Raw genomic sequence first — 455218 nt, 5'->3', positions numbered from 1 at the left:
CCGGTACCCGACCGGACCATCCTGACCGACAACGCCCAGCGCGTGACGTTGCCCCCTGGAACGACTGTCTTCGCACCCGGCTTTGCCGCCGAAAGTTTCCTATTGGTCTTGGACGGAACCGTCCGTGTGCAGCAAACCTCTGCATCGGGCCGAGAAATCGTTCTTTACCGCGTCTCCGGCGGCGAAAGCTGCATCATGACAACCGCCTGTCTGCTTTCCGACGAAATGTATAGCGCCGAGGGGGTGACCGAGTCGGAAGTTCACGCGATCGCCATACCGAAAGGCGCGTTCGAGGATGCCCTCGCCCGGTCGGCAGGATTCCGGCGTATGGTTTTCGGGGAATATTCCCACCGGATTTCCGATGTCATGCATGTGGTGGAGGAAGTGGCCTTCGAACGCCTGGACAAGCGGTTGGCGCAACGTCTCCTCGCCCTGGCCTCGCCCGACGGCACGCTCACAGTGACGCATCAAGACCTCGCCACCGAATTGGGCACGGCACGTGAGGTTGTCGGCCGTCAGTTGAAGGAACTGCACCGGCGCGGCTTCGTATCCCTGGCCCGCGGGTCGATTTCGATCACCGACCGGGACGGGCTCAGCGCGTTGGCTACCCTTTAGGTCAGGGGCGCTGTCTTCCGCCGATCGGGAAAACTATGCGTCATCCTCGATATAGGCGGTGACCTCGACCTCGACTTCGATCAACGGGTCGAAGAAACCGCTAACGCCGACAAAGGAAAGCCCCGGGCGCGTCGCCCCCAGGAACTCCGAATGGGCGCGGCCGGCATCCGCCCATTTCCGCGTATCCAACATCATGATGTTCGTCTTGATAACATCCTTGAAGCTGGCGCCGACCGCCGCCAGCGCGTCTTCAATGATCAGCAGACATTCGCGCGTTTGCTTGTAGACATCCCCAGAATGCAGGATTGATCCATCCGGCGCGCTGGGCGACGTGAGGCCAATTTCCACTATCGGCCCAATCCGGACCGCCCGGGAATATCCGGCCTTGTCCTCCCAAGGACGGCCGCTTGAAATATTCTGACGCGCCATCTGTCTGCCCCCATCATCTATCCAAACAAAACACATAGTCGCCCGGAAGACCGACCGACAGCGCGAAGCCTACCGAACGGCTGGATGTTTATCCATGATAAAGTTATTGCATGAGATGCAAGTTTGCCCGTAGCATTCCACGCATAAGAACGACGCTGCATCCATGAGATGACGGCGCGGCGCACCAGGAGGCGAGATTCAAACGGTTCGGACCGTATAGTCCGACCGTTCCCCAGGTGCCGGAGGAAGCGGGTTTTCGTAGTACCGGAGTCGCTGAACAGGGGAGATCTAAGCATTATGAAACTTTTTCGGAAACTTATCGGCGTTGCGCTGGCGGGTGCACTCGCTATCGGCGTCAGTGCCCAGGCCTCGGCACAAAGTGTCATTGAGGATATTCAAGCGCGCGGCAAACTGGTCGTCGGTCTTTCGACCTTCGTTCCCTGGGCCATGCGGGACAAGAAGGGCGATTTGATCGGGTTCGAAGTCGACGTCGCCCGGCAGCTTGCCGAGGATATGGGCGTGGATGTGGAATTCGTGCCGACCGCCTTCGACGGCATTATCCCGGCCCTGTTGGCCAAGAAGTTCGACGTGATCATCACCGGGATGGTCCAAAAGCCGCAACGTAACCTGACGGTCAATTTCTCCCACCCCTATGCCTATCTCACGGTCGGAATGGCCGCGAACAAGGCGCTGGCTGAGAAAGACGGTCTGGAGACCATGGAAGACTGGAACAGCAGCGATGTCACGCTGACCATCAAGCGCGGCACCGCGCCGGGTGAAACGGCGGCGCGGCTTTTCCCGAAGGCCAAGGTCCGGCAGTTCGACGACGATGCCCAGGCGCTGCAAGACGTTCTGAACGGCAACGCCCACGCCTTCCTGACGTCGGAACCGAAGCCGGCCTATTATGTCATCGACAATCCGGACGTGCTCTACCATCCGTTCGGCGTCGGGCCCTTCGATCCGTCAGCGTCCGCCTTCGCCGTCCGCAAGGGCGACCCGGATGCGCTGAACTTCTTCAACAATTGGATCCAGTACCGGAACCTCGACGGCTGGCTGAAGTCGGCCCACGCGAAATGGTTCCAGAACCGGGACTGGAAGGATCAGGTCGAGTAGGCCTGTTTCCGGCGCGGCCGCCATTCGCCGCCGCGCCGGTTCTTTCCGTGCGATATCGAACGACCTCTGTCCTGCATGAGAGCGAAGCGTGAGCGATTCCGCGACCAATTCCGGCCATCCCGGGCCCGGCGCAACAGCACCGCCAACCACTAAACCGGCGCAGCTATGGTGGAAGTCGACCTGGTTCGACATCGTCCAGTTCGTTGCCTTGGGTGGTCTGCTCGTTTGGCTGACCGGACGGGGCATGGCCGCGATGGATTACCGCTGGCAGTGGTACCGGCTTCCGCGCGCCTTCTACCGGGTCATCGATGGCGAACTGATATGGGGCCCGTTGATCGACGGGTTGCTGGTGACCCTTGAGATCGCGGCATGGGGCATGGTCCTGACACTGGTCATCGGGCTGGTCACCGCGGTATTGCGGCTTTCCGATTCCATCGCCGGGCGGATCCTCGCCAAAGTGTATCTGGAAACGATCCGAAACACGCCGCTGCTGGTTCAAGTCTCGATCTTCTATTTCGTGCTCCAGCCCATTCTGGGCATCAACAATCCGCTTTGGACCGGCATTCTGTGCCTCGCCTTCTTCGAGGGGTCCTTCGCGTCGGAAATCATTCGCGCCGGCATCAATTCCGTCAGCCGCGGTCAGTGGGAAGCATCCGCGACCGTCGGCCTGAACCGCTTGCAGGCCTACCGATATGTCGTCCTGCCGCAGGCCGTGCCGCTGATGTTGCCGCCCCTGACCGGTATTCTGGTCAACCTGATCAAGCATTCCGCCATCCTCAGTTTTGTCGCCGTCTTCGAGCTTACGACCGAAGCCAGGAACCTGATCGCCGATACTTTCCTGAGTTTCGAGGTCTGGTTCGTGGTCGGCGGAATGTATCTGGTGATGACGATTTCGCTGTCCAGCCTGGTCGCTCTTCTGGAACGCCGTATCCGGGCGCGGGGGTAGAGTCATGGTACGAGGATCGAAAAAACCGCGCTTCGGCATTTTGGACGTGATCGTATTGGCGGCGGCCATCGCCGCGGTCGCCTATGTCACCTACCGCGTCGATTCCGTTCTTGTTTATACCTGGGACTGGTCCGCCATTCCGGGCTACCTGTTCCGATATGACGAGGACCTGGGCCACTGGGTGCCGAACCTGCTTATCAAAGGGTTGATCACCACCATCCGGATTTCGATCTGGGCCCTGATCGTGGCGTCCATCATGGGCACGATCCTGGGCGTCATGCGCACCAGTCAGCGCTTGCTGCCGCGCCTGATCGGATGGGCCTATGTGGAGTTTATCCGCAACATTCCGCCGGTGCCCTTCCTGTTCCTGTTCTATTTCTTCATCAGCAGCCAGATCATCCCGCTTCTGAATATCGGCAGCGCGCTGGACCAAGCATCCCCCGCCACCTTGGGCGTCGTGGAATTCCTGTTCGGGCCGGCCAATCTGATCGAAAACTTCCTGTCCGGTTTGATCAGCCTGTCGATGATGTCCGCCGCCTATATCGCCGAAATCGTAAGGGCCGGCATCCTGGCCGTGCCGAAAGGTCAATACGAGGCGGGGTCCAGCATCGGCCTATCGAAACTTGCGATCATGCGCTACATCGTCCTACCGCAAGCGATCCAACGCGTCGTCCCGCCGATCGCGGGTCAGTTCATCACCTTGATCAAGGACTCGTCCTTGGTCGCGCTGATATCGATCCAGGAACTGTCGTTCCTGGCCATGGAAATCGCTATTTCGGAACAGCGCTTCTTCGAAGTCTGGCTTTTTACCGGACTAATGTATTTCACCATCTGCTACGCCTGCGCCCTGGCTTTCGGCCGGCTTGAAAAGCGGATGGGCCGGCATCTGAGGTAACGATGACAGATCACGGACAAGAAAACGCACAGCGCTTCGCGGATGCCGGCCGGCCGGCCATCATCCGGATCGAAGCGGTGAACAAGTGGTTTGATGATTTTCATGTTCTGAAGGATATAGACCTGACCGTCGGCGCCGGGGAAAAGGTCGTCGTCTGCGGGCCATCGGGATCCGGAAAATCGACGCTTATCCGTTGCATCAACCGATTGGAAAGCCACGAGCAAGGCCTGATCGAAGTCGACGGTATCGAGCTGACGGATGACAACAAACGCATTTCCGAAATCCGGTCCGAAGTCGGCATGGTGTTTCAGCAGTTCAATCTGTTTCCCCATTTGACGGTTCTGGAAAACTGCACCCTTGGCCCGATCCGCGCGCGCGGCCTGTCGAAGACAGACGCCAGGGCATTGGCGATGGAGTTTCTGGAGAAGGTCCGGATTCCCGAACAGGCGGACAAATATCCAAGCCAGCTTTCCGGCGGCCAGCAGCAACGTGTCGCCATTGCCCGGTCGCTCTGCATGCGCCCGAAAATCATGCTGTTCGATGAACCGACATCGGCCCTGGACCCGGAAATGATCAATGAGGTGCTGGACGTCATGACCGAGTTGGCCGAAAGCGGCATGACCATGTTGTGCGTCACGCACGAAATGGGATTCGCCCGGCGGGTTGCGGACACGATGGTCTTCATGGATCACGGCGAGATTGTCGAGATGGCGTCCCCCGAAACCTTCTTCAGTACCCCGAAGAGCGACCGCTGCAAGGACTTCCTGGAAAAGATTCTACATCACTGATAACGGCGAGAACGGCCGGGCGCCCCCCTGATGCGCACCGGCCTGGAGGAATAAGACGATGTCGGCCTGGATAAGAATGATAAAGGACGAGGACGCCAATGAAGCGCTGCGGGAGGTCCTGGACCTTGCCCGCACACCGCATGGTACGGTCGACAATGTGATGCGGGTGCACAGCTTGCGCCCCTCATCCATGCGGGGGCATGTCTATCTGTACCGCGCAGCGCTGCATGACGACACCAACACGATCCCCATGTGGTTTCAGGAGGTGATCGCCTCCTACGTATCGATGTTGAACGATTGCGCCTATTCGCTGTCGAACCACTGGGCCAACGCCGCCCACCTGATGGACGACCCGGACAAGGCCGCGCGGGTGGAAAAGGCCTTGAAGGAACGGCGGCCGGAAGATGAATTCTCCGGCGGGCAATTGGCCATGCTGCGCTATGCGGAAAAGCTGACCCTGCAGCCGGGGCGGATTGAGGAAGCCGACGTCGACGCCATGAAATCGGCCGGCGTCGACGATGGTGAAATCCTGGAGGCCAACCAGATCATCGGCTACTTCAATTACGTCAACCGCTGCCTGAACGGATTGGGCGTGACCTTGCAGGGCGATATCGTCGGCTATTATTCCAAGGACGGTGACGCATCATGAATTATGCATCGGCGGACATCGTCCCAATCAACCGTATACCGGTCGTCGACATTTCCGGGCTGCGCGATGGAACAGACAGTGCAGCCGTCGCCAAGGCCCTTATCGCGGCCAGCCAGAACCCCGGTTTCATCTATGTCCGCGGGCACGGCATTCCCGACGATTTGATCGACGCGGCGCGCGCGGCCGCCTTTCGCTTTTTCCGCCAAGACGAAACAGCGAAGGAAGCCGTGCGCGTTTCGAAAAGCCATCGTGGGTGGTTGAGCCAGGGCGGCGCGAAAATGCAGGACGGGGCGAAGCCAGACCTGAAAGAGAGCTTCATCTGGGGATTCGAGGATCAAGCCGGCGAAACGCCCTTGGATCATGAGCTGCGCGGACCGAACCGCTGGCCCGACTCCGTGCCGGAATTGCATGGCCTGGCCATGCGCTATTTCGAGGAAGCGCACACGGTTGCGCGCGACCTGATGCGCGGCTTTGCCAAGGGCTTGGGCTTGTCGGAGGAATTCTTTCTGAAATCCTGCGATGTACCTCTCAGCCGAGCCTCCTTCGTCTGGTATCCGCAACAGGATGCGTCGTTGGGCGAAGACCAGTTCGGCGTCGGCCCACATACCGATTTCGGTGTTCTGACCGTCTTGTGCCAGGACGATGTCGGCGGATTGCAGGTCCAGGACGTCTCAGGCGCGTGGATCGAGGCCCCTCCCATAGAAGGCACACTGGTCGTCAATGTTGGCGACCTTTTGGCCCGCTGGACGAACAATCTGTGCAAATCGACGCCGCATCGGGTCGTGAATCGGTCGAATCGGGAAAGATTGTCGCTGGTATTGGCTTTCGACCCGGACCCGCAGACCATGATCGACCAACGGGCAGTCTTCGGCCCCGACCATGAACCGAGCGCGGAGCCGATAACCTGTGGCGATTATCTGTCATGGCGATTCGCGAAGGCTTTCGATTATCGCAACCGGGAATCGGATCAGAAATCGGATCGGGGCGACGGCAAGACGGGGGATTGATGCATGCCCGGTACTTCAGGAAAGGGAACTGTTGGGCCGGCCATCGGCGCGACGCTGCGTGAGTTGCGTGAGGGACGCGGCATGTCCGCCCGCCAACTCGCCGAGCTGTCGGACCTTTCCGCCGCGATGATCAGCCGGATAGAATCCGGTAGCGTCTCCCCCTCCATCGCGACCTTGGAAGCAATTGCCATCGCATTGGACGTGCCGCTGGTCAGCCTGTTCCGCGACACGGCGATGGGACATGCAAACTATACCCATGTGAAGGCGGGCGAAGGCCTGCCGTCCACCCGCATCAGCGACGATCACGTGCATGAATATCTGGACCTGGCAACACGGATGCGGCGGGATATCCGGTTTCAGGCAAACCTGATCACCCTGTATCGGCAGGATGCAAGGCCGCCGATCTATGTGGGCCATGGTGTCGTCTTCATCCATGTATTGCGGGGCGAGGCCATCTATCTCTACGGCCCGCGAGAGATTGTGCTGGGCCCCGGCGACAGTTTGTGTGTCGATGCCGAACTGCGCCACGGTTTCGGCCGGCTGATCACCGATGAGTTCGTGTTTCTGAATGTCCAGGCGGAAAAGGGCTGACCCGCCATGAGTGATTTGGACATGAGTGAATTGGAAAAGGGAATCAGGAACCTTTTGTTCAACTGCGCCGACGCACGGACGGGACAGCGCCTGCTGATCGTGCGCGAGGACCCGGCGCTAGGCTGGTATGATGCGAAACTCGCGGGCGCAATCGCCGATTTCGCGGAAGATGCCGGCATCATCGTGGAAACCCTGGATGTGGGCGGCCCCCAAAACGACCCAGTACCTGGTATCGCTGAGGCGGCAGACCGAAACGACATCACCCTTTTCCTGGCGCGGATCGGCGACCAGGGCCGGTTTGAGGAACCACCGCAGGGCAAAGTCCGGGTGATGAGCTATGCCCGCGACGTCGCCAGCCTAGCCTCCCCGTTCGGGACGGTGACGCACCAGGCCATGATCGCCGCAAAGGAAGCCGTCAATCGTATCCTTTTGGACGCGGAGGAAATCCACTTCACCTGCCCACAGGGCACCGATATGCGCGGGCGCCTGTCACCGGAAGAACGCCGGTCGGACAAGGATGTCGGCATGCGCCGGTTTCCCTTGGGCGTGCATCAACCCATCCCGGCGCGCGGGTTTTCGGGCCGCGTGGTGCTGACCCTGCCGCTGACGCCGACGGGCTCACGCGTCTACGACCCGCCCTGCCTGTTTCTGAACGACGCCGTCACGGCAGAGGTTCGCCATGGCCGCATCGAAGGGTTCGACGGGTCACCCGACGACGTCGCGAATGTCCAAGCCCATTACGCATCGGTGGAAAAATCCTTGGGCGTCAACCCGACCACGGTTCATTCCTGGCATGCCGGCCTGCATCCGGCAAATGCATGCCGACACAAGATCACGGAGGATGCCGACCGTTGGTCGAACAATATCTTCAACAATCCGCGCTTCCTGCATTTACACACCTGCGGGGAAGACCCGCCGGGCGAAATCGCCTGGATGGTGCTGGATCCCATCGTGGCGGTGGACGGCAAGCCCCTTTGGCAGGCTGGCGCCCTTCTTCCCTGGGACTTCGCGCCGTTGCGGGATTGTCTGACGGAATGGCCCGAACTGGCGCCGGTCTACGACAACCCCACGCAGGAAATCGGCCTTTAAACCGCTTCCTACCCCCTAATCCACGAGCGCCTGATAGCTCAATACCCGCAACTGACGCCGCAGCGTATAGGCGCTGGACGGCGCCAATTGGGTCATCAGGATCACCGTCATCTCCTCTACCGGATCGACCCAGAAGGCCGTCGAGGCCATCCCGCCCCAGGCATACTCACCGGGACTGCCGATGATCTTGGCCTTCGCCGGATCCAGCATGACGGACACGCCCAGGCCGAAACCGATCCCTTCGAATGTGGTTTCCGAGAAATGCGCCTGCCCGCGGCTCGCCAAATCCCCGCCCATATGGTTGGAAACCATGCTGTCGAAGGTTTTCCGTCCCAGCAGCCTGCCGCCATCATAGTTGCCCCGCGCCAGCAGTGTGGAGGCAAAACGTTGGTAATCCGCCATGGTCGACAGCAATCCGCCGCCCCCGCTTTCCAAACTCGCTTGTTCCGGGGTTCGCGGGCCATCCTGCTTCGGCAGTTCCAACGTCCCGCCCTCCGGGGTCGGCGCATACAGTTTTGCGACGCGCGGGTGAAGGTCGGCCGGCAGACCGAATCCGGTTTCCGTCATGCCGAGTGGATCCAAGATGCGGTCTTGGAAGAACTGGCCCAGCGTCTTGCCTGAGATCACCTCGATCAAATGACCGAGGACATCCGTCGAATAGCCGTAAGACCACCGAGCCCCCGGTTGGAAGGCGAGCGGCAGGTCGCAAAGCCGCGCGAGCGAATCGGCCACCGTTTCCCCCTTGTCGAAACGGAACCCGTTCGCCGCCAGCGCCTGTTCCAGGGCATCGCCCATCGCCCCGCCATACAGAAAACCGGACTGATGTGTCATCAGGTCGTGAACCGTCACGGGCCGTTCCAGGGCTTCCACCTCGTCCAGGGCATGGCCCGGACCTTTCCAGACCCCCTTGGACCCGACGGCGGGGATGAAATCCGCGACCGGTTGATCCAACTGGAACGCCCCTTCTTCATACAGCATCAGCGCCGCGACGGTGGTCAGCGGCTTGGTCATGGAATAGATCCGCCAGATCGTGTCATCCTCAACCGGAAGCCCGCCGGCAATGTCGCGCAAGCCGTGCCGGTGGGAATAAGCGATCTCGCCCTTGCGGGCGATCTGAACCGCCAGCCCGGCCAATCGACCGCTTTCCACATGTTCTTCCATCCAGGCATCGATATGCGCCAACCTGTCGGATGAGAAACCAAGGCTGGCCTGGGTTTTCCTGTCGATGCCGGTCATCTGAATTCCTCCACTGGATCTATTGTGCCGCGCATCTTGCGGGTTGAGCGCGACGCGGCCAAGCTGTGGCCATGAAAAATGATGTCACCATAGTGTTTCCGGATGCCAGTCCTGGCACGGAAGCGATTTTCCAAGGTCCTTTGCGCGAACGGATGGAAAAGATCGGCCGGCTGATCATCCATGAAAGCGAACCGGACAGCGATGCGGAGTTCATAGACCGTATCGGCGATGCGGAAGCCGTCATCCTGGGTTGGCGCCTGTCAGCCGATGTGCTGCGCGCCGCGAAGAACTTGAAAGTGGTCGCCTTCACAGGCATCGGGGTGGGGGACAATGTCGATCTGGATCTTGCGCGCAGTCTGGGGATCGCCGTCTGCAATACGCCGGGCTATGCCGATATCACTGTGGCGGAACACACGATCGCCCTGATGCTTGCTGCCGCCCGCCACATTGCAACCTCCGACCGGGAGCTGAAGGAAGGGTTATGGGACCAGTCGCGATCCGGTTTCGACCTGCACGGAAAGAAACTGGGCATCGTCGGCACCGGCGGGATCGGCGCGCGCGTGGCGTCCTTGGCAAAGGCGTTCGGGATGGAGGTATCGGCCTGGACCGCCAATCCGTCCCCGGAGCGCGCCGCGGCCCTGGATTTAACCTATACCGATTTAAACAAGGTCTTCGCGGAAAGCGATGTCGTGTCCCTTCACCTCGCCTTGACGCCTGAGACCGAGGGCATGGTGACGGCGGATCATCTGCGCCGCATGCGGGACGGCGCCCTTTTGGTGAACACCGCGCGCGGCGGTGTGGTCGTTGAGGATGCGTTGATGGCCGAACTGACATCGGGCCGGATTTCCGCGGCACTCGACGTTTTCCACACCGAACCGCTGCCGGACGACCATCCGATCCGGTCCCTCCCGAATGTCACCCTGACACCGCATACAGGTTACAACACGCCGGACGCTTTGCTCGGGATTTATACGTTGGCGGTAACCGCGGTCGAAGGCCATTTCGCCGGCAAACCTGTCAACGTCGTGGCTTGAACGCTTAGCCGTCGATTTCGTGACGATGGGCGAAATCCTGGAAATCGGCGAGGCCGACAATATCACAGAACTCCGCATAAGTGATCTGCGGGGCTATGCCCTGAGGCGTTCCCTGCGCTTTCAAATGGTCCAATGCGGACCGCACGGCCGCCGCCGCAGAGAACAGCGTGGTCACCGCATAAAGCACCATGCTGAATCCCATCTGCTCCAACTCAGTCAATGTCAGATTGGCGGCGTCTGTGCCGTCGACGATTGAAACAATCTTCGGCGCTGACAGACCGGCGGAGATCCCCTCGACCTCCGCCCGTGTTTTCACCCCATCCACGAACAGCAGGTCGACACCGGCATCGCCATAGGCCTTGGCCCGGTCGAGCGCTGAATCCAGCCCTTCAGGTTGAAGCGCATCCGTCCGACCGATGATTACTACATCCGCCCCGGCCTCGGCCCGCGCCTCCGCCGCCGCCTTCAGGCGAAGCACGCCTTCCTGCCGGTCGATCAGACGCACGCCGGAAAGCTGGCCGCAACGCTTCGGGCTGATCTGATCTTCGATATGCATCGCGCCCACGCCCGCCTGGACATATTCGCGGACCGTTCGGCGCATGTTCAGCGGACCGCCATAGCCCGTATCCGCATCCGCGATCACCGGAATTCCGACGGCCCGCACCATGGCGCGGGCATGGTCGGCCATTTCCGTCTGGGTCAGGATGCTCAGGTCCGGCTGCCCGACCCGCACCGCGGTCGCCCCGAGCCCAGTCATGTAGACCGCGCCGAAGCCCGCCTTCTCAACCAGTCGCGCGGTCAGCGCATCCGGCGCGCCGGGGGCAGCGATAATGCCCCCTTCGGCCAGGCGCGCGCGTAACCGGGCGGCAGCGGACATCAAGGGCAGGGCTGGTTTTTCGGTCATGGGATGCGTTCCTCCGGCATTATCGTTTGCCGGGAATGCTAGTCCCTAGCCGTAGACGCGGCAATAATGCTCCCAAGCGCGCTCCAATGGACGGCCCCAACCGTTTACCTTGTTCGATTTCTCGACTTCGCCGGCGCTCAGGAAATCAGGGTCGCCCATGGCCATTGCGTTGGCCTGCAATTCGCCATTGTCGCGCATGCATGCGGAAATAAAGACCGATCGCGGCACCGTTTCCCCCACACAGATCGCGCCATGCCGTTTCAATAGCGCGGTATTGCCCTTGCCCAAGGTCCGCGCCAGGGACGCACCCATTTCCGGGTTGAAGACCAGCATGGACGTATCGCCGAATTCGTCCTGGCTGTCCCAGAACGGGACTTCGGGTCCGATCACCGCGCCCAGGTGATAGATCGGCCGCAGCGGTGTCCCCGTCGCGGCAAACGGCATGATGGACGGTGCGTGGTGATGCACGACCGAACCGACATCCGGCCGCGCCTTATAGATCTCGGAATGAATGAAGCGTTCCAGATAGGGATGCCCCTCGCCCGCGACGACCTTTCCGTCCAGGTCGAACTCCAAGAGTGTTTCGTCGGAGACCTGCGCCGGGCTGGTGGAACGCGACAGGAAAAACCGGTCGGGCCGGTCCGGATGCCGGGCACTGACATGGCCGAAGACGTCCAACACGCCTTCCCCGGCCAAAATATGATTGCCCAGGACAACGTCCCGGCGGATTTCTTCAACCGTGGTCATGATAAACCTCCAAACAGGTAAGGCCTTAAGAAAATGGTGCACAGCCCAGCGATAAACAGCATCAGCCGGATCGGCACGGTAAGCGGCCCTTTCAAATATCCTTCCTGTGCCGCCACCACCATTGAAAGGCCCGTCGCCACGAGAATGAAGGCGGAGGCGATCTCAAAAGGTGTACCCTGCAGGATAAGGGCCGGATCGTGTACGAAGGCGAAAGGCACAAGGAAGGCGCCAATGGCGATGCGAACCGCAAGGGCCGCAATTTTCAAGGGTGGCGCATCGGCAAGCGCGCTCGCCGCATAAGCCGCCACCGCGACCGGCGGGGTAAGCGCCGACATCACGGCGAAATAGAGCAGGAAAAGATGCCCGGCCATCAGGTCGACGCCCAAGTCCTGCATCACCGGCGCGATCAGGACCGCCGCCAGGATATAGGCGCTGGGCGTCGGCATGCCGAGCCCCAGCAGCAGGGTCAGTCCGGCCGCGACCATCAGCGAAACCAGAACACTGTCGCCCGAAATCAAGAAAACGAGGACACCGAATTTGGAAGCGAGCCCCGTCATGGTAATCCCGCCGATAACCAGTCCCGCCGCGGCGCATGCCCCGGTAACGGCAACGGTCTTCACACAGGTATCGGCCAAGATGTCGAAGACCCGGGAAGGCGTCAGTCTTGTGTCCTTCCGCAACATGGAAACGACGACGACCGCCATTGTGCCGTAGATCGCCGCGTAGGTCGGCGTATATCCATTGACCAATGCCCAGGTGATAACCACAAGCGGTACAAGAAACATTCCGCCGCGTTTCAATGTCGCCAACACCGGCGGTATCAGCGAGGGGTCGAGCCCTTCCAGCCCGATCTTACTGGCCCGCAGATGAACCTGTAGATAGATCGGGATGTAGTAGAGCATCGCGGGCAGAATGGCGGCCAGCGCGATGTCGAGGTAATCAATGTTGGTATATTCCGCCATGATGAAGGCGGCCGCCCCCATCACCGGCGGCACCAGGCTTCCCCCGGTGGAGGCCGCGACTTCCACCGCGCCCGCGAAGGTCGAACTGTAGCCCAACCGCTTCATCATCGGGATCGTCACCGACCCGGTCGTTACCACGTCGGAGGTTGGGCTGCCGGAAATTGTCCCATACATGCCGGAAGAAATGACCGCGATTTTTGCCGGACCGCCCTTGGTCCCACCGGTCAGGCTGGCCGCGATGTCGAAGAAGAAATCCGACCCGCCGGTCTTCGCCAAGACGGTGCCGAACATCACGAACAGAAAGGCATAAGTCGCGGCCACGCGCAGCGGCACGCCGAACAACCCGTCGGTCGTGAAAACCATGATGTCCAGGAAATGGGTGTAGGAGATCTCCCCATGTCCCATCGGGCCGCCGAGTAGATCGCCGAACAAATTATAGGCGATGAACAGCAGAACGATGGCCGTCAGGCCCAGCCCGACAGTTCGGCGCATAGCCTCAATCGACAGAAGGATGATGGCCGTGGCGGCGGCGACGTCATAGGTCGACAGCGGTGTCAGCAAGGTGATGCGCACAGCGATGTTTTCGGTCTGGGTCAAAAAATACCCACCGGCGGCAAGCGCCAGCCCCGCCCCGATCCATTCGAACCAGGGCAATTTCGCCGGGTTCGATTTCACCGTCGGGGTGATCAGCAAAAAGGTCAGAACCAGCATCAAGGACAGGAAAGTGATGGTCAGCGACAACACATCGGTCCGGGAGAAACCGGCCGCATAGACCGTCCAGGCCGCAGTCGCGGCGGCAAAAACCTTCACACCTGTTCCGAGTTTACCGGTCAGCTTACGCCGCAACCCGGTATCGAAGGCAATCGATACGAGCGACAATTCAAAATTCCTGCAATAAGAAGTGATAAAAAGGCCGGGGCCGGCGCGGCGCACCGGCCCCTGAAACCCTATACCTGCCGTGCTTAGCGGAGGCCCTTGGCCTTATAGACCTCTTCGGCGGCGGGATGGTACGGCGCGGCAGATGCCGTCGCCATCAATTCCGCATCCAGCGCCTTCATGGCCTTGTGCACACCGCTGACCTTGTCGGCATGGTCGATAAGCGCCGTTGTCACGTCCTTGACCATGGCGGGATCGGCGTCCGCGTTCACGAAGAGCTGGGCGGAGAGCGTGACGGTCATCGTATCGTCCGGCGCCCAGGGATAGGAACCGCCTGGGATCGTGAACGTGCCAATGGTCCATTCATCGGCAACCGTGTCCGCCGTCGCTTTTGTCACCGGCACCAGTTTCAGGTCAATGGCGTTGGCCAGTTCACGGATGGAGCCGTGATTGACGAAAAGCGAGTTGAGGATGACGTCGGCGCGACGGTCCCGCATCAATTCGCCTTGTTCCTTCGATGCGGCATATGTGACGCTGCCGCCCCAGTCATCGATCATTTCCGGAGAGGCACCCGCGGCGGTCAGCATCGAGGCCCCGACGTCGCTGGCCACATTGCCTTTTTTGTTGAGCAGAATGTTTACCGGCACCTTCTTGGCCGCGATGTCTTCCATCGTATTTATGCCGTGCTCGTCCGCGAATTCCTTGTTGAACAGCAACTGCATCGGCGCCCAGGTATACATGACGGCGACGGAACGCATGCTGTCGATCGGCGCGGAGAACGGCGCCTGCCCGGCACGGGCGGCTTTCACTTCCGCATCATGAATGATGGCAAGGTCGCACTTTTTCTGATCGATCTGCATGACATTCGCGAAACCGCCACCGGATGTCTGATATGTCACCGTCGATCCGGGAAAAGATGCTTTCACAGCGGCATCCACGCCTGCGCCCAGCAGCGACCACAAACCGCCCGGGCTGGCACCACACAGGGTCAGATTGTATTCCGCATGGGCAGACTGCAGCGGCATCGCCACGCCCGCCAGAACGGATGCAGCCACAAAGATACTCTTGAGTTTATTGGTCATTTTTTCCTCCCTATACGAAGCACTTGATGTGCCGTTTCGCCTTTTAAGCCGGTATGCCCGACAATTATTCTTAGATGTCTAACAAAGAGAGTACAGCCCTTCCCGAAACACTGTCAAATGAGCATTTGACGGATCGGCGCCGGTTGATCGCTCCCTTTGTCTACGCCCCTATAAATCAGAGGCTGAACGATTCCTGCGTGGATGGATGGAACAGCTCATCCACAGCCACGCGCCGTGTCGACAATCCCTGCCGGTGATGCTGTTCCAGGAAGTAATCCAGGATGTCCCGGTTGGCGCCGACGCCATAAGACCAGAAATCAGGGCCGATCAAGCTGCGCGCCCGGTGCAGCGTGTCCTCAACAAACGGCATGGTCACTTTCGTGGCCGAGGTATCGTCTAGCGCGTCCTGCGAAATGCGTTTCGCTTCCGCGAAGGCCTTCAGCAAGGCGCCCGGAATCCAGGGATGTTCTGCCGTCAGGCTACGGCGCACGCCAAGCAAGTGCATGATCGGAAAGCGTTTGGTGCGCCGATAGTAGTCTTCCGCCACGGTGACCGTATCGTCGAACAGACGGCCGACACGCGTGTCGCCTTCCTGGAAAGAGCGCGGCGCGCGCGGACCGATGAACGCGTCGATACCCCCTTCCGCCAGCATGGCGTTCAGGGTCGCGCCCTCCGGCGCGGGGGTGACGCGCACATCCGGGGGCAAATCTATTTTCAACTTTTCCGGCCGGCCGGGCGTGTCCATGCCGCCGCGAATCCAGTCCACATCCGACGGTGCGACACCGTAATCGTCCTGCAGGATGGCACGGGCCCAGACATTCGCCGTCAATTGATATTCGGCGATGCCGATCTTGCGTCCCTTCAGGTCTTCCGGCTTGGAAATGCCGGCATCCTTGTTGACGTAGATCGAGGTGTGCCGGAAAGCGCGGCTCAGGAAGACGGGTATGGCCACATAATGCGGATCCGGCCTGGTCAGACTAACGACGTAGGAGGAAAACGAAATTTCCGAAACATCGTAGGCGTGGTGGCGAAAGGCGCGGAAGAACATCTCCTCCGGCACTTGAAGCATGCAGGCCGGGTCGATGCCGTCGATCTGAACGCGCCCGTCATAGATCGCGCGTGTCCGGTCGTAATCGCCCATGGCGATTGAAAGGCGTAACTTCGACATGTCTTCTCCCTAACCAATCGTTCTTTTTGCAAATTGTTCCGGTTGATCAGCGCCGAACCGGCACTTGATGCTCGAAGGTGATTTCGCGCCCTTCGCGCGCCGATGTCAGAATGCCGTGGCAGACCTCAAGGCTCGCCGCGCCCCAGCGGGCATCCTGAACGGCGGCCATGTTTTCGCGGACCGCCGCCCACAAGGCGTCGAAGACGCCCCGGCGGGGAACAGGGCCCACCGGTACCTTAATGAATTCCTTGTTGGTATGGCCGTATACCCAGATGCCCAAAGGTGTCAGCCGCAGATCGGCGTGGTCACAACTGACGATCACCGGACCGAAATGCTCGTTCTCGCTGGGCCAAGGCAATGCGCTAGAGGAACCGAAAGTCCGTTCCGCTTTCAACCGCACTTCCGCCGATGGATCGTCCATGCCCATCAACGCGCGGCGGGCCGCGCCGTAATTCCGCGGGTCGACCGTATGACCAAGCTCGCCAGACCATCCGCAATACTCGTTGCTGTCAAAATGGGCGAAGCCGGAATAGGTCAGACTGGCGAAGGCGCCACCTTCAAAGGTCATGTGCGCCGCATAGGCACATTCTGTGGGCCGGTCCGCGTCCCATTGACCTGTCGAGGCCCGCAAGCTTGCGGCCATGCCACCGCCCAGAAGCCGGACGATATCGACCTGGTGCACCCCCTGGCTGAAGACGACGCCGCCCCCCTCGTCGGTGACCAATTCCTCAGGCCGGCGCGGCCGGTACAGGAAATCGGTGAAGTTCAAGGCATGGATCATCCTGACACGGCCATAGGCACCGCTTTCAATCAGCTCCAGGGTTTTCAGCACCGGCAGGTCAAAACTGTGGCTGGGGCCGACGATAACATGCCGACCCGTCTTTTCCGCTGTTTCGGCAATGGCCAGCGCGTCGGCCATGGAAACGCAAAGCGGCTTGTCGACCAGCACATGTTTTCCGGCACGCAAGGCGGCTTCCGCATGCGCACGATGCATCTGGTGCGGGGTGGCGATGTAGATCGCTTCCACCGCCGGGTCGGCACAGAGTTCCTCCACCGTTGCATAGGCCGTGCCGCCGAATTCCTGGACGAACGTGTCGCGCGAATCCTGACGCGGCGCGGCACAGGCCACCAGCGTCACGCGCGGGTCCGCTTTGAAACTCGGCAAGGTCAGGACGAAGGCCCGCCCCAGCCCAGCGACGCCGACACGGATGGGGGAATCAGAGGTCAAGGACAAGCCCCTCTTCATCCGCCCGCGACACACAGATCATGATCTTGTCCGCCTTCTCTTCCGGCATCAAGACTAGGTCGCGATGGTCGACATTGCCGGACAGATATTTGGTCTTGCAGGTACCGCAGGTGCCGCTTTCACAGGAACTGGGCGTTTTGACCCCGGCGCCGCGGAGGGCATCCAGAATGGTCGACCCGACCGGCACGGAAACGGTGGTCCCAGTTTTCGACAAGGTGACATCGAAAGCGACATCGGCGGCGCGGAACATCTCGACCGGTTTGAAGTCTTCGAAATGGACGGCATTGGCGGGCCAATGGCCTGTGACGCCCAGAACCTCCTCCAACAGCGGCTTGGGCCCGCAGCAATAGATATGCGCCTTGGTGGGTGTCTCGAACAGGTCCCAGAAATCATAGACCTTGTCCGGGTCGCCATCGTCGTGATGTATCGTGATCTCTCCCGCGATATCGCCGGATGTCAGCTCATCGCGATAGGCGGTGAGTTCCGGCGACCGGGTGCAATAGATCAATTGGAACGGTTTGCCCTGTGCGGTCAGCGCACGGGCCATGGCCAGGATCGGCGTGATGCCGATGCCGCCCGCGACCAGAATATAGGACGGCGCCTCTTCCAACGGGAAATCATTGGCGGGCTCCAGGGATTTTAACCTGTCGCCTTCCGCCGTCTCCTCAATCATCGACCGCGATCCGCCACGACCCTCGGGCTCCAGTTTCACCCCGATGACATAACGGTCGCGTTCCGACGGGTCGTTCGACAGGGAGTATTGCCGCATTGCGCCGGACGGCGTTTCGATCGGCAAATGACCGCCCGCCGTAAACGCCGGCAGGTCGCTTCCATCGGCGGAAACCAGCTCGAATTCATAAATGCCCTCCGCGAGAATGCGTTTCCCGCGGATCGTCAGATCCAACATTCGCCACCCTATTGTTCTTGAGGCTTCTTAACGTCCGGACGATGAGACTAGACGGCATTCCCAAAACACGCTAGAAGTTTTTGTTAGATATCTAATAATAAAATGGAGGCAAAGATGCTAACACAGGAGGAAAACGAGCTGCTGTGCCGGGTCGAAGGCGAGGCGCCCATGGGCCGGCTGATGCGCCGTCATTGGATTCCTGTCTGCATGTCCGAAGAAGTGGCCGAGCCCGACGGAACCCCCGTGCGGCTTCGCATCCTGGGCGAGGAGCTTGTCGCCTTCCGCGATACGGAAGGGCGCCTGGGCGTATTGGACGGCTATTGTCCCCACCGCCATGCCCTGTTGGCGCTGGGCCGGAACGAAGATTGCGGGCTGCGCTGCCTGTATCATGGGTGGAAAATCGATGTGACCGGTACGGTGACGGAGATGGCGTCCGAACCCCCGGAAAGCACCCTGAAGGAAAAGGTCAAACACCGCAGCTATCCGGTGCGGGAAAGCGGTGGCTTCGTCTGGACCTATCTGGGTGACGAAAAAGACATGCCGGAATTCGACCCGCCGCCCTTCGCGCAGAGCGAAGACGACCAGGTCAGCATCCTGAAGATCGCCATCCCCTGCAATTGGGCGCAGATCCAGGAAGGGCAGATCGACTCCGCGCATTCTTCCTCCCTGCACTTTTCCGACATGAAGCCGGCCAAGGTTTCGGCGGCGGAAGCGGATGACCAAAGCTGGTACCGCCCCTCCACGGACAAGTCGCCGCGCTTGCAGATTGAACGCACCCCGTATGGCTTCCACTACGCAGCCATCCGCCGGCCGATCAAAAACGCCGCGAGCCACGACTATATCCGCGTCACGGAATACATCGCGCCCTTCGTCTCGCTGATCCCGCCCAACAATCTTTACAATGTGGCCTCCGTCATTGTGCCGATGGACGATACCCACAGCTATTTCTACTTCATCGCCTGGGGCAACCCGGAAACCTGCATCAAAACCGATGACTGGCGGCGTTTCTGCGCGGCGGAACCCGGCGTCGACTTGAACCCGGACTGGAGTCCGGTGCGCTGCTTGGAAAACAACTTCCTGCAGGACCGCGCTTTGATGAAAGACGGCAACATGACCGGCATCAAGGGGATTCCGAACCAGGATATCGCCATGTGGGTCGGCATGGGCCCGATCGTCGATCGCAGCCGGGATATTCTGGGCGCATCGGATTTGGCGATTGTGGAATTCCGGCGCCTGATGGTGGATGCGGCGCAAGACATGGAAGCGACGGGCAAGGCGCTGGGCATCGGCGAAGACGTGCCGCCCCGCGTGTCGATTCATTCCTATCAGGAAGTCTTACCCAAAACCGTGGATTGGCGGACGAAGGTGGCCGGGTCTGTGGCGGCGGAATAGCCGCCCCCACCACCCCAAAGCGGGCGTGAAAAGCGCCTGCTAGATGTTCGGCAATCGGGTCGGCGGGACCTTTTGGCCGGCGAGGAGCGCTTGCTCCTCGTCCTTGTCCAGATTGACCGCCATTTTCAGAAGCGCGCCGCGCAGCAATTCTGTTTGCTCCGCCGAGATGCCCGTCATCGCGGTTTCGTTCACTTCCTCGGCCAAGGGCTCCAGGACATTACGGATCGCCCGACCGGTAGGGGTCAGCTGAACGATGCGCTTCTTCCGGTCGCCGTCGGGATGCTCGCGCGTCACATATCCTTTTGCCTCAAGCTTCGCCAACGCGGTATGGGTCGTCGACTGCATAAGCCCGGCGCGGTCGCTCAATTCCCGTTGGGTCAGACCGTCATTGTCCCAGAGGATACGCAGATAGACCCACAATCCGAATTGCAGGTCATGCTCCGCAAGTCGCATTTGAAGCGACCGTGTCAGCCCCCGCGCCACATAACGGATGAGGTGGGCCATGCGATCATCTTCAAGATGCTCCGCGGGCCGTTCGACAATTTGGGAATGGTCTTCCCCCTTTGCCTCATTCGCCTTGTTTTGCGCCACCGGATACTCCGCCTTCTTTACGCCGGAAAGAACCCTAGATGCCCAGTTTGACGGTTACTGACAAGAGTCGGGACAATCAAACGGTCGGGTCGCTTGACCGCAACGGCGATCAGTAGCGCCAGAAATCCCGGTCGAAAGCGACCAAAAGGGCCAAGACTTCCAACCGTCCGGCCAACATCGTGATCGTCAGCAGAACCTTCGCCGGGTCCGTCAGCGAGGCGAAATTCCCAGCCGGTCCGATGACGTTACCAAGCCCGGGCCCGACATTGGTTATCGCCGTGACCGCCGCCGAATAGGCGGTGACGATATCCAGCCCCATGAAACTCAACCCGATCGTGACGACCGCGATGGTGGCTATGAAAACCGCGAAGAAGGCGAGGACGGAAAAGGAGACCTCTTCCGAAACGCTTTTGCCGTTATATGAAAGAGGAACCACCCGATGCGGGCTGATCAGGCGTTTCACATGAGCCCGCACGATGATGTGCAGGATTTGGTAGCGGTAAATCTTGATCGATCCCGAAGTCGACCCCGTGCACCCGCCCATGAACATCAGAACCAGAAACAGGCCGGAGGCGCCGAAACCCCATTGCGTGTAGTCCTCGGTCGCGAACCCCGTGGTCGTCACGACCGAGGTGATATTGAACGCCGTATCCGCGAAAGCTTCCTGGATGGAAATTGCCCGTGTTTCCGCCTGCCAGACGCTGACGGCCAGAATGATCAAGGTCAGCGTCAGAAAGAACACCCTGACCTGGGAATCGTGGAACAACGTCCGGGGCTTGCCCTGTATGGCGCGGATATACAACAGGAACGGCAAGGACCCGAGGAACATGAACACGGTCGCGACCCATTCCAACGCCAAGTCGTCGAAATACCCGAAGGACGCGTCGTGGGTGGAAAACCCGCCGGTGGACAGGGTCGCCATCGCATGGGTCGCCGCATCGAACCCGTTCATGCCGAGCGCGTAGTACAAGACGCCGCACAGAACCGTCAGGCCCAAATAGAGCAGCATCAGCATCCACATGGTGGTGATCGCGTTCGTGACCTTTTCCGACGAAGTGTCCGAACTTTCGATTTTGAACAATTGCATGCCGCCAACCCGCAACATTGGCAGAATCAGGGTCGCCATGGCGATGATGCCGATCCCACCGATCCATTGCAGCAGCGCCCGCCACAACAGCAAGCCCGGCGGCAGAGCGTCGAGCCCCGTCAGGATGGTGGACCCGGTCGTGGTGATGCCGGAAACGGATTCGAAGACCGCATCGACGAATCCGATTTGCACGCCAAGCATCGGTAGCGCACCCAGAATGGAAACGGTGAACCACCCGAAAATCGTCACCAGGAAGGCCTGGCGTAGGTCCAACGACAAGGGTTTGCGCTGCCGGGTCGACAGTACAAGCAGGACGCCAATGAAAAAACTCAGCAGCGAACTGGCGAGAAAAGGTCTCCAATCGGGGTTGCCGACACTGAGGTCGAGCACCGTCGGCAAGGCCAATAGCCCGCCGATCATGGCTGAAATCCAACCCATGATATGGATTACCGGACGAAAATCGATCATCTGACCGCTTGAACCATCCCTCAACTTGCCCCGTCACCGCCCGAATGCCGGCGCGTGGACCATCCCAAATCCGTCCATACGCCCCCGCTCGCCCGATCGCAAGCGGGCGAAAACAGGCAGTTTGCGTAAAACAGGGCAAGATAGCACCAAACCGCGTGAAAAATTGAACGCCCGGAAAAACAGAAGGCGACAACTTCGAAAAGAATTTCCAACGGTAGTATGTTAGGTAAAGCGCCTGCCATTGGGCTCGGCGATAAGACTGCCTATCTCATGGCTACGAATACCCATCCTGGAACGGCGTCCCAATTGGGGATATCGCCGAAGGGACAAGAACGATCATAAGGAGGTGAGAGATGAACCAATCCGCACGCACCACATCAGGCCGCGGCCAAACCTATGAAAGCGTACTGGATACGGTCGGCGACACGCCCGCCATCCGGGTCAATCGGTTGGCCCCGGACCACGTGTCGCTTTATGTGAAGGCTGAGTTCTTCAATCCGGCAGCATCGGTCAAGGACAGGCTGGCGGTCAGCATTATCGAGGAAGCGGAACGCGGCGGCGCCTTGAAGCCGGGCATGACCGTCGTGGAAGCGACCAGCGGCAATACCGGGATCGGCCTTGCCATGGTCTGCGCCGCGAAGGGATATCCCCTGGTCATCACCATGGCGGAGAGCTTTTCCGTTGAGCGCCGTCGTCTGATGCGCTTCCTGGGCGCGAAAGTGGTTCTGACGCCGAAAGCGGAAAAAGGCTTCGGCATGTACAACAAGGCGAAGGAACTCGCTGCGGCCAATGGATGGTTCCTGGCCAGTCAGTTCGAGACCGAGGCGAACGCCAAGATCCACGAGAATACGACGGCACGGGAAATCCTGTCGGATTTCGACGGCAAACGGTTGGACTATTGGGTCAGCGGTTATGGCACCGGCGGAACCGTCACGGGCGTCGGGCGTGTTTTGCGCAAGGAACGGCCGGATACGAAGATCATCCTGTCCGAACCGGCAAACGCGCAATTGATCGGCAGCGGCGATCCACAGGGCCGAAACGACGACCAGTCGCCCGCACACAGCCACCCGGCCTTCGAACCGCATCCCATTCAGGGTTGGACGCCTGATTTCATCCCCTATGTTCTGCAGGAAGCGATCGACAAAGGCTATTACGACGAGTTGATCCCAATCGCCGGGCCTGAGGGCATCGAATGGGCCCGGAAGCTTGCGGCCCAGGAAGGGATCATGACCGGCGTGTCCGGCGGGTCCAGCTTCGCCGTCGCCATGAAGGTCGCGGAAAAGGCGGAACCCGGATCGGTGATTCTGTGCATGTTGCCCGATACCAGCGAGCGGTATCTGTCTTCCCCGCTGTTCGAGGGAATAGAAGAGGTGATGACCGACGAGGAGTTGGCGCTTTCCGAGTCGACGCCCGGCTACCAGATGGGTTGACCCGAACGTCTCGGCGGCCTTCCGTTCCTAGCGGAGGGCCGCCGCTTGTAGCCCCAAAAGGACCGCTTCAACCGTGCGTCTTACGTCATTCCGCTTTCCCTACCGGTTTTTGCATTTCGCCTTGCTGGCTTTTTGCCTATGCGCAGGCGCCCCGTCCCATGCGCAAGTCCATGTGGAACACGCGGCCTATGCCACGCGAGAGGTGGCCGGATTCCACGACCTGATCAGCGGACCGAAGGCCGCCAACCTTGAAATTGTCAGCGATCTATACCTGCCGGCCGGTGTGGAATCGCCCGGTGTGGGTCCGTTTCCGGCCATGGTCATCCTGCATGGCAGCGGCGGGGAATGGGGCGGCCGGGGAAAACGACATGCGGCACTCCTCACCAAAAACGGCATCGCGGCCCTGGTGGTCGACACGTTTAAAGCCCGCAACCTGACCCTCGATACCGGCTATATCGCGCGCTTGAAGCGGGCCAACTTGCCGGATCAGATCGCCGATGCTTTCGCCGCTTTGGCCATGTTGAAGCAGCACCCGAAAATCGACGCGGACCGGATCGGCGTCTTGGGGTATTCCATGGGGGGCGTTTCCGCCCTGCTGGCCGCCCATGCCGTCATCGCCGATCCTCTAACGCAGAACGGCGGTGGGTTTTCACTGCATATAGGTTTCTACCCACCTTGTTTCGCCACCACGGCGGATACGCGAACGACCGGCGCGGAAATCGTCACCCTATGGGGCACGGAAGACAAAAGCACCCATCGACAGGCTTGCGAAACCTATATGGAAACCTTGGAGGCTGGGGGAAGCCCCGTTGAAATCCACTGGATGGAAGGCGCGGTCCATGCCTGGAATTCCCTCTCGCCCGGGACGTTCTTCCCGACGGCGCCGCACGGCTCGCCCTGCAACTATGTCGTCAACGCGAATGGCACGGTGCGGGAAACGGTGACGGCCCAAGCGGCGTCGACTGACCGCCTGTTCATGAACGTCATGGCCGATTGTACCGCTGAAGGATACTCGATCGCGCATAATGGGGACGTGGACGCAGCGGCGAACCGCATTCTGTTGGACGCGATTCGCCGTTACCTGCCTTGACCTGATAAGGGCTAAAACCCGATCGCCAATCCGTCTTTCCGGGGGTCTGATCCGCCGGTGAGCACACCGCGGTCGTGATCGATGAAGATCGCCTGACCGCCGCCGAGCGCACCATTGGCGAGTTTCATCGTATGGCCCATTGCGCTCAACCCCTGCAGCACCGCCGCCGGGACGCTGCGTTCCACATCCACCTGCGCGCCGCGCGCGAAGACACGCGGATTGTCGATGGAGGCCTGCACGTCCAACCCGAAATCGACAACATCGCTGACGACCCGGCACTGGCCGAAGGGTTGATAGTCCCCGCCCATGACGCCGAAGGACATCGCGACCTTGTCGCCCTTGGTCATCATTCCCGGCATGATCGTATGCATTGGCCGCTTTTCCGGCCCGATGCAGTTGGGATGATCGGGGTTGAGGTTGAAGGAACTTCCGCGGTTCTGGAAAACGACGCCCGTCTGCGGGCAAAGATGGCCCGACCCGAAGGAATGATAGACCGAATTAATGAAACTGACCGCATTCAGGTCCTTGTCGACGACGGACAGATAGACCGTGTCGGACGTTTCCAAACCAAGGTCGCCGATATCGGTCATCGCCTTTTCCGGCGAGATTTTTTTGCGCAGCTCGTCGGCCCAGGATTTCGACAACAACTGCTCAAGCGTGACGGTCATGCTGTCCAGATCGGCCAGATATTGGTCGCGCATCAAATAGGCGATGCGGCCCGCTTCGATCTCAAGATGCATCCGCTCAGCGGAAAGCGGATCGAGATCACTGATCCCGAAGCCTTCCAGGATATTCAACATCAGCAGCGCCGTGATGCCTTGGTTGTTCGGCGGCACTTGGTGAACGTCATAGCCCCGGTAATTCGTGCTGGCGGGTGTGACGTAATTGCCTTTGAGTGCGGCGAAATCATTCAGGCTGTGCAACCCGCCCAGCGCCCGCAATGTTTCCACCATCTTCTCAGCCACCGGCCCCTGATAGAAGCCAGCAGCGCCTTTTTCGGCGATGGTCGTCATCGTATCCGCCAGCTTTTCCTGCCGGTGGATATCGCCCTCTTTCGGAAGAGTCCCGCCGGGCATAAAAACCTTGCCGATCGCATCGCGCGACTTCAGGAGCCATTCAATCTCCCGCCAGTCGTTATAGACGCGCGCATGGACCGGATAGCCGTTGCGGGCATAGCCGATAGCATCCTGGAACAGTGCACCGAAATCCTTCGATCCGTAGTCGCCATGCACCTGGGACCACGCTTCAATCGCGCCCGGCACGGTAACGGCATCGACGGAAGTGGCTTCTATTTTCTGAACGCCCAGTTCCTGATAATGCGCAAGCGTCGCCGCCTTCGGGGATCGTCCGGACCCGTTATAGGCTTTCACATCCGAGCTGCCTTTCGAACAGAACAGGATGAAACAATCGCCGCCGATACCGGTCATCTGCGGTTCAACAACCGCCAGCACGGCCGCCGCCGCAATCGACGCATCAATGGCATTGCCGCCATCTTTCAGGATTTGCAGCGCCGTTTGGGATGCAAGCGGATGCGACGTCGCGACCATGCCGTTCTGTGCATGCACCGCGGACCGCCCAGGAAAATGAAAGTCTCTCACCGACAACTCCACGCATTGATTCAGCAGCAGCGAAACTAGGGCGAACGGGGCCGAATGGAAATGCCGCTGCGCATCATAGCTTTATTGCTCATCCCCGTCGAAATAGAGGCGCACGCTACTACGCCCCCTCACACATCTGCGTTTTGTGATACGCGACCAAGGATAAAATTTCGAAAGCGATGACCATGGCGACCTGCGCGGTGATCTGGTTCGGGTTGTCCTTGGTCGGCATCAGGCAGACGACATCCCCACCGATGACGTTGAGCCCCTTCAATCCCTGCAACAGTTTGGTCGCCTGCCGGATCGACAAGCCCCCGAAACCGGGTTCGATATTCGCCACCCCGGGCGCGACCGAAGGGTCCATGGCATCCAGGTCGAAAGTGACATAGACCGGTTTGTCGCCGGCCCTTTCACGGACGATACGGATCGTCTCCTCGACGCCGATATCATCGATTTCCTGCATCGGAATAACGCGGTAGCCCAATTCCGTGCTCTTACCGCCGACCTTTTCGGTATGGATCTTGGCGGACGGATGACCCCGGATGGCAAGCTGGGAACTGGCCTCGGCATCCACCGCGCCTTCCCGGACCGTATAGGCGGCCCAATGTGCCGCGGATTTCCGGGCACCCAACCAATGCTCCATATTCTCATAGCTGTCCGTATGGGCGTCGAAATGAACGAGCGCGCATTTTTCACCTTTGGAAACATTGCTGCCCGCGCCCGCGATGGCTTTCAGGATCGGCCCCGTGATCGCATGGTCCCCGCCGACGGAAACCGGGCATGTCCCGGCCGCGTCCAAGGTCTTGTAGAAGACTTCGATATCCCGGACACAGGCCTCGTTGTTATTCGCCTCTGGCAAGGGCACGTCACCCAGGTCGTGGCAGGTGACCGCCTCGAACGGGGAAAACCCATGAACCCCATGGGCGCGGCGGTAATAGCCTGAAACATGGCGCACCGCGCGCGGCCCCAAATGCTGGTCCCGTTCCGTCGATCCGTTCCCGGTACTATGCGGCACACCGACCAGGGCAATGTCGCAAGCTTCCGGGTCGACATTCCAGGGGCAGCGGAAAAATGTCGGAATCCCCCACCAATACCAAGCTTCCGATTCCTTGCGGCGTTGTTCGATCTCGTCCGTCATTGCTGGTCCCCCTTCAAGTCGCGGCCATTGCGATACCAATAACTGGGTAGCATGGTCCGCACGTGATTTCACCCGATTGCAGCCCAGCGGCAATATCGGTAGCGTCTCGCCTTCTGAATGATCTTTATTCCGGAACATTTCCGGCGGGAGTAAGCGATGAACGTCTCCGAAACGGCGCGGCAATCCTATGGCGGCATGGTTGTCGCCCCGCATCATCTGGCTGCGGAAGCCGGCCGGCGCGTGTTGCGCGACGGTGGCAACGCGGTCGAGGCAATGGTGGCCGCGGCGTCGACCATCGCCGTCGTTTACCCGCATATGAACGCGCTGGGCGGGGACGGGTTCTGGTTGATCCGCCCGAAAGACGGTCCAGTCGTCGGGATCGCGGCAAGCGGGCCGGCGGCAAAGGCGGCGTCATCCGATTTCTATACCGGCCAGGGCCTCACTGAAATTCCCAAACGCGGCCCGCTGGCGGCATTGACCATTGCCGGAACCGTTTCCGGTTGGGCCAAGGCGCTGGAAGTCAGCCAAACCAAACTGGGCGGCGGGATGGCCCTGCCACGCCTAATGGAAGATGCCGCCTTTCATGCCGAAAACGGGTTCCCGGTTCCGGAAACCCTGGCGCGGAACTGCGCTCAGAAATTCCCCGAATTGAAGGACCAGCCCGGATTCGCCCAGCACTTCACCGATCACGGCGCCCCGTTGACCGAGGGAAGGAAATTTTCCCTGCCCGCCCTGGCCGGAACCTTGCGGCGGCTGGGCGAGGAAGGCTTGGACAGTTTCTATCGCGGCGCCTTGGCGCGGGACATCGCCGCAGACCTGCAGGCGGCGGGTAGCCCGGTCACGCTTTCGGACCTGGAGACCTATTCGGCAAAAGTCCTGCCCCCGCTTTCCATCAATCGCAACGGCGCGGTCATCTACAATATGCCGCCACCCACCCAGGGCCTTGCCTCCCTGCTGCTTCTAGCGATTCAAAACCAGCTTCCGAAACCCGCGCCGGAGACATTCGACTATGTCCATGGTCTGGTCGAGGCGACCAAGGCAGCCTTCCGGGTGCGCGACAGCAAGGTCACCGACCCCGCGCATATGGGCGCGGACCCGATGCAATTACTGTCCGAGACGAATATCGAAGCGCTGGCAAAACCGATTTTGATGGATACCGCCGCCCCCTGGCCCGATGCCTCGCCGAAGGGCGATACGGTCTGGCTTGGCGCCGTCGATAAGGACGGGACTGCGGTCAGCTTCATTCAGAGCATCTATTGGGAGTTCGGCTCCGGCGTGGTGCTGCCGCAAACCGGTATCGCCTGGCAGAACCGGGGCGTCAGCTTCAGCCTGGACCCGGCCGCGGTGAACCCGTTGCAACCCGGACGTTACCCGTTCCACACCATTCAGCCGGCAATGGCGGAACTACCCGATGGCCGTGTCTTCCCTTACGGGACGATGGGGGGCGAAGGCCAGCCGCAAACCCAGGCGATGGTCTATACCCGCGTCGTCGACCACGGCATGGACCTTCAAGAAGCGATATCCGCGCCGCGCTGGCTGCTAGGCCGGACCTGGGGCGACACCACGACAAGCCTGCGGATCGAAAACCGTTTCGACCCAACCGTCATCGAGGCCTTGCGCAAGGCGGGACATGCGATCGATCCGGTCGGCCCGTTCGAGGAAGTCATGGGCCATGCCGGTGCGCTGCTGTGGCATCCCACAGGGTTGATCGAAGGGGCCAGCGACCCCCGCTGCGACGGCAGCGCCGCGGGGCTCTAGAGCCGCACTGCAACGGATCAGGGCAGGACAAGATCTGCATCGCAGAGCGCTGCCTTGAAGTCTGCATAGGGGCGCATTCGAAACGTATCCTCCACCAAGGTGACCGACCGCATTCGGTCACATCGGAAGGTGCGGATATCCTGACGAAGATGGTCCCAGCATAGCGCGTACCAGATAGGGTAATTGAGCAGCAGGAAATGCGGTTCAATCCGGCGCCGTGTCCGCTTGCCCTTGTCGTCCCGGTAGTCGATTTCCGCCGCCTTCATCAGCAGGAAGGCCTCGTGAAATCGTTCCATGATTCCAGATTGCGGCGGCGTGTAATTCCCCTGCACGTCGACGGAAGCCATGCGTCCGATCAGGATGCGCGATTTCAGCTTTTGAACACGGTGGCGATCCGTTGGAGAAAAGGATGCCATGACCTTTCGCCGTACCGGCGCCAGGTTCGCCATCAGGATCGGTGATTTCATCTGCTCCACGATGGCGAGGCTGACCAGAAGGTCCACGGCCTCCCGGTAGCTCAACGCCATTCGACCGATACCCCAACGCCAATTCAGACGCACGCCACCGCCGCGGCCGCGATCCGATTCAATCGGCAAGCCCCTTTCCCGCAGGATGGCGATATCGCGGTTCAAGGTGCGGACACTGACGCCCATCTCCTCAGCGATGTCTTTCAGGACCAAGGGTTCGTCCGATTTCAGCCGGGTCGTCAGCAGGTCCAGCCTGTCCAGATGGGAATGGGTCGTGGTGCGGATCATTCAACAAATATGACACATAATGACATATTTAAGAATACAAATCGGGTCAGAATTTAGCCTAGTGTGAAGGAGACATGGAATGGCAAACCCCGTCATCGAGATCGCCAAGATCCGACTCGCCGCCGATGTCAGCGAAGACGAGTTGGTCGCCGCGTCAGACCGGTTTCAAAACGAGTTTCTGTCCAACCAGCCGGGATATCTGAGCCGCGATCTGGTACGGCTGGGCGACCGTGGCTATGCGGACATCATTCGCTGGGAACGGCGGGAGGCTGCGGAGGCGGTCCTGACCAAGCTTTCGCGTTCACCGGCCTGCCGTGATTATTTTTCGATCATGGATGCGGATGAAGGCCATGGTCCGCACCCTATCCTATCAAGCTATGGCGGGTGAGGCCGACAGCATGGAACCGTTCAAGAATTCAATCTCCCCATCGCTGGTAAAACTGCTGTCGGGCCATATCAGGAAAAACTGGCCCGCTTTTGATGAGGGTGTGTTCCTGTCCGAAGCCTTGGACGGGCTGGAAGGTCTGGAGTTGAAGGCGCGGGTAGACCGCGTTGCAGACGGCCTTTTGCGCCATCTACCCCCTGAAATAAAGGCCCGGTCGTCGATATTGCGAGCGGTCCTGCATCCGCAACAGGGCAATTCGCCGGAGCAGACGAGCGATGACACCGGCATGCGCGGCTTCGCCATATGGCCCTTGAGCCTGGTCGCCGGTCGACATGGATTGGACAACTTGGACGTGACCCTGGACCTGTTGAAGGACATGACCAAGCGGTTCTCTTCCGAATTCGGCATTCGCTATCCGCTGATCCACGATCAGGACCGCGTATTGAGCATCATGTCCTGCTGGCTGGACGACCCCGACCCGGCCGTCCGGCGGCTTGTGTCGGAAGGCACACGGCCACGCCTGCCCTGGGCCCAACAACTGCCGCGCCTGATTGCCGACCCCACCCCTGCCCTGCCCTTGCTGCACCGGCTGCGTGACGATCCGTCGGAGTATGTAAGGCGGTCCGTCGCGAACCATCTGAACGATATATCCAAGGACCACCCGGCCCTGGTGGCGGATCTGGCCGCGGATTGGATGAAGGGGGCGGACGACACGCGCCGAAAACTGATCCGTCATGCGTGCCGAAGCCTGATCAAGGCCGGCAACCCGGATGTTCTGACTGTATTCGGCCATGCCCCGCCGGAACTGAGTGTCGAAGATATCGCCGTTTCCCCTCAACGGATCACGCTTGGCGAGAGCATCGAATTGAGCGCGCGGATCGTCTCAACGGCGCAGGTGCCGCAATCCCTGGTCATCGATTACGTCGCACGCTTTCTGCGCGCAAACGGCAGTTTTTCGGAAAAGGTGTTCAAGGGATCGAGCATCGACCTTCCGCCGAACGGCGAAGCTCTGTTCCGAAAGAAAATCCAGGTCCGGCCGATTACCACCAGACGATACTATCCCGGCATCCAACACCTGAACTTACGCATTAACGGGAAAGATTTCGGCGACGCGCTCTTCGACCTTCATATTCCGGACTGAGCGTTTCGCCGTTCCGGCGTCCGTGCGTCCTGCCAAGCGCAAACCCGTCATGCATGTTCAATCCCAGCAGGCAGATATTTACGCTTCCCGCCAGCAACTCGATTCCCTGAACCCCGTAGAACCAACCGTCGATCAGGCCTGCCTCGGCCCTGTAGGCGAGGAACAGAGCCGACGGTATCAACACAAACAGGCCGTTGATGGCAGCGAAACGCATACGCGCGATTTTCGTGGCGATAAGGTCGGTTCGGCGCCCCTCGGCCAGTTTGAAACCACTCCCGCCAGTCATCGCCAAAGCCGGGACCAGCAAAATGAAACCGTAAGGTATCGTCGTTTTTACGGCGATCACCGTGTCCATGGCCAGGAAGGCCTCGGAGGCAATGGTCGCGAGCCAGAAAGTCGATATGACGAGCAGTGCAACAGCGCCGGCCACGGGGTGAATGAATTTGGTCATGGCGAAGCTCCAGTTATTTACATAGTATGCTATATATTATTGCATAGTATGCTATGCAATGCTTATCTGTTGCATGACTTTCGATCGCAAAAACTCGGCGGGATATGTCGTCAATCTGATGGCGCGGCTGTTCGCCCGGCACCTGGAAGCGGGCATCCGGCCCCTGGGCCTCGGCACGGGTGTTTTCCCCGCCTTGCTCATGCTTTGGGAAAAGGACGGCGTGACCCAACGGGACTTGGTCGACGCGCTGGAAATCGAGCAACCGACCATGGCCAACACGCTCTCCCGTATGGAGCGCGACGGGCTGATCACCCGCCGGCGTGACGAAACCGACGGGCGCGTTCAGCGAATATGGCTGACCGACAAGGCCCGCGCCCTGGAAACCAAGGCGACCGGCGCAGCCAACGCGGTAAACGCCAAGGCCCTCGCCGGGCTGTCACCGGGGCAGCAAAAACAGTTCATGGATTTGATGCGGAGAGTTGTAGCTACCCTTGATCATTCTCGATAGCGGTCATGGGCAAGCCAAATACCTGCTTATGCAGAGTCCCTTTTTCAGTGGCGACTTGTGGATAGGCTAAGCTTTAAAACAATTGCCACGATGCCATTCAAGAAAGTGAGGATGTGGCCAGTCTGCCTTGCGCTTAGGCAGAATTGCCTTTCCGTCTTTGTTGATGAATGACTTGACGCTATCCACATCATTTACCTGCCGCGAGATCAATATCTCATGGTCATTGGAAAGGCTGATCAAGCCACGATCAAACATCCAATGCGCGGTTCCAGAAAGAGCTAGTCCGTTCTGAATAGTGTCTGGGCCATTGTGTTCCACCGGCCGGATATGGGCAGCATCAACTTCAGCTCTACCGCCGCCATTAATGAACTTCAATCCGGTGAAAGCGCATTTTTCCTCGTAAGCGCGGAGGACAACGCGGCGGAACGCACGGTCTCTCACGGGCCGGCTCACAAAATGACCAATCCTCTCGCGATCAGACTCAAAGACGAATGGCTCTATTCCGTCGGACAAACCATCCGGCATTGGGGCAAAGTCTATGCGCGGCAAAACCGGATCGAATCGTCCCAATCCTCTCTCGATAATTCTCAGGAAGTCAGCCGATGAGATCGGTCGGACCGCGGCTTGGGCACGCCCTGACAGTTTTCCGTATTCATTGAGTAAACCGCGCTCAACAGGAACGCCTTGCTCGTTGAAGGGAACCGAATTCGCGAATTCTAGGTAGCTGCCGGCTTCTATTTGCGCCAGATACAGTCCCTCTGCTGAACTGTCCGGTGAAATTCCGACGACACGCGCAATCGCGTAGTATCCTCGAGAGTTGGGCACTCTTCGAGGCTCAAGATAAAGAATCCAATCACCGACGGATTCTTGCGCGCGCCCTAAGTATTGCTTTGGAAACTGGTACCTTTCCGCGGGGCTGTCATCGTAGACAGAGTCTGGACGCAGCATAAATACACAATGACCCATCCTTTTACCCACTCCCCAATACACGGCTCAATCACTCGAAGTCCAAGCAACGAGTGGGACCATCTCCGCCTCACCAACCAACACCACTTTAACGCTATGCAGGAACGAAAATCCTACGGGCAATTGCATTAAATCGCACCACACTTTTGCTCCGGGCATTTACTTCTCAGACAACAAAGCCAGAGGAAGTTCATCAGCGAACACCCTGCGCCAATTCAGCTGTGCCTAACCGCCCCCTTGAGAACAGGTCCGCCGAGCGGTATTCCATTTGCGCAACAGGGCACCCGGTCATACCGGAGAGACCCGACGCAATAGAGAGGAAGAGATGGACAAATCAATCGCCAGTCTTTCCGACGCCGTAGCGGAAATCGACGATGGCGCGGTTCTCATGATCGGCGGCTTTGGCGGGTCCGGCGCGCCGATCGAGTTGATCCACGCCTTGATCGACCGTTTCAAGGCAACCGGCCACCCCAAGAGCCTGACCGTCGTCAACAACAATGCCGGTAACGGAAAGATCGGCATCGCGGCGATGATCGATGCCGGGATGGTCGCGAAAATGATCTGTTCCTTCCCACGGTCGTCGGACCCGCGCGCCTTCACCGAAAAATACATGGCCGGTGAGATCGAACTGGAACTGGTGCCGCAGGGCACTCTGGCGGAACGCATCCGGGCGGCCGGGGCCGGGATACCCGCCTTCTATACGCCGACAAGCGTCGGGACCGAACTGGCCGAGGGCAAGCCGGTGGGCGAATTTGACGGCCGCGAATATGTCCAGGAACGCTGGCTGAAAGCGGATGTCGCAATCGTCAAAGCCGAGCTGGGCGACACATACGGTAATCTGACCTATCGCCTTGCGGGACGGAATTTCAATCCGCTGATGTGCATGGCGGCCGAGAAGACCATCGCGCAGGTCTCCCACCTTGTCGAACCGGGCGCGATCGATCCGGAAAACGTCGTGACACCGGGTATTTTCGTGGATGGCGTGGTCGAGGTTTCGAACCCGCAACAGGAAGAAGTCCTTGTCCGCGAGGGGGCGGTTTACGAATGACACAGACTGGCGAGAATTTTCCCAAACTGAACAAGGCGCAGATCGCCTGGCGCGCGGCGCAGGACATCGAAGACGGCGCCTATGTGAATCTGGGCATCGGCTTTCCCGAACTGGTCGCGCAATACCAGGTCGAAGGGCGAGAGGCGATTTACCACACAGAAAACGGCGTGCTCGGCTTCGGCCAGGCGCCAGAGAAGGGCAAGGAGGACTGGGACCTCATCAATGCCGGTAAGAAGGCGATCACCCTGAAACCCGGCGCCAGCTTCTTCCACCATGCCGACAGTTTCGCCATGGTCCGGGGCGGACATTTGGATGTCGCGATCCTGGGGGCGTTCCAAGTCTCCCAGAATGGCGACTTGGCGAATTGGCGCGTCGGGTCCAAGGGCGTTCCCGCCGTCGGCGGCGCGATGGATCTGGTGCACGGCGCGAAACGCGTCGCGGTCCTGACCGAACATGTCACCAAGGACGGCAAGCCGAAGCTGGTGGAAAAGTGCATCTTCCCGCTGACCGGTGTGGGCTGCGTAACCCGCGTTTACACCTCGCTCGCCGTGGTCGACATCAAGGATGGCCGTTTCGTTCTGCATGAAAAACTGCCGGATATCAGCTTCGACGATTTGCAGGCGATGACCGGCGCGGAATTGACGGGCAAGGACACGGCCGGCGACCTGATCACCCCGGACCTTGCCGATTGACGCCTAGAGGCCCGGGGCCGCGTAGGCGCGAATGCTGAAAAGGGGAGACCGGCGTCCCTTGCGCCATTAAAGTCCGGCGCACCTCTTTTTTGCATGGATCCCCGATGACCGCCGCAGATCTTTCCTCACCCAAGGCTGATGCCCATAAATATGGCATCCTGTTCGTGTTCGCCGCCGGGGTCCTTTGGTCGACGGTCGGGCTTGGCATTCGCCTGATCGAAGATGCATTGGTCTGGCAAATCCTGCTCTATCGCTCGATCAGCATGTCGCTGTTCCTTTATGTCCTCATCCGCTTGCGTTCAGGCGAAAGCCCTTTCGCCCAGATCCGACGGATCGGTTTTCCGGCCGTGATCGCGGGGCTGTCGTTGGTGGCAGCCTATTCCGGCGGGATTTACGCCATCCAGACCACGTCGGTCGCGAATGCCATGCTGCTCTTCGCGACGGCGCCGTTCATGACTGCGGTTTTGGGGTGGGTCGTTCTGCGCGAACCCGTCCGCACGGCAACCTGGATCGCGATTGCCGCCGCCATCGCCGGCATCGGCATCATGGCCGCGGACAAATCCGGCAGCGTCGTGCTGGCGGGAAGCCTTGCGGCTATGGGGTCGGCCTTCGGCTTTGCCGCCTTCACCGTGGCCCTGCGCTGGGGCCGGTCCGGGGAAATGTTGCCATCGGTTTTCCTGTCCGGGCTGTTCGCCATCGCCATCACGTCCGGGATTTGCCTGTATCTGGGCGTGCCGATCGCACTCAGCATGCAGGACGGGGCCATCTCGATGGGCATGGGTGTGTTTCAGGTCGGCGCGGGTTTGATCCTCTATACCCTCGGCTCGCGTAGCCTGCCCGCGGCGGAACTCGCCCTGCTGTCCCTCGCGGAAGTGCTGCTCGGTCCATTATGGGTGTGGCTATTCCTGGGTGAAACGACGGCCGTCAATACACTGATCGGCGGCACGGTTCTGCTTGCCGCCATTGTCGGCAATGCCGTTTCCGGAAAACGGCGCAAACCGCCCCCGATCACAACCCCATAGCGGGTGTCACAAAATGCTGCCGGATATCAGCCCCATCGACTTGAAGGTAATGACCGGGGCGAACCCGAACGGGATGTAGCGCACCGGCGATTTGATCGCGCCGGAGATGCCGCGGCTGATGCCATGGCTCCGGAACAAACAATCTGGGAAGGGACCAGTCCGTGGCAATGGTGTCGATGCACCCGCAAGGCGGCTTGCCGTCCAAGCTCATTGGGCCGGGAAACTTCGCGCCTATCGCACTGTCGCCCGAAAGGTAGGCCCCGCACACGCCCCTGGCCGCAATACATGAAATCCTCAGCTGTGCAGCTTCCCGTCCTGGCTGTCTTTGCTGCTATCTTGGGACGCTGTCCATAGAGTGCAGAAAATGCACGAGCATGTCCCGGCTCTTGTTCAAATCACCGATACGGCCTTCAAGGACAGAAACTTCCTGCCGCATCGAAGCCAGTAGATCGGGACAGGGATCAAAGTCCGGTTTATCCCCACTAACGCAGGGGAGAAATCGACGGATAAAATCCAGTTTCAAACCGGCCTCACTGAGGAGACGAATTTTGCGAACCGTGTCTTCATCCGCGGAGTCGTAGTCTCTGTATCCAGAAGCGCGCCGCGCAGGCGCAAGAAGGTTCTCCTCCTCGTAGTAGCGCAGCATGCGCACACTCACGCCGGTCCGTTTGGAAAGCGTTCCGATTTGCATTGGCAACCTCCTTGACTCTAACAGCGCTGTAAGAGTTTAGCCTTTACTTCGACATAAGAGAAGGCAGGAGAAGTTTCATGAAAACAACTGACTACACTATTCTTCGTATATTCCTTTTTCCGGGATATGCGACATGAGCATGTCGAACTCTGTTTTGTCGCCCGTTAGAAGGCTGCTCCTTACCAAAGGGGCGACCCTCGGCATTGCCACTGCTTTCCCCTCGGCCTTTCCCATCTTGGCGAAATCTGCGCTGCTTAATACCCAAACCCTGGAACACGCTACCATGATCGAAAAACAGGAAATGAACTTCACGACCCATGACGGGGCTAGAATCGCCTATCGAAAAGATGGCAAGGGACCCGCGCTGGTGCTGGTCCATGGAACCGGCGGGGACGGAGAGTCCAATTTCGCGGCACTGACCGCCCTACTCTCCGACGACTACACAGTCATCCGGCCGGACTATGCGGGATCCGGCGCCACGGTCGATGACGGCAGGGCTTTGACGGTGAGCTATCTCGCCGACCAAGTCCTCGCGACCATGGATGCCCTGGGGGTGCGGAAGGTGCACTTGTTGGGATTTTCCCTCGGCGCAGCGATTGCGGCTAAAATTGCGGCGGATCATCCCGACCGTGTCGTTTCGCTGATACTGCTGGCCGGCTATGCCTCGCCGGATGCCCGGCTGAAACTGGAATTCGAGCTATGGCGCGATTTGATCGCCCGAGACCGTCATGCCATGGCACGCTTGGTGCTGCTGACCGGGTTCAGCCCGGATGCACTGGCGTCATGGGGGGTAGACGGTGTCGCCTCCGCAGTGGAGGAGACACTTGCAGGGGCTGATTGGGACGGCATGGCACGGCAGGTCGATTTGGATCTGCGGATGGACATTCAAGATATTCTGCCCCGAATCGAAGCGCCTACCTTGGTGACCGGCTGTACGCACGATCACATGGTACCCCCGGCACATGCCAAAGCGCTCGCGGTCGCGATTCGGAATGCGCGCTACGCGGAGCTTCCAACAGGGCATCTAGCGCCGATGGAACAGCCCGATTTGCTTGCCAACCAAGTTCGGGCATTTCTGAGCGGTTCGTCGGATTAATCGCTGGCGACATGGCGTCCCGCCCATGGAGTCGGGCGCGGGCGCAACATACGGAACGTCCATTGGATCGGGAAAATGGCGGAGAGACAGTCCGCCGATAATTCGTCCGATACAATCCAGTCAGTGTAATTTCTCAATTATTTTCTGATAGATACAGCCTACCGGCTTCAATGATGTCCGATCAGGTCCTATATAATTGGGGGACCGAATGGGGGACTGAATAGTCCCAAGCATCACTGGAGAGACGCCATGGCCATCCACAAACTGTCGTCGCGCAAAGTCGAGACAGCCTCACCCGGCAAGTATGAAGATGGTGGCGGGTTGCGATTGGTCGTGAGTGCTTCCGGCGCACGCAAATGGGTTTTCCGGTACACCCTCGCGGGCAAAAGGCGGGAAATGGGGCTTGGGAGTTTCCCGACAGTCGATCTGAGCGATGCCCGGACAATGGCGACGGAATACCGGGGCCTGGCTGCGAAAGGCACCGACCCGATCAAGGCGCGGAAGGTCGAGCCCGCGAAAATACCGAGCTTCACGTCCTGTGCCGCCCAATACGTCCGCGCCCACCGGCGAGGCTGGAGGAACGCCAAGCACGCTCGGCAATGGGTCAGCACCCTGAAAACCTACGCCCGCCCGACAATCGGAACCGCCCAAGTGGACGAAATCGGCACCGAAGACATCCTTAAGATCCTCACCCCGCTCTGGACCACGAAGACCGAAACCGCGAAGCGGATACAGGGACGAATCGAAAACATCCTCGATTTCGCCGCCGCACGGAAATACCGGGACCCGATCAACCCGGCCCGCTGGCGCGGCCATCTGGACAAGCTGCTTCCCAAGCCGTCACGGGTTCGCACGGTCACGCACCACCCGGCAATGCCCTATACGGAACTGCCGGACTTCATGGAAGCTTTGAAGGAAAACGGCAGTCTTTCAGCGCAGGCCCTGCGATTCCTAATCTTGACGGCCACGAGAACGAGTGAGGTGTTGAACGCAACATGGGACGAAATTGACCTCGACGCTCGTGTATGGACCATCCCAGCGGCGCGAATGAAGGCTCGGCGGGAACACAGGGTTCCTCTGAGTGACGAGGCAGCCTCGATCCTTTCGAGCCTACCCCGCGTTGCCGGAAACCCACATCTGTTCCCAGGCTCCCGCCACGGTCGCCCTCTGTCCAACATGGCCCTGCTCCAGTTAATGAGGGGCATGGGATACGGTGTGGACGGCGAGAAAGGCCCCTACGTTCCGCACGGCTTCCGGTCGAGCTTCCGAGATTGGTCGGGCGAAGTGTCCAGCTTCCCACGCGACGTGGCGGAAATGGCTCTGGCCCATGTCATCGAAAACAAGGTCGAAGCAGCCTATCGGCGCGGAGACCTTTTTCAGAAACGGACAAAGATGATGGAGGCGTGGGCTACTTTTCTAATGCTTAGTAGGAACACGTCAAAGATCGTCGCCTTGGCATAACGTTGTCGTAAGCAACGTATAACCCTCTCGCCCTAATCGGGGTTTGGTCGCACTTCGCCCTATTCCAGAGCCGACCTAAATGTCCAGGGGCTCATTGGGATTGGGAAGCGTCTCGTTCGCGGTCTTGAAGAGTTCGAGCAATTCGGAAAGGCTGGCAATGAATAGGTCCATGTTACTCGCCAATGCTAGGATACCTGCCCCAACTCCCAAGCCGAGCGTACTGCCAAGGCCCTTAGCCGCGTTGTCTAAGACCTTCTTGGTGAAAGTATTGGCCCTCGCCCCCTTCAGTTCATCGGTAAGCGTTTCAATCTTCTTTATCAGTGCCTCGTTTTCGGCCTTCACCTGGACTCCGGATGACCGTTCCGCCTCTAGTGCCTTACTGAGTTTCTCGATTGTCGCCTGCTGCTCCCGGATTTTGTCCCGAAGGTTGGAAAGGCCGTTCAATTCATCTTCAATTTGACCGTTTGTTTCCGTGATGGCGCCGGCAATGAGCCAGCGAACTGTCTGTCCTTGATCGAAGGCCTTTGCTGTTTGGGTGAGGACCTTAGGCAGCGAGGCCTGACCAACAGGGTTATGCGCAGGTTCGGGATCTTGTTCCGGCGGGGTAAAGCCTTCCGGCCAGATGGTTGAGGTGTCATATTTCACCCCAATTAGGTTCGCCTCTTGCAGGCTTACCCCTCTCAGATCCGTTCCGGTCAGGTCTGCCGCTCCGAGGTCCGCTCGGATCAACTGTGCCTCTCTGAGATCCGCCCCTCTGAGGTCAGTCTCTCTAAGGTTCGCTTCGGTCAGATCTACCGCTCCGAAGTCCGTCTCGCTCAGGTTCGCCCCTCTCAAGTTCGTTCCGGTCAGGTCCGCCCAACTCAGCGTCGCCCCGATCAGATTCGCCTCTCTTAGGTCCGCCCTGCTCAGATTTACCCCTTTGAGGCCCGTCCCGATCAGGAGAGCCCCGCTCAGATTCGCCCAACTCAGGTCCGCATCGCCCAGGTCCGCCTTAGTTAAGTCCGCCTTGACTAGGGCCGCCCCTCTAAGGTCCGCCCCGCTCAAGTCCGCCTCAGTTAAATCAGGAGTGAAGTCATAGCCGAGACTTTCACGCCACTCATTCCAAGTCTCGACACCCTCTTTAAGCTTTTTCAGATGTTCCGGATTTGCTACTGCCCTGCTCCTTTGCGCTTTAGGGTAGCAACTCGACAAAACTTTCCCAACCAAGATAGTGAAATGCAAAGGCCAAATTTCTCCCCTTTCGATATCCTCCGTCTGATTTGCCGTTAGTTTCGCATACGCCTTCTTCCCCAATTTTTCTGCAGGGAAACCGGGCTCTTACACGTCGTCCAAGAGAATGCCCGCTCAACACCATTGCGTAGGTGAACACCCCAAACTGCCTAGATTGGCCTCATGGCCAATTCCTTCGAATCCACTCGCGTAGCCAAATTTCGCCTTCCGAAAGCGTGATACAACCAATTTCACACAAATCATCTACTACCTGCGCAAAGGTTCCTTCGCTGAGCTCATTCATATTCAAGTTCGCGAGTGCTTTGTTGGTCATCCGCCTAGCTTTGTCTTCTGAGATTCGACGGCTACCATCATGGTTTTCCCACATAGTTAACATCGCTATGGCATGCGGCGGGTCGAGTTTCACTTTACTCGTTGCGTACAAGTCCTTCCAAATGACTAGCGCACCCAGGAAAATGAACCATCCGTTCGCGGTCGCACCGGCTCCAGTCAACACAATGCCTGGAAGGGCTCCCAAGAGTTTGCTCCAATTCAGCGTTATGTTGCCTGGCTTGACGCTTACTCCGCCTCGCCGACCACCGCTTGAAAGAATAATAAACTCCACAGTGTGTTCAGCCTTAGGCGTCTTTGGAGGTTTCACTCGGCAGAATGCTTGTAGCAGGTCATAGCATTGATCTTTTGAGATTGAGTGCGTCCCATCGTTGACGCTCTCGAGCTTATTGATCAGCTTGATCAGCGCGTCCAATCTATTCCCAGACACTTTTTCAGACACTCCCATTGATCCTGCGGCACCATCGAAAACGGCAAGGTCGATGATACGATCCCAAACTCATATGAGACTGGACGTACTGCCCCTCCATCGCCGACTATTGCCTCTCCCGTGCAAATCGTTTTTGCCTACCCGCAACTATAACTAACATTAAATCCCAACCAACCAGCGAAATACGCAAGTGCCGAGGGTCCATTGTACGAAAACGCATTCAACAAGATCGAACGAGACCTTCGGGCTGAAGAAGGCATTGCCAACGAGTTGGACTATGTCGAGCAGACCTCATGGGTGCTGTTCCTGAAGTATCTGCACGACCTGGAAGCCGAACGCCGGGACCGCGCCGAACTGGATGGCGAGGACTATACCCCGATCATCGACGGCGATTTCCGCTGGGACAAATGGGCCGCGCCGAAGAAGGACGGCGCGTTCGATCACAACGCCGCGCGCATCGGCGACGACCTGATCACCTTCGTGGACCGCGAATTGTTCCCCTATCTCGCGTCCTTCCGCCAGTCCGCCACCGGTCCCCAAACGATCAATTACAAGATCGGCGAGGTCTTTACCGAACTGCGGAACAAGTTCCGGTCCGGCTACATCCTGCGCGACGTGCTGGAGCAGGTGGACAGCCTGTCATTCAACACACAGGCCGAGCGTCACGAACTGTCCCAGCTTTATGAAACCCGCATCCGCCGCATGGGCAATGCGGGCCGCAACGGGGGCGAGTACTACACGCCGCGCCCGCTCATCCGGGCCATGATCAAGGTCACCGACCCCAAGATCGGCGAGACGATCTATGACGGCGCGGTCGGGTCGGCGGGCTTCCTGTGTGAAGCCTATGACTATATGCGGACGGACGGCCTCTCGGCCTCCGACTACGAAACCCTGCAAACCAAGACCTTCTATGGGCAGGAAAAGAAGGGCCTCGCCTATATCATCGGCATCATGAACATGGTCCTGCACGGGATCGAAGCCCCGAACCTTGTCCATTCCAACACGCTGAATGAAAACGTGATGGATATTCAGGAGAAGGACCGCCACGACATTATTCTCGCCAACCCCCCTTTCGGCGGCGGCGAGCGGCGGGAGGTGCAACAGAACTTCCCGATCCGCACGGGCGAGACCGCCTATCTGTTCCTGCAACACTTCATCCGAAAGCTGAAGGCAGGCGGGCGCGCCGCCGTGGTGATCAAGAACACCTTCCTCAGCAATACCGACAACGCCTCCATCGCGCTGCGCAAGGAACTGCTGGACGCGGCGGAACTGCACACCATCCTCGATTGCCCGCAAGGCACATTCCAGGGGGCCGGGGTCAAGACCGTGGTACTGTTCTTCGAGAAGGGGGCACCGACCCGGGACATCTGGTTCTATCAGCTCGATCCTGGCCGCAGCATGGGAAAAACCAACCCACTAAACGACGACGATCTGGCGGAATTTGTTGAACTGCAACGCACCCGCGCGAACGGGCCGAAAAGTTGGATCGTGACCCGCGCGGATCTGGACGAAGACACCTACGACCTGTCGGTCAAGAACCCCAATGCGCCCGAGGCCGAGGCGCTGCGCAGCCCCGAAGAGATCATCGCCGACATGCTGGCGCGCGATGCCGAGACGGCTGACATTCTGGAGAATATCCGGGGGATGCTGTGAAGACGGGGTGGAATACAGGTAAGGTCGGAGACTGCTGCTTGGTCACCGACTATGTTGCGAATGGAAGTTTCGCGTCGCTCAAAGAAAACGTCGAATATCTAGATGAACCAGGTTTCGCTATGCTGGTTCGCTATACAGATCATGCAAAAGGTTGGAATGGCCGCCACAAGTATGTCTCAAAAAGTGCTTACGAGTTTCTGAACAAGAGCCAACTTGAACCTGGCGATCTAGTTATGGCCAATGTCGGCGATCCAGGAAAAGCCTTCCTAGTTCCGGATGTTGGAATGCCCATGACACTAGGGCCAAACTCCATTCTTATCCGGGCAGATGAGAAGGCAACTTCCAACGACTTTTTACATTACTTTTTTCAGTCTGATGCAGGCAGAAATCTTATAGACGAAATCTCAACAGGCGCCGCTCAGAAGAAATTCAACAAGACGTCATTCCGCTCACTGGACATTCCCCTCCCCCCACTTGAAGAACAACAGCGAATTGTTGCGGTTCTGGACGAGGCCTTCGAGGGTCTGGCCCGCGCGCGCACCCACGCCGAAGCCAACCTCCAAAACGCGCGGGAGTTGTTTGAAAGCCATCTCTTTGATTTGTTCACACATTCCGACCCCAGTTGGAAGCATGAGCAACTCATAAAATTTTGCGAGAAAATCACAGTTGGGCACGTAGGCCCAATGGCCAAAAGGTACGTGTCAGCCGGGACACCTTTTCTTCGGTCACAGAATATCCGTCCGTTCAAGGTCGACCTAGAAGATGTCAAATATATAGATGAAAAGTTCACCAAAGAACTCGGCAAATCGGAACTGAGGCCAGGTGATGTGGCGATTGTTCGAACGGGATATCCAGGAACGTGCGCGGTTATTCCAGATGATTTGGAAGTCGCCAATTGTGCCGACTTGGTGATCGCGCGCACAGGGCCAAACTTAAACCCCCATTTCCTGGCCCTGCTACTTAACTCTACGTATGGCAAAGAACTGGTTACAGACGCGTCGGTCGGGGCGGCTCAGAAGCACTTCAATGTTGGCGCGGCCAAGAAAGCGCTTTTCCCGTTCCCACCATTGTCAGTTCAAGGGCGATTGGTTGCACAGGCAGATGAATTGAGTGCCGCATGTGATACGCTGGCCGGCAACGCATCGAAAAAGCTCCAAGACCTCAACGACCTTCGCCAATCCCTTTTGCAGAAAGCCTTCGCGGGCGAATTGACCTAGAGAAAGGATAGTTCCAATGGCACGGCAGAAGATGACCAAGAAACGCGCCGAACTGCTGGCCGAATTGGAGCATGTCATCGGGAGCAACTGCTACAACGGAAACATCCAGAATTGGGGACCGGGTGGCGCATACTATGGCGAAGGCCGAACCTTTCGCTACCCTCTGACGACCGTCGACCAGGACGGAGAAAAGCGGAAGTCGTACTCCCCCGCGCGGGGGCTCTCCCCCGAAATCTTGTCCACCGGCTACTACGCCTTCGGTGCAAACCGGCTGCACATCATCACGGCGCTGGACGAAGTGTTGCGCCACCTGGAACAGAAACACGGCTTGAAACTATAGATTTTAGCCCGCAATGATTGTTCCCTGATGAGCATTCACGACGAAACCGAAGCCGATACCCGCGCCGAGCGGATCGACCCTGTCCTTGCAGCAGCAGGATGGGGGCAGAACGGCTCTAAGGTTCGTCGGGAGGTCATCTGTCCAGGCCGCATCCAGGCGGGTGGCACGCGCGGTCGCAGCCTGTCCGCCGACTATGTACTGATCCACAAGGGCCAGAAGCTCGCCGTGCTGGAAGCCAAACGCGCGGGTATCAGCCACCGGAATGGCGTGGGGCAGGCAAAAGACTATGCCACCCGGCTCGGATCGCGCTTCGCCTATGCCTCAAACGGGCTGAACTGGTACCAGATCGACATGGGGACGGGGATCGAAGGCGATATGAGCCTGCCCTTCCCAACACCCGACGAGTTGTGGGACCGCACCTTTACCGACCACAATGACTGGCGCGAGCGTTTCGGGGCCGTGGAGTTCGAGACGGATGGCGGCAAATGGGAACTGCGCTACTACCAGCACAAGGCGATTACAGCGGCCCTGGAGGCCCTGGCGAAAGGCGACAGGCGCATTCTGCTGACATTGGCCACCGGCACCGGCAAGACCTCTATCGCCTTTCAGATCGCCTGGAAACTGTTCCAGGCCAAATGGAACCTTTCCGGCGAGCCGACACGCCGCCCCCGCATCCTGTTTCTTGCCGACCGCAACATCCTGGCCGATCAGGCGTACAACGCCTTTTCCGCTTTCCCAAATGACGCCATCACCAGGATCGATCCCGACACGATCCGCAAGAACGGTGGCCAGCCTCCGAAGAACGCGAGCCTGTTTTTCACGATTTTCCAGACCTTCATGGTTGACGGGGGCATGACCGGCGAAGGCGCGCCGGTCTACACGCAATACCCGCCTGACTTTTTCGATTTCATCGTGATCGACGAATGCCACCGGGGCGGGGCGAAGGACGAGAGCGAATGGCGGCGGCTACTGGAATATTTTGAGCCCGCCGCCCAGCTCGGCCTGACGGCGACGCCCAAGCGCAAGCACAATGCGGACACCTACGCCTATTTCGGCGAACCGGTCTACACCTACGCCCTGCGCGACGGGATCGAGGACGGGTACCTTACGCCCTTCAAGGTGCGCCAAATGGCCAGCACCATCGATGAGTATGTCTATGACGGCAGCGACGAACTGGTCGCAGGCGAGATCGAAGCAGGGGAAGCCTTCAAAGAGGGCGATTTCAACACGCGGATCATCATTGAAGACCGTGAATTGAGCCGGGTGAAGGAGTTCATGGGCCAGATCGATCAGCGCCAGAAGACCTTGGTCTTTTGCGCGACGCAGGACCACGCGGCTTTGGTGCGAGACCTGATCAATCAGGTGAAGGACAGCAAGAACCCGCACTACTGCCACCGCGTCACCGCCGATGACGGGGCCGTGGGGGAACAGCACCTTCGCGACTTCCAGGATAACGACAAGACCATCCCGACGATCCTGACGACCTCCCAGAAGCTCTCTACAGGCGTGGACGCCCGGAACATCCGCCACATCGTGTTGATGCGCCCGATCCGCTCCATGATCGAATTCAAGCAGATCATCGGGCGGGGGACGCGGACCTATGAGGGGAAGGATTTCTTCACGATCTGGGATTTCGTGAAGGCGCATGAGAATTTCAACGACCCGGAATGGGACGGCGAACCGCTTGACCCGGAACCGCCGCGCGGGCCGATCTATCCGCCGGTCGAGCCGGGAGAACCGGGAGGCGTTTCCGATCCGGATGGACCTGGCCCTGAAGAGCCGCCCCGTGAAAAAGCCATCGTGAAACTGTCGGACGGGAAGGCCCGAAGCATCAAATACATCGCGACGACGACTTATTGGAGCCCGGAAGGCAAGCCGATTTCAGCGGCGGAGTTCCTCGAACGTCTCTTCGGTGATCTATCCGGCATCGTCGCTGACGAGGATCAGCTAAGGGCAGTTTGGAGTGACCCGGACAACCGGGAACACTTCCTGGATCAATTGTCGGACCGTGGCTATGACGCGGACCGGCTGAACGACATCCGCAGGCTTGTGGATGCGCCGGACAGCGACCTTTTCGATGTCCTCAGCTACATCCTGTTCACCAATGAACCGAAAACCCGGCATGAGCGCGCCGATCACGTGCGGTCGGGCGGTTTGGCAGAATCCGATGGCGACATGAGGGAATTCCTGTTGGCGATCCTCGCGGCCTACGAGGACCGTGGAGAAAGCGAACTGGCCACAAAGAAGCTCGGAACCTTCCTGACAGCCCGCTATGGCAGTGTCGGCGAGAGCAAGGCAAAGCTCGGTGGGCTGGATGCCGTCCGCCGAGCCTTCCGCACGATGCAGGCGTCGCTCTATTCGGACTGACCAGAATTGTTCGGAAAACTCTGGATCAGTTCGTGTTTCCGGAGATCCTCAATAACGAGCTCCCAGATCTGAACGACATTTAGAAAAGTGGATACAGCTCGATCTTCCGAAATAGGATCGGATCGAGTAGACATAAGGTTTGTCGCGGCAACAACGCGACCATTGGAAAGGTAGAAGTGAATCGGTAGCACTTTCGAGTTCCAGGCATTGAGCCATGCCCAAACCTTCTTCTCATCGACCTGTTCTATCCAGTTGATTTCAGCGATGCTGAGAAAACTTATCACCTGACTTACAGGGGTGTTTTCTTCATCCCGACCGAGGATCGTTGTATCGACAAAGGAAGTTATCCTCGGGATTTTTTTAGTCGGCTCCGGGTCAAACGTTGCATGCGCCCTCAGGTTTTCAGGGTCGTTCCCGACCGCCTGCAACGTCGAGGAAATGCCCAGCCTTTCCTGCAGCAAAGAGGAGATCTTTGCTTCGGTTTTGCTCCCTGAATCTGTGACCGCCAAATGGGAACCTTCCGCCGCCCAAGCGGTAAAACCGCACACAAATAAAGGAATACAAAGGGCCCCTGCCAGCCAATGACGCATGTCGGTAAACCTCAATTTACACCTCAACTTTGTCCGACACCATGGGTCCTTAAGCTGCGCGTTTCAGCCGTCGCTGGCGTGATCTGACGAAACCCAAAACGCCGAGCCCAAGAACGAGTGACCCAATCGATTCAGGCAGATCTACTGTGGAAAGTTGGTCTCCAACCTCAAACGATCCGCTCTCTGACAAGAATGCCAAGTCGTACAAGCTGTTTCCAAACTGCACGAAGAAACTGGCATCTTCGAAAACCTGCCGTTCTACAAAGGCAAATGCAGCGAGTGTGCTCGGATTGAAGTCCAAGATGAAGTCATCAATGGTGAACGCTTGCTCGAAGAGACCGTTGAACAGATCTTGGGTGAGGCCGAAGACAATATCGCCGTTTAGTGCGAGATCACCGGACACAAGCAATCGATCAAACTCGCCAAGCTGCGTCCCTTCCACTTCAAGGAACAGGGTCGCTCCCGTCTCAAGCGCAAAGTCACCATCAACCGCCAACGTTCCAGGCGAATTTCCAGGATTAACCGACGCGCCTTCTCCAACAGTAAGATCGGTGTCTAGCAAACCTGATCCCGTGAGAGTCCCTGCATCAATGTTTACGGAGTTGGCGACAAGAACTCCGTCGACATTGAGGTTGCCTCCGGATTGCACGATGGATGCGTTGCTCCCCTGAACACGGCTGTCATTCGAAACATCGAGAGATCCACTATTCGCAAAGACAACGTTGCTTAAATCCAACCTCGCATTTTCAACCAAGAAAGATCCTGTATTCGCGACTGTCATGCCGGATAGGCTTGCTACGCGACGATTATCCCCATTACCTTCGATACCGATAGAATGGTTGCTGCCGTTCACTAAAGTTGAATTCTCTATCGACGAGCCTTGAACAAAGTGCGATCCAGTTGCGCCCTCGCCCTGCGAAAACACTAAGCGACCACTTCCTTCCAAAGTGGTTTCGATACCTCCAACAGCCCCATCAATCCTAAATGATTGACCAAAGTTGGAGACAATATTCGAGACAAGGTCTCCCTCATTCGTGATCGTCCCAATGAAAGGCGGCGGCGAAAAATCGGAAGTAGGGCTTCCGATGATGTTTATGGTACCGGTTGTCTCTAGGTCTTGAAGTTGGACTCGCTCTATTGTTGCGCCTGTTTCGCCATGCACCGTACCGCCTGCAATGATCTGCGTACTGATGGTGCTATTCCCAACGATGCTAGAATTCTGACCAATGTCAATTCGCCCTTGAACGTTATCAACTTCAACATCAGCCAACCTCAATTCTCCGCCGTTGACGGAAATTAGGTTCTTATTGACAACGCTCAAGCTATTCAGCTGAGCAACCGTTCGGCCCTCACCATTCCCTTCAACGACAAGCGAATGATTGAGTCCATTCACCAATGTAGAATCCTCGATGGACGAGCCTATGATGAGGCTTTGCCCCGTGGCGCCTTCGCTCTGTGAAAACACGAAACGCCCATTACCTTCAAATATTGTCTCGGCACCATTACCATCAATTCTGTAAGACGATGAACCATTCGCGACGACATTCGAAACAAGTTCACCTTCATTGGTGATGGTCCCACGAAAGGCACGTTGGGGACTTGCCGAACTCAGACTGCCTGCAACAATCAACCTTCCTGTCGTCGTCACATCCTCAAGCAGGACTCCACCAAGCTGGGCTCCCACTTCACCATGTATGGCTCCACCTAAGATATTGTCAGAACTTGATACTCCCCGGAGACTGCCGTTCGATCCTATGTTTATTTGACCCGAGCCATTTGAAATGGTGACGTCAGAAAGTCGGAGTTCGCCCTCATTAACTTCCAACACTCCACTGTTCGCGTAGTCCAACAAACTGAGTTGCGCGTCTCCCGAGAAGCCTAGTTTCCCGCCGTTCTTCACCATCTCTGTTTGACTGATTGAGGTGGATGGTCCGGAAAATACCAAACTCCCTTCTAGAACCTCAATTCTGCCGCCGATACTTTGGAAGTTCACGGAAACGTTGGACACTCCCCCGCCACTCGACTTTCTGAAAATATTGTTGTTGATGAATCTCGGGGGAATACCGTCGCCACCTAAATCAAATAGATCGGCGTCATTCCCAAGTTCCCAAATACCCTCGTTTCGAACAGTAACAGCGCTGGTGCTTCGACGCCCAAGTCCAACGTCTTCGTCAAAAGACAGCTCGGTAAACTCGCCAGTAAGTCCGTTCCGCGGACCTATGGTAAGATCCGAAAATCCAGAAAAGCCGCCAAATGGACTATCGACAAACGTGGACCCCGGCAAAGTACCCGTAAATCTTGAGGAGAAACTGCACGGAGTGTCAGGCGTACCACTGCCAGTGAAGATCCTCGTAACTTCCCGAACTGTGAATGTTCCGGGAGTGAACTCGCTGAAGCAAATTTCTGCAGCAGTTGCGCTAGTAAGAGGAAATGTGCCTAGCACCGCTACCATCCCAAGAGCCGAAGAGATCAAAGCAATCATTCCACGCATTTTATGATGCTCCTTCCGAAGAGTTTTTGGCTTGGGCACTATTTGACATTAGCCCGGAGGGCAACACTGATTGTGTCACGTGCTTTTGTGATAAATAACCCCTAAAAAGTGTAAACCTGGAAATTGCAAGTTAACTCTCATTAACAACTATGAAGTCTGTTCGCATAGGTAATGAGGGTTGAAAAGCCTCCATCCAAAGTGGCTAAACATAAAGTGGAGGTGAGATGCGTTTTCATACTACGTCAGAGATCCTCGTGTCCGCGAAACTCGATCTATGACTTAGTTCTCCGAGCAAACTCAGCGAGTAAAGCTGCGGTTCGAACGCCAATCAGGTCAGTGTGAGCCGCCCCGATCTCTTCGATCACACGAAACTGCTCATCGACCGACAATTCCCCATAGGCGTTATACGTCGTCATCGCGTGATCATGCCCCAGGTTCTGGCTGATCGCCTTGAACTCCAGCTGCGAACAGTTCTGCTGCGCCCATTTGACTACCGTTTTCCTGAACAGGTGCGGGTTGTAGTAAGGCAAACCCACGCGCTGGAATGCAGCCTTGAACACCTCCCGGACCGGCTGGGCATTCGCCCAATGATCCCGGGACAGGCCGTTGGCCTCGAAAGCCATCGTTTCCGCGTCGTTCTCAACCAGGGTCTTCGGGAACAGCGGATCGTCCGACTTGAAGCCCAGAACGTCCTGCGCATGGTGCAGCCAGTCCAGAACGATCTCTTCCGCCTCAGGCATGACCTGGCTGATGAACCGCGTATTGATGCCCTTCCGCCGCTTGGTTCGAACATGTTTCGGATCCTGCCAGACGGTCTTCCGCTTGGGGTCGACATCCTTCATTTTGAGGGTCACCAGGGCATCGTCGCGGACGCAGGTGATCACCGTAAAGGCGAATAGCGCACGGTCCCGCCTTTCAATATCCGTACCGGACGGCATTGCGGCCAGAGCCTTCGACAGTTCCTCGAGCGTGGGCGGGGGTTTCTCACGGGACGCGCGCCCGGCCCGGTTCGCGTTGTCGGACAGTCGCAGGTATTGGATCGCCCTTCCGTCCACCTTGCGGATATATTGCGGGTGAACGGTAAGCCATTGGAAGAAGTCCCGTAGGTCGTGAAGCGTGGAACGCATCGTCGCTATACTAAGCCCCTCGCCATTCTTACTCTTCTTTTTCTCCAGCCATGCCTTGAACCCCTTCGCCTGGTCAGCATCGAGCGCCCGGAAATCAGCATATCCCGTGAATTCCTCGAACAGGTTGATGCTGTTCCAGACGGCTTTCACCGTCTTCGGATCGCGGCATTTGCCGTGCAGAAGGGCATCCTCGTACTGCTTCTTCGCGACCTCATTTTTGGGGTTATTTTCAGGCATCACTCTTACCCTCCTCAAGTTTGACAATTACGGGGCCACCCGTCCCCACCACTATGTTCGATGGTGGGATCGTTCCTGTCCGGATACAGAGGATGGGTTTCGGACCAATTCTTGCTGCTGACGACCTTAAATTGGCCTGTGCCGCAGACCCCGCACTTTGCCTTCACGCGGATGGTTCCATTCGGGAGGTCCTCCGCCTGGATGGTGTTATTCGAAGGCCTTCGCGGCACTCGGCACTTGCAGCAATAGATTTCGCCATCGCTAGAGGGTTTCTTGTTTCGCTTATTCAACCGCTCGAGGAACCGGCGCAGATCACCGCTGTGGATGTAGTATTTCTTTGATCCCGGAAGGCGCTTCAGCCCTTCGTCCCGAATCCAGCGGAACACCGTGGCATCGGCGATGCCATATAGCTCTGCCACCTCTCCAACCGAATAGGTATAGTTCCCACGGATCGGGGCCAGCGAGTAACGGTCCCGGCGCGCCACGTCACTGCGCTCCCTTCGCGGCAATCAGGGCCTTGATGTCCTCCACCCGCCAGGCCGTGACCTTCGGCCCCAGCTTAACTGGCTGCGGATAGGTCTTCGCCTTCACACCCGTCCACCATGTGGACTTGCTGACAGGGAATACCTTCAGGATTGTCGGAAGCCGGACGAAGCCGGTTTCGGGGAGAATAGGGTCGTGCATTGCTGTTCACCTTCGGTTGATTGGAACCGTGGCGAACCTATGAAGTCCCGCTTCGAATGAGGCCGAATTCGGTTAAGCGCAAACCGAATTCGGTTTAGCTGGGTTCATCGTCCAGCGATCCAGGCGCTAGGTCTTTGGCTTCCTTCAACCATTTGCGAACGGTGTCGACGTCAAGTTGAATTCCCTTTCGAGCAAGATCATCCGCGATTTCCTGGGGCACCCCTGATCGCTTCGCGCTCGGATCGTATGCGTAGCCAGCCAAGGCCATACCTATGACCAGTTTCAAAAGGGACTCTTTCTCTCGCGTGCGGAGAGGTTTCTCTCCACCCTGTGATTGTAACTCCGCTAATATGCGGTCCTTCTCGGCGATGATCTCGTTGGCGGTTTTTACGTTGTTGTTATTCTTTTCGAGAAGCGCCTGATACATCTCCTGCCAATCGAGCTGCTTCCCAGACCGAGCCTCAACTCTCTCAACGAGCTCTTCAGGTAAAGGGACATCCGTATCCTTCGCCCATTTGATAAATAGCGATGGCATTACGGGATCGAACAATTTCTTCCAGGGAATTGCCCGTTGAGCCAGTTCGAGAGTCTTCTCGTATTCTTTAACGAAAGACGCCGTCGAACCGTGGAATTTTGATAAGCTATTTTTGTTGACGACCTTGGGAGACTTACCGAACGAAAGCGCCACCGCTTCGTCTAAAGTCCAATGCGGCATCTTGGTCCAATAATCGAAATCCGCATCCGCTGAGGGTTGATTGTAGAACCGCTCTTGCTCTTCTTCTGCAATCTTCTTCTTTCGCTCTTCCTCGTATAGGGCGCGAAGCTGATCCTCCGATAATTCATCAAGTTCTTCACGGTAACTTTGAACATCGGCGAGTAGTTTCGCCCATGCCTTTTTAGCATTTACTTTGTCGTTAGCGGGAGACGCCTTCGGTTTGCGGTCGACACTGTTGGTAATAGTGGTTCCGGACGGAATGTAAGGCTTCACATTCACCCGCGATGGCAATTCCCGTTGGTAACCGGGAAACTTCCGTTGGATCAGGAACGCCTTGTAGTCGATGGAAGGGATTCTAACCATGGCATCCTGCCTAGCTAGATTCGCCGCCCCAGCCTATCACTGACGGTTTCAGCTACCGGAAATTTAGATAATTCGGGAACAGGTCAATTGCCATGACTGGGGGACTGATTGGGGGACCAATCACCATTAAAACAAAATATCTAATTGAAATTAATAGAAATATTGACGCGTAATGGCGGAGAGACAGGGATTCGAACCCTGGGTACTATTGCTAGCACAACGGTTTTCGAGACCGCCCCGTTCGACCACTCCGGCACCTCTCCGTCTTGCGTCGGCCGGGCGGGTCCACATTTTCGGATCGTCCGGCGTCTGGCCCCCTTGGTCGAAGGCGCGCGGAAACTAGCCAAAGCCGCCCGGCGCGGCAAGCCCTGTCTTGCATGCCGCGCCGATAAAGAGGCCGCCCGCGCCCGGCCCCGCTTCCTACCAGCGATAAGAAGCGCCGAGGAACAGTTGGAATTGATTGGCCGACCCTTCCCGGTCCACCAACGGCGAGTCGGCGGCATCGTTCAGCAGTCGTGAATACTTCGCCATCGTGATGACCGAGACATTTTCCGTCACCGAATAACCGACCATCGCTGATAGACCCACATCCTTGAACCCGGCCTCCGCATCGAAAGCGGAAAGCCCCGCGCCGGACCGAGCGGCCTGGGTGGCGGAAATACCGAAGGTGTTCTGCATATAGTCATCGCTGGCCCAGGTCGCGTCCGCGGTCAGTCCCACGAAGGCCCGGCGGTCAAGAATTGGCTGCGTCATGCCGAATTCAACAGTGGCGGTCGTGCCGTCCCGGTCCCCGCCAAGGTCGTGGCCCAGTTCCACCCCCGTCTCGAACTGTCCGAATTCATAGGACGCCTTCAAGACCCCGACGGCGCCGACATCCAGATCGCCGAGTCCCCGCAGCGCGTCATTATCGTCTTCGTCTCGTCCGAAGTCATACCGCAGGCCCGTGTCGATCCTGTAATTCTCCCCCAGGAATGGCGTCGCGATCAAACCGGGGCCGCCCTTGGTCGTCAGCGCGATGCGATCCTTCCAGCTGACCTCCAGCACGGGAACCGGTGACGCCTCATAATCGTCCGACCCTTCATAATCCGGCGAGAAAATGACACCCGCGCCCGTTTCAACCCGCCAATCTCCAGCGTCATCACCGGCGTCCTGCGCGACGGCCACCCCGGTTTGAAGCATCGCCGCGAAAGCAGCGAGAAAGAATACGGACCGAAAACCTTTAAAAGTCATTGTGTTCACCCTTGATAAAACTGTGCCTGTGTCGACATTCCAATGAGGTGTCTACGGACCTATGCTGAAGGCAACCTGAACACCTGTTACTAACATCGTTCAGGTTCGGTTCAGGTACGGGCGGCCTTGTTCCGCCGGCGGGACGCGCGAGAAATCTGGGAACACAGTTGATGCGGGTATTGCTGGTTGAGGATGACGGGCTGATCGGCGATGCGATTCGATCCGCATTGCCGCGCCATGGCGTTGCCGTCGATTGGATGCGCAACGGCGAAGGCCTGCTAAACGCATTGACGGATAATAGCTTCGATATACTCGTCCTGGATATCGGCCTGCCCGGCCGTAACGGATTCGACCTTCTGCAAGATGTCCGCAAGGCGAAGAATGCCATCCCCATTCTGATCCTGACCGCGCGGTACGAGTTGGACGAGCGGGTCAAAGGTCTGAACCTGGGCGCCGACGACTATTTGGTAAAACCCTTCGCGATGGAAGAACTGATCGCGCGCTGCCGGGCGCTGACACGCCGGGGCGAATCCGCACGGCGCGTCGAACTGGTCTGCCACGGCTATCGGATTGATCCGGCCGGCATGTCCGTCGAAGGACCGTCAGGAACCATCTCCCTTACCCCGAAGGCATTCAACTTGTTGCAGATCCTGGTTGAGAGTCAGGGGCGGGTGGTGACGCGACGCTTCCTGGAGGAATCGCTCTACGGTTGGGATGGCGATGCGGAAAGCAACACGCTTGAGGCCTTCGTCTCACAGATCCGCCGTAAGTTGGGGGCGAATATCATCAGAACCATTAGGGGGGTCGGTTACATGGTTCCCAAAACGGAGAGCGATGCCGCAGAGTGATTCTAATCTGAAGCAGGGTGATTTGAAGCAGAACAGCCCGCGTGAGAATGACCGGAAGCGCTGCTGGATCGGTGAACCGCGGTGTCCGTCGATCCGTTCTCTGCTCATCAAGCGGCTTGCCTGGGTCCTAACCGGCACCTGGATACTGGCGCTTGGGGTGATCGTTTACGGCGCCACCGACGAGTTCGAGGAATCACTCAGGAGCCGCATCGCGAATACCGCCCCGATCATTCTCGGCATCGTCTCCAATCAGCCGAACCTGGAATTCTTTGGATTTCCTGAATTCGACGAAGATTACGAATACGCGGAAGACTTTGACGACTATCTTATGGTCATAACGCGCAACGGTCGGCTGATGTATTCGTCGGTGGTGGCGGACAAAGCAGAGCTGGTCGCCATTCCCACAAGCGGACATATTGAACTGGCCGACCAGCGGTGGGAGGTCTTTTCCGTCACGGATGACGACACCGGGGCGCGGGTGGTGATCGGCTTCGACGAGACCGAAACATGGAAGTCGGCCCTTCAAATTTCGGGAGTTACAGCGGTTCATTTTTTGCTCGCGACGGTAATGATTGTTGTCGCGATATTCTTCAGCCTTCGGTCTGGCCTATTGCCTCTGGAAAGGTTCGCGGATCAATTGCGGCGGCGGGAGGCCACGGACCTTTCTCCCCTCGACGACACCGACCTGCCGGCAGAGCTCGACTCGATCACCAAAGCGATGAACAGCCATCTTGGCAGGCTGACGACCTTGCTGGACCAGGAGCGGGACTTCGTATCGAACGCGGCCCATGAATTGCGGACCCCCTTGACCGCAATTCAGTCCCAGGTCGAGGCCATCGACCTCAACGCACCGCCAGATCAATTGGCCGAACGGAAAGAACACCTGTTGCAGGCAACCCGGCGGGGCGCCCGGTTGATCTCACAATTACTGGATCACAGCCGTTCCCAATCCATCGCGGTGGAAGCCGCCAGCTTCAAGCAGGTCGACCTTTCCGCGATCCTGCAACAGGTCGTCGCCGACTTGATCCACAAAGCCGACAGTCGGAAAGTGGAGCTGATTCTGGACGCGCCATCGAACGCCACAATCCGATCCGAACCGGACCTTCTCTCCATCGTGCTGCGCAACCTGATCGACAATGCCGTGAAGTATGCCGACCGACCGGGCCGCGTCTCCATCTCTGTCGGGTCGCAAAGCGGCAGGACAAGCATCATCGTTGAGGACGACGGCCCGGGCCTGTCGGATGAAGAATACGGACGCGTGTTTGAGAAGTTCGTGCGATTGGGCCAAAGCGAGGAACCCGGCGCCGGACTGGGCCTGACGATCACCAGCACGCTTTGCGACCGACTTGGCATGACCCTACGCCGTTTGCCGCCGGGGCGTTTGGGCGGCCTGCGCCTGGAACTGCTCATCTGACGATCCGCCCACGTCAGGGCAAGATCAGAAGCGTCGGCGCCAAACCGATTTCCCGGGCAAGTTCCATCAAGCGGAAGAACGGCCAGAACGCGAACAGGCACAGCCCGTCCCGAAGGGTGATCAGCAACAGACTGGGCCGGGTGACCAATTTCCTGTCGTCGCGCCAAATACCAAAATTTGGGATCCAGCGAGGTGTATCCCGGCAATAAGCCCGATAGGCATCCTCGAAATAGTCCGCCAGATGCCGTTCTTCCTGCCGGACAACGCCGCGAAACAATGCGATGGTCGCGAGACTATAGATCGTACCGATCACAACGCTGCCCGACATCAGTCCCACCCCACCGGCAGCCATAAAACTGAACAGGTAGAGCGGGTTTCGGCACAGGCTGTACGGCCCAGCCGTGACCAAACTCTGCTTCTTATGGGCGGAGATATAGAGCGTGCACCAGCATCGTCCCAGAATGGCGCCGAACAGAATGAGGGCACCCAACTGGTCCAGCCGAAGCATGCCGCCCGATTCCGTCCAGAGCGGAGCAATAAGCCCTGCTTGCGGCACAAGAAACCCGGCCACCAGAAACAACATGCGCTTTCGTGTTTTCTGCAGCCGGGAAAGACCGGACGGCCCCGAAGGTTCGGGCGCGGTAAGGACTAGACTTCTCTCCGCGCACAGCGGCTCAATCGGGGAGATTGTCGCGGAATTCGTCATCGTTCTCGGCCTCTGGAATCGTTTGCGAATGATCCGTCATGTAGAGGCTGAAGATGAAACGAAGCTGAATGGGGATCAGGCCTACGGCCCAGTCCGCCGCGTCCAACTGTCCGCATTGACCGCGTGCGGCGGGACCTCCCCCGCGACCAGCGCTGTGACCTGGGCAACGGTGTCGAAGGCCTGATGCTCGATCGCCTCGGGCACCAATCCGCCGATATGCGGGGTCGCGATGACGTTCGGCAAGGCGGCGAGATCGGGGCTGGGCATTTGATCCGGCGCGCGTCCCACATCCATCGCGGCGCCGGCAATGACATTGCCGATCAGGGCCGTATGCAAGGCTGCTTCATCGACCAGATTGCCGCGCGACAGGTTGATGAAAAAGGCATGGTTCTTCATCCGCGCGAAGGCTGCCTCATCCATCAGATTTTCCGTCTCCTCCGTCGCGACGGCGAGGCAGATGACGAAATCCGATTTCCCCAGAAGGTCTTCCAGGGAAACCTGCTTGAACCGCGCATCCTCGACCGAGGCGTAGGGATCGGAAATCAGAACCTCCATCCCCATTGCCGCCAGGATCGGGGCCAGATGCCGGGCGATCGCCCCATACCCGATGATGCCCGCAACGCTGCCCGACAGCTGCCGCCCCATCCCTAATTCGTCCGACATACCGGGACGATAGGTCGAAGACAGCCGGGACACACCGCGCGCCAGATCCACCATGAAGCCGATGGCCAATTCGCTGACCGCCGGGGCAAAACCGGGCGTCGCATGGGTGATCAGCACACCAGCCCGGGACGCCGCCGCGACATCGATGTTTCGAATATCCACTGCGCAGCGCAAGAAAGCCTTCAGGGAGGGAAGCGCATCGAACACCGCCGCCGGCGCCGCCGTCATCCGGTCGGAGACGATGATCTCCACCCCCTCTGCCGCCGCAACCAGCGCCGCCGGGTCCAAGGCTTCCTCTCCCTCGTGCAGGGACACGTCGCCAAGTTTTTCGAGCGCCGCCACCGCGCGGTCGCCATAGTAACCGCGCCGCATTTGCGGCGTATGGGTCAACAAGATCTTCGTCATGTCAGACGATCTCCGCGGCAACGGCGCCCATGCCCTCCAATGTATACCGGATCCGTTCGCCGCCTGTCGGGAAACGCGTCTTCATCGTGCTGCCGGTCATGACGAATTCACCGGCCTTCAGCATTTGCCCGCGCGCGTTCAGATGGTTGGCGATCCAGGCGACCGCTTCGAAGGGGTGGCCCATCGCCTCCCCCGTCGTGGCGGCGGCATCTTCCGCCCCGCTCCATTCCAGATGGGCCGGCACCGCCGTCAGGTCCAAATCGCGCCAGGCTACGGAGAAGTCCCCGACAACGACCCCACCATTCCAGGCATTGTCGGCCGCCAGTCCAACGCCTTCCAGGGACGTGTAGTCAGCGTTCCGGTCATCGACCAGTTCGAAAGCAGGGGCACAGGCATCGACAAGCTCTGCGGTTTCGGCCCGTGTATAGGGCGACGCCTTTGCCGGCATATCCCGGCCCAAGCGCACGGCCAGCTCGAATTCGACCCCCATATGCTGATAATCGCTGAGTTTCACCGTCGTCCCCGAGGAAAAGACGACCCGGTCCAGGACAACGCCGGCCACGGGATGATCGACCCCGACCATTTCCTGCATCGGCTTTGAGGTGAGCGCAATTTTATATCCGGCGACGGAAGCGCCTGTGTCGCGCAACAGCATTTCGACCAGCCGGTCCTGAACGTCATATCCCTGCGCAATGCCGGCAATACCGTCGGTTTGCGCCACGGATACATAAGCCGCCCCTGCCTTATGACCGTCGAAAAGGCGTTTTGCCGCGCTTTGAATTTGCGCTTCCAGGTCTGTACTCATATCCCCTCCCTCAGGGTAAACTGGGTTTAATCCGGCCGTCCTTTTCCGCGGCCTTGTCGAATCGCGCGCTAAGCCCCACATTTCCGCCATTCCGGGCGTTGACTTCGCCCGCCCGCTGCGTATAGTGCGCGCCGGTCCGCGGAGCGTAGGTGTTTCGCGGCAATATGAATGCGCTGCTTGAGGCTTTTGTCCAGGGATACCTGGACCGTAGAGGAAAGTTCGGCGAATGCTTGCGGGAAGGGTTCCCGTCTTGCGACGCCGGCGCCGTAAAGCGCGGAACAAGTGATGAGGGTATCATGTTTGCAGTCGTTAAGACGGGCGGCAAGCAGTATCGCGTCGCGAAAGACGATGTCATTCGTGTCGAGAAACTGACCGCCGAGCCGGGTGAAAAGGTCGCGTTGAGCGACGTTCTGATGATCGATGACGGCGGTACGAAGACCGTCGGCGCGCCGCTGATCGAAGGCGCCGCCGTGGAAGCCGAAGTTGTCGACCAGATGCGTGCCGACAAGATCATCGTCTTCAAGAAGAAGCGCCGGCAGAACTATCGCCGCAAGAACGGCCACCGCCAGCACCTGACTGTCCTGAAGATCACGGACATCAAGGCCTCTGGCGCCAAGAAGGCCGCCGCCAAGAAAGCCACGGCTAAGAAGGCGAGCGCCAAGAAGAAGGAAGAAGCTGCAGGCGAAGCCGCAGCGGAATAAGATTTCAACGCCCCGTGCGGAACACGTGAGGGGCGCGGGCCAAGCAGGGATGCAGGCCCGAAAGGTTAAGGAGATTGAGTTATGGCGCATAAAAAAGCCGGCGGTAGTTCACGTAACGGCCGCGACTCCGAAGGCCGCCGCCTCGGCGTCAAAAAGTACGGTGGCGAAGAGGTCAAGGCTGGCAACATCATCATCCGTCAGCGCGGTACCAAGTGGCACCCCGGCAACAATGTCGGCATGGGCAAGGACCACACGCTGTTCGCGCTGATTCCCGGTCATGTCGGGTACAAGAAGACGCGTGACCGTACGACGGTCTCTGTTTTGCCGCTGCCGGAGGCTGCCGAATAACGGCCGCTCCCGCGGATAAGTTTGAGAAGGGGAACGGTCGCAACCGTTCCCCTTTTTCATTTTCCGGGTCCGGCATACAGCATGGACCCAAGAACAAGGTCAGGATGAACCCATGAAGTTCCTGGATCAGGCCAAGGTCTTCATAAAAAGCGGTGCGGGCGGCGCGGGTTGCGTCTCCTTCCGGCGCGAGAAGTATATCGAATACGGCGGTCCGAACGGCGGCGATGGCGGCCGTGGCGGCGATGTCGTGGTCGAGGCCGTCCAGGGCCTGAACACCTTGATCGATTATCGCTACCAGCAGCACTTCAAGGCCAAGCGCGGCATTCACGGCATGGGTCAGAACCGAACTGGGGCGGATGGCCAGGATTCCGTCCTGCGCCTGCCGGTCGGCACGCAGGTTTTCGAAGACGACAACGAAACCTTGATCGCGGACCTTACCGAAGTGGGCCAACGGGTCGTGCTCGCTCGCGGCGGGCGCGGCGGCATGGGGAACGCGCATTTCAAATCCTCCACGAACCAGGCGCCACGCCATGCCCAACCGGGCGAGGACGCGGTTGAAAAATGGATTTGGCTGCGCCTGAAACTGATCGCCGATGCGGGGCTGGTCGGGCTTCCCAATGCCGGCAAGTCGACCTTCCTATCCGCCACCAGCAGGGCACGGCCGAAGATCGCGGACTACCCCTTCACGACCCTGCACCCGCAATTGGGCGTGGTCGGGATCGACGAGCATGAATTCGTCCTGGCCGACATTCCAGGACTGATCGAAGGGGCGCATGAAGGCCAAGGGCTGGGGGACCGTTTCCTGGGCCATATCGAACGCTGCCGGGTCATTCTGCATCTGATCGACGGCGCGGATATGACGGTCGCCGAGTCTTACAAGACGATCCGCCGCGAATTGGAAGAGTACGGCGCGGGGCTGGACGAAAAGCCCGAGATCATCGCGATCAACAAAACAGACGCCCTGCTGCCCGAATTCGTCGAGGAAATGACCGCCGAATTGCGGGCCGTGACCGACGCGCCGATTTTCGCGATTTCCGGTATTACCGGCAACGGGGTGACCGAGGTTCTCCGCGCCCTGTACCGGATCATCCGGGAAGATCGTGCGCGGGAAGACGCCGAAGCGGCGAAGGCCGAAGCGGCCGACGCGGGCGCTTACCGGGACCGGGATGATGACGCGCACGACGGCCATGACTCGGGCGAAAGCGAAACAGGGGAACGGCCCTGGTCGCCCGAGGTGACATTGTAGCACACTATGAGCACCGTCTTCCGATGAGTAAGATATTCCAGGGCAGCAAGCGCGTCGTCGTCAAGATCGGCTCCGCCCTGTTGGTGGACCAGTCCACCGGCGCCGTCCGGCGCGACTGGCTGGCCGCCTTGTCGAAGGACGTCGCCATGCTGCGGGCCCGGGGCGCGCAGGTTCTGATCGTCTCGTCCGGGTCGATCGCCGCAGGCCGCCGTCATCTAGGCCTGCAGAACCGCAGCCTGAAGCTTGAGGAAAAACAGGCCGCCGCGGCCACCGGTCAGATCACCCTGGCGCATGCTTATCAGGAGAGTTTGGCCGCTGAAGGGTTCACCGCCGCCCAAATTTTGCTGACGCCGGGCGACACCGAGGAACGCCGCCGCCATTTGAATGCGCGCGCGACCATTCTGCAATTGCTCAGCCTGGGCGCGGTTCCGGTCATCAATGAGAACGACACGGTCGCCACCCAGGAAATCCGCTATGGCGACAATGACCGGCTGGCCGCCCGCGTCTCCACCATGGTCAGTGCCGATACGCTTATTCTATTGAGCGATATCGACGGGCTCTATACCGCCGACCCGCGCAGCACCGCAGGGGCGGAACATCTGCCCGTGGTCGATCACCTGTCGCCGGAGATCTTGGCCATGGCCGGCGATGTCGCCGTTTCCGCCGAACGCGGCGGGCTTTCAACCGGCGGCATGGTCACAAAACTGGAGGCGGCAAAGATCGCGCTTGGCGGCGGCTGCCGGATGATCATCGCCCGCGGCAACGACCCGCATCCATTGCAAGCATTGGCTGATGGCGCGCGCTGCACAGTCTTCACCGCGCCGGAAAAGCCGGTTGCCGCGCGGAAGCGTTGGATCGCCGGCCAGTTGAACGCCAGCGGCATCGTTGTCGTGGACAAGGGTGCGGCCACCGCGCTGGCCAACGGCAAGAGTTTGCTGCCCGCCGGTGTGGTCAGGGTCGAGGGAGAATTCGAGCGTGGCGACCCAGTCAGCGTCACCGGCCTGGACGGGAACCGCCTTGCCATCGGCCTTGCCGCCTATTCCCGCGATGACGCGGCCAAGATTGTCGGCAGGCAATCAAAAGAGATCGCCGATATTTTGGGGTTCGAGGGCCGCTCGGCCCTGATCCACCGGGACGATTTGGCGTTGCTGGCCGACGGCCCGGGCACGGGCCGGACCGTCCGGGACGAACGGGCCCAGCCAGTCACTTGACAGGATGGCGCGCGCTGAGTGCCATATCGGTTAACGAAGGGGCGCCACCCAACGGGGGATAAGGCGCGGGAGGATTGAGATGAGTGTCGCATTGGCCGAAAACAGCACCGGCGTCGCTGAACAGGCGCAAAGCCCCGAACAGGTGGAAGAACAGGTCCGGGCTATCGGTGCCCGTGCCCGCGCCGCATCGAAAACCCTCGCCCTGGCCAAAACGGAATCGAAGCGCAGCGCTTTGCACGCCGCCGCCGCCGCCATCCGGGCACGCGAGGCGGACCTGATCGCCGCGAATGAGAAGGACCTCGACTTCGGCAGCAAGAAGGGTCTCAGCAAGGCGATGATGGATCGCCTATTGCTGACGCCGGACCGGATCGAAGGCATGGCCGCCGGCTTGGAAGCGATTGCTGAATTGCCCGACCCCGTGGGTGAGGTCATTGCCGAATGGGACCGTCCCAACGGCCTGCATATCCAGCGCGTCCGCACCCCCTTGGGTGTGATCGGCGTGATCTATGAATCCCGGCCGAACGTTACGGCGGATGCGGGCGGTCTGTGCCTTTCGGCCGGGAATGCCGTCATCCTGCGCGGCGGGTCGGAAAGTCTGAACAGCTCGTCCCTGATCGCCGATTGTCTGCGCATCGGGTTGCGGGAGGCGGGACTGCCCGAAGACGCCATTCAGATGATCCCGACCCGGGACCGCGAAGCGGTCGGCGCATTGCTGCGCATGAACGATTTTGTCGACGTTATCGTGCCCCGCGGTGGCCGCAGCCTGATCGAACGCGTCATGACTGATGCGCGCATGCCGGTCTTCGCGCATCTGGATGGGCTATGCCATGTCTATATCCATGCAGGTGCCGATACGGAAAAGGCCCGCGCCATCGCGCTGAACGCAAAGATGCGGCGAACCGGCATTTGCGGGTCGGCGGAAACCCTGCTGATCGACAAGACCGTTGCGGCGGACCTGCTGCCGACGATCCTCGGTGATCTGTCCGGCGCCGGATGTGAAATTCGCGGCGACGATGCGACCCGCGCCCTGTTCCCCGATGCCAATGAGGCGACGGAAGCGGATTGGCGGACGGAGTATCTGGACAGCATCATTTCAGTCCGCGTCGTCGACGGCTTGGACCAGGCGATCGAACACATAAATACGATGGGGTCCAATCACACCGATTGCATCGTGACCGAAGACGATGGTGCGGCGGATACGTTCCTACGCGAAGTCGACAGCGCCATCGTCATGCACAATGCCTCGACCCAATTTGCCGATGGCGGTGAATTCGGCATGGGTGCGGAAATCGGGATATCGACCGGGCGCATGCATGCTCGCGGCCCTGTGGGTACCGAGCAATTGACCAGTTTTCGCTATGTCGTCCGCGGCAACGGTCAGGTCCGACCCTGACCCCGCCGTGGCCGCTCGCCATTCCCTCACAACAGATCCGGAACCGCTTCTGTGAAAAAAAAGCGCAGCCGACAGGGCAGAAGCCAGCGCCGCCGCTATGTCGGCCTGTTGGGCGGGTCTTTCAACCCGGCCCATGACGGCCATCTGCATATTTCGCGGGAAGCGCTCAAACGGCTGCGTCTGCAAGAAGTGTGGTGGCTGGTTTCGCCCCAGAATCCGTTAAAGGACCGCGAAGGCATGGCCCCGCTGGCCGACCGCATGGCCTCCGCGAAGGCGGTCAGCGCCGGCGACCGGCGGATCCGCCCCACCGATATCGAGGTGAAATTGGGTACGACCTATACCGCCCAAACCTTGGCGAAACTGATCCGCCACTATCCAAATCTGCGGTTCGTTTGGCTGATGGGCTCCGACAACCTTATTCAAATACCGCGATGGCGTGATTGGAACAAAATCTTCATGCTGGTTCCCATTGCGGTTTTCACCCGTCCAACCTATGATTCCAGGGCGTTGTCGGGTAAGGCGGCGCAACGCTATCGCCGGTGCAGATTGCCGTTATATGCGGCCGGCCGGCTGGCGCAGAGCCGTCCCCCGGTATGGTCTTTTGTCAGTTTTCGCCGTCACCCGGCCTCAGCGACCGCCATTCGGAGCGGAGAATCGGGTTAGGCAATGGACATACACGAAAGGGAGATGGGCGCTATAAGGACCCAACAGAAAGCACAGTCAGCCATGGCCGTTTCCGGGCCGGAAGCTGCTGCCTCGTTCAAGGATCTCGTCGTCAATTCTCTGGAAGACGACAAGGCTCAAGCCGTCTCGGTCATCGAACTGGCCGGTAAATCCACCCTCGCAGACTATATGGTGATCGCGTCCGGCACGTCCGCACGCCACCTTTCGGCAATGTCCGACCACCTGGTCGAACGGCTGAAGGCGGGCGGAGCGACGAAAGCCACGGTCGACGGGAAAGACCAAGGGGACTGGGTGCTGATCGATGCCGGAGACGTCATCGTGCATCTGTTCCGCCCGGAAGTTCGGGAATTCTACAATCTTGAAAAATTGTGGAACACCGGATCGACGGCGAGCGCCGCGGTTTTGGAAACACCGGACGAGCCACAGAGCGAGGGCGCGTCCCACTAGCCGAGGACCGTCCCGTGGAGGTTCATCTTATCGCCGTTGGCCGCGCGCGCCGCGGCCCGGAGCTGGCTTTGTTCGAACACTATTCCGGACGCCTGCGCCATCCCTTTAAATTGGTCGAAGTCGAAGAAAAACGCCCCTTGAGCGGCGCCGAACTGCAGGAACGTGAAGCGGCGCTGCTGCTGTCGGCGATTCCGGACGGCGCCGTCGTCATTGCGTTGGACGAACGCGGCAAACATCTTGACAGCCCGGCCTTTGCACAAAGTCTGGACGATTGGCGTGATCGCGGCGCACGGTCTGCGGCGATCCTGATCGGCGGCGCCGACGGCTTGACCGATGCGGTGCGGGCACGCGCCGATCTGGTTCTATGCCTGGGAAAGATGACTTGGCCCCATATGCTGGTCCGCGGCCTGATCGCCGAGCAGCTCTATCGGGCGCAGCAGATCAGCGCCGGTCATCCCTACCATCGTCAGTGACTCCCACCCTGGATGCCCCACCCTGGATGCCCCACCCTGGAAACATTCGACGCTAACGACAGCGGTTGATGAAAACACCGGCCGTTATTTTGCCCCCCCCCGAACCTGCAACCGATCAAAAGTGAAACGACCCCCGAAGGGGCCGTTCCGTCTCGATCGGGTTTGATCCGTCAACTCGCCCGGACTTCGGCGATGAAGCGGTCGACCTCACGGCGCAGCAGATTGGATTGCTCGCCGAGTTCGTTCGCAGCGGCTTTGACCTGAATGGCCGCACTTCCGGTTTCCTGGGTGCCCGTGCTGACCCTGGAAATATTGCTGGACACTTCCTGCGTTCCCGCTCGGGCCTGATCGACGTTGCGGGCGATCTCTTGTGTGGCCGCACCCTGCTCTTCCATGGCGGAAGCAATCGCCGCCGAGATTTCATTGATCTCGTCGATGACCGAACCGATCTGCATGATTGCCGATACGGCCTGTTGTGTCTCGGTTTGGACACTGGCGACCTGCGCGGCGATTTCCTGCGTTGCGTTGCCGGTTTGGGTCGCCAGTGACTTCACTTCGGATGCGACCACGGCAAAGCCTTTGCCCGCATCACCCGCTCGCGCTGCCTCGATGGTCGCATTCAGCGCCAAGAGGTTTGTCTGATCAGCGATGTCGTTGATCAGATTGACCACATCACCAATCTTTTGGACGGCATCGGACAATCCTTGAATGGTAAGTGTTGTCTGCTGGGCCGCGCCGGCAGCCCTACCGGCAACTTGGGAAGCCTGACCGACCTGAAGGTTGATCTCCCGGATGGAACTCGAGAGTTCCTCCGCCGCGGTCGAAACGGTCTGCACATTGCCTGTAGCCTGTTCGGCGGCCGACGCAACGGTGGTCGCCTGATGGCTGGTTTGTTCCGCCGTGCCCTGCATACTCTCGGACGAGCTCTGCATCTCCGCCGCCGCGGAGGAAACGGAATTGACCACCCCGGAAACGGCTGCCTCGAAGGCGTCGGCAAGGCGCAACATTTCCGCCCGCTTCTCCTCCTCAGCCCGGCGCTCGGCTTCCGCGCGTTCGGATTCCAACCGCTTCACTTCAATCGCGTTGTCCTTAAAGACTTGGACCGCACCGGCCATGGAGCCTATCTCGTCTCGCCTTTCCGCGCCGGGAATGTCAACTTCGAGATCGCCTTCCGCCAGCGATTTCATCGCATTTGTCATCGCAACGATAGGATTGGACAGTCCGAAGCCGATCACCCAAGCCGCCGCCACTGCGAATATGAGCGCCACGATGGAGACGCCGATGGCAGTCTTGATGGCCAGTTCTATGGCCGCCGTCGCCGCGGGGCCGAGTGTGTCCTGTTCTTCCTTGATGCTCAGTTTAAGGTCTTCCAAAATGGCCGCGACATTGGGGCCGACCCTGTCCAGGGTGTTTTGGATGATATCGTTCCGCTCATCGATTTTGTCATGCACGGAGCGGACGGTCGTGCGGTAGTTTTCGATCAACGCGATTGAATCCTTGGCAAGTTTCTGCTGCTCCGCGTCCCGCAGTGTGAGCATCATCTTTTCTGCATTTGCAGCAAGGTCTTTGAGCTCCGTATTGACACGCTCATAGGCCGCCTGATCGTTGTTTAATAGGTATTTGGTGACGTAAAGGCGCATCAGCAGCAGGGTGCGTAATGTTTTTGCCGCGTAGTAAGCCGCGTTAACGTCCACAGCCTTATGCGCGCTATCGAGGACACTCGTCAGGTTCCGTTCGATTTGCGGCCCCATCTTGTCAAGGCCGTCCAACACCAAGCGGTTTCGATCCGCCTGCAAGGCCGTGACCTTGTCGAAGGCCGCCAGGTAAGCGGATAAATCTTTTGCCACTACCTTCACCTCAGCATTTCTTGCGGCGTCGTTGATCAAGGCATTCAGTTCGTCGTTCAGGGCTGCGGTCTTTTCCGCCCGCTCCTTGACAGCGGCAATAGATTCCGCCGACCCGTTGATCACAAAGTTTTTGGCCGCCAATCGCGTTTCCAGAAGATTGGCCTGAACACGCCCCGCCTGGTTCGTCTGCAACGCGGTTGATCTGTACCGTTTGAAATCGTCGCCCGCCGACCAAAGGCTGATCGATCCGGTGGCGCTTATGAGGATGAGCAGAAGCAGCAATAGGCCGAATCCGGCGAATACTTTTGTCGTAACCTTCAGGTTCTTCATCTGTCTCTCGCTTTGTTTGGGAATTCCAAACCCGTGCTTGGTCTTCCTCGATTGCGTGTCTTTTCCCAGTTACGGCAAACAGCTCTGATTGCCGTTTTCTCCCCGGAAACCGGCGTTTTCGCCGCTCTGTTCACCCGGAACGTCAGAGTTTTCTTATCCTTGAATGAAACTTTTATATTACTCGATGTTAGTATTATAGTATCAAAGTAATTCTTACGAATTAGTTAATAAGGACTATTTTCAGGATTGGCCTTTTTTGCGAATCGAAGTCGCCGGCGATAGCCGCATAGACCCACGACACGGTTGGCCCATCGCGGTCCGTGAACGGGGCCCTGAAACGAAAAACGGCCCCCGAAGGGGCCGTTTCATCATGCTTGGTATTGTGGAGTTGGACCGGCAGCGAGCCGGTCTAGGCTTTATCCGTTCTGGCGCGCCGCCAGATTCGTCATGAAACTCGACACTTGTTTCTGCAAACCCGAAAGGGCCGTTGAAACCGTGTCCGTCGCCTCCTGCAACGATTGGATACTTGTATTGCTTTGCGTCACCACCGACTGCAACTCGCCCGCATTTCGGGCGACTTCCCCGGAGCTTTCCTGTGACGCGGAAACGTCGCTGGCAATTTCCTGCGTCGCCTCATTCTGATCCGAAACGGATCGGGCAATAGCCGAGGTCGCTTCATTGATGTCGTAAATCGTACTGACGATACCGCCGATCTCTTCACTGGCTTCGTGGGTAGCCGACTGGATCGCGGAAATCTGCTCGCTGATTTCCTCCGTCGCTTTCGCAGTCTGGTTCGCCAGGCTCTTCACTTCGTTCGCGACGACCGCGAAACCTTTGCCGGCATCGCCGGCACGCGCCGCCTCAATCGTGGCGTTGAGCGCCAGAAGGTTCGTCTGTTCGGCAATATCGTTGATCAATTTGATGACTTCGCCAACCCGGTTGCTAGCATCCCGCAGGCTGACGACCTTCGTATTCGCCTGTTCGGCATTCTTGGCCGCGGCGCGCGCGACTTCCGCAGACTGTTCAGCTTGGCGGCCAATTTCGGAAATCGACTGCGAGAGGATTTGTGTGGCGTCCGCGACCCGATTTACCTTCGATGAGGACGACTCGGTGGATGCGGAGACGGTCTGTGCGATTGTCTCCACCTGCTGTGCGTTATTCGCAACTTGCCCGGCCGACCGCTTCGATTGTTCGAACGCCTTGTCCAAGTCGGAAATAACACCGCCGATGCTGCTTTCGAAGTCCTGCACCAGCGAGTTCACCAAACGCTCGCGTTCCGCCTGTTGGCGTTCTTCGTCGGCGCGCTGGCGTTTCGCGATTTCCTGTTTTTCGATCTCGCCTTGTTTGAAGACTTCGAGCGCCTTGGCCATACGGCCGATTTCGTCACCTCGGTCGGTGTAGCCGACTTCCGTATTCAGATCACCGCCCGAAATCCGGCTCATCATCTCGGCGATCGCCACCAACGGTCTGGTCAGCATTTGCGTCAACACGATGGCGATAAGGATACCGAGCAGAATGGCGACGCCACCGGCTATGAGGATGCCCTTGATAATCGAGTTCAGCGTCGAGTCCACGTTGGACTTCAAGACACCGGCATAGAGTATTCCGATAACCTTGCCGCTTTCGCTGAAGATCGGTTCATAAATCGTGTAATAGTCCTTCCCCAGGATCGTGGCTTCGCCATTGAAGGTCTTACCCGCCGTCAGGATAGGATAAACCTTGCCCTTCTGACCCAACGGCGTCCCCACCGCGCGGCTGCCGTCGTCCTTGATGATATTCGTCGTCTTCCGCCAAAAGTCCTTGCTGTCATCTTCCCATTTGAAGACGGTCGCGGTTTCCCCGGTCACGGCGCCGATCTCATCGATCATGTCATGATCGTCGAAAATCGGAATTTCCGGGATCGAAAGCCCCGACACCTTGCCATCATTGCTGATGGAAAACTTTGTTCTTGGATAAGCCTTCCGCAACAAAACCGCCGCGGTCCGCAAACTGGCGTTCTGGCGTTCGACGACCTGCGAGGCGAGGTCACCGGAAAGAATGTAACTTGCGCTAACACCGACGGCGACCGCCGTTGCAACGACCAGCAAGCCTACGACAAGCGTAAGCCGCACCCGAAGCGAGATTTTGTTGAACATGGTTCCCCATCACTTTGATATTTAGGGAACTTAAGAATGTTAGTTTTTAAGATATTATTAATGTCACTAAAACTAATTAGACTGTAATAATTCCACATTTTGTCACAATCATCTGATATTGAACGGAACTTCAAAGTCTAACCGGGATATATTTTTAGAATAGTGAAATGGATGCCTGTCCGCTGCGGTAATCTCTACAAACCTTCGCGTAAAAACAGAAGCGGCGCGACAACAAAGCCGTCGCGCCGCAACCTGAAGGTCGAAACCTTGGATGCTACAGGTAGCCGAACTGTTTCGACTTATCCATGTCCTTGGTGAGCTTTTTGGCAGCCCGGCGCATTAGCCGACCGCCTTCCTTCGAGATCCCCAATTGGTCGGGGAACGGAGGGCCTTTGCTGGTCCGTTCGAGCAGTCCGTAATCCGACAGCAGGATCAACAAGCGCCGGATGGATTCCCGAGAAAGGCCGAGACCGCCGAAAATTTCAAACAGCGCCGACTGGCTCAACAGCGGATAGGTTTTCAGGTTGCCGGCGGTATCGACGCCGAACTTTTTCAGAAGGCCTTGGTGCTTCTTCTGATTCAAACCGGCCGCATCGTATTCGAGCATGAACAGCAAAATCGAATAGGCGGGAAAACTTGCGAGCTGACTAACGTCGCTCGGAGAGCTCTTTGCGGATTTTTCCGCCAGCTTTTCTACTTCTCGCTGAAAGCACTTCATGGCGAGCGCCGCCGATCCCAGGACCGCGAAATCCACGTCGTCGGTTTGTGCCACTGTTTTGTCCCCTCTTCTCTTTTTTAGCAGGTGAAACGCGCATTCGGGTTTTGATTGTCATCCCCCAGGATATGCATTTCCGGTCCGGTGTAAGGAGGCACTCTAGTACAAAGGTAACCCCAAACAGTTTGGATTTAGTTCAACCGAACGAAACTTCACTTGCCGCTTTGTTAATCCGTTATGGGGGTTATTCGCCCCTCCGGTACTTTATTGAGCGCCTCGGCTCCTATATAAACTGGGAAAAGCCATAACATGAAATCAAGGGTATCGGGTTAAAAAATACACGATAATACCCATTTTTCTTTATAAAGCCGCTATTTTTGGCTGAACAGAGTAACGAGACATCCGCATGACTGCGAACACGACCCCCGACGCCCCCGCGCATCGCACGGCCCGGCGACCTGCCGTTCTTTGCATCCTCGATGGGTGGGGCGACAGCCCTGACCGCGAAAACAACGCCATCGCCATGGCCGACACCCCGGTCTTCGATGCATTGCGGGCTGATTGCCCAACAGCGCAATTGGACGCGTCGGAAGGTTTCGTTGGATTGCCGTCGGGGCAAATGGGCAACTCCGAAGTCGGCCATATGAATATCGGCGCGGGCCGCGTGGTGATGCAGGACCTGCCGCGGATCGACGCCGCGATCGCCGACGGGGCCATCACCGCGCTTTCGGAATTGAAACGTTTCGTAGCCGACTTGAAGGAAAGCGGCGGCACGGCACATTTGATTGGATTGATGTCCCCCGGTGGCGTTCATGCCCATCAGGACCATATCGCGGCCCTGGCCAATATATTGAAAGACCAGGGCATTCCCGTCGCCATTCACGCTATCTTGGACGGCAGGGACACCCCGCCGAAAAGCGCGCTGGACTATCTGAAGGCTTTCCATGCGGCAGCGCCCGACGCAACGGTCGCGACCGTTGTCGGACGCTTCTACGCGATGGACCGGGATCAACGCTGGGACCGCGTCGGCTTGGCGCGGGATGCCATCCGCGACGGCAAAGGCGAAACCGCCGCGTCCGACACCGACGCCGTTGCAACCAGTTATGAAGCGGGCAAAGCCGATGAATTCGTCCTGCCGACGGTCATTGCCGACTACCGTGGAATGGTGGATGGCGACGGCATTTTGATGATGAACTTCCGTGCCGACCGTGCCCGGGAAATTCTCCATGCGATGATCGATCCCGATTTCGATGCCCTGCCGGACGAGCACCCGGTTCGGTTCGCCGCTGTCGCCGGGATGGTCGAGTATTCATCCGACCTGGCCGGCATGATGGGCGTTCTGTTCCCGCCGGAAGACCTACCCGCTACGTTGGGTGAGGTCGTCTCCCAAAAGTCTCTAAAGCAATTGCGGATCGCGGAGACGGAAAAGTACGCCCATGTCACCTTTTTCTTCAACGGCGGGCGCGAAGAGGTCTTCGACGGCGAGGACCGCATTCTGGTGCCTTCGCCCAAAGTCGCGACGTATGACTTACAACCGGAAATGTCCGCTGCTGAAGTGACGGACAAACTGGTGCATGCGATCGATAGCGGTGTCTACGACCTGATTGTCGTGAACTACGCCAATACGGACATGGTCGGCCATACAGGGGATGTCGACGCGGCGATAAAGGCGGTGGAAACCGTCGACGGTTGCCTCGGCCGGTTGCGGGACTCCGTTCTCCGCGCCGGCGGCGTCATGTTGATCACAGCCGATCACGGCAACGCAGAAATGATGGTCAACCCGGCGTCAGGCCAGGCACATACGGCACATACCATGAACCGTGTTCCGCTGATCCTGGTTGGTGCGGAAGATATCCCCGCCATCAAGTCAGGACGCCTGGCCGATTTGGCGCCGACATTGCTGGCATTGATGGGGATCGAACAGCCACCCCAGATGACCGGCGTCTCGTTACTCGACCTTCCCCATCCCAGCCGGGCGGCGGCCGAGTAGAGGTGAGCCGCGCAGCCGCCCATCCGCGCGATCCATCGACAACAGGGCGACCATTGTCTCTTCGCGGCAGTGCCATCGCCGCTTTGCTACTTTTCTTCTCCGTTGCGACCGCCGGATCCACGCCCACCTTCGCCCAGCAGGCAAAGGACAGCGTCGAGACGTTGAAGCGTACACAGCAGGAACTGCAAAAGGCGCGTGAGGAGAAGCGTGCCCTGGCGGAACAACGCGAAATCCTGGCGAAGGATCTGCAGCAGCTTCGGCAAAAACTGATCCATGCGGCCCAGGACACCCAGGAACGGGAAGACATCATCACAAATCTGGAAGGTCAGTTGGACCAACTAGCCGCGGAAAAGAAACGCCGCACCGCCGCCCTGCGGGAGCGCGGCCGACAACTCTCAGGCACATTGAGCGCCCTGACCCGCCTGTCTCGCAATCCGCCGCAAAGCGTTCTGTTCCAGCCGGGTGGCCCTCTGCAAGCCGTGCGCGGGTCATTGCTGCTTCGCACCTCGGTTCCCACCTTGCGTGACCAGGCGGACGTCCTGCGCGACGAATTGGGCGCCTTGGACGCGGTCGAAGTGGATATTTTGGACAAGCTGACGGAATTGGGCGACGCAGAACGCGACTTGGCCGGTGATCGCAAGAAATTGAATGCCTTGGTTGCGGAGAAGAAAGCCTTGATGGCGCGCGCGAATGCCGAGGTCCAAGCGGCAAACGACCGGGTCGCGAAACTGGTTAAACAGGCAGCCAGTCTTGAAGATCTGGTGGCCAAACTCTCCAACTTGCCCAAGGGGGACCCGGCTCAACAATCAGCGCCCACCGCATCGGCGGTCACGGCTCCCCGCAAAGCCGCCCCGGCACCCCCCAATCAACCCGGTCCCGGGGCCGAGGAACCCGCTGTTGCCGCATTGACATCGCCGCCGGTGGGGCTACGCCCCTTCCCGGCAAGCGGGACGATCAACCGCCCGGTCAGCGGTAAAGTACTCCGCCGCTATGGCCAAGACACCGGTTTTGGCCATACCAGCAAGGGAATCGTCATTCAGGCGCGGCCGGAGGCGCAGATAACCGCCCCCTTCGACGGCAAGGTCGCCTTTGCCGGGCCGTTCCGGAAATTGGGCCTGATCTTGATAATCGAACATTCCGACGGATATCATTCCGTATTGGCCGGCCTGTCGCGGATCGACGTAGCGGCCGGACAATGGGTGCTGGCGGGAGAACCGGTCGGCGCCATGGGACTAAAAGCCGATGATGGCGCGGCAGACGCGACCCGACCGGAACTGTATGTTGAATTGCGTCGCAACGGCCAACCGGTTAATCCATTACGATGGATATCAGCAAAGGACGGCGAGCTGCCGGCGCAAACGACCGAACTCAAGTCCAAGACGTGAAAACGGACTGCAATCGGACCGCAAACGCACTACATATAGGCACCGACCGAAAGCCCACAAAACGAATGAAGGCCAGGACATGATGCAACGCGTTCGTACCACCCTCTTTGCCATAGGCTTTGGCGCCACCCTCCTCGGCGGCGGCACATTCTTGGGTGCCGGCGGTGCCTGGGCTCAGGACGAAGACAGCAAGCCCGATACATACGAATTGCTGGACTCGTTCGGTGAAGTCTTCGAACGCATCCGCAAAGACTATGTCGAAGAGGTTGAGGACGAGGAACTGCTGGAGGCAGCCATTCAAGGCATGCTGCGCAACCTGGATCCGCATTCAAGCTATTTGAACCAGAAGAATTTCCAGTCGATCCGCCAGCAGACCCGCGGCGAATTTGGCGGCCTCGGCATCGAAGTGACCCTGGATGAAACCGGTTACGTCCGTGTCGTGGCGCCAATCGACGATACGCCGGCCTTCCGGGCCGGCATTCAATCCGGCGACTTGATCACCGAGTTGGACGGTGTCGCCGTGCAGGGTTTGACCCTGGGCGAAGCGGTCGAAAAAATGCGCGGCGAAGTCGGCAGCGATATCGTCCTGACCATCCTTCGCGGCGATCAGGAACCTTTCGAGGCAACGGTGACGCGCGATCGGATCAAGGTTCAATCCGTCCGCCACCGGATTGAGGGCGGGGATATCGGCTATCTTCGCATTTCCAGCTTCACCGGTCAGACCCAATCCGGCCTCGATAAGGCGATCGCATCGATCAAGGAAGAAGCCGGGGAAGACCTGAAAGGGTTCATCCTTGACCTTCGCAGCAATCCGGGGGGATTGCTGGACCAGGCTATTTCCGTCTCCGACACATTCCTGGAGAAGGGCGAAGTCGTCTCCACCCGTGGCCGAGACCCGGAAAACGCCCAGCGCTATCACGCAACGCCCGGCGACCAGATCGACGGTCTGCCGCTGATCGTTTTGATCAATGGCGGATCTGCCAGTGCGTCGGAAATCGTCGCCGGTGCCCTGCAGGACCATGGCCGGGCGATTGTCCTGGGCACGCAATCCTTCGGGAAAGGATCGGTTCAGACGATCATGCAGTTGAGCCGCCCCGGAACCGCCATCAAGTTGACGACACAGCGCTACTACACACCGAGTGGGCGGTCGATCCAGCAGAAGGGAATTTCACCGGACATCTTGGTGGAGCGCGCGCGCGTGGAAGTGCTCGAAAGCGGCAAACTGCGGAGCGAGGCCGACTTGCGCGGCGCCCTTACCAATGACCAGGACGGCGACGGCGCAGATGCCGGAAATGGCGGCACCGAAGACTCCTCAACGGATGCGGACGTGGACGAAACCGTCGAATCCAGCAATCTTCAGGATTATCAGCTCGCCAGGGCGCTGGACTTGATGCACGGGATCGCCTTGTATCGTAATCGGGAAGCGAACTGATCCGACATGGTCCGTTGGATGACGGTTCAGCCGGTCTGCAGAGTGTTGTGATGCTGCAGGGCAAGTGACACTGCCGGGCCATTTGACTAGGCGCGGCAGTGATCCGGCTCCGCTACGGTTGGACGCGATGTCAAAACGAGGGTGAGAGTCACTGAAGATTCCACTGAAGATTCCGCCGTTGAAGCGTCCGTCTCTGCCGACGCCACGCCTTCCCGCGTCTCTGAGGGGCAAGGTGTTCGAGAACCTTCCCTTCTTGCGCAAAAAGCAGGAAGAAGACACCCCGGCCTTCGATCCGGACGATACCAGCTACCTGGAACCCACGGCGTTCCAGAAACGCATGCCCTGGATCGCCGTCATCGCGGCCTATCTCCTCCTCATCGGCTCCATCGGCGGGGTCGCAGCCTATCTGATCACCTCGGAAGATCAGATCCTTGCGGAAATCCGCGAAGACCGCCCTAAGGTTTCCCTGGAAGCGGACAAGATCACGGTTCGGAACCTGAACGAGACTGCCGGCGCCGGCGATCATGGCGGGTCTGCGGCGCCCCCCGGGCACCAGGAAGGCGACGGCCACCAGCAGATCAGCGCAAACGACCAAGCAAGCGGCCAAACCGCAACTGACGCCGCCGCACCCCCCGGTCCCGACGGATTGGGGGAGTTGCTGCAACCGCACCCCGACCCCGGTCTGATAGAAGAAAGCGCCGTTGGCCCGCTCCCCATTATCGGCGCGGACGGGCGCATGCCCTGGCGGGTTTACAGCCGGCCCTACGGCGTTCTGGAAACCCGGCCGCGCATCGCGATCGTGCTGACGGATCTGGGCATCAATTCCCGTCGCACCGAACAGGCCATTCAACTGCCGGGCCCCGTCACCTTGGCGTTCGCACCTTATTCCCGGAATGTGGAAGACTGGATCCAAAAGGCGCGGGACGCGGGTCATGAAGTCTTGCTGACCCTGCCGATGGAACCGCGGGACTTCCCGCGCAGCGATCCCGGCCCCTTCGCCCTGATGAACTCACTGGATGCGGAGCAGAACATCCGCCGCCTGGAATGGATCATGAGCCGGGCGACAGGCTATGTCGGCTTGGTCGGTTATCAAGGCAGCGGCTTCGTCGCCAATCCCCGCTCCGTAAAACCATTGATGGCCGACTTGCGAAGCCGCGGACTTCTTTATCTCGACGGAAAGCAGACCGCCGCCTCGATTGCCCTTCGTTCCGCCGATGCGGTGGGTGTGCCCGCGGCCCAAGCCGATTTGATTCTGGATATCGAACTGGGACGCGCCGCCGTTCTGAAACAATTGAAGCTTGCCGAATCGCTGGCCCGCGCCAATGGATCGGTGATCGCCATCGGCCGCCCCTACCCGGTCACCCTGGACCGGATCCGCATTTGGATGCGTAGCCTTACCGAAAGCGGATTCGCGGTGACACCCCTGTCCGGCATAATCGCCGAGCGAACTGCAAGCTGATACGCCCGTCCTATCTTTTTCCAGACAATCGTCGGCAAGCAACGTTGCCCTTCCCCAAGCTATCGCTTGCCCGCTAACGGCTGATCTGTAGGCTAGGCGGAAAGCGCGCAAACGCCTGAAAAAATGGGGAGACATGATCAATGGCCGGCGGGGGAACCGATGACCGACCGTACCGACCCTGCGTCGGTGTTATGCTGTTGAACACTGCGGGGCAGGTTTTCGTCGGAAACCGCATTGATGTACCCGGTGATCATTGGCAGATGCCGCAAGGGGGTATCGACCACGGAGAGAGCCCGGCCGAGGCAGCTTTCCGTGAAGTCCAGGAGGAAACCGGCATCGCGCCCGAAAAGGTGCGCCTGATCCGAGAGAGCGACCGCTGGCTGCATTACGATCTGCCCGCCGGCCTTTCCCGCCGAATTTGGAAGGGGCGCTACCGCGGGCAAAAACAACGCTGGTTCGCCATGCGGTTTCAGGGCGTCGATTCGGATATCGACCTGGACTTCCATACACCGGAATTCGGGGCCTATCGTTGGGTAGCGATCGCGGATCTTCCCGACCTGATCGTCCCATTCAAACGGGATACCTACGAACAGGTTGTCAGCGAATTTAAGGACGTGGCCTTGCCGGGCGACTAGGCACTGAAGGGCGACTAGAGTCGAGAAATAGCCAAATTTTGCTGAACTACCCCTACGACACTCCCCTGCTACCGTACTTGCGCACCGTTTCTTGACATCAGGACAGGTTTTGTCGTTAAAAATCAGTCTGTGTGAGTAGGCGGGCGAAGAAATCCCCGCAAAAGGGTAGAAACCGCGTCCATGAGTGATCTTGGTGTGCTGGTCCCTATTCTCGCGCCATCCGGGTTCAGCACAAGGCAATCGGCGGCGACCAACACTGTGGAAAACGGTGAACGGTCAACTGTGTCCGCGGTTTCGGCGGCCTCCTCTTCTGCAATAGAACAGTCAGCGGCATCACAGGGCGCCTCCGCCGTCGATCCATTGACCGGATTGGCGCTTGCCGGCCTGACCGGCTTGACCGCAGGTTTGGTATCGCAGCTTCAGGACAGCGACGACCGGCAAGATAGCCCCGCAACCAATACGTCCGGGCGAGCCTCTGCCGAAGGCGGCGGGGAAACCGGGGAAAACGGTGAAGAAGGCGCCAACGAAGGCGCCACTGTAACAGCGCAAGCCGGCAGCGCACTCAGCCCGGACGGATTGACGCCGGAGCAGCAGCAAGTTGTTGCCGAGCTCGAAAGGACCGACGCGGAAATCAAACGGCATGAACAGGCACATGCCGCGGCCGGTGGGCCATACGCCGGGGCGCCCAGTTACGATTACACGCGCGGCCCCAATGGACGCCTTTATGCTATCGGCGGCGATGTTCAGATCGATGCCGCACCCATCCCCGGGAACCCGGAAGCGACCATCCAAAAGATGCAAATCGTCCGGCGCGCCGCGCTGGCCCCAGCGAATCCCAGCCCACAGGATCAACGGGTCGCTGCAATCGCGCAACAGCGGATTACCGAAGCACGGCGTGAGCAGAGTGAGTTGGAATTGGAAGAAAGACAGGCCGCCGCCGAACAACGCCGAGAGGCCCAGCAGCGGGCGGAAGGACTTCAACCCGGTGCTGCGGAAGGGATTCCGGGCAGTCAGCCCGCAGATGCTGCAGCAGCCCCCATTCCTGCCTTGATTCTCGGCGCGACAACCGTGTCCGCACCGGTCACCACGAACGGCGAATTACTCAACGTGATTGCGTGATTTCACGATCCGGTCGGCACGAAATAGCGGTTGAAGGACTCAGCCGGCAGCGGCGCGCCGGCGCAGGAACACCCAGCCCATATTGCCGATGGCCTTGGCCAGATACCCGTTGGACGGGACCCCGACAGCCTTCAGCATCATCGACGCGGCCCGCATGACATGTTCCTTACCGTACTGCCCGAATGCGCGGGTGGTGTAATCGCGGGCATCCCGGACACGATCGTAAGGGACGTCGGGATTGGAATTCGCAACGTAATAGGCATAGGCCAATTCGTCGTCTTCTGTTTCCCCAAGCCGTCCCAGTGCAACGCGCAAACGGCCGAAACGACCCAGGCCCTCGATTTTCTGGTACCGGCGCATGTGATCGTAAAACAGTTTGTAATGCCGGAATTCGTCAGCAGCGATCTTACGGCAAATCTGGGCGAGGACCGGTTCATCCGTACGTTTGGCGATGGCCGTATAATAGGAACTGGTTCCGGTCTCGACAATACAGCGGGCAACGAGCTCGCCGGTCCGCGACCCGCGTTTCGACGCATTGGCGCCGTCCTCGAACGGCCGGTAGCCTTCGACGAAACGGGCGAATGCAGTGTCGAAATTGAATTCGGGATCGGCAAGTTTGGCCCATTTGGCGAGCGCTTTGCCGTGCTGCACTTCCTCGACGCCCCAGCGTCGCACGTCCGGCAGGAATTCTGGATCCCCATCAAAGACCTTGCACAGAAAGTCTGTGTATTCGCTGCCGTTATGTTCGACAAGCGAGGCGGCTTTGACGAGTTTCAGGACTTCGGGATCGACCTTGGCGGGATCAAAACGATCCCATTCGATATCTTCTAGCGACCAGTGCGCCGTCATATACTCACCCCAGTTTCGACCAACCGTTCACGCCGGCGGTCAGTAAACAGGATGGTTTACCGCCTCCAGCTTGCCATTTTCGACCGCAATCGCGGTTTCGAGCGCGGCGCGCTCATGGGCGCTGTCCGCCAAGGACAATTCGTCCCGCAAGTCCTTGATATGCTGTTCGACCGCGGAAGTTTCAATATCTTCCAACGATGTAGCCTGTTCCGCAAGGACTGTGCAACGTTCAGGCATTACCTCGGCAAACCCGCCATCGACGAAAAGACGCTTCACCACCTGCCCGTTTTCGAACACGCAGATTGTGCCCATGCGGATCTGTGTGATGACCGGTGCATGGCCGGGCAACACGCCGATATCGCCTTCAACGCCGGGAAGTACGACCATTTCAACCTCTTCGGAGAGCAGAAGCTTCTCCGGTGAGACTAGATCGAACGCCACCTTTTCGGCCATCGAATGTTACTCCATACCCCGTGTCGAACTACAGCTGCGAAAACCTGAGACCTTAGAGCCTTAGGCCGCTTCCGACGCCATCTTTTGTGCCTTCTCGATCGCTTCCTCGATGGAACCGACCATGTAGAAAGCCGCTTCGGGAAGATCGTCGTGCTCGCCGTCGATGATTTCCTGGAAGCCTTTGATCGTGTCTTCCAGTTCGACGTACTTACCCGGCGAACCGGTGAAGACTTCCGCGACGTGGAACGGCTGCGACAGGAAGCGCTGCAGCTTACGGGCGCGTGCGACCGTCAGCTTATCGTCTTCGGACAGTTCGTCCATGCCGAGAATGGCGATAATTTCCTGCAAGCCCTTGTACTGCTGCAGGGTTTCCTGAACGCGGCGCGCGACGCGGTAATGGGCTTCGCCCACCGTGCCCGGCTCAAGGATGCGCGACGTCGAGTCGAGCGGATCCACCGCCGGATAGATGCCCAGCTCCGCGATCGAACGCGACAAAACGGTCGTTGCATCCAAGTGTGAGAAGGTCGTGGCCGGCGCCGGGTCGGTCAAGTCATCGGCCGGCACGTACACGGCCTGCACCGAGGTGATCGACCCTTTCTTCGTGGAGGTAATTCGCTCCTGCATGGCGCCCATATCGGTGCCCAGGGTCGGCTGATAACCAACCGCCGAAGGAATACGGCCCAGCAGCGCGGACACTTCGGAACCGGCCTGGGTGAAGCGGAAGATGTTATCGACGAAGAACAGCACGTCCTGGCCTTCTTCATCACGGAAATATTCCGCCTGGGTCAGACCGGTCAAAGCGACACGGGCACGGGCGCCCGGGGGTTCGTTCATCTGGCCATAGACCAGCGACACCTTGGAGTCGCCTTCCAGGTTGATAACCCCGGATTCCATCATTTCATGGTACAGATCGTTCCCTTCACGGGTACGTTCACCAACACCGGCGAAAACAGAGTAACCGCCGTGGCCCTTCGCGATGTTGTTGATCAGCTCCATGATCAGAACGGTCTTGCCGACGCCGGCGCCGCCGAACAGGCCGATCTTACCGCCCTTCGGATAGGGCGTGAGCAAATCGACGACCTTAATACCGGTGACCAGCTGTTCCGTTTCCGTCGCCTGGTCGACATAGTCTGGCGCGGCGCGGTGGATCGGGGCGCGCTGCTTCGTCGCAACTTCGCCGCGTTCGTCAACCGGCTCGCCGATGACGTTCATGATACGGCCCAGCGTTTCAGGACCGACGGGAACGGAGATCGGGGCGCCCGTGTCTGTCACTTCCTGGCCGCGAACCAGACCTTCGGTCGTGTCCATAGCGATCGTCCGCACGGTGTTTTCGCCCAGATGCTGCGCGACTTCCAGAACAAGCGGCTGCCCGTTATTCGTGGTTGTCACCGCATTCAAGATCGCCGGCAAGTCGCCGTCAAAATGCGCATCAACGACGGCGCCAAGCACCTGCGTAATCCGACCGACAGTGTTCTTCGCCATAAGTCCGCTCCTAGTTCTCAGCTCTGGGCCCGCTGGTCCATCAGGGCCCGCCCGGATCATCTTCCGGGCTGGTGTTCAGTTTTACAGCGCTTCCGCGCCAGAAATAATTTCGATCAGTTCCTTGGTGATCTGCGCCTGACGCGTCCGGTTATAGGTGATCGACAGACTGTTGATCATGTCACCGGCATTTCGGGTCGCGTTATCCATCGCCGTCATCCGCGCGCCCTGTTCACCCGCGAAGCTTTCCAGCATCGCACGGTAAATCTGGGTGGACAGATTCTTCGGCAGCAGGGCCGCAAGGATCTTTTCTTCTTCCGGTTCGAATTCGTAGATCGCCTGAGCACCGCCCACCGTCGGCTGTTCTTCTTCGCCTTCTGGAACGGCGAAGGGAATCAACTGAAGCGGTGTGACGACTTGCGTCAGCGCCGACACGAACTTGTTGTAATAGACCGTACAAACGTCGAACTCACCGGCCTCGAACATCGTCGTGACCTTGTCCGCAACCGTCGCCGCGCCCTCGAAAGTCGGGATCGGCTTGGCGAGTTCTTCGTATACTTCAACGAACAAATCGCGGAACTCGCGCCGCAGCAGGCCGACGCCCTTGCGGCCGATGATCAGCAATTTGACCGTCTTGCCATCGGCTTGAAGTTCAATGATCCGCCTGCGCACGGCGCGGATGATCGAGCCGTTGAAGCCACCGCACAGACCGCGGTCGGACGTCACGATAACCAGCAGATGGGTGTCGTCCTTACCCGTACCGGTCAGCATGGCCGGCGCCCCGGAAGAGGAAGCCCCAGCAGCCAACGAACCCAGCATACGCTCGATCCGCTCAGCATACGGCCGGGCCGCTTCGGCCATGTCCTGCGCTTTGCGCAGCTTCGCCGCCGCGACCATTTTCATCGCGGAGGTGATGCGCTGCGTGGACTTCACGCTGGAAATCCGCGCTTTTAGTTCCTTCAAGTTGGCCATCTAGCCACCCTTGCCCTTTCGACCGCTACTTTCGACAAATCCGATTTCGAAGACCCCCTTCGCCCGATCAGGCGAAGGTCTTGGTGAACGCTTCCAGCGCGCCCTTGATCTTCTCTTCGGCTTCTTCGGTCAGCTGACCGCTATTGTCGATTTCGTTCATCACGTCGGCATAGTCAGCCCGCATGTGATCCAGCAAAGTCTTTTCGTACCGGCCGACTTCAGCGACCGGAACCTTGTCCAGATAACCTTTGGTACCGGCATAGATGCTGACGACCTGCTCGGACACCTTCAGCGGCTGATACTGCGGCTGCTTCAACAATTCCGTCAGGCGCGCACCACGGGCCAGCAACCGCTGGGTCGAGGCATCGAGGTCCGACGCGAACTGCGCGAAGGCTTCCATTTCACGGTACTGCGCAAGCTCCAGCTTGATCGAGCCGGCGACCTTCTTCATCGCCTTCGTCTGCGCCGCGGAACCCACACGACTGACCGACAGACCGACGTTAATGGCCGGGCGAACACCCTTATAGAACAGCGTCGTTTCCAGGAAGATCTGACCGTCCGTGATCGAAATCACGTTAGTCGGAATATAGGCCGACACGTCGTTCGCTTGGGTTTCGATGACCGGCAACGCGGTCAAGGAACCTGCACCGTTTTCGTCGTTCATCTTCGCGGCGCGTTCCAGCAGACGCGAGTGGATGTAGAACACGTCACCCGGGTAAGCTTCACGGCCCGGCGGACGACGAAGCAGCAGCGACATCTGGCGATAAGCCGTCGCCTGCTTCGACAGATCGTCGTAGAAGATCGCGGCGTGCATGCCGTTGTCACGGAAGTATTCGCCCATGGCACAACCGGTATACGGCGCCAGGAACTGCAGCGGGGCCGGATCGGAGGCCGTCGCCGCGACGACGATCGTGTAATCCAGCGCACCGTTGTCGGCCAAGGTCTTCACAACCTGAGCAACCGACGAACGCTTCTGACCGATGGCGACGTAGATGCAATACAGCTTCTTCGACTCATCGTTGCCTTCATTGATCGGCTTCTGGTTGATGATCGTGTCCAGGATGACGGCGGTCTTCCCGGTCTGACGGTCACCGATGACCAGTTCGCGCTGACCACGGCCGATGGGCACCAAGGCGTCGAGCGCCTTCAGGCCGGTCTGCACCGGTTCATGTACGGACTTGCGCGGGATGATGCCCGGTGCCTTCACTTCGGCGAGGCGGCGTTCGTCACCTTCGATCGGGCCTTTGCCGTCAATCGGGTTGCCGAGGCCATCAACGACGCGTCCAAGCAGGCCTTTGCCGACGGGAACGTCCACGATGTCGCCGGTCCGTTTGACCGTATCGCCTTCCTTAATGTCACGGTCGTCACCGAAGATAACGACACCGACATTGTCGGATTCGAGGTTGAGCGCCATCCCTTTGATGCCGCCCGGGAATTCGACCATTTCACCGGCCTGGACATTATCGAGCCCATAAACGCGCGCGACCCCGTCACCAACGGAAATAACTTGGCCAACTTCGGCCACATCCGCTTCAGTGCCGAAATTCGCGATTTGGTCCTTTAGGATTGCGGAAATTTCCGCGGCCCGGAGTTCCATGCCCTAAGCCCCCTTCATCGCAAGCTTGAGTTTCTGCAATTGCGTCGCCATGGACGAATCCACCATGCGGCTGCCGACCTTTACGATCAGCCCACCGATCAAGGAGGGATCGACCCGATGTTCCACGGCAACTTTGCCGCCGACAACATTATTCAAGGCCTCTTCCACCGCTTCGACCTGCGCGTCGCTTAGCGAACGGGCGGAAACCACTTCCGCCGTCACTTCACCCCGACGCTTGGCCAATTCGGCAAGAAAAGCCTTCGTAATCGCGCCCAACGCGAACAGTCGGCGTTGGGATGCGAGATAACCGATGAATTTGCCGGTCAATTCCGAGGTGCCCGCCTTATCAAGGATGGCGGAGATCGCCTTGCCCTGATCGCCCCGTGAAATCACCGGGCTGCGCACCATGCGACGCAGATCGTCGCTTTCGGAAACCAGCTGCTGAACTGTGCGGAGATCCTCTGCAACCGGATCCAGCGCTTTCTGCTCGTCCGCGAGGTCGAACAGCGCCTTCGCGTAGCGAGCGGCGATTTCGTTCACACCACCTTTGGCAGCCACGATATGGAGACCCCTGTTTTGCTGGTTCGCCCGGACCCGAAAATCCGTCGCGAACTTCCCCAAAAGACTTATTGGCGGGTATTCATCCCGCGCGCGCCGCCGTTTATAGGAACCCAGCCGCCGGACGCAACCTTTTTCGAGCAGGTTCGCCAGCAAAAACCGGAAATTTCCTTATATCCGCACGCACCCGGAACTCTCCGCGCGGCGTGGATGTAGCATAGGGACTTGGCCTGTTCAAGCTAGCGGGGCGGCTTCGGAAACCCTTTATTTTCCAGGCGATTTCACTATTTGGTATTGCCGTCTGGAATTGCCGTCGAAAAAGCGGTTGCGTATTTGCCGATCCGGACGGCCCGGGGCCGTTCAACGCGCGTAGCTGAGGGCGAAAATGCGCATCTTGTGGCTGCGTCCCCGCGGCTCGAACTCGCCCAGATCCTCGACCTCCACGCCGGGGGGCGAGCCGAGGCGATCGATCAATTCTCCAGACGCGATGACATCCTTGCCGAACGTTCGGCAAGCCTGCTCGATCCGCGCCGTCGCATTCACCGCGTCACCGACGAAAACGAATTCTTTTTTTGCTGCCCCCATCTCCCCGATCACCACGGGCCCCAAATGCAGCCCCGCACGGAATGTCGGAAACACGCCATAGGTTTCCTCGTAGTATGACCGCCGGGCTTCCAGTGCCCCGAAAATTTCGCCGACGACCAATATGCAGTTGGCGTTTCGCAACCCGTCCCTCACCGGCCAGGAAGCAACCATTTCATCCCCGACATAGCGATGAATTTCGCCGCGCCGCTGCAGAATAGGGTCCGTCAGGTCGATATAGAAATCGTTCAGCATGGCGTGGAAGGTGATGTCGCCCAGTTCCTCCGTCAGCCTGGTACTGCCAACCATATCCAGAAACAGGAATACGCGCTCCTCCCGCGTCGGCCGATGGTAACGGCCAATCAGATATCGAATCAGGACCTTCGGCCCCAGCAATTCGTGGATCGCGTAAACGAAATTGAACACGAAAGCCGCAATCAACGAGAAGACGACATCGGTTCGGGTTTCCAGCAAGAACGCCAGGAATGGCCCATCCTCGTTGGGTGCGACGAGATGTTGGGAAATCAGCGCCCCCAGAATGATCGAGGTGTAGATGGCCGTGCGCAGGACAAGCGCGAGGGCAAACGGGACGGTCAGGAAGAAACGCTTCCATCGGCCCTTGGCGCCGAAAACCTCAAATACCGCCGCAAGAGAGGCGATCACCGTCCCGACATAGGCCCCGCGCACGGCACCGGTCACATCGACGCCGTAGACGATCTGCGTATACAAGATACCGACAATCGCGCCGAAAACGCCGAAGCTAACGATTCTGTTCATTCCAGCCCTCCCCAGACGGCAAACGGCGTGTCTCAGTCCGAATCGGCGACAGTTCTATAACGAGTCGTCGGAGAAACCTCAGCGTTTCCAAAGACGCTTAACGAGAGGGATCTGGGATACGAGCATTAAGGCAAGCGCGCAGAGGAGTACGAAGGAAATCGGATGGCTGACAATATCCAGGAAGAATTGTCCGACATCGCTTCGGGCCCCGATCATCGCCCGGCGATAGTTCGAATCGATCATCGGTCCCAGAATGACCCCCAGAATGATAGGCCCCACCTGAAAGCCGTATCGCCGGAGCAGATATCCCACCACCCCGAAACCGAGAGCCCAGGTGATATGCGCCGGGTTGTTCTGAATGGCATAGGCCCCGATCGCCGATAGGACCACGATGAGCGGCACCAGGATTGCCTGGGGACATTCGACCACTTTCGCAAAGAACCGTATGCCGCTGAGGCCGAAGACGAGTAGGAACAGGTTCGCCAGGGTAAGATTGCCGACCATGAACCAGAACAAATGCGGCGACTCGCTCAACAGAAGGGGGCCGGGCCGCAGGCCATGGATATACAGCGCGCCGATAATGATGGCCGTGACCGCGTCGCCGGGAATACCCAGCGTCAGCATGGGAACGAAAGCGCCGCCAATCGCCGCGTTGTTCGCCGCTTCGGGCGCGACCAGCCCTTCCTTCGCACCTTCACCGAAGGGAACTTCAGGTGATTTGGTGGTCCGTTTTGCGTGATCGTAGGCCAGCAGCGCCGCGATATCCCCGCCGGTCCCGGGAAGCGCACCAATGACGGTTCCTATCCCCGAGGACTTAAGCATCAAGCGGAAGTAGCGCCGAATGTCCGACCAGGACGGCACAACCCGCGACACTTTCTGCTTGATGCGGGGCGTATCCAGATGCTCGAGCTGCACCAACGCCTCCGACACACCGAAGAACCCGATCATGGCGACCACAAAAGGCACCCCACCCATCAGGTTGATCGAGCCGAAGGTGAAGCGTGCCTCCGCTGTCATGGGGTCCAGACCGATCATGCCGATCATGACGCCAAGCGCCCCGGAAAACGCGCCCTTCGCGAAGCTCTCTCCCGACAAGGTGCCGACAAGAAGAATGCCGATAATCCCGAGCAGCATGTATTCGCGCGAGGTGAACTTGATGGCGAAATCCGCAATCAGGGGCGCGGCGACGGCAAGCGCCAGGATGCCGACGAACCCGCCGAGGACGGACATGACGGTCGTCAGGCCGATGGCCTCGCCGGCGAGGCCCTTCTTGGCGAGAGGATATCCGTCCAAGGCCGTGGCGATGGCGCTTGGCGCGCCTGGGATGTTCAACAGGATCGCGGTGCGCCCACCGCCGTAGACACCACCGACATAGACCCCCGCGATCAGGGCCAGGGCCTCGTTGATGTCCCATTTGAAGGTGAATGAGATCAGGATGGAGGCGGCCATCGTGACCGAAAGACCCGGAATCGCACCGACATAGATTCCAGCGAAGGTCCCAAGCGCCGTCAGGAACAGCAGGGACGGGTCGAACCAGGACGTCGCGAAAAAGCTCAAGGCCTCCATCAGAGCCACACGCTTCCGCTGGGCAGGACAACCTGAAAAACGATCCTGAAAAGAACGTGGATCGCCCCAACCGCCACCACAGTCACGAAGCCGGCGCGGAGAACCCCGGTTTTCCAAAGCCGCCAGATCGCCACGAACAGGAAGACTGCCGACGCCGGCAGGAACCCGATCACAGGGATCGAGATCACGTATCCCAGCACCGCCAGGGCGAACAGAACGACCCGCAAGGGAAATAGGAACGCAGCCAATCCAGCCAGACTTCCGTCCCCGTTCTGGGGCTTCGCCAAGGTACGGGACAGCAGGAAGATGCTTGTGGCCACCATCACGCCGGACGCGAACATCGGCATCACGCCGCCCGTCGTCAGCCCCTTGAATCCCGAAATCTCATAGGATTGCCAGAACACGAGGGCGGCGAAGAGAACCAACAGGAGCGCGAAAAGGCGCTCCCCCGGTCGCAGGGGCGTTGATGTCGATGCGGTCATGCTCGGCGGCCCCGGCCCGCCCTAACGGCAGGCCGGGTATCCCCTATCAGGGACGCGAGATGCCGAGGTCTTCCGGGCTGACCTTGGCCGCCCCGGTATCCTGCAGCGCCCACACGGTTACCTGTTGCCATTTCGCGAGGAAATCGACTGCTTCCTGGCCGCTCATGTTCATCACGACGTTCCCGCGATTCGCCATCAGTTTCAGGAAGGCGTCATCGGTCGCCGCCGTCTTGAAGGCATCGGTCAGTTTCGCCTTCACGTCATCGGGGACGTCGGCTCGAACGAAGACGCCGTAGAACGGACCCCAGGGCAGGAACCGATCCATCGCGGGGATCGTATCGGTGATCGCCGGCACATCGGGCAGCGTGTCCACGGGTTCCGGATTCACGACGGCCAACGCGCGCATCTTGCCTGCCTTCACCTGTTCCGCGGCCGCGGAAATTCCCGACGGCATGAAATCGACCTCGCCACCGAGCATCGCGGTCAGGCCGGGGCCTTCACCATCGAAGGGGATCGCGGTTACGTCGAAATCCACGGCGTTGGAAATGAGGGCGGCGATCGTAGAGGGCAGGCCGCCGGGACCTGTCGATCCCATCTTTACCGCGCCGGGATTGGCTTTGATATCGTCCAGCAGGTCGCTCAGCGTCTTGTATTTCGACTCAGCCGGAACGGCGATGACGGCGACCCCACGGCCCAGGATGTTGATCGGGTACATATCGCCATAGTCGATATCCGACACGCCCATCACGCCGTGAAGCTGCGGGTTTTCCGCGCCGTAGAGAAAAGTGTAGCCATCGGCCGGCGCCGCGTTGACGAAGGCCGTGGAGATCGCACCCGCCCCCCCGGACTTGTTCAGGACAACGATGGGCTTCCCAAGCGCCGCTTCCGCCGCCGGGTTGACCGCCCGGGCGACGGTATCCGTTGCGCCGCCTGCACCCCACATGACAACGCCCAGGACTTCACGTTCCGGATAATCCGCCAGCGCAGGCCCGGCGCAAAGAATCAAGGCAGCAGCTGCCGTTTTAAGAAATTTCATGGCACTTCCTCCCATAAATCCAAGACATCTTCAGATGTCTTCTTTTCAGTTCGGCTGACACACTCTTGAATTTTCCGATGTCGGTCAACTGCCGGCATAGCGGTTCGAAACAAGACCGGCCATGGCCGAAACATCAGAGGAAACTGTAGGGGTCGACATCCACTTGCAGGCGGATAGGGTTGGGTATCTGAACCTTGCCGAGCCAATCGGCCAGGACCTTTTGAACGCTGACCTCCCGGCTGGTCTTCAGCAGCAAACGCCGGCGATAGCGCCCGCGCAGCAAAGCCAAGGGCGCAGGGGCGGGTCCCAGCACGGTCAGCCCTTTGCCGTGCGGCGCGGCCCTTCCGATCGCTTGCGCCACGCGATCGACCAAGCCTTCGTCCTGGCCCGATACGATCAACGCCGCCAGCCGGCCATAGGGCGGAAAGTCGAATTCTTCCCGCATTTTTAACTCCGCTTCCAGGAACCCATCCCGGTCATGCCGGGCCAGTGCCTGCATCACGGGAACGGTTGGGCTGGCGGTTTGCAGCATAACCCGCCCGGGCAGTCCTTCCCGGCCGGCGCGCCCCGCGACCTGATACATCAACTGATAGGTACGCTCGCCCGCGCGAAGATCGCCGCCGTTCAGCCCCAAATCCGCATCGACGACACCAACCAGGGTCAACCGCGGGAAGTGATAGCCCTTGGCGACGATCTGCGTTCCGATGACGACATCGATCTCGCCGTTCTCCATCCGCTCCACGAAGGCGGCGGCCTGCAACGGCCCGCGGATCGTATCCGACGTGACGACCTCTATCCTGGCATCGGGCAGCAGCAGGGTCGCTTCTTCCAGCATCCGCTCGACGCCCGGCCCACAAGCCGCGAAGCTGTCGGTATCGTCGCAGGACGGGCAATGCTTCGGCACACCGGTCGTGAAGCCGCAATGGTGGCACTGCAAGCTGCGCGTAAAGCGATGTTCCACAAGCCAGGCGGAACAGTTCGGGCAGGCCAGCCGATGACCGCAGGTCCGGCACAGGGTGAGCGGCGCATAGCCGCGCCGGTTGAGGAAAAGAAGCGATTGCTCGCCTGCCGCAAGGTTGTCCTCCAGCGCCTTGCGCAGGGTCGGCGTCAGCCATTGCTGACGGCCCGGCTTATCCTTGGTGATATCGATCAGTTCAACTGTCGGCATGGTTGCCCCGGCGTGCCGGTTCGGCAGGTGGAGCAGTTGGTAACGCCCTTCCTTGGCGTTCAACAGACTTTCGAGCGAGGGTGTCGCGGAGACCAGGATCACCGGGATTTCGGCCAACCTGGCCCGCAACACGGCCATGTCCCGTGCGTGATAGGCGACACCGTCTTCCTGTTTGAAGGCGGTTTCGTGTTCTTCATCCACGACGATCAGCCCGAGATTCGGATAGGGAAGATGCAGAGCCGAGCGCGCGCCGACGACAATTCGCGCCCGCCCTTCCGCGATGCCCCGCCAGGTGCGCCGTCGCTGTCCCTGCGTCAGGTCCGAATGCCATTCCGCCGGCGCGGCGCCGAAACGCTGTTCGAACCGCGCCAGCCATTGGGAGGAAAGCGCGATTTCCGGCAGCAGGACCAAGACCTGTTTTCCCGCAGCCAAAGTCGCGGCAATCGCCTCGAAATAAACCTCCGTCTTGCCAGACCCCGTGACCCCGTCGAGCAGCGTGACGGAGAAGCCTTCATTCGCGGCCGCGACAACCTGATCGGCGGCAATCTTTTGATCTCCGGACAGCTCCGGGCCGGGCAGGTTCGGGTCGGGCGGCGTCCAACGCGCCTGATCCGGAACCTGCATCACCTCCAAGGCGCCCGCCTCGGCCAGCCCCTTGATGACCGACGAAGAGACCCCCGCCATCGAGGCAAGTTCGCTCGCCGGGTGTGCGAAGCCGTCGGACGCCACTTCCAGCACCCGTTTGCGTGCGGCTGTGGGCCGGATCTCCAGCGCGTCGAGGGCGATATCCGCGCGCCGATAGGCCGGCCGCGTGGTCGGCGGTTCCAGGGCCGAGGCAACGCTCATCGCCATGCGCAGCACATTGCCCGGCGGGGACAAGTAATAAGCCGCCAACCATTCCACGAAGGCCCGATTCGCTTTCGGCAGGGGCGGCACTTCCAGCAAACCCGAGATTTCCCGCAGCTTGTCTTCCGGCACGTCGCTGTCGGTCGATTCCCCCCAGATCACGCCCGCAACCAGGCGGTTGCCCAGGGGCACGACGACGAAGGACCCGATTTCCGCCACCATATCAATGGGAAGGCGGTAATCGTACGCGCCATCCAACGGTAGCGGGATCAGGACCTTGACGCGCGCGCCCGGTTCGACCATCACCCTATCGCCTGCTGGCTGACTTGCCGGCGGCGTGGCCGAATTGGCAGCGGACGGCGGCATGGGGTAGATTTCTCCTTGCTGACGGTGACCTGAACTTCCAACCGGGTTTGCCCTTATAGACGACTCGCAGGAGTGTCACGTGAAGGGACCCTGAAATTTCAGGTCGGACTATACTCGGAACTATAGTCGGACTGGGCGCGGTGCAAGTCGTGCGCGGAACGCGAGCGAAAGACGAGAGACACAGCCATGAAATTCTTCATCGATACCGCCGACATTGACGAGATTCGCGAATTGGCGGCAACGGGATTGGTCGACGGGGTCACCACCAACCCGTCGCTGATTGCCAAAACCGGCCGGAACTTCCTGGATGTCGTGGCCGAAATCTGCGACGTGGTCGACGGCCCCGTCAGCGCCGAATGCGTCGCGACCGACCATGAAACGATGATGAAGGAAGCCGCCAAATTGTCGGCCATCGCCGACAATGTCGCCATCAAGGTGCCGTTGACGCCGGATGGGTTGAAGACATGCAAGGCGCTGACCGACGCCGGCACCATGGTGAACGTCACGCTCTGCTTCTCCGCCGCCCAGGCGATTCTGGCCGCGAAGGCCGGTGCCACCTTCATCTCGCCCTTCGTCGGGCGGTTGGACGATATCGGCGAAGACGGTATGCAATTGATCGCCGATATCTGCGACGTCTATGCCAATTACGATTTCGCAACCGAGGTTCTGGTCGCGTCCATTCGCGGCCCGCGCCATGTGGTCGTCGCCGGTCAGTTGGGTGCCGGGGTTGCGACCCTGCCGCCGAACGTTCTGCGCCAGATGTTCAAGCATCCGCTGACCGACAAGGGGTTGGATGCCTTCCTGGCGGATTGGGCAAAAACCGGTCAGTCGATTCTATAGGTCCAGGGTTGGTTTTCAAAAGGTCTTCGGGGGCATCTGGACATGGCAAACGGATCTGAACCGGCCAAGGCCGTCAGCACGATCGATAAAGACCAGGTGCTTCGGTTCCTGCACGACAATCCCGGTTTCCTTCAGGAAAACGTCGAGGCGCTGACGGCGCTCGTCATGCCCGAACGGGAATTGGGCGATGGCGTCATCGATCTGCAGCAGGCCTTGATCGGCCGACTGCGGGAAAAGGTGGAGCAGACGGAAGACGTCGCGCGCCTGTTGATCGACAACAGCCGGGACAACCTGTCGACCACGGCCCGCATCCATGAATGCGTGCTGAAATTGCTGGACGCGACGTCCTTCGAACAGTTGATCGAAATCGCCACCGTCGACCTCGCCGTCCTGCTGGATGTGGACGCGGTCATGCTTTGCGTCGAATCGAACGGCTCCTTCGCCGTACCGGTTCGATCCCTGAAGTTATTGCCCGAAGGGGCCGTCGCCAGCGCGTTGCGCGGTCGGCAATCGATTCTGCTGGAGCAGGATATCTCGGCCGATCCGGGTATATTCGGATCGGCGGCGACGCTTATCGCATCGCAAGCGATCGTCAGGCTGCAGATTTCACCCGAAGCACCGCCCGCCCTGCTCGCCTTTGGCAGCCGTGATCGCGCCCGGTTCCACAGCGGTCAGGCAACCGAATTGCTGCAATTCCTGGCCCGCGTGCTTGAGAAACTGATACGGGTTTGGCTGGACCTTCCTGAAGATGACGAGGACGCGTAAGACAGACGGACCGCCGGAAATTCCCCTGGCCATTCCGCCGGGGATACAACCGGTTTTTGCCGCCTTTCTCGATTGGCTCCGTATGGAGCGCCGCGTCTCCCCGAACACAGTCTCGGCCTATTCCCGGGATCTGGGCAATTTCTTCAGCTTTATTGCCGGACATACCGGCGAAGACCTGACGATCGGTGTGCTGGAAGGTTTGAAACCCTTCGATTTCCGCAGCTGGCTGGCCCACCGGGTTCGGGACGGGTTGAGCGCGACAAGCAATGCCCGGGCCTTGTCCACGATACGCACTTTTTACAAATGGTTGGAAAAGACCGGCCGGGGCGAAAACCATGCCGTCCACGCGATCCGCGGGCCGAAAATCCCTTCCGCCGTTCCAAAGGCCCTGTCGCAGGCGGATGCGGAAGTCCTGATCGACGAGATCGATCTGATGGCCTCCGAACCCTGGATCGGTGCCCGCGACTGCGCCCTCGTTTCCCTGCTCTATGGCTGCGGGCTTCGGATCGCCGAAGCCTTGGACATGAATCAGTCCGACATTCCCGAAAAGGGCAAAGGCAGCACCATGCTGCGTGTGATCGGCAAGGGACGGAAGGAACGCCTTACCCCCCTGCTGCCCGTGGTGTGGGACGCCATCGCGGAATACCGAAAACTCTGTCCCTATGGGCCGGGTCCGGACGGGCCCTTGTTCATCGGTGCAAGGGGCAAACGGTTAAACCCGTCCGTCGCCCGCAAGGTCCTGCAAACCGCCCGGCGCGGATTGGGCTTGCCCGAGACGGCGTCGCCCCACGCCCTGCGTCATTCCTTCGCCACCCATCTGCTGGCCGGCGGCGGGGATCTGCGCACGATTCAGGAGCTGCTCGGCCACGCCTCGCTTTCGACCACACAGCGCTACACCCAGGTCGACACCGCCACCTTGATGACCGAATACGCCAAGGCGCATCCGCGGTCGCGATAATCAACGCCTAGAGCCAATCATCCTCGAACGGATAGGTGCTGAGCTGTTTGGCGCCTGATGCGGTGACGTGGACCTGTTCTTCCAGCTTGATGCATTCGCGCCCGCCTTCCGTCCCCACAAGGCTTTCGACGCAGACGGTCATGTTTTCCTGGATCACCCCGTCATAGCCGCCATGCTCCCAGTCCTGAGCGTAGACGACACCTGGATATTCGTCGCAGAGCCCCACGCCGTGAAAGACGACGGAATAGCGATTGGCGACAAATTCGTCCGGCAGTTGGAAGCTTTTCTCAGCAAACTCCTTAAAGGTCATGCCGGGCCGCAGCAGGTCGATGTTAAAGCGGATCTGCTCCCGCGCGACCGCATAGAGCCGCCGTTGTTCGTCAGTTGGTTTACCGCCACCACAGCGCCACGTGCGGGAGATGTCGGAACAATACCCGTTCGGGCCGATCAGGTCTGTGTCGAAGCTGACGATATCGCCTTTCTGGATCACCCGATTGCTGCATTCCTGAAACCAGGGATTGGTGCGCTGGCCTGAGGTCAGCAAACGGGTTTCAATCCACTCTCCGCCCATCTCGATATTCGTCTGATGCAGGATGGACCACAGCTTGTTCTCGGTGATCCCAGGCTCCAACGCCGCGCGCATGCGGCGCATGCCTTCCTGGCAGGCAGCAATGGATTCCTTCATCGCGGCCAGCTCCAGATGGTTCTTCACCTCGCGGGCGATTTCCATGACCTGCTGGCCATCCTGGATATCGATCTGGCGTTCTTCCAGCGCCCAAACACCCAGCGGGTCCAGCTTGTCGACCGCGATGCGGTTATTGGTGCCGCAATGTTGTTTAATCAGCTCCAGCAGTTCGTCGGCCCAGGACTGAACCCGGACAGGCGCCTCTTCCCCTGCGCCGAAATAGAACCATCCGGTTGCCGCACGCACCTCGTCGACGACCTCGATCTGCGCGGACAGGTGCCCGCAACCGTGGAAGTCGAACAGTGTGACGGGGCCTTCCGTCGGAATGAAGGCATAGCGGACGGCGTTATGCAGGGTCCAAACCTGCATGTTCGACGTATCCGTCGCATACCGGATGTTTAGCGGATCGTAGAGCAGGATGCCGCCATAATCGCGGCGGCGAAGCTGTTCCCGGACTCTCCCCAACCGGTAGGCGCGTAGCGCTTTATGATCGACCGCGGTGGCGTGAAACGCGGTCATCGTAGGGACTCTCCGTTACTCAGCCGCGACCGGTGGAGACTCACCGGGCGCGTGGTCGAGGTTTTCGTACTTGGAGGAAGCGAATACCCGGCGGACCATCGGTTCGAAGAACTCGAGCGGCAAGGTGTCGTAATCCGGGTCGAAGGCGTTCTGGTCGTAGTTGTAGCAGAAATACTCGCAGTCGGCGTACCAGGGATGATCCTTATACCGGTCTCGCGCGTCGCGGTCCCCGCCCGTGTGATGGGCGTAGTAGTACATTTGGAAGACGCCATGATGCTTGACGATCCAATGGGTCTTCTCGCTAACATAGGGCCGCAAGACGGCAGCCGCGAAATCGCTGTGGTTCGACGGGGCCAACATATCGCCGATATCGTGGAACAGGGCCGCGACCACCATTTCCTCATCCGCACCGTCGCGATAGGCGAGCGTGGCGGATTGCAGCGAATGCCCCAGCCGCGTGATCTTGTAGCCACCGGTACTGGCGTCGAGCGTCTTCAGATGATCGAGCAATCTGTCCGCAACGCCGTCCCGAAACGGTTTCTCATAGCTTTCGAGAAGATCGTATTCTTCCTTGGTTCCGTCTTCCATTCGGACGAAATCCACCACGCCATCTGTCATTCCCGATCTCCTAAAAAAGTCGTCGCGTATCGACGGAGTTTCCGGCCATGCGGTGCCGGGTGTCAATGAAATCAACTGGGGGAGGGGGCGAGCAGACCTATCCACCCGCGCCCGAACATGCCGACGGCCTGGCGTATGGCCAAGCCGTTGGCAGACAGTCCAGTCCGAATTTTAGATATGGATCGTGCGGTTATCGACGGCGAGCGCCGCTTCCTTCACCACCTCGTTGAGCGTCGGATGTCCATGGCAGGTCCGCGCCACGTCTTCCGCCGAACCACCGAATTCAATGATGGTGACGATTTCATGGATCAGCCCGCCGGCATCCGGTCCGATGATATGGCAACCCAGCACCTTGTCGGTTGTCTTATCCGCCAGGATCTTCACGAAACCATCCGTGGCATTCATCGCGCGCGCCCGTCCGTTCGCCGTGAAAGGGAATTTACCGGAATTATAGGCGATACCCGCGTCCTTCAATTCTTCCTCGGTCTTGCCGACGGAAGCAACTTCCGGCCACGTATAGACGATGCCCGGAATGGCGTCGTAATTGATATGCGGCTTCTGGCCGGCGATCATCTCTGCGACGGCGACGCCTTCGTCTTCCGCCTTATGCGCCAGCATCGCGCCCGGGATGCAGTCGCCGATCGCGTAGACCGTCTGCACATTGGTCCGGTAGTGATCGTCGACCTGGATAACCCCGCGCTTGTCGGTTTCGATCCCCAGATCTTCCAGGCCGAGCCCTTCCGTGTAAGGACGGCGGCCGACCGATAGCAGGACGATATCGGCCTTGATCTCTTCCGCATCGCCGCCCGCGGCCGGTTCGACCGTCAACGTCACGCCGGATTTGGCGGTCTTGGCCGAAGTCACCTTGGAGGAGAGTTTGAACGAGATCCCCTGCTTCTTCAGGATGCGCAGGAAGTTCTTGCTGATTTCGCCGTCATTGGTGGGAAGAATCCGGTCCAGGAATTCAACCACGGTGACTTCCGACCCTAGACGGGCCCAGACCGAGCCCAATTCGAGGCCGATAACCCCGCCGCCGATGACGACCATCTTCTTCGGCACCTTGCCGAGTTCCAGCGCGCCGGTGGAGGTGACAATCTGTTTTTCATCCACGTCGACACCCGAGATCGGCGTCGATTCCGAGCCGGTCGCGATGATGATGTTCTTGGCGGCGACGGTCTTGCCCTTGTCCGGCCCTTCGGTGATTTCCACCTCGGTCCCGGATTTCAGCTTACCTTTGCCCTTGATCCAGTCGATCTTGTTCTTCTTGAACAGGAACTCGATGCCCTTGACGTTGTCGCCGACGACCTTGTCCTTGTGGCCCATCATGCCTTTGAGGTCGAGCTTCACGCCCCCGGTCTTGATACCGAGCGCTTCCAACCCGTGTTCGGCTTCCTCGAACCGTTCGGACGCATGCAGCAAGGCTTTTGAGGGAATGCAGCCGACATTCAGGCAGGTCCCGCCCAGGGTCGTGCGCATTTCCACGCAAGCGGTTTTCAATCCCAATTGCGCGGCGCGGATCGCGGCCACATAGCCGCCCGGTCCACCGCCAACAACGACCACGTCGTATTGGTTTTCGCTCATCGCTGACCCCTCTTCGCAGATCTTCGTCATAGATCTTCGTCATAAGATCTTCCGGACCGCGCAGCCAGGGCGGCCCAAATCGGACCGCACCTTGCCCCAACGCGTCGAAAAGGGAAAGGGTATTAAGGACTTGAACCGTCCGGATGGGAAACCAAGTTTCTAGCGCATAGGCCTTAATTTGGCCCCAATCTTGCGCTATTGGTCAGGCATACTGACAAGGACGGATATTATGAAAAAACTACTGGCGCCCATCGCGGTCAGCCTTTCCCTGTGCCTCGCCGGCGGCCCCGCCCTGGCGCAAGAACGGTCGCCGGAGGAGTTGGCGCGAGAAGGCTTGGCGAAGCTTTTATCGGCGCTGGACCTGTTCATCGGCAGTATCCCGCAATACGAAACACCTGAAATCCTGCCCAATGGCGATATCATCATCCGTCGCATCCATCCGGAAGACGACAAATCGCCCGAAAGTCCAAGAAAACAGGAAGAGGACCGCAAGGATTCGATTTAGCGGCGCTTGCGCCTTCCAAGGGGCCGGCAACGGGGGGTACTAGGGTTTTCGGTCTTCCGACCCCGCATAGACCAACCCTGCAACAAAGACACTGGCGGCGATGAAGCCGAAACCGAGCCGGTAGGACTGCTCAACCGTCAACCCCATCGCCTGCCCCCAGTCGAGCGCAATGCCGAATCCTCCCTGCATCACGGGAATCCCACCGACAGCGGCGACGGTGATGAGCGTTGAAGCGCGCCCGACAAGGTGATCTCCGACCAGGGCCCGGTTATGGGCGTTCAGCGTCAAATAGAAGTTCTGGCAAAGCGTCATTCCCAGCAACAAAACAATTACCGCAACCGGCGGAAGTCCGCCGATGACCGCGACGGCGCCGACACAAACCGCCGAGCCAACCGCCCCGCCGAGGACCACCTTTTTCCGCGTTCCCAAAAGCCGATCCAAGGGGCCGAAGACAAGGCCGCCGATCATCGTCATCAAGAACAATGCGAACAGGACGGAACCGGCTTCCTGCGTGTCGTATCCATGAACCTCCTGAAAATACGGCCCGCCCCACAGCCCCGCGACCGTCGTGATCGGTGCAAAAGCTACGGTCCCCATCGCAAGCAACCTGGGGAAGTTGCGGTTTCCGAAGATTTCCCGAAACCCGTTGAGCATTGAGCGCCACCCTGTTGGCTGAAAAACGGGACGCGGTACATGGGGCGGCGCATTGCGGATGGTGATCGAACCCAGGATGGCGATCGCAAGTGTGAACATCCCCACCGCCATAAGGGCCGGACGCCAGCCGACGACGTCGACGATCGTCGCCAATGGGTAGGTGCCGGTCAGCCCGCCGATCCCGCCGATCGCCACCATGATTCCGGATACTTGCGCGAAACGGTCTTGCGAAAACCAGCGGGAGAAGAGGATATGCGCCGCCGCGGAAGAGGAGGCAAAACCGATTCCGAGCAGGATGCGGCCGGCATAAACCCATTCCAGTTCCACGGCGCGGGAAAAAACGAGGCTGCCGATCCCGGCAATGCCCAACATCAACGGAAGAACCCGGCGGGGGCCAAATCGATCCAGCGCAACACCGGCGGGGATCTGCATCACCATTGTGGCGATAAACATGGCGCCAATGACACTACCCAGCGCCGACGCCGACAGACTTAAGTCTTCCGCCAGGACAGGGGATAGGATGCCGCCCGCCGCACGGTGAAATTGGCCGATGGCAAATACCAATGCACAAAAAACGACGACCCAGGCATACCGCAGCCGGTTCACTTTGAAACCATCTGGTCGAAAAGGCTGACGTCCGTCGATGACAGACGGAGAAATGTGACCGGTCTCCCCGACCGAGTCACGCACAGCAAGCCGAAGGGGACCACAAGACTAGGGGAGGAAACCATACAGCCTCGCCGCGGAAAGAAGAGCAAAGACCGCGACACCCGCGGCGAAGCCTTGGATCTGCGACCTTCCCCGAAGCCACCAGACAAGCAGCGCCGCCGCGAAGGCCGCCAAACGGTCAATCATCGGCGCTTCCGCGGTCACATTCGTCGGGAAAAATATGATCCGCACCATCAACCCGGCGACCATCGCGTAAGCAACCGTGTTCACCCAGTCGAACAGAAGCTTGTGACTGGCCAGCCGGTCGGCCAGCGCCAGGCCCAGCATCCGCCAAACGAAGGTAGCGATCACCGCCAACCCCATCATGCTCCAGGGTACAAGCGCGTCGGGAAGCGTCATTCCGGCGCCCTCCCCGTCTTGTGCGCAATAACGACAGCCACCGTTCCGCCGCCCAGACCGGCAGCCAGGATGCACCAATCGCCAAGCAGCGGGTAGGTCAGCGGCCCCAGGATCGCGCCCAGCAAGACGGCCAAACGGTTGGCCCAGACCCTGGCGCTGGAAACCAGCAGAACGATATAGAGGGGGGTCACATAGACCGCGACACGGATCACCGGGTCCGGCACGATATCGCTGAGGTAATATCCGAAGACGGTCCCCAGATTGGCGGCGACATAGACCACGCTGACAAAACCCAGATAGTACGGCAGCACGCCCATCGGCGGCACTTTGTTCCGTGCCGCGGTGAGTTGCGCCCAGCCTGTGATCGCCAGGAGGTGCGCCGTGACGATATTTCGGAACAAACCCCGCTTGTGGGCCTTCAGATGCATCATCGGCAGGCCGGAGACCGTCATCGGCAACATCCGCATATTGGCGAGCGCGACCGCCGTGAAGATCACCAATCCGCTTGCCCCCGCGGCATAGAGGTCTGCGAAAGCAACCTGCCCAGGCATGCCCCAGACGAACATCGTCGTCGCCACGGTCACATATATATCCAACCCGGCTTCTCGGGCGATCGCGCCGAAGCCGATCATGGTTGTGAACAAGGCGAATGAGGGCACACCGAACCCATCGATGAGCCCGACACGCCGCGCTGCGCGCCATTCCGCATGGTTTAGCGTCACGTCACTCAAGCGTTTTCCTCCGGTGGTTATTTGTCATTGGGGTTTGCGGGATGACGATCCGCCTCGAAGCGATATAGCATCCCCCGGTTGCCCCAATACAGTGGAATGACGTCATGGAACCTATTCTGTTATCTCTTTGGTCCGGTTTGCCGGTCTTGCTTCTGCACGTCGTGACCACGTTGCTGCTGCTGGGCATCGGCCTATGGGTGTACGAAAAGGTCACCCCGTTTAAAGAGTTGGACTTGATCAGAGTCGGAAATGTGACAGCCAGCGTTACATTTGCGGGCGCGATATTGGGGATCGCCATCCCCCTCGCTTTTGCCATGAATGCAAGTTTGGGTCTGTTGGACCTTATTGTCTGGGGTGTCGTGACGGTGGCTCTTCAAGCTATCGCCTATCTGATTTGTGATTTTGTATTGAAGGACATGCAGGCGCGTGTGGAAAACAACGAATTGGCTGCGGGTGTCGTCATCATGGCAGTGAAACTAGCGGTCGGTGCGGTCATCGCAGCGGCAGTCGCAGGCTGAGCCGTGCGGAACACGCGTTTCCTTTGGATTCTGCTGACGGCTGCCTTCATCGTCCTATCCGTCGTGACGGATTTCGACAGCACTGCCCCGCGGCGCCCGGTACCCCCGCCGAGCGGACAAACGGAAACGAGGGAGAATTTCGACGTCCGGCGCGCCGCGACCGGGCCGATCCAACGATGGTTATTGCAAGCCGATACGGACCGCGTGCGGTCCACCGGCACGGCCTTCGCGGTGGCGGACGGGTTGTGGTTAACGGCACGTCATGTGGTCGATCAATGCGACAGCGTCTGGCTGATCAAACCTGGGAAAAAGATCAAACGGGACCAGAAAGCCCAGGGCGTCATGCTTCACCCCAAGGCGGATATCGCGCTGCTGCAACTGCCGCTCCGCGTTCCTCTGATGCAAACCGTCACGACGGCCTATCATCCGGCCAGAAGCGCCAACGGATTCCAATTGGGCTATCCGGGCGGCGATCCGGGCGATGTCTTTTCCCTGTTCATGGGCGATAGCGCGGCGACGATCCGGGGTCGGGGCGCGGCGACATTTCCGATCCAGGTTTGGGCCGCGAAAGAGATCCCGGCAAGGCTAACCTCACTGGGCGGTTTGAGCGGCGGTCCGGCCTTCGACGAAACGGGTCGCGTCATCGGCGTTACGATCGCGGAAAGCCCCAGGCGCGGGCGGGTCGCGACCACGCAGGCAACCCTGTCATCCGAGATGATCGATCTGGCGGGCGCAGCCCAACAATTTGCCATCGACGCGCGCCATGCCGACCCCGTCCCGAACCTGACCCCGTCGACCTATCAGGAAAAAGGCGATGCCTTGCGCGCCGCCCTTTCCGTCGTGCAGGTCTATTGCCATGTTAAGATTCCGGGCCGAAGAAGCCCCCTCGACAGCCTTTGACATCCAGCCCGAACACAACGGAACGATAGCGGCATGAACAATACCAAACCGCTTTGGGTCCTGGTCGCCGTCTGCCTTTTGGGTCTTTGGCTTTACACCGATTTCGATCTGTTGCCGACGCCCTACGAACTTGTCCTGGAACCGGAAAGGGAGATCCGCGTACCAGGCTCCGGCACCGCCTTCAGCGTCGGCGAGGGGCTTTGGATGACGGCCCGCCACGTGGTCGACAAGTGTGACGGGATCGGATTCATCAAGAACGAAAGACTGGTCGGCGTGGCCGACCGCGTTGTCCATCACGACACCGCGGATGCAAGCCTGCTGTATGCGGATTTTTCCGCCCTGCCCTTGCCAATAGCCAGACCGAACATGGACCCACAGCGGCATGACGACGCCTTTCTGATCGGATACCCAGCCGGCAGCCCCCGTGAATTTATCGCCAAACAGGTCGAATACCGTGAGATCGAGCGGTCCGGCGTGCCCGGCGGCGCCTTCCCCGTCATCGTCTGGGCGGAACGGCCGGAGCCACCGGCCGGCACCGACTATGCCGGCATGTCCGGAGGACCGGTGATAAACGGCGAAGGATATGTCATCGGCATTCTGGTCGGGTCAGACGACGCACTGGGGCGGATCGTCGCGAACACACCGACGACATTGAGATCGATGTTGCCTGGCGGTGGATCGAGCGGTGGAGCCCAGCCGGTATCATCGCCCACGGCCGGCGACCTGTCCGAAATCGGCAGGCGTTTGAGGGCTGAGAACCGGGTGATCCAGGTCTATTGTCACGTCGAGTAGTTCCGGAAAAGGAAACGCCCCCGGTTAAGGGGGCGTCGCCTAGACATTTCTTCGTCTGCAAGCGGATCAAACGTCCAGCAGCAGGCGGGCCGGGTCTTCCAGCATTTCTTTCAGGCGCACGAGGTAGGTCACCGCCTCGCGACCGTCGATGATGCGGTGATCGTAGGAATGGGCCACATACATCATGTTACCGACCACGATATTGCCTTCGGCATCGCAGATCGGACGCTTCTGGATTTTGTGCATGCCCAGAATGCCGGACTGCGGCGGGTTGATGATCGGCGTCGACATCAGCGAGCCGAAAACACCGCCATTGGTGATCGTGAAGGTACCGCCCATCATCTCGGCCATGCTGAGCTTGCCGTCACGGGCGCGGCGTCCGAAATCGGCGATCGTTCCCTCGATTTCGGCGAAGCTCTTCTTGTCCGCGTCACGCAGCACAGGGACGACAAGACCCGACGGCGTGCCGACGGCAATGCCGATATCGTAGTAATTCTTATAGATGATCTCATCGCCATAGATCTCCGCATTCACCGCGGGCAGTTCTTGAAGCGCGATCACCGATGCCTTCACGAAGAAACTCATGAAGCCCAGCTTCACATTGTGCTTCTTCTCAAACTTGTCCTTGTAGTCCTTGCGAAGCTCCATCATCGCGGTCATGTCGATTTCGTTGAACGTGGTCAACATAGCCGCTGTGTTCTGAGCTTCCTTCAAACGCGTCGCGATGACCTTGCGCAGCTTCGGCATCCGGACGCGTTCTTCACCACGCGGATCCATGGGCCGATCCGGCAACGGTTCGTAAGTCGCGACCGGCGGCTTCGGTCCACCGACCGGCGCTGCGGCAGGCGCCTTCGCAGCAGGCGCGGCCTTGGCCCCACCACCGCTGAGGAAATTCTGCACGTCTTCCTTGGTCAGGTTGCCCTTCGGACCCGTCGCCGGAATTTTCGACGCATCGAGATCATTTTCCGTGACCATCTTCGCGACAGCCGGTGAAAGCGTGTCATTGCTGGCCGGCGCCGCTGCAGGGGCCGGTGCTGCTTCAGCAGGCTTTTCAGCTGCCGGCTTGGGGGCTTCCTCTTTCGGTGCCTCCGCCTTAGGGGCCTCCTCTTTAGGGGCAGGTGCCGCGGCACCTTCGGCGATTGTGCACAAAAGCGCACCCACCTCGACCTCGGCGCCCTCCTCCGCGGCAATATCCGACAGGGTGCCAGCCACAGGGGATGGGACCTCCACAGTCACTTTGTCGGTTTCCAGCTCGACCAGCGATTCATCGACAGCCACGGCTTCTCCGGGCTTTTTGAACCACCGCATGATACTTGCTTCTGAAACCGACTCACCAAGCGTCGGTACGTGCACTTCCGTCGCCATTTTCCTATCCAAGCTCCATTTAGAATGCCGGACCGCGTAACTCCCCGCGTCCGGTCATTTCCGATTGGTCGTTTAGGGTTACAATTTCCCGCTAACTCTTCGCCTATTTCTTGGCTTTCGCCTTCTTATTAGCCGCCGCTTTCTTAACAGCAGGTTTCTTTGCACCCGCTTTTTTCGCAGCCGCTTTTTTAGCAGGCGCCTTTTTTACGGCCGATTTCTTGGCCGCTGCTTTCTTTGCGGTCGCTTTTTTAGCCCCCGCTTTTTTAGCAGGCGCCTTTTTTACGGCCGATTTCTTGGCCGCTGCTTTCTTTGCGGTCGCTTTTTTAGCCCCCGCCTTTTTTGCAACAGCCTTTTTCGCAGCAGCCTTCTTGGCGCCTGCCTTCTTGGCACCTGCATTCTTCGCAGCGCCCTTCTTTGCAGACGCCTTTGTGCCGACGCCCGCCGCCAGTGTCGCTTTTGCCGCAGCCTTCTTCGGTGCCCGGCTTGGCCCTTCCAGCGTCAACGCCTCGTCGATGAAGCGCTTCAGCTCAGCCAAATGGTCCTTCATCCGGCCCGCGGCAGGCGATGCAGCTTCCTTACGACCGACATAACGGGGTCGCGTGGAGACATTATTGCCAACCGTGTTGAGAACCTTTTCCAGGCGCCGGTCCACGAAGAACCAGGAACCGGCATTCTCCGGCTCTTCCTGACACCAGACGACTTCCGCGTTCGGGAACCGGCCCAGTTCCACTTCAAGGGCCTTCTCCGGCCAAGGGTAGAGCTGCTCCACGCGAAGCAGATAAATGTCGTCGATGCCGCGTTCGTCGCGTTCCTCGAGCAGATCGAAATAGACCTTGCCGGAACAGATCACGACACGGCGAATATCGCTGTCCTTTGCCAAACGTTTTTCCCATTGGGCGTCATCCCACAGCAAGCGGTGGAAGGTCGACCCCTGGGCCATTTCATCCAGCGAAGAGATGCAACGCTTGTGACGCAGCAGCGATTTCGGCGACATCAGGATCAGCGGTTTGCGGAAATTCCGACGAACCTGTCGGCGCAGTGCATGGAAGAAGTTGGACGGGCTGGTGATGTTGCAAACCTGAACGTTGTCTTCCGCGCAAAGTTGCAGATACCGTTCCAACCGCGCGCTGGAATGCTCCGGCCCCTGGCCTTCGTATCCATGCGGCAACAGCATGACCAAGCCGCACATGCGCAGCCATTTCGACTCACCGGATGCGATGAACTGGTCGATGATGACCTGGGCGCCATTGGCGAAATCGCCGAACTGGGCTTCCCAAAGCACCAGGGAATGCGGCTCCGCACTGGCATAGCCGTATTCGTAACCGAGCAGGCCGAATTCGCTGAGCGGGCTGTCGATCACCTCGAACGGTGCTTGGCCCATGCGAATATTGTTGAGGGGGACATATTCCTCCTCCGTCTTCTGGTCGATCAAGACCGAATGCCGGTGGGAAAAAGTACCGCGTTCGGAATCCTCACCCGAGAGGCGGATCGAGGTCGACTCGCAAAGCAGGGTCCCGAAGGCCAACGCCTCGGCGGTACCCCAGTCGATCCCCTTGCCCGTTTCGATCATTTTCCGCTTCTGTTCGAGCTGGCGTTTGATCTTCGAATTCAGGCCGAAGTTCTGCGGCACGGCGGAAATCGCGTAGCCCACTTCCTTCAAAAGGTCGATATCGACACCGGTCTCACCGCGCCGCGCCTCACCGGCGGCGATGCCCAGACCGGCCCATTTACCTTCCAGCCAGTCGGCCTTGTTTGCTTTAAACGAATGGCGGGCTTCGAATTGCGCGTCTAGGTGATTGGTGAATTCCTGAACGATCTTATAGCCTTCCCCTTCAGGAAGCGTGCCTTCGCCTTCCAGCTGATCCGCATAGATCTGCCGGGTCCGCGGATGCTCGCCGATCTTTGTGTACATCTGCGGCTGGGTGAACATCGGCTCATCGCCTTCGTTATGCCCGTGCCGACGGTAACACCACATGTCGACGACGACGTCCTTCTTGAAGCGTTGGCGATATTCAATCGCGATCCGTGCAACGTGGACGCAGGCTTCGGGGTCGTCCCCGTTAACATGGAAGACCGGCGCATCGACCAATTTTGCCATGTCCGAGCAATAGGGCGAGGAACGCGACTTGCTGGGTGCCGTGGTGAAGCCGATCTGATTGTTGATGGCGATATGAATCGTGCCGCCCGTGCGGTAGCCGTCCAATTGGCTAAGCAGGAAAGTTTCCGCAACGATGCCCTGGCCGATGAAGGCGGCATCGCCATGCAGCAGGATGCCCATGACCTTCTCACGGTCTTCGTCGCCGCGTTGCCGCTGCTTGGCGCGAACCTTGCCGAGCACAACCGTGTTCACCGCTTCCAGGTGACTGGGATTGGCGGTCAGCGACAGGTGAACCACGCGCCCGTCGAATTCACGGTCGGCGGAAGTGCCCAAATGATATTTGACGTCGCCGGAGCCCTGCACGTCTTCCGGGCTCGTGCTGATGCCTTCAAACTCCGCGAAGATCGCCTGATAGGGTTTGCGCATGATGTTCGCCAGAACGTTCAGACGTCCGCGGTGGGCCATGCCCAGAACCGCTTCCTGCAAACCCAACTGTGCGCCGCGCTTGAAAATCTGCTCCAGCATCGGGACCAGGGATTCCCCGCCATCCAGGCCGAAACGCTTCGTGCCGCGATACTTTTTGTCCAGATAGGTTTCAAAGATATCGGCCTGCGTCAGCCGCTCCAGGATCGTCCGTTTGCCCAAATCTGTGAATTCGGTCCGGTTGCGGATGCCTTCAATGCGTTCCTGAATCCAGGATTTTTCTTCAGGGTTCTGAATGTGCTGGAACTCGATGCCGATGGAACCGCAATAGGTCTCCTGGCAGATCCGCACGATTTCCCGCATGGAGGCGGATTCAAGACCGAGATAGTAATTGATGAAGATCGGCCGATCCATGTCCACATCCTCGAACCCATAGGTCTTGGGATCGAGTTCCGGCTGATAGGCCGGTTCGTGCAGGTTCAATGGATCGAGATGGGCGACCGCATGCCCGCGCATCCGATAGGCGCGGATGATCATAAGGGCGCGGATCGAGTCCAAGGTTGCTTGCCGGATCTCACCCGCGCTGGCGCCGGGCGTCCCGGCCTTGGCCAGTCGGCGCAGAATTTCGTCGTAGGAAGTGCCTTCATCGGTCAGTTCCGCGAAGGTCTCGGCTTGGTCGTCACCCTTCGGGCCGATGACCGTGGTCGCGCGCGGCGCCCAGCTCGGTCCTCGATACCCTTGCAGGAAATTAAGGTCACCATCCTCCAGGCCCGAAAAAAACTCCGCCCATTGCTGATCGACCGAAGCGGGGTCGCTCAGGAATTTCTGGTACAGTTCGGCCACATACGTTTCGTTGGCTTGAAAAAGCGGCGTCGTGTTCCCGGCATAGGTCATCACGCATCTCCCTTTTCGGTCGACTGCCACCGGACCCGTCCAATCGGTGCGGACGAAACCGGTGCAGTCGTGGACGCCATTCGGACGGCAAGCGTCAGATCAGCGTTACAATCCCGACTGTTTCTCATCGCAGCGTAGCACGTAGACCCCCAGCAGGGTCACAGAAACCGTGCTGTTTCTCTACGTGCCATGATACCGACCAAAACCTTTTTTAATCCAGGTCTAAAGTAGCGGCGCCGGGGATTACCCCGGCGCCGTTTCTACATCAACCCTTCATTGCTTCCAGCATCGTCGTACCAAGCGCCGATGGGCTCTCCGATACGCGGATACCGGCGCTACTCATCGCCTCCATTTTGGAGTCGGCCGTGCCTTGACCACCGGAAATGATGGCGCCCGCATGGCCCATACGCTTGCCCGGAGGCGCCGTACGGCCCGCGATGAAGCCGACCATCGGCTTTTTCACTTTCGAGGATTTGACGAATTCCGCGGCTTCTTCTTCAGCCGTGCCGCCGATTTCCCCGATCATGATGATGCCCTCGGTTTGATCGTCGGCCAGGAACATCTCCAGGCAATCGATGAAGTTCGTACCGTTGACCGGATCACCGCCGATACCGATGCAGGTCGACTGACCAAGGCCGACCGCCGTCGTCTGCGCGACTGCTTCGTAGGTCAGCGTTCCGGAACGGGAAACCACACCGATCTTGCCGGCGCGGTGGATATGGCCCGGCATGATCCCGATCTTGCACTGTTCCGGCGTGATCACACCGGGGCAGTTCGGGCCGATCAACCGGGTCTTCGACCCGCTCAGCGCGCGCTTGACCTTCACCATGTCCATCACCGGAATGCCTTCCGTGATACAGACCGCAAGTTCCAATTCGGCGTCGATCGCCTCCAGGATTGCGTCGGCCGCGAAGGGCGGCGGCACGTAGATCACGGTCGCATTGGCGCCGGTCACATGCTTGGCTTCCGCCACGGTGTTGAAAATCGGCAAGTCCAGATGCGTACCGCCGCCTTTGCCGGGCGTGACACCGCCGACCATCTGCGTGCCGTAGGCAATTGCCTGCTCGGAATGGAAAGTCCCCTGCGCGCCGGTGAAGCCCTGGCAGATGACTTTTGTGTCCTTGTTAACCAGAACGGCCATCAGTTAGCCTCCTTCACAGCAGCCACGACCTTTTCGGCCGCGTCTTCAAGATTGTCGGCAGAGATGATCGGCAGACCCGATTCCGCCATGATCTTCTTGCCCTGCTCCACATTGGTGCCTTCCAGACGTACCACCAGGGGTACGTGCAGGTTCACCTCTCGGGAAGCCGCGACCACCCCTTCGGCGATGACGTCGCACCGCATGATGCCGCCGAAGATGTTGACCAGAATGCCTTCGACATTCGGATCGCTGAGGATGATCTTGAAGGCCTTGGTCACACGTTCCTTGGTGGCGCCGCCGCCGACGTCCAGGAAGTTCGCGGGATCGCCGCCCTTCAACTTGATGATGTCCATCGTCGCCATGGCAAGGCCGGCACCATTGACCATGCAGCCGATCGACCCGGTGAGCTTAATGTAATTCAGCTCGTGCTTGGTCGCTTCCAGCTCCATCGGGTCTTCTTCGGTCTCGTCCCGCATGCCGGCGATGTCCTTGTGACGGAACAGCGCGTTGTCGTCGAAGTTCATCTTCGCATCCAGCGCGATAACCTCACCCGAGCCGGTCACGACCAACGGGTTCACTTCGACCATGCTGGCGTCGAGCTGGGTGAAAGCATTGTACATCGCGGTCAAGAACTGAGTGCAGCTTTTGACCTGGGCCCCTTCGAGGCCCAACGCGAAGGCAATGCGCCGACAATGGAAGCCGGAGATGCCCGTCGCCGGGTCGACCGTGACGCGGATGATTTTATCGGGATGCTCTTCCGCGACTTCCTCGATTTCCATCCCGCCTTCGGTGGAGGCCATGATGGTCACTTGGCTTGTGGCGCGGTCCAGCAGCAGGGAGAGGTATAGTTCCCGTGCGATATCGCAACCGTCTTCGATATAAAGGCGGCTCACTTCCTTGCCTTCCGGCCCGGTCTGCTTGGTGACCAGCGTCGCGCCGAGCATGGCTTTGGCGTTTTCACGCACGTCCTCGACGGACTTGCTGACACGCACGCCGCCCTTGTCGGGATCGCCGTCTTTAAACCGGCCGGCCCCGCGGCCCCCGGCGTGAATTTGGGATTTGACGACCCAGATCGGACCGCCAAGTTCGTTTGCCGCCTGCACCGCTTCATCGACGGTGTAGGCCACCTGCCCGCTAGGCACGGCAACGCCAAACTTCCGTAGAAGCTCTTTGGCCTGATATTCGTGGATGTTCATGTCGCTTAAGACTTCCCCGTGGCTATGATCACGCCCAAACCCCTTCCGGTTGGACTTGGTACCGGAGCGGCACCAGATCCCTGCCCCGAAAGGGGCCGGTAAATCGGCAGAAAGACTGTGGAACGGTCCCCTGGACTACACCTATGGGTATCGCCTTTCCGCCCACCATCCGCGACGTCCGCACACCATCGAGAATAATGGGTTTCCGGGCCCCGCTGAGCGGGCGTAATTTAGCAACCTTTCTACTCAGTGCAACCGGATCGGTCATAATAATCCCTAGCCGTGGCACCAAACATTCCACTTCTCCCGATAGGTTTTTTCGATGGTGCGCGCAAACCGGCCCGCATCAAGAAGCGGTGAGGCCCGCAATCTGTCCCTCAAACGGGCCGAATAATCGCCGCATCGGGCCGCATCCCCGGCAAGTGCCACCGCCGCCGATATATAGGCGGGATGGTCTTCCGCGATCAATTCAGGAAGGCCCAAATGGGTCAGAATGGAGGCCCCGACCCGGGCCGCATGGCGTTCACCGCGCAGCGCAATGACGGGCGTTCCCATCCAAAGGGCATCGAATGTTGTCGTGGTACCGTTATAGGGGAAGGTGTCCAGCGCGATGTCGATGTCATTGTAGAGCGAGAAATGCTCGGCCAGCCCCGGTACGGTGCCGCGCAGCCTGAGTCGCGCCGGGTCGACCCCGCGGGCCAGGAAGGCGTCGGCGCATTGCCACCGCGTCCCCGGATCGTTCAGCGACCGGGCCTTCACCATCAACAATGCGTCTGGGCATTCCTTCAGAATTTCGGCCCAACGATCCAGGACCGTTCCATTTACCTTGGCAAAATTGTTGAAAGACCCGAACACGATGGGCCGACCGCCGAGCGGTGTCTTGGCCACGGGAATGTCGACCGGCGGGCGATAGCACAGAAACCCACTCGGAAGCCGAATCAGTTGTTCAGCTTCCCCTCCATCCGCCTCAACCGGCGGGTCCGCGACCGCATCGGTCAGCCGGTAATCCATTTCACCCAGCCCCGTAATGCCGGGATAACCAAGCCATGTCATCTGAACGGGCGCCACGCGCCGCGCGAAGACCGAAAGCCGATTGCCCGAAGTATGCCCGGCCAAATCGACCAAAATATCGATCCGGTCCGAGGAGATCCTTTCGGCCAGAGCGTCATCGGTCCAACCGGCCGTATCGACCCAATGATCTGCACGCCCCCGTAACGTTTCCGTCATCGCGTCCGGGTGCCCGGCATCGGAATAGCACCAGACATCGACGTGATGCCTATCATGGGCTTCCAGTAAGGGAAGAAAGAAATTGGCGACCGGATGCTGTCGAAAGTCCGGAGAAACATAGCCGACACGCAGGACGCGGTCCGCGCCAGCACCTTTTGCAAATGGCGCGGATTGGGCGACCCGGTCAGCTTGGTTCGTCGACAGGGCTTGCCCCCATGCCCTGTGGGCCGACTGAATCTCATCCGAAGTAAGGCCTTCATTATAGTGCATCGACATTAGCCGATTGTGCTGGCCCTTTCCGAAACCCGGTCGCTGTCTGACCACATGGTCGTGATGGCGAAGCGCATCGTCATGACGGCCCTGGCTTTGCCGGATCACACCTAGGTTCGATTCCACTTCCAAAAGATCTGGATCGGCTTTCAGCGCCTGCTCATAAGCTTCCGCCGCCTCTTCCAAAAGCCCCATGCCGGCAAGAAGGTTTCCCATATTCGTCCAGGCCGGAGCGAAATCGGGACGCAGGCGAACCGCGTCGCGAAAGGGGGCCAATGCCTTCTGTGGGGTTGTTGCAGCCAGAAGCGATCCCAGAGAGAAAGCGATATCCGCATCGTCCGGCGCGGCCACACGCGCTTTCTGCAAACAATCGATCGCGACATCACCCCGTCCGGCCGCGTTCGCACAGAGCGCCATCAGATACAGGCCTTCCGCATGGTCGGGCTGATCGCGCAGCAAACGGTTCAAGGCGGCAAAGGCAGTCCCGCCATCGCCGTTCGCCAGCGCGGTCTTCGCAATCTGCAGATCGTTTTCGCCTTGCACGCGTACCCTCACGCAACACTGTCGCTGTCGGTCAATTGAACAGGATCATCCGCCATGGCGAAGCGGAAAGAAAGAAGCCGCGCCCCCTTTGAAGGAGAGCGCGGCTTCCAAACCTAGACCGAAGAGGTCTTCGGTAACTTAGTCTTTACGACGACGGCGTGCTCGTCGCGGGTGCCGCCGGAGCAACCTTCGCAGCAGCCTTTTTAGCGCGGGCCTTCTTGGCCGATGCCTTCTTCGCTACCGATTTCTTGGCGGAAGATTTCTTGGCGGTCGACTTCTTCGCTGCGGCCTTTTTCGCACCGGCCTTCTTAGCAGAAGACTTCTTCGCGGCCGATTTCTTGCCACCAGCCTTTTTGGCCGCACCCTTCTTCGCGGGCGCTTCCTTGCCGGCATTCTTTTCGATATCGGCGGCAACCTTGCTCAGCGATTGCACCGCGTCGATGGACTTCTGCAGCATCTTCTTTTCGGCCGCGTTGAGGGAGATCTCGACGATCTTCTCAACACCGTTCGCACCGATGATGCAGGGCACACCGACATACATGTTGCGGACGCCGTATTGACCGGTACAGAACGCCGCCGCCGGCAACAGCCGTCGTTTGTCCTTTAAATAGGACTCCGCCATCACGATCGCGGAAGAGGCGGGCGCGTAGAACGCGGAACCCGTCTTAAGCAGGCCGACGATCTCGGCACCGCCATCGCGCGTTCGCTGGACGATATCGGCAATGCGCTTCTTCGTGGACCAACCCATCTTCAGCAGATCCGGCACGGGAATGCCCGCGACGGTCGAATAACGGATGAGCGGAACCATCGTATCGCCATGACCACCGAGCACGAAGGCCGTCACATCTTCGACCGACACCTTGAATTCTTCGGCCAGGAAATAACGGAAACGTGCGGAGTCGAGAACCCCCGCCATACCGACGACCTTATTCGCCGGCAGACCGGAAGCTTTCTGCAAGATGCCGACCATGACATCGAGCGGATTGGTGATGCAGATGACAAAGGCTTTCGGCGCGTTCTTCTTGATGCCTTCGCCGACGGACTTCATCACGCTTGTGTTGATGCCGATCAGATCGTCTCGGCTCATCCCCGGCTTCCGCGCAACGCCGGCGGTTACGATGATGACATCGGCGCCTTTGATCGCGCTGTAGTTTTTCGAGCCAGACATTGCCGCGTCGAAACCTTCGACCGGGGAGGCTTCCGCGAGATCGAGCGCTTTGCCCTGCGGAATCCCATCCATGATGTCGAACAACACGACATCACCCATTTCCTTGAGACCTGCCAACAAGGCGAGCGTGCCGCCAATGTTCCCAGCGCCGATAAGCGCTATCTTGTTACGAGCCATCCCCTTCCTTCCTTATGGTATTAAACCATGCCGGTATGTGTTTCAGAGCCGTGACCTTTAGGACGACGCCATCACCGTGCAATTCGGAAGCAGCGGCCATTGGCGTTCGCACTCGGTGTGGTACAGGAATCGTCTTTGATGAGCAAGGATATTGCCGTTTTCCTGTCAATCCCGAAAGCTTGTATCCGTTGCATTCTATATATCCCACTCCTCCCATACCCTCACGACAGAGTGAAAGCGCGTAACCGCCCAAACCCATTGCCGTTCCACCTGGCAATCCCTACTTAACCCACAACGATGGCCGGCAAAGAACGGCCAAAATTTTTAGTATGGAGTGGGGCAATGAGTTTATTCATTCCCGGCGGGCTTAGAAGCTCGCGTTTGGCAAAGATAAGCATCGCGGCAGGCATGGGCCTTTGGGCCATCTTGGTTGTCGGGTTGACCGTGATACCCCTGGACCGTGGCACGGTCAGTGACGGGGTCTATGCACTAACCGGTACATTGACCCAATACATCACCCCGGACGGCGAGCGCGTTGTTAAGCCCTTGCCGCTGCCTAAGTGACGATTGGATCGAACTGACTGGAAGGCGGGTCGCATTTCAGCGACCCGCTCTCTAGCCAAGTCGACAAGGAAGGAATAGAAGACGAGCCGACAGAAAGACCATATAGCCTGATCGGTTCCCCTATGATCCAAACGCTCTTCAGTCCCCTGCGCCGCCTTTATGATTGGACCATGCGCATGGCGGCGCATCCTTTGGCCGAACGATATCTGGCCTTTGTGTCGTTCATTGAGAGCGTCATTTTCCCCATCCCCCCCGATGTCATGCTGATACCGATGGTATTGGCCAATCGTGATCGCTTCCTGCGCTATGCGACCATATGCACAATCGCCAGTGTTGTGGGGGGTGTCGGGGGTTATCTGATCGGCTATGGGCTGTTCGATGTCATCGGCGAACCGATCGTCAGGTTCTATGGTTACGAACAAGCACTGGAACAGGCGCGCGCCTCTTTCGCCGAATATGGCTGGCTGATCGTGATCGGCGGCGGTTTGACGCCGCTGCCCTTCAAGATCGTGACCATCGCGTCAGGCGCCATGGAACTCAATCTTATGACCTTCGTGCTCGCCTCCATCCTCAGCAGGGGATTACGGTTCTATATCGTATCCATTCTGTTGCGGATGTTCGGTGGGCCGATCCGCACCCTGATCGAAGAGCGGTTCGGCCTGATGACCACCGCCTTTTTCATATTGCTGATCGGCGGCTTCATGGCGATTAAGTGGTTACACTAGCAGTGATCGCAGCCGCATCCGGTTGAAAACGAGAGAAACGGTAATGAACGCCAGATCGCGACTGCCCAGCCTTCAACAGACCCCCGCCTTGGTGATGATCTTCATCGTCGGCGTGTTGGGAACGGCCTATTTCTTCGAACACGTTTTGGACATACATCCCTGCGCCTTGTGCCAGTATCAAAGACTGGCGTGGTGGATTGCGCTCGGCGTGGCCGGCGTCACCTTCTATCTGCGGCGCAAGACCACGTTGCTGCTGACCGGGCTGACCTTGACCATCGTGGTGATCCTGGCCGGCGCCGCGACGGCCGGCTACCATGTGGGTGTGGAACAGAAATGGTGGGAAGGCCCTACTTCCTGCACCAGCGGCGGGCTGAACGACCTGGACATCAATGCGCTAAAAGACGCAATCATGAGCGCACCGGTGATACGGTGCGACGAAGTGGCCTGGAGCCTGTTCGGAATCTCCATGGCAGGTTACAATCTGGTATTGGCGCTTGGCGCAGCCACCGCGATCGGCTTGTTGATCCGCAAGGCCATGCGCTGATCCGCAGTAACGATCGAGAATACGGATTGAGACGGCGATGACCACCGCAACGAACCAGGGCGAGACGAAACCGGGCCGCGGCCCGCGCTATCTGCCAGGCGACCCTCGCCCCACCGACAGTGTCGCGCGGATGATCCGCGTCGACCAGGCAGGCGAGTTTGGCGCCACCCGGATCTATGCCGGGCAGCACGATGTTCTGCGCCGGACCTCTTCCGGCCCCTTGATCAAGCACATGGCTGAGCAGGAACAAGTTCACCTCGATACGTTCAACAAGATGCTGGTCGAACGCCGTGTCCGCCCGACCGCCATGACGCCGATCTGGCATATCGCCGGCTACGCCATGGGCGCCGGTTCCGCCTTGTTGGGTGAACAGGCCGCCATGGCCTGTACTGTCGCGGTCGAGGAAGTGATCGACGAACATTACGCCGCACAGGCGGATAAACTTGGCGAGGATGAGGCTGATCTGAAGGCGACGATCGAGAAATTCCGGCAGGAAGAAATCGAGCATCGCGATATCGGTTACGCCGAAGGGGCCGAACAGGCGCCCGGCTATCCGGTCCTGACCCGCGCGGTGAAGAGCGCGTCGAAGCTGGCGATCTGGCTTTCAGAACGGGTCTGAGCCCCTTCTCGACCCAGAAATCCATTGGCGGTTTTAGCAGAATCATGACCTTCTGTTGTCTGGCGATGATAACCGCCGGAGGGTTCCTATGTCCCTGTCACGGTTCGAAAGCCGCTTCGTAAGGCTTCAAAACGACTATCCGACCGGTATGACGGCAACTGCCGTTCTGCGGCGTGCGCTGGCCATGTTGGCGGATCTTGCCGCCGATACGCTGGAGACAGATGCGGAACAGGCGCGCGGATTGTTGACCGGCGCCGCGCGGCGTATCGAGACCCTGTTTGCGGACTGGCCGGATATCGCCGGCCCCTTGGTCGATTGGCGGCGCATGATCTCTCTTTTCCCGGCCGATGACGGAAAAGCGCTGCGCTGTCACGCAATCCGGGAGGCCGAGCGCATGATGCGGTCGGCGTCCGAGGGAGACCCAGCTGAAAGCGGCGGCGAGGACGCCTACCGTTCCAGTTCCATGTCCCAGTAGAGATAGTCGTTCCAGCTTTCGTGCAGAAAATTCGGCGGGAAGGACCGGCCGTTTTCCTGCAACAGAAAGGTCGTAGGCGGCCGCACCGCCCGACGGAGCGGCATGTTAGCCTGAACCGGCGTCCGTCCCCCCTTGCGCAGATTGCACGGCGAACACGCCGTCACGACGTTTTCCCATGTCGTCCGTCCGCCTTGGCTGCGCGGCACGACATGATCGAAGGTCAGATCCTGTGCATTGAAGCCGGTGCCGCAATACTGGCATGTCAGCTTGTCCCGAAGGAAAACGTTGAACCGGGTAAAAGCCGGTTGCCGGGACGGTCGAATATAGTCCCGCAAAGCAATCACGCTGGGCAACGCCATCGTGAAACTGGGACTGTGAACTTCCGTTTCGTATTCGGAGAGGACCGATACGCGGTCGGATATCACCGCCTTAACCGCGTCCTGCCACGTCCAAGTAGAAAGCGGAAAATAACTAAGCGGTCTGAAGTCCGCGTTCAGAACCAACGCCGGACAGTTATTCAAGGCCGTAGTCACCGCACTGAACTCCCGTTTTTGCGGGGGCCACCCTTGCCAAGGTTGGTTAAAAGCTACACGGATTCTTCAACCGCGTACAAGAAAAGCGGGGCTGAGGGGACAAAATATAACCAATCTGTAAGAAAAGAGCGTTCGATGCGCTTCTTTCCAACATCTTGCCGTCACTCCTTGTCGTGAATACCGACAATATCAGTCCGACAAGATCAATCAGGTCAGGTGTTTCCCCAGAAAGTCGATCGCCCGCTTCAGTCCGGCCGGATCGATTGAATGGGGTACACCAGGGCAAATCAGCGTTTCGACCGTGAACCCCGCATCCTGCAGAGCGCCCGCCGCTGCCGGTGTGGCCTGGACCGGCACGACTTCATCCGCGTCGCCATGGATCAAAAGAACGGGCGGTTTGCTGCGTGCCTCATCCAACAATGCCTCACCCGCCAAAAGCGCGCCGGAAAACCCGACGACCGCCGCGAAAGGGTCGGGCCGGCGCGGCGCCACATGAAGCGACATCATGGTTCCTTGGCTAAACCCGACCAACGCGACCGCACCGGCGTCGAGACCAAACCGCGCCATTTGCTTGTCGATGAACCCGTCCAGGATCGGTGCCGCGATGCGGATTCCGCTCAACATCACCGCCGGGTCGCGATCCTGCAATGAGAACCATTGCCGGCCATAGGGCGCCATATCACAGGGAAAAGGTGCGTCCGGCGCGATAAAATGCGCATCTGGAAGAGCCTGAGCCAGATGCGGCGCAAGCGCGATCAGATCATTGCCATCCGCCCCCAGCCCATGGAGCAGGATCACGAGCTGTTTGGCCGCAGCGCCGGAGGCAGGCGTTTGTTCCGGTCCGTCCAATTCCATCATCATCATCCGATCCCTTACTTACGATGAAAACAGGTTCAAGCGGGCGCGCCGCGGTAGTAGTGCCACAGGAAAACCGACATGGCGCTGCGCCAAGGCGACCAACCAAGGGCCAGTTCCCGCGCCAGTTTCGGCGCCGGTCTGGCATCCAGCCCTTTCAGGCGCTTCATCGCCTCTTGAAGGGCAATATCCTCCCCCGGAAACAAGTCGGGCCGCCCCAAGGAAAACATGCAATAAATCTCCGCGCTCCAAAGGCCAATTCCCTTCAGTCCGGTCAGCGCGGCGATGATCTCGTCATCCGGCATGCCGGGAAAATCTTCAATCGGAACCGTTCCCGACGCGACGGCCTCCGCGATCCCCTTACCGTAGCGGATTTTCGGGCGCGACAAGCCTGCGGCCTGTAAGGCTTCATCCGGCTGGGCCAGGAACGCTTCCGCCGTTGTCCCCGGCATCAGGTTTTCCAACCGGCCCAGGATCGCCCGCGCGGCTTCCTTGGAAATTTGCTGGTTCACGACAATCGACAACAAGGCGGGGAAGCCCCCGGGCGCGGTTCTGGGTTCCGGATAGCCGACCAGCGCCAAGGCATCGGCGACCTGGTGATCGATGCCGGCGACGTCGTCCAATGCCTTGATCAAAGTCTGCTTGTTCACCAGATACGTTTCCAATCCCGAATGCCCGTCGGTAGATTTGACTTAAGATTGCGACGGGCCTAGGCCAGCCATATGAACGACCCGACCGACATGATGCAACCGGCCATGAGCAAACCAAGCGGCGCGCAATGGGGTGACCCTTCAGGGATTCTAAGCCACCTTCCAATGACGACGCGGTTCGCGCCCAGCCCAACCGGCCTGCTGCATCTTGGTACGGTGCATTCCGCGCTATTCGCCTGGAAACAGGCGCGCGACGCCGGCGGCCGGTTCATCCTGCGCATCGAGGATATCGATACAGGCCGCTGCCTGCCGGAATTTGAAACGCAGATCCTGCGGGATCTGGAATGGCTTGGCTTGGACTGGGATGGACCGGTGCTGCGCCAATCCGAACGAATGGAAGTCTACAACGAATTCCTCCATGTGCTGGAGGAAGGCAATCTGGTCTATCCCTGCTTCTGCACCAGGAAGGAAATCCAGGCCGAAATCGCCGCCGCCCCATCAGCGCCGCACGGGCCAGACGGGCCGCTCTATCCCGGCACGTGCAAGCACCTGCCCTGGCAGGAAGCAAAACGCCGGATGGAAGAAGGTGAACCTTATGCCCTGCGTCTGCATATGGACCGCGCCGTCGGCATGACCGGGCCGCTGACCTTCAACGACGCGCGTTTCGGCGAAGTGACAGTGGACGGTCTTTCCTGCGGCGATATCGTTCTGTGCCGGAAGGACACACCCAGCAGCTATCACCTGTCCGTCACGGTCGATGATGCGATGCAATTCGTCACCCATGTGACCCGGGGCGAAGACCTGCTCCACGCAACCAGCATCCACCGCATCCTACAGACGCTCTTCGCCCTGCCCGCCCCAAATTACCATCACCATGGATTATTGCTGGACGAGGACGGCCAGCGCCTGTCGAAACGGGAAAAGTCCATGGCCATCGCCGCCCTGCGGGAAGACGGTTTGTCGCCGGCAGAGATCCGCGCCTTGGCTGGGTTTCCAGACGAGGAATAATCGAGGAATAATCCTAACTGGCGGCGTGTCCTTTACGCATACCTTCGCAAAGCTCGGTGTAGTCTGGCTCGTCATCCGGCGTCAGCAAGCCGTGGCGGATGAAAAAGTCGATCAGCACAAGGTTGCAGTTGAACTTGAATTCCTCCGTGGTGCGGATGATTTCCATCACCTCGCCCGCCGGCAGCAGATAAAAGCCCGCAAGTTCGCCATCCGTATTCACCGGTGTGAAGTTTTCCGGCATTTCCAGGTCGTAGCAGAACATCACGTCTGGTTTAATACGGCCCTTCTCTTCCCGGACATAGGTGATGCAGCCGACCGGAACGGCCTGTGCCGCCATAGCCGGCGTGATTGAGGCTTCCTCCCCACATTCCTTGATCAGGTTTTCTCTCAGCGTCAGATTAAAGGGCTGGCCGCCGGCGACCGTATTGTCCAGCAGGTCCGGATAGGTGGACTTGCCGGATGCTCGACGCCCGATCCACAAATGCAGGCCATCGGCTTTGCGGACATATCCGTTCAAGTGAATGCCCCATGCCCGCAAGCCGAAGGGCGGCACTGCGACCCGGTCGATCAAGAACCGCGGTTCCTCCCCCCAATTGCGCATGGCCGGGAACAGTTCATCCCGCAACCCATCGACGACACCCAGCCGCGACAGCTCAGCCGCGACATCCGCCATCAGGGCTGACCGCTCTTCCACCGTGTTAGCTGCGCCGGTGAGAACAATGGCATCAGCTTCCCTGCTGAAGCAGTCGAACTGCATCAGCAGGGTTTCAGCGATTTCAGGGCCGACCCAACCGATATTTTCACCGGCCACGCAGAAGCGTGTCTGGACCGAGAGATCCCCGTTATTGCAGGCTCTGATATGGTCCAGGAAGCTCATCGGCCGATACTCCTCGATGGGTTCAGATGCATTGCGCCTTGGACGAGACGAGGACCAGTTCAACACCGATCACCTGGCGCAGTCCCGCACCGATCCGACCGGCCAGATCCTGATCCATATCGCCAACTTGAATATCCACAAGCAAGCGGTCTTCCGGGTCGGTATCCGCGTGCACGCGGGACGGTATCAGCCCCCGCTTGGCGAAAGGTTCAAGAAGACGGTGTAGAAGGTTCGGGTCGGCAACGCCGACCACGCTGAAACAAGCGGTCTGTGAAGTCGCCTCAACGCGACTATGAAGGAAGGACATGACAGTCGCCCCTGATTTCCATGAAAATTGATGCAGCGAATAGAGCAGCGCTCTAGGCCCGGTTCCCCTCGGGGACCGGGTTCGTAATTCGCGCAATCAAACGCATCCGCGCCGAAGCGGCCGGGGAAACGTCGATTTCATGGAACGAACGAAACATCATGGCGGCGTTATAGACGGTGGAATCGCAACCGCCAACCGCCTTTGACCATGAACATCAGGACAAGCCAGCTAAAAACTCAGCAAGCGGTTGCCCTATGGCGGCACCCAACGCCGCGGCGGTCTTGTTGACGGCGGAAATCCGGCCGGTCGTCAGTGCGGAAGCGGCACTTCCGATCAGACAGGTATTGCAGTCCAAGGTAACGGCGGCGATGTCGCGCTGGTCTAGCGCCGGCAAACGGGACAGGCCGATATCGTTCTTGCCCCGACCCGCATCGGAATAGCTGACGAAAAAAGCCTCCGCCTTGCAGGCCCGCGCTGGATCCCCGCCAATCAACCCGCCGTGTGAGCCCGTCACGATGATACGGCCCGCATCCTCCGGCTTGATCAGGGAAGCGGAGTCGACGCAGAGCACTTGATGCGCGCCAACCTTCTCGTCCCAGCGGGCCTCCGGGATCGCGTCCATCATCCCGGACGGCTCCGGTGCATTGGCGAGCCTTTCCAGCGCTTCTGCGACGGTTTGCCCCACCGCGACGTCAAAGCCCGCCGCCATTTCGTTCGCGAACGAGATCATCCCGTTCTCTGCCATATCCACGGCGGAGCCGATTTCGGCTGTCATGCAATCCACCGCGCAAGCCGCCATGCCGACATCGCTTAGCGCCTTAACCCCGGCGATCCCGGCATCGTCCAAGCCCCGCCCCGCATCGTTCAGCACAACCGCGCGCAAGCCCGCGCGCGACGCTACCGCGGCTGCGTAAAGCCCGCCATGGGAGCCGGAAACGGCGATCCGCCCTGGCGCGGTGCCGTCCGCATCGGTGATCGAGTTCAGTAACAGGTGGTCCTTTTGCATGAGGATATTGGTATTGCGTTTGACTCGTTTGGACAACTGGTTCTTATTATCGGCACAATAGTTCCGAATAACGGAACAGTTCAGGAGGAAGTCACGTGCCGTCAGCAACGCCGGTAGGGTCGATCGCGCGCGCCAGCCGCGTCTTATCCGCCTTGAGCGAGGCGCCATTGGGCGCCAGCCTGACGGAAATCATGGCGCGCACCGAATTCACAAAAACCACCACACACCGCGTGCTGACCTCGCTTCTGGACGTGCACTACGTCTATCAGGACCCCGATAACCGGCGGTATCATCTGGGCAGCGTATTGGCGAAAATCGCCCGCACCGCCAGCCGATCGGACTTGGCGGCCTTGGCAAAGCGCAGCATGCGGCGCCTGGCGGATGCCAGCGGCGATACGATTTTCCTGTCAGCCCCGGAAGGCGCGGTGTCTATCTGCGTGCGCCGGGAATTGGGCGCCTTCCCGATCCGGACCCTGACCATCGATGCCGGCGACCGCGTGCCGCTGGGCGCCGGGGCGACGGCCCAGGCACTGTATGCATCCATGCCCGAATCCAAACGCAAAGCGGCCGCCCAGGCGAATAAGAGCTGGATGGCCGATTTCAACGTCACCCCCGAACTGGCCGAGGAATGCTGCGCGGATTTTCATCGCCGCGGCTATGCCTTGAACCCATCGATCGTGATCCCGGGCATGAGCGCCGTGGCGCTGCCGATCATCACCCGGTCCGGCAGGCTGATCGCCGCCATCGGGATAGGTGCGATTAACGACAGGATGGCTATCGAACGCATCGAGAGCGAATTGGTCCCGCTGTTGCGGGAGGAAGCTGCGGTGCTGTCCGAAAAGACGAGCATTCTTGAACAAGAGGAGTTGTTCTGACCGTGCGTAATTTTGACGTCGAACGAGGGTTGGCCCGACTGACCCTGATGGAGCGCATACGCGCTTTCGAAGAAACCGCCCGCCATGCGGCGGTGGAAGAAGAATTGGTTCTAGGCGCGATACATCTTTCAATCGGCCAGGAAGCGGTCGCCGTGGGCGTGACCGAGTCCCTTCGCAAAGACGATTACATCACATCGACGCATCGCGGGCACGGCCACACCCTGGCCAAAGGCGCTGACGCTACGGCGATGATGAAGGAACTTCTCGGCCGCGAAGGCGGATGCTGCGGCGGCAAGGGCGGGTCCATGCATATCGCCGATTTCGGTGTCGGCATGTTGGGCGCGAATGGTGTCGTCTCCGCCAATATCACCATCGCCGCCGGTGCGGCCCACGGGGTGAAGCTTCTGGGCGGCGACCAGGTCACTGTCTGTTTCTTCGGCGACGGCGCGGCCAATCGCGGGCCCTTCCTGGAAGGCATCAACTGGGCGGGGGTTTTTGAACTACCGATCCTGTTCGTTTGCGAAGACAACCAGTATTCGGCATCCACCAAGACATCCGATATGACATCCGGCAATGTCGCCGACCGCGCCCGGGCCATCGGCCTGCCGGTGACCGAGATCGACGGCAACGATGTCGAGGAAATCGCGACGAAATCGGCCGAAATCATCGCCCGCATCCGCGCGACCGGAAAGCCGGAATTCATGCTTGCGAAGACCTATCGGCTGGATGGTCACACCTATTTCGACCCGGCTACCTATCGCCCCGAAGGGGAAGCCGACCGCATGCGCCGCGAAAGCGACCCGGTCTCACGACAGCGCGAATTGCTTCAGGAAGCCGGTGTGTCCGAAACGGACCTGGACGCCGTCCGCACGACGGCCACCGCTGAAATGCAGGCGGCGCTGGACGCAGCGAAAGCCGCGCCCTGGCCGGCCGACGATACCGTATTCAACGATGTGCAGGACGTGGGTTCGCCCGCGCAGGAGGCGTTCTGATGACCGTGATGACTTATGCGGAAGCGGCGCGCCTCGCCGTGGCGGAAGCAATGCGCGCGGATGACCGCGTTTGGTGCGTCGGCGAAGACTTGGGACGCGGTGGCGTGTTCAAGCAATATGCCGGCCTGCCCGAGGAATTCGGACCGAAACGCATTTCCGATGCCCCCATTTCTGAAGCCTGCATCATGGGCGCCGCCTTCGGCGCGGCCTTGGTGGGCACGCGTCCCATCGTGGAGATGCGCTTCGCCGACTTCGCGCTTTGCGCCACCGACGAGTTGGTGAACCAGATCGCCAAGGCTCGGTTCATGTTCGGTGGGCAAAGCCGCGCGCCGATGGTGATCCGCAAGCCGATGGGCATGTGGCGGTCCTCCGCGGCGCAGCACAGTCAAAGTCTGGAGAGTTGGTACGCCCATATCCCGGGTCTTGTCGTCTGCTGCCCGGCCACGCCGCAGGACAATTATTCCATGATGCGGGCCGCGATCGAATGCGACGACCCGGTCGTGTATCTGGAACACAAGAACATCTGGATGATGGAAGGTGAGGTCGATACCAGCCTGAAGGCCGAATTCGGCAAGGCGCAAATCCGCCGCACCGGAAGCGACGTCACCCTGGTGTCCTGGTCGCACACGGCCAATCTTTGTGTCGAAGCTGCCGAGACCTTGGCGGGAAAAGGCATCTCTGCGGAGGTCATAGACCTCGTCAGCCTTTGGCCCTGGGATAAAGCCGCCGTGCTGGAAAGCGTCAACAAGACCGGGCGGTTGATCGTCGCCCATGAATCCGTCGCGGTCGGCGGTTTCGGGGCCGAGGTCGTGGCGACCATGGCCCAGTCGACAACGTTCAAGTCACCGCCGCAGCGCCTGGGTTCCCCCCGGTCGCTGATCGCCTATGCCCCCAATTTGGAAGACAAGCTGCGCGTTACCGCCGATATGATCGCCGGTGCCGCGACCAAGAGTATGGAGAGTGTTGCCTGATGAGCCAGACCAATGAAATGACCGGTGGTGAAGCCCTTGTACGCATGCTGAAGGCGCACAATGCAGGGCCGATGTTCGGCATGGGCGGATTTCAATTGCTGCCGTTCTATGACGCGGCGCGCCGCCTGGGCCTGAACCACAACCTGATCAACGACGAACGCTGCGCGGTTTTCGCCGCGGATGCCTATGCCAAGGTTTCCGGCCGGGTCGGCCTGGTCGACGCGACGCTTGGACCGGGCGCGACCAATCTGGTTACCGGACTTGTCGAAGCCTTGAATGCCGGGTCGCCCATCGTCGCCATCGTCGGCGACGCCCAGCGCGACCATGCGGGCAAGAACATGACGCAGGAAACCGACCAGGTTTCGATCCTGCGCCCTGCCTGCAAAGAACTGCTACGCGTTGAAGCCATCCACCGTATCCCGGAAATCATGCGCCGGGCCTTCGCCGTCGCCACAAGCGGTCGGCCGGGCCCCGTCATCGTCGACGTGCCGGAAGACATTGCGCATGGTCTGTATGGATTTGAGGAAGGCGATTTCGAGGTCGACCCCGCCAATGAAGCAGCGCCGTCCCTGCGCTGCCGACCCGATGCGGGATCCGTCGCCAAGGCCGCGGAAATGATCGCAAAGGCCGAACGCCCTATCCTGCTTTGCGGCGGCGGTATTCATATTTCCGGCGCAACCGAGGCGGTCACCCGCTTCGCCGAAAAAAACGGCATTCCCGTCGCCCACACCATGTCGGGCAAGGGCGCCATCGCCTGCACCTCGCCGCTCAGTGCCGGCCTGTTCGGTCGTTATGACCGGATTGCCAACGACCTGATCGCCGCCAGCGACTGCATCGTCGTGGCGGGCTGTAAATTGGGCGAAATCGCAACCAAGCGTTTCACCATTCCCAAAAAGGGGCAAAATGTCATTCACCTGGACATTGTCGCCGAGGAGATGGGACGGACCTATGAACCGGCGATGAAGCTGTGGGGCGATGCGCGGGATGGTTTGAACGACCTTTCCGACGCGCTTGAAGCCTCTTCTGCGGATCAGCGCGCACGCCGCGAAGCCTATCTGGCCGAAATCCCTGCGAAAATGCAGAAGTGGCATGATGAGGTGGCCGCCGAACGCCTCTATTCCGACGAAACGCCGGTGAACATGGCGCGTTTGATCACGGAGTTGAACAATCACCTGCCAGAGAACGGCTATCTGATCGCCGATGGCGGCTTCGCCGCGCATTGGGGCGGCTTGCTGTTCAATTCGAAATCCGCGCGGCGCAGCTTTGTGCCCGATCGCGGTTTCGCCTCCATCGGCTACGGCTTGCCGGGCGCCATGGGAACGCAGTTGGCGGACCCGGAAGCCACTGTCGTCGGCTTGACTGGCGATGGCGGGTTCAACATGGTCCTCGGCGAATTGGAGACGGCGCGCCGCATGAATCTGGGCCTGACCGTGATTGTCGTGAACAACGCCGCGTCTGGTTACGTCAAGGCGCTGCAGCATCTGATGTACGGCGAAGGCAACTACCAGAGTTCCGAACTTGCCGAAACGAACTACGCGAAAGTGGCGGACGCCATGGGCTGCCATGGCATTCGTGTCGAGGACCCGTCCGAGCTTGAAGCCGCGCTGAAAGCGGCCTTTGCCGAGAAATCCCGGCCGAGCGTCATCGACGTCATGGTTACACGAGATCCGGCCCGGATGCTTCCGGCCGTCGATAACAGGACCGTGCAAGTCAAGAAAGGCGACCGCGTGGCCTGAACCACACTACCAACCTGGGAGGAGTGCCAATGAAGACCAAGTTCCTTATCGCCGCTTGCGCGGCGGCAATGGTGTCAACGGCCGCAAGCGCCAAAGACATCGAAATGCAGGCGATTTTTCCGCAAACGCTACCGCTGCTCGGGAAGCCCGCCTGGGACATCGCTGAAAAGGTCGACACTTTGACGGCCGGCGGTATCAAATTCGACGTGAAGAACCCGGGCGAAATCGTCGCGACGGGTGAAGTTTGGGACGCCGTTTCCACCGGCGCTGTCGAAGCGTCCTGGTATTCCATCGGCTTCGCCGAGGGGATCGTGCCCTCCGCGCCGCTTTTCACGACCTTCCCGTTCGGACCCGACATCAAGGAATACGCAGCCTGGTGGTACTATGGCGGCGGCAACGAGATGTGGACCGAAATCTCCGAGGAAGCCTACAACATCAAGACCTTGCATTGCTCGACGCTGGTGCCTGAAGCGTCCGGCTGGTTCCGGGAAGAGGTCAAGACCGTCGACGACCTGAAGGGCAAGAAGATGCGCTTCTTCGGCCTGGGTGCGTCGGTCATGGCGAAGCTGGGCGTCGAAGCCCAGTCGATGGGTCTGGCGGATACGATGTCGGCACTGAATACCGGTGCGATCGACAGCGCGGAGCTGGGCTTCCCCTTCCTGGACAACATGGTCGGCATGTACGAGCACGCGAAGCATTACTACTTCCCGGGCTGGCACCAGCAGACCAGTTTCCTGAGCCTGATCATCAACCTGGATACCTGGAACGACCTGAGCGATCAGGAGCGGGCGATCATCGAAACCGCCTGCGAGGCCCAGGTCCTGAAGACGATGGCCGAGGGCGAAGCCGTTCAGCTTGAGCCGCTGGCCAAGATGCAGAAGGAAAACGGCGTTCAGGTCCACCAATGGCCGCCGGAAATCCTGGCCGCGTATGAAAAGGCCTGGAAAGAAGTCGCAGCTGAGAAATCGGCACAGGACGCGGACTTCAAACGCGCCTGGGAAAGCATCGCGACCTTCCGCGAGAACTATTCCGAATGGAAGTCGATCGGTTACCTGAACTGATCAGTTTGATTTGCTCCGGGGACGCGGCATCGCGTCCCCGGACGCAACTTTGAAACGGAGACGCGAATGGAAACGAGTTTGAGACTGGCGGATTTTCTGACGCGGGTCTGCGACTGGGCTGCGCGGATCGCGGCAGCGGTCATGATCCTGCTCGTCTTCGTCATCATCTACGATGTGATCGGGCGGAAGTTCTTTGCCACCGGATCCTTCATTTTACAGGACTTGGAATGGCACCTGCACGGTGTCGTCGCCGTCTTCGCCTTCGGTTATGCCTATACCCGGAACGCCCATGTGCGCATCGACGTCTTTGCGCATAAGGTGAGCGACCGGTTCCGCTTGTGGCTCGAATTCTTCGTCGTCCTTTTTCTGGTTATTCCCTTTTTCGCCTTCATCGCCTGGTACGGCTATGAACTGGCTGAGCGCGCCTTCCTTCGCGGCGAAGGCGCCAATGGCGGTCGGGGTCTGCCCTACCGCTGGATCATCAAATCCGCGATTCCGATTTCCGCGGTACTGACCATCGCCGGCTGCCTGGCGGTTGCGCTTCGCATCCTGGCGGTATTGAAGCGCCCCGATCTTCTTACAGACCCCTTTATAGAGCGTGGCTTATGGAAACGCTGACCGAATACCTGCCTGCCCTGATGTTCTTGAGCCTCATTCTGGGGCTCTTCACGGCATTGCCGGTCCCCATCGTGCTGACCGCGGTGACGCTGATCTTCGCGATAATCGCCATGGGATTGGGCGAGATGCGCTTTGTGCACGTCTCGCTTATTCCCACGCGGATATTTGGATCGGTGGTCGACAACGCGGTCCTTGTCGCCGCCCCTATGTTTATTTTCATGGGTGTGGTGATGGAAAAGACCCGGATCGCCGAGGATCTGCTACTGACCTTGCAGACCCTTTTGGCGCGCGTGCCGGGCGGGCTGGCGCTTGCCGTGGTGCTGATGGGAACGATCCTTGCCGCCGCGACCGGCATTATCGGCGCGTCGGTCGTGATGCTGACCGTGATGGCGCTGCCCACCATGCTGCGCGCAGGCTATGCCGCGCCCCTCGCAACCGGCGCGGTCGCCAGCGCCGGCACGCTGGGTATCCTAATCCCACCGTCGGTCATGCTGGTCTTCATGTCGGACCTGCTTTCCCTCAACCTGGCCAAGGTTTTCGTCGCGGCCTTCCTGCCGGGCTTGTTTCTGGCGGGCGTTTATCTGGTCTATGTGGTCGTGCGGTCGATCGTCCGGCCGAACGAGACCCCTGTTCCCGCCGCCATCGCCCCGGAGGAAAAGAAAGGCCTGATCAAGGACACCATCGTTTCGGTCTCCTTCCCCTTGATCCTGATCATCGCGGTGCTTGGGTCGATCATCGGTGGGATTGCGAGCCCGACGGAAGCATCCGGCGTCGGCGCCTTCGCCGCCTTGCTACTGGGTTTGGCGCGTGGCCGGCTAAGCCGCGAAATCCTTGGAGATGCGACCGACAGCTCCCTTCGCACGATCGGGCTTCTGTTCTTTATTTTCGCGGCGGCAACCGCCTTTTCCTATGTCTTCCGGAAGATCGGTGGGGACGATTTCATCATCGACCTCGCGCAAAGCCTGAATTTGGGCGACTGGGCCCTTTTGTTCACCATGATGGCCATGGTTTTTGTCATGGGTTTCTTCTTCGACTGGATCGAAATCACCCTGATCCTGCTGCCGATTTTCTCACCCATTGTCGGGTTGATGGATCTTGGTGACTTCATTCCCAAGGAAGACCTTGTCTATTGGTTCACCATCCTGGTGGCCGTGAACCTGCAAACGTCGTTTCTGACGCCGCCCTTCGGTTTCGCGCTGTTCTATATGAAAGGAGCAGCGGGCGACATGGTCTCGATGGCCGATATCTATCGTGGGATCGTTCCCTTCGTATTGCTGCAGGTCGCCGTCCTTTTCATTCTTATCTGGCAGCCGAACATCGTCATGTGGCTACCCAATCAGGTGTTGAGCCCATGACCTTGGAAACGGGAACCAGACTGGCCGGCAAACGCGCGGCGATCATCGGGGCTGGCTCCGTCGGAGATGGCTGGGGCAACGGCAAGGCGACCGCGGTGCTGTTCGCACGCCAGGGGGCCAAGGTCCTTTGCGTCGACCGTAACGAGGAAGCGGCGGCTAAGACCGCCGAGGTTATTCGCAGCGAAGGCGGCAGCGCCGAGGTTCTCGCCACCGAAGTCACTGATCCACAGTCGGGCAGCGCGGTCCTGGACAGGATGGAAACGCTGTGGGGCGGCCTCGACATCCTCGACTACAATGTGGGCATAAGCCAACAGGGTGGTGTTTTCGATACCACCGATGAGGATTGGGAGCGGGTCTTCGAGATCAACCTGACCGGCGCGATGCGCATGTCCCGGGCTATCCTGCCCGCGATGCGCGCGCAGGGCAGCGGTTCGTTGATCTACGTATCTTCTGTCGCGGCGGTCTATTCCGGCCCCTACAGTTATGCGTCCTACGAAGTGTCGAAAATGGCGCTGGTCCGCCTCGCCAAATCTGTCGCGCGGGAAAACGCCGCTTATCAGGTTCGCGCCAACGCTCTGCTGCCAGGGGTGATCGACACCCCCCATGTCAGCGCCTTCGTCGACAGCAAGACCGCCCCCAAGGAACTGGCGGCGAAACGCGCCGCAACCGTGCCTATGGGGCGCCAGGGAACGGCTTGGGACATTGCCAATGCGGCCCTGTTCCTAGCCTCTGACGAAGCAGCCTATGTCTCGGGCGTGGAGCTGCGGGTCGACGGTGCGCTGACCGCCTGATACCGCGGCCGGTCAATCTATCCCGAAAAGATAAAGCACGACCGGCAGCGAAAAGATCGAAAAGGCGGTCGATAGAAAGATCGTCGTCGAGGCAAGCGCCTGGGCCGTGCCATAGCGCTGGGCGAACAGGTAGACATTAACGCCCGTCGGCTGAGCCGCCAGCAGGACCGCCGCCAAGGCCCAGCTTTGCTCCAGGTGAAAAACATATGTCGCCAACACATAGACCAATGCCGGCAGCAGCAGGCATTTCAAACCGACCGAAAAGATCGACTGCCCCAGGCGCCCCTTGAACCCGTATTCGGCCAAGGTAGACCCCATGGCGAACAGCGCGCAGGGCAGGACCGCGCCCTGCATGATGCGCAGAAAATCATCCGCCATTTTCGGAATATGCAGACCAGCCAGATTGTAGCAGAGCCCCACGGCCAGACCGACGATAAGCGGGTTGGTCAGCATGCCCTTCAGAACCTTAAGGGGCAGGTCTTTCAACGCCGACCCCGCATTGCGCCCCGCTTCCAACAGAATTGTCGTTCCGGTCATCAGGATCAGGCCGTGAACGGAGAGAATAAGGAACATCGGGACCGCGCCCTCGTCGCCAAAAGCCCGCAGACCCAACGCCAGCCCCAACAGCACCGTATTGCCGAAGGCGCAGCCCATTCCGGTCAATGTCGCGCCCATCAAGTCCCGGCCGAAAACCACCTTGCCGACCGTGATGCCCAGCCCGTAAACGGCAAAAACGGCCAAATAGAAGCTAAAAAACAGTCCCCATGGGATGGAATCCGGCAATTCGTTGGTCGCGAAGGTGCGGAACAGGAAAAGCGGAATCACGAAGTTGAACACGAACTTCGCCAAGCCGGCCGCGCTTTCCTCCTTGAAAAGATGAAGTTTCCGCGCGCCATAGCCCATCAACAGGATGGCAAAGACGGGAATAACGATCTCTAAGACGATTTCCATGGTGGAAAACAGGCTCCGGAAGGGGCGGAATGGCGGCGCGGGGCCCCAGCGTTGAGAATCGCTTCCCGCATAAGGCAAGGCATCGAAAATCGAGTCTTTACCTTAGTATCTGATTTTAGCAAGTTTTCCCGCTTCTCTTGCGAAGAGCCGCCTTCCATGCCACATGTTAGACAGTGATTTTGAGAAGGGAGATCACCCATGTCCAACGTCTGGACTTACGGTAGACGTCCCTCAAGCGTCGTGCGTTACCGGCATGGCGGCTACAACGCGATTTACCCCCTGGCCCATGGTGAAACGTTCAATGGCGTTGCGGAAACGCAACGGCTGGAGCGGCTTGCAGCCGAAGGCGGCTTGGATGTAATCGCGGTGGAGGCACCTACCGTCACAGTCAGTGGAGAAAGCAACGTGCTGCGGTTCCCTAACCGCCGCAAACGCAACGATTCCACAGGCAGGGCGACGACCCGAAAGACGGTGCCGCCGAAAGGGCGCGACTAGCCTCACTCGAAAAAGCACCAGCGGCGAGCACAAAGTTCCTCGCATGCTGCGCAGCCCGGCCTGACAAAGCCTTGCAAGCGCCATCGTCACCGGTTTCGGCAATTGGCCGAGCCCAAACACATGCCGATTGGCGTCTTCAGACCCCGGATTTCCAGAACCGAACCGGTTTCGACCGGTGTGCCGGGTGTAGAGATTTGAAAAAGGGAGAGATTTTATGAGCATGAAAAAAGCCTATGAACACGAACTGAAAGCCCGTCTTCTCGAATACGAGGCGGAGATTGAGCGCTTCAAAGCGAAGGCCGAAAAAGCCGGTGACGATATGCGGCAACGGTATCAGGCCGAAATCGCGGATCTTGAAGAGCGCCGGCAAAGAATGTCGGCCAAATTCGACGAAATGCGGGATGCAGGAGAAGGCGCCTGGGACGACTTGAAGGTCGGAATCGACGCCGCCTGGGAAGATCTGTCGCGCGCCATGAAATCGGCGGCTGGCCGATTCTGATCACCGACCCCGCCTGCCTATCCGCGGGAGGTCGCGGAGTTGCCTGTGCAGGGCGGGTTCTGCGGCGGAATGTCCCGTGCAGAATATTGTGAGTGGTTTTGCCCGTCACCCGGGGCTATACCGGCGCTTATGGCAGTATTCGCAATAATCCTGATGGTTATCGGCATGGTCGCGACACTCGCGATCCTGGCGACCGGCATTTATTCCATGGTACGCGGCGGGGAGTTCAACGATCGTTGGGGCAACCGGCTGATGCGTTACCGGATCGTCGCGCAAGGCTTCGCTTTGGCGATGTTCGCCCTTGGACTGATGCTGCTGCGCAACGGCAGCTAACCCACCTTCAGGCAACGATCTCTGGTTTTTGAACAGCGGCGCGGCAACACGCCGCTTCGTTGCGTTGCGCGCCTGCAGCCGCTGGCTGAAACAGTCCTGGACACAGGCCGAACCAAGGCTATCTTTGCCCGCATGGTTAAACTGACAAAAATTTATACGCGCGGCGGCGACGGCGGGGAAACCTCGTTGGGCGACGGGTCCCGGCGTCGGAAAGACGATGTCCGGGTCGCGGCATACGGCACTGTCGATGAGGCGAATTCGGTGATCGGCCTTGTTCGTCTTCACACCGACGGCGACGTCGACCGCCTGCTTTCCCGTATTCAGAACGATCTTTTCGACCTGGGCGCCGACCTTTGCACGCCGGAAGACGGGCGGAAGGCTGAGGGCGCCCTGCGTATCACCGATGGCCAAGTGGAAAGGCTGGAAACGGAGATCGACGCGTTTAACGAACCGTTGGCCGACCTGACCAGTTTCATTTTGCCAGGCGGAAGCCCCGCTGCCGCGTATCTGCATCTGGCACGCACCGTCGCGCGCCGGGCTGAGCGCGACACGATCGAATTGTCCCGGACCGAAACCGTGAACCCGGCGGCGGTCAAATATCTCAACAGGCTCTCGGATCTGCTCTTCGTCCTGTCGCGTCATTGTAATGACGGCGGCAAGGCCGACGTTTTGTGGGTACCGGGCGCCAATCGGCCTTGACCGGCCCCTAGACCCGGAAAGTTTTCATCATGTCCGAAGAAGAACTCGCGAATGTGGAACCGACAGCGGTGATGCTGATCGCGGCGGCCGTTTTCATCATAACCATCCTTGCCGCGATGGTCCTTCAGGTCCTGGCTTTTCGGCACAAGCGGGAACATGGCAGCGCCTACATGCTGAAGGACTCGCTCTTCAAGCATAAGGAACTGGTCTATACGGAACAGGGCATGTGGTACATCAACTGGCAGAAACGCTTGGCGATGATCTGCACGGTTATTATCGCCGCCCTGCTGCTGCTCGACCGTTTCGTCATTTAGCGCGCCGAAAAGGTTTGGACATGAGGCGCATGGCGGCATGTTGACGGAAGCGCTGCTCTATCTCGCCACGCCTTGCCCCGGCTGGGCCCGTCACGCCGGATATCTTCGCGAAAGCATTGCCATCGGTGCACGCCATCGCCGCCTCAAGGCGGATTGGGCCGACCATCTGACCAATACGAAGAACGCGGTACTGCAAGCCGCCGCCCGATGTGGCAAGAAGCGCCGGGCCGTCGTGATGGGTAGCGGACATGGTTTCGACTTGCCGCTCGAGTCCCTCGCAGCGACCTTCGGCCAGATCGATCTTGTCGACGCGGTGCATCCCTTATCCATGCGGCTGCGCGCGCGCGGACATCGCAGGCTGTCCCTGATCGACGCGGACGTGACCGGCAGAAACGGCCCCCGCCCTGCCTTTCCCGCGGATACGGACCTGATCGTCAGCCTCAACCTCGTTTCACAACTGGGTGTCGCGCCAGGAATAGACCCCGCGGACCGCGCGGCATTGCGCCAGCGCCACCTGGCAGAAACACTGGCGCTGGGATCGGTCGCCTGCGTCATCGGCGACGTAGAACGCCGGGAAACCCGGCGTGGTTCGGGCGAGATGGAGATCACCCAGACGCCATGGTCCGGGGGTCCCAACCTGCCGGATCCTGCGGAATTCCGCGAATGGCAGTGGCCTGTCGCCCCCTTTGGCGAGATTGCCGCGGACTTGGATGTATCGACCACGGTGCGCGCCGCCATATGGTCGTGACATTCGGACCCGGCGGCATGCTATCGTGACCTGTGCGGGGACCTATGCGGACATCGCTACACCCTAATGCGAATTCGGGTCGCGGATCGGCCAGAAAGCGGCCCGCCTGCGACTTGACCCGGCTTCTACGCGGCCCTAAACACGGGGGCTGCGCTGGTTGGAGACCGGCTTGTTTCCTTGGGCGCACAGTGTCGAATTATGTGGAAACGAGGCATGGTCGACGTGGAGGGAGCCACGGCGAACCGGCTCTAGCCCGGTCGGCCTGACGGTCGGTTTCAGGGCGCTGTGAAGGGCGGCCTCTTGTTTGTGAACCTTGTTACGAAGGATTCCCGAAGATGAAAGTTCTCGTCCCCGTTAAGCGGGTCGTCGACTACAACGTCAAAATCCGCGTGAAGCCGGACCAGACGGGTGTTGAGACCGCGAACGTGAAGATGTCCATGAACCCGTTCGACGAAATCGCCGTCGAACAGGCCGTCCGCTTGAAGGAAGCCGGTACCGCGACGGAAATCGTCGCCGTTTCCATCGGTCCGACGCAAAGCCAGGAAACGATCCGCACCGCGCTTGCCATGGGCGCCGACCGCGGCATTCTGGTCGAAGCCGACGCGGATGTCGAACCGCTGGCAATCGCCAAAATGCTGAAGGCGATCGTCGAAAAAGAAGGCCCCGAACTGGTTCTTCTCGGCAAACAGGCCATCGATGACGACAGCAACCAGACCGGCCAAATGCTGGCCGCCCTGATGGGCTGGCCGCAGGCGACCTTCGCTTCCAAGGTTGAGATGAAAGACGGTTCCATGGACGTCACCCGCGAAGTGGACGGCGGTCTGGAAACCATCAACGTCAAACTGCCCGCCGCTTTGACGGTGGACCTTCGTTTGAACGAACCGCGTTACGCCTCGCTGCCCAACATCATGAAGGCGAAGAAGAAGCCGATCGACACGATGTCGCCGGCCGATCTCGGTGTCGAACCCGCGAAGCGCCTCGAAGTGCTGAAAGTGGTTGAGCCCGAGAAACGCCAGGGCGGTGCCAAGGTCGAGTCTGTCGCCGAATTGGTCGACAAGCTGAAGAACGAAGCCAAGGTGATCTGATCGGCGCCCTCTTCGCAGAGTTGGCGCAATCGGATCCGATAAATTCTAGGTTAGGAGACAATCGATGAGCAATCTTGTCCTCGTCGAACATGAAGGCGGCGAAATCAAAGCGGCCACGTTGAACACGGTCGCGGCCGCCAAGGCCGCCGGCGGCGACATCACGCTGCTGGTTGCCGGTTCGGGTTGCGGCGGTGTCGCGGAAGCGGCAGCCAAGATCGAAGGCGTCGCGAAGGTCATCTGCGCGGATGCACCGGAGCTGGAAAGCCAGTTGGCGGAAAACTATGCCCCGCTGATCGTGAAACTGGCTTCGGACTTCAGTCATGTCTGGGCCCCGGCGGATACATTCGGCAAAAATATCATTCCGCGCGCTGCCGCCATGATGGACATGCAGCAAATCTCGGATATCACCGCCGTTGTCGATGCCGACACGTTCGAACGGCCGATTTATGCCGGCAACGCAATCGCCACCGTGAAGTCGGGCGATGCGGTTAAATTCGTTACGGTTCGCGGTACTGCCTTCGAAGCGGTCGCCGAAGAAGGCGGTTCCGCTGCGGTCGAAACCATCGGCGGCGAAGGCGACAGCGGTTTGTCGAGCTTCCTGGGTGCGGAAATCACTGTCAGCGAACGCCCCGAACTGACCTCCGCCCGGATCGTCATTTCCGGTGGACGCGGCATGCAGTCGGGCGAAAATTTCCCGATGCTGGAAAAGGTTGCGGACAAATTGGGCGCCGCCGTCGGTGCGTCACGCGCCGCCGTCGATGCCGGTTTCGTGCCGAACGACTATCAGGTCGGTCAAACCGGTAAGGTTGTCGCGCCGGACCTGTATATCGCGGTCGGCATTTCCGGTGCCATCCAGCACTTGGCGGGGATGAAGGATTCCAAGGTGATCGTCGCGATCAACAAGGATGAAGAAGCCCCGATATTCCAAGTTGCCGACTACGGATTGGTCGCGGACCTGTTCCAAGCCGTTCCCGAATTGGAAGCGGAACTGGACAAAGTCCTCTGATTTGCGCAAGGCTATGTTGCGGTGCGGAATTCGGGCGGGACAGTCCGGGGCCGACATCGTGACATAGCCGTTGCGGGAATCGGGAAAAACAATGACACAGAAAGTTGGCGTGATTGGTGCGGGACAGATGGGACATGGCGTCGCCCATGTCAGTGCCGGCCATGGATATGAAGTGACCTTGGTCGATATCGACCAGGATGCATTGGACCAGGCACTGGAACTCGTTCGCACGGGCCTGGAACGGCAGGCCGTCAAACACGGCGAGGACCCTGCCTCCGTCGATGCCGCGATGGCGCGGATCACCACTTCCACGAACTATTCATCGCTTGCGGATTGCGATCTCGTCATCGAGTCCGCGACCGAGAACGAAGAACTGAAGCGGAAGATCTTCGTCGAGCTGGCCGAGCACCTGAAACCGGAAGCCTGGATCGGGACCAACACTTCGTCCATTTCGATCACACGGCTTGCGACCGCCTCGGACCGGCCGGAGAAATTCATCGGGCTGCATTTCATGAACCCGGTGCCGGCGATGAAACTGGTTGAGGTCATCCGCGGGCTTCAAACTTCGGAAGATACCTACACGCAATGCTGCGAATTCGCTGAAATACTGGGGAAAACGGTGGCCAGTGCCGAGGATTTCCCGGCCTTCATCGTCAACCGCATCCTGCTGCCGATGATCAACGAGGCGGTCTACACCCTGTACGAGGGCGTCGGGTCGGTCACCGGTATCGATACGTCGCTGAAGCTGGGCGCGAACCACCCGCTTGGCCCGCTGGAACTGGCGGATTTCATCGGGTTGGATACATGCCTTGCGATCATGCAGGTGCTCTATAACGACCTGTCGGACAGCAAATACCGCCCCTGCCCGCTGTTGGTGAAATATGTCGAAGCCGGTTGGCTGGGCCGGAAAACGGGCCGCGGCTTTTATGATTACTCGACGGATACGCCGGTCCCAACGCGATAGGCGACCCAGCAATTATCATGTTTAAAGCCGCCCTGGCACCTGCCGGGGCGGTTTTTTATTAGCGGATTATCGAGCACCGCAGAGTTCAGCCCCGTAGTGCTTGACGGCAACGCTTCCGCTCACTCCAATTACGGTACTGGGGAGCCGGTGTTTTGGTGGCATTGGGAAGAATGCGTCCGAAGACCTGACGCAGCGCAGGCGGAGTCCTGGCGGCAGGTTTCGGGATAGGGCGTCGTAGTGGGTTTATCGTGGTAGAAATCAGGGGTTATCCGTCACCATCAGGCTTGGACAATATGGCCTACGATTTTTCCAATCTGCGTGTGCTGATCGTCGACGACAACCGTTTCATGCGTGAAACGGTCGAGGCGATACTGGAGTCGATAGGGATCGGCACAGTCTATCATGCGCAGAATGCCGAAGAGGGCTTCGCCATGACCCGGGACAGGCAGCCCGACGTCATCATATCCGACTGGGATATGGAACCGGGTGACGGCATTACCCTGGTGAAATGGCTGCGCTTGGATGAAAACAGCCCCGATCGGTATATTCCGGTCATTATGCTGACCGGTTTCAGCGAACGGAAACGGGTGGTGGAAGCGCGGGATTCCGGCGTGACCGAGTTCTTGGCAAAACCGGTCTCGACCAAGTCCATGTATGCGCGGTTGATGTCCATCATCGATCAACCGCGTCCGTTCATCCGTACCGACACCTATTTCGGCCCGGACAGGCGACGCCGGGCCGATGGCAAATATAAAGGCCGCGAGCGCAGGCAGAACAAGGAAGTGTTCCTCGTTTAACGGAACCGAAACCGCGCCAGGGGAGAGCGATGGCGGAAGAAAATCATGGCAATGTGAAAATTGAGCGGCCGCCGAACCGCTTGGCTGAAAAAGTACCCAAGACCGGCGGAAAGACCGTGCAACAGGCCGTCGCCGACGCGGACCGCGCCATTCAGCGGTTGAGCAAGGATTACGACCGGCATTTGGCGGACGACATGGTCGCGCTGGAAAATTACATGGCGGCCGTGAAAAAAGCCCCCACGACGGCCAATCTTAAGACCCTTTTCCGCCTGGTTCACAACATACGGGGCCAGGCCGCGACCTTCGGGTTTCCGCTGATCACCGAAGTCGGCCGGTCCCTATGCCTCTATCTTCTCGAAACCGAAGACGAGTCGGAAGTGAATGTCGCCTTGATCGAACAACATGTGAATGCGCTCCGCGTTATTTATCGCGAGAAGATCGAGGGGCAAGGCGACCGCTTGAGCCGAGAAGTGGTCGACGCCCTGATGAAAGCCGTGGAAACGCAAACGAGCCGGCACCAGTAGCCGAATAAACGAAACGCCCGGTTAGCCGCCTGCTTTCTCGTCCAGCAGGTGACGAACCAGCTTCTTGGCGTCCTCGGAATCCCATTCCGCCGGGCCAAACATGCCACCGACGATATTTCCCTGACGATCGATGGCATAGGTCGCCGGCAAACCACGGTTCTTGAAGGCTCGCCCCAGCGCGAATTTCGCGTCGAGATAGATGTCCAGGTTTTCCAGCCCCAGCTTGTCGCGCAGGAAAGGCTCGGCAACCCGTTTTCCACCCCGGTCCTGATTGATGGCGACCACCTCGAAATCCTCATCCGGGAAGGCGGCCTGCAGCTTGTCCAGCGATGGCATCTCCTTGATGCAGGGCGCGCACCAGGTCGCCCAGAAATTGACGATCAGGACCTTACCCTGAAATGCCGTCATATCGATTTCCCCACCTTCCCCGGTTTGGAAAGGCACTGTCGGCGCGGCGACCCGCTGCTTCAGCAAGGTGAAACCCTGCATTTCCCCGTCCGTCGGCGGCAAGTTCGATGCCTTTGCCGCTGTCGCGAACAAGGCCAGGGAAACGGCCAGGGTCAAGCCGGCCAACGCGGCAATCACGCGCGCCGGGCGGTATTGGGGGGAGAAACACGTCGAAATCATACCAGTCCTGCTTCCTGCGGGTTGTTTTCACCCTGTGTATGGGATTTACCCAATCCGGTCGGGGAAATCCCGTCACAAGCGCTTGAACGGATAGCCCACAACCTGGGGAAACCCGGTTGCAAGCCGCTGCGTGGCAACGGATAGTCCCGCCGGCCCGCCATTCACGGCAGGCCTACGGTCCAAACATTCTTACCGCATGCCGGACAACGCCCGGCATCACATATAGAGGCGTTCATGACGGATACAAAGGGCAACGAAAAAAGCACGGCCAATGCCATGTGGGGCGGCCGGTTTTCCGCCGGTCCCGCGGAAATCATGGAAAAAATCAATGCCTCCATCGATTTCGACAAACGTCTCTATGCTCAGGACATTCAGGGATCGAAGGCGCATGCCCAGATGTTGGCCAAACAGGGCATCATCTCCGATGACGATGCGGCACAGATCCTGAAAGGCCTCGATCAGATCAAAGGCGAGATCGAAGCCGGTACGTTCGAATTCAGCCGTGCGTTGGAAGACATCCACATGAATGTGGAAGCACGCCTGCGCGAGATCATCGGCGACCCCGCCGGTCGCCTGCATACAGGGCGCAGCCGGAACGACCAGGTCATCACCGATATGCGGCTTTGGCTGCGCGATGCCGTGGACGGGATCGATACCCGCCTCGCCGCCCTGCAGGATGCGTTGATCGCCCAGGCGGAGCAGCATGCCGATGTGGTGATGCCCGGCTACACACACCTTCAAACGGCCCAGCCGGTAACCTTCGGGCACCATATGCTGGCCTATGCTGAAATGGTCGGTCGCGACCGTGGCCGGCTGGCCGATTGCCGCAAGCGAATGAACGAATGTCCGCTGGGGTCTGCCGCGCTGGCCGGCACGTCCTTTCCCATCGACCGGGAAGCGACCGCCAAGGCGCTCGGCTTCGACCGCCCGATGGCGAATTCCATGGACGGTGTTTCGGCGCGCGATTTCATTATGGAATTCCTGGCCGCCGCCTCGATCATATCGGTGCACCTGTCCCGCCTTGCCGAGGAAATCGTTATCTGGGCATCAGACCGGTTCCGGTTCATAGAGCTGACGGACGCGTTCACCACCGGATCCTCGATCATGCCGCAGAAACGCAATCCGGACGCCGCGGAACTGGTGCGGGCGAAGCCGGGCCGCATCATCGGATCCCTCGTCTCCATCCTGACGGTGATGAAAGGCCTGCCGATGACCTTCGCGAAGGACATGCAGGAAGACAAGGAACCCCTGTTCGATGCGGTGGAGAGCCTGATCCTGGCGGTCGAAGCCTCGGCCGGGATGGTGGCCGACATGAAACCCCGCCCCGACGTGCTGCGGGCGGCGCTGGCCGCGGGTTTCCCGACCGCGACCGACCTGGCCGACTGGCTTGTGCGGGTGTTGGGAATGCCGTTCCGAAACGCCCATCACGTGACCGGCGCGATCGTCGCGCTGGCGGAGAAGAAAGGCGTCGATATCGCAGAATTGAGCTTGGAAGAGCTGCAATCGGTGGAATCCGCGATCACGCAGGATATATATTCTGTATTGTCTCCGGAATCGTCGATCCAAAGCCGGACGAGTTTCGGCGGAACGGCACCGGATAATGTCCGCGCGGCGGCGGCCGAGGCGCGGAAAAGGTTTTCGGTATGAGCTATGAAACAGCAGGGAAGGCAGAGACCCGTCGCGCCTTGAAACGCGGCCGGAAAGCCTTTGCGATCAAATCGGGGTTGATCCTGGCGGGTATCGTTGCGCTGGGATTGACCGCTGGATGCGGCAAAAAAGACGACCCGCAGGCCCCAGGACCGAACCCGACCTATCCGAAGACCTATCCGACATCGTGACCGCGCGTCACCGGAGATTTTGAAACATGGATCATTTCAACTACCGCAACGGCACTCTCCACGCAGAAGACGTGCCCCTGTCCGAGATCGCGTCAGCCGTCGGCACGCCCGTTTATGTCTATTCCACCGCAACGCTGCGCCGGCACTACAAGGTCTTCACCGACGCATTCGCGGGCGCGCGCGCCTCTGTCTTCTATGCGGTTAAGGCGAATTCCAACCTGGCCGTCCTGAAGACGCTTGGCGATATGGGCGCGGGGGCCGACGTGGTTTCTGAAGGCGAGCTTCGGCGCGCATTGGCGGCGGGCATTCCACCGTCGCGCATCGTCTTTTCCGGTGTCGGCAAGACCGCCGAGGAACTGATTTTCGCGCTGGATACCGGTATCCTGGAAATCAATGTCGAGTCCGTCAACGAGTTGGAGCTTCTGAACACGGTCGCGGGAGAACGCGGCAAGGTGGCGGAAATTGCCATCCGGGTTAATCCAGATGTGGACGCGAAGACGCATCACAAGATTTCCACCGGGAAGAAAGAGAACAAGTTCGGCATCGACATCGCCTATGCGTTGGACATTTTCAAACGCGCGCAGGCCATGCCGAACCTGGCACCGGTGACCGTGGCGGCGCATATCGGATCGCAACTGACGGATCTTGAACCATACCGGGCGGCCTTTCAGCGCCTTGCCGATCTGGTGCGCGAATTGCGCGCGGAAGGGATCCCGATTCACCGCGTCGACCTCGGCGGCGGCCTCGGTGTTCCTTATGCGGGTGAAACGCCGCCCCTGCCCGATGCCTATGCCGCTGTCGCGCGGGAAATCATCGAACCGCTGGACGTGGAAATGCTGTTCGAGCCGGGCCGTATGATCGTTGGCAATGCCGGCATCCTTCTGGCCAAGGTTCTGTTCGTTAAACAAGGCGAGTCGCGCCGTTTCGTCGTCGTAGACGCGGCCATGAACGACTTGATCCGGCCCGCGATGTATGACGGTTACCACGGCCTGAAGCCGGTCATTGAACGCCCGGAGGGCACGCCGATGAGCCCGGCGGACATCGTCGGGCCAATCTGCGAATCCGGCGATACTTTTGCGAAGGAACGCCCATTACCCCTCCTGAATGACGGCGAATTGGTAGCCTTCACAACGGCCGGCGCGTATGGTGCTGTTATGGCATCGACCTATAATTCACGGCCCTTGGTGCCGGAAGTCCTGGTGGACGGGGACCGGTTCGCCGTCATCCGCCCGCGCCAAACCTATGAGGAAATGCTCGGGGCCGACAGGATCCCCGATTGGCTGAGCGGACCGGGTGAACAAGCCGTTCCGAAACTTGCAGGGATGAGTGGATGACGGAACAGACGCAAACGCCACGAGGAATTCCCTTCCTTAAGGGAACCGCTATCCTTTGGGCGGAGCGTCTGCTGGCCGCATCCTGGCCGTTCCTGACCATTCTTGCCGCGCTGTTGGCCCTTGCCTTCAGCGGTTTCGCGTCCGAGCTTTTCGGTTGGCTGCACCTTGCCGTTCTGATCGCCGGCCTGCTGGGACTTGCCTGGGCGCTGTACGATGCGGCGCGCCGCTTCCGTCCCCCGACCCATGCCGAGGTCGTCCACCATATCGAACGCGCCAACAAGCTTGAGCACCGGCCGCTGACCGCGCTTGAAGACGATATCGCCAGTGGTGGCGAGGACGGCATGGGCGCCGCCCTATGGGCGTTGCACAAGAAACGCATGGCGGAAACCGTGCACGGTCTGACCGCAGGTGCACCGGAAGCGCAACTGGCACGCCGCGATCCGTTCGCCCTGCGCCTGGGCGCGGGTATTTTGCTGGTTGCTGTGATTTTTGGTGTCGGCGGCCGAGCTGGTGAGAATTTCAACCGTTTCTTCGAACCGAACTTCACCGACGCCGGTGCGGCATCCGCTGCCGCCCTTACTCTGGATGCCTGGATCACACCGCCCGATTATACCGGGGCCGCGCCGATCTTCCTGACCGGTATGGAGCCCGCCGGGAATGTGTCCGAACCCGAAGCGAATGCGACAGACCCTGGTGCCGTGAGGCAATTCGCCGTGCCGGCGGGGTCGAAGCTGGTCGCCCAGATCGGCGGCGTGAAGGACGTGCCGGAACTCGACGGCGCATCCTTCGGGGCACAGGACGGATTCTTGAGCATAGCCGCCGACAGCTTCCGGGCCGAAGGGGCATTGACCAAGTCGGGGATCATCCGGGTCAAGGCAGCCGGGCAAACCGTCGCGACCTGGGACATCACCGTCATTCCGGACAAGATCCCGACCGCCGATTTGTCGGAAGCGCAGACCGGGCAAACCGCGCGCGGCTCGCTGGAGCTTCGTTATCATGCGGCGGACGACTACGGGGTCATGGACCTTAGCATCGAGCTGCGGCGCACCGAAGCGCCGGCCCAACCCGGAGATGAGGTCATCGCCATCGACCTTCCGGCTGGCGGTGGGCCCGGTTCGGTTCAAATCGAGGGTAGTCACTTCCTGAACCAGATGGATCATATCTGGGCCGGCGAAGAAGTTTGGGCGGAACTTTCCGCGACCGACGCGATAGATCAGATCGGCAAAAGCGAGCCCATCGGCATAACCTTACCGGAACGGGAATTCCGTCATCCCGTCGCCCAGAAAATTATTGCGCAACGCAAACGACTTGGACTGCAAGGCCTGCCCGTTGCCCCACTGGTCGCCAGCGTTTTGCGCCAACTGGCGTGGGACAAGGAAGCCTATGACGGAGACGTCGTTGTATTCCTGGGGCTGAACATGGCGGCACGGCGGCTTGCCGTCGACCCGGACGAGAACGTCATGGACGGGATGATCGACCTGCTATGGCAGCTTGCATTGCGACTTGAAGACGGCAATCTGTCGGTCGCCGAACAGCGCCTGCGCCGGGCCGAACAGGCCCTGATGGATGCCATCGCGCGGGATGCGGATGCCGCGGAAATCGACCGCCTGATGCAGGAATTGAAGCAGGCGATGGACGAATACCTGCAGGCATTGATGCAGAACGCCCAGGAACAGATGGACCAAGGCGGTATCGAAGACATCCCGATGGACGAAAACGACCGGATGCTGGCGAAGCAGGATATCGACCAGATCATGGAACGCGTCCGGGAAATGCTTCAGAACGGCATGAAGGACGCGGCGCGGCGCATGCTGGAACAGTTACAGCGGATGATGGAAAATCTGCAGGTCGGCATTCAGCAGCGCCCTTCCCCGCAAGGCATGGAAGCCATGGAGATGCTGGAAGGGCTGCAGGAATTGATGAACGGTCAGCGTGAACTGTTGGACCGAACGCACAACAACACCCGCCAACAGGAATCCGGCAATCCGGATATGCAGCAGGGCAACCGTCAAAATCAAGGCAATAGCCAGCAGCAGGGACAGCGCGGCTCAATGGCCGCGGACGCGGCGCTCCAGGAAGCCCTCCGGCGGCAATTGGGCGACCTGATGCAGCGATATGGCGAGATGATGGGCGATATTCCGGCGCCCTTCGGACGGGCGGAGCAGGAAATGCGCGGCTCTACCGAAGCGCTGCAGCAAGGTAAACCCGGCGACGCCGTGGGCCCCCAGGGTCAGGCCCTGGACCAATTGCAGGAAGCTGCCCGGCAAGCCCAGCAGCAATTCATGGAACGCTTTGGCAACCAGATGGGCCAAGGACAGCAGGCGACCGGCCAGGGACCCAATACAGGCGATCAGGACCCCTTCGGCCGCGCGCCCAACGACGCAACCCCTGGACAGGCTGAGGGCGATGTCGTCATTCCCGACACCGGCGACCTGAAACGCGCCCGGGAAATCCGCGACGAGTTGCGGCGTCGGTCCGGCGACCGCTCACGGCCAGAGGTCGAACTCGACTACATCGACCGGCTACTGCGGCAATTCGAATAGTCCCATGGGGCTGGTCAGCTTGACTGGGCTGCGAGGTCGGCTATCGGAACTCGCCGACGGGATCGTTTGGTCGAACCCGCCCGCCGAATAAACCAGAATCCCTGCAAGGATTAAGCAAACGAGTCGTCCTTCTGCGGTGGATGCGTCAGCCGGCGCTATTGATGGCCGGAATCCGAACCGCCTTCGGCGCTGCCGTGACCATCGTCGGATTTGGAATCCTGACCGTGGCCATCTTCTGCTTTCATATCGTGGCTATCGTCAGCCTTCATGTCGTGACCGCCTTCCATGGATTTCATCGCCTCCATGGCCTCTTCATCGGTCTTGAACGTGACTTCCAGCGAGGTCGCCCCACGCGGCGGATCCTCAACCACACTTTCATAGGCGATTGTCTCGCCGGGAAAGGCTTCCGGTTTTTCGGCTTCGAACACCCATTCATGCAGAATGCTGCCGGTCGCATCCTTCAGCACACCGCCGAGCTTCGGTATGACGATGGTTTCACCCGTCGTATTTGTCATCGAGCCTTTGATCAGCAACCGCCTTTTGTCGCCATCGATAACCGCTTCGGCTTCCGGTTCGGGCAGTTCCAGGCCATGGCCCAACAAATCGACCTGGATTCCAAAGGTATGATAGATCTTCGCGGCAGGCGGATAGAGGCTGACGATCTGCTTTTGGAAGCTGTAGGCCGCGGCGCCCGAGAGCAGTACGATCAGAAAAAGGACAATCCAGGCAACCAAGGGCGATTTCCGCCGCATCGGCACGGTGGAGCGTGGCGCGAAATCCGCTTCCGAGGGAATCGGCGGCGGTTCCGGTCCGTCCATCATCGGCGGCGGAGGCGGTGCGGCGAGATCGTCATCGTCCTCGGCACCCGCATCGTCCGACCCTTGATCGGCGAAATCGTCCTGAGGCTGGTCAGGCGGTGGCGGCGCCGGCTCATCCGGTTCCGGTACCGCTGCTTTCGGCCCGTCCGGTTTCTGGGCCGCTGCTTTTTTGGCCACCGCCTTCTTCGCGGCGGGCTGCTTTCCGGCTTTCGCGGCGGCGGAGAGAGACTTCACGTCTTCGGGATCGATCAGATCTTCCTGACCTGCATGCCATTTGTTGCCGCACTTCGCGCAGCGGACCGTGCGGCCGGCATCGCCGAGGGCCTCCGGCTTAACTTTGAAGCGCGAGGAGCAGTTGGGGCAAACGAGAATCATAGAGCGGTCGAAACCTGATATGGGTGATAAGGGGCGATATTTGCCTGATTCTTATAGGATGGCCACCATAGCCGCGCAAGGAGACCCGATGGTTCGCAAGGATCGCCGTCGTGAAAACATGTCCTTCAAAAGCCATGCCAAGCCCGGCATTTCGTATGCCAGGATTGCGCCTTGCTACCGCCGGACCTCGCCAGTACCGTCCGCCTGTAACCGGTGGCAGGCGGTGGACGGAGAGATTTTGTGATTCGGTTCGAAAATGTCGGCATGCGGTACGGAACGGGTCCTGAGGTCCTGCGCGATGTCACGTTCGAATTGAAGGCGGGTGCGTTTCATTTCCTGGTCGGGGCCAGCGGCGCCGGCAAATCGACTTTGCTGAAGTTGATGTATCTGGCGCATCGTCCGACGCGTGGCCTTATCAATATCTTCGATCGGAACCTTGCATCCATTCCACGGGAAGAATTGCCGGACATCCGCCAACGTATTGGGGTCGTCTATCAGGACTTCCGGCTTCTCAATCACCTATCCGCTTTCGACAATGTCGCGCTGCCCTTGCGGGTGAACGGCGCGCGCGAAGACGTGGTGCAGAAACATGTCGGTGAGTTACTTGGTTGGGTCGGCTTGGCGGACCATATCAATGCATTGCCGCCAACGCTCTCCGGCGGGCAGAAGCAAAGGGTCGCGATCGCCCGTGCGGTGATAAGCCGCCCCAGCCTGTTGCTGGCGGACGAGCCAACCGGAAACGTCGATGACACCATCGCCGTGCGGCTGCTGTATCTGTTCGAAGAATTGAACCGCATGGGCACAACCGTCGTAATCGCAACCCACAACAAGTCGCTGGTCGACCGGTTCAAACACCCGGTCATGCGCCTGGGCGATGGGCAGGTCCGCACGGAAGAGGATGAAGCGGATTGGGGCGCGGGCCTGCGCCGCGACGCCGAAGCTTCCTTCGGAACCAAAGGTGATGCGCCCACCGTACCACCGCGCGAATTGTAGAGGGTTTCGATGGCAGCCGGCCGACAGTCCGACATTCCTCTATCGCGCGACCCCTCGGCCCGGTTTCTGCCTTGGATCGTCGCCTTCCTGACCTATATCGCGGCACTGTCGGTGGCGGGCTATCTTGCCTTGGCGCAATTATCCGTCGACTGGAACGACGGCCTGAGCAACGCCATCACCGTGGAAATCACCGCCTTGGAAGGCGAGGAGGATGCCTCGATCAATGGCAGGGTCCAAACCACGGTGGCACTGCTGCGCGGCTATCCCGGCGTCGAAAGCGTCGAGGTTCTCTCCCGCGCGAAAATTCGCGAATTCCTGGAACCCTGGTTGGGCAAAGCGCTCGACATCGGCGCGCTGCCGTTGCCGCGGTTGATCGACGTCCGGCTTTCGGGTGACGAAGATGTCGATGTCGTCGCCCTGAACGAAAAGCTGGCGGGCTCGACCGGTGCCCGCGCCGACGACCACGCCATCTGGCGGGATAGAATGGAGAGGTTCCTGGGATCGCTGGAATGGGCCGCCATCGCCATCGTCGCGGTGGTCGTCGCCGCCGCGGTCATCATGGTGGCCTTTGCGACCCGGGGCAGTTTGGCCGCCCATCGCGAAACTATCGAATTGCTGCACCTTATCGGCGCGCGGGACGATTATATCGCGCGGCAATTCCAACGCCACGCCATGCGCCTCGCCATGATAGGGTCGGTTCTCGGCGCCTTGGCCGCCATGGCGACCGCTTTCCTGATCAGCCAATCTGCATCCGGATTAGAAACGGGTGCGGGGCTCGGCGCTGAAACAGCCTATTTGCCGGTCGTCGCAACCTTGGCATTGCCCCCCATTTCCACCATCGTTGCCTTGTTCACGGCCAGACGCACCGTATTGAAGGCCCTTAGGCGGATGACCTGAGATGAGGCAGTCCCGGCGAAAACCCTGGCGCCGCAAGGCGATCCTGATCGTGCTGGCCGCGCTGGCGGTTGCTTGGACCTTGGGTTTTGTTTCCTTCGCGTCGACTCTGCCGCAAGGCCCGCCCGACGAATCGATCACCACGGATGCCATCGTCGTCTTCACCGGGGGAAGCCTGCGATTGGAGGCCGGCTTGCGATTATTATCGGCCGGCAAGGCCCGGAAATTGTTCATTTCCGGCGTGCACCGGGGGGTCGATGTCGAAGAATTGAAGCGGGTTTGGAAACAGGCGCCAAATACCGTCGATTGCTGCATCGTTCTTGGATACGAGGCCGACGATACGGCCGGCAACGCCCGGGAATCGGCCGATTGGGTCAAGAGCGAGGGATACAAATCGATCCGCCTCGTCACGGCGGATTATCATATGCCGCGCAGCCTGGTCGAATTCAGGATGCTGGCGCCCGACGTTGACGTCGTGCCCCACGCCGTTCATCCAACCCATGTCAAAACCAGGGAATGGTATAAATACCCAGGGACCGCATTGCTGATTGCCGGCGAATATACCAAAACCCTCGTCGCGGCGGCCCGCGTTTGGGTTCGCCGCGGGCTCACCGCCTTTTTCGCCGACGGAGATACCCCCAAATGACCGTTCGTGGCTTCTTTTTCGGGCTGTATTTCTACGGGCTGACAAGTTTCGTCGTAATCGCCTATCTGCCGTTGCTTCTGATGAGCGAAGCCTTGTTCCAGCATTTCGCCGCCTTTTGGTGCCGGGCGGCCCTTCTGGGCCTGCGGGTCATCGCCGGCGTCAAATGGCGTTTCGAGGGCACGGAAAACCTGCCGAACGAACCGTTTATCCTGGCTTGCAAACACCAATCGACTTGGGAAACCCTGTCGATCTACGTCTATTTCGGGTCACCTGCCTTCGTCCTGAAAAAAGAACTGACGGAAATACCGTTTTTCGGCTGGTACCTCGGCAAGGCGGGTCACATCTCGGTCAACCGCACCGCCGGTGCAAGCGCTTTGCGCGGGATGATCGAGGAAACCCGCCGCGTTCTGCGAACCGGCCGCAAGATCATCATTTTTCCGGAAGGAACGCGCACCCCGCCCCATGCTACCACGCGCTATCACCCCGGCGTCGTCGCGCTCTACAGGGATACCGGCTATCCGCTGGTGCCCGCGGCTCTCAACTCCGGCCTGTTCTGGCCGAAGTCCATTTGGTCGTGCCGACCCGGTGAGATCGTTCTTCGCTTCCTGCCGCCCCTGCCCGCCAATTTAGGTCGACGGGAATTGATGGCCACGTTGGAAGAAACGATCGAAAGCGCCACCCGGGACCTAATGGAAAACCGTTGAACCGTGTTTTCCTGTGGATAAGTATGTGAATACTCTACCCGCCGAATAGAAAACTGATCTTCGGCAATGACGTGTTGCGCCGTGCATTGTTTCGATGAGCAGCGAAATCGGCAGAATCATCCGGTAATCTGTGCTATACAGTCTCAGATAGGCCAGACACACACAGTTTATTTTATATATCAATTGGTTAGGCTTTTTCACGGCAAGACCATTAGCTTTCAACAGGATTTACCTTGGCAAACCTCTTAACAGCGACATCCGAGCGAATCTGGGACCAGAAGTACCGTTTTCGGGGCACGGACGGCCATCCTGTGGACAAATCGATCGAGGATAGCTGGCGACGGGTGGCCAAAGCCCTGGCCGCGGCGGAAAACAAGGCTGGGGAAACGTCCGATCAAGTCGATTGGGAAGCGAAATTCTACGACGCCATGGCCGATTTCAAATTCCTGCCCGCCGGGCGGATTTTGGCCGGCGCCGGAACGGGCCGATCCGTAACGCTCTTCAACTGCTTCGTCATGGGTACAATTCCCGACGACATGTCGAGCATCTTCACGCATCTGCGCGAAGCGGCGCTGACGATGCAACAGGGCGGCGGCATCGGCTATGACTTCTCGACCTTGCGGCCGCGCGGGGCACCGGTGCACGGTGTCGGCGCGGACGCGTCGGGACCGGTTTCCTTCATGGATGTCTGGGACGCCATGTGCCGCACCATCATGTCGGCGGGGTCGCGTCGGGGCGCCATGATGGCGACGTTGCGTTGCGACCATCCCGATATTGAGGAATTCATTACCGCAAAGCAGACGGAAGGCAGGCTGACCAATTTCAACCTGTCGGTATTGGTGACCGACGCCTTCATGACGGCGGTCAAGCTCGACGCCGACTGGGACTTGTGCTTTGGCGGGACCGTTTTCAAGACAGTGAAGGCACGCGATTTGTGGGACCGGATCATGCGGACCACCTATGACTTCGCGGAACCCGGCGTCATCTTCATCGACCGGATCAACGCGCGGAACAACCTAGCTTATTGCGAAACGATAAGCGCCACCAATCCATGCGGCGAGCAACCGCTTCCGCCCTATGGCGCCTGTCTGCTGGGCTCGATCAATCTGGCCGCCCTGATGCGAAATCCGTTCACCGAGCAAGCCGATATCGACATCGCGGGGTTGGAAGATCTGGTTAGCACAGCCGTCAGAATGATGGACAACGTCACCGATGCATCGCGTTTCCCCCTGCCCGATCAGGCAGCGGAAGCGGAAGCGAAGCGGCGGATCGGCTTGGGGGTGACCGGCCTGGCGGATGCCTTGGCGATGTGCAACGTCCGCTATGGATCGCCGCAATCCGTTACCCTGACGGAAACGTGGCTGAAGACGATCCGCGACGCCGCCTATCGCGCCTCCGTCGATTTGGCGCGGGAGAAAGGCGCTTTCCCGCTATTCGACGCGGTGGAATATCTGAAAAGCCCGACCGTACAGGACCTCGATGCGGATCTACGCGCGGATATCGAGAAATATGGCATCCGCAACGCACTTCTGACCTCCATTGCACCGACCGGCACGATTTCAATGCTGGCGAATAACATTTCCAGCGGGATCGAACCGATTTTCGCGGTCGAGCAAATTCGAAAAGTGCTGCTGCCGGACGGCACCCACCGGACCGAGCGTCTGCAGAACAACGCTTACCGCCTGTTCCGCGAGGCACATGGCCCCGACGCGCCATTGCCCGAGGCCTTTGTCGATGTCGACGCGTTGAGCCCCGCTGATCATCTGGCGATTCAGGCCGCGGCACAGAAATTCATCGACAGTTCGATCTCCAAGACCGTGAACCTGCCGCCGGACATCCCTTACGAGGCCTTCAAGGAAGTCTACCGGGAAGCCTATGACCTAGGATGCAAGGGCTGCACGACCTACCGGCCGAGCCCGGTGCGTGGGTCCGTCCTGGAAGCCGCCCCGAAGGCGGCCGACCCCGCCCGGCCGGTGCCCGTGGAATCGGCACCCGTTCAAGCAGATGCGGGGGCGGTCGTCTATATGGCCGAACCTTTGGACAGGCCCGCGACGCTGACCGGGTCGACCTACAAGATCAAATGGCCCGAAAGCGACCACGCAATCTACATCACGATGAACGATATCGATCAGGACGGTCGCAAACGGCCCTTCGAAGTCTTCATCAATTCGAAAAACATGGAGCATTATGCCTGGACGGTCGCCTTGACGCGGATGATCAGCGCGGTTTTCCGGCGGGGCGGCGACGTCTCCTTCGTGGTGGAAGAATTGAAGGCCGTATTCGACCCGCGCGGCGGCTATTGGATGGGCGGGCGCTATGTGCCCTCGCTGCTGGCCGCGATCGGTGAGGTGATCGAAAATCACATGGTGCAGACCGGCTTCCTGGAACGTGGCGACAGCATCGTACCCGACGCGAAAAAGGAGGGCACAGCGAAAAAGGTCGGCGGACAATGCCCGCGATGCGGCACCGCCGCCCTGATCAAGCAGGAAGGCTGCGATACGTGCTCCTCATGCGGTTGGTCACGCTGCGGTTAATGTTCATTGGATTGTGATCGGGCGCCGCCGCGGTTACCGTCACCCCATGTTCGGATCGAAAACACAGCCCTGCCGCCAATGCGGCCGCCCCATCAGGGGATATGCCGACGAGTGCCCCGGTTGCGGGACCCACAAGCCGGTACCCGTCCCGGCATCCTATTATCTTGCGGGGGCGGTGATCGCCGCGCTGATCATCTATTTCGCGTCCGACTTCAACCGTATCGTCGAATATTTCGGGGGCCGGCTGGCCAGCCTGTTCGGCGGCGCCTGAAAGCGTCAGCCTTCCGACACACCGGACGCGGCGCAGACTTTTTCCAGCATGGCGGTAAGGCTTTCGTCATCGACGCCCAGTTGCTGTAGCCGCGCGACCGTATTCTCCAGGTAAATCCGGTTCGGGCCGCGCGTTCCGCATGCTTCCGCGATCATCGAGGCGCGCGTCTCCTGCGACAGATGCCCCATATATTGCCGATGCGCCCGGTCCACGACAAAGGCCCAGCACCGCACGGTCCGTCCATCGTCGATATAGGCGGGCAATTGGGTCGGGTTGTAGATGCCGGTGACCATTTCCCGAACCCAGAGGTATTCGACCGCCTCTTCCAACTGGGTCCGCCCGCAGACACGATAGGCCATGCCGGCACATTCGCCGCCTTCGTCCAGACCCAGAACCAGCCCAGGGCACTCAACCGTCCCGCGGTAGCCGTGGGACAGAACGCAAAAGGATCGGTGCCAGCCCTGCAGCCGCACCATGGCGGCTTCCAAGTGATGGAAGCCCGGGTCCCACATCAGCGAGCCGTAGCCGAAAAACCAGACGTCTTCCTTCGGCGGCAAGGACGACAGGAAGGCCTGTTTCCGCCGCTCGCTTTCTTCCTGGGACAAGACGGGCAGACCTTCCGCGATCCGCTCATCCCGTGCCCGTTTGAAAAAATCGTAGCTCACACTGCCTGCTCTGGATGCGAATTTTAATGATATGTCTGAATCTAGCGATTAGCGCGCGCTGATCAACCGGCCAGTCGGCATTCCGGTGAATCTTGCCGGAACAGGTCACTTCCTTTGTCGTGGGTTCTGGTTTGATGGCGCCGCCACTGCCATATAGGGGGTATGATGATTTCCGCCCGCCGCATTTCCCTGATGGCCGTGGCCGTGCTTGCCGCGTCAGCCGCCGCCTATTCCGCCTATTGGTGGTGGGGGGCCGGTAAAATGGATGAAACCGTATCCGGTTGGATCAACGATTGGCGCCGGGCGGGCTACCGGATCGATTACTCGGAAAAAACGGTCGGCGGCTTCCCCTGGACCGTCCGCATCCGGCTAGTCCAACCTGCTTTGGCCGACCCTGCGGGTGCATGGTCCTGGAGTGGCGGAAACCTCGACCTTTCCGCTGAACCCTGGGCGCCCACAACCTACAAACTATCCGCCGAAGGCAACCATGAAGCCGTCATGCCCATCGCGGGCCGTTTGGTGCCGATGCAGGCAACAGCCGGAAAGGCCGAAGGTACAGCTGAATTCGATTTGGATGGCCGGTTGCGGCAAGCGGATATCACGCTGGAGAATGTGGACGGAACCGCACCGGCGTTGAACGCGGATTTGAAGATCGATCGCGCCACCATGACGCTGACACAGCCCGCCCGACCCGCCCGCGAGCATCAAGACGAGGAAGCTGCGATCGACCTATTGGTCCAAGGGCTGCGTCTTCCCGCCGCCCTTTCCGGTCCCTTGGGGCGTGATGTGACGCATACTTCGTTGCGGGCACGCCTGTTGGGGCCCTTCCCGCGCACGGATATGCGCGGCGCGCTTGAAATCTGGCGTGATGCCGGCGGCACACTGGACGTCCCATGGTTGAGCATGGAATGGGGACCGACCAAACTGCGCGCGGAAGGGACTATGGCGCTCGACGACCTGCTTCGTCCCTCTGCGGCTTTTGAAGCGAAAGTCGCCGGTTTGAGCGGCACGCTGGACGCCCTTGTCGCGGCAAATCTGATCAAGCCGGATGCAGCGCGGTTGGCCGGCGTCGGATTGATGCTGTTCGCGCGGACACCGCCCGGCGGCGGTGAACCGGAATTGGCCGTTCCGTTGAGCGCGCTGGACGGTCAGGTATATCTGGGGCCGATCAAGATGGGCCGGGTCCCGCCGGTGCTGCCCCCGGAAAAGGCGGCTGTCGCGCCGCCGCCCGCGCCGGTGACGGCGGAAAGCCTGCCCGCGCCCGGAAGCACGGACTGATACCGCCTTCAAAGCATTCTATTCGGTCGCCAGGAACCCTTTCAGGGCATCGACCGACATATGGCATTCCTTTTCCGTCCCGACGGTCAGGCGGAGATATTCCGGCAGATCGTACCCTCCGACACCGCGCGCAATAACGCCCTGCGATTCCAGGAAAGCATTCGCTCGCTTGCAGCGGTCTGCGTCGCCAAACCCGACAAGGATGAAGTTCCCGACCGATGGGTTCACTTCAAGACCCAGCCCCCGGATCGTTTCCGTCAGCCAGACCAGCCATTCGTCATTGTGCCGGACGCTTTCCGCCACATGCGCCGTATCGCGGATCGCGGCGATACCGGCTGCCTGTGCGGCGGAACTGACATTGAAGGGGCTGCGAAGCCGGTTCATGGCATCGATGACCTCGGCACGGGCATAGCCCCAGCCGAGACGGAGCGCAGCCAATCCGTAGATCTTGGAGAACGTCCGCAGCATGACGACATTGTCGTAATCGTCGACGAAGCCCGCACCGGCTGAATAATCGTTGCGGGAGACGTATTCCGCATAAGCCGCGTCCAGCACGCAAAGAACATGCGACGGCAGACCTTCGATCAGGCGGCGAACCTCGCTATCGTCTAGATAGGTGCCGGTCGGATTATTCGGATTTGCGATGAAGACCAGCTTCGTCTGAGGGCCGACCGCGGCCAGAATCGCGTCGACATCGGTCGTCAGGTTCTTCTCGGGCGCAGCCACCGGTGTCGCGCCCGTGGTGATCGCGGTGATCCGGTACATGGCGAAACCGTGTTTGGAATAGACGACCTCATCCCCGACGCCGGCATAAGCCCGGATCAACAGCGTGATCAATTCGTCCGACCCAGCACCACAGATGATCCGATTCGGGTCCAGCCCGTTCACCTCCCCGATCGCGCGGCGCAATTCATTGGCGCCCCCGTCGGGATAGCGATGTAGCTTTTCCGCACCGTCGCGAAACGCGCCGACGGCTTCGGCACTCGGTCCCAACGGATTTTCGTTGGCGGACAGGATCGCCGGTTCGTCGATCCCTTCCAGTTTGTGATCGCCCGGAACGTATAGCGGGGCATCCATCACGCCCGGCTTCGGAGTCGGCCGCATCATCTGTCCTTGCTCCCCAAAAACTTAACCGCCAGAAACTTAGCTACAAGAAACTTAATCACCAGTACCTTATTCGCCGGCCTCGGCACCGCCGGGCTTTGACGCCCCTGCAATCGGCATTGCATAAGCACCAATCACCCGCGCCGCTATTGCCGGGCCCGCCTTCACGAATTTGGTCACGCGCTGGTCTTCCGAGGCAACGAAGTCTTCCACCTGTGCAAGATGTATCCACTCGCCGTTCTGCTCCAGCGAGGCAAGCAGCACGCCAGGCAGGCTCGCTTCCTTCATTTTGGAGACCAAGGTGCTTCGACTGACGGGATCGGCTGTCGCGAAAACGATGAAACTGACGTCATCACCGGTCGGTTCAGGTTCGAGCCGGGCGATCGCTACAGCTTCCGCCGGAACGCCGCGTACATTGCCGACGCCGGCAAAGGGCATGCGCTGGACGATGACTGGCGCGCCGGGGACGGCCAGTTGGGTCCACCAGGGATGGTCGTCATCTTCTTCCGGCGGGGGAAGGACGCCTACATCCGCCTGTCCGTTCATAACCTGCTGCAGCACTTCCCGCCGGGTTTCAAAGGCGGTCATGGGCACTTGCGAGCCGAATTGGTCCCGCGCCAGGTCCCAAAGCGTGTGATGCGACGTGTCCGAAAAAACGGCAATTTTGTAGCTGGCCTGGATCATGGTGAAGGCGGCGATCATCTCGTGCCACATCCGCGCCAGGGCCGACAGCTGGAACGGGCCATTATGACGGCCGCTCAACCGGCGCAGCATGAAAGCTTCGCGGGACGGACGGATCGGCAGAACCGTCTGACTTTTCTTCGCGGCCCCCACATGTTGCACCACGTCGGCGCGTTTCATGATCAAGTCATGGATAGCGTCATCGATCTCGTCGATTTCCCGCCGAAGATCATCCAGGGAGCGGTTCGTCATGATGCAGGCAGGTCCAGCGTCGTTGAGGCCATCGTTATCCAGCAAAACCGGGAGAAACCGTGCTTTGCCGGGGGCACACTCCTACAGTCTGACTGGCTTGTTGGCAATTGGTCAGTGTGCCCTTTGACGTGGACGCATTCTTTCCAGAAAAGGCATTTTGCCCGACGGGTGGGCAGTCCGGACTTGCGGGTCGCGGACCGCTCACCAGATATCAAGGGTTCGTGGGGCATACCGGCCATGCGGCGTTAACTGTTGCAGCCAGCCGCCTGTTTGTTATGTATCCTGGGAAAAATGAAAAACAGAGCCCTATAGCAGAGCGCCCTGGAGGAAATCCCGGTCCCGAGCCGATCGCCGCAGATCCGCCAAAAGCGTTGATATGGGGCAAAAGGTGTTTTGTGGGACCGCCCCCTTAGGGCGCGTTGAGTTGAGGACCAGAGCAGATGCCGATCAAGATTCCGGACGAGCTCCCCGCCCGCCGTCATCTCGAAGATGAGGGCGTCGTTGTGATGGATGAACGCGATGCGGTCCGTCAGGACGTACGGCCGATGCGAATCGCTGTCCTGAATTTGATGCCAAAAAAAGAAAGCACCGAGACACAGCTGACCCGGCTGATCGGCGCCACGCCGTTGCAGGTTGAACTGACCCTGCTGACGACGGGATCCTACGTGCCGACGAATGTGTCCCAGAAACATCTCAGCGCGTTCTACCACACCTGGGAAGACGTGAAGGATCAGAAGTTCGACGGGCTTATCGTCACCGGCGCGCCGATCGAGACCCTGCCCTTCGAGGACGTACACTATTGGGCGGAAATGAACCGTATTTTCGACTGGACCCAAAGCAATGTGCACAGCACGTTCAACATCTGTTGGGGCGCCCAGGCCGCGTTGAAACATTTCCGCGACATTCCCAAGCACGAACTGCCCGGGAAAATGTTCGGCGTGTTCGAACACACTGTAACCGCGCCGGGGAATACGCTGCTGCGCGGTTTCAATGATACGTTCCAGATTCCGGTTTCCAGGCATACCGAAACGCGGAAAGAAGACCTGCCGGAAGACCCGATGCTGCAGGTCCTGGCGGAATCGCCGGAATCCGGCCTGTGCTTGGTGCAGGACCAGCGTTACCGCCAGATCTACATATTCAATCATCTGGAATATGATGCCCGCACGCTGGCCGACGAATACAACCGCGATGCCAGCCAGGGTCTGCCGATCGACGTGCCGAAGAACTACTTCCCCGACGACGACCCGGCGCAGGAACCGCCGAACCGCTGGCGGGCCCATGCCCATCTGCTGTTCAGCAACTGGATCAACGATGTCTACCAATCGGTGCCTTTCGAGATTGAGGACATCGGTAAGATGGCCGCCGAATGACGGCACGCGCGGGTCATAGCGCACGTCGCTCGCTGGCGGTTGGATTGGCCCTTTTCGGGCTGTTTTTCCAACTGTTGCTTCCGATTCCCCTGTCTGTTGCCGCGGAACCAGGCGCGCCCAATCGTGTTCTGGAGATTTGCGCCGCCGACGGTATCGTCCGCGTCCCCTTGCCCGCCGCCGCTTCCCAGCCATTCAGCGATACGGCAAATGGTGAGGATGGGCGCGGAAGCTATGTGGAGGCCTGCAATCATTGCGTCCTCCATGCCGCACACCTCTTCCTGCCCGCCCGCGGCTTCGAAGAAACCGTTCAGCCCGCAGCCCTGGGCGAGCGCCTTCCTATTCTGTCATCCGACCACAATCCGGGAACCGCCCCCAGGGCGGGATTTGATGCGCGTGGCCCGCCGGCGGCGGGCCCTACGCGGGCCAACGCCTAAAAACCAAGCATCAACTTTATTTCGTCGGAGTTACGACCATGAATACCATTCTTAAAGCGGCCGCCGCCGCTCTATTCACCATTATGTCCATCGCCGCGGCGCCGATCGCCGCCCAAGCCATGGAGCCGGTCACGTCAGGCGATCTGACGATCGAGCCGGGTTGGGCGCGCGCCAGCGCCACCGATCATGCCAAGGCCGGGGCGGCCTTCTTCGTCATTCACAACAAGGGCGATAGCGACGACGTCCTGATCGGCGCCGATAGCGGTGTCGGCGGCAAGACCGAGGTCCACACCCACAAGCACGAAAACGGCGTCATGAAGATGATGCCCGCCGGGGACGTCACCGTACCCGCCGGCGGCATGGTGATGATGAAACCGGGTGGCCTGCATGTAATGTTGATGAGCCTGCATGGTCCGCTGAAGGAAGGTGAGCATTTCCAAGTGAAGCTCAACTTCTCGAAGACAGGTGAGGTCACGGTACCGGTCACGGTCATGGGGGTCGCCGCGAAAGGCCCTGGTGGCGACGGCCACGGCCATATGCAGCACGGCAAAACCACGACGGAATAGTCTGCCTAAGACAAGCAAATGCACGGCGTGGCGGGTCTATCTTGACGCAGCCGCCGCGCCGTGCAGTTTGCGCCCATGCAACGTTGGAAACTTACCCTGGAATATGACGGCGGCCCCTATGTGGGTTGGCAACGTCAGGATAACGGCCAAACCGTACAGCAACGGCTGGAGGAAGCGGCTGAGAAGCTTTGCGGCTGCGAGACCCTTGTTCAAGGGGCCGGCCGAACGGATTCCGGCGTCCATGCATTGGCCCAGGTCGCTCATGTCGACATTGCCAAGGACCTGCGCGCCAGCCAGGTCCGTGATGCGCTCAATTTCCACCTGCGCCCGGACCCGATCTCAATCCTGGAAGCAGAGCCCGTGCCGGATGATTTTCACGCCCGGTTTTCCGCCATCGGCCGCGTTTATCTGTATCGTATTCTGAACCGCCGGCCGCCGCCCGCCCTCGATTCGGGCAAGGTCTGGCATAATCAGCGCCCGCTCGATGCCGAGGCCATGCACGAAGCCGCCCAGGCCCTGATCGGCAATCACGATTTCACCAGTTTCCGCAGCACCGAATGCCAAGCCGACAGCCCGGTTAAAACGATGGACAGGGTTCGCGTCCGCCGGGCCGGTGAGGAAATTCACGTCGACGTCGCCGCGCGATCGTTCCTGCACAATCAGGTCCGGATTATCGTCGGAACCTTGGAATTGGTCGGCCGCGGTAAATGGACGCCGCATATGGTGAAAAAGGCTTTGGACGCGAAGTCCCGAAGCGCGGCAGGTCCCACGGCCCCGCCGGGAGGCCTGTATCTGGTTTCGGTGAAATATCCGGACGAGGAAGAATAACGCCGCACCGGGCCTGACCGACCGGACCCGTCGTCAGAACAAGCCCAATGTCACGACGTCCCGGGCGAAATTGACCATGTAGCTCAACACCGCTTCCCCCAGGACCATGAGGAAGACGACCCCTATATCGAGCCCGGTGGCCACCCGGATGATGTAGCCGTGATAGGCCAACAACCAGATCATCGCGAACAGGTTCATCATTAGGAAAGCGTCCATCGGCAGGTTAAATGCCGCCGAGACGAGTGCGATGCCCAACAACATGAGGACCTGCGGCCCGCTGGACCAGTTATAGGCGACGATATAGGGGATATATCTGTCCCGAACCCCCATGACGCCGAGCAGGGTGTAGGCGATCAAAGGCCATGCCACCCATCCGATCGCGTAGGAAATAATCTCCACCGGGACGACCCGTACGAGGGAGACCTGGGTCCTCAACTGGTCAGGAATCAGCACCAGAAGGGCGATATAGGCCGGCGCGATGATCACCGCGCACCAGAAGCTTTTCCAGAATGCCGCTTCGTCTTGACCGAAAAGGTTTATCCCGCTGGGATCGCGGCGGAACAAGCGCCAGGCGCCAATGAGATTGACCTGAACTTCCACAAGGGAGGGAGGCGATTGCATCCAGTGGATTCCGATCAGTCCGCGACGCCGAAATACCGGTCCAGGACTTTCCCGTAGATCCGACTTAACCCCTCGACATCGGCGACAGGAACCTGTTCGTCGACTTTATGCATGGTCTTGCCCACAAGGCCGAAATCGACAACCGGGCAATAGTCTTTGATGAACCGGGAGTCCGACGTCCCGCCGGTCGTGCTGAGTTCAGGCCGCCGTCCGACGACCTCCAGACAGGCTTCGGTCAGCATCTCCGACAGATCACCCGGCGGCGTCAGGAAAGATTCGCCGGAGCAAACGATTTCCAACGCGTAATGCGCCGTCCCGCCAGCCGCTTCGTCCAGAACCGCACGCAGCTTCTCCTCCAGCGAGGCGCTACTGTGCAAGTCATTGAACCGAATGTTGAAGACCGCTTTCGCTTCCGCGGGAATAACATTGGTTGCGGGATTGGCGATATCGATGGTCGAGATCGCAAGGGTGGAGGCCTGGAAATGATCGCTACCCGCGTCCAGTTCCAAATCGATCAAGGCCTTGAGCAGGTCGACCATGCGATGGGCCGCGTTATCGGCCAGATGCGGATACCCGGTATGGCCCTGGGTCCCGAAGGCTGTCAGGTAACCGTTCAAGCTGCCCCGGCGGCCGATCTTTACCATATCGCCCAGTTCATCGGGGTTCGTCGGTTCACCGGTGATGCAGGCGTCGAACACCTCCCCATCGGCGGCCAGCGCTTCCAGCATTTTACGGGTTCCGTTGACCGCCGGACCTTCCTCATCCCCGGTGATCAACAGGCTGATAGACCCGTTGGGTGCACCATGGGAATCGAGGAAACGGGCCACCGCGGCGGTAAAGGCCGCGATGGCGCCCTTCATATCGGAAGCGCCACGGCCGTGCAGAACGCCATCGGCAACCTCGCCCGCGAACGGGTCCCGGGTCCAGGCGCCATTGTCTCCTACCGGCACCACATCGGTATGGCCCGCGAAAACGAAGTTCGGCTGTCCGGTGCCCAGACGGGCATAGAGGTTGTCGACAGGGTCCGTACCCGGCGCGTGGAACGGCATGCGACGACACTGGAACCCCAATGACGTCAGCCGTTCCTGCAACAGGTCCAGCGCGCCGCCTTCGGCCGGCGTGACGCTGGGGCAACGGATAAGATCAGCGGCAAAAGCGACGGGATCCATATCGGTCAACTATTCCGCTCAATCACGCAGCAGGTCGTTGATGGAAGTCTTGGACCGGGTCCGCTCGTCCACGCGCTTGATGATCACCGCGCAATACAGGCTGGGCCCCGGCGAACCGTCCGGCAGAGGCTTACCCGGCAGACTACCCGGCACCACCACCGAATAGGCCGGAACACGGCCGATATGCACATCGCCCGTATTGCGGTCGACGATCTTGGTGCTGGCGCCGATGAAAACACCCATGGAAAGCACGGACCCTTCTTCGACGACGACGCCTTCCACCACTTCGGAGCGCGCACCGATGAAGCAATTGTCCTCGATGATCACCGGGCCGGCCTGCAGGGGTTCAAGAACCCCGCCGATCCCGGCGCCGCCCGACAGGTGGACGTTCTTGCCGATTTGCGCACAGGACCCGACGGTGGCCCAGGTATCGACCATGGTGCCGCTATCGACATAGGCGCCCAGGTTAACGAAGCTGGGCATCAGCACGACGCCCGGCGCGATATAGGCGGACCTGCGTACGATGCAGTTCGGGACCGCGCGGAAGCCCGCGGCGCGGAATGCGTTCTCGCCCCAGCCTTCGAATTTGCTCGGCACCTTGTCCCACCAGTTGGTGTTGGTTCCGGGACCGCCCGGGACTGGGGCCATGTCGTTCAGGCGGAAGCTGAGCAGCACCGCTTTCTTCAGCCATTGATTGACCACCCAGCCGTCAGCGGATTTCTCCGCGACGCGGGCCTTCCCGGAATCGAGCAGGTTCAAAGCTTCCTCAACCGCGTCGCGCACCGCGCCGGTGGTGGAGGTGTTGATACCGTCGCGCGCCTCGAAGGCGTCGTCGATCGTCTTTTCAAGGTCGGCAATGCTCATTGGCTCTCACTCGTTCTATTCTTGCGGTTCTGTTGCGCGCTTCTCGATCCTACGGCAGCGCGCGTTGACGCGGTCTTTTGCACTATGGCGATAGGGACATCAACCGACCAGCCGTGCAAAGGCATTATTCAGCTTTGCAGCGCCATATTCGCGGATCACCCGTGGCGGGACCGGACATAGCCCGACAGCCATTCCGCAAGGTCGTCGGTGACATGGTGAATGTGGTCGCCTTCGCCTGTGCCATCATGCGACCAATCATGATCGGTCCGAACCCAAACCGTCGTCATGCCCAGCGCCGCCGGATGTTCCAGGTTCCGCGCGATATCCTCCAGCATGACCGCCCGCTTCGGATCGATGTCATGCGCCGCCAACAGCTTGTCATAGGGCGCCGGGTTCGGCTTCGGCACGTAGTCGGACGCGACGATATCGAAAAAGACCTCGAATTCGTCGTGAATGCCCAACCGATCCAGGACGGATTTTGCATGGGCCACGGTTCCGTTCGTGAAGATCACCTTACGCCCCGGCAATCGCTGAATCGCGTGGACCAAGTCTTCGTTCCGTTGCACCGGGCTGTAGTCGATGTCGTGCACGAAAGCGAGGAATTCCGCCGGGTCCATTCCGTGATGGGTCATCATTCCGTTAAGCGTCGTCCCGTGCTCCCGGAAGTATCGCTTTTGAATGACGCGCGCCTCCACAAGGTCGACGTCGAGATAGGCGCTGATGAAGGCACCCATTTTCTTGTCCACCTGATCGAACAGATTGCAGGTCGCCGGATAGAGCGTGTTGTCCAGATCGAAGATCCAGGTTTCCGCGTCGTCCAGTTTTTCGTGATAATCAGATCCGTTTCGCATGGCAGGAATGTGGCGCAGGCACGAAGGCCCGGCAAGCCCCTGAAGTCGGGACAAATCAGCGCTTTATATAATTCGGTACCGCGAAAATGCATCAAACTGTCTACAAAATCCGTTCACATTCCATTTGGTATTGGTACCAATCAAACATCACCTTTATTAGCTCTACCAAATTGAAAGGTGCCGACGGATGTTGAGGAATGCTTTTCAACCTGATCGTCATCCCTGAAAGTGCCGCGCGATAGTGAAAATAAACAGGAGCATTCGGTGTTCACCGACTATTCGGCACCGGTCTACAGGGTCGCTGGGGATCCATCGGACAAGGCGGTAGATATTGCTGCCTTGAACCAGCCCGCGAAGGCCCTTCACCTGACGGATGAGGGACGCGAGGCCCTGCGGCAACACGCCCGCGATGCTTATGACGCCGGCAAGGCCAGGATCGCCGAGATCGTTTTCGTGATTCATGAATGCGATGCACCCTCGGACAATTATCGTCGCAAAATCGAATTCCTGGCGATTCCCAGTCCTGATGGATCAATCCTGTTAGTCGGGCGCGACCGAAGCCATGACGAGATGATCCGGGATGCGCTGACCCAGTCCCGCGGCCTTTACAAAGACCTGACGGAATTGGCGAGCGATTTCGCCTGGGAGACCGACCAGCACGGACGGTTCAGCTTCGTCTCCCCCAAAGGAGCGATCGGATTCCGGCCTTCCCAACTGGTTGGTGAAAAGCCAGAGGCCTTTTTGGCCCATCCGATGAGCGTGACCGGTCGGTTGCCGTTCTCACCCGAAACGCCGGTTCGGCATGTGGATATCTGGCTTCGGAATGCTGCGGGTGAACCCCGATGTATCATGGTATCGGCCTTGCCGTTGGTGGATGGGGAAGGCAAACGGGTCGGCGCCCGCGGCCTGGGACTGGATGTTACGACCGAGCGGATCGCCCAAACCGAATTGGCCCAATCGAAGCACCGGGAAGATCTCGTTCGTTATATCGTCAATCTGACACGCGATGAAGAAACGCCCGCGGCAATGATGGAGACTGCCGCCAAGACCCTGACGCGCGCGGCCGGGGCCGACGGCTGCAGTATCCTGATCAAGGATGAAGGGGGGTGGGACATGGCCGCGCAATTCGGACGCACACCCGATGACACCGTCTCTCTATCTGCGGCCGAAGCATTGCCATTGGACGGGACCGCGACGGTCGGCGAATATGGACAGTTGGGCGCGGTGACATTGTTCCGCGGGGTGCCCAACGGCGCGATCCTGGTTTGGGAGGGCGATCCCGCATCGCCCGGGAAAAGGCATGAATGGTCGGACGATACAAAGGCGTTGCTGGAGGCTATCGAAGGCCCTTTAGGCGTCGCCCTGCGCCAGATCACGGATCAGCAGGTCCTGGAACGTCTGGCGCGCACCGACGGCTTGACCCATCTGCTGAACCGCCGCGCCTTTCTGGAAGAAATGGACCTCGCCCTGGATCGCGCCCGTCGATACAGACGCAACGGTTGTCTGCTGTATGTCGATCTGGACAATTTCAAGCCGATCAACGACACGTTCGGGCATGAAGAAGGCGACACCGTTCTCGTCGCCGTGGCGGGTCTGCTGCAAACCTATAGCCGTGGCTATGATCTCGCAGTCCGTCTTGGGGGCGATGAATTCGCCTTGTGGCTGGATGAAACGGATATGGATACAGCCCAGCGCCGGGCGGTGGAGCTGATCGAGGCCTGTAGTCCGCTTTCGACTTTCGGCGCCAGCCCGGACAAGCCGTTCGGTATTTCCGTCGGCATCGCACCCTTTGTCGCGACCGCCGAAGGTGATCTTGCGGATCTGATGTCGCGCGCCGATACGGCGATGTATGCCGCCAAACGGTCCGGCAAGAACCAGTTTGCTGTGGAACCGCCGGTGGATGAGGCGCAAGCGCCCAGGGAAGCGTAAAGTGCGGAATGTGCACAAGCGCCTTGATATAAGCATGGACGAACGAAACGGAGCGTGGGATTTTCCGGTATGAAGGATGAAGGTCAATCGAATCCTCCCGTCGATGGCGACCTTTCTTTGCTGCCCGAAGACTTGAGCTACGAGCAGTCCAAGAAATTGCTTCGCGACTCCGATCCCGCTGTTCGCCGCGCCCTTGCGCGCCATCCGGCGACGCGGCCTGAAGTCCTGTATTTTCTGGCCGAAGACAGCAGCAACGACGTCCGGCTGGAAATCGCCAACAATGAGCGGACACCCCGACAGGCGGACCTGCTTCTGGCCGATGACGGGGATGACGAGATCCGCACGGCCCTGGCCACAAAAATCGCCAGACTGACCCCGGCCCTTCCCGACAAGGATCGTGGTGCATTGTATGAATACACAATGCAGGTCCTGGAAAAATTGGCGCAGGACCAGATTGTCCGGGTCCGTCAGATCATGGCCGAAGCCTTGCAGGACGTTGCCGACGCACCGCATTCGGTTATCCAGCAACTGGCCTCCGACGCAGAATTGGTGGTTTCAAGGCCGGTGCTGCGATTCTCCCCCGTCCTGACGGACAAGGACCTTCTGTCGATCATCAATGCCGGGGCGGCACAAGGGAAGTTGGCCGCTATTTCCGAACGCCGCAACGTCTCCGGCGACGTCGCCGATGCGATTGTCGGCAAGGGAGACGATGAAACGGTGGCCGTCCTGTTGGCAAACGGTACCGCGCAGATTCGTGAGGAAACACTGGATGCCTTGACCGCAAAGTCGGAAAAGATCGTTTCCTGGCACGCCCCCTTGGTCGCGCGTCCTTCATTGTCGATGCGGTCGGCCCGTATGCTGGCTGGCTTTGTCGCGGATCACCTGCTTGCCAAGCTTCAGGCGCGTGAGGACCTGGAAGCGGCAACCCTGGAGGCGGTGGCCGAAGTCGTCGCCGAACGCCTGGGCGAAGCCAACGGCAAACAGGACCTTGCCGACCCGGAATGGGCCCAGGACGATGTTACCGAGGAAGAAATCGAAGCCCTTAAAAAGGCCGGAAAATTGACCGAGGCGGCAATTGTCGAATCCTTGGAGGCGGGCCGGAAACGCTTCGTGGAAGCGGCGCTCGCCAGTTTGGCGAATGTCGCGCGTGAGGCTGCCGCCCGTATTGTGGCACAGCGAAGCGGCAAGGCCCTGGTGGCGCTTGCCTGGAAAGCCGGCATGTCGACCGACGTGATCGGCCCCTTGCAGGTTCAGTTGATGGGCTTGCCGCCCTCAAAGATCGTCGTCGCGGACGACCCCGATCTTTGGCCCATGTCCGAGGAAGACATGGACTGGCAGTTGGACTTTTTCCTGAAGGAATAGTGCCGCCATCGGGATACTCCCCCGCTCTGCGCATCCTGTTACATGGGTGGTTCTGGAATATCGTTCTGCTGGCAGCAGGCGGTCACCGTATTCCGCAGCAAGCAGGCAATGGTCATCGGTCCGACACCGCCCGGCACCGGGGTGATCGCCCCGGCGACCGATTTGGCGCTTTCGAATTCCACATCACCCACAAGGCGGGTGCCGCCGTCAGGCTTTTCGATGCGGTTGATGCCGACATCGATCACGACAGCGCCCGGCTTGATCCAATCGCCCTTCACCATTTCAGGGCGGCCCACCGCGGCGACCACGATATCCGCCCGGCGGCATTCACCCGGCAGATCGTCGGTGCGGGAATGCGCAACGGTTACCGTACAGCTTTCCTGCAGCAGCAGATTGAACATCGGCTTCCCTACGATATTGGACCGACCAACGACAATGGCGCGCTTGCCGCTGAGGCTGCCGCCGAAATGGTCCTTCAGCATCAACAGGCAGCCCAGCGGCGTACAGGGAATCAAACCATCCGTCGCACCGACAGAAAGGCGGCCGACATTGACCAGATGGAACCCATCCACATCCTTGTCCGGGTCGATCGCGGTGATAACCGCCTGATCGTCCATATGATCGGGCAGGGGAAGCTGAACCAGAATTCCGTTCACTGCCGGGTCCTCGTTCAATTCAGCCACCTTGGCCAACAGCTCTTCCTGGCTGACCGTGTCGGGCATCTTGAATTCATAGCTGTTCATGCCGGCTTCCAGGGTCTGCTTCCCCTTGTTCCGGACATAGACCTGACTGGCCGGGTCCTCGCCCACCAGCACCACGGCCAACCCCGGCGTTATGCCATGGTCCGCTTTCAATACGTCCACGGCCGATTTCACGCGCCCGCGAACATCCGCGGCAAAAGCCTTTCCATCGATGATCTTTGCTTCAGTCATCTTTTCCCCCAATCGGCCGTGCCGGCTGTCCAAAATGCGTGGTTAATCATAAAGGTGCTTCATGGCGATCCCGAGCTGTTTCACCAGGATGTCCGGGTCGCCCTCGATATGCAGGACTTTATTGCGGTCCGTCGCGCCGGAGATGACCGTGAGCGACGTTTTCGGCAGCGACCACGCCTTGGCCAGCAGTTTGATCAACGCCGCGTTGGCCTTGCCCTTTTCCGGCGGGGCCGTGACAGCGGCTTTCAGCACCACCCCGCCGGCGGCATCCTCCGCCAAGCCCTGGATACGGTTCGCGGAGGCCTTTGGCGTCAACCGGACGGATACAGTCACCCCATCGGGTTTGGGCGTGATCGGTGAAACTGTGGCGCCCATGCGGAACCCGTCGCGTGCAGATCGCCGTCTGTCTTTCGCTTATAGTGGGCCGTTTAAAGGCGGGCCGCGAAGCCGACAAGCAGGCTTTGAATGAAATAGATGATCAGGATCAGAAGAACCGGCGAAATATCGATTCCGCCCAAGTTCGGCATGAACTGTCGGATTGGCCGCAAAGCGGGCTCGGTGATCCGGTACAGGAAGTCGCCCACCATATAGACGAATTTGTTCGACGTGTTCACCACGTTGAAGGCGACAAGCCAGCTCAACACCGCGGAAATGATGATGCACCACAGATATAGATTCAGTGCCACATTGATAATGCGGATCAGGGAAAACAGTATTACATCCATATCCGGTCGGTCCTCGACTGATGTTCCGGCAATTTATGAGTACATCGCCTGCTGGGCGGTGAAACTCCTGTGTTTCCATAGATAAAGGCGCCCCCTGCCCGCCGCAAGCACGCGAGGGCGGGTTAATTGCAGGAAACGCCGGAAAGTTCCCTGTCGGCGCTGCCGGGCATGGACGATATTGGTTGGAAAGGTCGCTCTATTCGGCTTGACAAGCCTCCCCGCCCTCAACATATTCCGGCCCGAATTCGGGGACGACTCCAGAAGCCTTTCCCGAGTGCCGTTCCTTGCAATGGAACGCCACCGACGAAGATCCGGCTTCCGGGTTTTCCGAGATGGGGCTGTAGCTCAGTTGGGAGAGCGCGTCGTTCGCAATGACGAGGTCAGGGGTTCGATTCCCCTCAGCTCCACCAAACCTCCTTAGGCAGGTTTGGTCGAGACCACCGTTCTGGGGGTCACCATACTCCCTGAAAAGTCCCTCCTGCGGAAAAATTTCGGCAATATTGTGCGTACAGAGCACCACTGAACACCTGTTATGGCGTTCAATCAATTGGCTTTTTTCGCCAATTCCTTTCGGGCCTGTTTATCCGCATACATGGCCTTGTCGGCAATCGCCAGCAAATCTGATCGACTCTTCGACGAGGTCGGATAAATCGCATAGCCGACGCTCATGCCGGCATTGACGACCTTTCCATCGAAGTCAAATAGGTGCCTGTCGATCGACTCCCGGAAGCGCGCGGTGGCGATGTCGCTGTCCTTGATGCCGTCACCGGTCAGGTTTTCCAATATCGCGACGAATTCATCCCCGCCGATGCGCGCCACCAAATCGCCTTCCCGCACGCAAACACGCAGCTGCTCGGCGACTTCTTTGATCAGCCGGTCGCCGATCTCATGACCCATTGCGTCATTGACTTGCTTCAGACCGTCCAAATCCATGAACACGATGGCGTAGGGCGGTACACCGCGAGGCGCGCGACCTTCCAGATATTGTAGCCGGTTGAACAAGGCTCGCCGATTGGGAAGTCCGGTAAGTTCATCATAGTGGGCATGCCGGATGATCTCGACTTCCTGATGCTTTTTCTCGATCGCCTTCCCGATCGCCTGTTCCAGCGAGTCGGGCGAAATGTCGGCTTTCACGATATAGTCCAGCGCGCCGCTTTTCAGGGCGTCGACCGCTGTTCTTTCATTGCCCTCACCGGTGATCATGACAACGGGCAGTTCCGGAAAGCGGAGTTGGATGTCGACCAGAAAGTCCAGCCCGCTCTCGCCCGGCATAGAAAAGTCCAGCAGCAGGCAATCTATCTCACCGCCTTCCAATTCCCGGCGACCGTGTTCCACATGTTCAGCCTCTCGCACTTCCGCGTTCCTGAAAGATACCGTTTTCTTCAGGGTTCGCGCGATCAATTCGCGATCGTCCGGGCTGTCGTCTATGATAAGGAACTTTGCCACGCCTTCACTCTCCCACCTTGGGAAGAATCGCCACGCTCAGCCAATACTCCTTGAACAGCTGTATGGTTCGGAACAGGTCTTCCAAGGCAACCGGCTTGCGAAGGTAGCTATTGGCCCCCTTTGCGTAACTGCTGTTGACGTCACGCGGGTCGTCCGACGTCGTCATGATGACAACGGGAATTTTCTGCGTTGCCTCGCTATTTTTCAATTCGGTCAGGACTTGCCTGCCGTCGACGCCTGGCAGGTTAAGGTCGAGCAAAACGATCGCGGGGATCGGGTTCGCCGCACGATCCTCGTATGGCGGCCGATTGAACATGTAGTCCAGTGCGTCTTGCCCGTTGTCGAACCGAACCAGCGGATTCGCGATGGGGCCATCGCGTTTCAAGGCGCGCTCCGTCGCCTCGAAATCGTCATCGCTGTCCTCAACGATGATGATCGGTTGCAGATTCACCCCCGCCATCATCCTGCCTCCCTCAAATTGAAAATGAATTTCGAACCTTCGCCTTCACGCGACTCGACGGTGATCTTGCCGCCATGACGTTCGACGATCTTGCGCACGAAGCTAAGCCCCGTTCCAGAGCCGGGCCCGTAAGCGCGGTCGTTGTGCAGGCGTTTAAAAATGGTGAATACCCGCTCCTGGAACTCTTCGGGAATGCCGATCCCATTATCCTTCACATAGAACTTGCCCGGTTCGTCGCCGACCGGTTCTTCGTACCCGATCTCAATACGCTTTTCGTCCCGGTCGTTGTACTTCACCCCGTTGACGATCAGGTTCTGGAAGACGCTTTGGATTCGAGACGGGTCACCAAAAACTGGTGGCAAGGCTGTTACGATATCGACGGTTGCGTTGCATTCGGTCAGGTAATCGGCCAGTGAAACCGTGATAATATCAATCGTCTCAGCCAGGTCGATCCTCTGCACCGCTTCTTCACTTCGACCAATACGGGAAAACTCCAGCAAGGCGGAGATTAGCCCCTCGGACTTTTTGCATAGCTCTCGGATCCGTCCTATCCGTTTTGATCCGTCTTCACCTATGACCTCGTTGTGGTCGTCAAACAGGAACTGGGCGTGATTGCTAATAGCACGAATTGGTTCCTTCAAATCATGAGACGCGATATAGGCGAATTCTTCCAGATCGCTATTACTTCGTTGTAACTCACGCGCCTTGTTCTGTAGCCGCGTTTCAGCCATCCGGATTGCTTCAAGGCGTGAATCCAATTCTGCCGAGATCATTTTCAGTTCGTTCCCAACCGGCTTTTCGGGAAGGGCGGCAACATTCAACGGCCCCATACCAACAACCTTTTCGTGCAACGCAACAATAGGTCTAAGAACTGTAAAAACAATAAAGCCATAGACTCCTGAGAGCAGAAGGATCGTTACGACAAGCGCTATCGTACTTAGGAGTTTTATGTCGGCTTCAATCTTCAGAATCGAGTCAGCGCTTCCTCTAGATAACCTTCGAGCCAAATCGGAGAGGGTCTGCGAAGCACCCAGGAACGACTGTATAACTGCTCTTCTGCCGCGTGCATCGGTTCCCGACATAGCCGGGCCGGATTCAAGACTCTCTAGACGTTCGAAGAATATTTGCAGGCCGGCTGCGCTACGTTTCATCCGGCGCAAGACCGAAGGCTGCACTTTTGGATGCGTTTCAAGACTGTCGAACAAGTTGTGCAAACCGGATAAACGCGATTCAAACTGTCGCTCAACGCGCGCGGACCTTCGCACCCCCAATTCATTCGCAAGTATATTGAGGTCAAAGACATTATCCCGAATGTCCCGGGACAACTCATCGAATTGCTGAAGCTCGTCGATCAGCCGAACACCGTAAATATTGATTGCGACAAGGCATATAATCCCTGCTGCGATCGCACCGGTTAAGATCTGGGTTCCCGATCTAATTTGCATCGTGCATGCCTATTGAATGACACCAACATGATGGGGTGCAACTCGTTCGAGCGGGCCCGTTTCCAGCCGCTCAAGGTAATTTGGAATTCCGCCGGCACTTAGACCACGCTCGACGCGCCAACGCGCTTCCTGTTCCATTAGAAAAAGGAGGTCCTGGGTGATCGCAACTTCCATGACATGGCCACTCCAGAAGCGCTCGAGGTCATCCAAATTTAGATTCAAAACCCGTCCCAGCAGTTTCATTGCCTCTGTTTCATTCCGCTGCGCCCATTCGGCAGCATCAATAAGCGCCTGCAGGAACCTTTCGATCGTCTCTTGGTTTTCTATGAGCGTTTTTTGCGACGCGGATAACGTGAAGTAATAGGGCTGTTCCGATTGCAAGTCGGCAAACATTGCATCGTCCCCCAGAAGTCCCTGCGCTTCCGTGGCATAGGGTTCCCAGGACACTATCGCATCGACCTTACCGTCTGCGACAGCGTTCGGCAGGTCAGTCGCCGGAATATCCTCAATTTGAACCGCTTCTAGACTGGTTCCGTGTAGGTCAAGAGTCTTGCCCAGAAAGAACTCGCCAATCGCGCCCGTTCTGAGCCCGATTTTTTTGCCGGGCAGATCCGAGAAACTTGCAAGACCACTGCCCAATCGTCCAACAAGTCGAACATTGTAGATAGCCGCCGCGGTCCCGAAAATGCGCAGATCCACATTTGAGAAACTTCGTGAAACAAAGGCGAATTCGGACATCGTGGCGATATCATACCGCCCATCAATCAGCCCTTTTCCTGCCTCAACACCGGATTCAACGAGTTCGACGGCCACATCCGCCCCATAGTCTTCGAACAAGCCGCGCTCCTGGGCGATCCAAATCAGCCAACCGCTTTTTGAGGTCGCTACGACAAGTTTTTCGGCCGCGTTTGCGACCCCGATTGAATACAGAACGCAAAAGGCAAATACCGGGAAAAGTAAGAGGAACCGCAAAGAGAGGGAACGTCCAGCGTTTGCCACATGATAGGGCTTCTCAACTGAATTTTTTGACACTCAATTCCTCCATTTCTGCGGCCCTGTCTCAATACAAGCCCGAAAGAAAAACTTTGTGTTTTCCCACCAATTATAAGCGAAAGGTTTATTAAGACCTTCCTAACATTCATTCTCCCGGCGGCATTCGTGTCAGCTTTCTGGCGACCGCATTGCTTCGGTGAGGCTGAAAATGAATTTCGAACCTTCGCCTTCACGCGACTCGACGGTGATCTTGCCGCCATGCCGTTCGACGATCTTCCGCACGAAGCTAAGCCCCGCTCCAGAGCCGGGGCCGTAAGCGCGGTCGTTGTGCAGGCGTTTAAAAATGGTGAAAACGCGTTCCTGGAACTCGTCAGGAATGCCGATCCCGTTATCCTTCACATAGAACTTGCCCGGTTCGTCGCCGACCGGTTCTTCGTACCCGATCTCAATACGCTTTTCGTCCCGGTCGTTGTACTTCACCCCGTTGACGATCAGGTTCTGGAAGACGCTTTTGATCCGCGACGGGTCACCGGCGAGTAAGGGTAAATCCGTCACGACATCGATCGTCGCTTTCCGCTCGGCAAGATAATCGACCAAGGCGCTCTTGATGGCGTCGATCGTCTTTGACGGGTCGATCGACTGAGCGTCGTCATCGCCGCGCCCGATACGCGAGAAGTACAATAGATCGGAAACCAAGCGTTCGGATTTTGCGCAGAGGTCCCGTATCCGATCGAGCCGCTTCATCCCGTCATCACCCAGCGCGTCGCCATGATCTTCCCCCAGGAACTGGGCGTGGTTGCTGATGGCCCGGATCGGTTCCTTCAAATCATGGGAGGCGATATAGGCGAATTCCTCAAGATCGTTATTACTTTTTTGCAAAGCTTCGGAGGTCGCGATCAATTGCTGCTCAACTAATTTTCGCTCGCTGATGTCCCGCGCGATGCCACTGAAAATTCGCATTCCGTTCACACGCACTTCGCTGATCGTCAATTCAATCGGAAACTCGGTTCCGTCTTTCCGCATGCCTTCGCGCTCAAGCGCCTTGCCGAGCACTTCCGACTCGCCGGTCAACTTGTACCGCGCCAAAGACTCGTCATGGCGTTCCGCATATTCCGTGCTCATCAAAATATCGACGGGCTTTCCGACAGCCTCGGATTGCGTATAGCCGAACATCGTTTCCGCCCCCCGGTTGAAGCTTAGGATCGTGCCTAACTCGTCCGTCGTGATCAGCCCCTCAACCGTGTTGTCCGCAATGGCCTCAAGCCGCGCCAGTATGGCGCGTTCTTCACTTCTGGCTTCCTCCAGCGAGTCGACCAGACTGGTGAATGCTCGGGAAAGATCGCCGATCTCGTCCTTCCGATGCGTCGGCAAGTCCAGGGACGTGACGCCGGTCGCGTAATCCTCGATACGCTCAACGGCAACTTTCATCGGCATAGTCATGCGCCGAGCAACCGCAAAAGCCCCGCCGGCCGTAACCAGAACGAGCACCAGCGAAAGTCCTAAAGCGACCTTTTGAATTTCTTGCGCACCGGCGAGACCTTCCGCCTTCGGCGCGGCGATAAAAATACTTATCCGCCGATGTGGGCTGCTGACATCGAAACCGACATCCGCACGCGAATACAGGACTTGCCCAAGACTGGGATGGTTGAATTCGCCCGTATTCGTATCGGAACCACTGAATCGGGCCGGCAGCGCGTATTCGCTGTCATACGGGGCGACGATGCGGGTAATGGTCCCATCCGGATACCTTTCGATATAGTTTCCGGAATCATCCACAACATAGATCGCGTAGGGTGAGTCCACCGCGCGCAATACACTGTCGATTTCCGCCTCGAAATCCGTGCTGATGACCATCAGACCGAACAGCGCCCCTTGCGGGTCGCGCACCTGCGTAACGACCCGCAGGACATACAGGTTGGGGTCCGGGACGCCGTGTTCCACATTCTGGTCTATGTTCGAGAAGTGGACCCCGTATGGACTGAGCAGGATGCCCGATACGACGTAGGGCGCGTTTTGCTTCTGCTGCAAATCCTTGCCCGGGATTGAAAGGATGACGCCATCCCGGTTGTCGACCCGGACCAGTTCCATGCCCTTATCCGCGACTTCGATATAGCGCATCTGCACATATTCGGGGCGGCGGCGCATGATCGCTTTGAAGATCGTCTGCAGACGTTCGCGCCATAACGCGGTTGTCGACCCGTCCAAGGGGTCGACCCCAGCGTTTTCCATGCTGCGAATCATCCCAAGGAACGGTGGTGTCTGGGAAATGGCGGTCGCATCGTTGCGCAACCGGTTGTACCGGGACTCGACTTGCGTGGCGACCGCGCGTGCATCGTCCGACAAGCGGTCAAAAGCTTGTTCCTGGGTCAGCCGATTGACCCAATAGAAGTTATACCCGCCGAGCAGCAATGCCGCGATGACGGCAATCGAGCATGCAAAGGTGATGTAACGGGTGCGTAGGCTCAAACCGTTGTTTTCCTCGCGGGCCTCAATGGCCCGGACTTATCGTTTGACGCGGAGGCCTCGGTCTCCACCTTTGCGACACCCTACGGCAAATTTATTAACCACCCCCTAATATTAGTTCTTTAGTCGCGCTCCCTTCCTGCTTCTAACGTTCTTAACAATTGCCGGAATCGGACTAGCATCAGAACTTATTGAAAAATCAGGTTGATGGAGCGCGCCATGGCCCAAACCTCCGTTCCCGACCCCGTCCGCCGGTTTGCGGTCCGGGCAAATGCATTGGAAGAACTGAACCTTAGGGACGCCGCCGATTTCAGCGGCGGGTTCGAATGGCTGCATTTCGATTGGTCCCGGCCCGAAGTGCGGGAATTTCTGGAAAGTGATCCGCAATTCGACCCGCATGTGATCAAAGCCCTTCTGGCACCGGAAACACGCCCGCGCTTCAACGTCTTCGGCGGGGGCATCTTTCTGAACCTGCGCGGCATCAACCCGAAGCCCGGCATGCAGCAGGATGAAATGATCTCCTTCCGCATCTGGATCGAAAAAAACCGGTTGATCACCCTGCGCCGTGTGCGGATTGAAGCCATCAACGACATGATCCTGGAAATGCAGGCGGGTCATGTCCCGGGTTCCATCGAGGAGTTGGTCAGCCGCATGGCATCCTTCCTCACCCGCGATATCGGGCAAAGCCTGATCAACTTGAATGAGGAGTTGGACCAGATAGAGGAACTTGCACTTGAAGGGACCGACGACAATCTACGGTCCCGGCTGGCTGAAGCGCGGCGACAATCCATCGTGCTGCGCCGCTACCTAGCCCCGCAGCGGGATGCCTTGCAGCGGTGGCTGGAAACACTGCAGGAGCGCAATCTTCCAATTGTCCGCGAATTCGCGCGCGAAACCCACGACGCTGTCCTGCGATATGTGGAGGACCTGGATGCTTTCCGTGACAAGGCGGGGATTATTCAGGACGAATTGCTGACCAGATTGTCGGACAAGCTGAACCGCAACATGTTCGTGCTGGCGATGTTGAGCGTCTTCTTCCTGCCGCTTTCTTTCGTCACAGGATTGCTCGGCGTAAACGTCGCCGGCATCCCGCTCGCGGATGCCCCGTGGGGTTTCGGCGCATTGTGCCTGGCTCTTGTCGTCATGGCCGCTTTGCAGTTGATCACATTCAAATATTTGAAATGGTTTAAGTAAGAACTTGGTACAACCGAATGTAGACAGATATCGCTTTTTCTGCGTACCCCGTTAACGCTGCTTTACCATTGCAAACAGCAGTCGACATTCACCCCTAAAATTTCACACATTCTGTACTGCGGTCCGGGCAATTAAGTGATACCAATCACTGCAATAAATAAGACAGCATGGTTGTCTTATTTGCATTAACGCGTTTTTCAAGGTGATCATATGTCCGTTCGCAATACAGTTATGGGTTTGGTTCTTTTCGGCGTCGCCGCAGCGGCCGGTCCGGTCCAGGCGGCCGGTGTCGATGCGCGGGACTTGCTGAAAAGTTTTAACAACATCGTCCTCGGCGATCTGACGACGAATGTCGAAACCGAAGGCACTCTGTATGTTGGCGGGGACTATAACGGCAACGGATCGACGGTGAACCCGAAAGGGCTTCCGAATGTGGATCTGGGCGGCGGCATCGTCGGCAGCCTGGTCGTCGGCGGCGACATCAATGCGAACGCGGTGAACCTGAACGGCGGTCACGCAGTCATCGGCGGTAAGGATTTCGGTGGTCTCGGTCTGAACAACGGCAGCACGAAGAGCGAAAACGTTTCCGGCATTCCGGTCGCCGCGGTCAAGAATGCTTTCCAGTCCTTCTCGGCGGAATTGGCGGGCATGGCCTCCACGGGCGGCACGGCCAACACGTCTGACCAGAACAACATCAACTTCCAGTCGGTCGCGAATTCGGCAAATGTCGCGGTTTTCAACATTAATGGATCGGCCCTGAAAACCGGTACTTTCAACGGCGTGAACGCCGATCCGGGCGTGACGACGATCATCAATGTCGCGGGCACCGATATCACGATCGGCGTGAACGCGAACCAGACGCAGAGTTCGGTCATCTTCAACTTCTATGAAGCGACCTCGCTGACCATCAACACGGCTTTCAATTATTCTGTCCTGGCGCCCTTCGCCGATGTAGAGCTGCGTGGCGGCGGCCTGAATGGCACATTGGTCTCTCTCAATCTGCAACAGGACGCGGAAGTCCGCCCGCCGCTCTATGACGGTGACATTCCGCCCACGACGGTCGTCCCCGTTCCCGCGGCCGCTTACCTGCTGTTGACGGGTATCGCGGCGATCGGCGGCTTGGCCGCACGTCGTCGGAAAGCCTGATAAAACGATCCTTCGAAGGGGCGGAAACGCCCCCCTCGTGACAAACGCGCGGCTCCTCTTGGGCCGCGCGTTTTTCGTTAGACGAAGAGATTCGACAATTCCCCGCCGTTAACCGTTTCTAAACGAAAAACACCTAGCCTTATGCGGTACCTGACCACCCAAACCGCAACGCTGCCGCACGCCCTGGATTGCGGCGGAAATGCCCTGGATACCGGTCCAGGCACACGCTTATATCAAGCTCTTATTTGAGGAAGCGGCCGACGTGATTTTTGATTTTGTCGCCAATGTCTCCGTCGATGGACAGGTCATCCAATTGGAAGGGGATGCCTGGTCGCTGCTGGAAACGGACAACCGGCAGGTCTTGGATCGGGAATTCCTGGACTTCGTCGCCGATCGGGACCGCCAAGTCGTAAGCGACATTCTGTTCGACGTGGAACCGGGACAAGCGCCCTTGCGGTTTGACGTTACGATCGTGTCCGGCACCGGCAAGGAAAGCCAAACCACTATATTCGCCGCCCCCGTCTTTGATGGCGGCCGGTACAAGTTCACGCGCCTAGCCGCCAAACGAAAAGATCCCCTGGCGATCGACACCGTTTCGGGTGCGGAAGCCTTCAACGAGGTCATGGAGAGTTTCGAACACAAGCTGCAGGCCGCAATCGACTCCAACCAGGCCGCCGTGATGTCGATCTTTTCTGTCGAAGGCGCCGACGCCGTCGCAACCTCGCAGGCCGGGGATCGCCTGCAAGCCTTGCTGACGGAAAAGACAGCCGGAGAGGTCTGCCGCATCAGCGACAGCAGTGCGGTCCTGCTGCATGACGAAACCACCAGCGCGGACACGATCGGCGGCGCGATCGCCGGCGAAATGGAAGGGCACGGGGGCCTATCGACCTATAGTCTGGAATTATCCGACGATACAATCGATGCGGCGAGCCGGATGGAAATGGCGTCCGGCGTGCTCGCCGCGGCGGTGCAGCCCGGCATCAAACTGGGGTCCGGCACCCAAAAGCTCAGCGACGGCTATGAACAGGCCCGAGGGCAGGTCACCGCCGCCATCGCCGGCGCTGTACCGGCGATCAGTTTCGCAGCCCAATGGGGCGCGACGGACACACGAGTGGGCCTGGCCGATATCCCCGAGTTACTGCGCCGTTGGAACGGCGGGGGTAAACAAGGCGGGGCGATGTTGCAGGACATCCTGCGTTCCCATCTGGAAGCCGTCGCACGGGTGAAGCCCGACGGCATTCCCGTTTGCGTCCCAATCCACGCGGCATCCCTGATGTTCCTGGAAAAGGCTGAGTGGGACGGGTTCGACCTGATGGTCATGCCCGTCGGCCTTCGGGAATTGGATGAAGAGTTGCAGCAAGACGCGGCCACTCTGCTGTCGACCCAATATGTCATGGTCGATATAGCGGACCTGGCCCATTGCCCCGCCGTGCTGGCCCAGTTGATCAGTGCCGAAGCGCTTTCCTTCCTGCGGGTCGATATGCACAAGGTTTCAAAGTTGTCCGACGCCGAGTTGGATTCGTTCAAACAGGTCTATGATTTCTGCAGCGCGCGCGGCATCTATGTTCTCGTCAGCCGGGTCGATCCGGGCCGGATCGAAAACCTGATCGAACGGGCCAAGGTCATCTTCCTGCCGGAAACCTATCTGCAAAACCAAGCGTAAAATAGAACGGGCCGGAACTGGCAAAGCCCCGGCCCGTCCGTCAATCAATCCCGCGCCCGGTCAGACGCGTTCGATGATTGTTGCGATACCCTGGCCGACACCGATGCACATGGTCGCCAAACCATAGCGGCCGCCACGGCGCTTGAGCTCGTGCGCGCAAGTCAGGACCAGGCGTGCGCCACTCATGCCGAGAGGATGGCCGAGGGCAATCGCCCCCCCATTCGGGTTCACATGGTCCGCGTCGTCGGGCAAACCCAATTGCCGCATCACCGCCAACCCCTGGGCAGCAAAGGCCTCGTTCAGCTCGATGACATCGATGTCGCCGATGGTCAGGCCGGCTTTCGCCAAGACCTTCTCCGTCGCCGGGGCCGGACCGATCCCCATGACCCGCGGCGGCACGCCGATCGTCGCCATGGCCACGATTCGCGCCATCGGCGTCAGGCCATGCTTCCCGGCCGCTTCTTCCGAGGCGATGATTAGCGCCGCGGCCCCGTCATTCACGCCGGAAGCGTTCCCCGCGGTTACCGAGCCGCCCTCACGGAACGGCGCCCTCAATTTCGCCAGCGCCTCGGCCGTTGTTTCCGGACGCGGATGCTCGTCCTCGGAAACGACGACCGGATCGCCCTTGCGCTGGGGGATCTCGACCGGAACGATTTCCGCGGCCAAATTGCCGTTCTTCATCGCGACGCCGGCACGCTGCTGGCTGCGCAGTGCGAAAGCGTCCTGGTCGGCGCGGCTGATCTGATAATCTTCGGCAACGTTCTCTGCCGTTTCCGGCATGGAATCGACGCCGTATTGAGCCTTCATCAGCTTATTGACGAAACGCCAGCCAATCGTGGTGTCATAGACGTCCGCACTGCGGGAAAAGGCGGAATCCGCCTTGCCCATCACGAAGGGCGCGCGCGTCATGCTCTCGACACCGCCGGCAATCATCAGATCGGCTTCGCCCGCCTTGATCGCCCGTGCCGCCGTGCCGCAGGCATCCATGCCCGATCCGCAGAGGCGGTTGATCGTCGCGCCCGGAATGGTTTCCGGCAGACCGGCCAGCAGGCTAGCCATATGCGCGACATTGCGGTTGTCCTCGCCGGCCTGGTTGGCGCAGCCGTAGATCACGTCGTCGACCGCCGCCCAATCCAGATTGGGGTGGCGTTGCATCAGCGCTTTCAGGGGATGGGCCGCCAAGTCGTCCGTGCGGACCTTGGCAAGGGCGCCGCCATAGCGGCCGATAGGCGTACGGACACCGTCGCACAGGAAGGCATCGGTCATCTAACTCTCCATTTTTCAGTCTATCCTCGCGGCTCTGATCGAAAAAAGGGGGACCCAAGCGGGTCCCCCTTTGTTTCAGTGCAAGCCGCCTATAGAGGCAAGGTGTATGCCGTTTTGACGGTGGTGTAAAACTCATCCGCGTACCGGCCCTGCTCCCGCGAACCGAAGCTGGATCCCTTCCGTCCGCCGAAGGGAACATGGTAATCGACACCCGCCGTCGGCAGGTTGACCATGACCATGCCCGCCTCGCTTTTCCGTTTGAAATCGGACGCGTATTTCAGGGATGTGGTGCAGATCCCGGCCGACAGACCGAACTCCGTATCGTTGGCCACGGCAAGCGCCTCGTCATAGTCCTCCACCTTGATGACCGAGGCGACGGGACCGAATATTTCTTCCCGTGCGATCCGCATCTGGCTCGTCACTTCGGTGAACAGCGCGGGCGACAGATAGAAGCCTTCCGTATCGCGGTTCAGCAATTCGCCGCCCGTGACAAGGTTCGCGCCTTCCTTCTTACCGATTTCGATATAGCTGAGATCCTGGTCCAACTGGGACTTATCCACGACTGGGCCGATCTGCACCCCTTCCTTCAGCGCGTCGTCAGTCACGGTCTTTTCCAGCCGTGCCTGAACCGCCGCGACGAATTTGTCGTGGATCCCTTCGGTGACGATCAAACGGGACGAGGCCGTGCAGCGCTGACCGGTGGAGAAAAAGGCCCCCTGCACAGCACAATCGACGGCATTGTCGAGATTCGCATCATCCAAAACGATCATCGGGTTCTTTCCGCCCATTTCCAGCTGGAACTTGGCACCCCGGGCCGCACAAGCCTGCGCCACCGTTGCACCGGTCTGAACCGAGCCGGTGAAACTGACGGCGACAACGCCGCGGTTGCTCAGGATCGTCTGCCCCACCTTGCTGCCGCGGCCCATGACCAGGTTGAACACACCGTCCGGAATGCCGGAGCGGGAAATGATTTCAGCCAGGGCCCAAGCACATCCCGGCACCAGATCCGCCGGTTTCATGACCACGCAGTTTCCGTAAGCCAGCGCCGGGGCGATCTTCCAGGCCGGAATGGCGATCGGGAAATTCCACGGCGTAATGATACCGACAACGCCGACCGGTTCGCGGGTGATTTCCACACCGACGCCCGGCCGCACGGAATCGAGCTTCTCACCTTCAATCCGCAAACACTCGCCGGCGAAGAACTTGAAAATCTGCCCGGCGCGGACGGCTTCGCCCATGCCCTCCGGCAAGGTTTTTCCTTCTTCGCGGGAAAGCAGTTTACCGAGTTCCTCTTTCCGGGCGATGATTTCATTGCCGATGAAGTCCAATGCATCGTGCCGCTGCTGGATGGTCGAGAATTGCCAGGTCTTGAAGGCTTCTTGCGCCGCCTGGATGGCCTGCTCGGTCTGTGCCTCGTCCGCGCGGGTATAGACGCCGACAGTGTCCGATAGGTTCGACGGATTGATATTCTGTGTCTCGTCGGCACCTTCGGTCCAGGCGCCTGCGATTAGATTGCGATGTAAGGTCATACTCTTGAACTCCCTCCAGCATATGTTCTGACACGCGGCATAAGGTCCGCGCGTATCGGTGTTGTTACAGAAGACCGCGTTTGACGAGGTTTTCCATGAGGGCGGATGTGCCGAACGTCCACGGCGCGATCTCGCCCGCATTGCCCACGCGGTTGACCAGCGCCCCGAAGCGGGGCGAGGAAATGGTGACGATATCCCCCATCTTATGGGTGAAGCCCTGACCCGGCGCGTCACGATCCTGGATCGGTGCGAACATCGTACCGGTAAAAAGTGCCAACCCGTCGGGATAATGATGGCAGTCGAAAGCCTGGGAAACCAGATCCGCCATATCGCGGCTGATCTCCGCGACATTGCTTTCGCCTTCCAGAATGAAGCCGTCCTCACCTTCCACAGTCAGGGAAACGACGGCCGACCGAGCATCGTTCAACCCGAAACCGTCATCGAACAGGCGGATGAACGGACCCAAGGCGCAGGACCCGTTATTATCCTTGGCGCGGCCCAGAAGCAGGGCGCTGCGCCCTTCCACATCACGCAAATTGACGTCATTGCCGAGCGTCGCGCCGACGATGACGCCGTCGGCCCTGGCAACCATGACGACTTCCGGTTCCGGGTTGTTCCAGGTCGAGGACGGATGAAGGCCGACATCGGCCCCGACCCCGACCGAGGCCATTGGCTGTGATTTGGTGAAAACCTCCGCATCCGGGCCCAGGCCGACTTCCAGATATTGCGACCATAACCCCTTCGCGGACAGGGTTTCCTTGACCTTCGCGGCCTCCGGAGAGCCGGGCTGGATATTCCGGATCTCAGCCCCGATCGCCTCGCTCAATTCCCCCCGCAAGGCGGCGGCCCGTTCCGGCGCGCCCTTCGCCTGTTCCTCGATCACGCGTTCCAGCATGCTGCTCACAAAGGTAACGCCACAGGCCTTCAAAGCCTGCAGATCAAATGGCGACAGGAGATACGGCTTCGCCGGATCGCGCCCGTCCACCGGACTGTTGGCGACAATGTCCGCGACATCGCCGAGCGGGGACAGATCCGCCGACTTCAGAAGTTTCAACGGCTCCGGATGATTCAGCAGATGCGCCATGGTCGGCGTATGCGGCGTCAGGTCCAGGACCAAGCCGTCTCGCAGCACGACCACACAGGGTCCGCCACCCGGTAATACCTCGCCCGACGCGGATTTCGCTTCCGGCACCCACACCCGTCCGACCAGCGAAGCCTCAGCCGAGTCCACAGGTAGTATGTTGTCTGACATCTTCATACGGTATTGATGAAGAGAAGCCGAGCCGGAATCAAGCCAACATCCGCCCACTTTGGTAAAAGAATGCCCGCATCACCGGTTTCTCGACGCAACCGCGCCGTAAAAAACCCGTCAGCCAAAATTCATATAATTTAGTACTTTCTTGATACTTTTTCCCTAATCTACGGGCCTGGCGTCTTCTCGCGGAGGTTTCAAACGGCCGTAGAGTCTTCGCGAGCAGCAAGTTTTGGGACACCGACACATCTGATCCGGAGCGAATTATGAACGAAAACGAACCAACCTCCTCGCACGAGAAAGGCTTCTGGACTCTGTCGAAACAGATTTTGGCGATGATGCTGGTGCCTGTTGTTGTCACCGCCCTTGCGATGGGTGGGTACAGCGTTTCCACGTCGGTGGACCAAATCCACGACGCGGCGGCCGAGAAGTTCGAAGTTCTAGGGCAGGACCGGAAGGAAAGCCTGCTCGCTTATCTGGAAACGATTAGAAGCGATCTGCGCAACACGTCGTCACTGCCTTTCACGCATGATGCGTTGACGGCCTTCACCGCCGGTTGGGAAGCGTTCAAGACCGATCAGACCGAAATTCTTCAGGAACTCTATATAACCGGGAACCCGAACCCCGCCGGACAGAAGGAAAACCTGGACGCAGCGTCGGACGGATCGCCTTATTCCGTCGCCCATGCCAAATATCACCCCTGGTTCCGCGCCTTCCTTCGCGAGCAGGGTTATTACGACATCTTCCTTTTCGATCTCGACGGTAATGTCGTCTATACGGTTTACAAGGAACTCGACTACGCGACCAATGTCGTAAACGGCAAATACAAGGATACCGACCTCGGCAACGCATTCCGTGCCGCCCGCGACAATCCGTCGGAAGGTTTCCAGGCTTTCTTCGACTTCAAGCCCTATGCGCCAAGCGCCGGCGCCCCGGCCAGCTTTATCAGCACGCCGATCATCGAAGACGGCCAGCCGGTCGGCGTTCTGGTTTTCCAGATGCCGATTGACCGAATCAATCAGATCCTTTCCGCCGAGACCGGGTTGGGAGAGACGGGCCGTGTGTTCCTTGTCGGCCAAGACAAACTTCTTCGGAACAACAGCCGCTTCGCGACCGAAAACGAAATCCTGAACCGTAAACTTGATATCCCAGCGGTGGACAGCGCGTTGAATGGCGACGTGGGGTCGATCGAAGGACCCGTCGACGGCACGGCTTCGTTGAGCGAGTATCAGCCGCTCGACTTCATGGGTGTCCGGTATGCCTTGGCAGTCGTGATCGACGACGCGGAAGTCTTCAGCGAAGTGAACAGCGTTATTGTCACCAAGATCGGTGTCGTCCTGGCCATCATGATCCTCATTGGCATCGCTGGAATTTTCGTCGCCCGCCGAATGTCCGGACCGATCGTCAACCTGACTGACGTGATGCGCAAGTTGGCCGCCGGCAACACCAATGTGGAAGTACCAGCGGCAGACAGGCGTGATGAATTGGGCGAAATGGGCCGCGCCGTCGAGGTGTTCAAGACAAACGCCCTCGAAAATGCGCGCCTGGCTGGGGAACAGCAACGGCTTGAACAGGAATCCGCCGCACAGAAGGCCGAATCCCTGAGGGTGATGGCAGAGAAGGTCGAAGTTCAGGTTGAAGACGCCGTTGGGTTTGTCAGCGGCCTGACAACGAAGATGTCGGCAAACGCTTCGGAGATGACCGACGCCAGCGCGAACGTCATGAGCAGCGCGCAGACCGTCGCCGCCGCCGCGGAGGAATCCTTGGTCAACGCGGACTCGGTCGCGAGTGCGGCCGATCAACTGAGTTCCGCCATTACGGAGATCGCCGAACGTGTCGCACATTCGACCTCCATTGCGTCGTCAGCGGCACAATCGGCCGAAAAAACGCGGGACATCGTTACCTCGCTTTCCAAAGCGGCGGAGGATGTCGGCAGCGTCATCCAATTGATCAGCGAGGTCGCCGAGCAAACCAACCTGCTCGCCTTGAACGCAACGATCGAAGCGGCCCGTGCGGGAGATGCCGGTAAAGGCTTTGCGGTTGTCGCGAACGAAGTGAAAGGGTTGGCCAGTCAGACGCAGAAGTCCGCGGCGGAAATCACCACCCAAGTCGGACAAATGCAGTCGATCACATCACAGGCGGTGAAAGCCATCAGCGAGATCGTCGCGACGATCGAAGAAGTGAACAATGTCAGCGCCGGCATTGCGGCGGCGGTCGAAGAGCAAAGTGCGTCAACCCGCGAGATTGCCGAGAACGTCTCCCAGGCAGCGGCCGGCGCAAGGGAAGTGTCCGAACGCATCGCCGATGTTTCGCAGGAAGCCAGCAAGGTCGACGAGATTTCCGGCTCTGTCGCGGAACATTCGACAAGCCTCTCCGACAGCATCACTAAACTGAAAGGCGAGTTGGTAAAGGTCATCCGAACCGCGGCCCCGGAAGTGGACCGCCGGCAAGTGGCGAAACCTGTCCCGCAGGATCGCCGTTCTACTTAGACCGTTCTACTTGGGCAGGGGCCGGATGCGAAACGGGCCGGCCCTTTCGGACCGGCCCGGCAATCGCACATGCTACCGGTTGGGGCGTCAGCTGCGAAGCGACCCGACCTTGTCGATGCTAGCCGGCATTGGGTGGCCGTAGGTTTCCGTTACGTAGGAAACAATGCGCGCAACCTCTTCCTTGCCCAATTCGTCCATCAACTCGCAAGGGGCCTTGCCGAAACGCAGGGCCAGCCCGGCGCCCATATCGATATCGGCGGCGGTCGCGACATCTTCGTCCAGTTCCTGCAGAACCGGGAAGAAGGTCGCCGCCATCAAGCGATCCGCAATGACCTTGTCAGCGGCCGCATCGGCGGACGCGTCGTCGCCGATTTCGAATTCGTAATCGGTGTCGCCCTTTTCCGCGAGGGTCTTGGCAAGCGTGTAGAACGCACCATGCGGGCCCAGGTTCCGCTGCGCATGAAACATGATCTTCGGTTTCACGAGATTGGCGACCAGGAAGGGGCCTGCGGCGATCCCCATGCTTTCACGGGCCACACGGTCGATCTGCGCGGTTGTGCCGACGCCTTCGTCCAACAGGCGGACCGCCTCGTTGCTGTAGGGCACGAAAAAGCGGTTGATCGCGAAACCGAAGGAGTCTTTGCAGGCAATCGGCTTCTTCGCCGTCTGGCGGCAGAACTCCAGGCATTTGTCGTAGATCGCCTGGTTGGTCTTCGCACCCTTCACCACTTCGACGATCGGGTTGATCGCAGCCGGGTTGAAGTAGTGCAGCCCCAGGAACCGGGTCGGGTCGTCAACCGCTTCGGCGAGGTCGGAGACCTGCAGTGCCGAGGTGTTCGTCGCCACGACCGTCTCAGGCTTCAGATGCGCATTCAGGCGGCCGAACAGCTCTTCCTTGACCGATTGTTCCTCGAAGATCGCCTCAATGATCAAACCGCAATCGGAAAGCGCTGCGAGGTCCGTGCTGGTGGAAATACGGCCGTCGCAGGCGGCGGCATCATCTGCCGACATTTTCCCTTTTTCCGCGGCGCGGTCATAGAACTTCTTGGCCGCCGCCTTGCCCCGCGCCACGGCGTCCGCCGTGGTATCGACCAGGCACACAGACACCCCCTGTTGAGCCAGCGAGGTCGCAATCCCCGACCCCATCGTTCCCGCACCGATAATCCCGACTTTGCTGAATTCCATTGGTCGATATCCCTCTCGCTACGACACGCCGATCATAAACCGCGCGCGTTCCTTGTTTGTCGCGGCGCACAATAAGGATCGGGCCAAAGCTTGTCGAGCGGGGCGCTGGCAGGGTTGCCGGGAATCCTGCATAAATTCCCCTTGGTACCGGCAATGCTGGGCAGAGGGCTGTTGTCCGGCAACACCAAAAGGGATTGATCCCTGATGAACGAGGACCGGGTGGACGAGGACAGGCACATATCGGAAACGGAAGATGGCGCCGGCGGGGAACCGCCGGAAAGCAGCCTTAAACGTGCCTTCGACATTGGGCTCGAACGCCAGACTGCGGGCGATTTCGACGGTGCCATCCGTGCCTGGCGCGCCATTCTGCTGCAAAACCCCGACTCCGTCGCCGCGATGAACAATCTGGGTATTGCATTGCGCCATGAGGGCAGGATCGCCGAATCCGAGGCGGTCCTGCGCGCCGGCCTGGAACGCGAGCCGCTGAATCCGGAATTGCTGGTCAGCCTCGGTCAAACCCGGCTGCAATGGGGTCGGTTGGATGAGGCCGAGAAGGACTTCATCCGGGCATCCTCCCTCGCGCCGCGCCTCCCCGGCGCGCATCACGCATTGGGAATCCTTTATCTGCAGCGCAACCGCCCGGAAGATGCCATCCGCGCATTCCGGGCGGAAACCTCGGCCGACCCGAATTCCACCACGGGACTGCTTGCCTTGAGCGACGTCCAGGCCCTGGTCGGCAATCTGGACGAAGCCGCTGAGCATCTGCGCCGTGCGGTGAAACTGGATCCGGATAATCGAACCGCGCATTTGCGGATCGCCGAACTGTTGCTGCTGGCAGGCGACTATCCCGGCGGGTTTCGGGAAATGGAATGGCGCTGGCGCAGCACCCCGTGGGAGGAAACCCACCCCGAAATCCCACTGTGGGAAGGCGCGGCATTGAACGGGCGGACCCTGCTGGTCGATTGCGACGGCGGCTTTTCCGAAACGCTGTTGTTGATCCGGCTGCTCAAGCCCGGCGGGCCATGCGGCGAGGGACGGGTCTACGTGCGCTGCCGGCCCGCCCTGATGGAATTGCTGCATGGCTGCCGCTGGCTGGACGGTGTGTCATCGCTTGGCGAACCGCCGCCAGCCATGGCCGATATCGGGTGCCCATTGGCGATGATCCCGCAACTGACAGGCATGGATATCCAGGACATCCCCGGTGACGCGCCCTATCTACGGCCCGACCCCTCGGCCCTTGCCCAATGGCGGGCACGCCTGCCCAAATCCGGGCTGCCCGTGGGTGTCTGCTGGTCCGGCGGGGAAGGCGATATACCGCTTGCCGCGTTCAAGCCCCTGGCTGATATCCCAGGAATACAGCTCGTCTCCCTGCAGAAAGGTGAGGCCAGGCGAGAGATCCGCGATTGCGGTTTCGACATTCTGGATCTCGGCGCTGAACTGGATGAAGGGCCCGGCGCCTTTGTCGACAGTGCCGCAGTCATCCATCAATTGCCCTTGACGGTCAGCACGCAAACACCGGTCGCCCATCTGGCCGGCGCTTTGGACCGGCCGGTCTGGATCGTTCTGCCGCATACACCGCATTGGTGTTTCGGTCTGGATGAGGAAACCACCCCCTGGCACCCCTCCGCCCGTCTTTTCCGGCCCAGCCCCCGCGAATCCTCCAACAGCGTGATTGCCCGTCTGGCGCAGAGTGTTGCGGCGTTGTTGGGTTGAACGACGTTCGCCCTTTCCGGCCAAAATTGATTTGCGTCTTGAAAATGCCATATTCACCCCCCAAAGTCTGGGCCATCGTCGGCCCCACGCCTGAGATGGCATCCACAGGGCCGCTGCACTAACAATCGAACCTCATGAGGTCACGACAGCAAGATGATCGAACTCGACCATCTAACGAAAACGTTTGGGCCGAAGACGGCCGTCAACGACGTTACGTTCACCGTGTCGAAGGGAGAGGTCCTGGGTTTCCTGGGGCCGAACGGCGCGGGCAAGACAACGACGATGCGGATGATCACGGGCTTCCTGGCCCCCAGCGCCGGCACCGCCCGCGTCTGTGGCCACGACGTCAGGACCAATCCGGTGCGGGTGAAGTCTTCGCTTGGCTATCTGCCGGAAGGCGCCCCTGCCTGGCCCGACATGACGCCGGATACCTTCCTGCATTTCGCGGCCAACATCCGCGGATTTTCTGGCAAGGACGCAACGAACCGGGTCAGCGCCGCGGCCGAGAAGGCGAACCTGTTCGGTGTGATGGCGCAGCCGATCGGCACATTGTCCAAAGGATACAAGCGGCGCGTCGGTCTGGCCCAGGCCCTGTTGCACGACCCTGCCGTCCTGATCATGGACGAACCCACCGACGGGCTTGACCCCAATCAGAAGCATGAGGTCCGCAAACTGATCGACGCGATGCGGGGCGAGAAGGCAATCATCGTCTCCACCCATATTCTGGAAGAGGTCGAGGCCGTTTGCAGCCGTGCCGTCGTCATTGCGGGCGGCCGCGTCGTCGCCGACGAAACGCCCGCCGAACTGGAAGCACGATCCGAGCGCCACAACGGTGTCTGGGTCGGCGTTGACGGTGACTTGGCGACCGCGCAAGCCCTGCTGGACAGTCTTGCCGAAATCGCGCGGGTGGAAATCGACGGCGACAGATTGTTTTGCGTGTCGCGCAACCGCGGTCCGATCGCCAATGCCGTTTCCCAATGTTTGCGGGACAACAGCCTGAACATTACATCCCTGCAGTTGGAGCGCGGACGGTTGGACGATGTCTTCCGCGCGATCACGCAAGGACGAACCGCCCCCCGTGCAGGAGGCGCCAATGCGTAACATCGCGATTATTCTGAAACGCGAAATGGCATCCTATTTCGTGACGCCGCTGGCTTATATTTTCATCGTTATCTTTCTGCTGATGGCCGGCGCCTTCACCTTCTATCTGGGCGGCTTCTTCGAACGCGATCAGGCGGACCTGAATGCGTTCCTGCAGTTTCACCCCTGGCTCTACGTGGTGCTGATCCCGGCGATCTCGATGCGTCTATGGGCGGAAGAGATCAATGCCGGCACGATCGAACTTCTGATGACCCTGCCGATTACAACGACGCAGGCGGTGATCGGCAAGTTCCTCGCTGCCTGGGCCTTCACGGGTGTTGCACTGGCGCTGACCTTCCCGATCTGGATCACCATCAACTATTTGGGCGAACCGGATAACGGCGCCGCGCTGGCCGGCTATATCGGCAGCTTCTTCATGGCGGGCGGCTACCTTGCCGTCGGCAGCTTCCTATCCGCTGTCACGCGCAGCCAGGTCATCGCCTTCGTATTGGCGGCGGCGGTCTGCTTCGTATTGACCGCGGCCGGCGCGCCCCTGGTGCTGAACTTCTTCGCCGCCTGGGCGGGTGAAGAGGTTCTGGCCTTTGTCCGGTCGCTCAGCTTCCTCGATCATTTCCAAAACATCATCAAAGGGGTCGTCGACTTGCGTGACGTCGTCTACTTCCTGTCCCTGATCACATTGTTCCTGTTCTGCAACGTGGTTGCGGTCAATCGGTTCAAAGGCGCTTGAGGAGGGAGACGAGCATGAGCAACATTTTCCTTCGCCGCCGAGGCTGGATTGTCGGTGTTCTCGCCGCAATTCTTGTCTTCGTCGTGGTCAATGTCACCATCGACCGTGTCGTCGGTGTCCGGTTGGACCTGACGCAGGATCGGCTGTACACGCTGTCGGACGGCACAAGATCCGTCCTGAAGAACCTGCCGAAACATGTGACGGTGACCTTCTATAATTCCGAAGAACTCGGCCGCCGTATCCCCCAATATGCCAGCTTTGCCGACCGCATCGACGACATGCTGCAGGAAATGGAGGCCGTGGCCGAGGGCAATCTGACCGTCGAGAAGGTCAATCCCGAGCCGTTTTCCGAGGCCGAGGACAAAGCCGTCGAACTCGGTCTTCAGGGTGTGCCCGTCGACGATTCCGGGGACAAGGTCTATTTCGGCGTCAATGCCGTCGCCGACGACCCGGAAGAGAGCCGGGGCATTCCCTTCTTCCAGGCCGACCGGGATACCTTCCTGGAATACGACTTGATGAAGATGATCTGGCGTGCCGCGAACCCCGACCCCGCCGTGGTTGGCGTGATCTCGAGCAAGGAAGTGTTCGGCAATCCGTTGGGTCGGAATCAGGACCCGTGGTATCTGATGATTCAGATGCAGGATTTCTTCGATACCCGCCGGATTTCCAGTGCAGAAGCCTTGATCGAGAACGATCCCGACATGCTGCTGATCATTCACCCCGCCGGGCTGGATGATGATCTGATCTATGGGATCGATCAGTTCATGTTGCGCGGCGGCCGGGCGATCATCATGGCCGATCCGATGAACGAAGCCGCTGCCAGTTTGCGTCTGGCGCCGGGACAGCCTTCCATGGTTCCGGAAACCTCGAACATGCCGAAAATCTTCGACGCGTGGGGCATCGAAATTCCCCAAGGCCAAACCATCGGTGACCGCAGTCTGGCCAGCATGGTGAACGCCGGGGGTGAGGGTCAGGTGAAAGCCGCGCCCTATATCTCCTGGATCGAACCCAAGGAAGCGAACCGGAATATGGACGATGCCGTCATGGCGTCGGTCAAGGACCTGGTTCTGCCCACCCCTGGCTCCATTGAGGTCAAGGACGGCGCAACGGTTACCGTCACGCCACTGATCACCACGACGACTGACGCCACCATCGTACCGAACGACAACACCAAAAGGCCCAATCCGCTTGAACTGTTGGACGATTACGAGCCGACCGGGAAGGTTTACACCCTTGCGGCCCGCATCACCGGTATGGTGAAGACGGCCTTTCCCGACGGACCGCCGGTAAAGGAAAAGCCGAAGGCCGAAGACGCCGCCGGCGGTGACGCATCAAATGACGCCGCATCGGAAGCCGTCGAAACAGAACCCGCCGCGGAAGAACCAAAGGGTCCTGATTTCGGACCGCATCTGAGCGAGTCCACGGCACCGCTCAACGTGATCCTGATCGCTGATGCGGATATGGCGCAGGATCCGTATTGGGTGAATGTCAGGAACTTCTTCGGGCAACGTGTCGCCGTTCCTTTCATGGATAACGGCAACTTCATCCTGAGCGGGCTGGAGAACCTGGAAGGGTCGAACGAATTGTTGAGCCTGCGCGCCCGCCGCAACGGCAAGCGGCCGTTTCAGCTGATCGACAACCTGCGTCTGGCGGCGGAGGAACAGTTCCGCAGCGAGGAACAGGCCCTGCAGCAGAAAATGCAGGAGACCGAGGCAAAACTGGCTGAGCTTCAGCAAGGCCAAGGCGACGCCAGCGGCGCCGTGACCGAGGAACAGCAAGCGGCCGTGGACGGCTTCACCGACCAATTGCTGGAAATCCGCCGGAACCTGCGTCAGGTGAATCTGGAACTGCGCAAAGATATCGAAACGCTGCAAACTAAGCTGCGTTTCATGAATATCGCCCTGGTGCCGATCCTGGTGGCGATCTTTGCCATTGGCCTCGGCATCTACCGGGCACGGCGGCGCAGCTCAGCCGGTTAAACCGGTTTGTTCGCTAGGTCAGGATGGTGCCTTTAGGTACCGGCCAACCACGCAACATATCTTCAGCGGCCATGGCTTTCTTTCCGGGCCGCTGAAGCTTTTTGAGGCGTAACGCACCGTTCCCGCACGCGACGAGCAAGCCATCGTCCAAAACCTCACCGGGCTGCCCGCTGCCCGGTTCCGGTGCTGCATCCAATACCTTCACCACTTCATCATTCACGGTCAGCGTCGCGCCGGGCCAAGGCGTGAAGGCACGTATTTGCCGGTCCAAACCCTGTGCGGTTTTCGTCCAGTCGAGCGGCGCTTCCTCCTTGCTGAGCTTCGCAGCATAAGTGACCTGCGCGTCGTCCTGCTCAACCGGCGTCACGGTGCCCGCCACCACCCCTTCCAAGGCATGGATAAGGGCCGGCCCGCCCAATTCCGCCAAGCGGTCGTGCAAATCGGCGGAGGTCATGCGCGGTGTGATCGTCACTTCCTCGGTCAGCAGCATCGGTCCGGCATCCAATGCCGCCACCATCTGCATGATCGTCACCCCGCTTTTCGCATCGCCTGCCAGCACCGCGCGGTGGATCGGCGCTGCTCCGCGCCAACGCGGCAGCAGGGACGCATGGACATTCAGGCAACCGAAGCGTGGCGCATCCAAAATCGATTGCGGCAGGATCAATCCATAGGCCGCGACGACGGCCGCATCCAGGTTCAGCGCCTGGAAATCGGCGAGCGCTTCGGGGGTCTTGAGGCTGGTCGGTGTACGCACCTCTATCCCCGCCGCTTCCGCCGCCTGATGCACCGGCGTCTTGCGCAGTTTCCCACCGCGCCCGGCCGGTTTCGGCGGCTGCGAATAGACGCAGACGACCGTATGCCCGCGGTCCAGCAAGGCCTGCAGCGTCGGCACGGCGAAATCGGGTGAACCCATGAAGGCGACCCGAAGGGGAGAAGATGTCTGTTCCATGGAGAGGGGCGTATCCGCCCTAGCCCCGGCCGGTCAAGCGGCTTTCTGTTTTTGCAGCTTCTTCAGCTTGCGCATGATCATGCCGCGTTTCAGCGTCGAAATATGATCGACGAAGACCACCCCTTCCAAGTGATCGATTTCATGCTGGACGCAAGTCGCAAGCAGGCCGTCGGCATCGATTTCCCGCTGCTCGTTGTTTTCGTCCAGATACCGGACCTTCACTTTGGCCGGCCTTTGGACTTCTGCATATTGTTCCGGAAAAGACAGGCAGCCTTCTTCGTAGACACCCAATTCATCGCTCGCCCAGATGACTTCCGGATTGGCCATCTTCAGCGGCTGTGGATCTTCGTCCTGCCGGGCGACGTCCATCACGAGGATACGCTTGGGCACGCCGATCTGCGGCGCGGCCAGACCGATGCCCGGCGCGTCGTACATCGTGTCCAACATATCGTCCATCAGCTTTGCAAGGGCAGGCGTCACCTTGTCCACCGGCTTGCATTTCGCCTTCAGAACCGGATGCGGCGCCACAAGGATGGGAAGAACGGCCATGGGTATCCTGCTTTTTTAGAAATCGTTCAAACACTCAACGCGTATAGCCGTTAGGTAGGGGTCCGAAACGCGGGCGTCAAGATTGCAGCCTTCCCCGAAAGGGCGGAAATCGGCGGACGGCCTGGGTCTGGACCATTCGCGGCGGCTTGCGAATCGGCCATACTGTTAGGCTTCATTCATTGAAAAACATTCTGTCCCAACGGATTTTAACCCATGACGTTAGACCTTTCCGATCCCCTCTTCCTTGCTATCGGCGGCGGCATCCTTGTGATCGTGCTGTCGGTCATCTGGTTGGCCATCTGGTATATGGGGCAACAAGGGCGCCGCGCGGCTGAGGCGCAGGCGACAGCTGTGCGCCACCTTGTGGAAAGCCAGTCTCAATTGGCCGGCCGGGTCGCGCAACTGGCCGAGCAAAGCGCCAACGGGCAACTCAACCTGCAGGGCTCCGTCTCCGAAAAACTGCAGGCACAGGAACGCGCCATCAGCAAAACGCTTGAGGAACGTCTCGCCGACCTTAATCGGCGGATGGGCGAAAACATGCAAAAGCAATCGACCCAGACGCAAACGACCATCGGCGAATTGAAGGAACGCCTGGGCACCATCAACGCAGCACAGGAACGGATTACCAAGCTGAGCGAACAGGTCGTGAGCCTGCAGGATGTGTTGAGCAACAAACAGGCGCGTGGCGGCTTTGGAGAGGTTCAACTGGCCGATCAGGTAAAAAGCGCCTTGCCGCCGTCCGCCTATCAATTCCAGGCGGTTCTATCAAACCAGACGCGGGCGGACTGCTTGTTGAAATTGCCAAACCCGCCCGGGCCGATCGTGGTCGATTCCAAATTTCCACTGGAAGGGTTCAACGCCATCCGCAGCACACCGGACGGCGACGAGCGCACCCGTGCGCGCAAAGCCTTCGGCCGGGATGTGATGGTCCATGTGAAAGCGATCGCCGAGAAATATATCATCCCCGGTGAGACGGCGGATTGCGCCCTTCTCTTCCTGCCCTCCGAAGCGGTCTATGCGGAACTGCACGCGGAACTTCCGGACGTGGTCGAGAAGGCGCATCAAGCACGGGTGTATATCACCTCGCCGACCACCTTGATGGCCTTGCTCAACACAATCCGCGCCGTCTTGAAGGATACGCAAATGCGCGAACAGGCCGGCCTGATCCAGAAGGAAGTCCATAACCTGAACCAGGATGTCGCGCGCCTTGATGACCGGGTCGTCAAATTGCGAAAGCATTTCGACCAGGCGAACGAAGATATCCGACAGGTCCAGATCTCGACCGAGAAGATCACAAAGCGCGCCGATAAAATCGAAGCTGTTGAACTGACCGAGGTAGATGCGCTTGAAGCCCCGAAGGCCACCGGCGCATCTTCCGGCGATGGCGACGAACGCCCGCAACCGGCGCTCGGCCTGGTGGAGGGCAGTGGCGGGGGTGGAGGCTACAACGCATGACCCTGCCGGTGCAGTTCCTGAACCTGGACCATCTCGTCATCCGTTGTGCGGACCTTGCCGTCATGCAGCATTTCTACGGCACGGTTCTGGGCTGCACGCTGGAACGCGCACTCGATGAACAGGGGCTTTATCAATACCGGGCCGGCACGGCGCTGATCGATCTGGTCGACATCGAAAAACCCATCGGCAAGGGCTTGTCCCCCGACCCGCAGCGCCGAAACATGGCCCATTTCTGCCTGCGGATAGAGGATGGTGATTGGGACAAAATCATCACTCATTTCCGCGAAAGTGGGATTGATATCGACAAAGCTCCCGGCCGCCGTTATGGCGCCGATGGATACGGCCAATCCCTCTACCTGCGCGATCCGGAAGGCAACGAAGTGGAACTGAAGATGTCGCCCGAACCGGGGACAGGAATAGGGTGAGATAGGTTAGAAGCAGAGCAGCCCTAAAGCCGCCACGCAATTCTCAGTTCCCGATAACGCGTCCGGAACATCGCGCCCCCGACACCAAAAAACCGCGCCAGTTGGGACAATTATCAACGCTGAAGACCCGGTTTTGGAACCTCCAATTCGGGGTTCAAGCGCTGGCCCGCTGGAAGGTCCTTTCCCCATACTATTGCAAAACTGTCACGGTCGACCGTTACTTGCATTATTCGACCAACTTTTCGCAAAAGAATATGATACATTGCCATTCCATGAATAACCCAAGACACGTAGTTGGCGATCTCAATTAGGGAGAATGAACATGGCGAAGCAACCGGCGAGCAAGGCCAAAGCTAAAAAACCCAAGAAGGCGGCAGCCAAAAAAGCCACGGCCAAATCGGCTATGGCGAAGAAAGCTGCAGCCAGTAAAGCAAAGGCCAAGAGCGCGGCTGTGAAGAAAGCCATTGCCAAGAAACCCACCGCTAAGAAAGCGGCGGCAAAGAAAGGCACAGCGAAATCGGCCATCGCGAAAAAGGCCGCAGCGAGCAAGGCGAAAGCCAAGAGCGCGGCTGCAAAGAAAGGCACAGCGAAATCGGCCATCGCGAAAAAGGCCGCAGCGAGCAAGGCGAAAGCCAAGAGCGCGGCTGCAAAGAAAGCCATAGCCAAGAAACCCACCGCTAAGAAAGCGGCGGCAAAGAAAGGCACAGCGAAATCGGCCATCGCGAAAAAGGCCGCAGCGAGCAAGGCGAAAGCCAAGAGCGCGGCCGCGAAGAAGGCCATCGCAAAAAAACCCACCGCAAAGAAAGCGGCGGCAAAGAAAGGCGCAGCAAAGTCGGCCGTCGCGAAAAAGGCAGCCGCGAGCAAGGCAAAAGCCAAGAGCGCGGCCGCGAAGAAGGCCATCGCAAAAAAGGCGACAGCCAAAAAAGCTTCGGCAAAGAAAGCCGCCGGAAAATCGCCCATGGCCAAGAAAGCAACCGCCCGAAAGACCGCCGCCAAACGCGCCGCTCAGAAGAAGGCCATCGCAAAAAAGAAGTAACACCTTAAGACAGAGGCGCATTGGTCTGACATGGGCTGAACGGCCACACAGCAGATCAAGCGCCGGAAAAACATCGCCCCGCATGGAGATTCCATGCGGGGCGATTTCTTTTACGCCATCTGGGGCGGCGCGCTTATTATCGGTCGCCCCCGGCTTGGTAGCCGACAGTCCATTTTTCTACGCTGTACAGCTTATGGCCGGACTGAATAACGGTACGAAAGAACCACTGCCCCATTCGCAGGTACGGTGATCGTCCAAACAGCTTCGGATGAGTTACGGGGTTGATGGCCGGTGCTCTCTTCCAGGATTTGCCATTCGCCGTAGAACGGCTCAATGATTTCGACTGTCTCCGCGGTGGATTTTGCGTTCTTGACGGTAATTTCATTCGCCGCCTCGAACTCACCTTGGTTGCCGATCCGGCGGAAGGCAGTCTGTTTGCGTTCAGCGGTGATGTCGAATGTCTTACCCAGGCTAAGCTCCACATCCTGACCGACGGCAAGGTGGCCGACCCGGTCTTCACCCAGCAAGGCAGCGGTTGATGTGCCATCGTCATAGACCCGCACGATACCGGCTGGCAGCGGCAGGCCAAGACCATCCGCTTCCGTGTTTTCGAAACTGAGCAGGATTTCAGGCCGCAGCACATCCGACTCGCCGGGTCCACGGCGAACCTGTTGGATGCTGTTCGGCCGCAGGCGGTACAGCCGATCAACGGCAACCGTTTTCCCCGATGTCAGCGGTATCTTCATTTCTTCATTATCGGGGATATCGACGCGACCCTGTATTTCATATTTGTGGTAGTCATGCAGGGGCGCCTGCTCAACGCCGGCACCGCTATCGGCTGATTCCATCGCCATTGCCCGCATAGGGACAGACTTGCGCAAAACAGGTGCCGATTCACGGTTCACTTCCCCCGCAACCAGGGCGACGGAGGCGCCGCCAAAGTCCATTCCAGATCGATTGGAAATGGTCGCAGATCCTTGGAAAGTCATTTCCGTACCATCGCCGGAAAGCGTTGCGGTGTACGAGGCCTGCCAATCGAGCCCGCCGGCGAGATACCGAAGCCCGACCATCCGTTCCGCGCTTTCGTCAACCGGTTCGGCGGAGGAGACATGCAAGGTCATGCGACCGGCTTCTGCCAAATCGTCAGGCACTGTGGCGAAAGCGGGATAGCCCGGCGGGTTGATCTGCACCATCTCATCCAGCAGGACGGCGATGCCGCCTTCCACGCTCAATAACTCCGCTTCACTGGCTCGGCGTTCACCGGTTTGCGGGTCGACCGTGATCCATCGGATGGTCTTACCCACATGCCGCCGCAACAAGGTTTGCAGGTCCAGCCGGTCCAATGAAAATCGCTGCGCATCAACCGACGCCCCGTCGACCGCAACCGACAGACTGTCCCGCTGCAGTGTCTCGGGCAGGCCGCCTATGATCAACGTTGCTTCTCCGCCGGGCAATGAGGCCCCGCGCTGCTCAGAAACGACGGCGGAGCCATTCGAATAAAGAGTCAGGCCAAGCGCATGCCGCGCCCCGGCACCGATTTCAACAGCATCCTGCGCCTTCGCGTATGAAGGAAGGACCGTCGGCAAAATTGCTGTCCCGGCAAGAGCCGTAAAGGCCAGGATAGTTGTTCGGATCGTTTTCATTTTTTCAGCACCCCCGTGCCGGTTAGGAAATTCCAGAAAATCTTTGGCGCATCGGGCGTCGGCACATAGTTGTCCGAATAATCACCCTCTTCCTCATCACCCCAGGACGCGGCAAAAGCCTTGTCGTCCGCCTCTGGGTGGAATTGCACGGAAAACCAATTCCCGCCATGGTCCAGCGCCATGGCCGGCATTCTGTGATCCGCCGCCAGAACCGTGTAACCGGCGGGCGGATTCTTGACGCATTCATAATTGCCGAAATGAAAGGCGGGAATATCGGGCAATCCATCGAACAGAAAATGTGCACGGCCCGCTTCGGTCAACGAAACGCTTTGAGTGCTTGCCATCGGTCCGCCCGGGATCGTATCGACCGTCGCGCCGTCCATCGTCGCCATCAACTGATGCCCCCCGCAGATACCAAACACGGGTGTCTGGCGTTCACGCGGGCCATTCAACCATGCCTTCAGCGTCCCTTGCCAAGGTCGATTGTCATGCACCGAGTGGTAACTTCCACCAACGATGATGGCGTCAAAACTTTCCGCATCGGGTAGTGCCTCACCGCGGGTGACATGCACGCCGGTGAACGCAATCCTATCCAGAAGACCGGCCTTCTTCAGCATCGAGCGAAACCAAAAGACCTCGTCATCTCCACCTTCGATGTCCGCGAAGATTGCTGGATCGTAACGCCCAGGCTCTCCAATCATGGAAACGAACAGCAACGAAGGTTTCCGAGCGGACGCGTTGGACGCTTCATCCACCATAAACACACCTCATTAAAAGACAGACCATAAGATAGGTATTGTTTGTGGCTTTTGCATGGCAGACGCCGGAGGGTGCCGTCAGCCGAGTGCTCGCCTGGCTTGCAGGGCCGCGCTCAAGGTGCCGTCGTCCAGATAGTCCAGCTCACCGCCGACAGGAACGCCGTGCGCCAACCGCGTTACCGCCACACCGGTCGGCTCGAGTCGTTCTATGATGTAATGCGCCGTTGTCTGCCCTTCCACCGTCAGGTTGGTGGCGAGGATCACCTCCTTCACCTCACCCGAACAGCGTTCGACAAGGGCGGAGATATTAAGGTCTTCCGGTCCGACCCCGTCGATCGCGGAAAGCACGCCGCCTAAGACATGATACCGCCCCTTGAAAGAGGCCGTGCGTTCCAACGCCCAAAGATCGGCCACCTGTTCGACCACGCATAGTATAGTTCCGTCGCGGGCCGGGTTGCTGCACACCCCACAAGGGTCCGCCGTATCCAGATTGCCGCAAGTGCCGCAGATCTTGATCGCCTCGCCCGCATCCTTCAGCGCCTGGGCCAAAGGTTGCATCAAGCTTTCCCGACGATTGATCATATGCAGCGCCGCCCGCCGGGCCGATCGCGGGCCGAGGCCCGGCAGCCTGGAAAGCAACTGAATAACGCGTTCGATTTCGTTCATGTCACTCGGAAGCCTCGACAGATCCGGCCTATACCCGCGGGCAGTTCATCAGAACGGCAGCTTGACGCCGGGCGGTAATTGCAATCCGCCCATGATCTTCTGAGTCTCTTCCTGTGTAAAAGCATCGACCTTCTGCTTGGCGTCGTTGACGGCGGCGGCGATCAGATCTTCCAGGACTTCCTTGTCGTCCGGTACGACCAGACTGGGGTCGATATCGACGCGGCGTACTTCGCCCTTGCCGGTCATGGTGATTGAAACCATACCGCCACCCGATGCCCCCGTCAGTTCCGCCTCGGCAAGGCGGTCCTGCATCTCCTGCATCTTGGTTTGGACTTCCTGGGCCTGCTTCATCATTTGGCCGAGGTTTTTCATCATGGCCAAGCTCCTTACCTTGAACGCCTAAACAGTTGCACGATTGCGGTCCGTCGGGATCAATCCGCGTCCAATTCGTCATCCAGCCCATCTTCGGACGGATCAGCGGACCCGTCTTCCGACGGCATTTCTTCTTCCGACGGCTCCGGCGCTTCGGGGGCCACGACCTTTTTGATCTTTGCACCGGGGAAAGCCCCCATGACCGCCTGCACCAACGGGTCTTTCCCGGCGGCATCGAAACGGGCCTGTTCAGCCGCCTGGCGGACTTCCGCCACGGTCGGCTGGCCCGGCTCGCTGCTGACGGAAACGACCCAGCGTTTCTCGAACCAACGGCTCAACAAACCTGCGAGACGATTGGTGATATCCTTCGGCGCAGCACTTGTCGGTCGCAGATCGATCCGCCCGGGTTCAAACCGCACCAGATGAACGTCGTGTACGAGATGCTTCAACAGACGCCCTTCGCGGCGATCTTCCAACATCTTCAATAGGTCGTCATAACTGTTCAGCGGGGCGGCTTCCGGCTGCCGCGCCGGGCTGGGCGTTTCCGCTTCCGGTGCGCGCTCAAGTTCCGCTCCGCTTTCAAAGGAAGGGCTTCCATTCGACACCAGCGCCATCGCCGGGGCCCGTCCGCCATTACCGGAGCCTGAATCGACGCGCGCGGAGGAAACCGCGTTCGCACCGCCGCCTCCACTGCCATTGCCGCCACTGGCGCTATTGCCCTGGGCGGAACCGCCCCCAGGGACGCCACCCGGCGACGCAGACGTTCCGCCTTGCGTCAATCGTTGCACCAGATCACCCGGCGGCGGCAGGTCGGCCGCGTGAATCAATCGAATGATTACCATTTCGGCCGCCTGGATCGGGCTCGGCGCGTTGCGCGTCTCGGCCAGTCCCTTCAGCAACATCTGCCAGGAACGCGATAGATGCGGCATGCCAAGCTTGCCCGCCATTTCCGCCGCCCGCGTCCGTTCCAGTTCGGGGGTTGAGGTCTTCTCCGCCAATTCCGGCGACAGCTTCAAGCGGGTCAGCCAATGGCAAACATCCAGCATGTCCTGCAGCACGACAATCGGATCGGCGCCCGCATCATACATTTCGCCGACAAGATCCAAGGCAGCCGGCGCATCGCCCCGCATGGTCGCATCAAACAGGTCGTAGACTCGGGACCGATCGGCCAGACCCAGCATGTCGCGCACCCGTCCGCCGGTGACGGCGCCATCGGCCAGCGCAATTGCCTGATCAAGGATAGAAAGTCCGTCACGCACCGAACCATCGGCCGCGCGGCTGACCATCGCCAGTGCTTCGTCCTCGACCTCTCGGCCTTCCTGTTCGCAAATCCAGCGGAAATAGCTGATCAGTTGATCCAACGGCACGCGGCGCAGATCGAAGCGCTGGCAACGGCTCAATACCGTCACGGGAACTTTGCGGATTTCCGTCGTCGCAAAGATGAACTTTACGTGTTCCGGTGGCTCTTCCAGGGTCTTCAACAAAGCATTGAAGGCGTTGCGGGACAGCATGTGCACTTCGTCGAGCACATAGACTTTGTAGCGCGCCGCGACAGGGCGGTAGCGCACGCCATCGATCAATTCGCGGATGTCGTCGACGCCGGTTCGGCTGGCTGCGTCCATTTCCTGGACGTCCACATGCCTGTCTTCAGCGATAGACTTACAATTATCGCAGACCCCGCAGGGTTCCGGCGTTGGTCCGCCGGTGCCGTCCGGTCCGGTGCAGTTCAACGCCTTGGCGATGATACGCGCCGTCGTCGTCTTTCCCACCCCGCGGACGCCGGTGAGCATGAATGCCTGGGCGATACGGCCGCTATTGATCGCGTTTGTGAGAATGCGGACGAGCGCTTCCTGACCGATCATGGACTGAAAGTCCTTCGGCCGGTATTTCCGGGCGAGAACGCGGTAGGCCGGTGCTGGCTGTTCGTCAGACATCAGGGATACGCGGTCTCTGTCTCTTTCTCGGAACTACTCCGGGCGCGGAACCACTCCGGGGGCGCTGTTGTCATACACGTAGAATAAGCGGAAGGCCGAACTGACGACCCGGACAGAAACTCGTTACGGCTGCTTCCTTCCGGACCTGACCGGGTTGGCGAGGAGTCCGTCCGCCAGCCGACCTTCCGTCCCATATATCGGGTATCATACCCTGAGTCTCAAGCGAAAGATTCCATCGGAATTCACGCAAAATCCTCTGAAGGATTACCGGCATTGGTTCGATACGCCGGAATCACGGCATTAGCCTGTCCAATCCGCCTCGGCTGTCCGGGCCGGAACACCTGCTGACCCGGACAGCTGTTCGGATCGGCCCTACCGGACACACCGCGGCGGGCGTTGCCCGAAGCAGGTAACCGTGTCACTTTCTTGCCGGTCCATCCCTCGGATCTCAATCAACAAGAAAATCGACAAGACGCCATGCCCTATACGCCACATTTTCCGCCCCATATCGACCGGCGCGCCAACTACTACGAGAGCGGACCGTTAGACCGCGCCGCCGAAGTTCGTGCCGATATGGAGAAACTGATAGAGCGGATTTCCCAAGGGTCCGCGCGGATCGTTCCGATTTGGAAGTCCCAGAATCTCGTCGAGGCGCAGGAAGATGAAACGACGGAACCGAGCCCCGTTCTGTTGCAGGGCGACCACCCGATCATCGCCGAGGCCGAGACGCTGATCTTCCTGGGCATTCATGAAGATGTCGCCCATTTCGCGGTCGATCTGTCCCATCATGAAGCGCCGCCATTGGCCGACGAAGGCATATTCAAGGATTTACGCGCCTTCGGGCAGTTGATCCCACATGCAGATGGTTCTGTCCTGGCCTATGCGCGCGGGTTGACCTTCTGGCATCAGCGTCACCGCTTTTGCGGCGTCTGCGGGTCACCGACCGAAAGCATACAAGCCGGCCATGTCCGCAGATGCACCAATCCCGATTGCGGCAGCCAACATTTTCCCCGGACCGATCCGGCCGTGATCATGTTGGTCCATGATGGTGAGGATCGGATCATCATGGGCCGTCAAGCGGCCTGGCCTCCCGGCATGCATTCGGTGCTGGCCGGATTTGTGGAACCGGGTGAAAGCCTGGAAGACGCCGTCGCACGAGAGATTTTCGAAGAAGTCGGGGTCCGGGTAACCAGCATCCATTACAATTCCTCGCAACCCTGGCCATTTCCCGCCTCTATCATGCTGGGCTTCAGCGCCAAGGCCACAACCTTCGAAATCAAAGTGGACGAATTGGAGATCGAAGAAGCACGCTGGTACAGGCGGGAAGAATTGCTGAATTCACCGGAAGACCAAACCTTCCGCCTGCCGCGGCGCGATTCCATTGCCCGTCGGTTGATCGACGACTGGCTCGGCGCCGATGCCGAAAAAGTCAGGGCTCAGCAACCCAATATGCCTTTCCCGAAGGTCAAAACGTACTGATCACGCTGAAACAGATGGGATAGGGCCAACCATGACACGGCCGAAAGCGCTGCTATTCGACTTGGGCGGCGTCGTCATCGAAGTGGATATGCAGCGGTCCTTCGACCATTGGGGTGATAGGACCGGTACCGACGTTTCCAAGATCGCCGAAAGACATCTGCGGGACGAGGTGCATGACCAATACGAGCGCGGCGAGATTCCGACAGAAGCTTATATGGATCACCTGCGGCAATTGATGGAACTGGACCTTTCCCATACCGAGATGGTCGACGGTTGGAACGCGCTATTGGTGCAGGAAATAGTTGGGATCAGGGCGGTTCTGCAACGGTTGTCCGGCGCAGTGCCCCTCTATGCCTTCAGCAACACCAATGCCGCCCATGTCGAGTCGATGTCCGTACGTTTTGGAGATGCCCTGAATCATTTCGACACTGTCTATGTGTCTTCTTCCATCGGACACAGAAAGCCGGAATTGAAATCCTTCCTGCATGTCGCCGATGCCATGGGATTTCCACCTGAGGAAATCCTTTTCTTTGACGATTCGCCCGTCAATTTGGACGGCGCCCGGAAGGCCGGTCTGCAGACCGTCCATGTTCGTTCACACGACGATGTCTTGGCAGCCTTGTCTCAGCACGGGTTCTGAAGACGCCAATAGGCATTTTTCCACATAGAAACAGCGCCGGCAGGGTCTTCCCCACCGGCGCTGTCTTTGTCTCATTTTCCGCCGCGTCGGGCGGGGCCGGTTTACGACCGGTCACGGTTCATCAATTTCGGCACCGCGACTGCCAAACCGGCGCCGACCGCTGCCGCGGCGACACCCGCAGCCACAGGGTGCGTCGCGACCGTTTCCTTCGATCGAACCGCACCTTTCTCAGCTTTCTTCCGCAGCTTCGTGGCGCTCTTTCGCGCCTTGCCACGGCCGGTTTCCGTCATCGCGGCCAAACGTTTACGACCACGGGTCGCCGCCTTGGTGACAGCGTTGTCACCACCATTGAGGTTCCGTGCGGCCAGGATGCCGATGCCAGCGGCAACCATGCCCAACGGAACGGCATTCTTGCTTACGAATTCAGCCGCGGTCGTTCCGATCGCACTTGCTTTCATTTCAACTTTTTCAGCCGTATTCGCATTGTTCTTGGCGGTTTTCGCCTTGGTCTTCTTTGTGTCGGTCTTGGTTTTGGTTTTACTTTTAGCCATTTCATTTACCTCCTTCGAGATGAGTTGTTCTCCCGGATATCCGCTTGCCGTTACCCAGGGAGGGGATGATGAATGCGCTGGCGGCCCCAACGGCGAGGAACGCTGATACGCATAAATACGATGCCCAAAGGGGCAGGATCTGAGCGGCCGCGAGGGTCAATGCGATTGCCCCCCAAACGGCTGCCAGGACGGCGAGGGAAAAGCCCGCCGCACGGTAAAGGATATGCCGTTCCAACCGCGCGAAATGCGGCAACGCATAGGATTTCACGGCGTCCAGGATCGCATCCGCCGCTTCGGTCAGCGTTTGCTGGACCGTGCGGACCACGTCACTTTCTTGCGCCGGTTCGTCCTGCATCCGGTCGCCTTGCGTCGGATCGGCATGTTCTGTCATTGGGCAGTCGCGGCACGCCGGTTGATGCTTTGCAGCCAAAGAACCAGTGCCGCCCCGCCGAGCGCCGCGGTACCGATGAATAGGGCCGGATGCTTGTCGGCGGCATCGGCAAGGACGTCCGTCACCTCGCCCGGTTCCATACGGATGACTTTTTGGGCCGCGGTTTCAAGCCAGTCGGCGGTTGCTTCCGTATGCTCTGCCGCAACGCGACGATCGTGCAGCTTGAGGTCTTCCGCAGCGGCTTCAACCGCGCTCGACGCGTCCAACAAGGCCGCGGCGGTCTGTTGCTGTTTCTGGCCATAGACAGCCATCACCAGCGATTCCATCGCTTCCCCAAGACCTTGGGGCGCGGGTTCAGCCGTCTGTGCCTTTTTGGCGGATTTCTTCTGTTTGGCCATGTCACGCCTCCTATCGTTTCTAGGAGACCAACGCCCCAGGCCGGGGTGGCGTTGCATTTTATACCCGTCAGGGCGGGGAGAAGGCAGGATTCGGCGAGCCCTCTCCCCTATTCATCAGTCCAGAAAACGGAACGGGTTCTGCTTATAGGTGCCCAACATCTTCACGCGGGTTGTGAAGTATTGAAGTTCCTCCATCGCCCGATCCACATGACGTTCCGCCGGGTGGCCCTCGATCTCGGCATAGAAACGCGCAATCGAATAGTCCGCGACGGAGATATAACTTTCCAACTTGATCATGTTGACGCCATTGGTCGCAAATCCGCCCATGGATTTGTAAAGTGACGCCGGCACGCTGCGCACGGTGAAAACAAAACTGGTCATTGAGGGGCCATCGAGCGGATCAGGTTCGATCCGCGTACGGGACATGATGACAAACCGCGTTACATTGCCGATCCGGTCTTCGATCCGACTGCGAAGCACATCCAGATCGTAGGATTCCGCAGCAAGGCTTGACGCGACGGCGGCGATTGTTGGGTCGCCCAATTCAGCGACTTCCGCGGCGGAACCTGCCGTATCGGCCCTGCTCGCCGGCTTGATCTTCAACTCACGCAGAGTTTCACGGCACTGTGCCAAGGCCTGGGGATGACTGCGCGCCTCCTTGATCCCTTCCAGGGTCGCCCCTTTCGGCGCGAGCAGGTTGTGATGTACCGGCTGAAAGTGTTCACCGACAATGTATAGGCTGGATTCCGGCAGCAGATGGTGGATATCGGCAACCCGCCCGCCCAAGCTGTTTTCGATCGGGATCATAGCCAGTCCGGCACGGCCGGTCTCGACCGCCGCGAAGGCGTCCTCGAAACTGGGACAGGACAGCGGCTTCAAGGTCGGGAAAGCCTCTGTGCAGGAAAGATGCGAATAGGCGCCCGGGACCCCTTGATAGGCAATGACCGGATTGTCGACATAACGCAGTAGGGGGGAAAAAAGGTCAGCGGTTTTCGGCTTGCGATGTTCCACCCCACCTGCGGCCCCGGTCGGCGGCCGCTCTCCGGGATCGCCTTCGCCCATTTCAAGCCATTGTGTCGTGACATCCAAGGCCTCCGCGATGCGGGTTGCCATTTCCCGCGAAGGATCGTGTCGGCCGCCTTCCCAGCGGTTCACCGTCGATTGGGTAACCCCAAGTCGCCCAGCCAACTCCGTTTGTGTCAGTCCGGCGGAAATCCGGGCTTGTCTTATCCGATCACTCATGGTTTCAAGCATTTCACAGCAACCTTTTTGCGCACAATGTATTTGCGGCACGAATAATATTCGTAAAACGCATAGTCAAACGATTTTTGTTCTGATGACGCTATATTCTGAAGCATATATGGATTTTAGTCGTTTCTCATGCGCCCGAATGGTCTCGGACATGCAAAAGGCCCCAGCATGCCTGCCAGGGCCCTGTATTGGGCGCTTGCCTGAGAGCGTAGGCTAAAGCAGGCCGTTTTTCAGCAAACTCATGGCCTGATTTATCTGTGACATCCGCGCGTGGTCGCCAAATTCGCTATCCGGATGGTGTATTGCCGCCATCATTCTGTATCGCGCCTTGATTGTTTTCGAATCTGGACGGGTGCCTGGAATGAACCCCAAGACATGCATCGCTTCATCTTGCGTTCGCACGCCGTTCGCCAAGGGTTCGAAAGCCAATGTCGCGATCGTTACTTGAAGGCGCGCGACTTTCTCTTCCAATTCATGGACGATTTCAGGCCATTCCGGGGCGGCCGCCGATTCCAGTCGGACTTCGCAATCTCCGCCATGCAGGTCCAAAGCAATCCCCAGCGCCTTTCGTATATCGACGACATCATGGCCTGCCGGCAATCTGACCTGCAGACGGGGCTTCCGACGCCACGGCTTGCCCGCACTTGGCCCGGATTTCAGCACGACGGTTTCGCGGTCGCTTTCTTCCGGCTCTCCCGGATCCGTGGCGCCTTTAATGGCGTCCGGCGACAAGGTCAGCATGATCGACCGCGCCAGGTCGCCGACATTGACCTCGCGGTCCGCGGCCATCTCTAGAACAGCGTCTCGGAAGCGTGATGAACAAGGAACAGCGTATGACAGTTTTCGGGCGGATTTGACATCCTCCTCCGGTGACGAAGCCGTGGATCGCCCCGTATTCCGCAGGGAATCCGCTCCTATCGTGAAACCGTCCATCGCACCGATCTCCTCACTCATCAAATATTCGCTCACTCTCCGTTATTTGGATTTACTGTGATTTACTTATTTAGGCCAGTAGAAACATACGTAGATGAAGGAAAACGAAAAGAAACTTCCCAAAACCGCTCAATTCCGAACGCCACGCACAAACTACCAATGAAGTTACTCGAGGCGGCGGCGACCTACAACAACGCTCGCCAATGGCAACCAAATACATAGGTCATACGAACGCCATACCCTGACACCGTGCCTCCATGTTTGAAAACCTCCCGACGTTGATTGGGGCCTGACGGAAAGACGATTTTGCTACCTTTGATTATTATTAGTGTTAATGAACATCGCCTTATGTGTGCTATAAGCTTTTGCGTTTGCTTGTTTTTTTGAACCGTGCAACATTTTCTTTGCTCGCGGTTTTGATTTGTATGGCGCTTGGGGAGGCGTGCCGCAGATGATTGGCTCAACCAGTCTGACGACTAATCTTGTGGGGGGGATCAGCGACACGCGATTTGGCGTTGCATCCCGGATCCATGCATCCGGCGTTGAAACGCTCGCCGTGGATTTGATGCCGGAACTCAATCCACACGCACTGAATCTTAGCGTCGCCCCGTTCCCCTTGGCCCTTGATTATAGTCAGGGTGGGGTTGCGACCTTTCGGGATTCACATTTCTTCGTCATCCGATGGAACCCAATGCGCCTCAGCGCCCGTGCCGCCTGTTTCACGGAACAAAGGCTGCGCAACGAGTCGCCTGGAAAAGTTATCCTTCTTTGTTACGACATGGGCGGGTGGTGCATCGAGCGGGTATATTCCCCACACGGCGCAGCGGATCGCTTTCGCGCACTGTCTTCCGCCGGGAACTTGGTCCCCCTGCCGACCACTTTCATACGGCAAACCGAGCCGACCGAGGGGAACATCGTCACACCGTTCGGAAGATTGGCCTTTTCGCTTTGGCGCCAAATGATCGAGAAGAAATGCCCGGAAGCAAAGGAAGCTTTCTGGAAACTTGCCGGCACGCGCGCTGTCCTGGCGTCAGCCGACGATGACGACGACACCCTCCGGCTGAGCTATGTCGGAACACAGGCGCCGATTCTTCGGTACTACGGCGAGGATTGGAAGGCAGAAGCATTGAGCGTCAATTCCCGCAAACTGGGCGCGCATAATCGTCATGAAGCCCGGATGAACCAAGAATACCGGGACGTGGCGCGCACCTTCAAGCCAAGGGTGGACTTTGTTGTCGGCCATCTGGAACTGCCGAGCGGGATTTCAGCTTGGGTACAGTATCAGCGGCTCATGCTGCCGGTGCCCAGCGGACACCACGTGCCTGCCGTGCAGGTTTTTACCGATCTGCTGCCAAATGTGGCGTTTCCGTTTCTAGAGACCCCGTAGCATCGGCCAGATCTTTCAGGTCCATCCAAACGATCCATTCATCCACATGCCCCTTCCCATCGGCCCGCCGCCAACGAAGGCCTTTGGGATGCTGGTGATAGTAGCCGTATTTCGCGGCAATCCCGCGCACCATCAGGGAATGCGTTGCCGTGCCATACATATAGTCCGGCCGCCATCGCAACAGGGATAGACCGAAGGCGAAGCCTGAACATACAGACGCCAATCCACCGCCGCGATACGGGCCATTTGGCGAAATCCAAGTTTCACCAGCGTAGACGACCCTGCCCGTGATCCGTTCAAGATAGTAGCACTCGTCAAAAATGGAGTTCTTTGTGTCTGCCTTGAAATAAGGCGTGTGGATGAGGTCCCTGTTCTCCGCGATGTGCTCGGCGAGGTTCTTGTTCCCCAAATCGTCGATCCGCGCGGCCTGCAGCAATACGCACGCGCCTGTATCGTTCACCCCTTTGATCCAAAAAGCGTTCTCTGCGCCGACACGGCATTTCCGCCAATCGAAAATCGGCGAAAGCGGGTCCCGCCCGTCCAACTCGTCCACCAATTGCTGCAGATGGACAAAATCCGTCGACATCTCGATCGAGACACCGGCTTCCTTCGCTTTGCCGTCCAGCGCCGTCAAAAAACGAACAGTCTTCAACTCATTGATCATGCCCCGCGCCTTAACCCATCGTTTCGAATTCCGATAAGGAACAATAGCGGGTGTCAACTTAAAGAAAATAAATCGAAGATTGTAATTTTATAAAAATACTGCGGGTTTCCGCAATTATCTACAATCGAGGAGACGCTGAACACAGCCTTGCCGCGTTCCTAATGGAACCGGGCCCGTTCACACGCGCTTTCGTGCTAGACGCGCAGCTTCCCGCCGGTCTGCTTTTCGACATTCGCGACGATCTTGCCGGCGATCGCGTCGATGTCCTCATCCGTCAGGGTCTTGTCCGTCGGTTGGATCGTCACGGTGACGGCCACGGATTTCTGCCCCTCAAGTTCGGCACCGGTATAGACATCGAAAATCGCCGCATCCGTGATCATCTTTTTGTCTGCACCGGCAGCCGCACGCGCCAAGGCATCGGCGGATGTACCGGAAGAAACAAGGAATGCGAAGTCCCGGTAGACCGGCAGAAGATTCTCAGTCTTTAACAGCGGGCGCGCCTTACCGCCGCCTTTCGACCGCGGTTGCGGAATGCGGTCCATGAAGATCTCGAAAATGGCGGCCTTGCCCTTAATATCCATCTGCCGCGCCAGGCCAGGATGCAATTCACCGAACCAGGCAAGCACGTTCGGTCCCAGACGCAGTCCGCCGGACCGGCCGGGATGATACCAAGCCGGCGCATCGGTCGAGACTTGCAGGTTCTGCACTGGGGCGCCGCACGCTTCCAAAACCGCCATCGCGTCTGCCTTGGCGTCGAACGCATCAACATCCCGCGGCGCATGCTCCCAATGCCGGGGGCCGGACTTTCCGGCCCGGATACCGGCGGCAACCGTGTCTTGCCCCTTGGGCGACGGGTCCCGGAAGGCAGGGCCAACTTCGAACAGCATGCCATCCGGTTGGCCACGGTCGGCATTGCGAACCACGGCTTGGATGAGATTCGGCAAAATACTGGGACGCATGACGTCCAGATCCGAACTGATCGGGTTGGCAAGCGTCATTTCAGCAAGATCGAAATTGTCCTCATCCGCGAATTTCATCGCCAGCGCCGAGGGCATGAAGGACCATGTCACCGCTTCCAACATACCCCGTTGCGCCAAAATCTTTTTCGCATAGGCGACGCGCCGCTGTTCGTTGCTGACCGCCGGCGTGGGAAGGGCCGTTTCCGGCGTCAGGGGGACTGCCGGGACCTTGTCGAACCCGTAAATCCGCAGCACTTCCTCAATCAGGCAATATTCCGTTTCGACGTCTTTCCGCCATCCCGGCACATCGGCCGTGATGACCTGCCCGTCGCGCATCGTGCCGAAGCCAAGACGCGAAAGAATGGCTTCCGCCTCAGCCGCCGGCACTTCTATGCCGCTATGCCTTTGCAAGCGCGCCATCCGCAAGTCGATCTTGCGGTCCAGCGTCGGAACTTCACCCACATTCACTTCCTGGCTGGCTTCACCGCCACAAAGCGCCAGAATCAGTCGCGTGGCGACCTGAACGCCCCATTCCGCGGATGCCGGATCAAGCCCGCGCTCGAAGCGGTAACGGGCATCGGAGTTGATGCCGAGCTTTCGGCCCGTCTCCGCAACCTTGATCGGATCGAAAAGCGCCACTTCCAGAAAGACGTTTGTGGTTTCCAACGTACAGCCCGAAACCTCGCCGCCCATCACACCGCCGATCCCTTCCGGACCGTTTTCGTCCGCAATGACCAGCATGCTGTCGTCCAACGCGTATTCGCGGCCATCCAATGCCAGTATGCTCTCGCCGTCGCGGGCGAACCGCATGGTCGGATTGCCTTTGACCTTATCCGCATCGAAGACGTGCAGCGGCCGCCCCAGGTCATAGGTCACATAGTTTGTGATATCCACTAGGGCCGAAATCGGGCGAAGGCCGATCGCCTTCAGGCGCTGCTGCATCCATTTCGGGCTCGGCCCGTTCTTCACGTTCCGGAAATGCCGACCGGCAACATATTGGCAAACGCCGACTGCTTCATCGGCGATTTCCCATGTCAACGGGCTGTCGTAGACACCGTCGATCCGGTCCAGATCCGGTGCTTTCAAGGTACCCAACCCCGCCGCGGCAAGGTCGCGTGCGATGCCATAGACACCCAGGCAGTCTGCCCGGTTCGGGGTAATGCCGATCTCGAAAACAGGGTCGTCCAGACCGGCGAACGCGGCGAAGCCTGTTCCAACCGGCGCATCGGCAGCCAATTCGATAATGCCGTCATGCTCGTCGCTGAGGCCCATCTCACGCTCGGAGCACAGCATACCGTTTGATGCTTCCCCCCGGATTTCCCCGGATTTCAGGTCGATACCGGTACCCGGAATGTGTGACCCGGCCGGTGCGAAAACGCCCTTCATGCCGGTCCTCGCATTTGGCGCGCCGCAAACCACTTGGACAATTTCGGACCCGGTATTCACCATGCACACTTGCAGACGGTCTGCATTCGGGTGCTTCCGTGCCTCTTCCACGTAACCGATGACAAACGGCGCCAAACCCGCGGAAGGGTCGTCGACGGATTCTACCTCGAGCCCGATGGAGGTCAGCTTATCGGCGATTTCTCGCACCGAAGCGTCGGTATCGAGGTGATCCTTGAGCCAGGAGAGTGTGAATTTCATGTGCTTGCCGTGACCGTGGAATGCTTTCTGAAGACGCCTGAAACATAAGGCGTCCCGGGCTTATAAACAGGCCCGGCGCGCGAAACAAGGCAGCCAGCCAGTGACGAGACGTCCCCGTTCAAGGCAAATCCTTCTCTTCCAGGACATGGACGATAAAGCGGCGGCGCACCGTTGCGCTGGCCGACCGCCAATGCCAAAGCAGCTTGTTATAGGCAAGGTCATCCGGACCCTCGGTTTCCTCGGAATCGCCCCTCTTCTCCATGGCCCGGACCGCAGCACCCACCGTGGGGACAGGCGCATTGGTCGTGGCAAGGACATCAGCGATCTGCGATTGTTTCGCCCCATCGAATTTACTGAGGACCTCCAGCTCGCCAAGATTGTCGGCGACGGGCGACATACTCAATTTGGAAACCGCTACCGGGTCCAACTTCTCACCCACGGATGCTTCCCGCATGATGGTTCGGCGCGACCGGTCCGATCGCACCGCCAAGTCGTCCCACCAGCTTGTCAAAGTGCCATCAACTGCACTTTGGTGGAAATCACCGCTCTTTCGATCCCCCCCACGGCGGGTCTCGGGCCGACTTTGTTGGATAAGTCGGCGGTATTCCGCCACGAAAAGACAGCGCTCCAACCGCGTTAACTCGTTCCGCTGCAAGTTTTCCAGCAATTCGTCCAGCCGCAACTCCTCATTCGACCCCGAGACGACAAAGGCCGGGATGGTTTCCCAACCAAGCTGCCGCGCCGCCATCAACCGATGCAGACCGCTTACCAGTATGTAGTGTTGTTCGTCGGGCTCTTTGCTCACTTCAATCGGAGAACGAAGGCCGCGCTTGTCCATGTCACCGGCCAAACCGTCGACATATTCCGGCGTGGCCGGGCGGAGTCGATCGCGTACCTCAATTTCGGAGAGGGAAATATGATGAACTTTCATGGGACGGGAAACGCCACTATTCAATACGGTTTAAACAACAGGGGTGATCCCGCCACGCATACTGCCGGCCGCCCCCACCAAACAACTATTCCAATTAAACTAATGCATCGCGGCACGGCTTTTCAATCCACAGACGTTAGGTAACCCTCTATTGTCGGCATTCGATGCTATACTTTCGGTTGGTTGTCATCGCATTCATCAGCGACCATAGTTATGGTTTGGAAATCGGTTTTGGGCATCCGGCGATCCGTGTTCATGCGAGGGCCCGCAACCAGGGGGAATGGTAGACAGCAGATGAGTACGACCACGAAGGAACGGCCCGTCCAGGTCGACACGGCCTTATGGCCAGAGGATTTTTCCCAGGACACCGGATTCAGGGACAGGCTGCGGCAGGTTGTCGATGAAATCGGCAGCCGCAAACGCGCCGGACTGATCGCCAATGTAAAGGCGGAGATGATCACCAAATACATCGACGGTAAGGCGAAGCCGACTTTCTTCACCGTCCGCGCCCTGGCATCGGCGGCGGGCGTCGGCATGGATTGGTTGGCCTATGGCGAGGAACACCGGCCGACAGTCGAGCAGGAAGGCCCGATCGATCACGATTTGCTGGCAATGGTCATCGAAAATCTCGAAGAACGCTTGTCGCAGTTCGACGTCAACATCTCTACGGAGAAACGCGCCCGGCTGATTGCCTTGATGTACGAACATTTCGTCCATCTGGAGGAAGAAGACCGCCAGCGTTCGACCTTCCTGAGCAGGCTGTTGCCGGTGTGACCAAAGGGGCCGCAACCGAAACACGGTGTTTGCCCGTTTGGGTTTAGTGGATTATGTTCCGGCCACTCTTGTTCACCAACGGTGTGATACTCAATGGTCAATAGACACACACAGGTTTCGTCGGAAATCCTCAGCATTCTGCTCGACAGCAATGCTGCTAAGATTCAGGCCCTATCCGAAGATTTTGAATTGGCGCCGCTCGTTCGGGCCTATATTTCAGACAAGTTCGGCGTCATGTCTTTGAACGAACTGAACAATCGGCAAATGCGCGACCTGATCGGGTTCATCGAAGGTTTCCGGGACCTTGCGCGGAAAGGCGACTAGATCCTTGACGGACGTCCCAATGGAAAGGCTCACCTTGACCTCCCCGGAGGAGGTCGACGACGTCTTGTTCCGGCGTTGCCTGGATTGGTATGCCACGTCCAAAGGCCGTTTCTCGTTGAACCAGAATGAGTTGGAAGATTTTCTGCCTTTCTTGCAACTCCATGCGGTCGGCGATAACGGATCGCGTTATCTTTATTGTGGGGCGAAGTCGGTCGTCGGGGACTTGTACGGCGAGGAATTCTGCGTCGATGCCCAGGGCAAGGAAGGCCTGCCGGACAGCGCCTTCGAGCAAACGCTGAACCGTGACTATTGGATCGTGAGCCGCACCGAGACGCCGATTGCGCAGCGGGTGCGTGCGCCGATCGACGTCTACGGTACGAAGTTCTCAGTGGAGTTTTTCCGCTACGTGTTCCCCGTGCGTTTCAACGAGTTTAACGCGGTAGGTGTTTTAGCCCGCTTCGCGGAGTCTCCAATTCTATTAAATTGATCATGTCCTCGTGGGACATCCACGAGAAGAACTCCTGCGGCAGGATCCATTTATGCCAGTGCTGCCCGACACGGGCGAAGTTGGTGTACCATGACCGCACCCCAAACCCGCCATACATGATAGGGTTTTCGAACCAGGCATAGACATAGTCGGGCTGCCAGCGGATGAAGGTTGCAAGCAGCCCTATCTTGGTTAGCAGCGGTCCCAGACCGTTCTTTCGAAGGTCCCGATCGACCCAGGTATCCCCATGATAGGCGCACAGACCCTGCAACGCCCGCATCGGCGAACCATTGGTCAGCGGTGGGTCAGAATGGAAGCAGCGGGCGAGTTGTGCCTGCAGCAACTCCTCTAGGTTGTTCCTGCCCGTATCGTCCAATTTCGATGCCTGGACATGCACGGTGCGACCTTCCTCGTTCGTCCCGTGGATCCAAAAAACACGATCTGAAACGAGATCAAACTTCCCAGGATGGAACAGGGGCGATAGCGCCTTACCGGTCAACTCGTTCTCCAGCCTGTAAAGCGCGGCAATATCGGTGCGGAACGAGATACGGATTCCAGCCTCTTCAGCCTCGTCGATCAGCTCCGACATTAGAAATGATGCATTGAATGGATTCATTGTGTGTCTCCCGTCTTGGTGAAGAACACTATTGCTACGCATGAACCATGCGCCGGTCTATTGCCCGTTATGAGAGAGGTCTGGCACCGCCGCCCTCAACCCTTTCAATGGCACCGCGTGCTGGATCGCGTCGCTTTTAAGCTTTCCCCCGGCTTCGCACTCAGATATTTACGCGTCTCCAACTGTCAGAACCGCTATCCTGGTAGAACAATGGAAAAGGTCTTTTCCGCGCCCGGCGCAGATGAACTCGGCACTTTGCCGGTGTCCGAAGTGTTCTCGATGTCCGGGATGGACTTCCTGACCGGTGTCCGGGACGGTGTTTATCCCATCCCGCCAATCGCCGGCCCGATGCGGATGCGGTTGGTTGAAGTTGAAGAGGGGCGCGCGGTCTTCGCTTCCGATCCGGACGAACACCTCTTGAACCCGATCGGTACTGTGCATGGCGGTTATGCCATGACGGTACTGGACAGTTGCATGGGATGCGCCATCCACACCACGCTGCTGCCGGGCGAGGCCTATATCACGGTTGAAGCCAAGGTGAACATGGTGCGACCGATCCTGCCGCATACCGGCATCATCCGGGCGACCGGGACCTTGATCCATCGCGGCCGCACCACGGCCACGGCCGAAGGCAAGTTGATGTCGGAAAGCGGCAAGCTGTTGGCGCATGGCACCACGACATGCTCGATCATGCCGGCGCCAAAAAGCTGATACTGTCGGAAGGTTGTGGCGCGTAAACCGCTACGCGGTTTACGGCGTCAGCCCGCGTTCCAGACTGGCGACTTCCAGCGGCACGAAACCGTAATGTTTCAGCCAGCGGATATCCGCTTCATAGAAGGTGCGCAGGTCCGGGATGCCGTATTTCAGCATCGCGATCCGCTCTATCCCCATCCCGAAAGCGAAACCCTGGTATTCCTCTGGATCGATGCCGCAATGCTGCAGCACCTTCGGATGCACCATGCCGCAGCCCAGAATTTCCAGCCAATCGTCGTAATGGCCGATCTTCAATTCGCCGCCTTCGCGGGAACAGCCGATATCCACTTCCGCACTCGGCTCCGTGAAGGGGAAGTAACTGGGTCGGAAGCGCAGCGGCACGTTTTCCACCTCGAAATAGGCGTCGCAGAATTCCTGCAAGCAGCCTTTCAGATGGCCGAATGTGATGTGCTTGTCGATGACCAAGCCTTCAACCTGATGGAACATCGGCGTATGGGTCGCGTCATAGTCGGATCGGTAGGTACGGCCCGGCGCGATGATGCGGATCGGCGGTTCTTCGCTCTGCATCGTCCGGACCTGAACGGGCGAGGTATGAGTGCGCAGCACCTTCTCGAAATCCGGATTGCCGTTCTCGTCCTGCAGATAGAACGTATCCATCATCTGCCGGGCGGGATGTTCGGCTGGAATGTTCAGCGCGGTGAAATTGTGGAAGTCGTCTTCGATATTCGGCCCTTCGCGGACGGAAAGCCCCATGGCGCCGAAAATCGCAACGATTTCGTCCATGGTCTGGCTGATCGGATGCAGTTTGCCGCGAGATTCCGGGCGGACAGGCAGCGAAACGTCCAATCTTTCCGACTCGAGCTGTTGTTGAAGCGCCGCGGCTTCCAGGTCTGCCTTGCGAGCGTCGATCGCCTCGGCAACGGCGTCCTTTACCGCGTTGAGCGCCTGCCCCGTCGTTTTGCGTTCTTCCGGCGACAGGCCGCCCAGCCCCTTCATGGCGGCGGTGATCTTGCCCTTCTTGCCCAAGGCTCCTACCCGCGCCGAATCCAGGGCCGCAAGGTCCGCAGCGGACGAAACTTCTTCCAGAAGCTCCGATTTCAACGCCTCAACATCAATTGCCGTCATTCTTCCAGAACCTGCCTGAATACTCGTGGAACGATCAAAAAGGACCGAACGAAGGGGTCGAACAAAAACAGCCCGTGGAAGGCCACGGGCTGTTTAGCGGTTTCGCCCGCGTCTTGGCAAGCCATCGGCCGGCCGAGACGCCCAGGCAAGTCCCTAAAGCGCGATACCTTATTTCGCGATCGCGGCTTTCGCCTGATCGACGATGGCCTTGAACGCATCGGGCTCATGCACGGCGATGTCGGCCAGAACCTTGCGGTCCAGCTCGATACCGGCCTTGTGCACGCCGTCCATGAAGCGAGCATAGGTCATTTCATTGTCGGTCGCCTGGCGGACGGCAGCGTTGATACGCTGGATCCACAGCTTGCGGAAATCCCGCTTGCGGACGCGACGGTCGCGATAGGCGTACTGACCTGCCTTCTCCACCGCCTGCATTGCAACGCGGATGGTGGATTTGCGGCGGCCGTAATAGCCTTTCGCAGCCTTCAAAATCTTCTTGTGACGTGCTTGGCGCGTCTTGCCGTTGGTCACGCGTGCCATTGTTCTGTGCTCCTAATCTCGAAATATGCGTTCGGGAACGGGCCTCAGCGGCCGCGCAACCAATTGTCCAGGACGACCTTGGCGTCGGAATCACACATGATCTGACCGCCGCGGTTCTGGCGCTTCATTTTCTGCGGACGATTGGACGTGTTGTGCCGCAGGCACGCGCTGTAGAACCGCACCTTGCCGGTGCCGGTGACCTTGAACCGCTTTTTCGCGGAGCTCTTGCTCTTCAGCTTGGGCATTTCGATCTCCTTTTTATCTGCCCCGCCGTTTCGGGCGGGGGCCGGATGACCGGTGAAGAATCCGGGTCCGGCGATCTATCGATCGGCGATGAGGCATACCCAACCGGCCCCACCAACCGCATACACATTACCGCCCGAAGGCTCTGCCTCCGCGCGACCGCGGGGATATACGGGAGGAACCCCACAGATGCAAGCCACCATTTCGGTTCCCCGGGCCTTGGAATTCTGCCACAAGCCCCGAACGGTACCGCTGCCGCCTTTTGACAGACAATAACCGCTATATCAAAGAATACTGTTAGTGTGGTAGCCAAGGACGCAGACAACAGATTGGCGGGGACCAAATGAAACAATGGATCAAATGGGTATTGGCCATCGTCGCGGCCGTGATTCCGCTGGTCCTGTTCACGAGCATCTTGTCTCTGTTCGGCGCCGGCGACGGAGAACTGAAGGGACTGACCAGTTCTGAGGCGTTCAGCCCGGCGATCCTGAAACCGTTTCCGTCCGCCCGACTGGGGATCGTAACCCTTGAATATGGCTGGTGGGTCTTTGCCCATGTTCTGATCTGCATGACCGTCGCGGCCTATTTCGCCACCCTGCTTGTCGGGCACACGAAACGCGCCTCGCGGGAAGTATTGCCACGGCTTGCCACCGTTGTCGCCATTATCGTCGGAACCGTCGGTGTTCTTGCCTATATGGTCCTGACGCCCGACCGGACCGGGGACACGATCGATGCGGCTTTCGCCTATCTGGTCATGACCCCTTTCTACAATTTCCTGACCGCTGCCGGCCTCGCCGATCAATTTACCGGTCAAGACGGCGATCCCTGGCTCTATCTTTCCTTGGGAACCCTGGGCCCGACCTCCTTCGGTATTCTGTGCGTGACCCTGGCCTCCGCCAATTTCCACCACGATGTTCAGTCCCGTAGAGCCTTCGGCACCGAGGGGTGGGAACAAGACTATGCCGCGTGCCTGCGGTCGCTGAAGACCTATGCGGCCGTTTTGAGCCTGATCCTCGTTTCCTCGACCCTGACCGCGCGCGCCTATTTCCATATCGTGCCGAAAATGCTGGCCGTCCCGGCAAAGGATGCGCCCGACCCCGGCATCTATAAGATCTACAGCGATTTCGCGGGCGAGATTTCCACGGCATCGGGTCTGATGTTCACCATGACCCTGATCGCCACTTTCGCGCCCGGCCTTATCGTTCTGCTGCGCGATATCAGCGGCGCCGTCCGCGAGAGCGGTCAGGAAGGCCGCCAATCCCTTATGGAACAACTGGGCCTGACGGATATTCGAACGAACCTGTCCACGATATTGCGCATCGGGTTGACCGTGGCGTCGCCGGCGCTTGCCTCACCGATTGCGGAGGTGTTCCAAAGTCTATAGCTACCGACCCGAACCCTCATGAGCGGAGCGCCTGCGGTTGGAACCCATGCAATACGACACTGTCATCATCGGCGCCGGCGCGGCCGGCATGATGTGTGCGATCCATGCCGCGAAACCAGGCGGCCCACGCGTATTGGTGATCGACCATGCCAAAGCGGCGGGGGAGAAGATCCGCATTTCCGGCGGCGGGCGGTGTAATTTCACCAATTTGGAAACCGCCCCCGACCGGTTCCTGTCCGCCAATCCGCATTTCTGCAAATCGGCGCTCAGCCGGTATACGCAACAGGACTTCGTCGCCCTGGTTCAACGCCACGGCATTCCGTACCACGAAAAGACACTGGGGCAGCTCTTCTGCAATACCACCGCCCAGGACATCATCCGGATGCTGTTGGACGAGATGGACAAGGCCGGTGCGGAAATGCGGCTGGAAACAAGGTTGGTCGATTATTCCAAGACCGACCCCGGCTTCGCGCTGACGCTTGAGACAGACGGTCAACGTGTGCCTGTAACCTGCCGGAACCTTGTCATCGCCTGCGGCGGCAAGTCGATCCCCAAGATGGGCGCCACGGGCTTCGGTTATGAGATCGCACGCCATTTCGATCACACGGTGACAGGCATTCGGGCCGGTCTCGTTCCCTTAACCTTCACGCCGGATGAGACCGAGGAATTCAAAGCCCTCTCCGGCCTGTCCTGCGAGGGGGCGCTTTCCTGTTCTGGCGGCCCCTACGGCAAGGCACGGTTCCGGGAAGCCGTGCTGTTCACCCATCGCGGTCTGTCCGGTCCCGCCGTTTTGCAGATCTCGTCCTATTGGCGCGAAGGACTGCCCGTCACCTTGGCGCTACGGCCCGATATCGACCTGCTGGCTGAGCTGAAACGGCAGAAGACAGCGAACGGCAAACGGCATCTGGCGACCATCCTATCGGACTACCTGCCCAAACGGCTGGCTCAGTCCTTTGCCGAACATGCGGGGCTGGCGGAGCGCAACATCGCCGATATCGGTGACAAGGTCCTCGCTGCACTCGCCACGACCATACAGGCCCGTGAGATCCGCCCGGCGGGGTCGGAAGGCTACCGAACGGCAGAAGTCACCGTCGGCGGCGTCGACACGGCGGGCCTCAATTCCAAAACCATGGAATCGAAAACCGTCCCCGGCCTCTATTTCATCGGTGAGGTTGTGGACGTCACCGGATGGCTCGGCGGGTACAATTTCCAATGGGCCTGGTCATCCGGCTGGGCGGCGGGGACGGCGATCATAGATCGGTAAGCATTCCGAAGATTGCGACCGCAAACAATGACAACGCCAATGCGTCCTGGCAAAATCATGAACTTCTTTGCAATCAAAGGATAGGCACGAGAAATGACACCGGAGAATTTGGCGTTCGTATTCCTACGTCTCGGCGCCGTTCTGATAACTTGCGTGATCGTGACCGATATCCCCAACGCCCTTGAACTTGTGGCGTCATGGCTTAGTGGAGAATTAGAGTTTTACTCGTCATGGTTTATCCAACGGATCATTCTTTTTGGCTTGGCCGGAACCCTTTGGATCTTCGGTGGTTGGTTAAGCCGCAAAGTGACCGCTCCTGTAAGCGATACCACAGAAAAGCACTCTAAACAGTTGAGTATGAAAGATCTATTGGTTGTTGCGTTGGTCGTCGTCGGATTGTTGATTTTGGCGGTCGCCTTGCCGCGTTTACTCTTGGAGATTTTTGAACTTCTGACGAGAGGTTTCACCTCGACGCGTCTCGACTTCATCTGGGTTTCTTCCTGGCCTCTCATCTACAAGCTCATTCCTGTGTTGATCGGCCTAGTGTGCGTTCTGTCGCCGCAATCAATTGCTAAAAGAGCCGGATTGGGCGCCAAAGAGACGGGTGCGAATCAATGAATGCAGGTAGCTTTGCGTACGTTGTGCTACGCCTGGGCGCAATCGTGGTCGCTTATCAAGCCCTGCTGCAGTCGCCCTATATAGTTTCGATGATCCAGGCCTATTTTGCAGGGCGCGACGCAACGTTCTTACTAGGGGTATTCGGCTTTCTGGTCCTTGCAGGCTCATCCTGTATGCTGTGGTTCGGAGCCAAATGGATAAGCTCCAAGATTGTCGCCCCTCTAAAGGACTCCCCGGAACCCGAAACTTCACCTCTTACGGCGGAGACGTTGTTGCAGGTAGGGCTGGTATTGCTTGGTGTATATATGTTGTTTCAAGCATCGTTCTATCTCATTGCCCAGTTGGTCTCCATGACCTCGATGGGTATAGATTTCAGCGGAATCCTTACCGTCATAATTCGCTGCGCCTTTTTCGGAGCATTTGGCATTTTGTGCATCACGAGCCCATCGGGCTTTTCAAAATTGTTGCAAAAATTGAGAAAAGCAGGATCTCCTTGATGCTCACCAGCATCAAAGTTTGAGCTCAAGCTCCACCAATTCCGGGTCTTCGCGGGACATCTTCTGTTTGAAGCCCAGCTCATCGCACATTTGCCGCATGCGTTTGTTTGCCTTGAACGTGACGCCGTCGATCACCTGAAGCTCGTCCGCCCGCGCATAGTCGAGCAGATGTTCCATCAAGACCCAACCCATGCGGTGACCCTGAAGATCACCGCGCACGATGACGCCGAATTCGGCGCGTTCATGGTCTGCATCCGCCATCAGGCGGGAGACACCGGCCAATTCGCCCTTGCTTTCACCCTCATCATCGATGATCGCGACGAAAGCCATGGCGCGGGAATAGTCGAGCTGCGTCAGCCGGATCATTTCCGCATCCGTCAGGCGGGAGACCGAGGTCAGGAGGCGATTCCGGATATCCTCCGCCGAGGTCTTGTCCAGGAAAACAGGGTATAGCGCGGCATCCTCCGGCCTGATCGCCCGCAGGATGAGCTTCATGCCGTTGTCGAGCGTGACCCGTTTCGTCCAATCGTTCGGATAGGGCGTCATCGCCAGGTCCGGATTCGGGCCGGGTTCTTCGACACGGTCCACATCGATGACGATCCGCGCATCGAGCGCCAGCGCCCGATCCCCGCTGACCAGCAGCGGATTGATGTCGATGCCGGTGACGCAGGGGAAGTCGACGACCAAGCTGGACACAGCCCGGATCATTTGGATGATCATCGCCCGATCCGCCGGTTTGTGGCCGCGATAGCCGGCCAACAGACGCCCGATCCGGGTCTGGTCGATAAGATCGCCCGCCAGCACATCGTCGATCGGCGGCAGGGCGATTGCCGTATCCTTCAGCACCTCCACCGCCGTGCCGCCGGCGCCGAAGAGGATTACCGGGCCGAAGGTCGCGTCGTGCTTCATACCGATGATCAACTCGTTGGAATCGGGAAGCGAGACCATCGGCTGGATCATGAAACCATCGATCCGGGCATCCGGATGGGTCCGGGCCACTTTGTCCAACATGCCTTGCACCGTTTGGGCGACGGCTTCCGGCGATTCCAGGCCCAAGGCGACGCCGCCGACATCGGTTTTGTGCGTGATGTCCCGCGACAGCAACTTCACGACTAAGCGTGAATGTCCCGGCAGAAGTTCGGCAGCCACTTCCCGGGCTTCCTTGACGTCTTTCGCCACCAAGGTCGGCGGAGTCGGGATGCCATAGGCGGAAAAGACGCGCTTCGCCTCCGGCTCGGTCAAGATCGTCCTGCCCTCATCCGCGACCGTCTTGAAAATCTCAGACACGACTGCCTTGTCGCCGGAGGGTTCGTCCCCGCCAAAAGCCGGTACGCGGGTCAACAAGCGCTGGGATTGGGTCCAACTTTCCAGCAGGCTCATCGCTTCCGCCGCCTGGGCCGGTGTATCGAAACTGGCAACACCCGCCTTACGCAGCACATGGCGCGCTCCCTTTGCGGAATGTTCGCCAAGCCAGCACCCGAAAACCGGCTTTCGGTTGATCTGGCCTTTCTGGACCATGGAGGAGATTTCCTGCGCCGCCTCAATCGGCGAAGCAAGAGCCGTCGGGCAACTCATGACCAAGATCGCGTCGACACCGGGATCATTTGCGACGATGGAAACCGCATCGCGGTAGCGCTGCGGCGGCGCATCCCCGATGATGTCCACGGGATTCGCCTTTGACCAAGTCGGCGGCAAAACCGCATTCAGCGCCTCGATGGTTTCCGGACTGAGATCCGCGAGGTCGCTGCCGTAATCCATCATCTGGTCCACCGCGAGCACCCCGGCCCCACCGCCATTGGTGACGATGCCCACCCGCATGTCCGGGATGGAGGAAAAATGTTCGATGGTTTCCGCGGCAAGGAACAGATCGTCGAGATCCTTCACCCGCACAACGCCCGCCCGGCGCAGGATGGCGTCGACCACGGTGTCGGACCCCGCGAGCGCCCCGGTATGGGTGGCCGCTGCCTTCGCGGCGGCCTCATGCCGGCCGGACTTGACCGCCAGAACAGGTTTGAGGCGCGACGCGGCCCGGGCCGCCGAGATGAATTTCCGGGGATTTGGGATTGATTCCAAATAAAGCAGAATGGCCTTGGTATGCCTGTCCATAGCCAACAGATCGATGCAATCCGCCATGTCCACATCCGCCATATCGCCCAAGGAGACGATATGCGAGAAACCGACATCCCGGTCGGCGGCCCAATCGATCAGCGCCGTGACGATCGCGCCCGATTGCGACAATAGCGCCAGCTTGCCCGGCATCGGCGCCATATGGGTGAAGCTTGCGTTCAGCCCGACATGCGGCGCCATCATACCGACCGTGTTCGGGCCGATGACCCTGAACAGGTTCGGCTTCGCCGCATCCAGCATTTTCTGACGCAGACCGTTACTGTCGTTTATCCCCGCCGTCAGGACAACTGCCGTGCGGGTCCCGAGTTTGGAGAGATCCTTGATGACCTTCGGGACTGTCTTTGGGGGGGTCATGACGACCGCGATATCCGGCGGTTCCGGCAAATCTTTTATCTGGCGATAGCACTTTATCCCGTTGATTTCGTCATGGTTCGGGTTGACGGGATAGACCTTCCCCTGAAACCCGTTCGAGGCGACGTTCCGTAGGACGATCCGCCCGACAGAACCTTCCTTGGGTGAAGCGCCGATCAAGGCGATCGACTGTGGCGCGAGGATGGGATCAAGATTGCGTATCGTCATATCGGACTCGTCCTTGAATGCGGGATTCCCCACTCACCCTGCCACAGTAATTTTACTGTTTAGGGTCACAAAAGGCGTTTCCTCACGCGAACGCATCTTCGTCACTCTTCGGTGACTAAACCAGAATGCGAGAACCGAGATAATCATAGAACGCAAAAATACAGGACGTACAATTGCTTTCCAACACCGGACTTTGATCTGTTTCCAAGCCGCTATTCTCGGTCGAACCTACCGAGCGCGGCTTCCGCTTCCGCAACCATTCTGGTGACGATATCCCCTGCTGGCGGAATGTCGTTCACCAAATCCGCCGCTTCGCCCGCGATGGTGGCGAATTTATCCATATCGCCGGCCTCGCGGGCACGGGTGTAATCAGTCTGTATTTCAGGAAGCTCGGCATCCATCGCTTGCAATCCTTCCGCCGCCCAGTGATCGATGAACGAATTGCGCAGCGTGCGAATGTCGTAGGGTTCCGGCCAGTCGATGCCGCGGGCTTTGTCGAAGACCGACCCGCGATAGGTCGCGTCCCCACTGCCCTCGGTGAGGCGCTTTTTGCCCTCCTCCGGCGCGAGCGACTCACGGGTCGCATAGAAACGGGTTCCAACCAAGACACCATCCGCCCCCAGCATCAATGCCGCCGCCAGGCCCCGGCCGTCACCCACGCCGCCCGCTGCGACCACAACCACATTCGACGGCAAGGCGTCCCGCACGGCGGGCACCAAGGGAAAGGTCGCCCGCGCGGCGCCGTGTCCGCCCGCTTCGGTTCCTTGGGCGATGACGATATCAGCCCCCTGGTCCGCGACCTGGCGCGCCTGGGCGACCGACTGAACCTGACAAATCAGCACCGCACCCGCATCCTTTACCTTGGCCGCATAGGGTTCGATGCCACCGAAGGAAAACATTATCGCCGCCGGAGAATGTTCCAGGACACCGTCGAGCAATGACGGGTTTTTATCCAATGCCCAGGTGATGAAGCCCGTGCCGATGCGGCTGTTGCCGGCTTCCCGCAGCTCCCGCATCACCCAATCGGTTTCGCTGTACCCGCCGCCGAGCAGCCCCAGACCGCCCGCCTCGCTGACGGCAGCCGCCAGTTTGCCGCCCGTGACGCCCGCCATCGGCGCACACAGGACAGGATGGTCGATAGTCAGAAGCTCGGTCAGTTTGGTCTTGAGCGCCATGTTACCCCCAGCTTTTAGATCTCTAGGACAGTTCCACCGGTGTGCGCCATTCCGGATGCGCATCGTCGGCAGCCATCGTCAATGCGGAGAATCTTTCCATCAAAAGGCTGGTGACCGGTCCGGGTGACCCTGCCGGAAGCACTAACCTGTCGATGGACCGCACGGGCGCGATTTCCCAGGCGGTGCCACAGAAAAAAGCCTCGTCAGCCGCCGCCAGTTCCGACCGGTCTATCGGTCGTTCCTCAACAGGTATCCCCTGCTCCTCCAGCAACGTGATAACGGTCGACCGGGTAATGCTTTCCAGTATGTCGGACGTCTTGTCCGCCGTGATCGCAACCCCATCCCGCACCATGAAGAAACACATGGCCGGCCCTTCCGACACTTTGCCGGACTGGGTCAGCATAAGGGCCGTATCGTATCCGTCCGTCTTCGCCTGAACCGCAGCCACCCGGCCATTCAAATAATTGCCGTTCGCCTTCACCCGCTGGGGCAGGGAACTGTCCGGCGTGCGCCGCCAGCTCGACACCTGAACGTCCAGCCCGTCGGTCGCATAGTCGCCCCGGGCCATCGCGGTAACCGCAAGGGAGACCGGCCCACAGACAAAGGGCTGCCCCGGCCCCGATAGAAAAGCCGTTACGGTGATGTGGACATTGGCCCGGAACCCATTTGCCTTCAAAAGAGCCAAGATCGCTTCACGGCACTCATCCGCGGTGATGATCCGTTCATAACGCATGAAGCGCTGGCTGAATTCCAACCGCTTAAGATGCTCGTTCAACTGCCAGATATTCAGCACCCCGCGTTCTGCATCCCAATAAGCGCGCACCCCTTCGAAAACAGCCGCCCCGTATTTAAAGGCCAGTGACGATACGTGGCAGGTGGCGTCTTCCCACTTCACGAGGCCATCGAGCCAAGCATGATCAGGGTTACTCATGAACAACGTCCTTTCGAGAGGTGCAAAATATGCGGCGACTGCGAGAGTAGCGTATCACCCCAAAAAGCAAAGGCCCGGGACAATGCCCGGGCCTTCAACTGTTCTATGGGTAATGCGAGGATTATTCGCTGCGCATGATACCCAGGATGTTCAGAATATGGATGAACATCACGATGAAGCTGCCATAGAGACGCAGGGCCCCGAAGACTGCCAGACGGGCAACCTGGTCCTGGCCATAATGCGCCTGGTACATGTTCTTGATGTCCTGCGTTTCCCAGGCGGTGATCGCTGCGAACAACAGCACCGTGCCGAAGGAGAGCAGCAGGGAGAAGTCGGAGCTCTGGACGAAGAACGCATTCACCAGACCGGCAATGATGATGCCGATAACCGCCATCAAAGCGAAACGGCCGATTGCCGACAGGTTCTTCTTCGTCGTGTAGCCGAACAGGCTGGCGCCGGCGAACATGCCCGCGGTGATGAAGAAGGCCCTAGCGACGTCCATCGTTCCTTCGGTCGTCTGCAGGAAGAACGCCACCATCGGGGAAATCATGATGCCCCAAAGCGCACAGTAGATCCAATAGAAGCCCTGCGCCGCAACGCCGCTCTTCATGGTGATGATTTTCGGGGAGAACCAGCCCATCCCGAGCAAGGCGATGAACAGAACCCATTTCATGGGGCCGACCGCCAGGGTCACCATGAGATTGGGCATATTCGCCATGGCCAGAACCATGACACCCGTAAGGGCGACACCGAGGGCCATATAGTTGTAGGTCCCCAGCATATACTTGCGCAGACCCTCGTCGAAGTCTGCGCGGGTGCCGACTTGGTCGATAGTCGTTGCGCGAGCGCGCGGATCAAGTGCCATCTTCTCTACCCAGTCCTGTTGTTTATCAGTTGCCTGTTTTCGTTCGTAGCCGCATTTCGGGCATCTTTCGTAAGCGCACCATACGCCCGCTCATCCCCGAATTCGGTTTTCCGTACAGATATTGGCATGAAGCGTTACAATTTCAATCCATTACGCAGCTTTTCATAAGCAAAATACGGTGCATTCGCAGTTCTACGGCTGACTCCCGGCTCAATCGTTCCGGAGAAGCGGCGCTGCCTTGCGACCCAGCGCCACCCAGGTTCCCGCCAATCCGACCGCCAGGGTGATCGCAATGGAGAGCAAAATCGTGGAAACCATGGCCCAGGGCACGAAAATCCAGTCCGCGCGCATCACCCAGGTGATCACGCCATAGGCGGCAACCGACCCGACTATTCCGGCAATCACCGCCGTGATCAGCCCCATCAGCCCGTATTCGATCAAGAAGGCGGTTGCGATATCGCGCCGCGTTGCCCCCAGGACCTTCAACACGACCGAGTCGTAAACCCGCCGCGCATGCCCCGCCGCGATCGCGCCGGAAAGCACCAGCACGCCGGCCACGATGGCGATGGCGGCAATGGCCCGCACGGCGACGGCCAGATTGCCGACGATTTCGTCCACGCTTTCCAGAACTTCCTTCATTCTGACGGCGGAAACATTCGGGAAGCGGTCCGTCACGGCCGCCTCTAAAGCGGGCTCCTGATCATCGTCCAGATAGGCGGTTGCCAGATAGGTTTGCGGCGCGCTTTCCAGAATGCCGGGCGAAAACACCATGACAAAGTTGATGCCCAGATTGGTCCAATCGATATGCCGCAGATTGGCGATCTTGGCCTCGAATTCCCGACCAAGAAGGTTAATCGTGATCGAATCGCCGATATCCAGGCCGAAGGCGATCGCCGCTTCGTCATCGAAGGAGACGAGCAACTCCCCATCGTAATCTTCCGGCCACCATTCCCCGCGCGTAATTTCGCTGTTCTTCGGCGGCGTCCGTGCCCAGGTGAAACCGCGGTCACCACGGAGAATCCAGGCTTCGTCAGGCGGCGCATCGATCTTGTCTGCCGGAACGCCCTTCATCCCGGTGATGCGACCCCGCAGCATCGGCACGCGGTCCATCTGGGTGACCGTCGGGAAGCCGCTGACCAGATCGTCGAATTCCTCGATCTGGTTTGGCTGGATATCGATGAAGAAGAAACCCGGCGCTTCGCCGCGCAAGGTATTATTTAATTGATTGGCCAGATTACCTTCGATCAACGCCACGGTCGCCATCACCGTGAGCCCCAACCCAAGGGAGACAATGACACTGGCGGTCGGTGCCCCCGGCCGGTGCAGATTGGCAAGCGCCAAGCGGAGTTTCGCCCCGCGCGGCCGCGGCAGCGCCTTGGCCAGCCGCATCACAGCCCAGGCCGCCAGTCTGAATGCCACCAAACTGCCGACCGCGCCGAGCACGAAGACGATCGCAATGACCGGCCGTTGGGCGGTCACCACGGCGATTCCGGCCAGCAACAGTCCCGCGCCGGCCAGTATCGCCAGGATGCGCGGGGACGGCCGCGCGGTCACGGGCGTCAAAAGGTTACGGAACAGGGTCGCAGCCGGAACCGATTGCGCCTGCGCCAGCGGCAGCAGCGCGAAAATCAGGGTCACCAGCAAGCCGAAAACAGCAGCCATCAACAACGGTTGAGGATAGAAGCCGATCCTGGCCGCCACCGGCAAGCGCCCTTCCAACAACGGCCCGACGGCCATCGGTGCGAAAGCCCCAATCGCCAAGCCGATAACGATCCCCACCACAGCAAGGGACATCACCTGTATCAGATAGGTCGTAAAGATAAGGCGGCTGGGCGCGCCGAGGCATTTCAACGTGGCGATCGTCCCGGTGCGGGACCCCAGAAAGGCCCGGACCGCGTTGCCCACGCCAACGCCGCCCACCAATAACGCGGTCAGCCCCACCAAAGTCAGAAACAGACTAACTTGATCGACAAAGCGTTGGATGTTCGGCGCTGCGTTATCGACGGCCCGAATCCGCCAGCCGGCGTCGGGGAAGCTTGCCTTCACTCGTTCGATCCAGGTTTCCGCGTCGACGCCGACAGGCACGTCCACCCGGTAATGATAGCGGATCAAACTGCCCGGCTGAATCAGCCCGGTCGCCTCCATCGCCTTCATGGAAATAACGACAGGCGGCCCAAGTTCGAAACCCTGGCTGCCGCGATCCGGCACCGCGGTCAGTTCCGCGGTCACCTGCAAGGTTGCCTCGCCGATCTTGAACCGGTCGCCGGTCGCAAGGTCCAAGCGCGTCATCAGGCGCGGGGATACCGCAGCCCCGAAGACATTCGGCTCCACCGGCGCGAGGGATGCGGCAAGCTGTTCGCCGCCGGCCAGTTCGGCCTTCCCATACAGCGGATAGGCTGAATCGACGGCCTTCAATTCGATAAGCCGCCGCGAGGCGCCGTCTGCCCGCACCGCCATGGCGCGCATGCGCACCATTTCCGAGAGCCTGTCGCTGTTCCGGCCAAGCCAGGCGAACTGCTCTTCGGTCGCGCGGATATGGGTCAGGCGCAGGTCGACTTCCCCACCCAACAGCACTTTCGCATCTTGGCGCAAACCTTCGACAATTGCCGTCGATACGGAACCGACACCGGCAATGGCGGCCACCCCCATGGCGAGGCAGGCAAGGAAAATCCGGAACCCTTTCAAGCCGACGCGCATTTCCCGTCGGGCATAGGTAAGAGCGAGTGAGAACATGTCGGGGCCTTTCCGGCGTCCTATTCCGCGGCTTGGCGCGCTGTTTCGCCGGAGGTCGTATCCTCCTCGATCACCCCGTCGCCCATCCTGACGACACGGCGGCAGCGTTTCGCCAAGGCCGGGTCATGGGTGATCAGCATCAAAGTCGTGTCCTGGTGATCCGACATTTGAAACATCAGATCGATCACCTGTTGCCCGGTGCCGGCATCGAGATTGCCCGTCGGCTCATCGGCCAAGATCAGTTTCGGCTCCGCGGCGAACGCGCGAGCAAGCGCAACGCGCTGCTGTTCACCACCCGAAAGCTGACCCGGATAGTGTGACAGTCGATGGCCAAGACCGACCTGCTCCAGAAGGGCGCGGGCCCGGTCGAATGCGTCCCGCCGCCCCGCCAGTTCCAGCGGGATCGCTACATTCTCGACCGCGTTCATGGTGGGGACGAGATGGAAGCTCTGAAACACAATGCCAAGATTGTCCCGCCGGAACAGAGCCAATTGATCCTCGCCAAGCTTCATGAAGTCCTTGCCGCCGATCATCACCTGGCCGCCCGTTGCCCGCTCCAGACCAGCAATGACCATCAGCATGGAGGTCTTTCCAGACCCGGACGGTCCCACGATGCTGACCGTTTCGCCCGCGCCAACGGTCAAATCGAGGCCGCGCAGGATGTTGACCTCACCGGCTTCCGACCCAAGTGTAAGGCGCAGGTCCTTGAGCGCGATGATCGGATCGCGGGACTGGGCCGTCGTCGGGTTACTGGAATCGGGTGGGTTCATGGCAACTTTCCGGAGCGTTGGGGTGAAACTTTCAAAAAAGTCCGGATGCGGGTCGTTTCGGCACCGCAACACGGACCATAAGCGATATGGCGGTATCTTCGGCCAGTTCAACCGGTTTGCCGCGGTTTTCCTGTTCCTTGCCAGTCTTTTAGCCGGTCCGCAGGTAACTTCGGCCAGCGAGGAGCCGGTTATTCTGGCCTTCGGCGATAGTCTGACCGCCGGATACGGCTTGCCGCAGAATGATAGTTTTCCGGCCCAGCTCTCACGTGCCTTGGCCTCGGCGGGTCATCCCGCCAAGGTAATCAATGCCGGCGTTTCCGGCGATACTAGCGCCGGCGGCGCCAACCGGATCGACTGGGCGTTGGCCGACGAGCCTGACCTCGTGATTCTTGAACTGGGGGCAAATGACGGTTTGCGCGGTTTCGAGCCGGCCCAGACACGGAAGAACCTGGATATCATTTTGGAAAAATCCTTTACCTCCGGCGCGAAGGTACTGTTTACCGGGATGCTGGCGCCGCGGAACCTTGGCAATGACTATGCTGCGGAATTCGATGCGGTCTTTCCCGATATGGCGGAAAAATACCCAAATGCCGTCTTCTATCCGTTCTTCCTGGAAGGCGTGGCCGCCGATCCGAAACTGAACCAGGATGACGGCATTCACCCGAACGCCGAAGGGGTCGCCGTCATCGTCGAACGGATCATGCCCTTCGTGTTGAAAGCGCTTGGGAAAGACGCTTGATGCCGGCGATATTGGTCAAAGCTGAAATCCCCGATAAACAATACTGGAAAGATCGCTGTGTAGGGCTAGTTTACCTGCCATGACCGACGAAGCCCCGCAAACCTGTCCCGGTACCTTTCTCTACGGCGTGGGGAAACACGATGATTGGCGCAACGCGCTGGCCGATATCATCATCCAATTGGGTCCCATCGAATCGCAACACCGGTTGGGCGTCATCTACCTGACAGAACATTTTCAAAAAGACCTCGCGGATATCGAGGTCTTTTTGCGTCAAACGACCGGCGTCCCCCATTGGGTGGGTGCCGTAGGGTATGGGATTTGCGCCGGCCGGACCGAAGTATTCGGCGAACCGGGCGCCGCCGTGCTGTTGTTGCCGATCCCGGAAGATGCCTTTCGCGTTTTCAACGTGAAAGATGGCTGCGGCGATTGCGTCGATTCCGTGATCGCCGCAAATAGCGACTGGATCGATGCAGCGATGCTGCCGTTGATTCTGACCCATGGCGATCCGACCATGGGCGATCTTCCCAATCACCTAAAATGCCTGGCCCAAAAAAGCGGCGGATACCTTTTCGGCGGCCTCAATGCGATGCCGGGCGCTTGCGCCCAGATCGCCGACGGTGTCGCCCGGAAGTTAAGCGGTGTCATGCTCTCCCCCTCGAAGGTGGCGATGCAGACCGGTTTGAGCCAGGGATGCTGCCCGATCGGCGAATGCCATCGCGTGACCGCGGCGGAAGGGCACGTCATCTTTTCGCTCGACGGCGAACCGGCCCTGGAAGTTTTGAAGCGCGATGTCGGGCCGGATCTGGCAAACGACCTTCAACAGATTTCGGGACACATCTTCACCGCCTTGCCGGTTCGGGGGTCCGACACCGGCGACTATCTGGTCCGTAATCTGATCGGCATCGATTTGAACCATGAGATCATCGCCATCGGCGAGGCGGTAAATGCCGGCGACGACCTGATCTTCTGCAAGCGGGACCCGCAGAGCGCCGTCGAGGATATGGAGCGAATGCTGCTGGACCTGAAACGCCGGGCCGGTGGCAAAGCAATCCGCGGCGGCATTTATATTTCCTGCGCCGCTCGCGGCCCGAATCAGTTTTCCCGCAAGAATACCGAAATGGACTTGATCGAACGCCATCTGGGCAGTTTCCCGATCGTTGGCTTTTTCGCGAATGGTGAAATCAACAGCGACCGCCTTTACGGCTATACCGGCGTGTTGGCGGTCTTCCTGTAGGAAACCGCGTTCCCTAACCAAATTCACCCAGCCCGACCACACGGTCCAAGACCAACCCAATCGCAAAAGTTTGATGTTTATTCGCGCGTGGTTATCATTCGCGACTTTTCATACCTTTCAAATCTGTCCTCGACCCATTCCCAAACGCTATAGGAATCTAATCCATGGAAATGCGCCCCCTCGGCACAACAGACCTTTCCGTCAGTAAAATCTGCCTCGGCACCATGACCTGGGGTAAGCAGAATACCGAGGCCGAAGGCCACGACCAGATGGACTATGCGCTGGACCATGGCGTGAATTTCTGGGACACGGCGGAAATGTATTCCACACCGGTGACTGAAGAGACCTTCGGACGCACGGAAGAAATCATCGGCACCTGGTTTGCCAAAACCGGCAGGCGCAAGGATGTGATCCTGGCCACCAAGGTGATCGGCCGCACGACACGCTTCCCCTGGGTCCGCCCCCACATTCACAAGGACGAAGCGCGCTTGGACAGGCAGTCGATCCTGGAAGCCTGCGATGACAGCCTGAAACGCCTGCAAACCGATTACATCGACCTCTACCAATTGCATTGGCCGGAACGGAAGACCAACACATTCGGCGCTCTCGATTACGAGCACGATCCCGAAGACGACCCGATCCCGTTGGAGGAAACCCTTTCGGCACTGGCCGAATTGGTGAAGGCCGGCAAGGTCCGGCATATCGGTGTTTCCAATGAAACGCCCTGGGGCGTGATGGAAATGTTGAAGCTGCATGAGACCAAAGGCCTGCCCCGCATTCAATCGGTGCAAAACGTCTACAACCTGCTGCTTCGGAATTATGAAGTCGGCATGGCCGAAGTTTCGATCCGGGAAAAATGCGGCTTGCTGCCTTACTCGCCACTGGCCATGGGCGCGTTGAGCGGCAAGTACCTGGACGGTGCGCGGCCCGAAGGCGCACGGCTTACGCTGTTCCCCGATTACTTCCCGCGTTACCTGAAACCGCGTGCCTTGGAAACCGCCGGCAAATATGTGGCCATCGCCAAGAAACACGGATTGGACCCGACGGAAATGGCACTCGCATTCGTCAACGACCGGCCCTTCGTCACCTCGAACATCATCGGCGCCACCTCGGTCGAGCAATTGGCGTCCTGCATCCGCTCGGCCGACCTGATGCTTTCCGACGAGGTCATGGAAGAAATCGGCGCCATTCATCGCGACACGCCGGTGCCCACATCCGAATAAGAGAACCCAGCAATCCATGTATGTATCGGTCCCGGTCGACGCCTATCGTCCGGGACCGTTTTTTTTACTATGCGGGGAAATGAATCGGGGTAGGCTCACTTTCATAGTCCCATGACGCGGGAGGATAAAATGATCCGCCTGTTCGTTGCGTTACCATTGCCGCACTCCGTTCGCGAAACACTCTCGCGGCTTGGCAATGGTGTTCCCGGCGCCCGATGGCTTCCCCCTGAAAATTATCATCTGACCCTGCGCTTCGTCGGCAATGTCGATGAACACGTCGCCGATGACGTTCATGACGCTTTGCTGCGGATCCAGGCGGATGCTTTCGAGGTGAACTTGAAAGGCATCAGTTGGTTCGGCACCAAGAAGAAACCGAGCTCCATCGTCGCCTGCGCCGAAAAAACGGACGGGTTGCTGCATCTTCAGCGCAAGATCGAATCCGCCTGTGTCCGCGTCGGCCTGGAACCGGAAGTCCGAAAATTCATGCCACATGTGACGCTCGCCCGGCTCAAAGGCGCCAGTGTCGACTATGTGGAACACTATTGCGCGGAGCGTTCCTGGTTGAATGTCCCTGCCTTCCCCGCGGATGAGTTCGTTCTGTATTCCAGCTTCCTTTCCCAATCTGGTGCAATATATACACCGGAGGCCGATTACCCTTTGCGGGAACTGGTCTGGTAGAAGACGGCAACTAAGCGGAACCAGGCCAGCGCAAACTCAGCCGGTGAATCTTTGCACAATTCGGGAAACCGAATTGGCGTATCCTCCGCCGAACAAGGCCGTGTGCACCAGAAGCGGGTAGAGGTTAAAAAGGTCGCGGCGCGTATCCAGGAAACCCGCATAGTCGAACGGGCGAATTTCACGATAGGCGTCGAAGAAATCCTCCCCGAACGTTCCGAACAGAGTTGAGAAGGCAAGGTCCATTTCCGCATCGCCGTGATAGGTCGCCGGGTCGATGAAGCCGGTTATGCGCCCGCCGGAAGCCAATACGTTACCGGTCCACAAATCGCCGTGCAGCAGTGAGGGATGTTCCGGTTCGCCGATCAAGGACTCGAGGCGGCCGGCCAATGTTTCCAACGCCGCATAGCCGGCCGCGCTCAACCCGCCGCGCTCCATCGCCACGCGCCCCATGAACAGAAGGCGATGATCCCGATAAAACGGAACCCATTTGTCGGCGGGTGGATTGGGTTGGTGCAGCGGGCCGATGCGGGTGTCCTCATCATAGCCGTAAAAGTCACGGGGCGCGGCATGCAGGGTCGCGATATAACGGGCGGCATCCCGCTGCGCGGTGGCGTCCAACCCGCCGTCATTCGGCAGGTGTTCCATGACGAGCAAATCGGGATCGACCAGGTCCAGACGCGGCACCGGCAACCCACCGCCCTTTTCACCCAGCGCCTGTAACGACCGGCCTTCGATATCCAGCCGATCACTTTCCCGCCCGGCTTTCACGACAACGGCGCGCCCATCCGCAAGGTCGACCCGAAGCACTTCCGCCAGGCACCCGCCCGCAAGCGGCGTCAGGCGCACGGCAGGCGACCCGGACGCTCTTTCACATCGGGATTTCTGGTCCGGCGTCACCGCACCGCAGGCTTCACCTTTTCAAGCCAAGCCTCGCAGGCGGGCTCGATCAGGCCGAAAGTGAACTCGTAATCTTCGATGCCGCCGTAATACGGGTCCGGCACCTCTGTCCGTTCGTCCTGGTCCATGACCGCCAGAAACAACCGGATCTTGTCCTTTGTTCCCTCCGGGGCATGAGCGATCAGGTGCTTGTAATGTCCCTCGTCCATCGCCAGCAGAAGGTCGAAATCTATATAGTCCGAGGCCTGCAGCGGACGTGCCCGGACACCAGAGAAATCGATGCCGTATTTGCGCATAGTGGTCTGCGCGTGCGGGCTTGGCTGCTCACCCGTATGCCAATCTGTCGTCCCAGCGGAATCGACCGTGATCGCATCCCCCAACCCGGCCTTGACTACCTTGTCCCGAAACACGGCTTCCGCCGTCGGCGAACGGCAGATATTCCCGGTGCAAACGAACAGAACCTGCATCGATTTCCTCCCGCGGCATGGATTCCGAATGTCATATAGAACGAAACACTGGTACGGCGCGACATGGCCTTTGCCAAGCCGGAACCAACCGCTACCATGCAGTTAAGGGGGTCCCCGACCCATCAATCAAAGAAGCCGCCGGGGGCTGTTGGAGGATACGCAATGTCAATTCCGGACCGTCCTGTGCCGATTGTCATTCTGACAGGGGCAGGCATCTCGAAAGAATCGGGCCTGGACACATTCCGGGACGCCGACGGGATCTGGTCCAAAGTCCGGATCGAGGATGTTGCGACGCCTGAGGCTTTCCACCGCGATCCGGAAACGGTCTTCGAATTCTACAACCACCGCCGGGCCGGTTTACTCGATCCCGCGATCCAGCCGAACGCGGCCCACAAGGCCTTGGCGCGTTTGCAGGAATCCTGGCCGGAAGACGTGATGCTGGTGACTCAAAACATCGATAATTTGCACGAACGCGGCGGATCGAAGGACGTCGTGCACATGCATGGCGAATTGTTGAAGGCGCGGTGTGAGGCCTGCGGCAATGTCGCTGAATGGCATGAGGATCTGACAATCGACACCCCGTGTTTCATCTGCGGATCGGTCGGGACGAAGCGGCCGCATGTGGTGTGGTTCGGCGAAATGCCGTTGCATATGGATAAGATCGAATGGGCGCTGACCCATTGCGGCTTGTTCGTTTCCATCGGGACCAGCGGCAATGTTTATCCCGCGGCCGGTTTCGTCAGCATGGCCCGTTTGCGCGGACAGGCCCACACGGTCGAACTGAACCTGGAACCGTCTGAAGGGTCTTCGCTGTTTCACGAATGCCGCCACGGGCCGGCGACCGAAATCGTACCCGCCTTCGTTGACGAACTGCTGATGCGAAACGCGGCCTGACCCTTTCGAGAATACGTGGAACGTCGAACGATCCCAAATTCGTGACACTTTGTAATATGCTTCCAGGCCGCAGCTGTTGCTATAAATTCTAACTGTCACCACCTGGTCATCGTTTTTGGGCTTAGGATTTGGCCTCCTTTCATGACGTTAACGGATTTAGAAACTTGCTTGGCGAAAGTTCGAGCCTGCCGGACCTGCGAAGCGGACCTGCCGCTGGGACCGCGTCCCGTCGTGCGGATCGCGCCTGGCGCACGGTTGCTGATTATCGGTCAAGCGCCCGGCACCAAGGTACATGAAAGCGGCATACCTTGGAACGACGCATCCGGCGACCGCCTGCGCGATTGGTTGAATATCGACCACGACGTTTTCTACGATCCCTCTAAAGTCGCGATCATGCCGATGGGGTTTTGCTATCCCGGGCGTGACCCGAAAGGCGGCGACCTGCCGCCGCGGCCGGAATGCGCACCGCAATGGCACGACACGTTGCTGAATTTCCTGCCCGGTATCGAATTGACGATACTTGTCGGCAGCTACGCGCAAAAACGGTACCTCGCGGAAACCAAATCGCGGACCATGACCGACACGGTCCGTGACTTCCGGAAACATCTTGAAACGGGCTACCTGCCGACGCCGCATCCCAGTTGGCGCACCACCGCCTGGCAAAAAAAGAATCCCTGGTTCGACACCGATCTTCTGCCGGTTCTGAGGGAACGCGCGGCTTTACTTGTTGCTTGACGGCAACACAGTCGGACCTGATGGAAAACCGATACGCACTTTCCGACAAAAAACTGATCTAGATCAAGGAACCCTTCCTTCTGTCGGGTCTTTTGTGCCGCAGCGGGCTGAACACCACCTCCATGTAGGGGGTGGCGCATTTCCTGATCGGCCCGCAGGCGGCGGCGAAAGCCGGACCGTCAGGTCATTTTTGTGGGAGAGGTCGAATGAATCTCTTGAAAATTGCAGTTGGGTCGGCACTCGTAGCGGCCACCTTGATGTCGAGCGCGGCTATGGCCGAAGGATTCAAAACCAAGGAAGCCGGTGATATCCTGATCCGCGCCCGTGGGATCGGTGTGGTACCGGATGAAAGCAGCTCGATCAGCGTGATCGGCGGCGAAGCCGAGGCCAGCAACGAATACGTCCCCGAACTGGACATCAGCTATTTCATCACCGACAACATCGCGCTGGAATTGATCGCGGCGACAACAGATCATGATGTGAATGTCAAAGGCTCCGCGCTCGGCGCCGATGTCGATCTGGCGGATGTCAGCCTTCTGCCGCCGACCCTGACGGTCCAGTACCACTTCCTGCCGAAGAACCGCTTCAGCCCCTATCTTGGCGCAGGTTTGAATTATACCTTCTTCTATGACGAAAAAGCGGCCGGCGGTGCGGTCAGCTCCGTCGATTTCGAGAACGGGATCGGGTACGCGCTTCAGGCCGGCCTCGACATTGCCATTGACGGCAATTGGTCTGCGAACCTCGACGTGAAGAAAGTCTTCCTGAACACCGACGTGAAAGTAAACGGCGGCGCGATCAACGCCGACGTGGACCTTGACCCATGGATCTTCGGCGTCGGTATCGGATATCGATTCTGATCATCCTGCGTCGCCTGCTCTAGCGGGCCCGCAGGAAAGCTTGCATGTGAAAAGCCGCCTGCCCCGGGTCGTAGACGAAATCATGACCCAGTGGGCAGGCTCGGCGCGCACGGCAGCCCATGCCCATGCAATCCGCCCCATCCTCTGTTCTTAAATGCGCCGCGCAAGCGGGAACGTCATAGCCATCGGTTTCGGAAAACGCGGCAACAGGACAGGCAGACAAGCACGGTTTTCCAAGGCAAGTGTCGCATGGATAACCCGCCGGCGATGCATCCGGCAGAGACATCGTTTCCCCGAAACAAAGCGCCGCGCGGTAGGCGTGCCACAAACCGTATTCGGGGTGGATGAGAATCCCCAGTGGCGACGACTGCAATCCTTCCGCCCGTTTAGCCCAGCGTTGAAAAGGGTGGTATGGCGGGCCGCCGAAAGGATACAGAACCGTCGCGCCGAAACGATCGCCGATCGGATCCATCACGCGTTGCGTCCAGGCATCCATCGCGTCCGCCTCATCGCGGAGGTCCCCGCCACTGCGTCGCCATAGGCCCGGCCCCGCATTGCCGACCAGCAACATGGTCGCAGTTCCCGCCGGCGCACCGTCGTCCGGTTCGGCCTGAAACCCACCCCTTAGAATCAACCCCAGCGGGACCAAGCGGTCGATCAGGTCCTGCAGAAATGAATCCTCGGCGCTATCTGACATGGCGGTCGACAGCCGCCTACCCGGCGGCAGGCTCCCATCCGGGCGACGCCATTTCAAACCCCGCGAAGTCGAAGGCCGGCGCAACGGTACACCCCACCAGGGTCCACTCACCCGTCGTTTCCGCGGATTGCCACCAGCCTGTCGGAACGACCGCCTGCGGGCGCTCCTCCGCCGGCAAATTCATCCCAAGAATGTGGTTTTCAGCCGACCCTTCCGGCGCCGCTATCCGCAGGCGCAATGGCGCCCCTGCATGGAAATGCCAAATTTCCTCAGCATCCGTCACGCGATGCCAATGGGATCGTTCCCCGGTTTTCAGCAAGTAGTAGATAGAGGTGACCAGCCCCCGCCCGCCATCCGGCGCTGCATGGCGGAATACTTCCCGAAACCAGCCCCCTTCCGGGTGCGGTTGCAGGTCAAGTTGCCGGATAACGTCGTCAGCGGTCATCAGCCATACACCTTAAGCCGGAGGCGTGGCCTTCATGGACGGACGCTCGGAAAACGCCGCATACCATGCGCTCAACCCTGGACGGCCATCACGCCAAGCATTCTCCGGAAACCGGAAATCGAGATAGGCCAAGCCAACCCCCAGCGCCACGGTGCCCAGATTTACCTTCCCGTCGATTTCAGAAATCCGTCGTTCCGCCTCGTCGCAGGCACTCTTGATCGTCGCGCGCATCCGGTCGGAATAGAAATCCGCCTGCTTGTCCAATCCCCGCATCACATCCGCACGCAGGGACAGGGCGGCGTCCGTCATGCCTTGGGCTAAGGCGTGCAGGTTTTCGACCGGCCAGCGCGCATCGCCTTCGGGGATCATTTTCGGGCCGTCATGCAAGCTGTCCAGATAGGCGCAAATGACGGTGGAGTCATAAACCGCCTGGCCATCATCATTGATCAGCGTCGGAATCTTGCCCAAGGGATTGTCGGACCGGATACGGTCGGTTTCTTCCCAAACCTTGATCGGCATAAGCTCGATCCGGTCCACAAGACCGGTTTCATGCGCCAGGACCATTACCTTGCGCGTATAGGGCGATGCCGGATTGTGATACAGCTTCATGGTCGTTCCCTGTTCCCCAGTTGTTTCCGGCCTGCGAAATGCGCGACCGGGTTACACCCTCATACCGCGCGCCGGTTTTTACGGGAAACCAAAAACCATCCGATCAGGAAACAAGTGGCCTAAAAACTGTCTTTCCTGGCGCGTACCTCCGCGAAGACCGTGACAGGATCGCGACCTGCCAAACCGACATTCGCGGCGAGCACAGGATTGTCCGCCCGCAGGAAGGGATTGGTCGTCTTCTCCTCACCCAGCAGCGAGGGGACCGTCGGCTCGTTGCGCGACCGCGCCGCATCGATCTGTTTGGAACGCTCGACCAGGGCCTGATTCCCCTTATCGACCGACAAGGCGAAACGCGCATTAGCTTGGGTATATTCGTGAGCACAGAAGACACGTGTTTCATCCGGCAGGTCGCGCAGTTTGGAAAGAGATGTCCAGAACTGCTCGGGGTTGCCTTCGAACATCCGCCCGCAGCCCAGCGCAAACAACGTATCACCACAGAACAGGGCGTTGGAGGCACCAAACCAGAAGGCAATATGGCCGCGCGTGTGGCCCGGAACGTCAAAGACGGTCGCGGCCTCATCACCGAATTGGTAACTGTCGCCATCGCCGACCTGGACGTCGATTCCGGGAATCCGATCCGCATCCGCCCGCGGCCCAACGATCGTGCAGCCGGTCGCCGATTTGATCTTCTTGTTCCCGCCGACATGATCGCCGTGATGATGCGTGTTCAGGATATGGGTGATTGTCCAGCCCAGCCTGTCGGCTTCTTCCATCACCGGTTCGGGCACCGCGGGGTCGACCACCGCGACGGCCCCAGAGGACGGCTCACGAACCAGATAGACGTAGTTGTCGTTAAGGACTGGAATTTGGCGGATATCCAACATCATGTGCCTCTTGATCGACTTCTATGAATTCAGGCGAACTATTGGGCGACGGCCGACTCGACCGCTGCTTGAAGCTGCGGATTAATGCTTTGCAGCCATTGCTGGGCCGCCCTACCGGCCGCTTGGCTGAACAAGGGAAGCTTCTGTGCAAATCCCTGACCGGCAGGCGATGAGAAGAAGGCATTCGCCGCACGGACTTCCTCTTCAGTCAGAAGCTGCTGGTATTCAGCGATGACCGCGTTTTCATAGCTGCCGATATTGTCCGTCACCACTTGATGGATCGAAGCCGCCACATTTTGCAGCACACTGTCCGGAACCGCAGGATTTTGCGACCGCAACTGTCGGGCGGCCTGCCCGGTGATGTTCGCCGTGATCGGTTCGATTGCGCGCCGGAAATCCGTCAGGCGGAGGTATTCCCGGATTGACGCTTCACTGGCCGGCTCCGCCTGGGCAGCGGCGAAGGGCAAGGCCAACAGCAAAATGGCTAGGGCGAAAACACGTTTCATAATGAGATATCTCCAATTCTTTTTGGCTGATTCAAACGGCCGCGTCGCTGCGCGCGGGCACGGTAACATAAGCGAACCGGCGGAAACCATGGCGGATTCCTGTTTTTTCGATCTGGGGACTGCGCCTGACAGAGTCGTGATGTCGCAACGGCAAATTTTCGCGACTAGCGTTAGCGGCGCGCCAGCACTTGGAGTCCACCGCCAAAGGCGAGTTTATGACTGACCGACGAAAACCCGATCCCTCGCAAAAACTGCTCTATATTCCGTTTGTTGAAGTAGAGCTTGTGATCCGGCGCACCCAGGTTTCGGTTCACCTTGCCGCCACTCATATATTCGTTGATCGAGGGCGTTGTCAGATACAACACCCCGCCCGGCTTCAAAAGATCGAACAATTGCCGGGCGAAATGAACAACATCCACCGTGTGTTCGATGACTTCGGAGCAATAGACACCGTCGAAAACGCCTTGTTGCTCGAATTCCTCAAGCGCACAGGTGTGGAAGGAAAGGTGTGGGAAGCGCCGTCGGGCACTATCGGCCAAAACCGGATTGATCTCCAATCCAACTGCGTCGAGCCCCAATGCGGATGCTGCCTCGACAAAAAATCCTACATTGCTGCCCACATCCATCACCCGCTTGCCGGTCTTCATGTGGCGACGTAGATACGCGGCACGGCGATGCGACCGTCGACGTTTGCTGTCTTCCTTCTTGGTATAGCCGTCGATGTAGCTGGCACCGATTTCAGGCGATTGTATTTCCTTGGCCTCGTCCAATTTTGGCATCGTCCGCAATTGAACATAACCACTGTCCCGGAACCTCACCCATTCGAAACCGTCTTGTTCGCAGAGCGATTCCCAATCGGACTTACCGGTGATCGGGCAGATCGGATCCGTCATGCGAAAACCTCAGGATAGTAGCAAAGATTGGCAGGTCGGATCGGTCACGACCCGCAAGCGTTCGCTTAACGCCTTAGAAGGTCATCCGCAAGATAGACGAGCGCGATAACAAAGGCGCACAGGTTTGCGCCAACAAGCACAAGTCCGGAAACTTCCCCGTTCCGGATCAACTGCCAGGAGTAAAGGACGGTCAGAATCAGGCAAACAGAGAGAATTAACAGAATCAGGGCTGGCTTTCGGCGCATGGCTATGCGCGCGAACCGCATAAGCGAGCCGCTTTTCTCGGCACGCGCCTTGTTCCCGCCGTCCGACCCGGACTCCAGCCGCTTACCGTCATGACCGTGTCCACTATTGTGATCTATTGACCGTGCCGTCATTCAGATCGATCCAGTTCCCTGTTCAGACGCCTGCCCGCCGCGCCATCCTGCTCGACTTGCCAATGGCTTAAAGTCGAGAAGTAATCTTCATTGCTTCGGGAAACAATAACGCGGATCATTTCTGGAAAACAGCCGCCATTAGTTAGAATTTGCGATAATATCATACCGCACCTATTTCAGACGCGATCGGGGCAACCGGGATCCCATCCGCGCATACGGCAGAAAAAGGCCAATCCATGTGGACTGATGTCATTGATTTAAATGCTTTTTACCGAAGCAGGATGGGTGGCCGCGCACGACACCTTATTGAGCGTCAGATCCGGATATTGTGGCCAAGCGTTCAGGGCGAGGTCGTCATGGGTTTGGGGTACGCAACCCCTTTTCTGGAAGATTTCAAGGGTGAGGCCGACCGGGTTCTTGCTGTTATGCCGGCCTATCAAGGGGTGACCCATTGGCCCCCAGGGCGGGCCGGGCTGGTCGCCTTGTCCGAAGAGACGCAGCTTCCCTTCCCGGATCTGTCAGTCGACCGTTTGTTGTTGGTTCACACCTTGGAAAACACCGAGCGGATGCGCGACACACTCCGCGAGTGCTGGCGAGTGCTGAACGGGATCGGTCGAATGATCATCGTCGTTCCATCACGTCGCGGCCTGTGGTCACGGAACGAACGTACGCCCTTCGGGCACGGGAAACCGTTTTCCAGCGCCCAATTGCAGCGCTTGCTAAGAGATACGCAATTTGAGCCGGGCGACATACGCCGCGCACTCTATATGCCGCCGATCCGGAGCCGAACCTGGATGCCATTGTCTTTGCCCGTCGAGCGCATCGGCGCGCGAACATTGCCTCGGCTTGGCGGCGTTATCCTGATTGAGGCGAGCAAACAGGTTTATGCCGCAAACCCTGCCCGCCCCGTAACGCGCCGCCGGCTTGTCGTGCTTCCAGGCGCCGTCGGGACGGCAGCGGCAAACCGTGTGCGCTGGACACGAAAATCTGAATAGGCGGACGCAGTCCCGAGTAGACTGAAAGGACGAATGCGCCAACTATCCGCTGGCCCTGTACCGGACCCGTCCGGATCCAGGCGGCCGAGGTCTTCGCGGGGATAATTCAAGGGAGAGCAAAATGCTGACGGTGTGGGGACGTCCCAATTCGATCAATGTTCAAATTGTAATGTGGACCGCGGCCGAATTGGGCCTTGAAGTAGACAGGAAAGATGTTGGTGGGCCATTCGGCGGTTTGGACACGCCTGAATACCTGGCGATGAACCCGAACGGGCGGATTCCGACCCTACAGGATGGCGACCTGACGATTTGGGAATCCAATGCCTGTGCCCGATATCTCGCCGCCAAGTACGGCGCTGGATCGCTTTGGCCGGAAGATCCCGCCGATCGGGCAAAAGCGGATATGTGGATGGACTGGAAGAAGACCAGCCTGGCCGGTCCGATGACCACTGTCTTTTGGGGATTGGTGCGCACACCTGAAGCCGAGCGGGACATGGCTGCCATCGGTGCGGCGGCACAAACCTCACAGGCTCTTTACGCGATGCTGGACAAATGGCTTGCCGGCAAAGACTTCGTGCTGGGCGACAGTCTTACGATCGGTGACATTCCGGCCGGCGCCATGGCCTATCGCTTCATGGAGCTGGTCAAAGACCGGCCCAGCATGCCGAACCTGGAAGCTTGGTACGGCCGGCTTACCAGCCGCCAAGCCTATCGCGACCATGTCATGCTGCCGATTACCTGATAGCAGCTTGTCCAATCCGATATTGTGAAACGAACCGCGGCTGCTCTACCCTGCGAGGATGGCGATAGATAACCTGCGCTATTTTGAAGATTTGTGTAAAGATGAGGATCACATGCAGAGCACGCCGCTTCTAGACGGAAAAGCCATCCCGGTCGTCCCCGCGATCAGCGCAATCGGCGATCGTTCCGCCACGGCGGCACGGGATTGGGCCCACACGCATGCATCCGAGATCGATGCCCTGACCGGTCAAGCCGGTGTTGTCTTGATCCGAGGCTTTGAGATCGTCACGCCGGAAGATTTCCGTAATTTCTGCCATGCCATTCGGCCGGACCTTCGGAACTATAAGGGCGGCGATTCCCCGCGCACCGGCGTCGCCGACCAAGTTTATACCTCAACGGAATATCCCGCTCATCTGGAGGTGCTGCTTCATAACGAGTTATCCTATGCCGGGTGGTCGCCGGACCGCGTCTTCTTCGGATGCCTATTGCCGGCGCTGACCGGGGGCGAAACACAAATCGCGGATGGCCGGAGAATCTATGAAACCCTGCCGCAGGACATACGGAGCCGCTTTGAAAATCGAGGTATTACCTACCTTCAGCATTTATGGGACGCCGACGGCGAAACCGGAATTGGCAAGAGCTGGCAGGAAACTTTCGAGACCGCTGACCGGCATGCGGTTGAACGGTATTTGACCGATTCCGGAATGGAATTCGAATGGACGTCTTTTGGGTTGAGAACGCGCGCCACGCACGACGCCGTTTTGGAACATCCGGTGACCGGGGAAAAGTGTTGGCACAATCAGGCGGACCAATGGCATCGCGGGTTTGACAGCGTGAAGGTTTCATTTGGCGCCAAGGAAGACCCGCGCTTCAATCCTGAAACATCCGGCGAGGCAAGCCTGGGCAATCATGTGGTCTATGGAGACGGCAGCGAAATCGACATTGCCGACCTGCAATGTATCCGCGACGTCTCAAAACAATGTGAGGTCCTGTTCCCGTGGCAGGCGGGCGACGTCATGGTCATCGACAATATCCTGGCAATGCATGGGCGCAAACCATTCACCGGCCCTCGCCGCGTCATCGTCGCGATGGCCTAGGCTGCGCTCTGCCGGTCATTGTCATCCGGAAACGAAAAATCCGGTGGAGGTTTTTTCCTCACCGGATTTTCCGTTTCAATTCCGAATACGATTGCGCTTACAAGATCAGCACCCCGTGACGCATGCCCCGTCACCATCGAACTCCATAGTTCTACCGCTAAGTGGTAAATGGGCTGGAACCGTTACCGCCTTCATGAACTGATCGGTTCGACTGCCCGCGACGACGGCGCCGCCTTCCGTCGCCTGCTCATTCGCATGGCTCGGGATGACGGAAGCCGGCTTGATCAAGTCATTGACCACAAAGGCTGCTTCGGTCGGGCCGGTCGTGTAGGTGTCGCCGATATTCATAACGACAAGTTCCGCGCCATATTGGTCGCCGACAACTGTCTTTTGCTCAGCCGTCACACCCGTATCGCCCGAAAGATAAGCGACAAGGCCGTTGCTGAATGTCAGCACGTAACCTGTCGGCGGGCCGGCATAGGCGGTTAGACCGGCACCGTTTAGAAGGTCACCCAACGTACCCCCGATCATACCTCCGGCAATGCCGTTCGAATGGACCGCCGGGACAGTAGTGATCGTGACCCCACCGATCTTGCGGGATGCGCCAAAACGGACAAGCTGTGATTTCTTCGGATCACCACCCAAGCTCTTCAGCTTTCCAGCGAAGAACTTCGGCATTTCGCTGCCTGTCACAATCGCCGCGTCCTTCGCCAAGGCGATATTGACCGTGTTGGTGTCGGGAAGCACCGCCGTGGAGACATCGGGTTTGTTGCATGCGCCGGTTCCGGTACCCGGGATGTGGCGGTCGCCCACATGGTCGCCATGCATGTGGCTGACCAGCAAGGCATCGACCTTACCCAGCCGTGCGTCATCAGCGCCCGCCACGGTCCGGCCGGCATCGTAGAGAATGCGCGTACCATCAGGGTCTTCCAACAGCATGGCGCGGTCGAACAGACAAAATTCGCCATCGTGACTGCCAAGCGGTGTGACTTTGACTGTTTGCGCTTGCGCGGTCCCGGCCAGACACAGCCCTGCCATCGCGGCAGCGGCCAAGACGCTCGAAAAACCAGTTTTTCTCATAAAATTGCTATGCATGGCTTTATCTCCCAGTCCGTAAACGCCGATGGCCGTGAGATAGGCCTGGACGCTGAATCGACATAGGTTGATACCGCCCTCAGGCAAGGCGCAGACGACCGGCATACCACCACTATAGTCGTTTTTCGCCTTTCACTAATCATTAACCAATCGGTTCATAAGATCGACCCGTGCTCGTCGGCGCTTGGCGCTGCTGAGCACAAAAATGATGGAGGAATTCTTTCTTGCTAGGCTATCGGGAGGCGGCAGCGGTGGCATTGGACCCAACAGGGGACCCGACCGGCGGCATGGACGTCTTGGACGACGATAAGCTGCTGCTGGCTGCTACTTATTGGAGCCTCATTCGCGGCGACCGTGAGTTCCCGCTTCGCGCCGATTTGGACCCGGGCGCAATGCCACCGGGCATTCTTCCCTGGATTTGCCTGATAGAGGTTTCCGAAGACCGATATCGCTACCGCTTGGTCGGAACGGGCTTACGCGAATATGTCGGCCGGGACGTCACCGGCGATTTCGTCGAGAACCTGTCCAGTAACCAGGAATACAACGACTACCTTCGCGGCATGCTGGAAGACATCCGCAACCATGGTTCATGCATGTATTCCCAAGTGGCAACGCAGGCCGGCAACGATGTCCAAAAGACCAACCGTTTGGTCGCGCCCATGTCCAAAAAAGGCGATGCAATCGACATGTTCTTCTGTTGTCAGACCTTCGGCTCCCACACCAATTTCACACTGACATCCGCTTTAACCGCCGGATCCAATGACCAACCGGTGATGTTGAAGACATCGGCCCCACGAAAGGCGCTGTTCAAAGAATTGAGCCGCTTTCGCCTGGACATCTGATTCAGCCTCTCGATTAAAATCCGGCGCCTGATCCAGGGCAGTCGAAATCCGCTCAGTCCCCCGCAGTTGATGGTGCCCGCATGACCGGACGCTCGTCGATCGGCAGATGAACGACGGCGGCCATCAGACCCAAGGCGACACCGGCCCACCAGACCGCATCATAAGAACCGTATTTGTCGAACAGGTAGCCGCCCAGCCAAATGCCCAAGAAGCTACCCAGCTGATGGCCAAGGAACACGATCCCGAACAAGCTTGCCATGTACCGCACACCGAAGACCTGAGCGACAAGCCCCGAGGTTAGCGGCACCGTCGACAACCACAAAATCCCCATCGCCCCTGCAAACAGGAAGATCGTCAACTCGGTCTTCGGCGCGATCATCAAAAGAAAGATCGCAATGGCACGCAGGAAGTAAATGCCGCTGAGGCCGATCCGCTTGCTCCAACGCTGGCCGAACATCCCACTCATGAAAGATCCGGCGATATTGAACAGCCCGACCAGGGACAGTGCGAGCGCACCGATGCTGGGGTCCAGGCCCAATTCCTTAACGTATTTGGGAAAGTGAACGGCAATGAACGCGACATGAAACCCGCACACGAAAAATCCGATCGTCAGCAGAACAAACCCCCTGTGGTTCAAGGCTTCCTGCAGCGCCTGCCCCATGGTGAGGGTGTTCGACGTGTCCGTATTCACGCCTGGATTGTTCGGCAGAATGAAGGCGAGTGGCAGGACGACCATTGCGCAACCGGCCAGCAACAGCAGCGCATTCGACCAGCCGTAAATTTCGATGAAGGCTTGCCCCATGGGCGTGAAGACGACCTGCCCGAACGACCCCGCCGCGGTGCCAAGGCCGAGAATCAACGAGCGTTTCTCCGGGCCGACCACCTTCGCCATGGCGGCCATGACAAGGGCGAACCCGGTGAAGGCGACCCCGATACCGGTGAGGATCCCGCCGGTCAGATGCAGCATGAGGCTGCTTTCCGCGATCGTCATACCGTAGATTCCGGATGCATAGGCCAACGCCCCGAAGACGATGACCTTTACTGGGCCGAACCGGTCCGCCAAGGCGCCGGCCGCGAAGGCCCCTACCCCCCACAGCAGATTCTGGATCGCCATGGCCAGCGCGAAGGTTTCCGTATCCCATCCGCGCGCTTCGGTCATTGGGTCCAGGAACAGGCCGAAGGTGGAACGCACACCAAACCCCAAGACGGCGATGACACACCCGGCCACGATCACCATTGTGGGTGTCCGCCAGCCCATGCTGTCCGTTGCGTTGATTTCCGCCATCTGCGCATCCTCCGAAACCCGCCTGCTCCCCATCGATCGGGGCCAAGCTTGAAGTTACGTGTATATACACGTTACAATATTGCTAGCAAGACGGAACCGTGTTCCTGCGGGGAAATGGAATCTTATCCGCACGGGACTTAATGACACGATACGACCGATAGAGTCCGGTCAAAGCCAGGGCCAATTCATGCCGAAACCCGAGTCCACCCCATTGCCCGACCTTCTGCCCGGCCGCAATTCACCGGCCTGTACCGGCGCGCTGTTGAGGCGGGCGATGCGCCGGATGACGCAGATCTATGATGACGCCCTTCGGCCCTTCGACCTGAAATTGACGCAATATTCCCTTCTGGTGAACCTGATCAACCGGCCCGGCATCAGCATTACTGACCTGGCCGACTTGCTGGAGACCGACCGTACGACTTTGAGCCGCAATCTTGGGCCCCTGCAGAAACGCGGCCTGATCGCGACGGAGTCGGCCGCCTCCGGCCGCCGGCGCAAACTGACCGTGACGGACGAAGGCAAATCCTTGCTCCAGGCAGTCTTTCCAGCCTGGCGCGAGGCGGAAACCCGGGTAAGGGGAATCCTGGGGCCGAACGACACGACGGAACTGCATGACCTGCTTCAGGGGTTCCTGGCACAGACACGCGGGCACGATGCAGAGGGCGAAAGCCCGTGAAGGAAGACGCGGCTAAAGGTTCCGGCGTACCGCTTCCGCCGGGGTCAATGCCGTCAAGGCCAAGGCATGGACCGGCCCGTCCAGTTCTTCCGCCAGGACCGCATAAATCTTGCGTTGCCGTTCAACGCGGTTGACGCCGTCGAAGGCATCCGCTGCGACAAGCACCCGAAAGTGGGATTCGCCGGTTTGCGGGGACCCATGATGACCGTGATGCAGATGGGACTCGTTTTCCACATCCAGCCTTTCGGGTTGGAATGCCTCGGTCAATTTCCGGCGGATAGTGTCCTCAACGCTCACGATGATCTCCTGACGATTTACTGCAACCCGATTTCTTTCTCTGAATTATCTGCGCGCGCCTTGCCGATGGGTCAATGAACTCATTCCTTAAAATCGCATATCCCCCGAAAATACACTTTTGGCTTGGATCGCGCTTGCCCGTATTGGGACGCAAACCCATACTTAGACAATGAGGGAAACGGCAGACCATATGCGCAAGGAAACGGCGGACACGGGCGCCGGTATTCGGGTGTGCGATCACCCCGATTGCGCGCTTGGCGGCGAACATCGGGCGCCGAAATCCCCGCAGTCCTTGCGCGACTATTATTGGTTCTGTCTCAATCATGTACGCGAATACAACGCCGCCTGGAACTTCTGCGCCGGCATGAGCCAGGATGAAGTCGATTCCGCCATTCGGAACGATGTCGTCTGGGACCGCCCGACGTGGCCTTTAGGCATGATGGGTGCGCGCGACCTCAACGCCTCGCGCGGTTTCGACGACCCGTTGGGCGTTTTCAGCGCCGGCGCGGAAGCGGCCGAACGATATCGCCGCGAGCAGGCCCAGAAACAAGCAATGCGCGGACCGGACGGAAAGCACTACCGTCTGCTGCAACTGAAACCGCCGGTATCCTTGACCGCCCTTAAGGCGCGCTATAAGGAATTGGCGAAGCGTCTGCACCCGGACCTGAATGGGGGCGACAAGGACGCGGAAGAACGGCTGAAGGAAATCAACGCGGCTTATGCGGCCCTTAAGAAGGTCGCGATCCCAAACTCCTGACCGGAACTTCCCTTCCAATTGAGACTGAATGGAGAGAGCTGTTCGGCGCTCGGCGCCGACAGGTAAAAACAGAGCCGGGGCACCCCTGATGACCGCGAAAACGCACGAAAATGAACATGGCCACCCCTTAGACGCGCCGGATATCGATGTTTCCGTCCGCGACGTATTCGGCCTTGATATCGATATGAAAGTACCGGGCTTCTCCGAAAGGTCAGAGCATGTCCCCGATCTGGACCCGGACTACCTGTTCGACCATGACACAACCTTGGCCATCCTGGCCGGGTTCGCCTTCGACCGGCGCGTCATGGTTCAGGGTTACCACGGCACCGGTAAATCGACGCATATCGAACAAGTGGCCGCGCGCCTGAACTGGCCCTGCATCCGCGTCAACCTGGACAGCCATATCAGCCGTATCGACCTGGTCGGTAAGGACGCAATCGTCCTGCGCGACGGCGTTCAGGTCACCGAATTCCGCGAAGGCATCATTCCCTGGGCATTGCAGAGCCCGGTCGCGCTTTGCTTCGACGAGTACGACGCCGGCCGGCCGGACGTCATGTTCGTGATTCAGCGCATCCTGGAACGCGAGGGCAAATTGACCCTGCTGGACCAAAGCAAGGTGATCCGCCCGCACAAATATTTCCGCCTGTTCTCGACCGCCAACACGGTCGGCCTGGGCGATACGACAGGCCTGTATCATGGCACGCAGCAGATCAACCAGGGCCAGATGGACCGTTGGTCGCTGGTGACCACGTTGAACTATCTGCCGCATGACGAAGAAGTCGATATCGTCATTTCCAAGGTGAAGTCCTACAACACCAACGAAGGGCGCGAGAAAATGAACGCCATGGTGCAATTGGCGGATATGACCCGCAACGGCTTCATCAGTGGCGATATTTCCACGGTGATGAGCCCACGGACGGTGATCACCTGGGCGGAAAACGCTGAGATCTTCGGTGAACTCGGCTTTGCCTTCCGGTTGACCTTCCTGAACAAATGCGACGAGACGGAACGGCCCATCGTTGCTGAATATTACCAACGCTGCTTCGGCGAAGACCTGCCGGATTCGGCCCTGGCAGCACGGGTTGCCTAGTTTCCACCGGCCCTCACCGGGCCGGGCGGAAGTCTAAGGCAACGCGCCCAATCAGAAACAGACGGACCCGATGGCGGACCAGAACGACATTCTTGAAGAGTTCAAGCGCGCCAATGCGGCGGCCTTCCGGGCCATCGCGGAAGAAGGCGAGGTGGACGTCGTCTATGGAACGGACGCCGCGATGATGGCGGGCGACCGCGCCCGTCTTCCCGCCCCGTCCCGCGCGCTGAGCGACGAGGAAGTATCCCGTTGCCGCGGTGAAGCGGATACGCTTGCGGTACGCCAGCGTCATCATGACAACATGATGCATGCCCGCAACATGCCCGGCGGCGACGTTGCCCCGATGTTGTTCAACGCCCTGGAAGATGCCCGCGTTGAAGCTGTGGGCGGGCAGCATATGGCCGGCGTTCGTCGGAACATGGCGGCCGCGCTGGAAGAACATTATCATCGCCTGGGCTTCCATCGGGTGAACGACCGGACAGAAGCGGCGATGCCGGAAGTCGTCCGTCTGATGGCGCGGAAACATCTGACTGGAGAAGAGCCGCCGCCCTCGGCGCAGCGCGTTTACGAGTTGTGGGAACCCCATATCGAGCCGCAGATCGAATCCCTGCTCGACGAATTGAAGGGCAAGGTCGGCGATCAGCAGGCCTATGCGGACGTCGCCCGCCGCATGATCCAGATGATGGATATCGATATCGACCTGGACGATCAGGCCGAGGGCGGTGAGGAAACAGGCGAAGAATCCGAAAGCCAGGACGAAAGCCAGGTCCAGGGCGAGGATGACGGCGAAGGCAGCGGCGATCAGGAAAGTTCGGCTCAACAAAGCTCCGACGTCTCGGACATGGAAGGTGAAGGCGACGACTCCACCGAAATGATGGACGAGGATATGGACGGCGAAATGATGCCGGCCAGCGGCAGCGAAGAGCCCGGCGACATGGGCAAGCGCTGGCGGCCGGAACATGACCTGTCCAACGTGCCGAAAGAAGATTTCTACAGCGCTTTCACCACCGGGTACGACGAGATCGTATCGGCCGACGAGTTGTGCGATCCGGAGGAATTGACCCGGCTGCGCACCATGCTGGATCAACAGCTGACCCATTTGCAGGGCATCATCGGCAAGCTGGCCAACCGGCTGCAGCGCCGTTTGATGGCGCGGCAGCAAAGGTCCTGGCATTTCGATCTTGAAGAAGGGTTGCTGGATACCGGGCGCCTGTCCCGCGTGGTCACCAATCCGACGCACCCGTTGAGTTTCAAGCAGGAAAGCGAGACGGATTTCCGCGATACGGTCGTCACCCTGTTGATCGACAATTCCGGTTCCATGCGGGGCCGGCCGATTTCGATCGCGGCGATGAGTGCGGACATCCTGGCCCGCACGCTGGAACGCTGCGCGGTAAAGGTCGAGATTCTGGGCTTCACGACCCGTGCCTGGAAGGGCGGTCAATCCCGCGAAGCCTGGATCGCGGATGGCAAACCCGCCAATCCCGGCCGCCTGAACGATCTTCGACACATCATCTACAAAGGCGCGGATCTGCCCTATCGCCGGGGCCGCAAGAATCTCGGCCTGATGCTGCGAGAAGGCTTGCTGAAGGAAAATATCGACGGCGAGGCATTGCTCTGGGCGTATAACCGGCTGCTCGGCCGGCCGGAGGAACGCCGCATTCTGATGGTAATCTCAGACGGCGCGCCGGTTGACGACTCCACACTGTCGGTCAATCCCGGCAATTATCTGGAACGCCATCTGCGGGACGTCATCGAATATATCGAGACCCAATCCCCCGTTGAATTGGTCGCCATCGGCATCGGCCACGATGTGACGCGCTATTATCGGCGTGCTGTAACGATCGTGGATGTCGAACAGCTTGGCGGCACGATGATGGAGCAGCTCGCGGATCTTTTCGACGACGAGTCACAGATGCCGGCCGGCCGCAAAAAGGCAAAGGCACAACGGCGCGCCGGTTAGGCCGCGCGCCCCGTCTTCGTGTCAATCCAGCCAATTCTGGCTCTTTTCCTGTCGAAAGACCTGAACTTGGATCTGTTTTGGGTTACACTAACCCTGTCGCGCATATGTCGGGCGAACGGGGAATAGGGGGCCAAACGGCTTGGCGGAGCGGTCGGTCATCGCTTTGTTCAAGCGCCAACAGCGGAGCATTGAAATGAAACTGCCCCTGAACAAAATTGCGGCTTTGGCCGCCGGCGGCGCCTTGCTCGTCGCCTGCGCCGGGACTGGGACGACCACGTCGGAAAGTGGGTCCGGCCCGGTCGTCATGTCAACGGGCGCTTATTCCGCCTATCAAACCTACACGTCCAAGGCGGACCCTCTTGTCTTCGCCTTATCCCAGGATGGCGAGCACGCCTACTTCTATTTTTGCCAATCGGTGGAAAAGGATTGCGACGAAGAGAAGTACATTCAAACCGCCATCGATCGCTGCTCCAGCCGCGGCGCCGAGCGGTGTTACGTCTTCGCACGGCGCAAGGCCATCGTTTGGCGCGACGCCGGCGACTGGAAACCGGCGACGGCCAGTTGACCGGTTTGGAATGGCGACCCATCTAAGGGTGACAACAGGGGTCGGGAAACGGATATGAGTGACGAGAATGAGCCGGCGGCGTCCGGTGGACACCATGCTCACGAACACGGGCATGACCACCATCATGGCCATCATCATGGTGGCCATCATCATCATGGACAGAATTTCACCGACCCGCCGCCCGACCCCGCTTTGCGCATCAAAGCGCTTGAATCCTTGTTGGTCGAGAAAGGGCTGATCGATCCGGCAGCCTTGGAAGTTCTGATCGACACCTATGAAACCAAGATCGGCCCCCGCAACGGTGCCAAGGTGGTCGCCCGCGCCTGGACGGACCCTGACTTCAAGGACTGGCTGCTGCGCGACGGCACGGCGGCCATTCACTCCATGGGATTTACGGGTCGCCAAGGCGAACACATGCGGGTTCTGGAGAACACGCCCACGGTACACAATGTCGTCGTCTGCACTTTGTGTTCCTGTTATCCCTGGGCAGTGCTGGGCTTGCCGCCGGTCTGGTATAAATCAGCCCCTTACCGGTCACGCGTGGTTTCCGATCCGCGGGGTGTCTTGGGTGAGTTCGGCACTGAACTGCCCGACGATGTCGAGATTCGCGTATGGGATTCCACATCCGAAATGCGGTTCATGGTCTTGCCCATGCGACCTTCGGGTACGGATGGAATGTCTGCCGAAGAATTGGAAGCCTTCGTCACCCGAAACAGCATGATTGGTGTCGAACCCGCCAAAGCCCCGGGGACCGTAGCCGGCAAGGAAGCTGCGGAATGAACGGACCGCACGATTTGGGCGGCGCCCACGGCTTGGGGCCTATCGATCCGGAACCGGAATCTGCGGAGCAGGTTTTCCACGAAGAATGGGAAAAACGTGCCCTTGCGGTAACCCTGGCCATGGGCGCGCTCGGCCAATGGAGCATCGATACCAGCCGTTATGCCCGTGAGAGGCAGCATCCAGTCGATTACCTGCGCAACACCTATTACGAAAACTGGATGGCGGGTTTGGAGACCTTGCTGCTCGAGAAGGGTATTGTAACGCCCGAAGAGCTTGCGACCGGAAGGGCCAAGGGTAAAGCCGATCCCGCTTTATTGGATCGCGTATTGAAGGCGGAAAATGTCCCGGCGGTGCTGGCCAAAGGCGCGCCTGCGGATATGGTGACACAGGATGCCCCCCAATTCGGCCCGGGGGATAGAGTGCGGGTCCGCAACTTTCACCCCCGAGGCCATACGCGAGCTCCGCGTTACATCCGGGGCCATATCGGAACGATCCATGAACACTATGGTTCCCATATCCTCCCCGATCGCAGCGCTGACGGGGAGAAGGCCGGTGTGCATCTCTACAATGTGCGTTTCGAAGGAGCCGAGATCTGGGGCCCGGATGCCCCTTCCCGGGAAGCGATCTATATCGACCTCTGGGAATCGTATCTTGAGGAACTTGGATGACGTCCGACAGTGAAAGCCACGGCTTCACCGCAATACCAGGCATCGATGCCGATGGGCCGGTCTTCCGAGAGCCTTGGGAAGCGCAAGCCTTCGCGCTCACCGTTACACTCCACGAAGCGGGGCTTTTCACCTGGGATGAATGGGCGGCGACGTTAAGCGCTGAAATCGCGTCGGCTCAATCCTCCGGCGACCCAGATCTTGGCAATACCTACTACCGCCATTGGCAAAACGCGCTTGAGCGGCTGGTTGTTGCAAAGGGTGCGACACTGGGCGACGAACTGGAGGGCCGTGTCGAAACTTGGCGGCAGGCCTATATGAATACACCCCATGGTCAGCCGATTGAACTGTCCGCGGGACACGCCGCAAGAAGGTCCACCGGCAACTCCGGCTGACGTTGCGGCACCCACGTACCTCTTGATACCATCCGCCGCCACCGGAATGGTGTAAATCTACTATTAGGTTTACGCGACCATTTCATTCGCCGAAAACGGCATCGCATAATTGTGCAATTCTGAACATTTGTCCAATACCGCACATAATGTTCTGTTTTTGCCAAATGCGTCAGGCGAAAATATCCGAAAAACAGTGTTACGTGATTGTTTTATATGATTTTATTAGCCATTTAAAACTATTCAGTTTTCTTGGTTAACAAAAAGATGACATATGAAGAAAACATCAAAAAAGACGGTGGTGAAGTTTCACCACCACCTATCTATCTACCGCACTTTTAAGAGGTTATTCTACCGATAGTAGTTCATCTCGCTGCCGTTCGAGTGCGGCGCGGTCTTGCGATCCTTCCGGCAGAGCGGACACCGCCTTGTCGAAATGTTCTGCCGCGGTATCACGATCACCTTTTTCCAGAGCACCAATTGCTTTGAACCACAGCGCTTCGACATTGTTGGGGTCGACCGCAAGCACATTGTCCATCAACGCTTGGCTTTCTTCGGTCGTCGGCACACCCGTCATACTGCGGATCAAACGCCCACGCAGCAGCATAACCGACGTTTCTTCGGGGAAGGCTTCCCCGGCCTTTTCGAGGGCGGCCAAGGCGTCCTGCGGACGGTCCAGCACATTGTAGGACCGAGCGAGCCGCATCCATCCCTCAAGATCGTTTGGGTTCTCCTCCAGCCGCGCGGCAAGCCCGCCGACCATTCCCTCAATCATGGCCTGACGGTCTTCGTCCGACATCTCCTGCGCCGCCGCCACATCGGCGGCGGATGGGCCGGGCGCAGTTTCGGTTTCCGACACCGCCCCCTCAGCACCCGGCGCCGTCAGGCCGAGTTCACCAGCCAAGCGACGCAATTCGGCCTTCGGCACCGGGGCGCGGTCAAAGATTTCCAACGCCTTGTCCAGTTCCGCCTGGGCCTGTTCCATATCACCCATGACCGTGCGCGCCCGGATCAACCGGGTCCACCCCTGGAAGTCCATTGGATTGTCTTCAAGCTTCGCCGCCAAACCATCGACCATACCGCGGATCATCGCCTGGCGGTCCGCGTCGGCCATTTGGTCCGCCGCCGCGATGTCTTCCGCGGTCGGTCCGGACTGGTCCGTTGCCGCGACAGCAGGCGGCGCGGGAGCATTCGGCAAGAGCGACGCCCCGTCCTGACCCAATTCGTCTGCAATTGAGATCGCCCGGTTCCGCACGGTTACCAGCCACGGCGCTCCCGGCTCTGCCGACCACGCCAATTTCACCAACGCATCCAAGGCGGCTTGATGATTGCCCGACTGGTATTCCGCTTCGGCTAAATAGAAGCTTGCGCGTGGGTCCCCCTCAGCGCCGATTTCTTGTGCCTTTTCAAAGGCGGCAACCGCATCCTTGGTGACCATGCCTTCCGCGGCGAGCACCAGAGCCTCACCCAATGCGCCAAAGGCACCGGGATCGTCGGGCGACAGTTCGACAACTTTCCGGAAGGTCTCAGCGGCTTTTCCAAAGTCCTGCATGGTCATGTAGGTTCGACCCAGCAGCAACCATCCGTCGGCATCGCCGGGTTCTTTTTCAAGCCGTTCCGCCAAGCGTTCGGCCATCGCACCCAGATTGCCCAAATCCCGTTCCTGGGCCTGTTGCATCCGGGCGATTTCATCAGCCCGCGACGCATAAGGAACATCCGAGGCAGTAGGCTGACCAAGGGTCAAATACAGCATCACCGCAGCCGCCGGCACGGCGACAGAGACAACCACGCCGGTCATCCGGTGAAGCCCGACGCCCCACCCCATCCGCGCCCCGACGGCACGTTTTGTGTCGGCGGCAAGCAGCCTGCGGGCGACTTCCGCCTTGGCCGCGGCGGCCTCCTGGTCGTTGACCAAGCCTTCAGCCAGTTCCCGGTCCAACTCCCGCAGCTGGCTCTTATAGACTTCGACGTCAAAATCCGCCGTTGTTTGCGCCTTTTGGCGTTGTCTAAAGAACGGCCATGCGATCAGTGCAACAACCAAGGCCGTGATCAGCGCGGCAAAAATCCAAAACATCACTCGTCACCCTTTCCGGTGTTCGCCGTCCGTGGCGCGGTCCTCATTCATCAACGCGGCGAGGCGCTTCTGTTCTGCCTCGCTCAGTCCGGTGCCTCCCTTGCCGCCTGGTGCGGAAGCCACAGCGCCTGGGGATGCGGCGGACTGTCGGCGCAGCCAGACAGCGACCCCAATCCCGGCGATCAGCAGGATTGCCGCGGGCCCGAACCAGAGCAGATATGTCCCGGGCTTTACCGGCGGACGAAGCAGGACGTAGTCGCCGTAGCGCGCCACGACAAAGTCCAGCACCTCATCGTTGGAATCGCCCTCGACCAAACGCTCACGCACGATGACGCGCAAATCCTTCGCCAGTTCGGCATTGGAATCGTCGATCGATTGGTTTTGGCACACAAGACAACGCAGTTCCTTTGACAGGTCGCGTGCCCGCCCTTCAAGGACCGGATCGTCCAGGACCTCGTCGGGCTGGACGGCCCAGGAAACCTGGAAACCGCCAAAAAGAAGCGCCATCGCCAAAAGAACGACCGGAAGGACGGATGAAACGAAAGACCTCATTGCTTCAGATCCCTGAGTAACGGCAGGACTTCATCTTTCATGATCGACGGCGTCAACGGACCGACACGCTTGTAGCGAATTCGACCATCCTTATCGATGACATAGGTTTCCGGCACGCCATAGACACCCAGTTCGATCCCGTTGCGCCCCGACTCATCAAAGCCGATCTGGCCATAAGGATCGCCCAGCTCGTTCAGCCAGGCGACCGCATCCTGTTTCTTGTCCTTCCAGTTCAGGCCGTAAACTGGGACGCCCTCCGTCTGCGCAAGGCGTGTTACCAGCGGGTGCTCCGCACGACATGGAACGCACCACGATGCCCAGATATTCAGCACCTTCACTTCACCCGTGAAATCCGCCGTACTGACCCCGGGTTTTCCCTCCACCAGCGGCGGCGCGTCGATTTGCGGCACCGGTTTGTCGATCAGGGCGGACGGCACGACGCTGGCATCATCGCCAAGGCGAACGAAAAAATAACTGGCCATGGCCGCGAACAGCAGCAGCGGCAGCAGGAAGAACAATCGGCTCATAGGCTGGTCTGCTCCATCGGTTCACTCTGTCGGGGAAGCGGGCCGTACCCACCTCCAAGCAGAGACGTCCAAATCATGCGGTTATTCGGCAGGCGCCGGTTGAGCATCCGGTCCGGCAGATTTCCGGCTGGCCTTCGGCGCACCGATACGCAAGCGCCGGTCGCTGAGGGAAATCAAACCGCCGAGCACCATGACAATGGTGCCCCACCAAAGCCAGGGCGCGAACGGTTTCCGGTACGCGCGCACCGTGATGCCGCCCTGCCCGTCCAAATCGCCGAGCGCGACATAAACATCCGTGAAAAAGCCGGACATGATCGCCGCTTCCGTCGTTTCCTGGCCCCGGGCGACATATCGCCGGTTTTCGGGTGACATCAGGGCGACGGGCTTACCGCCTTCTTCGTCACGGACAGCGAAATTTCCCCGAAGTGCGACGTAATTCGGCCCGCGGATCTCTTCTGCCCCAAGAAACTCCAGGCTCTGCGGCCCAACTTGGATCGTTTCCTTCGGCTTCATGACGGTGATCACTTCCGTCGTCAGCAATGAGGCCCCGGTCGCCCCGGCCACCAGAACACCCACACCCAGATGGGCCAGCGTCATGCCCCAGCTGCTGCGTGGCAAACCGAACAGCCGGCGCGGAATATTCGCCAGCGCCGTCCGCCCCAGTCCCGCACGCGTGAGCAATTCGTTGACCGCGGACACGATCAGCCATGCCGCCAGGGTCAGGCCGATCACTGCATAGCCGGAATCGCCATACAGCAGGACGAGGGAGATAGCGCCCGCAGCCAAGGTAATGCCGAGCGCTATTTTCACCCGGCCCATGACCGCCCAAAGGTCAGCCCGTTTCCACGACAAGTACGGCCCGATGCCCAGAGCAATGAAAAGCGGGATCATCAAGGGCACGAAAGTGAGATTGAAGAAAGGCGGCCCAACGGAGATCTTGTCGCCCCCGGTCACTTCCAGGAAAAGCGGAAACAAGGTCCCGATCAGGACAACGGCGGAGGCCACCGTCAACAGCAGGTTGTTTAGAACCAGCGCACCCTCCCGACTGACCGGCCGAAACAGCCCGCCCCCCTGCATGGAAGGGGCCCGCCAAGCGTAAAGCGCGAGCGATCCGCCTATCGAAATCACCAACAGCAGAAGTATAAAAACGCCGCGTTCCGGGTCGGTCGCGAAAGCGTGGACCGACGTCAACACGCCCGAGCGAACCAGAAAAGTTCCGATCAGGCTGAAAGAAAACCCGATGATCGCCAACAGGATGGTCCAGCTTTTCAGCGTGTCCCGTTTTTCCACGACAATGGCGGAATGCAGCAATGCCGTCGCCGCCAGCCAAGGCATGAAGGACGCGTTTTCAACCGGATCCCAGAACCAGAACCCGCCCCAACCCAATTCGTAATAGGCCCACCACGATCCCAGCATGATCCCCGCGGTGAGGCAGGTCCATGCGAGCAGGGTCCAGGGCCGGACATACCGCGCCCAGGCGGCGTCCACCTTGCCTTCGATCAGGGCCGCGACGGCGAAGGAGAAGGAAATGGAAAGCCCAACATAGCCGAGGTAGAGCATCGGCGGATGGAAGGCGAGGCCGGGGTCCTGCAGCAGCGGGTTCAGGTCCTGACCTTCGAACGGCGGCGGAAAGACGCGCACGAAAGGATTGGAGGTGAACAGCATGAACAACAGGAAACCAACGGAAATCATCGCCTGAACGGACAGGGTCCGCGCCTTCAAACCCGGCGGCAAATTACGTCCGAAAAAGGCTACCATCGCGCCGAACAGCGCCAGCACGGTCACCCAAAGCAGCAACGACCCCTCATGGTTTCCCCAGGCGCCCGACACTTTGTAGAGCATCGGTTTCAGAGAGTGGGAATTCTGGACAACATTCAGGACGGAGAAGTCGCTGGTTACGAAAGCATGAATCAACGCCGCGAAGGAAATCAACAGGACCAGAAATTGTGCGATCGCCGTCGCCGGCGCGACTGCCATCAAGGCCATGTCGTCGCGCGCCGCCCCCACCATCGGGACGATTGCCTGAACCGCCGCTACGCAAAGCGCCAGGACCAGGGTGAAATGGCCGATCTCGGCAATGCTGAGTCCATCGATCATTGCGTTGCCTTTTCACCTTCTGCCGTATCTTTCCACGTACCGGCCCGTTTCATCGCCTCAACGGCTTCGGCCGGCAGGTAGTTTTCATCATGTTTCGCCAGGACTTCGTCAGCCGTGAAAAGGCCCGCGTCGTCCAGCATGCCTTGCGTCACGACGCCCTGCCCTTCGCGGAACAGGTCCGGCAGGATGCCGGTATAGGCGACTTGCACCGAGCTTTTCATGTCGGTGACCCGAAAGGTCGTCGTCGCGCCGCTTTTCGTTACGCTGCCTTCTTCGACAAGCCCCCCCAAACGGAATTTCTGACCGGGTTCCACCACCTTTTCGACCACCTCGGTGGGGCCATAAAAGACGTTGATCCCGTCTTCGAGCGCAAAGAGAGTCAGGCCGACCACCAAGGCGAAGGACGCGAATCCGGCCCCGACGATCATCATGCGCCTTTGTTTGCGCGTTGCCGCTTTTCGCATCAGGCCTTGGCCTCCAATTCGGGTTTAGTGGCGGGGTCCGCGGTCCGTTCCCGCCTGCGGGCACGGCCCGCGCGCAAGGTCTCGACGAGTTTCTCGTTCGTACGCATGCTGCGCAGGGACTGGACCACCAAAATGATCATGACCAGGGCGGTCAGACCGTAGCACGGCCAAATGAAGGCGCCGTATCCGCCCATCGCGAAAAAATCGCTCATCCGCCCACCTTCTCCATCTCCCGCCGCCCCGGTTCCGATGCGGACTGTTGATTGTCCGCTTCGGGGTTCGACGCCATGGCGCCCGACATCATGGCGATACGCAGTTTGCTCGCCGCGATTTCAGATCGCAGCCGTATTACCAAGATCATTAGGTAGAAACAGGTGAAACCGCCCAGCATGTAGAACAGTGGCGTCAGCATCTCCATCGCGATGGTCGGTCCGTCCATGCGGATAATACTGGCCGGCTGATGCAGCGTATTCCACCAGTCGACGGAAAACTTGATGATCGGCAAGTTCACCACCCCGACAAGCGCCAGGATCGCGGCGGGCTTGTTGCCACGGCCGGGTTCATCAAAGGCATTCGACAGCGCGATATAACCGGCATAGAGGAACAACAGAATCAGCATCGATGTCAGCCGCGCATCCCAGACCCACCATGTGCCCCACATAGGCTTGCCCCACAGCGACCCGGTCACGAGGCACAGGAAGGTGAAAACGAGGCCCACGGGCGCACTGGCCCGGGCAATCAATTCGGCCAGGGGGTGTTTCCAAATCAACAGGCTGAGACTGCTGCCCGCGATCACGCCATAGATCATGACACCCAGATAGGCTGCCGGCACATGGATATACATGATCCGGACAGTGTCGCCCTGCTGGTAATCGGATGGGGAGTTGAACAGTCCGAGGTATACGCCGATGCCTGTCAGAATCACGAATCCACCGACCGCAAACGGCAGGACCGCGTTGGCGATTTTCATGAAGCGTGTCGGGTTCGCAAATCGATGCATGGAACGCTTTTAGCCCGGTTTCCTCGACATGGCACTGATGTGGATCAGAACTTGCTTTTTTTAATCATTCTTTTCAACCGTGCAAACTGTCACAAACTACTGAAAGGACGTGCGAATCGCCGCAGCCGCCGCCCAAGGAGCCAAGGGAAGCGCCGCGGCCAGTATCGCAGCCATCAATAGGAGATGTGGACGGATCGGCAATCCCGCAAGGGCCGCGTCCACGGCAGTCACACCAAAAATCAGCACTGGGATATATAAAGGCAAGACCAACAGAGCCGTCAGCAGGTTCGCCCGCCGTGCGCCAAGAACCAAAGCCGCACCGATGGCGCCGATCAAGCTCAAGGTCGGTGTCCCGACCGCAAGCCCCACGATCAGCGGCAGAAAGCCTTCCGCCGGCATGTTCAACATCACCGCGATTACCGGCGCCAGCACAAGCAACGGAACACCGGTCGTCAACCAATGCGACAGGCTTTTTGCAAGCACCAGCAACGTCATCGGCACGGGCGACAGGGCCATCAACTCCAGCGCACCGTCGTCGTAATCGGTCTGGAACAGCCGGTCGAGCGACAACATCACCGAAAGCAGGGCCAGTACCCAGATGACGCCGGCCGCCATGCCCGCCAGGACTTTCGGGTCCGGCCCGACGCCAAGCGGAAACAGGCTGGCCGCTATGATGAAGAAGGCGAGCGCCAGGACGACATCCGACCCCTGCCGGTAGGCGAGCCGCAGGTCGCGGCCCAGCATGGCGAGAAATCCCCGTTTCATTCGACCGCGCCCTTCACAGTGCCGACATCTGCGCCGGGTCCACGGCGAACTGATTGATCGAGAGCGTCTCTGCCCCGTCGAGCCCTAGGTCGACATGCGTCGCGGCCACCACGATGCCGCCCGCCGCCCGATGGTCCGCAATCGCCGACCGCAGCTTCGCGAGGGAAGCGGTATCCAACCCGACCGAGGGTTCGTCCAGCAGCCATAAATCCGTTTCCGAAACCAACAATCGGGCCAGCGCCAAGCGCCGCCGTTGCCCTGCGGAGAGATAGCGTCCGGGCAAGGCGCTCTGCGTTTCCAACCCCATCGCGTCGATCGCAGCCGAAACCGGCTTATCGCTGCCGCTCAGCGCCTGCCAGAAGGATAGATCTTCAGCGACCGTCAAGGGCGGCTTCACAGCCTCCGCATGGGCAAGGTAATGCAGCCGGGCGCGATGATCTTCTGGGTCTTGGTCCACGGGAACATCGTCCCAGGCCAACGCGCCGAGCGTAGGCGGAATAAGGCCGGCCATCAGGCGCAGCAAGGTCGACTTGCCGCTGCCATTGGGGCCGGTCAGCAATAAGGCACCACCGCTGGACACGGAAAAGCTGAGCCCGTCGAAAACGAGCCTGCCACCACGAATGCAGGAGATGTCGGTGCCGGAGAATGAGGCCATGCCGCATTAGACCCAAACCGCCCGTTTTCGCAACCGTGCAAGCCGGAATATCGCTTGAGATTTGCGGTTCCGCGGCTGGCTTTACGTCATGTTTAAGGGGCTGGAGGGGGCGGCGGCCGTCGATGGGGGAGGTATCGACGGCCGCCTATTTGCTGCAACGGCCTGGTCAGGGCCGTTACGGGATCCTGATTGGGGGATGGATCCCGTTGAGAGGGGAGGTCTCAGCGCTTCACTATATGGGGTGGTGGGGTAACTTTCCCAGAGGTTGAATTAAGGCAATTTCAAGGCAGGTCTTCACGAAATCTTGGGCGACCATCCCTAAGTCTGGAAAACTATCCGTAAGAACGGCCTGTGTGGGAAAGGCGATCAAACGCTGCCTTCCCGCTCTATCACAAGAACATAGGCTGCACCCTCAGGCACCGCGCAGTGTTCGTCCCCTTCCTTGAAATGACAGATGTCCCCTGGCCCCATCTGCCAAATCGTCTCTCCATCGCCGTTCCGGTGGTGCATTTTCACGGCGCCGTCCAACACCACGAAGACTTCCTGCCCGTCGTTTTCGTGCCAACGATAGGGCTGGTCCGTCCAATGCATCCGCACGGTCACGCCGTCCATATTGGCAATATCCAGAGCGTTCCAAGCCGTGTCCGGTTTGAAGGAGTGCGGAGTGATGAAATTCATCGATCAAGCCTCATAGGAATATGGCGGGGCGGGGAAATACTCGATGCCCTGTTGCACCTCGCGCGCATAGTCCGCGCCCGCCAGTTGCCCGACGAGCCACAAGGCCATGTCGATTCCGGCGGATACACCGGCGGAGGTAACCAGATTGCCGTCGCGGACAAACCGCACCCCCGCCAAAACTTCCGCGTCGGACCATTGCCGCATCGGTTCGACGACGTCGTGATAGGTGGTGATGCGTTTGCCCTTGGCGAGGCCGGCCTTCGCCAACACCATGGCGCCGGTGCACACCGCCGTGATCCAGGTACAGCCGGCTGCCGTCTTTCGCACCCAGTCCAGCATCGCCTCATCCTTTATCATCGGGCGTGTCCCCGGGCCGCCCGGTATCAGCAGGATGTCGATTTGAGGGGCAGTTTCGAAGGAATGGTCCGGTGTGATCACCATGCCCTTGCCGCAAGTAACCGGGGCACCGTCCCCGGAAAGGGTGAAGACAGACATCGGTTTCGGCGGCGACCCTTCCTTCGCGGCCCAGGCAAACACTTCCCACGGACCAACGGCGTCCAATTCTTCAACCCCGTCGAAAAGCAATATAGCAATGGAATTCATACGCTTTCTTTACTCCTGAAACGGTCACGATACTCCTGCGGCGATACACCGAGGGAACGCTGGAATGATCGTCGCATCCGATCCGCCCCGCCAAAACCGCGATTTGCGGCAATCTTGTCGATGGTGAGGCCGCCATCCTCCAGGTCCCGCCGCGCCGCGTCGATCCGAGCATGCTCAACGAATTTGGCGGGTGTCACGCCGAGATCCTGCGCAAAGCGCCGTGCGAGGCTGCGCGGCGCCATCGCCGCTTGGTCGGCCAGATCTTCCACGCTCAGCGGTTTGTCCAGATTGTCGAATATCCATTGCCGCAGCCGCTCGAACCGGCTTGACGACGTGGCCTGGGCTGACAGCTCCCGGCTGAACTGGCTCTGCCCGCCAGGGCGCTTCAAATAGACCACCAACATACGTGCGGTCGCCAATGCGACATCCCGGCCGTGGTCTTCCTCAATCAGCGCCAAGGCAAGATCGATACCCGCGGTTACACCCGCAGCCGTGACAAACTGACCGTCCCGGACATAGATGTCATCCCGTTGAACCGATATCCGTGGATACTCGCGGGCAAGTTGGTCAGTATCGTCCCAATGGGTCGTCGCCCGACGCCCGTTCAGCAGCCCCGCTTCCGCCAGAAGGAAAGCACCGGTGCAGACCGACGCGGTGCGGCGGGCCATGCCGGAAAGGCGGCGCGCGGAGAAAAGCATGTCCTTATCCTTCATCGCCGTGCGAACACCACGCCCGCCGATAAAGATTAACGTGTCCAGATTCTCGCCCAACTGATCCCAGCTGGTTTGCGCCATCAGCGTCAGGCCTGACGATGCCTCCACTGGTCCCTTTTGCCGGGCCGTTGTCACGACCTTATATGCCGGGTCGCCGCCGAGCAGCCTGTTGGTTAGGGCGAAGGCCTCCAAGGGGCCCGTCGCGTCCAACATCTGAAAATCCGGGTAAAGAACCGCTGCGACTACTTTCTCCGCCATGGCGTAACCGATCCGTTCCGATGTTCTTCTACCCCCTCTATGATCATAGGCGATATATTGATTGGCAGAAATGTCAATTAAGCGTCGTTTTCTGCCATATTTTTGGAGCGGACTTGGGAAGGATTGCAGGAAGCCGTGTGAAACAATCCAATGCCCGAAACAATCGGTTTCAGGATGATTTCAACCCATGACGACCAGAGACGACTTCATTGCACTGGCCCTTCAGTCGGAAGTGGATTGGCCTCGCGACCTCGATGAATCGCCCTTGCCCGGCCTGACCGAGATCGAACCGCCACCCTGGAACAAAGTGCTCGGGCCGCTTTTCGAGCGCGGAGGGCCCAACGGCATCGTCTTTAAGAATGGCGAGGCCGTGGTGGAATGGGGTGACCCGGACCGTTGCGACCTCACTTTCTCAATCGCCAAATCCTATCTATCGATATTGGCGGGCGTGGCGCTTGGCGACGGGCTGATCGGGTCGTTGGACGACCCGGTTGCAAAGACACTGCCCGGGCAGGAATTCGACGGACCGCATAACGGCGCGATCACGTGGCGGCACCTGTTGACCTTGACCAGCGAGTGGGACGGCCAATTGTGGGACAAGCCCGATCTGGTCGACCGGAATCGGCAAGTCGGCGCTGACGCCGACAACAGTCGCAAGGGCCAACACCGTGATTTGCAGGCACCGGGATCCTATTGGGAATATAATGACGTCCGCGTAAATCTGCTGTCGCTGTGCCTGTTACGGCTTTTCCGGCAACCGCTGCCTGCGGTCCTGAAGGAACGGATCATGGACCCGATCGGGGCGTCTGACACATGGACCTGGCACGGCTATGAGAATTCCTATGTCGATATCGACGGGACGCGAATGCAATCGGTCCCCGGCGGGTCCCACTGGGGCGGGGGACTACGCATCAGCAGCCGCGATCATGCGCTTTTCGGGCAACTCATCCTGAATGACGGTGTCTGGGACAACCGGCGCCTGCTGCCTGAGGGATGGACCGAAACCGTCCGGCAACCCTGTGCCGTCAACGACGGGTACGGGATGCTTTGGTGGCTGAACACCGCCGGGCGTGAATGGCCGTCCGGACCGGAAGACAGTTTTGCCGCAATGGGCGCCGGCGGAAACCTGTTATGGATCGCACCCCGACAGCGCATTGTCCTGGTTGCCCGTTGGACCGATGCCGCGGCGGTCGATCCGTTGCTTCGGATGGCGATGGAATTGTTCGGCTAGCGCTTGTTCCGCTAGACCTCGTATTTACGCTGGTCGTCGATGACCTTGCCATCGTTCGGCAAGCTGCCGGGGGCGACCAATTCGATCTTGCCCCGCAGTTTCAGTTCCCGCTGCACGGTATCGCCCACCGCATCGGCAAAACCGTCGCTCGTACCGTCCGCTTCCACCCGCACGACCATGACGTCGCTGTTGTCGACTAACGTCACCTCGACACGGATTTTGGCGATTTCCGCATGGGCCTTGGCAACGCGATCGACCTGCGCGGGGTCGACGAACATGCCTTTGACCTTCGTACGCTGGTCGGCGCGGCCCATCCACCCCTTGATCCGCACATTGGTGCGCCCGCAGGGGCTGGTTCCGGACAGGACGGCGGACATGTCGCCGGTCGCGAATCGAATCAGCGGATAGTCGGCATTGAATGTCGTCACCACGACTTCGCCCACTTCACCTTCCGCAACTGGATCGCCGGTACCGGGACGTAGAATTTCGACAATGACGCGTTCGTCCACCACCATGCCTTCCAGCGCCGGGGTTTCATAAGCAACCATCCCCAGATCCGCCGTTCCGTAGGATTGCAGCGTCGCGATACCGCGCGCCTGATAGGCATCACGCATACTGGGGAAAAGGGCGCCGCCGCCAACGAACGCCTTCTTCACCGACGGTAATGCAACGCCCATTTCATCCGCGCGTTCCAGTATCTTTCCCAAGAAATCGGGCGTGCCGATATAACCGTCGGCCTGGAAATAGGCCATCGCCTGGACCTGCTGTTCGGTGGCGCCGACACCGCCCGGATAGACCGTGCAGCCGACCGCCTGCGCGCCGACCTCCATCATCATGCCCGCAGGTGTGTGGTGATAGCTAAAGCAGTTATGAGCAACGTCACCCTTGCGGAAGCCGGCCGCAAACATGCCTCGGCCCATGCCCCACCAGTCGCGCCCCCGCCCTTCCGGGTCCGCGATCGGCCCGGGCGACAGGAAAACCCGCAATAGGTCGCGCACCGGGGTCGCGTTGAGACCGCCGAAAGGCGGGTTCTCTGCCTGTTGCGCCATCAGGTCCGACTTCCGCGTGACCGGCAATGCCACCAAGGCGGCAACCGTGTCGATGGTGGCGGGGTCGATATCGGCCAGAACTTTGCCGTAATAGGACGCGTTGGCCTTGGCATGCGCGATTTGCGCAGGCAGCGCCGTGGCCAAGTCCGTCGCGCGTTGATCCGCGCTGCGGGTTTCCAATGCATCGAAGAATTCGGTCATACTTCGCCCCCCGAAAATCGTCGGGCGGCATTCCGCCGCCCGTTTGCTGAATTTGGACCGCCCTAGAGCCAGCGCTTACGCCGCTTGTAGTGCTTCACTTCGCGGAAGCTCTTCCGTCCCTGCGTCGACAGACCGAGATAGAATTCCTTCACGTCCTCATTATTCGCGAGGTCCGCCGCCGCCCCGTCCAGCACCACCCGTCCGTTTTCCAGGATGTAGCCGTAATCGGAATAGCGCAGCGCGACATTGGTGTTTTGTTCGGCGAGCAGGAAGGTCACGCCTTCGTTCTCGTTCAATTGCTTCACGATCTCGAAAATCTGTTCGACCAATTGCGGCGCCAGACCCATCGAGGGTTCGTCCAGCAGGATCAGTTTCGGGCGTGCCATGAGCGCGCGCCCAATGGCGCACATCTGCTGTTCCCCGCCCGACGTATAGCCGGCCTGAGAACTCCGTCGCTCCCTAAGCCTGGGGAAATAGTCGTAGACCTTTTCCAGGTCGGACTTCACGTCGGAGGCCCCGCCCCGCGTGTAGGCGCCTGTCAGGAGGTTTTCCTCCACGGTCAGGTGTTCGAAACAATGACGGCCTTCCATGACCTGAACGCAGCCGCGCTTGACCATCTCATTCGCGGTCAAGTCATTGGTCCGCTGTCCAGCCAGTTGGATCGAGCCTTTGGTAATCTCGCCGCGCTCAGCACGCAGCAGGTTGGAGATCGACTTGAGGGTCGTGGACTTGCCCGCCCCGTTGGCCCCGAGGAGGGCGACAATGCCCCCCTCGGGAACTTCAAACGACACGCCCTTCAAGACCAGAATGACATGGTCATAGATCGCTTCGATATTGTTGACCTGCAACAGTGCCGAAGAGGCCTTTTCCGTCACCTGGTCGGTTGCCTTGTCAGAGGCTGGGGCTTGCGCGTTCACGGGACTGTACCTCCAGTCGAATCAACCGGTTACTTAACCGACGGTCGCTTAGTTGCACGACCGCGGGGTGATGTTGTTTTCCGATGCATACTGAGCGGAATCCTGCTCGATCAGCGGGGCGACAACCTCGGTCATCGCGGGCACCCAATCGGAGATGATCTCCCACTTGTCGCCCTTCCACTGCTGAACCAGGATGGCCGGATTGTCGCCCTCATGGTTTTCACAGGTGATCTTGAGCGGCGGGATATAGCCCGTCATGCCCATTTCCGCGATCCGTTCTTCGCTCAGATCCAGGTTCTCCAGACCCCAGCGCATTTCTTCGCCGGAGATCTGACGGTTGCCGAACTTGGCCTGCGCCGTACGGATGGCTTCGACGATATACGCAGCATTGGCGAAACCACGAGCCCAGAGCGGATTGTTGTGCTCTGCCTTGTCAGCGGAAGAACCCTTGCCGGCCGCATACATCGCTTCGACATCCTTGTAAGCGTCGAAGCCGGTACCGACACCGTGGAAGGTAGCGGATTTATAGCCGATGGAGCCTTTGCCGGCCGGGACGACCGCGTCATTGCCGCCGGACCACCAGTTACCGATGAATTTTTCCATCGGGAAACGGATGTTGGACGCTTCACGAACGGCCGTGCCGTTCATCGCACCCCAACCCCACATGATGGCATAGTCGGGCTTGGTCTTGCGGATCTGCAACCAGATCGACTTCTGTTCGGTCATCGACGCCGGCGGAACCGGGTATTTGTCGTAGGTGAACCCGAATTTTTCCGCCAGGACGTCCAGCGTCGGGATCGGTTCCTTACCATAGGGGTGATCCAGGTAGATGTAGGCGAAACGCATGCCTTTCAGCTTGTCCAGACCACCAGCTTCATTGGCGATATACTGAACGACCGAGGTCGCCTGGCTCCAATAGGTTGCCGGGAAGTTGAAGACATAGGGGAAGACCTTGCCGTTCGCGGCACTGGTCCGGCCATACCCCATCGACAGGATCGGAATCTTGTCGTTGGTCGCCTTTTCGATCAGCGCGTAGGTAATGCCGGTCGACCATGGGCTGTACACCGTGGCGCCGCCACCGGTGCCCTTCGTACGGTCATAGCATTCGACGCCACGGTCGGTCGCATAGCCCGTGTCACATTCTTCCACCGCCAGCGGAACGCCGTTCACGCCGCCATCGCGTTCGTTGATCATTGCGAAATAGTCGAGATAACCGTTCGCCAGCGGGATGCCGCTCGGCGCATACGCACCGGTACGGTATACCAGCGCCGGGATCGGCTGATCGGCATATGCCGTCGCCGCGATACCCGCCAGGCCGACGGCGGAAGCCACCGCGGCCAATGCCATTTTACGGAATTCCATGGACTTTCCTCCTTCTGTTCAATCCAACAAGGCTGGGCCTTTGCGACCCTTGCACCTTGGTTTCCATAATCCCCCCTCGTTGTTAGGGCGCGAGGGTTCGTACATTGCTCTAAGGCCTTTCAAAGACGCCGCCGCGAGTGCCCATCGCGATAACGCCAGTCCTTAATGCGCAGTGTAGACCGTTCCTTCGACACGTGAAAACGCATCAATAAGGGAACGGCCACATCCGCAATTTCTCCTTTGCAAGCGCCCATAGCCGCGCCAGACCGTGGGGTTCAACGATGAGGAAGAACACGATGAGGCCACCGAAAACCATGAACTCGATATGCCTGATCGTCGCGGTCGACACATCCAGGCCGAGTACCCCGAAGAAATTGTTCAGGAAGATCGGTAGAGTGAAGATGAATGCCGCGCCCAGGAAGCTGCCAAGGATGCTGCCCAAACCACCGACGATGACCATGAACAGGATCTGGAAGGACCGGTTGATGTCGAAGGCCGACGGTTCGACCGTGTTGATGTAGCAGAACGCCCAAAGCGCACCGGCGACGCCGCAATAGAAGGAGCTGATCGCAAAGGCGCTCAACTTCGTTTGCAACGGCCGAATGCCGATCAATTCCGCAGCGATGTCCATGTCGCGAATTGCCATCCAGGTCCGCCCGACCCGACCTCGGACGAGATTCCGGGCGATCCAAGCAAGGGCAATGGTAAAGCAAACGACAAAGACATAGCGCGCCGTGGCGGAGGCTTCGGCCCCAGTCACGAGAATACCGAAGATTTCACGCGGCGGCGCCGTCGGCACGCCGGAAATCGAATAGTTCACGAACCAGGGCTGCTTCTGGAACAGCCATATCAGGAAGAATTGCGCCGCCAGCGTCGTCACCGCCAGGTAGAAGCCCTTGATCCGCAGACTGGGCGCCCCAAAGACAATGCCGATCATGGCCGATGAAACGCCGCCGGCGAGGATGCCGAAGATGATATTGACGTCCGGGAAGGCCGTGACGAACTTGTATCCCATATAGGCGCCGGCCGCCATGAAAGCCCCGGTGCCGAGCGAAACCTGCCCGGCATAGCCCGTCAGAATATTCAACCCGATCGCCGCGATCGACAGGATCAGCACCGGCACCAGGATCGACCCCAGCCAGTACTCGTTGCTGATAAAGGGAACGACGATTACCGCGAACAGCGTGACCGCGATGACGAAATACTTGTCCATCGGGATCGGCAACAGCGCCATATCCGCGTCGTAACTGGTTTTGAATACGCCCGCCTCGCGATAGATCATGCGAAACGCCCTCCTACTTCAATAACCGCCCCGTTGATGGGCAAAAACTTCACGAAACCCGACCGATCACCGCACCGCATCGCTAAACCCGCTCGATGATCTTGTCCCCGAACAGCCCCTGGGGACGGAAGAACAAGAAGACCAATGCAACGATATAGGCGAACCATTCTTCGATCGCGCCGCCGAACACACTGCCCCAATAAACCTCGGCCACCTTCTCGCCCGCACCGATGATCAGGCCGCCGATGATGGCGCCCGGGATGGATGTGAATCCGCCCAGGATCAAAACCGGCAGCGCCTTCAGCGCAATGACCGACAGCGAGAATTGGACGCCCAGTTTCGAGCCCCACAAAATGCCGGCCACCAGGGCCACAACCCCGGCCACAGCCCAGACGATGATCCAGATGTGATTCAAGGGAATACCGATGGAAAGAGCCGCCTGGTGGTCATCGGCCACGGCGCGCAGCGCCCGGCCAACCCGCGTGTAATGAAAAAACAGAGCCAGAACGGTGACCATGGCCCCGGCGACAACCGCGGCAAAGACATCCGCCTGTTGGATCATCGCATCGCCCATGAACCAGACATCGTTCGGAATTCCGACTTCCAGCGGTTTGATCTCGGACCCCCACAGGGTTTCCCCAAAGCCTTCCAGGAAGAAGGCCAAACCGATCGTCGCCATAAACAGGATGATCGGTTCTTGGTTCACTAGGTGCCGAAGGACCAATCGCTCCACCGCGAAAGCGAGCGCGGTCATGATCGCCATTGTGATCAAGAAGGCGAGCCAGATCGGCACACCGTGTTCCAGCAAACCGACGAAGTTCAGGGCGGCGAAGAGAACCATCACACCCTGGGAAAAGTTGAACACGCCCGACGCCTTGAAGATCAGCACGAAACCGAGCGCGACGAGCGAATACATGACACCGGCCATCAACCCGCCGAAGAAGACTTCGAAGAAGAAATACGGACTGTCGACGATTTCGACGAAGGGTGTCACGAAGATGCTTTGCAGGAATTCCATCGGTACAGCCCTTCTAAGCGATCACTATTGCGCGGTTGCGGCGAGCGCGGCAGCGGCGGAACAAAGAATGCCTATTCATGGGTCACCCCCAGATAAGCGTCGATGACCGCTTGGTCGCCCCGCACTTCATCCGGCGTTCCGTCCGCCAGTTTCCGGCCATAATCCAGCACGACCACACGGTCGCTGAGATCCATGACCACGCTCATGTCATGTTCGATAAGCGCGATTGTGGTGCCGAATTGCTCGTTCACATCAACGATGAAGCGCGACATATCTTCTTTTTCTTCCAGGTTCATCCCGGCCATCGGTTCGTCGAGCAGCAACAAGTCCGGCTCCGCCGCCAAGGCCCGGCCCAACTCAACGCGCTTCTGCAACCCATAGGGAAGGCGGCCGACCGGCGTGCGGCGGATCGCCTGGATCTCCAGAAAGTCGATGACCTTTTCCACGTGCTCCCGATGTTCGAGCTCTTCCTTCTTGCCGCGCAGCACGTAGAACGCCTGTTCGATCAAGCTGGCCTTCATCTTCAAGACCCGGCCGGTCATGATGTTGTCCAATGTCGACATCCCGCGGAACAGCGCGATGTTCTGGAAGGTCCGAGCAATCCCGTTCGACGCGGCGAGGTAGGGCCGCATCGGACGATAGGGAACGCCCTTGAAGTGAATTGTCCCTTCCTGCGGCTGATAAAAGCCGTTTATGACGTTCAGCATCGATGACTTGCCGGCGCCGTTCGGTCCGATGATCGAGCGGATTTCGCCCTTACGGATGTCGAAACTGATATCGTTCAGTGCCTTCACCCCGCCAAAGCCGAGGGTGATATTCTCTGCGTGCAGGATTTGCTCGCCGATGCGGCTCTGTTGATCCGTGACTGTCACTTGAACTCTACTCCGCGGCTTGGCTGAAGCTGGCGGACGGAGACACGGTCTCTGCGTCCACGATCTGGAGGTCCGCCTTCAGCGTTCCTTTTCGACCGTCTTCGAAAGTGATTTCGGTTTCGATCGACGCCGTAGACGCGTCGGAATACAAACCGTCGATCAACGGACCGTATTTGTCCGCGATGAAGCTGCGGCGAACCTTGCTGGTACGCGTCAACTCGCCATCATCGGCATCGAGAAGCTTGTGCAGAATCAGGAACCGCTTGATCTGCGATCCGGCGACGCGCTCTTCGGCGGCAAGATCCTTGTTCACCTGCGCGACGTGCTCGGAGACCATCTGGTAGATCTTCGGCAGGGCCGCCAGTTCCTGATACGACGCATAGGCGATGTTGTTTCGTTCTGCCCAGTTGCCGACCGCTTCCGGATCGATGTTGATCAGGGCAGCGCAGTAATCCCGCCCGTTCCCGATGGCGACGGCCTCGCGGATTTCCGGGAAGAACTTCAATTTGTTCTCGATATATTTCGGCGCGAAGAGCGATCCGTCCTTCAGTTTGCCGACATCCTTGGCGCGGTCGATGATTTTCAGGTGCCCGTCTTCGTCCAGGAAACCGGCATCACCCGTATGGAACCAGCCGCCGGTCTTCGCCTCTTCGGTCGCCTCCGGGTTCTTGAAGTATTCCTTGAAGATACCGGGGCTTTTGATCAGCAGTTCGCCGCTGTCGTCGATCATGATCTCGACGCCTTCCAACGGAACGCCGACCGTATCCGCCTTGATCTGACCGTCAGGCTGGATGGTGACGAAAACCGACGTTTCCGTCGACCCGTAGAGCTGCTTCAAGTTGATGCCGATGGAGCGGTAGAAATCGAAAATATCCGGCCCGATTGCTTCCCCGGCCGTATAGCCGATCCGCACGCGGCTGAGGCCAAGCACATTCTTCAGCGGACCGTAAACGAGGATTTCGCCCAAGCCATAAAGCAGGCGGTCTGTAAACGAGACCGGCTTGCCTTCCAGAATCTGAACACCGACCTTCCGCGCGATCTTCATGAAATAGTGGAACATGCCACGCTTCATCTTGCCGGCGTCTTCAATTCGGATCGACACCTGGGTCAGGATGTTTTCGAAAATCCGCGGCGGCGCGAAGAAATAGCTGGGGCCGAGTTCCCGAAGATCGGTCAGAACCGTGTCGGAACTTTCCGGGCAGGCCACGCAGAAGCCGGCGATATAGGATTGTGCGAAAGAGAACGCCGTGTCGCCAATCCACGCCAACGGCAGATAGGCGAGCACCTGGTCGCTTTCCCGGAGGCCTTCGAAGACGACACCCGCATAAGCCGCCTGCAACATGTTGTCGTAGGTCAGCAGCACGCCTTTCGGGTTGCCCGTCGTCCCGGAGGTATAGGGGATGATGCAGACGTCGTCGCCCTTGCCCTTGTCCACCTCCGCATCGACCGCGCCGGGATTCTTCGCAAGGTATTCCCGGCCGCGTTGACGAACGTCCTCATAGTCGTAGAGGAAGTCCTCGGTGTAGTCGCGTATCCCGCGTTTGTCGTCGAAAATGACATATTCGAGAGTCGAGAGATGCTGCTTCAGGTAAATGAGCTTGTCGACCTGCTCCTGATCCTCGGCGAGCGCGAAGCGCACTTCCGCGTGTTCCAGCGGAAACTTCATCTCATCGGCAACGGAATCCTGATAGATCGGCACCGGCACGGCACCGACGGACTGCGCAATCGCAATCATCCAATAGAGGCGGGGCCGATTATCCCCGATGATGGCAATACGGTCCCCGCGCTGGATGCCCATATCGAGCAAACCGGCGGCGACGCTGAAAACCTCGTCCTTCACTTCGGACCAGGTCCAGGATTGCCATATCCCCAAATCTTTCTCGCGCGCAGCAGGTTTGTCCGCGCGATGCTCGGCATTATACCGAAGCAGTTTCGGGAACGTATCGTAGGTCTTTATATCGGGAAGCGCAGATGCGCCCGACGCAGCCGACATTCCTGTCTCCTCCCTGAACGAAGGCCTCTTTTTGATTGGGCCTCTCTGTTCATAAAACATCCACTTTTGTGATGACGACGCAACAGTCGTCCCACCTACCGGCACACGTCAAGTTCTTAATTAGCGCCGGCGACCCATTACCAACCCCCTGAATCAGGGACCGAACGCGGGCTTAGAGCGGCCCCGCTTATCGTCCCAAATTCCTATGTCGGCGGAAAAGGAGTCTAGTGCTTACTGAAGCGCCGCGGAATAATCTGTCAACCAGACGACAATTCACGCAATTTTTGTGGCAAAACCATCGGTTAGCGGTACCCAAATGCGCCAACAGGCCACTAAATCTACCTATGATTATTCTGCACCGTAGGTTTTCAGCCCATCCAGATTCAGGACCGTTATGCCACCGTACTCCGCCCGCAGCAGACCTTGGGCCTGCAATTGGCGGATTGCTTGGTTGGCCGTCGGGCGGGAAACGCCGGCCAACAGACCGAGTTCTTCCTGGGTCAGATCAAGATGCCGTCCCGAATCGGGATAGAGGACCGGATTGAACATAATCGCCACCGCGCGGGCGACACGGCCGGTGGCATCCAGCATTCTGTCGTTTTCCAGCAGACCGATGAAATGACCCAGCCGTTCGTTCATCTGCACCACAAGAAAACGAGCGAAAGCGCCGCTATTTTCAAACAGCCACATGAAGGTTGTCCGGTCGATCATCGCCAGGCTGGACGGCCGAATCGCTACAATGTCGTATCGGCGTAGTTCGTCCTTCAGGATCGTTCCTTCCCCGAACCAGCCGCCGGAGTGAACACCGCTGAGGGTGACTTCTTTCCCCTCGCGGGAAATAGCCCTCATTTTCAACAGGCCGTCCGCAACTCCCATCCAATGATCGAACTTGTGCCCGGTCCCACAGACAAGCGCGCCGGCCGGATAGCGTCGCTCGACAGCGGCGGTCCGCACGCGCTCCAGTGCCTCGGGCTCAAGCGCCCGGGACCAGGCCGCGATTTCGTGTAAACGCGTGGCGTCGATCATCCGAGACGGCCTTGATAAGGCCGTGCACCGACCATGCGCAAAGTAAACAGCGCCAATGCCATCAGAGATCCTTCAACGTCCAGATTCATTAACCGAAACAACTTACCGCAGCGGCGCCGCAAACTTAGAACTCACTCCTCTGCATGATGAGGGTTCGGCAACCTACCCGCAAGTATGCTGCCACTGAAACATCAGTCCAGCCGCGGCTTCCACGACGCTGCGCAATCGCCTATGATCCGGTCATGCAGAACAATTCTCATTCCGGAAACAAGCTGGACAAACTGACCCTGGTATCGCTTGCCGGGACCGCGGCCGTGCTGCTTGTGGTCGTGCTGCTGTTCACCGTCCCTGGTTTCTCGGGCCTGGCTTCCAGCGGATACGACACCATGTACAGCGCGATGAACTACATGGCCGAAATGTGTCGGTTCTGACCGCTTTCATGCCTACATCAATTGCCGAATTGCATCCGCCATTTGTGCCGGGGTGATTTCATGGGCCATCACCGCCGCCAGGTTCCAATTCGCATCCATCAAGTAATAATAGGATGAGTGATCGACGAGATAGTCGTCGTCGCTGCGTCCCTTATCCCTGGCAAGGTAAACAACCCGGAAAGCCTTTGCGGCGGCGGTAATCTGTTCCGGACGCCCTGTTAGGCCGACCATCTGTTCGTGAAAGGCGGCCGCATAGTCGCCGACCACCTCCGTCCCATCCCGTTTCGGGTCGACGGTTATGAAAATCGGCGTCACCGCCTGGCCTTCGCTTCCCAACAAATCCAGCGCTTCGGTGATCGTCTGCAGACTGGTGGGGCAGACATCGGGACAATAGGTATAGCCGAAATAAATCACGGCAGGTCCGCCGGCGAAGGCTTCTTCCGTCACTTCCTGACCGTCCGCGCCGATCAGGGTGATCGGACCGCCGATTGCCGCATCGGTCTGAATCAGGCCGGGCCCTGCAATGGTCTTCGGTTCAGTGATTTCACGCCAAAGAATCCAGCCCGCCGTCCCCACGGCGGGAATGACGAAGAGGAGCCAGATCAGTCCGGTGCTGAAAAAACGTTTCATGGCGTCACGCTAACGTCCGGTTTGATCACCGACCAATCACAGATCGGCGACGGCCGGTTCAAGATCGGGCCGGACGTGGATCCCGAAATTCAAATCGCAACAAGATCTATGAGATCAGGAAAGACCGTGCCGGCCCATGGCCAGGAATTTTTCCCGCCGCCGCGCCCGCAGCGCGCCCGGCTCCATGGCGCACAGATCGGTCAGCGCCGCTTCTATCTCATCGCTGACTTTATCGACCGCCTCGTCCGGTTCGCGATGAGCGCCGCCGACGGGTTCCTTGATCACCCTGTCGATGACTTTCAGCTTTTCCAGATCCTGCGCGGTCAGGCGCAGAGCTTCGGCGGCGGTTTGTGCCTCTTCCGCGCTACGCCATAGAATAGAGGCGCATCCTTCAGGCGAAATCACGGAATAGACTGAATTTTCCAGCATGAAGACGGCATCGCCCGCTGCAAGAGCTATGGCCCCGCCCGACCCCCCTTCGCCGATGATGGTGGCGACAAGGGGCACACGAATATTAAGGCAAAGCTCGATCGACCGCGCGATGGCTTCAGATTGGCCGCGTTCCTCGGCACCGACGCCGGGATAGGCACCGGGCGTATCAACCAAGGTAATGACGGGCAGCTGGAATCGCTCCGCCAGTTCCATCAACCGCTGCGCCTTGCGATAGCCTTCTGGGCGGGCCATTCCGAAATTATGCTTGATCCGCGCCTGCGTATCGCCGCCCTTCTCATGGCCGATAACGACACAGGACCGTCCGCGAAACCGGCCTATCCCACCGAGAATGGCATGGTCATCGGCAAACGACCGGTCGCCCGACAAGGGTTGGTAGTCGGTGAACATCCGGGACACATAATTCTTGAAGTGAGGGCGATCCGGGTGCCGGGCCACCTGAACCTTCTGCCAGGGCGTCAATTTCGCGTAGGTCGTCGTGATCAACCTATCGACCTTTGTCTGCAGCTTGCCGACCTCGTCGGCGATATTCACCTCACCCGTATCGGCCAGGTGGCGCAGTTCTTCGATCTTGCCTTCCAGTTCGGCAATCGGTTGTTCAAAATCCAGAAAATTGCGCATCGTCGGACGCTATCCTCAGTCAAGGGCCATCGGTAAAGACCCGGATCACCGGCCCCGCATCATTGCCAGCCAGGAAATGTATATGGTTTTAGGTAACGAGCGCCCCCCGCGAATGCAAGGGTAGGGCGGGTTTGGAAAAATGCAAATCTGCCGGTCGACTTATTTAAACGGCGGCTAAAGGCCTAGCTCAAAACCGGTGGCGTGTTTTGGCACCTCGCCCAACAGCCAATCGCGCAACCGCTTGAATTCCGGCTCATGCGCGAAAGTGGGCGGACAAACCAACCAGGTCGCCGCGCGCGATAGCAATTGCGGCCCGAACGAACGAAGGTATCCAGCCTCCAAATCCTGTTCGATCAGCAAAGTCCGGCCCAAACCAATCCCCATTCCGCTGACAGCGGCCTGCAACATCAGATCGGCACGGTCGAACATCTGGTCGATGGGGATGTTCCGATCGTCCATACCCAGTCCTGCAAAATAGTCACGCCAAGAATATCCCGTGCCGTCACGGGCGCCGCGCCGGTCCTCCAGAAAGGCAAGATCCCGTGGGCTGGCCGCGTCCCGGAAGTCCACCAATTCCGGTCGATAGGCATGGCTCGCGACCGGCTGCAGGAAACTCGCCGCCAAGCGCACGCAATGAAGCCCAGGGTAAGGGCCGATGCCGTACCGGACCGCCGCGTCCAGCTCCGTCACTCGGAAATCCTCCAGATTGTCCCCGACCTCCAAGGATATCTCCAAACCCTCTACCCGCGCCCGCGGCAGGGCCGGAAACAACCATTTCGTCGCTAATGAAGAAGGTAGCGCCAGCCGGATCCGTCCGGTCGCGGCGCGCCGGTTCAAGCGATCGAACGCCACTTCGAACGATGTGGTCGCGGAGATGGCCGCCTCACACAGGATACGGCCGGCCTGCGTCGGCCGGACGCTGCGCGTGGTTCGGTCGAACAGCCGCAGGCCCAACTGTTCCTCCAGCGCGCGGATCCGGTGGCTGACCGCAGTCTGGTGAATGCCGAGCCTTTCCGCCGCTTTTGTGAAACTACCCGTGGCCGCGACCGCGGCGAGATAGGGTGCCGCCTGAATCGCGATATCCAGTTTTCGCATCGGATTATTCATGAGAATTACTCATGGATATATGAAATGGAAAGTCTAACCAAAATTCAGTCAATTGGCCATATATCCTACATAAACCTCAACTCTAAAAGGATATTGTCATGAATTCAGCTATTGAAAATGAGCGCCTGGTTACCGTCCAAATCGTCAATGCCTTCGTGCAGGACGGCCAAGGCGGCAACCCGGCCGGCGTTCTGCTGGACGCGGACGGTTTAAGCGATGACGACATGCAGACAATTGCCGCGGGCATGGGGTTGTCCGAAACGGCCTTCGTTTCCAAATCGGCGACCGAGGGGTTCAAGCTCGACTTCTTCACACCCAACCGGCGCATCCCCCATTGTGGGCATGCAACGATCGCGGCATTTTCCCTGCTGCTTCAGAACGGCCGGGTCGGCGATGGCGAAACGTCGAAGGAAACGGTCGATGGCCCGCGAAAGATCGTCATCAAGGATGGCAAACCTTTCATGGAGCAATTGGCGCCGCGCTTCGCCGATCCGGAAGCCTGGAACAGCGTCACCCTGGCGGACGTCCTGTCTTCTCTGTCGCTGACCGAAGATGATCTAGACCCGCGCGCCAAGCCATCCCGCGTCGATACTGGGAACGGCTCTCTACAGATCGGCGTGAAAAGCGATGCGTTGCTGAGGGCACTGTCGCCGGACCAGGACGCCATCGCGAAGATCAGCGCGGCGCTTGATATCGTCGGTTTCTACGTTTTCACGACGGATGACGCGGCCACGCCGCACGACGCGGCGGCGCGCATGTTCGCCCCGCACTACGGAATCCCCGAAGAAGCTGCGACGGGGATGATGGCCGGCGCCTTGGCAGGCTATCTGTACGAACGGGTCGGCATACGGAAACCCCATTTCGTGATCGAACAGGGCGGTTATATGGACCCGCCGTCGCCCAGCCTGTTGACCGTGGAACTGGACCTGCTTGATGGTGCGATACAGGGTCTGATGGCAGGCGGCAGCGGCAAGGTCATGGATCGACGAACCGTGCAATTCTAGTCCGGCCGGTAACGCGACGTCGGGGCGGGTCGACCGGTCAATCCGCGCGTAGGCGGGTGGCCAAGGGATGATTCGCCTCGACGAGCGCCTTCAACCTTTCTTCCTGCACATGGGTGTAGATCTGGGTCGTTGAGATATCCGCATGGCCCAGAAGCTGCTGTACCACACGCAGATCCGCTCCGTTGGCCAGCAAATGGCTGGCAAAGGCGTGGCGCAGTACATGCGGGCTGACCTTGGCGGGGTCCAACCCGGCGTCAAGCGCCAGTTCCTTCAGCACTTGCCCGAACCGTTGCCGGGTCAAATGCCCTTCCTTTCCGCGTGACGGAAACATAAAGGGAGACTCCGCCCCGTCCGGTATATGGGCCGGGCGGTCCTCCAGATAGGCGTTGATGGCAAGACGGGCCGGCAGGCTGATCGGCACAATCCGTTCCTTGCCACCCTTGCCCTTGATCAGCAGGAAGGGTTCGTCCCGAAGCACCGCGGACAGAGGCAGGGTTACCAATTCGCTGACCCGCATGCCTGTGGCGTAGAGAAGCTCCAACAAACATTGAATCCGCGTGCCGTCAGGCTCGACATTCGCTTCAGCGGCAGCCAGCAGGCGATCGACATCCTCCTCCGTCATGATTTTCGGCAGGGGACGGCCACGCCTGGGTGCATCAATGACAACGGTCGGGTCATCCTGACGGATCGCCTCAGCGAACAGGAACTTGTGGAACTGGCGCAAGGATGAAAGCCGGCGCGCGGCGGTAGATGCCTTCACCCCCTGCTTGGAAAGAGCGGCCAGATAGGCGCGGATATGGTCGCTATCCGCCGTGTCGGCCGAGCAGTTTCTGGCTTTTAGGAACCCGCAGTAATCGATCAGATCGCGCCGGTAGGCTTCTATTGTGTTCGCGGCGGCCCCGCGTTCCACCATCAACATTTCCAGGAACGGTTCGACGAACCGCGGCAACCTCACCTCGGCGGCCGGTTCTACGGTTTGGCCCACCATGACGGATGTCACATACCGGCGCCGAGTGCCGCGGCAAGGGCGAGGTCCCTGGCGTCGCGTGGCAGACCGACCGCCGCAAGCGATTGAACCACCGACCCCATCGTTTGCGCCGCCGCAAGCGCGGGTCCGGCATCACCCAACATTACCAGGGCCAGCAACACGGTTTCACCCTGGCGCAAGCCGCTGGCGGATTGTGCGATCGCCCGGGTCAGGGATGCATTCGGCATGCGCTGAAAATCGGGCTCCGCAGTGAGCAGCAGGTCTTCCCATGCCTTTTCCGGAACCGCTTCGCCCAAGGCTTCGAACAGCGAATAAAGAAGGGTGGTCCGTCGAACCACTTCTTCCGGCGCGGTGAACTGCTGCATCTCTTTCCATCGGGCAAGCGCATCCCGGCCCAGCCGGTCAAGAACCCGGTCGCCCGCCAGGCGAGAAACGGCCCACAGGCGGAGCGCATCCTGTTCAGCCACGGGATCGCGCAAGGCTTCCGTGCGCAGGATTTCAGCCCAGTTTCGCGCCTCAGACGGGTCACCCGCCAAATAGAGCGCGCGCGCCGCATTGTTCGCCAACCACCACAGTTCGCGTTGCGGCGGGATTGAGGAAATCAGCGGAAGGTAGGCCCGGTTCAAAAGGGCCGTACGCCCTTCCCGCTTGGCGATATCGAAAGCCTTGCGGAGCAGTTCCGCCCGGGCAACCGTATTCTCCTGGCTCAAGGCAGCTTGATACAACAGCGCCCGTCCCAGCGCGCCACCGATCTCTTCCGCGCCCGAGAATGCGGTCGAGAGCATTTCAGGTTCGAACTGAACATCGGCATAGAGCGCTGTGAGTTCGTCGGGCGGCAATCGGCCGATTTGCACCAAATCCTCCGCCGCTTGCAGACGATCCACCGGGTCGTTGCCTGGCGCCAACGCGATTATCCGTTGAATAGCGGGGCCCGCTTCCGCCGCCGCGCCTTCCGGCCAAGAAAGTTTGGCCGTCCGCACCATGGCAACTTCCAGCGCGTCCGGCTTGCCCAGCGTCGTCACCGGCGCCGATTTGGTGCCGATGAAGTGACTGAGTAAATTCAGGAACGGTTGGTCGTCCGCGCCGCCTTCCTCCCGGATCAGCGTCGCACCAAACTCCGCGCCGGCCGTATCGCCGGCGACCGCCTTGCAGAACACAGACGCTTTCAGCCAGAACATGTCGTCCGCGGGCGGCGATGCGGTCAGGGCACAGGCACCCGGCAGATCATCCCGCAATAGACGCGATTCCAGAAGCAACCGCTGAACTTCCGGATCGTCGGTGCGGCTGGGGGCGGCCTGAATCAACGCGTCCAGATCTTCCAGCAATCCCATTTCCAACAAAGCCTTGAGGCGTAGATCCAGCAGCGAGGATCCCGATCCATTGCCACCAGCAGAATCCGTAACCGAGGCACTTTCGGACGGGGTCCCTTGCGCGGAAGCCGTCTGGGACCCTGCGCCGAAGCCCGGCGAGGCATTCGCCCCTTGCGACGGTGCTGCATCCCCCTCAAGCGGGATCGCCGCACGGGATAGCAGCAATCGGCGCGTGATCTGCATCTGCACTTCCGAGACAGGGGCGGTCGGCAGACGCGCCATCAACGCATCGATCCGCGGGCGGGGGGTTCCGGTCCACATGTCGACCGGGAAACCACCGGTTCCCGCATCCAGAACGCCAACAGATTCCGGATCGATCCTTTTCAGCGATTGAACAGCGATACCGGAGCGTATCTCGACAGGTTCATCACTGGTTTGATCGGCATCCGGCAAGCCCAGCGGCACCAGCTGAATCGGGCCGGCGGCGGGAAGCGGGTCCTGGATCGTGCCCTGATCGGTAGGCGCGGATCCTGCGTTGCCCGGCGAGCCCAGCTCCAGCGGCTCTTCCACCGACGCCGGCGGCGTGATCGCCGTTTGCGCCAGCGCCGCAACCGGTGCCGTGAATCCAAGGCCGGCGGACAACAACAAAGCGCGCGGCAAATTGCCCGCGAAACGTCGGTCAGCGCGGGAAGCGGTCATCCGGCAGGACCCTCTCAACCGTTTGCGACGGGGCTGGGATGTCCCAGGTCGCCAAGAATACGGCACCACCGCCCAAAACGACGGCAAGCAGTGCGAATATGACCAGGATGAATTTGCCCATTTTTTACAGTCACTAATCGTTATTGTTCACCGCCGAACCGGCGATTTGGTCGAAACTTTCGGGGCGGACCGGCGCGAATTCCGGCCCATAAAGAACACCCGTCAACGCGGCGATTCGCGAAACAGGCCCCATCATTCCCAACCGGAGCGTGATTCGGCCAGCTTTTCCAGTACCGTTCCTACGCGCTTGCGGAACGCAAACCAAGCCTGCCCCCATCCGCCGGGATGCTTTACCCTAACGTCGGACTATGGCAATTCTGCGGCACTGGTTAAAGATCTTTGGGATGGAAATAGGCTGGCATCCCGCGGTAGCAAGAAAGTCGAATGGTGCGTCCTGAAGAACAGACCGTGGCCGGCACACCGGTTCTGCCGAAGACGATCGTTCTGATCGGAATGATGGGGGCCGGGAAATCGACGATCGGCCGGCAAATCGCCGAGCGACTTGGCGTTCCCTTTCGCGACGCCGACCGAGAGATAGAATTGGCCGCGGGCCGGACCATCCAGGAGATATTCGCCGAGTTCGGCGAAGAACATTTCAGAAGCGGTGAACGGCGGGTGATCGCCCGCCTGCTTGAGGACGAACCATTCGTCCTGGCAACCGGCGGCGGCGCTTTCATGGATGCCGAAACCCGGGCGGTTATAAAGGAAAAAGCCATCAGCGTTTGGCTTCGCGCCGAGTTCGATGTGTTGTGGGCGCGGGTCAGCAAAAGAGCGCACCGGCCACTGTTGAAGACCGCGGACCCGCAAAAAACGTTGAGGGATCTGATCGCCGCACGCTACCCGACATACGGTATGGCGGATATCACGGTCGAAAGTGCAGACGCGCCGAAAGACGTCACCGCACAGGAAGTCATTGCGGCCTTGCAGCCTTTTCTGACCGCCAATTCAAATTTGGAAGAGCAATAAGACGATGAACGCCTCCACCGCCCCCGTCGCGGATCTGCCGGAACCGCGCCGCGTCCCGGTCGCGCTCGGCGATCGCGCCTACGATATCTTGATCGGCGAAGACCTGATCCGCCGGACCGGCACCTTGATCAGACCGGTCCTGACGGGCAACCGCGTGATCGTGGTGACGGACGAAACGGTCGCCGGCCTGCATTTGAATACTTTGACCAAAAGCCTGGATGCTGCCGGGTTGGATCATACCGCTATTGTCCTGCCGCCGGGGGAAAGCACCAAAAGCTTCGATCGCTATGCAGGCTTGATGAACGAATTGCTGGCCCTTGGGCTGGAGCGGAAGACGACGATCTTGGCCTTCGGCGGCGGGGTGATCGGCGACTTGGCCGGTTTCGCGGCAGCCACGGCGCTTCGAGGCATTCCCTTTGTGCAGATTCCGACGACCTTGCTGGCCCAGGTGGACAGTTCCGTCGGCGGCAAAACCGCGATCAACGCGCCGGCAGGCAAAAACCTGGTCGGCGCGTTTTACCAGCCGCGCATGGTCCTCGCCGATACCGGCATTCTGGACAGTCTGCCTCGGCGTGAGTTGCTGGCCGGGTATGCGGAGGTCGTAAAGTACGGCGCACTTGGCGATCTTGCCTTTTTCGAATGGCTGGAACGGCACGGGGCAACCCTGATCGACGGCGATCCGATCGACGAGTGCAGGGCAGCCCGCGCGGAGGCAGTGGCACGAAGTTGTGCGGCAAAAGCGGCCATCGTGGCGCAGGACGAGCGCGAAGGCGGTCTTCGAGCCCTTTTGAACCTGGGTCACACTTTCGGCCACGCGCTTGAATCCCGGTTGGGCTATGGTCCGGATTTGCTGCATGGGGAAGCCGTCGCGATGGGCATGGCAATGGCTTTTTCCCTGTCGGTCCGCAAAGGCCTATGCAGCGGCCAGGACGCCGAAAGGCTCAACCGGCACATGGCTTCCGTCGGCCTGCGCCTGAAGCCGACCGACATCGCCGGCGTGGATTGGGACGTGGACGATCTGATCAAACGCATGTTCAAAGACAAGAAAGTCGAAGCTGGCCGGATCACCTTTATCCTTGCGCGCGGCCTGGGTGATGCCTTTATTACCGCCGATGTCGACGAGGCGGACCTGCGCGCGACGCTTGAAGACGCACTTGCCGACTAGCGCGTCATGGCGATATGGCCCTATTCTGCAGAAATGTTCCGCAGGAATTAGGCCGCATACCGGTTTTACGTCGAGTCTAAGAGTGCCCATTGGATATCCTATTGATCGATTTTGATGACCGAAACGACTGAAATTGTCCTGACAATCGGGGCCATATTACTGCTCTTGATCCTGTCGGCGTTCTTCTCCGGCTCGGAGACCGCGCTGACCGCCGCGTCGCGGGCCCGCATGCATCAGGCGGCAAGGCAAGGCAACAAACACGCGGATATGGTTCTGTCATTGATTGCCCAGCGTGACCGGCTGATCGGTGCAATCCTGCTAGGCAACAACCTGGTGAACATCCTGGCGTCGGCGCTCGCAACCAGCTTGTTGCTGCGCTTGGTCGGTGAAACCGGCGTCGTTTACGCGACCTTGTTGATGACGATGCTGGTGCTGATATTCGCGGAAGTCTTGCCCAAGACCTATGCGATCGCCCAATCGGAAAAGATGGCGTTGTTCGTTGCACCGACGATCCGCATGGTGATCATCGTCTTCTCTCCCGTCGTCACCGCCGTTCAGTTCATCGTACGAATGACATTGCGGACCTTCGGGATCGAGATTTCCCATGAAATCACGACGGAGCTGCACGAAGAGGAACTACGCGGCGTCATCGAATTGCATGAAGGGGAAGATCCGGAAATCCAGCAGGAACGTTCCATGTTGCGATCGATCCTGGAACTGGACGATGTCGAAGTCGGGGAAATCATGACCCACCGCCGGAACGTCGTGATGCTCGATGTGCAAAAGGATGTCGGCGAGAACGTCGACGCCGCCCTGGAAAGTCCCTTCACCCGGCTGCCGGTCTATCAGGACGAAGCGGACAATATCGTCGGCGTGTTGCACGCCAAGTCCCTGCTTCGCGAAGTCCGCGCCCGCAACGGCAATGTCGAGGATCTGGACTTGGCTGCCGTGGCGTCCGACCCTTGGTTCATCCCGGACAGCACCTCGCTGCTGGACCAGTTGGAAGCCTTCAAGAAACGGCGTGAGCATTTTGCAGTTGTCGTGGACGAATACGGCACCTTCATGGGCATCGTGACGCTGGAAGATATTCTGGAAGAGATCGTCGGCGATATCGACGACGAAACCGACGTCTCCATGCCAGGCGTGCGTCCGCAGCCGGACGGGTCCTATATTATCGACGGCACCGTCACGCTGCGCGACCTGAACCGCGATCTGGATTGGGAATTGCCGGACGACGATGCCTCGACAATCGCCGGCCTGGTATTGCACGAAGCCCGCATGATTCCGGAACCGGGGCAGAGTTTCGTCTTCCACGGCCTGCGGTTCGATATCCTGCGCCGTCAGCGCAACCAGATAACCGCCCTGAAGGTGACGCCAATGGCGGACGAAGACGAACAGGACCAGACAACGAACCCGTCGGATGAGACGACCCCATCCCGAGCCGCCGAATAGATCGGCGCGCCGTTCCCAGCAAGACGATGAGCCCAGGTTAGGTTAGGAGCACCCCCTATGCCGCTAAGCGAGCCAGCATCCCGCAAGCCACTCCATATCCGCAAATACGACATGCGTGGTTATATCCGTGAAGACGGTTTGTGGGATATCGAAGGACATATCCGCGACACGAAAGGATATTCCTACGAGAACAAATACCGCGGACATATGACGCCGGACGACGCCATCCACGACATGTCGATCCGATTGACCATCGACGATGATTTCGTGATCCAGGCGGTTGAAGCCGTAACCGATGGCAGCCCTTATATGGTCTGCACCGAAGTCCCGCCGAATTTCCAGCGCATGGTCGGCGCACAAATCGGCCCAGGCTGGCGCAAGACCATCCGCGAGCGCCTCGGCGGTGTATATGGGTGCACCCATATGGTCGAAATGCTCGGCGCGATGGCGACCGTTGCCTACCAGACCGCCTATAGTTCCAGCGCCCAAACCGGCAAGGGCGGGACGACGGCTGTCAGCGACAAGCCGGGCAAGCGACCGCGCCTGCTGAATTCCTGTCACGCCTATAGGGAAGACGGCCCCATCGTTAAACGGCAATACCCGGAGTTTTATACCGGTCCCGAGGAATAACCCATCGGCAAACTTGCAAAGGGGCGAAGTTAGGAGTCCCTGAGCGTTTTTACGAAACCGCCGAGGCGCGAATTCAACTCGTCGGAATGCGTGCTCAGCTTCGATGCGACGCCTTTCACATCCTGCGCCGCCGAGCTTGAGTCGTCCGCAATCCCACGAACACCGATCACGCCGTCGGCCGCCGCCTTGCTCTTGGACGAGACGGTGCCCATGGTTGAGGAAATCTCCTCCGTCGCGAGTTTCTGCTGATCGATCGACTGCCCGATCGCGCCAACTGTTTCTGCAACGGCGGAAATCGTTTCGCCGATACCCTGAATGGCGTTGACGGCACCGACGGACGCTTTCTGCATATCCTCGATCAGCTTGGAGATGTTTTCCGTGGCTTGCGCCGTTTGGCTGGCCAGCCCCTTCACCTCGTTCGCGACCACGGCAAAGCCCTTGCCCGCATCACCCGCACGAGCCGCTTCAATTGTCGCGTTGAGCGCGAGCAGATTGGTTTGTTCGGCGATATCCTCGATCAGACCAACGACTTCGCCGATCTTCGTTCCTGCATCCGCAAGGCCGGTGACCGCCTTGTTCGTGCTCTCTGCTTCGGTCACCGCTCTACGCGTCGCAGCGACTGAATCGCTTGCGAGGCGGCCGATTTCGACTGTCGCTTGATCCAGCTCTTCCACAGCCGCAGCGGTGCTGCCGACATCGCGGCCGGCATCCTCACTGGACTCTGCAGACCGGGCCGCTTGATTCCGCATCGTCTCGGCGGAACTCAACAGGCCGTCGGCGTGCCTCGTCAATTCATCCGAAGCAGTAGCGACGGATTTTGCGATTTCACCAATCTCCGTTTCAATAGAGGCTGCCACTTGGGCCAAGGTCTGCGCGCGCATCTTGTCCGCTTCGCGGCGTTGCGCTTCCTGTTCCGCCTGGGCGACGCGGACGGCATTTTCGGCTTCCGCTGCCTTTTCGAGTGCTTTCTCGCTTTCCACGAAGGCACGTCGGATACGATCGACGACCCAAATCAGAATGCCGGTTTCCAAAACCACGATGACCGCGTGCAGCACCACGCGGCCGAAATTGCTTCCATCGGGGAAAACGAATTCGGGCAGCAAGAAATTCAAGGTCAGGTGATGAACAGCGGTCACGCCGGCCGCAACGATCATGACCTGCCAACTGCACAATGCCGCCAGCATCGCCAAAGCCGCGAAGAAATACATATGCATATCGATCTGCCAAGGATCGCCCGCCATGGCATAGACCAACGCTGCCACATCACCGATGAAAGCGACCGCAATGACATACATGGTTTCATCCGCGGTCTTTCGCAGTGCCCACATCCCATAGGCCGCGGCGGCCAGGACCGCCGTGATGATGGTTGCCGGAATCCAAGGATCCCCCATCGCGATCAGGAACGCCGCGGTGACCGGGATATGTGCAATCAGATAATAAATCAGGATCCGGGCCGAATTTGCCTGAAGGGTCTGCAGGGCGTTCATGTATCAAATCCTCTATCGCTTTTTCCGCGACTGTTGGGAGATGCGTTCAACTGGGCTTGCAAGGTAGCGGGGTCACACCCACCGGCGACCAGGGCATTGAATACGAGCCACGCGCCGGACGCTTTCAGCACGGCGACGGGCGGTTCTGCCCCTGGGAATGACGCAACGATTATATTGTCCCAACGACCGGTGCGCTCGACACGGCCGCCGGCCTCGCCAACTGCGGTAACGGCTGCGATCAATGTGGTTTGCGGGGGAAACAAAATTGCCACCGTACCGCCTGCAGTCATCGGCGCACGCATCGCCATGGCAACCAACGCCACGGTGCAGAAGAGCGTCAAAACTGCTGCGGGAACGAATTTTTTCATCGCTTGTGTCCCCTCCCTAATCCGGTAACCCGATTGATGCCTCATAAAATGAAACAAGCTGGCACTGCGTTCAGGATCACCAGATCAGCCCGAACGCTATGCGGATTTAGTGTATTTTTTCTTAATGTGCGGCGACGAATACAGCCTCACCCGAAATCCAGTCGGTGTTACCGTCTCTATCGTGTCGGCAAAGGTTCGGCACTTGCCCCGGCGACATAAGGCGACGGCCCACGCATGTTCTCGTCGATGCGCGCGCGCAGATGGACCGGCGGATGGGCGCGTTGCGGGCAATCCATCCGGTCACAGATCCGGCAATTGACACCGATCGGCGCCGCCTTCGCGTCCGCCCCCAGGATCATGTTGTCGGAATAAACCATCTCGGCAGCGTGTTTCGCCTCGCAGCCAATGCCGATCGATACGATCCGGGGTTCCGACCCATGGCCGGCCCCGCCCTTGCGCACGGACCGGGCGATACAAAAATAACGCATCCCATCCGGTAATTCTGACATCTGCGCCTGGATCACGCCGGGCGACATGAAGGCGCTGTAAACGTTCCAGCGTGCGCAGGCCTCCCCGTGGCGCGGGATCGGCAGTCCGGACAGCGAAAACCGCTTTGAGATATTGCCGGCGACGTCGACCCGAAGCATGTGCAGCGGTATGCCCGCATTACCGGGTTTGTTCAGCGTGGTCAGGCGGTGGCAGACCTGTTCGAATTCAGCGGTGAAGCGATGTTGCAGCAATTCGATGTCGTATCTTGCCTCCCGCACGCTTTCCAGGAAGCGGTCATAGGGCATCAACAAAGCGGCCGCGAAATAATTGGCCAGCGCGACCTTTCCCAAAGCCCGGGTGTCCCGGTCCTTGATGTTGGCTTCCATCAACAGCATGTCGATCACCGGCCCCGCGGAAAGCAGACCGATTTGATGCGCCAGCTGGAACCGCCGGCTGCCCGTCGTCAGCCGTTCGGAAATACGCAACACCCTGCGCTCTGAATCATAATGGCGTTGGTAAGGAAAATCCGGCCCCACACGTGTCAGCGCGGTCTCCACATCATGCGCCGTATGCAGATAGTCAACCAGGGCGTCGCGGGACTGTGTCTCGACAATCCCTATTTCACGCCCGACACGCTCCGCCTCAAGCTCCAGGTCTTCGAAATAGTTGACGTGTTCCTGCACAAAATCGGAAATCGCTTCCGCCGGGGCGACGGCACTTAAGATCACGGGCTCCGCCTCCGCATCGATCGCCCTCGCGGCAAGGCTACGGATATCTGCCTGGGACTTGCGGTAAGCGTCATGCATGTGCAGCAACGCACGCGCGACATTCGGCACTGTCTCGACCAAGGCCCTGACATCGGAATTTGTCAGGTCGAGGTCTTCGAACATCTCGCTGCCTAGTACATCCATGATATCGGCAAAAAGTTGGGTTTCGTCGTCATCGGCCAGATGGGCGAAATCGATGTCGAAAATCTTCGCCAATTCCAGCAACAGAGTGGCGGTTAATTTGCGTTTGTTGTGCTCGATCAGGTTCAGGTAACTGGCGCTGACGCCAAGGCGTTCGGCCAGGGCCGTTTGGCTCAGGTTCTTATCGCGGCGGAGACGGCGGATCTTCCCGCCGATATTCAGGCCTTTCCCCGTGCCCTTTGCTTGGCTTTCCGATGCGCGCGCCATGTAAACCTCCTTTATTTACAAATTTTACAATTAGAAAATACTTTACACAATAGCCTTTTCAAAGAGTCCATGTGGAAAATGTTGCTGCGCTGCACTCCTTGTGAGAGCTTGCTTTCAGAGATTTTTACCGCGTCACAACAAATTAACAAACTGTAAAAGGCGCATTGGGGAGGAAGGCCCCGGAGTAAATTCCGGGGCTAGCCCACAGAACGAAATCGAATTGCTGAAAAGCATGTAAAAAGGAGTTCCGTCATGGACAGCATCAATCGCAGTTACGAATGGCAGGGTGGCCCCGAAGGCGGCGACAACTTCCCGGCCCCCGAATACGCCCCCGATCGTTGGGCGACCACCCGTCGCGACTACACCCTCGCCGATGTCGAGCGTCTGCGCGGCTCGGTCCATATCCGCAACACGCTTGCTGAAATGGGTGCCGAAAAGCTTTGGAATCTGATCAACAACGAGCCCTACGTGAATACACTGGGCGCGTTCACCGGCAACCAGGCGGTCCAACATGTCCGTGCCGGTTTGCAAGCGATCTACCTGTCGGGTTGGCAGGTTGCGGCCGACGCCAACAATGCCGGCCAGATGTATCCGGATCAGAGCCTGTATCCGGTGAGCTCCGTGCCGCAGGTCGTCGAGCGGATCAACAACGCCTTCATCCGCCAGGATCAGATCCAGAACATGGAGCAGAAGGACGGCGCCGATACGTCCGACATCGATTGGTTCGCGCCAATCGTCGCCGACGCGGAAGCCGGTTTCGGCGGCCCGCTGAATTCCTTCGAACTGATGAAAGCCATGGTCAAGGCAGGTGCCGCGGGCGTCCATTTTGAAGATCAGCTCGCGTCCGAGAAGAAATGTGGCCATCTGGGCGGTAAGGTGCTGGTGCCGATCAAGACCATGATCCGCAACTTGACCGCCGCACGTCTCGCCGCCGACGTCATGGGCGTGCCAACCATCATCATGGCCCGTACCGACGCTGAATCCGCACGGTTGATCACGAGTGATGTGGACGAACGCGACCATCCGTTCCTGACCGGCGAGCGCACCGAAGAGGGCTTCTTCCGCATTACAGGCGAGATCGATATGTGCATCTCACGCGGCTTGGCCTATGCGCCCTATGCCGACCTGCTGTGGATGGAAACCTCCACGCCGAGCCTGGAGCAGGCCAAGCAGTTCGCGGACGCGATCCATGCCGAATTCCCGGACCAGATGCTGGCTTACAACTGCTCGCCCTCGTTCAACTGGGCAAAGCATCTGGACGTGCCGACCATGGAGAAGTTCCAGGCCGAGTTGGGCAAGATGGGCTACAAGTTCCAGTTCATCACGCTGGCGGGCTTCCACAGTCTGAACCTTGCCACCTTCAATCTGGCGAAGTCCTACAAGGAACGCGGCATGGCCGGTTACTCGGAACTTCAGCAGGCCGAATTCGCGGCGACCGAAGAAGGTTTCACCGCGGTCAAGCATCAGCGAGAAGTGGGCGTCGGCTATTTCGACGCGGTCAACAACGCGACCGCAGGCGGCACGGCCTCCACCACCGCGCTGGAACATTCCACGGAAGCGGCACAGTTCTAATCGGGCCGCACCACGGATAAGTCAGTGGGACGATAAAAAACCAGCAGTGCCGACGACTACCCTGATCGGTTGAACGTTTACTTACTCCCAAGATAGTAAACACCGCCTCACCCCGCCTTACCCAAGGCGGGGTTTCTTTTTGCGTCGACCTATTTCTTTCGCCCATCCCTGCTGATCAGCACAGCCCCTGATATGATCAGCGCCAACCCCACATAAGCAAACGAGCCGGGGGCTTCACCCAACAGAATTGTTCCGAGCAGCACGGAAAATACCGGCATGAAAAAGGTCAGGATCGACGTTCGTGTCGGCCCGATTTCGCTTATCAGGCGGAAAAACAGCACGACCGGCAGAGCCGTGCTGACTAAGCCTGCGGCGCAAACCGCCGCCAACGCCATCGCCGATGGGTCCAGTGTCCAGGGCGCGTCCGTCAAAGCGGCTGCGATTGTCAGAACCGGTGCGGCGACCATAACCTGTCCGGCTGCCACCACCATGGGCGGCAGGTGCATTTGGGTGCGTGTGAAGACACCGCCCGCCGCGTAGGAAGCCGCCGCCGCCAATGTGAGACCCGCCCCCAGCAACTGACCGGAAAGGCCCTTAAGCGCCTGTGGGCCGATCACGGCAGCGACCCCTGCCAATCCGATCACAGCGCCTGCTATCCGGTCCGTGGACAAGACCTGGTCAGGGAACGCGATGCGGGAGAAGGCAAGACTGAACAGCGGAATTGACGCAAAAAGTATTCCGCCCAGGGAACTATCAATATGGGATTGTCCCATGGCGATTAAAGCGTAGGGAACTATGGCCGTCAGCGCGCCAACGAAAAGTAACGGTCGCCAATCCGGTCCCGGTGACGGCATCGACACCCCCCGCCTGCTCGCGACCACACCGATCACAAGCGCGGCCACCATGGCCCTGCCCGCCGCAATCGTCATTGGCGGTAAGTCCGAAACCGCCAGCTTGATGAAAAAAAAGGAAGATCCGAATGAGGCCGCCGTCGCAAGAATGAGTAGCCAGTGGCGCACCGTCATTGTGTTGGCGCCCTTTTCGGTCACGCCGGCACCTGGACTGGTTTGTCACGCCGCAATGCATCCAATGAGAAAAGATGAAAGGCTATGAAGACCGGCACGATAAAGGCCGGAAAAAGGGCCAGGGGATACATATTGATGATATTCGGCGCGTCCAACGAAAGCAGGTGCATAAAACCTTCTGTCGTCAGGATCCCTGTGCCGACTGCGACCGCGAAATCCGCAAGGCCGACAACATTGGCCCGAATTACCTTCGCCCGTGCGTCCGGCGCGTTTTTTGACAGCGCGCGCAGGGCCTGCATCGCCGCAAGGCCCGCCAAGACATCGCCAACCCCAGCCGGCAGGGCGAATTCCCACGGTATGTCGCCGGTCGCCCATCCAATCAGGAAAAAAGCCCCCATAACACGGAACACCTGAAAGCCCATCAAATGCCTTTGATCGAGACCTGACAGCACGGTCCGCCCGGTTATGGTCAACTTGCCCAGGGACCAGAGGATCACTGCGCCGCCAATGAGAGGCATCAACGCAAAGGGCGGGTCCATCAAGGTCGATGGCGGCATCAGGATGCCTGCCTTCGCGAGAGGCCCCATCGCCGTTGCCCAAAGAGCCAGCGATGCCGCCAAAGCGCACAGGGCCACCGCCGCACGCCCAAGGCCCAGACCGGCCCTGACAGCCCCCACGGCCATCAACGCCAGCGCGGTCGCGGACAGAAAAATCAATGATGTTTCCACGAAAATTATGGCGATATCGGTAAACATTCTGAAGCCTCTTTCCAAAGTCAGATATGCCGCACAGGCGATGCGTGTCTCGGACTGTCGCATCCGGTTTGGGAACAAGGGTCTCTCCATTCCTGGAGCTTGACGCTCAACCCACATTACTCCTGTTCATATAGTTACTATAATTTTTATAGTCAATTCACAAAACGGATTTTAATCCTTATGTTAACGGGATGACCTCTCAAAACCGTACAAACTGTCCTATCAAACGGGCGACCGACACCCTAGGCGATCAATGGTCGTTTCTGATCCTGCGGGAATTTTTCCTGGAAGGCCCACGCCGGTTCGCGGACCTGCAGGACCAACTGGGCCTTTCGCCCAACACATTGTCAGGGCGGTTGAAGAAGCTTGAGCAGGCTGGGATCGTCGAACGACGAATGTATTCGGAGCACCCGCCCCGCGCTGAATATGCGTTGACGGAGAAAGGTCGAACGCTCTCCCCCGTCATGGATGCTCTGTTCGATTGGGGCATGACACACGCCCCCATGTAGACGGCTCGACGATAGGCGCCGAAGCTGAACATTTCGAAAATTTGCGGTCCGGAAAATTCAGTGGCCCCCGACAGTTCAGTAAAGTCGGGGATGGCCTGTTCGGCTGATCGCTGCCCTACTCACCCGAAAACAGGACCCCCGCCCCAACCAAGGCGGGGGAATTTCTTGCGGGAAGTTTCGCTTGTCTTAGTGAGGGCGGTCGCCGTTGACGGTCACACGGTGCATTTCGCGGCGATGGCCGTGATAGTCATTCAATGCATAATGATGCGTACAGCGATTATCCCAAAAGGCCAGCGACCCCTTCTGCCATCGGAACCGGCAGGTGAATTCCGGCGATTTGATATGAGCCAAAAGGTAGTCCAGCAGCGGCCGGCTTTCCTTTTCGGTCATCCCTTCGAACCGCGCGGTGAAGGGTTCGTTGATAAACAGGCATTTCCGCCCGGTTTCCGGATGCGTGCGTATCACCGGATGCAGGACTTCTTTGGTTTCCAGCGCCCCATCGCGCAACTTGGTCGACCGCGTCGCATTCCGCTCCGAATTCACTTGGGTCAGAAAGGCGTCGCTGTGGACCGCTTGCATGCCGTTCAGCATCCGGCGCATCCCGTCCGACAGCATCTCGTAGGCAAGCTGCAAATTGGCGAACAGCGTATCGCCGCCAAAGGGGGGAATTTCTTTCGCATACAGGATCGACCCCATGGGCGGGCATTCCAGGAAGGTCGCGTCGGAGTGCCAGGTATCGCCGATATTGTTGAGCGCGTCCGCTTCCTTCACCACCTGCAGAATTTCGGGATGCCCGGGCAATGGTTCGTATACCGGATGAACATTCAAAGACCCGAAGAGCCTGCCGAAGTCTTTTTGCTGATCTGGTGTAATGTCCTGGTCGCGGAAAAAGATGACCTGGTAGTCATGTAACGCTTTCTGAATATCGGCAAAGACTTCATTCGAAAGCGACTTGGACAAATCGACGCCCGACACCTCGGCCCCCAATGCGCCGCACATCGGTGCGATATCGAGAACACTGTATCCATCCGGCGCCTTGGCCAATGTTGGAACAACTTCCAGCATGCTGAACTCCTAACGTTTCGAAGACTGGGAACGTCTGGCAAGCGCCCATCGCGCGGCCAGGTGGGTGGCAACGATCGCGACCCCTAGAATGTCGAGTCCGTGCCCCGGATCGACCAGGCAATACGCCGCGAACAGATACAGAATCCGCTCTGGAACCGTCTTGGCGGGGTAGCCACTGATCGAAACACCGAACAAAACCGCGCCACCGATCGCCGTGAAGGTCGTCAGCACGATCTGGTACCAGGCAAGGTCGCTGCCGACGATCAACAGTTCGGGGTTGAACACGAAGACGAACGGGATGACGAAAGCCAAACCCGCGAAACGGATCGCGGCGAGGCCTGTACTCGTCACCGGGGCTTCCGCCAAAGCTGCCGCGCCGAAACTTGCGACCATGACCGGCGGTGTGATCAGCGAGAGAACCGCGTAGTACAATACGAACATATGGGCCGCCAACACAGGGACCCCCAATTCGATCAGCACCGGCCCGCCAATGGCGACGGTGATAATATAGGCCGCCACGGTCGGCATGCCCATGCCGAGAACGATACAGGTCAACATGACCAGTAACAGGGCCAGCATCATTTGACCCTGGGTGATATTGATCAGTTCGCTGGACAGTCGCAGGCCGAAACCCGTCATGTTCAGAACGCCGACAACGATACCGGCCGCCGCACAGGCAACTGTCGCCACGACCGTCGTCTTAGCCGCCGTGTGAAGACAGGCAAGGATCGCAGTTGGCGTCAGTCGCGTTTCAGCTTTCAGCGCAGAGACGATCAAGGCGGTTGCGATTCCGACCAGCGCCGCCATCATCGGCGAAAAGCCCGCAACCAACGTTCCGACCAGCGTGACCAGCGGCAAGACCATATGGGCGAGGCGCATGATATCGCCCGGCTTTGGCATCATGTCCGCCGGAACGCCTTTCATGTTTTCACGCCGAGCGGTCAAGTCTATCGCGACAAATAAGGAAACGTAGAAGAGCAAGGCCGGAACCGCGGCGGCCACGATGATATCCGAATAGGGAATGCCGGTGATGTCCGACATGACAAACGCGACCGCGCCCATGATCGGCGGCGTCAGTTGCCCGCCGGAAGAGGCCGCTGCCTCAATCCCGCCGGCATGAGCGCCGCGAAATCCGATACGCTTCATCAAGGGAATGGTGACCGACCCAGTCGCCATGACGTTCGCAAGCGCGCTGCCGGAAATAGTGCCGAAGGCCGCACTGGTGACCACAGCCACCTTGGCGGGTCCGCCCGGCGAATTGCCGGTCGCCTTCAATCCAACGCGCTGGATCAGCATGCCGGTCTGACAACGTTCGATGAAGGCGCCGAAGATGATGAACAGGAAGACATAGGTTGCCATCGCCCCGATCGGACTGCCAAAAATCCCAAAGGTGGTCATATAGAGGCTTTGGAATACCTCTGGCGTCTCGATAGGACGGTGGCGGAAGATTGAAAAAGTATCCCCACCCCAGACACCATAGGCCAGGACGATCAGAAGCAGGATCGCAATAGGCGGTCCGATACACCGGCGGGACAACTCCACAACCAGCGCGACCAAGGCCACGCCGGCCATCGTGTCCCAATTCGTTGCCTCGGAATAAGCAAAGCGCTCCTCCAGCCCGGCCGGGTCCGCAAGGACTCTGAACAGTGCCGCCACGAGTATCACGGCCAAAACCGCGTCGATCAGCCAAGTGACATCCGGCCGTGAAAAGTCGCGCTTCTTTCCCCTGATGTCGAAAACCATCAGCCCGACCACGCCGATCAGCAATAAATGCAGCGGCCGCAACACGAAGGTTTCATATGCGCCGACCATCGGCACATACAGATGATAGAGACTGGCGCAAACACCGATCACCATCACAAGAATGGCGGGAATTTGCCACCAGCGTCGTGTGCTGCCCGATAGGAAGAGGGCCGCCGCGCCGGTTTCGTTGACCGGCGAATGGTCCTCCACAATTCGGGGTTCAGGGGAAGTCGCTTCTTTCATAACCATCCGGCTCTCCATACCGTCCCCGGCCCGCCGGTTTCCACCGCGCGGACCGAGGGGGTTGGTTCAACACAGCAATCGGGGATTAGTTCGGTCAGAGCAGACCGATTTCCTTCCAATACTGTTCGGCACCTGGATGGAATGGAATTCGCACGCCTTTGACGGCAATTTCTTCGCCAAATTCTCCATACGCCTTATGCGCTTGGATCATCCTCTGGCGACCTTCCCAGGTTGCCTTGACGATGTTGTAGGCCCACTCGTCCGGCAACTCGGCATAGGTCGTAACCTGCGTGACGGACCCGATGGTCGGGATATCCGCATCCTGGCCCTTGAACGTACCGGCGGGGATCGTGACCTTTTCGTAATTGTACGCTTCCGCCAATGCGCTGGCGACGGCATCATCCACCGGCAGGACATGGCCTTCCGATACGGACAGAATTTCGTCCACGACCGGATGCGGAATGGACCCGATCACAGTGGCGGATTGAACCACATTATCTTGGAACAAGGATGACATTTCGCCATAGCCCGTGTTCACGATCTTTACATCACCGGCGATACCCATCTGGTTCACGATCCGCTCGAAACTGGCCAGGCCCGTCATGCCGGCACGGCCGGGCGCCGCGCTTTTGCCGGCAAGATCCGCATAGCTCTTGATGTCCGGCTTCGCGACAGTGGACAGATAGGCACCATTCGTCGACATCAGGGCGCGCAGGTTCTTGATCGGTTTGCCTTCGAATTTCAGCATGCCTTTATACGCTGCCGTCACATCCATCGCGAAGGCGAAGCCGACTTCGATCTTCTTCGCGCCGACCCCTTTCAGATTGGCTATACCGCCGCCCGGCGTCACGGTTGTGGAAACATCCGGCCACATCTTTTTCGACATTTCCGCAATCGCCGCGGCGCCCAGATACCAGGCGCCGCCCTGGCCACCGCCGACCATGGTCAGATATTCCGGCGACGATCCGGCGGCCTGTGCGCCACCCACCATTCCAAAGGGCAGCATCAGCGCCGCGCCTCCGGCCAATCCACTTCCCATTTTCAGGAACTCTCTGCGTCCTATTTTTTCCATCGTTTCCTCCTGTATGTTTTTGGTTTTGTGTTTTTTTACACTTATCGTGTTTTAAGGGGGTGATACCCCCTTATAAGGTCGCGGCGGCAGTTGCCCGACCCAATCTGCCGTCTGGAAGTGACGGGCAAGCTCAGCCAGGCGGCGTCCCAGGTCATCCAGATTTTCTTCCGCGATACGGGTAGAAGGTCCACCGCAGTTGAAAGCGGCAAGCGCATCATTCGAAAGTTCCACGGCGACCCCGACGGCGTTCACGTCGTTTTCCCAGGAACCGATGGCGGTGCAGTATCCCTTTTCGCGGTATTCCCGCTCCCCTTCACGCAGGGACTTTTCAATTTTCTTGAACCCCTTCGGGTCGAAGGTCTCGATCTGGGCGAGAATGTCTTTTTGCTCAAACTCGCCCGCCGCCGCGAAATAGGCGCGGCCCATGGATGTCGTGTGGATCGGAATGCGCGACCCGATGTCGAGCGGCAGGGCACGCACCGTGCTGTCACGCGACCGTTCGATCAGGATCATGGAAAGCCCGTCGCGGATGCCCAGCGACACCGTCCCTCGGGAATATTCCGCCAGTTCCTGCATCATCGGCAGCGCGACATGGCGCTTGTCCATCGACGCCATGACCGGATAGCCCAGGGTCAGAACTCGGGGATGCAGCTGAAACCTTCCGGAATCCGGATCGGCATAGACATAGCCGAGCTTGACCAGCGTGTGGATCAGGCGCGCCACTGTCGTTTTCGGCAAACCGGTTTCTTTGGACAGCTCCCCCAAGCTCATCCGGTTGCGGTCCGGCTTGAAGGCGGACATCACCGCCAAGCCGCGCGCAAGCCCGTTTACGAAAGCCCTGTCTTTGGACTCTGTCATCGCCTCATTTCCTTATCCCGGTCCACCGCTCTGAGGGCGGCTTGTCGCATTTGCCGCGAAATTGCATGACCGGAGTTCACACCATATAACGAGATGATGTCAATATGCGGTATGGTGTACCGCATAGCGGTACGATCAACAGAGGAAGCATTCATGCAGCAGGTAACGCTCATAACCGGGGCAAACAGGGGGATTGGCCTAGCGACGGCGACATTGTTGGCCGATCAAGGGCACCATGTGATCGGCACGGGGCGAACGGCGCCCACCGGTTTCCCGGGCGACTTCCATGTGGTCGATTTCACCGATTCAACGGCGCTCGCCCGTGCCGGAGCTGAAATCGCGGACGCCCATGCGGTGACCGGCCTGGTGAACAATGCCGGCATTTCCCGCGCCCAGGACATCGCCTCGACCACGCTTGCGGACATGGACGCGCATTACACGGTGAATGTGCGCGCGACGGTACAGATCACCCAGGCAATGCTGCCTCGCCTGCAGGCCGCGCCGGACGGCGGACGAATCGTCAACCTGGCCAGCCGCGTTGTTCTGGGCCGCGGCGTCCGGACCGCCTATGCCGCCAGCAAGGCAGCGCTGGTCGGGTTGACCCGCAGCTGGGCGTTGGACCTCGCAAAGGATGGCATTACCGTGAACTGCGTGGCGCCGGGACCGGTGGCGACCGAGCTTTTCAAGGGCAACCACCCGGACGGTTCGCCGGAGCTCGACGCCGCGAAGGCGCAAATCCCGCTCGGCCGGATCGGCACGCCGGCGGAAATCGCCGGCCCGATCGCGTTTTTCCTGTCACCGGCGGCCGGGTTTGTCACCGGCCAGATTCTCTATGTCTGCGGGGGCGGCAGCGTCGGCCGCGCGCCGGTCTAGGCCGCCGAACAACCTCGATATTTCCCTCTGGCAAAACCGGGCCGGCCTCTGTATATAACCCGCTCAATGCCCAACCCGCCGACTGGCCAACAAGCCAAGACGGGTTGCAGGGGCGAAATACATGGCCAGGCACCCGTAGCTCAGCTGGATAGAGCGCTGCCCTCCGAAGGCAGAGGTCACAGGTTCGAATCCTGTCGGGTGCGCCATTTCTCAAATCAATTCAGATGTTCGAGCGAGTGTGACCGCCGTACGCAGCCCAAGACAAGGCAATGTCGGACGACGTCATGACAGTATGATGCTGACGTGGTTACCACGACAACGCACCGCCGACACTAAACCTGGGACAGAAACCGCGGATCATTGAGACGAGCTGTGACCCATACTCCGACTCTTCGAGCCGGTGCACCGCAAAGCTACCGTGAGCCACAAGGACCTGCCAACCCAATCGCAAATAACAGCGCATCACAGATATTCCAGAAAACTGTCGAGAAACAGCCGTACTCGGGCCGGAAAGTACCTGCGGCTCGGATAGATCGCATGGATGCAGATTTCCTCTCCGGCATGGTTCGGGAACAGGCGGACCAACCTGTTTTCTTCGACATCCTTTTCGACAAGGAATCCCGGTAGAAAACCGATGCCCATGCCTTCGATCGTCGCAGAGCGAATGGCATCGCCGCTGCTGAACCGAATCTGCGAGGGCGTATCGATCGATATCGTCTTTCCGTCGGGATCTATCAGCGTCCAGAGGCTGTCTGCAGCATTAGAGCCATAAATCAGCCTTTGATGCCCTCCCAGATCGAGGAGGTCCGAGGGAACACCTTTCTCGTTGATGTAAGCCGGTGAGGCGTACAGATGCGGGCGCGTTCGGTTGATCACGCGCGCGATCAACTGCGCGCCTTCGAAGCTGCGCCCAACCCGAATTCCCAAATCAAATCCTTCTTCGACAAGATCGACGAGCCGGTCGGTGAAATTGACCTCGATCTTGAGATTCGGCCACGTCTGCAGGAAGGATTTCAAAAATGGGATGAGGACGATGCGCCCATAGGCCTCGGACACGGTCACCCGGAGCGTGCCATGCGGCGCAGGCGCACCCTTCATGACGCTTGCTTCGGCTTCCTCCAGATCTTGCAGTATCTGAACGCAACGCTCGTAAAACGTCTGCCCGTCGGTTGTCAGGGATACCTGGCGTGTCGTTCTGTGAAACAATCTGGTGCCAAGATGCCGCTCGAGCCTTGCCATCCCCTTTCCGGCTGCCGAGCGCGTCAAACCAACAACTTTGGCGCCACCAACGAAGCTGCCAGTCTCCGCGATCGCGACGAATATCCGCAACGCACTGATGTCGATGTCATAGGCTCCCGACTGTCGATCAGGGATTTTGGGTGAAGTCATTGGCGACCACCATTCTCCAATAGAGCAACTATATTCGTTTTGAAGATCACATATCTACAATGGAGAAGGCAATGATTCCCGAAAATGCAAAGAAGGCCCTTGATGCCTGGGTGCGGGCCGCCGGTCCGATCGGCGAAAAACTCTTTGGTAATTCCGACGCTCACTGGAGTGATATCCGCGCTTCCTATATGGATGCGCTGGACGGCCAGTTTCCTGCGGTGGACGGCGTCACTTTCGAGCAGACCGAGCTTGGCGGCGTGTCGGCAATGATGGTGACACCGAGAGAAGTCGTGGATGGCCGCACGATGCTTTATCTGCATGGCGGCGGTTATGTTCATGGAGGGGTAAAGGCCTATCGCGGATTGACGTCGCGCTATGCGCAGGCGCTCAAGGCCAAAATCTATGTCCCCGACTATCGTCAGGCGCCGGAGTTTCCGTTCCCTGCACCAATCGAAGACGCCGTTTCGGCTTATGGAGCGCTGCTCGAGAGTGGAGTAGACCCACGCTCTTTGGTATTTTCTGGCGATTCCGCAGGCGGCGCGCTGGTCGTGACGACAATGCGGAAACTCAGGGATGCCGGCACTGCGCTTCCGGCTGCCGGTGTGGCGATTTCGCCATGGGCCAATCTGACCCATAGCGGCTTGTCCGCGACCGTACGCGATGGCCTCGATCCGCTATGTTCGGTCCAGTTTCTCGATATACTGGCTCGGACATATCTTGCCGGCGAATTGCCGACACATCCGGATGCGTCGCCAGTCTTTGCGGATGTTCATGGCCTTTCGCCGATCTTGATTCAGATCGGGGAGAATGAGGTCATGCTCAGTGATGCGATCCATCTCGCTGCAAATCTTGGCGAAGCCCGCGTCCGCACTTCGCTCGAAGTCTGGCCAGAAATGTTCCACGTCTGGCATCTGTTTGCCGGCATTCTGCCACAGGCTGACCAGGCGCTACGCAACGCAGTCCGTTTTCTGGACGACGCCCTCGCGGCGGCCGCGTCCGGAGCGTAGCAGTCCATCGCTGGTGACTAGACAGTAAAGCCTCGGGCCGGTTCGCAGACGATTTTTAATCGGGACCGGCCCAGGCAAAATGCTTTATCTCGCACAAATCTGAAACTGGACTGGCGTATCGTTTCGCGTGGGCGAAGCGACGATCGTTTGCACGGGCGGGAAATGGCGATGGTTGGGATTGTACTTGTAGAACGTCGCCTCCGAGATCCCATGCCGGCGGCAAACATCCGGCGTCCTCTCCCCGGCCGCCTGCTCCTTCAAAATCCCGATGATCTGTTCTTCGGTAAACCTACTGCGCTTCATCTTCCCTCTCCTTCACGGTGACGGACTCTACTCTAAAATGGCGGAAGTTCAGGGTCTCACGTCAGGGCTCAGGTCAAGCGACCTCAAGCTTCAAACGTGCATGGGCTTTCGATGAATGGCAGGCCGGGTTAACGCGACAATTTCGAGTGACAAGCGCTGTGACCGCGAAACACAAAATCCCTAGTTTTGTTTTTCCGGTACGTTTCGCGCGCCAACCGATTTGCCTTGTGCGAACTCCAGCACATCGACTTGTCCGTCAGCGGAAACGAACACGCGAACATCGGAACGATCGAGTTCGATGTTATCGACGACATGCACACCATCTTGGTAGAGGCCAAACTTGTGTCCGGAACTGTCACCGCGCTCTCGATTCACACGCATTATGACATTGCTGCTAACCTCTCCGCCGGAGGGCTTTCTGCCATCTTTATGGCGCGTGATCGTTATCCAGGGCGCAATCTCTGTTAATGGATTTCGATCGACTACGGTATTCTGACTGATGCGAACATTGCGTGCCCCCATGACAGTAATGCCATGCCAATGCTCAACGATGACCGTATTGTCCTCGATAATCCAATCTTCATAAATGCCGTCGAAAAGTCCTATTCCTTGAAGGCGACATTTGAGCGGTTGATCTTCGTCGGCGTAGTTTAGGATCAAGTTACCTCGCAAGACGACGTTTTTTACGACACCTTTGCCTGGCTCCTTGTTCTCACTGAGACTCCAAGATTGAAATCCATCGTCATGATTGCCATCGACCTTGAAGCAATTGCGAATTGAATTCCGCAGGTAGGATGAATCATTTCCCAAACCGCGAATGCCATCGCCGGAGAAATTGACTATTCGATTCTGGGTGATCTGACTTCTGTCACCCGCCGACACAATCCCGTGCCTGACGTTGCGGATTTGATTGTTCTTGATTTCAACATCCTGACCGAATGAGACGATGCCGTTTCGGGCCAGCTTGCGCCATTTCTGTGCTCCCCACCCTTCAACACTTGGCGCCGATTGAACAAGAAGGTTTTCTAAGACAATGTTTCTTGAAGCCTCATCAATATAAACGAGGGGAGAGTCAGTGTGCGCCTTGCCTCTCTGCGAAACTTCAACCCCGCGGACGGTAAAATTGGAGCTTCGTTCTATCGTGATGCTTTCAAAGGTAGCGTTTTGCCCAGGCTCGACTGACAGCGTCACCTGTTCTTTGAACTGCAATCCATGGATCGTGAGGTTTCCATAGTTCCCTTGCGTTAGCAGCACGGTCGCACCGGAGCGGACATGCCCTCCGGCAAGAAATCCAGTGAGACCGTCCGGAATAGAATAACAAACCTTGTTTGAGGTGGCCGTTCCCGGCCCATTCAAAACGCATACGGTTTCACTTCTTTGGACGGTTGAACACGCTGAACAACTAGCCAGAAGAACCGCTGCCAATATCGGGGCCGCCCGCTTCACACTGCAACCTCGTTTGGTGATGGATCCACAATTTCCGGAACCAGTATATCGCTCTGTTTCCGATAAACCATATAAGAGCCAATTCGACTATGGTTTCCCGATTGTCCGTTTGGCCCGCTCAATTTCTAAAAATCCTGGCCGTGATAATCATGGAAGGCAACGGATTTTCGTCCCCGAAGCCTCCCTGAGTCGGCCAGACAAAGTCCGAAGTTTGACCACGGGTCAAACTCTCCTCGTCGTGAAATCGACACGCGACTTTCGAGACAACACGACGGCACCCAATCAATTCCCGCAGGCTGTTTAACATCAACCAGTATGAGCCGGATTCTCCTTCAAGTCAGACAAAGGATTGACCCAAATGTCATGACGACGGGCAGATTTTCCACACATTTACTGAACTCCCCGTGATCCGGCGGTGCAATTCGCGGCGATGTACGCTATCTCCCCGTTTTCTCGGGAGTGTTGTGCTTGATCGATTTTCCGTGGAACGACCGGCGGGGGCGGTTCAGTGGTTTGCGCTTGGCCGCCTGTCTGCTGGCGACTGCGCCTGCTTTGTGGGTCGGGTATCAGGCGGTCTTCAATGATCTGGGGCCGAGGCCTTTTGAGGTTGCGACGCACGAGACCGGGTTGTGGACCCTGCGGCTGCTGTTGGTCACCTTGGCGCTGACGCCGCTGCGCCGGATCACCGGGTGGACCCGGCTGGCAGGGATTCGCCGGCTGCTCGGCCTGACGGTCTTCGCCTATGCCGCTTTTCATCTGACACTGTATATCGGCGACCAGGGTTGGAATGTCGGACAGGCCGCCTCGGAAATCGTCAACCGGATCTACCTCACCATCGGTTTCATCGCCGTCTTTGGCCTTATGCTTTTGGCCGCCACGTCGAACGATGCGGCCATCCGGCGCATGAAATTGCGATGGCACCATCTGCATCGGATCGTCTATGGCCTAGCCGCCCTGGGGATCCTGCATTTCTTCATGCAGTCCAAGCTGGAAGCGACGGAGGCGGCCCTGATGATGGGCTTCTGGCTGTTGTTGATGGGATATCGCGTGGCCCATGGATTCGGTGCGCCATTGAACACTTCACAGGCTGGAACGCTGACGCTTGCCGCCATCGCCCTGCTGGCAGCACTCGCAACTGCCGGACTTGAGGCGACCTGGTATGGGGTTGCGACGGGCATCCCATGGCGAGCGGTACTGAACGCAAATTTGACCCTCGCACCGATCCCACGGCCGGCCCTTATTACCTTGGCAGTCGGTCTATCCGTCGCAATTTTGCCGTTGCTGTCGCAGTTCCTAGTCACCTCAATCCGAAGCGGTGGCGGTACGGAGAAGGCTAAACCCCCTCCAATGTCCTGAGCCAGGTTTGCTGAACGACATAGGCATCGAAGCTGGCGCGGTGGCGTTTTTCGCCGAGTTCGGTAAGGACGACTTCCTTGGTGGCGTGCCAAGCCTGCATCTGTTTTTCGGACAGGATCATTTCCAGGGCGCTGATCTCGAATTCCGGTTCGACGCCGCTTTTGTGGAACAGGTCGATCAGCCACGGTTTGTCGACGACCCAGCCGTCGGTATAGACCGTTTGGCCCTTCAGTAACGTGTTCAGTTTGCGGGCCACGACCTCTGTCGGCCTGCCGTGATCCTCCAGCAGGTCACGGGGGATACGGTGTATTTGCTCCGCGGTTTCGTCCCAATGAGTCCAATCCTGCACCGGCAGGATCAGCGAACAGAATTTGGAGCCATCACCCAGAGCGAGGCCCACCTCGATCGGATAACTGTGCGGGCCGAAACCCGATGCTTCGACATCGATGATGTTCGGCACGCGCCGTTGGGGATCCCTCATAAGCAAACACCTTGTTTTTCATATCTTTTAGCGGTGTTCGTTAAATATTGCGACAAGAATGGAAAGATGCGCAGGGCCCGGCCCAGCCTCGCGAAAACCGTCTCCGTCAGTCGGTTCGGGGAATTGTTACCGAGACAATCCTTTTCTTGCGACCGATATGCACCGATGCAACATACGCAACGGCACGACACGACAAGGAGGGAACGATGACCAACCCGGCACTGATGCGGAAGATGACCCGTTACACGGCATGGGCGGATGATGTCATGCTGAACAATGCCGCAAAATTGCCGGCACCGGAACTCACGGCGCTGCGGGACACGCTATTCGGTAGCATCACCGGAACCTTCGACCATGTCCTGTTGATCGGGGAAATATTCCGCGACCACCTTGAAGGGCGTTCGAACACCCACACTACGCGGCACCGTGCGGAAGAACGGGCCTTCAACATCGTGGCGCGAGAGCTTCGCGCGATGAATGACTATTATGTCGCCCTCGCCGATAAATGGGCCGCCGAAGACAACGGCAAAGCCTTGAACGAAACCATCCGGTTCACCTTTGTCGGGGGCGGCGACGGTTCGATGACGCGCGAGGAAATCCTTCTCCACCTGGTCAATCACGCGACCTACCATCGCGGGTTCGTCAGCACGCTGCTCTATCCATTCCGGTTGGACGGTCAGGCGAATGATCTTACCGTCTTTTTGCGGGACGTATGGCCGGGCTTGGTCCGTACCGACCCGAGTCTAACTCAATAAAAGCGCATTGATTTCGCATAGATAGCCCAGTGCATTCGACCGCCGCGCTTGCTCAACCATGCTCCGTTGCGGTGAAGTGAGCATTCCCTTCATAGACACGGCCCGACACGAGGTTTCGCATGACCAGCAGAACACTTTCCACGCATCCAATTCATCTGGGTCTGGGCGCGACAGCCGTCGCGGAACCGGAATTCACCGGCGATTTGGCGTGGTACGAGGGATATATGGAACGGCATGCGACGGATGGCGCTGAAGCACGGATCGTCGCGATGCATTCCTTCGCCGAACCCTGGGCCATGTGGGAAATGCATCCGGAAGGAAGTGAGGTCGTGTTGTGCACAGCCGGGTCAATCACCTTGCACCAGGAATACCCGGACGGCCGGACGGAGAGCGTGCCCCTCGGCCCCGGCGAATACGCGATCAACGAACCCGGCGTCTGGCACACAGCAGATGTCGAGGGTGAGGCAACGGCTATATTCATCACCGCCGGCAAGAATACCCAACACCGGCCGCGCTGATCTTGCACAGCCGTTATGGGGCCGAAGCTCTGCCCCAACCAATACAATTGAATGGGAGAGGGGAGATTTTCCTCCATCTAAAGGCGCGACCTACCACCGGCGGTTCGTCGGCACCCTTCTCCACTTGTACCGGCCCGGCGGCGGTACAAGCGACTTCACCACTTCCAGCGCGACGCAGCCCCTTGTCTCATCCAGTGTGAAACAAGTTTAGCCGGTTGCCTATGGTCCAATATCTGAGTTGACTACGGGACGGGTCCATCCGGCACCTTCATCGTCCGAGGAGTGTGACAACACAGGATGATCCCGCCATTATTATTCGTTGATAACATTCGCACCCGCACAAAGGGCGAGGGAAAGGTTGCTGTTCGGGAGGATTGTGGTCTCGCTTCCGCATGCATTGCGGAGTTGTTCCTGAGTCATTTCAATCACGCCTGACAAGTCTGCACCCGAAAAGTCGATCTTGGATAAAGTCGCTTTGTGGAAGTTGGCCCCCGTTAGATCGCTACCCCGAAAATCCGCTGTTTTTATCGAGACATTGTAAAAGTTCACACCGTTGAGAGTAGCATCCCTAAAAGAGACGTTACTCAGTTCCGTTCGATTGGCATTTCTCCGCGGGTCGGAGAAGAAGGCATTCGTCAAATCACTGCCGGCAAATGTCGTATTCACAATCTTGGCCGATCCGAACCTGACATTGGCCAAATTTGCCGAGGAAAGATCCGCATCCGTCAAATCGGCATCGGATAGATTTGAGCCTGATATATTCGAACCCGCCAAGTTTGCGCGGCTCAAATCGAGCCAACGGATTTTGGGGGCTGCGGTGACGTAAAGTGAAAACCCTAAGAACAATATGAGGTAACCGAACGTTGCGCCGGCTCGAGAAAGAGCCGGAGTTCGCCTGACATACATCACGAAGCTAAGCGCAAGTGAGGCAACGGTCATGGCAAATAGATATAGCCACAACTCACCCAGAATACCGGACTTCCAAACCAACATGAACATGTACAAAGGCAAGGAAGCGTAAAGAACGATTTTAGAGAAAAAGACTCCGACCGGGTTCTCGTCATACAGAACATTATGATCGTACCGAAGGGCAAACCGGGTCTTATCCCGAGCCTCCATTTGGAGGAACACATGCCCGATTAGGATGAACAACAGAAGGGGCGAGAATATAGAGAATGAAAAGAAGCTAAGGCTGTAGTCTACGATCGGCAACTTGATCTGAGACTCGGAAAGAAGAAGTAGGACATCTGGCGATGAAATGACTGTCAGACCACAGAAGAACCAAGTTCCGACATATAACGCCAACGATTTTCTTATACTCGCCTCAATCTCTCGAGCTCTTGCGAGCCGTCCCTCATCTTTAGGAGATTCCTCGTCATTGTTGTTCAGGGGCGTTGGTTCGGGTGGCCTCCAACTCGACCATAGCGCGACATCACGAAAGAGTTTCAAATTTGTCCTCCAAAGAGATTTCGACTTTGCGCAACGCACATTCCCGGAAACAGGAAGATTTACCGAATTATTACCATATTACCGCTTTGGTTGGTACATCGAGTCTCTTTGTATTTCGACGTTCACCTCTTCGTCGTCATTGCCAAATTCGCTATCGAAAGCGCATGCCAGCGGTGATTCAAAAATAAGAAATAGGACGTTCAAAGGCAAAACGGCGCCCGGACCGCTTGGGCCGGACGCCGTGACTGGTTTGCGCTCGGGTTTACGTAACCCGGCGGTAAGGCTATTCCGCCGCTTCCAGCTTGTCCTGCGTCTTGGTGTCGAAATCTAACGCGTCGTGGCGTTCATGGAGTTGTTCCCAAGGCTCGCCGGAAAGCTTGTTGACCTTGCGGCCGCGCTGCACTGCCGGGCGGTCGAAGATTTCCTTGGTCCAACGCTGCACGTTCTCGTAGGACTCGACTTGCAGGAAGGTCCCTGCGTCCCCGTACTGCGCCCCGCGCGCGAGATTGCCGTACCAGGGCCAAGTCGCCATATCCGCAATCGAGTAATCATCGCCGCCGAGGAAGCGTGTTTCCGCCAAGCGTCGATCCAACACATCCAGCTGGCGCTTGGTTTCCATCGCAAATCGGTTGATTGGATATTCGAACTTTTCCGGCGCATAGGCGTAGAAATGCCCAAACCCGCCGCCGAGATAGGGGGCGGACCCTTGGAGCCAGAACAGCCAATTCAAAACTTCGGTCCGGTTGGCTCGGTCGGTCGACAGGAAATGACCGAATTTTTCCGCCAGATAAACCAAGATTGAGCCGGATTCAAACACGCGGAGCGGCGGATTTTCTGACCGATCGAGCAGCGCCGGGATCTTGGAATTCGGGTTGATTTCGACGAAGCCGCTGCCGAATTGATCGCCATCACCGATCTTGATCAGCCAGGCATCGTATTCCGCGCCGCTTTCGCCGAGCGCCAGCAACTCCTCCAGCATGATCGTGACCTTCTGGCCGTTTGGTGTGCCGAGCGAATAGAGTTGCATCGGGTGCTGACCGACCGGCAATTCCTTGTCATGCGTCGGGCCGGCGATCGGCCGGTTGGTGCTGGTCCATTGGCCGCCGTCCTGGTTTTCCCAAGTCCATATTTTCGGTGGTTCGTAACCGCTTTCGGATTTCGTCATTCTCGCCTCGCGTGTCTGCGTTTTTCCATTGAAGTCAAATATAGGCGCACTCGGTCAGGGGTCGATAGAAACCATTGAACAATTCCTTGTCATCCTCGTCCGCAATGTGCGCGCGTCCAATCACATCAATCGAGCGAGAAGCACACTGGTGTTCGGCCTGCGAAACACGTCATAGACACATCACATCAAAAAAAAGACCCGGCGCGAAGCCGGGCCTTTTCCGTTCCGATCGAGAGCTACCAATCGTATCGCAGGTTAACGCTGATACCCGTGGAGTCGAAGTTGTCCCGAGTCAACACATGGGATGCTTCCGCGGAAAGGGTCAACCTGTCGGTGGAGAAGTAGTCCGCCCCGAGACTCAGGGTTACCTGACTTGGGTCCTTGGATCCCGTCACGTTCTCATACTCATAACTACCAATGCCGTAGACCAGCACATTATCGAAGTTGTATCCGGCCCGTGCGGCAAGTGACGCCTGACCCAGGTTGGTGGTACGGGCGTTGACGAAATCTCCGTCACTTTCCGTGTAAGAATCCGCCGAATCCCGAGCGTACAGATACCCGAGCGTTCCGCCGAATTCCCACATGTCTACATAATAGTTTAGGTTTGCCGACGCGCCGGTATACCAACGCAGAGTGCTGAAATCCCCACTTTCACGGTTTCCGGCTTCCAAGAAATCGACATCGCTTTGGACGTAGGTAACGCCGGCGATACCGCTCAAATAGAAATACTCATTCACGATATACGCGACATAGGGTGTCACGCCCGCGCCTAGACTTTGCAGCTCACCACCATTGAATTTCGTGTCGATATCGCCAACCTCGAACGAGGCGGCGGCCCCCAACAGCAGATCGTCACCCAATGACAGGCCTAGATAGCTGCCGGTCATATCCGCGCCAGCCAGGGCAAGATACTGGTCCGCATTGAAATCCGCGCCGGTCGCATCGCTTGAGAAATGCGTCCAGGTCAAGTTGGTCCAAGTCCCAAGACCGGAATAGGCCGTCTCGCCCCCCGCGTCGTCATTGGCCGCTGTCTGGGTGATGTTGTTCGTATTTCGACCGCGCGGCTCGTCATGGGTCAGGTCCGCCGTAAGGCTCATCCTGCCAACAGATCCGCGGGACATGGTCGAATTGATCGAAACGGCGCCACCGGCCAAGGAAGCCGCAAACGGGCCGAATGGATTCTTGCTGTCCGACTGGCGCCCATGGACTTTGTTCGCCAAACCGCTGGACGGGGCCGGGGCATTGATCCTCGGGCCGCCGACACGCGATCGTGAAACCAGCCGGGACGTGATACTGCCGACACGTGCCGCAATAACATTGGCGACGGTGGTTGCCGACTCCCGAAGAACGTCGTCGGAGGTTACCGCACCGCTATCCTCTTCGCTGGACGCATCGTAGTACTGGGCCCAAGATTGGTTTGGAAAAATGAAACAAACCGACAGTAATGCGAACAAGAATAGACTTCTCGCCATTGAACCATCCCCTATCCAATATTGTGACCAACGAATATCAGAGAAAAATGATTAGAGTATTATTCGGTTGCGTCAAGTTCGCTTTTCAACAACCGTAAGCTGGAAATGATTCCGTCTGGTAGTAGGATCCGCTGGCCGACGCCGTTATCGTAGGCAAACAAGCTCATATCCAAACCCTCCCGGATAGTCGCCTCATCGGAAAGCATCGCCAATCCCATAAACCATTTCGCGACAAGGTCGTGCTCGTCACGGGTCAAGAAACGCCGCCCCAGGTCGCGGACATCCCGATCGCGGCCGGATTCCAAAAGCACGGCGAAGTAGGGACCATAAAGATCGCTTCGCGGGGCTAGGCGCGGATATGCGACCTCGGCAATGTCACGCCACCTCTCTAAGATTTCAGCCTTCGGCAACCCGCCTTGTTGGGCGTTGAAATACATACGAGCTGCCACCTGCAACATCTGGGCGTCGAGCAGGCTGGTGTGGCGATAGCACTTCCCGGTTTCCAGATAGGTTTCAACCGCTTGCACAAAAGCCACAGGATCTTCTAGCGGGGAATCGATGTTCCGGATCCAGGGGATGAATCCGCCGCGGTTGCCAATACTCGCAAAATAATGGCAATCGGTACGCCCCCCAGTGGCGGCGCCAATTGCAAGAACGGCCACCAGGGCTCCGGCTAAAATAGGAAAGGCAAGTGTAGGATTCGGACTGATAAACACGCTTTTGACCGTTTTCCAAAGCGCGGTGGATTCCCGTGACGATTCGGGGTGGGTCTTCAACCATTGGGCGGAAAAGCGCCTGCTGCGCAAGCGCCGCAAATTCAAACCAATAACAAGCGTTGTCATTCCCGTCGTCGCGACGGGGTTGAACCAGACCAATTGCAACAGCATCAGTGCAACGATGAATGCCGCCGACCGCACTGTCGGCATCGTTGTCCTTATGAGCAGATAGGGATAGGCCATCGCTGCGGCGAGGCCCAATAGTCCCATGCTGGCCAGCCATTCAAGATGCAGGTTATGGAAATCGAAATGAACCTCGCGCGTCCCCTCCCAGATGTTCTGCCGACGCATGGGCATGTCGATTTCTACAGTCGTGGGCAATGCTAGGTAGCGTCCATAGGTGAGGTTCAGGTCGCCGGTGGAGGACCAACCGTATCCATGCGCGAGCGCCATTGGAGACTCGGACGTCGCCAATTCGTACACAGTGAAATATCTCTGCCGATCCAACAGGCTGCTCAACAAAGGAACGGAACTGGATATCGGGACGGTTGCCAGCAAAAGCGTGCCGGCCAGCAACGTCAGGGCTAACGCTGCACCCGCCCGTCGGGATGTCCAGGCCGGGCTGCAGTGACGAAACCAGCGGAACCTTCTGGCCTCCAAGCCCGCCGCCAAAAGGAACACGGCGGCGGCGAGCCAGCCGGATCGGTTGTCGGAGACCAGCAGCATGGCGAACGCCAAACCCCAGACGAGCGTCGCGGGTTCGACGAAGCGCGCCCGTGACGGGAATGACTTTTCCCCGTCATGGTCGGCGAAGGGTCGCCGCGCTGCAATGCCGAACAGGGCGAGCGCCGCGAAAGCCGCATAGTCCTTGAAAAGGACGGGATAGCGAAACCCCAATTCCTGCCATACCGGGAATAGAAAGACGAGATTCCCACCCGCCAAGCCGAAGATGAGCCAAGAGAATGCGCGCCTTGATGCTCTTGTTCTGGTGACAAGGTAAGCGGATTGGAGGGCTAGGCCGTAGACCAAGAATGACAGGACGCTTTGGTTGTGAAAGGGATGACCGACCAACGTCAGCGCCGGGACACGGTGCAGCACAGCCAGAGCGAGGCTTAGCCCGGCGAAGCCGTAATGGAAGAGCGCCAGCGGATGCATGATCGCCACCCGCGCAAGTCGCGGCACCTTCTGAACCGCAAGGCCGAGTCCCAGACTGGCGAAAAGTCCGCCAAGGACCAGGCAAACGAGATTGGCTTCCAGCGGCGACACCATGTGACGCACGAGAGCAGTGTTCGTAAATAGAAAGATAGCGGGCGTTGGGACGCAAAGGACAATCGCAGACGCTGCGATGCAAAGGTGGATTATCGGTCCGAGCCGAACCTTGCCGGGATCCCCGGACCGTTTCGCGGCGCTTTTGCTAGGGGATGACATGCGGCAGACCAAGCATCCTACAGTGAAAAGTTTCTGCGGTAACATTCTGCCATAATCACTCCGCCCTTCGGACACAAGGGAGTGGTCCCGGATCAACGTCGCGCTTGAACCCACGCTATACCCGGCAGATCAACCCGGCCACCAAGCATTCCCACTTCCAGACATGGATTGAATCATCCCCGGTTGCCCTGGAAGCGAAGCCTAGCGATCGAAACCAGGTTTTCAGCTGCACCAAGAATATTCTCGATATATCTTGAATTACGATATATCGAGATATATATCGAGCGCATGATAATCAGAAGAAGAGAAAACATGATGAACAATAGTGGAGTTGACGGCCCCGAAGGCGCCGGAAATGGCGGTCCCAGGAAAGGTGGCCGCGGCAGAGGCGGCCAAGGAGGCAGTGGCCAAAGGCATCACGGCCATGGCCATGGCAGCCATAAGCACGGCCATGGCGGCGGACGCCGGGGGGGGCACCGGGGCGGACGTTTGTTCGACTACGGTGAATTGCGGCTTCTGATCCTGGCCTTGATCGCCGACGCTCCGAGCCACGGCTACGAATTGATCAAGACCATCGAAGACCGGTTCGCAGGGGCCTATAGTCCAAGCCCCGGTGTCATCTACCCCACGCTCTCCTGGTTGGAAGACATGGGCTATGCCGCTGTCGAAACCCAGGAAGGCGGGCGCAAGCAGTACCGCATCACCACGGAAGGCGCCGACTTCCTGAAACTGAAAAAGACGGAAGCCGAAGGCTTATTTGCCCGCACCGGACAGCACGGCGGCCCGCCCGCCCATGCACCGGCACCGATCGTTCGCGCCATGGAAAACCTGAAAACCGCTCTGCGGCTTCGTTTACGTCAAGGGCCGGTCGAGGAACAGACAATCGAGACAATCGCCGCGGCCATTGATGCTGCCGCCCAACAAGTGGAGAAAAGTGAATGACGCCAACCACCCCCACCGCCTACATGCTCGAAAGTACGGCCGACATCGCGACAGAAAAGGCCAGCCGTTACCTGCAGCAACTGTGCAAGCATTTCGCCCATAAAATCCCGGTAAGCTTCGATGCGGCAGCCGGCCAGATTTCCTTCAGCGGTGGCGACTGCCGACTGGAAGCCGATGACAACCGCCTGAGGCTATCGGTCACAGCGTCAGATGCTGAAACTTTGGCGAAACTGCAGAACGTCGCCGCCAGCCATCTTGTGCGGTTCGCGTTTCGTGAGGAAATGCAAATCACATGGCAAAGGGTCTGACCCAGGCAGAAGAACAATAAGTGTGGCTTAAAGCCGAACAGGATGGAAACGCAGATGAGTAGCACAGGAAAAATAGGGCCCCGACCGAGTTAACCCCTGCAGGAGACCGAAATTGCACCCCCTGTTCAAACGTTATGCGACCCCTCTTACGACCGGCCTTTTTTTGGTTTCCATGATTTCCGGAATAGCGCTGTTCTTCCATTGGGCGCCATCCGCATTTCACGGCATGCACGAATGGCTCAGCATCGCATTACTGGTTCCCTTTGCCCTTCATGTTTGGAAGAACTGGCGGGGCTTGGTGAACTACTTACGCAACAGGACCTTGTTTGTCGCCTTGGCTGCTTCCCTAGTCGTGGCAGTGCCATTCGCCGCCCCGGCAATCATGGGACAAAGCGGCGGGAACCCCGCCTTCAAGGCGGTCGGACTGATGACGCAGGCCAGCTTGACGGAAATTGCACCGATATTGGGATCAACCCCGGATGGATTGATGAAGACGCTGTCCGACCAAGGGCATTCCGTCGCCTCCGCCGATCAGACATTGGCTGCCATTGCGACCGGCTCGGGCATTGACGCAAACAGACTGCTTTTCGCAGTGATACAGCAGCTAGAAAAACGCTAAGCCGATGCGCCCACCCTGCTAGCCGTTTACCCTTCCCAAACCACCAGGTCGAGCGGATGAATTGGCCGGCGCACATGTTTGAAAGTCCGGAAAGACAGGTCGTCGGAACTCATAGCGCCGGTATCGCAGACCATGATTTCAGACGCGATCGGACCGAAGGCGCCCCGGAAATGCTGTTGGGATTTAACCGCCAAGACACGTTTCTTTTCAGGCTGAATACCAACCGCGCGGAAAAGCGCCCGGTCCAACATCTGCAAATTATTGGAGGTGACGAGGATATCGATATCCGCCCCGTCTTTCGTCTCCACCCGGAAACAGCCACACGGGCCCAGGTCACCGGTCACGCCGGTCGACATCGGTCCCTCATAGACGAAACTACCATCGCCGAGTGCCGTCACCGTCCCGGTCAGGGTCAGCGGCCCGCCGCCGCGATCCGCATTGGTCTTTCCGCCCAAAGGTATGGTCATAACCGCGCCAACACCTGCGCGGTGCATTTCCGCCGCCGCCCCTGGATCATATAGACCGCCGAACGCCGTGTTTCTCAGTCCGGCCTTCAGCATCACATCCAATAAACCGGTCGCGTCGCCGTAGGCCCCGGCACCCGGATTATCCGCGAAGTCAGCAATAACGACGGGGCCATTGCCGGTTGGCCGATTTGCCCGCATGGCCCGCTCGACTGCGACTTCAGGGGTCAGTATGTCTATGCTGGACTCGTCCCGGCGTCGCCAGATCTCCGCCATGATTTCATCCGCCAACTGGCGCCACTTCTTTGACGCGCCATCACCCGTCACCGTCACGCTCGGTCCGGCTTGTTCAATATCCGCATCGACGAAACCCGCATTGACCGACACCGTAAGCACGCCAGGTTCTTCCCCCTCCAGCTTGCGGGCCGCCGCCAGGTGATCGAGCATCTGGCCGCCTGCATTCGTGGTTCGCCCATCGTCGCAACCGACAAGAAGTGGGGCCCGCGACACGACCGTCACCGGATGGCAGTCGCCGGCAAGGCAGCGCGCCATCAGCTGCGCCGCTTCCACACCGCGCTCGCGCATGTCCACATGGGGATAGGTCCGGTAAGAAAACAGCGCAGTCGCCAGTTCGGCCATGCGGTCGGTTACATTGGCGTGCAGATCAAGCGTTGCCATGATCGGAATGTCCGGGCCCAGCTTTTCGCGAAGCTTCGCCAACAATGCGCCCTCGCCGTCATCCGCCGTCTCTGTCACCATCGCCCCATGCAACGCCAACAGCACCCCATCGATGGGACCATTTTCGAGAGCATTGCTCAGGTCGGCCAAGATCCTATCCGTCACGAATTTCTCCGCTTCCGCGGTTACCATTCCCGATGGCCCGGCATTGGCGGCGATGGTCGGGATGATGGTCCAGCCCTCAATGTCCGTAACATCCAGGAAACCTGCAATTTCGGAATTGGTGTCACGCAGCCGCGCTGGTATTTCAGATCCCGCATAAAGCATATTGGCGCGGAAGGCGTCCAAGCCCGTCGGCCGGTCGGAGAACCGGTTCGTCTCATGGGCGAACTTGGCAATAAGAATACGGTGGGCCATCAGGGCGCTGTCCGGAAAATCCAACCTTTAAGGGCACTAAAAGCACCGCGGCGGCTGCGGATCGCCCAGGCAGGACGCCAAGCCAGCTGCGCGGAACGTGCGCGGCTAACCGCCGGATCGCCTACATCCACCTCCTCCACAGCGGTTCTGACTTCGTCCGGCGACATATGAGGAGTTGTGTATCGGTTGCCAGCATTGCGGCGCGAGGCTTGCGTTTTGGCAATAGGCGCGTCGTTCATACGCCTTCGGACCAGATCCGGCCCCGCGCCGACACATAGCCCAAACCCTGCAAGTCCACCGTGGCATCATCTGCATTACCCGGCCTGTCCGGCGGTGGCGGATTGATCACCCGGCCTTCGGCATAACCGGTTCGGATTAGATCTTCCGTTGTCGCCACCTGTACCGGTTTGGGGGCCGGTTTTGCCGTATCGTTCTGCGGGTCGCGCGCCTGTCGGGCCGCGTCACCGGCGCCGGGATAATTCAGCGTGAGCAGGGGCTGGTGCACTGTACCGCGCAGAATACGGCGCTGACGCTGGCGGCGCTCTTCCCGTCGTGCGGGTTTGAACACGCCATCAAGAATCGCTTCAAGTTCCGTCGACCCGTCCAGTTGGATCACTTGCCACCCGCCACTAATCGTTTTCTGATAAACGCGAATTTAGCATAGCACTTCTGTGATCCACCATGATCGCGTCGTCGTATCATTATACTGAAGCGGTTTACGGCGGGCAAATGCATCGGTGTTTAGCCCGACGCAACGCTTGAGAACGATTCGCATTTTGCAAACTGATCTGCGATTCTTCGTCGCAAATCGCCACGCCGCGCCACACTGTGTCCTCCCTCAAAAAAAAGCGGCCCGGAGGATGTCCGGGCCGTCTAGGCGAGGGAGAGTAAGAGGCAAAAGGGAAGAAACTTCTCACCGACTTGTCGGCTAGCGAAAGAACCCTTTTGATGCCCCCACCCTAGCCGCCCCCTGTCCATTAATAAGTGACACCAGTCACACAAGAGCAGTTTTTTGCATTTGGCGCTGATTTTTTCGGCTCAGACGACTACATGCCGGCGACAGCAAAGGCTGGCGGAGGGCTGGGGAACGGTTTTTGATGCTTGATCCCGACAAAAGGCTTGCAGTCTCACGCCTGCCGCAATATCAGAGCGGTCGCAACGGGCCGGCTTAGCTCAGTTGGTAGAGCACATCATTCGTAATGATGGGGTCGCGTGTTCGAGTCACGCAGCCGGCACCAGCGCTCCCAAGTGATTTTCCAGATATCTCAAGAATGGGCTCAATGGTGACTGAACCCTGGTGATCAACCGTCGGTTCGATCCGGGGCGGGATTATTGCGAACGTCCCAATCCCCGCTTTGCAAATGCCTGCATCGTCAATTCCCCAAGGGCCGGCAACTGGCGGAGAAACAACTCCGCACGGGTGAAATCGCCCTTGTCATATGACTTTTCCAACACCGCAGCGGTCAGTTCCACTGCTCGCGCCCCAAAGGAAGCAGAACTGCTTTTCAAGGAATGAGCCCAACGGCTTCTGTCTTTTGCCGATACCGACTTATCCGCGGCCATCAGGGCGGCGGTAAGGCGATCAGCCTCCCCAAGATACATTACGATCAGGTCCCGCATCGCTTCCGGACCGGCATCCTCTTCCAACTGCGCCAGCTTTTCGCATTGAATGACAACGGTCTTGCCGAGGCCTTCAACGTCAACCGTCTCTGCATCCTCGCAGCAGGCCGCCTTATCAGCCGGCGCCTCCGCTTCGTCGGCCGGACGCGCGTTGCGATCCAACACCTGAACCAGTTCCGCATAGCGCAAGGGTTTGGCTATGTAGTCGTCCATACCGGCTTCCAGGCACCGCATCCGGTCGGCAGGCGTGTCATGCGCGGTAAGCGCCACGACGGGTATATCGCAGTTCGGCGCGGGCAATTGACGGATTGCGCGGGTCGCCTCGACACCGTCCATGACCGGCATGGCAACATCCATAAGAACCGCCGCATAGGCATGCTGAAGAACAAGGTCTACTGCTTCGGCGCCGTCGAACGCTTCATCGACGATGAATCCGGCGCGCCGCAGCATCGCCCTCGCGATCATGCGGTTCGTCTCGCCATCATCGACAAGAAGCACGCGGCCGCGTTCCCCGGGTTCCGATCCGGTTGTGCCGCCATGGTCCCCTTTCGCAAGTACACTTTGTTGCATTACTACTGCACTCTTCCCTTCCGACGCTCCACGCTGCAGGATCTGGGCCAATCATATTGACATCTGTGCATTGAAACTTGAACGACTGGACACGCGAATGATCCTGTTTTTCACGGATTTCGGTTGGCTTGGCCCTTATATCGGTCAAATGCACACTGCGGTGGTCGGGTATGCAAACACTATACCGATAGTCGACTTGATGCACGATGCGCCGGCACAGGACCCGAAAGCGGCAGCCTATCTGTTAGCGGCATTGGCACCGGCCATGCCGGCGGAATGCGTTTGTGTCGGCGTGGTGGATCCGGGCGTCGGCACGGATCGCGACGCCATCGTCCTTAGGACGGGGAACCGGTTTTTCGTCGGGCCGGACAACGGATTGTTCTCGCTAACCGCCCGCCACAGCGACGCCGTGCGATGGTACCGTATCGTCTGGCGGCCTGAAACACTTTCAGCCAGTTTCCACGGGCGCGACTTGTTCGCGCCCATTGCAGCGCGGATCGCCGCCCGAACCACGCCCGGGCAAGAGGCGCGTTGTCCGGCGTCCGCATCGTGGATGGACGGCCTGGTAACGGAAATCTCCGGCCCAGCCGTTTCGCCGGAATGGGCAGATGATATCGACGAGGTCATCTATATCGACAGTTTCGGGAACTGTATCCTTGGCCGCAGGGCGATGACCGTCGATCAGCACGCCTCGATCCACGTGCCCGGCGAAACACTGGGCGCAGCGAGAACGTTCGGCGACGCGCCGGAAGGATCCGCTTTCTGGTATGCCAATTCGATGGGAATGGTGGAGATCGCCGTAAACAAGGGAAATGCGGCGGAACGCTTCGGCTTAAAAATCGGAACGCCGGTTCAGGTCCACTGATCACAACGCGGCCGCGCCCCGGCCAAAATCACCTTCAGTTCAACCCGTCATCTGGCCACCGAAATAATACGCACCAGCCCAAGCAAGTCCGCCCGCCGCGAAGGCAACCAACAGCCAAACCCAAATCGGGGTGCCGGCAGATTTTTGCTGTTCCTGCGTAACACGGGCGATGTCCTTGTCGATCGCATGAATACGACCCGCGACTTCCTGCGCGGCATTGTCTTTCTGATTGGGCAAACGCTTATAAAGATCCATCTGCTTCTGGCGCTCGTCCTTCAGGGCGGCGATCTTCTCGGCCTTGGTACGTGTCTTGGCCATACTGGCGGCCCCTTTTTGCTAAATTACTATGAAAAAACCCCACGCACCCCTGCGGCCGGGAAACTAGCTATCATTATACTAATAAACAATTAATTTAAGACACTTGGCTCCACCTACATGAATTGCCACCGAATCGTCATCCGCCTGTCACGGGCAATTGGTAACTGCTGCCGGTTAGTAATGCCGCGCAGAGAACCAGCCGACGATGACCGACGTAACCGAAATTCCGACCATTTCCTACGCCACGGACGGCGACCCCATGTTGCGCCGTGCCCTGATTCGGGTGATCGAAAAGATCTCGGGCCAGCGGCGGTTGAAACGCCTTTATGACGAATATCGTCTGCAAGGCGGCAGCGACCGCCCCTTCTGGCAGGAGGCGATCGACCGGCTTCGCGTCGGCATGAATGTCGACGCGAGGCAACTTGACGCCATGCCTGCGGAAGGCCCGTTGATCGTCGTGTCCAACCACCCTTTCGGCGTCCTCGACGGTTTAAGCGCCTGCCATCTGGTCAGCCAACGCCGCGCCGACATCAAGCTGATGGCGCACGCGACATTCGAGCGCGCCCCGGAATTGCGACCCTATTTATTGCCGATCCAATTTGAGGGGGCGTCGTCGGCACTCCGCAGCAATGTCGCCGCGCGGCAGGCTGCGCTTCAGCACCTGCGCGACGGCGGGGTGGTCATCATCTTTCCCGCTGGTCGGGTTTCCACGGCAGACAAGATTTTCGGCCCGGCGACGGATGCGCCTTGGAAGCTCTTTGTTTCGGCGATGGTCCAAAGGTCGAACGCGACCATTCTGCCGATCTATTTCGAAGGTCAAAATTCCTGGCGCTTCCATCTGGCAAGCCGGATTGGCGAAGCCTGGCGCGAGGCTTTGTTGATGTATGAATTGGCCCGCCGTATCGGCAGCGACGTCACGGTGCGCATCGGCGAACCGGTGCACGCCACCGACCTGCCCAACCTCGATGACCGTCACCAACTCCTCGCCGATCTGCGCCGCCGCGTCTATGCGCTGGAGGGGACGTCCTCATAGTTTAAACCACCGTCTCTGCATTAGTTTGTGGAATGCCGGGTTGAATGATTTGATTTGAGCGCTCCAAAACCGTGGGATCGCTCGATGAAAAAAGTTTGTGTGCATTCGATTGCTTTCGTGGTCCTGACAATGCTCACCCAGCTTGGCGGCTTCGCTTGGTTAATCGCCCTTGCTTGCAAGTGGCGCATTTCGGTCTTCATCGGCGCCTATATCTTGTTATCTGTCATGGCCACATTCGTTGCGCCGCATTTCAGCCGAGTTCCGCTAAGTTGCATGTCCGACAGTCCGCTGGCGGTCCAATCATGGTTCTATTGTGTGATGAACCGGAACTATGTTCATCCGGATATTCGGGCCGCACTCCAAGATCTCGCTACAGAAATCGATAACACCTATCCTGGGACGAAGACTCTCGTTCTGGACGCGAATTTTCCGTTTCTTACGGGGTTTCCGTTGTTACCCCATCTATCCCACGATGATGGTAGGAAAGTTGATATCGCTTTCTACTACCGGAATGCACAAGGCGGATATCTATCTGGCAGAACACGGTCGCCGATCGGCTATTTCGCATTCGAACAGGGACCGACAAACTGCCCGGACCGGTACCTGGATTTACGCTGGGACTTGGATTTGCTACAGCCTGTGTGGCCGGACTGGCAAATCGAACCCAAGCGCACACGGTTTGCTTTGCAAACTCTGGCCTCGGACCCTCGCATCGGAAAGATTTTCGTCGAACCGCATTTGTTGGCGCGGCTTCGCTTGGACGGCCCGAAGTTTCGATTTCAAGGCTGCAATGCGGCCCGTCACGATGATCATATCCATTTTCAACTTTGATACAGATCGCTTGAGACGCAGACAGAAGAAGGGCGGCGCCAACACAGCGCCGCCCGTGTTTTCGTTGATTTGCCGCGCAGTTAGTGCGTGCGGTTCTGACGGTTGTCGATCAGGTCGTCGACGACGCCCGGATCGGCCAATGTCGAGGTATCGCCAAGATTGCCGAACTCGTCCTCGGCGATCTTGCGCAGAATGCGGCGCATGATCTTGCCGGAACGGGTCTTCGGCAGGCCCGGCGACCACTGCAGCCAATCGGGGCTGGCGATGGGTCCGATTTCCTTACGGACCCACTGGACCAGTTCCTTCTTCAACTCATCCGTCGGTTCAACCCCGGCATTCAAGGTAACATAGGCATAGATGCCCTGTCCCTTGATGTCGTGCGGCGCGCCAACGACCGCGGCTTCGGCTACCTTGTCATGTGCGACCAGCGCGCTTTCGACTTCCGCCGTGCCCATCCGGTGGCCGGAGACGTTGATGACGTCATCCACGCGGCCGGTGATCCAGTAATACCCGTCTTCATCCCGGCGGCAGCCGTCGCCAGTGAAGTATTTCCCCTTATAGGTGGAGAAATAGGTCTGCATGAAACGCTCGTGATCGCCATAGACCGTCCGCATCTGGCCCGGCCAGGATTCGGTGATGCAGAGGTTGCCTTCCGTCGCGCCTTCAAGCGGTTCGCCTTCATTGTCGACGATCTGGGGCTGAACCCCGAAGAAGGGCAATGCCGCGGAACCCGGCTTCAGGTCCGTGGCGCCGGGCAGCGGGGTGATCAGGATGCCGCCGGTTTCCGTCTGCCACCAGGTATCGACGATGGGGCAGCGTTTATCGCCGACCACTTCGTGGTACCACATCCAGGCTTCCGGATTGATCGGCTCACCCACAGACCCCAAAAGGCGCAAGGATTTGCGGCTGGTCGAGGTCACCGGCCCGTTGCCTTCCCGCATTAACGCGCGGATCGCGGTCGGCGCGGTATAGAACGTGTTCACCTGATGCTTGTCGCAGACCTGCCAGAAGCGCGAGGAATCCGGATAGTTCGGAACCCCTTCGAACATCAGCGTGGTCGCCCCGTTGGCCAAGGGCCCGTAGACGATATAGCTGTGCCCGGTGACCCAGCCGACATCCGCCGTGCACCAATAGATATCCCCGTCGTGATAGTCGAAGACGTATTGGTGCGTCATCGACGCGTAGACCATGTAGCCGCCGGTGGTGTGCAGCACGCCTTTCGGCTGGCCGGTCGAGCCAGAGGTATAGAGGATGAAAAGCGGATCTTCCGCATTCATTTCTTCCGGCGGGCAATCGGGGCTCGCCGCTTCGGTGGCTTCTTCGTACCAGATATCACGGCCGTCGACCCACTCGATATCGCCGCCGGTGCGCTTCACAACAACGACGCTGGTAACCGACGGACAGGTTTCGAGCGCCTTGTCCGTATTAACCTTCAGCGGAATTTTGCGGCCGCCGCGCACGCCTTCATCGGCCGTAATGACCATTTTGCATTCGGAGTCCTGAATGCGGTTGGCCAAGCTATCCGGCGAGAAACCGCCAAAGACGATCGAGTGAACCGCGCCGATCCGGGCGCAGGCAAGCATCGCATAAGCCGCTTCGGGGATCATCGGCATGTAGATGCAAACGCGGTCGCCCTTCTTAACGCCCTGAGCCTTCATCACGTTCGAAAGGCGGCCGACATGATCGGCCAATTCGTTATAGGTGATCTTGGCGTCGTCGGTCGGCTCGTCGCCTTCCCAAATGATGGCAACCTGATCGCCGCGTTTAGCCAGATGGCGATCGATACAGTTGACGCTGGCGTTCAGCGTGCCGTCCTCGAACCACTTGATCGAGACATCCGGCACCATGAAATTCACGTTCTTGATCTTGGAATACGGCTTGATCCAGTCGAGCCGCTTTCCCTGTTCAGCCCAGAAACCTTCCGGATCCTCAACCGACTTCTTGTACCACTCCTGGTATTGATCCTTGGTGACCAGCGCGCGTTCTTTGGCGTCTTCCGGCACCGGGAAGGTGTGTACTTCGAACATATTGTCCCCTCCTGCTCTTTGATTTGGCATACGGGTCGCGGGATTTCCCCCGCAGACTCCGTCTGCGGACTCCGTCATGTGTCATATGACGCCATCCCAACTGTCCGGCTGCCTCTCGGAACTGGCGGCGTAGTACCATGATGCTGTCGCACCGCGGCAATTTCAACGGCTTCCTCGTATAAATGAGTGATTTCTAGCCCCTGAATCGGGTGATATGAGCCTATAGGGGCGCGACATGGCGGCGCAGGAAGTCGCCCCCCATGGCAAGGGCCTCGCGGGAGGTATCAACCATCCGGCTCATATGCAGGAAACCGTGCAACACGCCTTTGAAAAGGTGGTAGTCGTGCGGCACACCGGCATCGACGCATAACTCGCTCAACGCGTCGCTGTCGTCGCGCAGGGGATCGCATTCCACCGGCCCGATGAACAGGGGCGGCAAGCCGCTGACGTCCCGCGACAAAAGGTCTAGCCGCCAATCGGGTTTCGCCGCGCCGGGCGCCATCAGACAGTCACGGAAGAAAGCCAGGCTTTCCGCCGACAATCCGTCCTCCGCGCCGCCGAACAGGCGCCGGCTGCGTGAATCCTTCAGGCCGAACGCACCATAATACAGCAGCCCTGCTTTCAGCTGCCCTGGTCGCTCGTCCTTGAAGTGGTGCAAGGTCCCGAGGCTCAAGGCCGCCCCGGCCGAATCCCCGCCGATCGCAAGCCGGTCCACGTCCAATCCCAGACTGGCGCCGTTTTCGGCCAACCAATGCACGGCGACCGCCGCGTCTTCATTGGCGCAGGGAAAAGGCGCTTCCGGGGCGAGGCGGTAATCGACGCCCACGACCGCCAAACCGCTATCGGCGGCCAATTGCCGCATGATCCGGTCATGGGTGTCGAGATTGCCGAGCACCCAGCCGCCGCCATGCAGAAAAATCAAAGCCGGCAGGGGACGCTCGTCCGACGGATAATGAATCCGCAACGGTAAATCGCCGCCCGGGCCGTCGATCGTCAGGTCCACGCGATCGGCCATCGCCGGCCCGCCTTCGTTCCAGAAGGCCCGGTTGGCGTTGTACAGCCGCCGCTGCCCGGCAACGTCATCCGCCGCCGGCTTTTCCCCGATCTCCGCAACGACGGAAGCGGCGATGCGCTCTTCCTCCGCCAAAGCGTCCTTCAACTGGTCTGATAGTCTGGATGTAATGTCTACGCGTGCCATGCGCGAAGTGTGGCACGCGTCGTTTCCCAGGAAAATAGCAAACAGTGGAAATGGAAAACCGGCCGCCGATCAAGGCGGCCGGATTCCGGTCGTCAAACTCTATAACTCTGTGGAATGTATCGGTCTTTATTCCGCCGCTGCCGCGTGATCGATCACCTCGCCCCGGCCCGGATAATCGTTGGCGATAACAAAATCGAGGGCCTTCGAGATGTCCGCGAAAGAGGGGCGCGCGAAAGGCATGGTCTGGACCGTCCCGAAATAGAGTTCGCCATTTGGTCGAACGAGATAGAGAGCGGGTTCGGCGAACAGGTCCGGTTCCACCACGCCGGCGGAGGTCTTGCCCCGGCTGGTTGAAATGAAGAGGCCCCATTCCCGTGCCGTATCGAGACTAAAACCATAGCCGATACGAAGATTCGGAAGGTTCCATTTTTCCTTGGCCTCTGTTGCGCGTTCTTCCGTGTCGGAACTGAGCGCAATGACGCTGACGCCTTTTTCGGTCAGCGCGTCGAGCCGGTTGTGCAGGTCACCCAGATAGTTGGCACAGATCGGACAATGGAGCCCCCGGTAGAACACCACCATCGTGAAGTTCTCCGGCGTCTCCTCCGCCAGATTGAATTGCCCCCCACCGACGAGGGGGACCGACAAATCAGGGACCTGCTGGCGCGGATACAGGATTGCTTGTTGAGACATGAATTCTCCTCTCATAGCGCCCGCAGCATGGAAATCTGCGGTCCGCCCAATGCGTTGTCATTGGCAAACAATCTAGAACAATCGTTCCAGATACCAAATCACGCCCGCGTGAGAAAAGAACGACGCCGTCCCGCCGCTAAGACGGGTCAGTCTCGCCCATCGCACAGATCAGTTTCCAGGACGCCTGGTCGATCGGCATGACGGACAGGCGGGATTGTTTGATCAAGGACAGGTTTTCCAGCCTTGGCTCAGCCTTGATATCGCCCAGCGTCACCGGCTTTTCGAACGGCTTAATCGCCATGACGGTGACCATGCCGAACCGCCCCTTCGCATCGGTCGGATCGGGATGGTATTCCTCAATCACTTCGACGATACCGACGATCTGTTTTTCGTTTACCGAGTGATAGAAGAAACACCGGTCGCCGATTTTCATCGCCTTCATGTTGTTGGAGGCCTGGTAGTTCCGCACACCGTCCCAGCCCTCGCCCTCCTTGCCTTTCTTCACCTGATCGTCCCAGGACCAGGTTCCGGGTTCGGATTTCATCAGCCAGTAATTCACGGATGCCTCCTAAAAAATATGGTCAGAAACTGTGGCCGTCGGGCCATCAGGCGGCAGTCACGGCCGGCCGCCCGTCGTTAAGATAAAGACGCGCCGCGATCGTGCAAAGCGCTATGCCCAGCACAGCATAGCCGATCAACATTCCGCCGATGGCGGAAAGCGAGAATCCCAAATCGAAAAGCACGCCCATGGCCACCGGGGAGGCGGCGCTGGAAAACACCATCAAGGCCGTGGCCAAGGCCCGGATCGCGCCCAGGTGCCGCTTGCCGTAAACCTCGGGCCAGAAGGCACTGACCAGCGTATGCGTGATGCCTGTTCCCGCGCCAGTCAGCATCATATACGGGATGAGCAGGACCGGGTCCGCGCCGGAAATCAGCACCACGACGGCCAGCATCTGCGGCCACAGGAACCATGGCAGCAGGCGCGCCGCGCCAAACCGGTCAATGGCGACCCCCGCCAGAAGCGACGCCACGACCGTGGTCACCGCATAGACCGGATATGATGCCGCCAATGCCGTTTTCGACCAGCCCTGAATATCGACCATGATCAGGATCTGGTGAAAGAAGAGGCCCGTGAAGATGAAGGAGGGCGCCAGCAACCCCGGCAGGACAAGGTAGAGGCGCGCGTCGCGGATCACTTCCGCGCGGGTCCAGGACCGCTCGGCCACGGTGCGTCCCGCCGCCGCGTCGCGCTCTGCCGTTTCCATGCGCTCTATATAAGCCCCGTGGCGGGCCTTCTGGTCACCGAGAAGCAGTAGGGCCAAGGGCACGATGACAAGGGCCAGGACAATCGCGATACCGCCCCAGCTTTCCCGCCAACCGGTCACCGCCACCGCCGCCACGACGGCCAGCGGCAACAAAGCCTCCCCGACCGGATAGCCAAGCGCCGCAATGCTGAGCGCCTTGCCCCTGCCTTGATCGAAATAACGTCCCATTGCCGTCATGGCCGTGTGCCCGGGAAGACCCTGGCCGCATTGGCGCAGCAGGAAAACGATGAAGACAAGAAGGACGACCGACTGCGCCACGCTCATCAAAACGGCCGCGAGCCCCAGGCCCGCGAAGACCGCCACGATGTAGACACGCAGGTCCACCCGGTCGATCAATTGTCCCGTCCACAGCAGAAGAAAGGCGCTGGCAAGCGTTCCCATGGAATAGACCGCGCCGAACTCCCCGTCGCTCAACCCGAATTCCGCCCGGATTTCCCCAGAAAAGAGCGAGATAAAGAAGGTCTGCCCGAAACTGGATGCCAAACACAGCAGCATCCCGAAGCCGAGCAGGCGCGCATTGGTCCGAATGAACCCGAAATAACGAATCATGGGAAGCGGTACCGGTAGAAATGAACAGGAAGGCGGCCAACACGCCGAATTGCATTTTTGACTGTGCTTTAACCGGCGCCGCCAGCACAATCCACACAGGTCGGCACCGCCGGGTCAAGCCGAAGTCGCTTTTCCGCGATCGGTTCGTCGCAGGAAATACAGTAGCCGAAATCACCTGTTTCGATTCGGTGCAGCGCGGCGTCAACACGGGCGAGTTCGGATTCGCGCCGCCTATCCTGTTCCTGGGCCATTGCTTGCCCTTGAAGCGCATCCATCCGACTCAATCGCCCGACCGACTGCTGGTCCAGCGTTACCACAGCCCGCGCACCCTCGCTCTGTTCACGCAAGGCCGACAATTCGTGCCGTCTAGCAAGCAGGACGGCTTCAAATTCTGCGGGATCTATTTCATCGGACATCACTGAATACCTCACCCTGCGAAAAATTATGTTGCGGTGCAAAAAAGTGCTGGCCCCCGGCAGCGAAATAAGCTTATTATTTTTTGTGCGGTGCAAAATTATTGGTAAAAATGCCGCTTTTGGGAGGAAGACACGCTAACGCGACTTCGAATGAGAAGGAGGTCTTCCAATGTCAGAGTTCACCAAATATCCCCTATCCGAGCAAATTATTCCCGACACCGCCACCACGCCCGATCCGTCGATCGACGAGATAGAATTCTATGTGCAGCGTGGGAAAAGTCTCCACTCCAAAGCGATCCGCGAAGTCCTGTTCGCCGGTTTCTGCTCTGTCGGCAAAGCCGCCGATCGGGCGGTTGCAACGGTCGGACAGGCGTTCCGTAAGGAACGGCACTCGCCCTCCTAGGGTCAGCCTTCAAGGTGTAACGCGACAAACGGCCGGGACGGCAAGCGCTATTGCTTGCCGTCCTTAATGCCACCCTCGTGTTCTGTCGGACTGGTTTCTTCGGCGCTTTCAGGCGGTTCCGGTAAATCGTCCATCGGTTCCAGATCCTGCTCTTCCTCGACCAGATCGTCTTCCGGGTGGTCGTATTCGGGGCTCATCGTGGCCGCCATCGCCGATGTGCGTGGCACGGCAACGAAAGTGCCTTGTTCTTCGGCGGGCAGGGCAGCCCGTCGCGTCATCCGCCACAAGGCGAAAGCCGCCATGGCAACATGGATCCCCGCGATGGTGATGTAGAATCCTGAAGGCCCGAAGAGTTCCATCGCCCCTGCCCCGATATTCGGGCCAAGCATCGCACCCAACCCGTTCGTCATGACCAGCGCACTGCTCGCGGCCACCATTTGCTTGGGGCTGAGATAGTCGTTCGTATAGGCGATCGAGAGCGAATAGATCGGAAAGGTCACGCCGCCCGCCAGCCCGACCGCGATAAAGACGAGCAACTTGTTGTCATTACCCAAGGACGCGCCAAACGCCCCGGCTGCGACCGCAGCCACCGCCGCGATCATGATCACCGTGCGGCGATCCATGATGTCGGACAACTTTCCGATCGGCCAAGTAAAGATGAAGCCCCCAACGAAAATGGCGCTCATGAAAACTGAAACTTCGGCGATCGTCAGGCCTTGTTGATAGGCGAAGGACGGCCCCATACCCATGACCACCCCTGCGCTGGTCCCGACCAGAAACATCGAAACAACGCCTAGCGGCGATGCCTTGTAAAGGCGGAGGGGGCCCATTGTTTCCGGCGCCTCGAATTCCGGCACCCTTGCCGCCGAGACCAAAACCGGAACGACTGACAACGAAATCAACACGGAAACGATGGTGAAGAGTTGGAAGTCTGCCGGGCTATACAGGTTCAGCAAATATTGGCCGCCGCCCATGCCCAGCAGCGAGATAATCATATAGACCGACAGAAGCTGGCCACGCGTCTCGTTGGTCGCGCGATCATTCAGCCAACTTTCGCAGATGATGTAGAGTCCCGCATAGCAAACCCCGGTCAGGACGCGGATCAGGAACCAGGCAATTGGATCGACGAATATCGGATAAACCAGCACACCGAATGAGGCGAGTGACGCCAAGGCCCCGAAAACACGGACATGTCCGACCCGCCCAACCAAACGGGGCACGATAATGGACCCAAGGAAAAAGCCGACGAAGTAGCCGGCCATCACGAACCCGATAACAGAGGTATTGAAAACCTCGAACTGCGCGCGAACCGCCACCAGCGATCCCTGCAACCCATTGCCCAGCATGATGAAGGCCAAGCCCAGGAACAAAGCCCAGGCCGATTTGATGGCGTCGAACATAAAGTACTTTCCTTGCTGGCCCGGCACTATGTGCCGTCATGCGGCACCATGTGGCACCCATCCCGGATGCGCCCGGTTGTTTGCCTCCGACCCCCGGTAGGAGACTATCGCAGTAACGACTGCGCGCAATCCCGGTGCGACGGACAGGGCCAGCCGATTCGTCAATCGGCGGAAAACGGCGAGAAATCGTTGATTTTCCGTCGTTTCAAAAGGTTGAAAAATCTATTTTTTTGCGCGTCCGAACGTCTGCTTGCGCCGCCTAGGGCAAAGGACTACCTAACAGCCATGCTGACAGACACCCATACCATGCCCACTGCATCGCCGCGCCCGGTCCTCATTGCGCCCAGTATCCTATCCGCCGATTTTGCCAAATTGGGGGATGAAATTCGCGCCATCGACGACGCCGGGGCCGACTACATCCATGTTGATGTGATGGATGGGCATTTCGTGCCCAACGTGACCATCGGCCCGCCGGTCGTGAAGGCATTACGGCCCCATACCAAGAAGATCTTCGACGTGCATCTGATGATTTCGCCCGTCGACCCCTTCCTGGAAGCCTTTGCGGATGCCGGTGCGGATATCATCACGGTCCATCCGGAAGCCGGCCCGCACGTGCATCGGACTCTGCAGGAAATCCGACGGCTCGGCAAAAAAGCCGGCATCTCGCTGAATCCGGGCACGCCGGCGAAAATGCTCGACTATCTCTATGACATGGTCGACCTGATTCTGATCATGACGGTCAATCCGGGCTTCGGCGGGCAAAGTTTCATCGAAAGCCAGTTACCGAAGATCGAAGCGGTCCGGAAACGCATCGACAAGGAAGGTCTCGACATCCGCCTGGAAGTGGATGGCGGCATCAATCCTGAAACAGCGCGCCGCGCGATCGATGCGGGGGCGGACGTTCTCGTCGCCGGAACGGCGACATTCAAGGGCGGCCCCGCCGCCTATTCGGACAATATCCGAAAGCTGCGCGGAGATGACTGACCGGGCGGAAGTAATGCCGGTACAGGGCCAAAGACGGGCCGAGAGCGCTTCCCCGCCCTCTTCGCCCGACAAGATCTGGTCTGGAATGCTGTTTCGCATGGCGCGCATGGGCAGCACCCTGCCCGGTTACAGCAAAACCTTGGGCGACAGCGACCCCGGCCCCTTACTGTTTCTGAGCAAAAATCCCTGGCGGGGCGACGCCAAGATCGGGTCGACCATCCTGAGCGGCGTTTTCCCATTGGCGGGACAGACCGTTCGCCGGAATACCGACATCTGGTCTGACACTGGTGTTCGTGCCTCATGGCATGCGGCGCTTCACGGCTTTAATTGGCTTGGCGATCTGGCGGCTGTCGGCGACCAGGCGGCCCGCCGCAAGGGCATCGGCCTGATCATGGATTGGATCGACCATAACCACGACTGGACGCCGGTCATTTGGCAGGCGCCGGTCCTGGGCACACGCGTCGCCTCCTGGCTGGCCTATTACGACTTCTTTTTCGATTCGGCCGACGAAATGGTCCAGCGCCGGGTCCGTAAAAGCCTGGCCCGCCAGGCTGTGCATTTGGCCCGGGTCGCCGCGCATGAATGTGACGGCGCGGACCGTATCCGCGCCCTGACCGGTGCCGTGCAAGCGGCGATCTGCCTGCCGAAGCAACGTAAACGCCTCGATACGCTCTTGCGGACGCTCACGGGCGAATTGAACCGTCAGATCCTGCCCGATGGCGGTCATGTGGAACGCAACCCCTCCGTCCTGGTGGATGTTCTGCATCAGGTCGCCGAGGTCAGGAACTGCCTGAGCCAGGCGCAGTTAGTCGTTCCCGACGGTTTGCAGAGTGCGATCGACCGCATGGCCCCGATGGTCCGTTTTCTGCGCCACGGGGATGGCGGCCTTGCCCTGTTCAACGGCAGTGTCGAGGGCGACCCTTCTGTAACGGATCGCGTGCTGCAATTGGCTGAAAGCGCCGGCCGCGCCTTCAACTCCGCCCCGTATGCCGGGTTCGAACGGCTTGAAGCCGGCCGCAGCTTAATCATCGTCGATTCCGGCGACCCGCCGAACCCGGGTTGGGACAGCCACGCCCATGCCGGCGCGCTGTCTTTCGAGTTCAGCACCGGCAAGGAACGGATGATCGTCAATTGCGGCGCCACCGTTCATGACGACGAGGCCTGGCGTGAAGCCCAGCGATCAACCCCTGCGCATTCCACGCTTTCCCTGGCGCTGACCAATTCCAGTGCCCTGACCGAGACCGGATTTGGCGCAAGGCGTGCCCATGTGACCGCTTTACGCAAAGACGCGGAGGGGTGTTGCCTGCTTGAAATGCAGCACAGCGGCTTCTCGGCGCCTTTAGGATTCAAGCATTTCCGTCGCATTTTCCTGAACCAGGACGGAACCGACCTGCGCGGGGAAGACCGCTTGATACCGATCGACCCGAACCAGCCGGTAGCACCGCGCCGCTTTGAAATACGATTCCATCTGCACCCATCGGTCCAGGCATCGCTTTTGGCCAATCACGAGGCCGCGCTACTCAAACTGCCGAGCGGGGCCGGGTGGCGTTTCCGGTCGGGTGGCGCTGCGATCCGGCTTGAGGACAGTATTTACATGGGCCGCCGCGGCGATGCCCGCCGTTCGCAGCAACTCGTGCTGACAGGCGAGACAAGCGAAGGCGAACGCATTGTAAAATGGGCGATCAGACGGGAAACCCAGAAATAGGCTCTTTTGGGATAAAGGCCCAGGCGGGATAAAGGTCCAAGCGGGATACAAGGCCTACTAAAGGCTCCAACGCCGCAAGCCGGCACCGAGGTCCACACCACGCCATATCCCCTTGATATCGGCGACAAGGCCATCGGGCTCCAGAAGCTCGGCAATCGGCATGTCGTTGAATGCGGCGTGCGGCACAGCCCCCAGAACAGCATGATACGGCCCTGACGGTTCGCCGATCAGGTCCACGCCGTATTCATGTTTGGTTTCCGCTATGTCCGCCAAGGGGTCATAGACGCTGACAGAATGGCCGAACGCTTCAAGCCCCCGAATAACGTCGATTACTTTCGAATTCCGGATATCGGGAACGTTTTCCTTGAAGGTAATTCCAAGGACGAGGATTTTTGCCCCCTCTATTCCCAGGCTTTTGTGAATTCTTTCCGCAAGAACGGACCCCATCGCGTCGTTGATCCGCCGCCCAGACAGAATTACGTCCGGGTCATAACCCATCTGCTGCGCCGCGTGGGACAGGTAGTAGGGATCGACGCCGATACAATGCCCGCCAACGAGGCCGGGTTTAAAGTCCAGGAAGTTCCATTTGGTCCGCGCCGCATCCAGGACGTCGTATACCGACAGCCCCATGCGTTCGAAGATCAAGGCAATTTCGTTGACGAAGGCGATGTTGATATCGCGCTGAGCGTTCTCGATCACCTTCGACGCTTCGGCCGTCTTGATGTCCGGGGCGATATGGATCCGGTCGCCGTTCATCGCGCCATAGACACGCGCCAGGACAGCAGCCACTTCCGGCGTCTGTCCGGCAACCACCTTGGTGATTTTATCTACCGTATGGACCTTGTCGCCCGGATTGATACGTTCAGGCGAATAACCGAGAAAAAAGTCGGTACCGGCCTTGAGGCCTGAGGCCGCTTCGATCGCCGGTCCGCAGATATCTTCCGTCACGCCGGGATAGACCGTGCTTTCGAACACCGCGATTCCGCCTTTGCCGATCGCCTTGCCAACGGTTTCCGCCGCCTTCTTGACCGCGGTCAAATCAGGCTCGTTCTTCTCAGAAACAGGCGTCGGCACTGTGACGATAAAGATGTCGCGGCCCTGAAGCGCACCTAGATCACCCGTCAGCTGAGCGGAGGACGATGTCAGCGCGTCCGGCGTCAGTTCATTGGTCCTGTCGTGCCCCCCGTTCAATTCCTGGATCCGGGCCGTATCGATATCGAAGCCCAGCACATCGAAATCGCGCGACAGGGCAACTGCCAAGGGAAGACCCACATAGCCCAAGCCGATCACGGCAATAGTCGGGTTCGTCCAGCGATCCATTCGTTATCTCACTTCGTTTCGTCCGCGGGAACCGGACGCCAAGATCGTTTGCCCGGATTCTCGTACCGGGAACCTCTACCAGCCCATGATTGACGAGAATGCGCCGAGTCGGGTGAGCCAAAGCAAGCCGGTGCACTATCCTTGCCAATCGTTCCTGTCAAATACGTCGGCAAAACCCCTGACACTCGGTCTGCGGCGGCGGGCGGAGGTATCATGGCAGAGGGCATGGGACTCTTGACGTTCATCGTGTGAACGCATTATGTTCACGGCCTGAACGCAACCCCAGACAGGGTGGAAACCCTGGACCGGCCAAAAAGCGAAAAATCCGACATCATGGGCGACCAAGTGACCCGCAGTACTGCGATGGATGATAACGAGGGAGAAATCACTCTCGGCATCCTCAACGCTGTGGAAGAGAACAGCAAGCTGACCCAGCGGAGTGTCGCGGGCGATCTGGGTATCGCTCTCGGCCTTGCGAATGCGTATCTGAAACGCTGTGTCCGCAAAGGGCTAATCAAAGTTCAGCAGGTTCCGTCCAACCGCTATGCCTATTATTTGACGCCGCAGGGGTTTGCCGAGAAATCGCGCCTGACGTCAGAATATCTTACGACATCGTTTCATTTCTTCCGCCGCGCCAAGGTGGAATGCGCCGTTTTGCTGCAGGAATGCGAACATGCCGGCGTAAACCGGATTGGGTTGGCCGGCGTAAGCGACCTCGCTGAAATCGTCGCCTTGTCGGCCCTCGACTCGAAGGTCGAGTTGGCCGGGATCGTTGACTCGACGGTCAAGATCGAACGCTTCGCCGGGAACCCTGTCTTCGCATCCGTGGACAAGCTGGGGCCTGTGGATGCCCTGATGGTTACCACACTGCGAGATCCGCAGATCTGTTACGAAACATTGCGTCGCGAGCATCCCGCCATCCCCATTCTGCATGTTCCTCTGCTGCGAATCAGCGATAAAGAGGAAAGACAAGCAGGGTCCGACGCGATTTCGGATTCGGAGAGGCGTCCATGAAACGCTGGTATGTGGCACACACCAAAGCGGGGGCAGAACGGCTGGCGGAAGGAAATCTCGAACGCCAGGGTTTCCGCGCGTATCTGCCACGTGCCCGATTGCGCAAGCGCGGTGCGCGCGGCGCGTCCACCGTCACGGTTCCCTTGTTCCCACGCTATATCTTCATCCAGTTGGACCTGGAAAACGCACCGTGGCGCGCAGTCAACAGCACCTACGGGATTAGCCGGTTAATCTCCTTTGGTGACCGTCCGGCGCATGTCGACGACGCCGTTATAGACGAGATCCGCCAACGCGAGCGTGAAGACGGCATCGTGCCCTTGCCTGATTTTCTATCCTTTGAACCAGGCGAAGCGGTCGAAATTACCCATGGCGCCTTCAGTGATCGGACCGGGATTTTCAAATGCCAGTCGGATAAGGAACGTGTTGTGGTCCTTCTCAACCTGTTGGGAAGGGATCTCACCGTCTCAATCGAACCGGATTTCGTTCAGAAAGTCGCCTGACCTTCCCTTCCGCAGCAGTTTCGGTTCTGGTCCACCCCCGCGACGCGGGCTATAAGCGGGCCATGTCGACCGCCTTTCTTCCCGACGCTTTGTTTGGCCTTGCCGCCTTCGCCGCCAGTTGTGTGGGCGTGCGGATTTTGATCGGCTATTTGACGAAAAAAGCCATCCTGGACCACCCCGTTGCCCGGTCGAGCCACAACACACCGACACCGAGAGGCGGCGGATTGGCGGTTTCCACGGTAATCCTCGCTGCCTGGATCGCGATTCAGATCTTTGCACCGGTTGCCGGCATAGTCTTCCTGGTCGGGGCAGCCGCGATTCTGGTCCTGGTGTCCTGGCGCGACGATGTCCAATCTCTTTCGGCGGGTTTGCGCCTCGGCATACATGCGGTCGCGGTCTGTATCGGGTTGATATGGCTCACCGGACAGGGCTTGGTTTTTCAAGGGTTGCTGCCGCCCTGGATCGACCTTTTCGTTTCGGCCCTGCTATGGCTAGGCTTCCTGAACTTCTTCAATTTCATGGATGGCATCGACGGTATTTCGGCCGTCGAATCCGGCGCGATCGCATTCGGCCTTTGCTTGATCGCCTATTTGCGCCTGGACACCGGCTTTTCCAGCGATGATGGGCCCTTTGCGCTGGTCATCTTGGCCGCGACGGCGGGTTTCGCCCTGTGGAACTGGCATCCCGCACGGATATTCCTCGGCGATGTCGGCAGCATTCCGCTCGGCTTCCTGCTCGGCGCCCTGCTTCTGGGTCTGGCGGCGCGGGGGAGTTGGGCGCCAGCTCTTATCCTGCCGCTCTATTACTTGGCTGATGCGGGTCTGACCCTGGCTCGGCGAGCCTTGCGCGGCGAAGCGGTTTGGCGGGCCCATAAGGAACATTTCTATCAGCGCGCGGTACAACGCGGCTTCAGCCACGCACAGGTAAGCACTGCAATTCTGGCCGCTAATCTGATTTTGGTCGCGTTCGCCTTTTTTGCGCCCGTCTACCCCCTGCCGTGTCTGGCCGGCGCGATTCTCACGACCGCGCTGTTGTTGCTTTGGATGGTGAAATGGCCCGCCGCATCCTCCTGACCGGGGCAACCGGGTTCGTCGGAACCTACCTCACCCCATTGTTGCGCCGACAAGGATTCGCCGTCGACGCGGTGGGCCGGGCTGAGACCGGCCCCTTGGGCCCGGAGACCGATTGGCGACCCTTCTTGCACAGCGATACGGACGGCATCATCCACCTCGCCGGTCGCGCCCATGTCATGCGGGAAGAGGCCGCCGACACAGACGCGGCATACGACCAGGTCAACCGAGGCGCGACGCTGTCCTTGGCGGAACAAGCGATGCAAGCTGGTATCCGACGGTTCGTTTATGTCAGTTCCGTCAAGGCGATGGGGGAACAGGGTCTGGACCTGCACCCATCCATGCGGCCTGTGCCGACTGACCCATATGGCCGGAGCAAACTGGCGGCAGAAGAGGCGCTCCGCGCCCTAGCGCCGGCCCTGAACACCGTTGTGCTTCGCCCGCCGCTGGTTTACGGCCCGGGCGTGAAAGCGAATTTCTTGGCCCTGATGAACGCCGTCAACAAGGGACTGCCCTTACCGTTCGGCATGGTCCGGAACCGGCGCAGTCTGATTTCGCTGCGTAATCTTAGCGACGCGTTGATCCACGCGCTTGACTGCCCGCCGGGCGTCTACTGCCCCACGGACCCAGAACCGATTTCCACACCCGCTTTGGTCCGGGGTATCGGCAAGGCGATGGGAACGAACCCCATGCTGTTGCCGGTCCCTGTCTGGATGCTGAAGACCCTCGGCGCGGTCTTGGGCCGGAAAAGTGCGATCGACCGGCTGACCGGCGACCTGACCTTCACTGGTTGGCCGCCCGGCTGGTCACCGCCGCAAACCGCACGGGAAGGGTTCGCGGAAGTCGCTGCTTGGTATCTGGCGGAGTACAGGACATGATCGGGCACCTCATCGGCGCTTTGTCGCCGCTTGCCGCGTAACGCAGGGGTCAGTATGAACAGACCATGAAATTGCTGCCCCACCATCAGCGCGCGCGCTTTGCCTTTTTCCATGACCTTGTCATGTCGGGGGTCTCCGTGCCCTTGGCGCTTTGGCTGCGCACCGGCCAGCAATTCGAATTCTATGCGAGCAATTTTCTGTTGGAAGCGACGGTAATATTCGTCGTCGTTTCCGCTGTCGTGTTCCGTTTCAGCAAGATGTATCAAGGCGTATGGGCTTATGCGTCGGTCCACGACATGGTCGCGATCACCCGATCTGTCACCATTGCGATCCTGATCTTGCTGCCAATCCTCTTCCTGGTGGCCCGGCTTGAGCATTTCCCGCGTAGTGTCCCCATCATTCAGTGGTTTCTGCTCATCGCGATGCTGGGCGGCCCGCGCTTCGTTTACCGTATCCTGAAGGACAGGCGCCTCGACCGCATGGCCCTTGCGGCGAGCGGCAATGCGATACCCGTCATTCTGATCGGCGCCGGCGATGCGGCGGAACTGTTCCTCCGCGATATGAAGCGTAACCGGCATGCCGCGTACAGGGTACTCGCTATTTTCGACCAGAAAGGGTCCCGCGTCGGGCGCGCCATCCACGGCATCATCGTGCAGGGCAATGTCGATGTTCTGCGCAAGATGCTTGCCGATAGGGCGTTCAACCCGAAACCCCAACGGCTTGTCATCACGACGGACAAGATCGCCGGCCCGGCCGTTCGGGAATTGCAGGATCTTGCCTCAGCCTACGGGATGACCGTGGCCCGTTTGCCGAAATTGAGCGAGTTGCGGGCCGAAGGCAGCGATGGCGCAATCCGAATTAAGCCTATCGATGTGGAAGACCTCTTGGGTCGTCCTCAGAATGCGCTCGACCGGCCCGCCATCGATGCCATGGTCCGCGGCAAACGGGTGCTGGTCACCGGCGCGGGTGGCACGATCGGCTCGGAACTGACGCGGCAGATCGCTGCCTTGGGCCCATCGCGCCTCACCCTGCTCGATAATTCCGAATTCCACCTTTATGAGATCGATCAGGAATTGAGCATCGAGTTCCCCGATGTCGACCGGGCCACCATCCTGGGCAATGTCCGGGACCCCGGCCGGGTTCGCACCGCGTTCGAGCGGGAGAAGCCGGAAATCGTGTTCCACGCGGCCGCCTTGAAACATGTGCCGATGGTGGAGGCGAACCCGTTAGAGGGTATTTTGACCAATGTGATGGGCAGCCGCATCGTCGCCGATGCCTGCCGCGCCGCCGGCGTTCGGTGCATGGTTCAGATCTCCACCGACAAAGCGGTCAATCCGACCAATGTCATGGGGGCGACAAAGCGTTTGGCGGAAGCTTACATCCAAGCGATGGACGCCAGCGGCCGCCAGGGAGAAACCGGCGACACGCGATTTGTTGCCGTCCGATTCGGGAATGTCTTGGGATCGACCGGTTCCGTCGTGCCGCTGTTTCAAAAGCAATTGCAACGCGGCGGCCCGCTGACCGTCACACATCCGGACATGAAGCGGTATTTCATGACGGTCCGTGAAGCCGTTGAATTGGTTCTTCAGGCTGCGACCACCGCGTTGCGAGACGCGCACCAGACCCGGGGCAAGATATTCGTCCTGGATATGGGAGAACCGGTCAAAATCCTCGATCTCGCCAACCGCATGATACAACTCGCCGGGTTGGAGCCCGGAAAAGACGTCGCCGTGGAATTCACCAAGTTGCGACCCGGTGAAAAGCTGTTCGAAGAGCTTCTGCATGATCAGGAGGAAGTGGTCGAAGGCGATACGACCGGTATGACCCTTGCCGCCCCGCGCGTCAGTGATTTGGCGTCGCTGACCGACGACCTTGAGATGTTGCGCGATCACGCAGCCCAGCGCGACCGCGTTGAGGCTTTGCGGTTGCTGTGCCGGCTCGTTCCCGAATACAAACCCGATACCGGGGTTGTATCCCTGCTGTCAGCGGATGGCAGCGACGCACACGAAAACGCCGACCGCCTCGCCGCCCAATAAATAAAATCTAGACGTTAATCGGGGCCGAATCGGCTGTTTGCCCCATCGCGGCATTGACCTGACGGCGGGAAACAGTATCAACCCTGCATACGCCATGACGGCAGAGAGTAGGAGAAATTGATGGCCGAAAAACCCATTGCGCGCGCGCTGATTTCCGTGTCGGACAAGACCGGGTTGATCGAATTCGCGACGGCGCTGGCCCGGCACAAGGTTCGTTTGCTGTCCACGGGCGGAACGGCGAAAGCACTGAAGGAAGCGGGATTGGCTGTGACCGAGGTCTCCGCCCATACCGGATTCCCGGAAATCCTGGACGGCCGCGTGAAGACCCTGCATCCGATGATCCACGGCGGTATTCTGGCAAATCGGGACGACCCCAAGCACCGTACCGCGATGGAAGGCCATAGCATCGACCCGATCGACATGGTGGTGGTCAATCTATACCCGTTCGCGGAAACCATCGCGTCCGGCGCGGACTACGACACCTGTATCGAAAACATCGATATCGGCGGCCCGGCCATGATTCGCGCCGCGGCGAAGAACCATGCCTATGTTTCCGTGGTGACCGACCCGGGCGAGTACGAATCCGTTATTCGCGACATGGACGAACAGAACGGCGCTGTCAGCCCCGAGCTCCGCGCCTGGTTGGCCCGTGAGGCCTATGCCCGCACGTCTTCCTATGACGCCACGATTTCCGATTGGCTTGCGCGCCAGCAGGGCACGCTATGGCCGAAACGATTGACCGTTTCAGGCCGCCGCCAGCAGGAACTGCGCTATGGCGAGAACCCGCATCAGAAGGCTGCCGTCTATCGGCGCACGCCGCATGAACCGGGCATCGCGACGGCGAAACAACTGCAGGGCAAGGACCTCAGCTACAACAATTACAATGACGGCGATGGCGCCTTGATGGCGGCTGCCGAGTTCGAAGAGCCAGTTATCGTCATCGTGAAACACGCCAATCCCTGTGGCGTGGCCACAGGCGATACCCTGGCCCAGGCCTGGGACAAGGCGCTTGCATGCGACCCGGTGTCGGCCTTCGGCGGTGTCGTCGCGGTCAACCGCCCGATCGACGCAGATCTGGCCAAGAAAATGACCGAGCTTTTCCTTGAGGTGATCATCGCCCCGGCAGCGACCGAAGAGGCCATGACGATCCTGTCTGAGAAGAAAAACCTGCGTGTCCTCGTTACCGGAGAGATGCCGAAGGCGTCGTCCAAACAAAACGTCCTGCGGACCATTTCCGGCGGGTTCCTTGCCCAGACCGCCGATCACGGTCATGTCACGCGCGAAGACTGCAAGGTCGTCACCAAGCGTCAGCCCACGGAAGCGGAATGGCGCGACATGATGTTCGCCTGGAACGTTTGCAAACATGTGAAGAGCAACGCCATCGTCTATGTCCGCGACAATGCGACGGTCGGCATCGGCGCCGGGCAGATGAGCCGAGTCGACTCTTCGCGCATCGCTGCGAGCAAGTCAGAAACGCAGCAGGGCACGCAGAATTCGGTGGTGGCCAGCGACGCGTTCTTCCCCTTCGCTGATGGTTTGCTGTCCGCGATCGAAGCCGGTGCCACCGCGGCAATTCAGCCCGGCGGTTCAATGCGGGACGAAGAGGTTATCAAGGCGGCCGACGACGCCGGCATCGCCATGGTGTTCACGGGTATGCGCCACTTCCGGCACTAGGGTTTTTGGCGCCTGCGCCTGCCGGCACTCGGGAATTTCAGGAAAAACCGCTATTCCTTTCGGAACACCACCGACAGGTTGTTGGCGGGCATCTCGACGGTGTCATCCAGACCAAATCCGTGCTCAGCGGCGAGCGCCGCAACGTCGTCCAAGTCGCGTATCCCCCATGACGCGTCGCGTGCGCGAAGCGAAGCGTCGAATGCCTCATTGGTCGGCGCGGTATGGGCGCCCCCTCGCTTGAAGGGGCCATAGAGGTAGAGCACACCGTCCTTGGGCAAGACCCGCCCAGCCCCCCGCAACAATCCCGCGCAAGCCGCCCATGGGGCGATGTGGATCATGTTGATGCAGACCACGGCGTCTGCCCGCTCGACCGGCCAAACGGCGGCGCTCGCGTCCAGGTGCTTCGCAGGCAGCAGGACCTCTTCCCTTCCTTCAAGCGCCCTTGCATGGGCGTCGATGCTTGTCAGGTTATCCAGGTCGATATCCGTGGGCTGCCAACGCCAATCATAGCGCCCCGAAGCAAGATTTCGGCTGAAGAAGACTGCGTGTTCGCCTGGACCGCTGGCAATTTCCAGCACCGTTCCAACAGGCGGCAGGACACGATCCAACACCGTCAAGATCGGCTCGGCGTTCCGGGCAAAGGCGGGCGAGACGCGGCGCGGGTCTTCCATGATCGGTCTTCCAGTCACCGTCGTTTGATCTAACTTCGCGGGTTGCCGCAACGGCGTATCGCGAAATGGTATTGCCCAGCAAGTTGAATGCGATATACCTGTCGCCGAATTTGGACGGTTCCCTGCGGCGGCGCTTAAAGAATCCCGCGGTCGTGATGGAGTAGCGTAAGGAGAAAAGCATGACCTATGTGGTCACCGAGGCCTGCATCAAGTGCAAGTATCAGGATTGCGTGGAAGTCTGCCCTGTCGATTGCTTCTACGAAGGCGAGAACATGCTGGTGATCCACCCGGATGAATGCATCGACTGCGGCGTGTGCGAACCCGAATGCCCGGCGGAAGCTATTTTGCCCGATACGGAAGGCGAAGCCGAGAAATGGCTGGAGCTGAACCGCGACTATTCGGAAAAGTGGCCGAACATTACCGTTAAGGGCGATGCGCCGGACGACGCGGATGAGTTCGCAAAGGTTGAGAACAAGTTCGAGCAGTTTTTCTCGGAGGCACCGGGCAAGGGCAACTGACCGCCCACGGCCCCGGACGGACCAAATCGGTCCGTCCCCGGCCCCGGATCGCGATACCGCATTGCGGTAAGTCCATGATACAAATGCATTGCGGAATGAAGGGGCTGGGAAAAGCCCCTTTTTTGTGCTATGTATACCCTACAAAGTTGGCGGAAAGATCCCTGGCCTAACCCGCCTGGGGCGTTTTTCTTCGGCCTGTTCTGTTTTGTAATTGGCTTGGAGAGCGTCGCCATCACCTTTGTGCAAGGGTCGCCTTGACGGTTTTTGTGATCAGGCGGCGGCACGACCGAAATAGGGATGGAGATCGGGCGGATCAACCGATCGATGAAGAAGGACTGGCCCGAGGCGTCGTTTCTGAACAGGCGCGGCGGTAATGGTCCTTTTTGTCTCTGACCCCGATTTGTCTTTTACCTAGGCGCATTTCGGGGCCGGTCAAATACGGGAAGCGGCCGATACCGTGCCCGAATGACCGAACGGATCGTTCCGGAGTGATCCATGCGGGCGGCATGCCCTTTGTCTGTTGGTTTCGGATCGGCCGTATCGGCGCGGTTCCGGTCTGTAGGTTTTGAAACAAGGATTGAGGCAAGAATGTCGAAAGGCACGAAGTATCAAGCTGGCGACCATGTCGTTTACCCCACGCATGGCGTCGGTATGGTCAAAGGCATCGAGCAGCAGGAAATTGCGGGCATGGCCCTTGAGCTCATTGTCATCGAGTTCGACAAGGACCGAATGATCCTGCGCGTTCCCGTCGCGAAGGCGGACGATTCCGGGCTGCGGAAACTGTCTTCCCCTGACCAAATGAAATCCGCCCTGAAAACCCTGAAGGGCAAAAGCCGCGTGCGTCGGACCATGTGGTCACGCCGCGCCCAGGAATATGAAGCGAAGATCAACTCCGGCGACCCGATTGCGATCGCTGAAGTTGTCCGTGACCTGTTCCGAAATGCCAATCAGCCGGACCAGTCCTACAGTGAACGCCAGCTTTACCAAGCAGCGCTGGACCGCTTGGCGCGTGAATTCGCCGCCGTCGAAGCGATCGGTGAGGAAGAAGCCGCCGAGAAGCTGGAAGACATGTTGCAGAAAGCCGCCGCGTAAGCGCCAGCGGCACCCGGCCCAGCCGGAATGTCGTAGCCATGTCTGTTGAAAGTTTTGCGGGGTCCGCGCATTTGCGGGCCCCGTTGCTTTTGCCGGCCTTGCCCCTACTCTATTCCCGCTCTCGATCCTGCGGGTGGCGTTGTGCTCCCCAACAGTTGCGGGGGGCTTCCCAGCCGTCGCCAAAGCCGATAGCCTTCGACCTTCTTGAAACACAATAATCTCCGGCCGCGAAGATCGGCCTCAGCCGTCGGCGAGGCATCGGGGCACGGCTATGGGACAGGGGAATGGGACAGCGCATGGCCGCGCCTTCACACAGTACGACCACCCAGGTCCGTTCCCGCGGCAATGTCGACCAGTTCTATCCGGTTCTTCGAAAACCTGCGCCCGGAAAGAATGGGCGCATCTGGGCCGTTGGGGCCATCCATGGCGAAATCTACAAGCTGGAAAAGTTGCACGACGCCATCGCCACACGGCTGAAACCCGGCGACTGCATGGTCTATCTCGGAAATTATATGGGTTTCGGCAATGACGTGACGGAAGTACTGACGGAAATTCTGCGTTTCAGGTGCTGGTTCATGGCACAGCCGCCTTACGTGCACGAGGACGACTTCGTCATGCTGCGCGGTGCGCAGGAGGAGATGTTCCAGAAACTGCTGCAGATTCAGTTTGCCGCGCGTCCGCAGGATCTGTTGGACTGGATGCTTCACCGAGGCCTGGAAGCGACGCTGTTGGCCTATGGAACCGATGCCGCGGAAGGCTATAAGGCCGCCAAGGAAGGCACTTTGGGACTGACTTATTGGACGACCGACATCCGTCGGCGGTTGAAGTCCCATGCCGGCCAGGAAATTCTGATCACGAAGCTGAAACGCGCCGCCTTTACGGAAGAGGAAACCGTGCTGTTCGTCGCGGCGGGTTTGGACAATACCAAACCGCTTCAGGGGCAGGCGGATGCGCTTTGGTGGGCCCCCCGGAGCTTTGAAGCGATCAATGAGCCCTATCGGGGGTTTCGGAAAATCGTCCGTGGATACGACCCTGATCACCGCGGCTTGATTGAAACCGACTATACGGTCTCCCTCGACGGTGGCGCGGGCCGCGGCGGTACACTGATAGCGGCCTGCCTGACGCGCGAGGGTGCGTTGGAAGACGTTGTAACGGTCTGACCTTCGCCGCGGACCAGGAAAAATAGTCAGCTACCGCAGTCAACTCTTCCTTTCCAAAGGGTCCTCAATCAACGAACGATCCTTTGATCCGACATTGTATGAATTTGTTTTCATTAAATAATTCTTGAATTCTCTCTCTTTTCGCCCTTCGCAGAGTCGTCTTTCCGCGCCCGTCCTCTCAGATAAGTGAGATGGCTAGATGGTCCAATCGCAATAACCAACCGTAAGAGTAGGTATATATAGTCAGGCGGGTTCGTTTGATCGGAAGTCTTTAGGATGAGGGAGTGAGTGACATGGCCCATATCGACGATCCACAAACTCAACGCGCGAATATGTCTTATATCCGCAAATCTATGAACGTGCCGCTTCTCGGCCGCGAGGAAGAGCAGGACCTGGCGCGGCGATGGCGGTACGACCAGGACGAAGAGGCGCTTCATAAACTGGTTCGCGCCTATGCGCGCTTGGTTGTCAGTACCGCATCCAAGTTCAGGAACTACGGACTGCCGATGGGCGATCTGGTGCAGGAAGGCAATGTCGGTCTGATGCAGGCCGCAGCACGGTTCGAGCCGGAACGCGATGTCCGGTTCTCCACCTATGCTTCCTGGTGGATCCGCTCGGCGATGCAGGACTATGTTCTGCGCAACTGGTCGATCGTGCGCACCGGCACCACCGCTGCCCAAAAATCCCTGTTCTTTAACTTACGCCGCCTGCGCGCGCGGATCAGCGACGCTCCAAGCGGCCGGATGACTCAGGAAGGCCGCGAATTTGTCTCCCAGGAACTCAATGTAGGCATCAGCGACGTGGAATCGATGGAGCTTCGCATGTCGGCCTCGGACAAGTCGCTGAACGCGACCATCGCCGATGGGTCCGACGACAATTGGCAGGACTTCCTGGCCGATACCCGCCCCGACCCGGAAGTCAGCGTTACCGGCGCACATGACGCCAAGACGCGGTCGACCTGGCTGGCTGAAGCCATCGAGGAACTCAGCGACCGCGAGCAGGTGATCATCAAGGAAAGGCGCATGGTTGAAGACGGCGCGACCTTGGAACAGCTCGGCCGGCGTCTAGGCGTCAGTAAGGAGCGGGTCCGCCAGTTGGAAAGCCGCGCTTTGGGCAAGCTCAAAGCGTCGATCCTGGATCGTGTGGAAGATCCGAAGGATTTGCTGATCGAAATGTGACCGGGTCGGCCTCGGCATTCGGCAACAACTCAATCTGATCGGCAGAGACGATTTCCATGAAGGGGCCGTTGTACCGGCGGACCACACCGCGCAGCCGGACCATGCGACCATCCAAGTCGTAGATCGATAACGACACGCCCTCTGCCGTCTTTGGCAGAGCGTCGGGCTGGAGGCGAGCTGTCACACCGGCGGTGAAATCGACACGCCAATCCTCGCCGAAGTTGAGAAACACCGTTCCATCGCTCCGCCCAATATCACGCACGTGTCCCTCGACGATCTGAAAACCGTTGTAGATGCTGTCCGGATCGCCGGCGGGACGTACAAAATAACGCGGATTGCGCCAAATGCCCCGCCTTTCGGCCCGGGCGGCCTGCTCCGCCATCAGCAACGCCGTCCTTTGGTCCTTATCGGGTACGCCGCCCGCGAACCGAGCAAGCCCCAGGCGCAGCATCCTTTCCTGTACCCAGTCGCCGGCCTTCGTCTCAACACGTCCGGCAAGTCGCCCATGTCGGTCGCGCTGTGCGCCAACCAGGCGCCAAGGCCCATGCTCGCGCTGCAGCGCTCTCAATTCCCGCAGATAGGCTTTCGAAGCCGGTGCCAATCCCAAAGCGACATCCAAGCCGGCCAGAACGATTTCCTCGCCTTTCGGGACGGCCAGCGTCCCATCAGGCATCATTTCGGCCTCAGAAGTATCGACTATCAGATCTGGTACCGTCCTGGTATCTTCGGCAGCAGCGCCGGCCAGGGTGGCGAAAACCGCGACTATTGCAATGGCGGCCACACGAACCGGGCCCTCTCCTCCAACACACATCCGAACGCTATGCCGGCTGTTCTTTCGGCGGCAAATGCGACAGCTCAATCGATCGGTCATGGGTTTCGTCACTCTATCCACCGTTTCCCCGAAATTGATTCGGAAATTCAAGATTATAAGTGGATAGGCTGCCGGACTACCCGCTATATTCCGCAGGCATTCTCACGGTTCCGGAACACCCCATGCCCCGCACTGAACTTTATCCCGTCATCGAGCCACACGAGTCGGGCCATCTACAGGTCACCCAGCCGCACAGCATCTACTGGGAGGAATGCGGAAATCCGGATGGTGTCCCGGTGCTGTTTCTTCACGGCGGACCCGGCGCGGGCTTTTCACCCGGGCATCGACGGTTTTTCGACCCAGCATTCTATCGGATCGTCCTGGTAGACCAACGGGGCGCCGGCAGATCCAAACCCTATGCGGAAATCCAGGATAACGATACGCAAAGCCTGATCGGCGATCTGGAAGCGCTGCGCATTTTCCTGGAGGTCGATCAATGGCTGCTCTTCGGCGGATCCTGGGGATCGAGCTTGGCGTTGGCCTATGCGGAAGCACATCCGGCTTCCTGCTCGGGCTTGATCCTGCGCGGTATTTTCCTGTGCCGAAAACAGGAAGTCGACTGGTTCATGAACGGAATGCGCCAGTTCTTCCCGGCGGCCTGGGATGATTTCATGGCCCATTTGACCACCGCCGAGCGGGTCGATCCGTTAAATGCTTATTATCGGCGGTTATGCGACCCCGACCCTGCCGTGCATATGCCCGCGGCCGCGGCCTGGAGCCGGTACGAAGCCAGTTGCTCAACACTGATACCAAGCCCCTCTACGATTGAGGCAATGAGCAGCCCGGAAACCTCCCTAGCCTTGTCGCGCCTGGAGGCACATTACTTCGTCAACAATTTGTTCCTTCGGGAAGGTCAGTTGCTTGAAGAAGCGTCGCGCCTGCGCGGTTTGCCCGGCATCATCGTGCAGGGCCGGTATGATGTGGTCTGTCCGCCGTCCTCCGCCTGGGAATTGTCGAAAGCCTGGCCCGAAGCGGAATTGATCATCGTGCCTGATGCCGGTCATTCCGCAGCGGAAGACGGCACCATGCGGGCACTGGTCACCGCGACGGAGAGGTTCAAGAATCGACTATCGGTTCCGAAATCTTCTAAGCCCGCGCGAACAGGCTGATCAACCGCCGCGCGGCGATGGTTGGCGGCAAGACGCCGTCCGCCACTTTCCGCTCCACCTCCGGCAAGTCGGCGACGATGTCGGGATGCGCCTTCAAAGCTGCGATCAGGCCTTCGCCTACCTCCGTCCATAACCAGTCGAGTGCCTGGGCCGATCGGCGCCTTGCAATTTCCCCACTGTTCCCCAGCGCGTCACGGAATGCTTCGATCTTCTGCCAGGCTTCGCCAATGCCGTCGCCCGTATGGGCGGAGCATGGGAGTACCGGGACGGTCCAATTGGGCGACGCGGGACGTAGCATACGCAATGCGCTGGTATATTCAGCAACCGACCGTTTGGCGGTTTCGATCAGGGCGCCATCCGCCTTATTCACCAAAATCATGTCGGCCAATTCGACAATGCCCTTCTTCAATCCCTGCAGTTCATCCCCACCGCCCGGCAACAGCAACAGCAGGAACATATCCGTCATTTCCGCGACCGCTGTCTCCGACTGACCGACACCGACGGTTTCCACCAGGATTACGTCGAAACCGGCAGCCTCGCAGACCAGCATGGCTTCGCGGGTCCGGCGCGCGACGCCCCCCAAGGTCACGCCGGCAGGGGACGGCCTGATAAATGCAGACCGGTTGCGCGAAAGCTCCTCCATCCGCGTTTTATCGCCCAGGATGGAACCGCCGCTGCGCTTCGAAGAAGGATCGACCGCCAATACGGCCAGCTTGTGACCTTTTTCGGTCACCTGCTTGCCAAAATTTTCGATGAACGTGGATTTCCCGACCCCCGGCACGCCCGAGATCCCGACACGGATGGCATTTCCGGTCGACGGCATCAACCGTTCGAGCAATGCCTCAGCCGCCGCGCGGTGGTCGGCCCGGGTCGATTCGACCAGCGTTATGGCGCGCGCCAAACTGCGGCGGTCACCCGCCGCCACGCCATCGGCAAGCGCGGTTACATTAACTTCTTGCTGCGTCATTTCTTGATTTGGCTGCCAAAGACCGTTTTGGCCATCATCTGGAGCTTCTTTTTAGACGCCGGGTCCAAATCATCCAGAACTTTTTGCTTCTGCCGGTAGATCAGCATCGCAGACCGGACAAGATCGTCATGCTCCTTAGCCGGCGGAGCGGAACGCTGGGGTATTGCCGAAAGCTGGGGCGCGTCGTTCGTCTTGCCGGGAAGGTCGCCGCTTTCGATCAGCTCACGATGGGCTGACTCAATCGCTTCCCGGATCGTCTCCCGGTCCAGATCGGTCGCATTCGCGTTGCCCCGCAACATGTCGTCCAGTTCTGCTTCGCGTCCCGCGTTCAAGGCCGCGTCGGCCAAGCTTTCCGGTTCCGGCGGCAATTCGGCCTCAGCCTTCCGTCGCAGAACCTCGTCACGCTTATCCATCGCGTCGCGCGCTTCCTTGTTGAGGAAAACGGATTTGACGATTTTGCCGAACATCGAGCCACCTTACCGCATCTTCGCACCGGGGTGAATCGCCATGATCGCGCGATCGGCCGTACCCGGCGGCATCGTAGTATTTCTTATAAGCAACTATGGGGCCAGAATCGTCGCCATCAACAACTCATCCACCGGTTCTCCGTCAATCATCACCGAGGCGCGTTTCCGCCCCTCAACTTCGAACCCAAAGCGTTCATAGAATTCGATTGCTCGCACATTGGGCACCATGACGGTCAATTCAAGGCGGACAATACCTGCCGACCGGGCCCGCGCCACTGCATCACGCATCAAAGCCTGGCCGATCCCAATTCCCTGATAGGCCTGCAATACGCCGATCCCAACCGTGGCAGTATGCCGGATTCGGTTGAGCTGTCCGCCCACAAGCAGACATTCCCCGACCGGGCGATCCCCGTGCCAGGCATTGATCAAGGCACATCCGGGGGCAGCCAGAACCGAGTGTATCACATGTTCCATTTCCCCCACGGACGCGGCGCGTTCTGCAGGCAAGCGATGAAAGAAGGGGGTCTCGGCAAGAAGCGCCTCCCCCATCGCCTTCAGGGCCGCGGATTCACTCGGCTCGGCGCTGCGCAGCACTACCTCGTCCAACGAAACTTCAGCCAAGCCTATCATCCTTCCGACCGACAGTGCCGCGATGCACCCGAACCGCTTTAACCATCCCCTTGGAAACTCTATGCTTTGCCCCTAGAAATGGCTAGTTCGGCGCAGTCCGGCTGATTGAGGACGACTCCTTGCATTAGAGTTCCCTTGTCAGAAAGTCTCGACGAATCACCAATATAATGGCTGTATTTACCGTGGGGATTGTTTCACCGCCTTTCGCACGGCGTCGAGGCGGGTTTTGGGGTATATTTCAAGATGACCGGTACCGGACGCGGTCAAGGCAGTACGCTCTTGCCGTCGGATTTTTCGCAACGCGGTGTCGCCGTGCCGTTCACCACGCGGTTGCTTTTCTTCACACGCATGCGGCATGGCGCCGACGGCGCGATAGAATTTCTTGTGCCGGGGCTCGCCGGCGGGCTGAAGACCTGCGTCATTCCCCAGGGCAAAATCGGCGCAACGCTTTCCATGACCGTTTTCGACCGCGCCCTGATGGAAGAGCTTTCCGAACTGTCGGCAATCACGCCCGCCACCGTCGAACAGGCAAGCCTTGCCGTCGGGATGACGGCCCTGGGCGGGTCGCGCCTGCTGCGCCGGGCCCGTGAACGAAGAGAAGCCGACAAACGCGCCACCATTGCCTTGGAAGGTTTGCTGGTAAACGACTTGCTCACCGCGCTGGGTGCGGAACGTGTCGATTTCGAGAAATTGAATCTAGAAGATTTGAGGGCGCGCGCCGCCGCAGCACTGGAACCGCATGCCGCAACACTTGAGAGCCCCATCGACGCGATCCTGTCACGCATCCGGCAATGGGCGCACGTCATCCTGCCCCTGGGATCCCCAGCACTGGAACTACCGGGTCCCTATACCACGACCATGGCCGATATGGAGCGATTCGCTGCCGAGTTGATGGATTGGCTGATCCCGGAACCAGTAGGCCCCGCGGAAATGGCGCAGCGCATTGCAGTCGCCGCCCGGAAAACCGCTTCGACGGCCAAGGAGCGGGTCGCCCGTGCCGCCGAATATCAGGCTGCGATTCTCGACAGCATCAAGAACTGGGACACCACCTGGGCGGCGCTGACGAATGAGGTCGAAACAGTGTCCAATATTCTCGACGGTTGGCAGAGACTGATCGAAAAATGGGACGCCACAAGCCGGCTGGAGCGTGTCGACCAGCGGGAGTTGGTCGGGCTTTTCGCCCTGTACTTGCCCATTCTGCCGCGTAAATCCGCCGACCGGAATCAAGATTTCTGGAATTCCATCCGCGAAAACCAGGACCGCTGGAAAGACATTGTCACGGCAACGGAGATGATGGCCACCGATCAGGACATCAGGGAAAAGGTCGGCCGCTTCAAGGTTGAGCCCGCATGACAGACGCGGATCAAGCCAAAAAACAATTGATGTCGCTGTTCGAGAACCTGCCCGACGAGCAGTTGAAGAAACTTGGCGCGAGGATCGAATTGGATCGGAACGAGAACCGGTTCGGTCTGCCGCATCAAGCGATCATATCCCTGATGCGGCCTTATCTAGCCGCCGTCCGTGCCCCGCGAGTCTACACCCCGCAAAGAATCCTCTGCGTCCCCTTTGAAGACATATTCACGAACGAGGATGTGGGCTTCAAGCGAACCGGCTTCATCCATCGCAAGAACATCTTTCCGTTCTGGCGATTGATCAGCGAAGAACTCATGGCGGACAGCTTCCCGCCGCTAGCGGACCGTTTCGTCGCCGCACAAAAGGCCGGCGACGAAGCCGCCGTCGCGGAAACCGCCAGCGCGATCTGGGCACAGGCCGCCGCAGCACTCGGCGAAGCCCTTGACCCGACCGAAGGCGACGCCGACGCCCATGAGGCATTGGCCAAACGGATGGGCGGCACGACCGTGGTCGAGGACATAAAGGAAATGCGTGCGATTTTGTCGATCGCCGATCATGTCGAAGCCTTGAAAAAACAGCTGCCGGACAAGCCGATAGCTGTTCTGACAGGTAAGAGCGTTTCCACGATCCTGCAACATTACACAGATATTGGGTCCGAGCGGCCGGGCATGGAGATTTATCTTCTTCTGATCGTTATCGGGCGACTGATGCAGCCCTTCCCTATCCTGCGCGTTTTCCGATCCCTTTCGCGCAAGGGTGACGATGCGATGATCCGCCGGACCGACTTGAGCATCGCCGGGGAAATCGTGATCGATGCCTTGGAAAAAGATGCGAAGGCCGCCGTTGAGGTTGCACGCGATTTTGAAGCGAGCGAGGAAGAAATCGTTCGCAAGGCCGCCCGTTTCGCCGCCGCGTTCAAAGGTATCACAACCGATATCGGCATCCGTCGCGATGGTGAATGGGGACAGCGCATGTATGCGGGTCGGAACACCGTGGCGGAAACCATGCAGGCACGCATCATGGCCAAGGCTGAGAAGGTGATCGTGGGCGCCTTGGTGAAGAAGCGCGCCGGAAAAATGGAAAAACTGGTCGAATGGCCCAATGAAGAAGCCTTCGAGGCGGCAGAAGACCGCGCCGCAGCCCTGTCGGCGCTATACCGAATTTCGGACCAGTTGGGAATCCGGGCTGCATGTCAGAACGAGTTGGACGACATCCGGAAACTGTTAAACGACTACAGCGTTTCCTTGGTAGAGGAATTATCGCACTTGGAAAAAAGCCAGCACCAACCGGCTTTCGCGAATCTCGCCGTGGTGGTCCGGTTGCTGGAGCTGGTCGCAAATTCCGATGAAGCCGATCTATTGCGCCGGCGCGGCCGTGCCGCGCTTTCCGGGACAATGTTGGAATACTGATTCTCGCCGTCGCTCTCGCTTGTTGGCGCCTATTATTGCACGTCCTCCCGACCCGTCGCATGGCAGAGCAGGACATAGAGCTTGCCTACATCCGCCGTCATGAATGTGGATTGCAGCAGATGCTCCGGATCGTTCGCCTTGGCTTGGTCGAGAAGGCGATCGAATTGTTCGATATAGCGGGTGACATAGTCCCGCGCCTCCTTGTCCTGTTTGACCTTTTCGGAAATAGACCGAATCAGCGCTGTCGGTTTCCCGCGTAGAAGCGCACGAGTGAAGATCGATCGGTCGCCCTTGATATAGCGGCGCCAATCGGCTTCCGCGACATCGCCTTCGACGATCCGCGTCAGATCGATGGTGGTCGAATTTAAATCCTCGACGATGAAACGCGCGGATTTCAGGAACAAGTCCCGCTTCAAGGAATGGTCCAGGTCTCGGATTTCAAGATGGCGTTTGCCGACCTGTTCGGAAGCGTCGACCAGGGCCTTGGCCTGTTTCGAAAAGTCTTCGCCGATGGCGCCCGCGTCGTCCCGGGCGGTGCTCACCGCACGGATCAGTTTCTTACTGCCTGTCTCAACGGATTCGCTCAGCCCGGTCAGCGTCTGTTGGGTTTCCTCCGCGACCTTGGTCAAGGTTTTCGTTTCGGTGTTAAGGGACTTTGCCACGGTTTGGATTTGCGAATTGGCAAGGTCACCGGCCGCCGTCAGGTCACCTGTCTGGGTTCGTAACAAGGTGACCAGGGTTTCGATCCGCTTGGCGATACGGTCCGACGCGTTGACGACGCCCTCTTCCTGCTGCGCAAAGGCATCGCCCAACAGTCGTGCGGCCGTTGCCGCGGCGGATGCCGCTTCTGTCATCTGGGCCGCTTGACCGGCCAGGCCGGTGCGATGGTCTTCCATCTGCATACCGGCACTCACCGATGTGGAGGTTAGGCGCTCCGCTTCCTTGCCCATCTTCTGGGAAAGCTCGCCGAACAAGTCCATCGCCTTATCCATGGCCGTGCCGAACTCTTCGCTTTCCTTACGGAAGTTATCCCCTGCCTCGCCAATCCGCGTTTGGATCGAATCCGCCGCCGTCAACAGGGTTTCCACCTGACGTTCCAGCACCGAGCGGATACCTTCGGTCCGTTCCTCGGCGATCTTGGAGGCTTCCGCCATCGTCGCCGTTTGACCGGCCAAGCTGGCTTCCGTGTTCGATGCGCTAACCGCGATCTGCTCGGCCAAGGTCTGCAGGGCAGTCGCATCCTGGCGCAAGGATTCGCGGATCTTCATGATATCCGTGCCGGCCTTTTCGGAAACGTCGTTCAGCGCCGCCACGTTCTGGCGAAGTGTTTCGTTCATTGCCTGGATCAATGACGCGGCCTTGTCCGACGCGGTCTGCAGATCGGCACTGCGTTTCTGTAAGGAATCGCCGATCTTGTCGGTGCGATCCTGAACCCAGTCGGCTGCGTCGCGCAGTTCCGAACTTTGCTTGCGCAGCAACTCCGCCATTTCCCGCCCCTGCGTGACCGCGGGATCGAAGGTATCGACCAGTTCCGCGGATCCGGCCTGAAGCGAATCCCGCATCTCTTTCATACGGGCGGCAAGCAAGGCGTCGATATCGGCCGCCTGTTGGGCCGCACGGTCGGCGGCAGTGCTCATTTCGTCCGCCTGCTTGCGCATCAAGTCCCGCATCGTATCGGCACGTTCCGCCGCGGTTTCCGTCGCTGTTCCAATCAGGTTGGATTGTTCACGTAACGCCGCGCCCATCGCTTCCATTTTCTCAGTCGCGGATTCGGAGGCGGTCAAAAGCTGGCGGCTTTGCGCGTCGGCTGCGCTTCTGACCAATCCTGTCTGGGTCGCAATCCGGGTCGCCGCGTCATTCAATTCCTCGCTTTGCGAGGCAACGGACTTCAGTATTTGCGCGGTCTGGCTTTCGGTCTGGGAGGCCGCATCCATCAGCATTTCAACCTGCTGCTTCAATGCCGATTGCATCCGTTCAACGATTTCCGCGTTGCGGTCGACATTGGCATTCATGGACTTGGCGGTCCGGTCGATGTCACTGCCCATGGATTCCGCGAAACGGGCCGCTTTTTCGCCCAATTCGTCACCCATCTTTTCCAAACGCCCACGCGTTTGATCCAACAACTCGCCTTGCTCGGTTTCGACCCGCCCAAGAGCAGCGACCACGGCGCCGGTCAAAATTTTGCCCTGACGTTCCAAAAGCCCGGTCATCTGTGCCACGCGGTCCGAGGTTTCCTCGCCGAACTTGCGGAAGGCGTTTCGTTCGGCCTCGAAGCTGTCATGCAGGGACCGCGCGGTAAGGGCAGTGCGTTCCTCCATATCCCGGACCAGGGCATCGGTCTTGCCCGCGGCGGCCAAGGCAAAGCCGTCGAAGGCTTCCGACTGTTCGTGGACGCCGGTTTCCAATCGTTTAACGATCGCGGTCACCGCGCCATCGACCGCATCCGCGCTTGCGCCCAGCCGCGCCTCGCTCTCGGTGACGGCGTCCTGCATGCGCGTTGCGTGCATCGACACCGCTTCCGCCAAACGCGCCGCGGAGGCATCGACCGCGCCGGACAATTGTTCACCCGCCGCCGCGGCCTTTGCCTCGGTCTGGCGCGCGAAGGCCGAAAAGGCCGTCACCTGCATGCCCAGGCTTTGTTCCAAGCTGGCGGACAGTTCTTCCGCCTGGGACGCCAGTTTCTCGCCGATGCTGGCAATGAGCGACGCCGTATTGCCGTCAAAAGCCGCCAACCGTTGGTCGTGCTTGTCGAATGCGTCGGACAGGGCTTCCGATGCTTTGACCGTGCCGTCCCGCAACCGCGCGGACAGACCGGCGAGCCGACTGTCGGTCCGGGATGCGAAAGCCTCGAAACTCTCCACCTGCGATTGGAAGGCTTCTTCCACCAGACGAACCGTGTCCTGTGCCCGGCTGCGGACCTGGTCGGAAAAGGACGTGATCTGGTCCGATGCTTCGTCGCCGGCGCGGCGTAAATCCTCGCCGCTGTCTTTCAGCATGGCGGCAATTGCTTCCGCCCTTTCGCCCGCCTGTTCGGCCACCTTGTCCAAATCTTGCCGATAGGATTCCAGTCGGCCGCCGATTTCCTCAACCCGGCGCGCGGCATGATCGGAGGCATCGGTCACTTCCTCGGCCTGCGCTTTCAAGGCGCCCGCAACACCGTCCCCGCGCGCGGCCGCGGCATCCAGGGCGTCGACCAATGTCGTGGTTTGACGGTCGACCGATTCGGTAATCGTCTTTTGCTGCGCCTCCAGCCGGCCAATCAATTCACCCAGCTTCTCGGCCTCAGCCGACAGAATCGACCGCAATGCGCCGCTTTCACGTGATGCGTCGCTGGTGCGCCCTTCCAGTGCCTTCAATTGCCCCTGCAAGCCGTTGGATAGATCCGTCAGGGCGGACACCGTTTCTTCACCCGCCGCGCCCAGTTCTTTCGCCTGGCGGCGGAGCGAATCGGCCACCAATTCGATCCGCGCTTCGGCATCTTCCGCCGGATAGGCCAGCAAGGACAATTGCCGGCGCAATACATCGGTATGATACCGGACGTCCTGGCCGCGCCGGAAGAACAGGGCCGCGAGCCACACGAAGGCCAAGGGGGTGAAAACACCGGCGAACATGCCGGCCAATTCATGCGGCAACAGGGCTGGCAGCAAAGCCCACCCGACGACGGCGTGGAAATACCATCCACAGAGTCCGAGCCACCCGGCGCTCAAAAGCGCCGCAACCGACCCAATCCATATCGCCGCCCGTTTGGCGCGGCGGGCGTCCAGTTGAACCTGCTCAGGTGTGGGCGCACCCGCGCGTGGTTCGGGTTTCGGAAAGGGTGTGATTTCCGCGGCCATCTAATTTTTCCCATCGTCAGCGCCATTCGAAAGGCCGAACGGCTTAACCTGCAACCAAAGGAAATTACGCTGTTCCGGCAGGAAATCAAAGTGGCACACCGGATTCTCTGCCGGATTCCCAACCGGACTCCCAACCGGTTTCTGCAATGGGTTCCGGTACTTGGCGCGGACGGGATGGCACGATATTGTGCCCCCGCCATACGGACAATTCTGAACCTTCTCCGTACCCGGTTTCGCCAAACGCCAAATATCACGAGAGCGCCCGCCATGCCGAGCCACCCCGACTTCCCGAATTTGCGCGTCCTGGACCATCCCCTGATTCAGCACAAACTGACTTGGATGCGGCGCACGGATACGCCGACCTCCATGTTCCGGGGATTGTTGAAGGAAATATCTCTACTGATGGGGTATGAGATCACCCGCGAAATTCCCTTGAAAACAACCCGGATCGAAACGCCGGTTGCGCCAACCACCGCGCCGGTCCTGGCCGGACGCAAGCCGGCTATCGTATCGGTTCTGCGTGCGGGCCTAGGCATGGTCGAAGGCCTGCGGGAATTGATGCCCGGCGCCCGCGAAGGGCAGATCGGCTTGTACCGCGATCCCGAAACCAAGCGTCCGGTTGAATATTTCGTGAAACTGCCGGAGCCGGAGGGAAGGCTGTTCATCCTTTGCGACCCGATGCTCGCAACCGGCCATTCCGGCGCTTATGCGGTGGACGTCCTTAAAAAGGCCGGTGTCGAAGGTCAGAACATCCGCTTCATGGCCCTGGTCGCCGCGCCTGAAGGCGTGCAGGTCATGCTCGACCGACACCCCGATGTGCGCATCTACACCGCCGGGCTGGACGAGTGCCTGAACGAAAAGGCCTATATCGTGCCGGGACTCGGGGATGCGGGCGATCGGATATTCGGAACGAAATAGGGGTTTGCCCTGCCGGACGGAACGAACCGGCTCTTTGCCAAGCCGTCCACAGCAGGGTATGACCGAAGCAATGCAAAACCGGCCGGGACAGTCACGACAAACCCGGCCCGACAACCACCCGGGACCTTCATGCGCCGCTGGATTCTGATAGCTTTCGGACTATTGTGCGCCGCTGCCCTGACGCAGGTTCCCGCCTTTCATCAACAATACATGCAACGCCTGGGCGGCCATGTGGACGAATTGGCTGCGCAGGTTTCCGCCATCGACGAACGCGCGGAAAATGTGGGCAAGCTTCGCTATGACTACATCCGCGACTTGATCGGCAATGCCGATGCGTCCGCACGTCAGGAAGGCGAATACCTGCTGGAACTGGTAACCCGGCATGTGACCCTGCGAAATTCCCTGCAGCGGCTGGAAAATATGCCGATGCTGTATCTTGGCGGGGCGCTGCTGCTGGAATGCGATCCGAAAATCGCAATGGCCACCCTAAAGGCCCTGAAGCCCGCCGTTCCGTTGACTATGGCGGGCGTCGGCTATGGCGTCGCCGGGTTTTTTATCGGCTATTTGGGTTTGATCTTCCTGATCAGCCTGTTCCATTGGCGGAAAGTTCCGGTGAAAGAGCCGGAAGCCCAATAACCCTGTTCGAAAAATCTATCCGAAAACCCTGACTCACACCCGAATTCGGGTCCGGATCAATGCCCCCCTGCGAAAGCGCCGGTCTTGACCGAATAGTCGACCGCCAGCTCGTAGTCGGGATCATCTTCCGAATCGACCATCAACTGCCCAGCACGCTGCAGCAGCCGATGGCAATCGTGTGACAAGTGGCGAAGTTGCAGGGTCTTACCCAGCGCCTCGTATTTCACGGCAAGATCTTCGATCGCCTGCAGAGCCGACTGATCAACAACACGGCTGTTCGCAAAATCGATCACCACGGTTTCCGCATCGGTTTCAGGATGAAACAGTTCCGCGAACCCATCCGTCGACCCGAAGAAAAGCGGCCCTTCGATCTGATAGACCGTGACCCCGTCCTCCGTCGTTTTGACCGAGGCGTGGATACGCGTGGCATTGTTCCAAGCATAAGCAAGGGCGGAGACAACCACACCGACCACCACCGCAACGGCAAGGTCGCTCATCACCGTCACCACGGTGACGAGAACCATCACTGCCGCATCCATCCAAGGAATGCGCCGGATGATCGTCAGGCTGCGCCAGGCGAAGGTACCGATGACGACCATGAACATGACCCCGACGAGCGCTGCGAGCGGAATCTGCTCAATCAGGCTGGAGGCGACCAGGATGAACAGCAACAGGAAAATCGCGGCCGAAATGCCCGAGATCCGCGTCCGGCCGCCGGATTTCACATTGATCATCGACTGGCCGATCATGGCACAGCCGCCCATGCCGCCGAAGAAGCCAGTGACCGTATTGGCCAGGCCCTGGGCAATGCATTCCTTCGACGCCCCGCCCCGCTTACCGGTCATTTCACCGACAAGGTTCAAGGTCAGAAGGCTTTCAATCATCCCGATCAGGGCCAGAATGACCGAATAGGGCAGAATGATCTCGAGTGTCTCCAGGGTCAGCGGCACCATCGGGATATGGAACATGGGCAATCCCCCTTCGATGGAGGCAAGGTCGCCCACCCGCGGGACGCCGATGTCGAAACCGATGACAATGCCCGCCACGATGACAATCGCGGCCAAGGGCGCGGGAATGGCGTTGGTCAATTTCGGCAAACCCCAAATCACCGCCATGGTAAGCGCCACCAGGCCCAACATGGTGGCCAAAGGCCAGCCGGTCATCCAGACCATGCCTTCATCCGGATCGGGAACCTGGAACTGGCTGAGTTGGGCCAGGAAAATGACAATCGCCAAACCGTTTACGAACCCCAGCATGACCGGATGCGGTACCAAACGGATGAATTTTCCCAACCGGAAGATCCCGGCCAAGAGCTGCAGAATCCCCATCAGCACGACGGTGGCGAACAGGTATTCCACGCCATGATCGGCGACCAATGCCACCATCACCACGGCCAGCGCGCCCGTCGCCCCAGAAATCATGCCCGGCCGCCCACCGAGCACGGCGGTGATCAGCCCAACGATAAAGGCGGCGTAGAGGCCGACCAACGGATGAACATTGGCGACGAACGCAAAGGCGATCGCCTCAGGCACCAAGGCCAGTGCAACAGTAAGGCCGGAAAGAATGTCAGTCTTCGTCTGGCTGATCGTAATATCGGAAATGAGACAGATTCCTTGCAAATCTTAGGGAGCGGGTGCGCGAATTCTGATCCGCCGCAACCCAATTTCTATCGCCCATTAAAATTGATTGCCCACAATACCGGGGACGCGTCCGTCCGGCCAGCAACCCGGTTATAACGGCCATATGTTGCATTGCAACATGATTTGTTCATGTGTCGGCGCGGTATTCGGCCGGCGGAAGGGTCTTATTGTGCAGCGCCCAGTCCGTCGTAACCGAACGGTTGGCCGTCAATTGGGTTGGCCGTGTTTACCCTTGCGCCCTTATCGACAGGAACCGTATTTGGCGCCCTCCGCTGTCCAGGCCCTTGCCCTCATAGACAGGATCCCGCGAAACAAGTGTCATGGTGCTTTCCGCCCTGATATCCCCGGCACATGACATGGTCCATGTCGCGTCGGTTTCGCCGGCAAAGTCGAGCATGCCCTTGCGGCGCCACCGTCCGGCTCCCACCCATGGTCTGGCAAGCGGTCAGAAGAAGTCCCACGACAACAACCCAACCCAGATGCATTCGGCGCCTCCCTCACGGCCACCGGAATCCTCTTCTCGACGTTTGATTTTGCGCTATGGCGAATAGAACGCTCAACCGTCCCCACACCCGATGGTTGGCGATCTCCAGTTAAATCTCTGCAAAATCTCCACCGCGGCCTTTTCCGCCCGCGAAACGCGAAGCGCCGCTGACCGCGTCACTGTCAAAGGAGTGGCGGCCGATTTCGGATTCGAACCGCAAAGCCTCCGCTTCCGGCAGGGACCATTGTTTGAGAGCACTGGCGCGATCGTTGCGCAGACAGGTTTGCGGGAAGGCCGCCAGTTGCGCCGCAATTTCGACCGCGGCGTTCAGAGCCTCTCCCTTTTCAACCACGCGATTGGCCAAACCGAAGTTCAAGGCTTCCGCCGCCTCTACGGGGCGACCGGTCAAGATCATGTCCAAGGCACGCGATTGCCCGATCAACCGCGGCAGGCGGACCGTCCCGCCATCAATCAACGGAACACCCCAACGGCGGCAATAAACCCCGAATACGGCCCCCTCGCCCGCGACACGCATGTCGCACATCAAGGCAAGTTCGAGCCCACCGGCCACGGCGGGGCCCTCGACCGCGGCAATCGACGGCTTGCTGAGTGAGAGCCATGTCGGCCCCATCGGGGCCTCTGGGGCGATTTCCCGCCCAACTGCAAGGGATTTCAAGTCATAACCGGCACAGAACACGCCATCCGTGCCGGTTAGGATATGGACGAAGACGTCATCATCTTTTTCACCGGCTTCGAACGCCGCCTTTAAGGCGTCCGCCGTGTCCGGGTCCACGGCGTTGCGCGCCTGCGGCCGGTTTATAGCGATCAGGTTGATCCGGCCGCGTCGTTCTACCAGTACGTTTTCTGTCATTTTTCTTCTCTACCGTGATCTTGCCGGAGCGAAAAATTACCATAACGCGCATTCAGGGGCGGGTGAAAGCTGCCTGTGCCGCACAAATATTGTTTGGGTAGGGAACAATTTTGGCCGCCTCCGCCCTTGATGGCTGGGTCGGACAGGGTAGGCTCTGGTCCAACGAATTTCCGGTGTCGAGTTCCGGTCAGTCAGGAGGAAAATTTCATGACGCAGGACGCCCCCATTATCATTGCCGGCGGCGGCATCGGCGGCTTGGCGACAGCCATAGGCCTGGCCCAGAAGGGGTTCCCCTCCATCGTCCTGGAAAAGGCGCCGGAACTGGGCGAAATCGGCGCGGGTATTCAGTTGGGCCCAAACGCGTTCCATTCCTTCGACTTCCTGGGGGTAGGCGACGCAGCGCGCAGCATGGCTGTCTATATCGACAGCTTACGCCTTATGGACGCGATCAGCGGCGACGAGATCACCCGCGTTCCGCTCGACGATGCCTTCCGCACCCGGTTCAAAAATCCCTACGCGGTTGTCCATCGCGGCGATCTGCACGGCGTTTTTCTACGCGCCTGCCAGGAACACGACCTGGTCGAACTTCGCACATCAAGTGAGGTTGTGGACTATGATCAGGACGGAACCAGCATTTCTGCGATCTTGGCCGACGGGTCACGGGTCACCGGCAAGGCGCTGATCGGCGCGGACGGGTTGTGGTCCAACATTCGCCCGCGCATCGTCGGTGACGGAAAGCCACGCGTGTCCGGCCACACCACCTATCGGTCCGTCATCCCCACCGAAGAGATGCCGGAAGACCTGCGGTGGAACGCCGCCACGCTCTGGGCCGGACCGAAATGTCATATCGTTCACTACCCGCTGTCGGGCTGGAAGGTATTTAACCTGGTCGTTACCTATCACAACGACGCACCGGAGCCGGTTGCCGGCAAACCGGTCAGCCATGATGAAGTTCGCCGTGGCTTCGAGCATGTGAACCCGATCGCCCGGCAGATCATCGAAAAAGGCAAGGACTGGAAACTCTGGGTTCTGTGCGACCGCGACCCCGTCATGAATTGGGTCGACGGCAGGGCCGTCCTGTTGGGCGACGCGGCGCATCCGATGATGCAGTACCTCGCCCAAGGGGCCTGCATGGCGATGGAAGACGCCGTCTGCCTGGCAGCCGAAATGGAGGCCGGCAATGGCGACATCGAAAAGGTTTTGCCTGCCTATAACCTGAAACGTCGTACACGCACGGCGCGCGTACAGTTGCAGTCGCGCGCTATTGGTGACCACATCTATCACCCAGCCGGGGCGCATGCTGAACTACGCAATCAAATCATGCGGACAAAATCGGCCGAGGATTGGTACGACGTGGTTCAGTGGCTTTATGGATCCACCGGATTGGACGGCAGCGTCACCTGACCGGACGCCCGTCGATCAACCGAAGAGAGAAAATCAATGTCGGACATTTTGCTTGTAAGGATGGAAGGGCCGATCGCCGTCCTGACCATGAACCGACCGGAAAAACGCAACGCGATGTCCGACGCGCTGATACGGGAAATCGACGCGTTTTTTGCGAAACCGCCGGCGGAAGCGAAGGTTGCCGTCATCACCGGTGAGGGCGGGCATTTCTGCGCCGGGCTCGACCTGTCGGAACATGTGGAGCGCGACGCCGAACAAGCAATCCACCATTCCCGTTGGTGGCACCGGATCATGGATGGCATTCAATTCGGCGGCCTACCCGTCGTCTCGGCCTTGTCAGGCGCCGTAATCGGTGGCGGCCTTGAACTGGCGACCGCAACCCATGTCCGCGTCGCGGAACCGTCGACAATTTTTCAACTGCCCGAAGGACGGCGCGGAATCTTCGTCGGCGGCGGCGCGTCGGTCCGCGTCGGGCGAATTCTGGGCGCCGACCGTATGACGGAGATGATGCTGACCGGCCGAAAATATGGCGCGTCGGAAGGCGTCTCACTCGGTCTGGCACATTACGCGGTCGGTGAAGGGGAGGCTTTTGCAAAATCCATGGAATTGGCGAAGACGATCGCGTCCAACGCCCCTTTGTCCAACTACATGATGATACAAGCGCTTTCGAAAATTGAGGATATGGGCAGATCGGACGGGCTGTTCACGGAAAGCCTCTGCGTCGCGCTGGCCCAGACCAGCCCGGACGCGATCGAAGGACTGCGCGCCTTCTTGCAGAAGCGGGATCCGGACTTTCGGTAGGATCGCGGCATGACCAATCACATCCCCCATTCTGTCTTGAGAGAGAACCGCGCGGATGGATCGATCCTTCTGCGCTCGTCTGTTCCCTTGGGGCCTGTCGCGCGCAATGTGGGCGAATGGTTGGACCACTGGGCGACGGCGGCACCGGATCGTACTTTCATCGCGGAACGGAATGCGGCAGACCCCGATGCCGGTTGGCGCGAGGTCGGCTATGCTGAAATGCGCCATGCCGTTCGTGCCGTCGCTGCGGCCTTGCTTGAACGCGGCCTTGGCCCGGATAAACCGGTCCTGATCCTATCCGGCAACGGGGTCGACCATGCCATCCTTGCACTGGCCGGGCACTATGTGGGCATTCCTGTTGTTCCCTTGGCCGATCAATATTCCCTAATCCCAGGTGCACACGACCGGTTACGTTATGCGGCCCGGAAGGTTCATCCGGGCCTTGTCTTCGCCGATGACGCCGCAGCCTTTGGCGAGGCGCTTTCACTGGATGTGTTCGCCGACTTGGAAAAAATCGCCGTCCGCACCGACGGCGCGCCCGTTGCGGTGACCCCCTTCGACGCTCTGCTTTCCGCGCGCTGCGACGCCACCGTTGACGAGGCCCATTCTGATGTTGGGCCGGAGACCTTGGCCAAGATACTCTTTACCTCGGGATCAACCTCCAATCCCAAGGGCGTGATGACGACCCATGGGATGCTGACCACCAACCAAGCGCAATTGAGCGCGACCCTGCCGATGCTGTCCAAGCGCCCACCGAAAATTCTGGATTGGCTTCCCTGGAACCACACCTTCGGCGGCAGCCATAATTTCAACCTGATCCTGGCCAATGGCGGCAGTCTGTATATCGACAACGGCCGCCCTATGGGGAATGCGGCGGAACGGAGCATCCGGAACCTGCGGCAGCATCCGGGCACGCTGTCCTTCAACGTGCCGGTCGGCTTTTCCATGCAGATTGAAGCAATGCGCCGTGACCCTGATTTGCGGAAAGCCTATTTCGAAAATCTGGATTTCGTTTTCTACGCCGCCGCCTCACTCCCCATGGAAACCTGGCGCGCGATTGAAGACTTCGCCCGTGAGGTTCGCGGCGAAGTTCCGCTAATGATTTCCGGTTGGGGGCTGACCGAAACCGCGCCCGCCGCCGTCATGGTTCACGAACCAGTCGATCGGTCGGGAATCATTGGCGTGCCTTTGCCCGAGGTCATCCTGAAACTGCTGCCCTTAGGCGAAGGACGATACGAAATTCGCCTTAAGGGCGACAACATCATGCCTGGCTATTACAGGGATCCAGCGAAAAGCGCTGACGCCTTCGACGAGGAAGGGTTCCTGATCACCAATGACGCCGTACGTTTCGTCGACAGCGACGACCCCAACCGCGGCCTTGTTTTTGATGGTCGGATCACGGAGGACTTCAAACTTTCGACCGGAACTTGGGTTCGGGCGTCGAACCTTAGGCTTGATCTATTGAAAAGTTTCTCATCCATCGCAAGCGATTTGGTAATCGCAGGACACGATCGTGATGAGATAGGATTACTGCTTTTCGGCAATAAAGCGGAGCTAGCCTCAGCCGGCATCATCTTCGAAACAGATGATCTTGTGCTGCAGGGGGAACAGCTTAACGCTGCGGTCGAATCAATCCTCGCCAAGGTCAACAAAACGGCAACGGGCTCATCAACACGGATCACCCGGGCCGTCGTGATGGCCGAACCGCCATCGGTAGCCGATGGCGAGATAACCGCAAAAGGCAGTTTGAACATCCGGAAAATTCTGGACCGCCGCGCGGCTCTGGTCGAACGGCTATTCGACGATACCGACCCCGCCGTGGCGCACGGTTAATACGCTTTGTTGCCGCCAGCGGCCGGGGCGTCAACGTCCAGTATCGGCGCCGCATCCAGGTCGCTGCCGCCCAGAAGCGCTGCAACGTCATCCAGTGTCGCGATCATTTCCATCTGCCGTTTTGCCGATAAACCGGCAAAGGCTTCGATGAACTTTTCGTGTAACAAGGGAGGCGCCTTCTTAAGCGCCTTGCGACCGGCAGCGGTCAATTTCGCATGGACGATACGCCGGTCCCGGTCACTGCGATAACGCTCGATTAAGCCGCGTTGCTCCAGCCGGTCGAGGATGGTGGTGACGGTCGCCTGACTTAGCGAAACGGCGCCGGATAATCGGCCGGTCGTCACCTCACCAAGGTCGCGGATCGACTGAAGGACCATGACCTGAGGTGTCGTCAGGCCCGACGACTTCGCGATCCGTTTCGACTGCAAATCGATGGCACGGATAATGCGGCGCAACGCGACAAGCACGTCATGCGTTGTATCTGTGTTGGTTTCTTTCCTCGCCACGGCACGCATTGGCCAACACTCTTTCTGTATTCTTTTTATGGGCGTTGTTTTTCAGGTCGTGTTGTGGCGGCAGACTGTATTGAACCGGAGGTCCAGGTCAACAATTGTTTACAGGACTAAACTTTTGACAACGAAACTTTCGGTGTGTATGAAACGGGCTCGCAAATGGAAATCGCCCTTGACCCGGCCAGGCTTGACGCCGAGGCCCCGGTGGGTGTCGTCGTGTGCCTTTCGTATCAACCAGTTGAGGCCGACGCTTAGCATTTACATAAACGGAAAACGGTAAAAGATCCTATGTGTGGAATATGCGGCGAAGTAACCTTCGACGGCAGTTCGGCGTCCCTTGGCGCCATTGAAAAGATGATGGATGTGATGGTGCCGCGCGGCCCCGATTCCGGCGGCGCCGTGCTGCGTGGGCGCGGTGCGTTAGGGCATCGTCGGTTGAAGATCATCGACCTATCCGACCGTGCCGAGCAACCGATGGTCGACTCCGATCTGGGGCTGACCGTGGCGTTCAACGGCTGCATCTACAACTATAAAGAACTGCGGGCCGAGCTTGAAGGCAAGGGCCACCGCTTCTTCTCCCACGGGGATACGGAAGTAATCTTACGGGCTTATGCCGAATGGGGAACCGATTGCGTTTCCCGCTTTCACGGCATGTTCGCCTTTGCCGTATTCGAGCGCGACACAGGGCGTCTGATTCTGGCGCGCGACCGCCTGGGCATCAAACCGCTTTACCTCACCGGCAACCCGGAACGCGGGCGCATGCGGTTTGCGTCGTCCCTGCCGGCCCTTCTGGCCGCGGGCGATGTCGACACGGCGATCGATCCGGTTGGACTGCATCACTATATGACGTTCCATGCAGTCGTCCCGCCCCCCCATACGATCCTGCGTGGTGTCAAGAAACTGCCGCCCGCAACGATTTCAATTTTCGAAGCCGACGGCCGGCGGAAAGATCATGTCTATTGGGATGTCCGTTTCAGTCCGACGGCGGAAGAGACCAACTATTCCGACGAGGATTGGCGCGACCGTGTCATGGAAGCCCTGCGCCTTGCCGTCAAACGCCGCATGGTGGCCGATGTGCCGGTCGGCGTCCTGCTCTCCGGTGGGGTCGATTCCAGCCTGATTGTCGGCTTGCTTGCGGAAGCCGGGCAGGAAGGGTTGAAAACCTTTTCCGTCGGATTCGAAGAAGCGAATGGCGAGAAGGGCGACGAGTTCCAGTATTCGGACCTGATCGCCAATCACTTCTCAACCGATCATTCCCAAACTTTTGTTAAATCTGACCGTTTGCTCGAAACATTGCCCAAGACTTTCCAGGCAATGTCCGAACCAATGGTCTCTTACGACAATGCGGGCTTCTTCCTTTTGTCGGAACAAGTGTCCAAACATGTGAAAGTCGTGCAAAGCGGCCAGGGTGCCGATGAGATTTTCGCGGGTTATCACTGGTATCCGCCGATGATGCAGTCGAACGACCCAGCCGGCGACTACGCCGGCGTCTTCTTCGACCGCGACCAAAACGAATATGCCAAGGCAATCGCCGCGAAGTATGTCGAGAAAGACTATAGCCGTGCGTTCGTCGCGGAACACTTTGACCGCCCTGGCGCGGATGCCCCCATCGACAAGGCTTTGCGCATCGATACGACCGTGATGCTGGTAGACGATCCGGTAAAGAGGGTCGACAACATGACCATGGCCTGGGGTCTGGAAGCCCGCGTCCCCTTCCTTGATCATGAGTTGGTCGAACTGGCGGCGCGCGTTCCACCTGAGCTGAAACTTCGCGACGGCGGCAAGGGAATTTTGAAGGACGTCGCCCGCCAGGTGATCCCAAGCGAAGTGATCGACCGCCCAAAGGGCTACTTCCCGGTTCCCGCCCTGAAGTATATCGATGGGCCTTATCTTGACTATGTGCGCGATGCACTGTCGTCGAAAGCTGCGCAGGAACGAGGGCTTTTCAATCAAGCCTATTTGGACACCCTGTTGGAAAACCCGACCGAACACATCACGCCCTTGCGGGGGTCGAAATTGTGGCAAGTGGCCCTGCTTGAAATGTGGCTGCAGACACATGGCATCTAAGACATCGAAGTCCCATGACCGACTTACAGGACGTACATGATATGGTGACGAAGAAAGGGTCTGACCTGACCGGGACGAGACTGCATCTCGCCTCGCTCAAGAACTGGGGCGAACCGCCCACGCCCAACAATGACGATGACGTTAAGGAGAACGTCAGCGTCGATTGCGGCTGGGGTCGTCTTATCTTCGGGCAAACCTTCACCAGCGCCAAAGCCTTGGCTGAAATGGTGCAGGACGAAGGAACGAACCGGCGCGACGTCGCGTTTTATGTGCGTGAGCCTCACGTGGTCCTCGCCACCGCGCCGCAGGTCTTGTTCCTGGACCCGTCGCATACCTTCCGCCTGGGATTGACTGGTGAGATCGCAGCCGAAGCCCCTGTGGACGGTATTCGCATTCGCCCAGCCGAACCGGGTGACGAGAAGAAGGTGAACCGCCTCTACCGTGCCTGGTCCATGGTCCCCGTCGGCGATGCGTTTTTTGCCCGCATTCAGAACGACCCATCCTTGAAGGTCCTCGTCGCGGAAGATCAACCGGCGGATGGCGGAACCGGTGAGGTCGTCGGCGTGGTCATGGGCGTAGACCACAAAGCCGCCTTTAACGATCCGGACAACGGCTCCAGCCTTTGGGCCCTTGCGGTTGATCCGCAAGCAAAAAATCCGGGCATCGGCCGCGCCTTGGTGATGCATCTTGCCGGCCTGTTCAAGGAAGCGGAACGCAGCTTCATGGACTTGTCGGTGATGCATGACAACAAGGAAGCAATCTCTCTTTACAGAAAATTGGGTTTCGAGCAAATCCCCGTCTACACCATTAAACGCAAGAACCCGATCAACGAGAAGCTTTTCGTCGGGCCGACGGAAGAGAGTGGATTGAATGTTTATGCGCGGATCATCGTCAACGAAGCGAAGCGCCGTGGCATTCTTGTAGAGATCGAGGATGCCGATGCCGGTCTATTCCGCCTTACCTATGGCGGGCGGTCAATTGCCTGCCGCGAAGCCTTGAGCGAATTGACCACCGCGGTCGCGATGAGCCGTTGCGACGACAAGGCGGTGACCCGGCGGCTGCTGAGGAATGTCGGCTTGCGCGCACCTGACCAAATATCCGTCGCGCCGGATGACAGCAATGCCATTCCCTTCCTCGAAAAACATGGAAGGGTCGTTGTGAAACCCGCCAGCGGCGAACAAGGGCATGGCGTCGCCGTCGACCTGACAACGGAGGAAGAAGTTCTACAAGCCATCGCCTATGCGCGCGCAATGTGCGACCACGTCATCATAGAAGAGTTCGTGAAGGGACAGGACCTTCGGATCATCGTGATCGACGAAGAAGTTGTCGCCGCCGCTGTGCGCCGCCCACCCGTCATACGGGGTGATGGGGAACATACGATCGATGAATTGATCGCCAAACTGAGCCGACGCCGTCGCAATGCGACCGACGGTGAAAGTGAAATTCCGATGGATGACGAAACCGAACGCTGTGTCCGTCTTGCCGGATACACAATGGGCGACGTCCTACCGCAGGACGAGACGCTCGCCGTCCGTAAAACCGCCAATCTGCATACCGGCGGAACCATCCACGATGTGACCGACGAGCTTCATGTTTCACTGCGCTCGGCGGCAATTGAAGCGGCCCGCGTCCTGGACATTCCGGTCGTCGGCTTCGATTTCATGGTAACGGACCCGGCGCAACCGGGTTACGCAATTATTGAGGCGAACGAGCGGCCGGGCCTGGCCAATCATGAGCCGCAGCCGACAGCGGAGAAGTTTATCGACCTGCTTTTCCCACAAACGCGGTCGACATCCGCCAAGACCGGCACCCGCGCTTTCGAAGAAAAATAATCATCGAAACGGAGAGAACCGTGACTGAAATTCAACCGCTGACACCGGAACTGCTGAAAGCCAGCAAGAAGGGCCGCGACTGGGACTTGGACCTGGACTATATGACAGATGTCCTGCACCAGTTGCTGACCACCCCAAGTCCCAGCGGCATGACAGACGCCATCGTCAACTTGGTCTGTGGCATGTTGGACGACCTGGGCATTGAATACGAATTGACGCGGCGGGGCGCGATCCGCGCCACCCTGCCCGGTGTATCGAAAGCCCCCGACAGAGCCATCGTCGCCCATTTGGATACCCTGGGCGCCATGGTGAAGAACCTGAAGAGCAACGGCCGTTGCGAGGTTGTTCCCATCGGGCATTGGTCGGCCCGCTTCGCTGAAGGCGCGCGTGTCACCATCCATTCCGAACTGGGTCAGCATCACGGAACGATCCTGCCGCTGAAGGCGTCCGGTCATACCTACAACAAGGAAATCGACACCCAGCCCAGCGACTGGAGCAATCTTGAAATTCGCGTCGACCGGCGGATCCATTCGAAGCAGGACCTGATCGATCACAGCATCAATATCGGCGATACGGTCGTTGTTCATGCCAACCCGGTTTTTTCGGACGACGGATTCGTCTGCTCGCGCCATCTGGACGACAAGGCGGGTGTGGCCGCGCTGTTAACCGCCGCGAAAGCCATCGTCGATGGTAAGTTCAAACTGCCGCTGGAATGCCACATCCTGCTGACGATTTCGGAAGAGGTCGGTGTCGGTGCCTCCCATGTGCTGCATGGTGACGTTGCCGAAATGGTGTCCATCGACAATGGCACCATCGCGCCGGGTCAGAACACCTGCGAATATGGCGCCACCATTTCCATGCAGGACATGGCCGGTCCTTTCGACTGGCACCTGACCCGAAAACTGTTAACGCTGGCCAAGGCCTTCCAGGTCGAGCACAGCCGCGACGTCTTCAAATTTTATCGCTCTGACGCCGCCGCGGCGTTGGAAGCGGGCAACGATATCCGCACGGCATTGGTCTGTTTCGCCTGCGACGCCAGCCATGGCTGGGAGCGCACGAATCTGGCGTCTCTGGAATCAGTGGCGGACTTGATGGTCGCCTATATGCGCAGCCCGATCTTATTCGAGCGGGATGAAATGGCGCTTGGTCCGAAAGAGGATTTCCCGGTCGCGGTCGTTGCGTCCGAAACGGAAGATGCCTACGGCGAGGATTAGGTCGTGTCCTGATAAAACCGGATATTGTGCAGTGCATCAGGTGACCGGGGCGACACGAACCTTATCCGCATTGCAGCTTGATGGCTGGCGAATTGCCGCTACGCTCGCGGCACTATGCAGGTATTCAAAGACCTTTCCCCGCAGCTGATTTCGAACGCGTTCGTGGCCTTTTTATTCGCCGCGAGCGGACCGGTCGCCATTATTCTGTCTGTCGGCGCGGGCGGGCGCCTGACGTCGGAGGAGTTATCGTCCTGGATTTTCGGTGTCTTCATCGTCAATGGGCTGATGACGATATTCTTCTGCCTGAAATATCGGCAGCCGTTGGCGTTTTTCTGGACCATCCCCGGCACGGTTTTGATTGGCCCCGCTTTGGACCATCTGACCTTTCCACAAGTGGTGGGCGCCTTCCTGGCGACCGGTGTATTCATGGCCGTCCTCGGCATGTCCGGCGTGGTTGGGCGTTTGATGAAGGCCGCCCCAATGCCGATCGTGATGGGCATGGTCGCCGGCGTGTTCATGAAATTCGGCTTGGATTGGATCGGCGCCCTGCGGGACGATGCCGCCATCGCCATTCCGATGACCGCCGCGTTCATCGCCCTTTCGGCCATACCGCACCTGGCCAAGGTAATGCCGCCCTTGATTGGCGCCTTGATCGTCGGCGTCGCGGCCTGGGGCATCGCCCATGGGTTCGATGTGGATTTGGCCGGCAGTGTTGCGCACGTCGGCTTGCCGACGCTTCAGATCCCGGTATTCAGTCTGCAGGCGATGATCGAACTGGTTGTCCCCCTGGCGATCACCGTTCTGGTCGTTCAAAACGCTCAGGGCGTTGCCATTCTGAAAGCCGCCGGTCATGAACCGCCGGTGAACAGCATCGCGACGGCCTGCGGGATCGGATCGATTATCGCCGGCATGGTGGGCAGCGCGTCGTCCTGCCTGACCGGGCCGGCCAACGCGATCATCTCCGCCGACGGGGCGAGGGAAAAGCACTATGCGGCGGGCGTTGTCGTCGGCCTGCTCGCCCTTCCCTTTGGGCTGGCTGCGCCGATCTTCACGAAATTCATGCTGGCCGCCCCCGCTGCCTTCATCGCCAGTCTGGCCGGGCTCGCCATGCTTCGCGTGCTGCAAATGGCCTTCATGACCGCTTTTCAGGGACGCTTCATCTTCGGCGCGCTGATCACCTTTCTCGTGACCGTCTCGGACCTGACACTCTTCAATATCGGGGCGGCCTTCTGGGGCCTCGTCTTCGGCGTCATCGCCTCATGGCTGCTGGAGCGCAACGACTTCAAGACCCTGGCGGAATAATCGGCCCTTCGGCACACGTACCCGCACACCGAATTATGGGCAGGGAAAGTTCGCTTTCATCGATGCCAGGACGGCGTCGGCGGCGGGCATTGCCTTACGTTCGGTATAGTCCCCATGTACCCAGCGCATAAAGGACCAACGCAATTCGTCAGGCGTGTTTTGCGGTGGCGGGCAAATGCTTGAGCCCTCGCCGGCCTGTCCGACCTCACGCAGGGCATCCGCGAACCCCATTAAATACTGTTCGCACTCGGTCTCCGCCGCCTCACCCCAGCGCGCATCGTTGTCGGCATTCTGACACGGTGACAGCAGGTCCAGGGCGGAATAACCCGAACCGGAAAAGCTTTCCGCCCCGGCGGTGCCACCCAATCCCGCCAAAAGGGCCGCCGCAATAAGAGTTGTACTCGCACGCATGATTACTCTCCCCCGAGTCGATGCTCTGCCGGTAAGGATGGATTGCCTTTGTCCATTTGAACGCCCTCTTACTCAGCCTTCGCCTTGCCGCCGGCCAAGGAGTGGAGCGCCTGATCCATAACTTCCTGATGCTCTTTGTTCGTGGCAAAGCGCGGGTTGTTCACGGCGCTCCAGAGCTGGTCATTGGTCATGTTCTGGTGACACCCCATACACAGCCCTGTCCGTTCGATCTTCTCGCGCACCTCTTGCGACAGCGGTCCGGTGAGCGGCCAATGGGAACCAACGGTGACCAACTGCTTGCCGTCACGAGTGACGATCTGGCTCAAGTCATGGTCGAGTGTCGGCACCGGTTGCGACTGCAATTGGGTCTGCTGGGGAATGATCTCACCCTTCGCGGTTTCCAGGTCCACCGTGAAGCCCTTGTTATACCCCTGCATGAACCTGCCGTCGGCGATACCGTAGCCCAGCGCCTTGGGATTGTTGTGGCAGCTCTCGCAACTGCGCGCCAATCGGCCGGCGGTATGGGGTTGTACAGCAGCATGGTCGAGACCCTTGGTTCCGCCGGCATCCGGAGTCATCCAGGTTTCATTATGGGCAACCGTATTACCGTCCTTGTCGATTACCGTGGTAATGACCTGGCATCCCGGCATCAGCGGGCTCACCCGGCCTTCCCCGTTGATCCCCAGGGTCGGTTCCTCCCAACGCAAATAGCTGCGTGTTTCCGAGACCTTCCCGGCGCTGGTCAGGCCGTTGGTGCCAAGTGCGTTGTCTGCCGTCAGCCCGTTTTCACCCCTGGTATTTGCGTTCGCGATCCAATCGATATCCGTCTTTCCTTCGGAATAATCGACAGTGATATGGCAGCCATAGCACTGCGGCGCCCAGTCGGCGTGGCAGGCATAGCACTCCATCGTTTCCATGTGATTGGTAACACTGCCCATCGCGACCTTGGCATTCTGGTTCTTCCAGGTACCGTCCAAGGCAATCTGTTTCAGGACTGGGATCTCGAAGTCGTTGCCGGAAGCGGAATGCAAGATCACCTTGGACCCACGCTTCACGACGTTACCCAGCGGGTTGCCGCGGGCCGAGAGCAGATAGCCGTCCTCAGGCTCGTAGACCTCTGCGAAATACTGCTCGCCGAGCAGATCTTCGCCCAGGCCACGGGCGCCTCCAGACAATTCGACACCGTGTTCTTCGCCATAGCCCAAAGGCAATTCCCACGGGAATTCGCCGACGGTACCGTGGCAATCCTCACATTCAATCTCGACTTGCGCCAGGGTCGTGCCCGGCAAGTTTCCGTCACCATGCATATCGACCGTGGTGTGGCAGTCCTGACAGAGCATGCCGCCCTCCGGATTGCCCGGGCGCGATTCGATCTGATGGTGCAGGTCGTCCTTGATGAAGACGTAGTTCTTCGTATGCAGCTTGGGCTGTTTGCCGCCCTTCTCGTCGTAGGGGGAACCATAAGGGAATTCCATGATTCCCTGATAGCTTACGCCGATCCGCTTGCCGCGGTTATGGCATGAATTGCAGGTTTCGCTGGGGATGCCGGAATATTCGAGATCGCCGTGCTTCACCTTACTTTTCCGGCTGCCCTGCATACGGTGCAGCATCAGCTTGCCTGGTTGGTCCTTGGCAATTGTCGGGTCGCCACCCTCGTACAGACCTTCGTTCGAATAAGGTACGTGGCAGGACGAACAACCGGTGCCGCGGAAGTCCCCGCGCTTCTCGCGTCCGGTCACACCGACATGACAACGCTGACATTGTTGTCGGGAATAAGTGATCCCAGCCAAGTTCGGATGCTCGGCAATGGCGTTGACGTCCACATCCGGCACTTGCTTCATTTCGCTCGGCATCTGGTCGGGATGGGCCGCGACGAAAGCCGTCATGTATTCAATATAGGCTTCTGTTCCGACCGTCGGTTCCGGTCCGTCTTCGTCGATCAGGTCATAATTGCCCCAAACGACTTTCATGTCTTCCTGAACGCCCCAGGACCACAGGTTACCTTGCAGCTTACCGGCTTCGGTATTCATAAGGGATTTTGTCAGGCGTTCAGCATAGCCGTCGTGACATTGGCCACAGGATTTGTCGGCGATCCAAAGGGCACCGGGGTCGGGATAAAAGACGTGGGGGCCGCCGTTTTCGGTCAGCGCGGCAGGCGCTCCTGTATGCGCTGCGGCCGCTTCGGTCGCGGTCGGATCGCCGCCGTGGCAGACTACGCAGCCCGCCGGATCGCCGTATTCGACGCCGAAATCGACGATCTGCTCATGCATCACCCCGTCAACAAACTGCTCAATGCCTTCATGACATGTAAGACAGCCGCTTGTTTGCGCTGCCGCATCCATCGGTGTGAAAGCGATAGCGGCAAGCAAACCCAGAATGCCGGAAAGAAATCGGATACCAAACCCATTCATGAGGATCCCCCGTTCTCATGCAAGAGCCGGCTCCACCCCACAGGTCCGGCAATTTGAACTGGATGGTAGCCTGATATTTTTCACTGCCGCGCTGACATAGGTCAGAAATTTACAGGAATTTCTTACGAAGTTGATTCAGGACAAAGAACGGGCAGGCCTGTGGGACTATTTTCATGGCGTTGGATCCTCTCGAAGGGAAAGGAGGCCGCCAATGAACAAAATATCCCAAGAAAATCCGATCCAAGTTGTCGAAGCGTCTGTCGGGCCTTGCCTGACATCGTGCCAATGCCTCTTCGCACGCCATATCGGTCCGCAGGTGATTCACCGACGGTATAAGCGTGGTGACCGGTTGCCGTTGGATACATCGACTGAAACGCGGATTCGGGTTATCCGATCTGGCATGGTTGCGACGTCCGCGACCTTGGCGGATGGGCGCCGTCAATTGCTCTGCTTGCGAATGCCCGGCGACGCCATGCGCCCCGCCAAATCGGTGGCACCTGAAATTTGGGACGAAGCCCTGACGGAGACCGACGTCTGCGAGGGCACCTTCGCTGAAAATCGCGAGGCGCTTTACGCGGACGGTGAAAAGTTCCGTGCGTTTTTCGACCTGACCGAGGCGGAAATGGAAAGCGGTTTGGCGCATCGTCTGCTGTTGGGACGGTTCAACGCCCGCGAACGGTTGTGCACATTCCTGTCCGCGATGGTGAACCGCGCAAAACGGTTTCGCGGAATTACCGACGAAACCGTGGCTGTTGCGCTACCTTTGTCACGCGAGGACATCGCCGATTTTCTTTGCCTTAACGCGGCAACCGTCACACGTGAGATCAAGAAACTAAAGGCGGAAAACATCGTTCGCTTTCCGACGCCCACAGTCTGTGAAGTCCTGAACACCCGCAAACTTGAGGAGTTGACGCCGCTGGCCCTGAAACTCTGCGGACAACCGAAAGCAACGTGATCCGCTCAGTGATCGCGCTTCGACGTCTCGTAGGCCGAGGACGTGGTGTAGTATTCGTTGAAGCCGATCCGGTCGCGCAGTTCCATGAAATCCATCAGCATCGGCGACCGGGCCGTATCGTCGCGCAATGCATGCAGCGCCTTTGTCATTGCCTGCATCGCCGCCGCCATCAAGGTCAGCGGATAGGCCGCGATGGCATAGCCGATATCGCGAAGCTCTTCATGGGTGAGATCCGGGGTTTCACCGCCCTCGACGATATTCGCCATTTTCGGACCCGGCAGTTCGTCACAGACCTGACGCATTTCCGCCACCGTCTTGGGCGCTTCGACAAACAGGATGTCCGCGCCCAATTCGGCGAATTTCGCAGCGCGATCAATCGCCTCACCAAGACCGTGTTGATGACGGGCATCCGTCCGCGCCAGAATCAGGATATCGTCGTTTTCGCGCGCATCGACCGCCGCCTTGATGCGGTCGAAAGCTTCATTCCGTCCGACCACTTCCTTGCCCGGCGTGTGACCGCAGCGCTTGGGCGCGACCTGGTCTTCGATCATCACCGCGGCGCAGCCCACCCGGGCAAAGCCTGACACCGTGCGCCGGACATTCATGGCATTGCCATAGCCGGTATCGCCGTCCCCGATCACCGGGAAATTGGTAGCGTCACAAATGTTGCGCGCTTGGTCGACGACTTCCCCATAACTCATCAAGCCCAGATCCGGCGCACCGATGCGTGAGGCAGAGGCCGCAAAGCCGGACATAAAGGTCAGACCGAAGCCTTCCTGTTCGATCATTTTCGCCGACAGGGCATCGAAACAGCAGGGCATGACATGCAGGCGGTCGGTCCGCAGCAAGGCGCGGAGTTTGTTGGGCTGAGTCATGGGAACGGCTCCTGATTCGGTATTTTACAGTTTGAAAGGAATATAAAGCGCAAGGTCTGGCCACAGATACAACAGGACGACCGTCAAGAACATCAAGCCCAAGAAGGGTATGACACCGCGCGCCACGTCGGATAGCGACACCCTGGCGACCGATTGAATGACATAAAGGTTCAGCCCGACCGGCGGTGTGATCAAGGCGCACTCCACCATCACCACCGTGTAGATGCCGAACCAGATCGGGTCGAGGCCAAGACCCAGCGCCGCAGGCAACAGAACCGGCACCATGATCAGCACCATGGAAAGCGCCTCGAAAACCAAGCCCATGACCAGCAGCACAAGACTGACGACCAGGATGAACATGATCGGCGTGTCGATGTTCTGGGTGATGAATACCGAAATTTCCTGCGGAATCCGGTAGAGCGTGATGGCCTTTCCGAAGACCTTTGCGCCGGCGACGATCAGCAGTATCGCCACCGTGGTTGCCATCGATTCCAGGACCGCTTCCTTGAACCGCTCCCAAGTCAGCGTCCGCAGGATCACCCCGGTGATCAACAACGCGGCCGCGAACCCGACCGCCGCGGCTTCTGTTGGCGTGGCGGCGCCGGTATAGATCGACCCGATCACAAGAAGCGCGAGCGCCATACTGGGCAACGCGCGTATACTGGCGGATCGCCGCTCTGCCCATGTGGCCGGTCTGTCCTTCGTATAGCCGCCCATGAAACGCGCATGGATCATGGCATAGATGACGAAGAGGACGACCAGCGCCAGGCCGGGCCCGATGCCGGCAAGGAACAGCGCGATCACCGATTCCTCGGTGATGAAACCATAGACGATCATCGGGATCGACGGTGGGATCAGAATGCCCAGCGTGCCGCCCGCCGCCAACAAGCCGTAGACGAAGCGCCGTTCATAGCCGCGCTTAATCATTTCCGGGATGGCAACGGTACCGATCGTCGCCGCCGTCGCAACCGAGGAGCCTGAGATCGCCGCAAAAATACCGCAGGACAGGATGGTCGCCACCGCCAATCCGCCGGGCCAATGACCGACCCAGGCATGGACCGCGCCGAACAAGTCGCGCCCGACCCCGCCTTTCAACAGAATGTTCGACATCAGCAGGAACAGCGGCACGGCCAACAGGATGAACCCATCCAAGGTGGAGAGGATCGCCTGCGGCGCCATCAGCGGCGAGAACCCGCCCAGTATCAGCAAGGCGAGGCCCAGCCCGGCAAGGGCGAACGCCACCGGCACCCGCAACAGCAACAGCGCGAACAGAGCGGCCAGAATCAGAATGATCGTCATTCGAAATGTCCGCCTTCGCCGATATCATCCGGCACGGTATTGTGGCCAGCGGCCGCCCGTAGCGCTTCCACCACAGCTTGAACGAACAATACGGCGAAACCGAAGGGGACCGCCAATTCGGCAACCCAGGACGGAAGATCCAGCATCGACCCTGTTGTCCGCCCCCGTTCGAAACTGTCGAGGAAGATATCCCCGCCTTTCCAAACCACCATCGCGCTCAACCAGGCGATGACCAGCATCGCGACGGCATCCGTCCAGCGCCTGACGGCCGGAGACAGGTGCGAGACCACCGCGTCAACCGCGATATGCCTGCGTTCACCAAGCGCCCATGCCATGGCGACCAGAGATCCCCATATCAGGCAAAGCTGGGACAATTCAGCGGCCCAGATGGTCGGTTTTGTGAAAAAATACCGGGCGACAACCTCATAGGTCAGCATGACCCCGGCCGCGACGAACAGGAACGCCGCCATCCAGGCCAATCCACGGACCAATTTGCTGAATATTTGCATGCGATTACCGTCCGGCGATCATCGGCATCGTCCCATACGGGACCGGAACAAGACCGGCGCCGCCCCATTGACCATGTGGTCGGGGGACGGCGCCGCGTACCAAAAGGTCGAACCCTAGAGCTTGTTCGCTTCTTCCAGGATCTTCACACCCAAATCCCCGGCTTTCTTTTTATAGGCGTCATAAACCGGTTGGGAGACCTCGCGCCACGCCGCCAGCTCCTCGGCGGTCGGCTTATAAACGGTCATGCCGTTTTCTTCCGCGGCAGCATAGGCAGCGGCTTCGATCGCGGACATTTTATTCCGGACGCTGTTTTCCGCCTTCACCGCCGCCGCTTCGATGACCGCCTTATGCGCATCGCTGAGGCCGTTCCAGAAGTCCGTGTTCACCACGACAATAAACTCGATATCCGCGTGGTTCGTCACCGTGATCGTGTCCATCACTTCCCAAAGTTTACGGGATTTCACACCGGAAACGCCGGTCATGCCGATATCGACCGTGCCACGCTGATAGGCGAGATACTGTTCCGACCCCGAGATCAGCGTGGGCGCGCCACCAGCCGCCGTAACGAAATCGCCCAGCGTTTTACCGAAGACGCGGACCTTCTTGCCTTCCATGTCGGCCGGCGTTTTCACCGGACCACCATTCGACAGCATGATCGCGCCGCCATAGGCCTGCCACCACAAAACAGTGGAGCCGGTTCCCTTAATCGCCTTGTCGAGCGGGTCTCGGATAGGCGAACCCTTGGCCACCGCCGCGCGAACCTTGGCTTCCGTATCGAACAGGAAGGGTTGGTAGAAAATGTCGACCGCAGGAATATCGCCGACATAACGGGTCAGCGAAGCGACACCCATTTCGATGGCGCCGGACCCGACAGCTGCGGGAACTTCCTTATCCTTGTAAAGTTGGGCACTGTCATAGATTTCGACGGCGATATCACCGTTCGACTTGGACTCCACCTCTTCCTTGAAGACCAACAGGTTTTGCCCCAGATGGCTCTTCATCGGCAATTGCAGGGAAATCCGCAACGTCACATCGGCGGCAACCGCCTGTGCGGCGGTGAAGCCCATCGTCAGGGCCATGCCCGCAGCAAACAGCATATGTTTCATTAATTTCCTCCCATTGGGTTTTTTTGTATTATTCGAGCCGGACCATAGCCGCCCGGCAAAATTATCGTCAACGCTTATAGAGCGCCTTGAATCGATGGAATCGCGGTCTTGGCCCTAGAATGGCAATTGGGTCCCGCAGAGATACATGCCGGTCTATTCGGCAGCGACGGCATCCTCGCCGGTGGCGATGGCCAGCCAGTAACGAGCCTTTTCCAAATCGCCGTGTTCCGATTCCTCCAGTTCCGCCATCAAACGGCAGATCCGGGGTCCGGGAACCTTGCTCCGCTTTGCCACGATATCCAGGTGATTTCTGGCTTCGCCCCAAAGGCCTGCCTTCAAGGCGGCCTCCGCCAAAGCGATATGGCTTTCCGTATGGTTCGGATTAAGGCTGAGCAGATGTTCGAAGCGCTTCACCTGTTCCAGCGGACTTGCCCCCTCCGGTGCGATATCGCGATAGGCACGGCTGATCGCCGGATCGGGATCCTTGCTCCAGGCGTCCTCCAACACACGTGCGGCCTTGCTGTCCTTGCCGCGCAAGGCAAGCAACCTGGCGGACAAGGTTACGCCTTCCGGTAGGTTGTCCGCCAATTTGTTGGCTTGGTTGGACAGTTTCAGGGCCTGTTCGTGATCGCCGGCGCTGCGCAGTTCCTGAGCCTTGGCGATTAGAAGCTTGGCCTTGGTTCGTTTGCCTTCCCCTTCGGGCAGCGCTTTGTATCGCAGCGCCGTATCCGCGGTCTTCAAGGCAGCGTCCAGATCTCCGCCTTCCCGTTGCAGGTCCAGCAGGTGGCGGGCCGCCCACCCGGTCGAGGGCCGCAGGTTAAATGCCTTTTCCGCGAGTTGACGCGCCTTGGCGGTGTCACCGTCGCTAATCGCCTGCATCAACAGGCCCCGCGTACCCAGGAAGGCCATGTCCTGGTCTTCCAGCATTTCCTCGAAATACTTGGTTGCCGCCTTCGAATCCCCTTCCAGCTGTGCCGCCTGAGCAGTCAGCAGACGGGTCAAAGGCGGATCGTGCAGCAGGGAGTCTGCCTTGCGCGCAAAGCGCCTGGCTTCCTGCGGGTCACCGGCGGCAACCGCGACCAACCCCTTCGTCAACGCCTTGTAACCGCGTTCCCGCCGGGCAATCCGCCGGTTTTCCATGAACCGCCCAGGGGCGCCCAATACACCGCCGGAGAACCGGGCAAAAAGGATCGCGAGGATGACGAAGACCAGCAGACCCAGGGCAAACAGACTGGCGGAGATATCCACATGCCAGCCTTGCCAGTCCAGGCTGATTCGGCCCGGATATTTCGCAAGGTACAATGCGGCCGCGACGATCAGACCGATCTTGATGAAAAGAAATATCGCCCGAACCATTTATCTATCCCGTCTAAAGCCGGCGTAACCCGGATTCTTCAACCGCCCGTCGCCGCCATGCGCAACCGTGCCAGCGCCGCATCGCGCAACCCTTTCAAGGCAGCGCTTGCCGCTATCCGCTGTTTGGCTTTTTTAACCCAGTCGGCGATCGCCACATCTTCGCCGGCCAACGGTTCCACCGCTGCCACGGCCCCAGCCAAATCGCCGTTTTCCAAGGCTGCTTCAGCGCGGGAGGCGGCAGGGGCGGATTCCGAGGAATCCGTCCGCCGGATGCTGACAAGACCGCGGAGCTCCGCAAGCGTTTCGTCGACCCAGCCTTCAGCACCGGCAACCCGTTCAACCCGATCGACCACCGGCGCGACATCCGCGAATGCGTCGATAATGTCCGCCCGGCTTGGGATAACGGCATCCTTCATGGGTTCCAGCGCCGCAACCGCGTCTTGCACGGCCGCGTCGTCCGGCGCCAGGGCCGCGATATCCTGCAATGTCCCGCCGAAGGGTTCCGAAGCCGCCATCAAGCTGTCCAACTGCCCGACCGTGAGAACCAAGGCGGCTTCGCTGCCGCTCGGCCCGCCATAGGCGGACTCGATCTGCGCCAATCGTCGTTCAACGGCGGCGACCCTGTCCGTCACCGTTTCAATGCCTGAACGGATAGCATCGAACTGATCGGCGAAAGTCGACAACTCAGCCCGGAACGCTTCAAGAGAATCGTCGGACCGGGTATCCATTGCATTGACCCTGGAGCGCAGTGCATCAATCGCCTGATTAAGCGGTGTCAGATTGACCTGGTCCGCGGACGTTGCCGGCGCCGTTGCCATCGCGTCTTCCAAGGCCGCCAAGCGGTCGGATAACGGGGCCAGGGCGCCTTCGACATCGACCGGTCCGCCTGCCTCGGTCGGTTGCGGAACGGGCCGCTTTTCCAGCGCATCAATGCGGGCCTGCAGGGCGTCCACCGATTCGGCCAAGGTTGCATCCGGCGGGGCCGAGGGCGGCGCCGGCGGCGGACCGAAGAACTGGCTTAGATGGGCATTAAGCGATGATTCGATCGCCGGGCGCCAATAACTCTGCGTGACGAGGCCGGCACCCGACGCCAAGGCAACGATCATCGCGATCCAGGCCAAGCCACTGGCCTTGCGCGGTGCGGCCGGCACCGCAGCTACCGAAGGGGCCGGGGCCGCTTCCGGCCGTTTTTCCGGTTCTTTAGCGTCGTCGGCTGCCACGGTTTCTTCTGCTTTCGTTTCTATCGTCTCACCCTCAGCCTGTTGCGCGACCGGCGGCAGTTCGTCCGCCTTCCGCACTTGTTCACCATCTATGTTCAGCGAAACACCTTCCCGTTCGGCGACGGCCTGGACTTCGCCCCAGCGGGTTTCAGGGATATGGTTGCGCGACTTCCACCCTTGGATGGTACTTGGCGTGACACCAAGTTTTTGAGCCATGGGGCGAATACCACCGAAGCGTTCGATCACCGTTTCGGCGTCCGGAAGTCTTTCTACCGACGAAACGGCAGGCGGTTCATTCGCCGCTTCTTCTGGCGCGTCTCCCGGCGTCTCGTCCGGTACAGTGTCTTTGGTATCGTTCATGGTCTCTCCCGGCAGCGGCGCCTCGGACCCCTCAACGGATCCGGCTATAGATCCCCATGGGCCATTCGCCGCTTCTTCCACCTTGGCGTCCTGAATGACATTCGGCGTGTCGGCTGCTTGCGCTGGCCTAGTTTGCAGCGCAAGACGTACAGCTTGCAACAGGGAAGCCCGGTCCGGGGCCTCCGCAATGACGATTTCTTGCCAATCGAGGGCTTTTGCCGCTTCCGCCACATTGGCGCTGAGGCACAATACCGTCAGGCCCGGCGCAGCGTCCTGCCGCTCCGCCTTGACCAATAGGTCGCAGACGATCCGCGCCGTACGCGGTGAAAACAAGGCAACCGCATCGACCGCGCCGTCGTCCAACGCCTGCGCAACCGTATCAGGCAGGACCTCAACCGTCACGGCATCATACAAGACACGACGGTCGACCAAAAATCCTCGTTGTCTGAGAAGTTCCGCCAAATCGCCGGCCCGCTCGCTGCCCGCGACATGCAGCAGGGCGCCATCTGCCGGTTTACGATGCCCGGCGATGAAATCTGCCAGTATGTCGACATCGCCGCCGGCCACTTGTACGTCGGCAAAACCGGACGTACGCGCCTCGTCGCCCGTATTGGCGCCAACCGCATACACCGTTAGATCCCGGCGGCTACTTTGGCGCACAAAGGCACGTACGCCGTTGGCCGAGGTGAAGAGTACGGCACCGACACCGTCCAAAAGTACGTCGACCTGCCGGTACGCAATGGTCATCACCGGTGCTATTAACGGCCGTATGCCTTCCGCAACCAAGGCTTCCGCCAGGGCTTCGGCATCCTCCTGCGGACGCGGAATCCAAACGGTGGGAACCGGTCTATCGTCGTGGGAGTTGTTCCCGCCTGGCGCGGCTACAGTCATGGCCGGTAGCTGTCATCCATATCCTTGGCCAGGAATTTGCCGGCCTCAGCCGCGATCGCGACGGCTTCGGCAACCGGGCCATTGCGTTCGACCGCCATCATACCCGACCCGTCGGGACGCGCGACAACCCCGCGAAACCGCACCTGATCCCCCTTGGCTTCAGCCAATCCGCCGATCGGCGTACGGCATGATCCATCCAATTCGGCCAAAAACGCGCGTTCCGCCGTGACGCGCCACGCGGTTTCCGGATCGTTGAGGGGGGCCAGCAGGTCCAAAATTTCATCCGCACCCGCCCGCGTCGTGATGCCGATGGCGCCTTGCGCCACGGCGGGGAGCAATTCTTCCGGCTCCAATGCCGTCGCGGCAATGTCTTCCATGCTGAGGCGGTTGAGCCCCGCCATGGCCAGCAATGTCGCATCGGCTTCGCCGGCGGCCAGCTTGCGCAGCCGTGTCTGCACATTCCCCCGGAAGGGAACAACCTTCAGGTCGGGCCGCATCGCCAGTATCTGCGCCTGCCGGCGAAGCGACGAGGTTCCGACCACGGCTCCCTCCGGCAGATCCGCCAAACGGGAAACGGTCGGGCAGATCAAGGCGTCACGGACGTCCTCGCGGGGCAGGAAGGCCGCGAGCACGATGCCGTCCGGCATATGCGTTTCCAGATCCTTCATGGAGTGCACGCCGATATCGACCCGGTTTTCCAACTGGGCGGCGTCCAACTCCTTGCTGAACAGGCCCTTGCCGCCGATTTCCGCAAGCGGACGGTCCTGAACCTTGTCCCCGGTCGTCTTGATTTCGACAATCTCGACGGACAAACCGGGATGGGCCTCCAAAAGACGGTCGCGGGCTTCATAGGCTTGTGCAAGGGCAAGCGGCGAACCGCGCGTCCCGATGCGTAACGGATGGGAAAGCGATGATGAGTGCATGGTCGAAGCTGTAGCCTATTGGGTCCTGTTGCGCTACACCCCCGGAGCAATATTTGGATCGGAGTCGCCATAAAAATCCGCACGCGATTTTCCGAGAGGTGAAAAGGGTATTCGATGCTGGTTCTGGGGTTGGAAACCTCCTGCGACGAAACATCCGCCGCGATCGTTCGCGACGACGGGACCATCTTGAGCAATGTGGTTTTGTCGCAATTGGATGAACACCGTCCCTATGGCGGGGTGGTGCCGGAAATTGCCGCGCGCAGCCATCTGGATCATCTGGACGGCGTCGTCCGCCAAGCTTTCAAAGAAGCCGGGATCGATTTCAGCGACCTGGACGGCATTGCCGCGACCGGCGGACCGGGTCTGATCGGCGGCGTCATGGTCGGCGTTACCGCCGGCAAGACCATGGCGCTGGCCCGAAACCTGGATTTCGTCGCCGTCAATCATCTGGAAGCCCATGCCCTGACGGTTCGCCTGAGCGATTCGGCGACCTTTCCCTATCTGCTGTTGTTGGTCTCCGGCGGGCATTGCCAAGTGCTGGCGGTTCGTGGCGTAGGTGACTACCGACTGTATGGATCGACCATGGACGATGCCTTGGGGGAGGCCTTCGACAAGACCGCAAAATTGCTTGGCCTTGGCTACCCGGGCGGCCCGGCGTTGGAACGCGCCGCCCTGTCCGGCGACCCTGCCCGGTTCGATCTGCCGCGCCCCATGCTGGGCCGGCCCGGATGCGATTTTTCATTCGCCGGGTTGAAGACGGCGGTGCGCCAGACGCTCGACCGCTTGGACCAGGTAACACAGCAGGATATCGCGGATATCGCCGCCGCCTTCCACGAATCCGCCGCGGCCGTCCTGCGTGACCGCTGCCGCCGCGCCGTTGCACGGTTCCGGGAGGAAGAAGGCATTGCCGGGCCTGTAACACTGGTCGTTGCCGGCGGTGTTGCGGCGAACAAGCGCCTGCGCGCCGCACTGACCGATTTGGCCGGAACCGAAGACCTGCGCTTCGTGGCACCCCCCATCGCACTTTGCACAGACAATGCGGCTATGGTTGCCTGGGCCGGGATCGAGCATCTTCGGTTGGGCCGGAAGGATGCGTTGGACTTCGCCCCGCGCCCGCGCTGGCCACTCGACCCGGAAGCGCGGACCCGGAAAGGCAAGCTGGCCATCCTGCCCGATCAGGGACGGCAGGGCGGCGGGAAATGACCAAACTGGCTGTCATCGGTGGCGGCGCCTGGGGCACGGCGCTCGCCGCGCTGGCCTGTAAAGCGGCAACCGGCGCCGAAGAAACCGTCTTGTGGGCCCGCGATGAAACGGTCGTCGAGACTATCAATGAAGGCCGCGGCAATCCCGGTTATCTGCCGGACGTATCGCTACCGCCCGCGCTGAAGGCGACCGCCGATCTGCGCGACGCGGTCGACGGCGCCGACATCGTTCTGCTGGTGACGCCGGCACAGGCCTTGCGCGCGGTTACCCGGTCGCTCACCGCCTCACTGGCGCCGAATGCCGTTCTGGTCAGTTGCGCGAAAGGGGTCGAACAAGGCGACCTAAAACCGATGACCGCCGTTCTGGCGGAAGAAGCCCCGGCCCATTCCGCGCTGGTTCTATCGGGTCCCACTTTCGCGCGCGAAGCCGCCCTGGATAAGCCCACAGCGTTCGTCGTTGCGGGTGGGGAAAGATCCATCGTCGATCGGGTTTGCGCCCGTATCGCCCTACCCACTTTCCGGCCTTATGCCAGCGATGATGTTGTCGCTGTCGAGATGGGCGGTGCGGTGAAAAACGTGTTGGCCATTGCTTGCGGCGTGGTTTCCGGCCGCGATTTGGGCGAAAACGCGAAGGCGGCCCTGATCACACGCGGGCTCGCGGAAACCGGACGTCTGATCAGCGCGCTCGGCGGACGGATGGAAACCCTGAACGGGTTGAGCGGCATGGGCGATTTGGTGCTGACCGCGGGAAGCCTACAGTCGCGCAACATGTCGCTGGGCTATGCCCTTGGCCAGGGTAAATCCTTGGAAGCCGTATTGGGATCGCGGCACACCGTCACGGAAGGTGTTTGGACAGCTTCTGCGATCACCGAAATGGCCCGCAAACACGGTGTCGATATGCCGATCTGTTCGGCCGTGAACGAGATCGTCACCAATGGCAAGGATATCGACACCGTCATCGGCGGTCTTCTGTCACGACCCTTGAAAGAGGAATAAGGACTGACGTCCAGGAGTCGATACCTGGCCCTGTGCTCCAATCACGGAACAACTGACGGCCCTACAGGCGGAACGGTGTCATATGTTCCGCGATGGCCTTCTCCAATTCAGCATTGAAATCGGCCATCAGTTTCTCGGTCATTTCGTACCAGATCTCTTCGCGCTCGTTGAAAGTCGCATCCTCCGGCACGGTCTGACTGCGTTTGACAGTGACCGTGGCTTCGGCCGCGCGCTGTTTGGAAAGGTCTTCAGCCGAAAGGGTCGCTGTGAGAGTCGCGTCGTAGCGGTGGCCCTGGTCCGTGGTAACCAGGCCGGTCAACCCGGTCTCCTTGGCCAACTTCGTTTCGATCACGCTGGCGTCCAGAATGGTGAGGGCCGCGGTGCCGGAAGCACCGCCCGCCCGCAGACGGCCATTGACCCAATTTTCGGCTGTCTTTGCGATATCGACCGGAAATTCATGCTCAACATTCGGCGCGATCAGCGGCTGTTGGTAGATCGTCTTGGCTGAGACGGACGCCACATCCAACGTGATCGGCGGCAAGTGATTGAAGGTGATGCGCGCATAGCTCGGCACCTCCACATGGGTTTCGCATGCCGCGACCAGCAAGACGACGGCTGTGAGAACAGACTTCAAACCGTACTTCATCGTAAACACCCTCCGTTTCCCCCCGATTGATCGAAAATCCGATTGACCGGTCCCGCAACCTTATGCCGATTTGGCCTCGCGGATCACTTCCGGCGTGAAGCTGCGGGTCGTATTGCAGAATTCACATGTCATGACGACCGCGCCGTCCTTCACAACCTCTTGAATTTCGTCGTCGTTCAGGGCGGCAAGGGCGTTCAACATCCGCTCTTCCGAGCAACGGCACACGTCCTGTACCGGGCGCGGTTCGAAAACACGCACACCATCCTCGTTGAACAAGCGATAGAGCATATCCGCCGGCGGAAGGTCCGGGTCCAAAAGTTCCACGCTGGTCGCAGACCCGAGCAGGGTCGTGGTGCGGCGCCAATCATCCGCGTCGATCTCGACACCGCCGACGCCGCCTTCCGCGGGCAGATGCTGCACGACGATGGCCGAAGCACGCCAGCGATCCGCAGCATCCTTACCGGCGGCAAGCGCCACGGCCGCGTCGAACTGGGCCGATTGCTCAAAATAGTGATGGATGACATCTGCAAGGGACGCCCCGTCCAGGGAAACGATTCCCTGATGCCGTTCCGCCGACGTGCTGAAATCGACTGTATAGGCGAGGTAACCCGCGCCCAGCAATTTCGGGATCAGCGCGTTCGACGCATCGGCCAGCGACGGCACGTCTCCCTTCACCTGCGCGAAGCCGCGGACATGCCCATCATGGGTGACATCCGCCACCATCATCGGGACCGGACCGTCACCCTTGGTCTGCAAGGTAAAGACGCCTTCGTATTTCAACGCCGTCGCCAAGCCCACGGCCAGGGCCAGAAACTGACCCAACAGAACGGAGACCGCTTCGGGCAGATCATGCCGCCCCAGAATTGCGTCGAGCGCCGGGCCGAGCTTCACCGATCGCCCGCTCATTCCGGTGCGCTCGATCATGAAGGGCTGGATCACGTCATCCTGGATCCACGTGGAAATATCGACGGATTTCGCTTCGCCATCCTGGGTGATCGAAATCTCGCTCTTCGGAAAAGTCATCAATAGAAATACCTGTTCTATGCCGTCGATGCATCAGACCGGGCCGTACCCCTTATGAGTAGCACGGCCCGGTATGCGCATTTACGACAAGCAATGGGCCAAAATGCCTTTTTGGGCATGCAACCGGTTTTCTGCCTCGTCCCATACAACGGATTGCGGGCCGTCGATAACGTCGGCGGTAACCTCTTCACCGCGATGGGCGGGAAGGCAATGCATGAATATGGCGTCTTTCGCCGCCATTCCCATCAGCCTTGCATCCACCTGATAGGGTTTCAGCATGTTGTGGCGGTTGGCTGCCGCCTCCTCGTCTTCATCGCCCATGGAAACCCAGACATCGGTAACCACACAGTCCGATCCGGTCACCGCTTCCTCGGAATTGTGAACGACTTCGATCGAGCCGCCTTCGGCAACGGCCCAATCCAGGACGTCCTGCGGCGGCGGCAGCGTTTCGGGACACGCGATCTTCAGCGTGAAACCGAAGCGAACCGCGGCGTGAATCCAACTGGTCGCCATATTGTTGCCGTCACCCGACCAAGCCACAGTTTTGCCCGCAATGGAGCCGCGATGCTGTTCATAGGTCATCACATCGGCCATCAACTGGCAGGGATGGGTGCGGTCGGTCAGTCCGTTGATGACGGGCACGGTCGCGTATTCCGCCAGTTCCAACAGCTTCTTCTCGTCGGTGGTGCGGATCATGATTCCGTCAACATAGCGCGACAGCACACGGGCCGTGTCGGCAATCGTCTCACCCCGGCCCAACTGGGTTTCGGTGGGTGTCATGATGACGGTTTCTCCGCCCAGCTGACGCATGCCGATATCGAAGCTGATCCGCGTCCGCGTCGAAGGTTTTTCGAAGATCAGCGCCAGGGCCTTGCCGGCCAGCGGCTTGTCGCTGGCACGCGCGCCGTCCTTGCGGAACGCGTTTCCCATATCGAGCATTGAGCGCAATTCGTCCTGGCTGAATTTGTCCAGATCCAGGAAATGTTTTGCCTCGGCCATGCCTCAGCCCTCCGCTTTCGAAGCGGTTTCTGCCGCCGTCTTTTCCAGAATAGCGACGGCTTCGTCGCAATGTTCTTCGCCCGCGATCAGCGGCGGCAACAGGCGCACGACGTTGTCCGCCGCGCCGACGGTCAACATGCCGTTCGCCATAAGGGCTTTCACCATGTCGCCGGCGACAACGCCGCTTGCGCATTTCAGGCCCAGCATCAGGCCGGCACCGCGAACCGTCTCAAACACCGTGGGATTGTCGGCGACCAGCTTTTGCAGCTTGGACCACAGATAGCCGGACACCTTGTTGACATTTTCCAGGAAGCCATCCGCGGTCATGATATCCAGCACCGCGTTACCGACAGCCATCGCCAGCGGATTCCCGCCGAAGGTCGTGCCGTGGTAGCCCGGGTCAATACCGCTGGCCCCCTTGTCGGTGGCCAGGATGGCCCCCACCGGGAAGCCGCCGCCGATACCCTTGGCCGAGGCCAGGATATCCGGCGCCATGTCGGCCCATTCATGTGCCCACATCTTGCCCGTCCGGCCCATGCCGCATTGGATTTCGTCGAAGACCAGCATCAGACCGTATTCGTCGGCCGTCGCCCGCAGCGCTTTCAGATAGTCGAGGGAAGCCGGGTTGATTCCACCTTCACCCTGGATCGGTTCCAGCGCGATGGCCGCCGTTTCGCCAGTGATCGCGTCGCGCAAGGCGTTCATGTTCCCGAAGGGCACGCTGTCGAAACCGTCGGCGGGCTTGCCGAAGCCTTCCAGGTATTTCGGGTTGTTGGCCGCCGCGATGGTCGCCAGCGACCGGCCGTGGAACGCGCCCTGGACGGTAATCGTCCGCCATTTCTCAGGCTGGCCGTTCTTATAATGATAGCGCCGCGCGATCTTCAGCGCGCCTTCCATCGCTTCCAGCCCGGAATTGCAGAAGAAGGCTTTGTCGGCGAAGGAATCCTGCGTCAGCCGCGTCGCAAGCCGTTCCTGATCCGGGATCTGGAACAGGTTGGAGACATGCCACAGTTTCGTCGCCTGCTCCTGCAGGGTTTTCACCATATGCGGATGACTATGGCCGACCGAATTCACCGCGATGCCGCCATAGAAATCGAGATAGCGGCGCCCGTCCGTCGCATAAAGATACATGCCTTCGCCGCGCTCGAAGGTGAGCGGGTACCGGGCATAGGTGTTCATAACTGCGGACTTGTTTGTTTCGGACGTCATCTTTCTCTCCATACGTGCCAACGCACTTGGGTCTGGCCGTGACCCAATCCGCGCCGCCTTGTGCCCCTTCTGGTTATGGAAATGGGGGCCTAAAATGCGGAACCGCCGGACGGGGTCCAGCGGCGCGGTGAAAATCGGTTCTTGAAAGCCTAGCCGACCATAAAACACCCGTGCGCCGCCGCGATAAATCCGCGACGTCGGCGCTGGCGGGCAAGCCGCTCTATGGTTTTCAATCCGATCATGCGGAGGATTTAGCGGAAACCGGTGTTCCGCGCAAGAAGAACGGCACGGGTCGCTTGTGAACCGCTGTTGCCGCGACTGGCAGGTCTTAGGGCAGGTATTGGGCAGACGTTAGATCAGTCTTTTACCTTGTAGCCGATGGCCACAAGGCGCATGGCGATAAGGCAAAGCACCGCAGCGAGAATGCCGACCACCGTGGCGCTGACCCATACCGGCGCATCCGCGTAACCCGTCATTGCGTAGCGGAATCCGTTCACCAGATGGAAGATCGGGTTCGCCATCATCATGCTCCTGAACGGCTCGCCCAGGGCGTCGATGGTGAAGAAACTGCCGGACAGGAACAGCAGCGGCGTCAGGACGAAGGTCTCCTTCGCCGAAAGCGAATCCCAGCGATGCGATTGCATCCCCGCGATCAGGCCGAAAAATGCCAAGATGACGCAACCCGTCAGAACGAAATAGAGCATCACCGCGCCATGCAGGGGCAGACCCGCACCGAACGGCAGCAGCACCAACCAAACCGGCAGGCCGATACAGATCCCCGTGATCGTCGCCCCGACCGTATAACCGGTCAGGATCTCACCCGCGGTCAACGGCGCGCCAAAGACATCCCCGATCGTGCCTTCCAACTTCTCATGCACCATCGAAAAGGCGGTTGATTCGAAACTGCGCTGTACGGCGGCCGCGATCACAAGACCCGGCGCCAGAAAGGCCAGGAAAGGCAACCCACCCACTTCGGCGATCCGCGTTCCCACCGCCAACGAAATCACCACCGCGAAAAGCAACGCCTGCAGGGCCGGGCCAAGCAAGACCAGCTTGAAGGCGAGGAATTCAGCGATGACCTGCCGCCAGATCAATGTTGCCACACCCAGCGTGTTGATCCCAACGATCCGCCGAGCCGCCAAGGTAACCTTGTGCGCCGCCGGGCGCCGAGCCGCCACCGCTTCCGGTCTTCCTTCCGATGATGTTTCGGCGATGGCCATGGCGTCAGGCTTTCAGCTTGTAGCCGGTGGACACCATCCGCCAAGCCAGCAGGCCAAGTGCGGCGTTCACACCCGCCATCACGGCCATCCCGATCCAGGGGGCGGTGTCGGACACCCCGATCGCGCCATAACGGAACCCGTCGATCATATAGAAGAAGGGGTTGTAATGGGCGAGCGTATAGAACGGCTCCGGCAGGCGAGAAATCGAATAGAACGTCCCCGACAGGAAAGCGAAGGGGGTGACCACGAAATTCGTGATCGCCGCGACGTGGTCGAACTTGTCCGCCCAGATCCCGCCAATCAGCCCCAAAAGCGCCAGCATCATTGACGCGGTCGTTGCGTGATAGACAAGATGCAACAGGCTGTGCACTTCCATCGGCACGAAAAACGACATGCCGATCCAGGTCGTCAGGCCGACGAACATGCCGCGTGTCACCCCGCCCATGACATAGGCGATGACAAACTCCGTCGGGCTGATCGGCGGCATGATCACATCAACGATATTGCCCTGCATCTTTGCACTGACGACAGAGGATGACGTATTCGCGAACGCGTTCTGCGCCATCGCCATGGTAATCAGGCCCGGCGCCAGAAACTGGCTGAAGGGAATGCCGCCGATTGTTTCCACCGCACGGCCCAGCGCCAGCGTGAAAATCGCCAGGAACAGCAGCGCGGTCACCATCGGTGCTGCGACGGTTTGCGTGAAGACCTTCAGGAAGCGGTGAACTTCCTTCTTATAGAGAGACCAGAGGCCGTACCAATTAACGGTCCCGAACCGTTTGGGGGTCAGGCTTACGCCGATCGTTTGTCGAGAATCCATGACGAGAAAATCTGTCTGTTTCTTATTGTTGGGGGTCGGTGTTTCGCGCCGGACCATAGAGAGCGCGCGAATGGCCCGCAAGCATGGGCTTGGAAACAGTCCATTCTGGGCCTTTCCGCAGCATGGCCCTGAAATGGTAAACGGCGACGCCTTGAGGCGCCGCCGTCTTTAAACCAGGAGACCGATGTCGGATGGGAGGGGCAGGTTTCGCCACCAGTCTTCCGGCTTTCCATTGCCGACCCTTGAGCCGGCGTGAACTAGCACATCCACAATAAAGTCACTTACCAGGGGTATCCGTCCCTGATCACGAGTTGATAGTACGTCCGGCTTGACCGATCGGCTGTGACCGGTGTCACTGGGTTTGTGTCAAACGCCCTTTTTTCTGTTGAGGATGTCAATGGCTGTTGACAATCAGCAAGATTCCAACCGCCAGAGACGCGGTCCCAAGAAGGCCACGCCTGAACGGCTGGAGAAATCCGCGCTGTTTTATCTGGAGCGTTTCGCCAGCTCGTCCGAGAATCTGCGCCGTGTGTTGATGCGACGGGTCGAGGCAAGTGCCAGGGAGCATGGGACGGACCGGGAAGAAGGCGCGCAATTCATCGACACCTTGATCGAACGCTACCAGCGCGCCGGTCTATTGGATGACGCGGCCTATGCGGAGGCGCGCGTCGCCAGCCTGCACCGCCGCGGCCTTTCCGACCGGGCGATTGCGATGAAACTGCGCCAGAAAGGCGTCCCCGGCGATCTAATCGACCAGTCCTTGGAAAATCTGCGCGAAGAACTGGCCGCTGACGGGGTCGATCCGAATTGGGAGGCCGCCATGAATTATGCCAAACGGCGGCGGATCGGGCCTTTCCGCCAAACGGGCCGCCCGGAAAACCGGGAACGGGACATGGCCGCCCTGGGCAGGCAGGGTTTCGATTATCAAACGGCGCGCGCCATCGTCGATGCCGAAGCAGACACGGAAACGGAACACTGATGGGTTGCGCGCCGGTCCGGAATGGTTGCGCGGACGGTCAGTCGACCCCTGTTTCCGGATTGGGAATGTTGTCGAGCACGTTCATCAGGCCTGCTGAATAAGCTTCACGGATGCTTTCCCAAGCTTGGTCGTTGCCGCTGTATTTTCGCAGCCCGTCGGTCGAGAAGCTGTCTTTCTTATAGCACAGCAGATCGATCGGCGGCGCGACGGAGAGGTTCGATCGGATCGTCGCATCGAAGGACAATAGGGCAAGCTTGGCCGAATGCCCGATGGAACTGTCGAAATCCAGCGCCCGATCCAGAATCGGCTTGCCGTATTTTGCTTCCCCGATCTGCAGGAACTGTGTGCGCGGCGTGGCCTCGACGAAGTTTCCCGCCGGGTACATCTGGAAAAGGCGTTGGCGCTCGCCCTTGATCTGGCCCCCAATCAGGAAACTGCCCGTGGCATCGCCATAGGGGCGCACCGCTTCCTGATCCCGGGCGAGGACGGACCTGTACGTGTCGCTGACGATGGTTGCCGCGTCGAAGAGTGTCTTCGCGGCCATCAGGTCCCGTTCGGGACCATTGCCGATCGCTTGGCGCAGCAATGTCACGACCGCCTGGGTCGTGGCGAGGTTCCCGGCCGATAACAGGGCGATCATCCGGTCGCCGGATTCTTTGAACGTGGCCAGTTTGCGGACGATGGCGATCTGGTCGACGCCGGCATTCGTCCGGGAGTCGGAGGCAAGTACCAAGCCTTCCGGCAACAAAATTCCCAAACAGTATGTCATTGGTCCCTCCCCAACTCCGAGTTAACCTCGGAGTCATATTGCTGATTCAGCTCGACCGATTGGAAAAAGAAATGGACCTTCAACCCATCCTGGACGGAATATCGGCCAAGATCCGGCCGCACCTGTCCGATGGTCGTGTCGCCGACTATATACCGGCCCTTGCCCGTGTCGAGAGAGAACAATTCGGCATGGCGATCGTCACCTGCGAAGGCCAGACGGCACAGACCGGCGCCGCCGAGACCCTGTTTTCGATTCAGTCCATTTCGAAAGTCTTCACGCTTACAATGGCGTTGGGCAAGATCGGCAATAATCTTTGGCACCGTGTGGGGCGGGAACCATCCGGCTCGGCCTTCAACTCGATCATGCAGTTGGAAACGGAACACGGCATACCCCGCAATCCGCTGATCAATGCAGGCGCCATCGTGGTGACGGATGTGATCCTGTCAAACAGGTCGTTGATATCGGAAAATGGGATCGGCGAGCCGGGCTACGATGCGGTCCAAGAAATTCTCGACTTCGTGCGCTTGACCGCTCACGACCCCTCGATCGCCATCGACAGGGAGGTCGCGGAGTCGGAAGCCGCGCATGGTTTCCGCAATGCCAGCCTGGCGAACTTCATGAAGAGCTTCGGCAATTTGGAAAACCCGGTGGAACGGTCGCTGCGGGTCTATTTCCACCAATGCGCCATCGCCATGAACTGTGAACAGCTTGCCCGGGCGGGGTTGTTCCTGGCCGCCGACGGGCGTGACCCGATCAGCGGGAAGAAGGTCGTTTCCGCCCCACGGGCGCGGCGCATCAATGCCATTATGTTGACCTGTGGCCACTACGACGCTTCCGGAGATTTCGCTTTCAAGGTCGGCCTGCCGGGCAAAAGCGGCGTCGGCGGCGGCATTCTGTGCATCGTGCCCGATGTGGCAGCGATTGCGGTCTGGTCGCCCGGCCTCAACAAGAACGGCAATTCGCATGCCGGAACCCTGGCGCTCGAAATGCTGGCCAAGGAAACCGGCTGGTCGATTTTCTAAGGGTGTCGTCCACACATCCAGGCCCCCTTCACCGCCATTCGGTTTCCCCATCAAACCTTGAGTCCCGCGTGATGCTTACCTATATCCGAGCGGCGCCTTGCCGGTGGGGAACCAATGGACCGGTAGGGGCATCGCCGCGAAATTGAGTGGACAAGCACTGCTAGAAGGTCTTGCAGGAGGAAAACATGGCGGAAACCGCGACAAAGACGGAAAAACATTCCTTTCAGGCCGAAGTAGGCCGGCTATTGGATATCGTTGCCAACGCGCTCTACAGCGAGCGGGAGATCTTCCTGCGGGAATTGATCTCCAACGCTGCAGACGCTTGCGACAGGCTGCGCTACCAAGCCTTGACCGAACCCGCGCTTTTGGACGGCGGTGCCGAGTTCCAGATCGACCTTTCCTTCGACGAGGACGCCAAGACCCTGACCATTTCTGACAATGGGTCGGGGATGACCAAGGAAGAACTGGTTGGCAATTTGGGTACCATTGCGCGGTCAGGCACCTCGAATTTCGTTTCCCAATTGAGCGGCGATGAGAAGAAGGACGTCTCCCTGATCGGACAGTTCGGCGTCGGCTTCTATGCGGCCTTCATGGTTGCGGACAAGGTCGACGTGATCAGCCGTCGCGCCGGCGAAGACACGGCATGGCAATGGATCAGCGATGGCAAGGGCGACTTCACGGTCGAACCCGCGTCGCGTGATGCCCGCGGCACAACAATCACCCTTCACATGAAAGAGGACGCTGCGGAATTTTTGTCGGAACCGCGGATCGCCAACATCGTGAAGACCTATTCCGACCATATCCCGTTCCCGATCAAGATCGCCGGTGAGGGTGAGGATTATCCAAAACAGCTGAACGCGGCCGCCGCCTTGTGGACGCGCAACAAATCGGAAATCGACGAACAGCAGTACAAGGAATTCTACCACCACGTCTCCCATTCCTTCGACGACCCATGGGCGACGCTGCATTTCCGGGCCGAGGGCGTCATCGAATATGCCGGCCTGATCTACATACCGACAATGCGGCCTTTCGATCTGTTCCATCCCGACCGCAAGTCGAAGCTGAAATTGTATGTGAAACGGGTCTTTATTACCGACGAGTGCGAGGATCTGGTCCCGTCCTGGCTGCGTTTCCTGCGCGGCGTGATCGACTCGCAGGATCTGCCGCTGAACGTCTCGCGCGAAATGCTGCAGAATAACCCGGTCGTTGCCAAAATCCGCTCCGGCCTGGTCAAACGGGTCGTGGGTGAGCTTTCCAAGAAAGCTGAAAAGGAAGCAGACACCTATACGACTTTCTGGGATGCCTTCGGTCCCGTTCTCAAAGAGGGGGTCTACGAAAGCCCCGAGCACCGTGACGAGTTGATGAAGCTGATGCGCTTCAAATCGACTTCACGGGAAGGATGGGTATCCCTGGCAGACTATGTTGCGGATATGAAGGAAGGGCAGGAAGCCATCTACTACATCTCCGGCGACGATCAGGACACGCTGTCCCGGTCCCCGCAATTGGAAGGCTTCGCCGCGAAGGGGATTGAAGTTCTCTACATGACCGACCCCGTCGACGAGTTCTGGATTCCGTCAGTCGGCGAGTTCGACGGCAAGGCGTTGAAGTCCGTCACGCGGGGCGGCGCTGACCTCTCCAAGATCAAGGGCGCGGAGAAGGAAGACGAGAAGAAGGACGACGACAGCGCAGACGACAAGGCAGCGACCGAAACCGTAGACGCGCTGGTCACCGCCTTGCGGGAAGCCTTGGGCGATTCGGTGAAGGATGTTCGCAAGTCCGACCGATTGACGTCATCGCCCTGCTGCCTCGTTGCCGATGACGGTGAGATGGACATGCATCTGGAACGCCTGTTGAAGCAGCACAAGCAGTTGGAACAAGGCGCGCCGCGCATCCTGGAAATCAATCCGGGCCATGTCCTGATTAAAGCCTTGGCCGGAAATGCGGCCGGTGATGTCAAAGATGCCGCCTATCTTTTGTTGGACCAGGCGCGGATCATGGAAGGCGAGCCCTTGCCCGATCCCGCAGGCTTCGCGCAACGCATGACCTCAGTCATGACCAAAGCGATGGGCTGACCGGCACGATCCCCTCCGGCGGGCGCGCCCGAAACGGCAACTCCGCCGGAGGAGCAAGCTCGTCTACCCGGGCAATCCCCCCACCCTTCCACGGAACAGCAAACAGTGCTATTGCGGCGTTATGTTGAAAAAGCGCGGCTATAGGGACTGGGCGGGCGATGTCGACGGATACGGCGACTCGTTGGAAATCCATGTCTTCGCGGTCAAGCTGGACGATGAATCCACCCTACCGAAAGACACACAACGCAAATCTGCGAAACGACACCTGCCGCCGGTCTCGCTGAAAGCCAATCCATTGGAGCGTGACGAGCGTATCCGAGCCCTTCTGCACTTCGCCGAGAAGTTCCAGAATTAATGCCCTATGGCCCGGGCTGTAGCCCGATCGCATAGTCGATCAGTTTCAGCGCCGTCGCGCCGTCCCATTCGGCGGGCCCGGCGATCACACCCCAGACGCTGCCATCGCGACCCAACAGGAACGTCGTCGGCAGTTCGGACATGCCGAAATGGTCGAAGGTCTCGCGGCCTTTGCCGATATAAGGGACCAGGTTCTTCAACCCGTGTTTTTTCAAAAAGGCGGTCACCACAGACGGACCCTGGCTGTCGACCGAAAGCGCGACGACGGCGAAATCCTCCCCGCCACGCAACATTTGCAGATTGTCCAACGCCGGCATCTCCGCGACGCAGGGTGGGCACCATGTGGCCCAGACGTTCACCAGCACGACCTTGCCGTGGAAATCGGCTAACGACACCGCGTCGCCGTCATCAATTCGCGCGAATTCATAAGGCGGGATCCTCGTCGGTTTCCAGCGCCAGGTGAAATCCCGATTTTCACCTGAAAGTCCCGGTGGATCACCGTACCACGCCCCGCCGGCCCACTCATGACTGGATTCTGGATCGCCTGCCTGGGATGCCGTTCCATCCAACCAAAGCAGGACAAGAAGCGGCAGCAGCATCAAGAATTTTTTTGGGCTCTCCATTCTTCGCATGGTTCAAGTATTGACCATTCGAACACCAGTTCAATCAGGATTTCTGCAGGGTCACGGACTGTTGAGTATTTGCTGATATAGAATTCGGTATTTCCAATGTTCCGGAATCTGCCCTGCTTTCTACTGAATAATACTTGCTACAAAGGGTTAAGGCCCCTCAAGATGCATATTGGATCAGCTTTGGTCCACAATATGCAACGTCGATTGGAAGATCAGGTAGCAGCCGAATTGCAAAACGCCGTGACGACCGACGCAAAAAACCTTGTTAACTGGCAATATGCCAAGCTGCCGGTTTCGGCAGACCCGGCTGGATTCGGCCCGTTTGAGGATCTGGTCCGCATCTGGAACGACAAGCGCGGACCGAACGGGGAATTGCCGGCGCGTCGGGATTTCGACTTCATCGAGTTCAGATCCTGGCTGGGCAAGATCTCCATTGCGAAGGTCGAACGCGACCCGTTTCAAATCCGTTTCGTGTTATGGGGCACGCAGCTCACCGAATGGTGGGGCGTCGACTATACCAACAAGGTCCTGGGCGAAGCGTCGATCACACCTGAAGCCTGGAATGTCGTCGAAGGTCGATATTTCGAGATTATGGACCAATTTCCGTTCATCGGGGTCGTTAGCGGTTATCTGGACCAGCATGATCGCCCCTATGTCAAAGTCATGGGAATTGACCTTCCACTTACGGAAGGCAACGGCCTGTCCCATGTGATCAGCGCACATATCGAGATCGACCCTGACGAAACGGCTGAATCCATCCTGAATAGCAACGAACCGCTGGAATACGTTTAAGCATTCCGTGCGGGACAAGGGCCTAGGCCGCCTTCTAGCGCCGTCTCACCTGCTTTCGACTAACTGATTCCGCTCTTCTGTCGTTGTCCGGTCGCGGCCGCACCTGAAAATGAAAAAGGGAGCGGCGACCGCAGCCGCACGCTCCCCAATCCGGATTCTTTTTTGCTGTTCAGGACTTGCGATTGTCCCGCAGGGTGCCGAGGCGCAGACGCAGCGCGTTCAGCTTGATAAAGCCTTCCGCGTCGTGCTGGTCGTACACGTCGTCTTCCTCGAACGTCACATGCGCCATGGAATACAGACTGTCGGCTGATTCCCGGCCAATGACGCTGACCGAACCCTTGTAGAGCTTCAAACGGACCTTGCCGTTCACGCGCTCCTGGCTCTTGTCGATCAGGGCCTGCAACATTTCGCGTTCCGGCGAGAACCAGAAGCCGTTGTAGATGATCTTGGCATACCGCGGCATCAGCTCGTCCTTGAGATGCATTGCCTCGCGGTCCAGCGTGATGCTTTCCATTGCCCGGTGCGCGGCAATCAAGACCGTTCCGCCGGGGGTTTCATAGACGCCGCGGGACTTCATGCCGACGAACCGGTTTTCCACCAGATCCAACCGGCCGACGCCATTGGCACCTGCCAATTCATTGAGCTTGGTCAGCACCGTGGCGGGGGACAGGCGTTCGCCATCCACACCGACCGCATCGCCTTTTTCGAATTCGATCTCGACGACAGTCGGGACGTCAGGCGCGTCCATCGGATCGACCGTGCGGGAATAGACATAGTCCGGCGCTTCGTCGGCCGGGTCCTCCAAGACTTTCCCTTCCGCCGAGATGTGCAGCAGGTTTGAGTCGACGGAGAACGGCGCTTCACCGCGTTTGTCCTTCGCGATCGGAATCTGATGCTGTTCCGCGTATTCGATCAATTTGGTGCGTGAGTTCAGATCCCATTCCCGCCAGGGCGAGATGACCTTGATGTCCGGCTGCAAGGCGTAATAGCCCAGTTCGAACCGGACCTGATCGTTCCCCTTGCCGGTCGCGCCGTGGCAGACCGCATCCGCCCCCGTCTGGCGCGCGATTTCGATCTGGCGCTTGGCAATCAACGGCCGCGCGATTGAGGTACCGAGCAGGTAGACGCCTTCGTATAAGGCGTTCGCCCGGAACATCGGGAAGACGTAGTCGCGGACGAATTCTTCGCGAAGGTCTTCGATGAAGATTTCCTTCACGCCCATCATTTCCGCCTTCTTGCGCGCCGGCTCAAGTTCCTCGCCCTGACCCAGATCGGCGGTGAAGGTCACCACTTCGCATTGGTAGGTGTCCTGCAGCCATCGCAGGATGATCGAGGTATCCAAACCGCCGGAATAGGCCAAGACAACTTTTTTGACGGAGGATTTCGCCGCGGCTTTCATCGCTAAATTCCCGATTGAAATGAAGTTTCAGACAGCGGCGTTCTAGACCAAAATCCCGCCTTGTCAAACCGGCCGCCAGGGGCGGCAAGCCGGGAAAAGTCCCAGCCTGGGCCGCTTTCCTATTTTGACAGCGCCAGATGCGCGCCCAATCCCACCAGCACCGTTCCGCCCGTCCACTGCGCGATCCTTTGTGCGGTTCGCGTCTTCTTCAATCCGGTCAGCACCTGATGCGTGAGCATGACCGCCATCAAATCAGCCATGGAAAAGGCGCAGCCCACAATCAACCCCAGGACCAAGAACTGTACCCAGACTGGAAAACTCGCCGCGGGGTCGGCGAATTGCGGTAGAAAGGCGATGAAGAAAAGCGCCGTCTTCGGGTTCAGCACTTCGACCATGATACTGTGCAGGAAGGCGCGCCCGCTTCGGCGGGCCGGGACGTACCGGGGCGCCCTGTCGGGGTCGGCAACAGTTGGGTCCATCTTTGTCCGGATAATGCCGATACCGAGCCAGACGAGATAGATCGCGCCGGCAATCTTCAACGCCGTATAAGCCGCCGGCACATGGGTGAAGACGGCGGATAGACCAGCCGCCGCTGCAAACACATGGACCAACCCACCGATATGCAGGCCGAGCGCCGCCATGAACCCGCCCCGCCGTCCATGGGCCAGCGTCTGAGCCGCCGTGTACAGCAAAGCCGGCCCGGGCAGAAAAGCGAATACCATCGTCGCGGTGAAGAATGGCAGTAAATGGTTCCAGTCCGGCACGATGCTCGTTCCCATTTTTTGGATGGGCGGAGGATAGGGATTTCCTTGCCGGGACGATAGCGCCAATTCAGATGCCGGCGGGGTCCGCGCTTGTTTCGGCGATTGGATCCAGATCTGGGTGTAGGTCCAGAACCGTGGCTAATTCGGGGAAGTTCCACAAACGGTGCGGCAGGGTGTAGTCCGCCTTGGAAAGCGCTTCCACCATTTCCGCGATAACCGGCTTTGCCAGCATCGTGCCCTGGCAGGAAATCATATTGGCCAATACCGCACAGCGCATCTGTTTCGATCGTGTTGAAAGAACGAACAACAACCGTTTCTCATCCGGGATCAATGGCGCGGTGAGATCCGCCGCCAACAACCGTTGTCGTTTCTTTTCCAAGGCCAATATCGTCATCAACGCATCGAAGGGGCCCAGCGCCTGGCGTATCCCCACCTTCGAGAAGGCCACTTCCAGCGGACCCAAGGTCGGTGCGCCACCTTCCTGCAGCAATCGCCAAAAGCGTGACGACCAGACCATGAATTGTTCGGTGAATTTCAGGTCCCAGTAGCCGACCCGGGCGACCGGCACTTTTGCCTCTTGAAACCGGTGGACGGGTCCCGCGACGGTGACTTCCGGTTTCTCCTGACATGCCGGCCGCCCGGGGCAGCGGACCGATGACACGGTTCTGGCTGAGACGGCCGGGGCCGGATTTTCACCGGGAAGGACAAACCGGATCCGACGGCCTTTTGCCTGAGTTGTCATCGGCAGAGCTCCAAACAGCAGATACTCAACATGCAAATGCGACTGACTTGCAATTGCATAATTGGTTTGTAGCAGCGAAGGCTTTCGGGACGCAAGAGGAAAATCGGCCCTGCCGAATTTTTCTGCAGGGACGGAATTCGGCTATGGCTGCCGGCAGGTTTGGAAAGGGGTCGTCAGCAGGCCCTTTGCACCGTTTCGACGGCAAAGGACGGGATCATCGCGCAGCCGATTGGCAAGGTCAGGTCTGGTGTTGCCCCGGACAGGAAGAAGCCCAAGAAAACTGAAAAGCTGATCGCCTCAAGCGCAAACGTTGCGACAGCAACGCGATGGAAAAAGCATTCGGATTTGACATTCATTCTCATTTCACTATTCATTTTTCTGTAGCGTCGATCTGTTTAGACATTTTTATATTCAAGAATGTTTGATTGTGGAGGTTTATGGCATGCAAGCGGATTGGGACGATATCCGCATTTTCCTGGCGATTGCGCGCGGCGGCAGTCTGACCAGGGCGGCCGCTGCCCTGCAGATCAGCCAACCCACGGTCGGCCGGCGCTTAAAGAAACTGGAAGACGCATTTCAGGCCCGTCTGTTCGACCGGTTGCCGGATGGTTTCGCCCTGACCCCCGAGGGCACGGCCCTGTTGCCAAAGGCCGAAGCGATGGAGGCGGCCGCCGCCGCGTTGACCGCCGAGGCGGATGGATTGTCGCCTGATGCGGAAGGGTCCGTGCGGCTTTCCGTCGATGAGGTCGTCGCACAGATATTGGCGCCATTACTTCCCAAATTGCGGAATACACTTCCAGCGGTCGAGCTTGAGATCGGTATCGAACACCTATTCGCAAGCCTGACCCGGCGCGAAGCCGATATCCTGATACGGGACAGACCGCCCCAGAACACCAATCAGATTTCCCGCAAACTGTTCGATTTGGATTACGCGGTCTATGGGTCGGTGGCTTATGTCGCCGCCAACCCCGCCGCGCGGACGGAAGACCGCTATAGGGAATGCGACTGGATCGGCTATGACGCCTTGCACCGGCATTTTGCCGGGGGCGAGTGGATTCAGGATCGCCTTGGCAACCGCGCGCCGATGATCCGCCACAACGACGCCGCGATGATGGGGGATTTCATCACGTCAGGCGGCGGGCTGGGCGTTTTGCCAATGATATTGGCGGACCGCTATTCGAACATTATTCGGCTGACAGATCCGATTCCGGATCTGAAGCGAACCGTTCACCTTTACGTCCACCAAGACATCCGCCGTGTCGCCGCGGTCCGGGCTGTAATCGATACCCTAGCGGATGAAACACGATCACTGGAAACAGCGTTGCTCGGCCGGGATCGCGTCTGACATTTTCTAACGGTTGGCGAAAGCCCGTTCCATTTCACGACGAATCTGGACCGCCTCCATGCTTTCGTCCGCCTCGACATCGTTCCAGGTAAGCGGCGTGCCTTTGGCGACCTTGTTCTTCAGTTTGAAGCCATGCGCCAAACCGATCGGCAAACCGCCGAGCGCGAGCGACGCCGCGGCGGGCATCAATTTTCCATAGACGCAGAACCCGCCCTCACCGTCCAACATGTCGCCGGGTTTCAGGTCTTTCTTGGCCGTCGCCACAGCGTCACCGCGCCAATAGCGGGTCTCACCCGTTGCCTCGCCGCGCAGGGCGGCATTGGCAACACTGATGCCCAGTTCCAGACCGATCAGGTGATAGGGCTTGTACATGCATCCGTATTTTCCGGTGCTGTCCACCTTCATGCCGTATTCCCACATGCAGCGCTTTGCATACTCATTTGGCGCTTCGAAAGTGACATAGACACCCCAGCGCAGGTCTCGGAACACATTTCGGCCATCGCGCTCATTACAGGCGATGACTTCGACCGTGCCCTTCTGTTTGATTTGGCCGCCATCCGCTTCCGGGCGCAGCACGGTTGTCAGGTCGTCGACGCCGCAGGGGAAGAAATTGAGCCCATCGGCCGGCGGAGTCAGGTCACAGGCATTCGCGACCGCCGCCATTTCAATGGCCGATTTGGTGCCGTCCATGAAACTTGCGAACATTTGCGGGTTCATGCCGCCGGCCGCCGCTTGTTCAGCGGTCAGCCCGTAGTGGCCCCATACCGTATCGGGATTGATATCGTGATAGCCCGGAATGTATTTCGTACCCTTCCCCGCGCAAGTGACATCGAATCCGATGGCCCGGACCCAATCCACCATTTCTGCGATAAGGGCCGGCTGATCGCCATAGGCCATGGTATAGACGACACCGGCATCCCGTGCCTTCTGTGCCAGAAGCGGTCCCGCCAGCACGTCGGCTTCCACATTCACCATGACGATATGCTTGCCATTGTCGATGGCTGCCAACGCATGTTTGATCCCCACCGGCGGGATGCCGGTCGCGTCGATTACGACGTCAATGCGTGGATCCCGGATTAGCGCCATCGTATCATCAGTGACGAAAGTCCCACCGGTCGCAACCGCGTCGTCCAGGCTTTTCGCGTCCGCCTGCCTTTCGGGCCAACCGACATTGCCGCAGGCGGCTTTGGCGCGGTCCACGCTGAGGTCCCCGATCCCGGTCAGATGCATGCCGGGCGTCGTCGGCACTTGGGACAGGAACATCGATCCGAATTTTCCGGCCCCGATCAGGGCGACACGGACAGGTTTTTCGTCCGCCGCGCGTTGGCGCAGCATGCTGGTAAGGTTCATGGGGGTCTCTCTCTGTTCATCCGCTGTTCGTGGCTTGGTCGCGGAACCAGGGTACCGCCCGGTCCGCAGCCTGCCACGCGGCTTCTTCCGTTTCGAAATGCAGGTCTTTGTACCCACCGATGGGATACCACCCCGAAGGGTCTTCGCCGTCGCGGCGATATAGTTCAAACCCATATCCACCGCCCGGTCGTTCGAACAGGTCAACGCAGAGTGATCCTTCCGGTGTCTCCACCGAGCGTTTGACCTTGTTCGAATGGGCCATCGGGGTCTGCGTTTATTCGGCCGCTACCGCTTCGCGGGCGAGTTCCTTCAAACAATCGTCGTTCAGGCTTTCGATCGGCGTGAAATCGCGATGGGCGATCCATTCCTTCCGCGTGAACTTGGTGATGTGATTGTTCACCTCGCACAGGCTCAAATAAACGATGGTGCGCGGCATCGGGGAAATGTTCGGCGGGCTAGCATGGACAAGCGTGCCGTGGAACATCAGCACCGACCCCGCCTTGCCAGTCGGCGCGACACAGCCACCTTCTTCCGCCAGTTTCGAAACTGTTTCCCGGTCCAGCGTCCAAAGCGGATAGGACGTGGTTTCAAGGTCGTGACCGGCCTCGACCACACCATGCTTGTGGCTGCGCGGAATGAACAGCAAGGGCCCGTTGGCGGCGGTTACGTCGTCCAGGAACAACGCGATGTTCATCGCCCGCGCAGTCGGCATGCCGTCGTCCCGCTGCCAAGTGCCGTAATCCTGATGCCACTGCCAAACATCACCGTCGAAGGCTGCCTTCGCGTTGATCTTGAACTGATGCATGTAGACGTCACCATCCAGCAACTGTTTGACCGGTTCGACCAGGCGCGGATGCCGGCCGAGGCGGCGATAGGCCTCGTTATAGGTATGCGCGGCGAAGGCAGTGCGGGCGACACCGTTTGATTCGCGCCAGACCTCTTCCCGGTCCGAGGCATAAATGGCTTCCGCTTCCCGGCGCAGAACCGCCACCTCGTCATCGTCGAACATTTCCGGCAGGAAGACATATCCTTCCCGGTCGAATTCCTTCTGCTGCGCATCGGTCAGTTTCATGCGTTCCTCCTGCGTTTCCTCTTGGCGCCGCTTTTGCGGCTTCCGGTTTCTTACTTCTCGTTTTGTCTTGTCGTGTCAGGCGCTGATCGCCAGATCCTGTTCCAATTGCGCGACCAGATACTCCGCCGCTTGGGTGACATGTTTCTCCGCCAGCTTTCCAGCACGCTTCGCGTCGCCTTCGGCAATCGCCTCGGCGATCTTGGCATGCTCAGACCAGACGGATTCCCGTTGGGCACCGTCCCGCAGAACCGCCCCCATGACACGTTTGATATGCCGCCAATGGACATCCGATGTCTGAGCAATCAACGGATTGTCGGCGAGAGAATAGATCGTCTGATGAAAGGCCGCGTCCGCCTCGATCAAATCGGCGACGCTGCCGCTTGCCACCAGCGCCCTGCCTTTTTCAAGCGCGGCGCTCAGTAAGGAAGCCGCCGCCGGGTTCCCGGCCGCTTCCCGCGCGGCCAGGCGATCCAGGGCGCCCCGGATCGAATAGACACGCCGGGCAAGTTCCGCGTCCAACGGCGCGACACGATGGCCCTTGCGTCCCGCGGGTTCGACAAACCCCTGCTTCTTCAGCAGAACGAGCGCTTGGACCACGGGTTGGCGGGAGACGTCCAGCGTTTCCGCGATCTGCTCCTGAACCACCGGTTCGCCCGGCGCCAAACTGCCGTTGCAGATGGCATCCAGCACCGCGTCGTAGACCTGGTCCACAAGGTTCGGTGAAAAGGCGATTGGCTTCATGACTTTCTCCATACTGAATTCTGTATACAGAACACAATTAGGCGCGTCAATTGTCCAAAACGCTCGTTCGCCAGCGCCCTCCAGCCTGTTATCGCGGGCTCAATCGGCCGGCCTTAAGCTTGCTCAATCATCCCCGTCGGCGGCTTCCAGCGCTTCCATATCATCGTCGGACAGACCGAAGTGATGGCCGATTTCGTGGATCAACACATGCCGGACCAGATGTTCCAGGTCTTCGCCGGTCTCACACCAGAAATCCAGGATCGGCCGCCGGTAGAGAAAGACGATATCCGGTTCGGGCGACGGATCGGCAACGCTTTTTTGAGTCAAATCCACCCCTTGATAGAGACCGAGAAGGTCAAACGGAGACTCAAGACCCATGTCCCGGCAGGTTTCCTCATCCGGAAAGTCCTCAACCATGAAAAGAATGGTCGCGGTCTTGCTCCGCAGGACATCCGGAATTGTTTCGAAGGCGCGGCCGGCCATCGCTTCGATATCGGCGAATGACGGCGGCGCGCCGAACACGGCACCGTCATTTGAAAAGGATCGTTCGTTTGCGTTACCCATACCGTCGTTATAGTGAGAATCCCATGTGATTAGAAAGGGGCAGCCAATGCCGCAGGCAGAAAAACTGACGCCCGACGCGCGCAAAGCCGCACTTGCCGATTTGAACGGCTGGTCGGACTCTCAAGACACCCGCGATGCGATCGCCAAGACATTCGAATTCAAGAATTTCGTCGAAGCCTTCGGCTTCATGACCCAGGCTGCGCTGAAGGCGGAAAAGATGGACCACCATCCGGAATGGTCCAATGTTTATGGCAAGGTCGATGTGGTGCTGACGACCCACAGCGCGGATGGCGTTACGGAACTGGATATCAAGCTGGCGCAGTTCATGGACAAGATTCAGGAGAGGGTGAAGAGTTGAAAATAACCGTTCCGCGATTCCTGCCCGCCATTTTGCTGGCAACATCCCTAACCATTTCCGGCCCGGCACAGGCGGACATCAACCAAGGCTTTGCCGCCTTGCAGGCCGGTCAGTTCGACGACGCCCGCGCGGTTTTCACCGCCGAAGCGGAATCCGGAAACGTGATCGGCGAATTCATGCTGGGCGTCATGGCGGAACAAGGCTTCGGGCAGGCGAAGGACGCGGCACAGGCGGCGTCCTGGTACAAAAGCGCCGCTGACAAGGGCATGGCGTCGGCCGCGTTCAACCTTGCGCGCTTCTATGAACATGGCAACGGGATCGCTAAAGATGTCGGCAAGGCGCATGACTACCTGCTGCAAGCGGCCGAAAACGGCCACGGAAAGGCAATGCACAATCTTGGACGGCTATACCAGCAAGATGCGTTGGGCGAACCGGACCTTGCCGAATCGCTGAAATGGTATTCCGCCGCCGCGACCCATTTGAGCAACGCGGACCGCGCCGTCGCGATCACCAGCATCGACGATCTGCACAAGCTTATGACGGCGGAACAGATTCAGGACGGCGATGCCCGGTATGAAGCGTGGATCGCCGAGCATCCACCCAAGAATTAACGGAAGCAGGCCGCCCGGAAGTTCAGCCGACCCGTTTGGTCGCGGCGGTCAGCAGCCCGGCACCGATCAGAAGGCTGCCGCCCGTCCGCTGCACCCATTTCACCGTCCGCTCGCCCATCAACGACTGCCGCGCCTTTGAGGCGAAAACCGCATAGGCGCCGTCGCTCAGGAAGGCCAGGGTTACAAAGGTCGCGGTCATGATGATTGCCTGCGGCAATGCCGGTGCGGCGGGGTTCATGAATTGCGGCACGAAGGCGACCAGAAAGACGACGACTTTGGGGTTTAGAATGGTGGTGATAAACCCGTGTAGAAATGTCGAGCGCTGGCGCGGCTTTTCACCCGGCACGCCCTCAACCTTCAGCATCGTATCGGCCTTCGCGCGCCACATTTGAACGCCTAGATAGACGAGATAGGCGGCGCCCACCCATTTCATGACCGTGAAGACCGTGGCGCTGGCGGCCAGGACAGCCCCAAGCCCCGCGAAGGTAACCGCGAAGGCGCAGGTCATGCCCAGGCACGACCCGACCACGGCCCACAACGCCGGGCCGCGCCCGCGGGTGAGCGCATAGCCGATCACAAGCAACACGGTGGGGCCCGGAATGATCAACAGAATTTCCGTCGCCACAGCATAGGCAATCCAGGTTTCCAAACTCATCCCATCCTCCCGCAGAATACATCCCGAAAAGTTAAGACAGAGAAATTTCCGCGAGGCAAACCCCAGAAGGCACCCTGGCCGGAACCCTTATTGCGGGGCCAGGCGCACGGCACTGTCGATCCGCACGGTTTCGCCGTTCATCACCGGACTGCCGATCATATACAGGACAAGATCTGCATATTCCGCCGGCGTCCCGAAGCGCTGCGGGAAGGGCAGCGTCGCGGCAAGGCTTTCCTGAACGTTTTGCGGCATGCCCAACAGCATCGGCGTGCCGAACAGGCCCGGCGCGATGGCAAGGACACGGATGCCATGGCGCGCCAGATCGCGCGCGGCCGGCAAGGTCAGCGCGTGAACGCCGCCCTTGGACGCGGCATAGGCGGCTTGGCCGATCTGCCCTTCGAAGGCGGCAACCGACGCGGTGGAGATGATGACACCGCGCTCACCGTCGGCATTCGGTTCCCGCCCGGTCATTTGATCAGCGGCGAGGCGCATGATGTTGAAACTGCCGATCAGGTTCACTTCGATAACCTTGCGGAAATCGTCCAACGGCATCGGTCCGTCACGGCCGACAATGCGCTTTGCGGGCGCGATCCCGGCGCAATTGACGGCGATGCCTGTCGGGCCATGCGCAGCCTGGGCGGCCTGAAGCGCGGCTTCGGCGCTTGCGGCATCTGACACGTTGCACTCGACCGCAATACCGCCGATCTCATCTGCCATGGCGCGCGCGGCGTCCATGTTCAGATCCAAGACCGCAACTTTCGCGCCACGGCCGGCCAATGCCCGTGCCGTGCCTGCACCAAGACCGGATGCGCCGCCCGTCACTACCGCGCCAACACCGTCGATATCCATCAGGAACCTCCCTAAAATCGATCAAAACCATATGCCACACCTTGCTAAAAGGCTTGTTTTGCCCCGGCTGGCCCCCGGCCTATAGCAGACGGCTTCCAAATAGCCCATATAGGTTTCATGGGTAAGAACAGCACAGGCAAGAACAACGCGGGCAAGTGGACGCCCGACCTGCCGGCCTTGGCCGCGCCGGAACGGGAAGGCGAAAACCGCCGGGCCGTCCGGGACGGTTTCTGGCCGAAGCTGCGTGGCTTCCTGGGCCGGATTCCCTTTGCGGAGGAAGCGGTCGCCGCCTACTACGCAGCCATGGACCCGGCCACGCCGAAACGCACCAAATTGCTGCTCTTCGCGGCGCTCGCCTATTTCATCGCACCGACCGATGCCATCCCCGATTTCCTATTGGGTCTGGGCTTCACTGACGACGCCGCCGTATTTTGGGCGGCCTGGAAACTGGTCCAAGACCAGATCAGACCCGTACATCGGCAACAGGCAAAAACAGCCCTGACCGCGCTGAAGAAGGACGAAATCGCCCATGGTGCCGATAAAACAGATGCTGACTGAGGTTCCGCGCCCTGCGTTGGTGTTGGGTTTAGCGGGCCTGATTCCCTTCGCGGCTTGCGCCGTGGCGGTGTGGACATCCTCCCCGGTCCTGCAAGTCGAAGGTGTCAGCCTGCTTCTCACCTATGCGGCGGTTATCCTGACCTTTTTGGGCGGCGTCCATTGGGGCAAAGCACTGGCGGGCGAGCATTCCGGCGACCTTAACTGGATGCGCCTTGGATGGTCGGTCACACCGTCGCTGATTGCCTGGGCCGCGTTGCGGATGAGCCCCGGTTTTACGCTCATCATCTTCATCGCTGCCTTTGCCGCCGCCTTCCTGGTCGATCGTCACGCGGTCCGCACCGGGTTTTTCCCGGCATGGTACCTACCCCTGCGCAAGGTCTTGACCCTCGGCGTCATGGCCTGCCTGATCGCGACCCTGGCACGGTTCACGATTGGGGCTGAGATATGACCGATACCGGCAAACCTGTCTGGCTGGAAGTGGCGATAAACGGGCCTTGGTCCCGGGATTTGCAGCCCCTGGCCCCGCGCGGCGATGACGCGATCATCGCGGAAGGAATAGCCTGTGCCCGTGCCGGAGCCAGCATCATCCATTTGCATATCTTCGACGAAACCGGCGACAGGCAGGTCGACGATGCCGCCCAATACGAGAAAATCATCCGCGCGATCCACGGGGAAACCGGCGCCATCGTCTATGGCACGCTGCCCTTCCACGCCAGTTCGGCGGACCGCCCGTTGACCGCGGTCGAACGCTATGCCGCCGTCGAGGAACTGGCCAAGCATGGTGCGATCGAATGGTCGATCGTCGATCCCGGCTCGGTGAACGTATCTTCTTTCCAGGCGATGCAAGAGGGACGCGAAGGCTTCGTTTATCTGAACCCGGAAGACCATATCCGCCGGGGCCTGACGCTTGCCCGCGACCACGGGTTTACGCCCTCCTACGCGATCTACGAGCCGGGGTTCCTCCGCCAGGGCGCCGCCCTGCACGCCGCCATGCCCGGAACCCCGCAGCCGGTTTATCGCTTCATGTTTTCGGAGGCCTATTCCTTCGGGTTTCCGCCGAAACAATTCGCGCTCGACGCCTATCTCAACCTGATGGCGGAGGCCGCGCCAAGCGCGCCCTGGATGGTGGCGGGGCTGGGCGTCGACATAACGCCGATGATCGCCCCCGCCGTACAAGCCGGTGGCCATGTGCGCGTCGGTTTGGAAGATGCGCCGGTTCGAGACGCAAGATCAAACCTGGACTGGATCGCCATCGCGGTCGACGAGATCGAAAAAGCGGGTGGCCGAGTGGCGACGCCGGATGAGGTCCGCGACGCCCTAAAGTCCTGACGCCGTCCTTTTGATTTCAGGTGGACTATATGGACGGGGACATGAACTGTGGTACACAAAATGGAAGATAAAGTTTAAGGGGGAGGTATCGCCAGGCCGTCAACGGCGGGAGGCGATAGGAACGGTGCCCGTTTTCTGCCGTCTTGCCGCAAGGTAAGCCGGCCGTTTCCGACCGGCATCCTGGGGTACATGATGAAAGCGTCCGGCAAACCGACAGTCTTGCTGATCGAAGATACGATGTCGCTGGCACGGCTCTATGAGCAGTACCTGTCGACGGTCGATGTCGATATCCGCACCGTCGAAACCGGGCGCGAGGGTTTGGACGTGATCAATAACGATCCGCCGGACCTGGTGCTGCTGGACATCTCGCTTCCCGATATCAACGGCTTGGACATCCTGCGGCATATCAATGAAGAGGCCATCCAAACCACCGTAGTCGTGATCACGGCCAACGGGTCGATCAACGTCGCGGTCGAAGCCATGCGCGATGGGGCGTATGACTTCCTGGTCAAACCGTTCAACGCGGAACGCCTGCGCGTCACGGTGAAGAACGGCCTGGAACGGCGCGCGCTTGCCGTATTGGTCGACCAGTACAAGGAAACCGCCCGCGGCGCCTTCGATGCCTTCATAGGCGGGTCGCCGGCGATGCAGGCCGTCTACAAGACGATTGAGGCCGCGGCCCATTCCAAGGCCACCGTTTTCATCGAAGGCGAATCCGGAACGGGCAAGGAGCTATGCGCTGTTGCCGTCCACCGCCAATCGACACGCGGAAAAGGTCCGTTCATCGCCATCAACTGCGGCGCAATTCCCCGCGAATTGATGGAAAGCGAAATCTTCGGTCATAGGAAGGGCAGCTTTACGGGCGCCCATGAAGATCGCGACGGTGCGGCCAGCCTGGCCGATGGGGGCACTCTGTTCCTGGACGAGATTTGCGAACTGGACCTGGATCTACAGACAAAGCTGCTGCGTTTCATCCAAACAGGCACCTATCAGCGCGTCGGCGACCCAATCGCCCGGAAGGTCGATGTGCGTTTCGTCTGCGCCACCAACAGGGACGCGATGAAGGAAGTGGAGCAGGGCCGGTTCCGCGAGGACCTGTACTATCGCCTGCACGTCATCCCCATTACCATGCCGCCCTTGCGCGACCGCGGCGGGGATGTGCTGGAAATAGCCCGGCGCTTCCTTGTCGACTATGCGCAGGAGGAAGGCAGGGCCTTCCACAGTTTCGACGCGCACACCGCGATGATTCTGAGCAGCTATTCCTGGCCCGGCAACGTTCGCCAGCTTCAAAACATCATCCGGAACATCGTCGTTCTGAACGATGGTGAGATGGTTACACCGGATATGTTGCCCGCGCCGTTGAGCACCGTGCAGCCGATCCCGTCCCAAATGCCGATAGCCGCAACTGTCGACAAGACCGTGCAGGATACCCCGGTGCAGGCCTTGCCGCGCAGCAAGAATGAGATCCGCGAATTGTGGGAAGTTGAGAAGGAAACCATCGAGAACGCGATCGAAATCTGCGGCGGTAATATTCCGCAAGCCGCGGGGTATCTCGGGATCGCGCCGTCCACCATCTACCGCAAGCGTGCCACGTGGCAGAGCTCCGATGGGGAAACCGACGCGCCCCTCGAACAGAATCAGGATGCTGGACTACGGAGCCGCGCTTCCAACGGATAGCACCGGTTTGGATTAGGCGCCCAGTGTGTCTATCCAGTGTGTCTTTTCAGACGCCGCGCCGGAACCGCGCGATGAAAAACCCGTCCATTCCGCCACGGCGGTTTCCCGACCGTTGTTGCCAGAAACTCGGCAGGGTCCGAACCAGGCCGCCCTCGCGCGACGCCTCCGGCAGATAGGTCAACTCATCCGCACCGACGGGGTCCAGAACCAGGGTCGGGTCTTCCGCCATTGCCGCCTCGACGACCTCCTCGCCCTCTTCCGGCAACAGGGAACATGTCGCGTAAACCAGCGGCGCGCCCGGTTTCACCAATTGCACCGAATGAAGCAGCAGTGATTTCTGAAGCGCCGTCAGCTTGTCGCGGTCCCATCCGCCCTTCCGCCAGGGAAGATCCGGATGCCGCCGGACCGTCCCCGTCGCGCTGCATGGTGCATCGAGCAACAACCCGTCCAACAGTTCGTCGGGCTTCCAGCTAAGCGCATCGGCCTGAACGACCTTCGCCTTCAGCGACAAGCGTTCCAGGTTTTCCCGCAATCGATCGAGGCGCGGTGCGGAATTGTCGACGGACGTGACCGTGTACCCCGCCGCGGCCAGTTGCGCGGTCTTTCCGCCCGGCGCGGCGCAAAGGTCGCCGACATGGCCCGATCCCGGGTTATCCATGGCCCCGATCAGCAGTTTGACCGGCAGCGCGGCAGCGGCGTCCTGCACCCACCAGGCCCCATCGCGATAGCCGGGAAGCTTGCGCACATCGCCCGCGTTCCACAGCCGCACCGATCCGGTGGGCAGAAGAGCGCCGCCGAGTTTCTCTACCCAGGCGGACGCGTCGTCGCCTTTGACAGTGAGATCCAAGGGCGCTTCGACAAGATGCGCGACGCCCAGTTCACGTGCGACCGGCTTTCCATAGGCATCGGCGCACGCCTTCCACAGCCAGTCAGGCATGTTCAACCGCGCAGCATCCTGCGTCTGCACCGATTGCGCCGCGGCCGCGACCTTTCGCAATACCGCGTTCACCAATCCCTTGAAGCCGGCCAGGTTGCGTTTGTCGGCCACGGCAAGCGCGGTCGACCCGGCTGCATGCGGCGGCGTTTCCATGAACAGGATCTGTCCAGCCCCAAGGCGCAGCAACGTCAACGCCGCGCGCCCCTTACCCGATGGCTTGCGCGTCAGAAACCGGTTCAAAAGCGCATCGATCTGGCCCAGCCGCCGCAGCACCGTCAGCACCATCATACGGGCATGGGCGGAATCTCTGTCGCTGTGCGGACCCTGCTTGCCTGTCTTGCCGCGCTGAGCTGCGTCGAACGCTTCTTCCAGGGTCTTACCCTGCTCGAGGACAAGGTCGAGGACGTCGAAGGCACGCAGTCGTGCCGCAATACCGTCCGCGCGCGGGTTCTGTTCCGGTGTTTGTTGGGTCTTGTCGATCATGGCGCGCATCGGTGCCCCAAGAACGGGCCGCTTGCAAGCGTCATGGATAAAAGGGCGGGTTCAGGTACGACCGCTCAACCCCAGGGACCGGCCTGCAACGGAGCCCCGGCCATTTCTTCCAATTTACGGATTCGATTCGCCATTTTCGGATGGGTCGAGAAAAGGCTGTCGACGCCATGCACGTGCAGCGGATTGACGATGAACATATGCGCGGTCGCCGGGTTCTTTTCCGCCTGAGTATTATCAATGCGCCGCGCACCTGATTCCAATTTCTGCAGCGCGCTGGCCAACCATAGCGGATTGCCGCAGATCTCCGCGCCGATTTTGTCGGCTTCATATTCGCGCGTACGGCTGATGGCCATCTGAACCAGCATGGCCGCGAAGGGCGCCAGCAGTGCAACGATCAGCGCGCCGATTCCACCCAGGGGCGAGTTACGGTTGCCGCCGAACATACCGATGAACATCGCCATATTGGCCAACATGCCGACCGCACCCGCAATCGTCGCGGTGATGGTCATGGTCAACGTATCGCGATTTCGCACATGGGCCAGTTCATGGGCCATGACGCCCGCGATCTCCTCACTGTTGAGCATCTGCAACAGGCCCGACGTCGCCGCGACGGCGGCGTTTTCCGGGTTTCTTCCGGTCGCGAACGCATTCGGCTGCGGATTGTCGATAATGTATACCTTGGGCATGGGCAGGTCCGCGCGCCGCACCAATTGTTCCACGATGCCGTAGAAGCCGGGCGCGCTGTTTCGATCGACCTGTTTCGCCCGATACATGGAAAGAACGATCTTGTCCGCATTCCAATAGGCGAAGAAGTTCATCGCCGCCGCGATGACAAAGGCGATCACCAGACCGCCCTGCCCGCCCATCAACCAACCGGCGGCCAGAAAAAGGGCGGTCATGGCCGCCAGCAATAGACCTGTCCGAAAGGTATTCACCGTCCAATTCCTTCATGCCTTGTTTCGAGGGTTTGTAGATATGCACTGACCGTTGGGCTTCAAGACTGGAAACCGGCCGGAAATATTGCCATATAAAGGGTTATGAGCATCTTGAAGAAAGTCTTGGGCGGCGGATCGGACCAGCCGAAACGTCCCAGCCCGGTGGAAGCGGACCTCGATCCCTTGATCGATGCCGATGTGAAAGGCGTCGATTCGCGCCGTCTTGCCGAATTGAAGGCGGAACGGGCCGGTCAGAAATGGCGGGCCGAGGCGGAAGCGAAAGGCGAAGTGCCGAAAGAAATTGGCGGCCCCAAAGGCCTTGAACCCACGCGCTATGGCGACTGGGAAAAAGCCGGTCGCTGCTACGACTTCTGATCCTAGTTCAATCCCGGAGAATTTCCGTTTTCTACCGCCGCCCGCCGGCAAGTTTCACCGCGTCCGGATGGGCCCGCAGACGCCCCATCGCCACCACGCCCAGATAGGGCCCGATCGCCAGGAAGGCGAAGGACCATTGCCAGCCGACCCAGTCGGCCATCATCGGAACCAGATGAATGGTCCCGACCGTCAACAGAAAGCCGAGGCAGGTCTGCACCGTCACCATCGTGCCGATCAGCCAGGGGTCCGACAGTTCCATCACGCTGGATGAAAACTGGGCACTGTCCGCGACGACCGAAATGCCCCACAGAATGAACAACGGCGCGACGATCCAGGGCGACATGCCGAACACGAAACCGCTGGCCAGCGCACAGGTGCCGCTGATGCCCATCGCCAGCATGGTCAGCGTCGTCCGGCCCAGCCGGTCGGCGAACACACCGCCCGCGATACACCCGATGGCGCCAGAGGCCACCGTGGCGAAGGCGAGGGCCATGGACCAAAAGACCGGTTCCTCCATGCCAGGCGTCCGACGGAAGCTTTCCAGCAGGAAAACACCTGTCCAGGACCACAATGCATACAGTTCCCACATATGGCCGAAATAACCGAGATTGGCGAGGCGCAGGCTGCGTTTCGTCCAGGCCTGAAAGGCGAATTGGGGTCGGAAGGCGGCCGCCCGGCGCACGGCCGGACCGGGCCGCACGAAAAGGATCAGAACACCCGCCGTCACCGCCGCGCCCGAAGCGATGGCAAGCGTCAGCCGCCAATCCAACCCACCCGCGATGTTGATCAGATGCGGCAAAGCCGATCCCAATGTAAGGGCGCCGACAAGAGTCCCGACCAGGAATCCCATATCCCCCTTGGCCCAACCCGCCGCGAGTTTCATTCCAACCGGATAGATCCCGGCCATGGCAAGGCCGACCACCAGGCGCAAGGCAGGCACCGCCCAAGAGGTCGGGTCGACGAAGATGATCGCCGCATTCGCGGTCGCGGCCACCATCGCCGATGCAGCGAAAAACCGAACTGGCGGCAATCTATCGGCCAGGCCTAAGCTGGCGCTGATCAAGGTTCCGAGAACAAACCCGACCGACACCATACTGCTGATCAGCGAGGCGGCGGCATCATCCAATCCGAAATCGGCCTTCAAGGACGGGATCACGGCGGTTGAGGAAAACCAAAGGGAAAGGGCGAGCACCTCGCACAGGATCAGAAGGGAGAGCGCGGCCCCTTTCGACTGCGGCGGGCGCTGTGCCAAGCCGGGCGGCACGGACCCCGCGCCGCCCGTAGCCTGATCCCCGTCGCTGTCCCGGTATGTGTCGTTTTCGCCCGTTTCCGTCATCCCAAGACGCTAGCGCCGGCATCCCGGCAAAGACAATCACGCTTTCGCAAGCGGGTGGGAACAGATGTCTTCCCCTTCACCGTGGAATGCTGGTTGGGGCTTTTGTCATTCCGCCAAATAGGCCGATAAATTCTCCGGGAATTCAATCCCATCCGTCATTTTCGGGTCCGGGACCGGTGCCCCTTGAACCTGCCGCACGGGCAGGACGCCGGCCCAGACCGGCAAGTCATAATCCGCATCATCATCGATCGGGCCCCCGCAACGGATCTTGGCCGATGCTTGTTCGATATCCATCGATACGACAGTCGTCGCCTTCAACTCCTGCGTCGTGGAGGGGCGGATTTCTTCCCACCGTCCGGGAAACAAACCGTCCATCATCACCTTCAAGGCGGCGTCCTTTTCCGCTTCCGTCGCCAGGGCCCTGGCGGTCCCATAGGCCATGACACTGCGGTAATTGGCACTGTGATGAAAGCCGGACCGCGCCATGACCCAACCGTCGAACAGGCTGGCGGTGACGCATACATTCACGCCGGTCTTTACCGTTCGCAGCATGCGACTGGCTGAAGACCCATGCCAATACAGCGTGTTCCCGTCCCGCCAGAAAAGGGTTGGCGTCACATATGGCTGGCCGTCCACGACGTATCCGACATGGCAGATCCGGCATTCGTCCAACACGGCATAGACCGATGCTTTGTCATAGGCGCCGCGCAAAGGAGCGCGCTTCACTTTATTGCGGCCGGTGATGGGAAAGGTGGTATCGGTCATTTTTCCTGCCTGTGAATATTCGATCAACTGGGACGGTTGTATTTGATGAAGGGTGTTAGAACACCGATCCGGTCATAGAGTTGCCGGGCGGTTTTGTTGAATTCCTGGGTCATCCAATAGACCGCCGGACATCCTTCTTCGTCCGCCTTTTCATAGACAGCCTCGATCAAGGCACGCCCCACGCCGGTGCCGCGAACCGACGGATCCGCATAGAGATCCTGCAGGTAACAGACATTTTCGATCTTCCAGCCGTGGCGATGGAACACGTAATGGACAAGGCCCACCGGCTTGCCGTCAACCAATGCCAGCAGACCGCGGAACTCGTTCGGCGCCCCCGCATTCCCCTGCATCATGCGATCGAAACTGGAGCGATAGACGTCTTCCGAAACCGTCGACTCGTAGAATTCGAGATATCCGGTCCAAAGGCGACGCCATTCGGTTTCATCGCCCGGTTCGAGAAACCGGATTGTGATATCGCTTCCAGATTTATGCGCGGCAGAACTGCTCATGGATCCCTCACCCTTTAAAAAATCGCCTATATCTAGGCTCCATATTGGCTTTCCCCAAAGAACCATTCTTGCCATTCTAACGGGGCCATTCTATGGAAAGATCATGACCACGCGACTTGCCCTTCGAACAACCAAGGCCGCCGTACTGCCAATCACACTGGACAGGACGGCGGAAGACCCGTTGCACCGCCAGCTGTATGAGCAGCTGCGGGAAACGATTCTGACCGGGCGGCTACAAGCCGGATCGCGCCTTCCCGCCACGCGCACCTTGGCGCGCGACCTGGAGATTTCACGCAACACCGTCACTGCCGCCTTCGATCAGTTATTGGCCGAAGGATATTTAGAGGGCCGCGTCGGCGCCGGTACTTTCGTGACCAGTGAGTTGCCGGAGGAGGCCCTTTCCGTGCTGGGCGGCCCCAATGGCGTCGGGTCGGGTGGCGTCCGGTCGGGCGGGTCCAATACCGACGCCGGGTCGGCGGCACTTCACGATTTGAAATCGTCACCCCGGCAACGCGGCCTTTCCCGCCGTGGCACCCAGCTTGCCGGCTTGCGCCGGCGGCGCACGCGGCGTGGTCTGGCCTTTGCGCCGGGCGTCCCGGAATTGCGCAACTTCCCGTTCGACATTTGGGCCCGGTTGATGGCGCGCGCCTGGCGACGGCCGCCCATGGACCTGATGGCCAATACCGAGCCGGCCGGCTACATGCCTTTGCGCCGGACGATTGCCGATTATGTCCGCACCGCACGAGGGGTTCGGTGTGAGGTGGAACAGGTCATCATCGTTTCCGGCGCACAACAGGCCATCGGGCTCGCCGCGCATGTCCTGCTCGACGAAGGTGACAGGGCGCTTGTGGAAGATCCGGGCTATCCGGGCATTCGCGGCGCGTTGATGGCCGCCGGCGTGAAGGTCGTTCCCGCACCGGTCGATGAAGAAGGCCTGGACATCGCCACGGGCGAAGCAAAGGCGCCGGATGCACGGTTCGTCTGTGTCGCGCCATCCCACCAATATCCGCTCAGCGTCACCATGTCGCTCGCGCGGCGTCTAGCTTTGCTCGATTGGGCGCAAAGAGTCGACGGCTGGATCATCGAAGACGACTACGACAGTGAATACCGTTATTCGGGAAAGCCGCTTGCCGCGTTGCAGGGATTGGACCGCGACAACCGGGTTGTCTATGTGGGCAGCTTTTCCAAGACCATGTTCCCGTCGCTGCGGCTGGGTTATCTGATCGTACCGCCGGACCTGACCGATTCCTTTCGTTTTGCCCGCGCGGCATTGGATGATCACCCATCCACCGTGGCGCAGCCAGCGCTGACCGCCTTTATCGAAGACGGGTATTTTGCCGCCCATTTACGGCGCATGCGCAAGCTGTATGCCCATCGCCAGGCATTGCTGATCTCGGCCGCGCATGAGCAGTTGGACGACTTGCTGACAATCGGCCCGGCCGAGGCAGGCATGCATATTCTGGCGCGGCAAAAACCGGCGATGACTGTGCGGATGGATGATATCCAGGCAACCCGCAGGGCCGAGGCCGCCGGCATCACAGTTTCGCCCCTGTCATCCTTCTACCACGAATATCCGGCACAACAGGGACTGATGCTGGGATACGCCGCGGTCGACGAAGATGAGATTCCGAAGGCAGTGGAAAAGCTGGCGGAAGCCTTAAGGCAATGACCGCGCAGGGCTCACCGGAATACGCCTTGCCCACCAGCGGCGAACTGGTCCTGTTCGATACCGAATATACCGCCTGGGAAGGCAGCCAGGAACGCCGTTGGTCGGCGGATTGGGAACATCGGGAATTGGTGGAGGTCGGGGCGGTTCGGGTCGATGCCACTGACTTCCACGTCCTTGACCAGTTTCAGCGCTTCACAGTTCCCAAGGTCAACCCGCGGCTTTCCGACTACTTCAAGGATCTAACCGGGATTCGTCAGGAAGACATCGACAAGGAGGGTGTACCTCTATCGGTGCTGTTCCACGACTTCGCCAAATTCGGACAGGGCTGCGGTCTGTTTGTTTCGAACGGCAACGACTCTGCCGTATTCGAAATCAGCGCCGGCATTCAAGGGGTGGACGTTCCCATTGCAAAGGAACGGTTCGCAAATATACGCCCGGCGCTGGAACGGGTCCTTTCTGCGGCTCCCGGTGAACTGACCACCGGCTTATTGCCGGCTCGTTTGGGGTTGCCGATGACCGGGGCCCTGCATTCCGCCATAGACGACGCCGTTGCCTTGGCCCGCACCTTGGCCGAGCTTCGCCGGACAGGCCGGTTCTGACCGACCGTTCCGGCATTCCCGTTCCGCCCGTTTAGTCTTCCTGCAAGGTTGCGATGCCTTCGTACAGCTTCAGTGCTTCAGGATTGGCGAGCGCTTCCTGGTTCTTCACCGCGCGCCCATGGACCACGTCGCGGACAGCAAGCTCGGTGATCTTCCCCGACTTGGTGCGCGGAATATCGTCGATGGCGACAATCTTGGCCGGCACGTGGCGCGGCGTGCAATTGGTGCGAACCCGCGTGCGGATTTCCTTCTGCAGGTCTTCGGTCAGGTCCTCGCCTTCCGCCATCCGCACGAAAAGCACGACACGGGTATCGTTGTCCCAATCCTGGCCGATGACGATGGCTTCCAATACCTGCGGGAAGGTTTCCACCTGGCGATAGATCTCCGCCGTGCCGATCCGCACACCACCCGGGTTCAACGTCGCATCGGACCGTCCGTAAACGATGATACCGTCATGCTCGGTCAATTCCACGAAGTCCCCATGGCACCAGATGTTGTCGTATTTCTCGAAATAGGCGCCCCGGTATCGGCTGCCGTCTTCGTCATTCCAGAACATGACCGGCATATTCGGGAAGGGTTTGCAGCAAACCAGCTCGCCTTTTTCCCCACGAACGGGATTTCCGTCGTCATCATAGACCTGCACATCCATGCCAAGGCCCAGCGCCTGGATCTCACCGCGCCAGACCGGACCGTTCGGATTGCCCAGCATGAAACAACCGACGATATCCGTGCCGCCGGAAATGGAGGCCAACTGCATATCCGCTTTGATCTTATCGTAGACGAAGTCGAAGCTTTCGGGCACCAGCGGCGAACCGGTCGACGTCATTACCTTCACAGTGGAAAGATCATGCGTGTCTTTCGGAACCAAGCCACCCTTGTTGATCGCGTCGATCCACTTGGCCGACGTTCCAAAAAGCGTCATCTTTTCCGCATCGGCGAAGTCGAACAGGATATTCCCGCTAGGCGCGAACGGCGAACCGTCGAAAAGCAGCAAAGTCGCCTCACAAGCAAGCCCCGCCACCAACCAGTTCCACATCATCCAGCCGCAGGTCGTGAAATAGAAGGCACGATCGCCCGGCTTGGTGTCGGTATGGAGCATATGCTCCTTCATCTGGTTGATCAGCGATCCGCCGGCGCCATGCACGATACATTTCGGCACGCCCGTCGTACCGGATGAATACATGACATAGAGAGGGTGATTGAACGGCAGCCGGACATACTCGATTTCACCCGCTTCGAAGCCTTTCGTGAATTCCGCGATGCTTTCCGCGCCTGCAACAGAAGAGCAATCGGGTTCGTCATGGATCAAAGGCATGACGACGACCTTCTCCACACTGGGAAGCTCGGCGAGGAATTCGCGTACCCGCGGCAAGCTTTCGATGGTCTTGCCGTTGTAGAAATAACCGTCGGCGGTGAAAAGGACCTTCGGTTCGGTCTGGCCAAACCGATCGAGCACACCGCGTACGCCAAAATCGGGGGAGCACGACGTCCAGATCGCGCCCAGCGAGGTCGCCGCCAGCATCGCTGCGATCGTCTCCGGCATATTCGGGACGAAACCGGCGACACGATCGCCCGGACCGACGCCGCACGCCTTCAGGGCCTGCGACAGTTTGGAGACGAGCGCATGGAGTTCCGCCCAGCTCATCCGGCGCTTCACCTTGTCTTCCGACCAAAAGACCAGCGCATCGCTATCGTCGCGGCGGCGCAGCAGGTTTTCCGCGAAATTCAATTTCGCATCGGGGAAGAATTGCGCGCCGGGCATCTTGTCGCCGTCAATCAGCACTCGCTCGCCCTTGGTTTCGGCGATAATGCCGGCGAAGTCCCAGAACGCGTCCCAGAATTTTTCCGCTTCATCCACCGAAAAGGCATGCAAGGCGGCAAAATCCGGAAGGCTGACGCCGTAGCGCGATTCCAGCTCGCGGGTGAACGCGGTCAACGTGGTTCCCGCGACCTGTTCCGTGGAAGGCTGCCACAACGGTTTTGCGCCGGCGATGTCATTCATTTCGTAGGTCCCCTGAAAGAGGTGCGGACACAGACTTGTTCCCGCCCTATACCTTGTTGAATTTCGGGCGCTGGGATAGCACGGGCGGACGGGTGCTCCAAGTGCCAGCAATGTCACAATGTGCCGGACGGCACCGCATCCAATGCCCAACCATCCGTCCAGGCCGACAGGATTCTACGGATAACCGTGAGCGATAAGAGCGCAGCAAACACAACCGTTTTGAACGGCCCGGTCTGGGGCGCCGCCTGGATGATCATATCCGCAGCCCTATTCGCGGTCATGAACGGCTTCGTCCGGGAGGCCGCGGACCAAGGCATGCACCCGTTCCAGATTGCCTTTCTGCGCTCAGTCTTCGCGCTGCTGTTCATGCTGCCGTTTACGATGAAGGGTGGGTTCGCGCAGTTGAAGACCCATCGGTGGAAACTGTATCTGTTCCGCGGCGGCGCGGCGACCACGGCAATGCTGTTCTGGATGACGGCCGTGGTTTCGATCCCCCTGGCGGAAGCCACAGCGATCAGTTTTACAGCCCCGCTTTTCGCCACCATCGGCAGTGCATTGGTTTTGAAGGAAGTCGTCCGCGCCCGACGCTGGACGGCCGTCGTCTTCGGGTTTACCGGCGTGATGATCATTCTGCGGCCGGGCACGGAAGCACTGGAGCCGGGCGCACTGGCCGCCGTGGGCGCCGCCTGTGGGATGGCCACCGCCGCGCTTTGCATTAAGGCGCTGACCGGCACGGAACCGGCCGGCCGCGTCGTCTTTTACACGTCCCTGATCCTGACGATCGCCACCCTACCCTTCGCGCTCGCCGTTTGGGTTCCGATGACCCCGGAATTTTGGATTCTCGGCGTTTTGCTGGGTTTCTTCGGGGTGACGGCTCAGATGTTCCTGACCAGCAGCTTCAAGGCGGCCGATGCCTCGGTCGTGCTGCCGTTTGACTATACCCGCCTGCCTTTTATCGCGCTGGTCGGATGGATTGCCTTCGGGGAAACCGTCGAAATGATCACTTGGGGCGGGGCTACGCTGATCGTCGGCAGCGCGCTGTATGTCGTCTACCGCGAGCGGCAGTTGTCCCGCCCGCCGACTAAAACAGAACCGCCCCACTAAGGCGGGGCGGTCGCAATAGATTCAGTTATCGGCTTAAAGGCCAAGCCTTGCCGGAGGCCCTTACTGGGGAATGGCGGAAAGTTGCTGCGGTTGATCACAATCCGCGGCGACTAATTGCTCCTGGCCTTGAACACGGGCCTGATAGCCAAGCGAGAACCCGGTGAGCTGGACGTCGTCCTTCGACAACAGGTGCTTGTAAGTCGCATGCATATTGCTGCAGAAATCCGCACCGAGCGACGCCATACGTCCCGAGGCTTTGTTCGCCATACGGGTCACGAATCGGTTCAACTCAGCGAAACCCTTCTTCTGGCCGTGCGCCTTCTCAAAATGATTCTTGAGGTCACGGCCGCTGCTGACGAGGCTGACTTTGTACCGCTTCACGAAATCGCCGTAATATTGGCGCGCATCGCAAGCCAGCGCCGCCACCATCAATTCGCTCTGCAGGAAGCGGACGGCCTTGGCCCGTTCACCGCGCGGAACGGCATCCACATTTGACGGGGCGACCACGATACTGGCGCCCAGCTCTTTGAAATCGATGTCATTTTCGCAAGCCTGTGTCGCCGTCCCGGCAATGGCGGGCGATGTCATCGCAATCAGCGCAAGCGACGCTACCACGCCGCGCGCACGACGTGCGAACCGCTTCTGCGGCGATATCGCGGGATGACGAAATCGTTCAACCATCCCATTTTGCGTTTCGTTTCCGAACGAAGTCATCAGACCTCCCCAATTCGGTGGCAACCATCCCTCCCATGCATCCGGCGAGCGGTTTTCTACCTCTCGACAGCATGGAAACCGCCGGACAGTACCCATAAAAAGGTTAATATCGCAATAACAACCGCCAACCGGACCAAGTATTCGCCGCACAAAAAGATCAAAATCCAGTCATATCTAATAAATCGGCCACGGATCTCTGTTTCACGCAAGACCATCCATATCGTCGAGCAAGGCGGCGATTCGGCCGGAATCGGCAATTTCCATCACCAATCGTGCCCGTCTTGCCGCATCCGCCGTATCCAGTTTTAGAATGCGTTGTTTGACCCTGGCGAGCGCCATGGGAGACATCGACAGCTCCCGCACGCCAAAGCCCAACAGCAAGGGCGTGAATCGAGGATCACCGGCGATTTCACCGCAAATACTGACCGGAATCCGGGCCCTTAACGCCGCCTGTACGGTAAATTCGATCAGGCGCAGCACCGCCGGATGCAGCGGGTTGTATAGGTGGGCAACGCGTTCGTCCGCTCGGTCTATGGCCAGCGTGTACATGGTCAAATCATTGCTACCGATGGCGAAGAAGTCCGCCGTCTGCGCCAAGGCATCGGCGGCGAGCGCCGCCCCCGGTATTTCGATCATCACCCCGATCGGCGGAACTTCATCCGGCAGATCCACACCGCGCCGCTGCAGTCTGAGCCAAAGGCGTGTCACGATGTCGCGGACCTGTTTCACTTCCCCCGGCGTGGTGATCATCGGAAGCAGGATGCGGACCGGCCCATGCGCCGCCGCCCGAAGAATCGCACAAAGCTGGGCTTCGAACAGTTTCGGTTCGCGCAGCGACAGACGAATGGCACGCACGCCAAGCGCGGGGTTCACCGCATCTCCAACATGATCGTCGAGGATCGCGCCAAGCGAATACGCAAGTTTTTCTCCGCCTATATCCAAAGTCCTGACAGTGACCGGGCGGCCGTCCATGTGCTTCACAACGGTGCTCAATATCTCGTATTGCTCTTCCTCGTTCGGCACATCGCTGCGGTTCATGAACATGAATTCCGTGCGCAGCAGTCCGATTCCTTCGGCACCCGCCTCAGTCGCATGCTTTGTATCGCGAACCAGTTCCAGATTGGCGAGCAATGTGACTTTCGCTCCATCGGCGGTGATGGCGGGGACGTCCCGCAACCGCTGCAGCTTCACTGTTTCGCGCAACAGAACCGCGCGTTTGTCTTCATATCGGCGCTGGGTGGCTTTGTCGGGATTAACGACAATGCGGCCCGCCTGTCCATCGACGATGACGATGTCGCCGGTCTTTACCGCCTGCAGCAGCCCCGCCGCGCCCAGCACCGCGGGCAGCCCCAGCGAACGCGCCATGATCGCGGCGTGCCCTTCCGCCCCGCCGAGGACGGCGGCGAATCCACCGACGACCGCCGGGTCCATCTGCGCTGTGTCAGCCGGCGTGATATCCTCCGCGATCAGGATTGTCCCGGCCGAAAGCTCGCCCAGCGAAGGCGATTTCCCTTCCATCAGGTTCCGCAGGACGCGCCCGCCGACCTCCCGAACATCGGTCGCACGGGCCGCGATATAGGGATCGTCCAATTGTTCGAAGCCGCGCGCCATATGGGCGACTTCGGTTTGAACCGCGGCTTCCGCGTTGATTTGGCCTTCTTGGATACGGCGGCGGAATCCGCGAACCAACCGGGATTCGGCCAGCATCGCCCCATGCGCATCCAACAGGTAACCCATTTCTTCCGCCGCCGCGGGCGGCAGGCTCTTGGATTTCGTGCGCAGGGCCTTCAGCTGGCGGCGCGATTTCGCAAGCGCACGTTCCAGCCGTTCCGTATCCGCCTCAATATCTTTGTCGGTCTTCAGTGCATATTCCGGGACGGAGAGTGACCCTGATTCGATGACCCGTGCCGGGCCCATGACGATGCCAGGTGAAACACCGGCCCCCAGGAAAGTAGCCATCGCGGGCACTTCTTCGTCCGGCTCGGGCGGCGCCTTGCCGGTGACGGTCTTACCCTTCTTGTCGTCAGTCCGACTCATCGAAGCCACCGGCCACCAGCCCGGACAGGGCTTGCAGCGCGTCCTCTGCCTGCGGGCCTTCCGCCTCCACGCGGATGGACGTCCCCTTCGCGGCCGCAAGCATCATCAGACCCATGATCGACGTGCCGGTAACCGAGGTTCCGTCTTTGGTGACAGTAATGTCCGCGTCATAATCGCCTGCCAATTTGACGAATTTCGCCGCGGCACGCGCATGCAGTCCGCGTTGATTGCAGATGGTGAGGTCGATAGGGCCGGATTTCATGCTATCCCTGAAATGTTCTTGTTTTTATGACACGCTGAAGCGTTATGGTTTTTAGTTTTTGGTAAAGGTCGGATCAGTTGAGAAGGCTGCTCGCGACGTTGATGTATTTTTTGCCGGCTTCCTGCGCGGCGGCGACGGCCTCGGCCATCGGCTCTGTCTCACGGACGCTGGCCAGTTTTATCAGCATGGGCAGATTCAAACCCGCGACCACTTCGACCCGCGCCTTGTCCATGATGGATATGGCCAAGTTCGACGGCGTGCCACCGAACATATCGGTCAGCACCACGACACCCTCACCGGTATCCACGGCACGGGCACCGTCCAGGATGTCCTGCCGGCGCTGCTCCATATCGTCGTCGGGGCCGATGCAAATGGCACGTATGTCCTCTTGCGGGCCGACCACATGTTCCAAAGCGGCGACGAATTCCTCCGCCAGCCGTCCATGGGTTACCAAAACCAGACCGATCATTCCGTCATTCTTCCCTTGAACCCCGCCCCCTGTCATCGGGCATATCATCTCGATCGCCCTTGGCGTCTCTTCCCCTCGATGGCCCGCGCACCGTTATGGCTGTTTGGTTTTTCCCAAATCCCGGTGCGTCAACCCTGCCGACCAGCCCTTCTCATGAAGCCATGCCGCCAAACGTTCGGCGAAATGTACCGACCGATGCTTGCCCCCGGTACATCCGAAGGCAACGGTCAGGTAACTTTTCCCCTCGCGTTCATACCGGGGAAGGGTAATCTCCAGCAACCCGGTAAGGCGAGCCCAAAAATCGTCATAATCCGGATCCTGGGCGATATAAGCACCCACTTCCGCATCCTGACCGGTCTTTTCCTTCAAGTCAGGGTCGTAATGCGGATTGGCAAAGAACCGCACATCGAAGACCAGATCCGCATCCCGCGGCAGGCCGCGGCGATAGGAAAAAGACGCCGCGGTGATCGCCAAAGTCGCCTTGCCCCCCATGCGAAACGCATCCGAGAGCCGCTGCTTCAGTTCCCAAATCGTCAGATCAGTGGTGTCGACCACCAGATCGGCCGCCTCGCGCATCGGGGCAAGGATACGCCGTTCCAGGTCCAATCCGTCGCCCACAGGCCGATCAGCAGCCAGCGGATGCTTGCGCCGGGTTTCGGCATAACGGCGGATCAGTACGCCATCCTCGCAATCCAGAAACAGCGTGCGCACGTCCAGGCCCAACTCCCCGGTCAGCACCTCAATGTCGGATTCCAGCAGTTCGGGACTGAAATCGCGGCTGCGCACATCGACGCCGACCGCGAGCGGCTTAGCATCCAGCAGCTGGCGCTGCCCGGCCGTGATTCGCGGCAACAGGGCGAGCGGCAGATTGTCGATCGCTTCGAAACCAAGGTCTTCCAGCACTTTCAGCGCGGTCGACCGGCCGGCGCCGGACATGCCGGTGACCAGAATGATATCAGGTTTGGAATTTTCAGACTTGTCGTCTGGCACGTCACAACCCCTTCAGGATCAACCTTACCTTGGCGACCGCCGATGCTTCGGAACCGTCAAGTTCGACGAGACGCACGGGCACGCCATCGATAACGCGGTCCGCCGGCTCCGGCATCCGTTCGATATCACGCCCTGGCTTCAAATCAATCACCAGATCGATTTCCGCTTCCGGTTCATGGGCGACATCCAGGATACCGTAGCCCCGCACTTCGATTTTGCCGGCAATCGTTTCCGGCGCGCCGGCGACCACCCGGCCCGCTTCCTGCCTGACGAGCGTCCGATCGTCGGAAACCAAGGTCCCGCCCGCCTCGATCAAGCGCAGGGCGAGGTCGGTCTTGCCCGCCCCGCTCGGCCCCATGATCAGGATGCCCCGCCCATCCAGAATTACCGCCGTCGCATGGATGTTCTGACTTGTCTTCATGGCCGCGACAGTAGCCATGCCGGGGTCAAAGCGCGAGTCTCCAAATCGTGAAACCCGCCGCAAGATTCGGGCGGAAAGCTTGCCCGGTATAGCCTATAGTCACGCTATGAACAGACACAGCATCACCGTGGAAACACCGACCGGCCCGGTCAGCCTCACCGAGGAGGACGGCAAGATCATCCGTGCCTCCTGGAGCCGCGCGGAAGAGGAGAGTCCGACCCCGTTGTTGCAGGACGCAGCACAGCAGTTGCGGGACTATTTCGATGGGAAGCGAACCGATTTCGACCTGCCGCTGCACCCGAAAGGGTCCGCGTTTCAGAAGGCGGTTTGGCGACAGATGCTGAAAATCCCCTATGGCGGCACCAAGACATATGGGGAGTTGGCAAAGGCCATCGACGGCACCGCGCGGTCGGTCGGCACCGCCTGCGGCGCGAACCCGATCCCGGTCATCATCCCCTGCCACAGGGTCGTGGGTGCGGACGGCACCATGACCGGCTTTTCCGGTGGCGACGGTGTTGAGACAAAGCAAGCGCTGCTGCGATTAGAGGGCGCGTTGCTGCTGTAGCGTCAATCAAGCTGCCGGAAGACGCACGATGAAACGCGCGCCGCGGGGTTTACCGTCGTGGGTCATGCGGTTTTCGGCACGAATTTCACCGGCATGGGCTTCCATGATCTGTTTCGAGATGGAAAGACCAAGGCCCGAATGGGCACCGAATTTCTCCCCTTCCGGGCGTTCGGTGTAGAAGCGGTCGAAAATCGCTTCCAGTTTGTTCGGCGGAATGCCCGGGCCTTCGTCTTCCACCGCCGCTTCGATGAATTCCCCGTCCCGGCGGATTTTCAAATCGATGCGCCCGTCCTTGGGACTGAAGGTCATGGCGTTGCCGATCAGGTTCCGGAAGACCTGGACCAAACGGTCTTCGTTCCCCATCACCTGAAACGGCCCCTCGCCATGGGCTTCCATGCTGACCCGCGGGCGTCCGGGGGCGTCTTCCGTGCCGACCACACCATACATCCCTGCGAGCGTCGCGAGCAGCCCGGCGAGGTCCAGGGGCTCAGCCTCGGTCCGGCTCAATTCCGCATCGAGCCGTGACGCGTCGGAAATATCGCTGATCAACCGGTCGAGCCGTTCGACATCGTCGTTGATGATTTCCAACAACTGCCGGCGCTGTTCTTCATCCGACACGCGGGAGACGGTCTCCACCGCGCTACGCAGGCTGGTCAGCGGGTTCTTGATTTCATGACTGACATCGGCGGCGAAACGCTCGATCGCAACAAGACGCAGACGCAGCGCCTGGGTCATTTCGCGCAGCACGCCGGAAAGGTCACCGATTTCGTCGGCGCGGTCGGTCATGTCGGGGATCTCTTCCTCCTGCCGCCCGACCGAACGCGTAACGCGGTCCGCCGCCGCGGCCAGCTTGTTCAGCGGCCTGGCGATGGCCCCGGCGAGGTATATCGACAAGGCCACGGTGATCAGCAACGCACCGGCAAAGACCATCAGAATGGTCGCCCGCACATTCCGAAGCGCGGCTTCGATTTCCTTACCCGTCTTGGACAGCATCAGGGATCCGAAGACCTTGTAGTAACGCTGAACCGGCAAGGCGACCGACAGAACCAAATGCCCGTGTTCGGTTTCCCTAACCACGCCCATGATGTCGCCCTGCAGCGCCCGGGCGACCTCGGGGTAATCCTCCGCCGCCGGCGTGTCATCTTCGACATAGCGTTCCATCAGGTTGTCGCCGAACACCATGGTCAGCCGGTCGAGCATATCCAGGATTGGATTGATCACATCGTCCATGGTTTCCGGCGGCGCCAGTTCCTCGACCTGCACCGAACTGCGCGCGGCACCCAGGCGGCGGGAGTCGATGGCCAGCTCCCCATCCTGCAAGAAAAGACGCGCGCGCAGGCCGGATGGGCCGGAAAGGCGGCGGATGATATGTCGGGCGGATGCGGGGCTCAGCACTTCCTGGCCTGCAGTGGTGATCGCGATGGCCCCTTCGCCCAGCGCGCCCGCAAAGATTTCACCCTGGGCGCGGAGCGCTTCCATCTCAGCCCGGATCAAGTTGTCGCGATAGGGTCCCAGATACAGCAATCCACCGATGGGAATCAGCAATGCGATGATGTTGACCATCAGGATTCGCCGGGTCAGCGGCGACAGAAAACGGGCGCGTTCCCGATGGCGGCCACGGGTTCCCCCGTGTGCGCCGCCATGTGTTCTATGGTCTAGATGCTGGGTCCCCAAACCGCTGGGCTTCTGTTTGCCCTTACCGGACGGACCGCGCTTGGATGCGCCCGTCTTCCGGTCGTCCCTTTCGGCCGGCGCATCCCCGCCGCCGGCTTCCCCGTCACCGGCGTCCGTTTGATCCCTCATCACTGTCACCGGACCTCACGCACGGTCAGTCATTCCCACGCCTATTCATCCTCACGCTCATTCATCCTTATAGCGATAGCCCACGCCATAGAGCGTTTCGATCTGGCCGAATTCGTCATCCAACTGGCGGAATTTGCGGCGCAGCCGCTTTATGTGGCTGTCGATTGTCCGGTCGTCCACATAAATGCTTTCGCCATAGGCCGCATCCATCAATTGATCGCGGCTTTTCACCATGCCGGGCCGCGTGGACAGCGCACGCAGGATCAGGAATTCCGTCACCGTCAGCGGGACCTCGTCGCCTTTCCAGGTGCAGACATGGCGGTTGGCGTCCAGGCGCAAATCACCGCGCACCATGATGCCTTCACCGGATTCCGCCGGTGTCTGTTCCAATTCCACACGGCGCAGCAGGGTTCGGATCCGTTCGATCAGCAAACGCTGCGAAAAAGGCTTGCGAATATAGTCGTCGGCGCCGAGGCGCAGGCCCATCAACTCATCCACTTCATCGTCTTTCGATGTCAGGAAGATAACGGGCAAACGCGTTTGCTTGCGCAATTTCTGCAGCAATTCCATGCCGTCCATGCGCGGCATTTTAATGTCCAGCACAGCAAGATCGACGGGATTGGTGTTCATTCCCTGGAAGGCGCTTTCGCCGTCCGTATAGGTCATCACCTTGAAACCTTCGGATTCCAAGGCGATGGAAACGGATGTCAGGATGTTCCTGTCATCGTCGACCAGCGCAATTTTGTTTGGCGTCATCAAGGTGCCTTTCCCCGTTCATGCAGCAAAATCCCGCGACTCCCCGACTTAGTCAAAACGCCGCACCCGGCATCATAGGGTCAAGTATGGCGAAATTGAGGCTTAACAGGGGAATAATTGTGGTCTTTTGCCACACAATACCCCCTGAAATCACCTGGGAAACACCTGGAACAAGCCCCTTTCACACAGGCCCGAGACCGGGTTTGAAGCCGTCCGGGGCCGGCAGCCCCTTGCGGCGGCGCGGTGGTGACGCTACCTCAAGCGCTCAAGACATTTTTGAAAGGCGTTCCCCAGACGCATCGGGGAACGAGACCGCATGAAGAAGGAATTCGGATGCGCCGTATTTTGACATCCCCGGTCTTTGTCGCCCTTGTCGCCGGCATCATGGCGGTCGTCGCGGTCGGCTTCATCGCCTGGCAGCAATTCGGTGGATCCCAGGGATCCTTGTCCAGCGACAAGGTGATCGTACCCGCAACCGATATCCGCGGCGATTTCAATTTGGTCAATTCGGCGGGCGACCATGTCACGCCGGGCGACTTCCCCGGGCAATATCTTCTGGTCTATTTCGGCTATTCCTATTGCCCCGATGTTTGCCCCACGGATTTGGCAATCGTCGGCCAAGCAATGGACATCCTGGAAGAGTCCGACGCCACCGCAGCGGCAAAGGTTCAGCCGATTTTCATCACGGTGGACCCGGCGCGGGACGGGCCGGATACGGTCGGCGTCTTCGCCGAAACCTTCCACCCCCGCTTGGTCGGCCTGACCGGGACGGACGCGGAAATCGCCGACGCGGCCTCATCCTATCGCGTCTATTATGCCCGCCGCGACATGGATGACGGCAATTATCTGATGGATCATTCCGCCTTCACCTATCTGGTCGGGCCGGACGGAGCGGTCATCGGCATTTTCAAGCACGATACCGCGCCGGAAGACATGGCCGAAGGCATGGCCGATATGGTCGCCGGTTAAGCACGGGCATCACCGAGAAGAGACGCAGGATGGAAAATCTCCCCAAAACTGAAAGCCCCGGTGAGATCATCCGAGGTCTGATCCGCGCGCAGGATCGCGCCACCCTGGCGACCAAGATGCGGGCCGGTCAGGAAACGGTGGAAGGCGTGGGCGCGCCCTATGCCTCGCTGGTCCTGATGGGAAGCGGGCCGGACGCCGCGCCGCTGCTGCTGTTGAGCACATTGGCCGACCATACCAAGAACCTGTTGGCCGATCCCGTCTGTTCCCTGATGGTCGACGGAACCAAGGGCCTGACAGATCCCCTGACAGGCGCGCGCGCGACCCTGCAGGGCCGGCTTGAGAAGACGGACGATCGGGGCTTGATGGAACGCTATATTCGGCGCCATCCCAGTGCCGCCATGTATGCCGGGTTCGGCGATTTCAGCCTGTATAGGATGTCGGTTCAGCGCGCCCATCTGGTGGCTGGTTTCGGCAGGATTCACTGGGTCGGCGCAGAAGACGTCCTGTACGACATGGCCGGGTCGGGCGATCTTGCCCAGCAGGAAGGCGGCGTGGTCGACCATATGAACGACGACCACGGCGATGCGGTCGGCCTGTACGCGAACGTCTTGCTGAACCGCCCGGGCGTCGGCTGGCGGATGACGGGCGTCGACCCGGAAGGGGCCGACCTGCGCCGGGATGGCGATATCGCTCGTTTGGCTTTCGACAAGCCGGTCAGCGACGCTGAATCCGCCCGTGTCGAGCTGGTTCGCCTCGTGAAGCGTGCACGGAAAGGCTGAAACACCGGAAAACGGCGGTTTCAGGGGTTTTGAGAACTTTCCAAGGCGCCGCCGAACCGATATAACCCGGCCCATAGGGACGGAGAAGACGGTTCATCAATTTCAGTGTCGCCCGCACTGTCCTGCATCGGTTTTCCGGTGTGACGGCGGACACGGCACCGTATAGGGACGCGTTTTAAAAGTGAATGCGGGGGGCGTAGGAACGCCCACACGTATTCCTACGACACAGAGGAGGACATGTTGGCAAGTCAAGCCAGCTCGAAAGACCTTTCCGCTCACGGCATCGTCAATTCCGGATCGGTCCATTGGAACCTGGGCGCCGAACCGCTTTACGAAAACACGATCGCAAACGGGCTTGGAACCATCACCGCCGGCGGCGCGCTACGCGTCGAAACGGGCAAATTCACCGGTCGCTCACCCAACGACAAATTCATTGTCGACGAACCGAGCAGCACCGGCGACATCTGGTGGGGTTCAGTCAACCGCCCAACGACGCTTGAGATCTATGAGCGCCTGAAAGCCAAGATCCTCGCCTATTACCAAAGCCGCGACCTGTTCGTTCAGGACCTCTATGCTGGCGCCGCCGTCGATCACCGGCTGAATGTCCGGGTGATTTCCGACAGTCCATGGCACGCGCTTTTCGCCCGCAACATGTTCATCCGCCCGGCGCGCGAGGACTTGGCCGCGTTCGATCCGCAGTTCACCGTGTTGCACGCGCCGCTGCTGCATGCGGACCCGGCAGTGGACGGCACCAATTCGGAAGTCTTCATCGTCGTCAATTTCGCCGAGCGCACCGTGCTGGTCGGCGGCAGCCGCTATGCGGGCGAGATCAAGAAATCGATCTTCTCCATCATGAACTATCTGCTGCCGGCGCACGACGTACTGCCTATGCATTGTTCCGCGAATATCGGCGATGCGGGCGACACGGCGATCTTCTTCGGCCTTTCCGGCACGGGTAAGACCACGCTTTCGGCGGATGGCACCCGCCGCCTGATCGGCGATGACGAGCACGGCTGGTCCGACCAGGGCGTCTTCAACTTCGAAGGCGGCTGCTATGCGAAGGTGATCAACCTGAGCGAGAAGATGGAACCGGAAATCTACGCGACCACGCAGCGTTTCGGCACGATCCTGGAAAACGTCGTTTATGACGAGGAAACCCGGGGTCTGGATCTGGACGACGGGTCGCTCGCGGAAAACACCCGCGCCAGCTATCCGATCGACTTCATTCCGAATATCGAACCCAGCGGCATGGGCGGCCAGCCGACCAATATCGTGATGCTGACGGCGGATGCCTTTGGTGTCTTGCCGCCGATTTCGGAACTGACGCCGGAACAGGCCATGTACCACTTCCTGTCCGGTTATACCGCGCGCGTCGCGGGAACCGAACGGGGCGTCACCGAACCGAAGGCGACCTTCTCCACCTGCTTCGGCGCACCCTTCATGCCGCGCCATCCGAGCGTCTATGCAAAGATGCTGGGCGAGAAGATGGCCAAGACCGGCGCCAAATGCTGGCTGGTCAATACCGGTTGGTCCGGCGGGTCCTACGGCACGGGTCAGCGCATGCGCATCGACTATACCCGTGCCATGGTTCGCGCCGCGGTCGAAGGCAAACTTGCCAGCGTCGCCCGCGTCCAGGACCCGAATTTCGGCCTGCTGATCCCCGATCAGGTGCCGGAAGTGCCGGCCGACGTGCTGCGCCCGCGTGAGACGTGGACGGACGGTAAGGCCTATGACTCGGTCGCCGGCGACCTGCGCGGCATGTTCGAAGACAACTTCAAACAGTTCGAAGGGCATGTCACCGACGACGTGAAAAAGGCCGGCATCTACGCCGCCTGACCTTCAGGACACACGAAATGAACAAAAGGCCGGGGCCAACGCTCCGGCCTTTTTTCATGGCGCGCCGCGGGCCATTTGGCCTCGTATCATCCGGAAGGAACGGTCTGGGATTTCCATCACGACCAGTCCCGCCAGCCTGATCCCTGCCCCCCATTGGTGGCGGCGATGAGAAGATCCTTTACGTTTTGCCTGGCTCATTTCCAGAGTTGGCTGAACGCCGTCGCGCACCGAATCGTGACCATTTGGCAACAGGCTTTTTCTCAACCAAAACTAATAAAAACAGAGTGTATTGCAATGAATGCGTTTACTATCGGGCAGTAAAAATGGCCGGTTCTACGAAGTAGATCACGGTCTTATTGCCGCCGCAAAGTTTTGGTTGGGGAATTCTCCAATCGGGGAAAAGGCTTTGCCTTTAAATCTGTCCAAATGGGGGTTCCATGCGTTTTCTTTCCACACTAGCGTTCATTGTTTTGCTGTCTGCTTGCTCATCAGTCATTGAGGGGACTTCGCAAGAGATTGTCGTCAATACCGTTCCGGAAGGTGCAAATTGTGCCTTGGAAAGGGAAGGTCAGATCATCGGTCGCGTCGATCCGACACCTGGTGGCATTACGATTGAAAAAACCAAACACGATTTGAACATCATTTGCAGCAAAGACGGTTACCAAGAAGCAACGTTCTTTAACAAGTCCGATGTCGCCGGCGCGACTGTTGGGAACATCATACTTGGCGGTGGGATCGGCTGGATAATCGACTCAGCGAGCGGAGCGGACAACAAATATACAACGCCGGTAAACATCACGATGGTCCCTTTAGAATAGCTGCGCGCAGGGTTCTGATGAAGCAAAAGAGGGGAGTGCCTTTTGCACTCCCCTTTTCGCATCAGGAAAATTTTGTATCTGCCTCAGCCTTCCGGCACTAACGTCATCTTCGGGGTCGGTTGTTCGAAGGATTGGATATCCCAGACATATTGCGTCGGGTTGCCCTGGATGACCTGTTCGGCGTTATGGTCGAGCACCCGGGCATTGGTCCATACCCGCACCACGCCGCGGATGTTGTATCCCTTGGCCTTCAATTCGTCCCGATAGCGCTTGTTGGGCTTGTCGCCTTCCACTTGGATCAAACCGTCCTCGCCCCGCTTCAACATCATGAAGGCGGCGTTGCGGCGGACGAAGCTGAAGCTGGGATGCTCCAGGATGTTGCTCTGGCGTTTGTACTTCACGCGATAGCGCGCATTGCCCAGATAGGTCACTTCCTCAAAGGCCGAGTCACGTTCCAGGTCCTGGACATAGACGGCGATCTCTTCCTTGTCGTCGGCCCGAACCTCGCCCTGACCGATCTTGCGCAGGAAATTGAACGCGATCAGGTCGCCCTCATAGATGAAGGCGTATTTGCCCGACTTGTCGATGTTCATATTCAACTGGAACCGGTCGGGCAGGTAGCAGCCGCTCAACATCAACAGGGTGCCCAAAGCGAGGACGGAAACAATAGCCCGCCGTATAGCCGGGGATACGCGAAACATCATGGCATTCCTCCTGGCCGCAAGAGGACCATATTCCCCGCCCCTTGAACAGGGACGCGGATACCGGCCCTGTTCAGTGCGCTTCCCGCCAATTGTCCGCGATGCCGGCTTCGACTTCCAGCGGCACGGAAAGCGTCCGGGCCGGGCCGGCAGCCCCTTCCATCACATCCCGGATCACCGGTACGGCTTTTTCCGCCTTGTCCGCCGGCGCTTCGAAGATCAATTCGTCATGCACCTGCAGCAGCATGGTGACGTCGTCCAGCCCCGCTTCGGCAAGCGCGCCCGGAATGCGGATCATCGCGCGCTTGATGATGTCGGCCGCGGTGCCCTGGATCGGCGCGTTGATCGCCTGGCGTTCCGCATAGCCGCGCCGCATCGGGTTTTTGTCGTTGATGCCGCCCAGATGAATACGCCGGCCGAACAGCGTTTCCACATAACCTTTTTCCCGGCAGCCCTCGACCGTCTCGTCCATGAATTTGCGGATGCCCGGGAAGCGTTCGAAATACCGGTCGATGAAGTCCTTCGCCTCGGTCCGGCTAACCCCGATCTGATTGGCGAGGCCGAAGGCGGAAATGCCGTAGATGATGCCGAAATTGATCGCCTTCGCCTTGCGGCGGGTTTCGGAATCCATCTCCTTCAACGGCACGCCGAAGACTTCCGACGCCGTCATGGCGTGAATGTCCAACCCGTCCTGGAAGGCCTGTTTCAAGGCATCCAGATCCGCGATTTCCGCCACCAGGCGCAACTCGATCTGGCTGTAGTCCAGGCTGATCAGTTTGCAGCCCGGTTCGGCGATGAAGGCTTCGCGAATGCGTCGGCCCTCCGCCGTGCGGATCGGAATGTTCTGCAGATTCGGGTCGGTGGAACTGAGGCGCCCGGTCTGGGCCCCGACCATGGAATAGGAGGTGTGGACCCGTTTCGTCTGCGGGTTGATATCCTCGACCAGTGCGTCGGTATAGGTGCTTTTCAGCTTTGACAAGCCGCGGAAATCGAGCACTTTCTGCACAATCGGATTGTCCAGCGCCAGCGGCTCCAGCACGCCCGAATCGGTTGAGTATCCGCCGCTTTTCGTCTTCTTGCCGCCCTTCAGGCCAAGCTTGTCGAACAGGATTTCGCCCAATTGCTTGGGTGAGGCGACGTTGAATTCCTGACCCGCATCCTTGTGGATTTCCGCTTCCAGATCGGCGATCCGCTTGGCGAAGTCGGCGCTCATCTCCTTCAATGTCTTGGGGTCGACCTTGATCCCGGCGCGTTCCATATCGGCCAGAATCTGCGCCAAAGGCCGTTCGATGGTCTCGTACAGGGTCGTCATACGGTCGGCCAGCAGGCGTGGCTTCAACGCCCGGTGCAGGCGCAGCGTGATATCCGCATCCTCCGCCGCATAGGCCAGCGCCTTGTCCAACGGCACCTTGTCGAAGGTGATCTGGTTCTTGCCCTTGCCGCAGACCTCTTCGAACTTGATCGTCTTCATGCCCAAATGAAGGTCGGCCAATTCGTCCATGCCGTGGCCATGCGCGCCGCCGTCGACGCAAAAGGACATCAACATGGTGTCGTCGATGGGCGTCACCGGAACATCCAGCCGGCCCAGGATCTGCAAATCGTATTTAAGGTTCTGCCCGACCTTCAACACCGACGGATCGGCCAGGACCGGGCGCAGCAGGTCCAGCGCCGTCGCCATCGGAATCTGCTTCGGTGCTTCCGCATCGCCGCTGGAAAGCAGGTCGCCTTCCCCTTCACCCACATGGCCGAGCGGTATGTAACACGCCTTGCCCGGTTCGGTGCTGAGGCAGATGCCGACCAGATCGGCCTGCATCGCGTCCAACCCCGTGGTTTCCGTGTCCACGGCCAGAATGCCCGTCTTGTAGGCGGCGTCGATCCACGCTTTGAGGGCGGCTTCATCCTGGACGAGTTGATAATCGGTTTCCGCCGGCGCCGCGGCGGCTTCACTGGCTTCCTGCGCCGCTTCCTCGGTTTGGAACCGGGCGATCAGCCGTTTGAACTCCATCAGTTTCAGGAATTCCAACAGGCGATCATTGTCCAACGGGCGGCGTTTCAACTCCTCCAGCGGCACTTCCACCGGCACATCCTGTTTCAGGCGCACCAATTCACGGGAAATGCGCGCCAACTCGGCATGCTCGATCAGGTTTTCCCGGCGCTTGGGCTGTTTGATCTCACCCGCCCGTTCCAGCAGCGTGTCCAAATCGCCATAATCGACGATCAGTTGCGCGGCGGTCTTGATGCCGATCCCCGGAACGCCGGGCACATTGTCGGTCGAATCGCCGGCCAGCGCCTGAACATCGACCACTTTTTCCGGCGGCACGCCGAATTTCTCCACCACCTGGTCGTGATGAATGGCCGTGTTCTTCATGGGATCCCACATCTCGATCCCATCCTGAACCAGTTGCATCAGGTCCTTGTCGGAGGAAACGATGGTGACCTTCGAACCCTTCGCCACCGCCTGTTTCGCATAGGTCGCGATCAGATCATCCGCTTCATACCCTTCCATTTCCAGGCACGGCAGGTTGAACGCCTCCGTCGCGTCGCGGATCAGGGAGAATTGCGGGCGCAGCTCCTCCGGCGCATCCGGGCGGTGCCCCTTGTAGTCGGGATAGATCTCGTTGCGGAAGTTTTCCCGTTTCGCATCGAAAATCACCGCGACGTAATCCGCATCCGTCTGCTCGATGAGATTCAGGATCATCGAGGAGAACCCCATCACCGCATTCGTCGGCGTTCCGTCCGAGCGGGTCATTGGCGGCAGGGCGAAGAAAGCCCGGAAAATATAGGCTGAACCGTCGATCAAATAGAGGTGGCGCGGAACGGCGTCGGTCATGGTCATCGGGTCCTGGGATTAGCGTCTGGAAATAGTCCTTAAACGGGGACCGCAGTATGGACGCCCACGCCCGCCACGGAAAGGGCCGCGATGCATCGCGCTTGAGGCAAAGGGCCTGTCGGTGCACTGGCGCGAAGTCCCGAATCCCAGATATCTTTCGGATACATGACAAACCGAATGGAAGGGGTCACCCGTGATTCTCACCGCGACCAACAAGTCGAGCGTGATCGATAAGGACGGGGAGGTTCTGGTCGAACTTGTCCGCCAGTTGCTGCAACGCTATCCGGACGAATTCCTGCAAATCCCCTTCATCCGAACCGCCCTGGCCACGATGAAGATCGACGCACTGGATAAGGAGACCTTGAAGCTTGGACGGGTCGACGACCCGGCTGCCCTGGTCGAGAACGCCCTTGCCCACAACGTCAACGGCCTGATCGGCAAGGTATCTCTGTTCCGGCCGGCGGTATTGGTGATGCCCTTGCGCAGCGTCGACCAGATCGCGGAGAACATGAAAACCTACAAGGTTCTCTCCATCGGTCCACGCACGGAGGCGGAGATCTACACCTTGATCGCCTGCGGGTTCGAACCGTCGAACATCCGCGGCTTGGACCTGTTTTCCTATTCAGACTTCGTCGATGCGGGCGACATGCACGCCATGCCGTATGAGGATAACAGTTTCGATGTCGTGATTCTCGGCTGGGTGTTGGCCTATTCGAACGATCAACGGAAGGCGGCCCAGGAAGTGCTGCGTGTGCTGCGCCCCGGCGGATTCGTTGCCGTCGGCTACGAGTACACCGCCCTGACCACGGAGCAGCTTCGCGAAAGCGGCAGCGACGTCGCCGACGCGCCGAAACTGAAGACCACGGATGAAATTCTGGATTTATTCGCACCCCAGGTCGATGACGTCTTCTTCCGGCACGACATCCGGCAGTCGCGCAAGGGCAAGCCTGGCAGCCTGATGACGATCTTCAACACGCCGGAGGCGCCCCGGAAAGAGGCATCCGGGAAAGAGGCGCCCAGGAAAGAGGCGTAGGGGAAAGAAGCGCAGGGTCTAAGGCAAGACCAGGGAAGCTAGTGGTGATCGCTGACGATCGCCCCCGGTTTCAAGACGAACCGCTTGTCGCAATAGGGGCATTCGACGAAGTCCTTTTCGCCCATCTCCAAATAGACCTTGGGATGGCCCAGCGCCCCGCCGCCGCCATCGCAGGAGACACGTTTGGTTTCGACTTCCTGAACTTCCGGGCTGTCGATGGACGGTGCGGCCATGTTGGACCTCCAGCAAAGGTTCTACCCCGACGGCCCAATTCCGTATCGGGCCTTTCCTTATTTCACCCCATGGCCCGTTCAGGTCAACCGCTTGTTGCCCAATCCGTCCTGGGATTCAGGCGCATGTGTTGCCCCCAAAGGGGTGACGGCGTTATGTAGTGCCTCCCCTGTTTCATTTCGTGAGAGTGCCATGACCTCCCTTCCGGAAAACGCCATCTCGGTGCGCGGCCTGACCAAGGAATACCGCGCCCAAGGATCCGGCGCCGCCAAGCTGGCGCTGGACAACGTGGATCTGGACATCCCGCGCGGCAGCCTGTTCGCCCTTTTGGGTCCGAACGGCGCCGGCAAGTCCACCTTCATTAACATCCTGGCCGGGATGGTCGTAAAGACCTCGGGCACGGCGTCGATCTGGGACATGGATATCGACCGGGAGCCGCGCAATTCAAAGGCGGCAATCGGCATCGTGCCGCAGGAATTGAACATCGATCCCTTCTTCACGCCGGAAGAAATGCTCAACGTCCAGGCCGGCCTGTACGGCGTTCCCAAAGCCGAGCGCCGGACCGAAGAAATCCTCCGCATGATCGGGTTGGAGGACAAGCGCAGCGCTTATGCCCGCACCCTGTCGGGCGGCATGCGGCGACGTCTTCTGGTCGGCAAGGCGATGGTGCACAGTCCGCCGATCCTGGTGCTGGACGAGCCGACGGCGGGTGTCGATATCGAACTGCGTCAGCAATTGTGGGAAAGCGTCGTCGACCTGAACAAACAGGGCGTCACCATCCTGCTGACCACCCATTACCTGGAAGAAGCCGAAGAACTCTGCGACCGCATCGCCATCATCAACCATGGCAAGCTGATCGCGAACGAGGAAAAGAGCAGCCTGTTGCGGCGGCTCGATTCCAAGACCCTGTCACTTCGGGTCAACGGTACCTTTGAAGAAATGCCGGCCGACCTGGCGGACTACAACGCCACACTGCTGGAAGACCGGACCGGCATTCAAGTGACCTACACGCCGTCCAAGACCCATGCGGGCCAGATCCTGGAAGCCATTCGCACGACGGGCCTGGAGATCACCGATATTTCCACCGAGGAAACCGACCTGGAAGATATCTTCCTGCAGTTGACCCGGCGGGACGCCGCGTAGCGGGGGGTGGAGCCGATGGGTTCTTCCGGATCGATGTTTCGGAATGCCTTTGTGCTGGCCTGTCTGGCCCTTGTTTCCGCCTGCACCCCTTACCTCTATCCACAGGGCCCTGCCAGCCAGGCGCCCGTGATGACCGAAGACGCCTTCATCATGGCGGACGGCGCGGAACTACCGCTGCGCCGCTGGGACCCGGAGGTCATGCTGGCCGCCGGGCATGCGGGCCCGACCGCCATCGTTTTGGCGTTGCATGGTTTCAACGACTATTCGAACGCCTTCGACACTCCAGCGCGGGCCTGGTCCAAGGACGGGATTCTGACCATCGCCTACGACCAGCGCGGCTTCGGAGAGGCCCCCCATCGCGGCCGCTGGGCCGGGGTCGAGACAATGACCGACGATTTGCTGAACGCCGCGCGCCTGGTGCGGGATCGCTATCCGAAGGCTCCGCTCGTGGTGCTGGGTGAGAGCATGGGGGCGGCAGTCGTCATGGCCGCCGCCGCCCGGTACCCGGACCTGCCTGCCGACCGGCTGGTGTTGTCGGCACCGGCGGTGTGGGGCCGCGACACAATGCCCGGATGGCAAAGGGTCAGCTTGGACCTTTTGGCAAACACGCTGCCTTGGCTGGAAGTTTCGCCGCAGCACATCCGGCGGGTGCCGTCCGACAATATCGAGATGTTGCAGGCCCTGGGCCGCGACCCGCTGATCATCAAACGCACCCGGATCGACGCGCTGTGGGGCCTGGTCAATCTTATGGATGCGGCCCGGGAAGCCGCCCCGCGGCTGCGCCATGACAGCTTGATCCTGTATGGTGCCAAGGAAGACATTCTGCCCGCGGATGCATGGCAGTCGATGATCGATACCTTGCCCAGGAACGGCCACTGGAAACTGCGCCTCTATTCACGCGGCTTCCACATGCTGTTGCGGGATTTGAACGCCGCCGTGGTGATTGAGGATATCAGCCGTTACGTGCTGAACCCCGACGCCCTGAACCCGACGGAGCAGGAAGCCCGGCGGCCCCAGCTCAGGCGACTACCACTCCCCGAAAGTGATGCCGCGGCTTTTCCAGGTTGAGGTCCGGGCCTCCACCGTCGCATCCGACAGGGTCCGACGCATTTTCCGCCGCTGGAACCAATCGAACAGGCGTTCGCGCAATTCGGCGCAGACCGGGTTGTAGTGCCCATCCTCGCCCAAATCGACCAATTCGTCGGGGTCCTCGAACAGGTCGAAGAGCTGCGGTGGGAAGCCGAGATATTCGATATATTTCCAGCGTTCCGTCCGGACCATCCAGGCGCGTGCCTGGGTTGTGTCGAGGCCCAGGTCACGGCGGGCTTCCCGCACGGCATAGTCCAGCTCACAAATCGCGATGTCGCGCCAGTCGTCCGGATCTTCGCCCTTCAGGAAAGGCATCAGACTGCGCCCGTCCAGTTCATGTGCGGGAACATCGCCGCCAAGCGCGTCGATGAAGGTTGGAACCAGGTCGATTGCTTCCACCAGTCGATCGTTCTCCACGCCCCGCTCCAAACCGGGCCCGGCAAGGATCATCGGGATTTTCGTGGAACTGTCGTGGAACAGCTCTTTCTCCCCCAACCAGTGATCGCCCAGATAATCGCCATGGTCGGCGGTGAAGACGACCAGCGTATCCTCCCACCGGCCAAGCGCATCCAGTTCCGCGAACAGCCGCGCCAACGCATCGTCCAACTGTTTCACCAAGCCCATATAGGTGGGCACGACGCGGTCGCGGACGACCTGCTCGGCGAAATTGACGCTTTCATCGTGCCGCATGAAAGCCCCGACGACAGGATGGGGGTTCTTACGTTCCGCCTCACTCCTGATCGGTGGGTTGATATCCGCCGGGCTGTACATGTCGTGATACGGCGCGGGCGCGATATAGGGCCAATGCGGTTTGATATAACTTAGATGCAGACACCATGGATCCTCGCCCTGGTCGCGGATGAATCGAATCGCCTGATCAGTCATCCAAGGCGTTTCCGAATGTTCTTCCCGTACCCGGGCCGGCAGATTAGCGTGCCGCATCACCCAACCCGACAGTATCTCGCCATTCGGGCCTTCGGCGGCGTTGGCATAGTCATGCCAGGGGTTTTCCCCCCCATAGCCTTTTTCGTGTAGGAACTTGTTGTAGGCCAATTCAGGATCGACGATCCCGGTCGGGTGAAGCCCGTCATCGCGCAAATAGGGTTCGAACCCGGCTTGGCCCGCGAAAACCCCTTCGACGCCGGTCAGCCCCAGCCGGTCGATCCCGGCGCGGTCGGCCGCCATATGGGTCTTGCCGGCAAGTGCGGTGCGCAGACCCAGCGGACGCAGATAGTCACCCAGCGTCTTGGTGCCGACCGGCAGCGGAACGCCATTCAGCGTCGCCCCATGATTGGCCATATAGAGGCCTGAGTAGAAGGACATTCGCGATGGGCCGCAAATCGCCGCCTGAACATAGGCATTGGTGAAACGCACGCCCCGGCGGGCCAACCCGTCCAATGCGGGGGTCGACAGGGTCGGATGGCCGGCACAGCCCATATAGTCCCAGCGGAACTGATCGGCCATGATGAAAAGAACATTCCGGATAGCGCCCGGTTTCCTATCAGCTTCCGCCATACTATAAGCCCAATCCGGTTCTTGTTTTTACCATGGCCGCGTTTGTCGGGCGGGCCCAGGCCCTTATCGACACCCGACCCAATCGGCAAAAAAAGTCTATTCGGTTTTGGTCAGCCGCGCCACCAGCCCCGTGACGGATCAAAAGTGGGCGACAGGAGAGAAGCACGTCATGTCCGAACTTCGCATGCCTGTATGGCAGTTCGTCCGCCTGATGGTCCAGGTCGAAGAGTCGATGAAAGCGATCAGGGGGCGCAGGAAGCCCCCGGCGCTGCAGGATCTGTACGATGCCTGGGACGATACCTGGCTGGAGCTGGATCAAAGGCTGACGGATCTGGGCAAGAACGACCCGGACGCTTTCGCGGAACTGATGATGCTGCAGGACGTGGTGCTGACCGATGTCACGCCCCGGCGAATGAAAACGGCGGCGGCGGAGATCCGCAAAGCGTTGAAGACGATGCGCGCGACCCTGAAGACCGAGAAGGACCGCCAAGCGAAAGAGGACCTGAGTTTCGAGATCGAGGAACTTGAGGACCTGTTGTACGACATCGAAGATTAAAAACTGAATATATCCGCCCAGATCCTGATCTCTGCGGTTCCATGTCGCGGTAACATGCTCTAGTGTTTTCATCATGTTGCGGGCTTGGAAAGGTCTTGCCCGGCAGCAGGGAGCACATCACGTTCGATCACAGGATGGGAGGAATGAGGATATGTCGCGGGTAGCATTGGTAACCGGCGGAACGCGCGGTATCGGCGCAGCCATCGCCACAGGCCTGAAAGAGGCCGGGTACACCGTCGCCGCCGCTTATGGTGGGAACGACGAAGTCGCCAACAAGTTCAAGGACGAAACCGGTATCGCGGTCTATAAGTTCGACGTCTCCGATTTCGACGCGACCAACGCCGCCATCAAACAGATCGAGGCCGATCTCGGCCCCGTGGACATCCTGGTCAACAATGCCGGGATCACCCAGGACGGCACCATGCACCGCATGACGCATGCGCAATGGCAGGCCGTCATCGACACCAATCTGGGGTCCTGCTTCAACTGCTGCCGCGCGGTCATCGACGGCATGCGGGAGCGCAGCTTCGGTCGTATCGTGAATATCGGCTCCATCAACGGGCAGGCCGGCCAATATGGTCAGGTCAACTATGCCGCGGCGAAATCAGGCATCCACGGCTTCACCAAGGCGCTCGCCCAGGAAGGCGCGGCCAAGGGAATCACCGTCAATGCAATCGCGCCGGGCTATATCGATACCGACATGGTGCGCGCCGTGCCGCCGAACGTGCTTGAAAAGATCGTCGCCAAAATCCCGGTCGGCCGGCTGGGTAAGGCGAGCGAAATTGCCCGCGGCGTGTTGTTCCTGGTATCCGACGAAGGCGGTTTCGTAACCGGCTCCACACTTTCCATCAACGGCGGCCAGCACATGTACTAGGGCTGGTTCTGTCGCCGAACGGGTTGACGAACGGGGCGCTTCGGCGTCCCGTTTCATTTTCCAAGACTCTTCACAAACGAAACACTCAGGAAGGAGACGATTCGATGGCGACGGTACGCTTGGTCGAATACGAAGACGCCAGCCCGGAAGCGCGCGAAGTTTATGACGACATCATGGCGCGTAAGAATATCGACTGGGTTCCCAATATTTGGAAAGCCATGGGATCGCACCCGGCCCTGTTGAAGGATGTCTGGTTCAGCTTGCAGGAAACCATGAAGCCCGGACGGTTGGACCCGCTGATGAAAGAAATGATCGCCATCGCGGTTTCCGTCACCAACGGCTGTGAGTATTGCATCCATAGCCATACGGCGGCGGCCCGGAAATTGGGGCTTGATGACGAGATGCTGGGCGAGGTCATGGCGGTGACGGGCGCTTTCAACCGCACCAACGCGCTAGCCAACGGCTACCATGTGGAGGTCGACCCCCCGATCCTGGAGGCTGCCCTCGGCAAGCCAAAGGTCGAGGACGCAGCGGACTGACTGCGGCCATGTCCGACGTAAGAGAATACCCCGATCGCCCGATCGTCGGCGTCGGCGTCATCGTTTTCCGGGGCGAGGAGGTCTTGCTGATCCGCCGCGGCAAGCCGCCGAACAAGGGCTCCCTGAGCCTACCCGGCGGCGGCCAGGACCTGGGCGAGACCGTTCGCCAGACCGCCGCGCGCGAAGTGATGGAAGAGACCGGATTGACGGTCGAGATCACGCATCTGGTCGATACCGTCGACATCATCCGCGGCGACACGGCAGGCCGCACCAAATACCATTACACCTTGATCGATTTTGCCGCGGAATGGCAATCCGGCGAGCCGACCGCCGGCGACGACGCGGCGGAAGCCTTCTGGGTGCCGATCGCGGAAATCGGCGATTTGTCACTTTGGTCGGAAACCGAACGCGTGATCAAGAAGGCCGCCGCCCTGCGGGCACTACCGCTTGGGTGACCCACCAATATACGCCATCTGGGCGTGGTCGATGGGGATCGAAGGCCCGGTCATGGTCAACCGCGGCCGAACAGGTTATTGAGCGCTCATGAGTGACGGAGGCGGGCCCACCGCGCAAATAGCCCGGCCGGGCGGCGAAGAACCGCCCCGCAGCGTCAAATGGAGTTGGGGTGAAAAGCCGCCGCAGCTTTACCTGCTCTGCGCGCTCGCCTTCCTGTCAGCGCCGGTCGGCCTGATCGCGCCGGATAACTTCTCCGTTCTACTGCTCACCATTGGCGGCCTAGCCCTGATGACCAATCCGGTCAGCGGATCGGGGCCAATCAGACGGCAGCGTTATCTCTACCCGCTGGTCGCTCTGTTGATCTGGGTCGGCCTGTCGCTGTTCTGGTCCACCGGGGATAGGCAGGCAATCGACGGGTTCTTGAAACTCGCTATTTTCACCGGGTTCGGCGTTCTGCTGGTTACCTTTGCGCGGGAGTTGCGGGAGAAGGACAAGCGCCTTCTCGGCCGATGGCTTATCCCCACCGTCTGGGCGTACTGCGCGTTGTTTCTATTCGATCGGCTGGCCGACAACCCGCTCACCGGCCTGTTGAAAGCCGATGCCGACAGCGCCCTTCCCGGCACGGCATTGCTGCTTCTGTCTTGGCCGGCGGCTGGGTTTTTGTTTCACACCGACAAACCTGTTCAGGCCCTTGTCTTGCTGATGACCGCCGGTCTCGTCCAGGCGGGGGCGAATGCCCAAGCCATCGTTCTTGCCTGGCTTGTGGGTGGCATGGCCGCCGGTCTTGCCGCGGTTCTGCCCCGGATCACGGCCGGGCTTTTGGGGTCCGTGTCGGTCATCGCGATCTTTGCCGCGCCGGTCCTGGCCGCCCAAAGCGGACTGATCCAGCGATTAATGCCGGGCGCCTTGGCCCTATCGGACGCGATATCCAACCGGCCGCTATTGGGCCTAGGACTAGGTGGGGGATTGAACGCGGCGGCGGGCCCGTCCGGCACCCTGCCCCACCAAGGCAGCGCCATCCTGCAGATCTGGCTTGATCTCGGCATTGTCGGTGCGGCAATCCTCGGCGCGCTTGTCACCATGCTTGCTTTCGCGGGGTGGACCGGGCCACCCGCGCCGCGCGCCGCCAGATTGGGGTTGCTGGCCGCCGCCTTTGTGCTGGCCTATTTCGGGCATGGCGCTTGGCAAACCTGGTGGGTGGCCACCCTGTTTATCACGGGCGCCTTCGCGGCAGCCCTTCCCGACCGGCTTCGAAACAGGTAACTGAAACCGGCGCGTATTAATTTTTTGGGAGTGTGGCATGATCGATCTGGTGATCTTCGACATGGACGGCGTGTTGGTCGACAGCGAATGGCTGATGGCCCTGGTCTGGTCGGATCAGCTGGGCCTGCATGAGATCGACATACCGCCCCGTATCTTGATCGACCGTTTCGCCGGACAGACCGATATGTCCATGGCCGATGTCATCGCCGCCGAATCCGGCAAGGATCTGCCGCGGGACATCCTAGACCAAATTCGCGTTGCGGCACGGGGGCGTTTGGGAAGCGAACTGGAAGCACTCGACGGCGTCGACGCCCTGCTTCGGGAGATGACGCATCTACGCTGTATCTGTTCCAATTCGGCGCCCGACAGGATCCGCCAATCGCTTGCCGTCACAGGCTTGGACAAACATTTCAGCGAAGAACATCTGTTCAGCGCCGCGGACGTTCCCCGCCCGAAACCTGCCCCGGACCTGCACCTTCACGCGGCGGGTGTCTTGTCCATCGCGCCGGCCCGCGCCGTGGTGATTGAGGACAGCGCCACCGGCGTCGCCGCGGCCAGGGCGGCCGGCATGCGGGTCATCGGCTTCACCGGCGCGACCCATATCGGCGACGGTCATGCGGAAAAACTGACCGCCGCCGGGGCGGAAAGCATCTGCCCGCATATGTCAGAAATTCCTGCCCATCTTGCCCGGCTTGGCTGAACCTGCCATTTTCCGCGCGCGGCCCAGTTTCGGCCCAGCCCCAAACAGTTCTTTCGCCCCTCGGAGGTCCCATGCCTGACGCCGCATCCCCGTTCGGTATCGCCGGAAACGCCCCCATCCTGCCAAATGTCGCGGGTATCGAAAAACAACAGATCCTGGCGGTGGCCGAGATCGCCTTCGACGACCCGGATGTCATCCCCCTGTGGTATGGCGAAACCGATATCAGCACGCCGCAATTCATTTGCGACACGGCCGCGAAAGCCATGGCCGCGGGCGACACCTTCTATTCGCACAAGCGCGGCATTCCGGAGCTGATCCAATCACTCGCCACCTATACGGCGGACCTCTACGATATCGAGATCGAACCGGACCGGTTCAGCCTGACCGCGTCGGGGATGAGCGCCATCATGCTTTGCCTGCAGGCGCTGATCACGGAAGGCGACAACGCGATCATTGTCAGCCCGGTTTGGCCGAACGCGCAATCCGCCGTCCGAACCCTGGGCGGGGAGCCGCGCTATGTCACCCTGACCCCCGGCGATCACGGGTTCGGTCTGGACCTGGAGAAGCTGAAAGCGGCCTGCGACGACCGTACGAAGGTCATCTTCGTCAACTCCCCGAACAATCCCACGGGCTGGGTAATGCCGGGCGATCAGCAGAAGGAACTGTTGGACTTCGCGCGCGAAAAAGGCATCTGGATCATCGCGGACGAGGTCTATGCCCGCATGGTCTATGAAGGGAAGGCAGCCCCCTCCTTCCTGCAACACGCCCAGCCGAACGACCCGCTATTGGTCGTCAACAGCTTTTCCAAAAGTTGGGCCATGACAGGCTGGCGCATCGGCTGGATCATCCACCCGCCGCAGATCGGGGAGCTGTTGGGCAACCTGATCGAGTTCAATTATTCCTGCGTTCCCCCCTTCCTGCAGCGCGCTGCCAAGACCGCGATCGAAGACGGTGAGGGTTTCGTCAAGGAAATGACCGAGTATTGCCGGCGCGGACGCGACATCGTCACCCAACGCCTGCCGAACCTGCCGCGGATCAAGAATTTCGCCGCACCCGAAGCCAGCTTCTACGCCTTCTTCCAGATCGAAGATGGCGAGGACACGCTGGCCACCGCGCAGGATATTGTTCGCAAGGTGAAGGTCGGCATCGCGCCCGGCACCGCGTTCGGCCCCGGAGCAGAAGGCTGGTACCGCTTGTGCTTCGCGCAAAAGCCCGAGCGCATCGCCGAAGCGATGGACCGGCTTGAAGCGTATCTAAAGGGCTGAAGTTTTGAGCCGTGGGCGGTTAAATCGTCCACGCGCCGATACGGACCGGCGGCAGTTTTACGAGAGTGAGCCAAAGCAACGTCGATAAGACGACGCCCAACGGAATAGTTATGGGCATTACAAGGAAAACCGGAAGGCTCAGGACGAAGGCGATCATTCCGCCCCAGAACAGGAAGTGACCGAGGCTTAGAGCGCACCACCGGCAAAGCAGAAGATACATCGGCAAGCCCACAATAAGCGCAACCATGCCGGCCGCCATACTACTGAGCAGGAATGTGATCTTCAGGGTGTCATCAAGAGATTCTGCCCAACTGGAACTGAGAATCACAACGACCGATAGATACGGCAGAGCCGGACAAACCAGGAACGCCAAAATAGTACGGGCAATTGATGCTCTACGATAAGATGACTGGAATGCTTGAACTTCTGCGTCATCCAACATCAACGTATCCAGCAAAGCATCTCATTGGACCCGACTTGTCTTCGACTCAGCAATCCTGATTACGACCCGCAATCGAAATCGTCTTTTTGCAGGAATTTAAAGTAAGCTTTGACGTCAAAATCTTCGGTATCAGAATCTTCACATAGCGTTTGCCAAATTTTGTGTTTTACTTGCATTTCTGTTTCCTTTGCTCGCCAAAGCAAGTCGTTCACGACGAACATTGAGCCTGTTCCGCTGCCCAGATATGCTTCCAGATAGTAGTCCAGGCCCTTCTCAATATCTTGCTCAACCACGCTCCCATCCAGATAGGCTTTGCCTGCAAGATAAGCCCCCATCGGGTCCCCCATTTTGGCGGCGCGAACAAAGTATGGAACACCCTGCCAGCGCGTATCTTTGTCCTTACCCATGAATCCAATGTAGTACAAAGAACCAGCTGCGAGCTCGCCGGCAGAGTACCCTTTCGCTGCCGCGCGTTCGTAGAACTCCAGCGCTGTCTCATAGTGCGGTGTTGGATATTCTTGCTCGGGCGGCTTGTCGCGGCCTTCCTCATACCATTTGCCGCGGTCGTAAAGCGCCCAAGACATGCCTTTCTCCAGTCCAATTTTCAAAAGATCGTCGTAGGAATATCCGCCAACCTCTTGCCGAGATTTCTTGGCAATGCGGCCCAAGACGGCGTATCCGGCATCGTGTCCCAATTCGATTACCTTCAACATGTCGTCGACCAAAGTCGGGTCTCGCAATTCCCTACCAATCAGGGACTTTTGAAAGAATATTCTGCCATTTTCAGGGTATGCACGATGCGCGCGTTCGCACCATTCGATCGCTTCAGGCGGGATGCTATAAACTGCCGGAGCTGTGCGCTGGTCATCGAGTGAGCTTGCAGCCAATTCATCGCATTTGCGCAGCGCGTCCTCGTCCGCAGACGACGCCGTGACTGACTGTGCCGTCATCGCGAGAATAACCACAGCGAGTGCAGAAACGACTAACGGTTTCAGGATGCGCATAGATGACCCTTCGTCCATAGAACTGGAATAAGTTGGAGTTTAACCTGACTCATTCCCCTGTTCTACCAAAGGTTAAACGATTCCCACGATTTTGCCGAAATGCTTGCCTTCGGGGAGCGACTTCAACGCCTTGGCAAGGTCCTTCAATTGGAACTCCGCGGCCGGGTCGATGGCGGGGCGGATCTGGTGGAGTTCCAGGGCGCGGACCATGTTTTCGAACATTTCCTTGCTGCCGCAGGTGACGCCCTGAAGGCGCAGGTTCCGTGTCACGACGCGGCCCAGACCGAACTCGCCGCTGGCGCCACCCAACACGCCGATCATGCTGATCGTGCCGCTATAGCGGACGACGGCGGTGGATTTTTCCAGCGTGCCGCTACCGCCTACTTCGACCACATGATCGACACCCTTGCCATCCGTCATCTTCAGGATCGATTTGTGCCAATCGGGTACGTCGCGGTAGTTCAGCAGGTGGTCCGCGCCCATCGCCTTGGCGCGTTCCAGTTTCTCATCGCTTGAGGAAATCAGATAGACCTCCGCCCCCATCGCCTTGGCGAATTGCAAAGCGAACAGACTGACACCGCCGGTGCCTTGTACCAACACCTTGTCGCCGGGCTTCACGTCGCCCTGTTCGGCCAGCGCGTTCCAGGCGGTGATCGCGGCACAGGGCAGTGTCGCCGCTTCCTCAGCGGACATGTGCCGCGGTGTGCGCACGACAGCGTTGGCCGGTATCAACATCATTTCCTGCGCCGTACCGTCGAGCGGGCCGCCATGCGCGCCTTTATAGGCGTCAGGGGAAGCCAACCCGCGCATCCATAACCGGCTGTATGTCGGGCAAACCAAATCGCCCACCGCGAAATTTTCAACGCCGTCGCCGATGGCGGTGATTTTACCGGCCCCGTCGCAAAGCGGGATCAAAGGCGGGGTGCCGCCGACGCGCCCGTAGCCGCCGCCGGCCAGGATCAAATCGCGCGGGTTGATGGAGACGGCGTCCATCCCGATCACCACCTCGCCCGGACCCGGTTCGGGGTCGGGCAAGTCGACCTGTTTCAAATTCTCCAGGCCCCAGTCGCCTTCGATCCGCATCGCCTTCATGGCCAACTCTCCTACCTATTCCTCAGTTCCGATAATGTTTCGGATTTGATCTTCCGTGCAGCCTGCTTCGCGCAAGACTTCCGCACCGTGTTCGTTCAGCCGCGGGTGATGATGCCGGACCGGCAGGGATTCCCGGTCGAATTTATACGGCGTTTCCGCGACCCGCATCTTACCCTGGCTGGGATGATCGTAGGGCCGGAAAAAATTCACGGCCTGAAGATGCGGATCGTTTGGTAGGTCTCCAAGATTGTTCACCGGCCCGCACGGTATCTCGCCTTTGCGCAACAAGGTCAGCCATTCGTCGGATGTACGTTGCTCCAGGGACGCGCCCGCTTCGTCATAGAGCGCATCAATGTTTCTGGCGCGGGACCCCATGGTGGTGAAGCGTTCATCCTGTGCCAGATCGGCCCGCCCAACCACATCCCAGAACGCAGCCCATTGCTTGTCCGTATAGGCCAGGATGCAGATATAACCGTCCTTCGTCTTATACGGCCGCCGTCCCGGCGACAGCGCGCGGCGGTACCCTGCCGGTCCTTCCGGCGGGTCAAAGTTGAGGCCCTGCAGATGTTCGACCAAGTTGAAACCGGTCAAGCCTTCCAGCATGCCAATTTCAACATAGCCGCCCTTGCCGGTCCGCGCCCGACGCAGCAGGGCAGCGAGGATACCGTTCACCGCCATCAGGCCTGAGGATTTGTCGGCGATGACAGACGGGGCAAGCATTGGCGCCCCGTCCCGTTCCGTGAAGGAGCCGGCAAAGCCGCTCAACCCCTGAACCACATCGTCATAGGCAGGCATGCCGCCATAAGGGCCTTCTTCCCAGAAGCCATGCAGGCCCGCATAGATCAACGACGGTTTGCGGGCGAGGACCGTATCCGCGTC

The 455218-nt window shown here is 59.4% G+C and carries 443 protein-coding genes, 4 tRNA genes, 1 other RNA gene and 2 pseudogenes (2 of these 450 running past the window's edge); 214 read left to right on the top strand and 236 right to left on the bottom strand.

Annotated elements, in window-relative coordinates:
* A protein-coding gene (locus EOI86_RS16360) for a Crp/Fnr family transcriptional regulator (RefSeq protein ID WP_127766214.1) crosses the window boundary here: on the top strand, positions 1 to 615 show its 3' portion. It extends 42 nt beyond the left edge of the window; only the last 615 of its 657 coding nucleotides appear in the window; the start codon falls outside the window, past its left edge; the stop codon is at positions 613 to 615.
* A gap of 33 nt (positions 616 to 648) precedes the next feature.
* Here the strand turns inward: EOI86_RS16360 and EOI86_RS16355 are convergent, their stop codons facing one another.
* Positions 649 to 1044 (bottom strand): Rid family hydrolase, encoded by a 396-nt coding sequence (locus tag EOI86_RS16355; protein WP_161973862.1) that lies wholly within the window; start codon positions 1042 to 1044, stop codon positions 649 to 651.
* A 297-nt stretch (positions 1045 to 1341) separates the two neighbouring features.
* Here EOI86_RS16355 and EOI86_RS16350 point away from each other — a divergent pair, with 297 nt between their 5' ends.
* From EOI86_RS16350 to EOI86_RS16315, 8 genes are all read left to right on the top strand, one after another.
* Positions 1342 to 2157 carry a transporter substrate-binding domain-containing protein gene (locus tag EOI86_RS16350; RefSeq protein WP_127766212.1) on the top strand — a complete coding sequence of 272 codons (816 nt, stop codon included), beginning with the start codon at positions 1342 to 1344 and terminating at the stop codon, positions 2155 to 2157.
* Positions 2158 to 2245: 88 nt separating this feature from the next.
* Complete coding sequence (locus EOI86_RS16345; protein ID WP_205032224.1) at positions 2246 to 3103, top strand: amino acid ABC transporter permease; 858 nt, start codon at positions 2246 to 2248, stop codon at positions 3101 to 3103.
* 4 nt (positions 3104 to 3107) lie between these two features.
* A complete protein-coding gene (locus tag EOI86_RS16340; RefSeq protein WP_127766211.1) occupies positions 3108 to 3998 on the top strand; it encodes an amino acid ABC transporter permease in 891 nt (296 codons plus the stop codon).
* Positions 3999 to 4000: 2 nt separating this feature from the next.
* Positions 4001 to 4786, top strand: a complete 786-nt coding sequence (locus EOI86_RS16335; protein WP_161973861.1) for an amino acid ABC transporter ATP-binding protein — start codon at positions 4001 to 4003, stop codon at positions 4784 to 4786.
* Between the two features lie 58 nt (positions 4787 to 4844).
* The gene (locus EOI86_RS16330) at positions 4845 to 5435 is read left to right on the top strand and encodes a carboxymuconolactone decarboxylase family protein (RefSeq protein ID WP_127766210.1); all 591 of its coding nucleotides are present in this window, start codon (positions 4845 to 4847) and stop codon (positions 5433 to 5435) included.
* Positions 5432 to 6442: an isopenicillin N synthase family dioxygenase gene (locus tag EOI86_RS16325; RefSeq protein WP_127766209.1), complete on the top strand. Its 1011-nt coding sequence runs from the start codon at positions 5432 to 5434 to the stop codon at positions 6440 to 6442. Before EOI86_RS16330 ends, EOI86_RS16325 begins: the two co-directional genes overlap by 4 nt.
* Positions 6443 to 6445: 3 nt before the next feature.
* Positions 6446 to 7033 carry an XRE family transcriptional regulator gene (locus EOI86_RS16320; RefSeq protein ID WP_127766208.1) on the top strand — a complete coding sequence of 196 codons (588 nt, stop codon included), beginning with the start codon at positions 6446 to 6448 and terminating at the stop codon, positions 7031 to 7033.
* A gap of 6 nt (positions 7034 to 7039) precedes the next feature.
* Positions 7040 to 8122 (top strand): hypothetical protein, encoded by a 1083-nt coding sequence (locus EOI86_RS16315; RefSeq protein WP_127766207.1) that lies wholly within the window; start codon positions 7040 to 7042, stop codon positions 8120 to 8122.
* Positions 8123 to 8137: 15 nt separating this feature from the next.
* Here the strand turns inward: EOI86_RS16315 and EOI86_RS16310 are convergent, their stop codons facing one another.
* The gene (locus EOI86_RS16310; RefSeq protein ID WP_127766206.1) at positions 8138 to 9358 is read right to left on the bottom strand and encodes a serine hydrolase domain-containing protein; all 1221 of its coding nucleotides are present in this window, start codon (positions 9356 to 9358) and stop codon (positions 8138 to 8140) included.
* A 71-nt stretch (positions 9359 to 9429) separates the two neighbouring features.
* On the opposite strand from EOI86_RS16310, the gene EOI86_RS16305 reads away from it, so the two are divergent.
* Positions 9430 to 10392: a 2-hydroxyacid dehydrogenase gene (locus EOI86_RS16305; protein ID WP_127766205.1), complete on the top strand. Its 963-nt coding sequence runs from the start codon at positions 9430 to 9432 to the stop codon at positions 10390 to 10392.
* Between the two features lie 4 nt (positions 10393 to 10396).
* On the opposite strand, the gene EOI86_RS16300 is transcribed toward EOI86_RS16305, so the two are convergent.
* From EOI86_RS16300 to EOI86_RS16270, 7 genes are all read right to left on the bottom strand, one after another.
* The gene (locus EOI86_RS16300; protein WP_240035692.1) at positions 10397 to 11296 is read right to left on the bottom strand and encodes an isocitrate lyase/PEP mutase family protein; all 900 of its coding nucleotides are present in this window, start codon (positions 11294 to 11296) and stop codon (positions 10397 to 10399) included.
* A 45-nt stretch (positions 11297 to 11341) separates the two neighbouring features.
* A complete protein-coding gene (locus tag EOI86_RS16295) occupies positions 11342 to 12043 on the bottom strand; it encodes a class II aldolase/adducin family protein (protein ID WP_205032223.1) in 702 nt (233 codons plus the stop codon).
* The gene (locus tag EOI86_RS16290) at positions 12040 to 13884 is read right to left on the bottom strand and encodes a TRAP transporter permease (RefSeq protein ID WP_161973860.1); all 1845 of its coding nucleotides are present in this window, start codon (positions 13882 to 13884) and stop codon (positions 12040 to 12042) included. The genes EOI86_RS16295 and EOI86_RS16290 overlap by 4 nt, the downstream gene beginning before the upstream one ends.
* An 83-nt stretch (positions 13885 to 13967) precedes the next feature.
* Complete coding sequence (locus EOI86_RS16285; RefSeq protein ID WP_127766203.1) at positions 13968 to 14963, bottom strand: TAXI family TRAP transporter solute-binding subunit; 996 nt, start codon at positions 14961 to 14963, stop codon at positions 13968 to 13970.
* Between the two features lie 175 nt (positions 14964 to 15138).
* Positions 15139 to 16131: an ABC transporter substrate-binding protein gene (locus tag EOI86_RS16280; RefSeq protein ID WP_127766202.1), complete on the bottom strand. Its 993-nt coding sequence runs from the start codon at positions 16129 to 16131 to the stop codon at positions 15139 to 15141.
* A gap of 46 nt (positions 16132 to 16177) precedes the next feature.
* Entirely contained in the window at positions 16178 to 17359 is a 1182-nt protein-coding gene (locus EOI86_RS16275; protein WP_240035691.1) for a Gfo/Idh/MocA family protein, read from the bottom strand.
* Positions 17349 to 18284, bottom strand: a complete 936-nt coding sequence (locus tag EOI86_RS16270) for a PDR/VanB family oxidoreductase (RefSeq protein ID WP_127766200.1) — start codon at positions 18282 to 18284, stop codon at positions 17349 to 17351. The genes EOI86_RS16275 and EOI86_RS16270 overlap by 11 nt, the downstream gene beginning before the upstream one ends.
* Positions 18285 to 18398: 114 nt before the next feature.
* On the opposite strand from EOI86_RS16270, the gene EOI86_RS16265 reads away from it, so the two are divergent.
* On the top strand, positions 18399 to 19676 hold the full coding sequence (locus EOI86_RS16265; RefSeq protein ID WP_127766199.1) for a Rieske 2Fe-2S domain-containing protein: 1278 nt from the start codon (positions 18399 to 18401) through the stop codon (positions 19674 to 19676).
* Between the two features lie 39 nt (positions 19677 to 19715).
* On the opposite strand, the gene EOI86_RS16260 is transcribed toward EOI86_RS16265, so the two are convergent.
* Both EOI86_RS16260 and EOI86_RS16255 read right to left on the bottom strand, forming a co-directional pair.
* Entirely contained in the window at positions 19716 to 20267 is a 552-nt protein-coding gene (locus EOI86_RS16260; RefSeq protein ID WP_205032222.1) for a MarR family winged helix-turn-helix transcriptional regulator, read from the bottom strand.
* 109 nt (positions 20268 to 20376) lie between these two features.
* Complete coding sequence (locus EOI86_RS16255; RefSeq protein ID WP_127766198.1) at positions 20377 to 21822, bottom strand: TrkH family potassium uptake protein; 1446 nt, start codon at positions 21820 to 21822, stop codon at positions 20377 to 20379.
* Between the two features lie 353 nt (positions 21823 to 22175).
* Here EOI86_RS16255 and EOI86_RS16250 point away from each other — a divergent pair, with 353 nt between their 5' ends.
* Together EOI86_RS16250 and EOI86_RS16245 are read left to right on the top strand one after the other, a co-directional pair.
* Positions 22176 to 23252 (top strand): PLP-dependent cysteine synthase family protein, encoded by a 1077-nt coding sequence (locus EOI86_RS16250; RefSeq protein ID WP_127766197.1) that lies wholly within the window; start codon positions 22176 to 22178, stop codon positions 23250 to 23252.
* Between the two features lie 73 nt (positions 23253 to 23325).
* Positions 23326 to 24342 carry a dienelactone hydrolase family protein gene (locus tag EOI86_RS16245; protein ID WP_127766196.1) on the top strand — a complete coding sequence of 339 codons (1017 nt, stop codon included), beginning with the start codon at positions 23326 to 23328 and terminating at the stop codon, positions 24340 to 24342.
* Between the two features lie 11 nt (positions 24343 to 24353).
* Here EOI86_RS16245 and ggt read toward each other — a convergent pair whose 3' ends face one another.
* Entirely contained in the window at positions 24354 to 25907 is a 1554-nt protein-coding gene (ggt, locus tag EOI86_RS16240) for a gamma-glutamyltransferase (RefSeq protein ID WP_240035690.1), read from the bottom strand.
* Positions 25908 to 26058: 151 nt separating this feature from the next.
* Complete coding sequence (locus EOI86_RS16235) at positions 26059 to 27078, bottom strand: arginase family protein (protein ID WP_127766194.1); 1020 nt, start codon at positions 27076 to 27078, stop codon at positions 26059 to 26061.
* Positions 27079 to 27234: 156 nt separating this feature from the next.
* On the opposite strand from EOI86_RS16235, the gene EOI86_RS16230 reads away from it, so the two are divergent.
* Entirely contained in the window at positions 27235 to 28836 is a 1602-nt protein-coding gene (locus tag EOI86_RS16230; RefSeq protein ID WP_240035689.1) for a gamma-glutamyltransferase family protein, read from the top strand.
* A 17-nt stretch (positions 28837 to 28853) separates the two neighbouring features.
* On the opposite strand, the gene EOI86_RS16225 is transcribed toward EOI86_RS16230, so the two are convergent.
* Positions 28854 to 29591, bottom strand: a complete 738-nt coding sequence (locus EOI86_RS16225; RefSeq protein ID WP_127766193.1) for a helix-turn-helix transcriptional regulator — start codon at positions 29589 to 29591, stop codon at positions 28854 to 28856.
* Positions 29592 to 29670: 79 nt separating this feature from the next.
* On the opposite strand from EOI86_RS16225, the gene EOI86_RS16220 reads away from it, so the two are divergent.
* Entirely contained in the window at positions 29671 to 29979 is a 309-nt protein-coding gene (locus tag EOI86_RS16220; protein WP_127766192.1) for an antibiotic biosynthesis monooxygenase family protein, read from the top strand.
* On the top strand, positions 29942 to 31117 hold the full coding sequence (locus EOI86_RS16215) for a DNA alkylation repair protein (RefSeq protein ID WP_205032221.1): 1176 nt from the start codon (positions 29942 to 29944) through the stop codon (positions 31115 to 31117). The genes EOI86_RS16220 and EOI86_RS16215 overlap by 38 nt, the downstream gene beginning before the upstream one ends.
* Here the strand turns inward: EOI86_RS16215 and EOI86_RS16210 are convergent.
* A complete protein-coding gene (locus tag EOI86_RS16210; RefSeq protein WP_205032220.1) occupies positions 31065 to 31568 on the bottom strand; it encodes a hypothetical protein in 504 nt (167 codons plus the stop codon). The genes EOI86_RS16215 and EOI86_RS16210 overlap by 53 nt on opposite strands.
* A 73-nt stretch (positions 31569 to 31641) precedes the next feature.
* On the opposite strand from EOI86_RS16210, the gene EOI86_RS16205 reads away from it, so the two are divergent.
* A complete protein-coding gene (locus tag EOI86_RS16205) occupies positions 31642 to 32076 on the top strand; it encodes a MarR family winged helix-turn-helix transcriptional regulator (protein ID WP_127766191.1) in 435 nt (144 codons plus the stop codon).
* A 66-nt stretch (positions 32077 to 32142) separates the two neighbouring features.
* Here EOI86_RS16205 and EOI86_RS16200 read toward each other — a convergent pair whose 3' ends face one another.
* Entirely contained in the window at positions 32143 to 33042 is a 900-nt protein-coding gene (locus EOI86_RS16200; RefSeq protein WP_127766190.1) for an HNH endonuclease, read from the bottom strand.
* 325 nt (positions 33043 to 33367) lie between these two features.
* Between EOI86_RS16200 and EOI86_RS16195 the strand changes: the two genes are divergently transcribed.
* From EOI86_RS16195 to EOI86_RS16185, 3 genes are all read left to right on the top strand, one after another.
* Entirely contained in the window at positions 33368 to 34090 is a 723-nt protein-coding gene (locus tag EOI86_RS16195) for a 3-oxoacid CoA-transferase subunit A (protein WP_127766189.1), read from the top strand.
* Entirely contained in the window at positions 34087 to 34782 is a 696-nt protein-coding gene (locus EOI86_RS16190; RefSeq protein WP_127766188.1) for a CoA transferase subunit B, read from the top strand. The genes EOI86_RS16195 and EOI86_RS16190 overlap by 4 nt, the downstream gene beginning before the upstream one ends.
* A gap of 104 nt (positions 34783 to 34886) precedes the next feature.
* Positions 34887 to 35804 (top strand): DMT family transporter, encoded by a 918-nt coding sequence (locus EOI86_RS16185; protein WP_127766187.1) that lies wholly within the window; start codon positions 34887 to 34889, stop codon positions 35802 to 35804.
* Positions 35805 to 36135: 331 nt separating this feature from the next.
* On the opposite strand, the gene EOI86_RS16180 is transcribed toward EOI86_RS16185, so the two are convergent.
* Positions 36136 to 36495: a MerR family transcriptional regulator gene (locus EOI86_RS16180; protein ID WP_127766186.1), complete on the bottom strand. Its 360-nt coding sequence runs from the start codon at positions 36493 to 36495 to the stop codon at positions 36136 to 36138.
* A 133-nt stretch (positions 36496 to 36628) separates the two neighbouring features.
* Between EOI86_RS16180 and EOI86_RS16175 the strand changes: the two genes are divergently transcribed.
* Both EOI86_RS16175 and EOI86_RS16170 read left to right on the top strand, forming a co-directional pair.
* Positions 36629 to 37591, top strand: a complete 963-nt coding sequence (locus EOI86_RS16175) for an alpha/beta fold hydrolase (protein ID WP_240035688.1) — start codon at positions 36629 to 36631, stop codon at positions 37589 to 37591.
* 249 nt (positions 37592 to 37840) lie between these two features.
* A complete protein-coding gene (locus EOI86_RS16170; RefSeq protein ID WP_127766185.1) occupies positions 37841 to 39052 on the top strand; it encodes a tyrosine-type recombinase/integrase in 1212 nt (403 codons plus the stop codon).
* Between the two features lie 75 nt (positions 39053 to 39127).
* On the opposite strand, the gene EOI86_RS16165 is transcribed toward EOI86_RS16170, so the two are convergent.
* Together EOI86_RS16165 and EOI86_RS16160 are read right to left on the bottom strand one after the other, a co-directional pair.
* Positions 39128 to 40273, bottom strand: coding sequence for a pentapeptide repeat-containing protein (locus EOI86_RS16165; protein WP_161973859.1), 1146 nt, complete (start codon positions 40271 to 40273; stop codon positions 39128 to 39130).
* A 169-nt stretch (positions 40274 to 40442) separates the two neighbouring features.
* A complete protein-coding gene (locus EOI86_RS16160; RefSeq protein WP_127766183.1) occupies positions 40443 to 41054 on the bottom strand; it encodes a hypothetical protein in 612 nt (203 codons plus the stop codon).
* Between the two features lie 192 nt (positions 41055 to 41246).
* Between EOI86_RS16160 and EOI86_RS16155 the strand changes: the two genes are divergently transcribed.
* Genes EOI86_RS16155 through hsdR form a run of 4 tightly spaced genes read left to right on the top strand, consistent with a single transcriptional unit; the run spans position 41247 to position 46619 of the window.
* Positions 41247 to 42695 carry a class I SAM-dependent DNA methyltransferase gene (locus EOI86_RS16155; RefSeq protein ID WP_127766182.1) on the top strand — a complete coding sequence of 483 codons (1449 nt, stop codon included), beginning with the start codon at positions 41247 to 41249 and terminating at the stop codon, positions 42693 to 42695.
* A 38-nt stretch (positions 42696 to 42733) separates the two neighbouring features.
* A complete protein-coding gene (locus EOI86_RS16150; protein WP_205032218.1) occupies positions 42734 to 43912 on the top strand; it encodes a restriction endonuclease subunit S in 1179 nt (392 codons plus the stop codon).
* 16 nt (positions 43913 to 43928) lie between these two features.
* A complete protein-coding gene (locus EOI86_RS16145; protein WP_127766181.1) occupies positions 43929 to 44252 on the top strand; it encodes a hypothetical protein in 324 nt (107 codons plus the stop codon).
* 27 nt (positions 44253 to 44279) lie between these two features.
* Positions 44280 to 46619: an EcoAI/FtnUII family type I restriction enzme subunit R gene (gene hsdR, locus EOI86_RS16140; protein WP_127766180.1), complete on the top strand. Its 2340-nt coding sequence runs from the start codon at positions 44280 to 44282 to the stop codon at positions 46617 to 46619.
* Here the strand turns inward: hsdR and EOI86_RS16135 are convergent.
* The 8 genes from EOI86_RS16135 to EOI86_RS16100 all read right to left on the bottom strand — a co-directional run bounded on the left by EOI86_RS16135 (position 46607) and on the right by EOI86_RS16100 (position 54056).
* Complete coding sequence (locus tag EOI86_RS16135) at positions 46607 to 47209, bottom strand: hypothetical protein (protein WP_127766179.1); 603 nt, start codon at positions 47207 to 47209, stop codon at positions 46607 to 46609. The two genes, hsdR and EOI86_RS16135, sit on opposite strands and share 13 nt — an antisense overlap.
* 49 nt (positions 47210 to 47258) lie before the next feature.
* The gene (locus tag EOI86_RS16130) at positions 47259 to 49700 is read right to left on the bottom strand and encodes an autotransporter outer membrane beta-barrel domain-containing protein (RefSeq protein WP_127766178.1); all 2442 of its coding nucleotides are present in this window, start codon (positions 49698 to 49700) and stop codon (positions 47259 to 47261) included.
* 272 nt (positions 49701 to 49972) lie between these two features.
* Positions 49973 to 51064, bottom strand: a complete 1092-nt coding sequence (locus tag EOI86_RS16125; protein WP_127766177.1) for a tyrosine-type recombinase/integrase — start codon at positions 51062 to 51064, stop codon at positions 49973 to 49975.
* A gap of 14 nt (positions 51065 to 51078) precedes the next feature.
* On the bottom strand, positions 51079 to 51549 hold the full coding sequence (locus EOI86_RS24965; RefSeq protein ID WP_161973858.1) for a helix-turn-helix domain-containing protein: 471 nt from the start codon (positions 51547 to 51549) through the stop codon (positions 51079 to 51081).
* 1 nt (position 51550) lies between these two features.
* The gene (locus EOI86_RS16115) at positions 51551 to 51748 is read right to left on the bottom strand and encodes a helix-turn-helix transcriptional regulator (RefSeq protein WP_127766175.1); all 198 of its coding nucleotides are present in this window, start codon (positions 51746 to 51748) and stop codon (positions 51551 to 51553) included.
* A gap of 94 nt (positions 51749 to 51842) precedes the next feature.
* Positions 51843 to 52826: a hypothetical protein gene (locus EOI86_RS16110; RefSeq protein WP_127766174.1), complete on the bottom strand. Its 984-nt coding sequence runs from the start codon at positions 52824 to 52826 to the stop codon at positions 51843 to 51845.
* A 173-nt stretch (positions 52827 to 52999) separates the two neighbouring features.
* Positions 53000 to 53089 (bottom strand) — tRNA-Ser (locus tag EOI86_RS16105).
* A 157-nt stretch (positions 53090 to 53246) separates the two neighbouring features.
* Complete coding sequence (locus EOI86_RS16100) at positions 53247 to 54056, bottom strand: MipA/OmpV family protein (protein WP_127766173.1); 810 nt, start codon at positions 54054 to 54056, stop codon at positions 53247 to 53249.
* Between the two features lie 170 nt (positions 54057 to 54226).
* Here EOI86_RS16100 and EOI86_RS16095 point away from each other — a divergent pair, with 170 nt between their 5' ends.
* Complete coding sequence (locus EOI86_RS16095; protein WP_127766172.1) at positions 54227 to 54904, top strand: response regulator transcription factor; 678 nt, start codon at positions 54227 to 54229, stop codon at positions 54902 to 54904.
* Positions 54891 to 56318 carry an ATP-binding protein gene (locus tag EOI86_RS16090; protein ID WP_161973857.1) on the top strand — a complete coding sequence of 476 codons (1428 nt, stop codon included), beginning with the start codon at positions 54891 to 54893 and terminating at the stop codon, positions 56316 to 56318. Before EOI86_RS16095 ends, EOI86_RS16090 begins: the two co-directional genes overlap by 14 nt.
* Before the next feature lie 13 nt (positions 56319 to 56331).
* On the opposite strand, the gene EOI86_RS16085 is transcribed toward EOI86_RS16090, so the two are convergent.
* The 3 genes from EOI86_RS16085 to EOI86_RS16075 form a co-directional block, all read right to left on the bottom strand.
* The gene (locus EOI86_RS16085) at positions 56332 to 56901 is read right to left on the bottom strand and encodes a methyltransferase family protein (protein WP_161973856.1); all 570 of its coding nucleotides are present in this window, start codon (positions 56899 to 56901) and stop codon (positions 56332 to 56334) included.
* Positions 56902 to 57105: 204 nt separating this feature from the next.
* The gene (locus tag EOI86_RS16080; RefSeq protein WP_127766169.1) at positions 57106 to 58092 is read right to left on the bottom strand and encodes an NAD(P)-dependent oxidoreductase; all 987 of its coding nucleotides are present in this window, start codon (positions 58090 to 58092) and stop codon (positions 57106 to 57108) included.
* A 1-nt stretch (position 58093) separates the two neighbouring features.
* Entirely contained in the window at positions 58094 to 58897 is an 804-nt protein-coding gene (locus EOI86_RS16075; protein ID WP_127766168.1) for a 2-keto-4-pentenoate hydratase, read from the bottom strand.
* A gap of 296 nt (positions 58898 to 59193) precedes the next feature.
* Here EOI86_RS16075 and rplU point away from each other — a divergent pair.
* From rplU to rlmH, 8 genes and pseudogenes are all read left to right on the top strand, one after another.
* Positions 59194 to 59502: pseudogene (gene rplU, locus EOI86_RS16070) on the top strand (50S ribosomal protein L21); the annotation flags it as partial.
* 177 nt (positions 59503 to 59679) lie between these two features.
* Positions 59680 to 59946, top strand: coding sequence for a 50S ribosomal protein L27 (rpmA, locus tag EOI86_RS16065; protein ID WP_127766166.1), 267 nt, complete (start codon positions 59680 to 59682; stop codon positions 59944 to 59946).
* Positions 59947 to 60058: 112 nt separating this feature from the next.
* A complete protein-coding gene (obgE, locus tag EOI86_RS16060) occupies positions 60059 to 61192 on the top strand; it encodes a GTPase ObgE (protein WP_127766165.1) in 1134 nt (377 codons plus the stop codon).
* Positions 61193 to 61215: 23 nt separating this feature from the next.
* On the top strand, positions 61216 to 62403 hold the full coding sequence (gene proB, locus EOI86_RS16055; protein WP_127766164.1) for a glutamate 5-kinase: 1188 nt from the start codon (positions 61216 to 61218) through the stop codon (positions 62401 to 62403).
* Between the two features lie 79 nt (positions 62404 to 62482).
* Positions 62483 to 63796, top strand: coding sequence for a glutamate-5-semialdehyde dehydrogenase (locus EOI86_RS16050; protein ID WP_127766163.1), 1314 nt, complete (start codon positions 62483 to 62485; stop codon positions 63794 to 63796).
* 51 nt (positions 63797 to 63847) lie between these two features.
* A complete protein-coding gene (locus tag EOI86_RS16045) occupies positions 63848 to 64459 on the top strand; it encodes a nicotinate-nucleotide adenylyltransferase (protein ID WP_127766162.1) in 612 nt (203 codons plus the stop codon).
* 24 nt (positions 64460 to 64483) lie between these two features.
* A complete protein-coding gene (rsfS, locus tag EOI86_RS16040) occupies positions 64484 to 64927 on the top strand; it encodes a ribosome silencing factor (protein WP_338033060.1) in 444 nt (147 codons plus the stop codon).
* Positions 64928 to 64941: 14 nt separating this feature from the next.
* Positions 64942 to 65400, top strand: a complete 459-nt coding sequence (gene rlmH / locus EOI86_RS16035; RefSeq protein ID WP_127766161.1) for a 23S rRNA (pseudouridine(1915)-N(3))-methyltransferase RlmH — start codon at positions 64942 to 64944, stop codon at positions 65398 to 65400.
* 170 nt (positions 65401 to 65570) lie between these two features.
* Here the strand turns inward: rlmH and EOI86_RS16030 are convergent, their stop codons facing one another.
* The 3 genes from EOI86_RS16030 to EOI86_RS16020 form a co-directional block, all read right to left on the bottom strand.
* Positions 65571 to 67577, bottom strand: a complete 2007-nt coding sequence (locus EOI86_RS16030; RefSeq protein ID WP_127766160.1) for a methyl-accepting chemotaxis protein — start codon at positions 67575 to 67577, stop codon at positions 65571 to 65573.
* Between the two features lie 416 nt (positions 67578 to 67993).
* A complete protein-coding gene (locus EOI86_RS16025; RefSeq protein ID WP_127766159.1) occupies positions 67994 to 69712 on the bottom strand; it encodes a methyl-accepting chemotaxis protein in 1719 nt (572 codons plus the stop codon).
* A 274-nt stretch (positions 69713 to 69986) separates the two neighbouring features.
* A complete protein-coding gene (locus EOI86_RS16020) occupies positions 69987 to 70484 on the bottom strand; it encodes a hypothetical protein (protein WP_127766158.1) in 498 nt (165 codons plus the stop codon).
* A 349-nt stretch (positions 70485 to 70833) separates the two neighbouring features.
* Here EOI86_RS16020 and gpmI point away from each other — a divergent pair, with 349 nt between their 5' ends.
* The 6 genes from gpmI (at position 70834) to EOI86_RS15990 (ending at position 78447) form a co-directional block, all read left to right on the top strand.
* Positions 70834 to 72417 carry a 2,3-bisphosphoglycerate-independent phosphoglycerate mutase gene (gene gpmI / locus EOI86_RS16015; RefSeq protein ID WP_127766157.1) on the top strand — a complete coding sequence of 528 codons (1584 nt, stop codon included), beginning with the start codon at positions 70834 to 70836 and terminating at the stop codon, positions 72415 to 72417.
* A 2-nt stretch (positions 72418 to 72419) separates the two neighbouring features.
* Positions 72420 to 73802 carry a murein hydrolase activator EnvC family protein gene (locus EOI86_RS16010; RefSeq protein WP_127766156.1) on the top strand — a complete coding sequence of 461 codons (1383 nt, stop codon included), beginning with the start codon at positions 72420 to 72422 and terminating at the stop codon, positions 73800 to 73802.
* A gap of 79 nt (positions 73803 to 73881) precedes the next feature.
* Positions 73882 to 75234 carry a S41 family peptidase gene (locus EOI86_RS16005; RefSeq protein WP_127766155.1) on the top strand — a complete coding sequence of 451 codons (1353 nt, stop codon included), beginning with the start codon at positions 73882 to 73884 and terminating at the stop codon, positions 75232 to 75234.
* Positions 75235 to 75466: 232 nt separating this feature from the next.
* A complete protein-coding gene (locus tag EOI86_RS16000; protein ID WP_127766154.1) occupies positions 75467 to 76693 on the top strand; it encodes a divergent polysaccharide deacetylase family protein in 1227 nt (408 codons plus the stop codon).
* A gap of 140 nt (positions 76694 to 76833) precedes the next feature.
* Positions 76834 to 77328, top strand: a complete 495-nt coding sequence (locus EOI86_RS15995; protein WP_127766153.1) for an RNA pyrophosphohydrolase — start codon at positions 76834 to 76836, stop codon at positions 77326 to 77328.
* 180 nt (positions 77329 to 77508) lie between these two features.
* Positions 77509 to 78447: a putative metalloprotease CJM1_0395 family protein gene (locus tag EOI86_RS15990; RefSeq protein WP_127766152.1), complete on the top strand. Its 939-nt coding sequence runs from the start codon at positions 77509 to 77511 to the stop codon at positions 78445 to 78447.
* 39 nt (positions 78448 to 78486) lie between these two features.
* On the opposite strand, the gene EOI86_RS15985 is transcribed toward EOI86_RS15990, so the two are convergent.
* From EOI86_RS15985 to EOI86_RS15935, 11 genes are all read right to left on the bottom strand, one after another.
* Complete coding sequence (locus EOI86_RS15985) at positions 78487 to 79296, bottom strand: acyl-ACP desaturase (RefSeq protein WP_127766151.1); 810 nt, start codon at positions 79294 to 79296, stop codon at positions 78487 to 78489.
* A gap of 39 nt (positions 79297 to 79335) precedes the next feature.
* Positions 79336 to 79749 carry an ATP synthase F1 subunit epsilon gene (gene atpC, locus EOI86_RS15980; RefSeq protein ID WP_127766150.1) on the bottom strand — a complete coding sequence of 138 codons (414 nt, stop codon included), beginning with the start codon at positions 79747 to 79749 and terminating at the stop codon, positions 79336 to 79338.
* A 60-nt stretch (positions 79750 to 79809) separates the two neighbouring features.
* Positions 79810 to 81231, bottom strand: coding sequence for a F0F1 ATP synthase subunit beta (gene atpD / locus EOI86_RS15975; RefSeq protein WP_127766149.1), 1422 nt, complete (start codon positions 81229 to 81231; stop codon positions 79810 to 79812).
* Positions 81232 to 81312: 81 nt separating this feature from the next.
* A complete protein-coding gene (locus EOI86_RS15970) occupies positions 81313 to 82200 on the bottom strand; it encodes a F0F1 ATP synthase subunit gamma (RefSeq protein WP_127766148.1) in 888 nt (295 codons plus the stop codon).
* Positions 82201 to 82267: 67 nt separating this feature from the next.
* Positions 82268 to 83797, bottom strand: a complete 1530-nt coding sequence (gene atpA, locus EOI86_RS15965; RefSeq protein WP_127766147.1) for a F0F1 ATP synthase subunit alpha — start codon at positions 83795 to 83797, stop codon at positions 82268 to 82270.
* Positions 83798 to 83800: 3 nt separating this feature from the next.
* Positions 83801 to 84355, bottom strand: a complete 555-nt coding sequence (locus tag EOI86_RS15960) for a F0F1 ATP synthase subunit delta (protein ID WP_127766146.1) — start codon at positions 84353 to 84355, stop codon at positions 83801 to 83803.
* A 360-nt stretch (positions 84356 to 84715) separates the two neighbouring features.
* Positions 84716 to 85714, bottom strand: a complete 999-nt coding sequence (locus EOI86_RS15955; protein ID WP_127766145.1) for an adenylate/guanylate cyclase domain-containing protein — start codon at positions 85712 to 85714, stop codon at positions 84716 to 84718.
* 78 nt (positions 85715 to 85792) lie between these two features.
* Positions 85793 to 87280 (bottom strand): tripartite tricarboxylate transporter permease, encoded by a 1488-nt coding sequence (locus EOI86_RS15950; protein WP_127766499.1) that lies wholly within the window; start codon positions 87278 to 87280, stop codon positions 85793 to 85795.
* A complete protein-coding gene (locus tag EOI86_RS15945) occupies positions 87280 to 87762 on the bottom strand; it encodes a tripartite tricarboxylate transporter TctB family protein (RefSeq protein ID WP_127766144.1) in 483 nt (160 codons plus the stop codon). The genes EOI86_RS15950 and EOI86_RS15945 overlap by 1 nt, the downstream gene beginning before the upstream one ends.
* Positions 87763 to 87808: 46 nt before the next feature.
* Positions 87809 to 88798 carry a tripartite tricarboxylate transporter substrate binding protein gene (locus tag EOI86_RS15940; protein ID WP_127766143.1) on the bottom strand — a complete coding sequence of 330 codons (990 nt, stop codon included), beginning with the start codon at positions 88796 to 88798 and terminating at the stop codon, positions 87809 to 87811.
* Between the two features lie 133 nt (positions 88799 to 88931).
* On the bottom strand, positions 88932 to 91178 hold the full coding sequence (locus EOI86_RS15935; RefSeq protein WP_127766142.1) for a primosomal protein N': 2247 nt from the start codon (positions 91176 to 91178) through the stop codon (positions 88932 to 88934).
* 186 nt (positions 91179 to 91364) lie between these two features.
* Between EOI86_RS15935 and fsa the strand changes: the two genes are divergently transcribed.
* Genes fsa through EOI86_RS15920 form a run of 3 tightly spaced genes read left to right on the top strand, consistent with a single transcriptional unit; the run spans position 91365 to position 93741 of the window.
* Positions 91365 to 92018, top strand: a complete 654-nt coding sequence (gene fsa / locus EOI86_RS15930; RefSeq protein WP_127766141.1) for a fructose-6-phosphate aldolase — start codon at positions 91365 to 91367, stop codon at positions 92016 to 92018.
* A 42-nt stretch (positions 92019 to 92060) separates the two neighbouring features.
* Positions 92061 to 92783, top strand: coding sequence for a DUF484 family protein (locus EOI86_RS15925; RefSeq protein WP_127766140.1), 723 nt, complete (start codon positions 92061 to 92063; stop codon positions 92781 to 92783).
* Positions 92767 to 93741, top strand: coding sequence for a tyrosine recombinase XerC (locus tag EOI86_RS15920; protein ID WP_127766139.1), 975 nt, complete (start codon positions 92767 to 92769; stop codon positions 93739 to 93741). Before EOI86_RS15925 ends, EOI86_RS15920 begins: the two co-directional genes overlap by 17 nt.
* Before the next feature lie 7 nt (positions 93742 to 93748).
* Here the strand turns inward: EOI86_RS15920 and EOI86_RS15915 are convergent, their stop codons facing one another.
* The 3 genes from EOI86_RS15915 to lpdA all read right to left on the bottom strand — a co-directional run bounded on the left by EOI86_RS15915 (position 93749) and on the right by lpdA (position 97144).
* A complete protein-coding gene (locus EOI86_RS15915) occupies positions 93749 to 94945 on the bottom strand; it encodes a M24 family metallopeptidase (RefSeq protein ID WP_127766138.1) in 1197 nt (398 codons plus the stop codon).
* Between the two features lie 15 nt (positions 94946 to 94960).
* Complete coding sequence (locus tag EOI86_RS15910; RefSeq protein WP_127766137.1) at positions 94961 to 95563, bottom strand: HD domain-containing protein; 603 nt, start codon at positions 95561 to 95563, stop codon at positions 94961 to 94963.
* Between the two features lie 171 nt (positions 95564 to 95734).
* Positions 95735 to 97144, bottom strand: coding sequence for a dihydrolipoyl dehydrogenase (gene lpdA, locus EOI86_RS15905; RefSeq protein WP_127766136.1), 1410 nt, complete (start codon positions 97142 to 97144; stop codon positions 95735 to 95737).
* A 229-nt stretch (positions 97145 to 97373) separates the two neighbouring features.
* Here lpdA and EOI86_RS15900 point away from each other — a divergent pair, with 229 nt between their 5' ends.
* The gene (locus EOI86_RS15900) at positions 97374 to 97649 is read left to right on the top strand and encodes a DUF2059 domain-containing protein (protein ID WP_205032217.1); all 276 of its coding nucleotides are present in this window, start codon (positions 97374 to 97376) and stop codon (positions 97647 to 97649) included.
* 39 nt (positions 97650 to 97688) lie between these two features.
* On the opposite strand, the gene EOI86_RS15895 is transcribed toward EOI86_RS15900, so the two are convergent.
* From EOI86_RS15895 to EOI86_RS15885, 3 genes are all read right to left on the bottom strand, one after another.
* A complete protein-coding gene (locus EOI86_RS15895; RefSeq protein ID WP_161973855.1) occupies positions 97689 to 98909 on the bottom strand; it encodes an MFS transporter in 1221 nt (406 codons plus the stop codon).
* Positions 98910 to 99017: 108 nt separating this feature from the next.
* Positions 99018 to 99371: an AzlD domain-containing protein gene (locus tag EOI86_RS15890; RefSeq protein WP_127766134.1), complete on the bottom strand. Its 354-nt coding sequence runs from the start codon at positions 99369 to 99371 to the stop codon at positions 99018 to 99020.
* Positions 99368 to 100093, bottom strand: a complete 726-nt coding sequence (locus EOI86_RS15885) for an AzlC family ABC transporter permease (RefSeq protein ID WP_240035710.1) — start codon at positions 100091 to 100093, stop codon at positions 99368 to 99370. Before EOI86_RS15885 ends, EOI86_RS15890 begins: the two co-directional genes overlap by 4 nt.
* Positions 100094 to 100206: 113 nt before the next feature.
* On the opposite strand from EOI86_RS15885, the gene EOI86_RS15880 reads away from it, so the two are divergent.
* The 3 genes from EOI86_RS15880 to EOI86_RS15870 are packed head-to-tail and all read left to right on the top strand — an operon-like array spanning position 100207 to position 102312.
* Entirely contained in the window at positions 100207 to 100620 is a 414-nt protein-coding gene (locus tag EOI86_RS15880; protein WP_127766132.1) for a DUF350 domain-containing protein, read from the top strand.
* A 3-nt stretch (positions 100621 to 100623) separates the two neighbouring features.
* Positions 100624 to 101520, top strand: coding sequence for a S1 family peptidase (locus EOI86_RS15875; protein WP_127766131.1), 897 nt, complete (start codon positions 100624 to 100626; stop codon positions 101518 to 101520).
* Positions 101521 to 101553: 33 nt separating this feature from the next.
* Entirely contained in the window at positions 101554 to 102312 is a 759-nt protein-coding gene (locus EOI86_RS15870) for a S1 family peptidase (RefSeq protein WP_127766130.1), read from the top strand.
* 66 nt (positions 102313 to 102378) lie between these two features.
* On the opposite strand, the gene odhB is transcribed toward EOI86_RS15870, so the two are convergent.
* The 6 genes from odhB to mdh all read right to left on the bottom strand — a co-directional run bounded on the left by odhB (position 102379) and on the right by mdh (position 112814).
* On the bottom strand, positions 102379 to 103677 hold the full coding sequence (gene odhB, locus EOI86_RS15865; protein ID WP_127766129.1) for a 2-oxoglutarate dehydrogenase complex dihydrolipoyllysine-residue succinyltransferase: 1299 nt from the start codon (positions 103675 to 103677) through the stop codon (positions 102379 to 102381).
* Between the two features lie 103 nt (positions 103678 to 103780).
* The gene (locus EOI86_RS15860) at positions 103781 to 107092 is read right to left on the bottom strand and encodes a 2-oxoglutarate dehydrogenase E1 component (protein WP_127766128.1); all 3312 of its coding nucleotides are present in this window, start codon (positions 107090 to 107092) and stop codon (positions 103781 to 103783) included.
* Between the two features lie 265 nt (positions 107093 to 107357).
* Positions 107358 to 108233, bottom strand: a complete 876-nt coding sequence (gene sucD / locus EOI86_RS15855) for a succinate--CoA ligase subunit alpha (RefSeq protein ID WP_127766127.1) — start codon at positions 108231 to 108233, stop codon at positions 107358 to 107360.
* A complete protein-coding gene (gene sucC, locus EOI86_RS15850) occupies positions 108233 to 109429 on the bottom strand; it encodes an ADP-forming succinate--CoA ligase subunit beta (RefSeq protein ID WP_127766126.1) in 1197 nt (398 codons plus the stop codon). The genes sucD and sucC overlap by 1 nt, the downstream gene beginning before the upstream one ends.
* Before the next feature lie 276 nt (positions 109430 to 109705).
* Positions 109706 to 111469 (bottom strand): O-linked N-acetylglucosamine transferase, SPINDLY family protein, encoded by a 1764-nt coding sequence (locus EOI86_RS15845; protein ID WP_127766125.1) that lies wholly within the window; start codon positions 111467 to 111469, stop codon positions 109706 to 109708.
* A gap of 145 nt (positions 111470 to 111614) precedes the next feature.
* Entirely contained in the window at positions 111615 to 112814 is a 1200-nt protein-coding gene (mdh, locus tag EOI86_RS15840) for a malate dehydrogenase (RefSeq protein WP_127766124.1), read from the bottom strand.
* Positions 112815 to 113156: 342 nt separating this feature from the next.
* Here mdh and EOI86_RS15835 point away from each other — a divergent pair, with 342 nt between their 5' ends.
* The 5 genes from EOI86_RS15835 (at position 113157) to EOI86_RS15815 (ending at position 115741) form a co-directional block, all read left to right on the top strand.
* Positions 113157 to 113378, top strand: coding sequence for a hypothetical protein (locus EOI86_RS15835; RefSeq protein ID WP_127766123.1), 222 nt, complete (start codon positions 113157 to 113159; stop codon positions 113376 to 113378).
* Between the two features lie 122 nt (positions 113379 to 113500).
* Complete coding sequence (locus EOI86_RS15830; protein ID WP_127766122.1) at positions 113501 to 114103, top strand: YqaA family protein; 603 nt, start codon at positions 113501 to 113503, stop codon at positions 114101 to 114103.
* Positions 114104 to 114146: 43 nt separating this feature from the next.
* Complete coding sequence (locus EOI86_RS15825) at positions 114147 to 114647, top strand: disulfide bond formation protein B (protein ID WP_205032216.1); 501 nt, start codon at positions 114147 to 114149, stop codon at positions 114645 to 114647.
* 37 nt (positions 114648 to 114684) lie between these two features.
* Positions 114685 to 115266 carry a demethoxyubiquinone hydroxylase family protein gene (locus EOI86_RS15820; RefSeq protein ID WP_127766121.1) on the top strand — a complete coding sequence of 194 codons (582 nt, stop codon included), beginning with the start codon at positions 114685 to 114687 and terminating at the stop codon, positions 115264 to 115266.
* An 88-nt stretch (positions 115267 to 115354) separates the two neighbouring features.
* Positions 115355 to 115741, top strand: coding sequence for a hypothetical protein (locus tag EOI86_RS15815; RefSeq protein WP_127766120.1), 387 nt, complete (start codon positions 115355 to 115357; stop codon positions 115739 to 115741).
* Here EOI86_RS15815 and EOI86_RS15810 read toward each other — a convergent pair.
* From EOI86_RS15810 to EOI86_RS15800, 3 genes are all read right to left on the bottom strand, one after another.
* Complete coding sequence (locus EOI86_RS15810) at positions 115714 to 116274, bottom strand: HNH endonuclease (protein WP_127766119.1); 561 nt, start codon at positions 116272 to 116274, stop codon at positions 115714 to 115716. The genes EOI86_RS15815 and EOI86_RS15810 overlap by 28 nt on opposite strands.
* Positions 116275 to 116481: 207 nt before the next feature.
* On the bottom strand, positions 116482 to 117138 hold the full coding sequence (locus EOI86_RS15805; RefSeq protein ID WP_338033058.1) for an alpha/beta hydrolase: 657 nt from the start codon (positions 117136 to 117138) through the stop codon (positions 116482 to 116484).
* Positions 117139 to 117167: 29 nt separating this feature from the next.
* On the bottom strand, positions 117168 to 117779 hold the full coding sequence (locus EOI86_RS15800; protein WP_127766118.1) for a DNA-3-methyladenine glycosylase family protein: 612 nt from the start codon (positions 117777 to 117779) through the stop codon (positions 117168 to 117170).
* 72 nt (positions 117780 to 117851) lie between these two features.
* Here EOI86_RS15800 and gluQRS point away from each other — a divergent pair, with 72 nt between their 5' ends.
* Positions 117852 to 118787 carry a tRNA glutamyl-Q(34) synthetase GluQRS gene (gene gluQRS / locus EOI86_RS15795; protein WP_420810095.1) on the top strand — a complete coding sequence of 312 codons (936 nt, stop codon included), beginning with the start codon at positions 117852 to 117854 and terminating at the stop codon, positions 118785 to 118787.
* 13 nt (positions 118788 to 118800) lie between these two features.
* Here gluQRS and EOI86_RS15790 read toward each other — a convergent pair whose 3' ends face one another.
* From EOI86_RS15790 to EOI86_RS15780, 3 genes are all read right to left on the bottom strand, one after another.
* Positions 118801 to 119664, bottom strand: coding sequence for an NUDIX hydrolase (locus tag EOI86_RS15790; RefSeq protein WP_127766117.1), 864 nt, complete (start codon positions 119662 to 119664; stop codon positions 118801 to 118803).
* Between the two features lie 22 nt (positions 119665 to 119686).
* Positions 119687 to 119971 carry a hypothetical protein gene (locus EOI86_RS15785; protein WP_127766116.1) on the bottom strand — a complete coding sequence of 95 codons (285 nt, stop codon included), beginning with the start codon at positions 119969 to 119971 and terminating at the stop codon, positions 119687 to 119689.
* A 214-nt stretch (positions 119972 to 120185) separates the two neighbouring features.
* Positions 120186 to 120977 (bottom strand): hypothetical protein, encoded by a 792-nt coding sequence (locus EOI86_RS15780; protein ID WP_127766115.1) that lies wholly within the window; start codon positions 120975 to 120977, stop codon positions 120186 to 120188.
* Positions 120978 to 121072: 95 nt separating this feature from the next.
* Here EOI86_RS15780 and EOI86_RS15775 point away from each other — a divergent pair, with 95 nt between their 5' ends.
* The 8 genes from EOI86_RS15775 to EOI86_RS15740 all read left to right on the top strand — a co-directional run bounded on the left by EOI86_RS15775 (position 121073) and on the right by EOI86_RS15740 (position 129376).
* Positions 121073 to 121852, top strand: a complete 780-nt coding sequence (locus EOI86_RS15775; RefSeq protein WP_127766114.1) for an IclR family transcriptional regulator — start codon at positions 121073 to 121075, stop codon at positions 121850 to 121852.
* A 2-nt stretch (positions 121853 to 121854) separates the two neighbouring features.
* Positions 121855 to 122844: a thiamine pyrophosphate-dependent dehydrogenase E1 component subunit alpha gene (locus tag EOI86_RS15770; RefSeq protein ID WP_240035687.1), complete on the top strand. Its 990-nt coding sequence runs from the start codon at positions 121855 to 121857 to the stop codon at positions 122842 to 122844.
* The gene (locus tag EOI86_RS15765; RefSeq protein WP_127766113.1) at positions 122844 to 123815 is read left to right on the top strand and encodes an alpha-ketoacid dehydrogenase subunit beta; all 972 of its coding nucleotides are present in this window, start codon (positions 122844 to 122846) and stop codon (positions 123813 to 123815) included. The genes EOI86_RS15770 and EOI86_RS15765 overlap by 1 nt, the downstream gene beginning before the upstream one ends.
* A complete protein-coding gene (locus EOI86_RS15760; RefSeq protein WP_127766112.1) occupies positions 123815 to 125551 on the top strand; it encodes a thiamine pyrophosphate-binding protein in 1737 nt (578 codons plus the stop codon). The genes EOI86_RS15765 and EOI86_RS15760 overlap by 1 nt, the downstream gene beginning before the upstream one ends.
* A 29-nt stretch (positions 125552 to 125580) precedes the next feature.
* A complete protein-coding gene (locus tag EOI86_RS15755) occupies positions 125581 to 126612 on the top strand; it encodes a TRAP transporter substrate-binding protein (protein ID WP_205032215.1) in 1032 nt (343 codons plus the stop codon).
* Between the two features lie 66 nt (positions 126613 to 126678).
* Entirely contained in the window at positions 126679 to 127230 is a 552-nt protein-coding gene (locus tag EOI86_RS15750) for a TRAP transporter small permease subunit (RefSeq protein WP_127766111.1), read from the top strand.
* Entirely contained in the window at positions 127218 to 128585 is a 1368-nt protein-coding gene (locus tag EOI86_RS15745; RefSeq protein ID WP_127766110.1) for a TRAP transporter large permease, read from the top strand. The genes EOI86_RS15750 and EOI86_RS15745 overlap by 13 nt, the downstream gene beginning before the upstream one ends.
* Complete coding sequence (locus EOI86_RS15740) at positions 128582 to 129376, top strand: SDR family NAD(P)-dependent oxidoreductase (RefSeq protein ID WP_127766109.1); 795 nt, start codon at positions 128582 to 128584, stop codon at positions 129374 to 129376. The genes EOI86_RS15745 and EOI86_RS15740 overlap by 4 nt, the downstream gene beginning before the upstream one ends.
* A gap of 12 nt (positions 129377 to 129388) precedes the next feature.
* On the opposite strand, the gene EOI86_RS15735 is transcribed toward EOI86_RS15740, so the two are convergent.
* On the bottom strand, positions 129389 to 130327 hold the full coding sequence (locus tag EOI86_RS15735; RefSeq protein WP_127766108.1) for an AEC family transporter: 939 nt from the start codon (positions 130325 to 130327) through the stop codon (positions 129389 to 129391).
* Between the two features lie 198 nt (positions 130328 to 130525).
* Here EOI86_RS15735 and EOI86_RS15730 point away from each other — a divergent pair, with 198 nt between their 5' ends.
* From EOI86_RS15730 to EOI86_RS15680, 11 genes are all read left to right on the top strand, one after another.
* On the top strand, positions 130526 to 130822 hold the full coding sequence (locus EOI86_RS15730; RefSeq protein WP_127766107.1) for a hypothetical protein: 297 nt from the start codon (positions 130526 to 130528) through the stop codon (positions 130820 to 130822).
* 214 nt (positions 130823 to 131036) lie between these two features.
* On the top strand, positions 131037 to 131321 hold the full coding sequence (locus EOI86_RS15725; protein WP_127766106.1) for a sll1863 family stress response protein: 285 nt from the start codon (positions 131037 to 131039) through the stop codon (positions 131319 to 131321).
* Positions 131322 to 131450: 129 nt separating this feature from the next.
* Positions 131451 to 131654 (top strand): twin transmembrane helix small protein, encoded by a 204-nt coding sequence (locus EOI86_RS15720; protein ID WP_127766105.1) that lies wholly within the window; start codon positions 131451 to 131453, stop codon positions 131652 to 131654.
* A 132-nt stretch (positions 131655 to 131786) separates the two neighbouring features.
* Positions 131787 to 132353, top strand: a complete 567-nt coding sequence (locus tag EOI86_RS15715) for a cob(I)yrinic acid a,c-diamide adenosyltransferase (protein ID WP_127766104.1) — start codon at positions 131787 to 131789, stop codon at positions 132351 to 132353.
* A gap of 29 nt (positions 132354 to 132382) precedes the next feature.
* Positions 132383 to 132667 (top strand): hypothetical protein, encoded by a 285-nt coding sequence (locus tag EOI86_RS15710; RefSeq protein ID WP_127766103.1) that lies wholly within the window; start codon positions 132383 to 132385, stop codon positions 132665 to 132667.
* 37 nt (positions 132668 to 132704) lie between these two features.
* Positions 132705 to 133415 (top strand): hypothetical protein, encoded by a 711-nt coding sequence (locus EOI86_RS15705; RefSeq protein WP_127766102.1) that lies wholly within the window; start codon positions 132705 to 132707, stop codon positions 133413 to 133415.
* A 335-nt stretch (positions 133416 to 133750) separates the two neighbouring features.
* The gene (locus EOI86_RS15700) at positions 133751 to 134500 is read left to right on the top strand and encodes an electron transfer flavoprotein subunit beta/FixA family protein (RefSeq protein ID WP_127766101.1); all 750 of its coding nucleotides are present in this window, start codon (positions 133751 to 133753) and stop codon (positions 134498 to 134500) included.
* A 64-nt stretch (positions 134501 to 134564) separates the two neighbouring features.
* Positions 134565 to 135506 carry an electron transfer flavoprotein subunit alpha/FixB family protein gene (locus EOI86_RS15695; protein WP_127766100.1) on the top strand — a complete coding sequence of 314 codons (942 nt, stop codon included), beginning with the start codon at positions 134565 to 134567 and terminating at the stop codon, positions 135504 to 135506.
* 91 nt (positions 135507 to 135597) lie between these two features.
* Positions 135598 to 136470, top strand: coding sequence for a 3-hydroxybutyryl-CoA dehydrogenase (locus tag EOI86_RS15690; RefSeq protein ID WP_127766099.1), 873 nt, complete (start codon positions 135598 to 135600; stop codon positions 136468 to 136470).
* 293 nt (positions 136471 to 136763) lie between these two features.
* Positions 136764 to 137267, top strand: coding sequence for a response regulator (locus EOI86_RS15685; protein WP_127766098.1), 504 nt, complete (start codon positions 136764 to 136766; stop codon positions 137265 to 137267).
* A 29-nt stretch (positions 137268 to 137296) separates the two neighbouring features.
* Positions 137297 to 137791 (top strand): Hpt domain-containing protein, encoded by a 495-nt coding sequence (locus tag EOI86_RS15680; RefSeq protein WP_127766097.1) that lies wholly within the window; start codon positions 137297 to 137299, stop codon positions 137789 to 137791.
* 21 nt (positions 137792 to 137812) lie between these two features.
* Here the strand turns inward: EOI86_RS15680 and EOI86_RS15675 are convergent, their stop codons facing one another.
* Positions 137813 to 138418, bottom strand: coding sequence for a TlpA disulfide reductase family protein (locus tag EOI86_RS15675; RefSeq protein ID WP_127766096.1), 606 nt, complete (start codon positions 138416 to 138418; stop codon positions 137813 to 137815).
* A 234-nt stretch (positions 138419 to 138652) separates the two neighbouring features.
* Here EOI86_RS15675 and argH point away from each other — a divergent pair, with 234 nt between their 5' ends.
* Genes argH through EOI86_RS15655 form a run of 4 tightly spaced genes read left to right on the top strand, consistent with a single transcriptional unit; the run spans position 138653 to position 144133 of the window.
* Entirely contained in the window at positions 138653 to 140065 is a 1413-nt protein-coding gene (argH, locus tag EOI86_RS15670) for an argininosuccinate lyase (RefSeq protein ID WP_127766095.1), read from the top strand.
* A complete protein-coding gene (locus EOI86_RS24625) occupies positions 140062 to 140256 on the top strand; it encodes a hypothetical protein (protein WP_127766094.1) in 195 nt (64 codons plus the stop codon). Before argH ends, EOI86_RS24625 begins: the two co-directional genes overlap by 4 nt.
* 26 nt (positions 140257 to 140282) lie before the next feature.
* On the top strand, positions 140283 to 141590 hold the full coding sequence (gene lysA, locus EOI86_RS15660) for a diaminopimelate decarboxylase (protein ID WP_127766093.1): 1308 nt from the start codon (positions 140283 to 140285) through the stop codon (positions 141588 to 141590).
* Positions 141587 to 144133 (top strand): TIGR02302 family protein, encoded by a 2547-nt coding sequence (locus EOI86_RS15655; protein ID WP_127766092.1) that lies wholly within the window; start codon positions 141587 to 141589, stop codon positions 144131 to 144133. Before lysA ends, EOI86_RS15655 begins: the two co-directional genes overlap by 4 nt.
* A 155-nt stretch (positions 144134 to 144288) precedes the next feature.
* Here the strand turns inward: EOI86_RS15655 and EOI86_RS15650 are convergent, their stop codons facing one another.
* On the bottom strand, positions 144289 to 145326 hold the full coding sequence (locus EOI86_RS15650) for an MJ0042-type zinc finger domain-containing protein (RefSeq protein ID WP_127766485.1): 1038 nt from the start codon (positions 145324 to 145326) through the stop codon (positions 144289 to 144291).
* Positions 145327 to 145566: 240 nt separating this feature from the next.
* Here EOI86_RS15650 and ftsE point away from each other — a divergent pair, with 240 nt between their 5' ends.
* The 6 genes from ftsE to EOI86_RS15620 all read left to right on the top strand — a co-directional run bounded on the left by ftsE (position 145567) and on the right by EOI86_RS15620 (position 151368).
* Positions 145567 to 146319: a cell division ATP-binding protein FtsE gene (ftsE, locus tag EOI86_RS15645; RefSeq protein ID WP_127766091.1), complete on the top strand. Its 753-nt coding sequence runs from the start codon at positions 145567 to 145569 to the stop codon at positions 146317 to 146319.
* A 9-nt stretch (positions 146320 to 146328) separates the two neighbouring features.
* Positions 146329 to 147216, top strand: a complete 888-nt coding sequence (locus EOI86_RS15640) for a cell division protein FtsX (protein ID WP_127766090.1) — start codon at positions 146329 to 146331, stop codon at positions 147214 to 147216.
* A gap of 1 nt (position 147217) precedes the next feature.
* Positions 147218 to 147859: a YdcF family protein gene (locus EOI86_RS15635; protein WP_127766089.1), complete on the top strand. Its 642-nt coding sequence runs from the start codon at positions 147218 to 147220 to the stop codon at positions 147857 to 147859.
* Positions 147856 to 148563 carry a lysophospholipid acyltransferase family protein gene (locus EOI86_RS15630; RefSeq protein WP_127766088.1) on the top strand — a complete coding sequence of 236 codons (708 nt, stop codon included), beginning with the start codon at positions 147856 to 147858 and terminating at the stop codon, positions 148561 to 148563. The genes EOI86_RS15635 and EOI86_RS15630 overlap by 4 nt, the downstream gene beginning before the upstream one ends.
* 233 nt (positions 148564 to 148796) lie before the next feature.
* Positions 148797 to 151097 carry an adenosylcobalamin-dependent ribonucleoside-diphosphate reductase gene (locus EOI86_RS15625; RefSeq protein ID WP_127766087.1) on the top strand — a complete coding sequence of 767 codons (2301 nt, stop codon included), beginning with the start codon at positions 148797 to 148799 and terminating at the stop codon, positions 151095 to 151097.
* Between the two features lie 46 nt (positions 151098 to 151143).
* Positions 151144 to 151368 carry a hypothetical protein gene (locus tag EOI86_RS15620; protein WP_127766086.1) on the top strand — a complete coding sequence of 75 codons (225 nt, stop codon included), beginning with the start codon at positions 151144 to 151146 and terminating at the stop codon, positions 151366 to 151368.
* A gap of 5 nt (positions 151369 to 151373) precedes the next feature.
* Here the strand turns inward: EOI86_RS15620 and EOI86_RS15615 are convergent, their stop codons facing one another.
* Complete coding sequence (locus EOI86_RS15615; RefSeq protein ID WP_205032214.1) at positions 151374 to 152033, bottom strand: gamma-glutamylcyclotransferase; 660 nt, start codon at positions 152031 to 152033, stop codon at positions 151374 to 151376.
* A 162-nt stretch (positions 152034 to 152195) separates the two neighbouring features.
* On the opposite strand from EOI86_RS15615, the gene EOI86_RS15610 reads away from it, so the two are divergent.
* Positions 152196 to 153311 (top strand): DUF2125 domain-containing protein, encoded by a 1116-nt coding sequence (locus tag EOI86_RS15610; RefSeq protein ID WP_127766085.1) that lies wholly within the window; start codon positions 152196 to 152198, stop codon positions 153309 to 153311.
* 18 nt (positions 153312 to 153329) lie between these two features.
* Here EOI86_RS15610 and hisC read toward each other — a convergent pair whose 3' ends face one another.
* Entirely contained in the window at positions 153330 to 154418 is a 1089-nt protein-coding gene (hisC, locus tag EOI86_RS15605; protein ID WP_127766084.1) for a histidinol-phosphate transaminase, read from the bottom strand.
* Positions 154419 to 154484: 66 nt separating this feature from the next.
* Complete coding sequence (locus EOI86_RS15600) at positions 154485 to 155348, bottom strand: chorismate mutase (RefSeq protein ID WP_127766083.1); 864 nt, start codon at positions 155346 to 155348, stop codon at positions 154485 to 154487.
* Positions 155349 to 155788: 440 nt separating this feature from the next.
* Here EOI86_RS15600 and metA point away from each other — a divergent pair, with 440 nt between their 5' ends.
* From metA to truA, 4 genes are all read left to right on the top strand, one after another.
* Positions 155789 to 156718, top strand: a complete 930-nt coding sequence (metA, locus tag EOI86_RS15595; protein ID WP_127766082.1) for a homoserine O-acetyltransferase MetA — start codon at positions 155789 to 155791, stop codon at positions 156716 to 156718.
* A complete protein-coding gene (locus tag EOI86_RS15590; RefSeq protein WP_127766081.1) occupies positions 156715 to 157152 on the top strand; it encodes a DUF2946 family protein in 438 nt (145 codons plus the stop codon). The genes metA and EOI86_RS15590 overlap by 4 nt, the downstream gene beginning before the upstream one ends.
* A gap of 38 nt (positions 157153 to 157190) precedes the next feature.
* Complete coding sequence (locus EOI86_RS15585) at positions 157191 to 157718, top strand: copper chaperone PCu(A)C (protein WP_127766080.1); 528 nt, start codon at positions 157191 to 157193, stop codon at positions 157716 to 157718.
* Between the two features lie 75 nt (positions 157719 to 157793).
* Positions 157794 to 158546, top strand: coding sequence for a tRNA pseudouridine(38-40) synthase TruA (gene truA / locus EOI86_RS15580; protein WP_127766079.1), 753 nt, complete (start codon positions 157794 to 157796; stop codon positions 158544 to 158546).
* A gap of 33 nt (positions 158547 to 158579) precedes the next feature.
* Here truA and EOI86_RS15575 read toward each other — a convergent pair whose 3' ends face one another.
* The 4 genes from EOI86_RS15575 to EOI86_RS15560 form a co-directional block, all read right to left on the bottom strand.
* Complete coding sequence (locus EOI86_RS15575; protein ID WP_127766078.1) at positions 158580 to 159167, bottom strand: hypothetical protein; 588 nt, start codon at positions 159165 to 159167, stop codon at positions 158580 to 158582.
* A 14-nt stretch (positions 159168 to 159181) separates the two neighbouring features.
* Entirely contained in the window at positions 159182 to 160336 is a 1155-nt protein-coding gene (gene dapE, locus EOI86_RS15570; RefSeq protein ID WP_127766481.1) for a succinyl-diaminopimelate desuccinylase, read from the bottom strand.
* An 18-nt stretch (positions 160337 to 160354) separates the two neighbouring features.
* The gene (dapD, locus tag EOI86_RS15565) at positions 160355 to 161200 is read right to left on the bottom strand and encodes a 2,3,4,5-tetrahydropyridine-2,6-dicarboxylate N-succinyltransferase (protein ID WP_127766077.1); all 846 of its coding nucleotides are present in this window, start codon (positions 161198 to 161200) and stop codon (positions 160355 to 160357) included.
* Positions 161201 to 161355: 155 nt separating this feature from the next.
* A complete protein-coding gene (locus EOI86_RS15560; RefSeq protein WP_127766076.1) occupies positions 161356 to 162051 on the bottom strand; it encodes a pyrimidine 5'-nucleotidase in 696 nt (231 codons plus the stop codon).
* A 264-nt stretch (positions 162052 to 162315) separates the two neighbouring features.
* Between EOI86_RS15560 and EOI86_RS15555 the strand changes: the two genes are divergently transcribed.
* Together EOI86_RS15555 and EOI86_RS15550 are read left to right on the top strand one after the other, a co-directional pair.
* Complete coding sequence (locus EOI86_RS15555; protein ID WP_127766075.1) at positions 162316 to 163980, top strand: sensor domain-containing diguanylate cyclase; 1665 nt, start codon at positions 162316 to 162318, stop codon at positions 163978 to 163980.
* A 69-nt stretch (positions 163981 to 164049) separates the two neighbouring features.
* The gene (locus EOI86_RS15550; protein WP_127766074.1) at positions 164050 to 165342 is read left to right on the top strand and encodes a DUF2336 domain-containing protein; all 1293 of its coding nucleotides are present in this window, start codon (positions 164050 to 164052) and stop codon (positions 165340 to 165342) included.
* Positions 165343 to 165380: 38 nt separating this feature from the next.
* Here the strand turns inward: EOI86_RS15550 and folD are convergent, their stop codons facing one another.
* Genes folD through EOI86_RS15535 form a run of 3 tightly spaced genes read right to left on the bottom strand, consistent with a single transcriptional unit; the run spans position 165381 to position 166999 of the window.
* A complete protein-coding gene (folD, locus tag EOI86_RS15545; RefSeq protein ID WP_127766073.1) occupies positions 165381 to 166274 on the bottom strand; it encodes a bifunctional methylenetetrahydrofolate dehydrogenase/methenyltetrahydrofolate cyclohydrolase FolD in 894 nt (297 codons plus the stop codon).
* A gap of 42 nt (positions 166275 to 166316) precedes the next feature.
* Complete coding sequence (locus tag EOI86_RS15540) at positions 166317 to 166649, bottom strand: DUF167 domain-containing protein (protein ID WP_127766072.1); 333 nt, start codon at positions 166647 to 166649, stop codon at positions 166317 to 166319.
* 53 nt (positions 166650 to 166702) lie between these two features.
* On the bottom strand, positions 166703 to 166999 hold the full coding sequence (locus EOI86_RS15535) for a YggT family protein (protein ID WP_127766071.1): 297 nt from the start codon (positions 166997 to 166999) through the stop codon (positions 166703 to 166705).
* A gap of 334 nt (positions 167000 to 167333) precedes the next feature.
* On the opposite strand from EOI86_RS15535, the gene EOI86_RS15530 reads away from it, so the two are divergent.
* Positions 167334 to 167409, top strand: a tRNA-Ala gene (locus tag EOI86_RS15530).
* A 133-nt stretch (positions 167410 to 167542) separates the two neighbouring features.
* Here EOI86_RS15530 and EOI86_RS15525 read toward each other — a convergent pair.
* The 5 genes from EOI86_RS15525 to EOI86_RS15505 form a co-directional block, all read right to left on the bottom strand.
* The gene (locus EOI86_RS15525) at positions 167543 to 168445 is read right to left on the bottom strand and encodes a GGDEF domain-containing protein (RefSeq protein WP_127766070.1); all 903 of its coding nucleotides are present in this window, start codon (positions 168443 to 168445) and stop codon (positions 167543 to 167545) included.
* A gap of 4 nt (positions 168446 to 168449) precedes the next feature.
* On the bottom strand, positions 168450 to 168908 hold the full coding sequence (locus EOI86_RS15520) for a response regulator (protein ID WP_205032213.1): 459 nt from the start codon (positions 168906 to 168908) through the stop codon (positions 168450 to 168452).
* Complete coding sequence (locus EOI86_RS15515; protein ID WP_127766069.1) at positions 168905 to 170350, bottom strand: sensor histidine kinase; 1446 nt, start codon at positions 170348 to 170350, stop codon at positions 168905 to 168907. The genes EOI86_RS15520 and EOI86_RS15515 overlap by 4 nt, the downstream gene beginning before the upstream one ends.
* A gap of 9 nt (positions 170351 to 170359) precedes the next feature.
* Positions 170360 to 171349 (bottom strand): ABC transporter substrate-binding protein, encoded by a 990-nt coding sequence (locus tag EOI86_RS15510; RefSeq protein ID WP_275668596.1) that lies wholly within the window; start codon positions 171347 to 171349, stop codon positions 170360 to 170362.
* Positions 171350 to 171511: 162 nt separating this feature from the next.
* Positions 171512 to 173809 (bottom strand): PAS domain S-box protein, encoded by a 2298-nt coding sequence (locus EOI86_RS15505; protein WP_127766067.1) that lies wholly within the window; start codon positions 173807 to 173809, stop codon positions 171512 to 171514.
* A gap of 216 nt (positions 173810 to 174025) precedes the next feature.
* On the opposite strand from EOI86_RS15505, the gene EOI86_RS15500 reads away from it, so the two are divergent.
* The 3 genes from EOI86_RS15500 (at position 174026) to EOI86_RS15490 (ending at position 177809) form a co-directional block, all read left to right on the top strand.
* Entirely contained in the window at positions 174026 to 175000 is a 975-nt protein-coding gene (locus EOI86_RS15500) for a zinc transporter ZntB (RefSeq protein WP_161973853.1), read from the top strand.
* A 210-nt stretch (positions 175001 to 175210) separates the two neighbouring features.
* Positions 175211 to 176146: a collagen-binding domain-containing protein gene (locus EOI86_RS15495; protein ID WP_127766065.1), complete on the top strand. Its 936-nt coding sequence runs from the start codon at positions 175211 to 175213 to the stop codon at positions 176144 to 176146.
* Between the two features lie 262 nt (positions 176147 to 176408).
* The gene (locus EOI86_RS15490) at positions 176409 to 177809 is read left to right on the top strand and encodes a hypothetical protein (RefSeq protein WP_127766064.1); all 1401 of its coding nucleotides are present in this window, start codon (positions 176409 to 176411) and stop codon (positions 177807 to 177809) included.
* A 60-nt stretch (positions 177810 to 177869) separates the two neighbouring features.
* On the opposite strand, the gene pcaF is transcribed toward EOI86_RS15490, so the two are convergent.
* The 3 genes from pcaF to EOI86_RS15475 form a co-directional block, all read right to left on the bottom strand.
* Entirely contained in the window at positions 177870 to 179075 is a 1206-nt protein-coding gene (gene pcaF / locus EOI86_RS15485; protein ID WP_127766063.1) for a 3-oxoadipyl-CoA thiolase, read from the bottom strand.
* Positions 179076 to 179164: 89 nt separating this feature from the next.
* Positions 179165 to 180604 (bottom strand): aldehyde dehydrogenase family protein, encoded by a 1440-nt coding sequence (locus EOI86_RS15480; RefSeq protein ID WP_127766062.1) that lies wholly within the window; start codon positions 180602 to 180604, stop codon positions 179165 to 179167.
* 64 nt (positions 180605 to 180668) lie between these two features.
* Positions 180669 to 181856 (bottom strand): fumarylacetoacetate hydrolase family protein, encoded by a 1188-nt coding sequence (locus EOI86_RS15475; protein WP_127766061.1) that lies wholly within the window; start codon positions 181854 to 181856, stop codon positions 180669 to 180671.
* Between the two features lie 266 nt (positions 181857 to 182122).
* Between EOI86_RS15475 and EOI86_RS15470 the strand changes: the two genes are divergently transcribed.
* Entirely contained in the window at positions 182123 to 184345 is a 2223-nt protein-coding gene (locus EOI86_RS15470) for a methyl-accepting chemotaxis protein (protein ID WP_127766060.1), read from the top strand.
* Positions 184346 to 184432: 87 nt separating this feature from the next.
* Here EOI86_RS15470 and EOI86_RS15465 read toward each other — a convergent pair whose 3' ends face one another.
* The gene (locus EOI86_RS15465; RefSeq protein WP_127766059.1) at positions 184433 to 185530 is read right to left on the bottom strand and encodes a 3-hydroxyacyl-CoA dehydrogenase family protein; all 1098 of its coding nucleotides are present in this window, start codon (positions 185528 to 185530) and stop codon (positions 184433 to 184435) included.
* Between the two features lie 204 nt (positions 185531 to 185734).
* On the opposite strand from EOI86_RS15465, the gene EOI86_RS15460 reads away from it, so the two are divergent.
* From EOI86_RS15460 to EOI86_RS15445, 4 genes are all read left to right on the top strand, one after another.
* Positions 185735 to 187243: a tetratricopeptide repeat protein gene (locus tag EOI86_RS15460; protein ID WP_127766058.1), complete on the top strand. Its 1509-nt coding sequence runs from the start codon at positions 185735 to 185737 to the stop codon at positions 187241 to 187243.
* A 153-nt stretch (positions 187244 to 187396) separates the two neighbouring features.
* Positions 187397 to 188344 carry an ABC transporter ATP-binding protein gene (locus EOI86_RS15455; protein ID WP_127766057.1) on the top strand — a complete coding sequence of 316 codons (948 nt, stop codon included), beginning with the start codon at positions 187397 to 187399 and terminating at the stop codon, positions 188342 to 188344.
* Positions 188337 to 189071, top strand: coding sequence for an ABC transporter permease subunit (locus EOI86_RS15450; RefSeq protein WP_127766056.1), 735 nt, complete (start codon positions 188337 to 188339; stop codon positions 189069 to 189071). Before EOI86_RS15455 ends, EOI86_RS15450 begins: the two co-directional genes overlap by 8 nt.
* Positions 189072 to 189085: 14 nt before the next feature.
* Positions 189086 to 191050: a Gldg family protein gene (locus tag EOI86_RS15445; RefSeq protein ID WP_127766055.1), complete on the top strand. Its 1965-nt coding sequence runs from the start codon at positions 189086 to 189088 to the stop codon at positions 191048 to 191050.
* Between the two features lie 13 nt (positions 191051 to 191063).
* Here the strand turns inward: EOI86_RS15445 and fmt are convergent, their stop codons facing one another.
* Both fmt and def read right to left on the bottom strand, forming a co-directional pair.
* Positions 191064 to 191999 carry a methionyl-tRNA formyltransferase gene (fmt, locus tag EOI86_RS15440; RefSeq protein WP_127766054.1) on the bottom strand — a complete coding sequence of 312 codons (936 nt, stop codon included), beginning with the start codon at positions 191997 to 191999 and terminating at the stop codon, positions 191064 to 191066.
* Positions 192000 to 192032: 33 nt separating this feature from the next.
* On the bottom strand, positions 192033 to 192548 hold the full coding sequence (gene def, locus EOI86_RS15435; RefSeq protein ID WP_127766053.1) for a peptide deformylase: 516 nt from the start codon (positions 192546 to 192548) through the stop codon (positions 192033 to 192035).
* 213 nt (positions 192549 to 192761) lie between these two features.
* On the opposite strand from def, the gene EOI86_RS15430 reads away from it, so the two are divergent.
* The 3 genes from EOI86_RS15430 (at position 192762) to EOI86_RS15420 (ending at position 195464) form a co-directional block, all read left to right on the top strand.
* Positions 192762 to 194003 (top strand): DNA recombination protein RmuC, encoded by a 1242-nt coding sequence (locus EOI86_RS15430; protein ID WP_127766052.1) that lies wholly within the window; start codon positions 192762 to 192764, stop codon positions 194001 to 194003.
* On the top strand, positions 194000 to 194428 hold the full coding sequence (locus EOI86_RS15425; protein WP_127766051.1) for a VOC family protein: 429 nt from the start codon (positions 194000 to 194002) through the stop codon (positions 194426 to 194428). The genes EOI86_RS15430 and EOI86_RS15425 overlap by 4 nt, the downstream gene beginning before the upstream one ends.
* Before the next feature lie 322 nt (positions 194429 to 194750).
* Positions 194751 to 195464, top strand: coding sequence for a histone H1-like repetitive region-containing protein (locus tag EOI86_RS15420; RefSeq protein ID WP_193555792.1), 714 nt, complete (start codon positions 194751 to 194753; stop codon positions 195462 to 195464).
* 191 nt (positions 195465 to 195655) lie between these two features.
* On the opposite strand, the gene EOI86_RS15415 is transcribed toward EOI86_RS15420, so the two are convergent.
* The 6 genes from EOI86_RS15415 to ffs all read right to left on the bottom strand — a co-directional run bounded on the left by EOI86_RS15415 (position 195656) and on the right by ffs (position 201022).
* Positions 195656 to 197107: a DUF4139 domain-containing protein gene (locus EOI86_RS15415; protein ID WP_127766049.1), complete on the bottom strand. Its 1452-nt coding sequence runs from the start codon at positions 197105 to 197107 to the stop codon at positions 195656 to 195658.
* On the bottom strand, positions 197104 to 197865 hold the full coding sequence (locus EOI86_RS15410) for a type 1 glutamine amidotransferase (protein WP_127766048.1): 762 nt from the start codon (positions 197863 to 197865) through the stop codon (positions 197104 to 197106). The genes EOI86_RS15415 and EOI86_RS15410 overlap by 4 nt, the downstream gene beginning before the upstream one ends.
* 78 nt (positions 197866 to 197943) lie before the next feature.
* The gene (gene recR, locus EOI86_RS15405) at positions 197944 to 198531 is read right to left on the bottom strand and encodes a recombination mediator RecR (protein ID WP_127766047.1); all 588 of its coding nucleotides are present in this window, start codon (positions 198529 to 198531) and stop codon (positions 197944 to 197946) included.
* 48 nt (positions 198532 to 198579) lie between these two features.
* Entirely contained in the window at positions 198580 to 198903 is a 324-nt protein-coding gene (locus tag EOI86_RS15400; RefSeq protein ID WP_127766477.1) for a YbaB/EbfC family nucleoid-associated protein, read from the bottom strand.
* A 59-nt stretch (positions 198904 to 198962) separates the two neighbouring features.
* Positions 198963 to 200837, bottom strand: a complete 1875-nt coding sequence (locus tag EOI86_RS15395; protein ID WP_127766046.1) for a DNA polymerase III subunit gamma/tau — start codon at positions 200835 to 200837, stop codon at positions 198963 to 198965.
* Positions 200838 to 200925: 88 nt separating this feature from the next.
* An RNA gene (gene ffs, locus EOI86_RS15390) (signal recognition particle sRNA small type) lies at positions 200926 to 201022 on the bottom strand.
* Between the two features lie 292 nt (positions 201023 to 201314).
* On the opposite strand from ffs, the gene nudC reads away from it, so the two are divergent.
* Together nudC and EOI86_RS15380 are read left to right on the top strand one after the other, a co-directional pair.
* The gene (gene nudC / locus EOI86_RS15385) at positions 201315 to 202316 is read left to right on the top strand and encodes an NAD(+) diphosphatase (protein ID WP_205032212.1); all 1002 of its coding nucleotides are present in this window, start codon (positions 201315 to 201317) and stop codon (positions 202314 to 202316) included.
* Positions 202317 to 202347: 31 nt separating this feature from the next.
* Positions 202348 to 202956: an HAD family hydrolase gene (locus EOI86_RS15380; protein WP_161973852.1), complete on the top strand. Its 609-nt coding sequence runs from the start codon at positions 202348 to 202350 to the stop codon at positions 202954 to 202956.
* A 101-nt stretch (positions 202957 to 203057) separates the two neighbouring features.
* Here the strand turns inward: EOI86_RS15380 and EOI86_RS15375 are convergent, their stop codons facing one another.
* From EOI86_RS15375 to EOI86_RS15355, 5 genes are all read right to left on the bottom strand, one after another.
* Complete coding sequence (locus EOI86_RS15375; RefSeq protein ID WP_127766044.1) at positions 203058 to 203507, bottom strand: hypothetical protein; 450 nt, start codon at positions 203505 to 203507, stop codon at positions 203058 to 203060.
* A gap of 1 nt (position 203508) precedes the next feature.
* Positions 203509 to 203898 (bottom strand): hypothetical protein, encoded by a 390-nt coding sequence (locus EOI86_RS15370; RefSeq protein WP_127766043.1) that lies wholly within the window; start codon positions 203896 to 203898, stop codon positions 203509 to 203511.
* Positions 203895 to 204296 carry a hypothetical protein gene (locus EOI86_RS15365; protein WP_127766042.1) on the bottom strand — a complete coding sequence of 134 codons (402 nt, stop codon included), beginning with the start codon at positions 204294 to 204296 and terminating at the stop codon, positions 203895 to 203897. Before EOI86_RS15365 ends, EOI86_RS15370 begins: the two co-directional genes overlap by 4 nt.
* Positions 204297 to 204410: 114 nt before the next feature.
* A complete protein-coding gene (locus EOI86_RS15360) occupies positions 204411 to 205538 on the bottom strand; it encodes a prephenate dehydratase (protein WP_161973851.1) in 1128 nt (375 codons plus the stop codon).
* Between the two features lie 222 nt (positions 205539 to 205760).
* The gene (locus EOI86_RS15355) at positions 205761 to 206501 is read right to left on the bottom strand and encodes a J domain-containing protein (protein ID WP_240035686.1); all 741 of its coding nucleotides are present in this window, start codon (positions 206499 to 206501) and stop codon (positions 205761 to 205763) included.
* Between the two features lie 430 nt (positions 206502 to 206931).
* Between EOI86_RS15355 and EOI86_RS15350 the strand changes: the two genes are divergently transcribed.
* The gene (locus tag EOI86_RS15350) at positions 206932 to 207867 is read left to right on the top strand and encodes a hypothetical protein (protein WP_127766040.1); all 936 of its coding nucleotides are present in this window, start codon (positions 206932 to 206934) and stop codon (positions 207865 to 207867) included.
* Here the strand turns inward: EOI86_RS15350 and EOI86_RS15345 are convergent.
* From EOI86_RS15345 to EOI86_RS15335, 3 genes are all read right to left on the bottom strand, one after another.
* The gene (locus EOI86_RS15345) at positions 207818 to 208531 is read right to left on the bottom strand and encodes a hypothetical protein (RefSeq protein WP_127766039.1); all 714 of its coding nucleotides are present in this window, start codon (positions 208529 to 208531) and stop codon (positions 207818 to 207820) included. The two genes, EOI86_RS15350 and EOI86_RS15345, sit on opposite strands and share 50 nt — an antisense overlap.
* Before the next feature lie 194 nt (positions 208532 to 208725).
* Entirely contained in the window at positions 208726 to 211134 is a 2409-nt protein-coding gene (gene pheT / locus EOI86_RS15340) for a phenylalanine--tRNA ligase subunit beta (protein WP_127766038.1), read from the bottom strand.
* Between the two features lie 118 nt (positions 211135 to 211252).
* Positions 211253 to 212065: a ParB/RepB/Spo0J family partition protein gene (locus EOI86_RS15335; protein WP_127766037.1), complete on the bottom strand. Its 813-nt coding sequence runs from the start codon at positions 212063 to 212065 to the stop codon at positions 211253 to 211255.
* 294 nt (positions 212066 to 212359) lie between these two features.
* Between EOI86_RS15335 and EOI86_RS15330 the strand changes: the two genes are divergently transcribed.
* The 3 genes from EOI86_RS15330 to EOI86_RS15320 all read left to right on the top strand — a co-directional run bounded on the left by EOI86_RS15330 (position 212360) and on the right by EOI86_RS15320 (position 213650).
* The gene (locus EOI86_RS15330) at positions 212360 to 212839 is read left to right on the top strand and encodes a helix-turn-helix domain-containing protein (RefSeq protein WP_127766036.1); all 480 of its coding nucleotides are present in this window, start codon (positions 212360 to 212362) and stop codon (positions 212837 to 212839) included.
* A 93-nt stretch (positions 212840 to 212932) separates the two neighbouring features.
* On the top strand, positions 212933 to 213163 hold the full coding sequence (locus EOI86_RS15325) for a hypothetical protein (RefSeq protein ID WP_127766035.1): 231 nt from the start codon (positions 212933 to 212935) through the stop codon (positions 213161 to 213163).
* 19 nt (positions 213164 to 213182) lie between these two features.
* Positions 213183 to 213650 (top strand): hypothetical protein, encoded by a 468-nt coding sequence (locus tag EOI86_RS15320; RefSeq protein WP_127766034.1) that lies wholly within the window; start codon positions 213183 to 213185, stop codon positions 213648 to 213650.
* Here EOI86_RS15320 and EOI86_RS15315 read toward each other — a convergent pair.
* Complete coding sequence (locus EOI86_RS15315) at positions 213595 to 214266, bottom strand: hypothetical protein (RefSeq protein WP_127766033.1); 672 nt, start codon at positions 214264 to 214266, stop codon at positions 213595 to 213597. The two genes, EOI86_RS15320 and EOI86_RS15315, sit on opposite strands and share 56 nt — an antisense overlap.
* Positions 214267 to 214476: 210 nt before the next feature.
* Here EOI86_RS15315 and EOI86_RS15310 point away from each other — a divergent pair, with 210 nt between their 5' ends.
* A complete protein-coding gene (locus EOI86_RS15310; protein ID WP_127766032.1) occupies positions 214477 to 214977 on the top strand; it encodes a PaaI family thioesterase in 501 nt (166 codons plus the stop codon).
* A gap of 39 nt (positions 214978 to 215016) precedes the next feature.
* Here the strand turns inward: EOI86_RS15310 and pheS are convergent, their stop codons facing one another.
* From pheS to rpmI, 3 genes are all read right to left on the bottom strand, one after another.
* Positions 215017 to 216105 carry a phenylalanine--tRNA ligase subunit alpha gene (gene pheS / locus EOI86_RS15305; protein WP_127766031.1) on the bottom strand — a complete coding sequence of 363 codons (1089 nt, stop codon included), beginning with the start codon at positions 216103 to 216105 and terminating at the stop codon, positions 215017 to 215019.
* A 168-nt stretch (positions 216106 to 216273) separates the two neighbouring features.
* On the bottom strand, positions 216274 to 216642 hold the full coding sequence (rplT, locus tag EOI86_RS15300; protein ID WP_127766030.1) for a 50S ribosomal protein L20: 369 nt from the start codon (positions 216640 to 216642) through the stop codon (positions 216274 to 216276).
* A gap of 44 nt (positions 216643 to 216686) precedes the next feature.
* Complete coding sequence (gene rpmI / locus EOI86_RS15295; RefSeq protein ID WP_127766029.1) at positions 216687 to 216887, bottom strand: 50S ribosomal protein L35; 201 nt, start codon at positions 216885 to 216887, stop codon at positions 216687 to 216689.
* A gap of 341 nt (positions 216888 to 217228) precedes the next feature.
* Between rpmI and EOI86_RS15290 the strand changes: the two genes are divergently transcribed.
* From EOI86_RS15290 to EOI86_RS15275, 4 genes are all read left to right on the top strand, one after another.
* Complete coding sequence (locus EOI86_RS15290) at positions 217229 to 218269, top strand: hypothetical protein (RefSeq protein ID WP_127766028.1); 1041 nt, start codon at positions 217229 to 217231, stop codon at positions 218267 to 218269.
* Between the two features lie 46 nt (positions 218270 to 218315).
* The gene (locus tag EOI86_RS15285) at positions 218316 to 219533 is read left to right on the top strand and encodes a BaiN/RdsA family NAD(P)/FAD-dependent oxidoreductase (RefSeq protein ID WP_127766027.1); all 1218 of its coding nucleotides are present in this window, start codon (positions 218316 to 218318) and stop codon (positions 219531 to 219533) included.
* 93 nt (positions 219534 to 219626) lie between these two features.
* On the top strand, positions 219627 to 220151 hold the full coding sequence (locus EOI86_RS15280; protein ID WP_127766026.1) for a hypothetical protein: 525 nt from the start codon (positions 219627 to 219629) through the stop codon (positions 220149 to 220151).
* Positions 220148 to 220648, top strand: coding sequence for a hypothetical protein (locus EOI86_RS15275; RefSeq protein ID WP_127766025.1), 501 nt, complete (start codon positions 220148 to 220150; stop codon positions 220646 to 220648). The genes EOI86_RS15280 and EOI86_RS15275 overlap by 4 nt, the downstream gene beginning before the upstream one ends.
* 12 nt (positions 220649 to 220660) lie before the next feature.
* On the opposite strand, the gene EOI86_RS15270 is transcribed toward EOI86_RS15275, so the two are convergent.
* From EOI86_RS15270 to EOI86_RS15245, 6 genes are all read right to left on the bottom strand, one after another.
* Positions 220661 to 223354, bottom strand: coding sequence for a bifunctional acetate--CoA ligase family protein/GNAT family N-acetyltransferase (locus EOI86_RS15270; protein ID WP_127766024.1), 2694 nt, complete (start codon positions 223352 to 223354; stop codon positions 220661 to 220663).
* Positions 223355 to 223566: 212 nt separating this feature from the next.
* Positions 223567 to 224529: an NAD(P)H-dependent flavin oxidoreductase gene (locus tag EOI86_RS15265; protein WP_127766023.1), complete on the bottom strand. Its 963-nt coding sequence runs from the start codon at positions 224527 to 224529 to the stop codon at positions 223567 to 223569.
* 22 nt (positions 224530 to 224551) lie between these two features.
* A complete protein-coding gene (ilvE, locus tag EOI86_RS15260; protein ID WP_127766022.1) occupies positions 224552 to 225460 on the bottom strand; it encodes a branched-chain-amino-acid transaminase in 909 nt (302 codons plus the stop codon).
* 121 nt (positions 225461 to 225581) lie between these two features.
* Positions 225582 to 226325, bottom strand: coding sequence for a Bax inhibitor-1/YccA family protein (locus EOI86_RS15255; RefSeq protein WP_127766021.1), 744 nt, complete (start codon positions 226323 to 226325; stop codon positions 225582 to 225584).
* A 210-nt stretch (positions 226326 to 226535) separates the two neighbouring features.
* Entirely contained in the window at positions 226536 to 229058 is a 2523-nt protein-coding gene (locus EOI86_RS15250; RefSeq protein ID WP_127766020.1) for an ABC transporter permease, read from the bottom strand.
* Positions 229059 to 229078: 20 nt separating this feature from the next.
* Positions 229079 to 229828, bottom strand: coding sequence for an ABC transporter ATP-binding protein (locus EOI86_RS15245; RefSeq protein ID WP_127766019.1), 750 nt, complete (start codon positions 229826 to 229828; stop codon positions 229079 to 229081).
* Between the two features lie 22 nt (positions 229829 to 229850).
* Here EOI86_RS15245 and EOI86_RS15240 point away from each other — a divergent pair, with 22 nt between their 5' ends.
* The 4 genes from EOI86_RS15240 (at position 229851) to thpR (ending at position 233702) form a co-directional block, all read left to right on the top strand.
* A complete protein-coding gene (locus EOI86_RS15240) occupies positions 229851 to 230567 on the top strand; it encodes an arylesterase (RefSeq protein ID WP_240035685.1) in 717 nt (238 codons plus the stop codon).
* Between the two features lie 79 nt (positions 230568 to 230646).
* On the top strand, positions 230647 to 231801 hold the full coding sequence (locus tag EOI86_RS15235) for an FIST signal transduction protein (RefSeq protein WP_127766017.1): 1155 nt from the start codon (positions 230647 to 230649) through the stop codon (positions 231799 to 231801).
* Between the two features lie 164 nt (positions 231802 to 231965).
* Positions 231966 to 233024 carry an aldo/keto reductase gene (locus tag EOI86_RS15230; protein ID WP_127766016.1) on the top strand — a complete coding sequence of 353 codons (1059 nt, stop codon included), beginning with the start codon at positions 231966 to 231968 and terminating at the stop codon, positions 233022 to 233024.
* 129 nt (positions 233025 to 233153) lie between these two features.
* Entirely contained in the window at positions 233154 to 233702 is a 549-nt protein-coding gene (thpR, locus tag EOI86_RS15225; protein ID WP_161973850.1) for an RNA 2',3'-cyclic phosphodiesterase, read from the top strand.
* A 36-nt stretch (positions 233703 to 233738) separates the two neighbouring features.
* Here the strand turns inward: thpR and EOI86_RS15220 are convergent, their stop codons facing one another.
* Both EOI86_RS15220 and EOI86_RS15215 read right to left on the bottom strand, forming a co-directional pair.
* A complete protein-coding gene (locus EOI86_RS15220) occupies positions 233739 to 234548 on the bottom strand; it encodes a fructosamine kinase family protein (protein WP_161973849.1) in 810 nt (269 codons plus the stop codon).
* 47 nt (positions 234549 to 234595) lie between these two features.
* The gene (locus EOI86_RS15215; protein ID WP_127766013.1) at positions 234596 to 235066 is read right to left on the bottom strand and encodes a low molecular weight protein-tyrosine-phosphatase; all 471 of its coding nucleotides are present in this window, start codon (positions 235064 to 235066) and stop codon (positions 234596 to 234598) included.
* Positions 235067 to 235228: 162 nt separating this feature from the next.
* Between EOI86_RS15215 and cobB the strand changes: the two genes are divergently transcribed.
* The 3 genes from cobB (at position 235229) to EOI86_RS15200 (ending at position 237552) form a co-directional block, all read left to right on the top strand.
* Entirely contained in the window at positions 235229 to 235960 is a 732-nt protein-coding gene (gene cobB / locus EOI86_RS15210) for a Sir2 family NAD+-dependent deacetylase (protein WP_127766012.1), read from the top strand.
* 141 nt (positions 235961 to 236101) lie between these two features.
* Entirely contained in the window at positions 236102 to 236695 is a 594-nt protein-coding gene (locus EOI86_RS15205) for a uracil-DNA glycosylase family protein (RefSeq protein ID WP_127766011.1), read from the top strand.
* Positions 236696 to 236901: 206 nt separating this feature from the next.
* Positions 236902 to 237552 (top strand): OmpW/AlkL family protein, encoded by a 651-nt coding sequence (locus EOI86_RS15200; protein WP_127766010.1) that lies wholly within the window; start codon positions 236902 to 236904, stop codon positions 237550 to 237552.
* A gap of 19 nt (positions 237553 to 237571) precedes the next feature.
* Here the strand turns inward: EOI86_RS15200 and EOI86_RS15195 are convergent, their stop codons facing one another.
* The 7 genes from EOI86_RS15195 to EOI86_RS15165 all read right to left on the bottom strand — a co-directional run bounded on the left by EOI86_RS15195 (position 237572) and on the right by EOI86_RS15165 (position 241963).
* Positions 237572 to 238249, bottom strand: a complete 678-nt coding sequence (locus tag EOI86_RS15195) for a 4Fe-4S dicluster domain-containing protein (protein ID WP_127766009.1) — start codon at positions 238247 to 238249, stop codon at positions 237572 to 237574.
* 16 nt (positions 238250 to 238265) lie between these two features.
* A complete protein-coding gene (locus EOI86_RS15190) occupies positions 238266 to 238694 on the bottom strand; it encodes a cupin domain-containing protein (protein WP_127766008.1) in 429 nt (142 codons plus the stop codon).
* A 12-nt stretch (positions 238695 to 238706) separates the two neighbouring features.
* The gene (locus tag EOI86_RS15185) at positions 238707 to 239303 is read right to left on the bottom strand and encodes a glutathione S-transferase (protein WP_127766007.1); all 597 of its coding nucleotides are present in this window, start codon (positions 239301 to 239303) and stop codon (positions 238707 to 238709) included.
* 119 nt (positions 239304 to 239422) lie between these two features.
* On the bottom strand, positions 239423 to 240190 hold the full coding sequence (gene gloB / locus EOI86_RS15180; RefSeq protein ID WP_205032211.1) for a hydroxyacylglutathione hydrolase: 768 nt from the start codon (positions 240188 to 240190) through the stop codon (positions 239423 to 239425).
* A 35-nt stretch (positions 240191 to 240225) separates the two neighbouring features.
* Positions 240226 to 240693: a DUF2059 domain-containing protein gene (locus EOI86_RS15175; protein ID WP_161973848.1), complete on the bottom strand. Its 468-nt coding sequence runs from the start codon at positions 240691 to 240693 to the stop codon at positions 240226 to 240228.
* 170 nt (positions 240694 to 240863) lie between these two features.
* On the bottom strand, positions 240864 to 241586 hold the full coding sequence (locus EOI86_RS15170) for a class I SAM-dependent methyltransferase (protein WP_127766005.1): 723 nt from the start codon (positions 241584 to 241586) through the stop codon (positions 240864 to 240866).
* 65 nt (positions 241587 to 241651) lie between these two features.
* The gene (locus EOI86_RS15165) at positions 241652 to 241963 is read right to left on the bottom strand and encodes a hypothetical protein (RefSeq protein WP_127766004.1); all 312 of its coding nucleotides are present in this window, start codon (positions 241961 to 241963) and stop codon (positions 241652 to 241654) included.
* A 356-nt stretch (positions 241964 to 242319) separates the two neighbouring features.
* On the opposite strand from EOI86_RS15165, the gene EOI86_RS15160 reads away from it, so the two are divergent.
* From EOI86_RS15160 to EOI86_RS15150, 3 genes are all read left to right on the top strand, one after another.
* Entirely contained in the window at positions 242320 to 242958 is a 639-nt protein-coding gene (locus tag EOI86_RS15160; RefSeq protein ID WP_161973847.1) for a methyltransferase domain-containing protein, read from the top strand.
* A gap of 121 nt (positions 242959 to 243079) precedes the next feature.
* Positions 243080 to 243700 (top strand): glutathione S-transferase family protein, encoded by a 621-nt coding sequence (locus tag EOI86_RS15155; RefSeq protein WP_127766002.1) that lies wholly within the window; start codon positions 243080 to 243082, stop codon positions 243698 to 243700.
* Positions 243701 to 243812: 112 nt separating this feature from the next.
* A complete protein-coding gene (locus EOI86_RS15150) occupies positions 243813 to 244796 on the top strand; it encodes a TauD/TfdA family dioxygenase (RefSeq protein WP_161973846.1) in 984 nt (327 codons plus the stop codon).
* A gap of 105 nt (positions 244797 to 244901) precedes the next feature.
* Here EOI86_RS15150 and EOI86_RS15145 read toward each other — a convergent pair whose 3' ends face one another.
* A complete protein-coding gene (locus EOI86_RS15145) occupies positions 244902 to 245891 on the bottom strand; it encodes an MBL fold metallo-hydrolase (RefSeq protein ID WP_240035684.1) in 990 nt (329 codons plus the stop codon).
* 251 nt (positions 245892 to 246142) lie between these two features.
* Here EOI86_RS15145 and EOI86_RS15140 point away from each other — a divergent pair, with 251 nt between their 5' ends.
* Entirely contained in the window at positions 246143 to 246733 is a 591-nt protein-coding gene (locus EOI86_RS15140; protein ID WP_127766000.1) for a PAS domain-containing protein, read from the top strand.
* A 52-nt stretch (positions 246734 to 246785) separates the two neighbouring features.
* Here the strand turns inward: EOI86_RS15140 and EOI86_RS15135 are convergent, their stop codons facing one another.
* A complete protein-coding gene (locus EOI86_RS15135) occupies positions 246786 to 248018 on the bottom strand; it encodes an MFS transporter (protein ID WP_193555791.1) in 1233 nt (410 codons plus the stop codon).
* Positions 248019 to 248205: 187 nt separating this feature from the next.
* Here EOI86_RS15135 and EOI86_RS15130 point away from each other — a divergent pair, with 187 nt between their 5' ends.
* Positions 248206 to 248694 carry a MarR family winged helix-turn-helix transcriptional regulator gene (locus EOI86_RS15130; protein ID WP_127765999.1) on the top strand — a complete coding sequence of 163 codons (489 nt, stop codon included), beginning with the start codon at positions 248206 to 248208 and terminating at the stop codon, positions 248692 to 248694.
* A gap of 12 nt (positions 248695 to 248706) precedes the next feature.
* Here the strand turns inward: EOI86_RS15130 and EOI86_RS15125 are convergent, their stop codons facing one another.
* The gene (locus tag EOI86_RS15125; protein WP_127765998.1) at positions 248707 to 248991 is read right to left on the bottom strand and encodes a BolA family protein; all 285 of its coding nucleotides are present in this window, start codon (positions 248989 to 248991) and stop codon (positions 248707 to 248709) included.
* A 190-nt stretch (positions 248992 to 249181) separates the two neighbouring features.
* Here EOI86_RS15125 and EOI86_RS15120 point away from each other — a divergent pair, with 190 nt between their 5' ends.
* The 7 genes from EOI86_RS15120 to EOI86_RS15090 all read left to right on the top strand — a co-directional run bounded on the left by EOI86_RS15120 (position 249182) and on the right by EOI86_RS15090 (position 255203).
* On the top strand, positions 249182 to 249748 hold the full coding sequence (locus tag EOI86_RS15120; RefSeq protein ID WP_205032210.1) for a J domain-containing protein: 567 nt from the start codon (positions 249182 to 249184) through the stop codon (positions 249746 to 249748).
* 88 nt (positions 249749 to 249836) lie between these two features.
* Positions 249837 to 250838 (top strand): cobaltochelatase subunit CobS, encoded by a 1002-nt coding sequence (cobS, locus tag EOI86_RS15115; RefSeq protein WP_127765996.1) that lies wholly within the window; start codon positions 249837 to 249839, stop codon positions 250836 to 250838.
* Positions 250839 to 250908: 70 nt separating this feature from the next.
* Positions 250909 to 252798, top strand: a complete 1890-nt coding sequence (cobT, locus tag EOI86_RS15110) for a cobaltochelatase subunit CobT (RefSeq protein WP_127765995.1) — start codon at positions 250909 to 250911, stop codon at positions 252796 to 252798.
* 193 nt (positions 252799 to 252991) lie between these two features.
* Positions 252992 to 253363 carry a hypothetical protein gene (locus tag EOI86_RS15105; protein WP_127765994.1) on the top strand — a complete coding sequence of 124 codons (372 nt, stop codon included), beginning with the start codon at positions 252992 to 252994 and terminating at the stop codon, positions 253361 to 253363.
* Between the two features lie 54 nt (positions 253364 to 253417).
* Complete coding sequence (gene nthA / locus EOI86_RS15100; protein ID WP_127765993.1) at positions 253418 to 254143, top strand: nitrile hydratase subunit alpha; 726 nt, start codon at positions 253418 to 253420, stop codon at positions 254141 to 254143.
* On the top strand, positions 254140 to 254811 hold the full coding sequence (gene nthB / locus EOI86_RS15095) for a nitrile hydratase subunit beta (RefSeq protein ID WP_127765992.1): 672 nt from the start codon (positions 254140 to 254142) through the stop codon (positions 254809 to 254811). The genes nthA and nthB overlap by 4 nt, the downstream gene beginning before the upstream one ends.
* The gene (locus EOI86_RS15090) at positions 254808 to 255203 is read left to right on the top strand and encodes a nitrile hydratase accessory protein (RefSeq protein WP_127765991.1); all 396 of its coding nucleotides are present in this window, start codon (positions 254808 to 254810) and stop codon (positions 255201 to 255203) included. Before nthB ends, EOI86_RS15090 begins: the two co-directional genes overlap by 4 nt.
* Positions 255204 to 255546: 343 nt before the next feature.
* Here EOI86_RS15090 and ccmI read toward each other — a convergent pair whose 3' ends face one another.
* From ccmI to EOI86_RS15030, 12 genes are all read right to left on the bottom strand, one after another.
* Entirely contained in the window at positions 255547 to 257274 is a 1728-nt protein-coding gene (gene ccmI / locus EOI86_RS15085; protein ID WP_127765990.1) for a c-type cytochrome biogenesis protein CcmI, read from the bottom strand.
* A gap of 6 nt (positions 257275 to 257280) precedes the next feature.
* A complete protein-coding gene (locus EOI86_RS15080) occupies positions 257281 to 257826 on the bottom strand; it encodes a cytochrome c-type biogenesis protein (protein WP_127765989.1) in 546 nt (181 codons plus the stop codon).
* Positions 257823 to 258353 (bottom strand): DsbE family thiol:disulfide interchange protein, encoded by a 531-nt coding sequence (locus EOI86_RS15075; RefSeq protein ID WP_127765988.1) that lies wholly within the window; start codon positions 258351 to 258353, stop codon positions 257823 to 257825. The genes EOI86_RS15080 and EOI86_RS15075 overlap by 4 nt, the downstream gene beginning before the upstream one ends.
* Positions 258354 to 258434: 81 nt before the next feature.
* Positions 258435 to 260450, bottom strand: a complete 2016-nt coding sequence (locus EOI86_RS15070; RefSeq protein WP_127765987.1) for a heme lyase CcmF/NrfE family subunit — start codon at positions 260448 to 260450, stop codon at positions 258435 to 258437.
* Positions 260447 to 260914 (bottom strand): cytochrome c maturation protein CcmE, encoded by a 468-nt coding sequence (gene ccmE, locus EOI86_RS15065; protein WP_127765986.1) that lies wholly within the window; start codon positions 260912 to 260914, stop codon positions 260447 to 260449. Before ccmE ends, EOI86_RS15070 begins: the two co-directional genes overlap by 4 nt.
* On the bottom strand, positions 260914 to 261126 hold the full coding sequence (ccmD, locus tag EOI86_RS15060; protein WP_240035683.1) for a heme exporter protein CcmD: 213 nt from the start codon (positions 261124 to 261126) through the stop codon (positions 260914 to 260916). The genes ccmE and ccmD overlap by 1 nt, the downstream gene beginning before the upstream one ends.
* Positions 261123 to 261914 carry a heme ABC transporter permease gene (locus EOI86_RS15055; protein WP_127765985.1) on the bottom strand — a complete coding sequence of 264 codons (792 nt, stop codon included), beginning with the start codon at positions 261912 to 261914 and terminating at the stop codon, positions 261123 to 261125. Before EOI86_RS15055 ends, ccmD begins: the two co-directional genes overlap by 4 nt.
* Positions 261915 to 262010: 96 nt before the next feature.
* Positions 262011 to 262679: a heme exporter protein CcmB gene (gene ccmB, locus EOI86_RS15050; RefSeq protein ID WP_127765984.1), complete on the bottom strand. Its 669-nt coding sequence runs from the start codon at positions 262677 to 262679 to the stop codon at positions 262011 to 262013.
* A gap of 13 nt (positions 262680 to 262692) precedes the next feature.
* Positions 262693 to 263334: a heme ABC exporter ATP-binding protein CcmA gene (gene ccmA, locus EOI86_RS15045; protein ID WP_127765983.1), complete on the bottom strand. Its 642-nt coding sequence runs from the start codon at positions 263332 to 263334 to the stop codon at positions 262693 to 262695.
* A 366-nt stretch (positions 263335 to 263700) separates the two neighbouring features.
* A complete protein-coding gene (locus EOI86_RS15040; RefSeq protein WP_127765982.1) occupies positions 263701 to 264012 on the bottom strand; it encodes a cupin domain-containing protein in 312 nt (103 codons plus the stop codon).
* A gap of 3 nt (positions 264013 to 264015) precedes the next feature.
* Entirely contained in the window at positions 264016 to 264615 is a 600-nt protein-coding gene (locus tag EOI86_RS15035; RefSeq protein WP_127765981.1) for a DJ-1/PfpI family protein, read from the bottom strand.
* A complete protein-coding gene (locus EOI86_RS15030) occupies positions 264612 to 265586 on the bottom strand; it encodes a GlxA family transcriptional regulator (RefSeq protein WP_127765980.1) in 975 nt (324 codons plus the stop codon). Before EOI86_RS15030 ends, EOI86_RS15035 begins: the two co-directional genes overlap by 4 nt.
* Positions 265587 to 265773: 187 nt before the next feature.
* Here EOI86_RS15030 and EOI86_RS15025 point away from each other — a divergent pair, with 187 nt between their 5' ends.
* A complete protein-coding gene (locus EOI86_RS15025) occupies positions 265774 to 266817 on the top strand; it encodes a serine hydrolase domain-containing protein (RefSeq protein WP_127765979.1) in 1044 nt (347 codons plus the stop codon).
* Between the two features lie 11 nt (positions 266818 to 266828).
* Here EOI86_RS15025 and EOI86_RS15020 read toward each other — a convergent pair whose 3' ends face one another.
* The 8 genes from EOI86_RS15020 to EOI86_RS14985 form a co-directional block, all read right to left on the bottom strand.
* Positions 266829 to 268067 (bottom strand): phenylacetate--CoA ligase family protein, encoded by a 1239-nt coding sequence (locus tag EOI86_RS15020; protein ID WP_127765978.1) that lies wholly within the window; start codon positions 268065 to 268067, stop codon positions 266829 to 266831.
* A gap of 62 nt (positions 268068 to 268129) precedes the next feature.
* On the bottom strand, positions 268130 to 268984 hold the full coding sequence (locus EOI86_RS15015; RefSeq protein ID WP_420810093.1) for an ABC transporter ATP-binding protein: 855 nt from the start codon (positions 268982 to 268984) through the stop codon (positions 268130 to 268132).
* Between the two features lie 48 nt (positions 268985 to 269032).
* Positions 269033 to 270346 carry an ABC transporter substrate-binding protein gene (locus EOI86_RS15010; RefSeq protein WP_127765977.1) on the bottom strand — a complete coding sequence of 438 codons (1314 nt, stop codon included), beginning with the start codon at positions 270344 to 270346 and terminating at the stop codon, positions 269033 to 269035.
* Positions 270347 to 270551: 205 nt separating this feature from the next.
* Positions 270552 to 271628: a branched-chain amino acid ABC transporter permease gene (locus tag EOI86_RS15005; protein ID WP_127765976.1), complete on the bottom strand. Its 1077-nt coding sequence runs from the start codon at positions 271626 to 271628 to the stop codon at positions 270552 to 270554.
* Positions 271629 to 271710: 82 nt separating this feature from the next.
* Positions 271711 to 272646: a branched-chain amino acid ABC transporter permease gene (locus EOI86_RS15000; protein WP_127765975.1), complete on the bottom strand. Its 936-nt coding sequence runs from the start codon at positions 272644 to 272646 to the stop codon at positions 271711 to 271713.
* Positions 272647 to 272717: 71 nt separating this feature from the next.
* Positions 272718 to 273518, bottom strand: a complete 801-nt coding sequence (locus EOI86_RS14995; protein ID WP_127765974.1) for an ABC transporter ATP-binding protein — start codon at positions 273516 to 273518, stop codon at positions 272718 to 272720.
* Positions 273519 to 273525: 7 nt separating this feature from the next.
* Positions 273526 to 275511 (bottom strand): AMP-binding protein, encoded by a 1986-nt coding sequence (locus EOI86_RS14990; RefSeq protein WP_127765973.1) that lies wholly within the window; start codon positions 275509 to 275511, stop codon positions 273526 to 273528.
* Between the two features lie 348 nt (positions 275512 to 275859).
* Positions 275860 to 276537 carry a Crp/Fnr family transcriptional regulator gene (locus EOI86_RS14985; protein WP_127765972.1) on the bottom strand — a complete coding sequence of 226 codons (678 nt, stop codon included), beginning with the start codon at positions 276535 to 276537 and terminating at the stop codon, positions 275860 to 275862.
* A 242-nt stretch (positions 276538 to 276779) separates the two neighbouring features.
* On the opposite strand from EOI86_RS14985, the gene EOI86_RS14980 reads away from it, so the two are divergent.
* Entirely contained in the window at positions 276780 to 276968 is a 189-nt protein-coding gene (locus tag EOI86_RS14980) for a hypothetical protein (RefSeq protein ID WP_127765971.1), read from the top strand.
* Positions 276969 to 276980: 12 nt separating this feature from the next.
* Here EOI86_RS14980 and EOI86_RS14975 read toward each other — a convergent pair whose 3' ends face one another.
* From EOI86_RS14975 to EOI86_RS14965, 3 genes are all read right to left on the bottom strand, one after another.
* Entirely contained in the window at positions 276981 to 277598 is a 618-nt protein-coding gene (locus EOI86_RS14975) for an SCO family protein (RefSeq protein WP_127765970.1), read from the bottom strand.
* Between the two features lie 114 nt (positions 277599 to 277712).
* The gene (locus EOI86_RS14970; protein ID WP_127765969.1) at positions 277713 to 278669 is read right to left on the bottom strand and encodes an acetyl-CoA carboxylase carboxyltransferase subunit alpha; all 957 of its coding nucleotides are present in this window, start codon (positions 278667 to 278669) and stop codon (positions 277713 to 277715) included.
* A gap of 174 nt (positions 278670 to 278843) precedes the next feature.
* On the bottom strand, positions 278844 to 279776 hold the full coding sequence (locus EOI86_RS14965; RefSeq protein ID WP_205032209.1) for a LysR family transcriptional regulator: 933 nt from the start codon (positions 279774 to 279776) through the stop codon (positions 278844 to 278846).
* Between the two features lie 98 nt (positions 279777 to 279874).
* Here EOI86_RS14965 and EOI86_RS14960 point away from each other — a divergent pair, with 98 nt between their 5' ends.
* Positions 279875 to 280780 carry a PhzF family phenazine biosynthesis protein gene (locus EOI86_RS14960; RefSeq protein ID WP_127765968.1) on the top strand — a complete coding sequence of 302 codons (906 nt, stop codon included), beginning with the start codon at positions 279875 to 279877 and terminating at the stop codon, positions 280778 to 280780.
* A gap of 37 nt (positions 280781 to 280817) precedes the next feature.
* Here EOI86_RS14960 and xerD read toward each other — a convergent pair whose 3' ends face one another.
* From xerD to EOI86_RS24620, 3 genes are read right to left on the bottom strand one after another with little or no spacing between them, the layout of a single operon-like run.
* Positions 280818 to 281768 (bottom strand): site-specific tyrosine recombinase XerD, encoded by a 951-nt coding sequence (xerD, locus tag EOI86_RS14955; RefSeq protein WP_127765967.1) that lies wholly within the window; start codon positions 281766 to 281768, stop codon positions 280818 to 280820.
* A gap of 8 nt (positions 281769 to 281776) precedes the next feature.
* Complete coding sequence (locus EOI86_RS14950) at positions 281777 to 283777, bottom strand: hypothetical protein (RefSeq protein ID WP_127765966.1); 2001 nt, start codon at positions 283775 to 283777, stop codon at positions 281777 to 281779.
* A complete protein-coding gene (locus EOI86_RS24620) occupies positions 283758 to 283898 on the bottom strand; it encodes a hypothetical protein (RefSeq protein WP_193555790.1) in 141 nt (46 codons plus the stop codon). Before EOI86_RS24620 ends, EOI86_RS14950 begins: the two co-directional genes overlap by 20 nt.
* 323 nt (positions 283899 to 284221) lie before the next feature.
* Between EOI86_RS24620 and EOI86_RS14945 the strand changes: the two genes are divergently transcribed.
* The 4 genes from EOI86_RS14945 (at position 284222) to EOI86_RS14930 (ending at position 288050) form a co-directional block, all read left to right on the top strand.
* Positions 284222 to 284803: a shikimate kinase gene (locus tag EOI86_RS14945; protein ID WP_127765965.1), complete on the top strand. Its 582-nt coding sequence runs from the start codon at positions 284222 to 284224 to the stop codon at positions 284801 to 284803.
* Positions 284804 to 284807: 4 nt separating this feature from the next.
* Positions 284808 to 285968, top strand: coding sequence for a 3-dehydroquinate synthase (aroB, locus tag EOI86_RS14940; protein WP_127765964.1), 1161 nt, complete (start codon positions 284808 to 284810; stop codon positions 285966 to 285968).
* A 114-nt stretch (positions 285969 to 286082) separates the two neighbouring features.
* Positions 286083 to 287420 carry an HlyC/CorC family transporter gene (locus EOI86_RS14935; RefSeq protein ID WP_127765963.1) on the top strand — a complete coding sequence of 446 codons (1338 nt, stop codon included), beginning with the start codon at positions 286083 to 286085 and terminating at the stop codon, positions 287418 to 287420.
* A 57-nt stretch (positions 287421 to 287477) separates the two neighbouring features.
* Positions 287478 to 288050 (top strand): DUF2889 domain-containing protein, encoded by a 573-nt coding sequence (locus EOI86_RS14930; RefSeq protein WP_127765962.1) that lies wholly within the window; start codon positions 287478 to 287480, stop codon positions 288048 to 288050.
* A 29-nt stretch (positions 288051 to 288079) separates the two neighbouring features.
* Here the strand turns inward: EOI86_RS14930 and EOI86_RS14925 are convergent, their stop codons facing one another.
* The 3 genes from EOI86_RS14925 to EOI86_RS14915 all read right to left on the bottom strand — a co-directional run bounded on the left by EOI86_RS14925 (position 288080) and on the right by EOI86_RS14915 (position 291569).
* A complete protein-coding gene (locus EOI86_RS14925; RefSeq protein WP_127765961.1) occupies positions 288080 to 289537 on the bottom strand; it encodes a methyl-accepting chemotaxis protein in 1458 nt (485 codons plus the stop codon).
* Complete coding sequence (locus EOI86_RS14920) at positions 289534 to 289905, bottom strand: hypothetical protein (protein WP_127765960.1); 372 nt, start codon at positions 289903 to 289905, stop codon at positions 289534 to 289536. The genes EOI86_RS14925 and EOI86_RS14920 overlap by 4 nt, the downstream gene beginning before the upstream one ends.
* Before the next feature lie 176 nt (positions 289906 to 290081).
* Positions 290082 to 291569: a helix-turn-helix domain-containing protein gene (locus tag EOI86_RS14915; RefSeq protein ID WP_127765959.1), complete on the bottom strand. Its 1488-nt coding sequence runs from the start codon at positions 291567 to 291569 to the stop codon at positions 290082 to 290084.
* A gap of 252 nt (positions 291570 to 291821) precedes the next feature.
* Here EOI86_RS14915 and aceA point away from each other — a divergent pair, with 252 nt between their 5' ends.
* A complete protein-coding gene (aceA, locus tag EOI86_RS14910) occupies positions 291822 to 293141 on the top strand; it encodes an isocitrate lyase (protein ID WP_127765958.1) in 1320 nt (439 codons plus the stop codon).
* A gap of 149 nt (positions 293142 to 293290) precedes the next feature.
* Here aceA and EOI86_RS14905 read toward each other — a convergent pair whose 3' ends face one another.
* On the bottom strand, positions 293291 to 294166 hold the full coding sequence (locus EOI86_RS14905; RefSeq protein ID WP_240035707.1) for a DMT family transporter: 876 nt from the start codon (positions 294164 to 294166) through the stop codon (positions 293291 to 293293).
* A gap of 20 nt (positions 294167 to 294186) precedes the next feature.
* Positions 294187 to 294921, bottom strand: a complete 735-nt coding sequence (locus EOI86_RS14900; RefSeq protein ID WP_127765956.1) for a hypothetical protein — start codon at positions 294919 to 294921, stop codon at positions 294187 to 294189.
* Positions 294922 to 295112: 191 nt separating this feature from the next.
* Here EOI86_RS14900 and EOI86_RS14895 point away from each other — a divergent pair, with 191 nt between their 5' ends.
* Entirely contained in the window at positions 295113 to 295430 is a 318-nt protein-coding gene (locus EOI86_RS14895) for a winged helix-turn-helix transcriptional regulator (RefSeq protein ID WP_127765955.1), read from the top strand.
* 186 nt (positions 295431 to 295616) lie between these two features.
* Here EOI86_RS14895 and EOI86_RS14890 read toward each other — a convergent pair whose 3' ends face one another.
* From EOI86_RS14890 to EOI86_RS14875, 4 genes are all read right to left on the bottom strand, one after another.
* Positions 295617 to 296495, bottom strand: a complete 879-nt coding sequence (locus tag EOI86_RS14890) for a TauD/TfdA dioxygenase family protein (RefSeq protein WP_127765954.1) — start codon at positions 296493 to 296495, stop codon at positions 295617 to 295619.
* Between the two features lie 9 nt (positions 296496 to 296504).
* Positions 296505 to 298487: a TRAP transporter permease gene (locus EOI86_RS14885; protein WP_161973845.1), complete on the bottom strand. Its 1983-nt coding sequence runs from the start codon at positions 298485 to 298487 to the stop codon at positions 296505 to 296507.
* An 88-nt stretch (positions 298488 to 298575) separates the two neighbouring features.
* Positions 298576 to 299553 (bottom strand): TAXI family TRAP transporter solute-binding subunit, encoded by a 978-nt coding sequence (locus tag EOI86_RS14880; RefSeq protein ID WP_127765952.1) that lies wholly within the window; start codon positions 299551 to 299553, stop codon positions 298576 to 298578.
* 51 nt (positions 299554 to 299604) lie between these two features.
* Positions 299605 to 300411, bottom strand: a complete 807-nt coding sequence (locus EOI86_RS14875; protein ID WP_127765951.1) for an IclR family transcriptional regulator — start codon at positions 300409 to 300411, stop codon at positions 299605 to 299607.
* Positions 300412 to 300564: 153 nt separating this feature from the next.
* Here EOI86_RS14875 and EOI86_RS14870 point away from each other — a divergent pair, with 153 nt between their 5' ends.
* A complete protein-coding gene (locus EOI86_RS14870; RefSeq protein ID WP_127765950.1) occupies positions 300565 to 301284 on the top strand; it encodes an SDR family oxidoreductase in 720 nt (239 codons plus the stop codon).
* Between the two features lie 129 nt (positions 301285 to 301413).
* Positions 301414 to 301490: transfer RNA gene (locus EOI86_RS14865), tRNA-Arg, on the top strand.
* A 256-nt stretch (positions 301491 to 301746) separates the two neighbouring features.
* On the opposite strand, the gene EOI86_RS14860 is transcribed toward EOI86_RS14865, so the two are convergent.
* Positions 301747 to 302673, bottom strand: coding sequence for a LysR family transcriptional regulator (locus EOI86_RS14860; protein WP_127765949.1), 927 nt, complete (start codon positions 302671 to 302673; stop codon positions 301747 to 301749).
* A gap of 71 nt (positions 302674 to 302744) precedes the next feature.
* Between EOI86_RS14860 and EOI86_RS14855 the strand changes: the two genes are divergently transcribed.
* Complete coding sequence (locus EOI86_RS14855) at positions 302745 to 303680, top strand: alpha/beta hydrolase fold domain-containing protein (RefSeq protein ID WP_127765948.1); 936 nt, start codon at positions 302745 to 302747, stop codon at positions 303678 to 303680.
* 180 nt (positions 303681 to 303860) lie between these two features.
* On the opposite strand, the pseudogene EOI86_RS14850 reads toward EOI86_RS14855, so the two are convergent.
* Together EOI86_RS14850 and EOI86_RS14845 are read right to left on the bottom strand one after the other, a co-directional pair.
* Positions 303861 to 303983: pseudogene (locus EOI86_RS14850) on the bottom strand (transposase); the annotation flags it as partial.
* A gap of 180 nt (positions 303984 to 304163) precedes the next feature.
* Complete coding sequence (locus tag EOI86_RS14845) at positions 304164 to 305408, bottom strand: right-handed parallel beta-helix repeat-containing protein (protein WP_161973844.1); 1245 nt, start codon at positions 305406 to 305408, stop codon at positions 304164 to 304166.
* Positions 305409 to 305897: 489 nt separating this feature from the next.
* Between EOI86_RS14845 and EOI86_RS14840 the strand changes: the two genes are divergently transcribed.
* On the top strand, positions 305898 to 306785 hold the full coding sequence (locus EOI86_RS14840; RefSeq protein ID WP_205032208.1) for a protein-methionine-sulfoxide reductase heme-binding subunit MsrQ: 888 nt from the start codon (positions 305898 to 305900) through the stop codon (positions 306783 to 306785).
* Here the strand turns inward: EOI86_RS14840 and EOI86_RS14835 are convergent.
* A complete protein-coding gene (locus tag EOI86_RS14835; RefSeq protein WP_127765946.1) occupies positions 306763 to 307266 on the bottom strand; it encodes a hypothetical protein in 504 nt (167 codons plus the stop codon). The genes EOI86_RS14840 and EOI86_RS14835 overlap by 23 nt on opposite strands.
* 206 nt (positions 307267 to 307472) lie before the next feature.
* Between EOI86_RS14835 and EOI86_RS14830 the strand changes: the two genes are divergently transcribed.
* Together EOI86_RS14830 and EOI86_RS14825 are read left to right on the top strand one after the other, a co-directional pair.
* Entirely contained in the window at positions 307473 to 308021 is a 549-nt protein-coding gene (locus EOI86_RS14830; protein ID WP_127765945.1) for a DinB family protein, read from the top strand.
* 119 nt (positions 308022 to 308140) lie between these two features.
* Positions 308141 to 308539 (top strand): carbohydrate kinase family protein, encoded by a 399-nt coding sequence (locus EOI86_RS14825; protein ID WP_127765944.1) that lies wholly within the window; start codon positions 308141 to 308143, stop codon positions 308537 to 308539.
* A gap of 312 nt (positions 308540 to 308851) precedes the next feature.
* Here EOI86_RS14825 and EOI86_RS14820 read toward each other — a convergent pair whose 3' ends face one another.
* The 4 genes from EOI86_RS14820 to EOI86_RS14805 all read right to left on the bottom strand — a co-directional run bounded on the left by EOI86_RS14820 (position 308852) and on the right by EOI86_RS14805 (position 314610).
* Positions 308852 to 309988, bottom strand: a complete 1137-nt coding sequence (locus tag EOI86_RS14820) for a pentapeptide repeat-containing protein (RefSeq protein WP_127765943.1) — start codon at positions 309986 to 309988, stop codon at positions 308852 to 308854.
* Positions 309989 to 310271: 283 nt separating this feature from the next.
* Positions 310272 to 311153 carry a glutathione-dependent disulfide-bond oxidoreductase gene (gene yghU / locus EOI86_RS14815; protein WP_127765942.1) on the bottom strand — a complete coding sequence of 294 codons (882 nt, stop codon included), beginning with the start codon at positions 311151 to 311153 and terminating at the stop codon, positions 310272 to 310274.
* 236 nt (positions 311154 to 311389) lie between these two features.
* Complete coding sequence (locus tag EOI86_RS14810) at positions 311390 to 312625, bottom strand: autotransporter outer membrane beta-barrel domain-containing protein (protein WP_127765941.1); 1236 nt, start codon at positions 312623 to 312625, stop codon at positions 311390 to 311392.
* A 59-nt stretch (positions 312626 to 312684) separates the two neighbouring features.
* Positions 312685 to 314610, bottom strand: coding sequence for a hypothetical protein (locus tag EOI86_RS14805; protein ID WP_127765940.1), 1926 nt, complete (start codon positions 314608 to 314610; stop codon positions 312685 to 312687).
* 648 nt (positions 314611 to 315258) lie between these two features.
* Here EOI86_RS14805 and EOI86_RS14800 point away from each other — a divergent pair.
* From EOI86_RS14800 to EOI86_RS14790, 3 genes are all read left to right on the top strand, one after another.
* A complete protein-coding gene (locus tag EOI86_RS14800) occupies positions 315259 to 315711 on the top strand; it encodes a PadR family transcriptional regulator (RefSeq protein ID WP_240035682.1) in 453 nt (150 codons plus the stop codon).
* Positions 315708 to 316019, top strand: coding sequence for a DUF2218 domain-containing protein (locus tag EOI86_RS14795; RefSeq protein ID WP_240035681.1), 312 nt, complete (start codon positions 315708 to 315710; stop codon positions 316017 to 316019). The genes EOI86_RS14800 and EOI86_RS14795 overlap by 4 nt, the downstream gene beginning before the upstream one ends.
* 112 nt (positions 316020 to 316131) lie before the next feature.
* Positions 316132 to 316638 carry a DUF4405 domain-containing protein gene (locus EOI86_RS14790; RefSeq protein ID WP_205032207.1) on the top strand — a complete coding sequence of 169 codons (507 nt, stop codon included), beginning with the start codon at positions 316132 to 316134 and terminating at the stop codon, positions 316636 to 316638.
* 26 nt (positions 316639 to 316664) lie between these two features.
* Here the strand turns inward: EOI86_RS14790 and EOI86_RS14785 are convergent, their stop codons facing one another.
* Both EOI86_RS14785 and EOI86_RS14780 read right to left on the bottom strand, forming a co-directional pair.
* Positions 316665 to 318197: a M81 family metallopeptidase gene (locus EOI86_RS14785; RefSeq protein ID WP_127765939.1), complete on the bottom strand. Its 1533-nt coding sequence runs from the start codon at positions 318195 to 318197 to the stop codon at positions 316665 to 316667.
* A 235-nt stretch (positions 318198 to 318432) separates the two neighbouring features.
* Positions 318433 to 318813, bottom strand: a complete 381-nt coding sequence (locus EOI86_RS14780; protein WP_127765938.1) for a hypothetical protein — start codon at positions 318811 to 318813, stop codon at positions 318433 to 318435.
* 546 nt (positions 318814 to 319359) lie between these two features.
* Here EOI86_RS14780 and EOI86_RS14775 point away from each other — a divergent pair.
* Positions 319360 to 319435, top strand: a tRNA-Thr gene (locus EOI86_RS14775).
* Between the two features lie 91 nt (positions 319436 to 319526).
* Here the strand turns inward: EOI86_RS14775 and EOI86_RS14770 are convergent.
* On the bottom strand, positions 319527 to 320387 hold the full coding sequence (locus EOI86_RS14770) for a response regulator (protein WP_127765937.1): 861 nt from the start codon (positions 320385 to 320387) through the stop codon (positions 319527 to 319529).
* Positions 320388 to 320484: 97 nt separating this feature from the next.
* Here EOI86_RS14770 and EOI86_RS14765 point away from each other — a divergent pair, with 97 nt between their 5' ends.
* A complete protein-coding gene (locus EOI86_RS14765) occupies positions 320485 to 321252 on the top strand; it encodes an SAM hydrolase/SAM-dependent halogenase family protein (protein WP_127765936.1) in 768 nt (255 codons plus the stop codon).
* 39 nt (positions 321253 to 321291) lie between these two features.
* On the opposite strand, the gene EOI86_RS14760 is transcribed toward EOI86_RS14765, so the two are convergent.
* Entirely contained in the window at positions 321292 to 321570 is a 279-nt protein-coding gene (locus EOI86_RS14760) for a hypothetical protein (protein WP_127765935.1), read from the bottom strand.
* Between the two features lie 205 nt (positions 321571 to 321775).
* Between EOI86_RS14760 and EOI86_RS14755 the strand changes: the two genes are divergently transcribed.
* Both EOI86_RS14755 and EOI86_RS14750 read left to right on the top strand, forming a co-directional pair.
* The gene (locus tag EOI86_RS14755) at positions 321776 to 322603 is read left to right on the top strand and encodes a lysophospholipid acyltransferase family protein (protein ID WP_127765934.1); all 828 of its coding nucleotides are present in this window, start codon (positions 321776 to 321778) and stop codon (positions 322601 to 322603) included.
* Positions 322604 to 322657: 54 nt separating this feature from the next.
* Positions 322658 to 323434 carry a hypothetical protein gene (locus tag EOI86_RS14750; RefSeq protein WP_205032206.1) on the top strand — a complete coding sequence of 259 codons (777 nt, stop codon included), beginning with the start codon at positions 322658 to 322660 and terminating at the stop codon, positions 323432 to 323434.
* An 80-nt stretch (positions 323435 to 323514) separates the two neighbouring features.
* Here EOI86_RS14750 and acs read toward each other — a convergent pair whose 3' ends face one another.
* The 6 genes from acs to EOI86_RS14720 all read right to left on the bottom strand — a co-directional run bounded on the left by acs (position 323515) and on the right by EOI86_RS14720 (position 329639).
* Positions 323515 to 325461: an acetate--CoA ligase gene (gene acs / locus EOI86_RS14745; protein WP_127765933.1), complete on the bottom strand. Its 1947-nt coding sequence runs from the start codon at positions 325459 to 325461 to the stop codon at positions 323515 to 323517.
* A gap of 220 nt (positions 325462 to 325681) precedes the next feature.
* A complete protein-coding gene (locus EOI86_RS14740) occupies positions 325682 to 326659 on the bottom strand; it encodes an alpha/beta hydrolase fold domain-containing protein (RefSeq protein WP_127765932.1) in 978 nt (325 codons plus the stop codon).
* A gap of 126 nt (positions 326660 to 326785) precedes the next feature.
* Positions 326786 to 327349 carry a peroxiredoxin-like family protein gene (locus tag EOI86_RS14735; RefSeq protein ID WP_193555789.1) on the bottom strand — a complete coding sequence of 188 codons (564 nt, stop codon included), beginning with the start codon at positions 327347 to 327349 and terminating at the stop codon, positions 326786 to 326788.
* Positions 327350 to 327485: 136 nt separating this feature from the next.
* Positions 327486 to 327908 (bottom strand): EVE domain-containing protein, encoded by a 423-nt coding sequence (locus EOI86_RS14730; RefSeq protein WP_127765931.1) that lies wholly within the window; start codon positions 327906 to 327908, stop codon positions 327486 to 327488.
* A gap of 46 nt (positions 327909 to 327954) precedes the next feature.
* Complete coding sequence (locus EOI86_RS14725) at positions 327955 to 329223, bottom strand: MFS transporter (protein ID WP_127765930.1); 1269 nt, start codon at positions 329221 to 329223, stop codon at positions 327955 to 327957.
* Positions 329224 to 329291: 68 nt separating this feature from the next.
* Complete coding sequence (locus tag EOI86_RS14720) at positions 329292 to 329639, bottom strand: TraR/DksA family transcriptional regulator (protein ID WP_127765929.1); 348 nt, start codon at positions 329637 to 329639, stop codon at positions 329292 to 329294.
* A gap of 169 nt (positions 329640 to 329808) precedes the next feature.
* Here EOI86_RS14720 and EOI86_RS14715 point away from each other — a divergent pair, with 169 nt between their 5' ends.
* Positions 329809 to 330042 (top strand): hypothetical protein, encoded by a 234-nt coding sequence (locus EOI86_RS14715; RefSeq protein WP_127765928.1) that lies wholly within the window; start codon positions 329809 to 329811, stop codon positions 330040 to 330042.
* Positions 330043 to 330089: 47 nt separating this feature from the next.
* On the opposite strand, the gene EOI86_RS14710 is transcribed toward EOI86_RS14715, so the two are convergent.
* Positions 330090 to 331442 (bottom strand): MFS transporter, encoded by a 1353-nt coding sequence (locus EOI86_RS14710; RefSeq protein WP_127765927.1) that lies wholly within the window; start codon positions 331440 to 331442, stop codon positions 330090 to 330092.
* A gap of 285 nt (positions 331443 to 331727) precedes the next feature.
* Here EOI86_RS14710 and rpe point away from each other — a divergent pair, with 285 nt between their 5' ends.
* A complete protein-coding gene (gene rpe / locus EOI86_RS14705) occupies positions 331728 to 332426 on the top strand; it encodes a ribulose-phosphate 3-epimerase (protein ID WP_240035680.1) in 699 nt (232 codons plus the stop codon).
* A gap of 85 nt (positions 332427 to 332511) precedes the next feature.
* On the top strand, positions 332512 to 334131 hold the full coding sequence (locus EOI86_RS14700; RefSeq protein WP_205032205.1) for a heparinase II/III family protein: 1620 nt from the start codon (positions 332512 to 332514) through the stop codon (positions 334129 to 334131).
* 57 nt (positions 334132 to 334188) lie between these two features.
* Here EOI86_RS14700 and EOI86_RS14695 read toward each other — a convergent pair whose 3' ends face one another.
* On the bottom strand, positions 334189 to 335451 hold the full coding sequence (locus tag EOI86_RS14695; protein WP_127765925.1) for a nucleotide sugar dehydrogenase: 1263 nt from the start codon (positions 335449 to 335451) through the stop codon (positions 334189 to 334191).
* A 345-nt stretch (positions 335452 to 335796) separates the two neighbouring features.
* Here EOI86_RS14695 and EOI86_RS14690 point away from each other — a divergent pair, with 345 nt between their 5' ends.
* The 6 genes from EOI86_RS14690 to purH all read left to right on the top strand — a co-directional run bounded on the left by EOI86_RS14690 (position 335797) and on the right by purH (position 342623).
* Entirely contained in the window at positions 335797 to 336465 is a 669-nt protein-coding gene (locus tag EOI86_RS14690) for a winged helix-turn-helix transcriptional regulator (RefSeq protein ID WP_161973841.1), read from the top strand.
* Complete coding sequence (gene nusG / locus EOI86_RS14685; RefSeq protein ID WP_127765923.1) at positions 336462 to 336965, top strand: transcription termination/antitermination protein NusG; 504 nt, start codon at positions 336462 to 336464, stop codon at positions 336963 to 336965. Before EOI86_RS14690 ends, nusG begins: the two co-directional genes overlap by 4 nt.
* Before the next feature lie 62 nt (positions 336966 to 337027).
* Positions 337028 to 338038, top strand: a complete 1011-nt coding sequence (locus tag EOI86_RS14680) for an MraY family glycosyltransferase (protein ID WP_127765922.1) — start codon at positions 337028 to 337030, stop codon at positions 338036 to 338038.
* A complete protein-coding gene (locus EOI86_RS14675) occupies positions 338017 to 338913 on the top strand; it encodes an NAD-dependent epimerase/dehydratase family protein (RefSeq protein ID WP_127765921.1) in 897 nt (298 codons plus the stop codon). Before EOI86_RS14680 ends, EOI86_RS14675 begins: the two co-directional genes overlap by 22 nt.
* A gap of 65 nt (positions 338914 to 338978) precedes the next feature.
* Positions 338979 to 340949 carry a polysaccharide biosynthesis protein gene (locus tag EOI86_RS14670; protein ID WP_127765920.1) on the top strand — a complete coding sequence of 657 codons (1971 nt, stop codon included), beginning with the start codon at positions 338979 to 338981 and terminating at the stop codon, positions 340947 to 340949.
* A 120-nt stretch (positions 340950 to 341069) separates the two neighbouring features.
* The gene (purH, locus tag EOI86_RS14665) at positions 341070 to 342623 is read left to right on the top strand and encodes a bifunctional phosphoribosylaminoimidazolecarboxamide formyltransferase/IMP cyclohydrolase (protein ID WP_127765919.1); all 1554 of its coding nucleotides are present in this window, start codon (positions 341070 to 341072) and stop codon (positions 342621 to 342623) included.
* A 50-nt stretch (positions 342624 to 342673) separates the two neighbouring features.
* Here purH and EOI86_RS14660 read toward each other — a convergent pair whose 3' ends face one another.
* Entirely contained in the window at positions 342674 to 343294 is a 621-nt protein-coding gene (locus EOI86_RS14660) for a DUF938 domain-containing protein (RefSeq protein ID WP_127765918.1), read from the bottom strand.
* A gap of 179 nt (positions 343295 to 343473) precedes the next feature.
* On the opposite strand from EOI86_RS14660, the gene fdxA reads away from it, so the two are divergent.
* From fdxA to EOI86_RS14640, 4 genes are all read left to right on the top strand, one after another.
* Positions 343474 to 343812: a ferredoxin FdxA gene (fdxA, locus tag EOI86_RS14655; protein ID WP_127765917.1), complete on the top strand. Its 339-nt coding sequence runs from the start codon at positions 343474 to 343476 to the stop codon at positions 343810 to 343812.
* Positions 343813 to 344400: 588 nt separating this feature from the next.
* On the top strand, positions 344401 to 344904 hold the full coding sequence (locus tag EOI86_RS14650; protein ID WP_127765916.1) for a CarD family transcriptional regulator: 504 nt from the start codon (positions 344401 to 344403) through the stop codon (positions 344902 to 344904).
* Between the two features lie 296 nt (positions 344905 to 345200).
* On the top strand, positions 345201 to 346064 hold the full coding sequence (locus tag EOI86_RS14645) for a hypothetical protein (protein WP_127765915.1): 864 nt from the start codon (positions 345201 to 345203) through the stop codon (positions 346062 to 346064).
* 293 nt (positions 346065 to 346357) lie between these two features.
* Complete coding sequence (locus EOI86_RS14640) at positions 346358 to 347242, top strand: RNA polymerase factor sigma-32 (RefSeq protein WP_127766446.1); 885 nt, start codon at positions 346358 to 346360, stop codon at positions 347240 to 347242.
* Here EOI86_RS14640 and EOI86_RS14635 read toward each other — a convergent pair.
* Positions 347184 to 348023 (bottom strand): thermonuclease family protein, encoded by an 840-nt coding sequence (locus EOI86_RS14635; protein WP_161973840.1) that lies wholly within the window; start codon positions 348021 to 348023, stop codon positions 347184 to 347186. The two genes, EOI86_RS14640 and EOI86_RS14635, sit on opposite strands and share 59 nt — an antisense overlap.
* Positions 348024 to 348235: 212 nt before the next feature.
* On the opposite strand from EOI86_RS14635, the gene pip reads away from it, so the two are divergent.
* The gene (pip, locus tag EOI86_RS14630; protein ID WP_127765913.1) at positions 348236 to 349222 is read left to right on the top strand and encodes a prolyl aminopeptidase; all 987 of its coding nucleotides are present in this window, start codon (positions 348236 to 348238) and stop codon (positions 349220 to 349222) included.
* On the opposite strand, the gene meaB is transcribed toward pip, so the two are convergent.
* From meaB to EOI86_RS14615, 3 genes are all read right to left on the bottom strand, one after another.
* On the bottom strand, positions 349200 to 350189 hold the full coding sequence (gene meaB, locus EOI86_RS14625; RefSeq protein ID WP_127765912.1) for a methylmalonyl Co-A mutase-associated GTPase MeaB: 990 nt from the start codon (positions 350187 to 350189) through the stop codon (positions 349200 to 349202). The genes pip and meaB overlap by 23 nt on opposite strands.
* Entirely contained in the window at positions 350186 to 350656 is a 471-nt protein-coding gene (locus tag EOI86_RS14620) for a hypothetical protein (RefSeq protein ID WP_127765911.1), read from the bottom strand. The genes meaB and EOI86_RS14620 overlap by 4 nt, the downstream gene beginning before the upstream one ends.
* A gap of 93 nt (positions 350657 to 350749) precedes the next feature.
* Positions 350750 to 351277: a GNAT family N-acetyltransferase gene (locus tag EOI86_RS14615; RefSeq protein ID WP_161973839.1), complete on the bottom strand. Its 528-nt coding sequence runs from the start codon at positions 351275 to 351277 to the stop codon at positions 350750 to 350752.
* A gap of 252 nt (positions 351278 to 351529) precedes the next feature.
* Between EOI86_RS14615 and EOI86_RS14610 the strand changes: the two genes are divergently transcribed.
* Both EOI86_RS14610 and EOI86_RS14605 read left to right on the top strand, forming a co-directional pair.
* Positions 351530 to 352639 (top strand): hypothetical protein, encoded by a 1110-nt coding sequence (locus tag EOI86_RS14610; protein ID WP_127765909.1) that lies wholly within the window; start codon positions 351530 to 351532, stop codon positions 352637 to 352639.
* A complete protein-coding gene (locus tag EOI86_RS14605) occupies positions 352636 to 354048 on the top strand; it encodes a hypothetical protein (protein ID WP_127765908.1) in 1413 nt (470 codons plus the stop codon). The genes EOI86_RS14610 and EOI86_RS14605 overlap by 4 nt, the downstream gene beginning before the upstream one ends.
* A 32-nt stretch (positions 354049 to 354080) precedes the next feature.
* Here EOI86_RS14605 and EOI86_RS14600 read toward each other — a convergent pair whose 3' ends face one another.
* Positions 354081 to 357884 carry a coiled-coil domain-containing protein gene (locus EOI86_RS14600; RefSeq protein ID WP_127765907.1) on the bottom strand — a complete coding sequence of 1268 codons (3804 nt, stop codon included), beginning with the start codon at positions 357882 to 357884 and terminating at the stop codon, positions 354081 to 354083.
* Between the two features lie 267 nt (positions 357885 to 358151).
* Here EOI86_RS14600 and upp point away from each other — a divergent pair, with 267 nt between their 5' ends.
* A complete protein-coding gene (gene upp, locus EOI86_RS14595; protein ID WP_127765906.1) occupies positions 358152 to 358802 on the top strand; it encodes a uracil phosphoribosyltransferase in 651 nt (216 codons plus the stop codon).
* Positions 358803 to 358931: 129 nt separating this feature from the next.
* Entirely contained in the window at positions 358932 to 359438 is a 507-nt protein-coding gene (locus EOI86_RS14590) for a DUF2937 family protein (protein ID WP_127765905.1), read from the top strand.
* 56 nt (positions 359439 to 359494) lie between these two features.
* Here the strand turns inward: EOI86_RS14590 and EOI86_RS14585 are convergent, their stop codons facing one another.
* Both EOI86_RS14585 and EOI86_RS14580 read right to left on the bottom strand, forming a co-directional pair.
* Positions 359495 to 361057, bottom strand: coding sequence for a SulP family inorganic anion transporter (locus tag EOI86_RS14585; protein ID WP_127765904.1), 1563 nt, complete (start codon positions 361055 to 361057; stop codon positions 359495 to 359497).
* Positions 361058 to 361671: 614 nt separating this feature from the next.
* Entirely contained in the window at positions 361672 to 362433 is a 762-nt protein-coding gene (locus EOI86_RS14580; protein WP_127765903.1) for a crotonase/enoyl-CoA hydratase family protein, read from the bottom strand.
* A gap of 207 nt (positions 362434 to 362640) precedes the next feature.
* Here EOI86_RS14580 and EOI86_RS14575 point away from each other — a divergent pair, with 207 nt between their 5' ends.
* Genes EOI86_RS14575 through EOI86_RS14565 form a run of 3 tightly spaced genes read left to right on the top strand, consistent with a single transcriptional unit; the run spans position 362641 to position 366471 of the window.
* Positions 362641 to 363837: a 3-hydroxybenzoate 6-monooxygenase gene (locus EOI86_RS14575; protein ID WP_127765902.1), complete on the top strand. Its 1197-nt coding sequence runs from the start codon at positions 362641 to 362643 to the stop codon at positions 363835 to 363837.
* Between the two features lie 36 nt (positions 363838 to 363873).
* Positions 363874 to 364638 (top strand): crotonase/enoyl-CoA hydratase family protein, encoded by a 765-nt coding sequence (locus EOI86_RS14570; RefSeq protein ID WP_127765901.1) that lies wholly within the window; start codon positions 363874 to 363876, stop codon positions 364636 to 364638.
* 9 nt (positions 364639 to 364647) lie between these two features.
* Positions 364648 to 366471 carry a feruloyl-CoA synthase gene (locus EOI86_RS14565; RefSeq protein WP_127765900.1) on the top strand — a complete coding sequence of 608 codons (1824 nt, stop codon included), beginning with the start codon at positions 364648 to 364650 and terminating at the stop codon, positions 366469 to 366471.
* On the opposite strand, the gene EOI86_RS14560 is transcribed toward EOI86_RS14565, so the two are convergent.
* Positions 366468 to 366986, bottom strand: a complete 519-nt coding sequence (locus EOI86_RS14560) for a MarR family winged helix-turn-helix transcriptional regulator (protein ID WP_127765899.1) — start codon at positions 366984 to 366986, stop codon at positions 366468 to 366470. The genes EOI86_RS14565 and EOI86_RS14560 overlap by 4 nt on opposite strands.
* Before the next feature lie 285 nt (positions 366987 to 367271).
* Between EOI86_RS14560 and EOI86_RS14555 the strand changes: the two genes are divergently transcribed.
* The 4 genes from EOI86_RS14555 to EOI86_RS14540 all read left to right on the top strand — a co-directional run bounded on the left by EOI86_RS14555 (position 367272) and on the right by EOI86_RS14540 (position 373398).
* Entirely contained in the window at positions 367272 to 369050 is a 1779-nt protein-coding gene (locus EOI86_RS14555; RefSeq protein ID WP_127765898.1) for an N-acetylglutaminylglutamine amidotransferase, read from the top strand.
* Between the two features lie 41 nt (positions 369051 to 369091).
* A complete protein-coding gene (gene ngg, locus EOI86_RS14550; protein ID WP_127765897.1) occupies positions 369092 to 370882 on the top strand; it encodes an N-acetylglutaminylglutamine synthetase in 1791 nt (596 codons plus the stop codon).
* A gap of 20 nt (positions 370883 to 370902) precedes the next feature.
* Entirely contained in the window at positions 370903 to 372096 is a 1194-nt protein-coding gene (locus EOI86_RS14545; protein WP_240035679.1) for an osmoprotectant NAGGN system M42 family peptidase, read from the top strand.
* A 114-nt stretch (positions 372097 to 372210) separates the two neighbouring features.
* Positions 372211 to 373398, top strand: a complete 1188-nt coding sequence (locus EOI86_RS14540; RefSeq protein WP_127765896.1) for a benzoate/H(+) symporter BenE family transporter — start codon at positions 372211 to 372213, stop codon at positions 373396 to 373398.
* A gap of 33 nt (positions 373399 to 373431) precedes the next feature.
* Here the strand turns inward: EOI86_RS14540 and EOI86_RS14535 are convergent, their stop codons facing one another.
* Positions 373432 to 373809 carry a Rap1a/Tai family immunity protein gene (locus tag EOI86_RS14535; RefSeq protein WP_127765895.1) on the bottom strand — a complete coding sequence of 126 codons (378 nt, stop codon included), beginning with the start codon at positions 373807 to 373809 and terminating at the stop codon, positions 373432 to 373434.
* A gap of 68 nt (positions 373810 to 373877) precedes the next feature.
* The gene (locus EOI86_RS14530; RefSeq protein ID WP_127765894.1) at positions 373878 to 376220 is read right to left on the bottom strand and encodes a cytochrome C; all 2343 of its coding nucleotides are present in this window, start codon (positions 376218 to 376220) and stop codon (positions 373878 to 373880) included.
* A 211-nt stretch (positions 376221 to 376431) separates the two neighbouring features.
* Between EOI86_RS14530 and EOI86_RS14525 the strand changes: the two genes are divergently transcribed.
* Positions 376432 to 377175, top strand: coding sequence for a Crp/Fnr family transcriptional regulator (locus EOI86_RS14525; protein WP_127765893.1), 744 nt, complete (start codon positions 376432 to 376434; stop codon positions 377173 to 377175).
* Positions 377176 to 377180: 5 nt separating this feature from the next.
* Here the strand turns inward: EOI86_RS14525 and EOI86_RS14520 are convergent, their stop codons facing one another.
* From EOI86_RS14520 to hemC, 7 genes are all read right to left on the bottom strand, one after another.
* The gene (locus EOI86_RS14520) at positions 377181 to 378050 is read right to left on the bottom strand and encodes an isocitrate lyase/PEP mutase family protein (RefSeq protein WP_127765892.1); all 870 of its coding nucleotides are present in this window, start codon (positions 378048 to 378050) and stop codon (positions 377181 to 377183) included.
* A 24-nt stretch (positions 378051 to 378074) separates the two neighbouring features.
* Positions 378075 to 379349, bottom strand: a complete 1275-nt coding sequence (locus EOI86_RS14515; RefSeq protein WP_127765891.1) for a TRAP transporter large permease — start codon at positions 379347 to 379349, stop codon at positions 378075 to 378077.
* Entirely contained in the window at positions 379346 to 379858 is a 513-nt protein-coding gene (locus EOI86_RS14510; protein WP_127765890.1) for a TRAP transporter small permease, read from the bottom strand. Before EOI86_RS14510 ends, EOI86_RS14515 begins: the two co-directional genes overlap by 4 nt.
* Before the next feature lie 114 nt (positions 379859 to 379972).
* Complete coding sequence (locus EOI86_RS14505) at positions 379973 to 380965, bottom strand: TRAP transporter substrate-binding protein (RefSeq protein WP_193555788.1); 993 nt, start codon at positions 380963 to 380965, stop codon at positions 379973 to 379975.
* 153 nt (positions 380966 to 381118) lie between these two features.
* On the bottom strand, positions 381119 to 382321 hold the full coding sequence (locus EOI86_RS14500) for a heme biosynthesis protein HemY (RefSeq protein WP_127765889.1): 1203 nt from the start codon (positions 382319 to 382321) through the stop codon (positions 381119 to 381121).
* Positions 382322 to 382359: 38 nt separating this feature from the next.
* Positions 382360 to 384792: a uroporphyrinogen-III synthase gene (locus tag EOI86_RS14495; RefSeq protein WP_127765888.1), complete on the bottom strand. Its 2433-nt coding sequence runs from the start codon at positions 384790 to 384792 to the stop codon at positions 382360 to 382362.
* The gene (gene hemC / locus EOI86_RS14490) at positions 384789 to 385715 is read right to left on the bottom strand and encodes a hydroxymethylbilane synthase (protein ID WP_127765887.1); all 927 of its coding nucleotides are present in this window, start codon (positions 385713 to 385715) and stop codon (positions 384789 to 384791) included. Before hemC ends, EOI86_RS14495 begins: the two co-directional genes overlap by 4 nt.
* Positions 385716 to 385829: 114 nt before the next feature.
* Between hemC and tsaD the strand changes: the two genes are divergently transcribed.
* Together tsaD and EOI86_RS14480 are read left to right on the top strand one after the other, a co-directional pair.
* Entirely contained in the window at positions 385830 to 386918 is a 1089-nt protein-coding gene (gene tsaD / locus EOI86_RS14485; protein WP_127765886.1) for a tRNA (adenosine(37)-N6)-threonylcarbamoyltransferase complex transferase subunit TsaD, read from the top strand.
* Entirely contained in the window at positions 386915 to 387913 is a 999-nt protein-coding gene (locus tag EOI86_RS14480; RefSeq protein WP_127765885.1) for an NAD(P)H-dependent glycerol-3-phosphate dehydrogenase, read from the top strand. Before tsaD ends, EOI86_RS14480 begins: the two co-directional genes overlap by 4 nt.
* Positions 387914 to 387974: 61 nt before the next feature.
* Here the strand turns inward: EOI86_RS14480 and EOI86_RS14475 are convergent, their stop codons facing one another.
* From EOI86_RS14475 to EOI86_RS14450, 6 genes are all read right to left on the bottom strand, one after another.
* Positions 387975 to 388559, bottom strand: coding sequence for a hypothetical protein (locus EOI86_RS14475; protein ID WP_127765884.1), 585 nt, complete (start codon positions 388557 to 388559; stop codon positions 387975 to 387977).
* 60 nt (positions 388560 to 388619) lie between these two features.
* Complete coding sequence (hslO, locus tag EOI86_RS14470; protein ID WP_127765883.1) at positions 388620 to 389582, bottom strand: Hsp33 family molecular chaperone HslO; 963 nt, start codon at positions 389580 to 389582, stop codon at positions 388620 to 388622.
* 81 nt (positions 389583 to 389663) lie between these two features.
* The gene (argF, locus tag EOI86_RS14465; RefSeq protein WP_127765882.1) at positions 389664 to 390581 is read right to left on the bottom strand and encodes an ornithine carbamoyltransferase; all 918 of its coding nucleotides are present in this window, start codon (positions 390579 to 390581) and stop codon (positions 389664 to 389666) included.
* A gap of 3 nt (positions 390582 to 390584) precedes the next feature.
* On the bottom strand, positions 390585 to 391790 hold the full coding sequence (locus tag EOI86_RS14460) for an aspartate aminotransferase family protein (protein ID WP_240035678.1): 1206 nt from the start codon (positions 391788 to 391790) through the stop codon (positions 390585 to 390587).
* A 356-nt stretch (positions 391791 to 392146) separates the two neighbouring features.
* Positions 392147 to 393010 carry an ABC transporter permease gene (locus EOI86_RS14455; protein ID WP_127765881.1) on the bottom strand — a complete coding sequence of 288 codons (864 nt, stop codon included), beginning with the start codon at positions 393008 to 393010 and terminating at the stop codon, positions 392147 to 392149.
* A gap of 4 nt (positions 393011 to 393014) precedes the next feature.
* Complete coding sequence (locus tag EOI86_RS14450; protein WP_127765880.1) at positions 393015 to 393830, bottom strand: ABC transporter permease; 816 nt, start codon at positions 393828 to 393830, stop codon at positions 393015 to 393017.
* A gap of 397 nt (positions 393831 to 394227) precedes the next feature.
* On the opposite strand from EOI86_RS14450, the gene EOI86_RS14445 reads away from it, so the two are divergent.
* Positions 394228 to 394809 (top strand): regulatory protein RecX, encoded by a 582-nt coding sequence (locus EOI86_RS14445; RefSeq protein ID WP_127765879.1) that lies wholly within the window; start codon positions 394228 to 394230, stop codon positions 394807 to 394809.
* Between the two features lie 37 nt (positions 394810 to 394846).
* Here EOI86_RS14445 and EOI86_RS14440 read toward each other — a convergent pair whose 3' ends face one another.
* A complete protein-coding gene (locus EOI86_RS14440) occupies positions 394847 to 395578 on the bottom strand; it encodes a proteasome-type protease (RefSeq protein ID WP_127765878.1) in 732 nt (243 codons plus the stop codon).
* 71 nt (positions 395579 to 395649) lie between these two features.
* Here EOI86_RS14440 and EOI86_RS14435 point away from each other — a divergent pair, with 71 nt between their 5' ends.
* From EOI86_RS14435 to EOI86_RS14425, 3 genes are all read left to right on the top strand, one after another.
* On the top strand, positions 395650 to 396600 hold the full coding sequence (locus tag EOI86_RS14435) for a glutaminase (RefSeq protein WP_127765877.1): 951 nt from the start codon (positions 395650 to 395652) through the stop codon (positions 396598 to 396600).
* Between the two features lie 185 nt (positions 396601 to 396785).
* The gene (gene htpG / locus EOI86_RS14430; RefSeq protein ID WP_127765876.1) at positions 396786 to 398672 is read left to right on the top strand and encodes a molecular chaperone HtpG; all 1887 of its coding nucleotides are present in this window, start codon (positions 396786 to 396788) and stop codon (positions 398670 to 398672) included.
* Between the two features lie 121 nt (positions 398673 to 398793).
* Positions 398794 to 399027, top strand: a complete 234-nt coding sequence (locus EOI86_RS14425; RefSeq protein ID WP_127765875.1) for a hypothetical protein — start codon at positions 398794 to 398796, stop codon at positions 399025 to 399027.
* A 4-nt stretch (positions 399028 to 399031) separates the two neighbouring features.
* On the opposite strand, the gene EOI86_RS14420 is transcribed toward EOI86_RS14425, so the two are convergent.
* Complete coding sequence (locus EOI86_RS14420) at positions 399032 to 399649, bottom strand: TlpA disulfide reductase family protein (RefSeq protein ID WP_161973838.1); 618 nt, start codon at positions 399647 to 399649, stop codon at positions 399032 to 399034.
* A 201-nt stretch (positions 399650 to 399850) separates the two neighbouring features.
* On the opposite strand from EOI86_RS14420, the gene EOI86_RS14415 reads away from it, so the two are divergent.
* Positions 399851 to 400450 (top strand): PAS domain-containing protein, encoded by a 600-nt coding sequence (locus EOI86_RS14415; RefSeq protein WP_127765873.1) that lies wholly within the window; start codon positions 399851 to 399853, stop codon positions 400448 to 400450.
* A 169-nt stretch (positions 400451 to 400619) separates the two neighbouring features.
* On the opposite strand, the gene EOI86_RS14410 is transcribed toward EOI86_RS14415, so the two are convergent.
* The 4 genes from EOI86_RS14410 to EOI86_RS14395 form a co-directional block, all read right to left on the bottom strand.
* Positions 400620 to 401849 (bottom strand): argininosuccinate synthase, encoded by a 1230-nt coding sequence (locus tag EOI86_RS14410; RefSeq protein WP_127765872.1) that lies wholly within the window; start codon positions 401847 to 401849, stop codon positions 400620 to 400622.
* Positions 401850 to 401968: 119 nt separating this feature from the next.
* Positions 401969 to 402613: a LysE family translocator gene (locus tag EOI86_RS14405; protein ID WP_205032203.1), complete on the bottom strand. Its 645-nt coding sequence runs from the start codon at positions 402611 to 402613 to the stop codon at positions 401969 to 401971.
* 67 nt (positions 402614 to 402680) lie between these two features.
* Positions 402681 to 403181 carry a hypothetical protein gene (locus EOI86_RS14400; RefSeq protein ID WP_127765870.1) on the bottom strand — a complete coding sequence of 167 codons (501 nt, stop codon included), beginning with the start codon at positions 403179 to 403181 and terminating at the stop codon, positions 402681 to 402683.
* Positions 403182 to 403528: 347 nt separating this feature from the next.
* Positions 403529 to 403711: a hypothetical protein gene (locus EOI86_RS14395; protein ID WP_127765869.1), complete on the bottom strand. Its 183-nt coding sequence runs from the start codon at positions 403709 to 403711 to the stop codon at positions 403529 to 403531.
* A gap of 86 nt (positions 403712 to 403797) precedes the next feature.
* On the opposite strand from EOI86_RS14395, the gene EOI86_RS14390 reads away from it, so the two are divergent.
* Positions 403798 to 404700, top strand: a complete 903-nt coding sequence (locus tag EOI86_RS14390) for a LysR family transcriptional regulator (protein WP_127765868.1) — start codon at positions 403798 to 403800, stop codon at positions 404698 to 404700.
* A gap of 6 nt (positions 404701 to 404706) precedes the next feature.
* Here EOI86_RS14390 and EOI86_RS14385 read toward each other — a convergent pair whose 3' ends face one another.
* From EOI86_RS14385 to EOI86_RS14365, 5 genes are all read right to left on the bottom strand, one after another.
* Positions 404707 to 406050, bottom strand: coding sequence for an NAD(P)H-dependent oxidoreductase (locus EOI86_RS14385; protein ID WP_127765867.1), 1344 nt, complete (start codon positions 406048 to 406050; stop codon positions 404707 to 404709).
* A gap of 16 nt (positions 406051 to 406066) precedes the next feature.
* Positions 406067 to 406312, bottom strand: coding sequence for a hypothetical protein (locus EOI86_RS14380; RefSeq protein ID WP_127765866.1), 246 nt, complete (start codon positions 406310 to 406312; stop codon positions 406067 to 406069).
* Between the two features lie 12 nt (positions 406313 to 406324).
* Positions 406325 to 407122: a phytanoyl-CoA dioxygenase family protein gene (locus EOI86_RS14375; protein WP_127765865.1), complete on the bottom strand. Its 798-nt coding sequence runs from the start codon at positions 407120 to 407122 to the stop codon at positions 406325 to 406327.
* 75 nt (positions 407123 to 407197) lie between these two features.
* Positions 407198 to 407863, bottom strand: coding sequence for a GntR family transcriptional regulator (locus EOI86_RS14370; RefSeq protein WP_205032202.1), 666 nt, complete (start codon positions 407861 to 407863; stop codon positions 407198 to 407200).
* Positions 407864 to 407986: 123 nt separating this feature from the next.
* Entirely contained in the window at positions 407987 to 408427 is a 441-nt protein-coding gene (locus EOI86_RS14365) for a metallopeptidase family protein (protein WP_240035677.1), read from the bottom strand.
* 46 nt (positions 408428 to 408473) lie between these two features.
* Here EOI86_RS14365 and EOI86_RS14360 point away from each other — a divergent pair, with 46 nt between their 5' ends.
* Positions 408474 to 408785, top strand: coding sequence for a 4a-hydroxytetrahydrobiopterin dehydratase (locus EOI86_RS14360; protein ID WP_127765863.1), 312 nt, complete (start codon positions 408474 to 408476; stop codon positions 408783 to 408785).
* Positions 408782 to 409396, top strand: a complete 615-nt coding sequence (locus EOI86_RS14355; protein ID WP_161973837.1) for a tetratricopeptide repeat protein — start codon at positions 408782 to 408784, stop codon at positions 409394 to 409396. Before EOI86_RS14360 ends, EOI86_RS14355 begins: the two co-directional genes overlap by 4 nt.
* Before the next feature lie 22 nt (positions 409397 to 409418).
* On the opposite strand, the gene EOI86_RS14350 is transcribed toward EOI86_RS14355, so the two are convergent.
* Together EOI86_RS14350 and EOI86_RS14345 are read right to left on the bottom strand one after the other, a co-directional pair.
* On the bottom strand, positions 409419 to 410051 hold the full coding sequence (locus EOI86_RS14350) for a LysE family translocator (RefSeq protein ID WP_127765861.1): 633 nt from the start codon (positions 410049 to 410051) through the stop codon (positions 409419 to 409421).
* An 87-nt stretch (positions 410052 to 410138) separates the two neighbouring features.
* A complete protein-coding gene (locus EOI86_RS14345; RefSeq protein WP_127765860.1) occupies positions 410139 to 410900 on the bottom strand; it encodes an SDR family NAD(P)-dependent oxidoreductase in 762 nt (253 codons plus the stop codon).
* A 117-nt stretch (positions 410901 to 411017) separates the two neighbouring features.
* On the opposite strand from EOI86_RS14345, the gene EOI86_RS14340 reads away from it, so the two are divergent.
* From EOI86_RS14340 to EOI86_RS14325, 4 genes are all read left to right on the top strand, one after another.
* Positions 411018 to 411458, top strand: a complete 441-nt coding sequence (locus tag EOI86_RS14340) for a YkvA family protein (protein WP_127765859.1) — start codon at positions 411018 to 411020, stop codon at positions 411456 to 411458.
* Complete coding sequence (locus tag EOI86_RS14335) at positions 411430 to 411906, top strand: DUF3429 domain-containing protein (protein WP_127765858.1); 477 nt, start codon at positions 411430 to 411432, stop codon at positions 411904 to 411906. The genes EOI86_RS14340 and EOI86_RS14335 overlap by 29 nt, the downstream gene beginning before the upstream one ends.
* On the top strand, positions 411903 to 412787 hold the full coding sequence (locus tag EOI86_RS14330; protein WP_127765857.1) for a beta-keto acid cleavage family enzyme: 885 nt from the start codon (positions 411903 to 411905) through the stop codon (positions 412785 to 412787). The genes EOI86_RS14335 and EOI86_RS14330 overlap by 4 nt, the downstream gene beginning before the upstream one ends.
* Before the next feature lie 189 nt (positions 412788 to 412976).
* Positions 412977 to 414464 carry a sigma-54-dependent transcriptional regulator gene (locus EOI86_RS14325; RefSeq protein WP_338033053.1) on the top strand — a complete coding sequence of 496 codons (1488 nt, stop codon included), beginning with the start codon at positions 412977 to 412979 and terminating at the stop codon, positions 414462 to 414464.
* 46 nt (positions 414465 to 414510) lie between these two features.
* Here EOI86_RS14325 and EOI86_RS14320 read toward each other — a convergent pair whose 3' ends face one another.
* Positions 414511 to 415893 carry an RsmB/NOP family class I SAM-dependent RNA methyltransferase gene (locus EOI86_RS14320; protein WP_240035676.1) on the bottom strand — a complete coding sequence of 461 codons (1383 nt, stop codon included), beginning with the start codon at positions 415891 to 415893 and terminating at the stop codon, positions 414511 to 414513.
* 65 nt (positions 415894 to 415958) lie between these two features.
* On the bottom strand, positions 415959 to 416828 hold the full coding sequence (htpX, locus tag EOI86_RS14315; RefSeq protein ID WP_127765856.1) for a zinc metalloprotease HtpX: 870 nt from the start codon (positions 416826 to 416828) through the stop codon (positions 415959 to 415961).
* Between the two features lie 102 nt (positions 416829 to 416930).
* Between htpX and EOI86_RS24790 the strand changes: the two genes are divergently transcribed.
* Positions 416931 to 417203, top strand: coding sequence for a DUF1674 domain-containing protein (locus EOI86_RS24790; protein ID WP_127765855.1), 273 nt, complete (start codon positions 416931 to 416933; stop codon positions 417201 to 417203).
* Between the two features lie 31 nt (positions 417204 to 417234).
* Here the strand turns inward: EOI86_RS24790 and EOI86_RS14305 are convergent, their stop codons facing one another.
* The 3 genes from EOI86_RS14305 to EOI86_RS14295 form a co-directional block, all read right to left on the bottom strand.
* Positions 417235 to 418539 carry an MFS transporter gene (locus EOI86_RS14305; RefSeq protein ID WP_127765854.1) on the bottom strand — a complete coding sequence of 435 codons (1305 nt, stop codon included), beginning with the start codon at positions 418537 to 418539 and terminating at the stop codon, positions 417235 to 417237.
* A 105-nt stretch (positions 418540 to 418644) separates the two neighbouring features.
* Complete coding sequence (locus EOI86_RS14300; RefSeq protein WP_127765853.1) at positions 418645 to 419304, bottom strand: pyridoxamine 5'-phosphate oxidase family protein; 660 nt, start codon at positions 419302 to 419304, stop codon at positions 418645 to 418647.
* Between the two features lie 23 nt (positions 419305 to 419327).
* A complete protein-coding gene (locus EOI86_RS14295; RefSeq protein ID WP_127765852.1) occupies positions 419328 to 419813 on the bottom strand; it encodes a GNAT family N-acetyltransferase in 486 nt (161 codons plus the stop codon).
* Positions 419814 to 419916: 103 nt separating this feature from the next.
* Here EOI86_RS14295 and pdxR point away from each other — a divergent pair, with 103 nt between their 5' ends.
* Positions 419917 to 421482, top strand: coding sequence for a MocR-like pyridoxine biosynthesis transcription factor PdxR (pdxR, locus tag EOI86_RS14290; RefSeq protein WP_127765851.1), 1566 nt, complete (start codon positions 419917 to 419919; stop codon positions 421480 to 421482).
* Positions 421479 to 422081: a 3'-5' exonuclease gene (locus EOI86_RS14285; RefSeq protein WP_127765850.1), complete on the top strand. Its 603-nt coding sequence runs from the start codon at positions 421479 to 421481 to the stop codon at positions 422079 to 422081. The genes pdxR and EOI86_RS14285 overlap by 4 nt, the downstream gene beginning before the upstream one ends.
* A gap of 31 nt (positions 422082 to 422112) precedes the next feature.
* Here the strand turns inward: EOI86_RS14285 and EOI86_RS14280 are convergent, their stop codons facing one another.
* Positions 422113 to 424083: an acetoacetate--CoA ligase gene (locus tag EOI86_RS14280; RefSeq protein WP_127765849.1), complete on the bottom strand. Its 1971-nt coding sequence runs from the start codon at positions 424081 to 424083 to the stop codon at positions 422113 to 422115.
* 186 nt (positions 424084 to 424269) lie between these two features.
* On the opposite strand from EOI86_RS14280, the gene EOI86_RS14275 reads away from it, so the two are divergent.
* Positions 424270 to 425187 (top strand): DMT family transporter, encoded by a 918-nt coding sequence (locus EOI86_RS14275; RefSeq protein ID WP_127765848.1) that lies wholly within the window; start codon positions 424270 to 424272, stop codon positions 425185 to 425187.
* 60 nt (positions 425188 to 425247) lie between these two features.
* Here EOI86_RS14275 and EOI86_RS14270 read toward each other — a convergent pair whose 3' ends face one another.
* The 6 genes from EOI86_RS14270 to EOI86_RS14245 form a co-directional block, all read right to left on the bottom strand.
* Positions 425248 to 425901: a hypothetical protein gene (locus EOI86_RS14270; protein WP_127765847.1), complete on the bottom strand. Its 654-nt coding sequence runs from the start codon at positions 425899 to 425901 to the stop codon at positions 425248 to 425250.
* A gap of 201 nt (positions 425902 to 426102) precedes the next feature.
* Positions 426103 to 427938 carry a phosphoenolpyruvate--protein phosphotransferase gene (gene ptsP, locus EOI86_RS14265; RefSeq protein ID WP_240035675.1) on the bottom strand — a complete coding sequence of 612 codons (1836 nt, stop codon included), beginning with the start codon at positions 427936 to 427938 and terminating at the stop codon, positions 426103 to 426105.
* The gene (locus EOI86_RS14260; protein ID WP_127765846.1) at positions 427925 to 428200 is read right to left on the bottom strand and encodes an HPr family phosphocarrier protein; all 276 of its coding nucleotides are present in this window, start codon (positions 428198 to 428200) and stop codon (positions 427925 to 427927) included. Before EOI86_RS14260 ends, ptsP begins: the two co-directional genes overlap by 14 nt.
* A gap of 73 nt (positions 428201 to 428273) precedes the next feature.
* A complete protein-coding gene (locus EOI86_RS14255) occupies positions 428274 to 428669 on the bottom strand; it encodes a PTS sugar transporter subunit IIA (RefSeq protein ID WP_127765845.1) in 396 nt (131 codons plus the stop codon).
* A gap of 93 nt (positions 428670 to 428762) precedes the next feature.
* Complete coding sequence (gene rapZ, locus EOI86_RS14250) at positions 428763 to 429659, bottom strand: RNase adapter RapZ (RefSeq protein ID WP_240035674.1); 897 nt, start codon at positions 429657 to 429659, stop codon at positions 428763 to 428765.
* A gap of 1 nt (position 429660) precedes the next feature.
* Complete coding sequence (locus EOI86_RS14245; RefSeq protein WP_127765844.1) at positions 429661 to 430080, bottom strand: HPr kinase/phosphorylase; 420 nt, start codon at positions 430078 to 430080, stop codon at positions 429661 to 429663.
* Between EOI86_RS14245 and EOI86_RS14240 the strand changes: the two genes are divergently transcribed.
* Entirely contained in the window at positions 430079 to 430645 is a 567-nt protein-coding gene (locus EOI86_RS14240; RefSeq protein ID WP_338033052.1) for a methylated-DNA--[protein]-cysteine S-methyltransferase, read from the top strand. The two genes, EOI86_RS14245 and EOI86_RS14240, sit on opposite strands and share 2 nt — an antisense overlap.
* A 6-nt stretch (positions 430646 to 430651) precedes the next feature.
* On the opposite strand, the gene EOI86_RS14235 is transcribed toward EOI86_RS14240, so the two are convergent.
* Positions 430652 to 432448 carry a sensor histidine kinase gene (locus tag EOI86_RS14235; RefSeq protein ID WP_127765843.1) on the bottom strand — a complete coding sequence of 599 codons (1797 nt, stop codon included), beginning with the start codon at positions 432446 to 432448 and terminating at the stop codon, positions 430652 to 430654.
* Between the two features lie 57 nt (positions 432449 to 432505).
* Positions 432506 to 433204, bottom strand: coding sequence for a response regulator transcription factor (locus EOI86_RS14230; RefSeq protein WP_127765842.1), 699 nt, complete (start codon positions 433202 to 433204; stop codon positions 432506 to 432508).
* Between the two features lie 333 nt (positions 433205 to 433537).
* On the opposite strand from EOI86_RS14230, the gene EOI86_RS14225 reads away from it, so the two are divergent.
* The 4 genes from EOI86_RS14225 to EOI86_RS14210 all read left to right on the top strand — a co-directional run bounded on the left by EOI86_RS14225 (position 433538) and on the right by EOI86_RS14210 (position 437606).
* Positions 433538 to 434173: an SCO family protein gene (locus EOI86_RS14225; protein ID WP_127765841.1), complete on the top strand. Its 636-nt coding sequence runs from the start codon at positions 433538 to 433540 to the stop codon at positions 434171 to 434173.
* Positions 434174 to 434202: 29 nt separating this feature from the next.
* A complete protein-coding gene (locus tag EOI86_RS14220) occupies positions 434203 to 434952 on the top strand; it encodes a HugZ family pyridoxamine 5'-phosphate oxidase (protein WP_127765840.1) in 750 nt (249 codons plus the stop codon).
* 237 nt (positions 434953 to 435189) lie between these two features.
* Entirely contained in the window at positions 435190 to 436788 is a 1599-nt protein-coding gene (locus EOI86_RS14215; protein WP_127765839.1) for a phosphoenolpyruvate carboxykinase, read from the top strand.
* Between the two features lie 437 nt (positions 436789 to 437225).
* Positions 437226 to 437606 (top strand): hypothetical protein, encoded by a 381-nt coding sequence (locus EOI86_RS14210; RefSeq protein ID WP_127765838.1) that lies wholly within the window; start codon positions 437226 to 437228, stop codon positions 437604 to 437606.
* Positions 437607 to 437689: 83 nt separating this feature from the next.
* Here the strand turns inward: EOI86_RS14210 and EOI86_RS14205 are convergent, their stop codons facing one another.
* A complete protein-coding gene (locus tag EOI86_RS14205) occupies positions 437690 to 438310 on the bottom strand; it encodes a hypothetical protein (protein ID WP_127765837.1) in 621 nt (206 codons plus the stop codon).
* Positions 438311 to 438380: 70 nt separating this feature from the next.
* The gene (gene polA / locus EOI86_RS14200; RefSeq protein WP_127765836.1) at positions 438381 to 441137 is read right to left on the bottom strand and encodes a DNA polymerase I; all 2757 of its coding nucleotides are present in this window, start codon (positions 441135 to 441137) and stop codon (positions 438381 to 438383) included.
* 193 nt (positions 441138 to 441330) lie between these two features.
* On the opposite strand from polA, the gene EOI86_RS14195 reads away from it, so the two are divergent.
* Complete coding sequence (locus tag EOI86_RS14195) at positions 441331 to 442170, top strand: class I SAM-dependent methyltransferase (RefSeq protein WP_127765835.1); 840 nt, start codon at positions 441331 to 441333, stop codon at positions 442168 to 442170.
* 38 nt (positions 442171 to 442208) lie between these two features.
* On the opposite strand, the gene EOI86_RS14190 is transcribed toward EOI86_RS14195, so the two are convergent.
* Positions 442209 to 442403 (bottom strand): zinc-finger domain-containing protein, encoded by a 195-nt coding sequence (locus EOI86_RS14190; protein WP_127765834.1) that lies wholly within the window; start codon positions 442401 to 442403, stop codon positions 442209 to 442211.
* Positions 442404 to 442593: 190 nt separating this feature from the next.
* On the opposite strand from EOI86_RS14190, the gene EOI86_RS14185 reads away from it, so the two are divergent.
* Together EOI86_RS14185 and EOI86_RS14180 are read left to right on the top strand one after the other, a co-directional pair.
* Positions 442594 to 443544: an ABC transporter ATP-binding protein gene (locus EOI86_RS14185; protein WP_127765833.1), complete on the top strand. Its 951-nt coding sequence runs from the start codon at positions 442594 to 442596 to the stop codon at positions 443542 to 443544.
* A gap of 15 nt (positions 443545 to 443559) precedes the next feature.
* Entirely contained in the window at positions 443560 to 444612 is a 1053-nt protein-coding gene (locus EOI86_RS14180) for an alpha/beta fold hydrolase (protein WP_127765832.1), read from the top strand.
* Here the strand turns inward: EOI86_RS14180 and EOI86_RS14175 are convergent.
* The gene (locus EOI86_RS14175) at positions 444571 to 446148 is read right to left on the bottom strand and encodes an alkaline phosphatase family protein (protein WP_127765831.1); all 1578 of its coding nucleotides are present in this window, start codon (positions 446146 to 446148) and stop codon (positions 444571 to 444573) included. The two genes, EOI86_RS14180 and EOI86_RS14175, sit on opposite strands and share 42 nt — an antisense overlap.
* Positions 446149 to 446317: 169 nt before the next feature.
* Here EOI86_RS14175 and EOI86_RS14170 point away from each other — a divergent pair, with 169 nt between their 5' ends.
* The 7 genes from EOI86_RS14170 (at position 446318) to EOI86_RS14140 (ending at position 451801) form a co-directional block, all read left to right on the top strand.
* Positions 446318 to 446704, top strand: coding sequence for a hypothetical protein (locus EOI86_RS14170; RefSeq protein ID WP_127765830.1), 387 nt, complete (start codon positions 446318 to 446320; stop codon positions 446702 to 446704).
* Between the two features lie 151 nt (positions 446705 to 446855).
* A complete protein-coding gene (phbB, locus tag EOI86_RS14165) occupies positions 446856 to 447578 on the top strand; it encodes an acetoacetyl-CoA reductase (RefSeq protein ID WP_127765829.1) in 723 nt (240 codons plus the stop codon).
* A 104-nt stretch (positions 447579 to 447682) separates the two neighbouring features.
* A complete protein-coding gene (locus EOI86_RS14160; protein ID WP_127765828.1) occupies positions 447683 to 448117 on the top strand; it encodes a carboxymuconolactone decarboxylase family protein in 435 nt (144 codons plus the stop codon).
* Positions 448118 to 448125: 8 nt separating this feature from the next.
* Positions 448126 to 448572, top strand: a complete 447-nt coding sequence (locus tag EOI86_RS14155) for an NUDIX hydrolase (RefSeq protein WP_127765827.1) — start codon at positions 448126 to 448128, stop codon at positions 448570 to 448572.
* Positions 448573 to 448660: 88 nt separating this feature from the next.
* Complete coding sequence (locus EOI86_RS14150; protein WP_127765826.1) at positions 448661 to 449836, top strand: hypothetical protein; 1176 nt, start codon at positions 448661 to 448663, stop codon at positions 449834 to 449836.
* A 37-nt stretch (positions 449837 to 449873) separates the two neighbouring features.
* On the top strand, positions 449874 to 450536 hold the full coding sequence (locus EOI86_RS14145; protein WP_127765825.1) for an HAD family hydrolase: 663 nt from the start codon (positions 449874 to 449876) through the stop codon (positions 450534 to 450536).
* Positions 450537 to 450607: 71 nt separating this feature from the next.
* Positions 450608 to 451801, top strand: a complete 1194-nt coding sequence (locus tag EOI86_RS14140; protein WP_127765824.1) for a pyridoxal phosphate-dependent aminotransferase — start codon at positions 450608 to 450610, stop codon at positions 451799 to 451801.
* Positions 451802 to 451820: 19 nt separating this feature from the next.
* Here EOI86_RS14140 and EOI86_RS14135 read toward each other — a convergent pair whose 3' ends face one another.
* The 4 genes from EOI86_RS14135 to EOI86_RS14120 form a co-directional block, all read right to left on the bottom strand.
* Positions 451821 to 452243: a hypothetical protein gene (locus tag EOI86_RS14135; RefSeq protein WP_127765823.1), complete on the bottom strand. Its 423-nt coding sequence runs from the start codon at positions 452241 to 452243 to the stop codon at positions 451821 to 451823.
* Positions 452244 to 452302: 59 nt separating this feature from the next.
* Entirely contained in the window at positions 452303 to 453247 is a 945-nt protein-coding gene (locus EOI86_RS14130; protein ID WP_161973836.1) for a tetratricopeptide repeat protein, read from the bottom strand.
* Between the two features lie 72 nt (positions 453248 to 453319).
* Positions 453320 to 454339 carry a zinc-dependent alcohol dehydrogenase family protein gene (locus tag EOI86_RS14125; protein ID WP_127765821.1) on the bottom strand — a complete coding sequence of 340 codons (1020 nt, stop codon included), beginning with the start codon at positions 454337 to 454339 and terminating at the stop codon, positions 453320 to 453322.
* 15 nt (positions 454340 to 454354) lie between these two features.
* Positions 454355 to 455218 carry the 3' portion of a CaiB/BaiF CoA transferase family protein gene (locus EOI86_RS14120; RefSeq protein ID WP_127765820.1) on the bottom strand. 327 nt of this gene lie beyond the right edge of the window, so 864 of the gene's 1191 nt are visible here — the last part of the coding sequence; its start codon lies beyond the right edge, outside the window; the stop codon is at positions 454355 to 454357.

Source organism: Hwanghaeella grinnelliae (assembly GCF_004005845.1).
In the GTDB taxonomy this organism is placed as follows: domain Bacteria; phylum Pseudomonadota; class Alphaproteobacteria; order UBA8366; family Aestuariispiraceae; genus Hwanghaeella; species Hwanghaeella grinnelliae.
Note: the sequence above shows the minus strand (reverse complement) of the source record. Positions and strands in the feature narration are given on the sequence as shown.

Bases quoted from the DNA above. Each gene is read 5' to 3' on its own strand.
- EOI86_RS14295 (WP_127765852.1), bottom strand. From the start codon at position 419,813: ATGAGCAGTTCTGCCGCGCATAAATCTGGAAGCGATATCACAATCCGG.
- EOI86_RS14680 (WP_127765922.1), top strand. From the start codon at position 337,028: ATGTCGACCGCCTTTCTTCCCGACGCTTTGTTTGGCCTTGCCGCCTTC.
- purH (WP_127765919.1), top strand. From the start codon at position 341,070: ATGGCCGAAAAACCCATTGCGCGCGCGCTGATTTCCGTGTCGGACAAG.
- EOI86_RS15325 (WP_127766035.1), top strand. From the start codon at position 212,933: ATGGTCAATAGACACACACAGGTTTCGTCGGAAATCCTCAGCATTCTG.
- EOI86_RS16185 (WP_127766187.1), top strand. From the start codon at position 34,887: ATGACCGCCGCAGATCTTTCCTCACCCAAGGCTGATGCCCATAAATAT.
- rpmA (WP_127766166.1), top strand. From the start codon at position 59,680: ATGGCGCATAAAAAAGCCGGCGGTAGTTCACGTAACGGCCGCGACTCC.
- EOI86_RS14835 (WP_127765946.1), bottom strand. From the start codon at position 307,266: ATGAGGGATCCCCAACGGCGCGTGCCGAACATCATCGATGTCGAAGCA.
- EOI86_RS14395 (WP_127765869.1), bottom strand. From the start codon at position 403,711: ATGAATGTCAAATCCGAATGCTTTTTCCATCGCGTTGCTGTCGCAACG.
- EOI86_RS15395 (WP_127766046.1), bottom strand. From the start codon at position 200,837: ATGTCTGACGAACAGCCAGCACCGGCCTACCGCGTTCTCGCCCGGAAA.
- EOI86_RS15985 (WP_127766151.1), bottom strand. From the start codon at position 79,296: ATGACGGCGCACTGGTCGCTAGAAGATATCGAATGGGATCGTTTTGAT.
- EOI86_RS16175 (WP_240035688.1), top strand. From the start codon at position 36,629: ATGAGCATGTCGAACTCTGTTTTGTCGCCCGTTAGAAGGCTGCTCCTT.
- pheT (WP_127766038.1), bottom strand. From the start codon at position 211,134: ATGAAATTCACACTCTCCTGGCTCAAGGATCACCTCGATACCGACGCT.
- EOI86_RS14360 (WP_127765863.1), top strand. From the start codon at position 408,474: ATGCCGCAGGCAGAAAAACTGACGCCCGACGCGCGCAAAGCCGCACTT.
- EOI86_RS14520 (WP_127765892.1), bottom strand. From the start codon at position 378,050: ATGACTCAGCCCAACAAACTCCGCGCCTTGCTGCGGACCGACCGCCTG.
- EOI86_RS15215 (WP_127766013.1), bottom strand. From the start codon at position 235,066: ATGCAGGTTCTGTTCGTTTGCACCGGGAATATCTGCCGTTCGCCGACG.
- EOI86_RS14320 (WP_240035676.1), bottom strand. From the start codon at position 415,893: ATGCGCGCCATGATCGACAAGACCCAACAAACACCGGAACAGAACCCG.
- EOI86_RS16285 (WP_127766203.1), bottom strand. From the start codon at position 14,963: ATGACCAATAAACTCAAGAGTATCTTTGTGGCTGCATCCGTTCTGGCG.
- EOI86_RS14930 (WP_127765962.1), top strand. From the start codon at position 287,478: ATGCCGCTAAGCGAGCCAGCATCCCGCAAGCCACTCCATATCCGCAAA.
- EOI86_RS15575 (WP_127766078.1), bottom strand. From the start codon at position 159,167: ATGCAATCGCCTCCCTCCCTTGTGGAAGTTCAGGTCAATCTCATTGGC.
- EOI86_RS15995 (WP_127766153.1), top strand. From the start codon at position 76,834: ATGGCCGGCGGGGGAACCGATGACCGACCGTACCGACCCTGCGTCGGT.
- EOI86_RS16135 (WP_127766179.1), bottom strand. From the start codon at position 47,209: ATGCGTCATTGGCTGGCAGGGGCCCTTTGTATTCCTTTATTTGTGTGC.
- EOI86_RS14935 (WP_127765963.1), top strand. From the start codon at position 286,083: ATGACCGAAACGACTGAAATTGTCCTGACAATCGGGGCCATATTACTG.
- ccmI (WP_127765990.1), bottom strand. From the start codon at position 257,274: ATGTTTTGGATTTTTGCCGCGCTGATCACGGCCTTGGTTGTTGCACTG.
- EOI86_RS14620 (WP_127765911.1), bottom strand. From the start codon at position 350,656: ATGTTCGGCAAAATCGTCAAATCCGTTTTCCTCAACAAGGAAGCGCGC.
- EOI86_RS16115 (WP_127766175.1), bottom strand. From the start codon at position 51,748: ATGCACGACCCTATTCTCCCCGAAACCGGCTTCGTCCGGCTTCCGACA.
- EOI86_RS14410 (WP_127765872.1), bottom strand. From the start codon at position 401,849: ATGAAAGCCGCGGCGAAATCCTCCGTCAAAAAAGTTGTCTTGGCCTAT.
- EOI86_RS15245 (WP_127766019.1), bottom strand. From the start codon at position 229,828: ATGAACCCACCCGATTCCAGTAACCCGACGACGGCCCAGTCCCGCGAT.
- EOI86_RS14450 (WP_127765880.1), bottom strand. From the start codon at position 393,830: ATGGATTCTCGACAAACGATCGGCGTAAGCCTGACCCCCAAACGGTTC.
- EOI86_RS14480 (WP_127765885.1), top strand. From the start codon at position 386,915: ATGACCAAACTGGCTGTCATCGGTGGCGGCGCCTGGGGCACGGCGCTC.
- EOI86_RS15825 (WP_205032216.1), top strand. From the start codon at position 114,147: ATGAACGCCAGATCGCGACTGCCCAGCCTTCAACAGACCCCCGCCTTG.
- EOI86_RS14180 (WP_127765832.1), top strand. From the start codon at position 443,560: ATGGGTTCTTCCGGATCGATGTTTCGGAATGCCTTTGTGCTGGCCTGT.
- ilvE (WP_127766022.1), bottom strand. From the start codon at position 225,460: ATGAGTAACCCTGATCATGCTTGGCTCGATGGCCTCGTGAAGTGGGAA.
- rpe (WP_240035680.1), top strand. From the start codon at position 331,728: ATGCTGACAGACACCCATACCATGCCCACTGCATCGCCGCGCCCGGTC.
- EOI86_RS14475 (WP_127765884.1), bottom strand. From the start codon at position 388,559: ATGAAGTACGGTTTGAAGTCTGTTCTCACAGCCGTCGTCTTGCTGGTC.
- EOI86_RS15830 (WP_127766122.1), top strand. From the start codon at position 113,501: ATGATCCAAACGCTCTTCAGTCCCCTGCGCCGCCTTTATGATTGGACC.
- EOI86_RS15695 (WP_127766100.1), top strand. From the start codon at position 134,565: ATGAGCAATCTTGTCCTCGTCGAACATGAAGGCGGCGAAATCAAAGCG.
- nusG (WP_127765923.1), top strand. From the start codon at position 336,462: ATGAAACGCTGGTATGTGGCACACACCAAAGCGGGGGCAGAACGGCTG.
- EOI86_RS14725 (WP_127765930.1), bottom strand. From the start codon at position 329,223: ATGATTCGTTATTTCGGGTTCATTCGGACCAATGCGCGCCTGCTCGGC.
- acs (WP_127765933.1), bottom strand. From the start codon at position 325,461: ATGTTCGAAGTACACACCTTCCCGGTGCCGGAAGACGCCAAAGAACGC.
- EOI86_RS14925 (WP_127765961.1), bottom strand. From the start codon at position 289,537: ATGAACGCCCTGCAGACCCTTCAGGCAAATTCGGCCCGGATCCTGATT.
- EOI86_RS14495 (WP_127765888.1), bottom strand. From the start codon at position 384,792: ATGACTGTAGCCGCGCCAGGCGGGAACAACTCCCACGACGATAGACCG.
- EOI86_RS15445 (WP_127766055.1), top strand. From the start codon at position 189,086: ATGAGCAACATTTTCCTTCGCCGCCGAGGCTGGATTGTCGGTGTTCTC.
- EOI86_RS14875 (WP_127765951.1), bottom strand. From the start codon at position 300,411: ATGACAGAGTCCAAAGACAGGGCTTTCGTAAACGGGCTTGCGCGCGGC.
- EOI86_RS15470 (WP_127766060.1), top strand. From the start codon at position 182,123: ATGAACGAAAACGAACCAACCTCCTCGCACGAGAAAGGCTTCTGGACT.
- EOI86_RS15400 (WP_127766477.1), bottom strand. From the start codon at position 198,903: ATGAAAAACCTCGGCCAAATGATGAAGCAGGCCCAGGAAGTCCAAACC.
- EOI86_RS15345 (WP_127766039.1), bottom strand. From the start codon at position 208,531: ATGATCAATGAGTTGAAGACTGTTCGTTTTTTGACGGCGCTGGACGGC.
- EOI86_RS16215 (WP_205032221.1), top strand. From the start codon at position 29,942: ATGGTCCGCACCCTATCCTATCAAGCTATGGCGGGTGAGGCCGACAGC.
- EOI86_RS15020 (WP_127765978.1), bottom strand. From the start codon at position 268,067: ATGACCGAATTCTTCGATGCATTGGAAACCCGCAGCGCGGATCAACGC.
- EOI86_RS14425 (WP_127765875.1), top strand. From the start codon at position 398,794: ATGTTGAAAAAGCGCGGCTATAGGGACTGGGCGGGCGATGTCGACGGA.
- EOI86_RS14220 (WP_127765840.1), top strand. From the start codon at position 434,203: ATGGAAAATCTCCCCAAAACTGAAAGCCCCGGTGAGATCATCCGAGGT.
- EOI86_RS14810 (WP_127765941.1), bottom strand. From the start codon at position 312,625: ATGGCGAGAAGTCTATTCTTGTTCGCATTACTGTCGGTTTGTTTCATT.
- EOI86_RS14345 (WP_127765860.1), bottom strand. From the start codon at position 410,900: ATGGATATCGACGGTGTTGGCGCGGTAGTGACGGGCGGCGCATCCGGT.
- EOI86_RS15705 (WP_127766102.1), top strand. From the start codon at position 132,705: ATGTTGACGGAAGCGCTGCTCTATCTCGCCACGCCTTGCCCCGGCTGG.
- EOI86_RS15005 (WP_127765976.1), bottom strand. From the start codon at position 271,628: ATGATCTATCGCGAGGCGGGCGTATTCAAAACCAGTTACGACGCGGAT.
- EOI86_RS24790 (WP_127765855.1), top strand. From the start codon at position 416,931: ATGAGCATCTTGAAGAAAGTCTTGGGCGGCGGATCGGACCAGCCGAAA.
- EOI86_RS15040 (WP_127765982.1), bottom strand. From the start codon at position 264,012: ATGAATTTCATCACTCCGCACTCCTTCAAACCGGACACGGCTTGGAAC.
- EOI86_RS15900 (WP_205032217.1), top strand. From the start codon at position 97,374: ATGAAAAAACTACTGGCGCCCATCGCGGTCAGCCTTTCCCTGTGCCTC.
- rsfS (WP_338033060.1), top strand. From the start codon at position 64,484: ATGGGCGCTATAAGGACCCAACAGAAAGCACAGTCAGCCATGGCCGTT.
- EOI86_RS14675 (WP_127765921.1), top strand. From the start codon at position 338,017: ATGGCCCGCCGCATCCTCCTGACCGGGGCAACCGGGTTCGTCGGAACC.
- EOI86_RS14735 (WP_193555789.1), bottom strand. From the start codon at position 327,349: ATGTCTCAACAAGCAATCCTGTATCCGCGCCAGCAGGTCCCTGATTTG.
- EOI86_RS15280 (WP_127766026.1), top strand. From the start codon at position 219,627: ATGACACCGGAGAATTTGGCGTTCGTATTCCTACGTCTCGGCGCCGTT.
- EOI86_RS16235 (WP_127766194.1), bottom strand. From the start codon at position 27,078: ATGACGGACGAGATCGAACAACGCCGCAAGGAATCGGAAGCTTGGTAT.
- EOI86_RS14740 (WP_127765932.1), bottom strand. From the start codon at position 326,659: ATGGCACGCGTAGACATTACATCCAGACTATCAGACCAGTTGAAGGAC.
- EOI86_RS14645 (WP_127765915.1), top strand. From the start codon at position 345,201: ATGGCCGCGCCTTCACACAGTACGACCACCCAGGTCCGTTCCCGCGGC.
- EOI86_RS14240 (WP_338033052.1), top strand. From the start codon at position 430,079: ATGGCCGCGACAGTAGCCATGCCGGGGTCAAAGCGCGAGTCTCCAAAT.
- EOI86_RS15035 (WP_127765981.1), bottom strand. From the start codon at position 264,615: ATGAATTCCATTGCTATATTGCTTTTCGACGGGGTTGAAGAATTGGAC.
- proB (WP_127766164.1), top strand. From the start codon at position 61,216: ATGAGTAAGATATTCCAGGGCAGCAAGCGCGTCGTCGTCAAGATCGGC.
- EOI86_RS15730 (WP_127766107.1), top strand. From the start codon at position 130,526: ATGTCCAACGTCTGGACTTACGGTAGACGTCCCTCAAGCGTCGTGCGT.
- odhB (WP_127766129.1), bottom strand. From the start codon at position 103,677: ATGGCGACGGAAGTGCACGTACCGACGCTTGGTGAGTCGGTTTCAGAA.
- EOI86_RS14305 (WP_127765854.1), bottom strand. From the start codon at position 418,539: ATGACGGAAACGGGCGAAAACGACACATACCGGGACAGCGACGGGGAT.
- EOI86_RS14230 (WP_127765842.1), bottom strand. From the start codon at position 433,204: ATGACGCCAAACAAAATTGCGCTGGTCGACGATGACAGGAACATCCTG.
- EOI86_RS14915 (WP_127765959.1), bottom strand. From the start codon at position 291,569: ATGGCGCGCGCATCGGAAAGCCAAGCAAAGGGCACGGGGAAAGGCCTG.
- EOI86_RS15870 (WP_127766130.1), top strand. From the start codon at position 101,554: ATGAACAATACCAAACCGCTTTGGGTCCTGGTCGCCGTCTGCCTTTTG.
- EOI86_RS14830 (WP_127765945.1), top strand. From the start codon at position 307,473: ATGACCAACCCGGCACTGATGCGGAAGATGACCCGTTACACGGCATGG.
- EOI86_RS15010 (WP_127765977.1), bottom strand. From the start codon at position 270,346: ATGGAATTCCGTAAAATGGCATTGGCCGCGGTGGCTTCCGCCGTCGGC.
- EOI86_RS15290 (WP_127766028.1), top strand. From the start codon at position 217,229: ATGAAACAATGGATCAAATGGGTATTGGCCATCGTCGCGGCCGTGATT.
- EOI86_RS15030 (WP_127765980.1), bottom strand. From the start codon at position 265,586: ATGGCGGAGAAAGTAGTCGCAGCGGTTCTTTACCCGGATTTTCAGATG.
- EOI86_RS15755 (WP_205032215.1), top strand. From the start codon at position 125,581: ATGAAGACCAAGTTCCTTATCGCCGCTTGCGCGGCGGCAATGGTGTCA.
- pheS (WP_127766031.1), bottom strand. From the start codon at position 216,105: ATGACGGCAATTGATGTTGAGGCGTTGAAATCGGAGCTTCTGGAAGAA.
- recR (WP_127766047.1), bottom strand. From the start codon at position 198,531: ATGAACGAAATCGAACGCGTTATTCAGTTGCTTTCCAGGCTGCCGGGC.
- EOI86_RS14640 (WP_127766446.1), top strand. From the start codon at position 346,358: ATGGCCCATATCGACGATCCACAAACTCAACGCGCGAATATGTCTTAT.
- EOI86_RS15745 (WP_127766110.1), top strand. From the start codon at position 127,218: ATGGAAACGCTGACCGAATACCTGCCTGCCCTGATGTTCTTGAGCCTC.
- EOI86_RS14755 (WP_127765934.1), top strand. From the start codon at position 321,776: ATGACCGACGTAACCGAAATTCCGACCATTTCCTACGCCACGGACGGC.
- pip (WP_127765913.1), top strand. From the start codon at position 348,236: ATGCCCCGCACTGAACTTTATCCCGTCATCGAGCCACACGAGTCGGGC.
- EOI86_RS14455 (WP_127765881.1), bottom strand. From the start codon at position 393,010: ATGGCCATCGCCGAAACATCATCGGAAGGAAGACCGGAAGCGGTGGCG.
- EOI86_RS16280 (WP_127766202.1), bottom strand. From the start codon at position 16,131: ATGTCGAAGTTACGCCTTTCAATCGCCATGGGCGATTACGACCGGACA.
- EOI86_RS15725 (WP_127766106.1), top strand. From the start codon at position 131,037: ATGAGCATGAAAAAAGCCTATGAACACGAACTGAAAGCCCGTCTTCTC.
- nudC (WP_205032212.1), top strand. From the start codon at position 201,315: ATGCCCTATACGCCACATTTTCCGCCCCATATCGACCGGCGCGCCAAC.
- argH (WP_127766095.1), top strand. From the start codon at position 138,653: ATGACGGATACAAAGGGCAACGAAAAAAGCACGGCCAATGCCATGTGG.
- cobT (WP_127765995.1), top strand. From the start codon at position 250,909: ATGGCGGACCAGAACGACATTCTTGAAGAGTTCAAGCGCGCCAATGCG.
- meaB (WP_127765912.1), bottom strand. From the start codon at position 350,189: ATGACGCAGCAAGAAGTTAATGTAACCGCGCTTGCCGATGGCGTGGCG.
- EOI86_RS15990 (WP_127766152.1), top strand. From the start codon at position 77,509: ATGAGTGATCTTGGTGTGCTGGTCCCTATTCTCGCGCCATCCGGGTTC.
- EOI86_RS14870 (WP_127765950.1), top strand. From the start codon at position 300,565: ATGCAGCAGGTAACGCTCATAACCGGGGCAAACAGGGGGATTGGCCTA.
- EOI86_RS16005 (WP_127766155.1), top strand. From the start codon at position 73,882: ATGATGCAACGCGTTCGTACCACCCTCTTTGCCATAGGCTTTGGCGCC.
- EOI86_RS15105 (WP_127765994.1), top strand. From the start codon at position 252,992: ATGAAACTGCCCCTGAACAAAATTGCGGCTTTGGCCGCCGGCGGCGCC.
- EOI86_RS14565 (WP_127765900.1), top strand. From the start codon at position 364,648: ATGACCAATCACATCCCCCATTCTGTCTTGAGAGAGAACCGCGCGGAT.
- EOI86_RS16200 (WP_127766190.1), bottom strand. From the start codon at position 33,042: ATGGGTCATTGTGTATTTATGCTGCGTCCAGACTCTGTCTACGATGAC.
- EOI86_RS14330 (WP_127765857.1), top strand. From the start codon at position 411,903: ATGACCGATACCGGCAAACCTGTCTGGCTGGAAGTGGCGATAAACGGG.
- EOI86_RS15600 (WP_127766083.1), bottom strand. From the start codon at position 155,348: ATGACGAACCGCTCCCTGGATGATCTTCGGCGGGAAATCGACGAGATC.
- EOI86_RS14605 (WP_127765908.1), top strand. From the start codon at position 352,636: ATGACAGACGCGGATCAAGCCAAAAAACAATTGATGTCGCTGTTCGAG.
- pdxR (WP_127765851.1), top strand. From the start codon at position 419,917: ATGACCACGCGACTTGCCCTTCGAACAACCAAGGCCGCCGTACTGCCA.
- obgE (WP_127766165.1), top strand. From the start codon at position 60,059: ATGAAGTTCCTGGATCAGGCCAAGGTCTTCATAAAAAGCGGTGCGGGC.
- EOI86_RS15285 (WP_127766027.1), top strand. From the start codon at position 218,316: ATGCAATACGACACTGTCATCATCGGCGCCGGCGCGGCCGGCATGATG.
- EOI86_RS16350 (WP_127766212.1), top strand. From the start codon at position 1,342: ATGAAACTTTTTCGGAAACTTATCGGCGTTGCGCTGGCGGGTGCACTC.
- EOI86_RS16220 (WP_127766192.1), top strand. From the start codon at position 29,671: ATGGCAAACCCCGTCATCGAGATCGCCAAGATCCGACTCGCCGCCGAT.
- EOI86_RS16225 (WP_127766193.1), bottom strand. From the start codon at position 29,591: ATGATCCGCACCACGACCCATTCCCATCTGGACAGGCTGGACCTGCTG.
- EOI86_RS14710 (WP_127765927.1), bottom strand. From the start codon at position 331,442: ATGTTCGACGCCATCAAATCGGCCTGGGCTTTGTTCCTGGGCTTGGCC.
- fmt (WP_127766054.1), bottom strand. From the start codon at position 191,999: ATGGAACAGACATCTTCTCCCCTTCGGGTCGCCTTCATGGGTTCACCC.
- EOI86_RS15455 (WP_127766057.1), top strand. From the start codon at position 187,397: ATGATCGAACTCGACCATCTAACGAAAACGTTTGGGCCGAAGACGGCC.
- EOI86_RS24625 (WP_127766094.1), top strand. From the start codon at position 140,062: ATGAGCTATGAAACAGCAGGGAAGGCAGAGACCCGTCGCGCCTTGAAA.
- thpR (WP_161973850.1), top strand. From the start codon at position 233,154: ATGATCCGCCTGTTCGTTGCGTTACCATTGCCGCACTCCGTTCGCGAA.
- EOI86_RS15750 (WP_127766111.1), top strand. From the start codon at position 126,679: ATGGAAACGAGTTTGAGACTGGCGGATTTTCTGACGCGGGTCTGCGAC.
- EOI86_RS14990 (WP_127765973.1), bottom strand. From the start codon at position 275,511: ATGTCGGCTGCGTCGGGCGCATCTGCGCTTCCCGATATAAAGACCTAC.
- sucD (WP_127766127.1), bottom strand. From the start codon at position 108,233: ATGGCCGTTCTGGTTAACAAGGACACAAAAGTCATCTGCCAGGGCTTC.
- EOI86_RS14975 (WP_127765970.1), bottom strand. From the start codon at position 277,598: ATGAAACGTTTTTTCAGCACCGGACTGATCTGGCTCCTCTTCGTCATT.
- EOI86_RS15970 (WP_127766148.1), bottom strand. From the start codon at position 82,200: ATGGCCAACTTGAAGGAACTAAAAGCGCGGATTTCCAGCGTGAAGTCC.
- EOI86_RS14895 (WP_127765955.1), top strand. From the start codon at position 295,113: ATGACCTCTCAAAACCGTACAAACTGTCCTATCAAACGGGCGACCGAC.
- EOI86_RS15740 (WP_127766109.1), top strand. From the start codon at position 128,582: ATGACCTTGGAAACGGGAACCAGACTGGCCGGCAAACGCGCGGCGATC.
- EOI86_RS14260 (WP_127765846.1), bottom strand. From the start codon at position 428,200: ATGAAATCCGGCCCTATCGACCTCACCATCTGCAATCAACGCGGACTG.
- EOI86_RS15330 (WP_127766036.1), top strand. From the start codon at position 212,360: ATGAGTACGACCACGAAGGAACGGCCCGTCCAGGTCGACACGGCCTTA.
- rpmI (WP_127766029.1), bottom strand. From the start codon at position 216,887: ATGCCCAAGCTGAAGAGCAAGAGCTCCGCGAAAAAGCGGTTCAAGGTC.
- EOI86_RS14970 (WP_127765969.1), bottom strand. From the start codon at position 278,669: ATGCGCAATTTTCTGGATTTTGAACAACCGATTGCCGAACTGGAAGGC.
- EOI86_RS16255 (WP_127766198.1), bottom strand. From the start codon at position 21,822: ATGATCGATTTTCGTCCGGTAATCCATATCATGGGTTGGATTTCAGCC.
- EOI86_RS14420 (WP_161973838.1), bottom strand. From the start codon at position 399,649: ATGGAGAGCCCAAAAAAATTCTTGATGCTGCTGCCGCTTCTTGTCCTG.
- EOI86_RS14575 (WP_127765902.1), top strand. From the start codon at position 362,641: ATGACGCAGGACGCCCCCATTATCATTGCCGGCGGCGGCATCGGCGGC.
- EOI86_RS14805 (WP_127765940.1), bottom strand. From the start codon at position 314,610: ATGGTGTCGCCGCTGGAAGCCAATCTCGTTTGCCTGGTCCTTGGCGGA.
- EOI86_RS14460 (WP_240035678.1), bottom strand. From the start codon at position 391,790: ATGACGTCCGAAACAAACAAGTCCGCAGTTATGAACACCTATGCCCGG.
- EOI86_RS15620 (WP_127766086.1), top strand. From the start codon at position 151,144: ATGTTCGGATCGAAAACACAGCCCTGCCGCCAATGCGGCCGCCCCATC.
- EOI86_RS14170 (WP_127765830.1), top strand. From the start codon at position 446,318: ATGTCCGAACTTCGCATGCCTGTATGGCAGTTCGTCCGCCTGATGGTC.
- EOI86_RS14860 (WP_127765949.1), bottom strand. From the start codon at position 302,673: ATGACTTCACCCAAAATCCCTGATCGACAGTCGGGAGCCTATGACATC.
- EOI86_RS15550 (WP_127766074.1), top strand. From the start codon at position 164,050: ATGAAGGATGAAGGTCAATCGAATCCTCCCGTCGATGGCGACCTTTCT.
- EOI86_RS15130 (WP_127765999.1), top strand. From the start codon at position 248,206: ATGCCGAAACCCGAGTCCACCCCATTGCCCGACCTTCTGCCCGGCCGC.
- EOI86_RS14795 (WP_240035681.1), top strand. From the start codon at position 315,708: ATGACGCCAACCACCCCCACCGCCTACATGCTCGAAAGTACGGCCGAC.
- EOI86_RS15090 (WP_127765991.1), top strand. From the start codon at position 254,808: ATGACGTCCGACAGTGAAAGCCACGGCTTCACCGCAATACCAGGCATC.
- EOI86_RS15785 (WP_127766116.1), bottom strand. From the start codon at position 119,971: ATGTCCTTCCTTCATAGTCGCGTTGAGGCGACTTCACAGACCGCTTGT.
- EOI86_RS16310 (WP_127766206.1), bottom strand. From the start codon at position 9,358: ATGACCGGCATCGACAGGAAAACCCAGGCCAGCCTTGGTTTCTCATCC.
- EOI86_RS14920 (WP_127765960.1), bottom strand. From the start codon at position 289,905: ATGAAAAAATTCGTTCCCGCAGCAGTTTTGACGCTCTTCTGCACCGTG.
- EOI86_RS14525 (WP_127765893.1), top strand. From the start codon at position 376,432: ATGAACAAAATATCCCAAGAAAATCCGATCCAAGTTGTCGAAGCGTCT.
- EOI86_RS15720 (WP_127766105.1), top strand. From the start codon at position 131,451: ATGGCAGTATTCGCAATAATCCTGATGGTTATCGGCATGGTCGCGACA.
- EOI86_RS14560 (WP_127765899.1), bottom strand. From the start codon at position 366,986: ATGCGTGCCGTGGCGAGGAAAGAAACCAACACAGATACAACGCATGAC.
- EOI86_RS16315 (WP_127766207.1), top strand. From the start codon at position 7,040: ATGAGTGATTTGGACATGAGTGAATTGGAAAAGGGAATCAGGAACCTT.
- EOI86_RS15200 (WP_127766010.1), top strand. From the start codon at position 236,902: ATGAATCTCTTGAAAATTGCAGTTGGGTCGGCACTCGTAGCGGCCACC.
- EOI86_RS15955 (WP_127766145.1), bottom strand. From the start codon at position 85,714: ATGAACAGAATCGTTAGCTTCGGCGTTTTCGGCGCGATTGTCGGTATC.
- EOI86_RS14855 (WP_127765948.1), top strand. From the start codon at position 302,745: ATGATTCCCGAAAATGCAAAGAAGGCCCTTGATGCCTGGGTGCGGGCC.
- EOI86_RS15650 (WP_127766485.1), bottom strand. From the start codon at position 145,326: ATGATTCTCGTTTGCCCCAACTGCTCCTCGCGCTTCAAAGTTAAGCCG.
- aroB (WP_127765964.1), top strand. From the start codon at position 284,808: ATGAACGCCTCCACCGCCCCCGTCGCGGATCTGCCGGAACCGCGCCGC.
- EOI86_RS15350 (WP_127766040.1), top strand. From the start codon at position 206,932: ATGATTGGCTCAACCAGTCTGACGACTAATCTTGTGGGGGGGATCAGC.
- EOI86_RS15780 (WP_127766115.1), bottom strand. From the start codon at position 120,977: ATGCAAAAGGACCACCTGTTACTGAACTCGATCACCGATGCGGACGGC.
- EOI86_RS14785 (WP_127765939.1), bottom strand. From the start codon at position 318,197: ATGGCCCACCGTATTCTTATTGCCAAGTTCGCCCATGAGACGAACCGG.
- EOI86_RS15255 (WP_127766021.1), bottom strand. From the start codon at position 226,325: ATGGCACTTGATCCGCGCGCTCGCGCAACGACTATCGACCAAGTCGGC.
- EOI86_RS15820 (WP_127766121.1), top strand. From the start codon at position 114,685: ATGACCACCGCAACGAACCAGGGCGAGACGAAACCGGGCCGCGGCCCG.
- EOI86_RS14965 (WP_205032209.1), bottom strand. From the start codon at position 279,776: ATGAATAATCCGATGCGAAAACTGGATATCGCGATTCAGGCGGCACCC.
- EOI86_RS14300 (WP_127765853.1), bottom strand. From the start codon at position 419,304: ATGACCGATACCACCTTTCCCATCACCGGCCGCAATAAAGTGAAGCGC.
- EOI86_RS15860 (WP_127766128.1), bottom strand. From the start codon at position 107,092: ATGACCTATGCCGGGAACACGACGCCGCTTTTTCAAGCCAACGAAACG.
- EOI86_RS14435 (WP_127765877.1), top strand. From the start codon at position 395,650: ATGGACCTTCAACCCATCCTGGACGGAATATCGGCCAAGATCCGGCCG.
- EOI86_RS15370 (WP_127766043.1), bottom strand. From the start codon at position 203,898: ATGACAGAACATGCCGATCCGACGCAAGGCGACCGGATGCAGGACGAA.
- EOI86_RS14245 (WP_127765844.1), bottom strand. From the start codon at position 430,080: ATGAAGACAAGTCAGAACATCCATGCGACGGCGGTAATTCTGGATGGG.
- EOI86_RS14945 (WP_127765965.1), top strand. From the start codon at position 284,222: ATGGTGCGTCCTGAAGAACAGACCGTGGCCGGCACACCGGTTCTGCCG.
- EOI86_RS15080 (WP_127765989.1), bottom strand. From the start codon at position 257,826: ATGAGGTCTTTCGTTTCATCCGTCCTTCCGGTCGTTCTTTTGGCGATG.
- EOI86_RS14380 (WP_127765866.1), bottom strand. From the start codon at position 406,312: ATGGCCCATTCGAACAAGGTCAAACGCTCGGTGGAGACACCGGAAGGA.
- ccmE (WP_127765986.1), bottom strand. From the start codon at position 260,914: ATGCGAAAAGCGGCAACGCGCAAACAAAGGCGCATGATGATCGTCGGG.
- def (WP_127766053.1), bottom strand. From the start codon at position 192,548: ATGGCCGTTCTTCCCATCCTTGTGGCGCCGCATCCGGTTCTGAAGGCG.
- EOI86_RS15790 (WP_127766117.1), bottom strand. From the start codon at position 119,664: ATGAGCTTCCTGGACCATATCAGAGCCTGCAATAACGGGGATCTCTCG.
- folD (WP_127766073.1), bottom strand. From the start codon at position 166,274: ATGACTGAAGCAAAGATCATCGATGGAAAGGCTTTTGCCGCGGATGTT.
- truA (WP_127766079.1), top strand. From the start codon at position 157,794: ATGCAACGTTGGAAACTTACCCTGGAATATGACGGCGGCCCCTATGTG.
- rplT (WP_127766030.1), bottom strand. From the start codon at position 216,642: ATGGCACGCGTGACCAACGGCAAGACGCGCCAAGCACGTCACAAGAAG.
- EOI86_RS24620 (WP_193555790.1), bottom strand. From the start codon at position 283,898: ATGGGCAAATTCATCCTGGTCATATTCGCACTGCTTGCCGTCGTTTTG.
- EOI86_RS15270 (WP_127766024.1), bottom strand. From the start codon at position 223,354: ATGACGATACGCAATCTTGATCCCATCCTCGCGCCACAGTCGATCGCC.
- EOI86_RS14370 (WP_205032202.1), bottom strand. From the start codon at position 407,863: ATGAAGCCAATCGCCTTTTCACCGAACCTTGTGGACCAGGTCTACGAC.
- EOI86_RS14185 (WP_127765833.1), top strand. From the start codon at position 442,594: ATGACCTCCCTTCCGGAAAACGCCATCTCGGTGCGCGGCCTGACCAAG.
- EOI86_RS16270 (WP_127766200.1), bottom strand. From the start codon at position 18,284: ATGTTGGATCTGACGATCCGCGGGAAACGCATTCTCGCGGAGGGCATT.
- EOI86_RS15680 (WP_127766097.1), top strand. From the start codon at position 137,297: ATGGCGGAAGAAAATCATGGCAATGTGAAAATTGAGCGGCCGCCGAAC.
- EOI86_RS14905 (WP_240035707.1), bottom strand. From the start codon at position 294,166: ATGACGGTGCGCCACTGGCTACTCATTCTTGCGACGGCGGCCTCATTC.
- EOI86_RS15380 (WP_161973852.1), top strand. From the start codon at position 202,348: ATGACACGGCCGAAAGCGCTGCTATTCGACTTGGGCGGCGTCGTCATC.
- polA (WP_127765836.1), bottom strand. From the start codon at position 441,137: ATGACCGACGCCGTTCCGCGCCACCTCTATTTGATCGACGGTTCAGCC.
- EOI86_RS15935 (WP_127766142.1), bottom strand. From the start codon at position 91,178: ATGCCGCCGTCCGCTGCCAATTCGGCCACGCCGCCGGCAAGTCAGCCA.
- EOI86_RS14570 (WP_127765901.1), top strand. From the start codon at position 363,874: ATGTCGGACATTTTGCTTGTAAGGATGGAAGGGCCGATCGCCGTCCTG.
- EOI86_RS15195 (WP_127766009.1), bottom strand. From the start codon at position 238,249: ATGTCAGATAGCGCCGAGGATTCATTTCTGCAGGACCTGATCGACCGC.
- EOI86_RS14175 (WP_127765831.1), bottom strand. From the start codon at position 446,148: ATGGCGGAAGCTGATAGGAAACCGGGCGCTATCCGGAATGTTCTTTTC.
- dapD (WP_127766077.1), bottom strand. From the start codon at position 161,200: ATGAGCATTGCCGACCTTGAAAAGACGATCGACGACGCCTTCGAGGCG.
- cobS (WP_127765996.1), top strand. From the start codon at position 249,837: ATGACCGCGAAAACGCACGAAAATGAACATGGCCACCCCTTAGACGCG.
- EOI86_RS15365 (WP_127766042.1), bottom strand. From the start codon at position 204,296: ATGGCCAAACAGAAGAAATCCGCCAAAAAGGCACAGACGGCTGAACCC.
- EOI86_RS15540 (WP_127766072.1), bottom strand. From the start codon at position 166,649: ATGGGCGCCACAGTTTCACCGATCACGCCCAAACCCGATGGGGTGACT.
- ccmA (WP_127765983.1), bottom strand. From the start codon at position 263,334: ATGGCCTCATTCTCCGGCACCGACATCTCCTGCATTCGTGGTGGCAGG.
- EOI86_RS15765 (WP_127766113.1), top strand. From the start codon at position 122,844: ATGACCGTGATGACTTATGCGGAAGCGGCGCGCCTCGCCGTGGCGGAA.
- EOI86_RS16305 (WP_127766205.1), top strand. From the start codon at position 9,430: ATGAAAAATGATGTCACCATAGTGTTTCCGGATGCCAGTCCTGGCACG.
- hsdR (WP_127766180.1), top strand. From the start codon at position 44,280: ATGAGCATTCACGACGAAACCGAAGCCGATACCCGCGCCGAGCGGATC.
- EOI86_RS14900 (WP_127765956.1), bottom strand. From the start codon at position 294,921: ATGTTTACCGATATCGCCATAATTTTCGTGGAAACATCATTGATTTTT.
- EOI86_RS15535 (WP_127766071.1), bottom strand. From the start codon at position 166,999: ATGGATGTAATACTGTTTTCCCTGATCCGCATTATCAATGTGGCACTG.
- tsaD (WP_127765886.1), top strand. From the start codon at position 385,830: ATGCTGGTTCTGGGGTTGGAAACCTCCTGCGACGAAACATCCGCCGCG.
- ccmD (WP_240035683.1), bottom strand. From the start codon at position 261,126: ATGAGCGATTTTTTCGCGATGGGCGGATACGGCGCCTTCATTTGGCCG.
- EOI86_RS15320 (WP_127766034.1), top strand. From the start codon at position 213,183: ATGGAAAGGCTCACCTTGACCTCCCCGGAGGAGGTCGACGACGTCTTG.
- EOI86_RS14530 (WP_127765894.1), bottom strand. From the start codon at position 376,220: ATGAATGGGTTTGGTATCCGATTTCTTTCCGGCATTCTGGGTTTGCTT.
- EOI86_RS14770 (WP_127765937.1), bottom strand. From the start codon at position 320,387: ATGCAACAAAGTGTACTTGCGAAAGGGGACCATGGCGGCACAACCGGA.
- EOI86_RS14715 (WP_127765928.1), top strand. From the start codon at position 329,809: ATGTCAGAGTTCACCAAATATCCCCTATCCGAGCAAATTATTCCCGAC.
- EOI86_RS15355 (WP_240035686.1), bottom strand. From the start codon at position 206,501: ATGAGTGAGGAGATCGGTGCGATGGACGGTTTCACGATAGGAGCGGAT.
- EOI86_RS16110 (WP_127766174.1), bottom strand. From the start codon at position 52,826: ATGGTTAGAATCCCTTCCATCGACTACAAGGCGTTCCTGATCCAACGG.
- EOI86_RS15310 (WP_127766032.1), top strand. From the start codon at position 214,477: ATGGAAAAGGTCTTTTCCGCGCCCGGCGCAGATGAACTCGGCACTTTG.
- EOI86_RS14590 (WP_127765905.1), top strand. From the start codon at position 358,932: ATGCGCCGCTGGATTCTGATAGCTTTCGGACTATTGTGCGCCGCTGCC.
- EOI86_RS14960 (WP_127765968.1), top strand. From the start codon at position 279,875: ATGAATTCAGCTATTGAAAATGAGCGCCTGGTTACCGTCCAAATCGTC.
- EOI86_RS15360 (WP_161973851.1), bottom strand. From the start codon at position 205,538: ATGAGTGATCGGATAAGACAAGCCCGGATTTCCGCCGGACTGACACAA.
- EOI86_RS14985 (WP_127765972.1), bottom strand. From the start codon at position 276,537: ATGATCGACGCCACGCGTTTACACGAAATCGCGGCCTGGTCCCGGGCG.
- EOI86_RS15940 (WP_127766143.1), bottom strand. From the start codon at position 88,798: ATGAAATTTCTTAAAACGGCAGCTGCTGCCTTGATTCTTTGCGCCGGG.
- EOI86_RS15070 (WP_127765987.1), bottom strand. From the start codon at position 260,450: ATGATCGATGGACTCAGCATTGCCGAGATCGGCCATTTCACCCTGGTC.
- EOI86_RS16190 (WP_127766188.1), top strand. From the start codon at position 34,087: ATGACACAGACTGGCGAGAATTTTCCCAAACTGAACAAGGCGCAGATC.
- EOI86_RS14140 (WP_127765824.1), top strand. From the start codon at position 450,608: ATGCCTGACGCCGCATCCCCGTTCGGTATCGCCGGAAACGCCCCCATC.
- xerD (WP_127765967.1), bottom strand. From the start codon at position 281,768: ATGGTGGGCCAAACCGTAGAACCGGCCGCCGAGGTGAGGTTGCCGCGG.
- EOI86_RS14510 (WP_127765890.1), bottom strand. From the start codon at position 379,858: ATGCAAATATTCAGCAAATTGGTCCGTGGATTGGCCTGGATGGCGGCG.
- EOI86_RS14695 (WP_127765925.1), bottom strand. From the start codon at position 335,451: ATGGATCGCTGGACGAACCCGACTATTGCCGTGATCGGCTTGGGCTAT.
- EOI86_RS14880 (WP_127765952.1), bottom strand. From the start codon at position 299,553: ATGGAAAAAATAGGACGCAGAGAGTTCCTGAAAATGGGAAGTGGATTG.
- EOI86_RS14720 (WP_127765929.1), bottom strand. From the start codon at position 329,639: ATGTCCGATGAAATAGATCCCGCAGAATTTGAAGCCGTCCTGCTTGCT.
- EOI86_RS16205 (WP_127766191.1), top strand. From the start codon at position 31,642: ATGACTTTCGATCGCAAAAACTCGGCGGGATATGTCGTCAATCTGATG.
- EOI86_RS15155 (WP_127766002.1), top strand. From the start codon at position 243,080: ATGCTGACGGTGTGGGGACGTCCCAATTCGATCAATGTTCAAATTGTA.
- lpdA (WP_127766136.1), bottom strand. From the start codon at position 97,144: ATGAGCGAAAACCAATACGACGTGGTCGTTGTTGGCGGTGGACCGGGC.
- EOI86_RS14225 (WP_127765841.1), top strand. From the start codon at position 433,538: ATGCGCCGTATTTTGACATCCCCGGTCTTTGTCGCCCTTGTCGCCGGC.
- EOI86_RS15920 (WP_127766139.1), top strand. From the start codon at position 92,767: ATGACGAGGACGCGTAAGACAGACGGACCGCCGGAAATTCCCCTGGCC.
- EOI86_RS16100 (WP_127766173.1), bottom strand. From the start codon at position 54,056: ATGACTTTTAAAGGTTTTCGGTCCGTATTCTTTCTCGCTGCTTTCGCG.
- EOI86_RS14365 (WP_240035677.1), bottom strand. From the start codon at position 408,427: ATGGGTAACGCAAACGAACGATCCTTTTCAAATGACGGTGCCGTGTTC.
- EOI86_RS14555 (WP_127765898.1), top strand. From the start codon at position 367,272: ATGTGTGGAATATGCGGCGAAGTAACCTTCGACGGCAGTTCGGCGTCC.
- EOI86_RS14130 (WP_161973836.1), bottom strand. From the start codon at position 453,247: ATGCGCATCCTGAAACCGTTAGTCGTTTCTGCACTCGCTGTGGTTATT.
- EOI86_RS15515 (WP_127766069.1), bottom strand. From the start codon at position 170,350: ATGCAAATTAGATCGGGAACCCAGATCTTAACCGGTGCGATCGCAGCA.
- EOI86_RS15815 (WP_127766120.1), top strand. From the start codon at position 115,355: ATGTCCCTGTCACGGTTCGAAAGCCGCTTCGTAAGGCTTCAAAACGAC.
- EOI86_RS15265 (WP_127766023.1), bottom strand. From the start codon at position 224,529: ATGGCGCTCAAGACCAAACTGACCGAGCTTCTGACTATCGACCATCCT.
- EOI86_RS16250 (WP_127766197.1), top strand. From the start codon at position 22,176: ATGAACCAATCCGCACGCACCACATCAGGCCGCGGCCAAACCTATGAA.
- EOI86_RS14890 (WP_127765954.1), bottom strand. From the start codon at position 296,495: ATGCTGGAAGTTGTTCCAACATTGGCCAAGGCGCCGGATGGATACAGT.
- EOI86_RS14325 (WP_338033053.1), top strand. From the start codon at position 412,977: ATGATGAAAGCGTCCGGCAAACCGACAGTCTTGCTGATCGAAGATACG.
- EOI86_RS15275 (WP_127766025.1), top strand. From the start codon at position 220,148: ATGAATGCAGGTAGCTTTGCGTACGTTGTGCTACGCCTGGGCGCAATC.
- EOI86_RS15495 (WP_127766065.1), top strand. From the start codon at position 175,211: ATGTCCGTTCGCAATACAGTTATGGGTTTGGTTCTTTTCGGCGTCGCC.
- EOI86_RS14335 (WP_127765858.1), top strand. From the start codon at position 411,430: ATGGTGCCGATAAAACAGATGCTGACTGAGGTTCCGCGCCCTGCGTTG.
- EOI86_RS15655 (WP_127766092.1), top strand. From the start codon at position 141,587: ATGACGGAACAGACGCAAACGCCACGAGGAATTCCCTTCCTTAAGGGA.
- hemC (WP_127765887.1), bottom strand. From the start codon at position 385,715: ATGCACTCATCATCGCTTTCCCATCCGTTACGCATCGGGACGCGCGGT.
- EOI86_RS15190 (WP_127766008.1), bottom strand. From the start codon at position 238,694: ATGACCGCTGACGACGTTATCCGGCAACTTGACCTGCAACCGCACCCG.
- EOI86_RS15925 (WP_127766140.1), top strand. From the start codon at position 92,061: ATGGCAAACGGATCTGAACCGGCCAAGGCCGTCAGCACGATCGATAAA.
- EOI86_RS15150 (WP_161973846.1), top strand. From the start codon at position 243,813: ATGCAGAGCACGCCGCTTCTAGACGGAAAAGCCATCCCGGTCGTCCCC.
- EOI86_RS16325 (WP_127766209.1), top strand. From the start codon at position 5,432: ATGAATTATGCATCGGCGGACATCGTCCCAATCAACCGTATACCGGTC.
- EOI86_RS15165 (WP_127766004.1), bottom strand. From the start codon at position 241,963: ATGACGGCACGGTCAATAGATCACAATAGTGGACACGGTCATGACGGT.
- aceA (WP_127765958.1), top strand. From the start codon at position 291,822: ATGGACAGCATCAATCGCAGTTACGAATGGCAGGGTGGCCCCGAAGGC.
- EOI86_RS14500 (WP_127765889.1), bottom strand. From the start codon at position 382,321: ATGGTTCGGGCGATATTTCTTTTCATCAAGATCGGTCTGATCGTCGCG.
- EOI86_RS15410 (WP_127766048.1), bottom strand. From the start codon at position 197,865: ATGGTGGATGAAGCGTCCAACGCGTCCGCTCGGAAACCTTCGTTGCTG.
- EOI86_RS16355 (WP_161973862.1), bottom strand. From the start codon at position 1,044: ATGGCGCGTCAGAATATTTCAAGCGGCCGTCCTTGGGAGGACAAGGCC.
- EOI86_RS15160 (WP_161973847.1), top strand. From the start codon at position 242,320: ATGGGTTTGGGGTACGCAACCCCTTTTCTGGAAGATTTCAAGGGTGAG.
- EOI86_RS15915 (WP_127766138.1), bottom strand. From the start codon at position 94,945: ATGACCGCGTTTCACGCCACCGCGGTCGATCATAAAGCGCTACGCGCC.
- EOI86_RS16030 (WP_127766160.1), bottom strand. From the start codon at position 67,577: ATGAAGAACCTGAAGGTTACGACAAAAGTATTCGCCGGATTCGGCCTA.
- EOI86_RS14515 (WP_127765891.1), bottom strand. From the start codon at position 379,349: ATGACGATCATTCTGATTCTGGCCGCTCTGTTCGCGCTGTTGCTGTTG.
- EOI86_RS15760 (WP_127766112.1), top strand. From the start codon at position 123,815: ATGAGCCAGACCAATGAAATGACCGGTGGTGAAGCCCTTGTACGCATG.
- EOI86_RS15420 (WP_193555792.1), top strand. From the start codon at position 194,751: ATGGCGAAGCAACCGGCGAGCAAGGCCAAAGCTAAAAAACCCAAGAAG.
- EOI86_RS14765 (WP_127765936.1), top strand. From the start codon at position 320,485: ATGATCCTGTTTTTCACGGATTTCGGTTGGCTTGGCCCTTATATCGGT.
- EOI86_RS16300 (WP_240035692.1), bottom strand. From the start codon at position 11,296: ATGACCGAAAAACCAGCCCTGCCCTTGATGTCCGCTGCCGCCCGGTTA.
- atpA (WP_127766147.1), bottom strand. From the start codon at position 83,797: ATGGAACTCCGGGCCGCGGAAATTTCCGCAATCCTAAAGGACCAAATC.
- EOI86_RS15715 (WP_127766104.1), top strand. From the start codon at position 131,787: ATGGTTAAACTGACAAAAATTTATACGCGCGGCGGCGACGGCGGGGAA.
- EOI86_RS16320 (WP_127766208.1), top strand. From the start codon at position 6,446: ATGCCCGGTACTTCAGGAAAGGGAACTGTTGGGCCGGCCATCGGCGCG.
- EOI86_RS14270 (WP_127765847.1), bottom strand. From the start codon at position 425,901: ATGACTTCGTTCGGAAACGAAACGCAAAATGGGATGGTTGAACGATTT.
- nthB (WP_127765992.1), top strand. From the start codon at position 254,140: ATGAACGGACCGCACGATTTGGGCGGCGCCCACGGCTTGGGGCCTATC.
- EOI86_RS14190 (WP_127765834.1), bottom strand. From the start codon at position 442,403: ATGGCCGCACCGTCCATCGACAGCCCGGAAGTTCAGGAAGTCGAAACC.
- EOI86_RS15025 (WP_127765979.1), top strand. From the start codon at position 265,774: ATGACGACCAGAGACGACTTCATTGCACTGGCCCTTCAGTCGGAAGTG.
- EOI86_RS15335 (WP_127766037.1), bottom strand. From the start codon at position 212,065: ATGAAAGTTCATCATATTTCCCTCTCCGAAATTGAGGTACGCGATCGA.
- EOI86_RS14440 (WP_127765878.1), bottom strand. From the start codon at position 395,578: ATGACATACTGTTTGGGAATTTTGTTGCCGGAAGGCTTGGTACTTGCC.
- EOI86_RS15685 (WP_127766098.1), top strand. From the start codon at position 136,764: ATGGCCTACGATTTTTCCAATCTGCGTGTGCTGATCGTCGACGACAAC.
- EOI86_RS15475 (WP_127766061.1), bottom strand. From the start codon at position 181,856: ATGTCAGACAACATACTACCTGTGGACTCGGCTGAGGCTTCGCTGGTC.
- EOI86_RS15075 (WP_127765988.1), bottom strand. From the start codon at position 258,353: ATGAGCCGATTGTTCTTCCTGCTGCCGCTGCTGCTGTTCGCGGCCATG.
- EOI86_RS15430 (WP_127766052.1), top strand. From the start codon at position 192,762: ATGACGTTAGACCTTTCCGATCCCCTCTTCCTTGCTATCGGCGGCGGC.
- EOI86_RS15735 (WP_127766108.1), bottom strand. From the start codon at position 130,327: ATGGAAATCGTCTTAGAGATCGTTATTCCCGTCTTTGCCATCCTGTTG.
- EOI86_RS16130 (WP_127766178.1), bottom strand. From the start codon at position 49,700: ATGCGTGGAATGATTGCTTTGATCTCTTCGGCTCTTGGGATGGTAGCG.
- EOI86_RS15230 (WP_127766016.1), top strand. From the start codon at position 231,966: ATGGAAATGCGCCCCCTCGGCACAACAGACCTTTCCGTCAGTAAAATC.
- pcaF (WP_127766063.1), bottom strand. From the start codon at position 179,075: ATGACCGATGCCTTCCTGTGCGACGGTGTCCGTACGCCTATCGGCCGC.
- EOI86_RS14135 (WP_127765823.1), bottom strand. From the start codon at position 452,243: ATGTTGGATGACGCAGAAGTTCAAGCATTCCAGTCATCTTATCGTAGA.
- EOI86_RS15675 (WP_127766096.1), bottom strand. From the start codon at position 138,418: ATGATTTCGACGTGTTTCTCCCCCCAATACCGCCCGGCGCGCGTGATT.
- EOI86_RS15055 (WP_127765985.1), bottom strand. From the start codon at position 261,914: ATGCATCGATTTGCGAACCCGACACGCTTCATGAAAATCGCCAACGCG.
- EOI86_RS15000 (WP_127765975.1), bottom strand. From the start codon at position 272,646: ATGGAATTCCTGCAAAGCATCTTCGTGACACCCTTCGTCGAAATCGTC.
- EOI86_RS15415 (WP_127766049.1), bottom strand. From the start codon at position 197,107: ATGAAAACGATCCGAACAACTATCCTGGCCTTTACGGCTCTTGCCGGG.
- EOI86_RS16085 (WP_161973856.1), bottom strand. From the start codon at position 56,901: ATGTTGTTTCTGGTGGCCGGGTTTCTTGTGCCGCAAGCAGGGCTTATT.
- cobB (WP_127766012.1), top strand. From the start codon at position 235,229: ATGTCAATTCCGGACCGTCCTGTGCCGATTGTCATTCTGACAGGGGCA.
- EOI86_RS14155 (WP_127765827.1), top strand. From the start codon at position 448,126: ATGTCCGACGTAAGAGAATACCCCGATCGCCCGATCGTCGGCGTCGGC.
- EOI86_RS15460 (WP_127766058.1), top strand. From the start codon at position 185,735: ATGAACGAGGACCGGGTGGACGAGGACAGGCACATATCGGAAACGGAA.
- EOI86_RS14445 (WP_127765879.1), top strand. From the start codon at position 394,228: ATGGCTGTTGACAATCAGCAAGATTCCAACCGCCAGAGACGCGGTCCC.
- EOI86_RS14150 (WP_127765826.1), top strand. From the start codon at position 448,661: ATGAGTGACGGAGGCGGGCCCACCGCGCAAATAGCCCGGCCGGGCGGC.
- EOI86_RS16095 (WP_127766172.1), top strand. From the start codon at position 54,227: ATGCGGGTATTGCTGGTTGAGGATGACGGGCTGATCGGCGATGCGATT.
- ngg (WP_127765897.1), top strand. From the start codon at position 369,092: ATGGTGACGAAGAAAGGGTCTGACCTGACCGGGACGAGACTGCATCTC.
- EOI86_RS16335 (WP_161973861.1), top strand. From the start codon at position 4,001: ATGACAGATCACGGACAAGAAAACGCACAGCGCTTCGCGGATGCCGGC.
- EOI86_RS15560 (WP_127766076.1), bottom strand. From the start codon at position 162,051: ATGCGAAACGGATCTGATTATCACGAAAAACTGGACGACGCGGAAACC.
- htpG (WP_127765876.1), top strand. From the start codon at position 396,786: ATGGCGGAAACCGCGACAAAGACGGAAAAACATTCCTTTCAGGCCGAA.
- EOI86_RS15205 (WP_127766011.1), top strand. From the start codon at position 236,102: ATGACGTTAACGGATTTAGAAACTTGCTTGGCGAAAGTTCGAGCCTGC.
- EOI86_RS15250 (WP_127766020.1), bottom strand. From the start codon at position 229,058: ATGTTCTCACTCGCTCTTACCTATGCCCGACGGGAAATGCGCGTCGGC.
- EOI86_RS15630 (WP_127766088.1), top strand. From the start codon at position 147,856: ATGACCGTTCGTGGCTTCTTTTTCGGGCTGTATTTCTACGGGCTGACA.
- EOI86_RS15500 (WP_161973853.1), top strand. From the start codon at position 174,026: ATGGCCCAAACCTCCGTTCCCGACCCCGTCCGCCGGTTTGCGGTCCGG.
- EOI86_RS14650 (WP_127765916.1), top strand. From the start codon at position 344,401: ATGTCGAAAGGCACGAAGTATCAAGCTGGCGACCATGTCGTTTACCCC.
- EOI86_RS15315 (WP_127766033.1), bottom strand. From the start codon at position 214,266: ATGAATCCATTCAATGCATCATTTCTAATGTCGGAGCTGATCGACGAG.
- EOI86_RS16330 (WP_127766210.1), top strand. From the start codon at position 4,845: ATGTCGGCCTGGATAAGAATGATAAAGGACGAGGACGCCAATGAAGCG.
- EOI86_RS14145 (WP_127765825.1), top strand. From the start codon at position 449,874: ATGATCGATCTGGTGATCTTCGACATGGACGGCGTGTTGGTCGACAGC.
- yghU (WP_127765942.1), bottom strand. From the start codon at position 311,153: ATGACGAAATCCGAAAGCGGTTACGAACCACCGAAAATATGGACTTGG.
- EOI86_RS14660 (WP_127765918.1), bottom strand. From the start codon at position 343,294: ATGGAAGACCCGCGCCGCGTCTCGCCCGCCTTTGCCCGGAACGCCGAG.
- EOI86_RS14340 (WP_127765859.1), top strand. From the start codon at position 411,018: ATGGGTAAGAACAGCACAGGCAAGAACAACGCGGGCAAGTGGACGCCC.
- EOI86_RS15175 (WP_161973848.1), bottom strand. From the start codon at position 240,693: ATGAAACGTGTTTTCGCCCTAGCCATTTTGCTGTTGGCCTTGCCCTTC.
- EOI86_RS15480 (WP_127766062.1), bottom strand. From the start codon at position 180,604: ATGACCTTACATCGCAATCTAATCGCAGGCGCCTGGACCGAAGGTGCC.
- atpD (WP_127766149.1), bottom strand. From the start codon at position 81,231: ATGGCGAAGAACACTGTCGGTCGGATTACGCAGGTGCTTGGCGCCGTC.
- EOI86_RS16295 (WP_205032223.1), bottom strand. From the start codon at position 12,043: ATGACCACGGTTGAAGAAATCCGCCGGGACGTTGTCCTGGGCAATCAT.
- EOI86_RS15835 (WP_127766123.1), top strand. From the start codon at position 113,157: ATGAGTTTATTCATTCCCGGCGGGCTTAGAAGCTCGCGTTTGGCAAAG.
- EOI86_RS14285 (WP_127765850.1), top strand. From the start codon at position 421,479: ATGACCGCGCAGGGCTCACCGGAATACGCCTTGCCCACCAGCGGCGAA.
- EOI86_RS14385 (WP_127765867.1), bottom strand. From the start codon at position 406,050: ATGAACCTTACCAGCATGCTGCGCCAACGCGCGGCGGACGAAAAACCT.
- EOI86_RS15610 (WP_127766085.1), top strand. From the start codon at position 152,196: ATGATGATTTCCGCCCGCCGCATTTCCCTGATGGCCGTGGCCGTGCTT.
- EOI86_RS15375 (WP_127766044.1), bottom strand. From the start codon at position 203,507: ATGGCTAAAAGTAAAACCAAAACCAAGACCGACACAAAGAAGACCAAG.
- EOI86_RS16075 (WP_127766168.1), bottom strand. From the start codon at position 58,897: ATGAGTACAGACCTGGAAGCGCAAATTCAAAGCGCGGCAAAACGCCTT.
- ccmB (WP_127765984.1), bottom strand. From the start codon at position 262,679: ATGAAACGGGGATTTCTCGCCATGCTGGGCCGCGACCTGCGGCTCGCC.
- EOI86_RS16145 (WP_127766181.1), top strand. From the start codon at position 43,929: ATGGCACGGCAGAAGATGACCAAGAAACGCGCCGAACTGCTGGCCGAA.
- EOI86_RS14610 (WP_127765909.1), top strand. From the start codon at position 351,530: ATGACCGGTACCGGACGCGGTCAAGGCAGTACGCTCTTGCCGTCGGAT.
- atpC (WP_127766150.1), bottom strand. From the start codon at position 79,749: ATGGCCGAAAAGGTGGCGTTCGATCTAGTCTCACCGGAGAAGCTTCTG.
- EOI86_RS14980 (WP_127765971.1), top strand. From the start codon at position 276,780: ATGCAGAACAATTCTCATTCCGGAAACAAGCTGGACAAACTGACCCTG.
- gloB (WP_205032211.1), bottom strand. From the start codon at position 240,190: ATGATGTTGGATATCCGCCAAATTCCAGTCCTTAACGACAACTACGTC.
- ptsP (WP_240035675.1), bottom strand. From the start codon at position 427,938: ATGAGTCGGACTGACGACAAGAAGGGTAAGACCGTCACCGGCAAGGCG.
- EOI86_RS15135 (WP_193555791.1), bottom strand. From the start codon at position 248,018: ATGGCGGAAATCAACGCAACGGACAGCATGGGCTGGCGGACACCCACA.
- EOI86_RS14235 (WP_127765843.1), bottom strand. From the start codon at position 432,448: ATGAGGGATCAAACGGACGCCGGTGACGGGGAAGCCGGCGGCGGGGAT.
- gluQRS (WP_420810095.1), top strand. From the start codon at position 117,852: ATGAACGACCCGACCGACATGATGCAACCGGCCATGAGCAAACCAAGC.
- upp (WP_127765906.1), top strand. From the start codon at position 358,152: ATGCCGAGCCACCCCGACTTCCCGAATTTGCGCGTCCTGGACCATCCC.
- EOI86_RS14505 (WP_193555788.1), bottom strand. From the start codon at position 380,965: ATGAAACATATGCTGTTTGCTGCGGGCATGGCCCTGACGATGGGCTTC.
- EOI86_RS14415 (WP_127765873.1), top strand. From the start codon at position 399,851: ATGCAACGTCGATTGGAAGATCAGGTAGCAGCCGAATTGCAAAACGCC.
- EOI86_RS16180 (WP_127766186.1), bottom strand. From the start codon at position 36,495: ATGCAAATCGGAACGCTTTCCAAACGGACCGGCGTGAGTGTGCGCATG.
- EOI86_RS14350 (WP_127765861.1), bottom strand. From the start codon at position 410,051: ATGAGTTTGGAAACCTGGATTGCCTATGCTGTGGCGACGGAAATTCTG.
- EOI86_RS15950 (WP_127766499.1), bottom strand. From the start codon at position 87,280: ATGGAGGCCTTGAGCTTTTTCGCGACGTCCTGGTTCGACCCGTCCCTG.
- EOI86_RS14390 (WP_127765868.1), top strand. From the start codon at position 403,798: ATGCAAGCGGATTGGGACGATATCCGCATTTTCCTGGCGATTGCGCGC.
- mdh (WP_127766124.1), bottom strand. From the start codon at position 112,814: ATGGCTCGTAACAAGATAGCGCTTATCGGCGCTGGGAACATTGGCGGC.
- EOI86_RS14760 (WP_127765935.1), bottom strand. From the start codon at position 321,570: ATGGCCAAGACACGTACCAAGGCCGAGAAGATCGCCGCCCTGAAGGAC.
- EOI86_RS14210 (WP_127765838.1), top strand. From the start codon at position 437,226: ATGCGTTTTCTTTCCACACTAGCGTTCATTGTTTTGCTGTCTGCTTGC.
- EOI86_RS16025 (WP_127766159.1), bottom strand. From the start codon at position 69,712: ATGTTCAACAAAATCTCGCTTCGGGTGCGGCTTACGCTTGTCGTAGGC.
- EOI86_RS15425 (WP_127766051.1), top strand. From the start codon at position 194,000: ATGACCCTGCCGGTGCAGTTCCTGAACCTGGACCATCTCGTCATCCGT.
- EOI86_RS15465 (WP_127766059.1), bottom strand. From the start codon at position 185,530: ATGGAATTCAGCAAAGTCGGGATTATCGGTGCGGGAACGATGGGGTCG.
- EOI86_RS14580 (WP_127765903.1), bottom strand. From the start codon at position 362,433: ATGACAGAAAACGTACTGGTAGAACGACGCGGCCGGATCAACCTGATC.
- EOI86_RS15710 (WP_127766103.1), top strand. From the start codon at position 132,383: ATGTCCGAAGAAGAACTCGCGAATGTGGAACCGACAGCGGTGATGCTG.
- EOI86_RS14280 (WP_127765849.1), bottom strand. From the start codon at position 424,083: ATGAATGACATCGCCGGCGCAAAACCGTTGTGGCAGCCTTCCACGGAA.
- EOI86_RS14540 (WP_127765896.1), top strand. From the start codon at position 372,211: ATGCAGGTATTCAAAGACCTTTCCCCGCAGCTGATTTCGAACGCGTTC.
- sucC (WP_127766126.1), bottom strand. From the start codon at position 109,429: ATGAACATCCACGAATATCAGGCCAAAGAGCTTCTACGGAAGTTTGGC.
- EOI86_RS14255 (WP_127765845.1), bottom strand. From the start codon at position 428,669: ATGATCGGTCTGGTTTTGGTAACCCATGGACGGCTGGCGGAGGAATTC.
- EOI86_RS14215 (WP_127765839.1), top strand. From the start codon at position 435,190: ATGTTGGCAAGTCAAGCCAGCTCGAAAGACCTTTCCGCTCACGGCATC.
- EOI86_RS16125 (WP_127766177.1), bottom strand. From the start codon at position 51,064: ATGCCTGAAAATAACCCCAAAAATGAGGTCGCGAAGAAGCAGTACGAG.
- EOI86_RS14825 (WP_127765944.1), top strand. From the start codon at position 308,141: ATGACCAGCAGAACACTTTCCACGCATCCAATTCATCTGGGTCTGGGC.
- fsa (WP_127766141.1), top strand. From the start codon at position 91,365: ATGAAATTCTTCATCGATACCGCCGACATTGACGAGATTCGCGAATTG.
- EOI86_RS14600 (WP_127765907.1), bottom strand. From the start codon at position 357,884: ATGGCCGCGGAAATCACACCCTTTCCGAAACCCGAACCACGCGCGGGT.
- hisC (WP_127766084.1), bottom strand. From the start codon at position 154,418: ATGATGCGGCCGACTCCGAAGCCGGGCGTGATGGATGCCCCGCTATAC.
- EOI86_RS16340 (WP_127766211.1), top strand. From the start codon at position 3,108: ATGGTACGAGGATCGAAAAAACCGCGCTTCGGCATTTTGGACGTGATC.
- EOI86_RS15590 (WP_127766081.1), top strand. From the start codon at position 156,715: ATGACGGCACGCGCGGGTCATAGCGCACGTCGCTCGCTGGCGGTTGGA.
- gpmI (WP_127766157.1), top strand. From the start codon at position 70,834: ATGACTGCGAACACGACCCCCGACGCCCCCGCGCATCGCACGGCCCGG.
- dapE (WP_127766481.1), bottom strand. From the start codon at position 160,336: ATGGATCCCGTCGCTTTTGCCGCTGATCTTATCCGTTGCCCCAGCGTC.
- EOI86_RS15145 (WP_240035684.1), bottom strand. From the start codon at position 245,891: ATGCATAGCAATTTTATGAGAAAAACTGGTTTTTCGAGCGTCTTGGCC.
- EOI86_RS14950 (WP_127765966.1), bottom strand. From the start codon at position 283,777: ATGACCGCTTCCCGCGCTGACCGACGTTTCGCGGGCAATTTGCCGCGC.
- EOI86_RS15585 (WP_127766080.1), top strand. From the start codon at position 157,191: ATGAATACCATTCTTAAAGCGGCCGCCGCCGCTCTATTCACCATTATG.
- EOI86_RS15880 (WP_127766132.1), top strand. From the start codon at position 100,207: ATGGAACCTATTCTGTTATCTCTTTGGTCCGGTTTGCCGGTCTTGCTT.
- EOI86_RS15640 (WP_127766090.1), top strand. From the start codon at position 146,329: ATGGCAGCCGGCCGACAGTCCGACATTCCTCTATCGCGCGACCCCTCG.
- EOI86_RS15450 (WP_127766056.1), top strand. From the start codon at position 188,337: ATGCGTAACATCGCGATTATTCTGAAACGCGAAATGGCATCCTATTTC.
- fdxA (WP_127765917.1), top strand. From the start codon at position 343,474: ATGACCTATGTGGTCACCGAGGCCTGCATCAAGTGCAAGTATCAGGAT.
- EOI86_RS14125 (WP_127765821.1), bottom strand. From the start codon at position 454,339: ATGAAGGCGATGCGGATCGAAGGCGACTGGGGCCTGGAGAATTTGAAA.
- EOI86_RS15635 (WP_127766089.1), top strand. From the start codon at position 147,218: ATGAGGCAGTCCCGGCGAAAACCCTGGCGCCGCAAGGCGATCCTGATC.
- EOI86_RS14700 (WP_205032205.1), top strand. From the start codon at position 332,512: ATGCTGTTTCGCATGGCGCGCATGGGCAGCACCCTGCCCGGTTACAGC.
- EOI86_RS15235 (WP_127766017.1), top strand. From the start codon at position 230,647: ATGACCGACGAAGCCCCGCAAACCTGTCCCGGTACCTTTCTCTACGGC.
- EOI86_RS16230 (WP_240035689.1), top strand. From the start codon at position 27,235: ATGAACGTCTCCGAAACGGCGCGGCAATCCTATGGCGGCATGGTTGTC.
- EOI86_RS15910 (WP_127766137.1), bottom strand. From the start codon at position 95,563: ATGACAGATGGCGTGGTGGATTTCGTCCGAATGGAAGACGGAACCAAG.
- EOI86_RS14535 (WP_127765895.1), bottom strand. From the start codon at position 373,809: ATGCGTGCGAGTACAACTCTTATTGCGGCGGCCCTTTTGGCGGGATTG.
- EOI86_RS15690 (WP_127766099.1), top strand. From the start codon at position 135,598: ATGACACAGAAAGTTGGCGTGATTGGTGCGGGACAGATGGGACATGGC.
- EOI86_RS14160 (WP_127765828.1), top strand. From the start codon at position 447,683: ATGGCGACGGTACGCTTGGTCGAATACGAAGACGCCAGCCCGGAAGCG.
- EOI86_RS16265 (WP_127766199.1), top strand. From the start codon at position 18,399: ATGCTAACACAGGAGGAAAACGAGCTGCTGTGCCGGGTCGAAGGCGAG.
- EOI86_RS14205 (WP_127765837.1), bottom strand. From the start codon at position 438,310: ATGATGTTTCGCGTATCCCCGGCTATACGGCGGGCTATTGTTTCCGTC.
- EOI86_RS14670 (WP_127765920.1), top strand. From the start codon at position 338,979: ATGAAATTGCTGCCCCACCATCAGCGCGCGCGCTTTGCCTTTTTCCAT.
- EOI86_RS15945 (WP_127766144.1), bottom strand. From the start codon at position 87,762: ATGACCGCATCGACATCAACGCCCCTGCGACCGGGGGAGCGCCTTTTC.
- EOI86_RS14885 (WP_161973845.1), bottom strand. From the start codon at position 298,487: ATGGTTATGAAAGAAGCGACTTCCCCTGAACCCCGAATTGTGGAGGAC.
- EOI86_RS15120 (WP_205032210.1), top strand. From the start codon at position 249,182: ATGCGCAAGGAAACGGCGGACACGGGCGCCGGTATTCGGGTGTGCGAT.
- nthA (WP_127765993.1), top strand. From the start codon at position 253,418: ATGAGTGACGAGAATGAGCCGGCGGCGTCCGGTGGACACCATGCTCAC.
- EOI86_RS16170 (WP_127766185.1), top strand. From the start codon at position 37,841: ATGGCCATCCACAAACTGTCGTCGCGCAAAGTCGAGACAGCCTCACCC.
- EOI86_RS15805 (WP_338033058.1), bottom strand. From the start codon at position 117,138: ATGATGATGATGGAATTGGACGGACCGGAACAAACGCCTGCCTCCGGC.
- EOI86_RS14375 (WP_127765865.1), bottom strand. From the start codon at position 407,122: ATGAAACTGACCGATGCGCAGCAGAAGGAATTCGACCGGGAAGGATAT.
- EOI86_RS15185 (WP_127766007.1), bottom strand. From the start codon at position 239,303: ATGAAGCTGTATCACAATCCGGCATCGCCCTATACGCGCAAGGTAATG.
- hslO (WP_127765883.1), bottom strand. From the start codon at position 389,582: ATGACTTTTCCGAAGAGCGAGATTTCGATCACCCAGGATGGCGAAGCG.
- metA (WP_127766082.1), top strand. From the start codon at position 155,789: ATGCCGATCAAGATTCCGGACGAGCTCCCCGCCCGCCGTCATCTCGAA.
- EOI86_RS16195 (WP_127766189.1), top strand. From the start codon at position 33,368: ATGGACAAATCAATCGCCAGTCTTTCCGACGCCGTAGCGGAAATCGAC.
- phbB (WP_127765829.1), top strand. From the start codon at position 446,856: ATGTCGCGGGTAGCATTGGTAACCGGCGGAACGCGCGGTATCGGCGCA.
- EOI86_RS15520 (WP_205032213.1), bottom strand. From the start codon at position 168,908: ATGATGGCGGGGGTGAATCTGCAACCGATCATCATCGTTGAGGACAGC.
- EOI86_RS15890 (WP_127766134.1), bottom strand. From the start codon at position 99,371: ATGACGCTTCCCGACGCGCTTGTACCCTGGAGCATGATGGGGTTGGCG.
- EOI86_RS16050 (WP_127766163.1), top strand. From the start codon at position 62,483: ATGAGTGTCGCATTGGCCGAAAACAGCACCGGCGTCGCTGAACAGGCG.
- EOI86_RS15170 (WP_127766005.1), bottom strand. From the start codon at position 241,586: ATGACGGATCCGATCTGCCCGATCACCGGTAAGTCCGATTGGGAATCG.
- EOI86_RS16210 (WP_205032220.1), bottom strand. From the start codon at position 31,568: ATGACCAAATTCATTCACCCCGTGGCCGGCGCTGTTGCACTGCTCGTC.
- EOI86_RS15700 (WP_127766101.1), top strand. From the start codon at position 133,751: ATGAAAGTTCTCGTCCCCGTTAAGCGGGTCGTCGACTACAACGTCAAA.
- EOI86_RS16080 (WP_127766169.1), bottom strand. From the start codon at position 58,092: ATGACGAAGATCTTGTTGACCCATACGCCGCAAATGCGGCGCGGTTAC.
- EOI86_RS16090 (WP_161973857.1), top strand. From the start codon at position 54,891: ATGCCGCAGAGTGATTCTAATCTGAAGCAGGGTGATTTGAAGCAGAAC.
- argF (WP_127765882.1), bottom strand. From the start codon at position 390,581: ATGGCCGAGGCAAAACATTTCCTGGATCTGGACAAATTCAGCCAGGAC.
- lysA (WP_127766093.1), top strand. From the start codon at position 140,283: ATGGATCATTTCAACTACCGCAACGGCACTCTCCACGCAGAAGACGTG.